The organism is Bacillus capparidis, assembly GCF_017832095.1.
GTDB lineage: Bacteria > Bacillota > Bacilli > Bacillales > Bacillaceae > Bacillus > Bacillus gobiensis.
The window spans coordinates 574,518-1,035,890 of the sequence record NZ_JAFDST010000001.1 but is presented as its reverse complement, the minus strand read 5'-3'; the positions used below and the strand labels follow the sequence as shown (position 1 = coordinate 1,035,890).

Annotated in this window: 457 protein-coding genes, 1 other RNA gene, 22 pseudogenes, 2 riboswitches and 1 other annotated feature (2 of these 483 running past the window's edge); of the genes and pseudogenes, 354 read left to right on the top strand and 126 right to left on the bottom strand. The window is 40.1% G+C overall.

Translation table 11 applies throughout. The annotated features are described in order from the left end of the window. Positions 1 to 247 carry the 3' portion of an MGMT family protein gene (locus JOC74_RS05190; protein WP_082363856.1) on the top strand. Its footprint begins 80 nt before the window's first position, so only the last 247 of its 327 coding nucleotides appear in the window; its start codon lies off the left edge, out of view; it ends in the stop codon at positions 245 to 247. A gap of 38 nt (positions 248 to 285) precedes the next feature. Here the strand turns inward: JOC74_RS05190 and JOC74_RS23840 are convergent, their stop codons facing one another. Together JOC74_RS23840 and JOC74_RS05180 are read right to left on the bottom strand one after the other, a co-directional pair. After that, positions 286 to 2,019, bottom strand: a complete 1,734-nt coding sequence (locus JOC74_RS23840; RefSeq protein WP_053603279.1) for a glycine betaine ABC transporter substrate-binding protein — start codon at positions 2,017 to 2,019, stop codon at positions 286 to 288. Further along, complete coding sequence (locus tag JOC74_RS05180; RefSeq protein ID WP_053603278.1) at positions 2,020 to 3,225, bottom strand: quaternary amine ABC transporter ATP-binding protein; 1,206 nt, start codon at positions 3,223 to 3,225, stop codon at positions 2,020 to 2,022. Between the two features lie 366 nt (positions 3,226 to 3,591). On the opposite strand from JOC74_RS05180, the gene JOC74_RS05175 reads away from it, so the two are divergent. Continuing rightward, positions 3,592 to 4,566, top strand: coding sequence for an aromatic acid exporter family protein (locus JOC74_RS05175; protein ID WP_053603277.1), 975 nt, complete (start codon positions 3,592 to 3,594; stop codon positions 4,564 to 4,566). A gap of 44 nt (positions 4,567 to 4,610) precedes the next feature. Here JOC74_RS05175 and prli42 read toward each other — a convergent pair whose 3' ends face one another. Further along, complete coding sequence (prli42, locus tag JOC74_RS05170) at positions 4,611 to 4,703, bottom strand: stressosome-associated protein Prli42 (protein WP_158320293.1); 93 nt, start codon at positions 4,701 to 4,703, stop codon at positions 4,611 to 4,613. Between the two features lie 304 nt (positions 4,704 to 5,007). On the opposite strand from prli42, the gene JOC74_RS05165 reads away from it, so the two are divergent. The 14 genes from JOC74_RS05165 to JOC74_RS05100 all read left to right on the top strand — a co-directional run bounded on the left by JOC74_RS05165 (position 5,008) and on the right by JOC74_RS05100 (position 23,129). Beyond that, on the top strand, positions 5,008 to 6,543 hold the full coding sequence (locus JOC74_RS05165) for an acyl-CoA carboxylase subunit beta (RefSeq protein ID WP_225970383.1): 1,536 nt from the start codon (positions 5,008 to 5,010) through the stop codon (positions 6,541 to 6,543). 18 nt (positions 6,544 to 6,561) lie between these two features. After that, positions 6,562 to 7,683, top strand: a complete 1,122-nt coding sequence (locus tag JOC74_RS05160) for a M20/M25/M40 family metallo-hydrolase (protein WP_053603275.1) — start codon at positions 6,562 to 6,564, stop codon at positions 7,681 to 7,683. Positions 7,684 to 7,696: 13 nt separating this feature from the next. Then, entirely contained in the window at positions 7,697 to 8,155 is a 459-nt protein-coding gene (locus tag JOC74_RS05155; protein ID WP_053603274.1) for a chemotaxis protein CheW, read from the top strand. A 95-nt stretch (positions 8,156 to 8,250) separates the two neighbouring features. Beyond that, on the top strand, positions 8,251 to 9,069 hold the full coding sequence (locus JOC74_RS05150; RefSeq protein ID WP_225970342.1) for a helix-turn-helix domain-containing protein: 819 nt from the start codon (positions 8,251 to 8,253) through the stop codon (positions 9,067 to 9,069). Positions 9,070 to 9,219: 150 nt separating this feature from the next. Beyond that, on the top strand, positions 9,220 to 10,413 hold the full coding sequence (locus JOC74_RS05145; protein WP_053603272.1) for a Gfo/Idh/MocA family protein: 1,194 nt from the start codon (positions 9,220 to 9,222) through the stop codon (positions 10,411 to 10,413). Then, positions 10,382 to 11,545 (top strand): dihydrodipicolinate synthase family protein, encoded by a 1,164-nt coding sequence (locus JOC74_RS05140; protein WP_053603271.1) that lies wholly within the window; start codon positions 10,382 to 10,384, stop codon positions 11,543 to 11,545. The genes JOC74_RS05145 and JOC74_RS05140 overlap by 32 nt, the downstream gene beginning before the upstream one ends. A gap of 19 nt (positions 11,546 to 11,564) precedes the next feature. Next, a complete protein-coding gene (locus tag JOC74_RS05135) occupies positions 11,565 to 12,377 on the top strand; it encodes a sugar phosphate isomerase/epimerase family protein (RefSeq protein ID WP_053606031.1) in 813 nt (270 codons plus the stop codon). 35 nt (positions 12,378 to 12,412) lie between these two features. Next, a complete protein-coding gene (locus tag JOC74_RS05130) occupies positions 12,413 to 13,330 on the top strand; it encodes a carbohydrate ABC transporter permease (protein WP_053603270.1) in 918 nt (305 codons plus the stop codon). 9 nt (positions 13,331 to 13,339) lie between these two features. Then, on the top strand, positions 13,340 to 14,203 hold the full coding sequence (locus JOC74_RS05125) for a carbohydrate ABC transporter permease (RefSeq protein WP_053603269.1): 864 nt from the start codon (positions 13,340 to 13,342) through the stop codon (positions 14,201 to 14,203). 35 nt (positions 14,204 to 14,238) lie between these two features. Next, complete coding sequence (locus JOC74_RS05120) at positions 14,239 to 15,585, top strand: ABC transporter substrate-binding protein (RefSeq protein ID WP_053603268.1); 1,347 nt, start codon at positions 14,239 to 14,241, stop codon at positions 15,583 to 15,585. Positions 15,586 to 15,651: 66 nt separating this feature from the next. Beyond that, positions 15,652 to 16,485 (top strand): sugar phosphate isomerase/epimerase family protein, encoded by an 834-nt coding sequence (locus JOC74_RS05115; RefSeq protein WP_053603267.1) that lies wholly within the window; start codon positions 15,652 to 15,654, stop codon positions 16,483 to 16,485. 24 nt (positions 16,486 to 16,509) lie between these two features. Next, entirely contained in the window at positions 16,510 to 17,493 is a 984-nt protein-coding gene (locus tag JOC74_RS05110) for a hydroxyacid dehydrogenase (RefSeq protein ID WP_098945296.1), read from the top strand. Between the two features lie 274 nt (positions 17,494 to 17,767). Next, positions 17,768 to 21,409, top strand: coding sequence for a sugar-binding protein (locus JOC74_RS05105; protein ID WP_053603265.1), 3,642 nt, complete (start codon positions 17,768 to 17,770; stop codon positions 21,407 to 21,409). A 124-nt stretch (positions 21,410 to 21,533) separates the two neighbouring features. Next, positions 21,534 to 23,129, top strand: a complete 1,596-nt coding sequence (locus JOC74_RS05100; RefSeq protein ID WP_053603264.1) for a glycosyl hydrolase — start codon at positions 21,534 to 21,536, stop codon at positions 23,127 to 23,129. A 71-nt stretch (positions 23,130 to 23,200) separates the two neighbouring features. Here JOC74_RS05100 and yidC read toward each other — a convergent pair whose 3' ends face one another. Together yidC and JOC74_RS05090 are read right to left on the bottom strand one after the other, a co-directional pair. Then, a complete protein-coding gene (yidC, locus tag JOC74_RS05095) occupies positions 23,201 to 24,013 on the bottom strand; it encodes a membrane protein insertase YidC (protein WP_376773335.1) in 813 nt (270 codons plus the stop codon). Positions 24,014 to 24,039: 26 nt separating this feature from the next. After that, positions 24,040 to 24,315: a hypothetical protein gene (locus JOC74_RS05090; protein WP_053603263.1), complete on the bottom strand. Its 276-nt coding sequence runs from the start codon at positions 24,313 to 24,315 to the stop codon at positions 24,040 to 24,042. Between the two features lie 73 nt (positions 24,316 to 24,388). Here JOC74_RS05090 and JOC74_RS05085 point away from each other — a divergent pair, with 73 nt between their 5' ends. Together JOC74_RS05085 and gnd are read left to right on the top strand one after the other, a co-directional pair. Beyond that, positions 24,389 to 25,645 carry a DNA polymerase IV gene (locus JOC74_RS05085; protein WP_053603262.1) on the top strand — a complete coding sequence of 419 codons (1,257 nt, stop codon included), beginning with the start codon at positions 24,389 to 24,391 and terminating at the stop codon, positions 25,643 to 25,645. Between the two features lie 89 nt (positions 25,646 to 25,734). Continuing rightward, on the top strand, positions 25,735 to 27,144 hold the full coding sequence (gene gnd, locus JOC74_RS05080; protein WP_053603261.1) for an NADP-dependent phosphogluconate dehydrogenase: 1,410 nt from the start codon (positions 25,735 to 25,737) through the stop codon (positions 27,142 to 27,144). A gap of 51 nt (positions 27,145 to 27,195) precedes the next feature. Here gnd and zwf read toward each other — a convergent pair whose 3' ends face one another. Continuing rightward, a complete protein-coding gene (gene zwf / locus JOC74_RS05075) occupies positions 27,196 to 28,671 on the bottom strand; it encodes a glucose-6-phosphate dehydrogenase (protein WP_053603260.1) in 1,476 nt (491 codons plus the stop codon). Positions 28,672 to 28,871: 200 nt separating this feature from the next. Between zwf and rnz the strand changes: the two genes are divergently transcribed. From rnz to JOC74_RS05055, 4 genes are all read left to right on the top strand, one after another. Beyond that, entirely contained in the window at positions 28,872 to 29,804 is a 933-nt protein-coding gene (rnz, locus tag JOC74_RS05070; RefSeq protein ID WP_053603259.1) for a ribonuclease Z, read from the top strand. 100 nt (positions 29,805 to 29,904) lie between these two features. Beyond that, positions 29,905 to 30,624: a ThuA domain-containing protein gene (locus JOC74_RS05065; RefSeq protein ID WP_211086063.1), complete on the top strand. Its 720-nt coding sequence runs from the start codon at positions 29,905 to 29,907 to the stop codon at positions 30,622 to 30,624. 38 nt (positions 30,625 to 30,662) lie between these two features. After that, the gene (locus JOC74_RS05060; RefSeq protein ID WP_053603257.1) at positions 30,663 to 31,706 is read left to right on the top strand and encodes a Gfo/Idh/MocA family protein; all 1,044 of its coding nucleotides are present in this window, start codon (positions 30,663 to 30,665) and stop codon (positions 31,704 to 31,706) included. Positions 31,707 to 31,729: 23 nt separating this feature from the next. Then, a complete protein-coding gene (locus JOC74_RS05055) occupies positions 31,730 to 33,343 on the top strand; it encodes a M20/M25/M40 family metallo-hydrolase (protein WP_053606029.1) in 1,614 nt (537 codons plus the stop codon). A 6-nt stretch (positions 33,344 to 33,349) separates the two neighbouring features. Here the strand turns inward: JOC74_RS05055 and proC are convergent, their stop codons facing one another. Beyond that, positions 33,350 to 34,186 carry a pyrroline-5-carboxylate reductase gene (proC, locus tag JOC74_RS05050; RefSeq protein ID WP_053603256.1) on the bottom strand — a complete coding sequence of 279 codons (837 nt, stop codon included), beginning with the start codon at positions 34,184 to 34,186 and terminating at the stop codon, positions 33,350 to 33,352. Positions 34,187 to 34,299: 113 nt separating this feature from the next. Then, positions 34,300 to 34,512 (bottom strand) — a binding site (T-box leader). A 138-nt stretch (positions 34,513 to 34,650) separates the two neighbouring features. On the opposite strand from proC, the gene JOC74_RS05045 reads away from it, so the two are divergent. From JOC74_RS05045 to JOC74_RS05025, 5 genes are all read left to right on the top strand, one after another. Continuing rightward, a complete protein-coding gene (locus tag JOC74_RS05045) occupies positions 34,651 to 35,619 on the top strand; it encodes an MBL fold metallo-hydrolase (RefSeq protein ID WP_053606028.1) in 969 nt (322 codons plus the stop codon). Next, positions 35,616 to 36,398 (top strand): SDR family NAD(P)-dependent oxidoreductase, encoded by a 783-nt coding sequence (locus JOC74_RS05040; RefSeq protein ID WP_053603255.1) that lies wholly within the window; start codon positions 35,616 to 35,618, stop codon positions 36,396 to 36,398. The genes JOC74_RS05045 and JOC74_RS05040 overlap by 4 nt, the downstream gene beginning before the upstream one ends. A gap of 93 nt (positions 36,399 to 36,491) precedes the next feature. Further along, positions 36,492 to 37,451, top strand: coding sequence for a type I pantothenate kinase (coaA, locus tag JOC74_RS05035; RefSeq protein ID WP_053603254.1), 960 nt, complete (start codon positions 36,492 to 36,494; stop codon positions 37,449 to 37,451). A 108-nt stretch (positions 37,452 to 37,559) separates the two neighbouring features. Beyond that, complete coding sequence (locus tag JOC74_RS05030; protein ID WP_053603253.1) at positions 37,560 to 37,883, top strand: iron-sulfur cluster biosynthesis family protein; 324 nt, start codon at positions 37,560 to 37,562, stop codon at positions 37,881 to 37,883. A gap of 13 nt (positions 37,884 to 37,896) precedes the next feature. Beyond that, positions 37,897 to 38,136 carry a DUF2552 family protein gene (locus JOC74_RS05025; RefSeq protein ID WP_098945213.1) on the top strand — a complete coding sequence of 80 codons (240 nt, stop codon included), beginning with the start codon at positions 37,897 to 37,899 and terminating at the stop codon, positions 38,134 to 38,136. 32 nt (positions 38,137 to 38,168) lie between these two features. Here the strand turns inward: JOC74_RS05025 and JOC74_RS05020 are convergent, their stop codons facing one another. Next, positions 38,169 to 39,074 carry an alpha/beta hydrolase gene (locus tag JOC74_RS05020; protein WP_053603252.1) on the bottom strand — a complete coding sequence of 302 codons (906 nt, stop codon included), beginning with the start codon at positions 39,072 to 39,074 and terminating at the stop codon, positions 38,169 to 38,171. Between the two features lie 83 nt (positions 39,075 to 39,157). On the opposite strand from JOC74_RS05020, the gene JOC74_RS05015 reads away from it, so the two are divergent. Further along, positions 39,158 to 39,376 (top strand): YqkE family protein, encoded by a 219-nt coding sequence (locus JOC74_RS05015; protein WP_053603251.1) that lies wholly within the window; start codon positions 39,158 to 39,160, stop codon positions 39,374 to 39,376. A 365-nt stretch (positions 39,377 to 39,741) separates the two neighbouring features. Here the strand turns inward: JOC74_RS05015 and JOC74_RS05010 are convergent, their stop codons facing one another. Together JOC74_RS05010 and mciZ are read right to left on the bottom strand one after the other, a co-directional pair. Continuing rightward, the gene (locus JOC74_RS05010; RefSeq protein ID WP_053603250.1) at positions 39,742 to 40,659 is read right to left on the bottom strand and encodes an aldo/keto reductase; all 918 of its coding nucleotides are present in this window, start codon (positions 40,657 to 40,659) and stop codon (positions 39,742 to 39,744) included. 71 nt (positions 40,660 to 40,730) lie between these two features. Then, positions 40,731 to 40,850, bottom strand: coding sequence for a Z-ring formation inhibitor MciZ (gene mciZ, locus JOC74_RS05005; protein WP_053603249.1), 120 nt, complete (start codon positions 40,848 to 40,850; stop codon positions 40,731 to 40,733). Between the two features lie 77 nt (positions 40,851 to 40,927). Between mciZ and JOC74_RS05000 the strand changes: the two genes are divergently transcribed. The 23 genes from JOC74_RS05000 to lysA all read left to right on the top strand — a co-directional run bounded on the left by JOC74_RS05000 (position 40,928) and on the right by lysA (position 58,345). After that, on the top strand, positions 40,928 to 41,485 hold the full coding sequence (locus JOC74_RS05000) for an NUDIX domain-containing protein (RefSeq protein ID WP_192841140.1): 558 nt from the start codon (positions 40,928 to 40,930) through the stop codon (positions 41,483 to 41,485). 1 nt (position 41,486) lies between these two features. Then, a complete protein-coding gene (locus JOC74_RS04995; RefSeq protein ID WP_053603247.1) occupies positions 41,487 to 41,939 on the top strand; it encodes a GNAT family N-acetyltransferase in 453 nt (150 codons plus the stop codon). Positions 41,940 to 41,980: 41 nt separating this feature from the next. Beyond that, on the top strand, positions 41,981 to 42,373 hold the full coding sequence (gene brfA / locus JOC74_RS24450) for a ribosome rescue factor BrfA (protein WP_512699292.1): 393 nt from the start codon (positions 41,981 to 41,983) through the stop codon (positions 42,371 to 42,373). Continuing rightward, complete coding sequence (gene spoIIM / locus JOC74_RS04990) at positions 42,300 to 42,944, top strand: stage II sporulation protein M (protein WP_053603246.1); 645 nt, start codon at positions 42,300 to 42,302, stop codon at positions 42,942 to 42,944. The genes brfA and spoIIM overlap by 74 nt, the downstream gene beginning before the upstream one ends. A gap of 109 nt (positions 42,945 to 43,053) precedes the next feature. Next, positions 43,054 to 43,509, top strand: coding sequence for a ferric iron uptake transcriptional regulator (gene fur, locus JOC74_RS04985; RefSeq protein WP_053603245.1), 456 nt, complete (start codon positions 43,054 to 43,056; stop codon positions 43,507 to 43,509). 120 nt (positions 43,510 to 43,629) lie between these two features. Further along, the gene (locus JOC74_RS04980) at positions 43,630 to 43,857 is read left to right on the top strand and encodes a YqzK family protein (protein ID WP_053603244.1); all 228 of its coding nucleotides are present in this window, start codon (positions 43,630 to 43,632) and stop codon (positions 43,855 to 43,857) included. Between the two features lie 3 nt (positions 43,858 to 43,860). Continuing rightward, positions 43,861 to 44,751 (top strand): site-specific tyrosine recombinase XerD, encoded by an 891-nt coding sequence (gene xerD / locus JOC74_RS04975; RefSeq protein ID WP_053603243.1) that lies wholly within the window; start codon positions 43,861 to 43,863, stop codon positions 44,749 to 44,751. Positions 44,752 to 44,881: 130 nt separating this feature from the next. Next, positions 44,882 to 46,081, top strand: a complete 1,200-nt coding sequence (deoB, locus tag JOC74_RS04970; RefSeq protein ID WP_053603242.1) for a phosphopentomutase — start codon at positions 44,882 to 44,884, stop codon at positions 46,079 to 46,081. Beyond that, the gene (locus JOC74_RS04965; protein ID WP_098945212.1) at positions 46,081 to 46,890 is read left to right on the top strand and encodes a purine-nucleoside phosphorylase; all 810 of its coding nucleotides are present in this window, start codon (positions 46,081 to 46,083) and stop codon (positions 46,888 to 46,890) included. Before deoB ends, JOC74_RS04965 begins: the two co-directional genes overlap by 1 nt. A gap of 15 nt (positions 46,891 to 46,905) precedes the next feature. Next, positions 46,906 to 48,207 (top strand): pyrimidine-nucleoside phosphorylase, encoded by a 1,302-nt coding sequence (locus tag JOC74_RS04960; protein ID WP_053603240.1) that lies wholly within the window; start codon positions 46,906 to 46,908, stop codon positions 48,205 to 48,207. 90 nt (positions 48,208 to 48,297) lie between these two features. Continuing rightward, a complete protein-coding gene (locus JOC74_RS04955; protein WP_082363851.1) occupies positions 48,298 to 48,807 on the top strand; it encodes a GrpB family protein in 510 nt (169 codons plus the stop codon). A 202-nt stretch (positions 48,808 to 49,009) separates the two neighbouring features. Further along, a complete protein-coding gene (locus JOC74_RS04950; protein ID WP_053603239.1) occupies positions 49,010 to 50,185 on the top strand; it encodes a D-alanyl-D-alanine carboxypeptidase family protein in 1,176 nt (391 codons plus the stop codon). Positions 50,186 to 50,277: 92 nt separating this feature from the next. After that, positions 50,278 to 50,631 carry an anti-sigma F factor antagonist gene (gene spoIIAA, locus JOC74_RS04945; RefSeq protein WP_053603238.1) on the top strand — a complete coding sequence of 118 codons (354 nt, stop codon included), beginning with the start codon at positions 50,278 to 50,280 and terminating at the stop codon, positions 50,629 to 50,631. Next, a complete protein-coding gene (gene spoIIAB, locus JOC74_RS04940; RefSeq protein WP_053603237.1) occupies positions 50,628 to 51,068 on the top strand; it encodes an anti-sigma F factor in 441 nt (146 codons plus the stop codon). The genes spoIIAA and spoIIAB overlap by 4 nt, the downstream gene beginning before the upstream one ends. An 11-nt stretch (positions 51,069 to 51,079) precedes the next feature. Further along, positions 51,080 to 51,847 carry an RNA polymerase sporulation sigma factor SigF gene (sigF, locus tag JOC74_RS04935; protein WP_053603236.1) on the top strand — a complete coding sequence of 256 codons (768 nt, stop codon included), beginning with the start codon at positions 51,080 to 51,082 and terminating at the stop codon, positions 51,845 to 51,847. A 126-nt stretch (positions 51,848 to 51,973) separates the two neighbouring features. Continuing rightward, entirely contained in the window at positions 51,974 to 52,594 is a 621-nt protein-coding gene (locus JOC74_RS04930; RefSeq protein ID WP_053603235.1) for a stage V sporulation protein AA, read from the top strand. Continuing rightward, positions 52,584 to 53,009 carry a stage V sporulation protein AB gene (locus JOC74_RS04925; protein WP_053603234.1) on the top strand — a complete coding sequence of 142 codons (426 nt, stop codon included), beginning with the start codon at positions 52,584 to 52,586 and terminating at the stop codon, positions 53,007 to 53,009. Before JOC74_RS04930 ends, JOC74_RS04925 begins: the two co-directional genes overlap by 11 nt. 15 nt (positions 53,010 to 53,024) lie before the next feature. Beyond that, the gene (gene spoVAC / locus JOC74_RS04920; RefSeq protein ID WP_053603233.1) at positions 53,025 to 53,474 is read left to right on the top strand and encodes a stage V sporulation protein AC; all 450 of its coding nucleotides are present in this window, start codon (positions 53,025 to 53,027) and stop codon (positions 53,472 to 53,474) included. Positions 53,475 to 53,486: 12 nt separating this feature from the next. Then, positions 53,487 to 54,503, top strand: coding sequence for a stage V sporulation protein AD (spoVAD, locus tag JOC74_RS04915; RefSeq protein WP_053603232.1), 1,017 nt, complete (start codon positions 53,487 to 53,489; stop codon positions 54,501 to 54,503). 1 nt (position 54,504) lies between these two features. Beyond that, the gene (spoVAE, locus tag JOC74_RS04910) at positions 54,505 to 54,855 is read left to right on the top strand and encodes a stage V sporulation protein AE (protein ID WP_053603231.1); all 351 of its coding nucleotides are present in this window, start codon (positions 54,505 to 54,507) and stop codon (positions 54,853 to 54,855) included. A 5-nt stretch (positions 54,856 to 54,860) separates the two neighbouring features. Continuing rightward, complete coding sequence (gene spoVAEA, locus JOC74_RS04905; protein WP_053603230.1) at positions 54,861 to 55,442, top strand: stage V sporulation protein SpoVABEA; 582 nt, start codon at positions 54,861 to 54,863, stop codon at positions 55,440 to 55,442. After that, a complete protein-coding gene (locus tag JOC74_RS04900) occupies positions 55,423 to 56,916 on the top strand; it encodes a spore germination protein (RefSeq protein ID WP_053603229.1) in 1,494 nt (497 codons plus the stop codon). The genes spoVAEA and JOC74_RS04900 overlap by 20 nt, the downstream gene beginning before the upstream one ends. Positions 56,917 to 57,022: 106 nt before the next feature. Next, the gene (gene lysA, locus JOC74_RS04895) at positions 57,023 to 58,345 is read left to right on the top strand and encodes a diaminopimelate decarboxylase (RefSeq protein WP_053603228.1); all 1,323 of its coding nucleotides are present in this window, start codon (positions 57,023 to 57,025) and stop codon (positions 58,343 to 58,345) included. Between the two features lie 68 nt (positions 58,346 to 58,413). On the opposite strand, the gene JOC74_RS04890 is transcribed toward lysA, so the two are convergent. Beyond that, a complete protein-coding gene (locus tag JOC74_RS04890) occupies positions 58,414 to 59,343 on the bottom strand; it encodes a DUF1002 domain-containing protein (protein ID WP_211086062.1) in 930 nt (309 codons plus the stop codon). 236 nt (positions 59,344 to 59,579) lie between these two features. Here JOC74_RS04890 and JOC74_RS04885 point away from each other — a divergent pair, with 236 nt between their 5' ends. The 8 genes and pseudogenes from JOC74_RS04885 to JOC74_RS04850 all read left to right on the top strand — a co-directional run bounded on the left by JOC74_RS04885 (position 59,580) and on the right by JOC74_RS04850 (position 67,291). Continuing rightward, complete coding sequence (locus JOC74_RS04885; protein WP_053603226.1) at positions 59,580 to 60,014, top strand: peptidylprolyl isomerase; 435 nt, start codon at positions 59,580 to 59,582, stop codon at positions 60,012 to 60,014. Positions 60,015 to 60,343: 329 nt separating this feature from the next. Beyond that, on the top strand, positions 60,344 to 62,422 hold the full coding sequence (locus tag JOC74_RS04880; RefSeq protein ID WP_225970340.1) for a HelD family protein: 2,079 nt from the start codon (positions 60,344 to 60,346) through the stop codon (positions 62,420 to 62,422). A 269-nt stretch (positions 62,423 to 62,691) separates the two neighbouring features. Beyond that, positions 62,692 to 63,033 (top strand): hypothetical protein, encoded by a 342-nt coding sequence (locus tag JOC74_RS04875; protein WP_053603225.1) that lies wholly within the window; start codon positions 62,692 to 62,694, stop codon positions 63,031 to 63,033. Positions 63,034 to 63,100: 67 nt separating this feature from the next. Next, a riboswitch (FMN riboswitch) is annotated at positions 63,101 to 63,244 on the top strand. 128 nt (positions 63,245 to 63,372) lie between these two features. After that, the gene (ribD, locus tag JOC74_RS04870; protein ID WP_053603224.1) at positions 63,373 to 64,473 is read left to right on the top strand and encodes a bifunctional diaminohydroxyphosphoribosylaminopyrimidine deaminase/5-amino-6-(5-phosphoribosylamino)uracil reductase RibD; all 1,101 of its coding nucleotides are present in this window, start codon (positions 63,373 to 63,375) and stop codon (positions 64,471 to 64,473) included. Between the two features lie 23 nt (positions 64,474 to 64,496). Next, positions 64,497 to 65,144: a riboflavin synthase gene (locus JOC74_RS04865; RefSeq protein WP_053603223.1), complete on the top strand. Its 648-nt coding sequence runs from the start codon at positions 64,497 to 64,499 to the stop codon at positions 65,142 to 65,144. Positions 65,145 to 65,164: 20 nt separating this feature from the next. Then, positions 65,165 to 66,358, top strand: coding sequence for a bifunctional 3,4-dihydroxy-2-butanone-4-phosphate synthase/GTP cyclohydrolase II (locus JOC74_RS04860; RefSeq protein WP_053603222.1), 1,194 nt, complete (start codon positions 65,165 to 65,167; stop codon positions 66,356 to 66,358). A gap of 23 nt (positions 66,359 to 66,381) precedes the next feature. Next, positions 66,382 to 66,846, top strand: coding sequence for a 6,7-dimethyl-8-ribityllumazine synthase (gene ribH, locus JOC74_RS04855; RefSeq protein ID WP_053603221.1), 465 nt, complete (start codon positions 66,382 to 66,384; stop codon positions 66,844 to 66,846). Positions 66,847 to 66,950: 104 nt separating this feature from the next. Then, positions 66,951 to 67,291: pseudogene (locus JOC74_RS04850) on the top strand (GNAT family N-acetyltransferase). Positions 67,292 to 67,335: 44 nt separating this feature from the next. Here the strand turns inward: JOC74_RS04850 and JOC74_RS04845 are convergent. Together JOC74_RS04845 and JOC74_RS04840 are read right to left on the bottom strand one after the other, a co-directional pair. Then, entirely contained in the window at positions 67,336 to 67,842 is a 507-nt protein-coding gene (locus tag JOC74_RS04845) for a DUF309 domain-containing protein (protein WP_053603219.1), read from the bottom strand. Between the two features lie 95 nt (positions 67,843 to 67,937). Continuing rightward, entirely contained in the window at positions 67,938 to 68,033 is a 96-nt protein-coding gene (locus tag JOC74_RS04840) for a YjcZ family sporulation protein (RefSeq protein WP_082363848.1), read from the bottom strand. 218 nt (positions 68,034 to 68,251) lie between these two features. Between JOC74_RS04840 and JOC74_RS04835 the strand changes: the two genes are divergently transcribed. The 15 genes from JOC74_RS04835 (at position 68,252) to JOC74_RS04765 (ending at position 82,333) form a co-directional block, all read left to right on the top strand. Beyond that, positions 68,252 to 69,004 carry a segregation/condensation protein A gene (locus JOC74_RS04835; RefSeq protein WP_053603218.1) on the top strand — a complete coding sequence of 251 codons (753 nt, stop codon included), beginning with the start codon at positions 68,252 to 68,254 and terminating at the stop codon, positions 69,002 to 69,004. Then, a complete protein-coding gene (gene scpB, locus JOC74_RS04830) occupies positions 68,994 to 69,587 on the top strand; it encodes an SMC-Scp complex subunit ScpB (RefSeq protein ID WP_053603217.1) in 594 nt (197 codons plus the stop codon). The genes JOC74_RS04835 and scpB overlap by 11 nt, the downstream gene beginning before the upstream one ends. A 64-nt stretch (positions 69,588 to 69,651) precedes the next feature. Next, complete coding sequence (locus JOC74_RS04825) at positions 69,652 to 70,137, top strand: DUF3907 family protein (protein WP_053603216.1); 486 nt, start codon at positions 69,652 to 69,654, stop codon at positions 70,135 to 70,137. Between the two features lie 146 nt (positions 70,138 to 70,283). After that, positions 70,284 to 71,435, top strand: coding sequence for a D-alanyl-D-alanine carboxypeptidase family protein (locus tag JOC74_RS04820; RefSeq protein WP_053603215.1), 1,152 nt, complete (start codon positions 70,284 to 70,286; stop codon positions 71,433 to 71,435). After that, positions 71,423 to 72,016, top strand: a complete 594-nt coding sequence (locus tag JOC74_RS04815; protein WP_053603214.1) for a nucleoside recognition domain-containing protein — start codon at positions 71,423 to 71,425, stop codon at positions 72,014 to 72,016. Before JOC74_RS04820 ends, JOC74_RS04815 begins: the two co-directional genes overlap by 13 nt. Next, entirely contained in the window at positions 72,016 to 72,552 is a 537-nt protein-coding gene (locus tag JOC74_RS04810; RefSeq protein ID WP_053603213.1) for a spore maturation protein, read from the top strand. Before JOC74_RS04815 ends, JOC74_RS04810 begins: the two co-directional genes overlap by 1 nt. A gap of 74 nt (positions 72,553 to 72,626) precedes the next feature. Next, entirely contained in the window at positions 72,627 to 73,361 is a 735-nt protein-coding gene (gene rluB, locus JOC74_RS04805; protein ID WP_053606024.1) for a 23S rRNA pseudouridine(2605) synthase RluB, read from the top strand. An 89-nt stretch (positions 73,362 to 73,450) separates the two neighbouring features. Next, positions 73,451 to 73,975, top strand: a complete 525-nt coding sequence (gene resA, locus JOC74_RS04800) for a thiol-disulfide oxidoreductase ResA (RefSeq protein WP_053603212.1) — start codon at positions 73,451 to 73,453, stop codon at positions 73,973 to 73,975. Positions 73,976 to 73,986: 11 nt separating this feature from the next. Next, positions 73,987 to 75,621, top strand: coding sequence for a cytochrome c biogenesis protein ResB (gene resB / locus JOC74_RS04795; RefSeq protein ID WP_053603211.1), 1,635 nt, complete (start codon positions 73,987 to 73,989; stop codon positions 75,619 to 75,621). A gap of 12 nt (positions 75,622 to 75,633) precedes the next feature. After that, a complete protein-coding gene (gene ccsB, locus JOC74_RS04790; protein ID WP_053603210.1) occupies positions 75,634 to 76,806 on the top strand; it encodes a c-type cytochrome biogenesis protein CcsB in 1,173 nt (390 codons plus the stop codon). A gap of 77 nt (positions 76,807 to 76,883) precedes the next feature. Next, the gene (locus JOC74_RS04785; protein ID WP_053603209.1) at positions 76,884 to 77,606 is read left to right on the top strand and encodes a response regulator transcription factor; all 723 of its coding nucleotides are present in this window, start codon (positions 76,884 to 76,886) and stop codon (positions 77,604 to 77,606) included. Beyond that, positions 77,603 to 79,363, top strand: coding sequence for an ATP-binding protein (locus tag JOC74_RS04780; RefSeq protein ID WP_053603208.1), 1,761 nt, complete (start codon positions 77,603 to 77,605; stop codon positions 79,361 to 79,363). Before JOC74_RS04785 ends, JOC74_RS04780 begins: the two co-directional genes overlap by 4 nt. Positions 79,364 to 79,698: 335 nt before the next feature. Then, complete coding sequence (gene sigX, locus JOC74_RS04775) at positions 79,699 to 80,283, top strand: RNA polymerase sigma factor SigX (protein ID WP_053603207.1); 585 nt, start codon at positions 79,699 to 79,701, stop codon at positions 80,281 to 80,283. Further along, the gene (locus JOC74_RS04770) at positions 80,219 to 81,364 is read left to right on the top strand and encodes an RsiX family anti-sigma factor (RefSeq protein WP_053603206.1); all 1,146 of its coding nucleotides are present in this window, start codon (positions 80,219 to 80,221) and stop codon (positions 81,362 to 81,364) included. The genes sigX and JOC74_RS04770 overlap by 65 nt, the downstream gene beginning before the upstream one ends. A 123-nt stretch (positions 81,365 to 81,487) precedes the next feature. Beyond that, the gene (locus JOC74_RS04765) at positions 81,488 to 82,333 is read left to right on the top strand and encodes a M23 family metallopeptidase (RefSeq protein WP_245212791.1); all 846 of its coding nucleotides are present in this window, start codon (positions 81,488 to 81,490) and stop codon (positions 82,331 to 82,333) included. Between the two features lie 43 nt (positions 82,334 to 82,376). On the opposite strand, the gene serA is transcribed toward JOC74_RS04765, so the two are convergent. Continuing rightward, positions 82,377 to 83,957: a phosphoglycerate dehydrogenase gene (gene serA, locus JOC74_RS04760; RefSeq protein WP_053603205.1), complete on the bottom strand. Its 1,581-nt coding sequence runs from the start codon at positions 83,955 to 83,957 to the stop codon at positions 82,377 to 82,379. A gap of 279 nt (positions 83,958 to 84,236) precedes the next feature. Further along, positions 84,237 to 84,373: riboswitch (FMN riboswitch) on the top strand. Between the two features lie 150 nt (positions 84,374 to 84,523). Here serA and JOC74_RS04755 point away from each other — a divergent pair. Continuing rightward, complete coding sequence (locus JOC74_RS04755) at positions 84,524 to 85,096, top strand: ECF transporter S component (protein WP_225970382.1); 573 nt, start codon at positions 84,524 to 84,526, stop codon at positions 85,094 to 85,096. Between the two features lie 79 nt (positions 85,097 to 85,175). On the opposite strand, the gene JOC74_RS04750 is transcribed toward JOC74_RS04755, so the two are convergent. After that, on the bottom strand, positions 85,176 to 85,424 hold the full coding sequence (locus JOC74_RS04750; RefSeq protein ID WP_053603204.1) for a ferredoxin: 249 nt from the start codon (positions 85,422 to 85,424) through the stop codon (positions 85,176 to 85,178). Positions 85,425 to 85,674: 250 nt separating this feature from the next. Here JOC74_RS04750 and JOC74_RS04745 point away from each other — a divergent pair, with 250 nt between their 5' ends. From JOC74_RS04745 to rpsA, 16 genes are all read left to right on the top strand, one after another. After that, positions 85,675 to 86,733 (top strand): YpbB family protein, encoded by a 1,059-nt coding sequence (locus JOC74_RS04745; protein ID WP_053603203.1) that lies wholly within the window; start codon positions 85,675 to 85,677, stop codon positions 86,731 to 86,733. After that, a complete protein-coding gene (locus tag JOC74_RS04740) occupies positions 86,726 to 88,225 on the top strand; it encodes a RecQ family ATP-dependent DNA helicase (protein WP_053603202.1) in 1,500 nt (499 codons plus the stop codon). Before JOC74_RS04745 ends, JOC74_RS04740 begins: the two co-directional genes overlap by 8 nt. Next, positions 88,219 to 88,845 carry a CPBP family intramembrane glutamic endopeptidase gene (locus JOC74_RS04735; protein WP_053603201.1) on the top strand — a complete coding sequence of 209 codons (627 nt, stop codon included), beginning with the start codon at positions 88,219 to 88,221 and terminating at the stop codon, positions 88,843 to 88,845. Before JOC74_RS04740 ends, JOC74_RS04735 begins: the two co-directional genes overlap by 7 nt. Further along, entirely contained in the window at positions 88,805 to 89,440 is a 636-nt protein-coding gene (locus JOC74_RS04730) for a LysM peptidoglycan-binding domain-containing protein (protein WP_053603200.1), read from the top strand. The genes JOC74_RS04735 and JOC74_RS04730 overlap by 41 nt, the downstream gene beginning before the upstream one ends. 58 nt (positions 89,441 to 89,498) lie before the next feature. After that, positions 89,499 to 89,942, top strand: coding sequence for a YpbF family protein (locus tag JOC74_RS04725; protein WP_053603199.1), 444 nt, complete (start codon positions 89,499 to 89,501; stop codon positions 89,940 to 89,942). A 62-nt stretch (positions 89,943 to 90,004) separates the two neighbouring features. Next, on the top strand, positions 90,005 to 90,814 hold the full coding sequence (locus JOC74_RS04720) for a metallophosphoesterase (protein ID WP_053606021.1): 810 nt from the start codon (positions 90,005 to 90,007) through the stop codon (positions 90,812 to 90,814). Positions 90,815 to 90,923: 109 nt separating this feature from the next. Then, complete coding sequence (locus tag JOC74_RS04715) at positions 90,924 to 91,508, top strand: genetic competence negative regulator (RefSeq protein WP_053603198.1); 585 nt, start codon at positions 90,924 to 90,926, stop codon at positions 91,506 to 91,508. 213 nt (positions 91,509 to 91,721) lie between these two features. Then, the gene (locus JOC74_RS04710) at positions 91,722 to 92,996 is read left to right on the top strand and encodes a Glu/Leu/Phe/Val family dehydrogenase (protein WP_053603197.1); all 1,275 of its coding nucleotides are present in this window, start codon (positions 91,722 to 91,724) and stop codon (positions 92,994 to 92,996) included. A gap of 102 nt (positions 92,997 to 93,098) precedes the next feature. Further along, a complete protein-coding gene (locus JOC74_RS04705) occupies positions 93,099 to 94,067 on the top strand; it encodes a YpdA family putative bacillithiol disulfide reductase (protein WP_053603196.1) in 969 nt (322 codons plus the stop codon). Positions 94,068 to 94,289: 222 nt separating this feature from the next. Continuing rightward, complete coding sequence (gene prsW / locus JOC74_RS04700) at positions 94,290 to 94,955, top strand: glutamic-type intramembrane protease PrsW (protein ID WP_053603195.1); 666 nt, start codon at positions 94,290 to 94,292, stop codon at positions 94,953 to 94,955. 145 nt (positions 94,956 to 95,100) lie between these two features. Further along, a complete protein-coding gene (gene sleB / locus JOC74_RS04695) occupies positions 95,101 to 96,018 on the top strand; it encodes a spore cortex-lytic enzyme (protein WP_053603194.1) in 918 nt (305 codons plus the stop codon). Between the two features lie 19 nt (positions 96,019 to 96,037). After that, positions 96,038 to 97,378 (top strand): germination protein YpeB, encoded by a 1,341-nt coding sequence (gene ypeB / locus JOC74_RS04690; protein WP_053603193.1) that lies wholly within the window; start codon positions 96,038 to 96,040, stop codon positions 97,376 to 97,378. Positions 97,379 to 97,477: 99 nt separating this feature from the next. Then, on the top strand, positions 97,478 to 98,146 hold the full coding sequence (locus JOC74_RS04685) for a flagellar brake protein (RefSeq protein ID WP_053603192.1): 669 nt from the start codon (positions 97,478 to 97,480) through the stop codon (positions 98,144 to 98,146). Positions 98,147 to 98,192: 46 nt separating this feature from the next. After that, a complete protein-coding gene (locus JOC74_RS04680) occupies positions 98,193 to 98,369 on the top strand; it encodes a YpfB family protein (RefSeq protein WP_098945209.1) in 177 nt (58 codons plus the stop codon). Positions 98,370 to 98,395: 26 nt separating this feature from the next. Next, positions 98,396 to 99,067, top strand: a complete 672-nt coding sequence (gene cmk, locus JOC74_RS04675; protein ID WP_053603191.1) for a (d)CMP kinase — start codon at positions 98,396 to 98,398, stop codon at positions 99,065 to 99,067. Between the two features lie 209 nt (positions 99,068 to 99,276). Then, complete coding sequence (gene rpsA, locus JOC74_RS04670) at positions 99,277 to 100,422, top strand: 30S ribosomal protein S1 (protein WP_053603190.1); 1,146 nt, start codon at positions 99,277 to 99,279, stop codon at positions 100,420 to 100,422. Between the two features lie 124 nt (positions 100,423 to 100,546). On the opposite strand, the gene JOC74_RS04665 is transcribed toward rpsA, so the two are convergent. Beyond that, positions 100,547 to 100,660: a YpzI family protein gene (locus JOC74_RS04665; protein WP_082363835.1), complete on the bottom strand. Its 114-nt coding sequence runs from the start codon at positions 100,658 to 100,660 to the stop codon at positions 100,547 to 100,549. Positions 100,661 to 100,796: 136 nt separating this feature from the next. Between JOC74_RS04665 and JOC74_RS04660 the strand changes: the two genes are divergently transcribed. From JOC74_RS04660 to ypjB, 37 genes are all read left to right on the top strand, one after another. Continuing rightward, positions 100,797 to 101,393 carry a YphA family membrane protein gene (locus JOC74_RS04660; protein ID WP_225970381.1) on the top strand — a complete coding sequence of 199 codons (597 nt, stop codon included), beginning with the start codon at positions 100,797 to 100,799 and terminating at the stop codon, positions 101,391 to 101,393. Further along, positions 101,390 to 102,280, top strand: coding sequence for a YIEGIA family protein (locus JOC74_RS04655; protein WP_053603188.1), 891 nt, complete (start codon positions 101,390 to 101,392; stop codon positions 102,278 to 102,280). Before JOC74_RS04660 ends, JOC74_RS04655 begins: the two co-directional genes overlap by 4 nt. After that, positions 102,277 to 102,471, top strand: coding sequence for a capping complex subunit for YIEGIA (locus tag JOC74_RS04650; RefSeq protein ID WP_053603187.1), 195 nt, complete (start codon positions 102,277 to 102,279; stop codon positions 102,469 to 102,471). The genes JOC74_RS04655 and JOC74_RS04650 overlap by 4 nt, the downstream gene beginning before the upstream one ends. A 118-nt stretch (positions 102,472 to 102,589) precedes the next feature. Beyond that, a complete protein-coding gene (gene der / locus JOC74_RS04645) occupies positions 102,590 to 103,900 on the top strand; it encodes a ribosome biogenesis GTPase Der (RefSeq protein ID WP_053603186.1) in 1,311 nt (436 codons plus the stop codon). A gap of 29 nt (positions 103,901 to 103,929) precedes the next feature. After that, the gene (locus tag JOC74_RS04640; protein WP_053603185.1) at positions 103,930 to 104,970 is read left to right on the top strand and encodes an NAD(P)H-dependent glycerol-3-phosphate dehydrogenase; all 1,041 of its coding nucleotides are present in this window, start codon (positions 103,930 to 103,932) and stop codon (positions 104,968 to 104,970) included. 240 nt (positions 104,971 to 105,210) lie between these two features. Further along, positions 105,211 to 105,414, top strand: coding sequence for a DUF2768 domain-containing protein (locus JOC74_RS04635; RefSeq protein ID WP_053603184.1), 204 nt, complete (start codon positions 105,211 to 105,213; stop codon positions 105,412 to 105,414). A 22-nt stretch (positions 105,415 to 105,436) separates the two neighbouring features. Then, the gene (locus tag JOC74_RS04630; protein ID WP_082363832.1) at positions 105,437 to 106,165 is read left to right on the top strand and encodes a YphF family lipoprotein; all 729 of its coding nucleotides are present in this window, start codon (positions 105,437 to 105,439) and stop codon (positions 106,163 to 106,165) included. A gap of 322 nt (positions 106,166 to 106,487) precedes the next feature. Next, positions 106,488 to 107,966 (top strand): stage IV sporulation protein A, encoded by a 1,479-nt coding sequence (spoIVA, locus tag JOC74_RS04625; RefSeq protein ID WP_053603183.1) that lies wholly within the window; start codon positions 106,488 to 106,490, stop codon positions 107,964 to 107,966. A gap of 348 nt (positions 107,967 to 108,314) precedes the next feature. Beyond that, the gene (gene hbs, locus JOC74_RS04620) at positions 108,315 to 108,593 is read left to right on the top strand and encodes a non-specific DNA-binding protein Hbs (RefSeq protein WP_053603182.1); all 279 of its coding nucleotides are present in this window, start codon (positions 108,315 to 108,317) and stop codon (positions 108,591 to 108,593) included. A 187-nt stretch (positions 108,594 to 108,780) separates the two neighbouring features. Continuing rightward, complete coding sequence (gene folE, locus JOC74_RS04615; protein WP_053603181.1) at positions 108,781 to 109,347, top strand: GTP cyclohydrolase I FolE; 567 nt, start codon at positions 108,781 to 108,783, stop codon at positions 109,345 to 109,347. 20 nt (positions 109,348 to 109,367) lie between these two features. Continuing rightward, positions 109,368 to 109,598, top strand: a complete 231-nt coding sequence (gene mtrB, locus JOC74_RS04610; RefSeq protein WP_053603180.1) for a trp RNA-binding attenuation protein MtrB — start codon at positions 109,368 to 109,370, stop codon at positions 109,596 to 109,598. A 146-nt stretch (positions 109,599 to 109,744) separates the two neighbouring features. Next, on the top strand, positions 109,745 to 110,518 hold the full coding sequence (locus tag JOC74_RS04605) for a heptaprenyl diphosphate synthase component 1 (protein ID WP_053603179.1): 774 nt from the start codon (positions 109,745 to 109,747) through the stop codon (positions 110,516 to 110,518). Positions 110,519 to 110,522: 4 nt separating this feature from the next. Beyond that, on the top strand, positions 110,523 to 111,230 hold the full coding sequence (locus JOC74_RS04600) for a demethylmenaquinone methyltransferase (protein ID WP_211086061.1): 708 nt from the start codon (positions 110,523 to 110,525) through the stop codon (positions 111,228 to 111,230). A gap of 21 nt (positions 111,231 to 111,251) precedes the next feature. Beyond that, a complete protein-coding gene (gene hepT, locus JOC74_RS04595) occupies positions 111,252 to 112,214 on the top strand; it encodes a heptaprenyl diphosphate synthase component II (RefSeq protein WP_053603177.1) in 963 nt (320 codons plus the stop codon). A gap of 252 nt (positions 112,215 to 112,466) precedes the next feature. Next, on the top strand, positions 112,467 to 112,916 hold the full coding sequence (ndk, locus tag JOC74_RS04590; RefSeq protein WP_053603176.1) for a nucleoside-diphosphate kinase: 450 nt from the start codon (positions 112,467 to 112,469) through the stop codon (positions 112,914 to 112,916). A 252-nt stretch (positions 112,917 to 113,168) separates the two neighbouring features. Continuing rightward, positions 113,169 to 113,936 carry a CheR family methyltransferase gene (locus JOC74_RS04585; RefSeq protein WP_053603175.1) on the top strand — a complete coding sequence of 256 codons (768 nt, stop codon included), beginning with the start codon at positions 113,169 to 113,171 and terminating at the stop codon, positions 113,934 to 113,936. Positions 113,937 to 114,007: 71 nt separating this feature from the next. Continuing rightward, on the top strand, positions 114,008 to 115,180 hold the full coding sequence (aroC, locus tag JOC74_RS04580) for a chorismate synthase (RefSeq protein WP_053603174.1): 1,173 nt from the start codon (positions 114,008 to 114,010) through the stop codon (positions 115,178 to 115,180). Between the two features lies 1 nt (position 115,181). Beyond that, positions 115,182 to 116,273, top strand: a complete 1,092-nt coding sequence (gene aroB / locus JOC74_RS04575; RefSeq protein WP_053603173.1) for a 3-dehydroquinate synthase — start codon at positions 115,182 to 115,184, stop codon at positions 116,271 to 116,273. Then, entirely contained in the window at positions 116,270 to 116,632 is a 363-nt protein-coding gene (gene aroH, locus JOC74_RS04570; protein WP_053603172.1) for a chorismate mutase, read from the top strand. Before aroB ends, aroH begins: the two co-directional genes overlap by 4 nt. 408 nt (positions 116,633 to 117,040) lie before the next feature. Further along, positions 117,041 to 118,588, top strand: a complete 1,548-nt coding sequence (trpE, locus tag JOC74_RS04565; RefSeq protein WP_053603171.1) for an anthranilate synthase component I — start codon at positions 117,041 to 117,043, stop codon at positions 118,586 to 118,588. Next, positions 118,560 to 119,576 carry an anthranilate phosphoribosyltransferase gene (gene trpD, locus JOC74_RS04560; protein WP_053603170.1) on the top strand — a complete coding sequence of 339 codons (1,017 nt, stop codon included), beginning with the start codon at positions 118,560 to 118,562 and terminating at the stop codon, positions 119,574 to 119,576. The genes trpE and trpD overlap by 29 nt, the downstream gene beginning before the upstream one ends. Beyond that, the gene (gene trpC / locus JOC74_RS04555) at positions 119,569 to 120,339 is read left to right on the top strand and encodes an indole-3-glycerol phosphate synthase TrpC (protein ID WP_053603169.1); all 771 of its coding nucleotides are present in this window, start codon (positions 119,569 to 119,571) and stop codon (positions 120,337 to 120,339) included. Before trpD ends, trpC begins: the two co-directional genes overlap by 8 nt. After that, positions 120,326 to 120,976, top strand: a complete 651-nt coding sequence (locus tag JOC74_RS04550; protein WP_053603168.1) for a phosphoribosylanthranilate isomerase — start codon at positions 120,326 to 120,328, stop codon at positions 120,974 to 120,976. Before trpC ends, JOC74_RS04550 begins: the two co-directional genes overlap by 14 nt. Beyond that, positions 120,969 to 122,195, top strand: a complete 1,227-nt coding sequence (trpB, locus tag JOC74_RS04545) for a tryptophan synthase subunit beta (protein ID WP_053603167.1) — start codon at positions 120,969 to 120,971, stop codon at positions 122,193 to 122,195. The genes JOC74_RS04550 and trpB overlap by 8 nt, the downstream gene beginning before the upstream one ends. Further along, the gene (gene trpA, locus JOC74_RS04540) at positions 122,167 to 122,967 is read left to right on the top strand and encodes a tryptophan synthase subunit alpha (RefSeq protein WP_053603166.1); all 801 of its coding nucleotides are present in this window, start codon (positions 122,167 to 122,169) and stop codon (positions 122,965 to 122,967) included. Before trpB ends, trpA begins: the two co-directional genes overlap by 29 nt. A gap of 12 nt (positions 122,968 to 122,979) precedes the next feature. Continuing rightward, complete coding sequence (hisC, locus tag JOC74_RS04535; protein WP_053603165.1) at positions 122,980 to 124,062, top strand: histidinol-phosphate transaminase; 1,083 nt, start codon at positions 122,980 to 122,982, stop codon at positions 124,060 to 124,062. Between the two features lie 53 nt (positions 124,063 to 124,115). Further along, complete coding sequence (locus tag JOC74_RS04530) at positions 124,116 to 125,231, top strand: prephenate dehydrogenase (RefSeq protein WP_053603164.1); 1,116 nt, start codon at positions 124,116 to 124,118, stop codon at positions 125,229 to 125,231. A gap of 11 nt (positions 125,232 to 125,242) precedes the next feature. Next, positions 125,243 to 126,529 (top strand): 3-phosphoshikimate 1-carboxyvinyltransferase, encoded by a 1,287-nt coding sequence (aroA, locus tag JOC74_RS04525; RefSeq protein WP_053603163.1) that lies wholly within the window; start codon positions 125,243 to 125,245, stop codon positions 126,527 to 126,529. A gap of 133 nt (positions 126,530 to 126,662) precedes the next feature. Beyond that, entirely contained in the window at positions 126,663 to 127,547 is an 885-nt protein-coding gene (locus tag JOC74_RS04520; protein WP_148564320.1) for a hypothetical protein, read from the top strand. Positions 127,548 to 127,565: 18 nt separating this feature from the next. Then, positions 127,566 to 128,840, top strand: coding sequence for a tetratricopeptide repeat protein (locus JOC74_RS04515; RefSeq protein WP_053603161.1), 1,275 nt, complete (start codon positions 127,566 to 127,568; stop codon positions 128,838 to 128,840). Between the two features lie 75 nt (positions 128,841 to 128,915). Then, complete coding sequence (locus tag JOC74_RS04510; protein WP_053603160.1) at positions 128,916 to 129,455, top strand: ReoY family proteolytic degradation factor; 540 nt, start codon at positions 128,916 to 128,918, stop codon at positions 129,453 to 129,455. 109 nt (positions 129,456 to 129,564) lie between these two features. Continuing rightward, complete coding sequence (locus JOC74_RS04505; protein ID WP_053603159.1) at positions 129,565 to 130,008, top strand: DUF2487 family protein; 444 nt, start codon at positions 129,565 to 129,567, stop codon at positions 130,006 to 130,008. A gap of 137 nt (positions 130,009 to 130,145) precedes the next feature. Beyond that, entirely contained in the window at positions 130,146 to 130,652 is a 507-nt protein-coding gene (locus JOC74_RS04500; protein ID WP_053603158.1) for a Rieske (2Fe-2S) protein, read from the top strand. Between the two features lies 1 nt (position 130,653). After that, positions 130,654 to 131,328, top strand: a complete 675-nt coding sequence (gene qcrB, locus JOC74_RS04495) for a menaquinol-cytochrome c reductase cytochrome b subunit (RefSeq protein ID WP_053603157.1) — start codon at positions 130,654 to 130,656, stop codon at positions 131,326 to 131,328. Between the two features lie 41 nt (positions 131,329 to 131,369). Continuing rightward, on the top strand, positions 131,370 to 132,137 hold the full coding sequence (locus tag JOC74_RS04490) for a menaquinol-cytochrome c reductase cytochrome b/c subunit (RefSeq protein ID WP_053603156.1): 768 nt from the start codon (positions 131,370 to 131,372) through the stop codon (positions 132,135 to 132,137). Between the two features lie 114 nt (positions 132,138 to 132,251). Then, positions 132,252 to 132,845 (top strand): lipoprotein heptaprenylglyceryl N-acetyltransferase LhaT, encoded by a 594-nt coding sequence (gene lhaT / locus JOC74_RS04485; protein ID WP_053603155.1) that lies wholly within the window; start codon positions 132,252 to 132,254, stop codon positions 132,843 to 132,845. A gap of 69 nt (positions 132,846 to 132,914) precedes the next feature. Continuing rightward, positions 132,915 to 133,709, top strand: a complete 795-nt coding sequence (ypjB, locus tag JOC74_RS04480; RefSeq protein ID WP_082363829.1) for a sporulation protein YpjB — start codon at positions 132,915 to 132,917, stop codon at positions 133,707 to 133,709. Positions 133,710 to 133,739: 30 nt separating this feature from the next. Here the strand turns inward: ypjB and JOC74_RS04475 are convergent, their stop codons facing one another. After that, positions 133,740 to 134,612, bottom strand: a complete 873-nt coding sequence (locus JOC74_RS04475; RefSeq protein ID WP_053606018.1) for a YitT family protein — start codon at positions 134,610 to 134,612, stop codon at positions 133,740 to 133,742. Positions 134,613 to 134,755: 143 nt separating this feature from the next. Here JOC74_RS04475 and JOC74_RS04470 point away from each other — a divergent pair, with 143 nt between their 5' ends. The 16 genes from JOC74_RS04470 to JOC74_RS04395 all read left to right on the top strand — a co-directional run bounded on the left by JOC74_RS04470 (position 134,756) and on the right by JOC74_RS04395 (position 149,109). Beyond that, on the top strand, positions 134,756 to 135,091 hold the full coding sequence (locus JOC74_RS04470) for a nucleotide pyrophosphohydrolase (protein WP_053603154.1): 336 nt from the start codon (positions 134,756 to 134,758) through the stop codon (positions 135,089 to 135,091). 11 nt (positions 135,092 to 135,102) lie between these two features. Then, the gene (dapB, locus tag JOC74_RS04465; protein WP_053603153.1) at positions 135,103 to 135,906 is read left to right on the top strand and encodes a 4-hydroxy-tetrahydrodipicolinate reductase; all 804 of its coding nucleotides are present in this window, start codon (positions 135,103 to 135,105) and stop codon (positions 135,904 to 135,906) included. Positions 135,907 to 135,921: 15 nt separating this feature from the next. Beyond that, positions 135,922 to 136,329, top strand: coding sequence for a methylglyoxal synthase (gene mgsA, locus JOC74_RS04460; protein WP_053603152.1), 408 nt, complete (start codon positions 135,922 to 135,924; stop codon positions 136,327 to 136,329). A 28-nt stretch (positions 136,330 to 136,357) separates the two neighbouring features. Further along, on the top strand, positions 136,358 to 137,491 hold the full coding sequence (gene bshA, locus JOC74_RS04455) for an N-acetyl-alpha-D-glucosaminyl L-malate synthase BshA (protein WP_053603151.1): 1,134 nt from the start codon (positions 136,358 to 136,360) through the stop codon (positions 137,489 to 137,491). Positions 137,492 to 137,502: 11 nt separating this feature from the next. After that, positions 137,503 to 138,699: a CCA tRNA nucleotidyltransferase gene (locus JOC74_RS04450; RefSeq protein WP_053606017.1), complete on the top strand. Its 1,197-nt coding sequence runs from the start codon at positions 137,503 to 137,505 to the stop codon at positions 138,697 to 138,699. Further along, on the top strand, positions 138,684 to 139,670 hold the full coding sequence (locus tag JOC74_RS04445) for a biotin--[acetyl-CoA-carboxylase] ligase (RefSeq protein ID WP_053603150.1): 987 nt from the start codon (positions 138,684 to 138,686) through the stop codon (positions 139,668 to 139,670). Before JOC74_RS04450 ends, JOC74_RS04445 begins: the two co-directional genes overlap by 16 nt. 245 nt (positions 139,671 to 139,915) lie before the next feature. Further along, entirely contained in the window at positions 139,916 to 140,755 is an 840-nt protein-coding gene (gene panB / locus JOC74_RS04440) for a 3-methyl-2-oxobutanoate hydroxymethyltransferase (RefSeq protein ID WP_053603149.1), read from the top strand. Further along, entirely contained in the window at positions 140,752 to 141,600 is an 849-nt protein-coding gene (gene panC / locus JOC74_RS04435; RefSeq protein ID WP_098945207.1) for a pantoate--beta-alanine ligase, read from the top strand. Before panB ends, panC begins: the two co-directional genes overlap by 4 nt. Positions 141,601 to 141,614: 14 nt before the next feature. After that, positions 141,615 to 141,998 carry an aspartate 1-decarboxylase gene (gene panD, locus JOC74_RS04430; protein WP_053603148.1) on the top strand — a complete coding sequence of 128 codons (384 nt, stop codon included), beginning with the start codon at positions 141,615 to 141,617 and terminating at the stop codon, positions 141,996 to 141,998. A 109-nt stretch (positions 141,999 to 142,107) separates the two neighbouring features. Then, positions 142,108 to 144,879 (top strand): ATP-dependent DNA helicase DinG, 3'-5' exoribonuclease type, encoded by a 2,772-nt coding sequence (locus tag JOC74_RS04425; protein WP_053603147.1) that lies wholly within the window; start codon positions 142,108 to 142,110, stop codon positions 144,877 to 144,879. Positions 144,880 to 145,020: 141 nt separating this feature from the next. Further along, positions 145,021 to 145,191 carry a YpmA family protein gene (locus tag JOC74_RS04420; protein WP_082364332.1) on the top strand — a complete coding sequence of 57 codons (171 nt, stop codon included), beginning with the start codon at positions 145,021 to 145,023 and terminating at the stop codon, positions 145,189 to 145,191. A gap of 8 nt (positions 145,192 to 145,199) precedes the next feature. After that, positions 145,200 to 145,685 carry a cell wall elongation/penicillin-binding protein regulator TseB gene (gene tseB / locus JOC74_RS04415; RefSeq protein ID WP_053603146.1) on the top strand — a complete coding sequence of 162 codons (486 nt, stop codon included), beginning with the start codon at positions 145,200 to 145,202 and terminating at the stop codon, positions 145,683 to 145,685. Positions 145,686 to 145,837: 152 nt separating this feature from the next. Then, a complete protein-coding gene (gene asnS, locus JOC74_RS04410) occupies positions 145,838 to 147,130 on the top strand; it encodes an asparagine--tRNA ligase (protein ID WP_053603145.1) in 1,293 nt (430 codons plus the stop codon). A 127-nt stretch (positions 147,131 to 147,257) separates the two neighbouring features. After that, complete coding sequence (locus tag JOC74_RS04405; RefSeq protein WP_053603144.1) at positions 147,258 to 147,956, top strand: DnaD domain-containing protein; 699 nt, start codon at positions 147,258 to 147,260, stop codon at positions 147,954 to 147,956. 17 nt (positions 147,957 to 147,973) lie between these two features. Beyond that, on the top strand, positions 147,974 to 148,636 hold the full coding sequence (gene nth, locus JOC74_RS04400) for an endonuclease III (RefSeq protein WP_053603143.1): 663 nt from the start codon (positions 147,974 to 147,976) through the stop codon (positions 148,634 to 148,636). After that, positions 148,633 to 149,109 (top strand): YpoC family protein, encoded by a 477-nt coding sequence (locus JOC74_RS04395; RefSeq protein ID WP_053603142.1) that lies wholly within the window; start codon positions 148,633 to 148,635, stop codon positions 149,107 to 149,109. Before nth ends, JOC74_RS04395 begins: the two co-directional genes overlap by 4 nt. 42 nt (positions 149,110 to 149,151) lie before the next feature. On the opposite strand, the gene JOC74_RS04390 is transcribed toward JOC74_RS04395, so the two are convergent. Beyond that, on the bottom strand, positions 149,152 to 151,872 hold the full coding sequence (locus JOC74_RS04390) for a PBP1A family penicillin-binding protein (RefSeq protein ID WP_082363826.1): 2,721 nt from the start codon (positions 151,870 to 151,872) through the stop codon (positions 149,152 to 149,154). Positions 151,873 to 151,932: 60 nt separating this feature from the next. Next, entirely contained in the window at positions 151,933 to 152,532 is a 600-nt protein-coding gene (recU, locus tag JOC74_RS04385) for a Holliday junction resolvase RecU (RefSeq protein ID WP_053603140.1), read from the bottom strand. A gap of 43 nt (positions 152,533 to 152,575) precedes the next feature. On the opposite strand from recU, the gene JOC74_RS04380 reads away from it, so the two are divergent. Continuing rightward, positions 152,576 to 153,532, top strand: coding sequence for a DUF2515 domain-containing protein (locus tag JOC74_RS04380; RefSeq protein WP_053603139.1), 957 nt, complete (start codon positions 152,576 to 152,578; stop codon positions 153,530 to 153,532). A gap of 43 nt (positions 153,533 to 153,575) precedes the next feature. On the opposite strand, the gene JOC74_RS04375 is transcribed toward JOC74_RS04380, so the two are convergent. Next, on the bottom strand, positions 153,576 to 153,665 hold the full coding sequence (locus JOC74_RS04375; protein WP_225970339.1) for a spore protein: 90 nt from the start codon (positions 153,663 to 153,665) through the stop codon (positions 153,576 to 153,578). 183 nt (positions 153,666 to 153,848) lie between these two features. On the opposite strand from JOC74_RS04375, the gene JOC74_RS04370 reads away from it, so the two are divergent. Beyond that, on the top strand, positions 153,849 to 154,097 hold the full coding sequence (locus JOC74_RS04370; RefSeq protein WP_053603138.1) for a YppD family protein: 249 nt from the start codon (positions 153,849 to 153,851) through the stop codon (positions 154,095 to 154,097). Between the two features lie 50 nt (positions 154,098 to 154,147). Next, positions 154,148 to 154,516, top strand: coding sequence for a YppE family protein (locus JOC74_RS04365; RefSeq protein WP_053603137.1), 369 nt, complete (start codon positions 154,148 to 154,150; stop codon positions 154,514 to 154,516). Positions 154,517 to 154,534: 18 nt separating this feature from the next. On the opposite strand, the gene yppF is transcribed toward JOC74_RS04365, so the two are convergent. Then, positions 154,535 to 154,723 carry a YppF family protein gene (yppF, locus tag JOC74_RS04360; protein ID WP_053603136.1) on the bottom strand — a complete coding sequence of 63 codons (189 nt, stop codon included), beginning with the start codon at positions 154,721 to 154,723 and terminating at the stop codon, positions 154,535 to 154,537. Positions 154,724 to 154,888: 165 nt separating this feature from the next. Here yppF and JOC74_RS04355 point away from each other — a divergent pair, with 165 nt between their 5' ends. After that, a complete protein-coding gene (locus JOC74_RS04355) occupies positions 154,889 to 155,305 on the top strand; it encodes a YppG family protein (RefSeq protein WP_082363824.1) in 417 nt (138 codons plus the stop codon). Positions 155,306 to 155,323: 18 nt separating this feature from the next. Here the strand turns inward: JOC74_RS04355 and JOC74_RS04350 are convergent, their stop codons facing one another. Beyond that, the gene (locus JOC74_RS04350) at positions 155,324 to 155,755 is read right to left on the bottom strand and encodes a hypothetical protein (protein WP_053603135.1); all 432 of its coding nucleotides are present in this window, start codon (positions 155,753 to 155,755) and stop codon (positions 155,324 to 155,326) included. A 138-nt stretch (positions 155,756 to 155,893) separates the two neighbouring features. On the opposite strand from JOC74_RS04350, the gene JOC74_RS04345 reads away from it, so the two are divergent. The 22 genes from JOC74_RS04345 (at position 155,894) to JOC74_RS04245 (ending at position 178,794) form a co-directional block, all read left to right on the top strand. Further along, positions 155,894 to 156,400, top strand: coding sequence for a PTS sugar transporter subunit IIA (locus tag JOC74_RS04345; protein WP_053603134.1), 507 nt, complete (start codon positions 155,894 to 155,896; stop codon positions 156,398 to 156,400). Positions 156,401 to 156,565: 165 nt separating this feature from the next. After that, complete coding sequence (locus tag JOC74_RS04340) at positions 156,566 to 158,836, top strand: DEAD/DEAH box helicase (protein ID WP_053603133.1); 2,271 nt, start codon at positions 156,566 to 156,568, stop codon at positions 158,834 to 158,836. Positions 158,837 to 158,842: 6 nt separating this feature from the next. Then, complete coding sequence (locus JOC74_RS04335) at positions 158,843 to 160,078, top strand: ribonuclease H-like domain-containing protein (RefSeq protein ID WP_053603132.1); 1,236 nt, start codon at positions 158,843 to 158,845, stop codon at positions 160,076 to 160,078. Between the two features lie 337 nt (positions 160,079 to 160,415). Beyond that, positions 160,416 to 160,814, top strand: a complete 399-nt coding sequence (locus tag JOC74_RS04330) for a spore coat protein (RefSeq protein WP_053603131.1) — start codon at positions 160,416 to 160,418, stop codon at positions 160,812 to 160,814. A gap of 134 nt (positions 160,815 to 160,948) precedes the next feature. Then, entirely contained in the window at positions 160,949 to 161,245 is a 297-nt protein-coding gene (gene gpsB, locus JOC74_RS04325) for a cell division regulator GpsB (protein ID WP_053603130.1), read from the top strand. Between the two features lie 43 nt (positions 161,246 to 161,288). Next, positions 161,289 to 161,667, top strand: an RNA gene (gene rnpB, locus JOC74_RS04320) — RNase P RNA component class B. A 63-nt stretch (positions 161,668 to 161,730) separates the two neighbouring features. Further along, positions 161,731 to 162,906: a THUMP domain-containing class I SAM-dependent RNA methyltransferase gene (locus JOC74_RS04315; protein WP_225970338.1), complete on the top strand. Its 1,176-nt coding sequence runs from the start codon at positions 161,731 to 161,733 to the stop codon at positions 162,904 to 162,906. A gap of 21 nt (positions 162,907 to 162,927) precedes the next feature. After that, positions 162,928 to 163,254, top strand: coding sequence for a DUF3219 family protein (locus JOC74_RS04310; protein WP_312883771.1), 327 nt, complete (start codon positions 162,928 to 162,930; stop codon positions 163,252 to 163,254). Positions 163,255 to 163,313: 59 nt separating this feature from the next. After that, positions 163,314 to 163,505: a hypothetical protein gene (locus JOC74_RS04305; protein WP_053603129.1), complete on the top strand. Its 192-nt coding sequence runs from the start codon at positions 163,314 to 163,316 to the stop codon at positions 163,503 to 163,505. A 125-nt stretch (positions 163,506 to 163,630) separates the two neighbouring features. Further along, positions 163,631 to 165,562: an ATP-dependent DNA helicase gene (locus JOC74_RS04300; protein WP_053603128.1), complete on the top strand. Its 1,932-nt coding sequence runs from the start codon at positions 163,631 to 163,633 to the stop codon at positions 165,560 to 165,562. Positions 165,563 to 165,726: 164 nt separating this feature from the next. Then, positions 165,727 to 166,680: an ABC transporter substrate-binding protein gene (locus JOC74_RS04295; protein WP_053603127.1), complete on the top strand. Its 954-nt coding sequence runs from the start codon at positions 165,727 to 165,729 to the stop codon at positions 166,678 to 166,680. Positions 166,681 to 166,740: 60 nt separating this feature from the next. Beyond that, positions 166,741 to 167,757: a FecCD family ABC transporter permease gene (locus JOC74_RS04290; protein WP_053603126.1), complete on the top strand. Its 1,017-nt coding sequence runs from the start codon at positions 166,741 to 166,743 to the stop codon at positions 167,755 to 167,757. A 1-nt stretch (position 167,758) separates the two neighbouring features. Beyond that, positions 167,759 to 168,787, top strand: a complete 1,029-nt coding sequence (locus JOC74_RS04285; protein ID WP_053603125.1) for a FecCD family ABC transporter permease — start codon at positions 167,759 to 167,761, stop codon at positions 168,785 to 168,787. Between the two features lie 130 nt (positions 168,788 to 168,917). After that, the gene (locus tag JOC74_RS04280; RefSeq protein ID WP_053606014.1) at positions 168,918 to 170,426 is read left to right on the top strand and encodes a carboxypeptidase M32; all 1,509 of its coding nucleotides are present in this window, start codon (positions 168,918 to 168,920) and stop codon (positions 170,424 to 170,426) included. A 244-nt stretch (positions 170,427 to 170,670) separates the two neighbouring features. After that, a complete protein-coding gene (locus JOC74_RS04275; RefSeq protein WP_053603124.1) occupies positions 170,671 to 171,123 on the top strand; it encodes a VOC family protein in 453 nt (150 codons plus the stop codon). A 107-nt stretch (positions 171,124 to 171,230) separates the two neighbouring features. Beyond that, positions 171,231 to 171,803, top strand: coding sequence for a xanthine phosphoribosyltransferase (locus JOC74_RS04270; protein ID WP_053603123.1), 573 nt, complete (start codon positions 171,231 to 171,233; stop codon positions 171,801 to 171,803). 55 nt (positions 171,804 to 171,858) lie between these two features. Continuing rightward, positions 171,859 to 172,956 (top strand): type III polyketide synthase, encoded by a 1,098-nt coding sequence (locus JOC74_RS04265; RefSeq protein WP_053603122.1) that lies wholly within the window; start codon positions 171,859 to 171,861, stop codon positions 172,954 to 172,956. Positions 172,957 to 172,958: 2 nt separating this feature from the next. Continuing rightward, positions 172,959 to 173,462: an isoprenylcysteine carboxyl methyltransferase family protein gene (locus tag JOC74_RS04260; protein ID WP_053603121.1), complete on the top strand. Its 504-nt coding sequence runs from the start codon at positions 172,959 to 172,961 to the stop codon at positions 173,460 to 173,462. 273 nt (positions 173,463 to 173,735) lie between these two features. Then, the gene (gene dynA, locus JOC74_RS04255) at positions 173,736 to 177,350 is read left to right on the top strand and encodes a dynamin GTPase (RefSeq protein WP_053603120.1); all 3,615 of its coding nucleotides are present in this window, start codon (positions 173,736 to 173,738) and stop codon (positions 177,348 to 177,350) included. Positions 177,351 to 177,374: 24 nt separating this feature from the next. Continuing rightward, positions 177,375 to 177,635 carry a DUF2533 family protein gene (locus tag JOC74_RS04250; RefSeq protein WP_053603119.1) on the top strand — a complete coding sequence of 87 codons (261 nt, stop codon included), beginning with the start codon at positions 177,375 to 177,377 and terminating at the stop codon, positions 177,633 to 177,635. A gap of 65 nt (positions 177,636 to 177,700) precedes the next feature. Further along, positions 177,701 to 177,826 (top strand): protein YpzF, encoded by a 126-nt coding sequence (gene ypzF, locus JOC74_RS23835; protein ID WP_264080167.1) that lies wholly within the window; start codon positions 177,701 to 177,703, stop codon positions 177,824 to 177,826. 77 nt (positions 177,827 to 177,903) lie between these two features. Continuing rightward, positions 177,904 to 178,794 (top strand): 5'-3' exonuclease, encoded by an 891-nt coding sequence (locus JOC74_RS04245; RefSeq protein WP_082363823.1) that lies wholly within the window; start codon positions 177,904 to 177,906, stop codon positions 178,792 to 178,794. Between the two features lie 12 nt (positions 178,795 to 178,806). On the opposite strand, the gene sspL is transcribed toward JOC74_RS04245, so the two are convergent. After that, entirely contained in the window at positions 178,807 to 178,947 is a 141-nt protein-coding gene (sspL, locus tag JOC74_RS04240; protein ID WP_053603117.1) for a small, acid-soluble spore protein L, read from the bottom strand. A gap of 44 nt (positions 178,948 to 178,991) precedes the next feature. Then, positions 178,992 to 179,384 carry a ribonuclease HI family protein gene (locus JOC74_RS04235; protein ID WP_053603116.1) on the bottom strand — a complete coding sequence of 131 codons (393 nt, stop codon included), beginning with the start codon at positions 179,382 to 179,384 and terminating at the stop codon, positions 178,992 to 178,994. A 179-nt stretch (positions 179,385 to 179,563) separates the two neighbouring features. Here JOC74_RS04235 and JOC74_RS04230 point away from each other — a divergent pair. The 3 genes and pseudogenes from JOC74_RS04230 (at position 179,564) to JOC74_RS04220 (ending at position 180,851) form a co-directional block, all read left to right on the top strand. After that, positions 179,564 to 180,239 (top strand): annotated as a pseudogene (locus JOC74_RS04230) (reverse transcriptase-like protein). Next, positions 180,236 to 180,439 carry a zinc-finger domain-containing protein gene (locus JOC74_RS04225; RefSeq protein WP_053603114.1) on the top strand — a complete coding sequence of 68 codons (204 nt, stop codon included), beginning with the start codon at positions 180,236 to 180,238 and terminating at the stop codon, positions 180,437 to 180,439. Before JOC74_RS04230 ends, JOC74_RS04225 begins: the two are co-directional and overlap by 4 nt. A gap of 226 nt (positions 180,440 to 180,665) precedes the next feature. Next, complete coding sequence (locus JOC74_RS04220; RefSeq protein WP_053603113.1) at positions 180,666 to 180,851, top strand: hypothetical protein; 186 nt, start codon at positions 180,666 to 180,668, stop codon at positions 180,849 to 180,851. Positions 180,852 to 180,940: 89 nt separating this feature from the next. On the opposite strand, the gene cspD is transcribed toward JOC74_RS04220, so the two are convergent. From cspD to metA, 3 genes are all read right to left on the bottom strand, one after another. After that, entirely contained in the window at positions 180,941 to 181,141 is a 201-nt protein-coding gene (gene cspD / locus JOC74_RS04215; protein ID WP_003153604.1) for a cold-shock protein CspD, read from the bottom strand. 235 nt (positions 181,142 to 181,376) lie between these two features. Beyond that, entirely contained in the window at positions 181,377 to 182,525 is a 1,149-nt protein-coding gene (locus JOC74_RS04210) for a diglucosyl diacylglycerol synthase (RefSeq protein ID WP_053603112.1), read from the bottom strand. Between the two features lie 231 nt (positions 182,526 to 182,756). Beyond that, the gene (metA, locus tag JOC74_RS04205; RefSeq protein WP_053603111.1) at positions 182,757 to 183,665 is read right to left on the bottom strand and encodes a homoserine O-acetyltransferase MetA; all 909 of its coding nucleotides are present in this window, start codon (positions 183,663 to 183,665) and stop codon (positions 182,757 to 182,759) included. Between the two features lie 255 nt (positions 183,666 to 183,920). Between metA and JOC74_RS04200 the strand changes: the two genes are divergently transcribed. From JOC74_RS04200 to JOC74_RS04160, 10 genes are all read left to right on the top strand, one after another. Then, complete coding sequence (locus tag JOC74_RS04200; RefSeq protein WP_053603110.1) at positions 183,921 to 184,412, top strand: glutathione peroxidase; 492 nt, start codon at positions 183,921 to 183,923, stop codon at positions 184,410 to 184,412. Continuing rightward, positions 184,409 to 184,531 carry a hypothetical protein gene (locus tag JOC74_RS23825; protein WP_264080166.1) on the top strand — a complete coding sequence of 41 codons (123 nt, stop codon included), beginning with the start codon at positions 184,409 to 184,411 and terminating at the stop codon, positions 184,529 to 184,531. Before JOC74_RS04200 ends, JOC74_RS23825 begins: the two co-directional genes overlap by 4 nt. A gap of 264 nt (positions 184,532 to 184,795) precedes the next feature. After that, positions 184,796 to 185,932 (top strand): conserved virulence factor C family protein, encoded by a 1,137-nt coding sequence (locus JOC74_RS04195; protein WP_053603108.1) that lies wholly within the window; start codon positions 184,796 to 184,798, stop codon positions 185,930 to 185,932. 361 nt (positions 185,933 to 186,293) lie between these two features. Next, positions 186,294 to 188,003 (top strand): dihydroxy-acid dehydratase, encoded by a 1,710-nt coding sequence (gene ilvD / locus JOC74_RS04190; protein ID WP_053603107.1) that lies wholly within the window; start codon positions 186,294 to 186,296, stop codon positions 188,001 to 188,003. A 69-nt stretch (positions 188,004 to 188,072) separates the two neighbouring features. Beyond that, positions 188,073 to 188,507 carry a BrxA/BrxB family bacilliredoxin gene (locus tag JOC74_RS04185; protein ID WP_053603106.1) on the top strand — a complete coding sequence of 145 codons (435 nt, stop codon included), beginning with the start codon at positions 188,073 to 188,075 and terminating at the stop codon, positions 188,505 to 188,507. A gap of 35 nt (positions 188,508 to 188,542) precedes the next feature. Beyond that, the gene (locus tag JOC74_RS04180; RefSeq protein ID WP_053606012.1) at positions 188,543 to 189,310 is read left to right on the top strand and encodes a class I SAM-dependent methyltransferase; all 768 of its coding nucleotides are present in this window, start codon (positions 188,543 to 188,545) and stop codon (positions 189,308 to 189,310) included. 225 nt (positions 189,311 to 189,535) lie between these two features. Then, complete coding sequence (locus JOC74_RS04175; protein ID WP_053603105.1) at positions 189,536 to 190,132, top strand: YpjP family protein; 597 nt, start codon at positions 189,536 to 189,538, stop codon at positions 190,130 to 190,132. Positions 190,133 to 190,148: 16 nt separating this feature from the next. After that, on the top strand, positions 190,149 to 190,688 hold the full coding sequence (locus JOC74_RS04170) for a phosphatidylglycerophosphatase A family protein (RefSeq protein ID WP_053603104.1): 540 nt from the start codon (positions 190,149 to 190,151) through the stop codon (positions 190,686 to 190,688). 212 nt (positions 190,689 to 190,900) lie between these two features. Beyond that, complete coding sequence (locus JOC74_RS04165) at positions 190,901 to 191,860, top strand: thymidylate synthase (RefSeq protein WP_098945293.1); 960 nt, start codon at positions 190,901 to 190,903, stop codon at positions 191,858 to 191,860. Between the two features lie 22 nt (positions 191,861 to 191,882). Then, positions 191,883 to 192,374, top strand: coding sequence for a dihydrofolate reductase (locus JOC74_RS04160; RefSeq protein WP_053603102.1), 492 nt, complete (start codon positions 191,883 to 191,885; stop codon positions 192,372 to 192,374). Positions 192,375 to 192,512: 138 nt separating this feature from the next. Here JOC74_RS04160 and trhA read toward each other — a convergent pair whose 3' ends face one another. Further along, positions 192,513 to 193,151 (bottom strand): PAQR family membrane homeostasis protein TrhA, encoded by a 639-nt coding sequence (gene trhA / locus JOC74_RS04155; RefSeq protein ID WP_053603101.1) that lies wholly within the window; start codon positions 193,149 to 193,151, stop codon positions 192,513 to 192,515. A 283-nt stretch (positions 193,152 to 193,434) separates the two neighbouring features. On the opposite strand from trhA, the gene ilvA reads away from it, so the two are divergent. The 7 genes from ilvA to JOC74_RS04120 all read left to right on the top strand — a co-directional run bounded on the left by ilvA (position 193,435) and on the right by JOC74_RS04120 (position 198,877). Further along, a complete protein-coding gene (gene ilvA / locus JOC74_RS04150; protein ID WP_053603100.1) occupies positions 193,435 to 194,703 on the top strand; it encodes a threonine ammonia-lyase IlvA in 1,269 nt (422 codons plus the stop codon). 92 nt (positions 194,704 to 194,795) lie between these two features. Next, entirely contained in the window at positions 194,796 to 195,047 is a 252-nt protein-coding gene (locus JOC74_RS04145) for a DUF2535 family protein (protein ID WP_053603099.1), read from the top strand. Positions 195,048 to 195,167: 120 nt separating this feature from the next. After that, positions 195,168 to 195,758, top strand: a complete 591-nt coding sequence (locus JOC74_RS04140) for an SCO family protein (protein ID WP_053603098.1) — start codon at positions 195,168 to 195,170, stop codon at positions 195,756 to 195,758. Between the two features lie 87 nt (positions 195,759 to 195,845). Continuing rightward, entirely contained in the window at positions 195,846 to 196,601 is a 756-nt protein-coding gene (locus tag JOC74_RS04135; RefSeq protein ID WP_053603097.1) for an SGNH/GDSL hydrolase family protein, read from the top strand. Between the two features lie 13 nt (positions 196,602 to 196,614). Beyond that, complete coding sequence (locus JOC74_RS04130; protein ID WP_053603096.1) at positions 196,615 to 197,184, top strand: YpmS family protein; 570 nt, start codon at positions 196,615 to 196,617, stop codon at positions 197,182 to 197,184. 51 nt (positions 197,185 to 197,235) lie between these two features. Next, entirely contained in the window at positions 197,236 to 197,418 is a 183-nt protein-coding gene (gene ypmT / locus JOC74_RS04125) for a protein YpmT (protein WP_245212788.1), read from the top strand. 304 nt (positions 197,419 to 197,722) lie between these two features. Then, positions 197,723 to 198,877 carry a DUF1835 domain-containing protein gene (locus JOC74_RS04120; protein ID WP_053603094.1) on the top strand — a complete coding sequence of 385 codons (1,155 nt, stop codon included), beginning with the start codon at positions 197,723 to 197,725 and terminating at the stop codon, positions 198,875 to 198,877. 127 nt (positions 198,878 to 199,004) lie between these two features. Here JOC74_RS04120 and JOC74_RS04115 read toward each other — a convergent pair whose 3' ends face one another. Together JOC74_RS04115 and JOC74_RS04110 are read right to left on the bottom strand one after the other, a co-directional pair. Beyond that, a complete protein-coding gene (locus tag JOC74_RS04115; RefSeq protein ID WP_053603093.1) occupies positions 199,005 to 199,271 on the bottom strand; it encodes a hypothetical protein in 267 nt (88 codons plus the stop codon). A 91-nt stretch (positions 199,272 to 199,362) separates the two neighbouring features. Then, on the bottom strand, positions 199,363 to 199,806 hold the full coding sequence (locus JOC74_RS04110; protein ID WP_098945205.1) for a MarR family transcriptional regulator: 444 nt from the start codon (positions 199,804 to 199,806) through the stop codon (positions 199,363 to 199,365). A gap of 168 nt (positions 199,807 to 199,974) precedes the next feature. On the opposite strand from JOC74_RS04110, the gene msrA reads away from it, so the two are divergent. The 12 genes from msrA (at position 199,975) to yodN (ending at position 209,445) form a co-directional block, all read left to right on the top strand. Next, complete coding sequence (gene msrA / locus JOC74_RS04105) at positions 199,975 to 200,517, top strand: peptide-methionine (S)-S-oxide reductase MsrA (protein WP_053603092.1); 543 nt, start codon at positions 199,975 to 199,977, stop codon at positions 200,515 to 200,517. Further along, a complete protein-coding gene (gene msrB, locus JOC74_RS04100; protein ID WP_053603091.1) occupies positions 200,507 to 200,944 on the top strand; it encodes a peptide-methionine (R)-S-oxide reductase MsrB in 438 nt (145 codons plus the stop codon). Before msrA ends, msrB begins: the two co-directional genes overlap by 11 nt. 174 nt (positions 200,945 to 201,118) lie before the next feature. Beyond that, positions 201,119 to 201,700: a DJ-1/PfpI family protein gene (locus JOC74_RS04095; RefSeq protein ID WP_053603090.1), complete on the top strand. Its 582-nt coding sequence runs from the start codon at positions 201,119 to 201,121 to the stop codon at positions 201,698 to 201,700. 93 nt (positions 201,701 to 201,793) lie between these two features. Beyond that, a complete protein-coding gene (locus JOC74_RS04090; RefSeq protein WP_053603089.1) occupies positions 201,794 to 203,137 on the top strand; it encodes an aspartate aminotransferase family protein in 1,344 nt (447 codons plus the stop codon). After that, on the top strand, positions 203,134 to 203,841 hold the full coding sequence (locus tag JOC74_RS04085) for a CoA transferase subunit A (RefSeq protein ID WP_053603088.1): 708 nt from the start codon (positions 203,134 to 203,136) through the stop codon (positions 203,839 to 203,841). Before JOC74_RS04090 ends, JOC74_RS04085 begins: the two co-directional genes overlap by 4 nt. Then, the gene (locus JOC74_RS04080; RefSeq protein WP_053603087.1) at positions 203,808 to 204,455 is read left to right on the top strand and encodes a 3-oxoacid CoA-transferase subunit B; all 648 of its coding nucleotides are present in this window, start codon (positions 203,808 to 203,810) and stop codon (positions 204,453 to 204,455) included. The genes JOC74_RS04085 and JOC74_RS04080 overlap by 34 nt, the downstream gene beginning before the upstream one ends. Positions 204,456 to 204,476: 21 nt before the next feature. After that, positions 204,477 to 205,748 (top strand): peptidase, encoded by a 1,272-nt coding sequence (locus JOC74_RS04075; protein ID WP_053603086.1) that lies wholly within the window; start codon positions 204,477 to 204,479, stop codon positions 205,746 to 205,748. After that, entirely contained in the window at positions 205,741 to 206,571 is an 831-nt protein-coding gene (gene ablB, locus JOC74_RS04070) for a putative beta-lysine N-acetyltransferase (RefSeq protein WP_053603085.1), read from the top strand. The genes JOC74_RS04075 and ablB overlap by 8 nt, the downstream gene beginning before the upstream one ends. An 82-nt stretch (positions 206,572 to 206,653) precedes the next feature. Continuing rightward, positions 206,654 to 208,060: a lysine 2,3-aminomutase gene (gene kamA / locus JOC74_RS04065; protein WP_211086060.1), complete on the top strand. Its 1,407-nt coding sequence runs from the start codon at positions 206,654 to 206,656 to the stop codon at positions 208,058 to 208,060. Continuing rightward, on the top strand, positions 208,047 to 208,325 hold the full coding sequence (locus JOC74_RS04060) for a YokU family protein (protein ID WP_053603083.1): 279 nt from the start codon (positions 208,047 to 208,049) through the stop codon (positions 208,323 to 208,325). The genes kamA and JOC74_RS04060 overlap by 14 nt, the downstream gene beginning before the upstream one ends. Before the next feature lie 74 nt (positions 208,326 to 208,399). Further along, positions 208,400 to 208,624: a YozE family protein gene (locus tag JOC74_RS04055; protein ID WP_053603082.1), complete on the top strand. Its 225-nt coding sequence runs from the start codon at positions 208,400 to 208,402 to the stop codon at positions 208,622 to 208,624. A 140-nt stretch (positions 208,625 to 208,764) separates the two neighbouring features. Further along, positions 208,765 to 209,445, top strand: coding sequence for a germination protein YodN (gene yodN, locus JOC74_RS04050; RefSeq protein WP_053603081.1), 681 nt, complete (start codon positions 208,765 to 208,767; stop codon positions 209,443 to 209,445). On the opposite strand, the gene JOC74_RS04045 is transcribed toward yodN, so the two are convergent. Beyond that, positions 209,432 to 209,575 carry a hypothetical protein gene (locus JOC74_RS04045; protein WP_098945204.1) on the bottom strand — a complete coding sequence of 48 codons (144 nt, stop codon included), beginning with the start codon at positions 209,573 to 209,575 and terminating at the stop codon, positions 209,432 to 209,434. The two genes, yodN and JOC74_RS04045, sit on opposite strands and share 14 nt — an antisense overlap. A 131-nt stretch (positions 209,576 to 209,706) precedes the next feature. On the opposite strand from JOC74_RS04045, the gene JOC74_RS04040 reads away from it, so the two are divergent. The 4 genes from JOC74_RS04040 (at position 209,707) to deoD (ending at position 211,736) form a co-directional block, all read left to right on the top strand. Next, entirely contained in the window at positions 209,707 to 209,874 is a 168-nt protein-coding gene (locus JOC74_RS04040) for a YozD family protein (RefSeq protein ID WP_082363817.1), read from the top strand. Positions 209,875 to 209,947: 73 nt separating this feature from the next. Next, positions 209,948 to 210,559 carry a phosphatase PAP2 family protein gene (locus JOC74_RS23820; protein WP_053603080.1) on the top strand — a complete coding sequence of 204 codons (612 nt, stop codon included), beginning with the start codon at positions 209,948 to 209,950 and terminating at the stop codon, positions 210,557 to 210,559. A gap of 59 nt (positions 210,560 to 210,618) precedes the next feature. Further along, positions 210,619 to 210,951, top strand: a complete 333-nt coding sequence (locus JOC74_RS04030) for a YodL domain-containing protein (protein WP_053603079.1) — start codon at positions 210,619 to 210,621, stop codon at positions 210,949 to 210,951. Positions 210,952 to 211,034: 83 nt separating this feature from the next. Further along, positions 211,035 to 211,736, top strand: coding sequence for a purine-nucleoside phosphorylase (deoD, locus tag JOC74_RS04025; RefSeq protein ID WP_211086059.1), 702 nt, complete (start codon positions 211,035 to 211,037; stop codon positions 211,734 to 211,736). Between the two features lie 71 nt (positions 211,737 to 211,807). Here deoD and JOC74_RS04020 read toward each other — a convergent pair whose 3' ends face one another. Both JOC74_RS04020 and JOC74_RS04015 read right to left on the bottom strand, forming a co-directional pair. Beyond that, complete coding sequence (locus JOC74_RS04020) at positions 211,808 to 212,062, bottom strand: hypothetical protein (protein ID WP_053603077.1); 255 nt, start codon at positions 212,060 to 212,062, stop codon at positions 211,808 to 211,810. A gap of 86 nt (positions 212,063 to 212,148) precedes the next feature. Further along, positions 212,149 to 212,850, bottom strand: coding sequence for a class I SAM-dependent methyltransferase (locus tag JOC74_RS04015; RefSeq protein ID WP_053603076.1), 702 nt, complete (start codon positions 212,848 to 212,850; stop codon positions 212,149 to 212,151). A 152-nt stretch (positions 212,851 to 213,002) separates the two neighbouring features. Here JOC74_RS04015 and JOC74_RS04010 point away from each other — a divergent pair, with 152 nt between their 5' ends. The 4 genes from JOC74_RS04010 (at position 213,003) to JOC74_RS03995 (ending at position 215,999) form a co-directional block, all read left to right on the top strand. Next, on the top strand, positions 213,003 to 214,397 hold the full coding sequence (locus JOC74_RS04010; protein WP_053603075.1) for a S41 family peptidase: 1,395 nt from the start codon (positions 213,003 to 213,005) through the stop codon (positions 214,395 to 214,397). Between the two features lie 203 nt (positions 214,398 to 214,600). After that, a complete protein-coding gene (locus JOC74_RS04005) occupies positions 214,601 to 214,945 on the top strand; it encodes a winged helix-turn-helix transcriptional regulator (protein ID WP_053603074.1) in 345 nt (114 codons plus the stop codon). Further along, the gene (locus tag JOC74_RS04000; protein ID WP_211086058.1) at positions 214,932 to 215,681 is read left to right on the top strand and encodes an SDR family oxidoreductase; all 750 of its coding nucleotides are present in this window, start codon (positions 214,932 to 214,934) and stop codon (positions 215,679 to 215,681) included. Before JOC74_RS04005 ends, JOC74_RS04000 begins: the two co-directional genes overlap by 14 nt. Before the next feature lie 60 nt (positions 215,682 to 215,741). Further along, positions 215,742 to 215,999 (top strand): hypothetical protein, encoded by a 258-nt coding sequence (locus tag JOC74_RS03995; RefSeq protein ID WP_053603072.1) that lies wholly within the window; start codon positions 215,742 to 215,744, stop codon positions 215,997 to 215,999. A gap of 85 nt (positions 216,000 to 216,084) precedes the next feature. Here JOC74_RS03995 and JOC74_RS03990 read toward each other — a convergent pair whose 3' ends face one another. Then, a complete protein-coding gene (locus JOC74_RS03990) occupies positions 216,085 to 216,525 on the bottom strand; it encodes an Hsp20/alpha crystallin family protein (protein WP_053603071.1) in 441 nt (146 codons plus the stop codon). A gap of 557 nt (positions 216,526 to 217,082) precedes the next feature. Between JOC74_RS03990 and JOC74_RS03985 the strand changes: the two genes are divergently transcribed. The 8 genes from JOC74_RS03985 (at position 217,083) to odhB (ending at position 227,642) form a co-directional block, all read left to right on the top strand. After that, a complete protein-coding gene (locus JOC74_RS03985; protein ID WP_053603069.1) occupies positions 217,083 to 217,433 on the top strand; it encodes a YojF family protein in 351 nt (116 codons plus the stop codon). A gap of 18 nt (positions 217,434 to 217,451) precedes the next feature. After that, entirely contained in the window at positions 217,452 to 218,117 is a 666-nt protein-coding gene (gene bshB2 / locus JOC74_RS03980; RefSeq protein ID WP_053603068.1) for a bacillithiol biosynthesis deacetylase BshB2, read from the top strand. A gap of 366 nt (positions 218,118 to 218,483) precedes the next feature. Continuing rightward, positions 218,484 to 219,764 (top strand): C40 family peptidase, encoded by a 1,281-nt coding sequence (locus tag JOC74_RS03975; protein ID WP_053603067.1) that lies wholly within the window; start codon positions 218,484 to 218,486, stop codon positions 219,762 to 219,764. A gap of 92 nt (positions 219,765 to 219,856) precedes the next feature. After that, positions 219,857 to 220,441, top strand: a complete 585-nt coding sequence (locus JOC74_RS03970; protein WP_053603066.1) for a superoxide dismutase family protein — start codon at positions 219,857 to 219,859, stop codon at positions 220,439 to 220,441. Between the two features lie 68 nt (positions 220,442 to 220,509). Then, positions 220,510 to 221,400: an ATP-binding protein gene (locus JOC74_RS03965; protein WP_053603065.1), complete on the top strand. Its 891-nt coding sequence runs from the start codon at positions 220,510 to 220,512 to the stop codon at positions 221,398 to 221,400. An 8-nt stretch (positions 221,401 to 221,408) separates the two neighbouring features. Next, on the top strand, positions 221,409 to 223,310 hold the full coding sequence (locus JOC74_RS03960) for a vWA domain-containing protein (RefSeq protein WP_053603064.1): 1,902 nt from the start codon (positions 221,409 to 221,411) through the stop codon (positions 223,308 to 223,310). 221 nt (positions 223,311 to 223,531) lie between these two features. Further along, positions 223,532 to 226,366, top strand: coding sequence for a 2-oxoglutarate dehydrogenase E1 component (gene sucA / locus JOC74_RS03955; RefSeq protein ID WP_053603063.1), 2,835 nt, complete (start codon positions 223,532 to 223,534; stop codon positions 226,364 to 226,366). A 13-nt stretch (positions 226,367 to 226,379) separates the two neighbouring features. Beyond that, positions 226,380 to 227,642, top strand: coding sequence for a 2-oxoglutarate dehydrogenase complex dihydrolipoyllysine-residue succinyltransferase (gene odhB / locus JOC74_RS03950; RefSeq protein WP_053603062.1), 1,263 nt, complete (start codon positions 226,380 to 226,382; stop codon positions 227,640 to 227,642). A gap of 379 nt (positions 227,643 to 228,021) precedes the next feature. Here odhB and JOC74_RS03945 read toward each other — a convergent pair whose 3' ends face one another. From JOC74_RS03945 to JOC74_RS03935, 3 genes are all read right to left on the bottom strand, one after another. Continuing rightward, the gene (locus JOC74_RS03945) at positions 228,022 to 228,942 is read right to left on the bottom strand and encodes a bile acid:sodium symporter family protein (RefSeq protein WP_376773349.1); all 921 of its coding nucleotides are present in this window, start codon (positions 228,940 to 228,942) and stop codon (positions 228,022 to 228,024) included. Between the two features lie 144 nt (positions 228,943 to 229,086). Further along, on the bottom strand, positions 229,087 to 229,953 hold the full coding sequence (locus JOC74_RS03940; protein ID WP_053603059.1) for a superoxide dismutase: 867 nt from the start codon (positions 229,951 to 229,953) through the stop codon (positions 229,087 to 229,089). A gap of 10 nt (positions 229,954 to 229,963) precedes the next feature. Then, on the bottom strand, positions 229,964 to 231,826 hold the full coding sequence (locus JOC74_RS03935; protein WP_053603058.1) for a terpene cyclase/mutase family protein: 1,863 nt from the start codon (positions 231,824 to 231,826) through the stop codon (positions 229,964 to 229,966). A gap of 145 nt (positions 231,827 to 231,971) precedes the next feature. Here JOC74_RS03935 and JOC74_RS03930 point away from each other — a divergent pair, with 145 nt between their 5' ends. The 7 genes from JOC74_RS03930 to JOC74_RS03900 all read left to right on the top strand — a co-directional run bounded on the left by JOC74_RS03930 (position 231,972) and on the right by JOC74_RS03900 (position 235,840). Next, complete coding sequence (locus tag JOC74_RS03930) at positions 231,972 to 232,184, top strand: DUF6501 family protein (protein WP_053603057.1); 213 nt, start codon at positions 231,972 to 231,974, stop codon at positions 232,182 to 232,184. A 54-nt stretch (positions 232,185 to 232,238) separates the two neighbouring features. Then, a complete protein-coding gene (locus tag JOC74_RS03925) occupies positions 232,239 to 232,385 on the top strand; it encodes a YozQ family protein (RefSeq protein WP_082363812.1) in 147 nt (48 codons plus the stop codon). 118 nt (positions 232,386 to 232,503) lie between these two features. Continuing rightward, positions 232,504 to 233,118: a sigma-70 family RNA polymerase sigma factor gene (locus tag JOC74_RS03920; protein WP_211086057.1), complete on the top strand. Its 615-nt coding sequence runs from the start codon at positions 232,504 to 232,506 to the stop codon at positions 233,116 to 233,118. Positions 233,119 to 233,130: 12 nt separating this feature from the next. Next, positions 233,131 to 233,703 carry an ATP-dependent Clp endopeptidase proteolytic subunit ClpP gene (gene clpP / locus JOC74_RS03915; protein WP_053603055.1) on the top strand — a complete coding sequence of 191 codons (573 nt, stop codon included), beginning with the start codon at positions 233,131 to 233,133 and terminating at the stop codon, positions 233,701 to 233,703. Between the two features lie 177 nt (positions 233,704 to 233,880). Beyond that, positions 233,881 to 234,225: a PH domain-containing protein gene (locus JOC74_RS03910; RefSeq protein WP_053603054.1), complete on the top strand. Its 345-nt coding sequence runs from the start codon at positions 233,881 to 233,883 to the stop codon at positions 234,223 to 234,225. A 99-nt stretch (positions 234,226 to 234,324) separates the two neighbouring features. Beyond that, on the top strand, positions 234,325 to 234,807 hold the full coding sequence (locus JOC74_RS03905) for a TraR/DksA C4-type zinc finger protein (RefSeq protein ID WP_053603053.1): 483 nt from the start codon (positions 234,325 to 234,327) through the stop codon (positions 234,805 to 234,807). 253 nt (positions 234,808 to 235,060) lie between these two features. Then, complete coding sequence (locus tag JOC74_RS03900) at positions 235,061 to 235,840, top strand: 3D domain-containing protein (RefSeq protein WP_053603052.1); 780 nt, start codon at positions 235,061 to 235,063, stop codon at positions 235,838 to 235,840. 43 nt (positions 235,841 to 235,883) lie between these two features. Here JOC74_RS03900 and JOC74_RS03895 read toward each other — a convergent pair whose 3' ends face one another. After that, positions 235,884 to 236,375, bottom strand: a complete 492-nt coding sequence (locus JOC74_RS03895; protein ID WP_053603051.1) for an N-acetyltransferase — start codon at positions 236,373 to 236,375, stop codon at positions 235,884 to 235,886. A gap of 181 nt (positions 236,376 to 236,556) precedes the next feature. On the opposite strand from JOC74_RS03895, the gene JOC74_RS03890 reads away from it, so the two are divergent. Together JOC74_RS03890 and JOC74_RS03885 are read left to right on the top strand one after the other, a co-directional pair. Next, entirely contained in the window at positions 236,557 to 237,357 is an 801-nt protein-coding gene (locus JOC74_RS03890) for a VLRF1 family aeRF1-type release factor (protein ID WP_053603050.1), read from the top strand. 128 nt (positions 237,358 to 237,485) lie between these two features. Next, a complete protein-coding gene (locus JOC74_RS03885; protein ID WP_053603049.1) occupies positions 237,486 to 238,022 on the top strand; it encodes a DUF420 domain-containing protein in 537 nt (178 codons plus the stop codon). 14 nt (positions 238,023 to 238,036) lie between these two features. On the opposite strand, the gene JOC74_RS03880 is transcribed toward JOC74_RS03885, so the two are convergent. Continuing rightward, complete coding sequence (locus JOC74_RS03880) at positions 238,037 to 238,708, bottom strand: lysozyme family protein (RefSeq protein ID WP_053603048.1); 672 nt, start codon at positions 238,706 to 238,708, stop codon at positions 238,037 to 238,039. Positions 238,709 to 239,193: 485 nt separating this feature from the next. Between JOC74_RS03880 and JOC74_RS03875 the strand changes: the two genes are divergently transcribed. Next, a complete protein-coding gene (locus tag JOC74_RS03875) occupies positions 239,194 to 239,496 on the top strand; it encodes an ArsR/SmtB family transcription factor (RefSeq protein WP_225970336.1) in 303 nt (100 codons plus the stop codon). A 53-nt stretch (positions 239,497 to 239,549) separates the two neighbouring features. Here JOC74_RS03875 and JOC74_RS03870 read toward each other — a convergent pair whose 3' ends face one another. Continuing rightward, positions 239,550 to 240,056 (bottom strand): CcdC protein domain-containing protein, encoded by a 507-nt coding sequence (locus JOC74_RS03870; RefSeq protein WP_053603047.1) that lies wholly within the window; start codon positions 240,054 to 240,056, stop codon positions 239,550 to 239,552. A 140-nt stretch (positions 240,057 to 240,196) separates the two neighbouring features. Here JOC74_RS03870 and JOC74_RS03865 point away from each other — a divergent pair, with 140 nt between their 5' ends. The 3 genes from JOC74_RS03865 to csaA all read left to right on the top strand — a co-directional run bounded on the left by JOC74_RS03865 (position 240,197) and on the right by csaA (position 241,930). After that, on the top strand, positions 240,197 to 240,994 hold the full coding sequence (locus JOC74_RS03865; protein WP_053603046.1) for an ABC transporter ATP-binding protein: 798 nt from the start codon (positions 240,197 to 240,199) through the stop codon (positions 240,992 to 240,994). 29 nt (positions 240,995 to 241,023) lie between these two features. Beyond that, positions 241,024 to 241,506, top strand: a complete 483-nt coding sequence (locus JOC74_RS03860) for a DinB family protein (RefSeq protein ID WP_053603045.1) — start codon at positions 241,024 to 241,026, stop codon at positions 241,504 to 241,506. A gap of 91 nt (positions 241,507 to 241,597) precedes the next feature. Beyond that, positions 241,598 to 241,930, top strand: coding sequence for a chaperone CsaA (gene csaA, locus JOC74_RS03855; protein ID WP_053603044.1), 333 nt, complete (start codon positions 241,598 to 241,600; stop codon positions 241,928 to 241,930). A gap of 58 nt (positions 241,931 to 241,988) precedes the next feature. On the opposite strand, the gene JOC74_RS03850 is transcribed toward csaA, so the two are convergent. Continuing rightward, positions 241,989 to 242,321, bottom strand: a complete 333-nt coding sequence (locus tag JOC74_RS03850; protein WP_053603043.1) for a DUF948 domain-containing protein — start codon at positions 242,319 to 242,321, stop codon at positions 241,989 to 241,991. 236 nt (positions 242,322 to 242,557) lie between these two features. On the opposite strand from JOC74_RS03850, the gene JOC74_RS03845 reads away from it, so the two are divergent. Together JOC74_RS03845 and JOC74_RS03840 are read left to right on the top strand one after the other, a co-directional pair. Continuing rightward, on the top strand, positions 242,558 to 243,373 hold the full coding sequence (locus tag JOC74_RS03845) for a basic amino acid ABC transporter substrate-binding protein (RefSeq protein WP_053603042.1): 816 nt from the start codon (positions 242,558 to 242,560) through the stop codon (positions 243,371 to 243,373). A 76-nt stretch (positions 243,374 to 243,449) separates the two neighbouring features. Next, on the top strand, positions 243,450 to 244,106 hold the full coding sequence (locus JOC74_RS03840) for an amino acid ABC transporter permease (protein ID WP_053603041.1): 657 nt from the start codon (positions 243,450 to 243,452) through the stop codon (positions 244,104 to 244,106). 63 nt (positions 244,107 to 244,169) lie between these two features. Here the strand turns inward: JOC74_RS03840 and gltC are convergent, their stop codons facing one another. Beyond that, positions 244,170 to 245,072, bottom strand: coding sequence for a glutamate biosynthesis transcriptional regulator GltC (gene gltC, locus JOC74_RS03835; protein WP_053603040.1), 903 nt, complete (start codon positions 245,070 to 245,072; stop codon positions 244,170 to 244,172). 146 nt (positions 245,073 to 245,218) lie between these two features. Between gltC and gltB the strand changes: the two genes are divergently transcribed. From gltB to rfbD, 10 genes and pseudogenes are all read left to right on the top strand, one after another. Further along, positions 245,219 to 249,784: a glutamate synthase large subunit gene (gltB, locus tag JOC74_RS03830; protein ID WP_053603039.1), complete on the top strand. Its 4,566-nt coding sequence runs from the start codon at positions 245,219 to 245,221 to the stop codon at positions 249,782 to 249,784. Positions 249,785 to 249,803: 19 nt separating this feature from the next. Continuing rightward, entirely contained in the window at positions 249,804 to 251,285 is a 1,482-nt protein-coding gene (gene gltD / locus JOC74_RS03825; protein WP_053603038.1) for a glutamate synthase small subunit, read from the top strand. A 408-nt stretch (positions 251,286 to 251,693) separates the two neighbouring features. After that, entirely contained in the window at positions 251,694 to 251,897 is a 204-nt protein-coding gene (locus JOC74_RS03820; RefSeq protein WP_148564318.1) for a DNA-binding protein, read from the top strand. Between the two features lie 305 nt (positions 251,898 to 252,202). Next, positions 252,203 to 252,760: a TetR/AcrR family transcriptional regulator gene (locus tag JOC74_RS03815; protein WP_245212787.1), complete on the top strand. Its 558-nt coding sequence runs from the start codon at positions 252,203 to 252,205 to the stop codon at positions 252,758 to 252,760. A 214-nt stretch (positions 252,761 to 252,974) separates the two neighbouring features. Further along, on the top strand, positions 252,975 to 253,286 hold the full coding sequence (locus JOC74_RS03810) for an antibiotic biosynthesis monooxygenase family protein (protein ID WP_053603035.1): 312 nt from the start codon (positions 252,975 to 252,977) through the stop codon (positions 253,284 to 253,286). Positions 253,287 to 253,377: 91 nt separating this feature from the next. After that, positions 253,378 to 254,151: pseudogene (locus JOC74_RS03800) on the top strand (SDR family oxidoreductase). 599 nt (positions 254,152 to 254,750) lie between these two features. Further along, complete coding sequence (locus tag JOC74_RS03795; RefSeq protein ID WP_053603034.1) at positions 254,751 to 255,230, top strand: DUF3995 domain-containing protein; 480 nt, start codon at positions 254,751 to 254,753, stop codon at positions 255,228 to 255,230. A 74-nt stretch (positions 255,231 to 255,304) separates the two neighbouring features. After that, positions 255,305 to 256,228, top strand: a complete 924-nt coding sequence (locus JOC74_RS03790; RefSeq protein ID WP_053603033.1) for a ketopantoate reductase family protein — start codon at positions 255,305 to 255,307, stop codon at positions 256,226 to 256,228. A gap of 62 nt (positions 256,229 to 256,290) precedes the next feature. Then, positions 256,291 to 256,521, top strand: coding sequence for a hypothetical protein (locus JOC74_RS03785; RefSeq protein WP_053603032.1), 231 nt, complete (start codon positions 256,291 to 256,293; stop codon positions 256,519 to 256,521). A gap of 227 nt (positions 256,522 to 256,748) precedes the next feature. Next, on the top strand, positions 256,749 to 257,630 hold the full coding sequence (gene rfbD / locus JOC74_RS03780) for a dTDP-4-dehydrorhamnose reductase (RefSeq protein WP_211086055.1): 882 nt from the start codon (positions 256,749 to 256,751) through the stop codon (positions 257,628 to 257,630). 23 nt (positions 257,631 to 257,653) lie between these two features. Here rfbD and JOC74_RS03775 read toward each other — a convergent pair whose 3' ends face one another. Beyond that, positions 257,654 to 258,859 carry a nitrate/nitrite transporter gene (locus JOC74_RS03775; protein WP_053603030.1) on the bottom strand — a complete coding sequence of 402 codons (1,206 nt, stop codon included), beginning with the start codon at positions 258,857 to 258,859 and terminating at the stop codon, positions 257,654 to 257,656. Positions 258,860 to 259,040: 181 nt separating this feature from the next. Between JOC74_RS03775 and nirB (JOC74_RS03770) the strand changes: the two genes are divergently transcribed. The 19 genes and pseudogenes from nirB (JOC74_RS03770) (at position 259,041) to JOC74_RS03680 (ending at position 284,865) form a co-directional block, all read left to right on the top strand. Next, on the top strand, positions 259,041 to 261,368 hold the full coding sequence (nirB, locus tag JOC74_RS03770; protein ID WP_053603029.1) for a nitrite reductase large subunit NirB: 2,328 nt from the start codon (positions 259,041 to 259,043) through the stop codon (positions 261,366 to 261,368). A gap of 26 nt (positions 261,369 to 261,394) precedes the next feature. Next, entirely contained in the window at positions 261,395 to 263,530 is a 2,136-nt protein-coding gene (gene nasC, locus JOC74_RS03765; RefSeq protein WP_211086054.1) for an assimilatory nitrate reductase catalytic subunit NasC, read from the top strand. A 182-nt stretch (positions 263,531 to 263,712) separates the two neighbouring features. Beyond that, entirely contained in the window at positions 263,713 to 266,127 is a 2,415-nt protein-coding gene (gene nirB / locus JOC74_RS03760) for a nitrite reductase large subunit NirB (RefSeq protein ID WP_053603027.1), read from the top strand. 26 nt (positions 266,128 to 266,153) lie between these two features. After that, complete coding sequence (gene nirD, locus JOC74_RS03755) at positions 266,154 to 266,474, top strand: nitrite reductase small subunit NirD (protein WP_053603026.1); 321 nt, start codon at positions 266,154 to 266,156, stop codon at positions 266,472 to 266,474. 764 nt (positions 266,475 to 267,238) lie between these two features. Then, positions 267,239 to 267,742, top strand: coding sequence for an SRPBCC family protein (locus tag JOC74_RS03750; protein ID WP_053603025.1), 504 nt, complete (start codon positions 267,239 to 267,241; stop codon positions 267,740 to 267,742). A gap of 114 nt (positions 267,743 to 267,856) precedes the next feature. Next, a pseudogene (locus JOC74_RS03745) lies at positions 267,857 to 267,991 on the top strand (oxidoreductase); the annotation flags it as partial. Positions 267,992 to 268,183: 192 nt separating this feature from the next. Further along, a complete protein-coding gene (locus JOC74_RS03740) occupies positions 268,184 to 270,019 on the top strand; it encodes a glycosyltransferase family 2 protein (RefSeq protein WP_053603024.1) in 1,836 nt (611 codons plus the stop codon). A 143-nt stretch (positions 270,020 to 270,162) separates the two neighbouring features. Then, positions 270,163 to 270,837, top strand: a complete 675-nt coding sequence (locus JOC74_RS03735) for an NAD(P)H-dependent oxidoreductase (protein ID WP_053603023.1) — start codon at positions 270,163 to 270,165, stop codon at positions 270,835 to 270,837. Between the two features lie 1,131 nt (positions 270,838 to 271,968). Beyond that, positions 271,969 to 272,532 carry a CBO0543 family protein gene (locus JOC74_RS03730; RefSeq protein WP_053603022.1) on the top strand — a complete coding sequence of 188 codons (564 nt, stop codon included), beginning with the start codon at positions 271,969 to 271,971 and terminating at the stop codon, positions 272,530 to 272,532. 277 nt (positions 272,533 to 272,809) lie between these two features. Next, positions 272,810 to 273,109 (top strand): YetF domain-containing protein, encoded by a 300-nt coding sequence (locus JOC74_RS03725; protein ID WP_312883783.1) that lies wholly within the window; start codon positions 272,810 to 272,812, stop codon positions 273,107 to 273,109. Between the two features lie 333 nt (positions 273,110 to 273,442). Then, positions 273,443 to 273,724 carry an ArsR/SmtB family transcription factor gene (locus JOC74_RS03720; protein WP_053603020.1) on the top strand — a complete coding sequence of 94 codons (282 nt, stop codon included), beginning with the start codon at positions 273,443 to 273,445 and terminating at the stop codon, positions 273,722 to 273,724. 112 nt (positions 273,725 to 273,836) lie between these two features. Beyond that, on the top strand, positions 273,837 to 275,018 hold the full coding sequence (locus JOC74_RS03715; protein WP_053603019.1) for an MFS transporter: 1,182 nt from the start codon (positions 273,837 to 273,839) through the stop codon (positions 275,016 to 275,018). 286 nt (positions 275,019 to 275,304) lie between these two features. Continuing rightward, positions 275,305 to 276,669 (top strand): aspartate aminotransferase family protein, encoded by a 1,365-nt coding sequence (locus JOC74_RS03710; RefSeq protein WP_053603018.1) that lies wholly within the window; start codon positions 275,305 to 275,307, stop codon positions 276,667 to 276,669. A gap of 12 nt (positions 276,670 to 276,681) precedes the next feature. Continuing rightward, on the top strand, positions 276,682 to 278,199 hold the full coding sequence (locus tag JOC74_RS03705) for a pyridoxal phosphate-dependent decarboxylase family protein (protein ID WP_211086053.1): 1,518 nt from the start codon (positions 276,682 to 276,684) through the stop codon (positions 278,197 to 278,199). Beyond that, a complete protein-coding gene (locus tag JOC74_RS03700) occupies positions 278,177 to 279,979 on the top strand; it encodes an IucA/IucC family protein (protein ID WP_053603016.1) in 1,803 nt (600 codons plus the stop codon). Before JOC74_RS03705 ends, JOC74_RS03700 begins: the two co-directional genes overlap by 23 nt. Continuing rightward, complete coding sequence (locus tag JOC74_RS03695) at positions 279,969 to 280,574, top strand: GNAT family N-acetyltransferase (RefSeq protein WP_053603015.1); 606 nt, start codon at positions 279,969 to 279,971, stop codon at positions 280,572 to 280,574. Before JOC74_RS03700 ends, JOC74_RS03695 begins: the two co-directional genes overlap by 11 nt. Further along, positions 280,553 to 281,845, top strand: a complete 1,293-nt coding sequence (locus tag JOC74_RS03690; protein ID WP_053603014.1) for a lysine N(6)-hydroxylase/L-ornithine N(5)-oxygenase family protein — start codon at positions 280,553 to 280,555, stop codon at positions 281,843 to 281,845. The genes JOC74_RS03695 and JOC74_RS03690 overlap by 22 nt, the downstream gene beginning before the upstream one ends. A gap of 9 nt (positions 281,846 to 281,854) precedes the next feature. Then, entirely contained in the window at positions 281,855 to 283,063 is a 1,209-nt protein-coding gene (locus JOC74_RS03685; protein ID WP_082363798.1) for an MFS transporter, read from the top strand. Continuing rightward, entirely contained in the window at positions 283,060 to 284,865 is a 1,806-nt protein-coding gene (locus tag JOC74_RS03680) for an IucA/IucC family protein (RefSeq protein ID WP_082363795.1), read from the top strand. The genes JOC74_RS03685 and JOC74_RS03680 overlap by 4 nt, the downstream gene beginning before the upstream one ends. 112 nt (positions 284,866 to 284,977) lie before the next feature. Here the strand turns inward: JOC74_RS03680 and JOC74_RS03675 are convergent, their stop codons facing one another. After that, complete coding sequence (locus JOC74_RS03675) at positions 284,978 to 285,898, bottom strand: DNA-3-methyladenine glycosylase 2 (RefSeq protein WP_053603013.1); 921 nt, start codon at positions 285,896 to 285,898, stop codon at positions 284,978 to 284,980. 223 nt (positions 285,899 to 286,121) lie between these two features. Here JOC74_RS03675 and JOC74_RS03670 point away from each other — a divergent pair, with 223 nt between their 5' ends. Genes JOC74_RS03670 through JOC74_RS03660 form a run of 3 tightly spaced genes read left to right on the top strand, consistent with a single transcriptional unit; the run spans position 286,122 to position 287,942 of the window. Next, positions 286,122 to 286,682: a bifunctional transcriptional activator/DNA repair enzyme AdaA gene (locus JOC74_RS03670; protein ID WP_053603012.1), complete on the top strand. Its 561-nt coding sequence runs from the start codon at positions 286,122 to 286,124 to the stop codon at positions 286,680 to 286,682. Between the two features lie 16 nt (positions 286,683 to 286,698). Next, on the top strand, positions 286,699 to 287,226 hold the full coding sequence (locus JOC74_RS03665; protein ID WP_053603011.1) for a methylated-DNA--[protein]-cysteine S-methyltransferase: 528 nt from the start codon (positions 286,699 to 286,701) through the stop codon (positions 287,224 to 287,226). Between the two features lie 2 nt (positions 287,227 to 287,228). Continuing rightward, positions 287,229 to 287,942 carry a 2OG-Fe(II) oxygenase gene (locus JOC74_RS03660; RefSeq protein WP_053603010.1) on the top strand — a complete coding sequence of 238 codons (714 nt, stop codon included), beginning with the start codon at positions 287,229 to 287,231 and terminating at the stop codon, positions 287,940 to 287,942. Between the two features lie 129 nt (positions 287,943 to 288,071). Here JOC74_RS03660 and JOC74_RS23350 read toward each other — a convergent pair whose 3' ends face one another. Further along, positions 288,072 to 289,238 (bottom strand): glycosyl hydrolase family 18 protein, encoded by a 1,167-nt coding sequence (locus JOC74_RS23350; RefSeq protein ID WP_053603009.1) that lies wholly within the window; start codon positions 289,236 to 289,238, stop codon positions 288,072 to 288,074. Between the two features lie 189 nt (positions 289,239 to 289,427). Here JOC74_RS23350 and JOC74_RS03650 point away from each other — a divergent pair, with 189 nt between their 5' ends. From JOC74_RS03650 to JOC74_RS03645, 3 genes and pseudogenes are all read left to right on the top strand, one after another. Next, positions 289,428 to 289,982: an alpha/beta hydrolase gene (locus tag JOC74_RS03650; RefSeq protein WP_053603008.1), complete on the top strand. Its 555-nt coding sequence runs from the start codon at positions 289,428 to 289,430 to the stop codon at positions 289,980 to 289,982. Positions 289,983 to 290,474: 492 nt separating this feature from the next. After that, positions 290,475 to 290,558: pseudogene (locus tag JOC74_RS23345) on the top strand (VOC family protein); the annotation flags it as partial. 203 nt (positions 290,559 to 290,761) lie between these two features. After that, positions 290,762 to 291,322: an NAD(P)H-dependent oxidoreductase gene (locus JOC74_RS03645; RefSeq protein WP_053603007.1), complete on the top strand. Its 561-nt coding sequence runs from the start codon at positions 290,762 to 290,764 to the stop codon at positions 291,320 to 291,322. An 83-nt stretch (positions 291,323 to 291,405) separates the two neighbouring features. On the opposite strand, the gene JOC74_RS03640 is transcribed toward JOC74_RS03645, so the two are convergent. Continuing rightward, positions 291,406 to 291,765, bottom strand: a complete 360-nt coding sequence (locus tag JOC74_RS03640; protein WP_053603006.1) for a winged helix-turn-helix transcriptional regulator — start codon at positions 291,763 to 291,765, stop codon at positions 291,406 to 291,408. Between the two features lie 194 nt (positions 291,766 to 291,959). Further along, on the bottom strand, positions 291,960 to 293,159 hold the full coding sequence (locus JOC74_RS03635; RefSeq protein ID WP_053606008.1) for an MFS transporter: 1,200 nt from the start codon (positions 293,157 to 293,159) through the stop codon (positions 291,960 to 291,962). Between the two features lie 124 nt (positions 293,160 to 293,283). Between JOC74_RS03635 and JOC74_RS03630 the strand changes: the two genes are divergently transcribed. Both JOC74_RS03630 and JOC74_RS03625 read left to right on the top strand, forming a co-directional pair. Next, positions 293,284 to 294,129 (top strand): LysR family transcriptional regulator, encoded by an 846-nt coding sequence (locus JOC74_RS03630; protein ID WP_053603005.1) that lies wholly within the window; start codon positions 293,284 to 293,286, stop codon positions 294,127 to 294,129. Positions 294,130 to 294,256: 127 nt separating this feature from the next. Continuing rightward, positions 294,257 to 294,418: a hypothetical protein gene (locus JOC74_RS03625; protein WP_192841139.1), complete on the top strand. Its 162-nt coding sequence runs from the start codon at positions 294,257 to 294,259 to the stop codon at positions 294,416 to 294,418. Between the two features lie 81 nt (positions 294,419 to 294,499). On the opposite strand, the gene JOC74_RS03620 is transcribed toward JOC74_RS03625, so the two are convergent. Then, positions 294,500 to 295,429: a LysR substrate-binding domain-containing protein gene (locus tag JOC74_RS03620; RefSeq protein WP_053603004.1), complete on the bottom strand. Its 930-nt coding sequence runs from the start codon at positions 295,427 to 295,429 to the stop codon at positions 294,500 to 294,502. A 149-nt stretch (positions 295,430 to 295,578) separates the two neighbouring features. Here JOC74_RS03620 and JOC74_RS03615 point away from each other — a divergent pair, with 149 nt between their 5' ends. The 4 genes from JOC74_RS03615 (at position 295,579) to JOC74_RS03600 (ending at position 299,181) form a co-directional block, all read left to right on the top strand. After that, complete coding sequence (locus tag JOC74_RS03615) at positions 295,579 to 296,070, top strand: DinB family protein (protein WP_053603003.1); 492 nt, start codon at positions 295,579 to 295,581, stop codon at positions 296,068 to 296,070. Positions 296,071 to 296,206: 136 nt separating this feature from the next. After that, positions 296,207 to 296,638, top strand: coding sequence for a pyridoxine 5'-phosphate oxidase C-terminal domain-containing protein (locus tag JOC74_RS03610; RefSeq protein ID WP_225970380.1), 432 nt, complete (start codon positions 296,207 to 296,209; stop codon positions 296,636 to 296,638). Between the two features lie 170 nt (positions 296,639 to 296,808). Next, a complete protein-coding gene (gene dacB / locus JOC74_RS03605) occupies positions 296,809 to 298,293 on the top strand; it encodes a D-alanyl-D-alanine carboxypeptidase/D-alanyl-D-alanine endopeptidase (protein WP_053603001.1) in 1,485 nt (494 codons plus the stop codon). A gap of 372 nt (positions 298,294 to 298,665) precedes the next feature. Continuing rightward, complete coding sequence (locus JOC74_RS03600; RefSeq protein WP_053603000.1) at positions 298,666 to 299,181, top strand: DinB family protein; 516 nt, start codon at positions 298,666 to 298,668, stop codon at positions 299,179 to 299,181. A gap of 353 nt (positions 299,182 to 299,534) precedes the next feature. Here JOC74_RS03600 and JOC74_RS03595 read toward each other — a convergent pair whose 3' ends face one another. Next, positions 299,535 to 300,476, bottom strand: a complete 942-nt coding sequence (locus JOC74_RS03595) for an SDR family oxidoreductase (RefSeq protein ID WP_053602999.1) — start codon at positions 300,474 to 300,476, stop codon at positions 299,535 to 299,537. Positions 300,477 to 300,620: 144 nt separating this feature from the next. On the opposite strand from JOC74_RS03595, the gene JOC74_RS03590 reads away from it, so the two are divergent. Continuing rightward, complete coding sequence (locus JOC74_RS03590) at positions 300,621 to 300,794, top strand: hypothetical protein (RefSeq protein ID WP_192841138.1); 174 nt, start codon at positions 300,621 to 300,623, stop codon at positions 300,792 to 300,794. Positions 300,795 to 300,971: 177 nt separating this feature from the next. On the opposite strand, the gene JOC74_RS03585 is transcribed toward JOC74_RS03590, so the two are convergent. Next, positions 300,972 to 301,202 carry a hypothetical protein gene (locus tag JOC74_RS03585; RefSeq protein WP_225970335.1) on the bottom strand — a complete coding sequence of 77 codons (231 nt, stop codon included), beginning with the start codon at positions 301,200 to 301,202 and terminating at the stop codon, positions 300,972 to 300,974. Between the two features lie 168 nt (positions 301,203 to 301,370). Here JOC74_RS03585 and JOC74_RS03580 point away from each other — a divergent pair, with 168 nt between their 5' ends. Continuing rightward, complete coding sequence (locus JOC74_RS03580) at positions 301,371 to 302,105, top strand: YwaF family protein (protein WP_053602997.1); 735 nt, start codon at positions 301,371 to 301,373, stop codon at positions 302,103 to 302,105. A 49-nt stretch (positions 302,106 to 302,154) separates the two neighbouring features. Here JOC74_RS03580 and JOC74_RS03575 read toward each other — a convergent pair. After that, a pseudogene (locus tag JOC74_RS03575) lies at positions 302,155 to 303,068 on the bottom strand (SDR family oxidoreductase). Between the two features lie 249 nt (positions 303,069 to 303,317). On the opposite strand from JOC74_RS03575, the gene JOC74_RS03570 reads away from it, so the two are divergent. Together JOC74_RS03570 and JOC74_RS03565 are read left to right on the top strand one after the other, a co-directional pair. Beyond that, positions 303,318 to 303,824 carry a GNAT family N-acetyltransferase gene (locus tag JOC74_RS03570; RefSeq protein WP_053602996.1) on the top strand — a complete coding sequence of 169 codons (507 nt, stop codon included), beginning with the start codon at positions 303,318 to 303,320 and terminating at the stop codon, positions 303,822 to 303,824. A 124-nt stretch (positions 303,825 to 303,948) separates the two neighbouring features. After that, positions 303,949 to 304,599: a helix-turn-helix transcriptional regulator gene (locus JOC74_RS03565; protein ID WP_053602995.1), complete on the top strand. Its 651-nt coding sequence runs from the start codon at positions 303,949 to 303,951 to the stop codon at positions 304,597 to 304,599. Between the two features lie 131 nt (positions 304,600 to 304,730). Here JOC74_RS03565 and JOC74_RS23810 read toward each other — a convergent pair whose 3' ends face one another. Then, the gene (locus JOC74_RS23810; protein WP_280881403.1) at positions 304,731 to 304,883 is read right to left on the bottom strand and encodes a glycine betaine ABC transporter substrate-binding protein; all 153 of its coding nucleotides are present in this window, start codon (positions 304,881 to 304,883) and stop codon (positions 304,731 to 304,733) included. A gap of 478 nt (positions 304,884 to 305,361) precedes the next feature. On the opposite strand from JOC74_RS23810, the gene JOC74_RS03555 reads away from it, so the two are divergent. Then, complete coding sequence (locus JOC74_RS03555; RefSeq protein WP_211086052.1) at positions 305,362 to 305,895, top strand: stress protein; 534 nt, start codon at positions 305,362 to 305,364, stop codon at positions 305,893 to 305,895. A 58-nt stretch (positions 305,896 to 305,953) separates the two neighbouring features. On the opposite strand, the pseudogene JOC74_RS03550 reads toward JOC74_RS03555, so the two are convergent. Continuing rightward, positions 305,954 to 306,061 (bottom strand): annotated as a pseudogene (locus JOC74_RS03550) (hypothetical protein); the annotation flags it as partial. A 394-nt stretch (positions 306,062 to 306,455) separates the two neighbouring features. Here JOC74_RS03550 and JOC74_RS03545 point away from each other — a divergent pair. The 3 genes from JOC74_RS03545 to JOC74_RS03535 all read left to right on the top strand — a co-directional run bounded on the left by JOC74_RS03545 (position 306,456) and on the right by JOC74_RS03535 (position 309,718). Next, entirely contained in the window at positions 306,456 to 308,093 is a 1,638-nt protein-coding gene (locus JOC74_RS03545) for an FAD-dependent oxidoreductase (protein ID WP_053602993.1), read from the top strand. Between the two features lie 5 nt (positions 308,094 to 308,098). Then, positions 308,099 to 308,422 (top strand): 4Fe-4S binding protein, encoded by a 324-nt coding sequence (locus JOC74_RS03540; RefSeq protein WP_053602992.1) that lies wholly within the window; start codon positions 308,099 to 308,101, stop codon positions 308,420 to 308,422. Between the two features lie 405 nt (positions 308,423 to 308,827). After that, on the top strand, positions 308,828 to 309,718 hold the full coding sequence (locus JOC74_RS03535) for a sulfite exporter TauE/SafE family protein (RefSeq protein ID WP_053602991.1): 891 nt from the start codon (positions 308,828 to 308,830) through the stop codon (positions 309,716 to 309,718). A 737-nt stretch (positions 309,719 to 310,455) separates the two neighbouring features. Here JOC74_RS03535 and JOC74_RS03530 read toward each other — a convergent pair. Then, entirely contained in the window at positions 310,456 to 310,596 is a 141-nt protein-coding gene (locus tag JOC74_RS03530) for a DUF3951 domain-containing protein (RefSeq protein WP_211086051.1), read from the bottom strand. Between the two features lie 147 nt (positions 310,597 to 310,743). Here JOC74_RS03530 and JOC74_RS03525 point away from each other — a divergent pair, with 147 nt between their 5' ends. Further along, entirely contained in the window at positions 310,744 to 311,613 is an 870-nt protein-coding gene (locus JOC74_RS03525; protein WP_053602990.1) for a fructosamine kinase family protein, read from the top strand. Positions 311,614 to 311,944: 331 nt separating this feature from the next. On the opposite strand, the gene JOC74_RS03520 is transcribed toward JOC74_RS03525, so the two are convergent. Next, on the bottom strand, positions 311,945 to 313,078 hold the full coding sequence (locus JOC74_RS03520) for a CAP domain-containing protein (protein ID WP_312883768.1): 1,134 nt from the start codon (positions 313,076 to 313,078) through the stop codon (positions 311,945 to 311,947). Positions 313,079 to 313,432: 354 nt separating this feature from the next. On the opposite strand from JOC74_RS03520, the gene JOC74_RS03515 reads away from it, so the two are divergent. Continuing rightward, positions 313,433 to 313,843 carry a VOC family protein gene (locus JOC74_RS03515; protein ID WP_053602989.1) on the top strand — a complete coding sequence of 137 codons (411 nt, stop codon included), beginning with the start codon at positions 313,433 to 313,435 and terminating at the stop codon, positions 313,841 to 313,843. 78 nt (positions 313,844 to 313,921) lie between these two features. Here JOC74_RS03515 and JOC74_RS03510 read toward each other — a convergent pair whose 3' ends face one another. Continuing rightward, positions 313,922 to 315,112, bottom strand: a complete 1,191-nt coding sequence (locus JOC74_RS03510) for a DHH family phosphoesterase (protein ID WP_053602988.1) — start codon at positions 315,110 to 315,112, stop codon at positions 313,922 to 313,924. Positions 315,113 to 315,388: 276 nt separating this feature from the next. Here JOC74_RS03510 and blaOXA point away from each other — a divergent pair, with 276 nt between their 5' ends. The 8 genes and pseudogenes from blaOXA to JOC74_RS03475 all read left to right on the top strand — a co-directional run bounded on the left by blaOXA (position 315,389) and on the right by JOC74_RS03475 (position 321,589). Continuing rightward, positions 315,389 to 316,195: a class D beta-lactamase gene (gene blaOXA / locus JOC74_RS03505; RefSeq protein ID WP_053602987.1), complete on the top strand. Its 807-nt coding sequence runs from the start codon at positions 315,389 to 315,391 to the stop codon at positions 316,193 to 316,195. A 238-nt stretch (positions 316,196 to 316,433) separates the two neighbouring features. Beyond that, positions 316,434 to 317,324, top strand: a complete 891-nt coding sequence (locus JOC74_RS03500; protein ID WP_053602986.1) for a Vgb family protein — start codon at positions 316,434 to 316,436, stop codon at positions 317,322 to 317,324. Positions 317,325 to 317,702: 378 nt separating this feature from the next. After that, positions 317,703 to 318,075, top strand: a pseudogene (locus tag JOC74_RS03495) (VOC family protein). A 491-nt stretch (positions 318,076 to 318,566) separates the two neighbouring features. Next, a complete protein-coding gene (locus tag JOC74_RS03490; protein ID WP_053602985.1) occupies positions 318,567 to 319,460 on the top strand; it encodes a helix-turn-helix transcriptional regulator in 894 nt (297 codons plus the stop codon). Positions 319,461 to 319,507: 47 nt separating this feature from the next. Continuing rightward, positions 319,508 to 320,071: an SDR family oxidoreductase gene (locus JOC74_RS03485; RefSeq protein WP_312883767.1), complete on the top strand. Its 564-nt coding sequence runs from the start codon at positions 319,508 to 319,510 to the stop codon at positions 320,069 to 320,071. Beyond that, entirely contained in the window at positions 320,034 to 320,204 is a 171-nt protein-coding gene (locus tag JOC74_RS24065; protein WP_312883766.1) for a hypothetical protein, read from the top strand. The genes JOC74_RS03485 and JOC74_RS24065 overlap by 38 nt, the downstream gene beginning before the upstream one ends. A gap of 274 nt (positions 320,205 to 320,478) precedes the next feature. Further along, positions 320,479 to 320,961: a VOC family protein gene (locus tag JOC74_RS03480; protein ID WP_053602984.1), complete on the top strand. Its 483-nt coding sequence runs from the start codon at positions 320,479 to 320,481 to the stop codon at positions 320,959 to 320,961. Positions 320,962 to 321,151: 190 nt separating this feature from the next. Next, on the top strand, positions 321,152 to 321,589 hold the full coding sequence (locus JOC74_RS03475; protein ID WP_053602983.1) for an SRPBCC family protein: 438 nt from the start codon (positions 321,152 to 321,154) through the stop codon (positions 321,587 to 321,589). 141 nt (positions 321,590 to 321,730) lie between these two features. On the opposite strand, the gene JOC74_RS03470 is transcribed toward JOC74_RS03475, so the two are convergent. Then, positions 321,731 to 322,342 (bottom strand): flavin reductase family protein, encoded by a 612-nt coding sequence (locus JOC74_RS03470; RefSeq protein WP_376773348.1) that lies wholly within the window; start codon positions 322,340 to 322,342, stop codon positions 321,731 to 321,733. Positions 322,343 to 322,530: 188 nt separating this feature from the next. On the opposite strand from JOC74_RS03470, the gene JOC74_RS03465 reads away from it, so the two are divergent. From JOC74_RS03465 to JOC74_RS03440, 6 genes are all read left to right on the top strand, one after another. Next, positions 322,531 to 323,094, top strand: coding sequence for a GNAT family N-acetyltransferase (locus JOC74_RS03465; RefSeq protein ID WP_053602981.1), 564 nt, complete (start codon positions 322,531 to 322,533; stop codon positions 323,092 to 323,094). Positions 323,095 to 323,226: 132 nt separating this feature from the next. Further along, positions 323,227 to 323,538: a DUF3892 domain-containing protein gene (locus tag JOC74_RS03460; protein WP_053602980.1), complete on the top strand. Its 312-nt coding sequence runs from the start codon at positions 323,227 to 323,229 to the stop codon at positions 323,536 to 323,538. 95 nt (positions 323,539 to 323,633) lie between these two features. Further along, positions 323,634 to 325,151 carry a bifunctional ADP-dependent NAD(P)H-hydrate dehydratase/NAD(P)H-hydrate epimerase gene (locus tag JOC74_RS03455; protein WP_053602979.1) on the top strand — a complete coding sequence of 506 codons (1,518 nt, stop codon included), beginning with the start codon at positions 323,634 to 323,636 and terminating at the stop codon, positions 325,149 to 325,151. 374 nt (positions 325,152 to 325,525) lie between these two features. Continuing rightward, positions 325,526 to 327,352, top strand: a complete 1,827-nt coding sequence (locus JOC74_RS03450; protein WP_211086050.1) for an assimilatory sulfite reductase (NADPH) flavoprotein subunit — start codon at positions 325,526 to 325,528, stop codon at positions 327,350 to 327,352. Between the two features lie 26 nt (positions 327,353 to 327,378). Continuing rightward, the gene (gene cysI, locus JOC74_RS03445) at positions 327,379 to 329,097 is read left to right on the top strand and encodes an assimilatory sulfite reductase (NADPH) hemoprotein subunit (RefSeq protein WP_053602977.1); all 1,719 of its coding nucleotides are present in this window, start codon (positions 327,379 to 327,381) and stop codon (positions 329,095 to 329,097) included. Between the two features lie 118 nt (positions 329,098 to 329,215). Further along, entirely contained in the window at positions 329,216 to 329,608 is a 393-nt protein-coding gene (locus tag JOC74_RS03440) for a MerR family transcriptional regulator (protein WP_053602976.1), read from the top strand. Between the two features lie 101 nt (positions 329,609 to 329,709). On the opposite strand, the gene JOC74_RS24250 is transcribed toward JOC74_RS03440, so the two are convergent. Beyond that, positions 329,710 to 329,859 carry an imine reductase family protein gene (locus JOC74_RS24250; protein ID WP_327816255.1) on the bottom strand — a complete coding sequence of 50 codons (150 nt, stop codon included), beginning with the start codon at positions 329,857 to 329,859 and terminating at the stop codon, positions 329,710 to 329,712. Positions 329,860 to 330,120: 261 nt separating this feature from the next. Here JOC74_RS24250 and JOC74_RS03435 point away from each other — a divergent pair, with 261 nt between their 5' ends. Beyond that, a complete protein-coding gene (locus tag JOC74_RS03435) occupies positions 330,121 to 330,306 on the top strand; it encodes a hypothetical protein (RefSeq protein ID WP_053602975.1) in 186 nt (61 codons plus the stop codon). Positions 330,307 to 330,318: 12 nt separating this feature from the next. Here the strand turns inward: JOC74_RS03435 and JOC74_RS03430 are convergent, their stop codons facing one another. Continuing rightward, complete coding sequence (locus JOC74_RS03430; RefSeq protein ID WP_053602974.1) at positions 330,319 to 330,681, bottom strand: winged helix-turn-helix transcriptional regulator; 363 nt, start codon at positions 330,679 to 330,681, stop codon at positions 330,319 to 330,321. Positions 330,682 to 330,783: 102 nt separating this feature from the next. Between JOC74_RS03430 and JOC74_RS03425 the strand changes: the two genes are divergently transcribed. The 6 genes from JOC74_RS03425 to JOC74_RS03400 all read left to right on the top strand — a co-directional run bounded on the left by JOC74_RS03425 (position 330,784) and on the right by JOC74_RS03400 (position 335,919). Beyond that, the gene (locus JOC74_RS03425) at positions 330,784 to 331,443 is read left to right on the top strand and encodes an MBL fold metallo-hydrolase (RefSeq protein ID WP_053602973.1); all 660 of its coding nucleotides are present in this window, start codon (positions 330,784 to 330,786) and stop codon (positions 331,441 to 331,443) included. A gap of 11 nt (positions 331,444 to 331,454) precedes the next feature. Further along, positions 331,455 to 332,261: a carbon-nitrogen family hydrolase gene (locus tag JOC74_RS03420; RefSeq protein ID WP_053602972.1), complete on the top strand. Its 807-nt coding sequence runs from the start codon at positions 331,455 to 331,457 to the stop codon at positions 332,259 to 332,261. Between the two features lie 247 nt (positions 332,262 to 332,508). Beyond that, positions 332,509 to 332,868: an ArsR/SmtB family transcription factor gene (locus tag JOC74_RS03415; RefSeq protein WP_211086049.1), complete on the top strand. Its 360-nt coding sequence runs from the start codon at positions 332,509 to 332,511 to the stop codon at positions 332,866 to 332,868. Continuing rightward, complete coding sequence (locus JOC74_RS03410; RefSeq protein WP_082363788.1) at positions 332,869 to 333,345, top strand: SRPBCC family protein; 477 nt, start codon at positions 332,869 to 332,871, stop codon at positions 333,343 to 333,345. Between the two features lie 457 nt (positions 333,346 to 333,802). Next, entirely contained in the window at positions 333,803 to 334,507 is a 705-nt protein-coding gene (locus JOC74_RS03405) for a response regulator transcription factor (protein ID WP_211086048.1), read from the top strand. Continuing rightward, entirely contained in the window at positions 334,504 to 335,919 is a 1,416-nt protein-coding gene (locus JOC74_RS03400) for a sensor histidine kinase (protein ID WP_211086047.1), read from the top strand. Before JOC74_RS03405 ends, JOC74_RS03400 begins: the two co-directional genes overlap by 4 nt. Before the next feature lie 149 nt (positions 335,920 to 336,068). Here the strand turns inward: JOC74_RS03400 and JOC74_RS03395 are convergent, their stop codons facing one another. Together JOC74_RS03395 and JOC74_RS03390 are read right to left on the bottom strand one after the other, a co-directional pair. Then, positions 336,069 to 337,820 (bottom strand): SulP family inorganic anion transporter, encoded by a 1,752-nt coding sequence (locus tag JOC74_RS03395; RefSeq protein WP_053602969.1) that lies wholly within the window; start codon positions 337,818 to 337,820, stop codon positions 336,069 to 336,071. Further along, positions 337,821 to 338,420, bottom strand: a complete 600-nt coding sequence (locus tag JOC74_RS03390; protein WP_053602968.1) for a beta-class carbonic anhydrase — start codon at positions 338,418 to 338,420, stop codon at positions 337,821 to 337,823. 434 nt (positions 338,421 to 338,854) lie between these two features. Here JOC74_RS03390 and JOC74_RS03385 point away from each other — a divergent pair, with 434 nt between their 5' ends. From JOC74_RS03385 to JOC74_RS03365, 5 genes and pseudogenes are all read left to right on the top strand, one after another. Beyond that, positions 338,855 to 340,204 (top strand): methyltransferase domain-containing protein, encoded by a 1,350-nt coding sequence (locus JOC74_RS03385; protein ID WP_053602967.1) that lies wholly within the window; start codon positions 338,855 to 338,857, stop codon positions 340,202 to 340,204. Further along, on the top strand, positions 340,204 to 342,795 hold the full coding sequence (locus JOC74_RS03380) for a polynucleotide kinase-phosphatase (protein WP_053602966.1): 2,592 nt from the start codon (positions 340,204 to 340,206) through the stop codon (positions 342,793 to 342,795). Before JOC74_RS03385 ends, JOC74_RS03380 begins: the two co-directional genes overlap by 1 nt. A 98-nt stretch (positions 342,796 to 342,893) precedes the next feature. Further along, complete coding sequence (locus JOC74_RS03375) at positions 342,894 to 343,154, top strand: carboxymuconolactone decarboxylase family protein (protein ID WP_211086046.1); 261 nt, start codon at positions 342,894 to 342,896, stop codon at positions 343,152 to 343,154. 293 nt (positions 343,155 to 343,447) lie between these two features. Then, positions 343,448 to 343,558: pseudogene (locus JOC74_RS03370) on the top strand (alcohol dehydrogenase); the annotation flags it as partial. 337 nt (positions 343,559 to 343,895) lie between these two features. After that, the gene (locus JOC74_RS03365; protein ID WP_053602964.1) at positions 343,896 to 344,345 is read left to right on the top strand and encodes a DUF1569 domain-containing protein; all 450 of its coding nucleotides are present in this window, start codon (positions 343,896 to 343,898) and stop codon (positions 344,343 to 344,345) included. Positions 344,346 to 344,546: 201 nt separating this feature from the next. Here the strand turns inward: JOC74_RS03365 and JOC74_RS03360 are convergent, their stop codons facing one another. Further along, positions 344,547 to 344,942, bottom strand: coding sequence for a cupin domain-containing protein (locus JOC74_RS03360; RefSeq protein WP_053602963.1), 396 nt, complete (start codon positions 344,940 to 344,942; stop codon positions 344,547 to 344,549). Between the two features lie 19 nt (positions 344,943 to 344,961). Then, the gene (locus JOC74_RS03355; protein ID WP_053602962.1) at positions 344,962 to 345,282 is read right to left on the bottom strand and encodes a carboxymuconolactone decarboxylase family protein; all 321 of its coding nucleotides are present in this window, start codon (positions 345,280 to 345,282) and stop codon (positions 344,962 to 344,964) included. A gap of 406 nt (positions 345,283 to 345,688) precedes the next feature. Here JOC74_RS03355 and JOC74_RS03350 point away from each other — a divergent pair, with 406 nt between their 5' ends. The 11 genes and pseudogenes from JOC74_RS03350 to JOC74_RS03305 all read left to right on the top strand — a co-directional run. Then, positions 345,689 to 346,165 (top strand): DUF2975 domain-containing protein, encoded by a 477-nt coding sequence (locus JOC74_RS03350; protein WP_053602961.1) that lies wholly within the window; start codon positions 345,689 to 345,691, stop codon positions 346,163 to 346,165. A gap of 10 nt (positions 346,166 to 346,175) precedes the next feature. Next, positions 346,176 to 346,394, top strand: coding sequence for a helix-turn-helix domain-containing protein (locus tag JOC74_RS03345; RefSeq protein ID WP_053602960.1), 219 nt, complete (start codon positions 346,176 to 346,178; stop codon positions 346,392 to 346,394). A gap of 219 nt (positions 346,395 to 346,613) precedes the next feature. Further along, positions 346,614 to 347,357 (top strand): SDR family oxidoreductase, encoded by a 744-nt coding sequence (locus tag JOC74_RS03340; RefSeq protein ID WP_211086100.1) that lies wholly within the window; start codon positions 346,614 to 346,616, stop codon positions 347,355 to 347,357. Between the two features lie 176 nt (positions 347,358 to 347,533). Continuing rightward, a complete protein-coding gene (locus JOC74_RS03335; protein ID WP_053602959.1) occupies positions 347,534 to 347,932 on the top strand; it encodes a MerR family transcriptional regulator in 399 nt (132 codons plus the stop codon). 86 nt (positions 347,933 to 348,018) lie between these two features. Then, a pseudogene (locus JOC74_RS23330) lies at positions 348,019 to 348,132 on the top strand (aldo/keto reductase); the annotation flags it as partial. Positions 348,133 to 348,328: 196 nt separating this feature from the next. Further along, complete coding sequence (locus JOC74_RS03330) at positions 348,329 to 348,805, top strand: MarR family winged helix-turn-helix transcriptional regulator (protein ID WP_053602958.1); 477 nt, start codon at positions 348,329 to 348,331, stop codon at positions 348,803 to 348,805. Positions 348,806 to 348,911: 106 nt separating this feature from the next. Beyond that, on the top strand, positions 348,912 to 350,114 hold the full coding sequence (locus JOC74_RS03325; protein ID WP_053602957.1) for an ArsA family ATPase: 1,203 nt from the start codon (positions 348,912 to 348,914) through the stop codon (positions 350,112 to 350,114). Then, the gene (locus JOC74_RS03320; RefSeq protein ID WP_053602956.1) at positions 350,111 to 350,350 is read left to right on the top strand and encodes a hypothetical protein; all 240 of its coding nucleotides are present in this window, start codon (positions 350,111 to 350,113) and stop codon (positions 350,348 to 350,350) included. The genes JOC74_RS03325 and JOC74_RS03320 overlap by 4 nt, the downstream gene beginning before the upstream one ends. A gap of 104 nt (positions 350,351 to 350,454) precedes the next feature. Continuing rightward, positions 350,455 to 350,880 (top strand): DUF3995 domain-containing protein, encoded by a 426-nt coding sequence (locus JOC74_RS03315; RefSeq protein ID WP_053602955.1) that lies wholly within the window; start codon positions 350,455 to 350,457, stop codon positions 350,878 to 350,880. A 417-nt stretch (positions 350,881 to 351,297) separates the two neighbouring features. Further along, entirely contained in the window at positions 351,298 to 351,777 is a 480-nt protein-coding gene (locus JOC74_RS03310) for a pyridoxamine 5'-phosphate oxidase family protein (RefSeq protein ID WP_053602954.1), read from the top strand. 281 nt (positions 351,778 to 352,058) lie between these two features. Beyond that, positions 352,059 to 352,648: pseudogene (locus tag JOC74_RS03305) on the top strand (Tn3 family transposase); the annotation flags it as partial. A 149-nt stretch (positions 352,649 to 352,797) separates the two neighbouring features. On the opposite strand, the gene JOC74_RS03300 reads toward JOC74_RS03305, so the two are convergent. Next, positions 352,798 to 353,610, bottom strand: a complete 813-nt coding sequence (locus tag JOC74_RS03300; protein WP_053602952.1) for a DUF899 domain-containing protein — start codon at positions 353,608 to 353,610, stop codon at positions 352,798 to 352,800. Positions 353,611 to 353,699: 89 nt separating this feature from the next. Between JOC74_RS03300 and JOC74_RS03295 the strand changes: the two are divergent. Beyond that, positions 353,700 to 353,879, top strand: a pseudogene (locus tag JOC74_RS03295) (recombinase family protein); the annotation flags it as partial. A 292-nt stretch (positions 353,880 to 354,171) separates the two neighbouring features. On the opposite strand, the pseudogene JOC74_RS24060 reads toward JOC74_RS03295, so the two are convergent. Together JOC74_RS24060 and JOC74_RS03280 are read right to left on the bottom strand one after the other, a co-directional pair. After that, a pseudogene (locus JOC74_RS24060) lies at positions 354,172 to 354,707 on the bottom strand (NAD(P)-dependent oxidoreductase). A 520-nt stretch (positions 354,708 to 355,227) separates the two neighbouring features. Beyond that, entirely contained in the window at positions 355,228 to 355,785 is a 558-nt protein-coding gene (locus JOC74_RS03280; protein ID WP_053602950.1) for a TetR/AcrR family transcriptional regulator, read from the bottom strand. Between the two features lie 280 nt (positions 355,786 to 356,065). On the opposite strand from JOC74_RS03280, the gene JOC74_RS03275 reads away from it, so the two are divergent. Further along, a complete protein-coding gene (locus JOC74_RS03275; protein ID WP_053602949.1) occupies positions 356,066 to 356,905 on the top strand; it encodes an oxidoreductase in 840 nt (279 codons plus the stop codon). Positions 356,906 to 357,322: 417 nt separating this feature from the next. Here JOC74_RS03275 and JOC74_RS03270 read toward each other — a convergent pair whose 3' ends face one another. Then, entirely contained in the window at positions 357,323 to 358,249 is a 927-nt protein-coding gene (locus tag JOC74_RS03270; RefSeq protein WP_053602948.1) for a DUF2268 domain-containing putative Zn-dependent protease, read from the bottom strand. Positions 358,250 to 358,463: 214 nt separating this feature from the next. Here JOC74_RS03270 and JOC74_RS23315 point away from each other — a divergent pair, with 214 nt between their 5' ends. From JOC74_RS23315 to ppsA, 12 genes are all read left to right on the top strand, one after another. Beyond that, entirely contained in the window at positions 358,464 to 358,634 is a 171-nt protein-coding gene (locus JOC74_RS23315; protein WP_225970333.1) for a tyrosine-type recombinase/integrase, read from the top strand. A 275-nt stretch (positions 358,635 to 358,909) separates the two neighbouring features. Further along, positions 358,910 to 359,755: a tyrosine-type recombinase/integrase gene (locus JOC74_RS03260; RefSeq protein WP_053602947.1), complete on the top strand. Its 846-nt coding sequence runs from the start codon at positions 358,910 to 358,912 to the stop codon at positions 359,753 to 359,755. A 37-nt stretch (positions 359,756 to 359,792) separates the two neighbouring features. Continuing rightward, positions 359,793 to 360,314 carry a GrpB family protein gene (locus tag JOC74_RS03255; protein ID WP_053602946.1) on the top strand — a complete coding sequence of 174 codons (522 nt, stop codon included), beginning with the start codon at positions 359,793 to 359,795 and terminating at the stop codon, positions 360,312 to 360,314. Positions 360,315 to 360,395: 81 nt separating this feature from the next. Next, positions 360,396 to 360,845, top strand: coding sequence for a MarR family winged helix-turn-helix transcriptional regulator (locus JOC74_RS03250; RefSeq protein WP_053602945.1), 450 nt, complete (start codon positions 360,396 to 360,398; stop codon positions 360,843 to 360,845). 58 nt (positions 360,846 to 360,903) lie between these two features. Next, positions 360,904 to 361,968: an NAD(P)-binding domain-containing protein gene (locus tag JOC74_RS03245; protein WP_053602944.1), complete on the top strand. Its 1,065-nt coding sequence runs from the start codon at positions 360,904 to 360,906 to the stop codon at positions 361,966 to 361,968. Positions 361,969 to 362,021: 53 nt separating this feature from the next. Then, positions 362,022 to 363,326 carry an NAD(P)-binding domain-containing protein gene (locus tag JOC74_RS03240; RefSeq protein WP_053602943.1) on the top strand — a complete coding sequence of 435 codons (1,305 nt, stop codon included), beginning with the start codon at positions 362,022 to 362,024 and terminating at the stop codon, positions 363,324 to 363,326. An 81-nt stretch (positions 363,327 to 363,407) separates the two neighbouring features. Continuing rightward, on the top strand, positions 363,408 to 363,611 hold the full coding sequence (locus JOC74_RS03235; RefSeq protein WP_053602942.1) for a hypothetical protein: 204 nt from the start codon (positions 363,408 to 363,410) through the stop codon (positions 363,609 to 363,611). Between the two features lie 40 nt (positions 363,612 to 363,651). Next, positions 363,652 to 364,911, top strand: a complete 1,260-nt coding sequence (locus tag JOC74_RS03230; protein ID WP_082363781.1) for an MFS transporter — start codon at positions 363,652 to 363,654, stop codon at positions 364,909 to 364,911. Between the two features lie 182 nt (positions 364,912 to 365,093). Beyond that, complete coding sequence (locus JOC74_RS03225; RefSeq protein ID WP_053602941.1) at positions 365,094 to 365,438, top strand: ArsR/SmtB family transcription factor; 345 nt, start codon at positions 365,094 to 365,096, stop codon at positions 365,436 to 365,438. A gap of 16 nt (positions 365,439 to 365,454) precedes the next feature. Next, positions 365,455 to 366,753, top strand: coding sequence for an arsenical efflux pump membrane protein ArsB (locus tag JOC74_RS03220; protein ID WP_053602940.1), 1,299 nt, complete (start codon positions 365,455 to 365,457; stop codon positions 366,751 to 366,753). A 69-nt stretch (positions 366,754 to 366,822) separates the two neighbouring features. Beyond that, positions 366,823 to 368,463, top strand: a complete 1,641-nt coding sequence (locus tag JOC74_RS03215; RefSeq protein WP_053602939.1) for an FAD-dependent oxidoreductase — start codon at positions 366,823 to 366,825, stop codon at positions 368,461 to 368,463. A gap of 819 nt (positions 368,464 to 369,282) precedes the next feature. Further along, a complete protein-coding gene (gene ppsA / locus JOC74_RS03210; RefSeq protein ID WP_053602938.1) occupies positions 369,283 to 371,883 on the top strand; it encodes a phosphoenolpyruvate synthase in 2,601 nt (866 codons plus the stop codon). A gap of 26 nt (positions 371,884 to 371,909) precedes the next feature. Here the strand turns inward: ppsA and JOC74_RS24245 are convergent. Beyond that, a pseudogene (locus JOC74_RS24245) lies at positions 371,910 to 372,010 on the bottom strand (Tn3 family transposase); the annotation flags it as partial. A 724-nt stretch (positions 372,011 to 372,734) separates the two neighbouring features. Further along, entirely contained in the window at positions 372,735 to 372,977 is a 243-nt protein-coding gene (locus JOC74_RS03200) for an SDR family oxidoreductase (protein ID WP_053602936.1), read from the bottom strand. Position 372,978: 1 nt separating this feature from the next. On the opposite strand from JOC74_RS03200, the pseudogene JOC74_RS23310 reads away from it, so the two are divergent. From JOC74_RS23310 to JOC74_RS03185, 4 genes and pseudogenes are all read left to right on the top strand, one after another. Beyond that, positions 372,979 to 373,226: pseudogene (locus JOC74_RS23310) on the top strand (TetR/AcrR family transcriptional regulator); the annotation flags it as partial. A gap of 611 nt (positions 373,227 to 373,837) precedes the next feature. Beyond that, positions 373,838 to 374,521: pseudogene (locus JOC74_RS03195) on the top strand (LysR family transcriptional regulator substrate-binding protein); the annotation flags it as partial. 353 nt (positions 374,522 to 374,874) lie between these two features. Continuing rightward, entirely contained in the window at positions 374,875 to 375,288 is a 414-nt protein-coding gene (locus tag JOC74_RS03190; protein WP_053602934.1) for a MerR family transcriptional regulator, read from the top strand. A gap of 261 nt (positions 375,289 to 375,549) precedes the next feature. Beyond that, a pseudogene (locus tag JOC74_RS03185) lies at positions 375,550 to 376,104 on the top strand (SDR family oxidoreductase); the annotation flags it as partial. 287 nt (positions 376,105 to 376,391) lie between these two features. Here JOC74_RS03185 and JOC74_RS03180 read toward each other — a convergent pair. The 9 genes and pseudogenes from JOC74_RS03180 to JOC74_RS03145 form a co-directional block, all read right to left on the bottom strand. After that, complete coding sequence (locus tag JOC74_RS03180) at positions 376,392 to 388,586, bottom strand: non-ribosomal peptide synthetase (protein ID WP_211086043.1); 12,195 nt, start codon at positions 388,584 to 388,586, stop codon at positions 376,392 to 376,394. Continuing rightward, entirely contained in the window at positions 388,570 to 391,704 is a 3,135-nt protein-coding gene (locus tag JOC74_RS03175) for a cyclic peptide export ABC transporter (RefSeq protein ID WP_053606004.1), read from the bottom strand. Before JOC74_RS03175 ends, JOC74_RS03180 begins: the two co-directional genes overlap by 17 nt. Before the next feature lie 25 nt (positions 391,705 to 391,729). Next, a complete protein-coding gene (locus JOC74_RS03170; protein WP_082363776.1) occupies positions 391,730 to 396,202 on the bottom strand; it encodes a non-ribosomal peptide synthetase in 4,473 nt (1,490 codons plus the stop codon). A gap of 12 nt (positions 396,203 to 396,214) precedes the next feature. Next, entirely contained in the window at positions 396,215 to 400,444 is a 4,230-nt protein-coding gene (locus JOC74_RS03165; protein ID WP_211086042.1) for a type I polyketide synthase, read from the bottom strand. After that, entirely contained in the window at positions 400,434 to 406,202 is a 5,769-nt protein-coding gene (locus JOC74_RS03160) for a non-ribosomal peptide synthetase (protein ID WP_053602930.1), read from the bottom strand. The genes JOC74_RS03165 and JOC74_RS03160 overlap by 11 nt, the downstream gene beginning before the upstream one ends. A 381-nt stretch (positions 406,203 to 406,583) precedes the next feature. Further along, positions 406,584 to 407,597 carry a fatty acid desaturase family protein gene (locus tag JOC74_RS03155; protein WP_053602929.1) on the bottom strand — a complete coding sequence of 338 codons (1,014 nt, stop codon included), beginning with the start codon at positions 407,595 to 407,597 and terminating at the stop codon, positions 406,584 to 406,586. Positions 407,598 to 407,773: 176 nt separating this feature from the next. Continuing rightward, on the bottom strand, positions 407,774 to 408,808 hold the full coding sequence (locus tag JOC74_RS03150) for a serine hydrolase domain-containing protein (RefSeq protein WP_053602928.1): 1,035 nt from the start codon (positions 408,806 to 408,808) through the stop codon (positions 407,774 to 407,776). Between the two features lie 1,501 nt (positions 408,809 to 410,309). Then, positions 410,310 to 410,408 carry a putative holin-like toxin gene (locus tag JOC74_RS24240; protein WP_225970332.1) on the bottom strand — a complete coding sequence of 33 codons (99 nt, stop codon included), beginning with the start codon at positions 410,406 to 410,408 and terminating at the stop codon, positions 410,310 to 410,312. A 709-nt stretch (positions 410,409 to 411,117) separates the two neighbouring features. Then, a pseudogene (locus tag JOC74_RS03145) lies at positions 411,118 to 411,852 on the bottom strand (DUF899 domain-containing protein). A gap of 738 nt (positions 411,853 to 412,590) precedes the next feature. Between JOC74_RS03145 and JOC74_RS03140 the strand changes: the two are divergent. Beyond that, positions 412,591 to 412,992, top strand: a complete 402-nt coding sequence (locus tag JOC74_RS03140; protein WP_053602926.1) for a hypothetical protein — start codon at positions 412,591 to 412,593, stop codon at positions 412,990 to 412,992. A 47-nt stretch (positions 412,993 to 413,039) separates the two neighbouring features. Here the strand turns inward: JOC74_RS03140 and JOC74_RS03135 are convergent, their stop codons facing one another. The 3 genes from JOC74_RS03135 to JOC74_RS03125 form a co-directional block, all read right to left on the bottom strand. Next, positions 413,040 to 413,300, bottom strand: a complete 261-nt coding sequence (locus JOC74_RS03135; RefSeq protein ID WP_376773330.1) for a DUF2164 domain-containing protein — start codon at positions 413,298 to 413,300, stop codon at positions 413,040 to 413,042. An 83-nt stretch (positions 413,301 to 413,383) separates the two neighbouring features. Further along, positions 413,384 to 414,160, bottom strand: a complete 777-nt coding sequence (locus tag JOC74_RS03130) for an ABC transporter permease (RefSeq protein ID WP_053602925.1) — start codon at positions 414,158 to 414,160, stop codon at positions 413,384 to 413,386. Further along, positions 414,157 to 414,783, bottom strand: coding sequence for an ABC transporter ATP-binding protein (locus tag JOC74_RS03125; protein WP_053602924.1), 627 nt, complete (start codon positions 414,781 to 414,783; stop codon positions 414,157 to 414,159). Before JOC74_RS03125 ends, JOC74_RS03130 begins: the two co-directional genes overlap by 4 nt. Before the next feature lie 180 nt (positions 414,784 to 414,963). On the opposite strand from JOC74_RS03125, the gene JOC74_RS03120 reads away from it, so the two are divergent. Continuing rightward, positions 414,964 to 415,305 carry a hypothetical protein gene (locus JOC74_RS03120; protein ID WP_053602923.1) on the top strand — a complete coding sequence of 114 codons (342 nt, stop codon included), beginning with the start codon at positions 414,964 to 414,966 and terminating at the stop codon, positions 415,303 to 415,305. A 24-nt stretch (positions 415,306 to 415,329) separates the two neighbouring features. Next, positions 415,330 to 415,452, top strand: coding sequence for a hypothetical protein (locus JOC74_RS23795; protein ID WP_264080163.1), 123 nt, complete (start codon positions 415,330 to 415,332; stop codon positions 415,450 to 415,452). A 48-nt stretch (positions 415,453 to 415,500) separates the two neighbouring features. Here JOC74_RS23795 and parC read toward each other — a convergent pair whose 3' ends face one another. The 3 genes from parC to JOC74_RS03105 all read right to left on the bottom strand — a co-directional run bounded on the left by parC (position 415,501) and on the right by JOC74_RS03105 (position 420,656). After that, complete coding sequence (gene parC / locus JOC74_RS03115; RefSeq protein WP_053602922.1) at positions 415,501 to 417,921, bottom strand: DNA topoisomerase IV subunit A; 2,421 nt, start codon at positions 417,919 to 417,921, stop codon at positions 415,501 to 415,503. 26 nt (positions 417,922 to 417,947) lie between these two features. After that, a complete protein-coding gene (parE, locus tag JOC74_RS03110; RefSeq protein WP_053602921.1) occupies positions 417,948 to 419,897 on the bottom strand; it encodes a DNA topoisomerase IV subunit B in 1,950 nt (649 codons plus the stop codon). Between the two features lie 339 nt (positions 419,898 to 420,236). Next, positions 420,237 to 420,656 (bottom strand): CoA-binding protein, encoded by a 420-nt coding sequence (locus JOC74_RS03105; protein ID WP_053602920.1) that lies wholly within the window; start codon positions 420,654 to 420,656, stop codon positions 420,237 to 420,239. Between the two features lie 167 nt (positions 420,657 to 420,823). Between JOC74_RS03105 and plsY the strand changes: the two genes are divergently transcribed. Together plsY and JOC74_RS03095 are read left to right on the top strand one after the other, a co-directional pair. Further along, positions 420,824 to 421,414, top strand: coding sequence for a glycerol-3-phosphate 1-O-acyltransferase PlsY (gene plsY / locus JOC74_RS03100; RefSeq protein WP_053602919.1), 591 nt, complete (start codon positions 420,824 to 420,826; stop codon positions 421,412 to 421,414). Between the two features lie 45 nt (positions 421,415 to 421,459). Continuing rightward, positions 421,460 to 421,747, top strand: a complete 288-nt coding sequence (locus JOC74_RS03095; RefSeq protein WP_053602918.1) for a HesB/YadR/YfhF family protein — start codon at positions 421,460 to 421,462, stop codon at positions 421,745 to 421,747. Positions 421,748 to 421,782: 35 nt separating this feature from the next. Here JOC74_RS03095 and JOC74_RS03090 read toward each other — a convergent pair. The 7 genes and pseudogenes from JOC74_RS03090 to acnA form a co-directional block, all read right to left on the bottom strand. Continuing rightward, positions 421,783 to 422,085, bottom strand: a pseudogene (locus JOC74_RS03090) (hypothetical protein). Between the two features lies 1 nt (position 422,086). Next, positions 422,087 to 422,503 carry an acyl-CoA thioesterase gene (locus tag JOC74_RS03085; RefSeq protein ID WP_053602917.1) on the bottom strand — a complete coding sequence of 139 codons (417 nt, stop codon included), beginning with the start codon at positions 422,501 to 422,503 and terminating at the stop codon, positions 422,087 to 422,089. Positions 422,504 to 422,591: 88 nt separating this feature from the next. Beyond that, a complete protein-coding gene (gene tlp / locus JOC74_RS03080) occupies positions 422,592 to 422,825 on the bottom strand; it encodes a small acid-soluble spore protein Tlp (protein WP_053602916.1) in 234 nt (77 codons plus the stop codon). Between the two features lie 3 nt (positions 422,826 to 422,828). Further along, a complete protein-coding gene (locus JOC74_RS03075; protein WP_312883782.1) occupies positions 422,829 to 422,972 on the bottom strand; it encodes an acid-soluble spore protein N in 144 nt (47 codons plus the stop codon). A gap of 67 nt (positions 422,973 to 423,039) precedes the next feature. After that, positions 423,040 to 423,165, bottom strand: coding sequence for an FbpB family small basic protein (locus JOC74_RS03070; protein WP_082363773.1), 126 nt, complete (start codon positions 423,163 to 423,165; stop codon positions 423,040 to 423,042). Between the two features lie 76 nt (positions 423,166 to 423,241). Then, entirely contained in the window at positions 423,242 to 423,751 is a 510-nt protein-coding gene (locus JOC74_RS03065) for a redoxin family protein (RefSeq protein ID WP_053602914.1), read from the bottom strand. A 70-nt stretch (positions 423,752 to 423,821) separates the two neighbouring features. Continuing rightward, positions 423,822 to 426,545 (bottom strand): aconitate hydratase AcnA, encoded by a 2,724-nt coding sequence (gene acnA / locus JOC74_RS03060; RefSeq protein ID WP_053602913.1) that lies wholly within the window; start codon positions 426,543 to 426,545, stop codon positions 423,822 to 423,824. A gap of 181 nt (positions 426,546 to 426,726) precedes the next feature. Between acnA and sspO the strand changes: the two genes are divergently transcribed. From sspO to JOC74_RS03040, 4 genes are all read left to right on the top strand, one after another. Then, a complete protein-coding gene (gene sspO / locus JOC74_RS03055; RefSeq protein ID WP_082363769.1) occupies positions 426,727 to 426,873 on the top strand; it encodes a small acid-soluble spore protein SspO in 147 nt (48 codons plus the stop codon). Positions 426,874 to 426,894: 21 nt separating this feature from the next. Then, positions 426,895 to 427,047 carry a small acid-soluble spore protein P gene (locus JOC74_RS03050; protein WP_082363765.1) on the top strand — a complete coding sequence of 51 codons (153 nt, stop codon included), beginning with the start codon at positions 426,895 to 426,897 and terminating at the stop codon, positions 427,045 to 427,047. A gap of 62 nt (positions 427,048 to 427,109) precedes the next feature. Further along, entirely contained in the window at positions 427,110 to 427,487 is a 378-nt protein-coding gene (locus JOC74_RS03045; RefSeq protein WP_211086041.1) for an Hsp20/alpha crystallin family protein, read from the top strand. 228 nt (positions 427,488 to 427,715) lie between these two features. Continuing rightward, on the top strand, positions 427,716 to 428,144 hold the full coding sequence (locus JOC74_RS03040) for a DUF2621 family protein (protein ID WP_053602911.1): 429 nt from the start codon (positions 427,716 to 427,718) through the stop codon (positions 428,142 to 428,144). 46 nt (positions 428,145 to 428,190) lie between these two features. Here the strand turns inward: JOC74_RS03040 and JOC74_RS03035 are convergent, their stop codons facing one another. From JOC74_RS03035 to JOC74_RS03025, 3 genes and pseudogenes are all read right to left on the bottom strand, one after another. Further along, positions 428,191 to 428,673, bottom strand: a complete 483-nt coding sequence (locus JOC74_RS03035) for a CcdC family protein (protein ID WP_053602910.1) — start codon at positions 428,671 to 428,673, stop codon at positions 428,191 to 428,193. Positions 428,674 to 428,745: 72 nt separating this feature from the next. Next, positions 428,746 to 429,122, bottom strand: a pseudogene (locus tag JOC74_RS03030) (response regulator). A gap of 94 nt (positions 429,123 to 429,216) precedes the next feature. Next, a complete protein-coding gene (locus JOC74_RS03025; protein WP_053602909.1) occupies positions 429,217 to 429,927 on the bottom strand; it encodes a cytochrome c biogenesis protein CcdA in 711 nt (236 codons plus the stop codon). Positions 429,928 to 430,103: 176 nt separating this feature from the next. On the opposite strand from JOC74_RS03025, the gene JOC74_RS03020 reads away from it, so the two are divergent. Continuing rightward, the gene (locus tag JOC74_RS03020; protein WP_082363761.1) at positions 430,104 to 430,262 is read left to right on the top strand and encodes an aspartyl-phosphate phosphatase Spo0E family protein; all 159 of its coding nucleotides are present in this window, start codon (positions 430,104 to 430,106) and stop codon (positions 430,260 to 430,262) included. A 62-nt stretch (positions 430,263 to 430,324) separates the two neighbouring features. Here JOC74_RS03020 and JOC74_RS03015 read toward each other — a convergent pair whose 3' ends face one another. The 6 genes from JOC74_RS03015 to yneA all read right to left on the bottom strand — a co-directional run bounded on the left by JOC74_RS03015 (position 430,325) and on the right by yneA (position 434,697). Next, positions 430,325 to 430,543, bottom strand: coding sequence for a YneF family protein (locus tag JOC74_RS03015; protein WP_053602908.1), 219 nt, complete (start codon positions 430,541 to 430,543; stop codon positions 430,325 to 430,327). Between the two features lie 52 nt (positions 430,544 to 430,595). Further along, positions 430,596 to 431,075, bottom strand: coding sequence for a sporulation inhibitor of replication protein SirA (gene sirA, locus JOC74_RS03010; protein WP_053602907.1), 480 nt, complete (start codon positions 431,073 to 431,075; stop codon positions 430,596 to 430,598). Positions 431,076 to 431,226: 151 nt separating this feature from the next. Next, positions 431,227 to 433,233 carry a transketolase gene (gene tkt, locus JOC74_RS03005; RefSeq protein ID WP_053602906.1) on the bottom strand — a complete coding sequence of 669 codons (2,007 nt, stop codon included), beginning with the start codon at positions 433,231 to 433,233 and terminating at the stop codon, positions 431,227 to 431,229. Positions 433,234 to 433,394: 161 nt separating this feature from the next. Further along, positions 433,395 to 433,625 carry a DUF896 domain-containing protein gene (locus JOC74_RS03000; protein ID WP_053602905.1) on the bottom strand — a complete coding sequence of 77 codons (231 nt, stop codon included), beginning with the start codon at positions 433,623 to 433,625 and terminating at the stop codon, positions 433,395 to 433,397. A 74-nt stretch (positions 433,626 to 433,699) separates the two neighbouring features. After that, complete coding sequence (locus tag JOC74_RS02995; protein ID WP_053602904.1) at positions 433,700 to 434,365, bottom strand: YneB family resolvase-like protein; 666 nt, start codon at positions 434,363 to 434,365, stop codon at positions 433,700 to 433,702. A gap of 20 nt (positions 434,366 to 434,385) precedes the next feature. Then, on the bottom strand, positions 434,386 to 434,697 hold the full coding sequence (gene yneA / locus JOC74_RS02990) for a cell division suppressor protein YneA (protein WP_053602903.1): 312 nt from the start codon (positions 434,695 to 434,697) through the stop codon (positions 434,386 to 434,388). A 157-nt stretch (positions 434,698 to 434,854) separates the two neighbouring features. Between yneA and lexA the strand changes: the two genes are divergently transcribed. Continuing rightward, entirely contained in the window at positions 434,855 to 435,475 is a 621-nt protein-coding gene (gene lexA / locus JOC74_RS02985; RefSeq protein ID WP_053602902.1) for a transcriptional repressor LexA, read from the top strand. Positions 435,476 to 435,639: 164 nt separating this feature from the next. Here lexA and JOC74_RS02980 read toward each other — a convergent pair whose 3' ends face one another. Continuing rightward, positions 435,640 to 436,296, bottom strand: a complete 657-nt coding sequence (locus tag JOC74_RS02980) for an SGNH/GDSL hydrolase family protein (RefSeq protein WP_053602901.1) — start codon at positions 436,294 to 436,296, stop codon at positions 435,640 to 435,642. Between the two features lie 200 nt (positions 436,297 to 436,496). Here JOC74_RS02980 and JOC74_RS02975 point away from each other — a divergent pair, with 200 nt between their 5' ends. From JOC74_RS02975 to comJ, 3 genes are all read left to right on the top strand, one after another. Next, on the top strand, positions 436,497 to 437,216 hold the full coding sequence (locus JOC74_RS02975; protein ID WP_053602900.1) for a DUF421 domain-containing protein: 720 nt from the start codon (positions 436,497 to 436,499) through the stop codon (positions 437,214 to 437,216). Between the two features lie 457 nt (positions 437,217 to 437,673). After that, complete coding sequence (locus JOC74_RS02970) at positions 437,674 to 438,060, top strand: NucA/NucB deoxyribonuclease domain-containing protein (protein ID WP_376773347.1); 387 nt, start codon at positions 437,674 to 437,676, stop codon at positions 438,058 to 438,060. A gap of 48 nt (positions 438,061 to 438,108) precedes the next feature. Further along, entirely contained in the window at positions 438,109 to 438,597 is a 489-nt protein-coding gene (gene comJ / locus JOC74_RS02965; protein WP_053602898.1) for a competence protein ComJ, read from the top strand. Between the two features lie 271 nt (positions 438,598 to 438,868). Here the strand turns inward: comJ and JOC74_RS24425 are convergent. From JOC74_RS24425 to JOC74_RS02880, 19 genes and pseudogenes are all read right to left on the bottom strand, one after another. Further along, a pseudogene (locus tag JOC74_RS24425) lies at positions 438,869 to 438,992 on the bottom strand (IS3-like element ISBth8 family transposase); the annotation flags it as partial. A gap of 166 nt (positions 438,993 to 439,158) precedes the next feature. After that, positions 439,159 to 439,542: a hypothetical protein gene (locus tag JOC74_RS02960; protein WP_053602897.1), complete on the bottom strand. Its 384-nt coding sequence runs from the start codon at positions 439,540 to 439,542 to the stop codon at positions 439,159 to 439,161. Positions 439,543 to 439,720: 178 nt separating this feature from the next. Continuing rightward, the gene (locus tag JOC74_RS02955) at positions 439,721 to 440,476 is read right to left on the bottom strand and encodes a DUF4367 domain-containing protein (protein WP_053602896.1); all 756 of its coding nucleotides are present in this window, start codon (positions 440,474 to 440,476) and stop codon (positions 439,721 to 439,723) included. Then, the gene (locus tag JOC74_RS02950) at positions 440,460 to 440,987 is read right to left on the bottom strand and encodes an RNA polymerase sigma factor (RefSeq protein ID WP_053602895.1); all 528 of its coding nucleotides are present in this window, start codon (positions 440,985 to 440,987) and stop codon (positions 440,460 to 440,462) included. The genes JOC74_RS02955 and JOC74_RS02950 overlap by 17 nt, the downstream gene beginning before the upstream one ends. Positions 440,988 to 441,344: 357 nt before the next feature. After that, positions 441,345 to 441,514: pseudogene (locus tag JOC74_RS23300) on the bottom strand (IS3 family transposase); the annotation flags it as partial. A 751-nt stretch (positions 441,515 to 442,265) separates the two neighbouring features. Then, complete coding sequence (gene glnA, locus JOC74_RS02945) at positions 442,266 to 443,603, bottom strand: type I glutamate--ammonia ligase (RefSeq protein WP_053602893.1); 1,338 nt, start codon at positions 443,601 to 443,603, stop codon at positions 442,266 to 442,268. A gap of 57 nt (positions 443,604 to 443,660) precedes the next feature. Then, on the bottom strand, positions 443,661 to 444,062 hold the full coding sequence (locus JOC74_RS02940; protein WP_053602892.1) for a MerR family transcriptional regulator: 402 nt from the start codon (positions 444,060 to 444,062) through the stop codon (positions 443,661 to 443,663). Between the two features lie 114 nt (positions 444,063 to 444,176). Continuing rightward, positions 444,177 to 445,427 carry a methionine gamma-lyase family protein gene (locus tag JOC74_RS02935; RefSeq protein WP_053606002.1) on the bottom strand — a complete coding sequence of 417 codons (1,251 nt, stop codon included), beginning with the start codon at positions 445,425 to 445,427 and terminating at the stop codon, positions 444,177 to 444,179. A gap of 32 nt (positions 445,428 to 445,459) precedes the next feature. Beyond that, positions 445,460 to 446,722 (bottom strand): GTPase HflX, encoded by a 1,263-nt coding sequence (hflX, locus tag JOC74_RS02930; protein ID WP_053606001.1) that lies wholly within the window; start codon positions 446,720 to 446,722, stop codon positions 445,460 to 445,462. A 111-nt stretch (positions 446,723 to 446,833) separates the two neighbouring features. After that, entirely contained in the window at positions 446,834 to 447,808 is a 975-nt protein-coding gene (gene spoVK, locus JOC74_RS02925; protein ID WP_053602891.1) for a stage V sporulation protein K, read from the bottom strand. A gap of 208 nt (positions 447,809 to 448,016) precedes the next feature. Beyond that, complete coding sequence (locus JOC74_RS02920) at positions 448,017 to 448,634, bottom strand: hypothetical protein (protein WP_053602890.1); 618 nt, start codon at positions 448,632 to 448,634, stop codon at positions 448,017 to 448,019. Between the two features lie 36 nt (positions 448,635 to 448,670). Further along, complete coding sequence (nrdF, locus tag JOC74_RS02915) at positions 448,671 to 449,666, bottom strand: class 1b ribonucleoside-diphosphate reductase subunit beta (protein ID WP_053602889.1); 996 nt, start codon at positions 449,664 to 449,666, stop codon at positions 448,671 to 448,673. An 81-nt stretch (positions 449,667 to 449,747) separates the two neighbouring features. Further along, positions 449,748 to 451,850, bottom strand: a complete 2,103-nt coding sequence (nrdE, locus tag JOC74_RS02910; RefSeq protein ID WP_053602888.1) for a class 1b ribonucleoside-diphosphate reductase subunit alpha — start codon at positions 451,848 to 451,850, stop codon at positions 449,748 to 449,750. Beyond that, positions 451,810 to 452,202, bottom strand: coding sequence for a class Ib ribonucleoside-diphosphate reductase assembly flavoprotein NrdI (gene nrdI / locus JOC74_RS02905; protein WP_053602887.1), 393 nt, complete (start codon positions 452,200 to 452,202; stop codon positions 451,810 to 451,812). Before nrdI ends, nrdE begins: the two co-directional genes overlap by 41 nt. Positions 452,203 to 452,411: 209 nt before the next feature. Further along, the gene (locus JOC74_RS02900) at positions 452,412 to 452,630 is read right to left on the bottom strand and encodes a hypothetical protein (RefSeq protein WP_053602886.1); all 219 of its coding nucleotides are present in this window, start codon (positions 452,628 to 452,630) and stop codon (positions 452,412 to 452,414) included. A gap of 171 nt (positions 452,631 to 452,801) precedes the next feature. Further along, positions 452,802 to 454,295 (bottom strand): histidine ammonia-lyase, encoded by a 1,494-nt coding sequence (gene hutH / locus JOC74_RS02895; RefSeq protein ID WP_053602885.1) that lies wholly within the window; start codon positions 454,293 to 454,295, stop codon positions 452,802 to 452,804. A gap of 534 nt (positions 454,296 to 454,829) precedes the next feature. Next, positions 454,830 to 455,051 (bottom strand): RNA chaperone Hfq, encoded by a 222-nt coding sequence (hfq, locus tag JOC74_RS02890; RefSeq protein ID WP_053602884.1) that lies wholly within the window; start codon positions 455,049 to 455,051, stop codon positions 454,830 to 454,832. A gap of 44 nt (positions 455,052 to 455,095) precedes the next feature. Next, on the bottom strand, positions 455,096 to 456,037 hold the full coding sequence (gene miaA / locus JOC74_RS02885; RefSeq protein ID WP_211086040.1) for a tRNA (adenosine(37)-N6)-dimethylallyltransferase MiaA: 942 nt from the start codon (positions 456,035 to 456,037) through the stop codon (positions 455,096 to 455,098). 98 nt (positions 456,038 to 456,135) lie between these two features. Then, a complete protein-coding gene (locus JOC74_RS02880) occupies positions 456,136 to 456,534 on the bottom strand; it encodes a YmaF family protein (RefSeq protein ID WP_053602882.1) in 399 nt (132 codons plus the stop codon). Between the two features lie 134 nt (positions 456,535 to 456,668). Between JOC74_RS02880 and ymaG the strand changes: the two genes are divergently transcribed. After that, on the top strand, positions 456,669 to 456,893 hold the full coding sequence (gene ymaG, locus JOC74_RS02875; protein ID WP_053602881.1) for an inner spore coat protein YmaG: 225 nt from the start codon (positions 456,669 to 456,671) through the stop codon (positions 456,891 to 456,893). 28 nt (positions 456,894 to 456,921) lie between these two features. On the opposite strand, the gene JOC74_RS02870 is transcribed toward ymaG, so the two are convergent. The 6 genes from JOC74_RS02870 to JOC74_RS02845 form a co-directional block, all read right to left on the bottom strand. Beyond that, positions 456,922 to 457,377, bottom strand: a complete 456-nt coding sequence (locus tag JOC74_RS02870) for an OsmC family protein (RefSeq protein ID WP_053602880.1) — start codon at positions 457,375 to 457,377, stop codon at positions 456,922 to 456,924. Between the two features lie 369 nt (positions 457,378 to 457,746). Next, entirely contained in the window at positions 457,747 to 458,355 is a 609-nt protein-coding gene (locus JOC74_RS02865; RefSeq protein ID WP_211086039.1) for a hypothetical protein, read from the bottom strand. 95 nt (positions 458,356 to 458,450) lie between these two features. Beyond that, positions 458,451 to 459,197 carry a hypothetical protein gene (locus tag JOC74_RS02860; RefSeq protein WP_053602878.1) on the bottom strand — a complete coding sequence of 249 codons (747 nt, stop codon included), beginning with the start codon at positions 459,195 to 459,197 and terminating at the stop codon, positions 458,451 to 458,453. Continuing rightward, positions 459,178 to 460,080 carry an ABC transporter ATP-binding protein gene (locus JOC74_RS02855; RefSeq protein WP_053602877.1) on the bottom strand — a complete coding sequence of 301 codons (903 nt, stop codon included), beginning with the start codon at positions 460,078 to 460,080 and terminating at the stop codon, positions 459,178 to 459,180. Before JOC74_RS02855 ends, JOC74_RS02860 begins: the two co-directional genes overlap by 20 nt. Beyond that, on the bottom strand, positions 460,077 to 460,463 hold the full coding sequence (locus JOC74_RS02850; protein WP_053602876.1) for a GntR family transcriptional regulator: 387 nt from the start codon (positions 460,461 to 460,463) through the stop codon (positions 460,077 to 460,079). The genes JOC74_RS02855 and JOC74_RS02850 overlap by 4 nt, the downstream gene beginning before the upstream one ends. A gap of 139 nt (positions 460,464 to 460,602) precedes the next feature. Next, positions 460,603 to 461,373, bottom strand: the 3' portion of a protein-coding gene (locus JOC74_RS02845) for an MDR family MFS transporter (RefSeq protein WP_053602875.1). 666 nt of this gene lie beyond the right edge of the window; 771 of the gene's 1,437 nt are visible here — the last part of the coding sequence; the start codon falls outside the window, past its right edge; its stop codon occupies positions 460,603 to 460,605.

Below are 461,373 nucleotides of genomic sequence, written 5' to 3'. Positions count from 1 at the left end.
GGCTTTGGCTGGAAATCGAAGAGCTGCGAGACAAGTCGTTCGAGTACTTCACTCCATGAGCAAAAAACACAAGCTTCCCTGGCATCGCGTGATCAATTCGAAAGGGGAAATAGGGATAAAAGAAGATGAACTCTTTTTCTCCCAAAAATCAGCGTTGGAAAGCGAAGGGATTGAATTTAATAGCGAGATCGCAATCAATCTTGACGAATATCAGCATCATCCAAAAAATATAGCTGATACAACGTGAAAAAGCGTGATGAATGAAAGTTCATCACGCTTTTTTAATTATTTCTTTAGATCTTCAATTGAATCAATATCCATATATTCTGGAACTGTCAGACCAAGCTTAGTACCTTCCAGGTTTGGACCAAGATCTACTAATTGGTTTTTATACTTATTAACATAATCTTCATGGGTAGTCGGCAGCCATGCAGCAACTAAAGCGTCTGCACTTCCATTAGCTACACTGATAAACATCGGACCTGCCTCTACTTGTTTCATTGATGCGTTATATCCAGACTGTTTTAGTACCTCACTAATTATATTGGTACTGGCGATTTCAGACTCCCAGGCCACGTAGACTAACGTAATATTCTGGCCGTTTCCTTTTTGAGCACCATCTGTCCATTTCTTAACAGCGTCTTGATGGTCTTTCACCCATTTTTTTGCTGCTTCTTCAGGCTTCGTTCCTTCTTGAATGTCCCTCATGACTTCTTCCATGTCAGAAGCTTCCCAATGGAATTGATCGAGAATTTTGTATGCTCCTGGAGCTTCTTGATCCAATCCTTTTCTTACCATTGTATTGATCGCTTCACTCTCGCCAAATGAACCTTTTGGATCTTCCAAATACTTCAATTTGTATTTGCTAAACATCCAGTGTGGGGTCCAGCCTGTGACAATAATTGGCTGCTGACGATCGTAAGCCTTCTGCAGTTGTGCGGTCATCGCAGCCGAAGAACCTTCTTTTAATGTCCAGTCGCCTTCCAAACCATAATCGGCCATCGCTTTTTCTGTAGCTTTCATGAGTCCGGCGCCTGGATCAATTCCAGTGATCTGGTAATTCACCTCTTCACCTGCTGATCCTGCAGGTCCATTTCCTTTTTGCCCTTCGGCGAACGAAACACCAATAAACGATACGACGATTACGAGGGCAAAAAACCCGTAAACATAAGCTTTAGAAATGGCTTTCCCGTAGGCTGGCTTTCGTAAGTTTTGAGAAATCCGGTCCATAATAATTGCAATGATAACAATTGATAATCCGGCTACGAAGCCTTCTCCTACCTGAACTTGAGTAACAGCACGATAGACTTCCGCACCTAATCCGGGTGCACCAACCAATGAAGCAATTACGACCATGGATAATGAGAGCATGATACTTTGGTTTACCCCTGCAAGAATGGTTGGAGCAGCAAGCGGCAGCTGCACCATCGATAGCTTTTGCCAAGAGGTCGAGCCAAATGCGTTCGAAGCTTCAATTAAGTCTTTTGGAACTTCTCGTATACCTAAATTCGTTAACCGTATAGTTGGAGGTATCGCAAAAATCACAGAAGCGATAATTCCAGGTACTACGCCTATTCCAAAAAAGAGGATGGCTGGAATGAGATATACGAATCCAGGCATTGTCTGCATGAAATCCAGTATTGGTGTTACGATTTGCTTTACTTTATCATTGTGGGAAGCCCATATACCAAGCGGGATTCCTAATATAATCGTTATGACAACAGACGCAAGTACTAAGGCAAGCGTACTTACCATTGCATCCCATAATCCGAAATTTTCGATTAATAATAACCCTATAAGTGTAAAGAGTCCAACTGTCCACCGGCTTGTGTAAAACGCTAATAATGTTAGCAAAATAATGAGTACCCAAGACGGACCTAAACCCAATACTTTTTCAAGGCTGGTTAAGAAGGATTCAGTTATGTTACTGACCAAATTGAAAAAACCACCGAAATTCGTGACAATCCAGGTCACTAGGGCATCAACCCATTCAGCTACTGGTAAAGTTGGCAGCCCCATTTAAATCTCCTCCTTTACGTTCAAATCATCTTTATTGCCGGCGAGAGCTCCAATTACAGCCCCTCTGATAATCACGCCTTTTAATCGGTTTTCCGCGTCAACTACAGCAAGTGGAAGCGCTGAAGTCGAAAGGGCATCTATTACATCCGCAAGCAGTGTATCTTCATGAACTGTAACGATATCCTTTTGCATCACATCTTCAACCGATTTGTTTTCTTTGACTGCATTCGATGCGTCATCAGCAGTGATGGCACCCAGCAGTTTTTGTTTTCGATCTACGATGAATATGCTTGAGTATCCTTGCTCCTTCATGATTTGCAGTGCTACCCTCGGACCGCGGTCAGGAGTAATTCGTTCCGCCTGTTTTTGAACATGAGAAGCCGTTAAGACTTTCGAGAGATCCACATCCTCAATGAACTGTTCTACGTATTCATTTGCAGGATTCATCATGATTTCTTCAGGTGTTCCGATTTGAATCACACTGCCGTCTTTCATTAAAGCAATTCTGTCACCGATTCGCAAAGCTTCATCAAGATCGTGAGTAATAAAAATAATTGTTTTTTTCATCGTTTCTTGAATCTCTAATAGCTCACTTTGCATGTCTTTGCGAATTAATGGGTCCAAAGCACTAAACGCTTCATCCATTAATAAAATGTCTGTATCGCTTGTAAGAGCCCGGGCAAGTCCGACCCTTTGCTGCATGCCCCCGCTTAATTGGGAAGGGTATTGATCTTCGTACCCTTTAAGTCCTACGACCTCTAATGCTTGTCTGGCTTTTTCTTTTCGTTCTGCAGCAGGAACCTTCTGGATGACAAGTCCATGTTCCGTATTTTCTAGAACCGTTTTATGAGGAAATAAAGCAAAGTTCTGAAAAACCATGCTTATCTTTTTCCTCCGGACGTCTCTTAAAGCTTGAGCGTTCATTTTTACAATGTCTTCGTTATCAATCAAAACATGGCCAATTGTCGGTTCGATCAATCGATTTAACATACGGATAAGCGTTGACTTTCCGCTTCCAGAAAGGCCCATTACGACAAAAATTTCACCAGGATAGATTTCGAAGCTGGCTTTATTGACTCCAACCGTTGCTCCCGTTTCCTTTAAGATTTCATTTTTCGAATAACCTTCCTCGAGTAATTTTATGGCGTTTCGCTTCGATTTGCCGAAAACCTTTGTTACGTTATTTACTACTACTTTTGGTTCCATTTACACACCTCACTAGAAATAGATATTTTAGTTTTTCCAATTAGAAGCAAAAATCGGCAACTTTGTTATTATATAAAGAAAAAAGTTTTGATTGCAAATGATAATGGGCTAATAATAATAGTGAAAACACTTGCAAACCAAAGTTTGTTATTGATTTTTATGGATGCTGCAATCCCACTTGAAGTAGCGTGACAGCTGTGCTGAGCCCAACAAGTTTAACCATGGTAAACAATTGTTCTAAGACTATCTTAAATTTTTTCTAAAGCAAGGATAAAATAAGCAAGACTTTTTGTGAAAAATCGTTTAGAATAGTCTTTGCCAAATTTGAAATGAAAATTTAAATTGACAGCACAGAAAGGGTTTATAATGTTTAAAATAGGTTACCGAACGGTAAAAACTGCATTGGGTACGGCCTTGGCCATATTTACAGCCCAATTATTGAATTTGCACAATTTTGCTTCAGCCGGAATCATTACGATTCTTTGTATCCAAGTTACTCAAAAACGATCACTACAAGCATCATGGGCAAGATTTGCCGCATGTTGTATTGCCATAATATTATCTTATCTTGTGTTTGAATTTCTCGGGTATAACCCTTTCGCTATAGGGATTTTAATCTTATTATTTATTCCGTTGACCGTATATACTAAAGTAAAAGAAGGCGTCGTAACTAGCTCTGTCATTATTCTGCATTTATATATGTCAAACGGGATTACGTTATCGCTGATAAAAAATGAACTGATGCTGCTTATCATCGGTATCATCTTTGCCTTGGTTATGAACCTCTATATGCCTAATCTTGAAAAAGATTTAAAGGCTTATCAGCAAAAAATAGAGGACGATTTCGCTGAAATATTCGAGAAGATTGAAAACTATCTTTTAACAGGAAAACAGGACTGGACAGGAAAGGAAATTCATAAAACGCACGACCATATCAATAAAGCAAAAAGTTTAGCATTCCGAGATGTTGAAAATCATATGATGCGGCATGAAAATTTATATTACCATTATTTTAAAATGCGCGAAAAACAGTTCGAGATCATCGAACGCTCATTACCGATTTTAACCTCTATTCCCATTTCGGGTGAACAAAGCAAAAAAATTGCAGTGTTCATCCGAGATTTAAAAGAGCATATTCATCCGGGCAATACTGCCCATAAGTTTTTGCGGGAATTGTGCGAAATGCGAGAGGAATTCAAAGACATGCCGCTTCCGAAAACACGAGAGGAATTTGAAGTGAGGGCAGCACTGTTCCATTTTATTGGCGAGATGGAGCAGTACCTTGTTATCAAAAGCTATTTTAAAGGATTAAAACCCGCAAAAAAACTCAAGGATGCCTAATAGAAAAGCCTGACACATCAAGAACTGTGTCAGGCTTTTTCGTTCTATAAAAATAAGGCCGCTCCGGTTAACAACGTGCTGATTAACATGATTGCAGCCATTATGATCGCCATTATTTTTATTGCCTTTCGCTGCATTTTACAACCTCCGTTCAAATTGCTTTCTCTTATTTTATCTTGTTTTTTATCATAGGACAAGCATGACAAGATGTGATGAAATATGGCCCGGCAGGATATTTAGATTTTAACCGTGTTTAGAAATTCCGATTCAGCAAAAATATGAAAAAGCAGGATCAGTACAAATATTAGTGAATGTTTGCATATGTTATAGAAGCAGACGATTTGAATGAAGAAACAAATTTTATAGATATTGTATATCTCCCGGATCTACTCGCTGTGTTCTTATATGAAACCGATAGGAAAGGAGACAGGTAAAGTGGATATGTACGATCATCTAACTAAGCTGTATGAAAAAAGAAGGTTGGCTGAGGCCGGCGGAGGCGAACAAAAAATTGATCGGCAGATGCAAAAAGGAAAGCTGACGGCAAGAGAAAGAATCGATTTCTTATTAGATCCAGATTCGTTCGTGGAACTGTATACATTCATGGAGAGCAGGGATCCCGGAATAAAAACCCGTTATCCCGGAGACGGCGTTGTCACAGGCTATGGGAAAATAAACGGAAGGCCAGTGTATCTGTTTTCTCAGGATTTCACAGTTTACGGCGGGACGCTTGGAGAGGTACATGCGAAGAAAATAGCGGCTGTCATGGATCTTGCTGCATCGAACAAAACACCCTTCATCGGTTTGAACGATTCAGGTGGTGCGAGAATTCAAGAGGGTGTGGTATCATTAGATGGATACGGACAAGTTTTTTACCGTAATGTCCTTTACTCGGGTATCATTCCGCAAATCTCTGTCATACTAGGACCTTGTGCAGGCGGAGCGGTTTATTCACCGGCAATGACTGATTTTGTTTTTATGGCCGAAAAAACGAGTAATATGTTTATCACTGGTCCTAAAGTCATTGAAGCTGTCACTGGTGAGCATATAAGCTCAGAGAGTCTTGGTGGTGCTCAAGTACATAATTCGATTAGTGGAAATGCCCATTTTTTTGAGAGAACTGAGGAAAAGCTATTAGAAAAGGTAAAAAAACTCCTTACTTATTTGCCGCAGCATTTTGAGAGAAAGCCTCCCAGTGCTTCAATCATTCCAGACGAAAATCATGATCGGCCAGCCCTGTCCGAGCTAGTACCGACAGAAAGCTGCAAAACCTATGATGTCAGGAGAGTGATTGAAGAGATCGTTGACATAGCCTCGTTTATGGAGGTACAACAGAACTTCGCCAAAAATATTGTCATCGGTTTTGCTCGAGTAAATGGCGAGGCGGCAGGTATCATTGCCAATCAGCCGAAAACATTGGCAGGCAGCCTGGATATTGATGCTGCTGATAAATCTGCCCGATTTATCAGGTTTTGTGATTCTTTTAACATTCCTCTGATTACATTTGAAGATGTTACAGGTTTTTTTCCGGGCATTAAGCAAGAGCACGAAGGCATTATCAGACATGGAGCCAAAATCATATATGCATATGCGGAAGCCACTGTCCCTAAGATCACCGTGATTTTGCGGAAAGCATACGGAGGGGCATATGTTGCATTAAACAGTAAAGCGATCGGGGCTGATTTTGTATTTTCCTGGCCAAATGCCGAAATCGCAGTCATGGGACCTGAGGGAGCAGCCTCTATCATTTATGCAAAGGAAATCGAGCAATCCGATGATCCTGATGGAACCAGGACACAGAAAATTCAAGAGTACCGGAAACAATTTGCCAATCCATATAAAGCCGCAGAAGCTGGGATGATAGATGATATTATTGAGCCGAGTGAAACCAGAAAAATGCTGATTCATGCCTTGGAAATGTTGAAAAACAAATGTGATATGAGACCTTTAAAAAAACACGGAAACATTCCGCTATAAATTTGGGAGGTTATCAAAGTGATCGATGAAAAACGATTAATAGAAGAATTTCTAGAGCTTGTTCAAATAGACTCGGAAACAAAGCACGAAGCTGAAATTTGCAAAGTTTTAAAGAAAAAGTTTCAAGATCTTGGTCTTTCCGTCATTGAAGACGATACGACATCAATTACCGGCCATGGAGCAGGCAATCTTATTTGTACTCTTGAAGGTACAACTGATGCAGATGCGATTTATTTCACTTCTCATATGGACACAGTCGTTCCAGGAAACGGAGTGACGCCTGTCATTGAGGGAGGATACGTGAAAACAGACGGAAAGACAATTTTGGGTGCTGATGACAAAGCAGGGCTTGCTGCTATGTTGGAAGCAATCAGGGTTCTGAAGGAAAAGCAGATTCCGCATGGAACAATTCAATTTGTCATTACGGTTGGCGAAGAATCAGGGCTATTGGGAGCAAAGGCGCTTGACCCATCACTACTAATTGCAAAATATGGCTATGCTCTTGATTCAGACGGAAAAGTAGGAAATATTATCGTTGCGGCACCGACACAAGCAAAAGTAAAAGCAACGATTTACGGTAAAACAGCCCATGCCGGCGTGGCTCCTGAAAAAGGGATTTCTGCAATAACAGTTGCTTCGAAAGCCATCTCAAAAATGCCGCTTGGAAGAATCGATAGTGAGACGACTGCAAACATCGGCAGATTTGAAGGCGGTACTCAAACAAATATCGTCTGCGATCAGGTGGATATTCTCGCTGAAGCTCGTTCGTTGGACGCGGAAAAGATGGAAGCTCAGGTTCAAAAAATGAAAAACGCCTTCGAACAAGCAGCAGAGGAAATGGGAGCAAGAGCTGAAGTTAATATTGACATTATGTATCCAGGTTTTAAATATCAGGACGGTGACTTAGTAGTTGAAGTAGCTAAGCAGGCAGCGGAAAAAATCGGGCGAAGCTGCGAGCTTCTGACGAGCGGCGGAGGCAGTGACGCCAACGTAATTGCTGGTCATGGCATTCCAACTGTTAATTTGGCTGTCGGTTATGAAGAGATTCACACGAAAAATGAAAAAATGCCAATCGAGGAGCTTGTGAAAACAGCTGAACTTGTGGTAGCGATAGCAGAAAGCACAGTAAATCCAAGATAAGGCAGGGAAGAAAATGGGGACGTTTAAAGCAATTTTGTTCCATATTCATAATGAATTATTTCTCGTGGATATAAGTAAAATTCAGTCAATTGAATTGCCTGGCACAATTACTCCGATTGGTGGGTTTCCTGAAGAAATTCTCGGGGTATCCCAAATTAGAAAGGAGCTTGTCCCAGTCATCGATTTAGGGACAGTTGTTGCCCATCGGCCGATCGTGCAGGATGAAGAAAGCAAGCTTTTGTTGCTATCTTCTGCGTATGGCACGTTAGGCTGCCTCGTTTCTTGTGCAGATGACATCATAGAGATGGAAGCAAGTGATGTAAAAACAATGTCCATACGCTCGACCCCTGCCGATTATTTCGGAGGAGCTGTTGAAAGAGACGGGAAACTGGTCGTAAAGCTTCTGCCGGAGCATCTGTATCAAGGTATAGAGGGTATTGAAACGATTTCTTCTGCTTTACATGCCCAATAGATATAGTCATGAGACCGAAAATGCTCTTTTAATCGTGCTTTTCGTCTCATGAACTATGAATGAAAGACTGGTGCAAGCAGAAAGGAGGTTCGAAAGTGAAATTTCAAAAGCTGAACATGCCGGATTCAGGTGTGCATCTGTATGAAAGCAAACATCCTAAAGGCCATTTTATTTCAGAGCATTACCACGATCATTTTCAACTCCTATATGCACTCGAAGGAGAAGGGGAGTTATACGTAGATAAAAAAAGGTATGAATTTTCTAAAGATCAAGTGGTATTAATTGTTCCGCATTCGGTACACTCCATAAAAGCCCATTCCAAACTAACTGTCCTCGTTTTGGCTTTCTCGAAAATACTGGGACAGGATATTGAAAGTCTCTTAATGCAGGCCTTTAGACTGCAAACATCTCATTTTCAATTAGATCTCGTCAGGGCAAGTGAAGTCAGGCAGTTATTGCGAAAAATGCTATTCGAACAAACCGATTACGATCCGCTATGCAAATATTCATCTCCGGTCTATTTATTCGAGTTTCTGCTGATTCTCGTCCGACTTAATAAAAATAAAAAGATTGAACATGCCAATGACAAACGATCGAACCAAATGAGAAACTACATTGAAGCAAATTACTTCGAAAATATTACAGCAGAATCTCTTTCCACAACCTTTAACATTTCTCCTCGATACATTAATGATATTTTTAAAGAAAAATACCACGAAACACCGTTGCAATATTTACAAAAGGTAAGAATCGACCGGGCCAAAAGCCTATTAACCGAAACGGAAAAAGATATTGTTTCTATCTGTTTTGAAGTTGGCTATGAAACTCTTTCTACGTTTTACCGTTCATTTCGAAATTTGGTGGGGATGTCGCCAAATAAATTTCGAAAAATGAATAGAGTGAAGGAGCTGTAAAGCCGATAATGCTTATTGCTTATGAAACTCGTATGGCAAATTAGTTCCGTTTTTGCAAATTCACTTCTCATTTGTGTAAGACGATCTACTAAAAGCACCCCTATACTTAGGTTAAATGCATCTAATGAACCAATCGAGAGGGGGGCATTTATGTCTACGATTCATTTAGGAATTATCATGAATGGCGTAACTGGCCGTATGGGAACCAATCAGCATTTAATAAGATCAATCACAGCGATCCGAAAAGAGGGTGGCATTGCCCTTTCAAACGGTGATGTGATTATGCCTGATCCCGTTTTAGTCGGAAGAAATGAAAGCAAGCTGAAAAACTTGGCGTCCAGCTGCCACATCGACCGTATCAGTACGAATTTAGATGAATGTTTGGCCGACTCGCATAATACTATTTATTTTGACTCACAAACAACAGTGAGGCGTGCAGCAGACATTCGTAAAGCAATTCAAGCCGGAAAACATATTTATTGCGAAAAGCCGACAGCCACAACTTTAGAAGAGTCTCTTGTATTAGCAAGACTCGCATATGAAGCCGGCGTCAAAAACGGTGTTGTTCAAGACAAATTATTTTTGCCAGGCATATTGAAGCTGAAACGGCTGATTGATTCCGGATTTTTCGGGAAAATCCTGTCCGTTCGAATGGAATTTGGGTATTGGGTTTTTGAAGGAGATTGGCAAAAAAGCCAGCGCCCATCTTGGAATTACCGAAAAGAAGATGGCGGGGGAATCATTCTTGACATGTTTGCCCATTGGCGCTATGTGATCGATCATTTATTCGGAGATATTAAAGCGCTTTCTTGTATCGGAGCGACTCATATCCCAAAGAGAATAGATGAAGATGGAAATACTTACAGCTGTACAGCCGACGATGCAGCCTATGCAACGTTTGAATTAGAAGGAGGGATTATTGTTCAAGCGAATTCTTCGTGGGCAGTCAGAGTGAACCGTGATGACCTTCTCACGATTCAGGTTGATGGGACGGAAGGAAGCGCTGTCGCTGGATTAAGAGATTGCAAGATTCAGCACAGGGTAAACACGCCGAAGCCTGTATGGAACCCGGACATAGCAAATCCATTTAAATTTATGGACCAATGGCAGGAAGTTCCGGAAAATGATAAGAACGAAAATGCATTTAAGCTTCAATGGGAAATGTTTCTTAAGCATGTGGCACTAGATGATCCGTTTCCTTGGTCTTTGTTGGAAGGCGCAAAAGGGAGCCAGCTTTCAGAGCTCGGTCTGCTTTCTTGGAAGGAACGGCGGTGGGTTGATGTTCCGAACCTGACAATTGGGGGAGAAAAGGATGAGTACAGCGTTAAAGCTGCCAAGAGCTGACGGCTCCTTATATCTTTATCAGCAGGTGCAAAAAACAGCTGCAGACATTACACCAACTAAATTTAAAAGCCGAATTGCTTTTTCTGCAGCTCATGTCGTATGTGATCCGTTTACCGATACAGATCCGATCTTGCAGCCTAAAATCGATTGGGAGGATACGTTAAAATACCGTCATTATCTATGGTCTCACGGATTTGCCGTTGCAGAAGCCATGGATACGGCACAGCGTGGAATGGGGCTTGGCTGGGAGAGCTCACAGGAACTCATCAGGCGATCCATAGCCGAAGCCCGATCGATCGGAGCCCGGATTGCATGCGGTGCAGGGACGGATCAGCTTTTGCCTGGCGCAAAAGCAACCCTTTCAGAGATTCAACAGGCTTATGAAGAGCAATGCAGCTTGATTGAAAAGCATGGCGGGCAAATTATCTTGATGGCAAGCAGAGCGCTGGCGCAAGCGGCAGAAGCTCCTGAAGACTACGACAAGGTATATGGGAGCATTTTGAACCAAGTATCTGAACCTGTCATTCTTCATTGGCTTGGAGATATGTTTGATCCGGCATTGAAAGGCTATTGGGGCCATAATCACATCAATGAAGCGATGGAGATTTGCCTGAATATTATTTGGGATCATAAGGAAAAGGTAGACGGAATTAAAATTTCCCTTTTGGATGCCAGTCAAGAAGTGAAAATGAGGCAGCTGCTACCCGATGGAGTAAGAATGTATACGGGTGACGATTTTCATTTCCCGGAACTTATTCTCGGTGATGAAAGCGGTTACAGCAATGCGCTTCTCGGAATCTTTGATGCCATTGCACCGGCAGCCTCACTCGCTTTGCATTCGCTGGATACCGGCAACATTAAACGTTACGAAGAAATAATGGCAAAAACCGTGCCATTATCAAAGCATATTTTTCAGAAACCTACCTATTCCTATAAGACAGGAATTGTGTTTATGGCCTATTTAAACGGACATCAATCACATTTTCGAATGATAGGAGGAGCTGAAAGCGCCAGATCGATTGTTCATCTTGCTGATCTTTATGTTCTGGCGGATCAAGCCGGGCTGCTTTCAGATCCGGATCTCGCGGCTGAAAGAATGAAAAAAGTCTTGGCGCTTGCAGGGATTGAATAGGGGGTTCGAAAAGGTGAAAATGCAAACGATTGATCGGTTAAGCTTAAACCAAATTACAACCGGCAAATGGAACGTGCGTGAAGCTGTTGAAGGCTGTGTGAAAGCGGATATTCCATGGATTTCTTTATGGAGGCATAAGGTGGATGAAATCGGGCTCAATGAAACAAAAAGGCTGATTCAGGATGCCGGGCTCAAGGTTTCCAGCTTGTGCAGAGGAGGGATGTTTCCTGCAGCCACTTTAGCTGAAAGGCAAAAGAGGCTGGACGATAATAAACGGGCGGTAGAAGAGGCTGCAGAGCTAGGCACTGACGTATTGGTGCTCGTATCGGGACCTTCACCAGACAAAGATATCGACAGTGCTCGGCAGATGGTCGCTGAAGGAATTGAAAAGCTCGTTCCTTTTGCTGAAGAGTATGGGATAAAGCTTGGAATAGAACCGCTTCATCCGATGTACGCAGCGGAAAGATGCGTTATTGTAACGATGGCGGAAGCAAATGCCATTGCTGAATGCTATGCTCCTCAGCAAGTTGGGGTCGTTGTTGATGTTTTTCATGTATGGTGGGACCATGACTTATTTCATCAAATCAGGAGGGCTTCAGGAAGGATTCTTGGCTTCCATGTCTCTGATTGGATAGTGCCTACTCCTGATTTATTAATGGGCCGTGGCATGATGGGTGATGGTGTGATCGATATATACAAAATTCGAACAGCTGTAGAACAAGCAGGATATCAAGGCCCGATTGAGGTAGAAATTTTTAATGAAGAGATTTGGAACCGGCCGGGCGATGAAGTGTTAGATGAGATGAAACAGCGCTATCTCATCCATGTGTAAACGCGAAAATAAGGAAGGGAGGTTGAGAGTTTGTAATGGAACTCCCGCAAACAGATGTAATCAATAAGAGGGCAACCGTAATCAAAAAAAGAAGAAAGAAATATCAATACGTTTGGTATCTGTTTGTTTTGCCGACTGTTTTAGGCATCGTTCTCTTTATTCTTTATCCCGTAATCGAATCCCTTCGTCTCAGCTTTGTTCATTCAAATGGAACGATAGAAACGTACGCGGGGCTTAAGAATTATGAACGTGTGCTGGGACAGAAGCCGTTTTGGAATGCATTTTATAACACCTTTTACATCGGTTTTTTCCAAATGTTGATTGCGATTCCGCTTGGGTTTATAATCGCATCTTTAATTAACACGTCTAAATGGGGGAAGAACCTGTTTAAAGTCTTATTCTTTTTGCCTCATGTTACATCAATCGTTGCAGCTGCAATGGTATTCTCATTTGTTCTTCATCCTGAGATGGGTATGCTGAATTTTGTCCTTGATAAACTGGGGCTGCCTACCTCAGCCTGGTTGTCAGAGCCTACAAGCGCAAAATGGGGAGTTATTTTGCTTGGCGTATGGCATTGGTTAGGATTTGGCGTCATCATTTGCTTGGCAAATTTGCAAGCGATTTCAAGCGAGCTGTATGAGGCATCAGAAATTGATGGAGCGAGCGGTTTTCAGCAATGGCTCTTTATTACAATCCCTAATATGGGCGGTACGTTCGCATTTTTAATTGTTACCGGCTGGATCGGTGCCATGCAGCGGTTCAGTGACGTCTTTGTCATTGGAGGGCCTGGAGGAAGTCCAAACCGTTCCCTGCAAACAATGGTAGGTTATATTTACGAAAGAGGTTTTACCGGCTTTGAATTTGGAATTGCCTCTGCTGCAACTTATGTATTATTTGTGATCATCTTTATATTCACTTTGGTTAATTTGAAGTTAACCAAATTGAAAATATAGCAGGAAAGGATGAAAAGGGTGAAAGGATCAATCAGCTATCAGCAGACAAAAAACAGATGGAACCTGATTAAATTCGCAATTCTCCTTGTAACCGGGATCACAATGATCATTCCTTTTCTTTGGATGGTAAGCGTCAGCTTTGAACAGGACGCAAATGTAACAATTCCTTTTCCGCCAAGACTTATACCTGAACAATTTTCCCTGTTAAACTACCAGATCATATTTGAGAATGTCCAATTATTTCGCGCCTATTTAAACTCAAGCATCGTAACATTTTCATCAGTCATTTTGCAGGTGTTTACATCCCTGCTTGCGGGTTACGCGTTTTCAAAGGGCGAATTTAAAGGTAAAAAAGTTTTGTTTATTCTCGTACTGGCAACAATGATGATTCCTATAGAAGCACGGCTGATTCCTCTGTATACGATGTTTAATAAAGTCGGAATGCTAAATTCCTATACTCCGCTTATTGCACCATCCATTTTGTATGGATTTGGCATTTTTCTATGCAAGCAGTATTTTGATCAATTGCCTTCTCAACTGCGGGAAGCAGCACAAATTGACGGGGCAGGGGAGCTTTCAATCTTTTTCAAGGTATATTTGCCCTTAACAGGTCCTATTACAGCCACGATGTGTATTCTCTCGTTTATGAATAGCTGGAATGAGCTGATTTGGCCGCTCATTGCGTTAAGCGATCAGAATTTGCAAACGATTCCACTATTTCTCGCCGGATTTTCTCTCGATAGCGGAACGAGGTATGCCGGACTGACAATGGGATTAGCGGCACTAAGTATATTACCGATCATTGTTGCGTTTCTCTTTCTCCAAAGATATATCATTCAAAGCATTGCACTGAGTGGTTTGAAGGGAGAGTAATGATAGGCTGTTTTGAAAAATAAGGAGGGTCAATTATGAAGAAAAAATGGTGGTCCATTCCACTAGTCTGTCTGATGGTATTTGCGTTGTTTTTATCCGGCTGTAATTCAGATGAGGGCTCTACTAAAGAGACACCAGAAGGAGATGGTCTGAAAGGAACTTTGAAGGTGCAAATTTTAGGTGATATTAAACTGGATGATGCCACGAATCCGACAACCGGTAAAAGATCAAAAGGTCTGCATGTGATTAGAGATGAGTTTCAGAAGCAGCATCCGGAAGCTAAAATTGAATTTATAAATGTTCCATGGGATAACTACGTGCCAAAAACACAAGCGATGATTAGTTCAGGAGAAGCTGATGTTTATCAAATGCCAGGTATTACTGACTTTGCTTCCCAAGGACTTTTGGAACCGCTGGAGCCTTTCATAGAAAAGGATAAATTCGATTTAGGCGTTTATATTGATAATCAGATGGATGGCTGGAAAACGATGGGGCCAGACGATGAAGAGCTTAAAACTTACGGCTTGCCAGTATTCGGAGATACACGATTTATTTATTTTGATAAAAAGCTCTTTGATGATTGGGGAGTCGAATATTTATCAGAAAATCCGACTTTGGAAGAAATAGCGGAAAAAGCGAAGAAAATGACAGGGAAAAACCCGAAAACAGGGGAAGAAAACTATGGGGTCTATTTCATGGGCAACCATTCCACACTTTTCACTTTGTTAAATGCGGTAGAAGGACAAAATGCAACGTGGGGATCAGGCTTCAAATTTAAAGATATGAAATTCCAGTTTAATTCTCCAGAAATGGAAAAAGGCTTAAATTGGCTTTTGGACCTGAAACAATATGCGCCGAAAGGTCTTGTAAGCGCCCAAGGTTCTGAAAAATGGCTGACGAAGGATAATAACATTGCGATTATGCTGAATCAGGGGCCAGATGGAAAGCTGGACTTTGCGGAAAAATTAGACGGACGGCTTGGAATCGTCGATGAATTCAAGAATAGTGAAGGTGTTGGCGGAATGTTTGCCGGAAGCCCTTTTGCAATTGCGAAAAACAGCAAAAACAAGGAGCTTGCCTGGGAGTTTCTCAAATTCACATCATCCGATTTTTACCAAAAGTTTATGTGGGAAGAACACGGAGTCCTTCCTGTAGTGAAATCGTCGCTTGAATGGGACAGCGTAAAAAATAGTCCATTAACGACAGCAGCAATCAAAACATTGGCTACTCCAATTGCTCCGCGATATCCTTGGGCTTCTTCGCAGCCGCGTTTTATTCTCCAATCAAAGATTGAAGGAGCATTGACTGGAGAATTGACGGCAAAAGAGGCATTAGAACAGGCGCAAACAGAAAGTGAAGATTGGCTTGAAACGAAAAAATAAGATGTGCAGGTGCAGAATCCTCTAAACAGGATTCTGCCTGTATTATGTATGGGAAAGGAGAAGCTGATGAAATTAGCTTTTACAACGTTGGGATGTCCGGAATGGACGTTAGAAGAAATGATATCAAACGCTTTGGAAAACGGCTATCAAGGGATAGACTTTCGTGGATACTTAGGAGAATTTGATATTTATAAACTTCCTGAATTTTCAACAGAAAGAGAGGAAACCAGACGGAAATTTCACGAATCGAACTTAGAAATTCCTTGTTTTTCAAGCTCAATTACATTGTTTACTGAATCGGATGCTGAGCTGAAGCAGCACCTTTATGAGCTTATCAACTATATCAGGCTGTGCCATTATTTTGATACTCCTTATATTCGGGTATTTGGCGGACATATAAAGGGGGCGACCCGCTCAGCAGCTATTCAGACAGTTGCCAGAAACATAGAAGCTATGCTTGATGTCCTTAAAAACCATGGAGTGACCCTGCTTCTTGAAACGCATGACGATTGGACCAAGTGCGGCGATGTGAAAGAGCTGTTTAAACATGTCGATTCTAGCAAACTTCAAGTTGTATGGGATGTTCACCACCCTTTTCGGCTGTTTGGCGAACAGGCTCAAAAGACGTGGGAGATCCTTGGAGAGCGGATAAAATACACGCATTGGAAAGACTCCTATGTGAAAAAAGAGACTGATCGGGGATACCAGCTTTGCCTGCTGGGCGAAGGAGATGTTCCTCTCGAGAACATATTTTCTTTACTAAAAGAAAAAGGTTATGACGGCTACTATACATTGGAATGGGAAAAAAAGTGGTGCCCGGAAATTGAGGAGCCGGAAATCGCTTTTAAACAGTTTGCGGAATTTATGAGATCAATTGCAGAACAATACACAAATGCTTAAGGATGAATGAAAGGCGGAAAAAAAGTGCTGAATGGATTATTTATACTAGATGATTGTCAACTTGTTTACGGCAGTGTTTATAAAGAAATTGAAAAAATGGTGCGGATTTATGAGCTGCCGCAAACGAAAGAATCCATTATACAAAATCCATCCCTTTTAGAGAAAGCAGACGTTTTATTTACTGGCTGGGGCTGTCCGGTGATGGATCAGGAATTTTTAAAATCTGCCCCGAATTTAAAAGCTGTTTTTTACGGGGCAGGATCCATAAAGCATGTCGTAACGAAAGAATTTTGGGAAAGGCAAATTCAAATTACAAGTGCATTTGCCGCAAACGCTGTACCTGTTGCTGAATTCTCTTTGTCACAGATTCTGTTTTCTTTAAAACGAGGCTGGAACTATGTCAATCAAGTAAAAAAAGAAAGAAAGTATCCTGTAAAGTTTGAAGTGCCTGGAGCTTACCATTCAATTGTCGGAATTATCTCTCTCGGAATGATCGGAAGAAAAGTGTGCGAGCTGTTAAAGCCTTTTGATCTGACTGTCATCGCTTACGACCCTTACGTTTCAAAGGAGGAAGCAAAAGCGCTGAATGTCCAGCTTTGTTCATTGGAGGAGCTGTTCCAAGTATCAGACGTTGTTTCTATCCACACCCCTCTCATTAAAGAAACGGAAGGGATGATTACTGGACACCACATACATTCCATGAAGAAAAATGCCACATTTATTAATACATCAAGAGGAGCCGTTGTGCGGGAATCGGATGCAATCGAGGTACTTGAAAGTCGCCCCGATTTATTCGCTGTCCTGGACGTTACATCACCAGAACCCCCTTCGCAAAATTCACGTCTTTTTTCATTAGACAATGTTATTCTTACACCGCATATTGCTGGTTCTTTGTCAAAGGAGTGCGAGAGAATGGGTGAATATATGGCTGAAGAAGCCAAGCGATATATCGAAGGCAGACCAATGAAATGGGAAATCACCAGGGAAATTGCCTCTACAATGGCTTAAGCTCAAAATAAAACCTCATCTATTAAAAACAGAAGCTCAAAATTTTTTTGTAATTTTTAAACTTTTATAAGCGAAACGATGGTGGGATATTCCCATCAGGTGGAGTAGAGTCTCCGCATGTTTCAGCTTGCAAAAATTTGAATGAAATATCCAATAGGCATAAATAATTGATAGACAGAGAAAGGGGTTGAGGCCTATTGTAAAATGGTAAATTTTGTATATGACCGGATTTTATGACTTTTTTTCGAAACTAAAGTATTGGAGGATTGCCAAAATGGTGAAGCGGGTAGGGATTACATGTTTAATCGCATGCCTTCTGCTATCAGGCGTTTTCAGTACCCCCTTTATCGACATCGGAAAAGCTGAAGAGGGAGCATTTATTCCTTTTGAGGAGTTGAAAGACTCTTTTGGGAATGGGAAGTACGCCCCGGTTCTCGCCAACACGGGAATCGAAATAGATGGCCAATTGGATGAATGGAACGACTATATGAGTGTTGTTCTGCCGTCTGATCCTAAAAAACAAGTTTATATAAACGGATGGGGAGGTATAGATGACTTATCTGCTCAAGTCTATTTTGCCCATGACGATGAAGCGCTTTATATTGCCGCCTCTGTAAAGGATAATGTCCACCGGACTTATCCAGGCAGCCAGATGTGGAATGGTGACAGTCTTCAAATGGCATTCGGGTACGGTGAAGACAAACAATTTGGCCCTGAATACGGCTTCGCAAACGCAAATGGTGAACCGGATATATGGTCGTGGAGCAATGGATCAGCGTTAGTAGGCAAAGAGTCAGTACAGATGGCTACAGAACAAACCGATAACATCACGATTTATGAGGCGAAAATTCCGTGGAATGCTATATTTGCGGAAAAACCAACAGGACCGTTTCCGTTTTCAATCCTTTTCAACGATAATGATGGTGCGGAAAGGAGAGGCTGGATCGAATGGACGGCCGGAATCGGTATGGCAAAAGATGCCAGTCATTTTGCAGAGCTCGATTTGATTGCGTCTGATCAAAAATGGGATGTCTGGCTGGATGGAACAGAAGAATTATATGCGCAGGAAACGGGCCAATATACTTTTTTTGTGCCTAATTACAGTGACCAGCCTGTCGAACTGAAGATTTCTGTACCAGAAGCAAATCTTGAGAAAACGATAACGGTTCCTGCAAAGCAAGCGTATACTGAAACGCTGAATCATGCGTTTCCTGAGATTGGAACACAATCCGTGACAATTTCAGCTGAAGAACAGGCAACGGGTGAGACGAGGGAGGATTCACAAACAGTCAAAGTTCACCCGAGCAAGGAGTCGATGCACAGCAGGCTTACTTCAATTGAAAGCAAACTGCCTGAATTGGAGCATATGCTTCAAGAAGCGAAGAATCAGAAAATTCCGATTGATTATGAACAAGTCGATGCAACCGTTATTAAAAATTTCATCACATATGGGCGGCAGGATGTGGATCGAGACATGCCGGAGCGCGCTGTTTATGTAATCGAAGACCTGGAAGCCAAGTATAACGATGCCATAACACGGTTGCGAGATTATTTGGATGGCAGCAAAAAAGCGAAAAGTGTTCCACGCTATGTAACTGGAAAGCCTGAGATATATCAATCTTCATTTATCGGAAATACCGTTAACTCGCAAACAGGCTTAATACAAAAGCGCCCAATCTTTTTTATGGGCTACGGACATTTTGACCAGGTAAGAAAAGATATTCCGCAGTTTAAGAACTTTGGAACGAATATGATTCAAATCGAAACAGGTCCGAATCGGGTAATCTTCCCGCCAACTTATTTGGATTATTGGACCATTAGCCGAAACGGAAACATTAATGCCGATGCCGGAAGAGATACATCGACTGCGAAGTCCGGCCAGGCGTCGCTGCATTTTACAAATAAAACGCCGAAGACCCCTCATGTTTATATTCATGCCAATCAAAGAATCAAGGTTAAGCCGAATACCACATATGAAATAAAGGCATGGGTAAAAGGAAGAGAGGTTCAAGACGTTTGGTTTCCTGGTGGTAAAAACTGGGGTACAAGGCATTACTTTCCAAGAGGAACGTACGATTGGATGGAACGAACCTTGCAATATAAGACTGGAGCAGATGAGACAGAATTCCTCTTTGTGATCCTGTCTGAAAATATTATCGGCGACGTTTGGATCGATGATGTAAGTATGAAGGAAGTAGGTACAGATCAGAATCTTTTACAAAATCCAGGATTTGAAACTGGCGGTCCGGCAGAAGGCAAAGAATATGCCATATCAAAAAGAACTATAGAAAATGATATTCAAAACGTATTAGCTAACGCAGCAAATCATGATGTTGGCGTCAATTTGCTCCTGTCACCACATTATTTTCCAGATTTCGCTTTGAAAAAATGGCCGGAGCTAAGAAGCAGCAATAATGGATTTTACCGATTTAACTTTGATCATCCAAAAGCCAAAGAAATAATCGGTGATTACCTTCGCACACTTATACCAATGATAAAAGACTATCCGTCGCTGCATAGTGTAACGTTAACGAATGAGCCTACGTATCAATCAAGCGTCGACGAACACCATCTAGCTAAATGGCATGCTTATTTGGCCGAACTTTACCAAGGCAGTATTGCTGAACTTAACCGAATTTACGGAACAGAATACCAGTCCTTTGAAGAAGTCAAAATGCCAACCGTCTTGGAAGCAACCCCGCATTATTATGACTGGGTCGAGTTTAACAATACGTTATTCGCTGATTGGCACAAGTGGATGGCCGATTTGATTAAGGAGCTCGCACCGGAATTGCCGGTAAAAACGAAAATAATGGGCAATAAACTGCATACTCAAGCTGAACTTGCCCAAGGCATTGATCCGGAACGGTTTGCTGCCTTTAATCACATCAATGGTAACGATAACTGGAACTATATCGACGAAGGGGAAAAAGGATATCTTGAAGAACTAAGATTTTATGATTTGCAGAATTCCTTTAGACAAGCGCCTGTCTATAACTCAGAACACCATGTCATTCGTGACGGAAATGATGACTACACTCCGGAACAGGCAAAGCATGTTCGTTCTGTCGTTTGGCAAGGGGCTATTCACGGCCTAAGTGCATCCGCTCTATGGGTTTGGGACCGCACGAACGATCCGACCAGCGTAATTTATGGCAGTCTCCTGCATCGGCCAGATGTTGTATCGGCCGTTGGCAAGACCAATCTGGACTTGAACCGACTTTCCAATGAGATTACCGCTTTTCAGAAAGATAAAGCGGAAGTTGCGATTCTGTACTCGAATCCGTCGCTTGTCTATTCCACGGGATATCTTCCTGCGGTTGGGAGCGCTTACGAATCACTTAGCTATAGCGGTGAGAAGGTTCGGTTTATCTCTGAAAAACAGATTCAAGAAGGCAAGTTTGACAACATTAAGCTGCTTATCATACCTGAGGCTACCCATGTGAAAAAATCAACCTTGAATAAGCTTGAAGTCTATTCCAGAGATTACGGAAAGAAAATCCTTATTCTTAATCAGGAATCGTTAAAATTCGATGAACACAATCAGTCGCTGCCAGGAGATATCCGTAAGAAGGTTTTTTCAAGGTCCAAGGTAATTGCAGAAACTCCGACTGCTCCTGAATTAAGAAATGTGGTCATTCCGATGTTATCCAACATGAGACTTATTAAAGTCATGTTGATGGATGCCGCAACAAATAAGCCTGTTTACGGGGTAGAATGGCGGAGCGTGGTCTATAACAACAGGCTGCTGATCAACATCGCGAACTATACGGATACAGCTAAGGATGTTTATATTACGATTAACGGTATACGGATTTCAAAATGGACAGATAAAATAAACGATGTCGACTCGGGAGGAAAAACTTTAAAATTGCAGCCGAAAACACCGCACTTACTTTCTGTACCATCGTTTTAAAATGTGCTTTTAATCAGGGGGGAGTTTTATCCCCTTCTGATTGTTAAGTGATTCAACAAGCCTTGATACGGCTTTACTGCCTGTTAAAGCAGGATAAAAAGCGTAGGAAAGGAGAAAAAGGGTAATGAAGATCAGAACAACGTTTCGTCTCCTAATCATTTTTTTTCTTGTATTGCTTTCGCAGATGAGCGGGCTAAAAGCAATGGGTGAGGAGGAGCCACTGCCGGATCTGGAAATTCAGCAGAAGAAGCTTGGTAATATTTTTCTTAAAAATGAATCATCTGCTTTTACCGTTAGGACCGGCGGGGACAAAGTGACATGGACTGTAGTCGATTTTTGGGGGAACAACGTGGCATCAGGAACGAAAGAGGTAAAAGACGGTAAGGCGGAGCTGACATTATGGCTGAATAAGCTCGGGTATTTTACTTTAAAGCTTGCAGCTACAAAAAATGGTGAGCTATTAACCCAAAAAGAAACGCCCTTTGCCAGGTTGACACCATTTGATGTAACTGCATTTTCCGATTCGCAGTTTGGCATGTCTACTCATTTCAGCTCAACGTTAAGACCCGCGTGGAATCCGGTCTTAATGCCGCTTCTGCAAAAAGCCGGAGCAAAAAATTTCCGTGATGAAATGTACTGGGATCGAGTGGAGACACAAAAAGGGGTATACAGCTTTATGGACCGTTATACCAATTACATGAATGAAGCGAATGCCCATCAACTGAATCCATTAATGATCTTCAGTTACACGAATCCATTTTACGATAATGGATATACTCCTTATACCGATGAGGGGAGACAGGGATTTGCAAATTATGGGCGATCGATCTTGGAACAGTACGGAGAACAAATCAAACGGGTGGAAGTCTATAACGAATTTAACAATCCGGCATTTGGCGATATAGGAAGCGGGCCGGCAGACTCAAGAGCCGATTATTACTTCAAACTGTTGAAGAAAACCCAAGAAACTGTAAAAGAAATACGTCCGGATGTGACAGTTGTCGGAGGAGCAAGCTCTGCCATCCATATGGGGTGGCTGGAGGATTTATTTGAAGTTGGCGGTTTGGACTATATGGATGTCCTATCTGTTCACCCGTACCGGCTTACTCAAAATCCGGAAGGAATGTCCGCCGAATTGAAGGCTCTGAATGAGTTAGTCAAGCGGTATAATGGCGGAGAAACAAAACCAATCTGGATTACGGAAATGGGGTATACGACCGGCGGAACGAAAGCAGTTGATGAAAAAACACAAGCCGCTTATTTGGTCAGAATGTATGTATTGTCCCTCGCTGAAGGTGTTGAAAAAATTTACTGGTATGACTTTATGGATGACGGGTTAGATAAAGCAAAAATTGAAGATAACTTCGGCATCATTCGTCATGGAGATGATGCTCTAGGGGCTTATACTCCAAAACCTGCTTACGTGGCATATTCCGCTATGACCCGTCAGCTGACTGATGCTGTCTTTGAAAAGAAAGAAGAAATCGCTGCAGGGGTCCACAGCTACAAGTTTAAGAAGGGTTATAGTGCAGTCAGAGCATTATGGTCTGAAACTCCTCAAGACGTGACTATCCGGACGGATTGCTCTCTTACGGTCACGGATATTATGGGTCAGTCAAAAACAGTATATCCTAAAAATGGAAGGGTATACTTGGCATTGACGGGGAACGCTGTTTACGTAAAAGGGAATATCTACAAAATTGAGTCTGGCCGTAGATAAAACTTCAAAAAAGGAAACAACGAATGAAAAAAGCCGAACTACCCGCCACTCCGGGTGTTCGGCTTTTTTATTCAAACAGATTCTGCTTCCGTTTTACTTTTGGTCCCGTAAAGGATTTTTATCATTATCGTTTGTCCTGTCATAAACAAGGCACTGGTGAACCAATAGAGCGGCAAGGCCGACGGCGCACTTAACGAAAATACTGTTGTAATCACTGGAAAGAGAAAGGCCATTAGTTTGGCCTGCTGCATCATTCCTTGATTTGTTGGGTTTGGCTGCACATTGAGTTTTTGGGAAACCTGAAACTGAATGATGTACATCACTCCAACCAAAAGTGATAGGGTGACATCGGAATTCCCTAAATTAAACCATAAGAATTCGTGTGATGCAATTTCAGGTGTAGTACGAATCGCCGAATAGAATCCAAAGATGATTGGAATTTGAATGAGCATCGGCAAGCATCCCATGGCAAGCGGGTTTAATTTATTTTCTCGATAAACAGCAAACATTTCCTGCTGAATTTCTCTTTGTTTTACAGGATCTTTCGTCTTTTTCAGTTTGCTTTGAATCGCATCCAGCTCTGGTTTTATGACCGCAAGCTTTTGCTGAAAGATTTGCTGTTTTTTATATTGGTTGACGAATAGCGGCAAAAGCAGCAATCGGATAATTATCGTAACGCAAATAATGGAAAGTCCAAAATCCCCGTGAAATAACTCTGCCACACCTTTAAGCAATGCAGAAAAAGGCGAGACAAAATAATGATGGATAAACCCGTCATCAGTTCCGCCAGAAGCAGCTCCTGTACTCGCTTGGGCAGTGTTGACAGCAAGAATTGTAAAAGCAAAGGTGAATATAAAGCTTAATTTATTTATCATTCGTTTCAATTGTTTTCCTCCTTTTTATTTCACTGTCAAAAGGAGGTAAAACACTCTTCATCATCTGAAGATCTTTTCATACGAATCACTTTACTTATCCACTTGGTCATGCGATTATGAAAAATATCCAGTGCATCCTGCAAGCTGGGAGCCTGGAGAAGACTTTCTTCAGCTGTATGCCTTATATTGGAACTGAAGCCGGTCAAGCCTTTTTTTACGAAAAATACTGTACCGAATGCCGTCAAGGCAGGCAGGATAATCGTGACAAAATCCACGAAGAAAAAGAGTTCGTTTAATGAATCGAAAATCATTTTTTCTCACATCCGTTCATGTTGAGTTTACTATAGGAACGACTAAAAAGTCCAGAAATGAGGAGAGATTCATATGAGCCAGACGCAGCGTAACGGTAGAATCATATTTCATATTGATATGAATAGCTTTTACGCTTCAGTAGAGGTTGCCTATGATCCTTCCCTAAAAGGAAAGCCGCTTGCAATTGCCGGGAATGCAAAAGATCGCAAAGGAATAGTAGTTACGAGCAGCTATGAAGCACGTAAATACGGGGTGAAAGCGCCTATGCCTTTGTGGGAAGCGAAGAAGCTATGTCCTTCCTTAATTGTAAGATCACCTAATTTTGAACGGTACCGCTCATCTTCAAAAGAAATGTTCAGTCTGCTTCGAGAGTATACAGATTTGGTAGAGCCTGTTTCCATTGACGAAGGATATATGGATTTAACCAATACCCGTTTTCACGAATATGCTATGATAACTGCAAAAGAAATACAACAAAGACTTCTCGATGAGCTGCTGCTCCCTTCAAGCATCGGGATCGCACCAAATAAGTTTCTTGCGAAAATGGCATCGAACATGAAAAAGCCGTTAGGGATTACCGTTTTACGAAAAAGGGAGTTGAAGACTCTGCTGTGGCCAATGCCTATTCATAACATGCACGGAATTGGAGAAAAGACGGCGGAGAAGCTTTTGAAATTAAATATTACAACAATCGGTGATCTCGCTCTTACAGAGGAATTTCAATTAAAACAAGCATTAGGGGTTAATGGTACCAGGCTGAAAAATAGAGCGCTTGGCACCGACACAAGAGAAGTCAATCCTGACAGCATAAACGAATTCAAAAGCATCGGAAATTCATCGACTTTACCGCACGACAGCTCGGATAAAGATGAAATAAACAACTTGTTACAGAAGCTGTCTGCCTCTGTCAGCAGACGGCTAAAAAGAAAAGAGGTTGTAGCAAGCAAATTATCAATTATGATCCGTTATGCGGATTGGAAGACAGTAACGAGACATAAACGGTTAAATAATCCGACAGATCTAGAAACAGAACTTGTTCAAGAGGCCTCTGCGTTATTTTATAAGCATTGGAATGGCGAGCCGATTCGATTGGCAGGAATCACTGGAATGGACTTAATCGAAAGAGATAAAGCATTTAAACAGCTCGATTTATTCACTTTTACAGACGATGCAAAAAAAGAGCCAATATATAAACTTGTCAGTAAAATAAATGAAAAATACGGTACGGACGCCATAAAAAAAGGATTGAAGGGTAAGTCAAAAGAGAGCAATTCAGGCGGCACAAGTTTTAATAAAGATTTTCTTTCGAATAATAATGAAGATGAATAGCTTGAAATTGTAGACAAAGTTGTGGTAATTTCAATAATGGCTATTACTTTATGATGCAACTGAATGTTGAATAGAAAGGGAGTTTTATCATGCCAAAGCAGCAAATAGGAGTTGTAGGACTGGCAGTAATGGGAAAAAACCTCGCCTTGAATATTGAAAGCCGGGGATTTTCTATCTCTGTTTACAACAGATCTAGTGAAAAAACAGAGGAATTTCTCAAAGAAGCGGATGGTAAGCAGGTTGTTGGTACATACAGCATTGAGGAGTTTGTTCAATCACTTGAAACGCCTCGGAAAATCCTTCTTATGGTAAAAGCAGGAACACCAACTGATGCCACGATTCAATCATTGCTTCCTCATTTAGAAAAAGGAGACATCCTTATCGATGGCGGCAATACATATTATAAAGATACGCAAAGAAGAAACAAAGACCTTGCTGAAAGCGGAATCCATTTTATCGGAACCGGGGTATCCGGCGGTGAAGAAGGAGCTTTAAAAGGGCCTTCCATCATGCCTGGGGGCCAAAAAGAAGCTCACGAGCTTGTCGAACCGATTCTTGAAGCTATCTCTGCAAAAGTAAATGGTGAGGCATGTACAACTTATATCGGCCCAGATGGCGCGGGGCACTATGTAAAAATGGTTCATAACGGAATCGAATACGGAGATATGCAATTAATTTCCGAGTCTTATTTTATTCTGAAAAACCTTCTTGGTTTATCGGCTGATGAGCTTCACAAAGTCTTTTCCGAATGGAATAAAGGTGAGCTTGACAGCTATCTGATTGAAATTACAGCAGATATTTTTACAAAGATAGACGAAGAAACGAACCAGCCGCTTGTTGATGTGATTTTGGATAAAGCCGGCCAAAAAGGAACAGGCAAATGGACGAGCCAAAGCGCGCTTGATTTAGGTGTGCCGCTCCCGATTATCACAGAATCAGTTTTCGCTAGGTTTATCTCTTCAATGAAAGATGAGCGCGTGAAAGCATCTGAGATCCTTTCCGGCCCAACAGCCGAAGTAAACATTGAAAATAAAGAGGAAATCATTGAGGACGTTAGAAAAGCGTTGTTCATGAGTAAAATCTGCTCATACGCACAAGGATTTGCTCAAATGAAAGCAGCATCTGAAGAATACAATTGGGATTTAAAATATGGAGAAATTGCGATGATATTCAGAGGCGGATGTATCATCCGTGCCGCATTCCTTCAGCAAATTAAGGAAGCTTATGATCGCAATCCTGAGCTTGATAATCTCCTTTTAGATACTTATTTCAAAGAAATCGTCGAAAAGTATCAAGGCTCTCTTCGCAACGTACTGTCACTTGCGGTTGCACAGGGGATTCCTGTACCTTCATTCTCAAGTGCACTTGCGTATTATGACAGCTATCGTACAGCGACACTGCCTGCGAACCTCATTCAGGCACAGCGTGATTACTTCGGTGCCCACACGTATGAGCGAGTAGATAAAGAAGGAATTTTCCATACTGAATGGATGAAGTAATAGAATAAAGAAAAAAGGTAAACCGCAGATGGTTTACCTTTTTTCTTTGAGTTAATTTGTCCACCAATGAAAGCCTTCTTTTTCTAGAAGGGCATCCGATTCTTTAGGACCCATTGAACCTGATTCATAGTTCGGGTTGAGCGTCTTATTTTCTGCCCATGCCTCAGATATAGGGTCGACAAAGCTCCAGGAAAGCGCTACTTCATCCCAATGTGTAAAGTTTGTTGCGTCCCCATTCAGACAATCATTGATTAGCTTTTCATAAGCCTCAGGTGTGTTCATTCCGTCAATGTTGTTATTTTGATAGTCCAGTTTGATAGGTGCAGTAAAGGTCGATCCATCGACTTTTCTTGCATTTAAGTGAAGGGTAATTCCTTCATCAGGTTGAATATGAATTACTAATAAGTTCGGATGCATCGAATGGCCATTTCCATAATAAAGATTCATCGGAATATCTTTAAATTGGACAATAATTTCCGTTGATTTTTTTGCTAATCGTTTACCTGTTCTGATAAAGAAAGGAACGCCCGCCCAACGGAAGTTGTCAATTAATAATTTGCCGGCAACAAACGTTTCTGTATTCGAATGCTTATCTACATTTTGCTCCTCATTATAAGCAGGGACAACATTTCCATTGATTGTACCGGAATCGTATTGTCCTCTGACAAAGTAGTCGTCCACTTCTGCCTTCGTAACTTTTCGGAGAGCTCTGAACGCTTTTACCTTTTCACTTCTGATTTCATCCGTAGTTAAATTTATTGGCGGTTCCATTGCAAGTAGTGCCACCATTTGCAGAAGGTGGTTCTGAACCATATCACGCAATGCCCCGGACTTCTCGTAGTATCTGCCGCGGTCTTCTACTCCGAGAAACTCACTCGAAGTGATCTGAATGTTGGAAATATAACGGTTATTCCACAACGGTTCAAATAACGCGTTCGCAAACCGAATTACCTCAATATTTTGAACCATTTGCTTACCAAGATAATGATCAATTCTGTAAATTTGATCTTCAGTAAACGCTTCGCGGATTTCATCATTCAATTCTTTTGCACTTGGAAGATCGTGGCCAAATGGTTTTTCGATGATTAGTCTTGACCAACCATCTGTGGCAGTTAAGCCTTCATGCTTTAATTTCGTTGCGATAGTACCGAAAAATTCAGGAGCCATTGCAAGATAAAACATTCGGTTATGAGGAATGTTGTATGTATCTTCCAGTTGTTCAAGCAATTTATTTAGTTCCTGATATGATTCAGAAGAATTGACATCGAAAGAATGATAGTAAAAATGCGAAATGAAATCATCTAAATTTTGATTTTCTTCTGAAGATGAAACCGACTTAACAACATTGCTTCTGAAGACTTCGTTTGACCAATCGCGTCTCCCAACTCCAACTACAGCAAACTCTTCACCAATTTGTTTATTGACATAGAGCTGATGGATAGAGGGGAAAAGTTTACGTTTAGCTAAATCTCCAGTTGCGCCAAAAATAACAATAACAGCTTTTGGATAATTTGTTTGAGTTTTCAACTGACGTACCTCACTTTATAAAAGCTTATTTTCAACTTGCTTTACAAGTATTTAATTTTAAAGGGTAATTAGGACGAAAGCAACTAATTGAGACATTCTTTCAAAAACATAAACTCGAAATTGAGATTTCCAATTCGTTTTTGTTTCATGTATTCTTTTAATAGAATAAGGTCTAATTCCTATTATGGAGGATAAAGCAATTGGAATTATTATTTTTAGGAACGGGTGCCGGCATACCCGCAAAAACAAGAAATGTTACGTCGATCGCATTAAAATTACTGGAGGAACGGAACGCTGTATGGCTATTTGATTGCGGAGAAGCGACCCAGCATCAAATTCTTTACACCTCCTTAAAACCAAAAAAAATTGAAAAAATATTTATTAGCCATCTCCATGGAGACCACATTTATGGACTTCCGGGATTGATCAGCAGCCGAGCCTTTCAAGGTGGCGAGTCACAGCTTTCTATATATGGTCCTGCAGGAATTGAAGCGTTTGTGAGAACGAGCCTCCTCGTGTCAGGCACGAAGCTGTCCTATCCTTTAGAAATCATTGAAATAGAAGAAGGAACTGTTTTTGAAGATGATCAATTTAAGGTCATTACAAAAAAAGTGAGTCACGGAATGGAGTCATACGGCTTCAGGGTGGAGGAAAAGGATTTGCCTGGAGCGCTCCAAGTTGAAGAGCTGATGAAGAAAGGAGTTCAACCGGGGCCCATCTATCAAAGGCTGAAAAACGGGGAGACCATCAAAACAGAAACAGGTGAGCTCATAAACGGAAAGGACTTTATGGGACTGGAAAAAAAGGGGAGAGTTATCGCGTATTCTGGTGATACAAGACTGTGTGACTGTTTGGTGGATCTAGCGAAGCAGGCCGATGTACTTATTCATGAAGCAACATTTGGCAAAGAAGAAGACGATCTAGCCTATTTGTATTTTCACAGTACGACTGAACAAGCGGCAGCCACCGCTAAAAAAGCAAATGTTAACATGCTGATTCTTACACATATTAGTGCAAGATACCAAGGGGATAAGAAAAAAAGGGAGCTTGAAAGTGAAGCGAAAAAAATTTTCCCGCATACGTTTGTTGCCTCAGATTTTGACGTTTATCCTGTCACAAGAAACAAAGAATAAAGTTATCTATCTTGCCCATTTTCAACTGTGTAAATATTCTGTACAATAGGCTTGAAACCATTATTTTTAATATCAGACGATCATAAAAGGGGATGGAGAAATGAACGTTACAGTGTGGAATGAATTTCGCCATGAACAAAGCGATCTGCAAGTTCAAAGCATTTATCCAAACGGAATTCACGGGGCGATTCAGGAGTTCCTGCAGGAAGATGGTTATACAGTCAGAACTGCTGTATTAGATGAGCCGGAGCATGGGCTTACAGAGAAACTTTTAAATGAGACTGATGTCTTATTGTGGTGGGGACATAAAGCACATGAAGAAGTGGAAGATGCAATAGTTGAACGCGTGAAACAAAGAGTGCTTGAAGGAATGGGACTCATCGTACTTCATTCAGGCCACTTTTCAAAACCTTTCAAAGCGCTTATGGGTACGTCATGCGATTTAAAATGGCGGGAAGCGGGGGAAAAGGAACGATTATGGGTAATCGATCCTACACATCCTATTTTGGAAGGGGTTGGTGAGTATATTGAACTTGAACAAGAGGAAATGTACGGGGAGCATTTTGACATTCCGGAACCGGAGGAACTCATTCTTGTCAGCTGGTTTGAAGGCGGAGAAGTATTTCGCAGCGGCTGCACCTTTAAACGGGGAAGGGGAAAGATCTTTTATTTCCGGCCCGGCCATGAAACCTATCCCTCCTATTACCATCCGCAAATCCAAAAAGTAATTAAGAATGCAGTCAAGTGGGCAAACAGGGATAGAACAGATCAGGTAACGTATGGAAACAAGGAACCGCTTGAAAAAATTTCAGGAAAATAACAGCTAAAGGTGTATGCAAAAAGGAGAGATGTGGCAATATGTCACCCAAATTAAAAATAGGTATCATTGGTGCAGGGGGAATAGCAAGAAACGTACATATTCCAAATTACTTACGGCAGGGAAATCGCATAGAGATTGTCTCTGTTTGTGATGTCAATGAAGCAGCTGCAAAGTCCTGCGCTGAAGAATTCGGCATTCAACATACATTTACCAGCTACGAGGACATGTTTCGCGAGCTAGACATCGATGCGGTCAGCGTCTGCACGCCAAACAAATTTCATTTTCCTGCAACAACAACTGCCCTTGAAGCAGGATGCCATGTGTTATGTGAAAAGCCCCCTGCTATGACTCCGGAAGAGGCTATCGGTATGGCGGAGGTGGCTAAAAGAAAAGGGAAAATTTTAATGTACGGATTTCATTACCGGCACTCTGCTGAAGTGGAAGCTCTTAAACGATTTATTGCGGCAGGTGAGCTTGGAGATATTTATGCCGTTCGCGCGCATGCCTTAAGGAGAAGAGGGATTCCCGGCTGGGGAGTCTTTACAAACAAGGAGCTGCAAGGCGGAGGGCCGTTAATTGATATTGGGGTTCATATGCTGGACACCGCCCTTTATCTTATGGGATATCCCGAACCAGATGTCGTTTTTGGAAAAACCCACCAAAAACTCGGCATACGGGAGGGAGTCGGCTTTTTCGGGAAATGGGATTGGCGAAACTTTTCGATTGAGGATCTTGCTCACAGCATGATCACGTTTAAAAATGGTGCATCGCTTATTTTAGAAACCTCTTTTGCGGCAAATATTGAAAAAGAAGAAACGATGCAGGTTTCCTTGATGGGAAATCAAGGTGGCGCCGATGTGTTTCCCTTGAAAATTTTTCAGGAGAGGCATGAAACGCTGATTGACAGCACTCCGATCATTTTTCAAGAGAAAACAAGCCACGAGCTAGAGGTAGAGAGGTTTGTCGATGCTTGCCGGGCCGGCCACGCATCTGTACCTGCTGCAGAGCAAGGTGTCGTGATTCAAAAGCTGATATATGCTATCTATAAATCAGCTGAAATTGGTGATACAGTTAAATATTAGTAGGGTAGAGGTGCAGGCCCATGATGAAATGGCAAACCCAGGATGAGCTTAAATCGCTGCTCATCTCACTCATTCAATATGACAGCATTTCCGGAACGACAGGAGAAGTAGCGCTGGCAGAATATATGTATAACTTATTAAAAGATCGCTCCTATTTTCAAAAAAATCCGAACCATCTAACCTTGCACCCTATGAAAGACGGAAGATATTTTTTGTCCGCGCTTGTTAAAAAACAACCAAATAAAAATACGATAGTAATGCTTAGCCATTTTGACGTAGTTGATGTTGACGATTACGGCGAGTTTAAAAACATGGCTTGCAAGCCTGTCGAATTGCTTAATTCATTTACAAAGAAAAAAGAACTTTTGCCGGAACGGGCAAGAAGGGATTTGGAGAGCGGAGATTGGATATTTGGTCGAGGAGCAATGGACATGAAATCGGGGCTGGCGGTTCAGCTCTCTATGCTGGAAAGGGCAATGAACGGTTTATTTGACGGAAATTTGCTATTGGTGACCGTACCTGATGAAGAGGTAAACTCGCAAGGCATGATTGAAGCAGTCCCAGTATTAAGGGAAATGAAGGATTTACATGACCTTAAGTATATCGCTTGTTTAAACAGTGAACCGATGTTCGAAAAATTTCCTGGAGACCCAAATCTTTATGTATACAGTGGAAGCATCGGGAAAGTATTGCCCGGTTTCTTTTGCAAAGGAATTGAAACCCACGTAGGGGAACCGTTTTCAGGATTAAATTCAAATCTCATGGTTTCTGAGGTCAACCGTCTTCTTGAATTAAATGTAGGCTATTGTGAAGCAGTAGACGGAGAGTTTACTCCGCCGCCAACGAATCTGATGCAAAAGGATTTGAAGGAAAATTATTCAGTGCAAACCCCGCATGCTTCCGTATCGCTTTTTAACGTTCTCACGATGGAGCGTTCTGCTGATGAGCTTCATCGAATGCTGATTGATACCGCCAAGAAAGCCGCATTGAACATCGAAAATAACATAAATAAAAAAACGTTAGATTACCAAAGATTCGAAGCTTTTTCAAAGGAAGAATACAAGGTGTCAGTTTTTACGTTTGAACGCTTGCTTGAGCTTGCAGAAAAACGTGCGGGTAAGTCGGAAGCTGAGAGAATACTAAATTATGTGTTTGCCAACCGGGGTAAATTAGGAGATCGGGATTTCACGACAAAAATAGTTTCTGAATTGGCTTCGCTTTGCAAAGAGGACGGCCCGATGATTGTGTTGTTTTACAGCCCTCCTTTTTATCCGTCGGTCTCATCAAAAGATGAACCTTTAATCAGAAAAACGATTGACTCGGTTACGGAGTTTGCTGATAAACAATTTGGACTTAAATTCAAAGAGGTTCAATATTTTCCCGGACTTTCTGATTTAAGTTATCTACAGCTCGAAAAGCAATCGGTCAGTACGTATACAAACAATATGCCGTTGTTTAATCGAGGTTACGCTTTGCCTTCAGGGAAGGAAAGTACGATCTTCGTACCTGTTATCAATGTAGGCCCTTTCGGAAAAGATCCCCATAAATGGACGGAAAGGCTCCATGTTCCTTATTCGTTTGGACAGCTGCCTCAGGTCTTACAGTATACGATCGAAAGTCTGTTAAACCAAGCCTAGCAATATTTAGGCTTGGTTTTTTAAGGCTTGTTTCGAAAATTCCACTTTTATCTCAGCTGAGCGCCTTGCTGCATTCCTTACGCATTCTGTTACTGCTTCGCTAAAATGGTACCGTTGAAGCGTTTTTAATCCCGCTTCTGTTGTACCCCCAGGACTCGTGATTTCTTTCTTTAAAATTCCAGGAGATTTTTCGCTTTGCAACAGCATTTCCGTTGCTCCTGAAAGTGTTTGGAAAATCAAATGTTTTGCGGTAGACTGTGACAATCCAACCTCAATAGCAGCGGCCTCCAATGCCTCAATAAAATGATAAATATAGGCAGGACCGCTTCCGGAAACGGCTGTGATGGCATCCATTTCATTTTCATCGACGTAAAACGCTTCACCGATCGTTTCCAAAAAAGCTTGGGCATGATTAAATTGTTTTTCTGTGACATGTTCGCATACAGTAAATGCTGTGGCAGACTTTTGAATGGAAGCGGATGTATTCGGCATCGCACGAACCACAGAAACTTGCTCATTAAAAAGCAGTTGAATGGTGTCGATCGTGATACCTGCAAGAACGGAAATGATCAAATGATCGTTCAGATAAGAACGAATGTTTTGGATTCCTGAAGCTGCATCCTTCGGTTTCATTGCAAGAACAACAATATCTGTTTCCTGCATGAGCTGTTTTTTATCCGTACAAATGGTAATTCCGTACGTGTTATTGAGCTCGTGAAGCCGATCAATATTTGAATGATTGGTGACATAAATATTTTTCGGATTGATGATCTTACTATTTACCATTCCGTTTATCATTGATTCAGCCATGGAACCAGCTCCAATAAAGCCGATTTTATTCATAGGTAAAACCTCCTTAAATTAAGTGAATCTTCAATTAGTGGGGAAGGGACGTCAGCTGGTCCCCGCCAAGGGTATACAGGAGTTGCTGCAGGATAAAAAAAGAACCCCTTCATCGTAAGGACGAAAGGGTTCGCGGTACCACCTTTAATTAGCACGTGATATAAAGACATGCTCTCTTAAGTTTCCTTTAACGCGGAAAACGTTTAGGTTTGCCTAACCGCTCTTAGGGAAGGTTCAACAAGAAGAGTGGGTCTGAAATCTTTCAGCCGGAGGATTTCAGTTTCTAAAACCATCGTCTGTTTACTAGTCCTAGTCGCTGCGTTCGTATTCGTACAATTTGTTTGTTGCCATTATGCAATGGCTGGTTGTCGTGTGTCAAGCAGTTTTTGGTTTGCATGCTGTGACATTCCATTTTAAAAAAGCTAAAATATAAAATAAAAGTGAAAAAGGCGTTGATTTATTTTATGAGGACGAGACGTAAAATTATTCCTATTTCTTTACCTACTCCATTTCCTGTAGGAGACGTCATCGTATACGTTTTGTTAGGTGAAGCCGTAACCTTGATAGATGCAGGTCCGAAAACGAAAGAAGCGTATGAGGCATTAAAAGGAGCGCTATCACGACACGGAATTTCTTTATTAGATATTGACCAAGTGATCCTTACTCATCATCACGCCGACCATGTTGGATTGTTGGATGATCTTCCAGAACGAGTGAGAATTATCGGTCATCCGAATAATGAACCGTACATAAATCAAAAACCTGAATTTATTCATAAGGAGCTCGATTATTTTTATGAATTGTTTCAATCGTTTGGAGTTCCGGAACAATTAAATGAATTGGTAATGGAATTTAGAAAGATATATCGATTATCGTGTCACCGCCCTTTAACACAAGCAGTAAAAGAAGGCGATAGGATCGAAGACTTAGAGGATTGGGATATTTACTATACACCCGGGCACGCAGAGTCGCACATTGTTCTTTATCATCTTGGAGAACATATTATGCTTGGCGGAGATGTACTGTTAAAACAAACTTCTTCAAATCCGCTTCTTGAGGTTCCCAAAAACAACGATATTCGCTCTCGTCCGCTGCTTGATTATAATAAATCACTTAAAAAATTGGCGGATCTGGAGATTAAAACGATTCTTCCCGGACATGGAGAACCCATTGATAATGTCCGCCAGCTTGTTGATAACCGGCTGCAAAAACAACAAAGACGTGCAGAAGAGGTCTATCATTTTTTGCAAAAAGATGCTCTTACCCCTTATGAAGTGTGCCAAAAGCTATTTCCTCAAAAATATGAAAACGAGTTGTTTTTTACAATGAGTGAAACAGTCGGGCAGCTTGACGATTTAGAAGATCGAGGGAAGGTTGAAATGTTTCTGCATCACGGGCATGTGTACTACAAAGCAAAGCGGGTGGAAAAATGAATGAAAGACTTAAAGGAAAAACCGTTTTTATTACAGGAGCGTCAGGAGGACTGGGTGAGAAAATAGCGTATCAAGCTGCTCTTAAAGGGGCACATGTGTATGCAGCTGCGAGAAGGATGGAGCCGCTCGAACGCCTGCGGACTAAAATTCATCAAGAAACACAAGGAAGCTGCAAGCCAATCATTCTCGATGTATCTGATCTTGAGAAGGTGTCAAACGTATTTGCCGAAATCAACAGAATCGACGTGTTGGTAAATAACGCTGGATTCGGGGTTTTTAAAACTGTAGAGGATTCTACTCTGGAAGAAATGAAAGGCATGTTTGAAGTCAATGTCTTCGGTCTTGTGGCATGTACAAAAATGGCTCTCCCCAAGATGATTGATAAGGGTCACGGACACATAATCAATGTCGCTTCACAGGGTGGAAAGATTGCAACTCCTAAATCGAGCCTTTACTCTGCAACAAAGCATGCCGTACTTGCCTATTCAAACAGCCTGAGAATGGAGCTTATGAAAACAGGTATTCACGTAACCACAGTGAATCCTGGTCCGATCCGCACGAACTTTTTTTCGATAGCAGATGAGAGCGGAAATTATGCAAAAACCATTGATAAGTGGATGCTTGACGCTGATAAAGTTGCCGGAAAAGTAGTTGCCTGTATGCTGACAAATAAACGGGAAATTAACCTTCCTGCTTGGATGAATGCAGGCAGCAAGCTCTATCAACTGTTTCCCGGACTTGTTGAACGAGTGGCCCGTGGCGCATTTTCGAAAAAATAACGAAACCAGAATATTGTGTTAAAATAAGTTCAATCAATGGGGATCTTACTATATACGAAAAACTGTCATCATCTAAGGGGAACGAGGGAGAAAATGAATCAATCCAACAGCAGTCTTATTTCATTGTTTACTTCACATTCCAGACAGGACTGGAGAAAGCTCGGAATGCCTTCAGCAATCCCGATAAAGGAAAAAGAAATGGATGCATTAAAAGGAGTCAATGTATCACTGTCTCTTTCAGAAGTGAAGGAAATTTACGTTCCGTTTGTCCAGTTATTAAATATACATATCATGTCGTATTTTCAAAGACAGCGCGGCATACACGCCTACTTAAATAATCAAAATCAACGCCAGCCATTTATCATTGGAATCGCAGGAAGCGTCGCCGTAGGTAAAAGCACAACTGCACGCATCCTGCAAACCTTGCTCTCGCGTATGCCATGGAAACCAAAGGTCAGCTTAATTACAACGGACGGCTTCCTATATCCGAACAAGCAGCTGGAAGAAAAAGGGTTGATGCTGAAAAAAGGATTTCCGGAAAGTTATGATGTAAAACGTTTACTTGGATTTTTAAGCGAAATAAAAGCCGGAAAGAAGATCGTTCGCGCTCCTGTGTATTCCCACCTTACCTATGACAGAGTTCCTGGATCCTATGAAACCATAGAAGACGCTGACGTTGTCATCATCGAAGGGATTAATGTGCTTCAAACCCCGCCACCATCAGAAGAAGACATTAATAAGCCAAGGGTCTTCGTGTCAGATTTCTTTAATTATTCCATCTATGTAGACGCAGAAGAGAAATTGATTACGACTTGGTACATTGAGCGGTTTTTGAAGCTGAGAGAAACCGCATTTCAAGACCCTGAATCCTATTTTCATCGCTACAAGGATTTATCCGACGATGAGGCAATCAAGTTTGCACAAAACATTTGGACGAAAGTAAACAGGCCGAATTTACAAGAGAATATTCTCCCAACAAAATACAGAGCGGATTTCATATTAAAAAAGGGAATAGGACATAGAGGTGAGAAAATATTGGTTCGTAATATTTGATTTACAGTAATTTTATTATGTAAACTATAAAGGTTGAAAGCTCTTCCGTTCGAAAGATCACTCATTTGGTGATACAATGGCATTAAGAAATGTTGGAGGGAAAACTACATGCAGATCCAATTAACTGAAACAGCAGATAAAATGCTTAAAGAGGCGTTAATGGCGTCACCGGGAAAACATATACAGCTTGCCTATGATTCTGAAGGATGCGGCTGCGCGGTAAGCGGGGTACCGGCTCTGTGGCTGACAGATCAGCCTGTCGGCGAGACAGAATCGATTCAAACGAACGGAGCTCCGATTCTTATTCAAAAAGTGAAAAAGGTATTTTTCGATGAACAAATGAAGATGGACGCGAATGAAAAGTCGAATACTTTTTCATTAAAAAGCAATTCTGAAACGTTAAATCCGAGAATGAGAATGATAAGCAAATAAGGAGAAAAACGAATTGGGCGATAAAATTCAATCGATGAAAAACGTAGCTCAGGATAAAACATGGGTCTCTTTTTTACATGCGAACCATCCATACACCTTGCTTCATTGGTCCATCGGCGGTACAGAATCTATTCAAAAGGACGTCTGGCTGCTGCAGGATGAAATGACGTTTGAGGCTCGCGAATTCCCGTCATTGGACGAAGCGCTTTCCTGGGTGAACGAGCATTTAAAGGAGATTACAGATATTCTGTAGAAAAAGGGGGAGGAAGGATGCATCCTCCTTTTTTAATTGACAAACTCCTCAAGAAACTCTTCCACTGCTTTTTTGTACTCCTTGTTGTTTTTCGTATACGACATCGCATGTTCGCCTAACTCGGCCAGATAGATTTTTTTCTTTCCCTTCTTTTTTTCAAAAAGAAGCTGACTGCTCATTGAAGGAATATAATCATCGTCCTTGCTGTGAATAAACAAAACGGGATTGTCAATGCGATCGATAATTGACAATGGAGAAATCTCCTTGATACGATAGCCGTCACGGATCTTAAGAAAAAAATTGGCAACAGGTAAAATCAGTTTTCCTGACAGCTTAAATTCTGTTTTTAATCGATAATTCAATTGTTCCCATAGCGCAGCAAACGGGCAGTCGGCAATATAAAAATCGGCTCCGTCTTCAATGTGGCCTGCATAAAGCAGGGCTGTGACTGCTCCCATTGATTCACCGTGGATCCCGATTTGCGCTTTTTCCCCGGTTTGACTTCGTACCCAGCGGACCACTTCTGCCAAATCAAACTTTTCATAATAGCCATAGCTTGTCGTTTTGCCACCGCTTAATCCGTGTTTTCTATGATCATATATGACTACATTCCAGCCAAGCTCTATAAATAAGTTCATATATTTTACGGAATTGTACAGGCTCATCGTGACTCCATGGCAAATAATCATCGTTTTGGTTGTTTGATAAGGCTTAATGTAATATCCTTTAATCGGATAGCCATAAGGGCTCATCAAATTTATTTCGTCTTTCGGCAGTTCATCGAACGTTTTTTGGACATAATGGCCGTCTAACGTTTCTCGGTCGATGATTTCTTTTTCCGTTTTTTTCTTTATGTACATGATTTTATTTGTGAAAAAAATACCGATAGCAAAAATAACTGAGAACACCACACCAATTCCTATCAGCAACTTCTTCATTTCGATTCCCCCGATTGTAGTTTTGTTCATTTCTATCATAGCATTGATGGATGAAAAACGCTGGCATAGAGAGGATGATATTTATGAAAAAAGAGAAAAAACCAGAGTTAAAGGAAGCTATGAATGATGAGTTGAAGTCGAAATTGTTTGAGATGAAAAACCAATTAAAAAGTGAAGAAGAAGAAAAAGCCCAAAAACGAAAAGAAGAGGCTATAAAGAGGAAAAAAGAAGCGGAGCAAAACAAAAGCTTTGAAGAACTGCTAAATGAAAGCGATCTGAATTGGAAACAATATAAATCGTAAATGGAGAAGTAAGTTCGATTACTTGTACTGGCGGTGCAACTCTGGTTCAGAACGGTGCAATTCCAGGGCAGGACAGTGCAATTCCGGTGCAGAAGGGCGCAATTCCGAGGCAGAAGGGCGTAATTCCGAGGTAGAACGGTGCAATTCCGAAGCAGAAGGGCGTAATTCCGAGGTAGAACGGTGCAATTCCAGCACAGAACGGTGCAATACCCGTACCTGACCGTACATTTTCAGTGACCTTCTACACAATTTCAGCCAGCATCAGTGCAAGCAATCAAAATCAGATACGAATCCCAATCTTAAGTTAATAAAAAAGGCGGACTCTTCCACGCATTTCGCGTTCCGCGAGTCCGCCTATTTGTATTCTATTTCCGGTGGGCTTCGTACACGTTCCGTTTAGTATAATACTGAAGCGCTTTTCTTTCTTGTTCGGAGAGTGGCCTGCTTTGTGCAGCACGCACATTTTCCCGAATCTGTTCGATGCTGCTTGCTCCAGCTGCAATTGTTCCTACTGCATTATGCTTTAGGATGTATTGGACGGATGCTTCAGTCAAGCTGAGATCCGGCACTGCATTGGAGATTGCTTCTCTGGCAGCGACAATCTCATCTTCGTGATAGGATAGGTAACCCCCAGCTGCTTTCTTTTTTAGCTCTGAGAACGGCTTTCCGCTTAATAATCCTTTGGCCAAGGGACCTCTGGCAACGACACTAATGTTGTTTTCTTCAAGAAGTGAAAACCATTCTTCAGGCCTTCTGTCAAAGAGGCTGTATTGCATCATGATGGAAACGATATTAGACTTCTTGATATAATCTTTGATCACGTTTGGCCGGATAGAAGAAATGCCGTAATATCTGATGACACCCTCCTGCTTTAGCTCTTCAAACGCTTCAATTGTTTCGTCGATCGGGTCGTCAATCGTTCCTCCGTGAAGCTGATAAAGGTCAATGTAGTCGGTTTTTAGTCGGGATAAGCTTTTTTTGACTGCTTCTTTTATGTAAGTCTTCGAAGGATCCCAATGCCATCCCGGCTTGCCTTGTTCAAATCGGTTTCCAACCTTCGTTGCCACAATGATGTCTTGTCTTCTGTTTTTTATGGCATCGCCGACGATTTCTTCATTTGTCCCTTGATCATATAAGTCTGCGGTGTCCAAATAATTAACGCCCAGTTCAATCGCTTCATCTAACGTCGACAAAGCTTTTTCCTTATCGGTGCCAAGCGACATACACCCAAGTCCCATTTCGCTCACATATAAATCGGAATGGCCCAGTCGTCTTTTCTTCACGTTTATCACTCCCAGCAATGTGTTAATCATACCGTAATATAACACAGCCGGCGTTTCAATGATAATGTACTTTATGAACGAATCCATTCTTTAATTGTACGAAATGTTTTTCCGTATTCCTTTAGTTTCGCTCTTATTTCCCATGCTTTCCCGGTTAACACAATTCCGTTCGGAAGACGGTATATCTTCATAGGTTCCGCTCCTTTCTCGTCCATATATGATAATATGTATGGTGATGAAAGAAGGATAGAACGAGGAGTTGAGTGAAGTGAGCAACCTGGAAGAAAAAACATTGAAAAAAGAGAAGCTATATTCCGGAAAGGTGATCGATCTCTATCTTGAAGAGGTAGAGCTGCCGAACGGGAAAACAAGCAAAAGGGAAATCGTCAAGCACCCCGGGGCAGTAGCGGTTATTGCTTTAACACAAGACGAAAAGATCGTGATGGTTCAACAATACAGAAAAGCGCTAGAGCGGACAATTGTAGAGATCCCTGCAGGCAAGCTTGAAAAAAATGAAGATCCGAAAGAAGCCGCTTTGAGAGAATTGGAGGAAGAAACCGGGTATACCTCACCATCGTTACAAAAGGTGATCTCTTTTTACACCTCACCGGGATTTGCCGACGAATTAATTCATTTATATATTGCTGATGGCATCGAGCCTCTTGCAGAAAAAAAACAATTGGATGAAGATGAATTCGTAGACGTAATGCTTGTTTCTTTGGAAGAAGCTCAGGATTTAGTGGAATCCCATGAGATTTATGATGCAAAAACGGCTTACGCAGTACAATATTTGCAGCTCTTACATAAGTCAGGTGGTGGAAAGTAAGTTGTCTTGGAAGTTAAAAGCATTCCATGAATTAACAGCAACGGAGCTTTACCGGATTATGAAAGCAAGAATCGATGTATTTGTCGTTGAACAGGAATGTCCTTACCATGATGCGGATAATCGTGATTTCGAATCCTATCATTTATTTCTTGAAGAAGAAAATGAAATTGCAGCCTATTGCAGACTGATCCCTAATGGGGTCGTCTATGATGAGGCCACAATCGGCAGGGTGCTTGTGAAAAAAGATAAAAGAGGAAAAGGGTACGCTTTCCGGCTTTTTGCGAAAGCAGTTCAAGTGCTTGAGGAAGAGTGGAAGGAGCCTGCCATAAAAATTCAAGCTCAGGCCTACTTGCGCGAATTTTACGGTTCGTTTAGCTTCGAGGAGGTAACAGAGGTTTATCTTGAAGATAATATTCCCCATATTGATATGATCAGAACAACCACTTCCTTATAGGACTTTGATTTGATGTAATAAGATTTCTTTCTATTCCTATTATGAAAAGCTATAATAATGATAGGAGAGTGATCAATATGTCAAAATCAAAAGCACGCAAAAGACGGGAGCATCTTGTGCGGAATACAGGGTACAGCAAGTCGGTTCATAGAGGGATAATACCAGATTTCAGCACCTATGTGAGAAAGACACCGACGAAGAAGGAACAGCTTGAAAAAATGAATAAGAAACACAAAGGGAAGAACTCTTTTGACCGGTACGAATCAGGGCAAAAGAGTTCTTTTATTTTAAACAAAACTAGCATAATTCATCAGGTTTCTTTCATACAATCTGGTAATGAGAGAATTCAGGAGGAAACTGATGCGCAGATACAATTTGAAAGAGCGGGTCTCGATCCATATAAAAGATTACTCATCCATTTATCTATTCATTAGTATATTGTTTGTTATGGGCGTTGTTTTTGGGGCAGTAATTGTTAATAGTATGACACTTAACCAAAAGGAAGATTTGTTTACGTATTTGAACAGCTTTTTCGGACAAGTTATGGAGGGGAAAATATTCAGCCAAAATGAAATGCTGGGTCAAAGCTTTTTTCATAACGTCAAATATTTGGGTCTCATGTGGATTCTCGGAATATCAGTCATCGGGCTGCCGATTCTTCTCATTATGGTTTTTTTAAAGGGGATTGTCGTCGGCTTTACGGTTGGGTTTCTCGTCAATCAGATGGGATTGAATGGCTTTTATCTTTCCTTTGTATCCGTTCTGCCGCAAAATATGCTGCTAATTCCTGCATTTATCATCACGGGAGCGTTATCCACTGCCTTTTCGTTAAAGCTTGTCAGGCAGCTTTTCTTGAAAAAAAGCTTGAATCATGCCCCGGCTCAGTTATTTGGAAAGTATGCTTTTGTTTTGCTGTTCATCGTCATTTTTTCTTTTTCAGCCTCATTTATAGAAGCCTATTTATCTCCATTTTTAATTGAAAAAATCGCCGCATTTACATTTTAGTTATTATCATATTAAAATGATTTCAATTACAAAATTATAATAATTTTAGTTGGCTCTCCTTGGCCGATTTGATATAATATCAAAGAAGCGGCGTAGGAGGGAATTTTTGATGGAAAACCGTATTGAACGAATAAAAAAACAGCTGCATTCTTCCAGCTATAAGCTGACGCCACAACGTGAAGCCACTGTTCGTGTGCTGTTGGAGAACGAAGAAGACCATCTGAGTGCAGAAGATGTGTACCTCCTCGTAAAAGAAAAGTCACCGGAAATTGGACTTGCTACAGTTTATCGTACGCTCGAACTATTAACTGAATTAAAAGTAGTAGATAAAATAAATTTTGGCGATGGTGTATCAAGATACGATCTCAGAAAAGAAGGCGCTGCTCATTTTCACCATCACCTCGTATGTATGGAATGCGGAACTGTCGATGAAATCGTTGAAGATTTGCTTGAAGAAGTGGAAGAAGTAATTGAAAGAGACTGGAAGTTTCAAATAAAAGATCATAGACTTACCTTTCATGGCATTTGCCATCGATGCAAAGACAATCAGCCAACAGATAAATAAGCTTTCTTAGGTGCCTTTTCTTCCAAAATAGAAGGGGCCGTTTCTATTTTCAAATGTATAAAACCCTGCTCTATTGGCATAGATTGTTATATAGAAGCGTAGAGAAAGGGCAGGGTTTATATGCGGAAATCAATGAAAGCAGCAGCTGATATGTTTAAAGTATTTATTCTTTTTTCCGGTTTTACCATTCTTTTTTATTGTGCTATGATGTGGATAAATTCCGAATATAGAGACTATCATCGCTATGATCCCCCTGAAGGATCTGCTATTAAGGTGACCACGATGGAAGAAGAGAATCACAGCAGATGGTTTGATCGGTTAATGTTTTTTTATTTGAATGGGGAGTAGAAATTGAAGGATCAACTAAACGACTTTATTCATTTTATGACTGTCGAACGAGGTCTATCTGAAAATACCATTGTCTCTTATGAGCGTGATTTAAAAGGGTACATGCTGTTTTTAAAAGAAACGGAACAAGTGGATAATATAGAAAAGATTGAAAGAATACACATTATCCATTACTTAAAGTATTTGAAGGAAGCTGGGAAATCTAGTAAGACGGCAGCGAGGCATTTAGCCTCCATCCGCTCATTCCATCAATTTTTACTGCGTGAAGGCGCATCTAAGAAGGATCCATCCGTGCACATTGAATCGCAAAAAACTGAACGAATGCTTCCGAAAGTGCTTTCGTTGTCCGAGACAGAACGTTTGTTGGATACACCCAAGCCCGTTAACCCCTTTGGCTATAGAGATAAAGCGATGCTTGAATTGCTTTATGCAACAGGAATTCGTGTCAGTGAAATGATCGATCTAAAAATGGATGATGTCCATTTGAAAATGGGATTTATCCGCTGCTTCGGAAAGGGAAGGAAAGAGCGGATCGTTCCAATCGGCAAGCAAGCTTCTGATGCGCTCGATCAATATTTGACAAAGGCAAGAGGAAAGCTATTAAAAAGAAAAACCTCAGATTTTTTGTTTTTAAATCATCATGGCAATCCGATCAGCAGGCAAGGATTTTGGAAAAATCTTAAAAAAATAGCGGTTGAGGCCGGTATTCTGACAAAGCTCACTCCCCATACGTTAAGGCATTCCTTTGCCACTCATTTACTAGAGAACGGCGCTGATTTACGTGCGGTGCAAGAGATGCTCGGACATGCTGATATTTCAACGACACAAATCTATACCCATGTAACGAAAACACGGCTTAAAGACGTCTATAAGCAATTTCATCCCCGCGCATAAAATTGCCCGGTGGAGACTCACCCGCCTGGAATTGGCGGGTTTTTCGCGCCTGGTTGTCAATTTTTCGCGAAAACCTTTATAATTAGGTGTTGAGAAATATATAAAGTTATACATATTTAGGAGGATTCACATGCCTTTTGATCAATATAAACGAGTATTCCTTATTGTCATGGATTCTGTGGGAATAGGCGAAGCTCCTGATGCCGCTGATTTTAATGATACCGGCGCCGATACTCTTGGACATATTGCGGAGCAAATGGAAGGTCTTCGTGTGCCCAATCTAGCAAAATTAGGCTTAGGCCATATTAAAGAAATTCAAGGGGTTGAAAAGTCTGCCGTTCCTATGGCCCATTATGGAAAGATGAAAGAGGCATCGAACGGAAAAGATACGATGACTGGCCATTGGGAGATCATGGGGCTCCGGATTGAACAGCCATTTCAAGTGTTTCCGGAAGGCTTTCCTGATGAGTTGATTAAGGAGCTAGAGGAGAAAACAAATCGCAAAATCATCGGGAATATGCCGGCTTCCGGCACAGAAATTCTCGATGAATTGGGACAAGAGCATATGGAATCCGGTTCGTTAATTGTCTATACTTCTGCTGATTCCGTCCTGCAAATAGCCGCGCATGAGGAAATTGTTCCACTTGAAGAATTATATAAAATTTGTGAGATAGCCCGTGAGTTAACACTTCAGGATAAGTATAAAGTCGGCAGAGTAATTGCACGGCCGTTTATCGGCAAACCAGGTCAATTTAAGAGAACGCCTAACCGCCACGACTATGCGTTGAAGCCGTTTGGCCGCACAGTGATGAATGAGCTGAAGGACGCGGGGTTTGACAGCATAGCTATCGGAAAAATTCATGACATCTATGATGGAGAAGGGATAACGAAATCCATTAGAACAACGTCAAACATGGATGGTATGGATAAGCTGATTGCATCAATGGATGACGATTTTACAGGACTGAGCTTTATTAATCTTGTCGATTTTGATGCAATATTTGGTCATCGACGTGATCCGAAGGGCTATGGAAAAGCGCTGGAAGAGTTTGACCAACGGCTGCCTGAAGTATTTGAAAAACTGAAAACGGATGATTTATTAATCATTACTGCCGATCACGGGAATGATCCTGTTCATCACGGCACAGATCATACGAGAGAATATGTCCCGCTTTTAGTGTATACAAAACAAATCGAAAAAGGTACAAGGCTTCCTGATGGGGAAACCTTCGCCAACGTGGGAGCTGCGATTGCTGATAATTTTAAGATTAAGCTTCCCGAACATGGAACAAGCTTTATGACATTATTAAATACAGGGAGGACAAAGTGATGAAGGAGACAAGGCAAGCAGCTGATTACATTAAGAAAAAAGCAGAACAAAAACCGAAAATAGGCTTGATATTGGGATCAGGTCTTGGTGTTCTAGCAGAGGAAATTACCGACGCAGTCACAATTGATTACAGTGAGATTCCAGATTTTCCGGTATCTACGGTAGAAGGCCATGCGGGCAGGCTTGTAATTGGCAGCCTTGAAGGTGTGAATGTTGTGGCTATGCAGGGACGCTTTCATTTTTATGAAGGGCACTCGATGGATCGTGTGATTTTTCCGGTAAGGGTGATGAAGGAGCTTGGTGTCGAAACATTAATTGTTACCAATGCGGCCGGAGGAGTAAATGAATCGTATCAGCCTGGTGACTTAATGATTATCAGCGACCACATTAATCTAATGGGCACCAATCCGTTAATCGGTCCGAATAGCCCTGAAATTGGCGATCGCTTTCCGGATATGTCGGAGGCCTATAGCAAACGCCTCAGAGAGTTAGCGAAAACAAGCGCAGATGCATTGTCGATCTCTGTTCAGGAAGGAGTATATACAGCAGTAACCGGTCCTTCCTACGAAACACCGGCAGAGATTCGTTTCTTCCGTACAATCGGCACTGACGCAGTCGGTATGTCGACTGTCCCGGAGGTCATTGCTGCTAGACACGCAGGCATTGAAGTTCTTGGCATTTCCTGTATTTCGAATCTTGCATCAGGCATCCTCGATCAGCCTCTCTCACATGATGAGGTCATTGAGGTAACGACTAAAGTAAGAGCCAACTTCCTTACGTTCGTGAAACGAATCGTATCTCAAGTATAGAGAGGAGAATGCCAAATGAGAATGGTCGATATCATACAAGATAAACGAAATGGAAAAGAGCTCTCAGACGAACAAATAGACTTTTTTATACAAGGATACACAAATGGCGAAATCCCGGATTATCAGGCATCGGCTTTATTAATGGCCATTTATTTTAAAGGTATGTCTCCGAAAGAAACAGCGCTGTTTACCCAGTCGATGGTAGATTCCGGAGAGAAGCTGGATCTGTCACAAATCAAAGGTGTAAAGATCGATAAGCATAGTACAGGCGGAGTAGGGGATAAAATCAGCTTGATCGTTACCCCTATGGTCTCTTCGCTAGGCGTTCCTATTGCCAAAATGTCCGGCAGGGGACTGGGCCACACAGGAGGAACCTTGGATAAGCTTGAATCCATTTCCGGTTTCAATATTGAATTATCGAAAGAACAATTTATTGAGCTTGTCAACGATTACGGATTGGCTCTCATTGGACAAACCGGCAATTTGGCTCCTGCGGATAAAAAGCTCTATGCCTTAAGAGATGTAACGGGAACTGTCAACTCACTGCCTTTGATTGCAAGTTCAATCATGAGCAAGAAAATTGCAATGGGTGCTGATGGTATCGTTTTGGACGTAAAAACGGGATCAGGGGCATTTATGAAAAATCTTGAAGATGCGACCGATTTAGCCAAAGAGATGGTGAGCATCGGAAATTCGTTAAACAAGAATACAGTTGCCGTAATTACGGATATGAATCAACCGTTGGGTCATGAAGTGGGCAATGCAAATGAAGTCAAAGAAGTTATTCAGGTCTTAAAAGGTGAAAAAATTGATGATCTCTTAACGATCTCTTTAGCAATTGCAACGCAAATGTGTCTCGCAAACGGCGTGTTTACAGATGAGAATGAAGCGAAAAATGCTCTGATAAAATCGATTGAGGATGGATCTGCATTAAATAAATTTAAGCAGTTTATTTCCAATCAAGGAGGGGACCCATCCGTAGTAGATGATCCTAACCGCCTTCCACAACCAAGACATCGCTATGATCTAAAGCTCGATAAAAAAGGCTTTATTCATGGTATTGAAGCAGAAGCCGTCGGTCAGGCTGCATTATATTTGGGAGCAGGCAGAGCCAAGAAAGATGACAATATCGATCACAGCGCCGGCATCACGCTTCACAAAAAAATTGGCGATGCGGTTCGTGAGGGAGAGGCTGTAGCAACTCTTTTTAGTTTGAACGAAATAACAAGCAGCGCCATTGAGAAATTAACGGAAGCTTATACGATCAAGAGCAGTGCTCCGGAAAAAATAGAATATGTCAAAACAATAATCAAATAAAATTTGACAACAGACAAACCTATTTTCAAACGAAGACTTTGGAAAGACGGTTTGTCTTTTTTTGTCCTTGGACATTTGGAGGTGAGTATCGTGACTCAAGTTGTAACTTTAGTACCGTATAATCCCGAATGGGAAGAGATGTTCAATGTTGATAAAATGAAACTATACGGCGTATTAGGAAATCTGTTTTTAGAGATAGAGCACGTAGGCAGTACATCCATACCTGGGATGTGTGCAAAACCTATTATTGATATTGCGATTGCCGTCAATGATTTTTCAGTAATTGATGAAGTGGTAATAGAAGAATTAACTCGTGTGGGTTATGAGTATGTTCCAAAAAAAGATTTTCCCCAGAGGAAATTTTTTAGAAGAGGACAATGGGGCGCCGGGACTCATCATTTACATATGTTCGAAAAAGATAGTGATGAATGGGTAAACATGATTCTTTTTAGAAATTATTTAAGAACTCATTCTGATGTGGCAAATGATTATTTGCTTCAAAAAAAACAACTGGCAAGAAAACATGAAAGAATAGCCTATACAAAGCATAAAGCTCCATTTATTGAAGGAATTATTAAGGAAGCAAGAAAAAAGATATAAGCAAGCGCCTATTTCAGAATAATTAATTGGAAATGCATCTGACATATAGACTGGTAAGTAGTTACAAGCTTGCGGATCGAACGATTGTCCCGGTATAGCATAATTCTGAGCTAAAATTGCATAGCTCCTTAGAAAAAGGCAGGGTATAAATCCATTTCGAACTGGAAAAAATGAAAGAGATAAAGAAATGGAGGGCTCTGGCATGAAACGTCATCTATCAATATTGCTTATAATTATGATGGTTTTTTCGATAACACCTCAAGCATTTGCCAAAGAAAAAGATGAGAAAAAATCGGCTGAACTCGCACATGAAGCGAAATCAGCTGTATTAATCGAACGTGATACAGGACAAGTGCTTTATGACAAAAACAGCCATGAACAGCTTCCCCCAGCGAGCATGACAAAAATCATGACGATGCTGTTAATTATGGAACGTATGGAACAAGGCAAGCTGAAAATGAGTGATAAAGTAAGAACGAGCGAGTATGCGGCATCAATGGGAGGTTCACAAATCTTCCTGGAGCCTGGTGAAGAAATGACGGTTGAAGAAATGCTGAAAGGAATTGCGATTGCTTCAGGAAATGACGCATCCATGGCGATGGCTGAGCATCTGGAGGGCTCAAAGGAAGAGTTTGTCAACAAAATGAATGAAAAAGCGAAAGAGCTCGGCTTAAAAGATACTGTCTTTAAAAATCCGACGGGGCTTCCCGAGGAAGGGCATGTCAGCTCTGCGCATGATATGGCACTTATGGCTAAAGAGCTGTTGAAATATGAGAAAATCACTTCGTTCACGGGAACTTATGAAGATTACTTACGAGAAAACACCGATAAAAAATTTTGGCTGGTCAATACCAATCGGCTGATCAAATTTTATCCGGGTGTGGATGGAATAAAAACTGGATTTACACAGGAAGCAAAATACTGCTTAACGGCTTCAGCTAAAAAAGGAAACATGCGTGTCATTGCAGTTGTGTTTGGCGCCAGCACGCCAAAGGAAAGAAACGGCCAGATTACAAAGATGCTCGATTTTGCATTCAGCCAGTATGAAACGCATCCGCTCTATAAGAAAAATCAATTAGTTGAGAAATTAAAAATTAATAAAGGGAAAGAAAAAACAATAAATCTCGTCACCTCTGAACCAATATCAGTTTTAACGAAAAAGGGCGAGGACATAAAAAAAATAAAAGCGGAAATTAAATTAAAGAAAGACGTATCCGCACCGGTTGAAAAAGCACAGGCGCTTGGGACCCTTACGGTTAAAAATGAAGGCAAGCTTCTGGTTGAAAGTCCGCTTGTAGCAGATTCCGATATGGATAAAGCAGGCTTTTGGACGATGACGAAGCGTACGCTTTCTCACTGGGCAAAAATAATGGAATAATGCCGATTCTGCACTAGTTTTGTCAGCATGGAGGAATCGAAAAGGTAAAAATCGAATCCCTAGTTATCCGAGATTATCAAGGAGGGATAGGTATGAGTCTGGAAATAGATATCCATGTGAAACAATCAGTTCTTTGTGTTCGCCTAAGCGGAGAGTTGGATCATCATGCTGCGGAATCGCTTCGACACGAAGTGAATCAATACCTGGAAAAAACGAATGTAAAGCACCTGATGCTGAACCTGGAGGAGCTATCCTTTATGGATAGTTCCGGTTTGGGGGTTGTTTTAGGAAGATATAAACAGATAAAACAGCTTGGCGGAGAAATGGTGATTTGCGGGATATCCCCATCAGTCAAACGATTGTTTGATATGTCTGGGTTATTTAAAATCATTCGTTCAGAGCCTTCTGAACAGCTGGCACTGCAAAAATTGGGGGTGGCTTCATGAAAAATGAAATGAATCTCCAATTTTCTGCCTTAAGCCAAAATGAATCCTTTGCCCGTGTAACAGTAGCTTCATTTATAGCCCAGCTGGATCCTACGATGGATGAGCTGACAGAAATAAAAACGGTCGTTTCCGAAGCGGTAACAAACGCGATCATCCACGGCTACGAAAACGAACCTAATGGTTGGATCTATATTTCGGTTGCAATTGAGGATCATGTGGTTTACTTAACGATTCGTGATGAAGGGGTAGGAATCGTTGATCTGGAAGAAGCAAGGCAGCCGCTTTTTACAACAAAGCCGGAAATGGAACGTTCGGGAATGGGTTTTACGATTATGGAGAATTTTATGGATGACGTAAAGATCGATTCATCACCTGAGATGGGAACAACTATAAGGCTGGTCAAGCACTTAACTAAAAGCAAAGCGTTTTCGAATTAAGGAGTTTCGCTATGGATGTGGAGGTTAAAAAAGACGCAAAGTCCGCCCGTCTTAATGATAATCAAGTAAAAGACCTAATTAGAAAAAGCCAAGACGGCGACCAGAGTGCCAGAGATCTTTTGGTCGAAAAAAATATGAGGCTCGTATGGTCGGTCGTTCAAAGATTTCTAAATCGTGGGTATGAGCCTGACGATCTCTTTCAAATCGGGTGTATCGGTCTGCTGAAATCCGTAGATAAGTTTGACCTCTCCTTTGATGTGAAATTTTCTACCTATGCCGTACCGATGATCATAGGAGAAATCCAGCGATTCATCCGTGATGATGGAACAGTAAAGGTCAGCCGCTCCTTAAAAGAGCTTGGAAATAAAATTCGCAGAGCAAAAGATGAGCTTTCAAAAACGAATGGAAAGGTTCCAACAGTGAATGAGATTGCCGACTACCTCAATATTTCGGCGGAGGAAGTCGTGATGGCTCAAGAGGCAATCCGTGCCCCGTCATCGATTCACGAGACGGTTTACGAGAATGATGGAGACCCGATAACGCTACTTGATCAAATTGCTGATTCTTCAGAGTCAGCATGGTTCGATAAAATCGCTTTAAAGGAAGCCATTAAAGAGTTGGATGAAAGAGAAAAATTGATTGTCTTTTTGCGATACTACAAAGACCAGACACAATCTGAAGTAGCTGAAAGACTTGGAATCTCACAGGTACAAGTATCAAGGCTGGAAAAGAAAATATTAAAACAGATGAAAAATCACATGGATCTAACCGAAGGGTAGCCAGACAGTTGGCTGCCTTTTTTTATTGTGAATTGGTAATTAATGTTCATACAGTAAGTTCTGAATGAAGGATCAATAAATTCTCATACTACTTATATAACCTTCTTACAACAGGAAGTGAAGCAAATGAAAGGCAGAATCTATTTGAGGCTCAGGCATCGAATTCAAGTAAATCCGGAAGAAGAAATTACTGTCGGACAGCTTTCGCAAATATCAGGGGATGAGGTGATCAAAGCAAAGGTTTCTGCTCTTCCTGTGTATAAAGTGAAGGCGGAAGACAAAAATATTGTGGTGCTTGATCTAATGTACATTTTAAAAAGGATACAAATAAAGTACCCGGATTATGATATTCAGCCAATCGGTGATTCTGAAACGATCGTAGAAATTGTTTACCAAAAAAAACAGCTTACACTCATCATGTTCGGACTGGTATGGCTGCTTCTCTTTATTGGTTCAGGACTTGCAATCATGAATTTTCATGAAGACGTCAGCATGAAGGCTCTTCACCAAAATCTATACAAGCTTGTAACAGGTGAGGAAAATAAATATCCTTATATTCTTCAAGTGCCATACAGCTTAGGATTAGGTCTGGGAATGGTTCTCTTTTTTAACCACATATTTAAAAAACGCTTTAATGAAGAACCGAGCCCTCTGGAAGTAGAAATGTTTAAATACCAGTTGGATTTGGATCAATATGTCAGCATGACTGAAAATAAAGAGAGTATTAAAAAACTAAATGATCATTAAAATGATTCTTTTGCTTCTTCTAGGCTTAGGAGGCGGGCTTGCGGTAGGCGCAGGCTTTGTAGCTTTTTTAACAGTACTGGGTATCGTACCGAGGCTTATGCAGATGACGAAAACGTTTCAATTTATTCATTCCTATGAATTGGCTGTAATTTCAGGTGCAGTCATCCTCGCTTGGACCTCTCTGCACGATTACCGTCTCTATTTACCGGAAATCATCCTATTGCCGATCGGGTTGTTCTCGGGAATGTTTATCGGGATGCTGGCTGCGGCACTGACAGAAGTGATCAATGTTTTGCCGATTTTGGCAAAACGTGTGGGAATGGGAGAACGAATCATTGCATTATTAATGGCAATTGTGTTTGGAAAAGTGTTAGGGTCTCTATTTCACTGGTTGTACTATGTCCATATTAACTAAATTGGAGGGTGTTACATGTCGAGTATAAAAGAAAATTATAAATCAAAAGTGAAAGCTTATCAGCCGAAGCCTCCATATGTTACGAACTGCGTAAAAGCGTTTCTAGTCGGTGGGTTCATTTGCTTGGTCGGGCAGGTCATTCAAAACCTTTATATGTATTTTTTTGATTTCGATGAAAAAACGGCAGGTAATCCAACTGTTGCGACACTCATTCTGATCTCTGCATTGCTTACCGGTTTTGGTATATACGACAGAATTGGTCAATTTGCAGGAGCCGGCTCAGCAGTCCCTGTGACAGGCTTTGCAAATAGTATGACAAGTGCGGCGCTTGAACATAAAAGTGAAGGCTTTGTTCTCGGTGTCTCTCCTAACATGTTTAAATTGGCAGGCAGCGTGATCGTATTTGGAGTCGTAGCCGCCTATATTGTCGGAATCATTCGATTTGCTTTTGAAAAAATAATGTAAGGGGGTAAAGGGATGAAACTAATCGGCAAACAAACCTGGAAATTCCAGAATCCATTATTTATTAACTCCTCAGGTACTGCCGTCGGGCCAAAAGAAAAAGCCGGTCCGCTAGGGCATAAATTTGATAAAACATATGATGACCTTCATTGCAATCAAGACAATTGGGAGCTCGCCGAGAGACAGCTGATGGAGGATGCGATCAATAATGCTCTCAATAAAGGCAGCCTGACAAATGATGATATCGATTTATTTCTAGCCGGAGACTTGTTGAACCAAAACGTTACTGCGAACTATGTGGGAAGAAAGCTTAAAATCCCTTTTATCTGTATGTTTGGCGCATGCTCCACATCGATGGAAACGGTAGCTGTAGGGTCTGCACTTATTGATGGGGGATTTGCGAAACATGTGATAGCTGCAACAAGCAGCCATAATGCAACTGCTGAACGCCAGTTTCGTTACCCGACGGAATATGGAGGACAAAAACCCGGTACGGCCACGTCAACAGCTACTGGTGCCGGTGCCGTTGTGATCAGCCAAAATCCGGGAAAGATAAAAATCACAAGCGCAACGATAGGAAAGGTAGCTGATTTAGGAATTTCTGATCCATTTGATATGGGTTCTGCCATGGCACCGGCAGCTGCGGATACTATTGCACAGCATTTAAAGGATTTGAATCGCACGGTTGATGATTACGATTTAATTGTGACAGGGGATTTATCGGGAGTCGGAAGCCCGATATTAAAGGATCTGTTAAAAGAAGACGGGATAACGGTAGGCACCAAGCATGATGATTGCGGGCTAATGATTTATTCACCAGATCAAAATGTTCAAGCAGGCGGAAGCGGATGTGCATGCTCAGCCGTTGTTACGTATGGGCACCTCTTTAAAGAACTTGAAGCCGGAAACTTAAACAGAATCCTGGTGGTTGCAACAGGAGCGCTGCTTAGCCCAACGATGATTCAGCAAAAAGAAACGATACCGACGATTGCTCATGGAGTCGTTTTTGAACGCGCGGAAGGAAGTGTATAGGATGGAGTATGTAATCGCCTTTGTAGTTGGCGGAGCCATCTGCATTATCGGCCAGCTTTTGCTGGACGTTGTGAAGCTGACACCCGCCCATGTGATGTCTATTTTTGTCGTAACAGGCTCAATATTGGATGGCTTTGATATTTATGATAATTTTATCGAATTCGCCGGAGCGGGAGCCACGGTTCCCATCCTTAGCTTTGGACATTCATTGTTGCATGGCGCAATGCATCAAGCTCATGAGCACGGATTTATAGGGATTGGCATGGGGATTTTTGAATTGACCTCTGCCGGAATTTCTTCTGCCATCTTGTTTGCTTTCCTTGTCTCTCTAATATTTAAACCGAAAGGATAAAGAGGATGTCTGAGAAACGCAGAGTAATTTTAGTAACTGACGGAGATGATTACGCTTCTAAAACGATTGAATACATTGCGGAAAAAACAGGCGGATATTGCGTTTCAGCGTCGAAAGGAAATCCTAGTGCTCTTAGAGGAGAGGAGCTGGTTAAGTTCATATTAAGAGCTCCCAGAGAACCTGTGTTTATCATGTTTGACGATTCCGGGCTTGTCGGTGAAGGTCCTGGTGAAACAGCTCTTTCGTATGTGTCTAAGCATCCCTTAATCGAAGTGCTTGGTGTTCTAGCCGTTGCAGCAAAGACACACCAGGCTGAATGGACGAAGGTCGATGTTTGTATCGACGGCGACGGTGAACTAACCGAATTTGGAGTCGATAAAGATGGGACGAAAGAGATTGAAGTTAAACGCTTAAACGGAGATACAGTATATGGATTGGATCAATTGGATCTGCCGCTAATCGTTGGGATAGGAGATATTGGAAAAATGAGCAGGAGAGATGATTTGAAGAAAGGATCGCCAATCACTATGAAGGCAATTGAACTGATATTAGAAAGGAGTGGATTTCATGCAGAACAAGAAGGATGAAAAAAAGGTGCGGGTTTTTTCTAATCCATCGGAAAACGAGGCGTTTTTTAAAAGGCGAGTAGGAATGGGGGAAAGCTTTGATCTCGGAGTCCATAAATTTACTGTTCTTGGTCATGAAATCCAGCTTTACTACGTGAATGGATTATGCGATACGCTAACGATTATCCATCTTATGAGAGAACTGATTAACCTGAATGACAAAGATCATGACCCTGATGAAGCAGAGCGTATAATAGAAAATCGCCTGCTAAATCAGCAGGTATCAAAAGTAAAAACGCTTGATGAATCTGTTGACCAAGTACTGTCCGGTCTTGTGGCGGTCATCGTCGAAGGAACTGAATTTGCCTTTATTATAGATGTAAGAAGTTATCCGGGCCGGTCTCCGGAAGAGCCTGATACCGAAAAGGTCGTACGAGGGGCAAGAGACGGCTTTGTCGAAAATATCGTTGTTAACACTTCCCTGATAAGAAGAAGAATCAGAGATGAACGTCTACGCTATAAAATGTTGAAAGTAGGCGAGCGATCAAAGGCGGATGTATGTGTTTGTTACATAGAGGATATATCGGATCCTGATTTAGTCCAAATTATCATGAAAGAAATAAAGAATATTAAAATAGATGGATTATCAATGGGTGATAAAACGATTGAAGAATTTATTGTTAATCAAGGATACAATCCCTATCCGATGGTTCGTTATACAGAACGTGCCGATGTGGCTGCAGCACATTTGCTGGAAGGACATGTTATTGTTATTGTAGATACTTCCCCAAGCGTAATCATTACGCCGACAACAATTTTCCATCACGTTCAGCATGCTGAAGAATATAGACAAACACCAGCTGTCGGTACATTTTTAAGGTGGATCAGGTTCCTTGGCATTCTCGCTTCGACGCTGCTATTGCCTTTATGGCTCCTTTTTGTATTGGAGCCGGGTCTTTTGCCGGAGAATTTGAAGTTTATCGGTCCGAATGAAGAAACCAATATTCCTGTTATTTTTCAAATTTTTCTGGCTGAATTCGGTATAGAATTTCTACGAATGGCATCGATTCATACTCCAACCTCGTTATCTACAGCCATGGGCTTGATCGCAGCCGTGTTGATCGGCCAAATCGCCATCGATGTAGGTCTTTTTTTACCGGAGGTTATCCTTTATGCTTCTCTTGCTACGATCGGTACATATACCACTCCAAGCTATGAACTAAGCTTGGCAAACAAAATCGCCAGACTAGTCATTCTGGCTATGGTAGCTATCTTCCGGATCAATGGCTTAATTATCGGCATTACAGCTGCGATCATCATTTTGGCCAGCTTTAAGTCTCTGCAAACTCCTTATTTATGGCCGTTAATCCCGTTTAATGGGAAGGCATTATGGCAGATTTTTATCAGAACTTCAGTACCTGGTGCAAAGATCCGCCCCAGTATTGTACATCCTCAAAACCGAACACGGCAGCCTACGGATTCAGAATCGAATTGAAGAAGCCGAAAGATTGTGATATTGTATTTTTAACTAATAGGCTGAATGAGTTGGACGGCTCTAAGAAAGCCGTCCTTTGCCATGAAAGGGAAAGAGGGAATGTACATTGTTTTTACACGGCACTTCCAGACATAACGATTTAGGACATCTTGAAATCGGCGGTATAGATACAACGGAATTAGCAAAAAAATACGGCACACCGCTTTATATTTATGACATTGCGCTTGTCAGGGACAGGGCAAGAAGCTTTAAAAAAGCATTCGAAGAAGCACGTATTTCAGCTCAAGTAGCTTATGCCAGCAAGGCGTTTTCCTCCATTGCAATGGTACAAATTGCAAAAGAAGAAGGCCTCTCCCTGGACGTTGTTTCTGGCGGAGAGCTGTATACGGCTGTAGCAGCAGGATTTCCGTCGGAGCGCATACACTTCCACGGGAACAACAAAAGCTATGAAGAATTAAGCATGGCGCTCAGTCATGACGTAGGCTGTATTGTTGTTGACAATTTTCATGAAATCTCACAGCTGGAAAAGGCGGCTCGGGAGCACGGCAAAACAGTTTCTGTCCTATTGCGGGTGACGCCTGGAGTTGAAGCACATACGCATGACTATATAACGACTGGACAAGAGGATTCGAAGTTTGGATTCGATCTGCACAATGGACAGGCTGAACAAGCCGCGAAGAATGTGCTGGCATCTGATGCTTTCAATCTTTTAGGCATTCATTGTCATATCGGGTCACAAATATTTGATGCTACAGGGTTTGTGCTTGCAGCAGATAAAATATTTGCAAAATTGGCAGAGTGGAGAGAGTCCTACGGGTTTGAGCCCAAAGTACTTAATTTAGGAGGAGGATTTGGCATTCGTTATACGAAAGAAGATGAGCCGCTTCCCCCAGGGGAGTATGTGAAGCACATGATCCAAGCGGTGAAAACCAATGCGGATCGCTACAGCTTCCGTGTTCCGGAAATATGGATTGAGCCCGGAAGGTCATTAGTCGGAGATGCAGGTACGACACTTTACCAAATCGGATCAAAAAAGGTGGTCCCAGGATTAAGAGAATATGTCGCTGTAAACGGAGGAATGTCCGATAATATCAGGCCAGCCCTTTATCAAGCCAAATATGAGGCTGCGATTGCCAATAAAATGAACGCTTCACATAATAAAAAAGCCTCTGTAGCAGGCAAACTATGCGAAAGCGGAGATATGCTGATTTGGGACATTGATCTCCCGGAAACAGAAGCAGGCGATCTTCTTGCAGTATTTTGCACAGGCGCTTATGGCTACAGTATGGCGAATAATTATAATAGAATTCCGAGACCTGCTGTTGTATTTGTCGAGGATGGAAAAGATCAGCTGGTCATAAAAAGAGAAACGTTTGAAGATCTTATTCACTTAGATCTGCCTTATAAATCGATCGTCGAGCAAAAATAAACGCGATCTCATCTATTTTTTTAAGGGTAGAATAAGAAAAGCTGCTGACAAAAGTCAGCAGCTTATTTCTATGCATTCTTATGATATCTGACAGCTGGAGCACCGTCTGCATTATTTTCGCTCCCGCCACCGGTAAAAATGGAGACGATAGCGTTCCATAATGCAACAAAAAAGTCTTTTATACTTTGAAGGATGCCTTGGCCTTCCTCTGAATCAAGAAATTTTGAAATTTTGTCTTTCGCTTGGTTAAGCTGATCTCCTACTTGATTCCAATCAATGTTGACATTTTTCATGTTGTTGAATAGGGAAATGAGAGAATTCATTTGCTCTTCGGTAATTGTAACTCCTAATTCATTCGCAGAGCGATTCACGATATCGCGCAGCTCTTGCTCGTTTTCGGGGACCCCGTTTTTCGCGACCTCTTCTTTTATTTTTGCCATGAGAGCAGAAGCGTTTTCCTCCCCAATGCTTTTACCCAGTTCTGATGTCGTTACAAGCTCTTCATTGGCCACCTTTTTTACATCCTCTGGAATGGCTTTGTCTGATGAAAGCTCATAGGCTTTTATTAATCCGGTTAAAGCCGCTGTTCCAGACACCTCAAACGGCGCGGTGACATAAACGGTTGCATCCTTTACGCCAGCTGTCATAAGGGCGTTTAAATACATTTCATCCGTTATCGTGCTGATGTTTTTCGTTTTAACTTCAAGTCCAGATCCGCTCTTTTCGATTGTAATAGAAGATGATGAAAGTGCTCTTGTCCCAATTTGCCCTTTTGAAATATAATCTCCGAGGTATTTATGCTCTTCTTCATTGGATACTTTAATAATGGTTGCATTTTCAGGTGCATTCATTTCGTTTAAAATCGTCTGCTGCTGCTCCTTTGTTAAATCCTCGCCGAGAGTGACTGTAACATCGCCTACAGCAGCATCAGCCATGCTGATTTGTGGAACACCAATCAATAATACAGCCAATATGATTCCGGCCATCCTCTTTTTCATTACGTTGACCTCCTAGGGTGAAATAAAAGCAGCTTCTGCTTCCCTTTGACTTGCCGCTTTTCAATGGAATCGATCATCTGAAAAAATAGATTCCACCTTATAGACGGTAAAACGGGAAACGAGGTTTCATTTTCGTCTTCCGCTTGTGTAGACTTTTGGCAAGTGTGTTATAATAGCCCTGAATGTTATGAAATCAGCCGTAAAATAAAAAATTTACATAGGAGAGATATAATTAAATGAAAACAGGCTACTTTTTATTGGAAAATGGAAATAAAATTGAATTTGAATTATATAATAACGATGCTCCAAACACTGTTGCAAACTTTGAAAAACTAGCGAATTCCAAATTTTATGACGGTCTGACATTTCACCGTGTGATCCCAGGTTTCGTAAGCCAAGGTGGAGACCCTAACGGTAACGGAACAGGCGGAGCTGGATACACGATTAAATGTGAAACGGAAAACAATCCAAGAACTCATATTCCAGGTTCATTATCTATGGCTCACGCAGGTAAAGACACAGGAAGTTCCCAGTTTTTCATCGTGCATGAATCACAACCCCATCTAAATGGCGTTCATACCGTTTTTGGACAAGTTACCAGCGGGCTTGAACATGCGACAAGCATGAAAAACGGTGATGTAATGAAAGAAGTAAGAGTTTTAGAAGGCTAGTCCGTTTTATTGTAACTGAACCATCTGTTTTTATTCTTAGAAAGTCAAACCAAGACTAGCGCTCGCTAGTCTTGGTTTTAAAAAAACGATCATATTTGCCCTAGAGACTGTCAGAGAATCATCGGCAGTCTTTTTTGGTGCTTTTCGCGAAACTAAAAAATCACCAACATTTGTTGGTGATTAATATTCCATATTATGTAAAATATTTTTTGGCACTTGTATAATATAAAGCTTACCAAATGAAAAAGAAAAAGTCTATATTTTTTTGGGAAATACCTGCAAAATAGGAGTTGCATTTGAAAAAACTGCTATTTAAGGAGGTTATTGAATTGTCAGAAGAAAAAATAGACCTATACAAAGAAGAGGAGAAAAAGTTGTCAGAAAAACTGGCGAAAATTCAAGAGTACTATGAAAGGCTCGAAAACATTCCCCGATATTATGGAAATGACTTTACAGAGCAGGTTCTAGAGGACAATCGAGAACGTCAGCGTGAGCAGCTAAAAAAATCATTGGAAGAACCGTATTTTGGGCGACTCGATTTTCAGGAAGACGGGAGCAAGGGAGCTGTTGAAACGTATATTGGCAAAGTCGGGGTTCAAGAGGAAAAAACAGGGAAATTGCTTGTGATCGATTGGAGGGCGCCGGTATCAACCCTCTTTTACGCGTTTTCCGGCAGCGAAGATTACGTGTTTTACCAATCGCCAGACGGAATAGTGGATGGAACGATTCATTTAAAAAGGAATATTGTCATTCGTCAAAAAAATCTGATCCGAGTTGTTGATAGCTATGTCAAAGGGGAAGAATTGAATGGCGGTGATGAATTTCTCTTGTACAAGCTCGGCGAACAAAAGGATAACAAGCTAAAAGATATTGTTTCGACGATTCAAGCAGAGCAAAATGCCATCATCCGCCATCCAAACGACAAAGCTTTGATTATTCAAGGTGTGGCGGGGAGCGGAAAAACAACAGTTGCTCTTCATCGGCTTGCTTACCTGCTTTATGAATATCGTGAGCAAATGCAGCCGGAGCGAATGATTATTTTTGCACCAAACTCGATGTTTCTTGACTATATTTCTCACGTTCTTCCAGAATTGGGAGTTGGTCATATCAAACAAACGACTTTTTCTGATTGGGCGATCATAAGTATTGGAGAAAGGATAACATTAACAGATCAGCAAGAATCCCTGAAAAAACGATTTGAAGAGAAATCCGAGAACGTTAGAAAGTTGGATCAAATCGCCGGATTTAAGGGCTCATTGGCATTTCGGGATCAGATTGATGAAATGCTGAAAGAATTTGAAGCCTCCTGTCTTCCGAAAAAAGATTTTTCTCCATGGGAAGGAGCCGTATACGAAAAGGAAAAGCTGATAGAGTGGTTGAAAACTGACGGCAAGCATTCTCCTCTCGCAATCAAGCGTTCGCGAATGCAGGCAAGGCTGAAGCGTTGGATCGAAATTGAGCTGAAAATGTTTGGAGGGCGAGAAAGACAAGAGGTGAAAAAGAAGGCAATGCAGCGTTTGCGTTCGTTTATGAACGATTGGCCAAAAGCAAGCGCGCGAAGTCTCTACGGGCGTGTGTTGAAAAAGCAATTCCGGCATGAAGAATCCTCTTTTCACAAGCTTCAAAAGGGTCAGGTTGAACAAGAGGACTTGGCACCTTTACTATATATAACACATTATCTAAACGGCATAGATAAGGAAGGAAGGTTCGATCACGTCGTTATTGATGAAGCTCAGGATTTTTCTCCGTTCCAATTGGCTGTTATAAAAGCTCGAACGAGAAAACATTCATTTACAATATTAGGAGATTTGGCACAAGGAATCTACGGCAATCAAGGAATTGAAGAGTGGCAGCGTTTTAAAGAAGTGCTAGGAGAAGATAATACTGCTCTTTTTCAAATCGAAAAAAGCTATCGGTCTACAATGGAAATTATCGAATTTGCCAATAGCATTCTCATGCATCTAGAGCCAAGGCCGGCAGTAGCCTTGCCTGTGTTCCGAAGCGGAGAGCAGGTTAGAACCCAAAAGACGGAGGCTCTAGAGCAGCACAAAGAAATCGTAAAGTGGACTCAGGAGATGGCTGAAAACCAGGTGCAAACGATGTCGATTATTGGCCGTACAGAGGAACAGTGTGAAAAAATCTATGAAAACTTAACGAAAAATGGGATTGAGGCGACATTTATCCGTGCGAAAGATCGTTCATATCAAGGGGGAATCTCTGTTTTACCAATTTATTTGTCAAAGGGCCTGGAATTTGACGCGGTCCTACTTGCAGGGGTAACACAAGAACACTATCCGAAAGACTCCTTTCATACAAAGCTCTTATATGTGGGATGCACGAGAGCTCTTCACTATCTACATTTGTTTTATGAGGAAAGACCGTCACTATTGATCGCTAACAAGGTGTAAACTTAATATGAACAACAAATGACAGAGCCTGCTGCCTGTAGCAGGTTTATTCTTTGTTGGACGTAATCTAGGCAATTTGGATTATTTAACTGCGTATATCCCATAATCCGAATTTTTTAGCGTATCATTTATTTAGAAGTGTGAAAGCGTGCACTAAAAAAGAAACCTAATAACGTCGAATTCCGTCTATTACATAAAAAGATTGGTTTCATTTTGCTAGAATAAAGGAATTATATGAAAGTAGAAGTTTAAGGATGGAGGTGTTGATTATGGGCAAGATTGTTTTGAAATTATCAGTCCTTATTCTCTTGTGCGGAATTCTTTTTAGTGTGTATTTATACGTGAATGATATTGGTATTGAGGAAGTGCCGACTGCATTGAGCCAAACCCTGTCATCAGACGATGAAAAATATACGATCTATGAATATGAAATTACGAAAAAAGATGGAACAGACTATTATGGAGTTGATAAAAACGGAACGAAAATTATTTTTAACGAAGAAAAATTGAGTGGAAACGATTCTGTAACCAAAGGAGATCATGTCAAAGCATATTTCAGTAAGTCAAACCGGATAGACGGATTGATCAAAATCGTTAAAGTAAATAAATAATTAAACAGTTTCGTTGCAATTTTCCTGCAATGACTGTAGAATGTCGAATAAGGACAAATTCATATGATGTATCCTTCGGGGCTGGGTGAAAATCCCGACCGACGGTAATAAAGCTATTGCTTTAGAGCCCGTGACCCGTTAGCATCTGCTAACGGTTGATTCAGTGAAAAGCTGGAGCCGACAGTGAAAGTCTGGATGGGAGAAGGATGAAAGTACCATGCTTTTTTAAATTTGAAAAAAGTATGGCTTATTTCTGCATTCTAATTTTACAAAACCCCGGGATTTTTGCGTTTCGAGGTTTTTTTTGCGTTTCCATTTGCAAAAGAAAGGGGGATAAAGATGGATAAGCAATTTATGCAAACAGCCATTGATTTAGCAAAAACCGCCGAAGGACAAACTGGAAAAAACCCTTTGGTCGGAGCCGTTGTTGTGAAAAATAACCAAGTGGTTGGATTAGGCGCTCATCTCATGTATGGCGAACCGCATGCCGAGGTAAACGCCCTTACGATGGCGGGATCTGCTGCAGAAGGTTCTACATTGTATGTGACGCTTGAACCATGCAATCATCATGGGAAAACTCCGCCATGCACCGAGTTGATCATTAGCTCAAGGGTCAAGCAAGTCGTAATTGGTTCCAAGGATCCCAACCCGATTGTGAATGGAAAGGGTATAAAAAGGCTGCAAGACGCCGGGATTGCCGTGACAGAAGGGATTCTAAAAGAAGAATGCGACAAATTAAACACGATGCTGTTTCATTCCTTGCGAACGGGCTTGCCTTTTGTCACTCTGAAATCAGCGGTTAGTTTAGATGGTAAAACAGCGGTTGAATCCGGAGAAAGTAAGTGGATCACAGGTGAAGAAGCACGGAAGGATGTACACCTATACAGAAGCAGTCATCAATCCATTCTGGTAGGAGTGAACACGGTCATTCAGGATGATCCGAGCTTAACTGCGCGCCTGCCGAATGTACAAAAGCAGCCCGTAAGAGTTGTGCTGGACAGTTCGTTAAAGATTCCCATACATTCAAAGGTTCTTAATGATCGTGAAGCCGAAACTTGGATTTTTACCACAAACCAAGCCAATGCTGAAAAGGTAAATTTTTTGAAGAGTGAAGGAATCCGAGTATTTCAGTCATCATCACAACAGCCTTCGGTTCGCGAAGTATTGAGAACGCTGGCAAGTGAAGGAATTTACTCAGTGTTTGTGGAAGGCGGCTCGAAAGTCCACAGCAGCTTTCTGAAAGATCAGCTTTATCAGCAGCTCATCATTTATTACGCCCCTAAATTAATCGGAGGAAAATCCTCTCCCGGTTTATTCTCTGATGTTGGATTTCAATCTATGAAAGACGTCCCCTTATTAACTATTCATTCCATTTCAAAAATAGGCAGGGATTTCAAATTAATCGCTGCGCCGTCAGTTGAGAACTTCCCAAATGGCTAAAATTGAATAAAAGGCTGGTGCGTATGTTTACTGGACTCGTAGAAGACGTTGGGAAAGTGATTCGATTCACAGGATCAAAAAAAGTGAAAACAATAACCATTGAATGCAAGAAGGTAATAGAGGGTGTGCAGCTCGGCGACAGCATCGCAGTGGACGGAGTATGCTTAACAGTTACCGAATTTGACAGACACAGCTTTTCAGCGCATGTTATGGAGGCGACGATGGAGTCTACGGCACTCGGATTTTTGAAAAACGGTTCTCTCGTCAATCTTGAGAGAGCGATGCCTGCGGATGGACGATTTGGCGGCCATTTGGTATCCGGACACGTTGATGGCATTGGCAGGGTGATCGCCACGGAACCGAGAGACGGATCGGTTTTAATTCGCTTGGAAATACCAAAAGAGGCTTCACAAAGTCTGATAGTCAAAGGATCAATTGCAATAAACGGTATCAGTTTGACTATATTTGAGCTTTCTGAAACAACTGTTACAGTGAGCATCATTCCGCACACGATGGATCATACGTCTCTAAAAAATGTGAGTACGGGTGATTATGTGAATCTGGAATGCGACATCATCGGGAAATATGTGTACAAATTTGTTCATGGAAAAAGCGATTCAAGAGGACAATTTTCATTAACTGAAGAAGCACTGAGGAAATACGGGTTTTAAAGACAGGGAGGATTGTTAAGATGTTTCATACAGTAGAAGAAGCTATCGCCTCCTTAAAACAAGGCGAAATCATTATTGTAACAGACGATGAGAATAGAGAAAACGAAGGAGATTTTATCGCTCTCGCAGAGTTTGCGACTCCTGAGGTCATAAATTTTATGGCTGTCCATGGAAGAGGGTTGATTTGTGCTCCGGTCAGCGCTCAGATCGCAGAAAAGCTGAAGCTCGATCCGATGACACGTGAAAACAAAGACTCTCTCCAAACAGCATTTACAGTCAGCATTGACCACCGCAATACCCATACAGGAATTAGTGCACATGAACGTTCATTAACGATCCAATCATTGATTCAAGAGGGTACAAAAGCGGAAGACTATAACCGGCCTGGCCACGTGTTTCCACTGATTGCAAAAGAAAATGGCGTACTAGAGAGACCCGGTCATACGGAAGCTGCTGTCGATTTGGCAAAATCCTGCGGGTCACAGCCTGCCGCCGTTATTTGTGAGATTATGAACGATGACGGCACGATGGCGCGTGTTCCCGAGCTGACAGAGATTGCAAAAAAATTCGGCTTGAAAATGATCTCAATTAAGGACTTTATTGCCTATCGTTATGAAAAGGAAAAGCTTGTTACGAGGGAAGTTGAGATCAACCTGCCGACTGATTTTGGCTCATTTAAAGCGTTCGGCTATTCAAATGCTCTGGATGATAAAGAAATCATCGCTTTAGTGGCTGGAGACCCTGCAAATGAACAGGCGCCATTAGTTCGTGTTCATTCCGAATGCCTGACTGGTGATGTATTTTTATCGGGACGATGCGATTGCGGCCCCCAGCTTCATGCGGCGCTTAGAGAAATACAAAAAGCAGGAAGCGGAGTCCTACTATACTTGAGACAGGAAGGAAGAGGCATAGGTCTTTTGAATAAGATGAGAGCCTATAAGCTTCAGGAAATGGGCTTGGATACTGTTCAGGCGAATGAAGAGCTTGGATTTCTTCCTGATCAAAGAAATTACGGGTTGGGAGCTCAAGTATTAAAAGATCTTGGATTGGCTCGTATAAATCTCTTAACGAATAACCCGGACAAAGTGAAGAGCTTAACCGAACACGGAATTACTGTTGAGAAGAGGGTTCCGATCGAAATTAAAAGCACGTCAGATAACGAAGCGTACCTAAAAACAAAAGTAGAAAAAATGGGGCACTTGCTTCATTTTTAATTGAAAGGAAATGAGGAACTAACATGAATACATTACAAGGTCAATTAATCGGCACAGATTTAAAAATCGGTATTGTTGTCGCAAGGTTTAACGAGTTTATTACCAGCAAATTATTAAGCGGTGCTGAAGATACGCTCCTTAGGCACGGTGTAAAAAAAGAAGATATTGATGTTGCATGGGTGCCGGGCGCTTTTGAAATTCCAATGATCGCGAAAAAAATGGCAGAATCAGATAAGTATGATGCTGTAATCACGCTTGGGACAGTCATTCGCGGCTCCACCTCGCATTATGATTATGTATGCAATGAAGCTGCAAAAGGAATTTCTAAAAGTTCTTTAGATACAGGTATACCTGTTATATTCGGCGTCCTGACAGTTGAAACGATTGAGCAGGCAATTGAAAGGGCTGGGACAAAAGCCGGCAATAAAGGTGCTGAAGCAGCAATTTCTGCAGTTGAAATGGCTAATTTGATCCGTGTTTTCGATTAATTCCCCTAAAACAGTTTAAAAACGTTTTGAATATGTATATAATGTGTTATGAAGCCTTCAGAGCTTTGCTTCATAAGACAATCTGGTTATATAGAGGGGTTTTTATGTTAATTCGATATAAAAAATCTTTTTCTAAAATTGCGATGGGGCTGTTGTCATTCATGCCAAATGAAAAAGATATTAAACAGCTGCAGCAAACGATTCGTAATTACGAAGAGAATCCTGACCATCAGCTTTTCTTATGGAAAGAAGGAGAAGACATCGTCGGTGCGATCGGCATAGAAAAAAAGATGAAGAAATTATTATCCAGCACATCAGTGTCAATCCTTCCTACCGGTATCAAGGTATAGGAAAGCAAATGGTCGAAGCCATCCAGCAGCAATTCCAAGTGAATACGCTGACTCCCAATGAATTAACAAAAGGGTTTTTTAATCATTGTCAATAAATATCAAAAATTTTATATCATAATAAAAAAGCAGAGGCTTCGCATCAGCCCCTGCTTTTTTTTCGTTTTTCCAGCTGCAGCATTCGTTCATTAATGACGTCAGAGCGATCTCTCATGAAATGCTTGTGAATCAAATAACTAGTCACCGCATCATGATTTTTGCCGTCTCCTCTGCTCAGGTAGAGACTGGTGATTTGAGGGTCAGAGAATGGCAGGCTGATACTTTGATAAGGGACATTTGCAACTATTTTCTTTGAAACTGCACACAGTTGCTTAAGGAGCTCCTCGCAATCGATTCCTAGCGCGTAAATAGCATTTTTTTCTATTTCAAAAACAGCAATGGTTTTGTCTATTAACTTTTTGGCGCCGGTGAAATTTTTTCTTCGATAATGATAAAAGGCAACTGCCATTTGAATAAAACCGACCCAATAGATCTTTCGAGTTTCTGGCGGGTCTTCTTTCCAATATTCTTCAAGAATTTCATGGCATTCAAAATAATCTCTTGTGACATGAAATTCATAAAGATAATCAATATAAGCGTCTGGGTACAATCTTTACTTACTCCCCTTTCATTCCAAGTGTAACATAAGCAGCAAAAAGGAAGAAAGAAGCAAGGAGCGTTCTGGATTGAACGCTCGGGATAAATTTAGTACAGCCAAGCAGCGCCAACAATAATTAGCAGAATAAACAACACTACGATTAATGAAAATCCGCCACCGTAATTAAAGCCTTTATCTCCCATGATATGGCCTCCTTTTCATCAGTTTTTGCATTTACACTGGTATCATATGTGTGTTTGACCAAATGGGTATGGGCGATTCCCCATTTTTTAGGCAATTCAAAATATCGAACGTACGATGTCCTTTCAAGAAATATTGGACGAGGCTAAGTAGGTGAATTATACTAAAGGTTAGCCGATGAAATGGCTGTAATGTTTTTTGAAATGGTGAGGCTAAAAAAATGGAATACCACGTGAAAATTGATGCATTTGAAGGACCTTTGGATCTTTTGCTCCATTTAATCAATAATTTAGAAATTGAAATATACGATATTCCCGTTGCGGAAATTACCGAGCAGTATTTGTTATATGTCCATGCCATGCAAGTGCTTGAACTCGACATCGCCAGCGAATATCTGGTGATGGCAGCTACCCTTTTAAGCATAAAAAGCAAAATGCTCTTGCCAAAGCAAGAAGAAGAGCTGTTTGACGATGAATTTTCTGAAGAAGAAGATCCGCGAGAAGAATTAATCGAAAAGCTGATTGAGTATAAAAAATATAAAAACGCTGCGAAATCGTTAAAAGAGCGCGAAGAAGATCGTCAAAACGCATTTTCAAAGCCTCCGAGTGATCTAAGTGAATATGCCAAGGAAGCAGAAATGAAAAATGAGAAATTATCCGTATCTGTTTATGACATGCTTGGTGCTTTTCAAAAAATGATGAATCGAAAAAAGCTAAATAAGCCTGAAGAAACAACGATTTCGCGACAAGAGATTCCTATAGAGGATCGTATGAACCAAATCATGGATTTTTTGAAAGTTTCAAAGAAACGAATCAAATTCGAAGAGCTCTTTCCTCACGAACAAAAGGATCATATGGTCGTCACTTTTTTGGCTGTTTTAGAATTGATGAAAAATCAACAGATTCGAATTGAACAAAAGCATAATTTTTCAGATATTTTTATAACAGGGAGTGATACCATTTATGACACTTGAAATCGTTAATTGGAAAGCCATCATAGAAGCACTGCTTTACGCTGCAGGAGATGAGGGGCTTAACAGCCAGCAATTGGCTAAGGTGCTTGAGATCGATCAACCCCAACTTGAAAGCATAATGGCCGACATGAAAGAATACTATCAACAGGAAGACAGAGGTCTTGAACTTGTTGAATACGGCGATATTTATATGCTGTCGACAAAAAAAGAATTTGCACCCTATTTAAAACGCTTGGTTGAAGTCCCGGCAAAAGGACTTTCCCAAGCTTCTTTAGAGGTATTGGCGATCGTATCTTATAAACAGCCGATTACCAGAGCTGAAATAGAGGAAATTCGCGGGGTGAAATCTGAACGCGTACTGTACAGCCTTGTCAATAAAGCTCTTTTATGTGAAGTTGGCCGTGCCGATGGTCCAGGACGTGCCATATTATATGGTACAACCTCTGTATTTTTGGAGCAGTTTGGCTTGAAATCCATCGATGAGCTTCCTCCGCTTTCCGATCACGTCGATGACAGCTCAATACAGAAGGAAGCGGATTTATTCTATGAAAACTTTAACGAAGCCTTTTCAGACTTGAAATAAATGTACATGGAGAACGGGGATATAAAAAGCCAATATCCAGAAGGCGAAAGGAAGGATATTGATATTGAATTCGTATGCAACGCTCAGAGCTAAGCTTGAATTTACTAGTGAATCATTATCTCGGGTATCAAAGGCTCTCAGCCATTTTTTAAATCATATCACCATTGATTCCATATGTGTGAAAAACGAAAAAGGTGAAATGAATTACGAGTATTGCTCTGATCTTCTCAGTGACCTGCGGAAAATCGAAGTCTATTGTGCGGAAGGAAATGAAGCCTGCAGAAGGCTGCTGAGATCTGCTGCTTTTCCCGAAGAGGCAGCAGAAATGACTTTAAAGCGAATCTATTACAAATGCATTGAAAATTTTTTTTCTCCGAAAAAAGAAGCATGGTATGAAGACAGCCGAGCGGCATATACAGGAGATACGTCAGTGCATTTCTATCAAGAGGTTGCCGATTCGCTAAAAACAGTGATGGAAGATCTTGAAAATGAATTTCTTCCAATAAGGGAGAATCTGCAATGCTATGAATCGAACGTGCAATCGTCTTAAAAAAAGATAGTATAATATATTCCGGCTTGTGGGGAACGAATTTCCTCTCGAGCCTTTTTTCGTGTTCAGATCTTTTTTGAGGCATTATTCATATCTAGTGATCATACGCATAGACTTGTACAAATGACTACAAGGACGTGAAGAGAGTGCGCCTATATCAAAAATGCATGATGCTCCTGCTTGTTTCAGTTATTATTCTCCCGCTTATTCTAGCTAATAAAGCAAAGGCTTCCCTTGAAATTAGCGCCAAAAGCGCGATACTTATAGATGCCAATTCCGGAAGGGTCTTATTTGCGAAGGACGAGCATGAAAAAAGAAGGATCGCAAGCATTACCAAAATTATGACTGCTATACTTGCGATTGAGTCAGGCAAGCTCAATGAGACCGTTAAGGTAAGCGATCTTGCGGCAAGAGCTGAAGGCTCGAGGATTTATTTAGAGAAAGGACAAGAGATAAAGCTTGAGGATCTAGTTTACGGACTGATGCTTCGCTCAGGAAATGACTCGGCCGTTGCTATCGCGGAGCATGTGGGGGGAAGCTTGGACGGATTCATTTATATGATGAATCAAAAAGCAGAGCAAATAGGTATGAAGAATACACTCTTTCAAAATCCCCACGGCCTTGACGACCATGAAAATCATTTTTCAACAGCGTACGATATGGCTGTTTTGACAAAATATGCATTGCAGAATGCAACTTATAAAAAAGTTGCCGGGACCAAAAATTATCGTGCAAAAACAATGGAAGGGTATTGGAAAAACAAGAACAAATTGCTGACCGGCCTCTATGAATACAGTACGGGCGGTAAAACAGGCTATACAAAGCTGGCAAAACGAACACTCGTTTCAACCGCCGAGAAAGATAAGTCAAGCCTCATCGCGGTAACAATTGACGCACCTGATGATTGGAATGACCACATCTCTATGTTTAACAAGGCTTTTTCGACTTACAAGACCTATTCAATTATGAAAAAAGGCTATATTAAAGGCGTAGATAAGAAAATCTATCAAAACAAAATATTTATTAATAGGGATATCTCTTATTTAATGACCGAGGAGGAAAAGAAGAATGTTGTGATCAAAACGAGCTTGCTAAAGCCAAATAAATCGTGGGAGAAAAACCAAGAGAAAATTCCGGAAATCGTCGGACAAATGAGGGTCCAGCTTGACGGAAAAACGATAGCTGAAGTCCCTGTCTATTATCCGAATGACCGAAACACCCCGCCGAAAGTGAGCTTCTTCGATTCTTTTCAATCTGTATTTATGCAGCTGACTGGCGGTGCAAAATGGTCAATATAATATGGGTTTTTCTTACCGTTGTCGGACTGGTTTTTGCATTTTTTAATGGAACGATGAATGAAGTGAACGAAGCGATTTTTAATGGGGCAAAAGAAGCGATTACGATTTCAATTGGTCTTATGAGTGTGCTTGTATTTTGGCTGGGACTTATGAAAATTGCTGAGCAGTCAGGCTTGCTCGCTTTTTTTAGCCGGATGCTCCGGCCGTTTATTTCAAGATTATTTCCAGATATTCCGAGTGACCATCCGGCGATGGGATATATCCTGTCCAATTTGATGGCAAACTTTTTTGGGCTTGGAAATGCGGCAACTCCTTTAGGCATAAAGGCTATGGAACAAATGAAAAAGCTGAATGGCAATAAAAATGAAGCAAGCAGGTCGATGATTACCTTTCTGGCCGTAAACACATCTTGCATTACATTGGTTCCCACTACTGTCATTGCTGTCCGTATGAGCTATGATGCGAAAGCCCCCACTGATATAGTCGGACCTACCATCGCTGCAACATTGATTTCGGGAATCGGTGCCATTTTAATTGACAGGTATTTTTACCATCGGAGAAAAAGAAAGGACGGGCTTTGATGGATTTTATCAATTTGCTGTCGCTGGCTATTATCCCAATCCTGATTGCAGGTATATTACTCTACGGCACGTATAAAAAAGTCCCGACGTATGAAGCATTTGTTGACGGGGGAAAGGAAGGCATTGAAATTGCGTTTTCGATCATTCCGTATTTGGTGGGCATGCTCGTCGCCGTGACTGTCTTTCGGGCATCAGGGGCAATGGAATTTCTAATGAATCTAGCGGCGCCATTTTTTGCAAGCCTTGGAGTGCCGACTGAAATTGTTCCTCTCGCTTTTATCCGGCCGATTTCAGGATCAGCGGCACTTGGCATGACAACGGACTTGATCGCGACTTACGGGCCTGATTCTTACATTGGAAGGCTCGCTTCTGTTATGCAAGGCTCAACAGATACGACTCTGTATATATTGACGGTTTATTTCGGCGCTGTCGGCATTCAGAAAATGGGAGACGCCTTAAAGGTGGGGCTTCTTGCGGACTTAATAGGAATTATTGCCTCGATTGTAATTGTCATGATATTATTCGGGAGCGCCTAGACAGGTGCTTTTTGTTCTTGCCAGACTTGTTTGTTTTGATAGAAAAACGTATGATAGACCCTGAGGTGAGCAAAATGGAAAGATTGCAAAAGGTAATCGCTCATGCCGGAATTGCATCGAGACGAAAAGCAGAAGAATTAATCAAAGAAGGTAAGGTGACGGTTAACGGCAAGACGATCAATGAACTTGGTGTTAAGGTTACCGGTACCGACAGAATTGAAGTAAATGGGGTAAAAATTGAAAGAGAAGAACCCGTTTATTTTTTGCTATATAAACCAAGAGGAGTGATCTCTGCTTCTGAGGATGACAAAGGACGGAAGGTAGTTACCGATTTTTTCGAAGAAGTTCAGCAAAGGATCTATCCGATTGGCAGGCTGGACTATGACACAAGCGGTCTGCTTCTGTTAACCAATGACGGGGAATTTGCTAATCTTTTGATGCATCCAAGATACGAAGTGGACAAAGTATATGTAGCAAAAGTAAAAGGAATTCCGCCGAAGGAGACGCTGAAAAAGCTGGAAAGAGGCATTCAGCTTGAGGACGGAAAAACCGCTCCGGCAAAAGTGAAAATGCTGTCGCTGGATAAACGAAAGCAAACGAGCATAATTCAGCTGACGATTCACGAGGGGCGCAACAGGCAGGTACGCAGAATGCTAGAAGCCATTGGCCATGAAGTTTTGAAATTAAAAAGGGAAGAATACGGATTTTTAAATTTACACGGATTGCGTACTGGGGATGCAAGAGAGCTAACCCCACATGAGGTAAAGAGGCTTCGGGCCATGGCAGCGCACGGAAAAACCACTTTCTGATGTCACACAACCTTCAAAAAAGAAAAAACCGCTATTCTTAATAAAATGCTATAATTTAGCTGATATGCGTTGGATGGGAGTGACGGATAATGGGACGAAAACGATTAGTTATTCGGACAGGCATTCTCCTTGTGTTAATGGGAACGCTTGCATACACGCTTTATAATGCTGTATTTGCCTCTGAAGAAAAGATTTCGGAAGGATCAAAAGCTCCCAATTTTGCCTTGCAAACGATGGACGGAAATGAAATAGAGCTAGACGATTTAAAAGGGAAGGGAGTCTTTTTAAACTTCTGGGGAACGTGGTGTGAGCCCTGCAAAAAGGAGTTCCCGTATATGGCAAATCAGTATCGGGAATTTAAGGATCAAGGAGTAGAAGTGGTTGCAGTCAACGTAGGGGAATCGAATCTGGCGGTCAATAACTTTCGTGAAAGCTATGAAGTGAATTTTCCAGTTGTAATCGATAAAGACAGACAGGTACTTGAGGCTTATGATGTAAATCCTTTGCCGACAACGTTTTTGATCAGTCCTGAAGGCAAGGTGGTAAAGGTTGTCACTGGATCAATGACAGAGCGGATGATCTATGATTATATGAATATGATTAAGCCGGATTAAGGAGCTTGCTCATGAATGAAGTGAAATGTGAATGCGGACATGTTAACCCTTTTGGTACGGTACTTTGCGAGGCTTGCGGGAAGCCATTAATTGATGACGGAAAAAAGCTTTTAGACATGCGCTACGATGGAAGTGCAAGGCGCTCTCAGGTTTACAAAAAAACGAGCATTGATAAGGTATGGAATTTTTTCTCCTCGGTAAAGGTTGGAGTTTGGTTGATTGTAATTACCCTTGTTGCTTCAGCGATAGGATCCTTTCTTCCACAGGAAACGTTCTTGCCTAGAAATGCACAAGCAAATACATATTATAAAGAGCAATATGGGCTATTTGGAGACATCTATTATTTTTTAGGGTTCCATAACCTTTATGGTTCATGGTGGTACTTGCTGCTCATTGCTTCCATTGGGATTTCTCTTGTAATTTGCAGTCTTGACCGCGTGATTCCTCTTTATCGGGCATTAAAGAAGCAAAGAACGGTGCGGAATGAAAATTTTATGGAGAGACAGAGGATTTTCAGCCGGACGGATAAAGAGCTTTCAGCTGACTTAAGCCAAAAACTATATCAGCTTATGAAAAAGAAGAGATATAGAGTAAGAGAAGAAAACGGCAATTTGTTTGCCGAAAAAGGAAGATTCTCGAGGTGGGGGCCTTATGTGAATCACATTGGGCTTATTATTTTTTTGGTTGGAGCGATGCTGAGATTTGTTCCGGGAATATACGTGGATGAGGTTCTTTGGATAAGAGAAGGAGAAACACTTCCCATACCCGGAACAGACGGCGAGTACTACTTAAAAAATAACCAGTTTATTCGTGAAACCTACAACAGCCAAAACGAAAAAGAGATTTTTTCTGAGGCGATTAATGCAGCCGGAGATGGAAGTGTCGCAAAGAATTTTCAAACGAACGTGGAGCTTTTTAATCGGGAAGACACTATTGTCCACGGGAAAACTCCCGAGCTTTCCAAGATTAAAGACGAAGAAATTAAGGTAAATGAACCGTTGAAATTTGATTCTTTTGCTTTATATCAAGTCGATTTTAAAGAAAGTGAACTAAATCAAATGGCGTTTCAGCTCATTCAAAAATCGAACGGCAAATCCTTTGGCAGGATCAAGGTCGATCTCGTAAATCCTGAAGCAAACTACGATCTTGGTAACGGTTACAAAGTGAAGCTATCAAGCTATTTGCCTGACTTTTATTTCAATAGCTCCGGTGAGCCCGATACAAAATCGAGGGTTCCAAACAATCCGGCCTTTGTCTTTACAATGATTACGCCGGATCATCCGGATGGCGAGAAGAGCTTTGTGGCGATTCAGGAAACGATCGAACCCTCAGGAGAAAATGAGTTTCAAATGAAGTTTGACGGAGTGGAAACAAAAAACGTATCTGGTCTAACGGTTCGAAAGGATTTAACGCTTCCTGTTTTGGCGGTTGGAGGCATCATCTTCATGATTGGAGTAGTACAAGGCATGTACTGGCAGCATAGGCGAATTTGGATAAGGTCTTCTGAGAGCGGGATTTTGCTTGCAGGACATACAAACAAGAACTGGCATGGGCTTCAAAAGGAGATCAGTCAATTGATTGACGGTGAATTAGCCCCTCCTGAAGATCAATCACACTTGCAAAAAAAAGCTGCTAAAATTGTATAGAGGAGGGATTTGATGATTTCAAGCGGTAATTTTCTATTTGCAGCATTTCTTTTATATTTAGCAGGAACCGTTTTTTTTGGAGGAACGATTCGCAGCCAATCAGCTAAAACCAATAAGAAAACATGGTGGGGTACTGTCGCGATAGCACTTGCGATTATAGGCTTGCTTTGCCATATTAGCTATTTTATTACCCGCTGGATTGTCTCGGGGCATGCTCCGATAAGCAACATGTTTGAATTTACGACTGCGTTCGGAATGATGATTGTTTTGGCATTTATCATTATTTATTTTATTTATCAATCGTATATTCTCGGTTTATTTACATTACCCTTATCACTCTTGTTAATTGCATACGGGAGCATGTTTCCAAGTGAAGTCTCTCCGCTGATCCCTTCCTTGCAAAGCAACTGGCTCTACATTCATGTGACAACAGCAGCTCTCGGACAAGGAATTCTGACGATCAGCTTTATTAGCGGCGTTATTTATTTGCTTCGTTCAACGGATCAAACTGTTTCGAACAGGAAAACATTTTTTCTGGAACTGATAATGTTTTTTGTCGTCGTAACCCTTGCATATATTGCTGTCACCTCTGCCTTCCGGATCATGGATTACCGGGCGGAGTTTAACTGGATAGATCAAAACGGGAAACAGGCGAACATGGTTTATGAGCTTCCTGCGATCGTCGGTCCGAATGAAGGAAAGTTATTAACAGAAGGGAAAATGGAGCCTCTCGTCGATGTGCCGCCGCTTTTTTCCGGGAGAAAACTAAATACCGTTATTTGGTCCTTTTGTCTAGGGCTTGTATTATATGGGGTTATTCGAGTGATCATAAGAATGCGTATCAGCGCGTTTTTAAAGAAATTTGTCAATCGGGTTAACTTGGATGTCATGGATGAAATCGGATATCGAGCCGTCTCAATCGGGTTTCCGGTCTTTACGTTGGGCGCACTGATTTTTGCAATGATTTGGGCGCAGCTCGCGTGGTCGCGGTTTTGGGGCTGGGATCCGAAGGAGGTATGGGCCCTGATTACTTTTTTATTTTATGCTGCCTATCTTCACCTTCGATTATCAAGGGGCTGGCATGGCGAAAAGTCAGCATGGCTCGGGGTTGTGGGCTTTGCAATTATTATGTTTAACTTAATTTTTGTCAATCTTGTCATTGCCGGGCTGCATTCCTATGCGTAATAAAAGCCGCTTTTTTTATCGAAAAAGAACTTTATGATAATCTAAACGTATGTAAATGAAACTGGAGGTCCGGCCATATGGAACAAGCAGAAGAAATAAAAATACTCGTTGTCGATGATGAGGCTAGAATACGCCGCCTTCTCAAAATGTATTTAGAAAGAGAAGACTATCAAATCGAAGAGGCTGAAAACGGTGATGAAGCAATAGAAAAAGGGTTGTCAACAGACTACGACCTGATATTGCTTGATCTAATGATGCCAGGTACAGATGGCATAGAAGTCTGCAGGGTTATCCGGGATAAGAAAGCGACCCCGATTATTATGCTGACGGCAAAAGGGGAGGAAGCAAATCGAGTTCAAGGATTTGAAGTCGGAACCGATGACTATATTGTCAAGCCTTTTAGCCCGAGAGAAGTTGTATTGAGAGTAAAGGCATTGCTAAGAAGATCTTCAAGAACTTCTTATTTAACCACGGAAACGACAGCCAAGGATGTTCTTGTCTTTCCCCATTTGTCGATTGACCATGATGCGCACAGAGTCACTGCTGATGGAACTGATGTCAGCCTGACTCCGAAGGAATACGAGCTTCTCTATTTTTTAGCTAAATCACCGGATAAGGTATTTGATAGAGAAAAGCTTCTCAAAGAAGTTTGGCAGTATGATTTTTTTGGTGATTTACGGACAGTCGACACACACGTTAAGCGACTTCGCGAAAAACTGAGCAAGGTTTCTCCGGAAGCAGCCAAAAAGATTGTGACCGTTTGGGGAGTGGGGTATAAATTTGAGGTCGGGGCTGAATGAAATTTTGGAAGAGTGTTGTCGGAAAGCTTTGGATTACCATTCTTCTCCTCGTCTCCTTCGTATTATTCATTTTGACTATCCTGCTGCTTGAATTTATCGAAAACTATCATGTTGAAGAGGCAGAAAATGAATTAACACAGCTTGCAAACAAAGTGGCGGTTATCCTTGGAAATCATGAGGACCAGAGCCAAGCAAGATCGATTGCTTGGGAATTAGCAGACGAGCTGACAAGCATTGCCATTGTGGAAAATGAAAAAGAATATTGGTATTCTCCCGGAAAAAAAGACCTTCCGAGCTCTATTACATTACAGGAAATAAACGGTGATCCCGAGCTTAAGCAGGCGCTTGCCAGTCACAAAAGAGTGAGCAAACGAAAGGACCATGAAAGCGGAGATAAGGATGAACGGCTGATTGTAGGTGTTCCGTATGATTCCGGCAGCCAGCAAGGGATGGTTTTCTTATCCCAATCTCTTCTTGCGGTGAAAGATACGACGGCACATACGACACGATATATTGTTTTGGCCGCAGGAATTGCCATTATTCTTACAACCGTGTTTGCCTTCTTTTTATCGAGCCGTGTCACCTATCCACTTAGAAAAATGAAAGAAAGCGCCCAGGAACTCGCTAAGGGAAAATTCCATACGAAGATTCCGAAGCTGACAAATGATGAAATTGGCGAGCTTGCTGTTGCCTTTAACCAAATGGGAAGGCAATTGAAATTTCATATTACGGCATTGAATCAGGAGAAAGAGCACTTATCCAACATATTAAGCAGTATGGCCGATGGCGTCATTACAATTAATATTGACGGAACGATCTTAATGACTAACCCACCTGCTGAACGTTTTTTGCAGTCGTGGTATTACGAGAGAAATATGGACGTAAAGGAAGGCGAAGAGCTGCCTCCCGAAGCAAATGAAGTGTTTCAGAGAGCGGTCAGTACGGAAAAAGAGCAAGTAGTCGAAATAACGCTCCAGAACAGAAGCTGGGTATTACTGATGAGCCCGCTGTATAACCAGACGGATGTGAGAGGCGCTGTAGCCGTATTGCGCGATATGACAGAAGAGAGAACGTTGGAAAAGCTCAGAAAAGATTTTATTGCGAATGTCAGCCATGAATTGCGAACGCCGATCTCTATGCTTCAAGGCTATAGTGAAGCGATTGTTGACGATATTGCTAGCTCAGAAAACGAGAAAAAAGAAATCGCCAAGGTGATTCATGAGGAATCGCTCCGCATGGGCCGGCTCGTGAACGATTTGCTTGATCTGGCAAGAATGGAAGCCGGTCATATTGCACTTTCATATGAATCTGTTGAACTAAAAGAGTTCTTTGTGAAAGTTCTTCGCAAGTTCCAGGGGATCGCAAAGGAGAAAGACATTTCCTTGACTAGTAATCTGGAGTTATCACAAGGGTTATTCCAAATGGATCCGGATAAAATCGAACAGGTGCTGACGAATTTAATCGATAATGCCATTCGCCATACAGAAAAGGGCGGATGCGTGTCGGTGAATGTCCGAACTTTGAATGAAGGCCTGAAAATTGAAATATCCGATACAGGATTAGGAATTTCAGAAGACGATTTACCGTACATTTTTGAACGCTTTTATAAAGCGGATAAAGCCAGAACAAGAGGGGAAGCAGGAACAGGCTTAGGTCTTGCGATCGTAAAAAATATCGTGAATGCCCATAATGGGACGATTCATGTTCACAGCAAGCTAAATGAAGGAACGCAATTCACTTTATTCATACCGCATTAACGGGCAGTGGGATTTAGGCCAATAAAGAAGTCTAATTGGTAGAACTACTGCCTGTAAAAGCTAGGATTGGCCTCACCTTATCCTTCCGCATTTACGGTTTTGAAAAGAACAAATGATGATCCGTGAAGGAAAATGCTTCACGGATATTTCATTTGTCTAGTTTTGACGAACAATCTTGTTTCATGCGAAACATAGACCGTTTTACCTGGGAGGGAATTGGAATATTAAGATAAAATTAAGGGATTTTTCCTTTCAATTCTTTCACTCGCGTAATATAGTTGTAATGTAACTTTTTTTAGTTGCATACGACAATAATGTGAACGGAGGTTTTTCCTTTGGAAGAAACCTTTCAAAGAATATATGAAAACTACCACAACGATATATTCCAATTTTTATTCTATATGGTGAAAGATAAATCTCAAGCTGAGGATCTAGTTCAAGAAGTATACATAAGAGTGCTTAAATCCTATAAAAACTTTGAAGGCAGGAGCAGTGAAAAAACCTGGCTGCTATCGATTGCAAGGCACGTCGCCATTGATTGGTTTAGAAAGCAGCAAACATTAAGGCAGCGAATGCTCGGGACTTTCGATTGGGATAAGCAGGAAATCAAAGACTCGCAGCAGCTTCCAGATGAATTGGTTGAGCAAAATGAAAATTTGCAGGAAATTTACAATGCATTAGATGAATGTACGATCGACCAAAGATCGGTTATTATTCTCAGATTTATCCATGGGTTTTCGATATCCGAAACGGCTGAGGCGTTGACGTTCTCTGAAAGCAAAGTAAAAACAACACAGCATAGAGGTTTAAAATCACTTCGCAAACATCTGGAGCTTTTGAAGGAGGAACAGGGATTTGAAGAAGAACGAGTGGAACGAAGAACGGATAAAGGTATTACTAAATCAACTTCCAACAGTTAAGGACCAACGTTCAGCTCAACAGGTATATAAGCAGCTTCTCATGGCTAAGCAAGAGAAAAAGAAGAATAAACATTGGGTGTGGCCTGTTCTAGCGTCATTTGCTGTTCTCTTTCTCGCTTTCCTTATTGCTCCTGTATTTTTTAAAGGGAATCAAAACGCTTCCGAATCATCTGAGAGCAATTTGCAAATGAAAGAGGAAGCATCTACTGATGATTCAGCTGTAACTTTTCAAAAAGAGATTGAAAAGGATGCTGGGCTAGAGCAGTCTTCTGAAGAGACAAATGAAAAATCACTGATCGTTCCTGCAAGGGATGCAAAGCGTTATTTCACGGTTGCATTTACGGATGCTGCTATGGCGTCCGTTATTCCAGTAAGTATCGAAAAATCGACCGAAACGGAAAACATAAATGATATTATAAAGAAATATGACAAACTAAAGCTGAAAGATCTTGGCTTATTTAAACCTCCTTTTTACGATAATATGAAGATTGAAGAGGATAGCGGCAATAAAGAGGTTACAGTTTTCTTATCTAAAAATGATGATCTTTCATCTTCCGCTGAATCTCAATGGTTTGAAAAGCTCCTAAAAGAAACAATGAAATGGAGCCCGTATGATAGAGTTCAAATTAAAGGCAATGCAAGTGTAGCAGGCGACTTGCTTGGAGGAATGGAAGAAATCGAAAAAATACAAGAAAAAAATGCTTATCTTAAGTATGAAACCGATTCAGGCGAAAGATATCTCATGCCTACTGAGCAGTCTTTTAATACAGTCGAGGAAGCATTTGATTCAATGAAAATTGCCTTCGGAGCCGAACAAATCAAGCCGCTTATGCCGGACGGCTTGTCCATTGAATCTGTTCAAAGCGAAGGACATGAACTTATCGTAAATTTTTCTGATACAAAAGAACAGATACAACCTGCAGATGAGCTGGCGATGCTTGAGGGGATAATGCTGACAGCGAAGGAGTTCGGCTATCAACAGGTTCTTTTCACAAATTTATCGAAAACAAGGATCGGGTCATATGATGTAACAAAGCCAATAGATGTTCCAGCTGCCCCGAATCCGATTAAAATAAATTGATGAAGGCCCTTTTTAGGGTCTTTTTTATTTTTCTCTAATAACGTTGAACGAAAGAATACATGTATAAAAAAAGTATATTTTCCCAATACTAAGCTGTCATGAGTATATTAGGAGGGAATCTTTTTGAAATTTTGTCATGCTGTAAGTCTTCTCATCTCTGGAATTCTTCTGCTTTGTTTAGTTGTGCGCACGCCTTTTGCAATAGCTGAGGAATCAAAAGGGAAGGATTGGATACAGCCGGTAAAAGGAGAGCTCACAGATTTATTTGGGACAAGAGAAGGTAAGCATAAGGGAATTGATATCGCTGCTTCAGAAGGTGAAGAAATTCGTGCCGTAGATGATGGGGTTGTAGAAAAGTCATATTACTCTTCATCATACGGACATGTGATTTTTTTGGCGCATGAAGACGGCTATGAAACCGTTTATGCTCATTTAAGCAAACGCATGTATCGTGAAGGTGAAAAGGTAAAAAGGGGCGAAGTCATTGGGATTATCGGAAATACGGGTATCTCGACAGGCACACACCTTCATTTTGAAGTGCATCGGGGAAACTGGACGCCGGACAAACGATTTGCGGTTGATCCATTACATATGATCAAAAAAGACCAATTTCAAGAGCAAACTGTACCTGTACAAGCAAAAACAAGTGTGAACAATAAGAAATTGATGGACGTAACGGTGAAAAAAGGGGATACCCTTTGGTCAATTGCAAAAGAACATCATTCAACAGTTGTTGAGTTAATGAAAATAAATGAGCTTAAATCTGCAGCGATCGCTCCCGGTGATAAGCTTTTTCTATCGGCACATGGCGAGTCAACGAGAATGTATGTGGTGAAAAAAGGAGATACGTTATTTAGCGTAGCGAAAAAAAACGGAATGTCCGTTCAAAAATTGCAGCGCATGAACAATCTTAAAACTACGGTGATACATATGAATCAAAAACTATATGTCATCACTGATCCGATTTAAAAAGATCCTCAGCATATAGCTGAGGATCTCATAAATTGAATCATTAATTAGGCAAATCGATTGAACGAACAGACACTATGTCAGATATGCTTTTCAGCTTTTCGACAATTTCTTCTTCTAATTGGCGATCAAACGAGAGCATCATGATTGCTTCTCCGCCTTTTTCTTTTCGTCCTACCTGCATCGTAGCGATGTTGACTCCATGTTCTCCCAAAATCTGTCCAACATTGCCGATAATTCCCGGCATATCACGATGATGAATATAAATGAGGTGGCCAGATGGATAGAAATCTATCGTAAATCCATTTATAGAAACGATTCGTCCTCCAATGTGAGGAATGTGTGTAGCCATTAGAGTAAATGTAGAGTAATCTCCTGTTACTTTTACAGAAATAGTGTTTTCGTAACCGCTGTCGGCAGTTGAAAACTTTTCGCTAAAGCTGATTCCTCGTTCTCTGGCGATCATACCAACATTAACTTCATTCACAGTGGAATCAACGCGTTGGCTGATAAAGCTGGCTAAAAGGCTTTTTGTAATAAAGGAAGTTTCTAAATCTTCAATAGACCCTTCATATTCGATCGCAACATCTTTAACTGGTTCCCGCATACATTGAGAGACAAGATTTCCGATTCTTGAAGCCAGTTGATGATACGGTTGGATTTTGGTGAACGCATCTTTGCTCATGGCAGGCAAATTGATAGCCGAATGAACTGGCTGGCCTTTAGCGTATTGCAGAACCTCTTCAGATACCTGCGCAGCTACATTTAACTGTGCCTCTTTTGTAGATGCTCCAAGATGAGGAGTAGCAACAACATTTGGGTGATCCACTAGTTTATTGTCCACTGGAGGCTCTACCTCAAAAACATCTAATGCAGCACCTGCAACTTGTCCGCTTTCCAATGCTTCATAAAGAGCCTCTTCATCAATGATCCCGCCTCGGGCACAGTTTATCAGGCGAACGCCTTTTTTCGTTTTTGCAATCGTTTCTCTGTTTAAAAGCCCTTTCGTATCCTTTGTTAAAGGGGTATGGACGGTAATAATGTCGGCAGCAGACAGCAGTTCATCAAATGTACTTGAAGTCACTCCTAGCTTTTCTGCGCGGTCTTGGGTAAGGAATGGGTCGAAAACATGTACCGTCATTCCGAATGCTTTCGCCCGATAAGCGATCTCGCTTCCGATTCTTCCCATTCCGACGATTCCTAATGTCTTCCCATAAAGTTCAGCACCGACAAACGCTGTCCGGTTCCATTCTTTTGATTTCACAGAAATATTTGCTTGGGGGATATGTCTCATTAAAGAAGCAAACATTGCAAAGGTATGCTCTGCAGTTGAAATGGTATTGCCGTTAGGAGCGTTAATGACGATTACGCCGTGCTTTGTCGCTTCGTCTATGTCAATGTTGTCGACACCGACCCCGGCGCGTGCCACAATTTTTAATGAAGTCATCTTTTGAAAGAGATCTTCAGTTACCTTGGTTGCACTTCTTACCAAAAGCCCATGAAATGTATGTAATTCATCTTCGACTTCTGATACGTTTTTCTGTACGATTTCAATTAATTCAGAATTCAATAAGGGTTTTAACCCGTCGTTGCTCATTTTATCAGAGACCAGCACTCGAAACATTGTAAGATTTCCTCCTAATTATACTTCATAAATATTGATAATTTATCACAGAAACACTCAAAGTGTCAATGCTTAGGTAAAGCAGTAAAGCGTTAAACCTCTTGGGCGACTTTATTAACTAAGAAAATATTCGTAACGTATTCCTAATGCCAGAATCATTTTTATTCGGAAATACGAAAATCAGAGGTGCGCTCTAATAGTACTTATACAGTATACTCGATTATTAAACAATATTCTGTACATATTTTCACAAAACGTATATAATATTAAAAAATATTGATCAATCTTCGGGGCAGGGTGAAAGTCCCTACCGGCGGTGATAAGCATATTGCTTTAAGCCCGCGAGCCTTTTTTTTCGGGCAGGATTCGGTGAAATTCCGAAGCCGACAGTATAGTCTGGATGGGAGAAGATGGAGGTTCATTCGTTTAAAATGGAACATTTTAGACGTTTATTTGATCTGCTGTCGATTCAACCCCGTTTATTACAAATAAACGGGGTTTTAGTGTCGCAGTCAGATGGAACATTTCCACTTTTCGAAGGAATTGATCGAAAAGGAGAGAAAAAATTGAATAAGAGCAATGTCAGGCAATTAGTCGTCACAAGTATGTTGAGCAGTATCGCATTTGTTTTGATGATGTTAAATTTTCCTTTTCCAGGATTGCCAACCTATTTAAAAATTGATTTTAGCGATGTTCCTGCAATTCTCGCTACTTTGCTATACGGACCTGTTGCGGGTATTGTGGTGGAAGGGATAAAAAATATATTGCATTACATTTTTCAAGGATCCGGGGTTCCGATCGGGCAGGCAGCCAATTTTATTGCCGGAGTCCTGTTTATTCTGCCGGTCGCATTTATATATAAAAGGCTGCAGAACACTAAGGGGATTTTGTTCAGCCTTTCTGTCGGTACGCTGATTATGACCGTTGTCATGAGCGTATTAAATTACTTTTTGATTTTACCCGCTTATACTTGGTTCTTTGATTTCCCAGTCTTGTCGTCAGATGAATTAAGAACTGCTATAGTCGCTGGTATCTTACCTTTTAATGTCATTAAGGGGCTGATTATTACAATCCTATTTGCCATTATCTTTGCAAATATGCGCCCTTGGATTATGAATCAGCGAAAAGCTTTTAAATAATAAAGAAGCATCCTGGTCTTTAAGATCAGGATGCTTCTTTATGTTTAAAAATAAAACTTCCAAGTATGGAAGTTTTATTTTATTCGTATTTAAGCGGATCTCCTTCAAAAGGTTCGTCCGCGACTTTAATTGATTCCGTCGGGCATCCTTCAAAAGCATCCATCATATCTTCTTCTAAAACTTCAGGAACCTCTACAACCCCTTTATTTTCATCGAGTGTTACATATGCGATTCCTTCATCATCGTAGTCGTAGATATCAGGTGCTGCCGCTCCGCAAGCTCCGCATGCAATGCAGGTATCTTTATCTACAATTGTATATTTCGGCATGATTTATAACCTCCCTAGCTGTTCAATATCGAAATAAAGGGTTTCATTCGAAAATTATCAATTTTAAACCCATTCTTCATTACTTATTCTATAGGTGTTATTGTTTTATTTCAACATTTTCCTAAGGGAAAAGTGATTTCGTCACCTATCTCTATATCCTTTTCCCAGACGAATAGACAATAAACCTTATCTTTCTACGAAAATCTGCTAAAATATAGACAGGATAAGCTAAAATAAGGCAGGTGGTTTCATGTCTGTTGACTATCTTGACCTTCTCATAATGGACTGCATCAGCGCCTTTCAAAATGAAAGGTCAGGAAGCGCCATCTATCATTTATTAAAAGGAAAAAAATCCTCGCAAACGATACAAGATGGTAAATTGTTTTCTTTAGCTAAATATAGAGGTTTATTTCCTGCCATATCGCCAATAGAGTTTCATGAAAGGCTTTTGAAATTGCATAGAATTGATTTTATCATACATCATGAAGCTGTCGATTCCTTCAGTTTAACTAAGGAGGGTATTGAGTCCGTAAATACAGGCTTTATAAAATCTCCATGGCCGCGTTTTCTGCACGGTGCCCATTATCATCAAGCCGCTAGAGTTTTTTGGAGCAGATTGTCACTTATGATTCAGGTTCTTTCTAATTATTTGAACGAAAGACGTTCGTATATCCCCATATCCTCCGACCACAAGATTAGAGAGTGGGTGAAGAAGCATTTAAAAGATCAAGGCCGTTTGGATCATTTTGCAGAAGCTTTATATAAAGAGCTGGAGGAAATCCTCCTGCAACAAGGAGAAAAAGAAGCGGAAGTTTTTGTGTATTCTTTAACATCCGCTCATCGTGTTGGCTGGACCCATCGTCAGCTGGCAAATCGGTTCAGGGAAGATTACTGGTATATTTACGCACTATTTTGGAATGTCATACATTATATTATTCAAACGTCTTCAAAAAGTGAAACGCCAATATTAAACGAGATGCTCTCTGAATATTCGATGAGAAATTTTTTAACTGCTTCTTCTAGAAAAACGTTGCTCATGTTAAAGCAGGGGGTTACAATATCTGAAATTGCAGCTGCAAGAAGCTTAAAGACTGCGACTATCGAAGATCATGTTGTTGAGATTGCGATTCATGACCCTTTTTTCTCAATTGACCCATTTCTCTCAAAAGGCGAATTAGATATCATAACAACATGCGCTGAAAAGCTTCGAACGAATAAGCTTAAGCGGATAAATGAAAGTCTGAACGGGAAATTCAGTTATTTTCAGATTCGATTAGCTTTAACGCAAAAGGTGAACCAAAATGAATAATTTATACAGAGTATTGCAGGAACACACGGGTTATAAGTCGTTTCGGAAAGGGCAGAAGGAGACGATTCAAAGCATCCTGGAGCAAAAAAATACGATAACGATGCTGCCTACAGGCGGAGGAAAATCATTATGCTATCAGCTTCCCGGATATCTTCTTGAAGGAATAGTTATTATTGTTTCCCCGTTGCTTTCTTTAATGGAGGACCAGATTACCCAGTTGAAAATGAAAGGCGAAAAAAGGGTAATTGGTTTGAATGGATCGATTACCCCAATGGAGAAGCAAATGGCGTTAAATCGTTTAGAACGATATAAATTTGTTTATGTAACACCAGAAATTTTGCAATCAAAAGCGATCATTGCTAAATTGTGCACTGTAAACATCAGTTTATTTGTTGTGGATGAAGCTCATTGCATATCTCAATGGGGGCATGATTTCCGTCCGGATTATTCAAAGCTTGGGGAAATTAAGGCGGTTTTGGGAGACCCCGTATGCTTGGCATTAACTGCTACAGCAACCAAGGAAACAATAAGTGATATTACTCGTCTTTTACGGCTTAAAGACACGAACTATCATATTTATTCAGCAGACAGGCCAAACATTTCTTTTAAAATAGAAGAAACGGAACATGCGGAGAATAAAATAAAGAAAACGATAAAGCTGGTAAAACGGCTGAAGGGACCGGGCATAGTTTATTGTCCGACGAGACAGTGGGCAGAAGACCTTGCTGATTTGATTCGTGAAGAATGCGGCTGTTCAGTCGATTTTTATCATGGAGGTATGGAAACGGAGACAAGGGCTTTAATCCAGCAGCAGTTCTTATCAGACCAATTGGATGTTATTTGCTGTACGAACGCATTTGGAATGGGAATTGATAAACCAAACGTCAGGTATGTGCTGCACTTTCAATTGCCCCAAACCGTAGAAGCCTATTTGCAGGAGGCTGGCAGAGCCGGTCGTGATGGAAAACAAAGCCTTGCAGTTTTGTTTCGGTCACCGGGTGATCTTGAACAGCAGATAAATCTTATTCAAACGGATCATTTAACTGAAAATGAAATTAAATTAGGCCTAAAGTTTCAAAATGAGAGCGGGAACAACAAAAATATGATGATCGAGAGCTTGTTTGAAGCTGATTTATCAGAAACGAAGGTCCGTTATTTGTTCCATCTTTTGAGCAAGTACAACGATGTAAATGAAGAAAAAGAACATATGATTATCAATGAGGTAAAAGAACGGCAGCAGTATAAGCAACAAAAGCTATTTGCATTTGTACGGCTGATCGAAAAAAAGAATTGTTTTAGGGACTCTTTGCTTTCCTATTTTGGTGAGACGCAGCACAGACAGCATGAACGTAAAGGATGCTGTTCCTACTGCGGGCTCGATGAGAGCGTGTTTATTCAAGACAACAGCAGCAAAAAGGAAGAAAAGGCAATGCAGCATTGGAAAGTGGAGTTGAACCATATTTTTAATAAAAAAAGTGGCATACAATGTTAAACAAACAAAAAGAACTCGTTACACGGCTGTCAGACAAGGAGCTGCTAAGACAGCTTTACTTGACCCAGTTGATCATGCTTGTAATAGCAAGCAGTTTGGGCTTCTTTCTTTTTCCAGACCTGCATTCTTTTCTTGCGTTATGGAGCTTGTCCGACATGCGAATCGTTACGTACGGGGCAGCTACAGCAGTGCTCGTCATTTGTATCGATTTTGCAGCTATGCGCATTTTTCCGGAACATATGTTAGACGATGGGGGCATCAATCAACGGGTTTTTGCAAAAAGATCTGTTCCGCATCTGCTTTTGCTTACTCTTACGATTTCCTTTACTGAAGAAATTTTATTCAGGGGGATCATCCAAACGAATTTTGGGCTGTGGGCTTCAAGTATTCTGTTCGCAATCTTGCACTTCAGATATTTGGAAAAAGCCGTATTATTTATTATGGTAGTTGGCGTCAGCTTTCTTTTGGGCCTTGTTTATCAATGGACTGACAATCTTTTCGCCCCTGTGGCTGCACATTTTATGATCGACTTTGTTCTTGCATTGTACATACGTTTTCAATATGTCAGGAGGGATCTTTATGACAACCATGTCAAGAGTGGAGAGAAAAAAACAGAATAAAAATCCTGCCATTACTGAGGAATCAACCGACAATTCAACTGTAAATGCCGAACAAGGTACCGAACAAGGGCTTCCAACCAGGCAATCCTTACGTGAAAATAAACAAAACAAAAAAGGATCGTATCCTTTGCTTACAGCTATGGCAATCATCTTTTTTTGTATACCTGTTCTTGTTTGGATCGGCTTACGTTTCTTTGAAGTCGGTCCAGCATCGAACAATCAATTAGATGAATACGAGTACGAGGAAAAAGGCGATCGCAGTTCGATGCAGATGCCTGATTCATCTAATGAAAACACGGAAGAAGTGAGACAGGCATCTTTACCGGAAAATGAGGAATCACGAAGTGTTGAGCAAAATAGGACGAATGCAAAGGGTAATTCTTCCCAAGGAAAAAAGGAAGCAGCCAATAAAAAATCAGCAGAGAAAAAAACAAATATTATTCAACATACGGTAAAAGGGAAAGAAACGCTTTACAGAATATCCATGAAATATTATAACAGCCGTAATGGTGAAGAACTGATCCGTGAACATAATCATCTTAACGGAAATGAAATACACAGCGGGCAGGTCCTTGAGATCCCTGTTCAGGAGTAGCATAATAGACGATTCTTTTCATACATTGTACTAAGACTATAGGACAAGGTGTGAAAATATGCCGATCATTCTTAGCGATGCGGATAAGTTTGTAGATGAACCTACAAGAAAGATGCTCGAAGCGTTAATAAAAAGGAAACAAAAATTTGAGCAATTTAAAAAACATGTCCTCCGTTGGAGAATCGTCTGTTTCGTTTGCTTTTTCATTTTTTGCATCACCTTATACTTGAAATCCGGCCAATCCGGATCTATCCTTTATTATTTATTTAGCGACAGCACTTCGATATTCTGGATCTTAGCGATCGCTTTTTCGTATAGCGCATCCTTTTTCTTCCATAAGAAAGAGGATAAGGCAGAAAACGAATACCATAAGCTAAGATGTGAAATTATTCAAAAAAGCCCGGATTTATGGCCGCTGCCGCAAAAATGGGAAACTAGAGAAACGGTATATCGCATCATGAAGGAATCATATGATATCAACTTGTATTTTGAAAGCAAATAGATCGAAGGCTTTATGAATGCTGTATGTTTTACGAAAGACAGGAGTGGATGTTTTTGATCGCGATGGAGCTGCTGTGGGCTATTGCACTTATCATCATTGCAGTGAGTTATTTTCTATACAGAAAGATGTTTAAGCTTGCCAAAGAAAATCGATTGATTAAGAATGTCTTTCAGATCCATAAAAAAGACTTTACGAAGCAGGTAAACATCTTTTTTATATCAGATATTCATCAACGAGAGATCAGTGATGAATTCATTAATGACATCGGAAAAGAAAAAATAGACCTTGTAATCATCGGCGGAGATCTAGCTGAAAAAAATGTGCCTGATTCACAAATCGATGACAATTTAAACAAGCTCTCTTCATTGGCAAAAACTCTTTTTGTATGGGGAAATAACGACTATGAAGTAAATCAATCCTTTCTGTTTTCAGTCCTTAAAAAATACGGGATTACTGCTCTTCGTAATGAATCCTGCATTTTTAAGAAAGAAAAACAACTAATCAATCTTGTCGGTATTGACGATATAAAGGAAGGGATTCCGGATTACCCAAAATCGATACAAGGGCTTGATACCAATCATTTCACCTTGCTAATTTCCCACAATCCGAAGGTGCATCAACAGATAGAACCAAACGACGGGATCGACCTGATATTGAGCGGACATACCCATGGAGGCCAAATACGAATCGGTCCCATCGCCAGGTATGCATTAGGAGGAACAGGGAAAATTAATAGCACTGATTTTCTCATTAGCAATGGATACGGTACATCTAAGGTTCCGTTAAGGCTGTCAGCTCCGCCGGAAGTACATTTTATCCAGTGTGTTCCAGTTTATGAAAAAAATGATCTATGGGAAGAAAAGCAACAATAGTGCTTGTCTTCCTTTCCTTCACAGTGTAAACTGAATACAAAATTATGAACCTATAGATTTGTATTTCATATAATACAATAGGATGTTAGAAGAGGCAGGAGGGAATGTTATGCGGCTTGAGCGTCTGAACTACAATAAGATTAAAATCTTTCTTACACTTGATGATCTGACTGACCGGGGGTTGACGAAAGACGACCTTTGGAAGGATTCATTTAAAGTCCATCAATTGTTTAAAGATATGATGAATGAAGCAAATGTAGAGCTCGGCTTTGAGGCGAATGGACCAATTGCAGTCGAAGTTTATTCTCTCCAGGCTCAAGGAATGGTTGTTATTGTCACCAAAAATCAAGATACAGATCATGATGATGACGATTATGATGATGATTATATTGAAATGCAGGTCAAACTTGATGAAAATGCTGACGTCATATATGAATTCCAGACATTCGAAGACGTCATTCAACTTTCCAAGAGTCTCCACAGAATGGGAATTAACGGAGGAAGTGTATACCAGTTTAATGGAATTTATTTTCTCTGCTTAGACTTTTTCGCCGATAATCCAGTCGAACGGATTGTTGCAATTCTGGCTGAGTACGGCAGTCCTGCAACGATTACTATTTATCGTCTAGAGGAATATGGAAACAAAATCATGGATGGAAATGCAGTAGAAACGATTCAAATGCATTTTCAGTGATTTCGAATAAATTTTGCGGCCCGATAGTATCGGGCTTTTTCACATTGCTCAGTGCGAAACAGCTAAGAAATGAACTAAATCATCAAGCTAAAGTCACTTCAATTTTTTGTGAAAAATCAACGGTTTCATCTTTGCATACACAAACGGAACGTGTATACTAATGTCTGAAAGGCAAACAAGCGACTAACATGAAAGCTCTAGGAGGTTAACTTAATGGTAACCGTTCAAAACACAGGCCAAGCAGAAGAAGATCAAGATGATGTGTTGAAATCTACTCAAACGGTGATACATAAGGCCTTAAATAAATTAGGGTATCCTGATGAAATGTATGAATTATTAAAAGAACCTCTCAGACTGTTAACGGTTAAAATACCGGTTCGAATGGATGATGGTTCTGTGAAGATATTCACAGGCTACAGGGCTCAGCATAACGATGCGGTTGGGCCGACAAAAGGCGGTATTCGTTTTCACCCGAATGTAACTGAAAAAGAAGTTAAAGCGCTTTCGATCTGGATGAGCTTAAAGTGCGGCATCGTCGATCTTCCATATGGCGGTGGAAAAGGCGGGATCGTTTGTGATCCGAGAGACATGTCCTTTAGGGAATTGGAACGTCTGAGCAGAGGATACGTTCGCGCGATAAGCCAAATCGTCGGTCCTACGAAGGACGTCCCTGCTCCGGACGTATTTACTAATTCACAAATTATGGCGTGGATGATGGATGAATATTCAAGAATCGATGAGTTTAACTCACCTGGATTTATTACCGGGAAGCCGCTCGTATTAGGCGGGTCCCATGGCAGGGAATCTGCGACTGCCAAAGGCGTTACCATTTGTATAAAAGAAGCTGCAAAGAAAAAGGGGATACCGCTAAAAGGAGCAAAAGTCGTCGTCCAAGGCTTCGGCAATGCTGGCAGCTATCTAGCGAAATTTATGCACGAAGCAGGAGCAAAGGTTGTCGGTATTTCTGATGCGTATGGCGGACTTTATGATCCTGACGGCTTGGATGTTGATTATCTTCTTGATCGAAGAGACAGCTTCGGCACTGTGACAAAGCTGTTCAATGATACGATCAGCAATAAAGATTTGCTTGAATTGGATTGCGATATTCTTGTGCCTGCTGCGATTGAAAATCAAATCACGAAAGAAAATGCCCATCAGATCCGGGCACAAATTGTCGTAGAGGCAGCTAATGGACCAACGACGTTAGAAGCAACGAAAATCCTTTCTGATAGAGATATTCTGCTTGTGCCAGATGTTCTCGCAAGTGCAGGAGGAGTGACGGTTTCTTACTTTGAGTGGGTTCAAAACAATCAAGGCTTTTATTGGACGGAAAAAGAAGTTGAAGAAAAACTCGAAGCATTGATGGTCAAATCGTTTAACAATATTCATGAAATGGCGAAAAACCGCCGGATCGACATGCGTCTGGCTGCATATATGGTCGGAGTAAGAAAAATGGCTGAAGCCTCGCGTTTCAGGGGCTGGATTTAACCTTTTTAGGATTTGCAACCAAAATGGAAATCTCCTATCATTAGATAGGAGATTTTTTTCGATATTGAATATATAAAGCCCATGCGAACAGGAGTGGAATATATGAAGCACGAAAAAGTAATCATTGTTGGCGGGGGTCCGTGTGGTCTTTCAGCAGCGATTGAACTACAAGCGAAGGGAATAGATTCACTGGTTATTGAAAAGGGAAATATTGCAAACAGCATTTATCAGTATCCTACCCATCAAACATTTTTTAGTACAAGCGAAAAGCTGGAGATCGGCAACGTAGCCTTCATTACAGAAAACAGGAAACCGGTCAGAAACCAAGCGCTTACCTATTATCGTGAAGTCGTGAAGCGAAAAAAAATCAAGGTGAATTCCTTTGAAAAGGTTGAATCGGTGGAGAAAACCGAAGACGGCAATTTTCTGATAACAACAGATAAAGAGAAATATCAAGCCGATTTTTGTGTTGTGGCAACTGGTTATTATGATCAGCCGAACTACATGAATATTCCCGGTGAAGATATGCCTAAGGTATTTCATTATTTTAAAGAAGCACATCCTTTTTTTGATAAAGACGTCGTTGTGATTGGCGGGAAAAATTCGAGTGTTGATGCAGCCTTGGAATTAGTAAAATCTGACGCAAGGGTAACAGTCATCTACCGGGGAAGCAGTTACTCAAAAAGTGTGAAACCTTGGATCCTTCCTGAATTCGAATCTCTCGTGAATAAAGGAATAATCAGAATGGAGTTCGAAGCTGTTGTCAATGAAATTAAAGATGATCAAGTGTCCTTTTACTCATCAGAAAAAGGGCTTCAAGTTATTAAAAATGATTACGTCTTTGCTATGACAGGCTACCACCCGGATCACAGATTTTTAAGACGGATGGGAATTGGAATCAACATCGAAAGCGGAAAGCCTATGTTTAACGAAGAGACAATGGAATCGAATGTCGGCGGCATTTTTATTGCCGGAGTCATAGCTGCCGGAAACAATGCCAATGAAATATTTATTGAGAACGGCAGATTCCACGGCGGTCTAATAGCTGAAGAAATTGCAAAACGTATCTAACCGGGCGATGGGTCTATCAGCAGCTCGAGCAGTACGTTAACTGTTTCAATTGCAAATCTTGAAGAGGCAACTAATTAACAAAACGACTCATATGATTGTTATTCATTGAAGAGATATGCTGATTATGTGTGCCTTTTTCAAAAATCAGGAATAATTCGTTTCCAACAACTTGTGATCATGATACGATTAAGCAAGAGTATATAATGGGAAAGAGGTCTCATCATGGTTGCAATTATTTCGGCGGGCATAGCGCCTGGAATTGCACTTTTGCTTTATTTTTATTTAAAGGATCAATATGATACCGAACCAATACATATTGTGATTCGTATGTTTATTTTGGGTGTACTGCTCGTTTTTCCGATTATGTTCATCCAGTACGTGTTAGAACAAGAAAATGTGGTCACAAACAAGCTACTGCTCTCCTTCTTATCGTCAGGTTTGCTTGAAGAATTTTTCAAATGGTTTCTATTGATGGTTGGCATTTTTCAGCATGTTGAATTCGATGACCATTATGATGGAATTGTTTATGGGACAAGCATTTCACTGGGCTTTGCTACCTTGGAAAATATTTTATTTTTGGTAGGCCACGGTTTGGAGTATGCTTTTACGCGAGCTCTTTTGCCAGTTTCAAGCCATGCTCTATTTGGCGTAATCATGGGATTTTACATAGGAAAGCTGAAATTTTCCGAAAAAAAAGCACGGAGAAAGTGGCTTATTCTCTCACTTGGCCTACCGGTAATTTTACACGGATTTTATGATTATATTTTACTAAGTTTAGAAAATTGGCTCTATCTAATGTTGCCATTTATGTTTTTTTTATGGTGGTTTTCCCTTCACAAAGCAAAACAAGCAAGAACAATAAAAGCCATTCCCTCAGAAAAATTTTGAACTGCCCATTGCGGCAGTTTCTTTTTTTTGCCAACCTTTTCTGGACCAAACTGTGAAGCATTTTAAGCAATGATTCTAAATCTGGTATAAAAGTTAGCTTCCTACAGAAAATAGGAGTACAAACTTTCATACAGGAGGAGCCGCTATGGAATCAAGAGGATTTTATTATAAACCCTTTATTTTTGCAGGAGTAATACTTTTGTGTCTTGTACTTTTCAGTTCAGAAAAAAGCTATGCATTCTCTAACCAGGTAATTCAGAGGGGGGCGACTGGTGAAGATGTAGTTGAACTCCAAGCAAGGCTTCAGTACAACGGATATTACAATGGGAACATAGACGGAGTGTTTGGATGGGGAACCTATTGGGCTGTCCGCAACTTTCAGGATCAATTTCAAATTGGCGAGGTTGATGGTTTAGTTGGAGAAAAGACAAAGCAAAAGCTTATCTCCAAAACGAAATATTATGAGGGGTTTGTAAGAGAACAGCTTGAAAAAGGCAAAAAATTCACACATTACGGAGGAATGCCGTTAAAATATCAAACTGGCCCTTCAGCTGAAGCAAGAAGGCAGGCCAGAAAAAAAGCAGAAGCAAGGCAAACACTTCCGGACGAACAAAAAAAGCCAGCTCAACAACAAGCAAAGCAAAACAAGAAGCAGCCTGCTGCTAAGAAGAAAGTGAAACCGGTAGCAGCAAACAGGGCTGGAGGATACTCTCAAAATGATATTCGATTGCTCTCTCAAGCGGTTTACGGAGAAGCGAGGGGTGAGCCATACGACGGTCAGGTTGCCATCGCCGCTGTAATATTAAATCGTCTGGACAGCCCTAATTTTCCTGATACCATTTCAGGTGTTATATTCGAGCCGCTGGCTTTTACAGCTGTTGCAGACGGGCAAATTTATATGGAGCCGGATAAAACGGCTAAGGAAGCTGTGATGGACGCCATTAATGGCTGGGATCCATCAGAAAATGCTACCTATTATTTTAATCCGGATACAGCGACCAATCCATGGATATGGGGAAGACCCCAAATCAAACGGATAGGGAAACATATATTCTGCGAATAAATCAGCGAGGTGAGAAAAAATGATAAGAGGGATACTAATCGCAATACTTGGAGTAGCCGTTATTGGAACCAGCTATTGGGGGTATAAGGAACACCAGGAGAAGGATGCTGTCCTGTTGCATGCGGAAAACAATTATCAGCGCGCGTTTCATGACTTGGCCTATGATATGGATCAGCTTCATGATAAAATCGGAACTTCTTTGGCGATGAACAGCAAAGAAAATCTTTCGCCGGAATTAACTGAGGTGTGGAAGCTGGCATCTGAGGCCCACAGCAGTGTCAGCCAGCTGCCGCTTACGTTAATGCCCTTTAATAAAACAGAGGAGTTCTTATCGAATATAGGGAATTTCAGCTATCAAACAGCGGTAAGAGATCTCGCAAAAGAACCTTTAAATGATAAAGAATACAATACGCTAAAGCAGCTTTATTCAAATGCCCAAGACGTTCAGAATGAATTAAGAAACGTCCAGCATCTTGTGATTGATAATAATTTAAGATGGATGGATGTTGAATTGGCTCTGGCTTCAGGCGAAAAACAAGGCGACAATACAATCATTGACGGATTGAAGACGATTGAGAAAAATGCAGATTCGTTTGCCGAGACGGATACAAGTAATGACAATACTACTACAAAGCAGAGAGAAAAAGGTTTTCAGCACTTAAAAGGCGATCAGATTTCGGAGTCTGACGCTAAGAAAATCGCCCAAAAATTTGCGCCGGATCAAAACTCTGATTTCACAATCGCAAAAAGCGGGAATAAAACGAACCGGGACGTATACAGCTTAAGTATGAATGATGAAAAACACGGGACAAATATTTATATGGACGTAACCCAAAAAGGCGGATATCCGGTCTATTTGATCCAAAACCGTGAAGTCAAGGATCAGAAGCTGAGCTTGAATGATGGTTCTAACAAAGCATTGAAATTTTTGAAAGACAACGGCTATGAAGCAACTGATTTTGTTCTGGATGAAAGCGAGCAATATGATAATATCGGCATTTTTTCATATGTGCCAGTGGAAAATGATGTTTTGTTGTATCCAGATACGGTACGAATGAAGGTTGCATTGGATAACGGTGAAATTGTCGGATTCTCAGCAAGAGATTTTCTAACAAATCACAGGAAAAGAAATCTGCCAAAACCGAAACTGTCCCTTGAAGAAGCAAAGAAAAAAGTGAGCGGAAATGTACAAATACAAGACAACCGGCTAGCCATCATAACCAATCAAATGTCCGATGAAGTTTTATGCTACGAGTTTTTTGGAACGATCGATAATGACACCTATCGCATGTTTATCAATGCAAATACAGGCATAGAAGAGAAAGTAGAAAAATTAAAAAATGCAGAACCGATATATTAAGGGATTTTGTGGGAAAAGACAACAAGAGTCTTTTCCTTTTTTTTATTCCGTGCTTTAATAATAGGGGTGTGTATTTTCGACAAGGGAAGAGTGATTATTTTGCTGGTTGTAGGAGATGTTTTGCTTTTAGAAAGCTATGATTCCGAAAACCCCCGTCCTCACGTATTAAAATGCAAGGTGGCAAAAATTGCTGAAAAAGAATTGCACATTACATACCCTATCGATCAAGTGACAGGAAGATCTAAATTTTTAATCAACGGCACAGATCTTGTCGTCACGTTTGTCACAAAAGAGCAAATTCCTTATCAGTTCACTTGCAAAGTGATAGGCAGATTGAAAGAAGAAATTCCTATGATTTCTTTAAGTTATCCGGGCTTTGAAGAGCTGGAAAAAATTCAGCGGCGGCAATTTCTTCGGGTAGATGCCCTTTTAGACATTGCAGCGTATCCTGGAAATCCAGAAAAAAAGCCTTTCACGACGATCACAGCAAACATCAGCGCAGGCGGATTATCGATGATCATTCCAGAGGAATACCGTTTTGACCTGGACGAACAGGTCGATGTCCATATAAATTTGCCTAACGATCAAGAAAAGCGCAGGCTTGTATCAGCAGCTTCCCGAGTGAAAAGGCTGCAATGGGATGAGAAAAACAAGAAGAGAACCCTCTCGGTTGAGTTTTCAGACATTAGTGAAGACCATCAGCAGCTTCTGATGAAATATTGCTTTCATCATCAAATTGAATTAAATCTAAAAGGATTGGCTGAATAATCGGGCAGCAGCACTCCCATACTAGAAAGATATGGAGGTGCATGGTGTGAAATCCATCGAACGGATATTATTTAAGATCGCAGTGGTGCACATGATTATGCTTGTCGGTATTCAGCTTCTGTTTCATTACGTGCATATTGAGCCATACGTTTCAAAGACCGTACGTTATGAAGGTGTGAATCAAATTAAAATTGAGGAATGGATTGAAACCTTTAAGAACTAAAGGTGCAAGAAGCAAGGAGTTGTATTATGGAAAAAAAATTATCAATCGCGATTGACGGGCCAGCAGCAGCTGGAAAAAGCACAGTCGCCAAAATTGTCGCAACGAAAAAATCATTTATATATATTGACACAGGCGCGATGTATCGTGCGGTCACATACGCCGCTATTAAAAATCAAATCGATCTGGCTGATGAAAACCAGCTTGCAGAACTGTTAAAAAGAACAACGATAGATTTGGTTGTTGAATCAGGCAAACAAAAGGTATTTGTAAACAATGATGAGGTAACAGACGAAATTCGGACTGATGAGGTCAGCAATCAAGTTTCACTGGTAGCAAAGCATGGACAAGTAAGGGAAAGCTTGGTAGCGAGGCAAAGAAAAATGGCTGAGCAAGGCGGAGTCGTAATGGATGGCAGAGACATCGGAACGCATGTGCTCCCTGATGCGGAAGTAAAAATATTTTTGCTCGCCTCAGTACAGGAACGTGCGAAAAGGCGATTTGAGGAAAATAAGAAAAAGGGATACGATGTCAATTATGATATACTAGTAGAAGAAATCGCCAAACGGGATAAACTGGACTCGGAACGTGAAATTTCTCCTCTTCGAAAAGCGGAAGATGCGATCGAAATCGACACGACCTCTTTGTCCATTCAAGAGGTGGCCGAGAAGATTCTTCAAATAGTAGATCATAAGTCATAGGTAATTATTCCAAATCTGGTTATCTTGTCTCAAAAATTGACCTCACTTCAGGTTTATCACTTGACAAAATCGGGCATTTATTAGAAGTTTATTATAAAGATTTTTCTAATTAAGCATTTATCAATTTCATAACTACATATTCGGCTGCCATGTATTGTGTGCAGTCCGTTTAAAAAAGCTTTGTAGGTTTGTACCAAGGAGGTATTGGAATGACAGAGGAAATGAACGAATTTGACGTTCAAGCACCAGAGGTTGGAGATATTGTTAAAGGTTTGGTTATTAAGGTTGAAGACAAACATGTAGACGTTGAAATTAGTAACGTGAAACAGAATGGTATTATTCCAATCAGCGAATTATCAAGTCTGCACGTAGAGAAGGCTTCTGATGTAGTCGCTATAGATGATGAGCTTGAATTGAAAGTTACAAAAGTTGAAGATGAGGCAATCATTTTATCGAAACGCGCTGTTGATGCTGATCGTGCTTGGGAAGACCTTGAGAAGAAATACGAAACGAAAGAAATCTTCGAAGCTGAAGTCAAGGATGTTGTCAAAGGCGGTTTAGTAGTGGATATCGGTGTGCGCGGTTTTATTCCTGCCTCGCTTGTTGAAGCCCATTATGTAGAAGATTTCTCAGATTATAAAGAAAAAACATTAACACTGATCGTAGTGGAACTCGATAAAGAAAAAAATCGAGTGATTTTATCCCACCGCGCTGTTATTGAGCAAGAACAAACATTAAAAAAACAAACCTTTCTAGAATCACTGGAAGCGGGTGCAGTTTTAGAAGGTAAAGTCCAAAGGCTGACAGATTTCGGAGCCTTCGTCGATATCGGCGGAATTGACGGCCTCGTGCATATTTCCCAGCTTTCACATTTCCACGTCGACAAGCCATCAGATGTCGTGGAAGAAGGTCAGGAAGTTAATGTTAAGGTATTGTCTGTGGACCGTGATAATGAGCGGATTTCTTTATCAATTAAAGAAACGTTGCCAGGGCCATGGAGCCAAATAAATGAGAAAGTGAAAAAAGGCGACGTCTTGGAAGGGAAAGTGCAGCGTCTTGTTTCATTCGGAGCTTTCGTTGAAATTTTGCCAGGCGTAGAAGGTTTGGTTCATATTTCTCAAATTTCCAATAAACATATTGGCACACCACACGAGGTACTTGAAGAAGGACAGATTGTGAATGTCAAGGTTCTCGATGTAAATGAAGAAGAAGAACGTATTTCTTTAAGCCTTCGTGAACTTGAAGAACCCGATAATAAGGAAGAAGAGGATTACCGCCAATACCAGTCAAAAGATGAAGGCAGCGGCTTTCAGCTTGGCGAAATGATCGGAGACAAGCTGAAAAAATTAAAATAATTTTCTTCGGATAAGATGGAAAACCTATAACTCTTATTAGTTGAATGATAAAAAGGCGGACTTTTATGTTCGCCTTTTTTTGTGTTCACCCAACTGGTTCGAGATTCGCCTGCTTTTTTAACACTTACTTTGAATTTTGCTCGATCCTGGTTGCACCATTCTTCTGAATGGATGGATCCCGATCTGACTCTACCCTGCGCTCGTTCTTCAATTTTTTTTCTTGCCTGTCTTTACCCATTTTTTCGCCCCCTTCTTCTTAAATGTATAGCTTAATACACCACTAGTTTTTCAAAAAATTTATAATGCCATTCATTCCGGTTTAAAATATGCCGGACTTTTCCATACTGAAGTGTGGAGGGTGAAGACGATTGGAAATGCTTTATTACTATTGGTCGATGTGGTTTCTATGGATTATTGCTACGTTTATATGGAAAAAAGATAACTTTCGATTTGTTGTATCCATCTTTCTATTAATTAATATCATTCTTAGTCAGATAACACTTCAAATTCATTTTCTTTTTAACGCTGCGTATTTGCTGTTTTATGCAACCGCCTTTTTTATTGCAGGGCGTTACCGATTTTATAAAAACGTAAGAAGTGTGATGCTTCATCTCTCCATCGTTTTCTCATACTGCTTTTTTATGCTGTTTGCATTATATGACCCGATTTGGTTCATCCTAAAACCGGAATGGCTGGTAACCGGGGTAACATTGATCATCGCTGTTTCGTTTGAGAAAAATCTGTTGGTCCGCCTGGGGACTTTTCTTGCCGGCATGTGCCAAGGAGAGCTGCTCTATTGGCTGATTATCCATCGTATATACGATGAAGCAATAATCGGCAGTTATATCTGGCTGTCTTGCAGCTCGGTGGGTATTGTTGCACTCTATGGAGTCTCTCAATTCGAATCGTTAAAAAAGCAAATTTCGCAACGAATGAAAAACATGGGAAAAGGGGTATCCAAAATGTCATGAGCAATTATGTATTCCCGATCATTTTAGGTACGGTTGCCGGGGTTGTGACGCGAATTATCATGCTCAGAACGGATTACAGGCAGTATCCATCGCATCTGCACGGGAAGATCATTCATATCGCTCTCGGATTGATCGCTGCAGGGCTTGGAAGTATCATCCTTCCTGCTTTACTCAGAGAGGAATTCACGGCAATCACGTTTTTGACGCTCGCTGCTTCGCAGTTCAGAGATGTACGGAATATGGAACGCAATACGTTAACACAGCTCGATTCCTATGAGCTCGTTTCAAGAGGCAGCACATACATAGAAGGAATCGCGATTGCGTTTGAAAGCAGGAATTACCTTGTCATTTTCACTTCTTTGCTAACAACTGCGTCATACATTTTTATATCAGTGTGGGCCGCAGTTGCAATCGCGCTTATCTGCTTTTTTTGCGCCGTAAAGCTAATGTCGGGAGCGACGTTAAAAAAGATCGTTGATATCAAATATGAAAAACCGCATTTTAAAGATTCCGGCTTGTATATTGACAATATTTATATCATGAATATTGGTTTGCCTGAGAAACAGGAATTAATATTAAAATATGGAATGGGATTTATATTAACGCCGAAAAATTTTAATGCAAAAACGACAATCGCGAATTTAGGGCAGCGGCAGGCTATTCTTTTCGATGTTTCTACCGTACTTGGGATCTACCGGGATTCCGGAGAACCAAGCCTGAGCCCGCTTGCTAAGCGCGATCTTGAGGATGGCAGGGTAGGAATATTTGTCCTGCCCCAAGTCCAGGAAATTGATGAAGCAATCAAAGTCATTGAAGATGTGCCTACTTTGGAGAATGCTATCAGAATGTCTACAGAACGTAAAAAAAACAAAAAGGTGATGACATGAGTGAATCACTTGAGAAGTATATCCTTGCTGTAGTAACAACAAACCATAAAAGGGTCATAGGTGGAACTGCTGTTTTTTTCTGCGAGAACGATGAGGAAATGGCGTTATACGCGAAAAACCTTGAGGCGATACTTGACGGGATTGCTCACGGAATTGGCGATGATTTGTTTTTAATCGTCAAACATTTTTAGCCCTTAGAGTTGTGATTTAAACAGGAATTGATATAATATATAAAGTTAAGCCCTTCTTGCCCTATAAGAGAAGGGTTTCTTTATTCGTGGCGAATCGCCGTTTGAAAGGAATGGTTCTATGGGTAAACCAGTCGTAGCCATTGTTGGAAGACCAAATGTAGGAAAATCCACAATATTTAACCGTATGGCCGGTGAACGAATTTCGATTGTTGAAGATACACCCGGGGTAACAAGAGACCGGATTTACAGCTCGGCTGAATGGCTGAACTACAGCTTTCACTTAATTGATACAGGAGGAATTGAATTAAGCGATGCACCGTTTATGGAGCAAATTCGCCAACAGGCTGAGATCGCTATTGATGAAGCGGATGTCATCGTATTTATGGTCAATGGACGTGAAGGGGTGACCTCTGCTGATGAAGAGGTAGCCAAAATCCTTTACCGTTCGAAAAAACCGGTTGTTCTGGCTGTAAATAAGCTTGATAATACAGAGATGAGAATGAATGCATATGATTTTTATTCTCTCGGCTTTGGAGAACCGTATCCGATTTCCGGGACACACGGACTTGGGATGGGGGATTTGCTCGATGCGATTGCTGAGCATTTCAAAAATATTCCCGATTCCAATTATGATGAAGATGTTGTTCAGTTTTGTTTAATCGGACGGCCGAATGTTGGGAAATCCTCTTTAGTGAATGCGATGCTTGGGGAAGACCGAGTGATTGTCAGTGATATCGCAGGCACCACTAGAGATGCAGTCGATACTGTGTTTACGTATAACCAGCAGGAATTTGTGATCGTTGACACTGCAGGAATGCGCAAAAGAGGCAAAGTATATGAAACGACTGAAAAATACAGTGTGCTTCGGGCATTAAAGGCAATTGAACGCTCCGAGGTGGTCGTTGTTGTTCTCGATGGAGAAGAAGGAATTATAGAACAAGATAAAAAAATAGCCGGCTATGCGCATGAAGCGGGGAAAGCCGTCGTTGTTGTCGTAAACAAATGGGATGCCGTTGAAAAAGATGAAAAGACGATGAATCAATTTGAAGAAAACTTTCGTGCTCATTTTCAATATCTTGATTATGCGCCTCTTCTCTTTATGTCTGCTCTTACGAAAAAGAGAATTCACACGTTGATGCCTGCAATTATTACTGCCGGCGAAAATCATTCCTTAAGGGTTCAGACAAATGTGTTGAACGATGTCTTAATGGATGCCGTTGCAATGAATCCGACGCCAACCCATAACGGCCAGAGGCTGAAGATTTTTTATGCCACTCAAGTGGCGGTTAAACCTCCAACATTTGTTGTGTTTGTTAACGATCCAGAGCTGATGCATTTCTCCTATGAGCGCTTTTTAGAAAATCGCATAAGAGATGCCTTCGGGTTTGAAGGGACGCCAATTAAAATCTTTGCGCGAGCCAGAAAATAAGAGAAATCGACAAAAGGTTGTGATCGTTCATGAAAACTATTTCAATGCTCGGCGCAGGCAGCTGGGGAACAGCACTGTCAGCGGTTCTTGCAGACAACGGGCATCAGGTCCAATTATGGGGCCACAGGCAAGAGCTTGTGGATCAAATTAATGACAAAAAAGAAAACTCGAAGTATTTACCGGGCGTAAAGCTATCTTCTCAAATCAATGCAACGACCGATTTGAAAAAAGCAGTCGAAAACAGTGATGTGGTAATCGTTGCTGTTCCGACAAAAGCGATAAGGGAAGTTTTGAAAAAACTTATTCCCCATATGCAGAAAGGGCTGCCATTTGTCCATGTGAGTAAAGGGATCGAGCCTGATTCTCTTCTCCGTATTTCTGAAATGATGGAAGAGGAACTCCCTGATCATCTGAGGGATGCGATCATTGTTCTTTCCGGACCGAGCCATGCTGAAGAGGTCGGGCTTCGCCAGCCGACTACGGTCACGGTATCGTCGAAGGACTTGTCTCAAGCCAGAAAGATCCAAGACTTGTTCATGAATCAAAATTTTCGGGTATACACCAATCCTGATATTGTTGGCGTCGAAATCGGCGGGGCGCTGAAAAATGTTATCGCTCTTGCTACAGGAGTCACAAACGGACTTGGGTACGGTGATAATGCAAAAGCGGCTCTTATTACTAGAGGCTTGGCAGAAATTGCCCGGATAGGAACGGCAATAGGCGCCAATCCGCTTACATTTTCAGGCCTTACGGGGATTGGAGATTTAATTGTGACTTGTACAAGTGTTCACTCCAGAAACTTGCGGGCCGGAAATTTGCTCGGGAAAGGGTATAAGCTGGAAGACGTGCTTGAACAAATGGGTATGGTCGTAGAAGGTGTCAGGACGACGAGAGCAGCCTTTCAGCTTTCTCAAAAAATGAACGTCAAGATGCCGATCACCGAAGCTCTGTACGGCGTATTGTTTAACGGCAGAAATGTGAATGATGCCGTAGAATCTCTGATGGCTCGCGGAAGAACACATGAAATGGAAGATTTGGTGAACATGTTCGAAAGCCAGATGAACAAATAAGAAACTTTTTAGAGAACTGGGCAAAAGAGGATACAATTGTCCTATTAGCCGCATAACATAACCTTGAAGTAGGATGAGCTGCTTTGGCCGATTTGGGTTATAATAGTCATGTTTCACTGGAGTAAAGTTCCCGCTTTGCTCCATTTTTTTTGGACGGAATACAATTGATTAAAAGCATAAGGTTGTATTACAATTAATTATAGCGCTTACATTATTACGGTTGACGGGGGGTCTCTTATTTTGAGCATTGGGCTGTTAAAAATGTGGTTTGCTCTTGCTTCAATGGGGCTGATGGCTGTTGCTGTTCTATCAATCTATTTAAGCCGATATAAGTTCAATAACCGTTATCTTAAATTTTTTGTCTCAGGACTGGCATATATATGCATGATCCTGTCCGGCATTATCGTTTTTTTCGTTGTTTTCAGCGGTCCGGTCCAAGAATAGCCCTGCGAAAAGGAAGAATGATATGATGAGAGTCCAAAAGATTTTATGCGTGATTTCAGTTATCTTGCTTCTTTCGGGATGTTTGTATCCTGAGGAAAAAAAGATTCATCAAATGGTGCCAAAAAACGACCAACTGTCAGGAGTTCAAGAAGCAGTGAATGAATTCAAGAAAGACAACGGAGGACTGCTGCCGATAAAAACGAGCGGCACGGATACACCCCTCTATCAAAAATATGTAATTGATTTCGACCGTCTTTCGCCAAGGTATTTGACTGAGCCTCCGGGAACGTCATTTGAAAATGGGGGAGAGTATTTGTACGTCCTGACAGATGTTGAAAATAAACCAACCGTAAAGCTGATCGACCTCAAAATCAGTGAAGAAATCAGGAAATTAAAGCTTTTGCTCCAAATGTACAAGGACCGCCATAAATATCCTCCGTTTCATAAAGAGATGGCTGGGGGACTGTTTGCATTAAACTATGAAAAACTGGGATTGAAGCAGCCTCCAGAGGTGACGAGCCCGGTTACCGGAAATTCTCTTCCGCTCTTGATAGACGGTCATGGAGAAATCGTTGTTGACTATCGGTCGGATTTATCTTTTCTCTTAGATCATAGAAATGAATTGTATTCAAAGGGAGCGCCCATTCAGGATATATATTGGAAAGAGACGCCCTTTGTCCCGGCTTTTTCCCCTGGATATACATTGAATGAAAAAGGGGAACCTGAATTTATTTCGATTATGGAGAAGTAGTGCTACCGAAATTATTTCAAATAGAGGATCGCGGACGGATAGGCTGAAGTTGTCTTTCTGCGGGCGCCTCCACTAGCAAATCCAGTAAGTTGAAACCCCGCTGATAGAAGTTTCACATAATTTTTAAGAAACAGGCATGAACCTTTCTGTACATCATACAAATGTGTAGAAAGGTTTTTTTGTGAGAAAAACGAGACCTTCAATGTAAATATTTTTTCAAGCAATTGTCATATCGAAATAGGACAATGTCATAAACATATAGTGTCCTGTATTGTGAGTTAAATCTAAAAATGAATGGATTGGAAGTCCGGGAGGGGATCACTTGGAAAAGGTTGATATTTTCAAGGATATCGCTGAACGAACAGGTGGCGATATATACTTAGGTGTAGTTGGAGCTGTTCGTACAGGGAAATCCACTTTTATTAAGAAATTCATGGAGCTTGTAGTACTCCCTAACATTAATAATGAGGCTGATAGAGCTCGAGCACAAGATGAGCTTCCTCAAAGTGCTGCGGGAAAAACGATTATGACGACCGAACCGAAATTTGTTCCGAACCAAGCTATGTCCGTTCATGTAAGCGAAGGGCTTAATGTTAATATTCGGTTAGTCGATTGTGTAGGATACACCGTTCCGGGAGCTAAAGGATATGAAGACGAAAACGGTCCAAGAATGATAAATACTCCTTGGTATGAGGACCCTATTCCCTTCCATGAAGCTGCAGAAATCGGCACGCGAAAAGTAATTACCGAGCATTCCACGATCGGAGTCGTCATCACGACAGACGGAACCATTGGCGATATACCGCGCTACGACTATATTGAAGCAGAAGAACGAGTGATTGATGAGTTGAAAGAAGTTGGAAAACCATTTATTATGGTCATAAATTCGACCAGACCTTACCACCCTGAGACAGAGGCCTTGAGAAATGAGCTAACTGAGAAATATGATATTCCTGTCTTGGCAATAAGTGTAGAAAGCATGCGCGAAACAGACGTGCTTAATGTATTGAGAGAAGCATTATATGAGTTTCCTGTTCTAGAGGTAAATGTTAATCTTCCGAGCTGGGTAATGGTGCTCAAGGAAAATCATTGGCTCAGGGAAAACTATCAAGAATCAGTAAAAGAAACAGTAAAGGATATAAAGAGGCTGCGGGATGTTGACCGGGTTGTTGGCCATTTCAGTGATTTTGAGTTTATCGATAAGGCCAGCTTGGCGGGAATCGAAATGGGCCAGGGTATTGCTGAAATCGATTTGTATGCGCCGGATTATTTGTATGATGACATATTAAAAGAAGTAGTAGGGGTTGAAATTAGAGGGAAAGACCACCTTCTCCAGCTCATGCAGGAATTTGCCCATGCAAAGTCAGAATACGACCAGGTTTCCGATGCATTGAAAATGGTCAAACAAACTGGGTATGGCGTAGCGGCTCCAGCTTTGACGGATATGAGCCTCGATGAACCGGAAATTATCAGGCAGGGATCGAGATTCGGTGTCCGGCTTAAAGCGGTAGCTCCTTCAATCCACATGATAAAAGTGGATGTCGAGAGTGAATTTGCCCCTATCATTGGAACAGAAAAACAAAGTGAGGAACTTGTCAGATATTTGATGCAGGACTTTGAAGATGATCCGCTGTCTATTTGGAATTCAGATATTTTCGGCCGTTCATTGAGCTCGATTGTTAGGGAAGGGATTCAAGCGAAGCTCTCGTTAATGCCGGAAAATGCAAGGTATAAGCTGAAGGAAACGCTCGAACGTATCATTAATGAAGGCTCTGGCGGCTTAATTGCCATCATCCTGTAGACCTCTTTTTATCGAAGGAGGTCTTTTTCTATTTCTTAAGACAGAAGAGAAGCAGACAGTCTTCTGGATAAAATAAGAATATTTGTTCGGAAAATGAGTCGGATTCCTTGACCAACAAGGGTTCAACCCTTTAAAATGCTTGATATGCACATTTTTATGTGTTACTCTACATAGAGAAAATCTTCACTCCCTTGGATATACATTCCTTGTAGGGAAGATTTCTCATGTAAGTTTCGATGCCTTTTTCTTTCTCACTCACAAAATTCTGGCGTTGAGGTATAGAAACTGGCGGAACTGTGAAGAAATGAAGATAATTTATACCCATATCTTTGGGAGGAGGTGAAAGGCATGAACAAGACAGAACTAATTAACGCAGTAGCAGAAGCAAGTGAATTATCTAAAAAGGATGCTACAAAAGCAGTTGATTCTGTTTTTGATACAATTTTAGATGCACTTAAAAGTGGTGAAAAGATTCAACTCATCGGTTTCGGTAACTTTGAGGTTCGCGAGCGCTCTGCACGTAAAGGACGTAACCCGCAAACAGGTGAAGAAATCGAAATTCCAGCTAGCAAGGTACCTGCTTTCAAACCTGGTAAAGCGCTTAAAGACGCTGTTTCTGGAAAATAAAGCAGGAAAATTTAAGTGTATGCCACAATCATACATACACGCCATTTTTAAATAGAAAAGCCCCTTTTATGAGGGGCTTTTCTATTTAAACATAAGTTTCTGGTAGAAAAAACTTTACACTTTGATTTTACAGCTTGTTTTGTGCTAGTATTTGATTACATGTAGCGAATATTGCTGGAGGACGTAGATGAACGAAATGAATATAGAAAAAATAGAGCTTGCCGTTCGGCAAATATTAGAAGCAATTGGTGAAGACCCTAACAGAGAAGGTTTAGAAGATACTCCTAAGAGAGTTGCCAAAATGTACAGAGAAGTTTTTTCCGGGCTTAATGAAGATCCGAAAGAACATTTTCAAACCATTTTTGGCGAAGAGCATGAAGAGCTTGTATTAGTGAAGGATATTCCTTTCTATTCAATGTGCGAGCATCACCTGGTTCCTTTCTTTGGTAAAGCGCATGTTGCATATATTCCAAGAGGAGGAAAAGTGACTGGATTAAGCAAGCTTGCCCGGGCGGTGGATGCTGTTGCCAAACGGCCGCAGCTTCAGGAACGGATCACGTCGACGATTGCAGACAGCATTTTAGATACTCTCGATCCTCATGGAGTGATGGTGGTTGTAGAAGCGGAGCATATGTGCATGACAATGCGCGGAGTTAAAAAGCCCGGATCGAAAACGATTACCTCTGCAGTCAGAGGAACATTCAGAGATGATGTGGCTGCAAGGTCGGAAGTGCTCAGTCTGATTAATAATTAAGAGATAGAGGTGTCAAATCTATGAATAATAAGCCTCTTGCTGATTATATTGTAATAAAGGCGATGCAAGATGGAGTAAACGTAATAGGATTAACAAGAGGGGCGGACACCAGATTTCACCATTCAGAAAAGCTGGATAAAGGAGAAGTGATCATTGCGCAATTCACAGAACATACTTCTGCGATAAAGGTCAGAGGTGAAGCGTTCATCCAAACCTCCCATGGTGAAATAAGCAGTGATGCGAAAAAATAACAACATTGAATAAGGAATCAAACAATGATTCCACTTTCTAATCAGCCAAAGGGAGAGCATTATGCTATAATATCTCTTGTTTACTAACATGTACGATACTTATTTGGCTGACATCAAGTGTAATTCTGGGACAAGGGTGATATCTTTTGCATGACATCGATAAGAATATTTTTGAATTAGAAAAGAAATTAAACAAAAAGCTGTCTCATCCATATTTAGCCAAGAACCTGCCAGCGCCTAAAGTGGATCGGGATAAACTGTTTCTTTTTCATGCTTTGTTTGAAGAAAGTGTGCTGGCAGAGGCGGATAAAGAAAATTATATTATTACAGCCATGCTCGTCCAGATTGCCCTTGATACCCATGAAGATGTGAATACGGAAACGGCTCTTGCGTTGGACGACCAAAAGAACCGGCAATTAACTGTTTTGGCAGGAGATTACTTTAGCGGATTATATTATTCTTTGCTTTCAGACATGAAGGATATTTTCATGATTCGAACTCTCGCAACTGCCATTAAAGAAATTAATGAACACAAAGTCCGTCTGTATGACCGCTCCATAAATGATCTTAATGCTTTCTTTTCAAGCCTGGGAAACATTGAATCGGCTTTATTTAAATATATTGCCGAGCATTTGAAAATACCAAGCTGGAATGTCATTGCCAATGATTTTCTAGTCTATAAACGAATTATGAGCGATCCTAAGCTATTTAAGCCTCTTGGTGGCGAATCTCCCAATTCCTCATATTTTTCCGATCATGAGAATCAGCATGAAATTAAGGATTCGAGATACAATATAGCTGTGGCTTCAATCAAAGAATTATTATCAAATAAACCTCTTATTCAAACCTCTTTAATTGATAGGCTGAATGCCATTAAACAGGAGCTTTGGACGTATCATCAGAAAGTGGAAGAAGGGTAGAGCTATGCAGCAGTCTAAAGAAGAGAGAGTTCACGGCGTTTTTGAAAAAATATACAAAAATTATGACCGCATGAATTCGGTGATCAGCTTTAAGCAGCACAAAAAATGGCGGGATCGTACAATGAAAATCATGAACGTCCAACAAGGAGCCAAAGCTTTGGATGTGTGCTGCGGAACAGGAGACTGGACATTAGATCTTGCTCGGGCAGTTGGAAAGAATGGGAAAGTTGTCGGACTGGATTTCAGCAAAAACATGCTGAGCATCGGCCGGCAAAAAATAAAAAATGAAGGCTTAACCCAAGCTGATTTGCTTCATGGGAATGCGATGGAACTCCCTTTTCCTGATCACACATTTGATTACGTGACGATTGGTTTCGGTCTGAGAAACGTTCCTGATTATCTCACAGTTCTTAAAGAAATGGCCAGAGTAGCTAAGCCGGGAGGGCAAATCGTCTGTCTGGAAACCTCTCAGCCTACACTCATCGGCTTCAAACAGCTCTATTTTTTTTATTTCAAATACATAATGCCTATGTTTGGAAAAATGTTTGCTAAAAGCTACGCCGAATACTCATGGCTTCAGGAATCAGCACGAAATTTTCCGGGTATGAGTGGGCTTGCAGACCTTTTCGAAGAAGCGGGGCTGAAACGTGTAAACTACCATTCGTTTACCGGTGGTGTTGCTGCAACGCATATCGGCTGGAAGGATGAATAATGAAGCATTAGGGTGACGAAAATGAAATTTAATAGCTTATATTCTTTTTTAAACGAAGATATTGATTTAATTGAGAAGGAGCTGGAGCGTACCGTCCAATCCGATTATTCTTTATTGAGTGAAGCAGGGCTTCATTTGCTGCAGGCTGGTGGAAAAAGAATTCGACCAGTTTTTGTTTTGCTTTCTGGAATGTTCGGAGAATACGATATTCACAGGATAAAGCATGTAGCAGTAGCGCTCGAGCTCATTCATATGGCTTCGTTAGTACACGATGATGTCATTGACGATGCCGAATTAAGAAGAGGCAAGCCAACGATAAAGGCGAAATGGGATAACCGAATCGCTATGTATACAGGGGATTATTTATTCGCCAGATCTCTAGAATTTATGACGAAGATAAAAGAGCCTGCCGCTCATGAAATTCTTTCAAAAACGATCGTTGAAGTGTGCCTGGGCGAAATTGAACAAATCAAGGATAAATACAATATGGAGCAGTCGTTTCGAACCTATTTGCGAAGAATCAAACGTAAAACAGCAGTATTGATTGCTGCCAGCTGCCAGCTGGGGGCTATTGCATCAGGGGCGGATAAGAAAACGCACGAAACGTTATATTGGTTCGGGTATTACGTTGGAATGTCCTACCAGATCGTCGACGATGTACTTGATTTTACTTCGAGTGAAGCAGAATTGGGGAAGCCTGTCGGAGGGGATCTGTTGCAAGGGAATGTTACACTGCCAGTACTTCTGGCAAGAAAGAATCCCGATATAGCAGCTATGTTGAATAACATATCCGAAGAAACGGGATATGAACAGCTTATGCCTGTCATTGATAGAATCAATCAAACAGATGCAATTGAGAAATCGCTTGCCATTAGTGATCTATATTTAAAAAAAGCATTTCGCCAGCTGCAGCTTTTGCCGAAAAATCGGGCGAGAACTTCTTTGCGATCCATTGCTAAGTATATCGGAAAAAGAAAATCGTAAACAGCCTGGTTATTTTCATTAATCCCCGCTTCTATGCTTGCTATCGTATAGGTCTTAGGAGGGATCATTAACAATCAGTGGGTGTATTTACGATGGCTGTTACTTTAGGTGTTCTGCTGCAACGCCTTCACCAGCACATCCTATGCGCCGAATTCCTCATTTATTGAAACATGCGCATTATGCGCTTTGATAATTTCATTATAAAATGATAAGATTTTAAAGAATACATACATAATTTGCGGGGTGGAGAAAATGGAAAACAAGAGTTTTTTAATGGTGAAACCTGATGGTGTCAAGCGGCAGCTAGTAGGTGAGATCATCTCCAGGCTTGAAAGAAAGGGTTTGCAGTTAGTCGCAGCAAAATTGATGTGGATTCCAGTACATACAGCTGAACAGCATTATGCCGAACATAAAGACAAGCCTTTTTTTAAAGACCTTGTTGAATTTATAACATCCGGCCCCGTATTTGCAATGGTGTGGCAGGGCGAAAATGTCGTTGAAATTACCAGGCAGATGATCGGTTCAACAAATCCGAAAGATGCTCTTCCGGGAACGATCCGCGGTGATTACGGCATGGCCGTCAGAAAAAACATCATCCATGGTTCAGATTCTTTTGAAAGTGCAGAACGGGAAATTAATTTGTTTTTTGAATCGGAAGATCTCATTGAAGATAAAAATGAGTTGAATCAATGGGTCTACTAAAAATCAGCTGAAAATGCTGATTTTTTTCTTTTTTCGTGCGCAGTGTACGCCAATTGAAGGTATACTATGTCATAGGAAACGTCTAATGGTTATGCTGGGGAATCAATGCTAAAAGCGGCCATGGCAATCAAAGGGTAACGAAAGAACAAAGGCTAAAACCTCTGAGATCTTTGCTTCAAAGCCTTCACAGACACATCCTTGCCCTCAAAATACCCGCTGATTGAAGTTCAATTTTATATTTGGGAGAGCATAATGAACGACTATAAGTATTTTGTTGAGAAATGGAAGGAACTGACGAACATTAACTTAGCGCTTTATAAAGAGGCGCAGATGAAAAGGCGGCTGACCTCCTTATATGAGAAAAAGGGGTATCGGCATTTTAGGGAGTTTGCAAAAGCGGTTGCTGAAGATACGCTGCTTTTGAATGAAACACTTGACCGGATGACGATAAATGTATCTGAATTTTACAGAAATTATAAACGCTGGGCGGTTCTTGAAGAGAAAATGCTGCCTATGTTACAGTCCGGCAAAATGCTGAAGGTGTGGAGTGCTGCCTGTTCAACTGGAGAAGATCCCTATACGCTTGCGATGATTTTAGAAAAAGCAAAGCCTGTGTCGGGATATCAAATTATCGCCACAGACATAGATGCGAAAGCACTTCAAACTGCGATAAAAGGAGAATATCAAAAAAGGTCTCTGCAGGAAGTTCCGGAATCAATAAAAAGAGAGTTTTTTGAGAAAAATGAAGATACGTATGTGGTAAAAGAATGCATAAAAAAGCACATCACCTTTAAAACGCATAATCTACTTGCCGATCTGTACGAGAACGAATTTGATTTAATTGTTTGCAGAAACGTGTTTATTTATTTTACGGAAGCAGCAAAGGAAACACTGTATCAAAAAATGAGCGATAGCTTGCTAAACAAAGGAATTCTGTTTGTAGGAAGCACAGAACAAATTTTTCATCCCGAAAAATATGGACTGGAGTCAGTGGACACGTTTTTTTATCAAAAAAGTTAGCATGACTTTTTTTCGATTCAATGATATAGTTTTACTTAAAAGCGTTAATGTAATGAAGGGAGAAACAAGACATGAGATACTTAACAGCCGGAGAATCACACGGTCCCCAATTAACAGCAATTATAGAAGGTGTTCCTGCCGGTCTATACATAACGAATGAAGACATAAACTTTGAATTATCCAGAAGGCAAAAGGGTCATGGCCGCGGAAGACGGATGCAGATCGAAAAAGACCAGGTTCAAATCATGAGCGGAATCAGGCATGGAAAGACGCTGGGATCGCCAGTGGCTCTTGTAGTAGAAAATAAAGATTGGACCCATTGGACGAAAATAATGGGTGCCGAGCCAATTACGGAAGAACAGGAAAAAGAGATGAAACGGCAAATTTCGCGTCCGCGGCCGGGACATGCGGATTTAAATGGTGCAATAAAGTATAATCACCGTGACATCCGTAACGTGTTGGAGCGTTCATCTGCCAGGGAAACGACCATTCGCGTGGCAGCGGGAGCCGTTGCGAAAAAAATATTGTCTGAATTAGGAATTACCGTTGCCGGCCATGTTCTTGAAATCGGCGGAGTTAAAGCTGAAAAAGCAGAGTACGCAAATCTTGAAGAACTAAAAGAAGTGACTGAAAATTCACCTGTCCGTTGCTTTGATGAAGAAGCAGAAGCCAAGATGATGAAAGCGATCGATGATGCGAAAGCAGCAGGAGACAGCATTGGCGGAGTCGTTGAGGTCATCGTAGAAGGCATGCCGGTCGGCGTCGGAAGCTATACCCATTACGACCGCAAGCTTGACAGCAAACTAGCCGGAGCAGTGCTGAGCATCAACGCTTTCAAAGGCGTAGAATTTGGCATCGGCTTTGAAGCTGCACGGAAAAACGGAAGTGAAGTACACGATGAAATCGTATGGGATGAGGAGAAAGGGTATACGAGATCAACAAATCGTTTAGGCGGTCTGGAAGGCGGCATGTCAACAGGGATGCCGATTGTCGTCCGCGGTGTGATGAAGCCGATCCCAACCCTTTATAAGCCGTTAAAAAGCGTTGACATTGAATCGAAAGAGCCATTTTCCGCAAGCATCGAACGATCCGACAGCTGTGCTGTGCCGGCAGCGAGCGTAGTTGCTGAAGCGGTGGTCGCGTGGGAAATCGCATCGAGCATCGTTGAGCAATTCGGTGTTGATCGAATGGATCTTATTTCAGAAAACGTAGAGGCAATGAGAGAATGGGCGAGGAAATTCTAAAATGAAAATCCTCGATGTGAAAACAAAGGAACCATACCAGGTCTATATAGGCGAAGGCATTCGTAAAAAAACGTCAAAGTTGATGTCTGAAATAACCGGTTTTTCACCGACGCGTATTCTTCTCATTACAGATGAGAAGGTAGACAGGTTATACAGCGAGCAAATCTATCAAGTGTTGGCGGAAAAATGGCCTGTGAAGAAGGCTGTCGTTCCGAGCGGCGAGCAGTCCAAGTCATTGGAATGTTATCATCAGCTCCAGACAGATGCAATTCAATTTCACATGGACCGATCCTCGTGTGTCGTTGCGCTTGGCGGAGGAGTTGTCGGAGATCTTGCCGGCTTTGTTGCAGCGACATTTATGAGAGGAATTCCTTACGTGCAAATTCCGACGACGCTGCTTGCCCATGACAGCGCAGTTGGTGGAAAGGTTGCCATAAATCATCCGCTCGGTAAGAATCTAATCGGTTCTTTTCATCAGCCGAAGGCCGTCATTTATGATACAGAGCTGTTGTCCACGCTGCCTGAAGCTGAAATGAGGTCAGGTTTTGCAGAGGTAATCAAGCATGCATTTATCAGTGACGAACAGTTTCTTCTTCAACTGATGGAGACATACAGCATTGCCGGTTTAACTAGCAGCCAGCTCAGTGAAATGATCTATAAAGGAATAGAAGTGAAGAGCTCTGTGGTCGCAAATGATGAAAAGGAGAAAGGCATTCGTGCGTTCCTGAATTTTGGCCATACGCTTGGGCATGCCGTTGAAGCGGAGTATGGCTACGGCGAGATCAGCCATGGGGATGGAGTGGCGATGGGAATGTTATTTGCGCTGTATTTAAGTGAGAAAAAGGCAGGGCTTGACTGTGATTATTCCAGCTATTTGAAATGGCTTAAAAAGCTTGGCTATCCGACGTCTATTAACAAAGAAATTAAAACCGATTCATTAATCAATCGGATGATGAACGATAAGAAAACCGTCGGAGGAATTATTCAATTCGTGCTGTTAACTGAGATCGGTCATCCACAGCTATTTTCTATCGAGAAGGAAGAAGCAGCCGAATTGCTTGACCAATGGAGATTGGAGGGTACCTCAAGATGATACGCGGATTTCGGGGAGCCACGACATTAGAAGAAGATACAGATCAAGAAATGATCGTAAAAACAAAAGAGTTAATTAGAAATATGATAGAAAAAAATAATATTAAACCAGATCACGTGGTGCACATTATCTTCACAGCGACACCCGACTTGCATGCAGGATTCCCCGCCAAGGTCGTCAGGGAATTTAGCGGCTGGGAGCACGTTCCTGTCATGTGCATGCAGGAAATAGATGTCGAATCCGGGTTGAAGAAGTGTATCAGAGTCATGCTGACAGCCGAAACCGAACTGAAGCAAGATGAAGTTAAGCATGAATATTTAGGAAAGGCAGTTTCATTACGGCCTGACTTAATAAAGTGAATGGGACGTTTGCGCCCAAGGCATTGAAACAGGACATCTGCGGTTTAGTCATTATTTTAATCCGGCTGATTGGCAAAGCTATCATCCCCTGCATATTCTAAAGAGAATAGCTAGGGGTGGAAATCTTTTTCCAGTGAGTACGGAATCCAGGCCTTGTTAAGGCGATACAGAAAATAATTGACAGAAAAGATTGAATTATATTACCATAGAGTTAGTTAAAGATTAGTTAGTTTAGAGTAATAAGCACATAGTATGAGATTAGCATAGGGTAGTTGAGAATGAGTTGAGCTGAGTTTTAGTGAATGATTAAATCCTGCCCAAAAGAAATAGATGTTTCTTTTGGGTTTATTTTGTATATCCTCACGTCTTAAGCCTCATTCTCCTCCATCCCGGAAGGAGAGAAAACCATTGAATTACCAATCCGAATTATCCGCATTTTTAAATGACAGCCTTTCTTACAAAACGATTCCAATTGTTGAGTCCTTTACAGTGGATACACTGTCTCCGGTTCAAATGATTGAAAAGCTTGACCGGGAGATTACTTATTTTTTAGAAAGCAAGGATGAGTCTTCAGATTGGTCCAGATACTCCTTTATCGGATTGAATCCTTTTCTAACGATAAAGGAAAAAGACGGAGCCTTTCTTGCCTGTGATGAAGAGAAGCATTTAATTAGCAAGCCTCATTTGAAACAAATGATCGAATGGATGAATGAAGCGTATAAAATCAAAATACCGGAACTCGATATCCCATTTACTGGGGGAGCTGTCGGTTATTTAAGTTATGATTTCATTCCGTTAATAGAGCCTTCGGTTCAGCCGCATCGTGACGTGACAGATCTAGAAAAATGCATGCTTTTTGTATGCCAGACCATCATTGCTTTTGACCATGAGCTGAAAAAGGTTCATTTTATCCATTACGCCCGTTTAAATGGAACAGAGTCAGACAAGGAAAAAGAAAAGGTGTTTTTGGAAAACCAGCAATCGTTAAAACGCCTTGTCACAAAGCTTTCCGAGCCAAAGGAAACAAAAGATGTTCTTCTGTCAACCGTCCAGCAAAAAGAAAAACTGAGTGATAAAGAGTTCTCCTCCAATTATGAAAAAAGCCGGTTTTTAAAGGATGTTGAAAAACTGAAGGAGTACATTAGATCCGGGGATATATTCCAAGGTGTTTTATCCCAGCGGTTTGAAATGCCAGTCAAGACAGATGCTTTTGAGCTGTACAGAGTGTTACGCATGGTGAATCCGTCTCCGTATATGTATTATATTAAGCTTCCAGACAGGGAACTTGTCGGTAGCTCACCTGAACGATTAATTCATATACAGAATGGACACCTCGAAATTCATCCGATTGCAGGCACGAGAAAACGTGGCGCGAATCAGAAAGAGGATGATGATTTAAAACAAGATCTCTTAGCCGATGAAAAAGAATTGGCTGAACACTATATGCTGGTAGATCTTGCCCGAAATGATATTGGAAGAGTCGCGGAATACGGGTCTGTCAACGTTCCCGAGCTGACTAAAGTCGTCTCCTTTTCACACGTCATGCACATTATATCGATTGTGACAGGAGTTTTGCGGGAAGGTATACATCCTGTGGACGCGCTGATGTCGGCCTTTCCGGCAGGAACTCTTTCCGGATCACCTAAAATCAGGGCTATGCAGCTACTAAACGAACTTGAACCGACACCGCGGGAAACCTACGCCGGGTGTATCGCTTACATTGGCTTCGATGGAAATATAGATTCGTGCATCACTATTCGTACAATGAGCATAAAAGACGGAATTGCGTCTGTTCAAGCCGGTGCAGGAATAGTCGCGGATTCTGTCCCAGAGAAGGAATGGGAGGAAAGCTTAAACAAAGCCGCTGCTCTTTTAGACACAATTAAAATAGCAGAAGACATTTTTGCCGACAGGGAGGAAAAAGTATATGAACTCACTACTCAACCACGTAGTTAATGGACACAGGCTTACTGAGCAAAATGCAGCTGAGCTGATGGACCAGATGATGGCAGGCGAGCTCACACCTTCAGAAACCGGTGGTATTTTATCTCTTCTCGCGTACAGAGGGGAATCGGTTGATGAAATCACCGGTTTTGTAAAAGCGATCAGAAACCGTGCTGTTCAAGTGGACGAAATCGATGAAGTGGTGGATACGTGCGGAACCGGTGGAGATGGTGCATCAACGTTTAATATTTCGACTGCAGCAGCCATTGTTGCTTCTTCCTGCGGCGCCAAGATTGCTAAACACGGAAATCGATCCGTATCTTCGAAAAGTGGAAGCGCTGATGTGTTGGAGCACTTGCAGATTGCCATTCAGTCGACTCCCGACGAAGCAAAGCAAGCCGTTTTAAAGAAAAATATGACGTTTCTGTTTGCTCCACTTTATCATTCATCTATGAAAAATGTAGCTCAAGTCAGAAAGGAGCTGGGATTCCGAACCGTATTTAATATTCTTGGGCCTCTGATCAATCCAATGCAGGCAAAGCGCCAAGTAATCGGTGTATATTCATTAGAAAAAGCGAAAATCATGGCTGCTGCCCTTGAACGGTTCGGGCCGAAACACGTTTTATTTGTCAATGGTGAAGACGGCTTGGATGAACTGACAATAACGGCTCCGACAAATGTGATCGAACTTAAGGACGGAGAGCGGAAGGAATATAAAATCACACCGGAAGAAGCCGGACTTTCGTATGGCAGGATCACGGACATTCAAGTTAATACCCCCGAGGAAAGCGGAAAGATCATTACGTCAGTTTTTAACAACCGTACTAGCGGAACAGCCTTACACATTATCGCTTTCAACGCAGGCGCTGCCCTTTATACTGCAGGCAAGGCGCAGAACCTGAAAGAAGGCGTCGAAATAGCGTTAGATGCGATTAAAACCGGAAAAGCACTTGACCAATTGGAAAAACTAAAACAAAAAAAGGAAGAATTATATGCTTAACAAAATTATCACCAGAAAAAGAGAAGATTTGCAGGATCTTAGCCTGCCAGAAGATTTGGAAATACCCATTCGGCCTTTTAAAGAAGCTTTAGAAACATCAACTCGATTTCTCGGCTTAATTGCAGAAGTGAAAAAAGCCTCCCCATCAAAAGGATTGATAAAAGCTGATTTTCAGCCGGAAGAAATTGCTCGTTCCTATGAAAGAGCAGGCGCGGATTGCTTATCCGTGCTCACGGATTTTCCATTTTTTCAAGGAAAAAATGAGTATTTAACGTCAGTGAAAAGAACCGTACAGCTGCCGATCTTGCGAAAAGATTTTATACTCGAACCGATTCAAATTGAAGAATCTAAAAGAATCGGTGCTGATGCGATTCTTTTAATTGGTGAAGCACTGGAGGCGGATAAGCTGCACGAACTGTATTTGGAAGCTTATGAAAAAGGACTCGATGTCCTCGTAGAGGTACACGATCAGCACACCCTTGAAGAGATTCTGAAGCGATTTACACCTGAAATTGTCGGTATCAATAATCGAAACTTAAAAACGTTTCAAACGACGCTTGAGCAAACATTGAGTATCGCCCAGCTTGTCCCAAAAGAATCATTATTGATTAGTGAAAGCGGCATTTCATCAGCAGAGGATTTGCTTTTTGTTGAAGGGTGCGGTGCAAAAGCGGTATTAGTCGGAGAATCTTTAATGAGAAAAGATGACCAGCTCGTGGCTATTCAGGACTTATTTGGAGAAACCAAAAATGGGAACGCCTAAATTAAAATATTGCGGGATGACATCGCTGCGTGATTTTCAAGTCGCCTCGCAATCAAAAGCCGATTATATCGGGTTTATCTTTGCAGAGAGTAAACGAAAAGTATTGCCGCAGGACGTAAAAGGCTGGATAGATCATACGGATCCGGCAGGCAAAAAGCTTGTTGGCATTTTTGTGAATGAATCTGTTCCATCCATAGTCCAAACAGCTGCAGAGTCGTCGTTAGATGTGATTCAGCTGCACGGAGATGAAACCGTGAGCGAGATCACCGAGCTAAAGAAACAACTTTCTCCAGAGAAAAAAATTTGGAAGGCTCTTCATCATAATGACAAGACGCTTCAATTGATGGAAACATACTCTCCGGCAGTTGACGGGTTTGTCATAGATACGTTTTCTAAAAAACAACGCGGCGGTACGGGTGAATCGTTTCCGTGGGAGTATATCCCAAGCTATACGAAAGCGGCAATAGAGGCTGGAAAAGACTGTTTTATCGCCGGCGGGATCTCAGCGGAAAACGTAGAAGACTTGATGAAATGGAAGCCGAGCGGGGTTGATTTATCTAGCGGCATTGAGGAGAATGGAAGAAAATCAAGTGCTTTAATCAAAATGTTGGAAGAGAGGATGTTTCATCATGAATAACTATCCTGATAACAAGGGAAGGTTCGGCGAGTTCGGCGGCAAATTTGTTCCTGAAACGATTATGCAGCCTTTAATTGAAATCGAAACCGCTTTTCAAAACATAAAAGAAGATGCAAGCTTCCGCGAGGAATACCTTCATCTATTACAAGAATATTCCGGCAGGCCGACAGCTTTAACGTATGCAGATCAAATGACGGCATATTTAGGCGGGGCAAAAATTTATTTGAAACGGGAAGATTTGAATCATACCGGAGCCCATAAAATCAATAATGCCATTGGCCAGGCACTGCTTGCGAAGCGAATGGGGAAAACGAAAATCATTGCGGAAACCGGAGCTGGTCAACATGGCGTTGCGACGGCGACAGTTGCTGCAAAGTTTGGCATGTCGTGCAGGATATTTATGGGAGAGGAAGATATCGAAAGACAGGCGCTGAATGTTTTTCGGATGAAGCTTCTCGGAGCGGAAGTTGTTCCGGTGACAAGCGGAAACGGCACATTAAAGGATGCGACGAACGAAGCTTTCCGATATTGGGTACAGCACTGCAACGATCACTTTTACATTATTGGCTCAGTTGTCGGCCCGCACCCTTATCCTTTCATAGTGAGGGAATTTCAAAAAATCATCGGCGAAGAAGCTAAACAGCAATTTTTAGAAAAAGAAGGCAAGCTTCCTGATGCCGTTGTAGCATGTGTTGGTGGCGGCAGCAACGCAATCGGCATTTTCGACAGCTTTTTGTCAGAAGATGTACAGCTTGTCGGCGCAGAGGCTGCCGGAAAAGGCATCGATACTCCTTTTCATGCTGCTACTATAGGGAAGGGAACAAAAGGGGTGATCCACGGGTCGATGACCTACATGATCCAGGATCAATTCGGACAAATTATCGAACCTTATTCCATTTCAGCAGGACTTGATTATCCTGGTATCGGGCCGGAGCATGCGTATCTTCATTCCACCGGCAGAGTCACTTATCATAGCGTAACAGATGATGAGGCAATAGCTGCATTGAAACTGCTAACCCGCAAAGAAGGCATACTTCCGGCTATAGAGTCTGCTCATGCCCTTTCTAAAGCATTTGAAATGGCAAAAGGAATGTCAAACGATCAAACTATCTTGATTTGTCTTTCAGGAAGAGGAGACAAAGACGTTCATACGATAATGAAAGTAATGGAAGAAGAGGTGAAAGTAGAAGATGAAGCTTTCAAGTCATCCGCAAGATAAATTATTTATTCCCTTTATTACTGCAGGAGATCCTTTGCCGGAAGTAACGATAGAGCTAGCTAAGTCACTACAGAGAGCCGGGGCTTCTGCAATTGAATTAGGCGTTCCTTATTCTGACCCGCTAGCTGATGGTCCTGTGATCCAACGTGCATCCAAACGGGCGCTGAAAAACGATATGAATATCGTAAAAGCGATTGAATTGACAGGTGAGATGAAAAAAAATGGCGTAACGGTGCCAATAATTCTTTTTACGTATTATAATCCTGTGTTACAATTAAATCCGGATTACTTTTTCACTTTACTGCGAGAAAATAAAACAGAAGGACTGCTAGTCCCTGATTTGCCTTTTGAAGAAAGCGCCTATCTGCAGCAAGAATGCAAAAAACATCAAATCACTTACATCTCGCTTGTTGCGCCAACAAGTGAACACAGAATGAAAAAGATAATTGAAAAAGCTGAAGGATTTATCTATTGTGTGTCGAGCCTGGGGGTCACAGGGGTACGCAATCAATTTGATCCGTCGGTTTACCCGTTTATTCGCAAAGTGAAAGAGATCAGCTCGTTACCTGTAGCTGTCGGCTTCGGGATCTCCAGCTCGAAACAAGTAAAAGAGATGAACGAAGTGAGTGATGGGGTTGTTGTGGGAAGTGCCCTCGTCAACAAAATTGAACAATTAGAGGACGAGTTAATTCAACCGGGTACAAGGGAAAAAGCACTGAAAGAATTTGAGGAATACGCCAAAACTTTCAGCGGGTCTTACATGCTAAAATGAGGTGACGTTCAATTGCAGATTAAACAACAGTTGACCAAGCTGAAGCCCTATCAGCCTGGAAAACCGATTGAAGAAGTAAAAAAAGAATTTAATTTAAGCAAAGTGACAAAGCTTGCGTCCAATGAGAATCCCTTCGGATCTTCAAATCATGTGAAGGAAGCCCTTCAAAAGGAAGCGGCTTTCTTAGCTCTTTATCCAGATGGTTCGTGTGCGAATCTTCGGAAGAAGCTTGCTGCCTTCTTACATGTGAATGAGCAGTCGCTAATCTTCGGAAATGGCTCTGATGAAGTCATTCAAATTCTCAGCAGATCTTTATTGGATAAAGATTCCAATACAATTATGCCTGCCCCTTCATTTCCGCAATATAAACACAATGCAGTCATTGAAGGTGCTGAAATTCGTGAAGTCCAGCTTCTTGAGGATGGATCCCATAACTTAAAAGGGATGCTTGATGCAATCGATGAAAAAACTAAAATCATCTGGTTATGTACACCAAACAATCCGACAGGGACATACATTAAGGAAAAAGAATTCAGAGAATTTTTGTCTAAAGTTCCACGGCATGTGCTGGTCGTTTCAGATGAAGCTTACTATGAGTATGTCGATGCAGAGGATTATCCGGAGACGATCCCTCTTTTAGAAGAACATTCGAATTTAATCATTCTAAGGACTTTTTCTAAAGCATATGGATTATCTTCGCTGCGTGTCGGTTATGGAATTGGCCGTCCGGAGCTTTTGAGAGCGGTAGAGCCTGCACGCGAGCCATTTAATGTAAATAGATTTGCTCAAGCAGCGGCAGCTGCAGCCTTGGAGGACCAAGATTTTATAAAAGACATTGTCTCCAAATGCAAGGAAGGGCTGGAGCAATATTATCGCTTTTGTTCAGAAAATAATCTTGATTATTACCCTTCCCAAGCCAATTTCATACTAATTGATTTTAACAGGGACGCGGATGAATTGTTTCAATCCTTGTTAGAAAAAGGCTATATTGTCCGGTCCGGAAAGGCTTTAGGCTTCCCGACTTCATTACGCATTACAATTGGTACAAGGGAACAAAACGAAGAAATCATTGCAATTTTAAAGGAATTACTCTAAGAGGTGATGAACGTCACCTCTTATGTCTATTGACCAGGGAGATTACAGAATCAATGAATCATTCTAACGAAACCATTTTTATGGTAGGACTAGGTCTTATCGGGGGTTCCATAGCACTTGCGATCAAGAATGAATTTCCGGAAATTTGTATTGCCGGCTATGATATCTCTGAGGAACAATCCGTTGCTGCTAAAAAATTAGGTGTTATTGACCGTATTTCCTCTTCCATTGAAGAAGGCATAAACGAAGCCTCGATCATTTTCCTTTCAACGCCGGTGGAACAAACCGTGAAATTGCTTGACTGTATTGCAAAGTCGGAACGAAAGGAACCTCTTCTCGTTACTGATGTAGGCAGCACAAAAAAACGAGTGGCTGATTATGCAGAACAGGTGCTTCCGGAGAACTTCGAATTTATTGGCGGACATCCGATGGCTGGTTCGCATAAATCAGGAGTCACTGCGGCAAAGAAGCTTTTGTTTGAAAATGCATTTTACATACTCACGCCATCAAAATCAGCAAAGTTGTCTTCGCTTGCTAAATTAAAGGAACTGCTGAGAGGAACTCACGCGAACTTTTTGGAAATGAGTCCTGAAGACCACGATGAAGTTACGAGCGTCATCAGCCATTTTCCCCACATTGTTGCTGCGAGCTTAGTCCATCAAGCTTCACGATTTGAAAATGGATTTCCGATTGTGAAGCGACTTGCAGCTGGGGGGTTTCGCGATATTACGAGAATAGCTTCCAGCAGTCCGGCGATGTGGCGGGATATTTTGCTGCATAATAAGGATAAAATGATCAGCCGTTTTGATGAATGGCAAAAAGAGATGGATAACATCCGTTCGTATGTTGAGAATGAAGATGCCGAGAACTTGTATGCCTATTTTCAGATGGCGAAAAATTACCGGGATGGCTTGCCGATCAAGCAAAAAGGCGCAATACCTGCGTTTTATGACCTTTATGTTGATGTCCCTGATTCACCGGGAGTGATTTCAGAAATTACGGCAATTTTAGCTGCAGAACGAATAAGCATCACAAACATTCGCATTATCGAAACGCGTGAAGAGATAAACGGAGTGCTTCGAATCAGCTTTCAATCGGATGCTGATCGGAAGCAAGCGGAAAAGTGCATTCGAATCCGCGCAGAATATGATACATTTTACGCTGACTGAGGTGGTTATGCATGAAAATAAGTAAAGTTGATCAATTATCAGGAGAAATTCAAATTCCCGGAGATAAGTCCATCTCCCACCGGTCAGTCATGTTTGGTGCATTGGCAGAAGGAAAAACGACCATTCGCAATTTTTTAGAAGGGGCTGACTGTTTGAGCACGATCAGCTGTTTCAAAAAAATGGGCGTTTCTATTGAACGTGATGGAGAAATCGTGACTGTGTACGGACAAGGAATCGATCAATTACAGGAACCTGTTGAGGTGCTTGATACCGGGAATTCAGGAACAACGACGAGACTCATCCTTGGTATACTGGCTGGAAGAGGGTTTCACAGCACTGTAACTGGTGATGAAAGCATTGCAAAACGGCCGATGAAGCGTGTAACCGTTCCGCTAAGAGAAATGGGCGCCTCGATTGACGGCAGAAATGGCGGTGATTTTACACCGATTTCTGTAAGAGGCGGCCAGCTAAAAGCGATCCAATATACGTCGCCGGTAGCCAGTGCGCAGGTAAAATCGGCGATTTTGCTTGCTGGTTTACAGGCTAGCGGAACAACTTCAGTTACAGAACCGCATAAATCCAGAGATCATACTGAACGTATGCTTACTATGTTCGGGGCTGAAGTCGAAACCAACGGTATGGCTGTTTCCGTTCAAGGCGGGCAGAAGCTGAAAGGGACTGATGTCTTTGTACCAGGAGATATTTCTTCCGCTGCGTTTTTTCTTGTGGCCGGAGCTATCGTACCTAACAGCCGAATCGTTCTGAAAAACGTTGGATTAAATCCTACTCGAACCGGTATAATCGATGCTTTAAAGAAAATGAACGTCGAGCTTACAATCATCGAGAATCAATCGGACAGCCCTGAGCCTTTTGGTGATCTTATCATTGAAACGTCTTCACTAAAAGCTGCCGAGATTTCCGGTGACTTAATTCCGCGCTTGATCGATGAAATTCCGATTTTGGCCCTGTTGGCAACTCAAGCAGAAGGTACGACAATCATTAAGGATGCTGCCGAATTAAAGGTGAAGGAAACGAACCGGATCGATACGGTAGTCTCTGAGCTGAAAAAGCTGGGGGCAAGCATTGAACCTACTGAGGACGGAATGATTATCCACGGAAAAACAACCTTAAAGGGCGGAGCAAATGTTTCCAGCCACGGGGATCATCGAATTGGCATGATGCTCGGAATCGCAGGTTTAATTTGCGAGGAAGCCATCAATATTGAGAACACCGATGCAATTGAAGTATCTTACCCGAATTTCTTCAGCCACATCGATACATTAACGGGTAAAGCCTGAGGACTTTTTGGACTCAGGCTTCTTCTCTATTTTAGTTTTCCTCATATTTTTGAGAATGCTCTCATAGCTTGTCTTAAGACATAAATGAGAGGCGGCGGTATATCTGTCTTATATATTGGATCGTGCGAGAATAATGAAAAATGACAAAGTGAAAACGTGCTCGATTCTTGTTAACGGAAGCCGAATTGATTACATCCGTAGCTCAATGGATAATTATCATTTTATTAAGATGAATATGAGCCCATATATTATGGCTCCGGGAAGGGTGAGCATCGACCGGACTCCGGTAGAGCAGCTGCCTTTTTCCCAGTTTAAAAAGCATGCAGAAGAAACATATTTAAAAAAAGGTGTTACTGTGATTATTACTGTTGTAAAGCTTTCTCATGAAAGAGAGTTAAAGCAAAAGGTCGGAAAAAGAAGAAAAACGTATTTTAACAGCCCGATTGACTACTATATCGCTGTGCAGATCCCTCTTTCTGCGTTAACACCATCATTTGTCAGAGCCTGCAAAAAATTAAACGTATCCTGCATATTTCTCGAACACCTGGACCAATATGATTGGAATAATGTGCCTTGGGGATGGATTAGCGATGCCTTTTCTGACACCTCGATTCCGCTTGTTCCGTGTTTTCCGGAATCCCTTTCATTTATTAAGCTATTTATGTTAAAAGCAAGGTGGAGAAAATCACTCTCCAGCGCTCGGATTACTTTTTTGGATGAGCCGTTGAAAGAAGAACTTACATTGGCTCATGAACAGCTTTTTAAGCTGGGAATTTGTCCTGCCAAAGGAGAAATTCGTGTGGGGGGAGATGTGGATTATAATCTTTTTTACGTAAATGAAAGCAGAATTCTTGCAGGAGACGGTTACCGCCTTTATGATAGGGATACCCCAATCATATCCGTGCACAAGGGAAAATTGCAAAAAGCAGGAGAAGGAGTGTTTTTCAAACCAGGTTTTGGAGAAGAATGTTATACAGGGAAAGCAGTTAAGTTCCATAATAAATCAGCATTTGTTTAAAGAAAGGAAAGGTTTTAAGTGAATACAGCTATTCAAGAAGCGATTGCGTTGGTAGAGGAAGGGCAAACAGAAAAAGGCCTGAAAACATTGGACAGAATCGAGAAGAATCTCCATGATGAAGAAAAGGCTGTTGTTGCCGAGCTTTATTACAATTGGGGTGATATTCATAAAGCGGCTGCCATGATTGCAGATTTACATGAATTGTATCCTTTTGAAAGCAATCTGACGTGTTTTTACGCAGAGCTGTTAATTGAACTGGATAAAGAAGAAGAAGCCATAGCTCTTTTAGAAGAGATCCCAGCTTCAGATGAACAATATCCGGAAAGCCTTTTACTTTTGGCTGATTTGTATCAGATGCAAGGACTATTCGAAGTTAGTGAACAAAAACTTCTTAATGCCGCAGAGTTGCTTCCGGATGAACCGATCATACAGTTTGCGCTTGGCGAGCTTTATTTTACTCAAGGATTGTATGGTAAAGCGCAATCCTATTATAAAAAAGCATCCGGAAAGGAACATACAATCGCGGGTATTTCCCTTGACAGCAGAATTGCCGAATCACTCAGCCACTTAGGAGAATTTGAGGAAGCTCTTACGTTTTATAACCAAATACCAAAACATCTTCTGGAACCCGACACCCTCTTCGGTTACGGTATGACCGCACTTAAAGCTGGACAAACCAAAACGGCCGTCAAGCATTTAACTGAATTAAAAGAGATGGATCCCGGCTATACTTCGCTGTATGTCCCGCTGGCTTCAAGCTTTGAAGAAGAAGGCATGTTTGATGAAGCCATAGCCGCAGCAAAAGAGGGGATAAAGCAGGATGAATTCAACAAAGAACTATACCTTTTTGCGGCGAAGCTCTCTTTAAAGCTAAAAAATGACGCCGATGCCGAACTGCTTTTGCAGGAAGCTGTTGCACTGGATCCCGGTTATGTGGAGGCCGCTCATGTGTTGTTGTCCGTATACTTGCAAAAAGAGGACTACCAGGCAATACTTGACTTGGTTCGCGAGGTAGAAAGCTATGGGGAGACTAACCCGAAATTTTCATGGTATTTAGCAACTGCCTACAAAGAACTGGAAGAGTATGATTCAGCCGCGGCCAAATACAAGGAAGCCTCTCAACATTTTGAATCAGATCGAGACTTCCTTTACGAATATGGACAATTTCTGCTTGAGGAAGGAAGGCAGCGAGAAGCTCTTCCTCTGTTGAAAAAAGTGCTTCACATTGATGGGGTAAATCAGGAATTGGAAGAAACCATTTTGCGAATTGAAGAGGAAGAATTTTTGGGTTAAAGAAGGAAAAAATAAGGTTATGTGGAAGTATAGATTAAAGGGAAGAATATAAGGAACGATAGAGGAGGGAATAAAATGCACACCCCTGTTTCTGTCAATGAAAAAAAAGATTTTATTCGGTGGTTTCTAAATCATTACCAATTGAAAAGAAGAGAGTGTGTATGGATTCTAAATTATTTAATGAGTCATGATTCATTAATGGAAAAGGTGCATTTTGTGGAAAATGCAGAATATTGCCCTCGCGGCATCATCATGTCAACTCATTGCGTAGAGGAAGCTCCTTTTCGATTTTACAAACAAAACGTAATGACTACCGACGCAGAAAAATCTTTTCACGATATTCGCCTTAACAAAAATCAAAGTTTATTTATTCAGCTCAATTTCCGTTCGTCCTATCATTCGCCAGAGTATGCGGCTGTGTTGGAATCTAACCCGCACCTGCCGAAGGAAATGAATGAAAACGAGAAGGATCGGACGATTGCCGAAGATCTTCTCCAACACGCCATAGCCTCCTTTCAAAAAGAGAAGCTTTTGCATGAAATTGATCTCGCGCTGGATAGAAAAGACAAAAAAGCGTTTGTTGAACTCACAGAAAAGCTGCAAAAGTTAAAATGAAGAGTGTGATAAAGCACCAGTCTCCAAAGCTTAGTACGCAGCAACCAGCCTTGCACACTCTTTGCAGGGCTTTTTTTCTTGATCAAAAAGATTGCGAAAGGAGCACCCGATGAAATGGAGAGCAAAAGATGCCGAGCTATACCTTCACTCAAAGGAGTATATAGATACGGCTATTATCCCAATCGTTTCTGTACAACTAGATTCAAACTGGAAATCAATTGTCACTAAAGGAGAGTATACGTCGCTGATCACAGAGGAGCTTGAAAGGCAGTTAAAAGGACGGGTATTCTTATTCCCTTCGTCAACTTATGTGGAAAAAGAATTTTCGCTGCCATTTATAAGAAAGCTTGGTGATTCAGTCAATCGCGAGTTTCGGCATGTCGTATTTATCACCACTGAGGAAGAATGGAAGGATGCATTGGAAGAGTTTCAAGTAATCACCATTCCGCATGTCCCTCTTGAAGACTTGAGCACAGCCTTGAAACAAAAAATGGTTCAAGACCAAATAGAGAAAATTTTGAACATTTTGTTACAATATTGGAACGGCTCATAAAAACCCTTACATTTGCATCAGACTGGGATTTCTCTGTATTGACCTTACTAAGAGATTGATATATTATGAGGGTGTCTTGCCATACGGAATTGTTTTTTTCATGAAACGAAGGGTGATGACTTAGGGGGGAGTATGTGATGAGCGAAAAAAGACATCAGGTATCTAGGCGCCAGTTTTTGAATTATACGCTTACAGGCGTAGGGGGATTTATGGCTGCAGGGATGCTTATGCCTATGGTTCGTTTCGCGCTCGATCCAGTATTGCGGCCGACGGAAAATCAAGAGATGGTGCAAGTGGTCAGCGTCGATGAATTAACCGAGGAGCCTCAGCGCTTTGACTTTAAAATCAATCAGGTAGACGCTTGGTATGAATCAGAGGAGTCACGGTCAGCTTGGGTGTACAAAAACGGCGATAAAGTGACAGCGCTATCACCAATTTGTAAACATTTGGGATGTACCGTGAACTGGAACAGCGATCCCAAAAATAAAAACATGTTTTTCTGCCCGTGCCATTACGGACTATACGAAAAGGATGGAACAAATGTACCCGGAACTCCGCCGCTTGGACCTTTGGACCATTACGAACATGAAATCAGGGATGGGTTTCTTTATCTCGGGAAAGCAAAGCCGAAGGGGGCGGGGTAACATGCTTAACAAAATTTATGACTGGGTTGATGAACGGCTGGATATCACTCCGTTATGGAGGGACCTTGCAGATCATGAAGTGCCTGAACACGTGAATCCGGCTCATCATTTTTCGGCATTTGTGTACTGCTTTGGCGGGCTGACCTTTTTTGTAACCGTTATCCAAGTTTTATCGGGCATGTTTTTGACCATGTATTATGTACCCGATATTCAAAATGCCTGGAAATCTGTTTATTATTTGCAAAATGAAGTAGCATTCGGCCAAATAGTGAGAGGAATGCATCATTGGGGAGCTAGTCTTGTCATTGTGATGATGTTTTTACATACGCTGAGAGTATTTTTCCAGGGAGCGTATAAGAAGCCAAGAGAATTAAATTGGATTGTCGGTGTGCTGATTTTTTTCGTCATGCTTGGACTTGGGTTTACCGGCTATTTGCTGCCTTGGGATATGAAAGCGCTTTTCGCGACGAAGGTAGGCTTGCAGATCGCTGAAGCAACTCCGTTGATTGGGACGCATATTAAGGTTCTTCTAGCGGGGCATTCAGAGATCGTCGGTGCCCAAACACTTACCCGTTTTTTTGCGATCCATGTCTTCTTCCTTCCTGCTGCATTATTTGGATTAATGGCTGCGCATTTTATCATGATTCGAAAACAAGGGATTTCTGGTCCATTGTAAACCGAATAGCAAAAGTAAAATCATGACAAGGAGGGGAAGGTATGCAAAGGGGCAAAGGGATGAAATTTGTCGGCGATTCACGAATTCCTGCAGAAAGAAAGGCGAATATACCGAAGGATTATTCAGAATACCCGGGAAAGACAGAGGCGTTTTGGCCCAATTTTTTATTGAAGGAATGGATGGTCGGCGCGGTTTTCTTAGTTGGCTTTCTTGTACTCACCATTGTTCACGCACCGCCGTTGGAGCGAATGGCAGACCCGACGGATACAGGATATATTCCGCTCCCTGACTGGTACTTTTTATTTTTATACCAACTATTAAAATATCAATATGCATCGGGACCATATACGGTAATTGGAGCGATTGTCATGCCGGGGATTGCATTTACGGCGCTTCTCTTGGCTCCTTTTTTAGACAGGGGAATAGCAAGAAGGCCCCATAAACGTCCGATTGCGACTGGAATGATGCTCCTGGCAGTTTTTGCGACTGTTGCTTTAACCTATGAATCGGTTGTTACCCATGATTGGGAAGCAGCAGAGCAGCAAGGAAAAATAACAGAGGAAGCAGATATCGACACGGAATCTGAGGGATATAAAATTTTTCAGGAGCAAGGCTGTATTTCTTGCCATGGGGATACGTTGCAGGGGGGAGGAGCAGGTCCTTCACTTGTAGAAACCGGATTATCTCCGGAAGAGGTGGCAAAAATAGCGAAAGACGGAAAAGGCAATATGCCTCCGGGTATCTTCAAAGGGTCGGATGAAGAGCTCGAAAAGCTCTCGAAATTCATCTCAGAAACGACAACCAAATAGTGACGCTTTTACGATTGTGTTTCTGCTTTTGTAGGGATATACTTTTTATAGACAAAGAAAGCTGGCGGCGGTCAGCTTTTTTTGTGACTCTTTATAAAGGCAGGATAGAAAAAAGTGAAAGATATTCAATACATATTTGGTACGAAACCAATTCTGTTGTTTCTCCTCGTCGTGAATTTTATCGGAACGTTATACGGCTATTACTGGTACGGGTCACAGCTCTCAGAAACCCCAGCCCGTTTTATCGTCTTTGTACCCGATAGTCCGACGGCCAGTTTGTTCTTTTTAATTGTTCTAATTGGTTTTTTGTTCAAGCACCATTGGTCTCTTTTCGAAGCGCTTGCGATCGTTACGTTGATGAAGTATGGGATATGGGCGGTAATCATGAATCTGCTGGTTCTCTTGACAACAGGAGATCTTCATTGGACGGGATACATGCTTATCGTTTCCCATTTTGCCATGGCTGTACAAGGAGTTCTTTATGCTCCTTATTACCGATTTAAGCTTTGGCATCTAGTGATCGCAGCGATATGGACGCTTCATAATGACTTCATCGATTATGTGTTCGGAATGATGCCCAATTATTCAGTGCTGACGGATTATATGCCGCAAATCGGCTATTTTACGTTTTGGCTGAGTGTCGTCTGTCTAATTACAGCTTATGCACTCGTGTTATCTCCTAAATCTTCGAAGCTTCAGCTGCCATAACGAACATTGATGGTCTAATCTTGTCCACACCTTCATACCTTTTAATGAAAACGGCTGGGGGGGACAGAAATGGACAGATGGCTGATTTGCGGAGTATTATCTTTCATATTAATTTTTCAAGCCTTCTCGATGGAAGCGAAAGCGGAAGAAGTAACATGGACAGAGTTAAATGATTTATCAGATACAGTTTTTCAATTAACAAGGCAGGATCGTTACGAAGAAGCTGTAAGAGTGCTCGGCTTCTTTGAAAAGCAATTTCAAGTTTTAGAAGAAAAAGGAGAGGTTCCGTCTGATCAGGCGCGGCAGATAAATGTGAATTACCGATTGGCAATTGATGCTTTATCAAATGAAGAAATTCCGACTGCTGACAAGGCGAGGGCGGCAACACAATTCAGACTGCTCCTTGATTCAGTTTATTCACGATACGAGCCGCTTTGGCTTTCATTTGAGGAGACTGTTTTTCATTCATTAGAAAAGATGAAGTCAGAAATAGAAAAAGGAGAGGATACCCGATTCCGCAAGACATGGAATGAATTTCTTTCTTTATACGGAACGATCTATCCGAGCATGAACGTTTCCGTTTCCGCTGCTGCCATAAAAGAGGTGGATAAACATATCGAAGCCATTGAACTGAGCGAGTTTACCGAGATGACAATGAGTACACAATTAGAACAAATGACAGTCCTGGAAGAGGATTTGATCGATGTATTTGAAAATAAAAAAGACGATTCGGATCCTTCGCTGTTTTGGGTGATGCTGACAACAGGCAGCACAATTATCTTGTCGTTAATCTATGTAGGATTTCGTAAGTACAGAGCAGAAACCAATAGAAAAAAAGAAAAGGTTAAAAAACCGGAAAAATAAAGGACATCGCGTGATATAGCGCAATGTCCTTTAACGGTTGATCGGATTTTTGTCACCATCCAACGTAAAGCCTTCTCCCATCACGTCATGGACATCGCTAACGGCTACAAAAGCATGCGGGTCAATCATCATAATTACACTTTTTAAGCGGACAATTTCATTTTTAGGAACGACACAATATAAGACATCTCTTTCTGATTGCGTATAAGCTCCCGATCCTTTTAAGATCGTAACACCCCGTTCCATTTCCTTCATAATCTTTGCGCGGATTTCCTCGTTTTTTTCAGAAATAATGGTTGCGCCTTTTGCAGCATATGCGCCTTCCTGCATGAAATCAATCACTCGTGTTCCAACAAATACTGCAACCAGCGTGTACATTGCTTCTTTATATGAAAGATAGGACAAAAGTGAAACTGTTATGACGCATGCATCAAATATAAACATCGCTTTTCCCATGCTTACGCCGTAATATTTATTAAGGAGCCGGACGATGATATCTACTCCACCGGTCGTTCCGCCATATCTGAAAATCATTCCGAGGCCGGACCCGATAAACACCCCGGAAAATAAGGCGGCAAGAGCCAGGTCGCCTTGGAGGGGAATATGAAACTGATACTGCTGGAAAAACCATAAAAATAGGGAGAGTCCGAATGTCCCGATAATTGTATAGATAAACACAGTACGACCTAACAGCTTCCAGCCGATAAAAAAAAGTGGTATATTCAATAGGAGATTGGATATTGACGGATCGAAATCAAATAAAAAATAGAGCAAGAGAGTGATTCCGGTAAATCCGCCTTCTGCCAGATTGTTTTGCATATTAAAATGAACAAGCCCGAATGCAAAAATCGCGGCTCCAATCAAAATAAAGCAAACGTTTTTCAGCTTTAATTCTGCCAGCACCATAGAAACCTCCAATCTATCTAGAAGATAATGTTACATATTATAGTTGATTGGCGGCGAAGTGGCAACGAGCCCGATAAGAAAATCATTTGTCAAATTGTACGGACTTAGCTAACATGAGAATGATGACAGGAGGTAGAGAGATGACCGAAAGCAAAACGATGAAAAGCATGCAGGAGGAAGTAGATGCATACATCGGGCAATTTAAAGAAGGTTATTTCAGTCCGCTGGCGATGATGGCGAGAATTACAGAAGAAACAGGAGAGCTTGCCCGCGAAATTAATCATCGCTACGGGGAAAAGCCGAAGAAAAAAAGTGAAACTGAAAAAGAAATTGAAGAAGAAATTGGTGATGTCTTATTTGTTATTATCTGCTTGGCGAACTCACTTGGCATTTCCTTAGAGGAGGCTCATGGCAAGGTCATGGAAAAATTTCAAACGAGAGATAAAAACAGATGGACGAAAAAGGAAGACAGCTAGGAGGAAACAAAATGGATACACAAACAATTAAAATTGTAATAGCCGGCCCAAGAGGCAGAATGGGGGAAGAAGCTGTAAAGCTTGTAGAGCGCACCCCGCACTTTCAGCTAGTCGGAGCGATTGACCATACATATAATCAAATGGAACTTTCAAAGGTGCTTTCAGGAGCTCCTGACGTTACGATTTATACAGATATAACAGAATGCTTTACTGAAACAGCTCCAGATGTACTTATTGACTTAACCACACCTGAGATCGGCAAAAAACATACGATTCAAGCTTTAGAGCATGGGGTTCGCCCTGTTGTGGGAACGACTGGTTTTTCCGATGAAGATTTAACCTATATCGGCAGGTTGACAGAGGAAAAAGGAATCGGAGCGATTATTGCGCCGAACTTCGCGCTGGGTGCCATTTTAATGATGAAGTTTTCACAAATGGCCGCTCACTATTTTAAAGATATCGAAATTATGGAGCTGCATCATGACCAAAAATTAGACGCTCCAAGCGGAACTGCTCTAAAAACAGCAGAAATGATCCACCAGGTGAGAGAACCGAAACCACAGGGACATCCGGATGAAAAAGAAACAGCAGAAGGAGCAAGAGGCGCAAACAGCGAGGGAGTTCGCATACACAGTGTACGACTTCCGGGATTAATCGCCCACCAAGAGGTATTATTTGGAGGTGAGGGCCAAACGTTGAAAATCAGGCACGATTCGTATAACCGCGCATCTTTTATGTCTGGCGTTAAATTGGCTGTTGAAGAAGTTATGAAAGTTGACCAGCTCATTTACGGGTTGGAACATATTATCGGATAACCGGGGGGAATAGAAATGAAAATCGCCTTAATCGCGCACGATCGCAAAAAACAGGATATGATACAGTTTACAACCGCCTATAAAGAAATTTTAAAGGATCATGACTTATTTGCAACGGGTACGACCGGAAAAAAAATTGAGGAAGCGACTGCTCTTCCTATCTACCGTTTTCAATCGGGGCCGCTTGGCGGAGATCAGCAAATCGGAGCATTGATTGCTGACAATAAAATGGATTTGGTGCTTTTCTTTCGTGATCCGTTAACTGCCCAGCCGCATGAACCGGACGTATCAGCGCTTATCCGCCTCTGTGACGTATACGCTGTACCGCTGGCGACTAATATGGGAACGGCAGAAATTTTAATCCGGTCATTAAACACTGATGCGTTCCAATTTCGGAACCTCGTAAAGGACAAAGAAGATTAACGGTTCATTTTTATAGCGGGGGCATGACATGAAAAAATTAAAAATCGGCATCACCTGTTATCCGACGGTTGGCGGATCAGGTGTTGTAGCAACCGAATTAGGAAAGCTGCTTGCTGAACGGGGGCATGAAATTCATTTTATTACATCTAGTGTACCTTTTCGGTTAAATAAAGCACACAGGAATATATATTTTCACGAGGTAGAAGTCAATCAATATGCAGTTTTTAAGCATGCCCCTTATGATCTGGCATTAGCAAGCAAGATGGCGGAAGTGGCAAAACGGGAGAAGCTTGACGTTCTGCATGCACATTATGCCATTCCTCATGCGATAAGCGCGTTTTTAGCAAAAGAGATGACCGGAGGCAAGCTGAAAATAGTAACGACCTTGCATGGAACAGACATAACCGTTTTGGGTTATGATTCATCGTTAAAGGAATTAATAAAGTTTGCGATTGAAGCTTCGGACCATGTGACGGCAGTGTCCGGCTCTCTGGTTGAACAAACATTTAAATTAATCCAACCTGTAAAAGAAATCGAAACCGTTTATAATTTTATTGATGAGCGGGAATACAACAAAGTTGATGCGAGCTACTTATTGGCTCAATACGGCATAGATCCCGATGAAAAAGTGATCATTCATGTTTCAAACTTTAGAAAAGTAAAACGGGTCGAGGATGTTATCCATGTGTTTCATCAGGTTGCAAGCAAAATAAAATCCAAGCTGCTGCTCGTCGGCGACGGACCGGAAATGTCTGCAGCCTGCCAGCTGGCTCATACGCTTGATATTGTCGATCGCGTGCTCTTTTTAGGGAAAAGAGAAAATTTGCAAGAATTATATTCAATCAGCGACCTTATGCTGCTTCTCTCTGAAAAAGAAAGCTTCGGATTGGTTTTACTTGAAGCAATGGCATGTGGTGTCCCGTGTATCGGGTCTAATGCAGGCGGCATTCCTGAAGTGATAAGGGATGGTGAATCAGGGTTCATTGTCGATGTTGGCGACCACAACTCAGCTGCACAAAAGGCGCTGCAGTTATTAACCAATGAAGAGCTTGCAGCTCAATTTATCCGGAGGTCATATCTAGCGTTGGAGAATGAATTTTCCTCCAAAAAGATCGTTGAGCAGTATGAACAAATTTATAATCGATTAATCGAACCGGAGTGAAGCTTATGGTTTTGGACGAAAAATTTCTCAACGCGGTCCCTCTACTTGAAAAACTGCATACTGAAGGGTTTCAAGCCTATTTTGTCGGCGGTTCGGTGAGGGATTTCCTCATGAACCGTCCGATTGGCGATATCGATATAGCAACGGATGCAAAGCCTGAAGAGATCGAAAGGCATTTCAAAAAAACGATTCATGTCGGAAAAGAGCACGGAACCATCATCGTCCTTCACAAAGGTGAGCCATATGAAGTTACCACCTTCCGAACAGAGGAAGGTTACTCTGATTTTAGAAGACCGGATAAAGTCTCCTTCATTCGTTCCCTAAAGGAAGACTTACAACGAAGGGATTTAACGATTAACAGCATGGCTATGACGAAGGATGGATCAATAATCGATTACTTCGGGGGCAGGAACGACATTCAGAAAAAAAGGATCCATACGGTAGGAAATCCATCTGAACGTTTCCATGAAGACGCTCTGCGCATGATGAGAGCATTGCGGTTTGTCAGCCAGTTAGGTTTTCACTTGTCTGAGGAAACTTGTGCTGCGATTAAGCGGGAAAAAGAATTGCTTTCTCATATCTCGATTGAGAGAAAGGCCATTGAAATGGAAAAAATGCTTTTTGGACCGTGGTGCGGACAAGCACTTTTATTGATGTTTTCTACCGGGCTGTCGACTATGCTGCCCGGCTTTCGAGCATGCAGCTCTCATCAAGCTGAAGCCATTTCCCGCTTTCCTTTTCATCATTTAAAATCAAAAGAAGAGTTATGGGCTGCGATCCTTTGTTTACTTGAAATTTCACCCGAATCATCCCAGGCATATTTAAGGCAGTGGAAGCTCTCTGCTAAGCTTTTCAACGATGCAGCTGCGATTCAAAAAAGCCAGCGTGCATCTTGGGATCGATTTAGCCTATATAAAACAGGGATGCATACTGCTCTTTCAGCTGAACGTATCAGAATGCTTCTTTCAGACAAGCAAATCGATCAGGAGCGGCTTCTTCAGCTTGAAGAGATTTATGAACATCTGCCTATCAAAAGTGTAAAGGAATTAGATATTGATGGAAATGAACTGATGCAGTTCCGGAAAAAAAAACCCGGCAAATGGATTGCCGAGGAGTTAGAAAAAATCGAAAAAGCCGTTATTACAGACGGTTTGGAAAATGGCAGAGAAGCCATAAAGGAGTGGCTTAAAACGTGCAATCAGGCATAAGAAATTCGTTATTGGCGCTTTTTTCAAAAGCGGGCAATGATTATGTATCAGGGCAAAAGATCAGTGAGGAATTAGGATGTTCCAGAACGGCCGTCTGGAAGCATGTTGAGAGCTTACGAAGCGAAGGGTATGAATTGGAAGCTGTAAGAAGATTAGGATATAGAATCGTCGCGAAACCGGATAAAATCAGTGAAAATGAAATCAGACTCGGGCTTGATACGAATATTCTCGGCCGTGAGATTCATTATAGAGATGTATTGCCTTCTACTAATATTAAAGCCCTTCAGCTGGCAGCAGAAGGAGCGGTGGAGGGGACACTGGTTGTCACTGATGAACAGACGTCAGGAAGAGGGCGGATGAACAGGACGTGGCATTCACCATCTGGAAAAGGGGTATGGATGAGCTTAATCCTGACACCTGATATTCCGGTTGCCAAGACTCCCCAGTTAACACTCCTTACAGCAGTAGCGGTTGCACAAGCTCTGGAAGAAGTAAGCAGCTTACAAATGCAAATTAAATGGCCGAACGATATTTTGTGTAACGGTAAAAAAATTGTCGGGATTTTAACAGAGCTGCAGGCGGAAGCTGATCGCGTAAGTTCCGTCATTGTTGGTATAGGCATAAATGTAAATCAAAGCCAAAGTGATTTTCCGACTGAAATCCAATCGATCGCATCCTCTCTGTCAATCGAGCAAAAAACCATGTTTGACAGGGCAAGAATCATCCAGACGATTCTAAAAAAATTCGAAGAACGATATCTGGAGTTTTTATCGGACGGTTTCAAATCGATTAAACCAATATGGGAAAGCTATGCCGCCATCCAGGGAAAAGAAATTACTGCCAGAACGCTGCAAGGATTGATTTCCGGCAAATCTTTAGGCATAGACGATGAGGGTGTCCTTTTGCTTGTAACAAAAGAAGGAGACATTAAGAAAATTTATTCGGCAGATATCGACCTCCGTACTTCTTAGTTGGAACTTCACTTTCTTTTTGATATACTTTCGGTTGGGCGGTATCCGATTATGGAGCTGCACCTTGTATTGACGAAATGTAAAAAAGCAGTCTGCCTTGATCCGAAAAAAGATGGACAGGGACAGAGGGATGAAACTCGTAGCCTTGATATAAAAGCCATTCCTTCTGTTTTATTTTTAATAAAATAGAAGGATTTTTGTTTTGATATGATTTCATCTCCTCTGATGCACAGGAGGAGGAACAAATGAAAAGCAAACTCGATTTTTTAAACATGAAGCGTGAATCTGAACCGATAGTGATGGTGACAGCCTATGACTATCCCTCAGCAAAGCAAGCTGAACAATCAGGTGTGGATATGATTTTGGTAGGAGATTCACTCGGCATGGTTGTTCTTGGACTGGAATCTACAGTGGCAGTAACCGTCGATGACATGATTCATCATACGAAAGCGGTAAAACGAGGAGCGAAACAGACATTTACCGTTACAGATATGCCTTTCATGTCATATCATTGTTCAAAGGAAGATACGATGAAAAACGCAGCTGCGATTATGCAGCGCGGAGGGGCAGATGCATTAAAGCTTGAAGGCGGCGGAAATGTTTTGGGAACCATTCAGCAATTGACTGACGGTGGAATTCCTGTTGTCGGCCATTTAGGTTTAACCCCTCAATCTGTCGGCGTTTTGGGCGGTTACAGAGTTCAAGGAAAAGATGAAAAAAGTGCAAAACAATTGCTAGAAGACAGTATCAACTGTGAAAAAGCTGGTGTGATCGCTCTTGTTTTAGAGTGTGTCCCGTATTTGCTGGCAAAAGAAATTGCGAATTCTCTTAGCATCCCTGTGATCGGAATAGGAGCTGGCAGTGGTGTAGACGGTCAGGTTCTCGTCTATCATGACCTGTTAGGGTACGGCGTTTCTAAGACAGCAAAATTTGTGAAGCAATATGAACAAATTGACCATTCAATTGAATCCGCACTTCGAAGCTACGTAAGTGATGTAAGGAACCGTTCATTTCCTGATTCGTCTCATTCTTACAAAATGGAGAAAGAAATCATCGAAAGGTTACATGGGGGAATTAAATCGTGATTCAAGTAATTAAAACCGCAGCAAAAATGAAAGAAGCATCAACTCATCTTAAAAAATCACAAAAGTCTGTTGGATATGTTCCGACGATGGGGTACCTGCATGAGGGGCATCTCTCTCTTGTTGAAAAGGCAAAACGAGAGAATGATATTGTCGTCATGAGCATTTTTGTCAATCCGCTCCAATTTGGTCCGGGTGAAGATTTCGATTCATATCCAAGGGATGTAAATAGAGATATACAGCTGGCTGAAGAAGCAGGTGTGGAGCTTTTGTTTCTTCCATCTGCAGCTGAAATGTACAGGGAAAATCATGCAGTGTCGGTTTCAGTCAATGGCCGCACGGATGTGCTTTGCGGAAGGACGAGGCCGGGCCATTTCGATGGGGTCGCAACAGTATTGACAAAATTGTTTTCCATCATTGCACCTGACAAAGCGTATTTTGGAATGAAGGATGCCCAGCAGGTTGCCGTAGTAGATGCTTTGATTCATGATTTCTTCATGGATGTGGAGCTGGTGGCCTCGAAAACGATTCGGGAAAAAGACGGCCTTGCTAAAAGCTCCCGGAACATCAACTTATCCCCAATAGAAAGAGATCAAGCACCTTATATTTACCAATCGCTGCAAGCGGGGGCAGCCATGATTGAACAAGGTGAGAGAGATCCAAAAGCAGTCATTTCTGCGGTCCTCGCGCACTTAGAAGCAGCAGGGGGAAATGTTGAATATGTGGAATGCTATTCTTATCCCGAATTGAAGAAGCAAGATGTTCTGTCTGGAAAAATCATCATCGCAGCGGCTGTAAAATACAGCAAAGCAAGATTAATTGATAATATTGTTTTGACCATTTCCTAAGGGAGGAAGCATACATGATTCGTACTGTAATGAACGCAAAGCTACATCGGGCAAGAGTGACCGAGGCTAATCTGGATTATGTCGGAAGCATTACTATCGACGAAGATCTCTTGGACTCTGTTGGAATGATTGCGAATGAAAAAGTTCAAATTGTAAATAACAATAATGGGGCAAGGCTGGAAACCTATATAATTCCGGGGGACCGCGGCAGCGGAATCATCTGTCTGAATGGTGCAGCAGCACGGCTCGTGCAAAAAAATGACATTGTCATTATCATTTCGTATGCGCAAATTTTTGAAGAGAAGCTGAAAGACCATCAGCCAAAGATCGCAATATTAGACGAAAATAATCAAATTGAGCAGCTTATTGCTAACGAGCCTGCACGGACTGTGTTGTAACCCCCTTCGACAAGGGGGTTTTCCTTCTTTTTTCTTAGATGAAGCAAGACTTGTCCAAGAAACCATGGTACACTTTTTTGGTACATAATAAATTTGAGGTGTCCGTTTGATGAACAACAAACGCTTTGTGGTACTGGACGTGGAAACGACCGGAAACTCCCCCAAAAAAGGAGATAAAATTATACAAATTGGTGCGGTGGTCATCGATGATTGGAAGATTTCAAAGCGAATCTCCTATTTTGTGAATCCCGGAAAAAAGATCCCGCCTTTTATAGAAAAACTTACTGGTATTAAAGATGAGACAGTCAAACACGAACGAAGTTTTTTGGAAATTGCGGATGAAGTGTATGACCTCCTCACTCAATCTTATTTTGTCGCTCATAACATTCATTTTGATACCAACTTTGTTAATAGTGAACTTAAAAACGCAGGGTATGACAAGCTCGATTGTATGGTGATCGATACAGTAGAGTTGGCAAGAATCCTGTTTCCTTCTTTTGGAGGCTATAAGCTGACCGAATTGAGCGAAGCGCTGCAAATCCATCATGAAAGCCCCCACCGGGCAGACAGTGATGCCGAGGTGACAAGTCGAATTTTTCTGGAAATGGTGAAGAAGCTAAAAAGCCTTCCCATTCCAACGTTAACAGAATTAAAACGCTTATCCTCACATTTAATTAGTGATTTGGAGCCCTTGCTCGATGACATTCTGCGGAAAAAAGATCCTGCGAAAGAAATAGATTATAAAATGGTGAAATCGATTGCCGTAAAAAAAGCTGAATCCGATGCTTTAAAGCGTGAACCTTCAGCAGCAGACCTCAAAACATTAAATGACATTTGTTTTGATTCTTTTTCCGCGGCAAATTTAGAGCGTAGAGAAGGTCAGCAGGAGATGATGAAAGAAGTTTACACCTCCTTTAATAATAACGAGCATTCTCTTATTGAAGCAGCTCCAGGTACCGGAAAAACACTTGGATATTTGCTGCCTGCCGTATTGTTTTCACGGGAGAAAGGGGTTCCGATCACGCTCAGTACATATACTACTCTTCTCCAGCAGCAGTTAGTGGAACACGACATTCCGAAGCTGAACGAATTGCTCGAAACGCCTGTCCGCACAGCTGTCTTGAAAGGCCGTTCACACTACTTGAACATTTACAAGCTGAACTATATCATGGAAGAAAAGGATTCAAATTATGATACAGTATTAACGATCGCACAGTTGCTTGTCTGGCTGCTGGAAACGTCAACAGGAGACGTTGAAGAGATCAATCTGCCTTCCGGCGGGAAACGGATTTGGGACAGGCTGAACTGTGAGGGCTTTTTATTTCAGACGAAAACAAACGATTGTTTTTATGAAAGTGCAAAAAAGAAAGCTCAAGCGGCCGATTTGGTTATTACGAATCATTCATTTTTGCTGGCGAATGAGAAGAACAAATCGGGAGCCGTTCCCGCCACCGGCTATGTAATCATAGATGAAGCCCATCACTTTGAAAAAGCGGCTTTGGATCACACCGGTACGAGAATCTCGTATCTTGATTTTCATGTAAAACGGATTCAAATGGGCTCGTTTAAAAATGGGGGCCTTTTGAAGAAGCTTCAGCAGCGTTTCGCTCGTTTTGGAATATCGGCAGAGCTTAAGTTTCAAATCGACGAATATCTTGAATTCATTCAGGAAGAATGCGATGTTTTTTTTAGTATGCTGCATTCATTTGTAAAAAAAAGAAAACCTATGGACGATGTCAATCGTCTAACCCTTAGATTAGAAACAAAACAGCGGAATGATATTGCAGGACAGGCTATGACAGAAGGAGCAAGAAGGCTTTGCTCAATGCTTTCTGAGCTTAACAGCCGATTTGAAGGACTTTTACGTCAAACAGAAGCAGTAAAAGGACAGCTGGATTTGAAAGGGTTATTTGTTTATCATGAATTTCGATCTTGCGTTGCCTATTTTTCTTGGCTGGAGCAAACGCTGCTGCAGATGTTTTTTACCGAAGACGCAAAACGGATAACCTGGATTGAAATCGACGCTAAAGGCGCGAAAAATGCCGTCAGCCTCTATGATCAGCCTCTTGAAATTGCTGAGAGAATTGCAGATCAGTTTTTTACGATGAAAAAAAGTGTGGTCCTGACTTCTGCGACACTTACTGTGGATCGGTCTTTTTCTTTCATGATCAAAAAATTAGGGCTAACTGATTTTTATCCACGGACGCTGCAAATCGAATCGCCATATTTATATAAAAAACACATGCGAATTCTCATTCCTGAGCACATGCCGCTTATTCATGAAACGGATCAGCAGCAATATGCCAAAATGACAGCTGAATACGTTTCGATTTTGGCCAAGCAAAATCGAGCGAAAATATTGGTGTTGTTCACCTCATATGAAATGGTGAGGGATGTTTACAATAAGTTAAAGCAATATGACACCTTAGATGGTGAGCTGCTAGGGCAAGGGATTACAGCCGGAAGTCCGGCAAAAGTGAAAAAGGCTTTTGCAGCTAGTGAAAAGGCAGTCTTGCTGGGGACAAGGCAGTACTGGGAAGGCGTTGATTTTCCAGGGAATGAGCTAACGACTGTGGTCATAGCCAGATTGCCTTTTTCTTCTCCGGGACAGCCTTTAGCAAAAGCGAGGTTTGATTACATTAAAAACAGGGGCGGCAATCCGTTTGAAGAGCTTTCGCTTCCAGAAGCGGTTGTTCTGTTCAAGCAGGGAATCGGCCGTTTGATTCGTTCAAGCAAAGATTCAGGAACGGTCGTCATTCTTGACCGGAGGATTTTAACATCCACTTACAGCCGGACGTTTATGAACGCACTTCCGCATTCTGCTGTCGAACAAATGACAAAAGATGAGCTTGAACGATATATAGATGAACTGAACGATTAAAAGCCGCATAAAGCGGCCGGTGGTGTGGATAGGAGATAATGGTTTATATAAACGGCTTTTACCGTCGTATATCTATCTTGCCCAATCCATAACACTCGTATGAATGTTAAATTTTTGCATGATTAAGGAGGAAAAATGCAAGTGAATTCAAAAATTGAAGTTCTATCTACTGTCACCATTCAGCACAGTGATGATTTGTATAAAATAGTTGACTTGTTAAACCGAACGTTAAAAAGAGAGGACTTAATGTTCGGACTGGCCTTAGACGATAATGACAAAGACCGGGCCATCTTTACAATCTATAGAACGTAGTGGTGATTATGGAAAAAAAATATTTATTTATTGTCCTGCCTCTTATTTTGCTTCTGGCTTTTGGAATTTTCGCAGGTACGGTGATTTACCAACCAGCAATGGCTCAAAAAGCTGAAGGGCATGATCAAGCAATCAATAAAGCAGAAGAAGCGGCTCATCTAACTAAGATTGACCAGGCACAGACGTTTGTCGGGAAAGAAAAACATTTTATTATTGAAGGTAAAAATGATAAAAATGAATCAGTGTATGTGTGGGTTCCAGATAATAAAAACCAAAAAATTATTTATAAAGCGATAAACGAAGGAATCACAGAAAAGCAGGCAGCAGATGTGCTTCGTGATGGGGGAGAAGCCAGAGACGTGATAGGTATACAGCTGGCGAGAGAAGGAGATGTTCTGCTTTGGGAAATTGCATATATGAATCAAGACAATCAATACACGTTAAGTTATGTAGATTTTTCAAACGGAAAAATTCATAAAACAATTACTCCTTGATATGCCCTAGCTGAATTGACCCTTATCGATCTGAAAAGGTATAATATAGTGAATCTTCAGGTTGGAGGGAGTTACGATGGGAAACTGCCATAATCCTTCCTGCCCACCCATGCATGATAAGAAATTGTGATTTTGCTTTGGAGGGAAATTGGTTGAAAACAACAATTAATCAAGTATATAAACATGTCGGCGAAGAGGTAACAATCGGTGCTTGGGTTGCCAACAAGAGGTCGAGCGGAAAGATTGCCTTTCTGCAGCTTAGAGATGGAACGGGATTCATCCAAGGAGTTGTCGTAAAGGCTGAAGTCGAAGAAAAGATTTTTCAAATAGCCAAATCGGCAACACAGGAAACTTCTCTTTATGTTCAAGGAGTTGTGAAGGAAGATGAAAGATCACCTCTCGGCTTTGAGCTCGCCGTGACAGGAATCGAAGTGATCAGTGAATCCATCGACTTTCCGATTACACCTAAGGAGCACGGAACAGAATTCCTGATGGACCACAGGCATCTTTGGCTTAGGAGCAGACGCCAGCACGCGGTCATGAAAATCCGCAATGAAATCATTCGTGCTACATATGAATTTTTTAATGAAAACGGCTTTGTGAAAGTAGACCCGCCAATTCTTACTGGAAGTGCGCCTGAAGGAACAACAGAGCTTTTTGCGACAAAGTATTTTGACGAGGACGCTTACCTTTCACAAAGCGGGCAGCTTTATATGGAAGCCGCCGCTATGGCATTAGGGAAAGTATTTTCCTTTGGCCCTACATTCCGGGCAGAAAAATCAAAAACAAGAAGGCACCTTATTGAATTTTGGATGATTGAACCGGAAATGGCATTTGTAGAATTCAAAGAAAATCTTGAGGTTCAAGAAAATTATGTGTCATTTGTTGTTCAAAGCGTGCTTGAGCGTTGCGAGATCGAATTAAAGACATTAGGCAGAGATACAAGCAAGCTTGAAAAAATTAAAGTTCCTTTCCCGCGAATTACGTATGATGAAGCTATTGAGTTTCTAAAAGAAAAAGGCTTCACTGATATTGAATGGGGGGAAGATTTCGGTTCCCCGCATGAAACAGCTATCGCCGAAAGCTATAACATGCCAGTCTTTATTACACACTATCCGACAAAGATTAAGCCGTTTTACATGCAGCCAAGCGCAGATCGCGAGGATGTCGTATTATGCGCAGACTTAATTGCGCCTGAAGGCTACGGAGAAATCATCGGCGGTTCGGAACGGATCCATGACATGGAATTGCTGGAGTCGCGATTGAAGGAGCACGGACTGGAATCAGATGCCTACAAATGGTACGCTGAACTCAGAAAATACGGTTCTGTCCCTCATTCAGGTTTCGGACTCGGTTTAGAACGGACGGTCGCCTGGCTGAGCGGGGTAGAGCACGTCAGGGAAACGATTCCGTTCCCTAGATTGCTCAACCGCTTATACCCTTAGGATTTAGAATTTTATTGCCTGTGAATGCTTGAAAAAAGTCTCCTTGTCTTAAAGGAGACTTTTTATCACTTAATACGATAAAGAAATGTATGAAGATGCTATACTTTATACAAAGAGGTGTACCACAATGAACAAAGCGCAATTTATTGAGATGCAGGAATTAGGATCAACCCAAATCCCTAACTTGCTGCTCATTCACTATCACAAATTAGGATTGAATGAGAAAGAATTTATTTTACTTTTAAAAATAAAAATGTACGTAGAAAAAGGCTTTTACTTTCCAACACCTGAAGAGCTCGCGAAGGAAATGACCATTTCCACAGACCAATGCACGTCGATGCTTCGTTCATTTATTCAAAAAGGCTGCCTCGATATTGAAGAGTGTGAAGAGCCAAATGGAATTAAATTTGAAAAGTATTCTTTGGAGCCTCTTTGGGGAAAATTATTTGATCTTGTGCAAATGGAAGAAAAACAACGATCAGCGGAGAAAGAGGAAGGTAGTCAAAAGAGCTTGTATTCCATTTTTGAAGAAGAGTTTGCGAGGCCTTTATCACCGTTAGAGGGTGAAACTTTGTCGATCTGGCTCGATCAGGACCATCATGGCCAAGAGATAATTAAACTCGCTCTGAGAGAAGCTGTATTATCAGGAAAGCTGAGCTTTCGCTACATCGATAGAATACTGTTTGAATGGAAAAAAAATAATATCCAATCTGTTGAACAGGTGAAAGCGCACAGCCAAAAATTCAGGCAGTCCAGAAAGCCGCATGTTAAAGAGGAATCCGAATATGTAAGGCAAGTTCCTTTTTACAATTGGCTTGAGAAATAAGAAAACAAGGTGACATTATGCTATCTAAAAAAGAAATTGAGTTTTGTTTACAAACCATTGGTGAGATGTTTCCTCATGCAGAATGCGAGCTGAAGCACACCAACCCATTTGAACTTGTTGTCGCAGTCGCTCTGTCTGCGCAATGTACTGATGCCCTCGTCAATAGAGTCACTGAGGGGCTGTTTCAAAAATACCGGACGCCGGAAGATTATGCAAACACGAGTACAGAAGAGCTTGAACAGGATATACGTTCTATTGGATTATACAGAAATAAAGCAAAAAATATAAAAAAATTGAGCGAAATGATCATCAATGAGTATGGCGGGGTAGTTCCCTCCGACAGGGACGAGCTCGTACGCCTTCCGGGAGTCGGCAGAAAAACGGCTAACGTAGTTGCATCTGTTGCCTTTGGAGTTCCGGCGATCGCAGTTGACACGCATGTCGAGCGAGTCAGCAAGCGTCTCGGCTTTTGCAGATGGAAGGATAGTGTTCTTGAAGTTGAAAAAACATTAATGAAAAAAATTCCGGTCGAGGATTGGTCTGTCAGCCATCACCGACTGATTTTCTTCGGACGCTATCATTGCAAGGCGCAAGCGCCAAAGTGTGGAGAATGTCCATTGCTTTCTTTATGCAGAGAAGGGCAAAAAAGGTTAAAAAAAGGGCTTGTGAAAGCGATATGAATGATTTAAAACAGTATGAACAAACTTTGCGGCAAATAGTCCTGAGCGATTCCGCCGATATCAAGATGCTGCTATTTGAAAATCCGCTTTATTATGAGAATCAAACAGATATAAAACCGTGGGAGCACCCATGTGAGTACGTGCCGTATTTATTTGATGTATGGAAAATGATCAAAGAAAAACTGCTTCCTGATTTTGATACGAGAAAATCAAGAGGGGATAAAGGGCTCATGCTCAAAGGGATGGTATGCTTAATAACTAGTTTTTACTGGATCCGGGGCACCCATTCAGAAACGTTTGATTGGGATGAGGTTTCTAATAAAGACTTTGCTGTTTCACCGATCAATTGGAAAGAAAGAGCGGAATATATTTTGCAAAAACCGAATCAATTCCCTGCGTTTGTCCAATTGGACGAGCTGTTTATCGAAATGGAAAAACAATTTTATAAATGGAAAGCCATGACGAATCGATAATTCTTGTCAAAAAAACCACTCATCACGAGTGGTTTTTTTATGCTAATCACTAGTATTAGAATTTTGATCACCTGGCAAAATGGTTTGATTTCCGTCCGCAGGCTGTTCTTCAGAAGGAGGAGTATTGCCACCTTGATTTCCGTCCGCAGGCTGCTCTTCAGGAGGAGGAGTATTGCCACCTTGATTTCCGTCTGCAGGCTGCTCTTCAGGAGGAGTATTGCCACCTTGATTTCCATCAGCTGGATTCCCATCATTTTGGCCTCCGTTATTGCCGTTGTTGCCATTTTGATTTGGATCGGGCTGTTGCCCACCAGGGTTATCCGGCTGCTCAGCTGGCGGATTGATCTCGCCATTTCCATCAGGTTTTTCTTCCGGCGGTTTTTCTCCAGGGATCTCAATCATCGTTGAAGCCGTGTCGCTTCGATTGTCACCCGAAATTGCTGTAACCTGGAAGCGATAGACAGATCCTGGCTGGACATTTGGAATTACGATACTTTTTTCACCGTTTTTTTGAATTTCTGCATAGCCGCCATCGTTAATAGACTGCTGTACCTCAAAGGTGGCGTCATCCTTTTCATGTGTCCAATTTAACGTCACACTCTTACTTGCTTCATCATATGAGACATTTAAGTTTTCTGGTTTGTTCGTTTTCTCATATTTTGTTGAAACCTGAGAAGGAGCTGATCCTTTTACAAAGTACTCAGTAATCCTCTGGCTCTCAGGAGTATATTCACTGGCCTTGACTGGCGGATTTGATCCTTTTTCAATATCGACGGCGACGACGCTGTCAGGCTTTTCAAATGAGCCGCTACCATCATCTACGTGAGTCATCAGCTGTTTAAATGCTTTTTTAGCAAGCTGCTGCTCAGAAGTGGTTAAATGAACTTTATTTTGGTCATTTTTCCCCATACCAGTCCAAATCGCCGCTGTATATTGCGGGCTATACCCGACAAACCATGAATCACGTGCTCCGCTTTTACTGATATTGTACTTTTGTCTTTCCTCTATCGAAAAGTTCGTTGTCCCTGTTTTCCCGGCAATATTGACGCCTGGGACTTGCGCTGCCCGCCCTGTACCTGTTTGCACGGCGGTTTGCAGCATATCAGAAATCATAAAGGCTGTGTAATCGCTCATTGCAGCCTCTGGTTCTGGCGTAAGGTCCATTTTCGTTCCATCATTAAATTCGACGGATGTTACGGCATGAGGCTCATTGTAATAGCCGTTGTTCCCAAAGGCACTATAGGCGCCCGCCATTTGCAGGGATGAGACTCCCGGATCCTTTTCGCCAAATCCACCGATACTGTATGACTCATATACATCTCCATTAAAATTAATTCCAAGCTTACCTGCAAACTCTTTCGCTTTATCCTTACCAACTTCTTGGAAGGCTTTTAAAGCAGGAATATTTCTTGACTGCGCAAGAGCTTCCCGCGCCGTCATCCAGCCTTTGTAACTATTGTCAAAGTTATTAATCGGAGTTCCATCATCATAAGAGTAAGGTTCGTCGTTAATTTGTTCATATGTTGACCATTTTTTGTTTTCAATAACAGGACCGTAATCAAGGATTGGTTTAATGCTCGAACCCGGCTGGCGTCTGGCGTCAGTCGCATAGTTGTATCCGCCGGCAGGGACGTTTCGTCCGGCTCCGATCGCACGGATTTCTCCGGTTTTCGTATCAAGCAAGGTGATACCTGCCTGCATACCCTCTGTGAAACTAAGAGAATCGCCATTTAGCATATCCTCCATATACGATTGTGCATCAGGATCCAAAGTAGTGTGGATTTTTAACCCGTCGGTCCCGACATCAACACCGGCTTTTGATTTCACTTCTTCGACAACTTGTTCAACAAAGGCGCTGTATTTATTTTCTTCCGTCTTTTTAGCGTAGGTTTCCTCGGAAACGAGTCCTTCTGTGACCGCAACACTTTTAGCTTTATCATATTCAGCCTTTGAAATAAAACCGTGCTGCTCCATTAATCCTAAGACAACATTTCTGCGTTGTTCGGCACGCTCAGGATTTTTAATCGGATTGTAATTATTCGGGCTTTGCGGCATGCCGGCAAGGACTGCTGCCTGTTCAACCGTCAAATCTTTTAAATCGGTTACTCCGAAAAACTCTTCCGCTGCTTTTCCAACTCCATATGCTCTCGGTGAAAAATAGATGCGGTTTAAATACATCTCGAGAATTTCATCTTTCGAATATTGCCTTTCAAGCTGTAAAGAAAGCCAAACTTCCTGCACTTTTCTTTTAAGCGTTTTTTCATGTGAAAGCAGTGAGTTTTTTACGACCTGCTGGGTAATGGTACTACCGCCTTCTGCACCAAAACCGCCGGTGACATTGGCTACTAGCGCGCCTCCGATTCGAATTGGATCGATCCCGTGATGGTCGTAAAATCTAGCATCTTCAGTCGCAAGAAACGCATTTTTTACTTGATCGGGAATATCATTTATCGAAACATAAGTCCGTTTTTCCGAGCCTATTTCGGCAATCTCTTTCCCGTTTTTATCATAAATTGTTGATGAATATGGTGTCTTCATTTTCTCCTCATCAAGAGAAGGGGAGTCGGAGACGAGAACAGCAAACGTAACCCCGCCTGCAACTGTCCCGATCACAAAAAGAATTAAAAGTGATAAAAGAACCTTTTTAAACAGACCATTTTTCGATTTCTTTTTTTTGTTGTTCTTTTGGTGTGACGGATTCGACCTGCTGTTTCCTTGCATGGCCTTTCTCCGTTCTTCACGGCTACTATATTGATCAGACATAACATCTCTACCTTTCATTAGCTAAGCGCATATTTTCCATACGCATTTTCCCCGAAAGTGTTAAGAAAAATATAAGGAATCAATAGCTTTAATATAATCAATTCGGGGTGAATAGCCAAGCTTGATAAGACAAGCCGATTGATCAAGCTCATCCTTGCGTATTGATTTTCTTCCATTATTTTCACAGCGTTCCCAAAAATAAAATAATTGTTCGGCTTTTAAAAGATAAACTTCGTTAAATGCGGAAATAATAACAAAGCAAATACCTCCATGGTCAACCACCTGTCTCATATGCTCGATTTGATGAGCATGAAAGTTTTTTAACGGAAAAGAGGTTTTGTTTTGGGTTTCTTTTGCTTCGAAATCAATGTATTTGCCTCGATAAATTCCGTTGTAATCCGTGGTGGAGGATTGCTTGAAATAGGCTTCCTTGATAACCGCAGCGCTTCGTCTCGGATAATCCACCTGAACAATTTGGACGGGAGTCGGCTTTTTATGAATAACCGCGATTTGCTTTTCTAAATAATATTGATTCGTTTCGTTTAAATCGTCTTCGAGGGTCATTCCGCGATTACTGAATGATTTTTCATTTTTTGTTTTCGCCGTGGCCGGTTTGGTTTGGCTCGGCACGTATTGTTTGCCGTTTGGATAGCGGATCATCCCAGACCTCCTAAAACAATCATTTATAACGGAAGTGGTGTACATGTTGTTAACTGCAAACTGCAGACACAAGGTTATACAGCAAATTAAGCAGCAAACGAGACGCCTTAATAAAGATAACATATCCCGAACGAATGCGTACAAAACATTTTATGATACCAATCCTGAGATCAAATGGGCCTTGCTGGCAAGCGCCGTATCTCGAAATGCCGGCTGGTCGATGACGGATCTGAAAGGCCGGTTGTTTCAAAAAGGCCTTACTTCTGATCAACAGACGTGGTTATTTACCACATACGAAAGATCAAACTGGCTGATCTTTTCCGATGCTTTTCCCCAGCTTTTGCTTTACAGCTATTCGAAACGCTGTGGTACCCCGCTTTTTTCTATGCTTGGTGCATTTGGTGTCTCAGCGTTTATGGAAACAGAGTGGCAGCTTTTTTGGCATGAAAAGGATAAAAAACGTCTCATGCATGCACTTATTATAAATGAACAAAATACGATTCAAAAACCAATTATACAAAATCATTGGCTAAAAAAGAATGTATTTGCAGCTTTTCCGTTTCTTATGAGTGATTATTTTCATTTTAACACAGTTATTTTCCCAACGATCGACGGCCGGCTGCTCGGTCTTTCTATAAATAATTTTACGAAGGCGGAAAAAAGGATTGCACTGGGTAAAAAGCTGGGAAAGCTGCTTTTTCATCCTGTCTATCATACATCATGCTACCAGTTTCTTGACTGTGTGCCGCATACTGGGTCAAGATATGACATGGAAAAAATGATGGGAAGAAAAATAAGATCGTCTCCTTTCCTCAGAACATGCTACCCCGTGGTCATCCATTCATTAGACGAAGAAAAGGACGATTGGTTTCGCAAAAATTCACAGGTGCGCCATTCCTTTAAAGAGGTGAATTTACCAGACCAAGTAGATTTGACAGAGTGGTATCAGCAAAAAAGAAGACAGCTTGCGGCATTGTTCGCAATAAAAGAATGGCTGTAGTAAGCAGGCAGCGAAAAAAAAGAAGCAAGGATTTCCCTGCTTCTTACGTTGAAGGACGGTTTGGGCCATTCAGCTTTTTGTCCCCTAGAGGACGCTTGTTTTCTTCTTTCTTCGGCTCTTTTTTTGTTTTCATGTCAACACCTCCCATACGGTTATTTTTGCCCAAATAAGCAGAATCATACGGCAGGCCTTGCGCGGAAGAGTTTTGCTGAATGATAAGTTCATTTGCCGATTTAGTACTAGTTTTGTCAAGCAGGAAGGAGAGTTACACCGGACAAAGAAATTAGAAGGCAACAAGAAAAAAGGAGGAGAGTGAATGAACGGATTTGTAAGTAAAGACAATGTCCTTCACATCCTGATGGAAATAGAAGAATCTGTAACTGAGATTGAGAAGAACATCGGCAGCCGCATGCTGATGAACAGAATAGAAAAAGAAGTAAAAATTGAAGCCGTCCTTGAACAAATAGATAAAGAATTGGATGAACTGGTTCTATGTATTGGTCAATCTGAAAAAATTGGCAGCGTGGTTCCTATTCCAAGTGAATTGTCAGTAAAATGTTTGTGAATTGTTGATTTCTTGCTTCTTTGATAGGATGTTCATTGAGGTGACGTGAAGTGAAAGAATCAGAAGTTCTAGAAGTTAACGATGAGATGCTCTGCCTGCTGAAGGAATCTGTCAGCCGCTATAATGAGCGGAAAGGCAAAGACATTCCCGTCGATTTTTATAAAGAAGTTCAGCCGGCAGTTCAAGAAAGTACGCAAATCATAGATACCTGGACCGAAAATGCCACACGGTATATCAGCGAAAAGCGTCCCAGATATCTCCATGTCAGCCAAATAGAAGCTGTAAAAGAAAATTTGAACGAAGTCGTGCTGCAATCTTTTTTTTGCAAAATTCACCTGAAGCGATTTAAAGACTTATCCGAATCGGTGCAGTACACGTTGAAAACATTAAAAGATTACGTAAAAGAAGGCAGCCGTTAATCCGCTGCCTTTCTTATGTTATTTAGTTTGATAAATAGGCGATTCGGCGCCTTCGGATTCCAGGTTTTTTAAATACACCCGGAACTCATGGAGCGTAAGATGGCCTTGCAAATATAAATGCCTAGAGAAATCCATAAGCTTGTTCAGATTATCAGTTTCGTACTTTTTTGTTTCAGCAAAAGAATGCCTGAGCTCTGCTAAGTTCATGTCTTTTCTCCCCCTTCATCCATCTTCCTTATATCTTACCAATAATACCAGTGCTTTTCTATAGTACATGCGTGCTTTGTTTTTTTAGAACATAGGCACCGAAACGTAAATTCGATCATAAACTAATCTAGTAGATCATTATTAACGGAAGGAGAGAGTTTAAAATTGAACAATAGGAGACAAACCCGATTATATCCGGAACAGCTTTATGGCTATGCTCCTTATCATTCTTCTGCCCAGCAATATCCGCATTATCCATCTGCTTACCAAACTCATTCACCAGGGGCAGCCCATAATCAATATCCAACTCAACCTCAAACACTGAGTCATATACCTTATTACGATGAGCCAAATTCATATCAAGGCATGCAACAGCTACCTTTATCCTATCCAAATCCATATCCGCAGCCAAGGCCAAATCAGCAGCAGCCTTCACAATTCATGAGCATCATGTCTCAATTCAAGAAATCAAACGGGCAATATGATTTTAATAAGCTGATGGATACGGCGGGCCAAATGATGAATACGGTCAATCAAATGGGATCATTAGCAAAGGGTTTTACAAGCTTTTTTAAATCGTAAAGCATGAATGGGAAGCATTCATGCTTTTGTTTTTTCAAAAGAAATGACCATCGTATTCTGATTTGGCCAGGAAGTACTCATTGATTCCTGGATGACAGGGTAAGGAAGCAAAATCGATTTTGCCATTGAAGATATTTTTTGATAATTGCTTTCCGAATGCTTTACCGTTTCCCTCATAGAAAGATGCAAATATCTCGATTTTACTTCAACGAGAATTTCTCCATTGACAAAAGAATCCGGAACATGCACATCCACGTAAAGGAATGTCTCGTCCTCTCTGATTTCTGTACTTGCCATGGCATTATTCAACTGGTTGGACACAATATTTTGAAATCCATTTAATAATTCGTGAAACGGGGATGAATAAAAGAAATCCTCAACAGCCTTTGACAAGTAATTGCCTAGCTTTTGCACATCTTTTTGGCTATTTTCATTTTTATCCTGACTCATCTTCAGACTCCTTTAGCTGAATTTTTATATAGCCTATGCAGAAAAAGGAAATAAGGTTATAAATTGAGGAAGCTCTCGATATATGATTAAATATAAATATATAAGGTGATTAAAGGGATTTTGAAAGGGGACTATCACATGCTGAAAAAACTGTTTGGCATAGGCAAAGCACAAGACACAAAAAACGAGGAAGCGGTTTATTCGCCAATTGATGGACAAGTTGTTCCTTTAGAAGAGGTTCCAGACCCTGTATTTTCACAAAAAATGATGGGAGAAGGAATTGCTGTCAAGCCTGAAAACGGCAACATTGTATCGCCTGTTGAAGGAGAAATTATTCAATTGTTTCATACAAAGCACGCAGTTGGAATCCGGTCGTTGTCAGGAATAGAGCTGTTAATTCACATCGGACTTGATACTGTAGAACTGATGGGAGAAGGATTCGAAGCTCATGTGAAGGAGGGGGACAAAGTAAAAGTGGGAGATCCGCTCATTACTTGCGACCTTGATTTTATCAGTGAAAAAGCAAGCAGTACGATTACCCCGATTGTTATCACAAACGGAGACATTGTAGAATCAATCGAACCATCCGGTGAATCAGATGCGGTGAAAGGAAAAACAAAGCTGTTTGATATAAAAGTGAAATAACAAAATGCAGGTGAGCCAGCCTGCATTTTTCCTTCGTTAACAGAAGTAAGCAGCATTAGAGGTGAACCGCCATCTACGACGAGGCGGAAATTTGACAGATTTAATTATTTTTCCCTCTTTCGAAACGAACGTCTCCTTAGTACAATAGGGAAAGAGGTGAAAGGGTTGGAACGAAAAAAAGATGTAACTGAGCTTCTCAATGGTTTAAAAGAGGATGATCGGTTTAAGGACCAGATCGTATATTGGCACACTACCCCAAAAAAAGAAGCAAAATATAAGGAGATGCCCGCGGCTTTGGACGACCGCTTGATTCATGCCTTAGCCAAAAAAGGAATAACCCGTCTTTATTCCCATCAATATTCCGCTTATGAAAAAACCGGAAATAAAGAAAACGTTGTCGCAGTAACTCCGACTGCTTCAGGTAAATCTCTCTGTTATCATCTCCCGGTATTACAAGAAATCATCAACGATCAGTCGTCGAGAGCCTTGTATTTATTTCCGACAAAAGCGTTATCACAAGACCAAAAAAGTGAAATGAATGAGCTGATCGAAGAAATTGGAATCGATATTCATTCATATACCTATGACGGGGATACATCACCAGCGATACGGCAAAAGATAAGAAAAGCCGGACATATTGTTATTACAAATCCTGATATGCTTCATTCCGCCATTTTGCCGCACCATACAAAATGGGTTTCTTTGTTTGAAAATCTAAAGTTTATTATTATTGATGAGCTTCACACGTATCGCGGGGTGTTTGGCAGCCATGTAGCCAATGTGATTCGTAGGCTTAAGCGAATTTGCAGCTACTACGGCAGCAATCCAACCTTTATTTGTACATCGGCGACAATCGCCAACCCCCTTGAGCTGGCGGAAACATTGACAGGCTCTAAGATGAATTTAATTTCAGATAACGGCGCACCTTCAGGCAAAAAACATTTTCTTTTTTACAATCCTCCGATTGTTAATCGGTCAATGAATATTCGAAAAAGTGCCGCTCTTGAAGTGAGGACACTTGCAGCAGAGCTTTTAAAAAATCAAATCCAAACGATTGTGTTTGCAAGAAGCAGGGTACGAGTAGAGCTGATATTAAGCTACTTGCAGGATATCATGAGGCCGATTGCCGGCGAGCCCGCTGTACAAGGCTACAGGGGAGGCTACCTTCCTACCGAACGAAGGAAGATTGAAAAAGGACTTCGCAGCGGAGACATCATGGGAGTGGTGAGCACCAACGCGCTGGAGCTAGGGGTGGATATCGGTCAGCTGCAAGCGTGCATTATGACAGGCTACCCCGGAACGATCGCAAGTGCTTGGCAGCAATCAGGGCGAGCAGGCAGAAGAGAAAATGAAGCATTAATCATTATGGTGGCAAGTTCAACGCCTTTGGATCAATACATCATTAAGCACCCTGCTTATTTTTTTGAGCAAACCCCCGAAACAGCCGTCATTGACCCGGATAACCTGGTCATTCTAGTAGATCATTTGAAATGTGCTGCATTCGAGCTCCCATTTAAACAAAATGAACGGTTCGGGCAAACTGAGGTTGAGGACATTCTTGACTATTTAAGAGAACAGGAAGTACTGCATTTACACGATGGGACGTACCATTGGATGAGCGATTCGTTTCCTGCGCATGGAATAAGCCTGCGGGCAGCCTCTCAGGAGAATGTGGTCATCATAGATCAATCCGTGCCGGGAAAAGCAGCTGTCATTGGGGAAATGGACCGTTTTAGCGCAATGACGCTCCTTCATGAGAAAGCGATCTATTTGCATAAAGGTGAACAATTTCAAGTTGAGCTGCTGGATTGGGAGGAAAGAAAAGCATATGTCAGAGAAGTGCAGGTCGATTATTTTACCGATGCCAATCTCGCAGTTGTGCTGAAGGTGCTTGAAATTGATAAGCTGTCTGAAGGCGAGCAGAAAATTACGGGCTTCGGAGACATCACAGTAAATGCCAAAGCGACTATTTTTAAGAAAATTCGCTTTGAAACTCATGAGAACATAGGTTCTGGACCGATTCATCTTCCCGAGGAGGAGCTTCATACGAACGCAGCGTGGGTTCAAGCAACAGATCATCAGGCTAAAAAGTGGAGCGACCTGCAAATGGAACAGGCGCTTCTTGGCGCAGCGAATATTTTGGGCTATGTCGCAGCTCTGCAAGTGATGTGCGACCCTTCTGATCTTCACGTTTATCCCCAGCTCAAAGCAGTACATAATGAAAAGCCGACGATTTTTATCTATGATAAATATCCAGGAGGAGTCGGGTTATCTAAAAAAATCCACGAACAGTTGGATCGTATTATTGCAGAGTCCCACAGGCTTGTAGCCGAATGCCCGTGCCAAACAGGCTGCCCGTCCTGTATTGGGGTAGATTCAGGGGGGCAGAAAGCAAAAGAACTCGTAATGCGCCTTTTAAATGACTGGAAGGATTGAACGGATATGTCGTCGATGAAAGGAAAACTAAACAGGATGAAAAAGCATCTCAGGAGCGAACCGGAAAAAACCGATTCGAAGCAAACGAGCTCTGCGGTTGAACCTAATATTGATTCATGGGAAAGGCTTGGAGCCGCTCCTTGTTTTTTTGAAGATGACTATTGCTTCGTTCGCGAAGTGACATATCCTTTGTCCGCTATGCATGGGAAGTATTCTTTGGCTGAGCTGCAACAGGTCGTTGAGATGTGGAATCAAACCAACATCGAGCACTCGTTATCGAGCAAAGGCTATCAAGCGAATCAGCTTTTTTTCTTTGATACGGAAACAACCGGTTTGTCTGGTGTCGGGCATTCAATTTTCTTATTAGGACATGCCAGAGTATATGATGACAAGGTGGTTGTCAGGCAGCAGATTTTGCCCGGACCGGGGCACGAGGTTGCTTTTTACCACTCGTTTTTAAGTGAGGTCGATATTAAATCTCTAGTGACCTATAACGGAAAAGCCTTTGATTGGCCGCATGTGAAAACGAGACATACCTTGTTAAGAAATAAACTTCCTGCGCTTCCTTCCTATGGGCACTTTGATTTGCTGCATGGTGCAAGAAGGCTGTGGAAGCACAAGCTTGACCGTGTATCATTAAGCAATGTCGAACAGGATGAACTGGAGGTTACAAGAGATGAAGATACACCAGGATTTCTAGCTCCGATGCTCTACTTTTCCTATTTAAAATCAAAAGATCCTGAAATTCTAAAAGGTGTCTTGAAGCATAATGAAGAGGACTTGCTTTCGTTAATTACGCTTTATATTCATATCTCCAAAAAAATTCTAAATCCGATCCGTACGGACGAACCGCTGGAAACGTATGAAATGGCCAGGTGGATGATCGCCCACAATCAAACAGATGAGGCAATCAGGCAATTAAAGAACCTGAGGCATGTGACGTTTGATAAAACAGAACATGCTAATCTGGATTTGTCATTTCTGTACAAGAAAAAAGGGTATTATTCAGAAGCCTCTGAAATATGGCTGAGCCTTCTAGCTGCTACAAATCTTAAAGTAAGACACGATGCTGGTATCGAGCTTGCTAAATACAAGGAGCACCAGGAAAAAGAATACGAATCAGCACTCGAAATAACAACAGCTCTACTTCACGACTATGAAGAAGCAAAAGATCTAAAAAATGAGAAAAGAATTGAATCTTTAAAGAGAAGGCAAAAGCGCCTTCTCAGAAAATTATCATAGAAGAAATTCTCGAGAAAATATTCCCCGGGCAAGCGCAAAAGCTGACGGATTTCGCCCTTTATCCCGGGATCTTTTTGAAATATATCTTCCATTAAAGAAGAATCGTGGCGATTCCTGTAATCGATTGTTAGCATAATTTTTAAGGAGTATTGGAAAATGTATAGAGGAATGTTTTATCTATTTTTTGTTGTAGTATTTTTAATCGTTTTTTTTCTTGCAAATTTCGGCCAAAGCTTTTTAAATCACATTTAAAATAGGTCGTTTCATTAGTACATGTTATCAGACCATTTCATAGGTTAATAATGTAAGATAGAAGCTTATGAAAGGGGATTGTTTCATGTTTTGTAGACCAAGACCAAATATGATGGCTCCCATTGTTCATCCGACGAAACACTGCCAAAACAACACATTCTCAGAATCAGTTGTTCCGCACATTCATCCAACTCACGTGAACAATGTTAATCATCATAAATTCAATCACGTTCATTACTATCCGCAAACACAGTCACAGTCGAATCAAGTATCACATCAGAATTTCAATGCGCCCGGTCCATACCCTGGTCAAGTGGCAGGAGCACAAATGGGACCAGGACAAATGGGTCCGGGACAAATGGGTCCTGATCCAGGCCAAGTAGCAGGTGCACAAACAGGCCAGTTTCCAAACCAGATGTTTCCTGGTCAGGTTGGCGGGGCTCAAGAAGGTCCTGGATCTGGGAAAGGCTACCGGAAAAAATAGCTGTATCGGACAAATGGGGCAGATCGTTGCCCCATTTTTTTCATACATTCCGGGTGTTCGCATAGTGAACATTTGACAACTGCTGATTTTTTTGAAAAAATATAGTATGATGATTCACGAATGAGGTGAAGGTTATGCTTGCTGAAAAAGTAAAGCTATCTGCTAAAGAAATTTTGGAAAAGGAATTTAAAACCGGGGTCAGAGGCTATAGACAAGAAGAAGTAGACAAATTTCTTGATATGGTCATTAAAGACTATGAAACCTTTCATCAAGAAATAGAGGAGCTGCAGCAGGAGAATCTTCAGCTGAAACGCCAGCTTGAAGAAGCAAATAAAAAGCAGCCTGTGCAATCTAACACTACGAACTTTGACATCTTGAAACGTTTATCAAATTTGGAAAAACACGTATTTGGAAGTAAATTATACGATTGACTTGTTTCTTTTGCCGTAATCATTTATAATAGGTACAGTTTTAACGTTCGGGTAATTGCTGCAGATCCAATCTGTAGAGGAAAGTCCATGCTCGCACGGTGCTGAGATGCCCGTAGTGTTCGTGCCTGGCCAAAAAATAAGCCAGGGCAGCTTGACGGCTGACGGCAGGAAAAAGGCCTAAATCTTTTTAGACATGGCCGAGTAACCTTGAAAGTGCCACAGTGACGAAGTCTCGCTAGAAATGGCGAGAGTGGAACGGGTAAACCCCACGAGCGAGAAACCCAAATTTTGGTAGGGGAACCTTCCTGAAGAAAGTGAACGGATGGAAGGACAGAATTTCGATTCTGTAGATAGATGATTACCGCCTTTGTACGAGGCAGCGGCCGTTTGCAGTACTGAGGAACAAAACATGGCTTACAGAACGTTGAAAATGTTAATCGAAATGATTTTAAGCTCTCCCATTAAAGGAGAGCTTTTATCTTGAAATGCAACTTTTAATGATATTGGGTGATCAAATGACATATACACTGATTGCAACTGCTCCTATGGGCATTGAATCAATTGTAGCAAATGAAGTGAAAAATCTTGGATATGAATGTAAGGTTGAGAACGGAAAAGTTATTTTTCAAGGGGACGAGCAGGCCATCTGCAGAGCCAATATGTGGCTGAGAACAGCTGACCGAGTAAAAATAAAAATTGCAGAATTCCCTGCAAAAACATTTGATCAGCTTTTTGAACAAACGAAAGCGCTTGATTGGAGCCGATTTATACCTGAAGGCGGCCAGTTTCCCGTTGTCGGAAAATCGCATAAATCCGTACTCGCGAGTGTTCCTGATTGTCAGAGGATTGTCAAAAAAGCAATTGCAGAAAAGCTAAAGCAGCAGTACAAAAAAAATTCAGAATTCCTGGATGAGACAGGAGCAGTATATAAAATCGAAATTTCACTGCTAAAGGATAAAGCAACGATCACCCTTGATACGTCAGGAGCTGATGCTCTACATAAAAGAGGCTATCGTGTTGATCAAGGAACAGCACCATTAAAGGAAACGCTGGCAGCAGCTCTTGTTCTGTTAACGAATTGGACACCCGACCGTCCCTTTGTCGATCCGTTTTGCGGCTCTGGAACCATCCCGATTGAAGCAGCTCTTATCGGACAAAATATTGCACCGGGGTTTAATCGTGATTTTGTGTCAGAAGGGTGGTCTTGGATGCCTAAAAATAAATGGGATCAGGCGAGACAGGAAGCAGAGGATCTTGCTAATTACGATCAGGAGCTTAGCATTTCTGGATGTGACATCAATCACCGCATGATCGAAATTTCTCAACAAAACGCGGAAGAGGCAGGGCTTGGCGGCATTATAAACTTTAAACAAATGCAGGTAAAGGATTTCAGATCATCTTCTGATTACGGAGTTGTCGTCGGAAATCCGCCATACGGCGAGCGAATCGGCGATAAAAAAGAAGTCGATCAAATGTATAAGGACATGGGCAGGGTCTTTAACGATCTCCATACATGGTCCGTTTACGTCCTCACTTCGAATGAGCAATTCGAAGAGTTATACGGTAAGAAAGCAACTAAAAAAAGAAAGCTTTTTAACGGATTTATTAAAACGGATTATTATCAATTTTGGGGAAAGCGTCCCCCGCGTCGGGAAGGATAATGTAGTCTTAGGAGGCTGGTTATGGTAAACGTGGTTATACTAAATGATGTCCATTTACACATTTCCGATTACCAGCAAAACATAGTAAAAGCAGCTAACGGAAAAGAGTTGCTTCAGGTGTCGTTTGCGTTTCAGGTAAGAAGCGAGGAGTATCATGATATAGCCGTGCTTTTGTATGAACGGACATTTGCTGTTTCTGTTCCGGAGAATGGGTTAAGTTTTAAAGGAACAATTTCAAATTATGCGACCTCTATAACCAATCTTTATAAGGAAAAATGTTGTAGGAAAGTACACCTTGGAATTAACGGAAGTTCTGGAAGAAAACAGGCCGTAATATTTCTGGTATAAGCGTTATTCAATTTGCATAAACTTGTGATTATTCTCTTTTTTAGAGGTGATCATCCATTATGAATAACAGCCACTATGATTTAATTGAAAAGGCGCTTGACGCGATCGAGGCGGAATTGCGGAATGCAGAAGCCTTAGATGAAGATTTTCAATCGATTTTCAATGCGAAAGAAAACCTGCAAAAAGCGAAACAGCATCAATCATCTGCGGATCACCCGTTTTTCAATATGCATTCGATAAGCAGAAAGTAAGTGAGTGAGAGTCGGCATCGCTTGGGGTGCCGGTTTTTGCTTTCTAATATCTCCTAAAGCAGGCAAATGAAACAAATGTAAGTATTAAGATTCTTAGATTGTAGAGGACGGAGGTTGATGCATACATGACAACATCAAAGCTGCCATTTGCTTTAACAAAATCAACAAATTTTTATCAAGAGCTGAACAATTGGATCGGTGACGTTTTTTACGATATTTTACCTGAAAAAGGCTTTGAATTAAGAGATGAACAAATATTCATGGCGTTTCAGCTCGAACAAGCCTTTAAAGATAAAAAGGTGATGTTTGCTGAAGCAGGTGTTGGGACAGGTAAAACACTTGTATATCTTCTATTTGCCATCAGCCATGCAAGATATACTGGCAAGCCCGCCATTATTGCTTGCGCGGATGAAACGTTGATTGAACAGCTTGTGAAAAAGGAAGGCGACATCGCCAAAATAAGAGAGCATTTGAATCTTCAAATTGATGCGAGACTTTCCAAATCACACGATCAATATTTATGTTTGAAAAAATTAGAAAAAACGATGCAGCTTTCGGATGAGGAGAAATGGCTTGATCTTTACGAATCCTTACCGTCATTTGTCCATGAATCATCGGCCATGCAAGCTTTTTACCCGTACGGAGATAGAAAAGATTATCATGAGCTTTCCGACGCCGAATGGGCTAAAGTTGGCTATGATTCTTTCCAAGATTGCTTAACCTGTGACATGAGACACCGCTGCGGATTGACTCTTTCCAGAGACCATTATCGAAAGTCAACAGATCTAATTATCTGTTCTCATGATTTTTACATGCAGCACATCTGGACGGAAGAAAGCAGAAAAAGGGAAGGACAGCTTCCGTTATTGCCTGACCACAGTTCTGTCGTATTTGATGAAGGACATTTGCTTGAATACGCTGCGCAAAAAGCTTTGACGTATCGGGTGAAGCAAGGGACACTCGAAATGTTCCTTGAACGTCTTCTTCAAAATGATATTAGAGAAGAGTTTGCCGAATTGATTGAAGAGACACTTCTAGAAAATGATCGTTTTTTTGCCAAGCTTCGTAAGCATAGTGAAACTATTGCTGGTTCAGACCGCATGCAAATTCTTCAAATGGAAGAGTTGAAAACCGAGGCATTTTCTCTTTACAAAAAGCTTGAGCAAATCGGGGAAGCACTCGTGTTCGAAGGTGAGCTGTATACGATTGACCATTACGCACTGACTGTCGTGGAAGAGTACATTGAGCAAATGGCGCATTCTCTCTCATTGTTCCATGAGGATGCGATCAGCTGGGTCGAGAGCAAGGATGGAGATACGACACTGACTATCATGCCAAAGACCGTTTCGGAGGTATTGGGAGAGCGGGTATTTTCGAAAAATATTCCTTTTATCTTTTCTTCAGCTACCCTTTCAGAAACAGGATCGTTTGATTACATGGCCAAAAGCTTAGGGATCAAGGATTTTATCAGCTTTACTGTTGATTCTCCTTATGATTATGAGGAACAAATGAAAATAACGATTGAAAGAATGCCTGAATCAAATCATCCCAATGAAATGAAAGCTGTTGAAGTTGTGAATCGAATCAAAGAATACGAAGGGAAAACACTTGTTTTATTTCCTACATTCGAAGAGCTTATGACGTTTAAAAAACAACAAATCGAACATCAATTTGATTTTCCTATCTATTTCGAAGGCGATGAAGAAATATCAACGCTCGTGAAAAAATTCCAAACCGAACAAGCTTCTGTATTGTGTACTGTACACCTTTGGGAAGGTCTCGATATTCCAGGTGCGTCTTTAGAGCATGTCGTCATTTGGTCGCTTCCGTTTCCTCCGTTTGATCCTGTATTTGAATCGAAGAGAAACGGTGCAGAGAATGCGTATCAAGAAGTGGATTTACCGTACATGCTTCTAAGGCTTCGCCAAGGGATCGGCCGTTTGATCCGATCGAGTGAGGATACGGGTACAATTGATATTTTCATAGGCACAGAGCAGGAAACAAATGTACTTCCAGAAGTTGAAAGGGTATTACCGGTAAAGCCTGCTGCCTCCTAAAAAACGAAGAAAAGCTGACAAAGCTTTTCTTTTTTATTTATGGCAAATGGAATAAAGTAACGTTAGGAGCAACTTTTTTTCTCCAATGAGGTGCAGGCTATTGACCTCCCAATTGATAATGGTTATCATTGCTATTATGGTGAAATTGACAGGAGGTTTACGAATTGATACATAGTTACCGGCTTCAATGGAGACTCGTCTTTTCCGTATTTTTGCTGGTTATTCTGGCAGCGTGCGGAAACGGCACCCAAACTGAGCCTAAAAATGAAAAGAATACAAAAGAAATAAAGCATTCACTAGGAACAGCCAACGTTCCGGAACATCCTGAACGAATAATTACACTTGAGCTAGGCTTCACTGAATTAGCTGCAACCTTGGGAACCAATCCGGTAGGAGTAGCTGACGATGAGCGGCCTGAAAGAATTCCACAAGCGATCCGAGAAAAAATTGAAGGCTACCAATCAGTGGGTACCCGCTCACAACCCAATTTGGAAGTCATTCGGAGCTTAAATCCTGATCTAATTATTGCAGACGTTGACCGTCATAAAAACATCTATAAGGAATTATCCAACATCGCGCCAACGATCGCCTTGAAAAGCGATACAGCCGGCTATCAGGATGTATTAGCTGCAACTGAGATTGTCGGAAAGTCTCTCGGCAAAGAGGAAGAAGCAGATAAGCTGATAGCTGATCATAAAAAGAAAGCGGATGAGACAAAAGCTAAGCTGGATATAAAAGACAAAAAAGTTCTGCAAGCTGGGTACTCATCGGAAAGCAATACATTTGAAGTTCCAACCTCTTCTTACTTTACTCCGAATTTTTTAACAACGGTGGGCATCAATTACGATTTAAAAGATGAGCAAGAGGTTCAACAGGAAATGACAATAGAGCAACTTGTGAATATTGATCCTGATGTACTGATCATCACAAAAACAGAAGATGAACCTTCTGCTAAAGACGCACTGAAAAATGATAAGCTTTGGAATGAATTAACTGCTGTACAAACAAATCAAGTCTATGAAGTAGACCATAATGATTGGTCGAGACGCCGGAGTATCCCTGCAGCCAATGATATTATGGAAGACTTGGGTTCAATGTTTGTGAAAGATAATCAATGATTGTGATAAGGAACAGAACATACTTTTTTGTTCTGTTCTCTTCATTTGGGGTGAACGCTCATGGATCCGCATAAAAAAAAGATCGTGATATGTCTATTAAGTTTATTTTTTATTATTATTTTGTTTTTTTATTTATCTTTAAAAATCGGCGCCTTTTCTTATTCGTTTTCATCTATCATACATTTTTTATTTTCAGGTGAAACGTCAAAAGAATCGATTGTATTCAACGATGTTCGATTGCCAAGAGCTGTCATCACTGCGGTTATCGGAGCGAATTTGGCGGTGGCAGGGGCACTTATGCAGATTTTAACGAAAAATCCACTTGCCTCACCAAGCGTATTCGGTATTAACGCGGGTGCATCGTTTACAGTCGTCAGTTTCATCGTTTTTATTCCGGGAATAATGGGATGGCCTCTTTTGCTCGCCGCATTTTTGGGTGGTTTTATTGCAGCTGCACTTATTTTTCTTATTAGTTCGATATTGAAAGGCGGAAATCTGGAGGTAAAGGTTGCCTTAACCGGGGTAGCCATTCAAGCCTTGCTTTCATCCTGTACGCAAGGGCTGCTTTTATTCAATGAAGATTCAGCGCAAAACATCCTAGTCTGGCTGGCAGGTACTGTCGCCGGAACAAAGTGGGAGGATGTTTTTCTTATTTTGCCGGTCAGCCTTATTGCTCTTATCGTTTCTTTTTGTTTGGCGGGTCCGCTATCCGTTTTGGCGCTTGGAGATGATGTGGCTAGAGGATTGGGACAACGAATTTTCATCCTAAAAGCAGCAGCAGGTTTTCTCGTCGTCGTGTTGGCGGGGGCATCTGTTGCAGCAGTAGGTCCTATTGGCTTTGTCGGATTAATTACCCCCCACGTGGTGAGGTATATCGCTGGAACTGATTACAGAGTCATTCTGCCATTGAGTGCTTTGTTTGGAGGGGCTCTTTTATTGGCTGCTGACGTCATGTCCAGATTTATCGCTTTTCCATATGAAACACCAGTTGGGATAGTAACAGCTTTAATTGGAGCACCATATTTTATTTATTTGGCTAAGTTTTACAAAAAACGAAGATCTTTTTCGAGGGCTTGAAATGAAGAAAAGAAATGAGGAACATGTTGTGAACAACCGGAGGGGCATCATCATAATTACTGCATTATTCATATGTTTGTTAATATTTTCAATCATAAATATCGGAATTGGTGCCGTTCCTATTTCTCCTATGTCGGTCGTTAAGGCCATCGTCGGTATCGGAAATCATAACGAAGCCTATATTATTTTACATTACCGATTGCCTAGAATTGTACTGGCTATTCTTGTGGGTGGAAGCCTTGCGGTTGCAGGATTAATCGCCCAGTCTGTTTTGCAAAATCCGCTTGCAGCACCGGATACTCTCGGTATTTCCGGCGGTGCGAGCGTGGCTGCTGTTTTCTGCTCATTGATGCTACCGCAGCTTCCAAGCGTATTCATCGGGCTTTCTGCATTTATCGGAGGAACGATTGCTGCGCTCTTCGTGTATTTCATTGCTTACGATTCTGGTACGGAACCTATCAGGCTGGCTTTGGTCGGTATTGCAGTCAGTGCCTTTTGCGGATCGGGTGTTCAGTTGTTTTTGACACAAGCGGATACAAATGTGCAAACTGCTCTGTTATGGCTGAATGGGAGCTTGTTCGGACGAACCTGGGAAAACGTCATTCAACTTCTTCCGTGGGCCATCCTATGTCTCATATTTGCAGGTTTGTCAGGGGAAATTTTGAATTCTTTGCAGCTGGGTCAAGACGTGGCGGCGAGCCTTGGAATTAAAGTGGAGTGGATGAGGTTTGTTTTATTAGGGATTTCTGTCCTATTAACAGGATCAAGTGTTGCGGCTGCTGGAATGATTGGTTTTGTCGGTTTAATAAGCCCGCATATATCAAGACAGCTGGTAGGGGCAGACCACCGTTATCTCCTGCCAGTCAGTATTCTTACAGGAGCACTAATTCTATTGATTGCCGATTCAATCGGAAGAGGAATCATGCCGCCGATTGAATTTCCTGCTGGCCTGATTACCGCAGTAATCGGTGCACCTTATTTTATTTATTTATTATGGCGTGAATCCAGAAATACTAGCAGCAAGGCATAACTGCGACATCTTTTATGCTGTTTCTCCTATATGCTTCGAACCTTGTTTTTTGATTGACTTATCCAAGTGTTTACATTAATCTGAAATCTATTAATGCTCTTATTCTGGTATAGGGGGAGAACTTGTGGCTATGGCTATCAGCGAAAAAGAAACAGAATTCCTTTCGATATTAAAAAAAATTACTCGTTATGAAGAGGCAGTCAGCCTTTTGTTTTGGGATGCCAGAACAGGGGCACCGAAGAAAGGCGCTTCGGACCGGGCAGAAACTATCGGAGAATTATCGGCAGTCATCTTTGAAATGCAAACGTCAGAAAAAATAAAAGACCTGATTGAAAGCTTAAGCAACGAATCAGACCACATACATAATGATACGAGACACGCCGTCGAAGAAGCAAAAAAAGTGTATGATCTTTTCAGCAAAATTCCAGCAGAAGAATATCAAGCCTTCGTTGTACTTCAATCTCAAGCGGAAACCGTGTGGGAGGAAGCGAAAGAAAAAGCCGACTTTTCCCTATTTGCTCCGTATTTGGAAAAGCTGATTGATTATAAAAAACGCTTTCTTGGGTACTGGGGATACTCCGGTAATAAATATAATACGTTATTAGATCAATATGAACCGGGATTGACGGTTGAGAAACTGGACGAAATGTTTGGTAAATTAAAAGAAGCGATTGTTCCGCTAGTGAAAAAAGTAGGTCAATCATCAAGTCAGCCAGATACAAGCTTCGCGTCTGTTTTTTTTCCTAAGGAAGACCAAAAAAAGCTTAGCCTCTTTTTTCTAAAGGAATTGGGCTATGATTTTAACGCGGGTAGATTAGACGAAACCGTTCACCCTTTTCAAATTACGATTAATCCGGGTGATGCCCGAGTAACGACGAAATACAATGAATACGACTTTCGCTCCGCATTATTTGGAACGATTCATGAATGCGGTCATGCGATGTATGAGCAAAACATTGATGAAGCCTTAAGCGGGACGAATTTAAGACAAGGAACTTCAATGGGGATCCATGAATCCCAATCGCTCTTTTTTGAAAATTTTATTGGAAGAAACCAAAGCTTTTGGAATAGGTATTTTACGGACGTTAAAAGCCATGCCCCAGAGGCTTTTAAAACGGTGGATGAAGATCAGTTTTACCGCGCGGTGAATGAATCAAAACCTTCTTTAATTCGAGTCGAAGCCGACGAATTAACGTATCCGCTTCATATTATGGTTCGGTATGAGATCGAAAAAGCAATATTTAATGACGAAGTAACGGTAGATCAGCTGCCAGATCTATGGAATTCCAAATACGAGGCATACCTTGGAATCAGTCCGTCAAACGATGCTGAGGGGATTTTACAGGATGTTCATTGGTCCGGCGGAGATTTCGGTTATTTTCCTTCTTATGCGTTAGGATATATGTATGCAGCCCAGTTTAAAAACAAATTGGCTGAAGACATACCTGAATTTGAACAGCTTATTGAAAAAGGTGAGTTTCAGCAAATCATACAATGGCTGAAAGAAAACGTTCATGTCCACGGAAAGCGGAAGAAGCCTCTTGAGATCATCCGGGAGGTTACGAACGAAGAATTAAACGTTCAGTATTTAATTGACTATTTAACGGATAAATACGAAACTCTCTATTTGAAGCCGTAAGAAAACCTGGTGTTAATTTAAAATAAAGTTTGATACTTTGTAAAAAAGTTCGATAATTTCTAATAAAGTTTGATTAAAAGTCCTGTATGATATGCAGGATTTTTTTGTTCCGCAATCGGGCCATTTTGCGGAATAACTAAGATTATTTGCTGGGTTCAGTAGGGATGGAAGGGGGACTGGAACGTCGACATTAACCATTTCTGTTAAACTAGTAACCAGAAATATTCTTTAGGAGGCTAACAAGATGGCAATAAAATATGTTCACACAAATATTATCGCAAATGATTGGGAAAAGCTGGCTAATTTTGATATAGAGGTTTTTAACTGTAAACCTCTATATCCTGAAAGAAATCTTTCGGGTGGATGGATAGAAAAAGTGACGAATATTGATAAAGCTAGAATTAAAGGTATTCACCTCAGATTACCGGGATATAACGTGGGGCCAACTTTAGAGATTTTTCAATATGATCCAGAGAATCTTAGGGTTAATTCTTCATATGTAAATCAGCAGGGATATGGACATATTGCATTTCATGTGGATGATGTTGAAAAGGTTTTGACGAAGTTGATAGAACATGGCGGAGAAAAATACGGAGAGTTAGTGAACCAACAATATGAATCACTTGGTTTATTGACGGTTGTTTATGCAAAAGACCCTGAAGGTAACATTATTGAAATCCAAAACTGGAAGAGTTAAGAACGTTTTTAATCAAACTTTTTTTCAAAGCTACACCTGGTCAGATAAACCAGTTTTTTTTCGGCAGTCAATCAGCATGGATTTACCTATATTGGAGGTATAATTTTATGAAAATGTTAAAGGATAAAATAGCTGCGGAAGGGATTGTTCTTTCCGATGAGATTTTAAAAGTCGACTCGTTTTTAAACCACCAAATCGATCCCGTCCTAATGTACCAAATAGGGAAGGAGTTTGCCAAAAGGTTTCAAGAGGAGCCGATTACAAAAATTGTGACGATTGAGTCTTCAGGCATTGCTCCTGCAGTTATGGCCGGACTAGTCCTCGGCGTACCTGTTATTTTTGCACGTAAGCGGCAGTCTCTTACACTAAACGAAAATTTGCTCACAGCCACCGTCTATTCATTTACTAAGCATACGGAGTCGACCATTGCGATCTCAGGCAGCTATTTAAATCAGGAGGATCATGTATTAATCATTGATGACTTTTTAGCCAATGGCGAAGCTGCCAATGGGTTGGCAGGTATTATTAATCAATCAGAAGCAAGCTTAGCGGGAATAGGAATTGTGATTGAAAAATCATTTCAACAAGGAAGAAAAAAGCTTGAGGAACAAGGAATAAAGGTCGAATCGCTCGCAAGGGTCAACTCACTTACTAATGGTATAGTCGATTTCCTCAACTGATACATTGAATAGTTCATTCTCACACGGGACACCTTAACTTCATGGAGGTGAGAGAATGAGCTATGTGCTTTCCATCGGGACAAGTCTGCCAGACTATCAGTTGAGCCAGTCCGATGCAATTCAATTTGCAAGAGAAATGTTTAAAGATTCGTTTCAAGATATAGAACGGCTGCTGAAATCCTTTACTAATGGAGATATAGAAAGCAGGCAGTTTGTTAAACCGCTAGAATGGTATTTCGCGAATCATTCATTTCAAGAAAAAAACCGCGTATACATAGAAATGGCGCTAAAGCACAGCATAGATGCCGTTCAAGCTTGCTTAACGAACGAGCGTCTTGGACAGACAGTTTTGCCGGAACAAATTGATGCAATTATTTTTGTCAGCTCGACAGGCTTATCCACTCCAAGCATTGAGGCGAAGCTTATGAATGCGCTCCCTTTTCGCAAATCGACAAAAAGAATGCCTTTATGGGGATTGGGGTGCGCTGGCGGTGCATCCGGACTTTCAAGAGCACATGAATATTGTCAGGCGTTTCCGGAAGCATTTGTATTAGTCATTGCTGTTGAGCTTTGCAGTTTAACCTTCCAGCAAGGGGATAAAAGCAAAAGCAACTTAATCGGGACATCATTATTTGGCGACGGGATTGCCTGTGCTCTGTTGTGCGGAGATGAAGCCAGGCGAAATCTTGACTGCAATTCCTTATTTCCTAAAATTCTTAATACACAATCGATGCTAATGGAGCATTCAGAGGACGTGATGGGCTGGGAATTTACCGACGAAGGCTTTAAAGTCATTTTCTCACGAGATATACCTGCGATCATTCAACAATGGCTAAAAAGAAATGTCGACACTTTTTTAGAGCAAAATCAGCTGGAGATAAATAAAATCGGTCCATTTCTCGCTCATCCCGGCGGCAAAAAAGTATTAGATGCTTATAAGAAAAGCCTATCCATGTCAGACAGCCAGCTTGAGTTCTCGAAACGAGTATTGGCGAAGCATGGCAATATGTCGTCTTCCACTGTTTTTTTTGTGTTGGAAGAGCATGCCCGCCGAAATAAAATAGGCATAGAGAAATATGGATTAATCGGTGCTCTTGGTCCGGGATTTTCTTCAGAGCTGCTGCTTGTCTCATGGGAAAGGGTGGAAGCTTAAATATGTTTTGGCTGATGATAAGTATTCTTCTTCTGCAAAGAGTCAGTGAGCTCTTTCTGGCAAATCGAAATGAAAACACCGTCAAAAAATTAGGTGCGGTTGAGTATGGAAGGAAGCATTATCCGTTCCTAGTCAGCATGCATGGTTTATTTTTTCTTTGCTTTATGCTCGAGGTTAATTTGTTGGAGCGGACATTGTCCGGCTGGTGGGGAATTTTGCTGCCTTTTATTTGCCTCGTACAGCTGATTAGATACTGGGCAATTTTCTCACTGGGATTTTACTGGAATACGAAAATTTTTGTTATTCCGGACGCTGAACTTTGTAGCAAAGGCCCTTATAAATGGAGCAGGCATCCAAATTATATCGTCGTTGCTCTGGAATTTATTTTGCTGCCTTTGCTGTATAATGCATATGTCACCGCTTTTATGTTTACCGTATTAAACGCATGTATGATGAGAATAAGAATCCAAGAAGAAGAAAAAGCATTGCAGCTGAATAGGAATTAATATTGAAAATGATTATCATTAATGATAAGATGTTTGTAATTATTATTTCAAAGGGAAGGTGGAAGCATGATCGCGTTTTTTCTCAGCTTTGCCGTAATTGCTTACAGCCTTTTAACCGGTCTAGTTTTAAAAAAAGTATCAAAACGAACCATTCAATAAAAACTGCCGATGGCGGTTTTTTCTTTTGGAAGAAAATAATCTAATTTTTGTGTAAAATAAAACATAAGGAGAAATCCTGCAAACGGGGAATCAGGGAAAAGGGGATAGATAGAGATGACAAATACGCGTACAGAGGATGCGCTCGCATGGAAAACAGGCATCCTTTATGACGAGCTAATAAATAACGGAGATCACGAACGTGCCAAACAGCTCGGATTCATCATGAATAAAGAAAGCAGCAGGGAAATTTATATTGCTTTTGCTGGGCATTATTCTGCCGGTAAATCTTCACTGATCAATTCTCTGCTGAATGAAAATGTTTTGCCTTCTGGTCCGATTCCGACAAGTGCTAATCTGGTAAAGGTAAAAAAGGGGGAGCCGCAGGTTACTCTTTTTACGTCTGACGGAGAATGCTTCGGCATGAAAGGCCGCTATGAAAAAGAAAAGGTTCAAGCGTATTGCAAAAATGGAGCACAGGCCGAAATTGTCGAGATTTCCGGAGAATTTGCAGCTTTGGGTGATCGAGCGGTGATGATTGATACGCCTGGAATTGACTCGACTGACCACACTCATTTTGCTCATGCCAAATCAATTTTATATCAAGCAGATGCACTGTTCTATGTTGTCCACTACAATCATGTTCATTCCGAAGAAAACATCAGGTTTTTACACTACATTCAAGACAAAATTCCAAGTATCTATTTTATTGTAAATCAAGTCGATCGCCATGACGAGAGCGAAACTTCCTTCGAAGCTTATAAAAATCAAGTGATTGATATGCTTAGGAACGAAGGTATAAAGAAAGAACATCTGTTTTTCACGTCAGTAACCGAACCGGATTTTCCCTTAAATGAAATGGAAAATCTAAAAAAAGAGCTTTCCATCGTCCAGAATCAAACGGATGAAAAAAGGCGCTTCTATACAGAGACGAAAATAACGAATGTTCTTAATGAACATATCGAGCAGGTACTTCAGACGGATGGGAATCTGGAGGAGCTTCAAAAGCAGATCACCGACATAAAGAAGCAATTAGAAGCAATTGAAGAAAAATTGGATGATGTATCAAGTAATGCTGCCGATACATACGAGTTGTTAAAGGCTGAAGCAAACAAAGTCATCAGCAATGCAAATCTTACACCTTTTGAACTGAGGGAAAAAGCAAGCATGTATCTTGAATCGCTGTTGCCGAATTTCAAAAAAGGGTTGTTCTTCTCGAAAGCTAAAACGTCAGCAGAAAAACAGGCGAGATTTGAAAACCTTTTTGCAGAGTTGAAGGAACGCGTCCGTGCAGAAATGGATTGGCACCTGGTCGATCTATTGAAAAATGCAATGGAAAGCTATTACGTTAGAGATGAACAATTGAAAGCAAAAGTGATTTCATACGAAACAGAGGTTTTAAAAAGCGATCTTTTAAAAGCGGTTACACCTGGGACTCACGTTTCGAGTGAATATGTGATGAATTATTCAAGTGAACTCGCCGACATTTTGAAGAGGAAAGGAAAACATGCTGTAAACGATTTGTTAAACAGCTTCAATGAGCATGCATCCAGCAAAATAAGGGAGAAATCCACATTATTAAATAATGAGTGGCTGCATAACAAAGGCAAGCTGGAAGAAATGGAAGCAGCGTTTCAACGTCAAATGGAGTTGAAGGAGAAAAGCACGAACATTTTGGATGTATGGAATAACCCATTAGAAAGTATTCCTGATATGAATCCACGTTGGTTCCAAACCAATTATCGTCTAACAAATATACCAGAGTCGGAAAAAAATGTTCCGGTAGTTAAGCATCATGAACCGGTGCATGAACGAGGACACATCAAAGAGAGTGAAAATAAGCAGCTTCCTGTTCAAAACTATCTTAATTTATTCGAAAATCTGGCGTGTTCAATAGCGGAAGTTGACCTTATCAAGAGCCAATGGACGAACTTTTATCAGAAAACAGAGCGGCTCAAGACGAAACAGTTTACGATCGCGTTATTTGGTGCCTTCAGTGCAGGGAAATCCTCTTTTGCCAATGCGCTGCTCGGAGAAAAAATTCTACCTTCGTCTCCGACTCCGACGACAGCAACGATAAACAAGATCGTCAAGCCTGTTCATTCTCATCAGAATAGAACGGCAGAGATTGTATTCAAATCAGTCGAAGAAATAGAGCAAGAACTGGTGAATCTGACAGATGGGAAGTTTTCCCCTGAAAAAAAGCGCTCATTTGAAGAGAGTGTAAGCCGATTGATAAAACAACGCAAGCTTTCAACCGATCAAAATACTATCGTTTCAAACTTTCTTACTGCCTTTCAAGCGTTTAAGGAGCCGATTTCAAACAACAAGAAATTGATTGTAAATACAGGGGAGCTCTTTCCATTTGTGGCAGATGAACACGTATCCTGTGCCGTAAAAGAAGTCACAGTTTACATATCAGCTCCGATTACTGAAAAAGGAATTAAACTCGTTGATACCCCGGGAGCAAGCAGTATAAATAAACGCCACACAGAAGCAGCCTTTCAGTATATGAGTGAAGCGGATGCTATCGTTTATGTAACGTATTATCAGCATTCCTTTTCAAGAGCGGATCGTTCATTTATCAGGAAGCTTGGTCTCGTACAGGATTCATTAGGCTCGGACAAAATGTTTTTTGTCATTAATGCATCAGACCTCGCCCAAAATGAAGAGGAATTGGACATCGTATTGCATTATGTCAAAGGCGAGTTGGGTAAAGAAGGGATATCCCAAGCAAATCTTTACCCGGTATCAAGCAAGCACATGTTAGAGGGGACAAATGCGGATTCTGTCAATCAATTTCGTGAACTCGAGTCCCATCTTTACCAATTTATCGAGCAAGATTTGGCAAGAGCTTCAATCGAACAATTGATAAAAGACGGTAAGAACATGTGCGAAACGGTTTTTCGCTTGAATGATTCTCTAAATAAATCCGAAGAAGATAAACGAGCTGAAATAATAAACATGAAAGAGCAGCTCGCTCAATTGGCTCAACATGCAGAAATGCTAAGGAAGTCTACAATTATAAAAGAGCTGGCAATTAAGGATATGAGCGAGCAGCTTTACCATATCCAGCGCAGAATTTCATTTTTTGCGAATGATCTTATCAAATCTGAATTTCATCCAGGCATGCAAAACGGCAGCTGGCAGGAAAATTGTAAAAGCGCATTGAGAAGATGCATCTCAGCATACGAATCAGAGTTTTATCAGGAAATGAAAGCTTTCGAACTTCGGCTGAATGCATTTTTTGAAAAACATGTTGATGCTGAGTGGATTCAAGCATTACAATGGAAGGCAGAAAGCTTTGAGGTATCTTTCTTTTCGATCACTCTTGAACCCAGAACCCTTCAGCAGAACAGCTCGTTGCAAATGATTGAGCCAACTGTTGAAATAACAGAGATAGAAGAAGTGTTAAAAATGATCAAAAGCCCGAGGTCATTTTTGGATCTGAAAGGGAAAGCTTTGTTTGTCGAGGCTCTACGCGAGAAGCTGTCACTTGCCGCAGGACAGTGGATTCAAGAAGCAAAACTGTCTATTGCGGATGAATTAGCTAAGCGGACTGAGCATTTGCAAGCAGAACTTGCGAAAGAAGCTTACCGGCAAATGAACGAGCAAGCCTCATCTTATGAAAAAGCAATCGAAGATATAAAAGAAGCAAAAACGTTAAAGCAAGCCGCATCATTTTGCAAGTCATGGCTGGAAAAGCTCCGACAGATGCACGTAAACGCGTAAATTTACCAAGGAAGGAAGAACAATATGGCAGAAGTACATGCTGCAATTACCGCACATTCAACTCGTCAAAACAAAATTGTCCGAACATTTTTTCTGCTTGATCAAAAAAGAGAGGCAGCGATTGAAGAAGCGATCAGAAAATGCAAACGAAAGGAAAGCTTCACAGTTGATCAGATCAATGAGATTACGATAGAGATGAGAAAGCTTTCCTCAACCGGAATCGTCCCTGTCAGACAATTGGTAACAAAAGAAATGGTGGCTGAGTACGTTAATCAAAAGCAATGATTTCCATCAAGTTTTCTCGTTCTTTTGGAAATACTAACGGTATCCTTACAAAAGGGGGAGAAAAAATGGGTCGTACAAAACCGGCAAATAAAAACGCCATGCAAAATAATAATGAAAAAAAGAAGAACCTGGAAAATTCCGGTTCATATGCGGAAAGAGAAGTCGCGAAGCTTTCCTCTTCCAATAAATAAGTGAAAGACAGCTCTGGGAAAGGGAGCTGTTTTTCTTTGTTGCCGATGTGGTAAAATAGGCGGAGGAGGAGATTTATGTGAAAAAGAACGTATTACTTGTTGACGGAATGGCTTTGCTGTTTCGCTCGTTTTTTGCAACTGCCGTTCATCGGAATTTTATGATTAATGATAAAGGGATTCCTACGAACGGAGTGAATGGTTTTTTAAAGCATTTGCTAACTGCTTTGAAAACATTTGAACCAAGCCACGTGCTTTGCTGCTGGGATATGGGCAGCAAAACTTATCGAAATGACATATATGAACATTATAAATCAAATCGAAACCTGCCTCCTGAGGAATTGATTCCCCAATTTGATTTAGCCAAAGAAGCTGCTGAAAAGCTGGGAATAAAAAATATCGGACTAGCCGGTTTCGAAGCGGATGACTGTATCGGGACACTCTCTACTCTTTTTTCTGCAGAAGCAGATGTCACAATATTAACTGGTGACCGTGACCTTTTGCAGATGCTGACTGACAATGTATCAGTTGCGTTACTGCAAAAAGGAATCGGGAATTACAAAATTTATCAGGCGGAAGAATTTCGATTGGAGACAGGAATCGAGCCGAAAGCGCTGATTGATGTAAAAGCATTAATGGGGGATACGAGTGATAATTATCCCGGAGTAAGAGGAATAGGGGAGAAAACGGCATATAAGCTGATTCAAACGTATAAAACCATCGATGCTCTGCTTGCAAACCTCCACGAGCTGACAAAAGGCCAGCAAACAAAAATAAATGAATGCCTAAGTGATCTGCACTTGTCCAGACAGCTTGCAGAAATTAAGTGTGACGTACCTGTCGCATGTGTGCTCGCGGATGCTGAATTACGTTTATTATTCGATGAAGCTTTGGAAATGTTAAGTGACCATCAGATAAAAGGCATCGAGCCATTTCTATTTAAATTAGAACGTTATCGGGAGATCAGCTAAGTACTGATCCCTTTAACGCTTCGTATTGCTTTTTTTTGCTTTTTGCTCCAACTCACTTTTGGGATCGGTATGTGCACTTCCTGTAATTTCTCCTTGTGGAGGGATCCCGCCGGTTACTTTGCCTTTATCTTCTGGGCTTTGGTCTGCAGCCATGATTATCACCTCATGACTTAGCATTGCCAGTTTTCGTGAAAATACTATTCATTCATCCGGATGGCTTTCTTTGCCAGGGCGTCTGCGTGCGGGTTTTGTTTCGTCGGAATCCACTTGATGAAAAAGAGATCAAAGTGTTTTTTTAAAGAAATAATTTTCTCAAGATAAGGCATATACGATTTGTTTTTCGTAAATTCCTGGTCAACAGCACGTTCCACCAGCTCAGAATCGGTTCGAAAAGACACAGAAGTTATTTCTTTGCTAATACAAAGTTCCATTCCTTTGATCACTGCCATAAATTCTGCTTCGTTGTTATTGGTGATTCCAATCGGCAGGGAATAGGATTCGCTGCCATGAGGAGTTTTTAAATATATGCCGACTCCGGAAAAGCCCGGGTGACCAGCACTTGCTCCATCCACATATACTTCAATAAACATAGCTTTATCCTTTCATTTTTAAATTCCTTTTTGCATAACCTATAGACATCCTAACGATAATAAGACGGTCATTTACTTTAATAAAAAGAAAAACAATGGTAAAATAAAGGATCGTATAATCATCATATTTCTACGATTATAGCACAGTCATCCGCCTGAAGATGAATGGGGGAAAGAAAATGAAGCTCCGAATAAGCATAGTGCTAAAAATTCCCGGGGTGGAACCGATCCCGTTTACAGCAGATGAATGGCTGGAAACAGAGGATGCGTTAGCTGCGGCTGCCGCTCTTTCAAAAAAACATTGATCACCTGACCTTTGAAGATGAAAAAGGCGCGGTATGGACCGTTAAAGAGCTGGAAAAGCTAAAAGAGGAATTAGCAGACGAACCTGATGAGATCACAATTTTCTTTGATGGAAGCTATGACAAAGAAAGCGGGCTTGCCGGAGTTGGATACGCCATCTACTTTAAGCAGCATGGTGAAAGGTTTCGGATTCGCAAAAATAAAAGCATTTATGTCGATACGAATAATGAAGCAGAGTATGCTGGATTATATGAAGCGTTAGAGGAACTTAAAGCCATTGGCACGAGCAGGAATTCTGTTACGATTAAAGGGGATTCTCTTGTCGTATTGAATCAGTTAAAAGGTGACTGGCCCTGTTATGACAAGGTTCATTCCAGGTGGCTGGACCGTATAGAAAATTGCATCGAATCTATGCGGATCAGTCCAGCATACGAGGTAATACCAAGAAAAGAAAACAGTGAGGCTGACGATCTGGCAAAAAAAAGCATCAACCAAATCTACATTAAAAGCCGTATTAAAATAGAGGAAAACATTGGAGATGGTGAAAATTGAAAAACAAGGAGATATATAAAGAATTAACCGAACTGAACGATACGTATTGCCGCGATTGCTTTGTCAAAAAACATTTTCGCAAAGAATATGGAAAAACTGTTGCTCATTCATTTTGCATAACGAAATGTACGGTAGGGGAAAAACTGAGGGATTACGGAAAGATGCTGACAAACGAATCGGTAAAAATTAATAAGATATAGGATCAAAAGGGCATGCTATTACAGCATATGCCCTTTTTTGTTTATCTAAAAAATCATTATAAGGTTATGATCCACCGCGCAGGCGGGACTTTCCAATCATGAAAACAAACATCACAAAAGTTGTTTCAAATGAATTTCATTTATACATACTTTAATTAAACAAAATGTGAGATAATGGAATAGGAAAATACGAGACGAATGACCTATAAATGAAAGGAGTTTAGTCATGGAAGAAAAGGAGCTAAAAAAAATACTGAACAATACGTTTACTGAAATATATAAAGACATCGAAAAGATAGTGGAAATAGCTAAATTCAGCAAGCCTTCTTTGGAAAAAGAAATGGAAGAGGCCGAACAGCGCCTGAAGCAAAATATAGTGGCTATTGAGATACATTTGAAAACGAAACCGTAAGTCGGGGTGCAGAAGTTCAGAAAATAAAATAAGAGAGGCAGCAGCCTCCCTTTTTTATTGGTTGTTTATAAGATGTTATTTTGTAACGCTTAAAGCTTTACTACATTAGATGCTTGAGGGCCACGATTCCCTTCAACGATCTCAAAAGAAACCTCTTGTCCTTCTTCTAATGATTTGTATCCTTCACCTTCAATAGCAGTGAAATGTACGAATACGTCATCTCCGCCTTCAACTTCAATAAATCCGAAACCTTTTTCATTGTTGAACCATTTTACTTTACCGTTTTGCATATTGCATAATCCTCCTAGTACTGTAGCACAAGTCGTGCTAAAAAAAATTTTCACCATTTAATGCTATCGCCTAAATGATATGTTTAAACTATACAGTATTTACCGATCAAAGTCAAGTTGTCAAGAGGTAAAATACGATAAAATAACGATAATTTTCTATTACAGCAGAAAATTTCGCGATATGCCAGCAAAAGAAAAGGCTCCCCTTCACCTAAAGAGGGGAGCCTTTTTCTGACTAAACGAGAGCTCTTTCTCTGTATCTGCTATATACTTTATCTGATTCATTGATGATGTCAATGAGGATCGTTTCAGCTGAATTTTTAGAATGCAGACTTTTGATATTCTTTTTCATTTGCTCTAATCGTTTTTCGTCAGAAAGCAGGGAAGCAACTGCATGAAGTATTTCTTCATGGCGGTTTACAACGATCGCCGCGCCTTTCTCTTCGAAAAACAGCGCATTTTCTTTTTCTTGCCCGGGCACTGGTTTGTATAGGATGACAGGTACGCCGAGTGCTGAAGCTTCGGTTAACGTAATCCCGCCCGGTTTGGTAATCATGCAATCTGTGACTCTGAACAACTCATCAATTCGCTCAACGTAGCCAAGAATCTTAATTTTCTGAGGGTATGCCCGTCTGATTTCTTCAAGAGAATCTTTAAGAGCGGTATTTTTCCCGCAGACGACAATGATTTGGACATCATCGTTCTTTGCAAGCGTCTCACATAATTCCTTGGCATTTTTCAAGACTCCATGAGCGCCTGCCATAATCAAGAGATTTTTTTTACTTGGATCAAGCTGATATTTTGTATAGATATCAGCCGTGGGAACTGTTTCTTCAAACTGTGAACGGATAGGAATTCCAGTGATCTTTATATCATTCGGATGAGTGCCGATTTCTATTAGTTTTTCTTTTACGTAGTCAGTAGCTACATAATATTTATCAATATTTTCATGAACCCAGATTTTATGAAGGCAAAAGTCTGTCAATACGTTAAACGTTGGAATCACTCTACCCGTTTTTCTCCTGTATTCCGGAACAACAATCATCGGAAACGTGTTAATAATAATATCGGGCTTGTGCTTTCTTACTAAATAGTCAAGCTGTTTGTTCCCCACTTTGTAATAGAGGTTAAATTTTCTCTTATTGTACATCTTATCTACACCATAATAAAATAGGCGATAGAATTGCTTCCCGATGGAAAAGCTTTTCAAGTACAGAAACTGCGTGATTTCTGAGAAAATTGGATTTGATTCTTCATATAAATTAGAAACTACTACATTGTTAAATCCAAGCCTTTCACATTCTTTATGCAAGGTTTTTGCTACCTGCATATGGCCGTTTCCGTAGTTAGCAGTTAACAATAGAATTTTTTTATCGGTCTTCAACATTTTCACCTCAATCTAATCAACAACAAGAGCTTATGGAATAAAGTTTTAATAGATGATACATATAAGATAGCATATTAACCTCATTAAAAATATTAACATAACCTAAATTTTTATGAAAATAAAATATTAAATAGGAAAAAGTTCACTATAATTGCTTTTGGAAATGCGATCCAACTGTATTTTAACATAGTATCATTTTAATGCATCGGACCTAGGGCCAATAAAATTTCATTTCCAGTCGTACGGTGTTTCCTGATAGACGTAATAATTTAACCAATTCATAAATAATAATGTCGCATGTGACTTCCAGCGGTTAACCGGAACTTGTTTACCGTCGATTTCCTTAAGATAATGTTTCGGCGGAGAGATGGGAACTTCCTTCTTCAAATCCCTTTCATACTCTTCTAATAAGGTCGTTGTATCATATTCGGGATGACCTGTTAAAAATACCTGCTTTTCATCGTCGGATGCAATCAAGCAAACGCCAGCTTCTTGTGAAACACTGAGAAGTTTTAAGCCAGGCACCTTTTTAATGTCCTCTATACTTATATCAGTATGCCGGGAATGTGGGACATAGTATACTTCATCAAATCCTCGTACCAATCGTTCATTTTTTTCAAGCAAATCGTGTTCGAAAACACCAAAAAGTTTTTTGGGAAGCATCTTCTTATCTATTCCATAATGGTGATACAGTCCGGCTTGAGCGCCCCAGCAAATATGAAAGGTAGAAGTGACGTGTTCCTTACTCCAATCCATAATCTCCTTTAACTCTTCCCAATAGGACACATGGTCATAGGGCAAATGCTCAATCGGGGCGCCGGTAATAATCATTCCATCAAACTTTTTATCACGGATCTGTTCAAACGTCGTATAAAAATCGTTTAGATGCTGCTGTGACGTATTTTTAGGAGTGTGAGTGCTGGGAATTAAGAATGTAAAGTGTACTTGTAATGGTGAATTCCCAAGCAATCGCAGCAGCTGTGTTTCAGTCTTGATTTTCTGCGGCATTAAATTAAGAATAACAATATTTAAAGGACGTATGTCCTGGTGAAATGCTCTTTGATCTTCCATAACAAAGATGTTTTCACTTTCAAGAATTTGTTTTGCCGGCAAATGAGCCGGTATATTGATAGGCAAGGTGCACCCTCCTTTGATGTGTCAGGTTTTCTTCATTATAGGAATTTTCCTTTGACATTTCAATCATATAAGGCACAACACCCAGCTTAAACACGTGTATCCTTTCAAAACTCCACTACTTAGACGAAAGAATTACAGACTTCGTTTCGATTACATTTATTTTTTTGTTTTTACTCGGATAATTGTTTGTTCCTTAAAAAGAAAATAGTAAAATATTACATGGATGTCATACCATGAATCGAAGGAGGATCAGTGATGTCAATTTATCACATATCTGTTCAAACGATTGACGGAAAAGAAATAAAGATGGAGCATTATAGGGGAAAGGTGCTTCTTATCGTCAATACGGCAAGCAAGTGCGGGTTCACGCCCCAATATAAAGAGCTTCAGGAGCTCTACGAAAACTACCGGGAAGAAGGTCTGGAAATACTCGGATTTCCCTGTAATCAATTTATGAGCCAAGAACCCGGGAGCGAAGAGGAAATTCAAGAATTTTGCAGCTTGAACTACGGAGTTACTTTTCCGCTGTTTAAAAAAATAGACGTCAATGGTGAGAAGGCTCATCCGCTTTACAAAAAATTAGCAAATGATGCAAAAGGAGTACTCGGTTCTAAAGCGATAAAGTGGAATTTCACAAAATTCCTGGTGGACAAACAGGGAGAAACAGTGAAGCGATATTCACCAAATACGAAGCCTAAGGAGCTTGAAAAGGAAATAGAAGCGTTATTGTCTGAGAGTGTAGCATGACAGAAAACGTTATGCCGACACAAATTAAAGCAGTTGAAGATTGGATCAAAAATGAGCTAAAAGGAGAAAATAGCGGCATTGATTGGTTCCATTCCATATATCAAGGGCTCGCAAAATGAGTAAGCCATTGCAAAGAAACAACAAGCAGACCCCTTCATAATTGACGGCAGCAAAGGACATGCATTGTATGATGATGGACAACTTCTGGAAAACGGGCAAGGAGTCATCAGCCATTTTTATGATAAACTATTATTGCTAAAAAAACTTATGAATACAAAAACTGCGTACGCCATTGCTGAAAGAAGGCACTCATTTATGATACAGTTCTTAAATGAGTTTGATGAAGAATGTATGTACGAAAAAGAAAAAAGGGGGATATCTACATGAAGATTACTTCTATTGAACCAACACCGAGCCCTAATACGATGAAAATTAATTTATCGGAAGAGCTGCCTGGCGGAACCAGTAATAATTATAAAAAAGAGCAAATGGAGCACGCACCTCTCATTATTCAAAATATATTAAACGTAGAAGGAGTTAAAGGAGTGTATCATGTTGCCGACTTCCTGGCAGTTGAAAGAAATGCAAAATACGATTGGAAAACGATTCTTCCTAACGTAAGAGCAGCCTTCAATCAGGATTCTGAAGAAGAGGAAGCAGTTACGGGTACAATCGATGATTCATATGGCGAAGTAAAGGTCTTTGTTCAAATGTTTAACGGAATTCCAATACAGGTGAAATTGTCAGATGGCGAGCAGGAAAAAAGGTTTGGACTTCCCGATCGATTCCAAAATGCCATTTTAAAACTAAAAGACACTTCTCCGAATGTTGTGCTAGATCGCAGCTGGAAAGAACAAGGAGTCAGATACGGAGATTTTTCAGACATCGGGACGGATGTTGTCGAAGAGTTACAGGCAGCATACAGTGATGAAAGGCTTACGCAGCTTGCAGAAGCAGCTTCATCCGAGACGCCGGAAAGCAAGCAGCCGAAAAGAAAATCGTACAAGGTTACTGTCGGTATGATGGAAGAGAAGGATTGGAAAGCAAGATATGCCCATCTCGACCAGATGAATCCTACAAGCTCGGACTTGCCTGTCCTTACTATGGCGTTAAACGATGAGAAAACTAGCATCAGAAGGCTTGCGACGGTCTATATCGGAATGCTTGAAACAGAGGATATTTTACCGCTGCTTTATAAAGCAATGGAAGATAAAACGGTAACCGTTAGAAGAACTGCCGGTGATTGCTTATCAGATATCGGTAATCCACTGGCGATTCCTTCAATGGTCAAAGCTTTGAAAGATCCCAGCAAGCTTGTTCGCTGGCGAGCTGCTATGTTTTTGTATGAAGTTGGCGACGAAACAGCACTTGAAGGTCTAAAAGCTGCCGAAGACGATCCGGAGTTCGAAGTGAGCCTCCAAATCAAAATGGCGATCGAACGCATTGAACATGGGGAAGAAGCGAAAGGCTCTGTATGGAAGCAAATGACTGAAAGCAGAAAACAAGAGAACAATGGATAGTTGAAGCATTCGCAGTTGCCTGCCCAGATGATGTTATTGGCAATTAGTGTACGAAGGCTAAAACCTTAATCGATCTTTTGTTAAAAGTCCATTTGCTTGAAGGATGATTTTATAATTTCAAAAAAATAATCTTGTGAGAAAACCTATCGATATTATTTGCCTTACCCATGGAATTCATTATGAAGTAAACTTCTTAATATCAAAGAAAAAATATCCAATATTCAATTCATGAAACAAACATTTCGTTCTCTATTATGATTGAACGAAATGTTTTTTCTGAAAAATATACTGAATATTATTGATAATCAAAATCAAAAATTATATAGTTAGTAGCAGTAACTATAGTAAGGAGTTTTAGATAATGGAAAAAGATTTGCGAATTCGCAGTAAAGTGATTAGTGATGATGTCAAGCGCGCTCCAAACCGGGCAATGCTTAGAGCCGTTGGTTTTAAGGACGAAGATTTCAAAAAACCGATGATTGGCATCGCAAGCACGTGGAGTGAAGTAACCCCGTGCAATATGCATATCGACGAGCTTGCCAGAAGCGCGAAAGCAGGCGCTAAGGATGCAGGGGGAGCACCTCTAATATTTAACACAATCACAGTAGCAGACGGTATTTCAATGGGAACCGAAGGCATGAGATATTCACTGCCAAGCCGTGAAGTCATTGCCGACAGCATTGAAACGGTTGTAGGCGGCGAAAGCTTAGATGCATTCGTGGCAATCGGAGGCTGTGACAAAAATATGCCAGGCTGTATGATTGCGATTTCGCGAAGCGAGGTTCCTGCTGTTTTTGTATATGGTGGAACGATCGCACCAGGAAAGCTGAAAGAAAAAGACATTGATATCGTTTCAGTATTCGAAGGAGTAGGAAAGCATAATAACCATGATATCGATGACCATGAATTAAAACAAATCGAATGCCATGCATGTCCAGGAGCCGGCTCTTGCGGTGGAATGTATACAGCCAATACGATGGCTTCTGCGATCGAAGCAATGGGAATGAGTCTTCCGGGAAGCTCATCTAATCCTGCAATTTCCGCTTATAAAAACGCGGATTGTAAAGCGGCAGGCGAAGCGGTGTACAAGCTCCTTGAAAAAGGAATCTATCCGAAAGATATCATGACAAAAGAAGCTTTTGAAAATGCGATCACAGTCGTTATGGCTTTAGGCGGCTCAACAAATGCCGTGCTACATTTACTAGCAATTGCACATGCTATAAAGGTTGACTTGACTCTTGATGACTTTATCCGGATGCAAAAGAAGGTTCCACACATTGCTGACCTGAAGCCGAGCGGACAGTATGTCATGCAGGATTTGCATGAAGCAGGCGGAGTTCCTGCTGTTATGAAACTGCTTTTAGAAAAGGGTTATTTGCACGGAGATTGCTTGACAGTAACCGGAAAAACAGTTGCCGAGAATTTAGCTGAATGTGAAGGTCTGAAGGAAGGACAGAAGGTCATTTATCCATTGGAAGCACCTTTGCGTAAGGACGGCCCTCTTGTTGTTCTGCGAGGTAATCTTGCTCCTGAAGGCGCGCTTGCTAAAGTATCTGGTTTGAAGGTGACCAAGCTGACAGGACCAGCAAAGGTTTATGATACAGAGGAAGAGGCAACAAACGCTGTTCTAAACGATGAAATTAAACCTGGTGATGTCCTTGTTATTCGCTATGAAGGACCAAAAGGCGGGCCTGGAATGCCGGAAATGCTTTCAATTTCTGCAATTCTCGTCGGAAAAGGACTTGGAAAAAATGTTGCTCTCTTGACAGATGGAAGATTTTCCGGAGGAACGCACGGTTTGGTCGTTGGCCATATTGCGCCGGAAGCACAGGTAGGCGGACCGATTGCGTTAATTCAAACAGGCGATATGATTACCGTTGATAGTGATAACAGAGTATTGAACGTGGCGTTGTCTGATGAGGAATTAGCAGAAAGAAGAAAATCGTTTAAAGCGCCTGAGCTTGTAAAACGCGGAGTCTTGGCGAAATATGCAAGAACGGTCTCATGCTCGTCAAAAGGTGCTGTAACTGATTTATTTGAAGAAGTACCGGAAAAAACTCCTGTAAAATAGAATATTTGAAAAAAGTTGCCCTCTATAGTATTCTTTACTCCAGTAAAAGAATACAAGGGGGTTTTTTTTATGTCTATGGCATATGAAGAATATATGCGCCAGCTCGTTATACCTATGAGGCAAGAGTTAACCTCAGCAGGGTTTGAAGAATTAACATCAAAAGAAGACGTGGAAGAATTTATGGAGTCGGTGAAAGGAACCACGCTCGTCGTAGTAAACTCTGTTTGCGGCTGTGCTGCTGGCTTAGCAAGACCAGCGGCGACAAGGGCTCTTGCTGACAGCAGTAAAAAACCTGACCACGCTGTTACTGTATTTGCAGGACAGGACAAAGAGGCAACTGAAAAAATGAGGGAATACTTTACAGGTTATGAGCCTTCATCTCCTTCAATGGCTCTTTTGAAAGACAATCAAGTGGTCCATTTTATTCCGCGCCATGAAATTGAAGGCCATGAGATGGAAACTATCATGGAAAATATTCAGTCCGCGTTTGAAGCACATTGCTAAACGTGTAAACTTACCTATTCGAGGCTTAAAAGATGATAATTACCACCAGCTACCGACCAAATGAAAATACCGTCTTGACGGCAGAAAACGCAAGCCGCTATTTTCATTCTAAATTTTTGAAACGAAATAAGAAGTCGGTTCAACAAATCATTCAAGAAGAAAATGATGATGTTTTGGTCATTGGGAATGAACGATTTGAATTGTACCCGATTAAAGGGGAGAAATTCTTCTTTCATCCCGGCTCTTCTTTATTTAGAGCGAAAAGATGGTTAAGGGGAGAAGAAGATCCATTCCTGATTGCGACTGAGCTTAAACGAGGTGACAGTCTTCTGGACTGTACGTTGGGGCTGGGGTCTGATGCAATTGTCGCAAGTCTGGCTGCTGGTAGAGAAGGGGCGGTTATCGGTCTTGAAAAAAGCCCGATACTCGCCTTTCTTGTGAGTACAGGGCTAACAAGTTGGGAAACGAATATTACAGAAGTAAATGAAGCTATGAGAAGAATTCAAGCAAAATCGGCAGACCACCTGGAATACCTTCGTCAGCTCCCAGACGAAGCTTTTGACGTTGTCTATTTTGATCCCATGTTTCACCAGCCGATTGAGCAATCGGAGGGCATCGCGCCGCTGCGGCTGTTTGCCGAGTATCAATTTCAACCTGAGAGCGTTTCTGAGGCGATTCGAGTTGCAAAAAGATCCGTTGTATTGAAGGATCATTGGAAAAGCCCACGGTTTAATCAGTTTGGATTTACCGTATATAAACGAAAAAGCTCCTTATTTCACTACGGGGTATTATTGAAAAAATAATTGGCTTAATCATCAATCAGTAACTTCCATGGCAATAAAATAGATCAATGTAAGCAGTGAAGCAGCAACAAACATAGCTTCCATTTTTTGTTCTCCTTTCTATTTGTTGATGCTATTGTAAACGTTTTATTCTTAAAAATAAAGATCCCTGGACCGCGAATGATGACTGAAAATTCGTTCTATGCTAAAATTAGCAGTAGATTACTAGGGAAGGAATACCCGGCTATGAAACTGTGGATGCGTAAGACGCTTGTTGTATTATTTACTATTACTACCTTTGGTTTGATTTCTCCGCCGCAAGCATTAATGTCGGACAAGCAGGCTGAGATTTCTCTGTCCAGACAAGAAAATGGTTCGCCAGTTGAAATTCTAAGCTCAATTGAAACAAAAACTCCCCCCGATCTTTCAAGTTTTGAAGACTATAAATCTTCTCTTTTGGAAGAAGTGGAAAACCAATCATTTATTAAATTCGGCACAAAAATCAGCCCAGTAATAGAAGATCATTACCGGTTGGTGATCCTTCCTAAAATAGAAAAGCAGATTATGAAAATAGTTGAAGAACGCAGTGATCATGATGCATTTCAATCAATTGCCATTACAGATAATCCGGATCCCGGCCGGAAAGAAAAAATATTTAACGTCTATAACATGAAAACTGGGGAGGACATCCTGAAATTTCATGTCAGGCTGGATCAGCCGCCTAAAGAAGGCTATTGGTTTAACTTTCATTATCATTTGGCCGATGATTCATTCCAAACCCATTATGAACTCGGCAGCATATATTGGGATCGAAATACCCCGCCAAAATGGATGAGCCATTAAAGGAGATGGAAGTCAAATGAAAAAATACACCATGAATGAAATGATTCAGACGACGAAAAACATGCTGAAAGAGCGGGGCGTTCATATAGAAGATATCGCAGCTATTGTTCAAAAGCTGCAGGAAAAGTACAATCCAACCTTGCCTCTTAGTGTATGTGTGGAAAATGTCGAAAAGGTCTTGCAAAAAAGGGAAATTATCCATGCTGTATTGACGGGTCTTGCTCTCGATCAGCTAGCTGAGCAAAGCCTTCTGCCTGAACCTTTGCAGCATCTCGTTGAAACAGATGAACCGCTTTATGGAATTGATGAAATCATACCGCTGTCCATCGTAAACGTCTATGGTTCAATTGGCCTGACCAATTTTGGCTATTTGGACAAAGAGAAAATCGGAATTATTAGAGATCTGGATGAAAGCCCAGAAGGTATCCATACGTTTTTAGACGATATTGTCGCAGCGCTCGCTGCTGCAGCGGCAAGCCGAATTGCTCACACCCATCAAAATCTTGAAGATGAAGAACAGGAACATCCTAAAGAGGATTTGATTCAAAAAAACTAATCGTCGATGACAAAAAACCAAAAATTATTTTGGTTTTTTTCTTGTTGGCAGCTGTAAAAAAAGATAAACTACTTAGAAGATGAGGGAAAAGAATTTTTTAGGATAAAGAAAAAAAAGGCGTTTTTATCCTTAGATCATAAAAAATGGAATGAACGAAGCCGTTTTGATTTTCCCGAATTCAACTGGGAAAAATGAAAGGGGAATGAATGTTTGTGAATAAAAATGAACATACATACTTAAATTTGTGTAAATATGTGATGGAAAATGGCGTAAGAAAAGAGGATCGAACCGGTACTGGTACAATTTCACTTTTTGGATATCAAATGAGATTTGATTTAAATGAAGGATTTCCTCTTTTAACAACTAAAAAAATCCCTTTCCGTTTGATTGCAAGTGAACTATTATGGTTTATTAAAGGTGAAACAAATATCAAATATTTGCTCCAACATAACAACAACATATGGAATGAATGGGCTTTTAAAAAATGGATTGAAAGTCCTGATTATAATGGCCCGGATATGACTGATTTTGGGCTGCGTTCACAATCGGATAGAGTATTTAAAAAGCAGTATGAAGATCAAATGGAACTTTTTAAAGAAAAAATTCTTACTGATGATAAATTTGCTGCCAAATACGGTGAATTAGGGAACGTCTATGGTAAACAATGGAGAGCTTGGGGAACTTCAACAGGTGAAACGATTGATCAACTTAAAAACGTAATTGAAACATTAAAGACCAATCCTGAATCAAGAAGATTAATCGTGTCGGCTTGGAATCCTGAGGATGTTCCGAACAATATGGCGTTACCTCCTTGTCACAGCATGTTTCAATTTTATGTATCTGAAGGAAAATTGTCTTGCCAGCTTTACCAAAGGAGCGGAGATATCTTTCTTGGCATTCCGTTTAATATCGCAAGTTATTCATTATTAACCCACTTGATCGCGCACGAATGTAACTTAGAGGTTGGAGAATTTATTCATACATTAGGAGACGCACATATTTATACAAATCATGTGGAACAGATTAAACTGCAGCTTTCTCGTGAGCCAAAGAAACTTCCTTCGCTAAAACTAAGTACTGAAAAAGGCTCAGTTTTTGATTTTGAAACAGAAGACATCGTAATTGAAGGATATGAATCTCATCCAGCTATAAAGGCACCAGTAGCTGTTTAATTGTAGAGAGGAATCAAAGCCAATGAAAGTATCAATAATTGTTGCAATGGATAAAAATCAAGTAATCGGAAAAGACAATAAGCTGCCTTGGAGATTGCCAAGAGAGTTACAGTATGTCAAAAAAACAACGATGGGTTGCCCAATCATCATGGGCAGAAAAAATTACGAGTCGATCGGAAGGCCGTTACCAGGCAGAAGAAACATTATTTTAACAAGGGAAAAAGATTATTCAGCAGAAGGATGCGAAATAGTCCATTCTGTTGAGGACGTTTTTAAAACATGTGAAGGGGAAGAAGAAATTTTCATTTTCGGTGGTGAGCAAATTTACCGCCTTTTCTTACCTTACACAGAAAAGCTATATATTACAAAGATTCATTATGAGTTTGAGGGAGACACATTCTTTCCCGAAATCGACTGGAACGAATGGGAGGAAGTATCTTCATTACAAGGGATAACAGATGAGAAAAATCCGTATACCTATTATTTTCATGTTTATGAAAGAGCCTGTCAGTGAAAAAGTTGTACAGAAGGCGGGGACTAAGCTCGCTTGATTAGTGAAACCTGTCTATTCTTTTTTGCAGAGGCAGGAGAGATTTTCCCTAAAAAAGATAATATTAACCAAAAAAAAGAACGTTTTGATACACGTTCTTTTTTAAAGGAAAGGGACATCTGCGACATAAAATAACACACAGAAAAACATGGCGGCACTGCCTCCTAGAACAAATCCGTGCCAAATGGCGTGATGGTAGGGAATTCTTTTCCATACATAAAAAATCGTACCGAATGAATAGAGAAGCCCTCCAAGCAATAACAGTCCAAAGCCCGGTCCGCTCAGTGAATCGTAAAGGGGTTTCACGGCAATGATCATCAGCCAGCCCATTAATAAATAGATAAGTGTGGACAAGAGGATGAATTTCCTGACGAAAAAACATTTAAAGATGATGCCGCCTATGGCCAGGCTCCATACAATAATTAAAAGTGTCAGGCCGAGATCCCCTCTGAGTGGTCCGAGGAGAAATGGAGTGTATGTTCCTGCAATCAGTACGTAGATGGCACCATGATCCATAATTTCAAAAATGTATTTTGCTTTTTTATGCTGGATGCCATGAAGCAGGGTCGAGCATATATAAAGCAGCAGCATGGAAGCTCCGAATATTGAAAAACTGACAATATCCCATGAATCGCCGTATTTGACAGCAAACAAAACCAAGAAAACGAGGGCGGGTATTGATAATAAAACACCAATTCCGTGTGTCACTGCATTGGCGATTTCTTCTTTTAAAGTAAACATTTTAGTCCCCTTTCTCTTCCTTTGGCTCGTAAAATTACTTTCAATTAGTGTTATTATACCATTTTCAGCTGAATCAAGCTGAAAATTCGTGTGTTTTTTGAAAAACAAAAAATTGTTATGATGAACTTATTGCCACTTTACCATCTAGTGTTAGAATAATATAGGGGAAATATTAGGACATCCCGGAAAATAATAATCTTTATAATTTGAATTTTCATGTTATAATGTCCAATTAATAAGCTTTTTAAAAGTGATTACGTTAATATAAGAAAGGATCCTGTGCATGACGACATCTGTTAGAGAAAATCGGCAAATACAAGTAAGTGACATCTTAAAAGCTCACCAAAATGTTAAAGATGTGGTGAATCACACACCACTACAAAAAAATGAACGTCTCTCCGAAAGATATGAATGCAACATTTACCTTAAAAGAGAGGATATGCAGGTGGTCAGATCGTTTAAGCTTAGAGGGGCTTTTAATAAGATGAAACAGCTTCCTGCAGAAAATACAAAAAATGGAGTAGTATGCGCTAGTGCAGGAAACCATGCACAAGGGGTTGCATTTTCGTGCAAGCATTTAGGGATACACGGAAAAATCTTTATGCCATCTACCACACCGAGACAGAAAATTTCCCAAGTGGAACTGTTTGGGAAAGAATATATTGATATTATTTTGATTGGCGACACGTTTGATGACGCTTATCAACGAGCAGTGTTATGCTGCGAAGAAGAAGGGCGGGAATTTATCCACCCATTCGATGACATAGAAGTGATGGCCGGACAAGGAACAGCGGCTATTGAAATATTAAACGATATCGATGTGGAACCGCATTATGTGTTTGCTAGCGTTGGGGGAGGCGGTTTGCTTTCTGGCATTGGAACTTACATCAAAAGCATTCGTCCGGAAACCAAGCTTATCGGAGTTGAACCGGCAGGAGCACCAGCGCTTTACGAATCAAAAGCAGCCGGAAGCGTCGTCACACTTGATCACATTGATAAATTTGTCGACGGCGCTGCTGTAAGAAGGATAGGGGAACAGACCTTTCAGACCTTGCAGCATATCGTTGACGATGTTCTTCTCGTCCCTGAAGGCAAAGTTTGTACGACCATTCTCGAATTATATGACCAAAGTGCAATTGTCGCTGAACCAGCCGGAGCTCTGCCAATCGCAGCATTGGATTTATACAAAGAAGAGATCAAAGGAAAAAATATCGTATGTGTCGTTAGCGGTGGAAATAACGATATCGGCAGAATGCAGGAAATCAAAGAACGCTCAATGATTTATGAAGGGCTGCAGCACTATTTCATCGTTAATTTTCCTCAGCGGGCCGGTGCATTAAGAGAGTTTTTAGATGAAGTTCTTGGCGATAATAATGACATTACCCGTTTTGAATATACGAAGAAAAATAATAGAAGCAGCGGGCCGGCACTTGTCGGGATTGAGTTAAGTACAAAAGAGGAGTACGGGCCGCTCATTGAGCGAATGGATCTTAAAGGTGTGAAATATACCGAGGTGAATAAAGATCAAAACTTGTTTCATTTGTTGATTTAATTATTTTCAGGTTACCGTCATAATCTGACAAACTTTCGCAGGTTCATCGCGTATAATTAAGAAAAAACTAAAGGAAAAAGAGGATTGATATTTTGTTACTCAAAAGCCTGGAGTTCAAACGGTTGGATGGACAGAAGGTGAAAGTGACGGAAATCCCGTTTATTTCTGAAGGAGAACCTTATTATTTTTTCATTTCGAGTAAATTGGAAGTGATGATGCGCCAAATCTTCGTGTCGAAAGAAAAGAAAAACAAGTACTCCTTTAGAGATTATTTGAAACGTACGGCTAAATGGAATGATTATCAAGCCGTCTTTTCTCCTGTTTTGCTTAAAAACAATGCATGAAGCACAGACCTTCGATTTTTTTCGAAGGTTTTTTGCTGTTTTTTTGTAAAAATCAAAAAGATAGGATACGATTTAAAGAGAATAACAATGAAAGCGGTTAACTAAACAAAGAAAAAGGGGATGGGAATAATGCTGCTAATAAAACGAAGCGTCTTTATTCTAGCCGGATTGATCTTCATTTTATCCGGCTGCGGAACAGAGAAAATTGACAATCCGCTAAATTATCAGCTTGAAAATTTTTCATACACGAATCAGGAGAATGACAAGGTATCACTTGAAGATTTAAAAGGGAAGGTTTGGGTGGCAAACTTTATCTTTACAAGCTGTGAAACAGTCTGCCCTCCAATGACTTCTCATATGACGGAGTTGCAGAAACGAGCGAAAGAAGAGAACTTGGATGTTCATTTTGTTTCCTTCAGTGTTGATCCGGAAGTCGATACTCCGGAAAAATTAAAAGACTTTTCCTCCAATTATCCACTATCGTTAAAAAATTGGGATTTCTTAACTGGATATTCGCAGAAAGAAATCGAAAAATTTGCACTGGAAAACTTTAAGGCAATCGTGCAAAAGCCGGAAGATGAAGATCAGGTGATCCATCAAACGTATTTTTATTTAATTGACGCTGATGGAAAAGTATTAAAAGATTATGAAGGCTTTAAAGAAGTTCCTTATGACCGAATTGTTAAAGATATAAAAATAGTGCAAAAATAAAGATTAAAATTACTGTTTTACGTAACACTTTCTGAAACGAAAAAAAAATGATACAATTTTCCTCTAAGAGAGAGGAGATTTGTGATATTGAAAGGCCGTTTAATGTGTATTCCTATGATTCTGGTACTCTTGCTATCTGCCTGTAACATAGAGCAAACAATTGAAGAGAAAGTACAAAATCCGAAAACGATTGAAAAGAAAAATATAAAGATTGCAGCCATAGGAGACTCTTTGACACAGGGAGTCGGAGATGAATCTGGCAAAGGCTATGTTGGAATGGTAGTCGATCAATTAAAAAAAGAAGAAAACGTGGGGTCCGTTTCGGTGGATAACTTTGCCGTTAAAGGGCATCGGACTGTAGATACGATAAAAAAATTAAAAGAAGTCCAAGTTCAAAACGGAATCAAAGAAGCCGACATTATTTTAATGACAATTGGCGGGAACGATTTAATGAGAGTCGTACGGCAGCATTTTTTGGATTTAACGTATGAACCATTTCAAATCGAACAAAATAACTATCGATCACACTTGACGGAAATTCTTTCAACGGTCAGAAAGCTGAACAGCGATGCGGACATTGTGTATGTTGGATTGTATAATCCTTTTAAATTCACGCTGTCAGAAATCAAGGAATTTGATGAAATTATCGAAGACTGGAACGCAGCTGCTGCTGAGGAAGTGTCCAAAGACCCAAACGTCAAGCATGTACGGATAGAAGACCTGTTTGCTGAATACAGCGACGAAAAAAAATTGTCTGAAGATGAGTTCCATCCCAACGAAAAGGGCTACACTTTAATAGCCGACCGAGTTTACAATGATGCAGTCAAAAAGATACTGCCTTAAGTAGGGAGAAAAAATGAAAAAATATAAAGTTTTATTTCTTGCATTGCTTGTGATAAATTTGCTCGTTATTTCTGTTTGCGCACTTCTGGTTTCTTTGCCTGGTTCTAACAATCCACCGGATAAAACCAATAGAAATTCTCAATATGAATTTCAAATAACGAGTACGAAAGAATCCTTAAATTCTTTCGTGAAATCCTATTTAGCCCGCCAAGCGAAAGACAAAGATCCTAACTATCAAGTAGTTATAAACGATGAAGTGCAGGTGAAAGGAGAAATTCAGGCGTTTGCTTCTTTTATCAATGCGCAGGTTTCTTTTGAGCCCGTAGTTGAAGAAAATGGAGATGTGACCTTAAAGGTAACCGAGCTGTCACTTGGAAGATTAAATCTTCCTGTTTCATTTGTATTAAATTATATGAATCGATTCTATCAACTGCCTGATTTTGTTCATGTATATTCCGGGGAAAAAGAAATTGAAATCCGCTTATCTGACATGCCGTTAGATAATGGCATGTATGTTAGAGCAGAAAAAATTGATCTAAAAAATGATGATATTGAATTTCGTTACTATCACCCGGGTGAATAATTACTATGATTGTATGAAAATGAGGGGTGACAAAAGATAAAAAACGTATATTTGTATTTTAGTCTGATAACACTGTTGATTTCTCTTTGGTTTGGCGGACTTGCCTATGTAAGTATGTTGAATGAAAATATGGATCAGGTGTATTTAAATATAGGCTTTTGTGCATTATTTTTAAGTGCTATGGTTTTTACTCTTGATTTAAAAGACCGAAAAAAGCAGCGAAAACGCGATTAAACAATAAAAAATAGACATTACAATTAAATATATATATAACGAAAAAAATCATAGAAATTAAAAGCCTGTATCTTTAATTACTAAGTAATTGTTGATAAAGTAACGGGTTCCGTTTAGAGTTGTAAAATATTAAATCGCAATGTATTTAGCTTAGCACGCCATTTAGTAAATAAAATGGCGTGCTTTTTCATTCTAATATTCAATGTAGGGTTTTGGGCATTTATGTTAAAGTGGTAATAACAGTTATTCAATTAAAGAGTCAGGTTAGCGAGTATGAGAAAACCGTATTTAACTGAGGGAGTTGTTGAAGAATTTAGCAGGAGATACGGAAAAGGAGTTGGTTCCAATTAAAACAAAAGTCAATCACCCGTTTATCTATTTTTTGATTGAACCAAATGCAGTTTTTGTCTATCAAATGAAAACAAATAATTATTTAACCATATCAAATTTTAGTGAAATTGGCATGGGGTTGATGATGTATGAAATCAATAATAGAGTTGAATTTGAGAAATTTAATCACGAGGAATACCAGCCAGTCGAAGACAGAGGATTCTTTTTAAATATGGATGATATGAAACAGATGGTGGAGGAAATAAATAAACATATTCAAAAAAACCGACATTTAAAGGGGCTGGCGAATCAAGTTGGTGCGGTTCATATCGTTAATTCAGAATCTGCAGCCGGTTCTTTAAGAGTAGGACTTGAGAGACCAAAGACTGTAATTGGATTTCCAGACTCTTTTTCGGTTGGACCGTTGTGGAAATTAGATGAAAAAATAGGTCAATCAAACCGAACTGAATGGTTATTTGGAAATATAAATTTTTTCCAGGAAGATTATGAATATGAAAATAAATTTACCAATACATTGCGTGAGATTGAAGATATAGCTAACGATGTTCCAATCTATATTTGGTATGGAAACAATGCTGATGAACAAACTGCTCTCCGTTTTTTTCTCTATTTATTGCAAGAAAAAACAAATGAAATTTTTCTTATGAACTCAGGCATACTCTATAAGAAATATAGTGCTACCGAAGATGAGCAACCTATTTTCCATACAGGTCAAATTGATTCAAAATATTTAAGACTATTCTTTGAAAATAACAAAGAGAACAAACCATTATCAGATAATAAGCGTATCAAATTTCATAAGGAATGGGAAAAACAATCCCAAACGAAGGAAGTGTTACGATTATGGATAAACGATGAAATTAAAGGGGCGCCAAAACATTATTATGATCCACTCATCATCGAAACAATAGAAAAGCTACATCATAAGCAAGGAACGAAAGACTTTGTTAAGACTGGAAGAGTGATTGGAGAAATATTGACACAAATGGATTCGTATATAGATCAATTCTTTTTAGAATATCGGATTCGGCACTTAATATACAGTGGGATACTCGAGTTAAAGGGGATACCCAAATCAATGAGACATTATAGTGTAAAACTTCGGTGATTCTTTCCCTTTTATTATTGAAGATAAGAAAAGATAGCAGGGATAATTAATCCTTACTATCTTTACTCTTAATATATGTCTTTAAAATGCGAGTCTCTTTTTTGTTGTAAGCAGGGGGAAGCTCCAATTATTGAAGATTGGCTTTATTTTTGTTTTCGTATTGGGCAATTTGGACAAAGGTTCGTTCGTCTTCAATCAACCCGCACACGCCGCACTGGACTTTTCTTAAAGGTCCGTTGTATTTTAAATGAAAGGGCGACAGTTGATTTACATCATAGCTTTCGAGTATTTCTCCAGAAACAGGGTCCATTTTAACAGGCATTGCAGATTGTTCAATGATATTAAAGCGGGAACGATTTGTTTTACAGTTTGGACATAAATATGGAGCAGTCATAGAAGCACCTCTTTTTATTGTATATCATGCCCGGTTTTCTCAACGACAATGCAAAAACAAAAAAACAGCAGCACATTTGCCGCTGTTTTTATCATAGAATTGACTTGCTGTTTTGCTGTTTATCAAGTTTCGAGAAAAGGTTGATTATAGTTTGCAGCTCTTCATCGCTGAATGCTTCAAACCGGCTTGTAAAATATTCTGTTTTCTTTTTATCAAAGTACTTTATTACTTCATTTCCAGAATCTGTGATATGGATTTTAATAATTCTTCGATCTTCCTTTGAACGGATTCGTGAAATCCAGCCTTTTTCTACGAGCGCATCTGTAACTGCGGTAATATGGCTTGCTGAAACACCTAAAACATTCGCAAATTCTGTTACCTTTTTCGGACCTTCCTCATTTAAAATCCGCAGGATCATGAACTCGTTTCTCGACATTTCCCGCTTGAGCAATTCATTTATCTCAATTCTGATTTGTTTAAATACTTTTCGAAGAAGACTTTCCATTTGATACATCATTTGTTCTCTTGAACTCACTTTCAAAACCTCCAATTACAAATCCCTATTCCTTGTATTCCGAATTTACGGACTATAAAACCTTCACTGATAGAAGGTAGACGATATGCTCTAAATCAGAATGATTTTCATCTGCAGTCGAAATGGTATAATGTAATCATACCACTTATTGACGTAGGAGGCATTATTATGACTGAAAAAAGAGAGCGTGCTACCTTCGCGGGCGGCTGTTTCTGGTGTATGGTGAAACCGTTTGACGAGCAGCCGGGCATCTATCAGGTTGAATCGGGATATACTGGGGGCCATAAACCCAATCCTACGTACGAAGAGGTTTGCACCGATACGACCGGCCATAAGGAAGCGGTGCAAATTACCTTTGACCCTGATATATTTCCGTATGAAAAGCTACTGCAGCTATTTTGGCAGCAAATTGATCCGACAGACGCCGGCGGTCAATTCGCCGATAGGGGAGATTCATATAAAACAGCGATTTTCTATCATTCAGACAGCCAAAAACGAATGGCGGAGGAATCAAAAAAAGAGCTTGAAGAGCAGAATGTGTTTAATGCGCCTATCATGACAGAGATTCTGCCAGCCAAAACGTTTTACCGAGCTGAAGAGTATCATCAGGATTACTACAAGAAGAATTCTGCCCACTATGAAAGATATCGGTTTGGATCAGGAAGAGGGCCATTTTTGAATCACTATTGGGGGGAAGAAGATGAACGCTAAAAGAAAAGAAGAAAATATAAAAAATTTAACTGAGATGCAATATGAAGTTACACAAAGAAACGGAACAGAGCCTCCTTTTCATAATGAATATTGGGATCATAAGGAAGAAGGCTTATATGTAGACATTATTTCCGGGAAGCCGTTATTCAGCTCTTTGGATAAATTCGATGCACACTGCGGCTGGCCGAGCTTTACGAAGCCGGTTCAGGAGGATGAGATTGAAGAAAAGACAGACTCAAGCCATGGCATGATTCGAACCGAAGTACGAAGCAAAACAGCAGATTCTCACCTCGGCCATGTTTTTAATGACGGCCCAGAGCCTAGCGGACTCCGTTATTGTATCAATTCAGCGAGCCTGAGATTTATTGCAAAAAAAGACTTAGAAAAAGAAGGGTACGGAGAATATCTCTCTTTATTTTCAAAATGAACCTTAAATGAGACAGGCCATTAATCATCAATTGGCGATTAATGGCCATTTTTTTATTTGAAAAAATTTATTCTTCCATAATTTATTATATAATAAATAATTTTTAATGAGCAGTCTGTTTTTTCCAAATATTTCTGGTAAAGTAGGTTTCATCTTTTAAAAGAGGTGATAAAGATGAATAAGTTTGCCTTCATAGCATATGATGATTTTGCAATTTGGCAAGTAGCACTATTGCAAAAGTTTTTAAAAGATAAGAGCTGGAAGATGGAAACCTTTTCGATTGATGGTTCAAACGTATCGACAGATGGAGGAATAGTTATTAATGTAGAAAAATCGATTGAAACTGAAGATCCTAACGAATATGACCTTATCTTACTTCCAGGTGGAAATGTTACCTCTTCACTCATAGAAAATCAGCCATTACGTACGTTTTTAAGATGCTACAAAGGGAATATAGCCGCAAGTTGTGCGTCTGCTGTTCTGTTGGCAGCTTCTGGGTTGATTAACGGAAAATATACCTGTATGCCGCAAACCAATGATCAATACTCTCATTTATTTAGGAATGGAAATTATGATGGTTCAGATGTCTGTATATATAAAAATATAATTACAAGCAAAGGGCCTGCACATTATGGATTTATGATGGCGATATTAGAAAAACTGGAGCTGACAAAAATGGATCCCAACCTTGAAAAAATAGCTCTAAATCTATCAAGAAATCCGAGAGCCTCTGACATAAATGGAAGCAGCATTTAACTGATAAAGAACGAATGCACATACGTCCCAGCACATATAATTGATATCAAACGTTTTTTCCTTTATAGCATGGATTTTCTGGAGGAGGTAAAGGTGAAAAGCTATTTAATTAAACCTGAATTAAATGGTGAATATCCAATTGCTGTTCATGCTGATGGGGTCTATATTTATGATGCTGATGAAAAGAAATATCTAGATGGTTCATCAGGGGCTGTTACCTGCAATATTGGCCATGGAGTAAAGGAAATCATTGATCCTCTTTATGATCAGCTGAAAAACTTATCTTTTGTTTATCGATCTCAATTTTCCAATCTTCCTGCCGAACAATTGGCTGAAGAATTAGCCAATCTTCTCCCCGGTGATCTTACCCGATCATTTTTCGTCAATAGCGGATCGGAAGCGATAGAAACAGCAATGAAAATCGCGATTCAATACTGGCAGGATAAAAATCATCCCCAAAAAACAAAGTTTATTTCAAGATGGAACAGCTACCACGGAATAACAAATGGTGCTCTTGCATTATCCGGATTTTATGAACGAAGAGTTCGTTTTACTCACATGATCGAACATTATCCTGCCGTATCTGCCCCCAATTGCTACAGATGCCCGTATCAGCTCGCCTATCCGGAGTGTGGGATCGCCTGTGCCCAAGAGCTGGAGAAGGCGATTCACCGAATAGGAAAATCAAACGTTGCTGCATTTGTGGCAGAGCCGATCGTTGGCGCTGCAGGCGCTGCCATAACACCTCCAGAAGGATATTATGAAAAAATCAAGAAGGTCTGTGAAAAAAATGATGTGCTGTTTATCGCTGATGAGGTGATGTCAGGTATCGGCAGAACGGGAAAATGGCTCGCAATTGAGCATTGGAACGTGGAACCTGATATTGTTGCACTCGGCAAGGGGATAAGCGGCGGATATGCCCCGATAGCTGCAACAGTCGTTAGCGATAGCATTATTCAAGTGATCGAAAACGGCTCTCGAATCATCATGAGCGGCCATACGTTCAGTGCCAATCCTTTTTCTGCGCGGGCAGGTCTTGAAGTGATTCGTTACAGCAAAGCGAAGAATGTATGCAGACAAGCTGAGCTAATGGGAGAACAATTGCAAAAGCAGCTGCAAGATTGGATGATGTACACAAAAATCATCGGAGATATTAGGGGAAAAGGACTTTTAATCGGAGTAGAGTTTGTAAGAAATAAAGAAACAAAGGATCCGTTTCCGCCTGAGTTCGGATTAACGGAAAAGATCGTCAAAGAAGCGAAAAAAAGAGGTCTCCTTCTTTATCCGTCGAGCGCTGGATTGGATACAGCGGGAAATGCTGTAATCATTTCACCGCCTTTGACCATTTCAAAAAAAGAAATGCAAGAGTTATTTCATTTATTTCAATCTGTGATCCAATCAGTTGAAATCACCTGCGAGAAGGAGGGGAAATTATGATTCCTTTCAATAAAAAAATGGACGTTGGAACAGCGTTATCAAGCATAAATGACGGCACTGTGGTGATGATCGGCGGCTTTGGAGGAGTAGGTTCTCCTCCTACTTTGCTCGAGGGACTTTTGCAAAAGGGAGTGAAAGACTTAACGGTTATCTGTAATGATGCTGGATTTCCTGAGGTTGGAATTGGACCATTAATCATGAACAAGCGCATAAAAAAATTAATCGTCTCCCATATTGGAAGCAATCCGATTGCCGGGAATCAAATGACAGAGGGAGAATTGGACGTTGAATTCTCACCTCAAGGTACACTCGCCGAACGAATTAGAGCCGGAGGAGCCGGACTTGGCGGAATACTTACTGACATTGGAATAGATCATGAATTTGTTTCTGCTGGAAAAACCACGGTGTCGCTTAAAGGCTCATCATACTTGATCGAAGAAGCACTTACAGCTGATATTGCCCTGGTCTTTGCAAAAAAAGCTGACATTTTCGGTAATGCGGTTTATGACAAGACAGCAAGAAATATGAATCCGCTGATGGCAATGGCTGCAGATCGAACGATTGTAGAAGCTGAGCAAATTGTTCACCCTGGTGAAATCAATCCCGAAGAAATTGTCACACCTGGAATATTTGTCAATGGTGTCGTGAATAGCGAAGGGGTGAAATGGAAATGGGTGTGGGAGACGAATGGAGAGAGCAAATAGCTATGCGTGCGGCAAAAGAAATAAAAGAAGGGATGGTCGTGAATCTTGGTATAGGCATCCCTTCACTCGTTTCAGCCTTTTTGCCCGAATATAAACACGTGCTTTTCCAATCGGAAAATGGAGTACTCGGAATTGGAGGGACTCTGGAACTGGGGAAAGAGGACGAAAACCTATGCAATGCGGCAGGCTATCCGGTTCAGGTGGTTAACGGAGCCTCTTTCTTTGACACTGCTGTTTCATTCGGCATGATCAGAAAAGGAAAGATCGACCTTACGATTCTTGGCGGCTTGCAGGTAAACGAAAAGGGAGATTTAGCGAATTGGATTGTTCCAGGTAAACGGGTTCCCGGAATGGGAGGGGCGCTGGAGCTTGTCCAAAAATCAAAAAAAGTCATCATCCTGATGAGCCAAACGGATAAAAATCATTCGCCAAAATTGGTTGAAAGGTGCACGCTTCCTTTGACAGCCAGGGAATGCGTAAATATGGTAATCACAGAAAAAGCAGTGTTTACGATTGAAAATCGGCGTTTTGTTTTAAAAGAAGTAATGGAGGGCAGCACGGTAGAGGAAGTCGTAGCCAGTACGGCAGCCAAGATAGATATCGATATTAGCTGATCCAAAAAAAGGAGGTCTTCTATGATCAATTTAGAAGAAAAAGTGTGCCGATGGATCGAAGATAACAAAGATAACGCAGTGCGTCTGTTAAAAAAACTGATTGCCGAAAAAAGCACCATTGGAGAAGAATTTAACGCTCAAGCGGTGATCCTTGAAAAGCTCCGTCAATTTCAAATGGAAGTTGATGTGTATGAACCGAGCATTATTCAATTGAAGCAGCACCCCTATTTTGTATCTGGCCGCGAGAATTTCGCAGAAAGCCCGAATATCGTTGCCCGAAAGCATGGAAGCGGCGGCGGAAAATCAATTATCTTAAATGGCCATATTGATGTCGTACCTGAAGGGAGCATCGGAAAATGGAGTACCCACCCGTATCTGGCTGTAGAAAAGAACGGAAAGGTATACGGCAGAGGCGCATCGGATATGAAAGGGGGAACAACAGCGCTCTTACTTGCAATTGAGGCATTAGAAGCATGCGGAATTACGTTAAAAGGCGATCTCATCTTTCAAAGTGTCACAGATGAAGAAAACGGGGGAGCGGGAACTCTTTCCACTGTACTTCGAGGGTACAAGGCAGACGGAGCGCTGATACCTGAACCGACGAATTTAAAACTGTTTATCAAGCAGCAGGGATCCATGTGGTTCCGGATTATCGTTAAAGGCTTATCTGCGCACGGGGGTACGAGATATGAAGGAGTAAGTGCGATAGAAAAAAGCATTCTCGTTCTAAATGCTTTAAAGGAACTGGAGAAGAAGAGAAATGTCAGAATAAAAGATCCGCTGTACCACAATACTCCCATTCCTGTTCCAATAAATATCGGCACGATCAATGGGGGCAGCTGGCCATCTTCGGTCGCAGATCTTGTTCAAGTCGAAGGCCGGTGCGGAGTCGCTCCTGACGAGGACATGAATCATGTAAAACTTGAGATTGAAAATGGACTCAAAAGCTTAGAAAAACAGGACGAATGGTTTAAATTTCACCCCGTAGAATTGGAATGGTACGGCGCCCACTGGCTTCCCAATGCATTAGATGAAAACCACGATCTAGTCAGATCTCTGGAAGCATCATTTGAGAAAATAACGAATCATACAGCAAAAAAGGAGGCATCGCCATGGGGGACTGACGGGGGGATGCTTTTTCACGCAGGAAGCATTCCGACGATTGTATTTGGTCCTGGCGAAACGAAAGTCGCGCATCACACTGATGAATATATTGAAATAGAAGCCATGCTAACATCAGCCAAAATTATCAGTTTATTTCTTTTGGATTGGTGCGAGATAGAAAATGATTAAAGTACAGGAAGAACATTGTCATGCTGTTGTTGATTACGATTTGATTAATAAGCGAATTCGAGTATTGGATTATGAAGGAAAAGCAGCGGCACTGGCCGATATTCTCATCAAAACCGGAAAAGAACGCGGCATGGAAAAAATCATTATCTTTGCGAAAACATATGATCAAAAGGATCTACTTCAAAAGTTATTTCTTCAAGAAGGAGAAATTGACGGGTATTACAACGGTTATAGAGCTTTGCTCATGACGTATTATCTCGATCAAACGAGAAAAACGACCAATTCTTGGGAGCGCCAAGATCACCTGCTCCAAACGATTTTGAATCAATCAAAAAAACCTATAAGAGACCACGGATTCTCTTTTCAAATACGCGAGGCAAAGGCTGAGGATTCTGAAATGCTCACCGATCTATATAAAAAAGTCTTTCCTATTTATCCTGCTCCAATTACTGACCGTGCTTACATTGAAAAAACGATAACAGGCGGAAGCGTTTACTATACTTGTTTTAGCGGCGATACATTAATCAGCGCCGCTGCTGCAGAAATCAATACAAAGCTCGGCCATGCAGAAATCACCGATTGTGCAACATTAACTGAATTTGCTGGACACTCCATACTTACCCGATTGATTATCGAGCTCGAAAAAAAAGTAAAACAAATGGGCATCTTCCATGTATTTTCCTTAGCTAGAGCCGAATCTATTGGCATGAATAAGACGCTTTGCCGTCAGTCCTATTCCTATGGAGGCCGCTTGATCAATAACTGTGTGATTTTTAATGGTTTGGAAAACATGAACATCTGGCAAAAAAAACTATTTGATTAGCAAATTAACCAATAGCCATTTTCCTGTACTCGCACATGCCCCACATATAATGGAAGAAAGATGAGGAAATGGGGGAAAGAATTTGGGGAATGAACTTTTTAAACCGAAACGGCATTGGAAAGAAATCGAACTTTGGAAAGACGTTACCGATGAGCAGTGGAATGATTGGCTCTGGCAATTGACTCACACCGTCAGAAATGTCGATGAATTAAGCAAGGTTGTCAATTTAACCGATGATGAAAAAGAAGGAGTTAGCCTTTCAACGAAAACGATTCCGCTGAATATCACACCTTATTACGCTTCACTGATGGATCCTGACGATCCGAAATGCCCCATTCGCATGCAGTCTGTTCCTTTATCAAAAGAAATGAATAAAACGAAATACGATTTAGAGGATCCGCTTCACGAGGATGAAGATTCACCAGTTCCAGGTCTTACGCACCGCTATCCGGATCGAGTATTGTTTCTTGTTACGAATCAATGCTCGATGTATTGCAGGTATTGTACCCGCCGGCGTTTTTCTGGACAGATCGGCATGGGAGTACCGAAAAAGCAGCTCGATCAAGCGATTTCATATATTAGTGAAACTCCTGAAGTAAGGGATGTTCTGATATCTGGAGGAGACGGCCTCTTAATCAACGATCAAATTCTTGAATATATTCTTAAAAATTTACGTGCCATACCGCACGTGGAAATCATCCGCATCGGTACGAGGGCTCCTGTAGTTTTCCCGCAAAGGATTACAGAGCGGCTTTGCAGCATTTTAAAAAAGTATCATCCGGTATGGCTGAATACGCATTTTAATACGAGCATCGAGATCACAGAAGAAGCAAAAGAAGCTTGCGAGCGGCTGGTCGATGCTGGCGTCCCGGTTGGAAATCAGGCTGTCATCCTTACTGGGATTAATGACAGTTTAACGATTATGAAGAAGCTGATGCACGATCTTGTGAAAATGAGAGTCCGGCCGTACTATATTTATCAATGTGATTTATCAGAAGGAATCGGTCATTTTCGTGCACCTGTATCAAAAGGAATCGAAATTATGGAAGGATTGCGGGGTCACACGAGCGGTTATGCAGTACCAACTTTCGTCGTTGATGCGCCGGGCGGCGGGGGAAAAATATCCTTGCAGCCGAATTATATTCTGTCACAAAGCCCTGAAAAAATCGTGCTTCGAAACTTCGAAGGGGTTATTTCATCCTATCCAGAGCCTGACAAATACGTTCCGAATCAAGCGGATGAGTTTTTTTATAAGGTTTTTCCTGAGAAAACCACCGAAACAGGCGTTTCATCCCTTTTAACGGATAAAAGTACGTCTTTGGTTCCAGAAGGCTTGAAACGAATCGAGCGGAGAGAAACTTATGTAACCGATCCTAATCATGAATCTTTGAAAAACCGAAGAGAAAAAAGAGACGAACTAAAGGAAAAGAAATTTCTTGCACAAATGAAAAAGGAAAAAAATCAGGAGACAAAAAATGAAAACATGTGACTGGTGTGAAGAGGGTAAAACCATGCCAACCGTCAGTACAGTCTATTGGGAGCTTCCAGATGGTTCAAGAGCCATTGAAATTACTGAAACGCCTGCTGTATCGTGTCTTCATTGCCGCATGAACTACCAGGAGGATCAAGTTGTCAAGGAAATTGAAAATCAGCTGCTTTTAATCGATACAAAACCCCTTCCATACAAGCTTTCATTTGAACAGCTAATGAATACTGAGCGCATATTAAAACGTAATTACTTTGATTTTTCATAATACAACCAGGTTGAAATCATTGTCGGGGGTTGTATAATGAAACAACAAACTAATAATAGTCAGGGGAAATTCAATTGAAATCGTTTTACCATTATTTGATGAAGCATAGGCACCCGAAGCCAAAGGACAAAATCAGCGAGTTTGCAAATCAAGCATATGAAGACCATACATTTCCAAAGTACTCATCAGATTATCATGAGCTTAGTTCGTATTTAGAAGTAAGCGGAGATTATCTTTCCTCGATGTCGGTGTTTGATGATGCTTGGGAACATTATATTGTCGAAGTAAAAAACAAATAATTGATTTTTCTGCAGCTAATAAACCGCTGCAGTCTTTTTTTTGGCTGCATTTCTTAGAAAAATCCCAATTCCTTTGCCCATGCGAAATGAGTTTTTGCGGCATACCATACCGTAAGAACAAAACGGCGAGGGGAGTCAGAATGAAGAAAAACACACCGAAATTCCAGGTTGGGGACGTTGTCGTCATTGTTATGTATGGAACTGTAGGAACCATTACGAAAGTTCATCAAATTGAAAAGCATTTTCTTTATGAAGTGAATCAAAATGAAGTTCTTTATTTTGAGTCCTCTATCCAGCTTTACTCGGATTATGAAGGAATCATTGTCGACATGGAAAAAATAGATATTGAGTATGAATTTCTTATCGGAGACATCGTACGTGTGAAAACATACGGAAAAGAGCTGTTTAAAATTGTTGGACATAGAACTGAAATCTGGAGGTATGCTGAGGATGGCTGGGAGGATATTATTTATGAACTGACCCGCATGAAGGATGGGGCTTGGCTGGAAACGGAAGAGGAGGAGCTTACCCTTGTCATGCGCGAATATGAACTGGACAGATTTATGCATCAGCTGCTGTTTGTCCATTACGTAGGAGAGTCAAATCTGGAATCAGAAGGCTTGAAAAAAGTATTGCTGTCATCAAAACAAAGCACTGAAGATAAAGAATTGCTCATAGGTAACGGCAACTCAGTTGTTGATGAGCTGCTTGATATTTATAATGATTATAAAGTTTTGTATGAAATGTTTCATGACGCAGAGTATAAAGATATGATGAGCTTTGTGTTGGACAGTCTAAAGGATCAATTCAAATCATCATAATAAATTGAATGAGTACGAAGCAGAAATAAGGAACTCCTCCTGCCAGAATACAAAGAAATCCGTAATGAAGCAATTTTTCCATTGCAGCATCAAACGATTCACCATCTAAATAATGCATGAGTTTCTGCATCGATTTTTCCCTCCTGCTTGAACTTGGATAAGACAAGTATATGAAGAGGAAAAAACTTTATGACTAGGATGCTCCAAGGGTATAAAAAAAATGGATAGCTCATACAACAATAGGAAAGGAGGAATCAGCAAATGAAAGAAATTGAGTTTGTCATTGATACAGAAGAAATCGCTGAATTTTTCTATCGGGAGCTGACTGCAAGAGGTTACATACCAGGGGAGGACGAACTGTTTGAGCTGGCAGATATTACGTTTGACTATCTGTTATCCAAATGCTTAATTGAAGAAGAACAGGACTAATTGATCGTACAAGATTCATCTGGCTTATAGCAGGGTATAAGTATGTATATACATAAGAAGGAGGAAAATTTGAGTGAATAAGGCAGTCTTTTCGCTCGCGGTGTTTCTTCTAATGATGGCAGCAGTCCGTTTAGAAAATGTTCAGGCAGCAGATGATTGGATCATTCATGTGTTTACACAAATTCGAACGCCAATTTTTAATCAAACGTTTTTGTTTTTAACTGATTTCGGAGCATCGAAGCATTTGCTTACGATTATTGTTATCGTTGCTTTGTTCTTGATTCTGTTGAAAAAAATCGTTCCTTCTTTGCTGCTTTTTCTGTTGTATTTTACTGAGCGAGTGGCCAATGAGGGTATGAAATTGATCGTGCACAGGCAAAGGCCTCACTATCATCCATTGGCTACTGAGACGTCATTCAGCTTCCCAAGCGGACATAGCATGAATACTGCGAGCATCTATTTGTTTATTGCTTTTCTTTTGATTACATATATTCCGTTTTTTTATCAGCATAAAAGAAGTACTTGGTTTTTCGCTTTTTCACTTGTATTTCTCATTGGTATTAGCAGAATATATACCGGCGTCCATTTTTTAACAGATGTCATTGCCGGATGGAGCTTAGGATACTGCTTTTATCTACTGTTTAAAAAAATTGACGAACGAATGTTGGCTATTCGACAAAATTAGTGAAAGGAATTATACGATCAAAGGCTAAAATATAATAAAAAGCCTGGGAGGGGATCGTGATGAGATTCAGTTTTCAAGTATTTAAGAAAAAGGCTCCAGAATATGATATTACGATTTTTCAAACTCCGGATATTGGTGAGAAAAAAGGGTACGAGCCTGTCTATCAAACAGAATTAGATGGGAGATCACACAGGGAAGTATTGGATACGGTGTTTTCTAAATTTAATGTGCTCGATACGGTACCTTCTGATTACAAAGCAAGATTTATTCGTACTGGGGATATTGTATTAATAAGCGAAAATAAGAAAAAGGAAACATACTATAAGCTTTCTTCGATGGGCTGGCGGGAAATTACGATACCAAACCTGCCGATGTCTGCAATTAGCTGCTAATTTTAGCAGCTTTCTTTATGTCATTTTTTGTTTATGAGAGTTATGGTATAGTGATAAGGAAACTGTTAGTTGGAGGAATGACAATGAGTGTACATATAGGAGCTGAAAAAGGCCAAATTGCAGATACAGTATTACTCCCAGGTGATCCGCTGCGTGCAAAATACATAGCAGAAACGTATTTGGAAGATGTAATTTGCTACAATGAAGTGAGAGGAATGCTTGGTTTTACGGGTACATATAAAGGCAAGAGAATCTCTGTTCAAGGTACTGGGATGGGAGTCCCTTCTATAAGCATTTATGTGAATGAACTGATTCAGAGCTATGATGTAAAAAAATTAGTCCGTGTAGGTTCATGCGGAGCAATCAAAATGGACGTTCAGGTTCGTGACGTCATTCTTGCTATGACATCTTCTACTGATTCACAAATCAATCGAGTTGCTTTTGGTGAAATTGACTATGCTCCGTCCGCAAGCTTTGAATTGTTAAAAAATGCATACGATACGGCTGTAGAACGCAATGTTTCTGTAAAGGTCGGCAATGTGTTTACGGCAGATCAATTTTATAATGATGACAGCCAAATTGAAAAGTTAGCGAAATACGGTGTTTTGGCAATAGAAATGGAAACAACGGCCTTGTATACACTCGCCGCAAAATTCAACAGGGAGGCACTGACAATATTAACAGTGAGTGACCATGTTTTAACAGGAGAAGAAACGACTTCTGAAGAGCGGCAGACAACCTTTAATGAAATGATTGAAATTGCTCTTGAATCTAGTTTGAAGTAAGATATTTTCACGTATGAAACATGCATGAAGAAGAAGCACATGTAAAAAATGCGCTTCTTTTTCGTGTGCTTTTAGAAAAAAAACAATCCGGCAATGGCGATGCCGACGATGACACCAAGTGCTATCCCATATCCATATCCGCCCCAAGGATAATATCCTCCATAAAATCCGTATCCATAACCAAATCCTCTTGGTCTGGACGGTTGGATAAATACTTTACTATTGGAAACTCTCGTAATTCTTCCAACATGTACTCTACCGGAACGATCAGTAATTCTACAATTCTTTCCTACATTTCTGCTGCATAAATGATAGTACTGATTCAAATGAAATGCCTCCTATCTAGCTTCTTTCTTAGTTAGCTTACGATAGAAACATAGAATAGAATGGACGAATAGAGGAGGCTAAATGTTTATTTTATAGAAGCCGTAAAAATAAGATGCCCCATACGTCCCCGATATTTTTGCAATATACGATTATGTTGGTCCAAGATGTGATACGATGCTTCCGTTATACTTGGTGATAGATTCATTTCTGTCTCTTGTGTTTCAAGCACGAGGTTCTTCCAGTTTATAACGTTTACTTCAGCGAAGCCTGCGTTTTTCAGCGCGGCGATCCATTCTCCTTTTGAATACACGTCATGAAAGTCATAAAAATCTTTTATCTCGTTTTTTTCTATGCTTGTAAGCTCTGCCGTTCTGGTTGCTTCTATGGCAATCAATATGCCATCCGGTTTTAATATTCTTTGGATTTCAGCTGCAGATTGTCTTAGATCTGTAAATGAAAGGACCGATTCTGTCAAAATATAAGAAAACGTATCATCGCCGAAAGTCGTTTGTTCAATTTTTTCATGATAGATTGGAATCGATAATCCTTTCATCTCAAATCTTACGGCAGCTTTATCTGCCATCAACAGGTTGGGCTCCAATGCGATAACTGGAAATGAAAGCTGTTTTAGGTAAGCGGCAGTCTGCCCTGTCCCGCATCCAGCATCGAGAATGGGAAGCTCCGGGTTTAACCGAAGTGCCTGAATAAGTGCCTTCGTTAAAGGCAGGCCGCCCGGATGTGCACCTCCAATTCCCAACTCGGCCAGCATCTTAAGATAAGCGCTCAAAAAAACTCCCTCCTTTTTTATAAGCTATGTAGAAGCTTGCGAAAAGGTTGGAGCGGACAAGCCGGTTGATTTGTATATTTTTCAAGGGAAGTTGGTTGACTAAACAAAATTCGTTCGGGATAATAATGGGGGAGAGAAGGTGGTGTTTTCTGTTGAAACAAATTGTAAAACTATTTCTTGTGGTCATCATTACCGCAGCTGCAGCATCGAGCATTACTTGGCTTGTTGCAAACCAGCAGAATTCGCCGGCAGTTTCGGCGTCAGATGATCAAAAATTTAATAAATTGATGTCGACCTACGAGAAGATTAGCAAACAGTATTATGAAAAAGTTGATGATCAGAAATTAGTGGACGGTGCGATTAAAGGGATGGTCGAGGCGCTGGGTGATCCTTATTCAACCTATATGGATCAAGAGGAAGCATCCGGGTTTCAGCAAAATATCTCGTCTTCATTTGAAGGCATCGGCGCCCAAGTTGAGGAAAAAAACGGACAAATTTTAATTGTTGCTCCGCTTAAGGGATCTCCTGCAGAAGAAGCAGGCCTGAAACCCCACGACCAAATTTTAAAGGTCGATGATAAAAGTGTGGAAGGGATGAACGTAAACGAAGCGGTCACCCATATTCGCGGAGAAAAAGGAACGAATGTTAAGCTTGTTTTAAACCGTGCAGGTGTCGGGCAAGTAGAAGTCACAATAAAACGTGATACAATCCCGATTGAAACGGTTTATTCTAAATTGACAGACAACAAGATTGGCGAGATTCAAATTACCAGCTTTTCTGAATCTACGTCTTCAGAGTTAACAAAGGCCATCGACGAATTAAAGCAAAAGGGAGCAAAGGGATTTGTTTTGGATCTCAGAAATAATCCCGGAGGTTTAATGGATCAAGCTATATCTATGAGCAATATTTTTGTTGATAAAGGAAAAACGATTATGCAGGTAGAAAGTAAGGACGGCCAGAAAGAAGTCATTAAGGCCGAAGAGGATAAATCTGTAAGCGAACCTGTCGTTGTCCTCGTAAATGAAGGTACGGCAAGTGCTGCAGAAATTATGGCTGCTGCGTTGCATCAATCCTCTGACATACCAATTGTCGGACAAAAAACGTTTGGCAAAGGAACCATTCAGCAACCGGAACAGTATTCCGATGGATCATCTGTCAAAATTACGATTGCAAAATGGCTGACTCCTGACGGCAGCTGGATTCATGAAAAAGGCATTCAGCCTGATGTGAAATCAGAACTTCCGGATTACGCAAGCCTTCCTTATTTGGATCCCGAAAAAGAATACAAACAGGGAGATTCGGGCAACGATATTAAGGTAGTTCAACAAATGCTTAATGCACTAGGATACAAGGTTACTGCAAACAGTCTGTTTGATGAGAAGACAGAAGAGGCTGTCAAAGCATTTCAATCGGATAACGGTTTAACAGAAGACGGAGTTATAAAGTCTGACACTACCTCAGGCATAATGGCAAAACTGCAAGAAAAGCTTGCAAAAAATGATTCGCAAATGAAAGAAGCCTTAGATGTCTTGAAAAAAGAAATGTAACAAAAAAATCCTTGCGATTTATCGCAAGGATTTTCAAATCGTTAAATGGAAGCGAATCATGTGGCGTATTCCTTCAGCTGCAGTACAACCTTCTTCCAAGAAGAGCTGATTCGTGGTACTATAGAGTTAGATGCTCACTTTTTGTTAGTGAAACGCCTGTTATTTGATACTGAAATCGATTTTGTACGTAAAGGGTGAAAGCAATGGGATTTGAATTATGTCCTAAGGTAGAAATTGCCCTTTCCTTGCTTGGGAAAAGGTGGAACGGCATGATTATTCATGTATTGTTGCATGGACCGAAACGATTTAAGGACTTAAATGAAATGATTCCGCACATCAGTCAGAAAATGCTTGCAGAGCGTTTGAAAGAGCTGGAGCAGGAAGGAATTATTAAAAGAGATGTTTTGCCCGAAACACCTGTCAAGGTGATCTATCATTTAACAGAAAAAGGGGAAGAGCTCAAGCCGGTATTATCTGAAATCGCAACTTGGGCGGATAAAAACTGCGTACCTGAACTGGCGGGGAATGAAAAAAATGAACAACAATAAGAAAGCCGTCATCATTACAGGTGCGGCAGGTGGCATTGGACAAGTACTTGCCCTTGAGTATGCGAAAGAAGGATTTTTTGTTTTGAGCGCAGATGTGAATCAAGAAGGCGGACAAGCGCTTGAAGAAAAAATCTATTCTCTCGGCCTTTCCTGCCGGTTTATCAAAACAGATGCTGCCGATGAAGAGCAAGTCAAAAGAGCGGTAAACCAAGCCATATCGGAAAACCGCTCCTTGTACGCTTTAATTAATAATGTCGGTAAGGGCATTTGGAAGTCCCCTTTAGAGCTTGAATTATCCGAATGGAATGATGTCCTTTCTACCAACTTAACGAGTGTATTTTTGTTTTCGAAAGAAGCGGCGAAAATTATGAGAAAACAAGAAGAGGGAGGAGCCATCGTAAACATGGCTTCCACTCGCGGACTGATGTCTGAACCAGATTCTGAAAGCTATGCTGCTTCCAAAGGGGGAATTCTCGCGATCACTCATGCGCTTGCTGCATCTTTAAGCAGTGACGGAATTGTTGTAAACAGTATCTCGCCCGGATGGATTGAAACCGGAGATTACAGCAAGTTAAGGGACATTGACCATTCACAGCATTTTTCCCAACGTGTCGGCCTTCCTATGGATATTTATAAAGCATGTAAGTATCTCACTGATCCGGAAAACCGTTTTGTGACAGGAACCAATTTAATTGTCGACGGTGGAATGACTAAAAAAATGATTTATGAGGAGTAGCCCAAACCATTCCTGTCTTTATGAATACTTTAGTATAGGCAAACATAAAGGAGGAATAACATGTACCCTCACTTCATATACAATCAGAGGTCAGGGCCTGCCGGATTTCCATTCCGCAGCCCCTTTTTGTTCGGGGCTCCCTTTCTGGGCGGTTTGATTGGAGGATTTTTAGGCGGTGCGATTTTTAATTATCCAAGGCCATATTTTTACCCTCCTGTCCCGTACGGTCCGGTGCCATACGGCGGAGGATACCCTGGTCCATATGGGGGAAGCGGATTCCCTGGTCCTTACCCTGGCCAAGGTCCGCAGCAGTATTAACAAGCCAAATTGAAAGCGATAAAAATGACCTGTTAGAAATAGCAGGTCATTTGCATGCAGCAGCCTTTAACTAACGCGAGAAAAGTTACGAGATTTCGATTTCGGAAAGCTGATAATCCTCAAGTTTCATAAAGCGAATTTCCAGGTTTCCATCATTATAGGAAGCTTTAGTGCCCTTTCTTTTCACCAAAGAAGGCAATATGATTTTATGGTCATCGCCGTCCTTCGGAAAATTTTCAATAATCAACGTATGGGAGGTATGCTTTATTTTTATCTCTTCCAGCTGCTTTTCATTGATTTGCAGTTTGACAAAAACGTGATCATTCGTTTCAAATGTATGTGCGGCATGATTGTTGTCTTCGTTATGCAATGGATCACGGAAAGGAAATTGAGACGGATACCCTTTTCCGAAAACGCTGCTCATCACTTGATTGACGTATGACTCAACCTCATTAGGATTCATTTGTTTGAATTGGTCTTTTGTAAATTGATTTTGGAATGGAAAAAAACGGTTCCAATCGAACATGCCAAACACTTCCTTTCATCTGTTTACATATATATGTGTCTAATCATGAAGGCGTGCGCTTAACAGAAGGTGGTGAAGGCAGTCCTCTTTTTGGAATTGCGCGTGGGCGCTATATGTTGAAAGGTGTATTGACAACAAAAAAGGCAAAAGCTTTATTTAAAACATACGGTACCGTATGTTGAGGTGAAATCGATGCTTATCTCTTTATTCAAACAAGATAATCCTTCCTGCTTCGTTCAATTAAGAATAACTTATATCCTCATCATTGTCTTCAACATGATTTTTCATGGGAAGAGAAGTGACTTCAGAAATCTATGCCGCTGTGCAGATAGAAGATAAGGTTGTATAATATGAGGATACCTTTGTAAAAAAATATGTGAAAAATCAGTACGTAGAAATCAGAAGCATACTTCTTGCTCAGGAAAAAAAGAACCTATATGATGATAAGGACACTCTATATTCAAGTACTGTCAAGCGTATGGACGATTCGTTGCTTATTGATTTACATACAAAACGTTTTTTAGGCTTTATAGCAGTTATAGAAAGTGAGGAAAAGAATGAAACCGATCGTTAAGGATGCAGTCCAGCAGTCTTTGGAACAATTTCTAAATCAGCCAGTTTATATTCACTTAGAAACGACGACTGGCGCTTATTCAGCTCATAGAGATCCAAACAATATGACCGTGGTGGCATATATTCGTAATGCAAAGGTAAAATACAGCCAAGCGAAAATTAAAGGCCAAGGACCATTCAGAGTGGGCTTGAAATCTGAAGATGGCTGGATTTATGCAGAAGGATTAACTGATTTTACAATTGACGAAAACGGAGCGCTGCTGCTTGCAGGATATTTGCCCGGCGGGAAGCTTGCCATCAGCCTGCAAATCAGCACGGACCCTTTTCCAGTTTAATAAAGAAGGTGAAGAATTTTGAGTAAAGAGCATGTACTTGTTATTTTGCCTCATCCGGATGATGAATCTTTCGGTGTGGCAGGATTGATTGCATTAAATAGAAAAAAAGGAATCCCGGTTACCTATGCTTGTGCAACTCTTGGGGAGATGGGCAGAAATATGGGGGATCCGCTTTTTGCAAATCGGGAATCCCTTTCGTCTATTAGAAAAAAAGAGCTGATTCAGGCGTGTCAGGAGCTAGATGTTGAATTGAAAATGCTTGGACTACGTGACAAAACGCTTGAATTTGAAGATGATGAATATTTGGCTGATATTATGGAATCCGTAATAAATGAAGTAAATCCGAGTCTTATCGTTACATTTTATCCCGGGTACGGCGTTCATCCCGACCACGATGCATGTGGTGAAGCGGTCATCAGAGCTTTGTATCGCAGAAAAAAAGAAGACCGGCCTTTGACGTATTGCATTGCGATCACTAATGATCGTGAGGAAGAGGTAGGGAAGCCGGATGTGATGTTTGACATCAAAGAAGTAGCGGATGTTAAATTCCGTGCGCTAAAAGCCCATAAATCACAAACGGAATACATGCTGAAAGAAATTGATACGGAGCTGAACTCGTCTGTATTCGAGCATATGCCTTGGTTTGAACAAGAAGTGTTTTGGACTTATCCGTGGAAAGATTAAAATAGGCAGCCTTTTGCTGCCTATTTTTTATCCGGATTTTTAGAGCTTTTAAACATTTGAACATAAATCGTGGACAAGGCAACAACTCCGAATAAAGTGCATGAGTATTTAAAGATCGTTTCTAACATCATATCTCTCCCCGCATCAAAATATTGATCAACAGTTAATAGTTAGTAGTTTGCGCCGATAAGAAAAAGGGATGCATTATTTCTCTTAATAAAAAGTTTTTTGTTTTTTTATCTAATAGCAATTGTCTTTCCTGATGGACTTTTGTAAGATAATAGTATAATTGTGTCGAAAACCATGCAGTCTTGCCAAAAAGCAAGATTGCTGCAAAATGAAAAAGATAGGAGGCAAATTTTATTTATGAATAATAGAATCGTTGTCGGTTTGACTGCTTCTGCACTAGCGGGAACGGCTTTCGCAGCACCTTCAGCGGAAGCGGTCTCAATCACAGTGAAAAAGGGAGACTCTTTGTGGAAGCTATCGAGAGATTATCATACTAGTATTGATTCAATTAAATTAGCAAACAACCTATCTTCTACGCAGCTTATGATTGGGCAAGTCCTTAAAATCCCGAAAAAGGCAGACAGCAATACACAGAAAAAGACTGCAGTACCAGCTAAAAAGCCTGCGAAACCTTCGATCTCTACATATACTGTGAAATACGGTGATTCGTTATGGATGATTGCCAGAAATAGCCACACTTCAGTGCAAGAGATTCGAAACTTAAATTCGTTATCAAGTGATATGATTTATCCAGGACAAAAATTAAAGCTGAAAAAGAGTTCACAATCGTCTCAGCAAAAACCGTCATCGGGTTCAATCGTTCAAACGAATACTGATTCAGTCGATACTGATACATATCAAGTGCAGCTTGGAGATTCCCTATGGAAGATAGCTAATAAGCATAATCTTTCATTAGCTGAATTAAAAACATTAAATCAACTGACATCCGATACCATTTATCCAGGCAAAATATTAAAGCTGAAGGCGTCAGGTAAGCCACCGGCTGAGAAACCGCAAGATATAGAGCAGTCCCAAGAGCCTGAGAAACCGGAAAACCCTTCTTCCGCGGCGGAACATACTGTAAAAGCAGGTGATTCCCTATGGAAGATTGCAAACCAGTATAACATTTCTGTTCAACAGATTAGAGATTTCAATCAATTAGTATCGGATGTTCTCCAAATTGGACAAGTGATCCGCATTTCAGAGGCTGGCAAAAAGCCCGAGCCTACTCAGCCAGTGAATCCGCCTTCTCAGCCATCAACCGATCCGGAGCAAATTGGGATCAAAGCAGACCGGATGATAGAAGAAGCAATGAAATACATAGGTGTCCCATATCGTTGGGGCGGAAATAACCCATCAGGATTTGATTGCAGCGGGTTTATCTATTACTCGATAAATAAAGTCGCGTCTATTTCTCGATTAAGCACAGCCGGCTATTGGAACTCTATGAAGTCAATTGGAGAACCTTCCCGCGGTGATTTTGTATATTTCACAACGTATAAAGCAGGTCCGTCTCATATGGGTATTTATTTAGGAAACGGAGACTTTATTCATGCTGGCTCGTCGGGTGTTGAAATCTCAAACTTAAGCAATTCCTATTGGAACAAACGATATCTTGGAGCAAAACGTTTCTTTTAAAAAGCCATTTTAATGGCTTTTTTTGTTTACGCTGATTTTAATCTGTCCACACTAACAAAAGCATTAAATATATTAGAGGCGTGGGGGTTGAAATGAAACAGTTTGTAACAGGATTCCTTGCTTCCTTACTATTAATTTCTAGTGCCGGTTGTGGAACGAAAAATGACGGGAGCGTATCAAAAGAGAATTCGAAAGAAGTAGCAGAAATGGCTGGGGGAGTATATCGAATACCAATGGTCAATCAAAAAAGAAATACGGTTGGATACATTGAGGTTTATGAATCAAAGGAAAAAGGCGTGGATATCCATTTATCGGCGAGCGAATTACCGCCTGGTACGCTGGCTTTTCATATTTTCGAAAAAGCAGAGTGTACAGCGCCGACCTTTGAATCAGCGGGTTCTGTTTTTAACCCGACCAATAAAGAACACGGTTTCGATAATCCAAAAGGGCCTTATGCCGGAGACCTGCCAAATATTGAAGTCGGTGCCGATGGGAAGGTTGACATCATCGTCAATGCACCTGATGTGACAATCAGTCAAGGTAAGCTTTCTCTATTAGATAATGACGGAAGTGCTTTTATCATTCACAGCGGACAGGATGATTATCTCACGAACCCGAGCGGAAATTCTGGTGAACGAATTGTATGCGGATCTATTAAAAACGGTGAAGCGCAGTAGATTGCAGGCAGCGGACTTTTTCTAGTATACTCGAGGTTGTATCAGTAAACTTGGAGAGGAAGCATAGAATGAATCAACAAATAGAAAAATTAATTCTGCCGGAATCAATCCAAACAAAAATAAAAGCTTTTCATAAACAAAACATTACTGAAGAAGATCAATCGTTAATCGGATCTCCTGGATATGCATCAGACAACGAATTCATATTGATAGATGCCATTATCTCTCTTGCTATGGGAAAAAATATATTGCTTAAAGGACCAACGGGATCGGGTAAAACGAAGCTTGCCGAGACACTGTCAGCTGTATTTCATCAGCCGATGCACAGCATCAATTGCTCCGTCGATTTAGATGCTGAGGCGTTAGTCGGTTATAAAACAATCACCAATGAAAGCGGACAATCTGCGATTGAATTTGTTCCAGGTCCTGTCACAAAGGCGATGCAAAAAGGGCAATTTCTTTATATTGATGAAATAAATATGGCAAAGCCTGAGACTCTGCCTATTTTAAACGGCGTCCTCGACTACAGAAAACGAATGACAAATCCATTTACGGGTGAGGTTGTTCAAGCAAAGGAAGGCTTTGGTGTTATTGCAGCAATCAATGAAGGGTACGTAGGGACCGTACCTTTAAATGAAGCGCTGAAAAACCGTTTCGTCATCATTGACGTTCCTTATGTTACCGGAAAAATTTTAGAAGATGTGTTAAAGAGCCAATCGACTTTGTCAAACGAAAAATTAATCAAGCAATTTGTTCAATTGTCGTCCGATTTGCTTATTCAGACAGAAAATGGAACGGTTTCCGAAGATGCAGCTTCCATACGGGCCCTGTTGGACACATGTGACCTTGCGGCTTATATTCCTCCTTTGCGAGCAATTGAGAGAGGGGTCGTTGAAAAACTAGAGGATGAACGAGAAAAAGCAGCAGTAAGAAATATTGCTCAAACATTATTTGAATGAGGGTTCCTATGAAGTTTATTAAATTCAACGATAGCACGATCGACTCCTTTTTGTTTATGGAAATGAATGATCTTGCAAAAACCTTGTCTTCGAATCATTCCGTAGAAGTTGAGTATGGCGTGCAATCCTATTACCATCCTTATGAAAATAAAATATACATGAGTCATTTCTGGAAGGACCGGCCTTACGAAGATTTGCGAGCTGGATTAAAAAGCGACATTTATCTCAGATCGATTGGGTCACGTTTTCATTCGTTTCCGGACACGGCAAACTTTTTGCGGCAAATGAAAGGCAAAAAGCTTTCGAGCTTGGCGAAGCAGCTTGTAAGCCTTTTTGAAGATATTCGAATCGAAGAATTAGTAAAATCTTCTCGTCCTGGAACGAAATCAATTTTTCAACAGCGCCGCGAGCTGTATCGCAAGCATTTTCGCACACAGCTGACTCTTAATAAAGAACGAAGCATTTTTACCGATGCTTTGTTTTGCGGAATTTATTTGAAGCTGACAGCGGACTCGCCGCTTGAAGAGATTCCTGATATCCGCGAGGACATTACCGCCGCGAAACCGTATATTGAAAGTCAGTTAAGCAGAATCTATGATGCACGTTCGACAAATGAAATCATTGTGATCGCTAGGAACTTAGTCGATCTCTTTGAAGAAATACTTAATAAAGATATGCTGAATACGTATTTCTTTCTACCCGACATCAGTGTGGTGCAGTTGGAGGAGGCAGAGAAGCTTGAGGAAAATACGAAGCTGAGTGAAGATATTGCCTTAGAAGACCAAGAAAAGGAAGAAAAAGACGTAGAGGACGAAACACTTCCTACCTGGCATAGAGAAACGAATGCCGAATCAAAGAGCTTTTTGCAATTTGATGTAGAACATGGCGCAAAAACCAATCGATTAGGAAACTCATTTCGTGAAGGCGATGATGGGGATCAAGCTTTTGGTATCGTACAGGGAAGAAGCAGTCAGTCGAAAAGAAAGGATTATTCCAAGCTTGAATCACATGACGCCGTGAACGATGAACCGGCAAACAACGGCAATGATGACTTTGGCAAAGAAAACAAATTCGCTGTCGCAAAATTCACATCACCGCATAAACCAACACTGAAAGAAACGCTTGACTATCAAATTCAAGTGAAATCTATCTCGTTTTACCAAAAAAAATTAAAGCAGATGATTCAAAAAACGTTAGAGCACAAAAGGACGCAGCCCAAAACAAATTTGCACGCCGGCCGCTTAAACAAAAAGCTGCTGAGGTATTTCACAGAGGAAAATCCGCGGCTTTTTTATAAAAAGCAGGAGCTTTCAAAAGAAATTGATGCTGCATTTCTCCTGCTCGTTGATTGCTCGGCAAGCATGTTCGATAAAATGGATGAAACGAAAAAGGGGATTGCCCTTTTTCACGAGTCATTAAAATCTGTTCAGGTGAAGCATCAAGTGATTGGCTTTTGGGAAGAAGAGGCCACGGAAGAGGAGCAGCCAAACTATTTTAAGACGATCATTCCATTTGAACAGTCACTAAAACGCGTGACTGGCCCTGAAATTATGCAGCTTGAACCGGAGGAAGATAACCGCGACGGCTTTGCCATTAGGCAGGCTATTCGCATGTTCAGGCACAGACACGAGAAACAGAAATTTTTAATTGTCTTCTCTGATGGTGAACCAGCAGCATACGGGTATGAACAAAACGGAATAGTGGATACTCACGAAGCGGTTATTACTGCAAGAAAAAGGGGTATAGAAGTAATAAATGTATTTTTGTCAAATAGTCAAATTGAAGAGGCTCAAAAGAAAACCATTCAGAATATGTATGGAAGATACAGTTTGTTCGTTCCAAATGTAGACCAGCTTCCGGACGTTCTTTATCCGTTATTGAAGAAATTACTGAACAAGAGCATAGTTTGATTCGTTCGCTATGCTCTTGTCATTTGAAAAAAATACCTGTTTATCAACTCGCTAGATTTTTTTCAGAATAGATGCACAATCATTGTAGAAACCAACGCAAATTAATGATAAAATAATTATGGAAGCGTTTTAATTACATAATTCTGGACGTTATTGTTCAGATGGTATATTAATATAGTTAATTAGCTGCTTATTTAACTATAAGATGGGGGAATGTTCATATGTTGCAAAACAGTATGAAACAACGGTTAACTTGGGATGATTTTCACGGCCCGAACCTCGGTTACGTGCAAGAGCTTTATGATCAATATGTAAATGATCCGGAAAGCCTTGACAGTGAATTCAGGGAGATGTTTGATGAATTAGGAAGGCCGCCGAGCCAAATTAAAAAAGCGGAAGGTTCATTAGCAGAAGGAATCCAGACGCTTCAAAACGTACAAAAAATTGCTTCCGTCGTAAAACTGGCTGAAGATATTCGTACGTATGGCCATTTAAACGCTTCAGTCAATCCCTTAAGAAAAACGCAAGAAAAAAAAGTGCTTTTCCCATTGCGTGATTATGGCCTGACAGAGGAAGACGTAAAAGCAGTTCCTGCTTCCGTAATCTGCAAGGACGCTCCTCCCACTGTCAAAGACGGGTTGGATGCTATTCTTCATTTAAAAGAGACGTATAAAAAAACAATCTCTTTCGAATTTGACCACGTCCACAGCTTTGAAGAGAGAAATTGGCTGACGAAGCTAGTTGAATCGGGGGAACTCTTTTCAGAACATTCGAAAGATAAATTGGTCGGTGTGTTAAACAGGCTGGCTGAAGTGGAAGGCTTCGAACAGTATTTGCATCGGACATTTGTCGGCCAAAAACGTTTTTCGATTGAAGGATTGGATTGTTTGGTGCCAATCTTAGACGAAATTGTGGCAAAAACAGTATCTGCTGGTACAGAGAGCATTAATATCGGCATGGCTCACCGGGGACGCTTAAATGTCCTGGCACACGTATTAGGAAAACCGTATGACATTATTTTCTCAGAATTTCAGCACGCCCCAAATAAGGATATCGTTCCTTCAGAAGGCTCGATAGGCATCAACTACGGCTGGTCCGGCGATGTAAAATACCATCTTGGTGCGAATAAAAATATTCAAGAAAAAGACGCGAAGCCTGTAAAAATAACATTAGCCAACAATCCGAGCCACTTGGAATTCATTGATCCGATCGTTGAGGGAAGCACAAGAGCGTCTCAAGAAACTCGATCAAAAGCCGGTTATCCTGAACAGGAAATCAGGAAATCTCTTGCTATTTTGATCCATGGGGATGCTGCTTTTCCAGGGGAAGGCATCGTGTCTGAAACGCTTAACCTGAGCCAGCTTTCCGGGTACCAGGTTGGCGGAACAATCCATATTATCGCAAATAATATGATCGGATTTACAACGGAAAGTAATGAATCACGATCAACAAAATATGCCAGTGACCTTGCGAAGGGATTTGAAATTCCTATTGTCCACGTCAATGCTGATGATCCTGAAGCTTGTCTTGCAGCTGTTCAGCTCGCTGTTGAATATCGGGAAAAATTCAAGAAAGATTTTCTAATAGATTTAATCGGCTATCGAAGATTTGGGCACAACGAGATGGATGAACCGGCGACGACTCAGCCGATGCTCTATGACGCTGTAAGGAAACACCCTACAGTCAAACAGATTTTTGCCGAAAAATTACTAGCTAAAGGCATTGCTGAAAAAGAAGAGATTGAAAAAAGCTTTGATATGATTACAAAACGATTTGAAGCAGCTTATCGAAATGTTCCGAAGAACAAAGAGGACACGATAGCGGATATCGAATTGCCTGCCCCTGTCTCAAATGGTTTTCCGGCAATTGATACGTCCATTAAGTTCGATGTGTTGCGTAAGCTCAACAGTGAGCTTGTAACCTATCCAGAAGGCTTCAACGTATTCGGAAAGCTTCAACGAATTCTTGAAAAACGAGCAAAAGCGTTTGAGGATGACCGAAAAGTGGAGTGGTCACTGGCTGAATCTCTTGCTTTTGCCTCGATTTTAAAAGATGGCATTCCGGTCCGGCTAACCGGCCAGGACTCAGAACGAGGGACATTTGCCCAGAGAAACCTTGTGCTGCATGACAGCAAAACCGGCGATGAGTTCGTACCGCTGCATCATTTGTCTAGTGCCGATGCCTCGTTTGCCGTTTACAACAGCCCGCTCTCAGAAGGCTCCGTACTCGGCTTTGAATACGGGTATAACGTTGCTTCACCGGAAACATTAGTCATTTGGGAAGCCCAATACGGAGATTTCGCAAATGCTGCTCAGGTCTATTTTGATCAATTTATTTCAGCTGGAAGAGCAAAATGGGGACAAACTTCGGGAATGGTTATTTTACTGCCGCATGGTTATGAAGGACAAGGTCCAGAGCACTCGAGCGGACGAACCGAACGGTTTTTACAGCTTGCTGCCGAGAACAACTGGACTGTTGCTAATGTTACGAGCGCAGCACAGTATTTCCACATATTGCGAAGACAGGCGAAAATGCTGCTGCGTGAAGAAATTCGCCCTCTTGTGATCATGACGCCAAAAAGCTTACTTAGAAATCCGAACACAATTTCCGAGGTCCAAGAATTAACGGAAAGCACGTTTAAGCCTGTTCTTGAGCAAAACAGTAAGGCGCAAGTTGAAGAGAAAGTGACGCGGCTCGTTCTCTCCAGCGGTAAAGTTGCAATTGATTTGGGTGATTTTTATAATCAAATTAAAGAGGATAAGGAATGGGTTCATTTAGCAAGAGTAGAGGAGCTCTATCCTTTCCCGGCGAAAGAAATAAAAAAAGTATTGAGCAAGCTGACAAATCTTGAAGAAATAGTATGGGTACAAGAAGAACCTCAAAACATGGGTGGATGGAATTATATTGATCCTTATTTAAGGGAGCTGGCACCAAAAGGAGTGTCCGTGCGTTACATTGGGCGAAGAAGAAGATCCAGTCCGGCAGAAGGGGACCCGACCGTTCATAAAAAAGAGCAAGTACGCATTATGACAGAAAGCCTATTACGCAAACATTAAGGGGGAAATGGTAATGGCGGAAATAAAAGTACCAGAATTGGCAGAATCAATTTCAGAGGGAACAATTGCACAATGGCTGAAACAGCCGGGGGACTATGTAGAACAGGGAGAATACTTGCTTGAGCTGGAAACAGATAAAGTAAATGTCGAATTAACGGCAGAACAATCAGGGGTATTAAAAGAGGTCCTTAAGGATTCCGGAGATACTGTTCAAGTTGGCGAAATCATCGGAACCATAACCGAGGGAGAAGGAAGCGGCCAGGGCTCCAATTCTGAAAGCCAGGAAGAAGCTGTCTCTTCTACGGCCAATCAGAATGAGGAAATGACAGAACCAGCTGCACAAGAGAACGTGCAAAAAGAGGAAGCCAAAAGAAGAACGGTCGCTTCACCTGCCGCTAGAAAACTAGCTCGTGAAAAAGGGATTGACTTATCTGAAATAACTGCAGGAGATCCATTGGGAAGAGTCCGCAGGCAGGATGTCGAAGCCTACGACAAAAAACCAGCTCCGGCTAAGGAAACAGCTCAATCAAGCAAGACTGTTTCTCAGCCAGCTCCTTCTAAACAGGATCCAGAAAAACCGTTTGAAAGACAGAAAATGTCAAGGCGCAGACAAACAATTGCCAAGCGTCTGGTTGAAGTCCAGCAAACATCTGCCATGCTGACAACCTTCAATGAAGTGGACATGACAGCCGTAATGGATGTAAGGAAACGACGCAAAGACAAATTTCTTGAGCAGCATGAAGTGAAATTAGGTTTTATGTCCTTTTTCACGAAAGCTGTCGTTGCAGCACTCAAAAAATTCCCGTTGTTAAACGCTGAAATTCAAGGTGACGAGCTAGTGATTAAAAAGTTTTACGATATCGGAATCGCCGTTTCCGCAGCTGAAGGACTTGTCGTCCCCGTCGTCCGTGATGCCGACCGTTTATCATTTGCCGGAATTGAGAACGAAATTGCCGAGCTTGCAAAGAAAGCGAGAGATAACAAGCTGACTCTCTCTGAGCTTCAAGGCGGCACGTTTACAATAACTAACGGCGGAACATTTGGTTCATTAATGTCAACGCCTATTTTAAACAGCCCTCAAGTCGGCATTCTGGGAATGCATAAAATCCAGCTAAGACCGGTAGCCATTGATGCCGAACAATTCGAGAACAGACCGATGATGTACATCGCCCTGTCCTATGATCATCGAATCGTTGATGGCAAGGAAGCAGTCAGCTTTCTCGTCACAATTAAAGATTTGCTGGAGGATCCAGAGCAGCTGCTGCTGGAAGGGTAGTCACAGAGTTAAAAACATCCTGTTTCTCTTTGGGAGCAGGATCTTTTTGTATCATTTAAAAATTAAAATTGTATAAAAGATGTATGAAAAAGCCGCGAAAATCCTTGGAAATCAAGGTTCTTCGCGGGTTTTTCATGAGAGGTTTGGGATATAAGCCTATTCAAACCATTTACTATAAACAGATCTATGGACCAATTCCATTTATCAATGGTTTGATGATAAATTTGGAAATGCAAGCCCTCTATTTTTGTGCAGAAAAAGAAGCCAACCTGCAGTTTTCACGTGGGTTGGCTTCCTAAAATATCGTCAAAAAAACGAAGAATAAGAAAGATTAAAGCAATCACTTCTGAGTGGTGTTTGATATTTGATCAAGCTTTATTTAAGCAACATATTTGCCTTTTTTCTTCTCCGCCTTTCTAGCCCAATAGGAGGCTATCCAAGACCCGGAGAGATTATGCCATACACTGAAAATCGCGCTCGGTACCGCAGCTAATGGATTAAAATGAGCTGTCGCAAGTGCGACGCCCAGCCCCGAATTTTGCATACCGACTTCAATGGCAATCGCTTTTCGGGAAGGGTAGTCCATCTTGAACAGCTTGGCAGCCCCATACCCAATCGCAAGACCGAGTGAATTATGCAAAATCACAACGGCAAAAATCGGCAAGCCCGATTGCAAAATATTGTTTTTGTTTAACCCGACGACACATCCGACAATGGCAATGATACTAATGACAGAAACAAGCGGAAGAGCGTCAACCGCTTTATCCACATGCTTTTTAAAAATGAGTTTGACAACCAAGCCTACTATAATAGGCAAAAGGACGACATTCAGAATCGATGAAAATAAATCACCCGGGTCGACTGGAAGCCATTCTCTGGCAAATACCAAAATTAACAGCGGCGTAACAAACGGCGCTAAAAGTGTAGAAATGGTAGTAACAGCAACAGATAATGCCGTATTTCCTTTGGCAAGAAACGTAATGACGTTGGATGCAGTACCGCCAGGACAGCATCCGACAAGAATCACGCCGATGGCGATATCAGGCGGCAGGTTTAAAAGAGTGGCTAACCCGAACGCTGTTAACGGCATGATAGTGTACTGTGCCAAAACACCGATGATCACGTGAAGAGGCTTTCTGCCCAGCTCCTTAAAATCACTGAGTGATAATGTTAATCCCATTCCGAACATAATGATGGAGAGGAATAGAGAAATATGCGGTTTAATCCATATAAATAAAATGGGAAAGAAAAAGCCTAAAACGGCAATTAAGATGACCCAGAGAGAAAATGTTTTCCCCATAAATTGACTGGCGCTGCGTAAGCTGTTCAATTCAAAAACTCCTATCCTGATAAAATAATGTTTAGTATATAATCTAACATTCCTCTATTATAATTATTATTCTGAATATTACAATCCTTTTTTTCGGAGTTTTCGACAATTTTTTTAATATGATTCCCACGATACTGCTTTGGCTTGCTTGAACCTACTTTCCGGATCGCTCCAATCGACCACATTCCACCAATTATCAACATATTTCGGCCTCTCATTTTTATATTGTAAATAATAAGCGTGCTCCCATACATCGAGGACTAAGAGAGGAATCACGTCCCACTGGCTCAGATTTTGGTGCTTTTCTGCAGTTAAAATTTCTAATCGGTTCGCTCTTGGCGCCCATACCAAAATCGCCCAACCTGCACCTTCAACATTTTTTGCAGCTTCAGAGAATTGCTCCTTAAATGCTGAGAAGCTCCCGAACGATTGGTCAATTAACTGAAGCAGCTCACCGGTAGGGTATCTTTTCCCATGGGGGCTCATGTTCTTCCAAAAAATAGTGTGTAAATAGTGGCCGGCTCCATGAAAGGCAAGCTCTCGTTCATAATGCTTGATGAGGGCAAAATTTTTCGTTTCCCGCGCATTTTTCAAGGCCAGTTCGGCTTTATTTAATCCGTCAACGTAGCTTTGATGATGCTTCGCATGATGCAAATACATGATTTCTCTGGAGATATAAGGCTCAAGTGCTTGGTAAGAGTATCCTAACGGCGGAAGCTTATGTTTTCCGGGCGGTACAGGTTTATTCTTCACCCGAGCTTCTGTAGAACGGCTTCCTTCAAATGCTTGATGAATATCGGTTGCCATTAAGTAGCAATCTTGGATTGTATAATTGTCATCTGCCAAAGCTTCATAGAGAAGGTCAAGATCTTTTTGAAACTCATCCTTTTCATCTTGATCTAAATGACGGGAAATTCCGAGCGCTGTTTCAAGCTCCTTTCCCCAGCTATAAAGTTGAAATTGATAATCTTTAGGAATCATGCTTTCACCCTCATTCGATTCGTTTTTTTAAGTATTGATTACAGGCCAGCAAAGAAAATATATGCGGATAGCTATGATATCTGATATAAAATTGCTTGGGCAATCCTATTCCTGTTGGATATGCGAGCTGCTTCTTTGAATGGTTCTCGGTTACGATAAAGTTCATTCCTTTTTCAATCACCGGTTCATCGGCACTCTCATACTGCAGCAAAGCTTCGATTGCCCATGAGGTTTGCACAATTGTCCCAAACGGGAGAGGGACATAAGCTTTTAACTCGCAGCTTTTGCACGATTCCCCAAAGCTTCCATCAGGCAGCTGAATGCTTTTAAGCCAATGTATCGCCTTTCTCACTGCCGGGTGGCTGCTAGTGACTCCTGCTGCTCGTAACCCTGTGAGGGCGGCCCACGTGCCGTAAATATAACAAACTCCCCATCTGCCATACCATGAGCCATTGGCTTCTTGATGATCCAGAAGCCAATCCACTGCCCTTTTAATTGTTCCTCCTTTTTTCGATAGGAGTGTTTTTGTTGCCAAAAAGTGAAGCACGCGTCCAGTCAAGTCAGCTGTCGAAGGATCTATCGCAGCTTCCTCAGCTGATTCCAAAGGCAGTGACTTTAGTAAAGGATGATCCATATTTTTTTCAAAAGCGCCGTATCCGCCATACCTGTTCTGCATCGAAAGCAGCCATTGCAATCCTCTATACCAAGCCCCTTCATTCTTGCGGAAGGGGATCGCTTTGAGCGCAGCAGCTGTATCATCGCAATCAGGATTATTCGTATTAATATCGGAAAACCCCCAGCCTCCGGGACGACCTTTCGGATTTCTTATAATCCAATCCGCTGTTTTATAATGCTGTCTGCGTAACAAATAGTCGGCAGCGGCATTGGTGCAATCTTCATATTCAGATTTTTCCGCTTCCTGAATGGCGTAACTGACCAGAGCTGTATCCCATACTGTTGACGTCGAATTTTCAAGGTACACGTAATGTTCAGATTTTGATATGAGAGAGGCGGTTCCGCTGATCGCTTTCTGAATGACGGGAGAATTTTTTTTATAACCAAGGGAGAGCAGGCTGTATATCATAAATATGGTTGCAGTGGCATAGCTGTATAATGTTCCGTCCTTTTCAATCCGGTCAAGCATATATTTAACTCCGGTCCGATAGCCCAGTTCATGAAAATAAGCAGGCAGAGCCCACGCGTATCTCCATATTTCATTTAACTCTGGCCATCCTCGTGATTCCTTTGCCTCAAGCCACGTGAAAGGATTGTATGTCATATTACCGTCTAGATGGCCGAGAGAGGTAATTGTGTTGTTTTTTACGATAAATCTGCGGTTTAACGTAATCGCCATCGGGACGAAATGAATTCTCGCGTAGGTGCTCAAATGGTAAAAATGAAGCGGGAATGAGGTTGGAATGTGCATAAAAGACATAGGAAGATATAGGACAGGCCATGGATACCATCCGTTTACGGCAAGCATCCATTTCGTCATAAAATGAACGTCAGAAAGACCTCTAGAGACAATAAACTGCTCAGCTTTTACCATATGAGGATCAGATCTTTTGTAAATCCCTGAAGCGAGCATGCCGACATAGCCTTGAACCGTAGCTGTCAAGTTGCCGGAAGCCTCATCAGCAAAATTAGTGAATGTACCATCCATGTTTTGTTTGGCGTGGATCTCTCTGGCAAGATTGGCTATAAGCTCTTTATTCTTATATTCGAGAGAGGTCAAAAGCAAAATGAAGAAGCAATTCGTTGTTATCGGGCCTTCAAAAGAAAAACGCCAGGAGCCGTCACTTTTTTGCGCCTTTTTTAAAAAGGATAATTTTTTACTCTGAAAAAGCTCAGCTCTTTCTTTGAGTGAGTCCATATGGCATTCCTCCCTGATTCATAGGTATTCAATCATTAATTAAAAAATGATTGAATAACCAAGGATCGCTAAAGGGAAGGTTGACTCCTTGCCAAGATTGCTTTTAAATAGAGGTATAATTATTGGATGAATAAGGAGAATTCACATGCTGCATGAAAACTGGGAAACGAAAGAAACGATTAAAAAGGTGAAATGTATCCAAACCGATGCGAAAAAATACATTGTCAACAACGTATTGACTGTTGGAAAAGTATACGAAGTCAAAAATGAAACAGAAGAATTTTTGTTTGTCGTTGACAATACGAAAAAGATCGGCGGATTTTATAAAGAATATTTTGAAGATTTACCTTCTGTATGATAATTTCAATTTTGCCTATCCTATAAGCAAGAAATAAGAAAGGAAGGCGAAGCAATGAAGCCACGTAAAGTAAAAAGAGACAGCGACCACGCGAAGGAAGAAACCATATACGAGGACGCGGAACAAGGTCTGGCTGTCATAGAAGAGCAGATTTCTGATACGTATAATGAAGGTACCATTGATCAAAAAGAAAATAAGTAATTCTTCCCCGAAAACACAGCAGATAAAAAATTCTTCTGTGTTTTCTTTTTTACCCATATCAAAATCTTCTTCTCATTCGTTTACTATATAAGAGGCCTCTTAAGGAGAGTGTGTACACATGTCCAGTTCTAAAGATCAATCATTAATGAACTATTGCTATTTGTTAACCGGTAACAAATGGGATGCTGAAGATTTATGGCAAGACACGTATATAAAGCTTAATGAACAACATAAAAAAGCGGTGTGCTCCCCGGCGTACGACAGAACCGTGGCAAGAAACCACTGGATTGATAACCTGCGGAAAAAAAACCGGGAACAAATGCTGATCGCCCAATTGCAAGAACAGTCTAAACCGACAGGTAGCCAAGAGAGCGGAGAGTGTCTGGAATTAATCAGAAAGCTTTCCGGATTGCTGACGGCAAAACAGATCACCGTGTTTTTCTTAAAGGATGTGTTTATGTATCAGCTGAACGAAATCGCAGCTCTTATTGAAAAACCTGAATCCACGGTAAAATCATTGCTTTTTCGGGCAAGACAGCAGCTGAAAAAAATTCATATTGAATTTGAAGAAATAGAGCGCGGAATTACTGAGGCGGAGGAATTACTGTTAATAAAGGCTATAAAATACGAAAACCCTTCATATCTCTTTTCATTTGCCGAACGTACCGGGCTTCGCATGAATCGATCCATCCGTTTTGCCAAAGGAATGTCTGCTCCGAGGTGCGCCGCATAGGAGGAAACAATATTGAATGCCATTCCTTACGTAATTGAGCAAACTTCAAGAGGAGAACGCTCATATGATATTTTTTCAAGGCTTTTGAAAGACAGAATCATTATCATTGGTTCTGAGGTCAATGATGATTTGGCAAGCCGTGTGACCTCTCAGCTGTTATTTTTAGCCGCAGAAGATGATGCCAAGGATATTCATATCTATATTAACAGCCCGGGCGGATCTACAACTGCCGGATTTGCCATATTGGATACGATGAATTATGTAAAACCGGAAATTCGGACCATTTGCATGGGCATAGCTGCTTCGATGGGAGCCATTCTGTTTGCAGGAGGTACGAAAGGAAAGAGGTACGCACTTCCAAACAGTGAATTTATGATTCATCAACCGCTTGGCGGTGTTCAAGGTCAAGCGACAGACATGGAGATTTCAGCAAAAAGAATTATCAAGCTTAAAGAAAAATTAAAGGAATATTTGCACGAAAAAACCGGCCAGCCGATCGAGAGGCTGACAGAAGATATGGAACGAGATTATTTCATGAGTGCAAAAGAAGCACTGGAATACGGGCTGGCAGACCAAATATTATAAACAGAAATGAATTAAAGGGGCAGCTGCCTCTTTTTTTTTGAAGGATAAAATAATGTATTTGTAATCTTTTTGTAATTGAGTAAACGACATGCTTATCGTATTCTTATTTTAGATGATCTACAATAAGCAGACTGTGGATTCCGTTTTGAATTACAGAAAGAGAAATGAGGGTTTTCGTTGGGGATTTTTTCAACATTTAAAGGTAGCGATAGTCGTAATTATGAAGAGTTGCTAATTGAAGGAGAAAGAATAGAATTACTCAGCCAGCTTAAAACTGATCAAATTTGTTTTACAAATAAACGAGTGATCTTTTTTGATAATAAAACATTTTCTAAAAGAAAGGTCCGGGTCTTTCTGCCGTACAAACATATTGAGGGCTTTGCGATACAAGAGGCAGGTGTGTTCGATCTCGAGACCTGCCTTTTCCTTATAACGAAAAGTAAGTCTTTTGAATTGGATTTTGCCAAAGATACCGATATGAATAAGATTCAGGCAATACTGACGAAATACACATGGTCGTAACCTAGTGAGCTGTTCTTACGTTTAGAGAACGGCTTTTTTTATTTTCTATGTTTTATTTAGTGAATGATGGGAATAAAAAAACTAAGGAGAGGATGAAAGATGCCATTAACAAATAATCAAAAAGATAATCTGCAAAAAAAATTATTCAATCTAAAAGAAGAGCTTATGACGAACCACTCTGAAGAAGAGGCATTGAATGAAGAAACCGGTGAGCTGTCAAATGGCGTTGATAACCATATGGCTGACCATGGACAGCTCTATACGGAACGAATAAAAGATATGACAGTCAATGAGATCGAACGGGATCGTTTAAATGAAGTGAATGCAGCTTTAAAACGTCTGGAAAACGGAACCTATGGAATCTGTGAACGCACCGGCGAAGAAATACCGTATGAAAGGCTGGAGGCCCTTCCGTATGCCAGAACGACAGCTGAAGCGCAGGATGAAATGGAAACAACTTCTTCAAGATCACATGAAAATCAATACGAGGATCAAGTTCGTGATCTGACTAATAGTGAAACGATGGATGAAAAATCTTCGATTACCCAGCGTCGATTAGATGAAGAACAGGATAGCAAGTAAATTTATTTTTCCACTGTAAATTATGAAGAAAATAAGCTATTAACCAACTCATCTTGATCGGAAAATTCTTCGGTTACGCTTCGCTTAATATGCGAAGCGCTCGTTTTTCTATATATATTAAATAGTATAAGAGATTCCCTGTGTAAAATAATTGTAACTAAATCAAAATCCTCTTGTTATTGAACTGACATTTACATATGTTACGATAGCATCTGTTAGCCGCCAATTAATAGCTAACAAGGGAGGATTTACTATGAAGAAAACGATTATGTCCTTTATCGCAGTAACAGCTATTTCAACAACTGCAGTAGGAGCGAATTCAGCCTTTGCTAAAGAAGAAGTTGTGAAAGAGGGGGATACGCTCTGGGGAATCTCTGAAAAACACGGGGTGGACCTAAAGGACCTAAAAGAATGGAACAAGCTTTCCTCAGATTTTATTAAACCTGGCGACAAGCTAACCATTTCTTCAGAAAAGAACGAACAATATAACATAGAAGAAGGAGACAGCCTTTGGAAAATTGCTGAAAAATTCAATGTCAGCATTGAAGATCTTGTTGAGTGGAATGGATTGAATTCCGATATCATTCATGCGGGACAAACACTAAGCGTTAGCGGACAAGCACAAGCTGATGCAGGGGAAGCTCCATCTGAACCCCAACCAAGTGAACCCGTAAAACAAGAGGAGGCAGAAGCACCTAAAGCTGCTCCTGAAGAGAATAATACATCAGATCAACAAGCTGCAACGAAGGAATTAACCGTTACTGCTACAGCATACACTGCAGATTGTGAAGGTTGTTCCGGAGTCACTGCTACTGGGAAAGACTTAAAAGCTGACCCTAATGCAAAAGTAATTGCGGTTGATCCAAGCGTGATTCCATTAGGCACAAAAGTAGAAGTAGAAGGCTATGGAGAAGCGGTAGCATCCGATACTGGCGGCGCAATTAAAGGTAATAAAATTGATGTCTTTGTTCCAAGTAAAGATGAAGCACAAAAATGGGGATCTAAACAAGTAAAAGTAAAAATATTAAACTAGAAAAAAGCACTGAATCTTTGATTCAGTGCTTTTTTAATAGCTATTATTTTTCTATCCAATAGATCGCGCCAGATTCTGATGATTGATCAATTTCTACTTGAAAATGATGTTTTTCATAAAAATGCACGAGACGGTCTACGTGATCCCAATCTCTAGGTGCAATATCACCTGTAATTTCGGGGATGTTAAGATCTCTTGCTTTTTCCTTAAGAAATTTCATGCAAATTGAGCCGTAGCCTTCGTTATGCGGCCCTTTAATATCACCGATGTGAATGGATTCGTCTTGAATGGAAGCAATTAAAGAGAAGTTGCTGGAGCCCCTATATGCTGATTTGCAATCGTTAAGCATAATTTTAAGTGTTTGGCCATCATCAATCGAATGTACGATGATCCAATCGTCATCCTTCGATTGATCAATTCCAAGCACGTTCGATTTTTTTGAGATTTCCTTCATATTTTCCTGCATTCTGTATAGTTGAAATTGCAAATCCTCCAGTTCTGCCGAATCCGAAATTTCACCTGCCAGCCTATTCATTTTTCAACACTCCTTTAAAAAAATCACAATTATACATTCTAGTAAAATATGCTGATTATTGCAACCTATCCAGGAAAATAGGCATATTTACCAAGTAATTTTAGAATAGGAGTTTTATTTCAACAGACTGTGGAAAAGAAATAGAAAACGCATTATTTTTTCGGAAGGGGATCGTATCAATATGAATAAAGTGCTCCAAAAGCTTAGGAGCTGTCAACTGCAATCGCCTGATCGGATGCTGACTATGTATTTAAATACAGACAGCAGGGATCCAGATCAGCAAGGCGGTGAATGGAAAATTGCCTTAAAAAACGGACTCACTCGAATTAATGAATATTTGGAAGCAAGCAGCGAGGATGAACATAGTCGATTTAATAAAATAAAAGACCGTATTGACCAATACATTCAGGAACTCGGCAAAAATATGCCAAGAAGTCTCGTCATCTTTGCTTCAATTGACAGTCAAATATGGCATTGCTTTCAGCTGCAAATACCTGTCGAGACCAGCTTTTATTGGGAAGAACGTGCGATGGTCAGCCAATTGGAGAAAATATATGACGCCTATCCATCTATAGGGGTAATCCTTACACAGCAAAATGAAGTGAAGATTTTAGACACGTCTTTAGGTGAAATTAACGATATCGAGCACTATCTATTTGACTTAGAATCTGAGACGTGGAGAAAAAGGGATGACCAAAAAAAGGTTCAAGTAACGACAGGCGGCGCAGAGAAAACACCGCAAAAAGATATTTTTAAAGAACGGGAAAAAGACATTCAAAAAAGACTGTATAAAAGTTTAGGAAGCAAGCTCGACAAAAAAGCCGCAGACCGTAAGTGGAAAAAAATCATTATTGCGGGAGATAAAAAGACTGCGGAGTTTATAAAAAGCAGTATGAATAAATCGATCGACGAAATGATCCAGAAAAATCTCCTGAATGAAAAAGAAAGCAAAGTAGCTGAAGAGCTGCTATTAAAAGAGTGATTTTGCGAGGCCGACATCGATCGGCCTTTTTAAGTGTGTCGATATTCTGACGATCACACTCATTTTATTGACTTTCTACTTAAATTCTCTTACGCTTTGTTTAGTTTACGGATAGGAGAGATTTCCCGATGAACCACTCAGAGCATAAACCGAAAAGTTACACAGGTATTGTCGTTACATTAACGATCGCAATTAACGGACTTGTGACCTTATTGTTCTTTCTCCCTGAAGCGGAACGATTTCGTCATTTAGATTTAACGTTTTTACCACTATTAAATGCAATATGCAATAGCTTTACGTTTATTTTTCTGCTTGCAGCTCTTTTTATGATCAGGCAAAAAAATATCAAAGCCCATAAGCGATTTATATTCGCAGCCTTTACAACGACAGCGATATTTCTGATATCTTATGTTACATATCACGCGCTAACAGAAAGCACGCCATACGGAGGGGAAGGGATTATTCGGCCGATCTATTATTTCATTTTGCTCTCACACATTTTGCTTTCCATTGTAATTGTGCCTATGGCATTAATCACCTTGTTCCGGGGCTTGAATATGAAAGTGGAACGCCACAAAAAAATTGCGAGATGGACGATGCCGCTTTGGCTATATGTGAGCATAACAGGGGTTATCGTTTATATTATGATTTCTCCGTATTATTGAAAAATCACGCTTGATTATTCTTCAAGCGTGATTTCGTTTGTTAACGAATCGTCTAAATTCAATTTTTCTTCTACGGTATCTGCTTTTTGGTTTACTTTTTCTGAATAAGAAAAGTCTCCGTAACAATAGGGATAACGGAAATTACTCTTATTTCCACCACAATTATATAATTCAGGATTTGCATTCACCTGAATTTCGGAAAATTGTTTGGCAAGGTTTTCTGAGTGTTTGCCGCCGTTTTTTGCGATATAGTCTATGTACCCAGGCCCCATGTTGTAGCTTTGAATGATCGTATCAAGGTCGACGCCTTTTTCCTTACCCGTGTTGTAATTTTTAGAGAATTGCTTAATCCCTTGTTTAATGCTGGCATCGGCATCTTTAATTTCATTCCGGCCTAAGCCAAGAGATTCAGAGGCTTGCATGGGATCGGTACCTTTCCCTTTTGATTCCTGATACATCATGCCTAATACTAAAGCGGTGTACTGTTTTAACTCATGTTTGTTTAATTCATCTTCTACCATAGGCTGGTATTCTGACAATCTCTTTAAAACCACAGGTTCAGTATCAAAAGGAAGGTTTTTAAATAAATTCGTATTTACAACGAGCAGCAGCAAAACGAATACAGCCAATACAAAGATACTCAGGCACCCAGTAAGCGACAAACATCCTGCTTTCTTTTTCTTCAATCACATTCACCTCTGCAGAATAAGTCAGCTCAGCTGTGCACATGGCTTCATTATGCCATAAATCCCAGTAACGAACCAAGCCAAATCCATTAGAAATATGAAAAAAGATACCATAAATGACTAGGATAGATGGATAGTCTGAAGAAAACGAAATTGCCTAAATATCACTAAAGATTCCTATTAACTAAGAGTTTTACAATTAATTCTACCTATTTTTCTTAACAATCTTCGATTTCATAGTGGAGAATCTAGATATCGTTCGGTCTCTGGCTTTCCCATAAACTTAGTAACATCAGGCGTATTGTCGTCATTCACAAATGTTTTTACATATTGATAAATGAGCATCATGAAATATCTCAAGGTTAACTTTACAACAAACTCAATAAAGTGCTTGTCGTTGACAAGGTATGATAAATCATCTACTCTTGACTTGGATAAACGAGAGTACTTGCTCAGATACATTTGAAGAAGAAGGGATTACAAAGTTGAAACATGTCTCCGAACTGGATGAAGAAACGCTATTTATCGTCTCTCAAACGTTTAAAGCTCTTTCTGATCCTACTAGAATAAGGATTCTTTATCTTTTGTCTTGCAGCGAACACTCGGTCAACGGAATTGCTGAGCATTTGGGACTGCTCCAGTCTACGGTTTCCCATCAGCTGAGATTTTTGAAAAATCTGCGTCTTGTCAAATCAAGACGAGAAGGGACAACTATTTATTATTCTCCTGAAGACCAGCATGTAATGGACGTTCTGCATCAAATGATTCATCATGCACAGCATGACTGAATGCTAATAAAAAAAGCATTCAGTCGAATGCTCTCTTAAGAAAGGAAGCTGTATTATTTGTTTTCACTGTATGCTTCATTGTCTTGAAGTCTTTCCTTTCCTTTTCTTAGTACAAACATATTAAAACCGATGTAATATACAGCTAGCAAGAAGAATATGAGTAATGTTGCTGGATCGGTATCGTAAGAAACAGGCTCGGTGCCTGAAACGGTAATCATTCTGTAGACCAAGCGACTTAAAAAAAGAAAGATAATGAAAAGCTCTATCCATAAATGAGTTCGGTAAAATAATGCATTTTCACGAAATTCAAACATGATATTTTTCATCGCATAAGCTACAAGAATGCCGCCTAATAGGATACCGGCCAAATCATATACATAGGATAATGGATGCTGTGCGCTAAAATACAGAAAGATAAAGGAAATGATAGAGAAAATGGCAATTCTAAATTTGATCAGGTTCGGTTTAAAAGGCTGAAATCCCATCGATTTTCTGACTCTTCGAAATATAACAAAAGCAACGAGTAAAATCGGAGCAAGAAATTGCAGCAGATGTTCCAAAGAATGTGCCTCCTTTTTTAAATTTAAAACATGTTCATAGTAGACGATACGAAGCTTATTTGCAAACCGGATGAATAATTTTGGCATTCTTACCTTGAATGCTTATTTCAAGATATTAGCGTAGAAAAGGAGAATCGTTTATGGTGCTAGATCTAGAGAAGGTGTCCTTGAAAAGAGAAGGTGCCTGGATACTAAAAGACATCGATTGGAAAATACGCAAGGGAGAACATTGGGTATTATATGGTTTAAATGGTGCTGGGAAAACCGCAATATTAAAAATGATGAATGCGTATTATTTTCCTACAAGCGGGAACATGACGGTAGTTGGAAAAGAATTTGGGAAAACGCCTCTTGGGGAGCATCTTAGGACAAAAATTGGTTTTGTCTCTTCTTCTATCCAACGTATGTTTTATCCTGCTGACAGCGCATACCAAATCATATTAAGCGGAGCTTTTGCTTCAATTGGACTATATGAAACGCCGACAGATCAGATGAGAAAAAAAGCCATTTCTTTACTGGAAAAGCTCGGCTGTATGAATTATGCGGACCGAAGCTATGAAACGCTTTCCCAGGGCGAACGGCAGCGTGTTCTGATTGGAAGGGCACTGATGGCAGATCCTGAATTGTTAATATTAGATGAACCCACGACAGGCCTGGACTTTATTGCGCGAGAAAGCCTGCTAAAAACGATTAGTGATATAGCTGAACAGCCAAACGCTCCAACCTTGATCTATGTAACTCATCATGTTGAGGAAATCCTTCCTGTATTTAATAAAACATTATTATTGAGACGAGGAGAGGTATTTGCATCAGGTGATACGAAAGACATGATCACAAGCAGCCAGCTCACGCAATTTTTTGAGCTGCCTGTGGATATCATCTGGCAAAATAGCCGGCCGCTGTTATCTAAAAAAACAAAATGTACCGAGCATTTGTAAGCAAAACGCTAAAATAGAGGAGTGTTTGAATGCCAATTAAACAACTGCTTATTAATCAATTGGTTGCTTGTTGCAATGAAAGCTCCTGGTTTGTATGTTATTCTGACGCGGTGAAAAATTTGACTGAAGAGGAAGCGTGTATGAAGCCGTCCTCCCCGGAACATTCTATCAAAGAAATTTCTTATCATTTATTTTATTGGAACGAAAGGTATTTAAAACGGTGGAAAGGAGAGCAGGTGGCTGAGAACGCGTTACCCTTTGCCGAAACGTTTCATCTTCCGGCAGAAGCGAGCTGGGAAGAAATTAAACATAACGTAATTCAAATATTTTCAGAATGGATCGATGAGCTTCAGAATTGTGATGAACAGCAGCTTTTAGAGCAGGTTGCCTGGTCAAATTCGACATGGAGTGATGAAATCAGCTATTTGACGATTCATTCCGCGTATCACATTGGACAAATTGTAACGGCAAGAAAACGGCAAAATTCCTGGAAGAATGAATACGGCGTTTAACATTCTTGCTTTTCGTTAAATAGATCTTAATTCGAGCTAAAGACTTTTTTAGGAACAATGGTTAAACTAGTTGAAAAAAGCAGGTGGATATATGGCAGTTATAGATGATTTACTGAAGCTGGATATTCGGATCGGCACCATCATAGAAGCAGAAGCTTTTCCCGAAGCAAGAGTTCCGGCGATTAAGCTGACGATAGATTTCGGAGAAGAAATCGGAGTGAAACAATCAAGCGCACAAATTACAAAAAGGTACGTACCTGAAGAATTAAAAGGCAGGCAAATCATTGGCGTTGTCAATTTCCCGCCTCGCCGAATCGCCGGATTTAAATCAGAAGTTCTGGTTCTTGGCGGTGTTCCTTCGAAGGAAGATGTTATTTTACTTCGTCCGGATGAAGAAGCGCCGAATGGGACAAAAATTGGCTAAAAATCAAAAAGGTACGATTGCTATGATCGGCAGTCGTACCTTTTTACTATGTTAAAAATCATCTGTATTCTCTTATACCGGCTACAATAATTGTGCCCGGCTTTTCTGTTTTTTTCAATTTTTGAAAGGTCGTTCCTAAATCCTTGCATGCGTCTACTGTATCGTTGACTTTTTCTTTCTTCAGATTTATATCCAGTTGAATTTTTTGCTGTGCGTCAGATAATCTATTTGCTTCATTTTTTATTTCTTCAATATTGTTTTGCAATTGGCCAACACTTGCTTGTACTTTGTTAAGTGATGTATTTATTTCTTTTTTCGCTTTTACTCCAGAAACGCCTAAATAAACAAGTGAAATAATAATTAAAGCTGCACTAACATATACTATTGTCATTACAAATCCCCATTTCTCTATCAGTTTCCTCTACTATTTCCCCCTTATTAAAAAAACAAAACAAGTAATTATCTAGTTAGATTCACTATTAGTATGATAGATTATCTAACATATAAATTGACCGAATCACTTTGGAAGAATAATATCTTACTGTGAGATATTGCAATATTCCTAGAAATGTGTCAAAATTAAAAAAATTCTCTATCTTTGAAGTATGAGTTTTAGGAGGCTTTTTAGTGAAGAAAATAACGTTTGGTTCATTGATTTTCATTCTAGCATTTTCCCTTCTCCTATCAGCATGTGGGACCCAGTCAAATAGCGGTGCAGAAGGCGAAAAAAACGGAGACAATAAGACGCTTCGAGTGGTTACAGATGCGAATTATGCTCCATTTGAATCCATGGATAAAGGTGAAGTCGTTGGCTTCGATATTGATTTTGTAAAGGCGGTAGCGGAAGAAGCGGGATATGCCGTCAAAATTGAGAGCGTCGGCTGGGATCCTGTATTTGCTGAACTGCAAAGCAAGAGTGCTGATTTAGGCGTTTCTGCAATCACCATTAACGACGACCGAAAAAAAACATATGACTTTTCCGTGCCATACTTTTTATCTACGCAAAAGATCCTGGTGCCAGAGAACAGCGATATTAAAAGCGCAGAAGACTTAAAAGGTAAGAGAGTAGCCGTTCAAAATGCAACTACCGGACAAGAAGCAGCTGAAGGGCTTCTGGGAAAAAATAGCAAGGACATTAAAAAATTCGACAATAACAACCTTGCGATTATGGAAATGACAAGCGGCGGCGCGGATGCAGTGGTGGCTGACAACACAGTTATTGAAGAATATGCGAAGAACAACCCTAATCAAAAATTAAAAGTAATCGAAGATGATACGTTCGAAAATGAATACTATGGTTTGATGTTTCCAAAGGACAGCGAGCTGAAAGAAAAATTTGATAAGGCCATTAATGAAGTTTTTGATAATGGAACGTATAGCAAAATCTATGAGGATCACTTTAAGATCGAGCCTGAAATTGATCTTCTAAAAGAGCAGCAGTAAAAAAAGGGGACGAAGAAAAAATTGCGTAATCTGGAACTATTCAGTTACGCAATTTTTCATACTGGAGGATTTGTAAGTGGATTTTCAATTTGAGATTATTAAAGAGTACGCACCATTCATTCTAAATGGGACATTGCTGACCATCGGCCTGTCTATCGCCGGAATCCTGATCGGGACGATACTTGGACTCGGGATCGGGCTTGGGAAAATGATGAGAAACAAGCTTCTTTCTTTTCCATTTGCTTTTTACATTACTTTTTTCCGCGGAACCCCATTTATTGTTCAGTTGTTTATTATCCATTTCGGTGTTGTTCCAATGTTTACAGGAGGAACAAATCCGATATTGGCTTCGATCATTGGATTATCCCTAAATTCAGCTGCATACATAGCAGAGGTATTTAGAGGCGGGATCCAATCGATTGATAAAGAGCAAACCGAAGCGTCTAGGTCGCTGGGGCTGACACATGTCCAAACGATGAGATACATCATCTTGCCGCAGGCTTTTAAACGGATCATTCCTCCGATGGGAAACGAATTTATAGTGTTAATTAAAGAAACAGCGGTATTGGCTTTTATTGCAGCTCCAGAAATTATGTATTGGGGAAGAGCCATGCAGGGGCAATATTTCCGGATCTGGGAACCATATTTAACAGCAGCCGTTATCTATTTGATTTTAACTCTTACGATGACCCTTATCTTACGGGCGATCGAAAAGAAAATGGAGTTGGCGTAAGAATAAGGTTAACTTTAATAGGCAAGAGATGCTTGTTAAAGTCAACCTTTTTAAAATAATGGCTTATCGATATTGTTGCAGTTTTGAAAAAAATTCAATGACAAATTGATAAAAAACCTTTACAGACGGTGCGACTTCTTTATTTTTTGATATAATAACACCTACAGTCCTCGTTATTTGCGGAAAATCAATCGGGATTTTCACAGTAAATCGCGGTGTTGTTTCATAAAAGGTGCTTTCGGGTAAAAGTGTAACACCTATGCCCGCAGACACAAGACCCTTGATCGCATCCAAGTCTTCACCTTCAGATGATATAATCGGTGAGTATCCAGCCTGTTGACATGAATCCATAACCATTTTTCTTAATATATACCCTTTGGGAAACAAGACAAATGAATCGTTTTTCAGATCGCTTAAATGGATTCTGTCACGATTAGCAAGAAAATGATTGACTGGAAGAAGGGCGAAAATTCTTTCTGTAAATAAAATATCTCCGGTGATCCCGGGATTGTCTTTAGGTACCGGTGCTAAAAAAGCCAAATCGATTTCCCTGTTTATGACAGCATCGATCAAAAATCGATAGGAGCCCTGCCTTAAATGAAAAGCGACATTCGGATGCTCTTCTTTGAACGTTGAAATGACAGTCGGCAGAAGCTGCTTGGCAAGGCTTGTCGGGAATCCGATTTTTATCGTTCCTTTATCAGGATCCAGGTATTCGTCAATTTGTTCTTTTGCATAATCGATGCCTTTCATCGCAATCTTAATATGAGATAAAAATTGCTTTCCGATTTGTGTTAGCTTTACATTTCTTCCTTCACGTTCAAACAATGCGACCCCTAATTCTTCTTCCAGGTTAGCAATTTGTCTGCTGATCGCGGATTGAGCCACGTGGAGACTATCAGCAGCTTCAGACATATGCTCCCTTTCTGCAACCTCCATAAAATACCTAAGCTGACGGAGTTCCATTTTATTAAATCACCCACTTATCTCATATTGAGATTGTTTTAATCTAAATTATATATTGTTTATATTAATATGAAAACCTACAATGTAAATATACACTGTAAGATTTTATGACCGAAATATTGAAAATTGAACGGGGGAGAGAATAAATGAGTTTTAATCAAATGCCTAATGCACAAGGTCTCTACCGTCCTGAATTTGAACACGATGCGTGCGGAATCGGCCTGTATGCACATTTAAAAGGCCATGCAACACATGACGTTGTAAAAAAAGGACTAAAGATGCTATGCCAGCTTGATCATAGAGGCGGACAGGGAAGTGATCCTGAAACTGGAGATGGAGCCGGTTTAATGGTCCAAATTCCAGATTCATTTTTCAGAAAAGTCTGCACGAGTTTTCAATTACCTGAACAAGGCCGCTACGGAGTAGGGATGGCCTTTTTTTCCACGAATGAACAAGAAAGAAAAAAAATCGAGGAACAAATCAATACGCTTATTAGAAACGAAGGACAACAGCTGCTTGGCTGGAGAACTGTTCCTGTAAATCCAGATAAAATCGGAAAAACAGCACATGGAAGTCTGCCGTTTATTCGTCAAGTATTTATCGGGGCAAATGATCAGATTACGAATGATCTTGATTTCGAACGGAAGCTTTACATTATCAGAAAACAAGCGGAAAACTGGGCGGCGAAAGAGGAATTACCTTTTTATATTCCAAGTCTCTCCAGTAAAACCATTGTATTTAAAGGGCTCTTAACTCCAGAGCAAGTCGATGAATTTTACCTTGATCTAAAGGATTCTTCGTTCCTTTCAAATTTTGCTCTAGTTCATTCCCGCTTTAGTACAAATACGTTTCCGAGCTGGGAAAGAGCACACCCTAACCGTTATTTGATTCACAACGGAGAGATTAATACTCTTCGCGGGAATATCAACTGGATGAAGGCAAGGGAAAAACAATTTGTTTCGGATGCTTTCGGTGATGATTTAGAAAAAATCCTTCCGATTCTTGACGAAAACGGGAGTGATTCCTCTGTCCTTGACAATGCGTTTGAATTTTTTGTGCTTGCAGGACGCAAACCGGCTCATGCAGCTATGATGCTGATTCCTGAACCATGGACAGAAAATCCGTATATGTCAAAAGAAAAACGCGCTTTTTATGAGTTTCATAGTACGATGATGGAGCCTTGGGATGGCCCGACTGCGATTTCGTTCACAGATGGCAAACAAATTGGTGCCATATTAGATCGGAATGGTCTTAGGCCTGCCCGTTACTATGTGACAAATGACGATTACATCATCTTTTCTTCAGAAGTAGGCGTCATTGATGTAGAGGAAGAGGATGTCCGTTATAAAGACCGTTTGGAACCGGGGAAAATGCTCCTTATTGATTTAGAAGAAGGCCGCATTATTTCTGATGAGGAAGTGAAATCAGAAATCGCTGGCGAAATGCCTTATCAAGAATGGATGAATCAAGAGCTTGTTCATATTGCCCATGATCAGGAGGAATCAGGAGAAGATATTTCAAGTGATTTACTTGCCCGTCAGAAGGCATTTGGATACACCTATGAAGACGTAAAGAAATATTTGCTTCCTGTCATCAATGAAGGCAAGGATCCGCTTGGTTCCATGGGAAATGACGCGCCTCTTGCTGTGCTGTCAGATCGGCCGCAATCGCTTTTTAATTATTTCAAGCAGTTGTTCGCACAGGTTACTAACCCGCCAATTGATGCAATTCGTGAGCAAATTGTCACGTCAACGATTACGTGGATTGGCGCAGAAGGTGATATTCTTCATCCAACGCCGGAATGCTCAAGAAGAATTAAGCTGTATACACCGCTGCTTACAAACGGCCAGCTGAATGGCTTAAAAACAAATGTTCATCCTGATTTTAAAAGCAAAAAGATTCATACCCTGTTTAAAACAGATGTAAAAGACGGCTTGAAACAAATGTTTAAAGAAGCTGAAACAGCGATTGCAGGCGGAGTCAGCCTCTTGATTCTTTCTGATCGCGCGATGGATAGCGAAAATGCTCCTATTCCAACACTTCTTGCTGTTAGTGCGCTTCATCAGCATTTAATCCGTAAAGGGATTCGGACAAAAGCGAGCATCATTGTCGAGTCCGGAGAAGCAAGGGAAGTTCATCATTTCGCTGCATTGATTGGTTACGGTGCGGATGCGATCAATCCTTATCTCACATTTGCAACGTATAAAGATGAGATCAAAAAAGGCAATCTCGATATGACTTATGAAGATGCCGTTATTAAATACAGCAAGAGCATTACGGAAGGCGTCGTAAAAGTCATGTCCAAGATGGGAATTTCGACGGTTCAAAGCTATCGCGGAGCGCAAATTTTTGAAGCAGTCGGCATTAGTAATGCAGTTATTGATGAGTATTTTACAGGTACGCATTCACAGATCGGCGGAATTGATCTAAATACAATTGGGAAGGAAACACTCCTTCTTCATAAAGAAGCTTATAAACCTGCGGTTGATCAAACATTGGATCCAGGAAGCGATTTCCAATGGAGAAAGCATGGAGAGCATCATGCCTTTAATCCAAAAACGATTCACACGCTTCAATGGGCTTGCCGTAAAGGTGATTATTCACTCTTTAAAGAGTACTCAAATGCAGCAGACGAAGAACGGCTAGGGTTTTTGCGAAATCTTTTCGCATTCAATGAAGATCGCAAATCGCTTCCAATTGAAGAAGTAGAATCAGCGGACAGCATTGTGAAACGGTTTAAAACCGGGGCTATGTCATTTGGATCACTTAGCCAAGAAGCTCATGAAACGCTTGCTATTGCGATGAACCGTATCGGTGGTAAAAGCAACAGCGGTGAGGGCGGTGAGGATCCGAATCGTTTTACACCTGATGCTAATGGCGATAATCGGAGAAGTGCTATCAAGCAAATTGCCTCCGGAAGATTTGGCGTCAAGAGCCACTATTTAGTGAATGCTGATGAACTGCAAATCAAAATGGCTCAAGGCGCGAAGCCTGGGGAAGGCGGACAGCTTCCGGGAAATAAAGTGTACCCATGGGTTGCTGGTGTCCGCGGCTCAACACCTGGTGTCGGCTTAATTTCGCCTCCGCCGCATCACGACATCTATTCTATCGAGGATCTAGCACAGCTGATCCACGATTTGAAGAATTCAAATCGAGATGCGAGAATCAGCGTGAAGCTGGTTGCAAAATCTGGAGTTGGAACGATTGCTGCAGGTGTCGCAAAAGGAGCAGCAGATGTTATTGTCATCAGCGGATACGACGGCGGTACCGGTGCTTCGCCAAAAACGAGTATTAAACACACTGGTCTACCTTGGGAGCTTGGCTTAGCTGAAGCCCATCAGACGTTGATGCTCAATAACCTTCGGAACAAAGTTGTCCTTGAAACCGACGGAAAGCTGATGACAGGCCGTGATGTCGTAATGGCTGCATTGTTTGGAGCCGAAGAGTTCGGCTTTGCTACTGCGCCATTAGTTGTTCTTGGCTGTATCATGATGCGTGCCTGCCATTTGGATACGTGTCCGGTAGGTGTCGCAACGCAAAATCCTGAGCTTCGCAAGAAATTCACTGGAAATGCAGATCATATCGTGAATTTCATGTACTTTATCGCTGAGGAAGTTCGTGAAATTATGGCGGAGCTTGGCTTCAAAACATTGGATGAAATGGTAGGCCGTACTGATGTCCTTCGTGTCAGCAGCCGTGCAAAATCGCATTGGAAGGCTGGTCAATTGGATCTTTCTACGCTTCTTTATCAAGTGTCAGAGGGTGATCGCACGTTTAATACGCCGCAAAACCATAAGCTTGATAAATCTTTAGACTTACAAGAAATACTGCCTGCAGTGCTTTCTGCAATTGAAAAGAAAGAACGTGTCAATCATTCATTTGAGATTCATAATACAAATCGAGTGGTTGGAACGATCGTTGGCAGTGAAATTTCAAAACGTTACGGAGAAGAAGGCTTACCGGAAAACACAATCAATTTAACGTTTAATGGTTCAGCAGGCCAGAGCTTCGGCGCCTTTGTTCCTAAAGGGATGTCTCTACAATTGATTGGCGATGCAAATGATTATTTAGGCAAAGGCTTATCCGGCGGAAAAATTTCTGTTAGAACGCCTGATAATTTCTCCAGCCCGAATTCAGACAATGTTATTATCGGGAATGTCGCTTTTTACGGAGCTACGAGCGGAGAAGCTTATATTAACGGTCGTGCAGGCGAACGGTTCGCCGTACGAAACAGCGGTGTGAAGGTTGTCGTTGAGGGCATCGGTGAGCATGGCTGCGAATATATGACAGGAGGGCGCGTTGTTGTCCTTGGAGAAGTCGGAAGAAACTTCGCTGCCGGAATGTCTGGTGGTATCGCCTATGTATATGCTGGCGACCAAAAAGAATTTAAAAGAAAATGCAATCAGGAAATGGTTGACTTTGAAAAACTGATCGATGAAAACGAAATTCACGAGTTGAAAGAGATGATCGTCAATCATTTCAATCATACAGACAGCAAAAGAGCTGCTCAAATTTTGGAAAACTGGGAAGAAGAAATTCAAAACTTCGTTAAAGTGATTCCGAATGATTACAAGAAAATGGTCGAAAAGATAAACGAACAAAAAGCTGCTGGTTTCTCCGACGAAGAAGCAATGATGTTTGCATTCGAATCAAGCACCAGAGGAGAAAACGCCCCAGCATCAGCAAAGCATAAAGAAGCAGTAACCCATTAAGGAAAGGGGAGAGGACAAAATGGGTAAAAAAACAGGTTTTATGGAATACAAACGCGAAAAACCATCTGAGCGGGATCCTCTCAAGCGATTGGACGATTGGAACGAATATTCATCGCCTTTCTCTGAAGAAATGTCATCAAGACAAGGAGCCCGCTGCATGGATTGCGGTACTCCTTTCTGCCAAATCGGAATGGACGTGAATGGCTACACCTCCGGATGCCCGATTTACAATTTGATTCCCGAATGGAACGATCTTGTTTATCGCGGTAGATGGAGAGAGGCTCTAGAAAGATTATTAAAAACGAATAACTTCCCTGAATTCACGGGCCGTGTTTGTCCTGCGCCATGTGAAGGCTCTTGTACGGTTGCAATCTCTGATCCTGCCGTTACGATCAAAAGCATCGAGCGCACGATTATTGACAAAGGCTTTGAAAACGGCTGGATTCAAGCGAGAATTCCTGAAAAACGCACAGGCAAAAAAATTGCGATCGTTGGTTCCGGCCCAGCTGGTTTAGCTGCGGCTGACCAATTGAATCAAGCCGGACATTCGGTTACAGTCTATGAACGTGCTGATCGTGCCGGCGGCCTGTTAACCTACGGAATTCCGAACATGAAGCTTGAAAAGGAAGTTGTTGAACGACGGATTAAGCTTCTTACTCAAGAAGGTATCGATTTTGTTCTGAATACAGAAATCGGAAAAGACGTAACGGCAGATGAGCTAAAAGAGCAATTTGATTCCGTTATCCTTTGTACCGGTGCACAAAAACAACGTGATCTATTAATTGAAGGCCGTGAAGCAAAAGGTGTCCACTTTGCTATGGATTATTTAACAGATACGACGAAAAGCATGCTAGATTCCAATTTTAAAGATAAAAAGTTTATCAATACGAAAAATAAAGATGTTATTGTAATCGGCGGCGGAGATACAGGTGCTGACTGTGTTGCAACGGCTCTCCGTCAAAAGGCAAAAAGCGTGGTGCAATTCGGTAAGCATCCGAAGCTGCCTGATTCCCGCAACCCTGAAAACATGTGGCCTGAACAGCCGCACGTTCATACGATGGAATATGCATATGAGGAAGCACAAGCAAAATTCGGCGATGATCCTCGCCAATATGCAATTCAAACGACTAAATTAGTTGCCGACAGCAAAGGCAATTTAAAAGAGCTTCATACAATCCAAATGAAAAAAATAAAAAATGAACACGGAAAGTATGAATTTCAAGAGATTCCTGGATCAGAAAAAGTCTGGCCGGCTCAATACGTCTTTATCGCCATCGGTTTTGAAGGCACTGAAGCACCATTAATGGAGCAATTCGGGGTCAACATGACTAGAAATAAAGTTCAAGCTGCTTATGGCGATTACAAGACCAATGTCGACGGCGTTTTCGCTGCCGGAGATGCAAGAAGGGGCCAAAGCCTGATCGTTTGGGCGATTAACGAAGGAAGAGAAGTAGCAAAAGCTGTAGATACCCATCTAATGGGATCAACTGTATTGCCATAAGGAAAAGAGCCTTAATCTGGTGTTTACGCACTGGATTAAGGCTTTTTTTGATTAGAAACAAGGCAAGAGCGGATATTTTTTCGTCATGCATTTACTTTGTGAAAAAGATGAATCATAAATTAGCAGAAATAGAGATCGTTCAATTATTAAATAAAACATCTGAACAGATTAGAGTATGAGAAAATAATTCAAATACTATTGTAGAACAAAATAATATATGTGAATGGGAAACAACTAACTTATGTGCAATAATGATAAGGAGAAGAATGGCATTATAAACAAGAGTAACAATTTTTAAAGAGATAATAAAACAGCACTTGCTTTCTCAGAACTTTGCAAAAGAAGAAAAGATGGTGGCTTATGACGAAATTCGAATTTAAAAATCAAGAAGAACTGGGATCATTTTTAATGGATGAAGTATTAACCAGACAAGAAGCTGAAATGTATTTAAATATGAAGAAACAAAGTTTTCCCCGTTCCCTCAAAAAAGAAAAAATACGTCCCTTTAAAACATCCGGGAAAACCCAGCTCTTTTTAAAAAGTGATTTAAGACCCTACAAAGAAGAACTGGAAACCGAATTAAAGAAATACAACCCTAATCATGATGAATAAGAGATCTGGCACCAGTTCGGTTTCTCCATATTCAAATAAATGTTAATGATTATTTTATTATTAATATTAATATTTTTGTTTTTGTTAATGTTATTTTATATAAAACAACATCATTGGATATCCTCACACGAATCTAACACAACCGATGCTCCATCATTTTTTAAGTGACAAAAGTGAAATTTCTCTTGACAATTTTATATCAGCTGAAATAGAATAAAATTAAATGACAGTCAGTACTGACAGTCTATTTGAAAGGAGTGAGTGTATGAGCAATAGTAATAATTTAAGCCGATGATAAGCTGCTGTTGGCAGCGATCGATTTAATAGCGGAGAAAGGCTACAATGGTGTATCTACCAAGGAAATCGCTACTATGGCAGGTTTGAGTGAAAAAACGCTGTTTCGCCGATTTGGAAGCAAACAAAACCTTCTCGAAATGGCGTTTGACCGTTTTCATTATGCCGAAGAGATAACAAAACTTTTTAACGAGAAGCTCGTATGGGATTTGCAAACAGACTTGCTCCTGATCAGTCGAACATATCATGAAATTATGAATCGTAACCGGAAAATGATTATGATCAGCATCAAGGAGGAAGGGCATTTACCTGGGTTTAGAGAAAGAACACAAAAACACCCTCGACAGCTTTTGGATATTCTAACCAATTATTTTACGGCTATGTACGAAAAAGGAAAGCTAATTCGAACGGACCCCGAGCTACAGGCGTTGTCGTTCATAATGCTGAATTTCGGAGCTTTTATGAACAACCTGGATAATGATATGAATTTTCCAAATGTTTCACTCGAAAGGTTTATAACAGAAAGTACTCAACTATTCACCAGGGCTTTAACCCCTAATATTATTTAAATAAAATGTCAGTCAGTACTAACGGTCATTTGTGGTAAACTTTTTATAGAGATGTACTTTTGTCAAAAAAAAGATCACTTTAAAACAAATTTCGGTACTTTTATGAAACAAAACGTAAGATTGTGCCAAAATCACTTGAAATTTCTTGCCTTTTTCCTAATATTAACAAATTTACAAGCAGGAAAGATATTTTTAATTAAGGAGGTTTTTTTAAATGAATACTAAACCAATAGTGTGGATTAATGTATTTACTGCCAAACCAGGTAAACTAGATGAATTGGTCGCTATCCAATCTGAAGAATTATTAAACTTTAAAAGCAAGGGTGTACCTGGTTGGATTAGTAGTCGTTGGCATCGTTCAGTCGATAATAACAAGGCAATTATGGTGACTACCTGGGAGAGTATTGAGTTTCATAAAAGTTGGTTAGAAAAAGCTGGATTTGCAGAACACCTAAACAAAATTCAACATCTGATTGAAGGAAAAGAAGGTGGGTACTACACGTTGGAGGAAAACATAGAAAACTAATAACCTGTTAAATTATAGATCTTTTATTTAATCAGTGATCTCGCTGGCTACTGCACTAACCTTTAAGCAAGTTATTTTATCAGCTTAAAAAATGAAATGTATAAAGGAGAAATGCTTTATGTCTAAAGAAAAAGTAGCATTTATTACAGGCGCGGGACGCGGAATTGGAGCGGCTACAGCGAAAGAGTTAGCAGGAATGGGTATAAAAGTTGCAATTAACTACTTATCTGACCATAAAAGTGCAGACCAAGTGGTAAATTAAATTCGATCGCATGGAGGAGATGCTATCAAAATTCAGGGAGATGTTTGTAGTGCTGAACAAGTAACCCTTATGACCAATGAGATCCTTGATCATTGGGGACGGATTGATATTTTAGTTAGTAATGCCAACATCCCTTTTGTTATAAAGCCTTTTCTTACTATTTCATGGGCGGAATTTTCACAGAAACTAAATGATGAAATCAAAGCTGCTTATCATCTTTCGCAGGCAATTTTACCGATTATGAAGGAAAACAGTTATGGACGGATCGTCTATATAGGAAGTGCAGCTGCGAAAATTCCAGAAAAAAACTTTATTGCTCATGGAACAGCAAAAGCAGCGCTTGTCCAATTTGCCAAACAGATCGCCAAGGAATTTGGAGAATTCGGAATTACTGCTAATGTGATTTCACCAGGATTAGTAGAAACCGATGCTTCAAGAGAGCAAGTAAAACTACTTAAGTCAGAGTTTACTGCATTGACACCGTTGAAACGGATAGCTCAGCCTGAAGATGTTGCTAAGGCCATTGCGTTATATGTTACTGAGCGATCAGCATTTATCACTGGTTCATATATACCCGTAGATGGCGGTATGTATATGCTTTGACATTTTTTCCCCGATCAACTGCTGACAAGGGATTTAGTCAAAGATTACATAAGAAGATTTCTAAGATTATCGACGTTCCTTGGGAAATGGCGACAACAGAGGCTCTTCGTCATCCCGAAGTTAAAGGAACACGAACTTTTGTTCAGCCATACAAACAATGGTACTCCAAAAGGGTATATGAACTTTCAGCTTTTGAGCCGGAAATATATATTCGGTTAGTCAGAGTGATGAATCTTATCCGAAGCCCCCTCCATTTGTTTCATCCAAAAGTACTGTTCCCGATACTCACTAATCACCGGCATGAATGATTCTCCTGTTGTTAAAGTTCCTTAATCCTTCCTGACCAGGAAGGATTTTTTCTTGAATAATAGAGGGTTTTAATCATAAGATTTCAGAAAACACTTTAGATCTTCTTTCTCCTTTCCTTCATTACTGTAGGATAAATTTTTCTTAAAGGAGGAAATATTCCAAAAAATTCACAGAGTTAAACACACCAATTTAACTATAATAGTATTATGTAAACAAACTCATTTTCATAGCTTTGTCAAATTAGCTCTGTTATTATGAAAACTACTAAAACAGAAGTAAAGGATGCTGGCATGACGAAAAATAAAAATTGGCCAATTATTGCCGGAGCTATCTGGTCATTCGTTTTTGCAATAATGAGCTTTTACTGGGCACTTGGGGGAATGATCGGTGTAGAGTCGCTTGGAGGAAAAATCTATCAGCTTGCTCTTGAAAGAAACCCGCAATTTATTCTGCTGGTTTGGATCACGGGCTTCATCAAGGTGATAGGAGGAGTTTTCCTTTTGCTTATGCTAATGAATCGATTACCCGATTTTATTAAGAAATCATTGTACTGGATTTCGATTGTCGCAGGTATCTTTCTGTTTTTATATGGTGCTGCCAATTTCACGACCGTAGGTATGGCAAAATGGGGTTTACTCGAAATGGGACAACAAAGCCAAATTGGCGGTTTTATTTTTGGGAGCCCTTTTGGATGCTTGGTGGAATTCTTTATTTTATTGCAGGCAGGAGGGCAAGTAAAGAGTTTTCTGCTCGTTATTCATCCTAAATAATTTGAGCAGACCTCCGTCTAAATCTTGATGGTGTTACTAATTATTACATTCATTTTGAAAGGAGGTAAAAGTGAATGAGAATCTTAGTCGTAGGAGCAGGTGCAACTGGCGGATATCTGGGAGCGCGGTTAGCGGAAGCCGGAACTGACGTTACTTTTCTTGTGAGAGAGAAGAGAAAGAAACGCTTGAGCGAAACACAATTGAAGGTATCAAGTGTAAAAGGGGATGTGTCAATTGTCCCCAAAATGGTCGTTCGTGAAGAGCAGTCCCCCTTTGATGTAATTTTCATCACTTCCAAGGCTTATTCTTTGGACCAAGTTATTCATGATATTAAGCCATTTACATATTCTGAAACGTTGATTGTGCCTTTTTTAAACGGATTTGCCCATTATGAAAAACTATTTAAAACCTTTTCACAAGAACAAGTACTCGGTGGTCTTTGTTTCATCGAATCCACCTTAAATCACGAAGGCCATATTCTACATACCAGCCAGGCCCATAGATTTGTTTTTGGGGAATGGAATGGTAAGCGTACAAATCGAATAGAATCACTTGAGAAAGAGTTTGACGGTATAAATGCCGAAATTGTATCAAGTAATCAAATAATGAAGGAAGTTTGGCATAAATATTTGTTTATTGCAGCACTGTCCGGTATTACAACACTATTTAAACAGCCGATCGGACCGATTTTAAAGCTTGAAACCGGCAGGAACACGACGATCCAGGTTATACGTGAAATCGTGTCCGTAATGAGAGCCATTCAAGCACCGCTGTCTGAAAGCATTGAGTCCGATACGTTTAGCCAGATGCAAAACATGCACGAGGAAATGAAATCGTCCATGCTTCGAGATATGGAAAAGGGAAGCGTGATTGAAGATGATCATCTTCACGGATACTTGATCAAAAAAGGAGCTGAGCATGGCTTTAAAGTCCCAGTACTTGAAACCATTTATACGAATTTGAAGCTTTATTCGATGAACCATAATAATATTATGTAAACTAAAGATATGTTTTATTTTCCCGAGGAAAGGGAAAATTGTAATGAGTAAGGAGGATTTCAATGAATTATTCGAAAAGTCCGGGAATTGCAGCGGTATTAAGCTTTTTTTACACAGGTTTGGGCCAAATATATAATGGTCAAATTGCCAAAGGTATTTTATTTATCATTATCCATTGTATTAACATCGGGCTCATGTTTTTGCTTATTGGTTTTATCACGACACCTATTTTTTGGATATATGGTATGTATGACGCATATAAAACAGCTGAAAAATATAACAAGTCCATATAAAACGACTGAGCTTTTAATTGGTTGATCTCCACTTAGACTATCTAATGTAGCGTGGGTGCCAATTATACGGAAGAACCGATTTTGCAGAAATCGGTTTTTTACTGTTACAGGATGGGTTACTGGTGATTAATCTCCTTACTTTGTCATATCTCGTCTTTAAAAATAATAATCATGTGATAGCAGAAAAATAGGGGAGAGTTCAAAATGACTTTTAAGGATCACGTACGATGAAGTTTTTGATCACTGGTGCAAATGGACAGCTGGGCAATGAGTTAATAGAAACAATTAAAAAAGATAATAAACATTCAGTCATCGGATATGGGAAGCAGCAGCTCGATATAACTGACAGTAACCGATTAAAAGAAGTTCTTCAACTTGAAAAGCCTGACTGCATCATAAATGCTGCAGCTTTTACTAATATGGATCTCTGTGAAAAAGAACAAGAGCTGGCTATACTCAGTAACGGGCTTGGCCCTTACAATCTTGCTGCTGAAGCAAAAAAAAGAGGCATTAAGCTTTTCCATATTTCTTCCGGCTATGTGTACAGCGGTGAAAAGTTTCCTCCATATTTTGAGGAAGACCCGACAGATCCAAAAACAATTTTCGGCAAAAGTAAAAAACTAGGGGAAGAGCTTGCATTGCAGGAAAATAAAGAAATAACGATTATTCGGACGTCTTGGCTGTTTGGTCATTTCGGAGAAAATTTTGTCAAATCAACATACGACTTATCTCTTAGTTCAAAAGAAATTTTCACCATCAATGATCAATATGGCTGCCCAACCTATGCAAAGGATTTAGCGTTTGCGCTGCTTAAACTGCTGCAGCATCCTCCGGGAATCTATCACGTGGTCAATTCCGGCAGCTGTACCTGGTTTGAATTTGCAGAAGAAATCATCCGCATAATCGGAGCGGATACAAAAGTTATCCCTATTTCAAGCGAGCAATACGGATTCAAAACACGCCGGCCGAAGTATACATTATTAAGTTTAGAAAAGATCAGAAAAAAAGGGATCTTGATGAGACATTGGCGAGAAGCATTGCGGGATTATGCAAAACGTGAGTTTGATGATAGAGATAAACAAAATGAAAGGAAAAAAGCTAGTGTTTAAGTTAACACTAGCTTTTTGAAAGTTTAGACTTTTACGGACGCATTTTTTGAAGAAAACGTTTTTCTCCATGACACTTGCGCAATGAATAATACGAGTAATGCACCAATACCGATCAATGAGTAGACCATAAATCCTGATGCATACGTTCCGGAAATTTGCTTTAGCGTCCCAAGGATATTAGGGATGAAAAATCCTCCGACTCCTCCGGCTGCCCCTACAATACCAGTTATTACGCCGATTTCTTCTTGAAACCTTTGAGGGACAAGCTGAAAAACAGCTCCGTTCCCCATTCCGAGAAACAGCATACCTGCAAAAAGCAAAGTTATTACCGCAGGTAAAGGAGGAAGCAGGCTTACGCCAAACATGCATATTGCGACACCAATAAACAATACGAAAAGGAGACGCACACCGCCGATTTTATCAGCAATTAATCCGCCGACCGGCCGGAATAAGCTGCCTGCTATGACACAAAGTGTTACGAAATCACCAGCAGAAACTTTAGATAAATTGTATTGGTCGACAAAAAAGATACTTAAAAAACTAGTTAAACCAACAAAACCTCCGAATGTGACTCCATAAAGCAAGCAAAAATACCAAGTATCTTTAAATTTTAATACATCAAGATACGCAGTCAAAGGCTTTGCAGGCGGCTGGGAAGGGGCGTCTTTTGCAATTATCACATACGTAATAAAAACGATTAAAAGTGGTATAAGGGCTAGTCCCATGACACCATTCCATCCGATTTGCTCTGCAATACGCGGTCCAAAAAGTGTGGCGAATACGGTTCCGCTATTTCCTGCTCCTGCAATTCCCATCGCTAATCCTTGTAATTCAGGAGGATACCATCTGCTTGCCATTGGCAGGGCGGCAGAAAAACTTGCTCCTGCAACTCCTAATAAAATTCCAATGCAATAAAGTTCAGTTAATGTGTTACCGAATAACCATCCCCACAATAGCGGGATCATAGTAACGAGCATACCGCCAATCGCTGTTTTTTTAGGCCCTATCCGATCAGTTAACACTCCAACGATTAGACGAAAGAATGAACCAGATAGGATCGGTATAGCTACGATCAAGCCTTTTTGTGATGGCGAAAGTCCAAAATCATTCGTAATGTATACCCCAAGTGCACCAAGCATAACCCAAATCATAAAGCTGACATCAAAGTATAAAAAAGATGCAAGCAATGAGGGAGCGTGGCCGCTTTTTCTCAAACCTGATAATTTCATGAACAACTCTCCTTCTAAAAAAACAAATGTATTTGTTAGTTAGTTAGTTTACCTATCACGGAACTTTATGTCCTCTTCCTTGTCAGGAAATATGACACAGTTCACCTATTTTTCTTCATTCTGTGTCATAATCAAAGTTGTGGATGAGCTTCCATTTTTCAAAGGCAATGGAGGGATTCAATTGAATAAGCAAAGACTAATCGTAGTAGGAAACGGAATGGCAGCGGTGCAGTGCATTCAGGAAATCGTTGAATGCAATCCAAGCCATTTTGAGATTTTCGTATTTGGAAGTGAACCATACCCTGGCTATAATCGAATATTATTATCATCTGTACTCCAGGGAAGCAAGTCATTCGATGATATCTCTTTAAATTATCTGGAATGGTATGAAGAACACGGAATACAACTATTTACAGGTGAAACAGTTGTCAAAATAGACCCTGAGAGAAAACGAATCGTTACGAATAAAGAAAAACAATTCCTGTATGACAAACTAATTATAGCAACAGGCTCTGTTCCAAACAGAATCCCTATTCCGGGGAATGATAAAGAAGGCGTTTTGGCATTCAGGACGATTGAGGATTGCCAGAAAATGATTGAAATTTCACAAAGATACAAACATGCAGCAGTCATCGGTGGGGGCTTATTAGGGCTTGAAGCAGCGCGAGGATTGATGAACCTGGGCATGACTGTGAATGTTATTCATAAATCCGAATATTTAATGGAGCGGCAGCTTGACAAGCGGGCATCTAAAATGCTGCAAAATGAGTTGGAAAATCAGGGAATGAATTTTTTATTAAACAAAGAAACTAGTGAAATCATTGGTGAAAACCATGTAGAAGGATTGCGATTTAAAGACGGATCAGATATAGAAGCTGATTTAATCGTTATGGCAGCAGGTGTCAGGCCTAATGTTCAGTTAGCGGCTGAAAGCGGAATTCATGTAAATCGTGCAATCTTGGTGAATGATTACATGGAAACAAGCCAAAAAGATGTCTATGCCGTCGGTGAATGTACAGAGCATAAAGGGGTCGTTTACGGCCTTGTAAAACCGCTATATGAGCAGGGAAAAGTACTTGCCAAGCATGTTTGCGGTTTACCTGTGAAGGGATACCCAGGATCTGTTCTCTCTACTCATTTAAAAGTATCAGGGATTGATGTATTTTCTGCGGGCCTGCTTGATGAAAGTGAAACAGCAAAAGAAAGAGCCTATTATGACGAAATCGATGGTGTCTATAAAAAAATGATCTTTCAAGATAATAAGCTGGTAGGTGCCGTTTTATTTGGAGATACGAAAGATGGAATGAAATATTTGGATTTGATCGTGAAAAAGAAGGATCTATCAGATGAGGAAAAATCAATGCTATTTCAATCATCTGATGGCAGTGCGGTCGATACTTTGGAGAATTCAGATATTATTTGCAACTGCAATGCAGTTTCAAAGGGAATGATTATTGAGGCCGTTCTAAAAGAAGGTCTAGAAACAATTGAAGAAGTGAAAGCATGCACAAAGGCTTCAGGGTCGTGCGGAGGATGCCGGCCATTGGTGGGAGAGCTTCTATCTTATATTAAAAGCGATAATTTCAATGAAGAAATTGAGCATAATCCAATGTGTGCGTGCACCTCTTTAACAGAGGAAGAAGTGGTATTTGAAATGCAAATGAGGGGCGTTACAACTGTTCAAGAAGTTATGAATGAGCTTGGATGGGAAAATAACGAGGGCTGCTCATTATGCCGTCCAGCACTGAATTATTACTTGGGAATGATTCATCCAGATTTAAGTAAGGGCACATACACAAATGCAATTCTTCAAGAAAACGGGACCTATTCCATTACGCCGCAGCTTTACGGCGGCTTAACATCGGCGGAAGAGCTTCGGAAAATCGCGGATGTTGCCCAAAAATACAACATATCGAATATTGAGATCACGAGTGAACAACGAATCAATCTTGGCGGCATCAAAAAAGAGGATCTGCAAAGCATTTGCAGCGAACTGGATGTAGCGATTTCTTCTGCGAATGGACACATCATTCAGACTGTAAAGACAAGTGCCGGGGAAACGTCCTGCAAATGTGAAAAGCTGCATGCTCAGAATCTTGCAATCAAACTGGAAAGGCGCCTGAATTCCCTTACTACACCAAATCGTTTAAAAATCGCGGTCTCCTCCTGTCCCCTTGATTGTGCAAGCGCAATGATTGAGGATATCGGAATTATATACATTGACAGGGGATGGGAAATTTACGCGGGTGGCAGCAAAACCGAATTGAAGAAAGGCAAATTGCTTAGTGTTGCTTCAACCGAAGACGAAGCAATCGATTTGATAAGAGGAACAATCCAGTATTATCGTGAAACGGCAAATTATTTAGAGTCTGTATGGCAATGGCTTGATCGAGCCGGACTTATCCACATAAGAGAAGTGCTGTTTTCGAAAGAATTGCTTCACCAATTGCTGTCAAGACAGGGTGAAGATATAGCAAGACTTCGTAAGACAGAGAGAAGTTACTCGTAAAATTACTAATTAAAGGGTGACAATCCATGACTGAGATGTTATTAAAATACTTCCGCACGAAGCTTCAAGAGGTACAAAGGGAAAGAATCTATGATTCTCAATGTCCGTATTGCAGTATGCAATGCAAGATGCAGCTGATCGAACAAACCGGAATCTCTAGAAAGTCCTATGTAACAGTCGGAAAAGATAACCCGACATCAGAAGGCAGACTATGTATAAAAGGCATGAATGCGCATCAGCATGCGCTTCATCAGGAAAGAATCAAATATCCTTTGTTAAAAGTGGATGGTGAATTTGTCCGAATTTCATGGAAGCAAGCGCTGCAGCATATAAAAGAAAAATTCACTGCTATTCAAGCTGAAAGCGGCCATGATGCCATTTCTATATTCGGAAGCGCATCGATTACGAATGAAGAAGCCTATTTATTAGGGAAATTTGCCCGTGTCGGGTTAAAAACAAAATACATCGACTATAATGGCCGATTTTGCATGTCAGCAGCAGCTTCTGCAGCCGCTCAAACATTCGGAATGGACAGAGGCTTGACGAATAGTCTGCAGGAAATACCGAATGTTCGCTGTATCATCCTATCTGGCACAAATATCGCAGAGTGTCAGCCTACGATCATGCCTTACTTTGAGAAAGCGAAAGAAAATGGCGCTTATATCATTGCCATCGATCCGAGAGAAACGGCCACAACCAAAATAGCTGACCTGCATTTAAAAGTCAGACCGGGAATGGATGCAGCTTTAGCTAACGGGCTGTTAAAGGTGATTTTTGAAGAAAACTATGTAGATGAAGCATTTATTAAAGCACGATCTAAAGGATTTGACGAAGTGAAGGCACATATTTCGTCTTTAGATTGGGATGAAATTGTTGACATGAGCGGTGTACCGATTGAGCAGATTCGCAAAGCAGCAATTATGTTTGGCAAAGAAGAGAGCGGCATGATTTTTACTGCAAGGGGAGTGGAGCAGCAAACAAACGGCTCGATTACCGTTCGCAACTTCCTGAATATTCTCATCGCTACCGGCAAAATCGGCAAACCGAATTGCGGGTACGGGGCAATTACAGGTCAAGGTAATGGCCAGGGAGCTAGAGAGCATGGACAAAAAGCGGACCAGCTTCCAGGATACCGCTTGATTGAAAATGAAGAACACAGGGAGCATATCGCAAGAGTGTGGGGAATTAATAAAGAGGATCTCCCGAGAAAAGGTGTTTCCGCATACGAGATGATGGAAAAAGTCCACAACGGGGAAATCAAGGCGATGCTGCTAATGTGTTCGAATCCAGTTGTGTCAGCTCCTAACGCAAATTTTATTAAAGAAGCAATAGAAAAGCTATCTTTCTTTGTAGCTGTTGATCTATTTATTTCAGAAACGGCAAAGTTAGCCGATTTAATATTGCCTGCCTCCTCATATCTGGAGGATGAAGGGACGATGACCAATCTGGAAGGAAGAGTCACTTTACGGGAAGCGAGTATGCCTACTCCAGGAGAAGCAAAGCATGACTGGCAAATTATTTGTGATATTGCGCACGTACTTGGCAAAGGAGACTATTTTTCCTATTCGTCTGCTGAAGAGATCTTTAATGAACTAAGGGAAGCTTCGCGCGGCGGCATTGCTGATTATTATGGGATGACGTATGACCGTCTCAGAAAGGAAGGCGGGATTTTGTGGCCGTGTCCTGACACCGCCCATCCAGGGACGACGAGATTATTTGAAGAAGCATTTCCCCGCCCGGATGGAAAAGCGGAAATGGTTGCTGTCTCAAATCATTCAGAAGTTCCGAAAGAAATGCCAGATGAAAGATATCCGTTATATCTAACTTCAGGAAGAATCATGTCTCATTACCAAACTGGGGTACAAACAAGAAAAAGCTCGGCGCTCGCTGCAAGAAATTTTGAATCGTTTATGGAAATCCATCCGGAAACAGCAGCTAAATATCGGATTCAAGACAATATGTTAACAAAAATTGAGTCGGCAAAAGGAAGTATTATTGTCCGAAGCAAATGGTCAAATACGATTCGAAAAGATACCGTATTTGTGCCGTTTCATTGGTCTGATATACAAAATGTCAATCTACTAGTATCAGATCAGCTGGACCCAACTTGTAAAATGCCTGGATTTAAAGTATGCGCAGTAAAAGTAAGCCCCAAAGCCTAAGTAATTGACGATAGAGATGGTCATCAGTTTTTTTGCTAGATATGCTAACATAAAATTTCAATAAAGCGTCGAAACCTTGTTAGATAATATCCCTAAAAAATCAACATTTATGTCTTATTGTGATATATTTTACAAAAACCTAAGTTGCATACCAAGTAGACTTTCTAAAGGAGGCGCATCAATTGAGAAAGAAAAAGTTAGTTCTAGTTGGAAATGGCATGGCAGGTATTCGCGCAATTGAAGAGGTTTTAACAGGTTCAAAGGATGAGTTTGAGATTACGATATTTGGAAGTGAGAAGCATCCAAATTACAATAGAATTTTGTTATCGAAAGTTTTACAAGGAGATACGGACATAACTGACATCACATTAAACGACTGGGATTGGTACGAACAAAATCGTATTCAACTGTATACCGGTGAAACAGTGATCAAGGTTGATTCAGAGAAAAAAGAAGTACTTACGGATGCCGGAAGGACAGAAGCTTATGATGAGTTAATTCTTGCCACTGGATCGCTGCCTTTTATCCTGCCGATTCAAGGAGCGGATAAACAAGGGGTGACGGCCTTTCGAGACATTCAGGATACTGATGAAATGCTCGAAGCCTCCAAAACTTATAAAAAAGCTGCAGTGATTGGCGGCGGATTGTTAGGGCTGGAAGCGGCAAGAGGACTTTTAAATTTAGGCATGGAAGTCACCGTCATTCACAATTCTTCCTTTTTAATGAATCGCCAACTGGATGCAACGGCAGGAAGACTTTTACAAAGTGAATTAGAAAAACAAGGGATGAAATTCTTGATGGAAAAAGATACGAAAGCCGTTCTTGGAGGTGATCGGGCAGAAGGCCTATCATTTAAAGACGGCACTTCCATCCAAGCCGATTTAGTCGTTATGGCTGTAGGGATTCGTCCGAACTGTCATTTGGCAAAAGAAAGCGGCATTTCCACTAATCGCGGTGTGATTGTCAATGATTTCATGCAAACTGACCTTCCTAATATATATGCAGTTGGAGAATGTGTAGAGCATGACGGCAACACTTACGGACTCGTTGCACCTTTATATGAACAGGCGAAAGTTTTAGCAAATTTTATCTGCGGTAATGAAACAAAACCTTATCGCGGATCCGTTGTTTCAACGCAACTGAAGGTTTCTGGTGTTGAAGTATTTTCTGCTGGTGACTTTTTAGAAGGACAAGACAAAAAGGCGATAAAAATATTTGATGAACAAGACGGAATATATAAAAAAATTGTGCTAAAGGAAAATCAAATCGTCGGAGCAGTCCTTTTTGGCGACAGCAGCGAAGGCAGCCGGTTATTTTCTATGATTCAAAAACAGGCTGATATTTCGAATACAGAGAAGGTGTCGATTTTACAGCCTATTGGTGAAGAAGCCGGGGAAAGTTTGGTTGCCAGTATGACTGACGAAGAAATTGTGTGCGGCTGTAACGGTGTGTCAAAAGGAGCTATAGTCCAGGCCATTCAGCAGCAAGGCTGTTCTACAGTTAATGAAATAAAGGCTTGTACAAATGCATCTCGATCATGTGGCGGCTGTAAAGGGTTAGTTGCAGATGTTCTGCAGCACACAATGGGAGAAGATTTTGATGCTGCTTCACAAAAAGAAGCGATTTGTGGCTGTACGACTTTGTCGAGAGAAGAAGTTGTTGAACAGATAAAAGAAAAAGGCCTAACCCATGTTAGGGAAGTGATGAATGTTCTGGGTTGGAGTGAAGAGGAAGGCTGTTCTAAATGCCGTCCTGCCCTGAACTACTATTTAGGGATGGTCAATCCTACGAACTATGAGGATGAGAGAGAATCCCGTTTTGTTAATGAGAGAATGCATGCGAATATTCAAAAAGATGGAACCTATTCCGTCGTTCCGCGAATGTACGGCGGCGTAACCAATTCAAAAGATTTGCGCCGTATTGCCGATGTTGTGGAGAAATACGAAATCCCATTAGTAAAAGTAACAGGCGGACAGCGTCTGGATTTATTAGGGGTGAAAAAAGAAGACTTACCAAAAGTCTGGGAAGATTTAGATATGCCTTCAGGATTTGCTTACGGAAAATCACTGCGAACGGTAAAAACCTGTGTAGGCGAACAATTTTGCCGGTTTGGTACGCAAGACTCAATTTCACTCGGGATTTATTTAGAAAAAAAATTCGAAGGCTTGCAAACCCCGCATAAAGTGAAAATGGCTGTATCTGCTTGTCCAAGAAGCTGTGCAGAATCTGGATTTAAAGATATTGGCTTCATTGGAATAGACGGCGGCTGGGAACTTTACGTCGGAGGAAACGGCGGGACCCACGTGCGCGGAGGAGATTTGCTATACAAAGTCAAAACGGTAGAAGAAGTTCTTGAGGTAACAGGTGCTTATTTACAGTATTATCGTGAAACGGCAAATTATTTAGAGCGGACTTCCGCTTGGATTGAGCGGGTTGGCTTAGCCCACGTCCAATCTGTTTTAGACGATAAGGAAAAGCGCCGTGAATTGAATGTTCGGATGGACGAAGCGTTATCAGTATACAAAGATCCATGGAAACAGATTCTTAATGACGAAAAAACAATGAAAGAATTGTTTGAAAATGTAGTTATGTCCTAATTTGAATTAAGAAGGAGAATCGCTGCATGGTTAATGAAAGCATCACAAAATTATACGTTTGCACCTTGAGTGATCTGCCTGAGCGGCTGGGGAAAACCGTACGAGTGGGAACAAAAGAAGTAGCCGTATTCCGATTGTCAAATGGAAAAATCCGCGCGATCGAAAACCGATGTCCTCATAAAGGCGGAGTATTAAGTGAAGGAATTGTTAGCGGCAAATTTGTCTTTTGCCCCATGCACGATTGGAAAATTTGTGTCGATGACGGAAAAGTACAAGAGCCTGATCATGGATGTGTCAAAACGTATCATACTCTAGTCGAAAGTGAAGCGGTTTATCTTTTAATTTAGTATTAGAAGAGAAAAGATCAATCATATCCCCTGATTCGTTTATTAGAATCAGGGGATATTAATTTGTTTATAATAATATTCATAATTTATAATTAAGTTTTGAACAAAAATACCGGAGTTGAAGGGTTGATACAATCGTAATTGTCACTAAAACATATGGATATAAATGTAAATAAAACCTACCCGGAGAGTTTTTTTAAAAGTGAATGTACTGAGTCTTCTTTAGTATTGCCATTTTGTTTGGGTTTCAGCATTGTAATTCATTGTCCATTCATAAATACCCACCTCGTCACAGCTTTTTATTTTTTATATTCCTTGACAGGAATATTCCTATTAAGATATACTCTTTTCAAAGAAGAAAAACTAAAAGTGCACTTTGGTCCACCTATTGAGTCCAATCGATTATAGTTTTTTGAATTACTTCGCGACGGCCACTCACCGTGTGGGAAATTTCGTATCTGCTTCACACTCTAAAATTACAAGCATCCAAACATCTCTGTGTACTGTGGCAAGAATAGTAGAAATTTATTCGGAAGCAAATCGCTGCAATTAGTTTGCTATCGGAGTCCTTCATGTTTAAAACTCTTGGTTGGAAAAACACAGTGAAATGTGGGAAGAAAAAGTCGAAATCTTGTATCGTTATTTTCAGGAGTTGAAAATAAAAATAAGAATGAGAGAATGAAAACGTTTTCTACACTTCCTATATGTCACGATATCTGTCACATTTATGTCTGAAAAAATACTTAATTTTTGGAGGAGTTAGTATGTTTACAAAAATCGAAATCACACGTACATTCAATGCTACACGTGAGCTTGTGTTTAAAGCATTTACAGAATCAGAACATTTGCAGAACTGGTGGGGACCAAAAGGATGGACTTTTGATATTTCTAAGTTTGAGCCCCGTCAAGGCGGTGTCTTCCATTACAACCAAATATCGCCTGACGGTAGCGTAATGTGGGTCAAATTTGTTTATCATGATATCAATGCTCCAGAGAAACTCATTTATACCTCTTGCTTTTCTGATGAGAAAGGTAACATTGTACCTGCTCCTTTTGACGACAACTGGCCGCTGGAAATCCTGAATACTTTTACGTTCAGTGAGCATGAAGGAAAAACGACTCTTACAATGATTGGGACTCCTGTATCCCCGACTGAGGAGGAAATTAAAACCTTCGAGGAATCACAAGAGATGATTCAGAAGGGTTTTTCAGGCACATTCGATCAACTAGCCGATTATCTGTCAAAAGGTTTAAAACAAATAATATAAGTTCAGCTAAAATAGACACCGCTTGTCGGTGTTTTTTTCGTTATGCGAGGTGAGAGCTATCTCAAAAGCTTATGGTAGAAATCGGTGATGAGCAATTTTTTGAAATCTAATTGAATTCCTGTGATTGCCGTCGGGAGGTTAGAAGATTACAAATTGGCTGATCGCATTGTTCAAAAAGGAGAAGCAGAGCTTGTTGCTGTCGGCAGAGGAATGCTTCGAAATCCATATTGGCAAATGACGCTTCTCTAGCACTTGAAGGCAATCCATTAACGACAAAACAATATTGAGAGAGCCTATAATAATACGGTAGCTAAAAGGTGTTTGTCCTCTTCAAGCTGGCAAACCTTTTTTTGCTTAATCTCCCAATACAGCTTTCTCCCAATTTTTTCTGTGATATAATACCATAAAATATTCCTGATTAATAAGATAATGGAGGCTATCATGAAAATTAGTATTTGCACCCCGGCTTACAATGCGGAAAAAAACATTCCTCAGTTACTTGATAGTATCGTAAGCCAAACAATGGATCCCAATGAATTTGAGGTCATTGTTGTTGATGATAAATCAACAGACAATACAATTCGTGTATTAAAACAATATCGCAAGAAAATAAAAAAATTGCGAATCTATAGACGATTTATAAATTCGGGGGGACCCGGGAAACCTAGAAATCAAGCGATGAAACGTGCAAGGGGAGAATACATATTTTTTGCAGATGCAGATGATTATTTAGGAAAAGAAAGTTTGCAGAGAATGTATGATTATGCAATCAAACATTCCTCAGAAGTGTTAATTGGTAAATATAAAGGTGTAAATGGCAGAGGCGTACCAAAATCAATGTTCAAAAAAAACACCCCGGATGTTGATCCAGCCTCTGAAGATGCCCGGCTCGTCTATACCTTTACACCGCAAAAACTTTTTAAACGATCATTAATAAAGAAGCATAAGCTGCGATTTTTAACAGATATCAAAGCATCTGAAGATCAATATTTTTATATGAAAGCATTGATTTATGCAAATAAAATATCTGTGTTAGCTGATTATGATTATTATTATCTAGTCAAGCATGAGGGTGACCACGCTTCTGCTTCATCGATGACTGCTAAAGAAAAATACTATATTACTGGAATGATTGCTAACGAGATTAATATTGGTATTAAAGAAGAGCATAGAAAAAAACGATTGATGGCTGAATTTATTAATCGACACTTTGATTATTCGAGAATGACTAGATTTACAATTTCGAAAAAAACAGAGGCCGAAAAACAAGAATGGATGAACGAGCTCCGTAAGTTTGTGTTAAGATACGTTTCACCTCAAGTGGATGAATTAGTTTATCCGCATGTCCAAATAAGGCTTCTCTTTATAAGAAATAACGATTATAAAAATCTTCACCTTTTCGAAAAAGAAGAAAAGCAGTTGGATGGCAATTGCTATGCAGCGAACGGAAACATTTACGCTGATCTAGAAAGCTTGAAAGACTATTCTGTTGATAAAAGTTTAATGATGATGAATTATAAGAACAAAATTCATCATTTCGCGGAAACCATCCAAGTGGTTGACAATCAGTTTTCTATCAAAGGTACCCTGAAGTATTCTCTTTTAAAAAGCGTACAAAACGCAAAACTACGCATGACCGGTGTCTTTGTTCACCGGGCTACAAAAAAAGAAAAAGTATTCAAACCGCTTAGCTGCGAAAACAACTATTTTTCATTTAAAATAGCCTATACACAATTAATTGAGGAAAATGAGGACTTCGGGGTTTGGGATTTTTTTATTGATACAGAAATTGAAGGCTTTCATGGGAGATCAAGGCTCGGCAGCAAGAAAAATCCTTATAAGTACCCGAGAGACACGTTTAGTATCAATCATTCATCTCAATCATCTTTTTCAGCAAAAATCTATTTTACTCATCCATTAAGCAATGTATCGGTTGATATAAAAAGGATTGAGAAAGTAGAAGTATCAAAATGTGTTCGTCAATCAGATAATCTGAAGTTTATTCTTGAAAATAAAATCTTTTATTTTTCTGAAGACAGTAATATATTACTTAAGACAGACAATAAGACATTTGCATTGCCATTTTCCATTGAACACGATTTCTTGAATATAAACACAATTTTATCTATCTATATTGCGAACTTGGCTGAAATCTCTTCAGAACTTGAGAGAAGCGCAAGCTTTTACCTTGAAAATAATGATTTAGCTATTATAAATCGAAAGGGAGAAGCACTTTCATTAAATACATTGAGACCTTTTCTGGCCAATAATAATTAGCTGTAAGGGGAAGATCATAAATGTACATTCATTTCGGAACGTGTTATTCAATTCACTGGTTGACCATGAATAATAAATGGTTTTATACTTGCGAATCTGGGGTAACGTAAGAAAGTTGAATGAGACAACGGGAGTGAGTAAATGTGAACAAAGAAACGAAAAAACAAGAAATACTGGATGCCTTTCATTTCAGGCATGCTACAAAAGAGTTTGATCCGAACAAAAAAATACCTGAAGAGGATTTCAATTTTATTTTAAAAACGGGACAGCTCTCGCCTAGTTCGTTTGGTTTTGAACCGTGGCAGTTTTTTGTCATTGAAAACCAGCAATTGAAAGAAAAGCTTGCTCCTGCTGCCTTGGGAGCGCATGGAAAACTTGAGACGGCCAGTCATTTTATCATCATTCTATCCCGGACAAAGAAAGATATGACATACGATTCTCCTTACATTGAGCACATGATGCGAGACATACAAAAAATGCCGGATGAAGTTTACCACGGCATGTATGAGATCGTGAAAAAGTTTCAAGAAACGGACTTTAACTTGCTTGAAAGCGATCGGGCCATGTTCGACTGGGCTTCGAAACAAACTTACATTGCCCTTGCGAATATGTTAACGGCAGCCGCACAAATCGGTATTGATTCTTGTCCGATAGAAGGTTTTAATCGAAATAAAATCAATCAAATCCTCCAAGCAGAAGGGCTGTTAGAAGAGCGAAGGCTCGAAGTTTCAGTTATGGCTGCGTTTGGATACCGTGTGAAAGATCCGCGCCCGAAAACAAGACAGAATATTAATGAAATTGTTAAATGGGTGAAATAGCAAATCTTCTCTTCCTGTAACACGTACAATTACGATCTTTCCCTCAAGATGAAAATTTTCGGGATAGAAGTGTACAAATCACTTTCTGCTGATACCTTCGATCTGAGTTCCAGAAGTCTCAAACAAGTGTGGACCATGAAATATTTGACAAATAGCGAAAATCCCATTATCCTATTAGTAATTTTATTTATAAAGCATTGAAGAGAAGAGTAGGAAGAATTATTATTTACAGAGAAAAAAGACACGGATCTTCAAGCTTGTTATTACGTCGGCTTGTTACCCGTTCCTAAGGTCAGTCAAATATGATTGACCATTTTTTTATTAATAAGGATACATAAAATTTACTTCTTATTAATACCTGTTTTAATTGTCAAGGGGACTAATATTAATACATAAGGAAATACTGATATGTAAAAAGGAAGTTTCTATGTAATGTTGGGACTTATTTTGGCAGTTATTCTTTTTAATTTGGTTGCTTTTATTACAAATAATCGACTGACTAAAAATCAAATCGTGCATATTTTGACATTCACAACATCTTTTCAAATACTTGGTAATACATATATTGATACAAAATATCATGGCTATTGGTACTTTACAAAAGAGATTGATGGGTGGATTGAAATTACTACATTCACGGTATTAATTCCACCTGTGAATATGATGTTTTAAAATTGGTACCCCTTTGAAAGGTCTTTATATAAACGCATCTTTTATATTGTCTGCTGGGTTACAGCCATAACAATTTATGAAGCTGTTACCTTGCCACCTGAACCATGGGGCTACTTTCATCATGGATGGTGGAACTTATGGTATTCATTATTGGTTAACCCTGTCTTATTGATTATTGTTTTAAATTATTACAAATGGATACGCAAAATTGAAAAACTCAACTAATTGGTCTGTCTTTTAAAGAATCGGGCGCTATTTTTGAACAAACAGAGAAAATGATCAATCTTTTTTATAAACTAACATATGCTTGAGTTCGCATAAACAATAAATTTTGATACGTTAAAACCCCTTTTGCATCCAAGAAGGTTGAAATAGAGAACGTGTGTTAGTTAAGTTTTAATGTATAGTCTTTGATTTGATGATAATGATCTGATGATTTCATGTAAAAGGAATGAAAAAATGATTATTCCAGAAGAAGCTGCAAAAAAAATAGATGATATTTATAAGTCTTTAGTTTTTGCTAATCAAAAAGATCATGAAATTTGGTTTGAATATGTGTTTTTATCTTGGCAATGGTGGTTTTGTGTCATATTTACGATTATTCCCTGGGTTTTATGGTGGAAATGTAGAAAAAAAGAGTCTACGAATCGTTTATTATACGGGGCATTTTTTATCATGTTAATTTCGATGTTTTTTGATTCTTTCGGAGCAGAATTGGGCTTTTGGGATTATAGGTATGAACCTGTTCCGTTTTTGCCATCTTTTACACCTTGGGATTTAAGTCTGCTCCCAGTGATTTTTCTTGTTCTTGTGCAAATAAAACCAAATATTTCTCCTATTTTAAAAGCCATTTTCTATTCGGTTCTTAGCTCGTTTATAGGAGAACCTTTTTTTGAATGGTTAGGGTTTTATAAATCAATAAACTGGACCTTCCTTTTTTCATTACCTATTCACTTTTTAATATTTCTAATTGGATATTCCCTTGTTACAAGCAAGAATTTTGAGGAGTTAAAACCAAAGTAAAGTAGTGAATACCTTTCTGATTTAATAGTGAGGTATCTTTGTTTTTAACATAAAGTTTGATCATTCATAAAAAAGAGTACGTTTTTCTTGTCAACCGTGCGGATTCTCGGTCAAAAATTTAGGGTTTTTGAGGGAAAACCATCAGTTTTAATTCGTAATGGCGTTGTAAACAGAGATCAATTAAAAAAATCGAATGAATCTTAATCAACTCCAAAGTCTTTTACGGCAGTCAGAAACGTTTTCCATACCCTATTGTTATTTAGAATCCAACTGAGCGATTAGTATACTGAAAAAATCGACGTACCAAAAAACTATCCAAGAAGATATTAATTTAGCCCCCAAAATTGTACATATTCCAGTGACGATTATTCGAGACGGGGAATTATTAAAAGACGAATTATGGGATCTTGGAAAGAATGAAGCATGGTTGAAAAATCAACTTAAAGTCCATAAGATAAACGAAATCCAGCGTGTATTTATCGCTGAGTGGTTGGAAGGTAATGGATTATTAGTTCAAACTTTTGACCAAGTTTGTTCTACAGAAAGTCCGGCTGATTCTAACCGTTTATACCGTTAGCAGGTAACTTAGTATACTGCCTTAAATACTTCTCCTATTGTTCAACAAGATCTCTACGTATTAGGCATATCTTGTAGAACGTTTCTTTCGGGATGAATCTGGCCCTTCGAAGCTTCCTGAACTCGGGCGTGCCTTTGACCATACGAAAGGGTTCACTTCTTTAGGTGAAAAAGAGGAAAATGAAGAAAACCGAGAAAAGAAGATGTAGCGCACATCTTCTTTTACAATACAAAGCTGTGTATCGAATCATATTTATTGCTTTTTTTAAAGGCTATGGTAACATTATTTCTATAAATATAGAAATAATGTTGGTTCAGGAAGGAATGAAGGAATATGACAGGAGATAAAGAGGAGGTAAATCAAGCAGTCAAAGTTTATAAAGCACTTGGTGAACCGACGCGTTTAAAAATTGCTCTTCTGCTTACGAAGGAAAGTAATTTGTATTGTGCCAATATTGCAAGCAAGCTGGAAAATGTAGCTTCGTCAACGCTATCACATCATTTAAAGCAACTGTCAGATAGCGGTTTAGTTGAGCTCCGTAAAGAAGGGACCTATATTTATTACAGTATCAACCGAAGTATTGCGGAAAAATATGCACCGTACTTGCTAAACTAAATTTTTTCGTTTATATTTCGATATATCTAGAAATATAAAAAAGCTCAATGAATTGTGCGATCTATTTCTATGTTTTTAGAAATATAAAAATAAAAGTGGAGGAATGAATGATATGTCTAAGACATGGAAGATTTATCTTTTGGCTCTCATTAGTTTTTTAGTTGGTACATCAGAATTTATAATTGCCGGAATTCTTGACAGGATTGCTGAGAGCTTAAACGTTTCAGTCGTTGCTGCAGGACAGTTTATTACTGTTTTTTCACTTGCTTACGGGTTTGGAACACCGATCCTTATCGCTCTCACATCAAATATCAAGCGGAAAAAACTTTTGCTGTACTCACTCGGGCTTTTTGTCGTTGGTAATGCACTCGCTTACCTGTTACCTGGATTTGGACTTTTTATCGCCTCACGGATTATTATGGCTCTTGGAGCAGGTGTCGTCGTCGTTACCTCATTAACCGTTGCAGCAAAAATTTCTCCTGCAGGAAAACAAGGCAGTGCGATCGCAACAGTTATTATGGGATTTACGGCATCTCTCATAATCGGTGTGCCGCTGGGGAGAATCATTGCATCTACTTACGAATGGCAAGCGGTTTTTGGGTTAATCGGTCTCTTTGGCCTACTAGCTATTCTCATTCTTAATTTCACGATCCCGGATATTGAAAATGAGGAACCAGTGCCTTTGCGTAAGCAACTCGCTCTATTAAAAGAGCCAAAAACAGCTATGGCCTTATCAGTTACTTTCTTTTGGCTCGGTGGTTATTCCATTGCGTATACTTACATTTCACCATTTCTTCTGAACATTACAGGAATGAGTGAAGGAGGATTAAGCAGTGCATTGCTTGCTTTCGGCATTGCGAGTTTAATAGGTTCTCAATTTGGCGGATACAGCGCCGATAAATGGGGAATTCAGCGTACCCTTATTGGAGGAATGCTGCTTCATATCTTGAGTTTAATCTTGCTTTCTATATCTGCTCATTCTGCGGTTCTTGTATTTCTTGTCCTTATTTTATGGTCTTTTTCAGCCTGGTCATCCGGTCCAGCACAGCAATATAACCTAATAACACTTGCTCCGGAAGCTTCAAGCATTATGCTCAGCCTTAATAGCTCGGTTATGCAGCTGTCCATGGCTGCAGGGGCGGGAATTGGAGGTATCGTTGTCGGGCAAATCACGCTTGCTTCAATTACATGGATAGGGGCTGCAGGAGTTGCGATTGCTTTATTAGTATTAGCAGTGTCTGCAGGTCTTTTTCACTCGAAGTACAGCAGAAAGGCAGAGGAGGCTTCGAGATAATATTTTGTTTGGGAAAATAACAAAAACATTTATTACCACTCATATATCTGAGTGGTATTTTTTATTTCTTTAAAGCAGATTGGTTTACTTTCATATAAGATTTTTGCACCACAAAAGAGACTTCATTTTTGGGCAAATCATCCTATTTTTCATTTTTGTATTGACTATGAGAATCATTATCAATTAACCTTAAGCTTGTAGAAGTGATATTGAAAATCATTCTCAATAAAATTGATAAATATTCATGAAGGAAATTCATCTAATCAAATACAAGGAGTGTTGAAATATGGAAGCATACGTTCGAACTCATTCAGGAAATGAAGCATTACTATCTATGCAAGAAAAAAGAGAATCCAACGCAAGATCTTATTCAAGAAGATTGCCGCTTGCCATTGAAAGAGCAGAGGGCATTTATGTAACAGATATGGATAGCAAAAAATACATTGATTGTTTAGCGGGAGCAGGGACGCTTGCTTTAGGACACAATCATGCTGTTATCCGGGAAGCAATTGAAGAAGTTCTTCAATCCTATGTTCCATTACATACACTTGATTTGACAACACCAGTAAAAGAAGCATTCATTGATGAATTGTACGCTGCATTGCCACAATCATTTGCTGAAAAAGCAAAAATCCATTTTTGCGGGCCAACAGGAGCTGATGCAGTAGAAGCAGCCTTGAAGCTGGTAAAAACGGCTACTGGGAATAGGACGATTCTTTCTTTTCAGGGAGGATATCACGGTTCCACACACGGCACATTGAGTATTTCTGGAACGACGGGGCCAAAAAAGAACATTCACGCACTTGTACCGGATACCCATTTCCTTCCGTATCCATATGAATACCGCTGCCCGTTCGGTGTTGGAAAAGAAGGTCATCACATTAGCACTGCATACATTGAGAATTTACTGGATGACCCGGAAAGCGGAATCGTCAAGCCAGCGGGGATCATCGTCGAAGCGGTACAAGGTGAAGGAGGCTCCATCCCAGCCCCAATCGAGTGGTTAAAAGAGCTGCGTCGCATCACAAAAGAACGAGATATTCCATTAATCTTCGATGAAGTACAAACTGGCATCGGTCGAACAGGAAAAATGTTTGCATTTGAGCTTGCCGGGATCGAGCCGGATGTACTCGTTCTATCAAAAGCGATAGGCGGGAGTCTTCCGTTATCCGTTGTTGTTTACGATCGCCGCCTTGATCAATGGGAGCCAGGAACCCATATCGGAACATTCAGAGGAAATCAAATGGCAATGGCTGCCGGTAAAGCAACGTTAAGCTTTGTAAAGGAGAATCAGTTGCCAGAGCACGCAAATGAAATGGGGACATATTTATCCGAACAATTAAAATCCATTCAAAAGGAAGTTACTACAATCGGGGATGTAAGAGGCAGGGGACTCATGATCGGGGTCGAAATTATCAATCCGTCAAAACAACCTAACAAAATAGGAAGTTATCCGGCAAATCCAGAGCTTGCCAAAGACATTCAAAACGAATGCTTTAAGAGGGGATTGATTCTGGAAGTAGGGGGACGATTTGGTTCGGTGATTCGCCTACTGCCCCCGTTGATCATTTCAAAAGAGCAAATCGATGAAGTTTTGCAGCGGTTCCATGAGGCGATTACCAGTGCTGAAACAATTTCTGGATTGCGTTAGAAGGTGACATTCATGAAATCAAACTTTACTAAATGGTTTCTACACCCAGATGGTGAAAGCAAGAATACGTACGATGCACTCATGGATTCAGTTGTTCAATTGGTTGCTGATCAAACAAGGAAAGCCAATCTCCCTTTTTCGGGAGCCTCTCGTAAAGAGATTGAGCTAGAGGTGAAAAAGGTAATGAACATCCCGGCTGCCGCACAGAAGATGGACGCTGTATTGGAAGAGGTTAAAAATGCTGTTGTGAGAAATTCATTATGGATTTCTCACCCTTCTGCCATGGCTCATCTCCATTGCCCGCCTTTACTTCCGTCAATTGCAGCGGAAGTGATCATTAATGCACTCAATCAATCAATGGATTCGTGGGATCAAAGCCCGGCTGCTACATACGTTGAAGCCGAACTGGTCAAATTCTTTACGTCCTGCATCGGTTATTCACCTGAAGCGGACGGTGTTTTCACAAGCGGAGGGACACAATCAAATTATATGGGTGTGCTGCTTGCGCGAAATAAAGCTTGCCAAGCGTATTTTTCAATCAATGTTCACCAAGAAGGACTGCCGTTTGAAGCAAGTAAATTGCGAATTCTTTGCTCTGAGCATGCCCATTTTACAGTGCAGCAATCTGCAGCTCAGCTTGGATTGGGAATGAATGCAGTCGTAAGAGTAGCAACGAATGATAAGCATCAATTATGTACAGGCGATGTAAAGGAAAAAATTGAAAAATTGCGGCAAGAAGGACTCTTGCCTTTCATGGTAGTGGCAACCGCAGGAACGACGGACTTCGGAAGCATAGATTGCCTGAGTGAGATCGCAAAGATAGCGAATGAAGAGCAGCTATGGCTTCACGTCGATGCCGCCTTCGGAGGAGCTTTGTTATTTTCTCATCAATATCGTCATAAGATCAGTGACCTAAGCTTAGCAGATTCGATAACAATAGATTTCCATAAGCTTTACTATCAATCCATTAGCTGTGGTGCTTTTTTTGTCAAACAAAGAAATGACTTTCAGCAAATTTCATATCATGCAGACTATTTGAATCCCGAAGAAGATCGGGAAGGCGGTATTATCAATCTCGTGGAAAAAAGCGTCCAAACAACCAAACGATTTGATGCTTTAAAGCTATTAATGACGTTGAAATTGGTAGGAACCGATTTATTTGGGGAAATGGTCGATTATACGATTAACCTGGCAAAGGAAACTGCATGTCTGTTAAAGGAAGATTCTTCGTTTGAGTTGCTGAATGACCCGGAGCTCAATACTGTTTTATTCCGCTACGTTCCTTCGACTAACAGGGATGTGAGTGTTGATGAAATCAATCTCGAGCTTCAGCGGGCTTTCTATCAAAGCGGTGAGCTGATCATAGCTAAAACAAAGCAATTGGGAAGCGTGTATTTGAAATTTACAATGCTCAATCCTCTCAATACGATCAGTCTTATGAAAAATCATATAAAGCAAATAAAATTAGCTGGAGAAAAAATTGAGAACGAACAAGGAGAGACCCGGTATGAATATTCCGTTCATTACTAATCATCTTACTATGCAAAATCTGCTCAATTGTTATGTGATTGAAACAGGGGAAGGGGAGTGGAAGCTTCCTGATGAAGTCCCGGTTTCGATAGAAGATGAGAGCATCAGGCATGTATTAGTCATTATGTTTAACAGACAGTCAGTTACATTATTCGTTCCGGTTCGATATAAGTCTATAACAGGGCGTCACCTCTTAGCTCCTGATATGTACTATCAAATAAAGAACGATGAAGCGAAACAGCTAGATTACAAAACATTACTAGATTTCATTCAAAAAGAATTAACTCTCTCTTCCGAAAAGCCCATTCAAATGGATGAGTTTGTGCTTCGGACGATCTTAAGCTATCAAAATATGAAAGGAATTATTTCAGAACGAATCAATGATTTGGACGGATGTTATCAAACAGAAAAAACATTTCTTCAATCTGAGCAGTCGTTGATCATCGGCCATCAAGTGCATCCAACACCAAAAAGCCGTCAAGGTATTGACGAAGCAGAAGAACATATTTTTGCACCTGAACGAAAAGGGGCATTCCAGCTTCATTATTTTCGGGCTGCAGACGACATCGTCGAGGAAGATTCTATCCTATCTCAAAACGCTTCAGCGCTAATTAAGGAAGAATTAAAAAGAGACCCGTTCGTATCAGAAACGTTTAAAGAAGAGTATTGTCGGGAAGATCATTTTTCACTCATCCCAATTCACCCGCTTCAAGCGAGGAAGCTTCTGGAAACAGAAGACGTGTGCCGCTTGATTCAATCAGGAAAGCTTGAGTATCTTGGGCCGAAAGGGAGAAAGTTTTATCCAACCTCTTCTGTCCGGACTGTGTATCATCCAGAAGCGAGTTTTATGTATAAATTCTCGATCCCTGTAAAAATCACCAATTCACTGCGAATCAATAAACGAAAAGAGCTGAGCCGGGGAGTGGAAGTGAGCCGCCTGCTTCATGAAGAGCTTCACGAAAAGCTAAAAGAAAATCATCCGTCATTCCGTATCATTGAAGATCCTGCTTATATTACGTTGAAATCTGAAACGCAGGAGACAGGATTTGAGGTAGTCATTCGTGATAATCCGTTTCAAGACGGAAACGAATCAAGGACTACTCTGCTTGCTGCATTATGCCAGGACCATATTACAGGGAGCAGCTCACATTTAACAAACATCATTGCTGATATTGCCCGCCGGGAAGAGGTTTCCACTGAGGAAGCGAGCAAGCAGTGGTTTGCCCGTTATTTGCAGGTAAGCTTGCGCCCTCTCTACTGGTTATATGCATCGTATGGAATCGCATTGGAAGCACACCAGCAAAATTCCGTCATTAAGCTGGATGAATACGGCTATCCGTCTGTTTTCTATTATCGTGATAATCAAGGTTATTATTTCATGGAGTCAAAAGCAACCACTTTAATGCGTCTCGTTTCAACATTAAATGAAAAAAGCGACACGATATGTACTGATCAGGTTGCAGAGGAGCGCTTTCGATACTATGTATTTTTCAATCATTTGTTCGGTGTGATCAATGCATTTGGAGTCAATGGGCTTATCGAAGAACATCAGTTACTGGCTATGTTGAGAGCGGAGCTGACAGATTTAAAAAATCGTTTAGGTGATCATACGAACTTATTGAATTCATTATTGAACGAAGAAAAGCTCCCATGCAAGGCAAATTTGTTAACGAGAGTTCATGATATGGATGAGCTTGCGGGTTCTCTTGAGACTCAATCTGTATATGTGGATGTTCCGAATCCGCTTGCAATACCAGCAGGTGAACCCTATGAAGTCTAACCTTTTCGTTCAACAGAAGTATCCATTTGAGCGGTATGATCCAGTTATTCAAAAATCAATTTTGTTTCGCCGAGTAACGATGGAAAAGGATTTAGAACAGCTTCACTCCTGGATGCATGAGAAGCATGTTATCCCTTATTGGAAATTAAATATTTCATTAGAAAAGTATAAAGTACATTTACAGAAGTTCTTACAGGATGATCATCAAACACTTTTGGTTGGTGAACTAGACGGAGTTCCGATGAGTTATTGGGAGTCATATTGGGTGAAGGGCGATATAATCGGGAACTATTACGCTTTTGATGAGTACGACCAAGGAATTCACTTGCTGATCGGGCCGACAGATTTTTTAGGAAAAGGCTTCACATATCCGTTATTAATGACGATTTTGCAGAAAAAATTTCAAGTGCCCGAAACAAACAAAATTATAGCGGAGCCAGATATTCGAAACGAAAAAATGATATACGTGTTTAAAAAATGCGGGTTTCAACCAGTAATGGAGGTCGAGTTGTCTGACAAATCGGCTTTACTGATGGAATGTGAACGGAATGTGTTTGAAAGAAGGTGGACAGATTGGAAAATGAAAAAATTTTAGACGTCATTGGCGTTGGAATCGGACCTTTTAATCTCGGATTAGCAGCATTGCTAGAAAAAACGGAATGCCGTTCTTTGTTCTTTGATAAAAAAACACGTTTTGAATGGCACCCGGGAATGCTCCTAGAAGGAACGACTTTACAAGTGCCTTTTATGGCAGATGTAGTAACAATGGTAGATCCGACAAGCCGCTTTAGCTTCTTAAACTATTTACATACGCAAAAACGGCTTTACCAATTTTACTTTTTTGAGAAATTTCATATCCCGCGAACAGAATACAATCATTATTGTCAATGGGTATCAGAGCAACTTCCGCAGCTTCAGTTTGAATGCGAAGTAAAGAACATCGAACAAACAAAGGGCGGGCATTTTCGCGTGACCGTTTTCTCCGCTAGAGAAAATGAACAAAAAACGTATGATGCCAAACATGTAGTGATTGGAGTGGGGACGAAACCGTACGTCCCGGAGAGGTTTCATTCCGCACTTGGCGACCAGGTATTTCACTCTTCACAGTACATGGACAAGAGAGAAAATGTTTCGAAAGCAAGTTCGGTTACGGTTATCGGCTCTGGACAGAGTGCAGCTGAAGTTTTTTATGACCTTTTAACGAAACAGCCTGATCAAGGTTATCAACTATCTTGGTTCACGAGATCCAAAGGGTTTTATCCGATGGAGTATTCCAAGCTTGGACTGGAGCATTTTTCACCGGATTATACCCGTTACTTTTATAAACTGCCCAAAGAAAAGAAAAAAAAGGTCTTGAACAATCAAGCATTGCTGTATAAAGGGATTAGTTTTGATACGATTGCTGCTATTTATGATTTATTGTACGAACGGACTGCGGGAAACAAGCGACTGGATGTTCAATTGCAGGCATTGACCGAGTTGGTTTCCATAGAAGAAGACAATGGCGGGTATAAATTATCGCTGTATCAGCACGAACAAGAAGCGGGTAAGCATATAGAAAGTGATGCTGTCATTCTTGCAACGGGTTATCATCCTTACGTCCCCAATTGTTTAGAAGGCATAAAGGAAAAGCTGGAGTGGGATGAAAGCGGTCAGCTTGTCATTCAAGAAGATTATAAAGTGAAGCTAAAGGAAAAAGGTCATAATCATTTATTTGTCCAAAATGGCGAGCTGCATACGCACGGCGTTGGCGCTCCTGATTTAGGACTAGGCGCGTTTCGAAACGTGACAATAATTAACCAAATCGCTGGAAAAGAAGTTTATCAAACATATGAGCATAATGTATTCCAACAGTTTGGATTGTAGGATAAGGAAATGACGAAGGGCGAAAAAGGGTTTGTATATAGTTGTTTGCTATTTACTTTGACTTCTGAAATGCTGTTATCGCCCTATTATCCTCAATTATTTTCTGAATACTTCCATATGGGAACGGATGGGGTGCAAGTAACAAGTGTGTTCATTGTTTGCTGTCGACTTATAGTCATTATTATGACGCCAATGTGGGCGGTAATTGCTAGAAGATGGAGTTTGGGGAAGCTTGTTACTGCTTCGCTGGTAGGAATGGCAGGGTGCAAAGCCATCATTCCTATGGTTCATACCTTTCCCCAGTTTTTAGCAACCTCGGTTGTGCTGCTCTTTTTTCAAAGTGCGATATATTTGTTATACCCGGCAATGGTAGCTTCAAGTAAGAATGAAGGTGAAAAAGTAAAGGCAACGACAACTTATTTATTTGTTTTACATGGCAGTGTGATTGTGTCAGGTATCGCAGGAAGTTTCGTTATCAACGAGCCATTGCCTTTACATAGCTATTACATCTTTGCTTTGATTGATATCATTCTCGCAGCAGTCAGCTGTTTTATTACATTAAACAATAAAGCAATTACAAAGGAGAGGGACGTAAGAAATAAAGAGCGGGCATTAATAGGAACGAAATGGCAGTGGGGATTTCTTGTTTATTTACTTATAGTGTTTCTCTTTTATATCGGCCATCACGCGATACGACCTTATTTTACGACTTTTTTTGACAGTAGCTACACCATCTCACAGCAAGAGGCTGGAATATTGTATGTGATGCCAAGTCTTGTAGCGATCGTGATGCAATTTATCTTTCCGAAGCGCTATCTTCAATCCCATGGGAAAGTCATTTTGATCAGTGTAACAGGTGTAACAGGTGTGTTGCTCTTTTTCCAAGTGTTAGCAGGTCACATATGGTTATTTGTGTTCATTCGTGTATTGTATGGGATCTGTTTTTTTGTTAGTTTTGCAGCAATCGATATCATTTTTTTCCAGTTGGGGATTGGCAAGAAGTCGCCGTTTTTATATAGTCTCGTTGCTTCGGTGCAAAGCACAGCCTTGCTGTTTGCCCCAATGACTGCGTTTATAAGCATACAGCATAATGGAATGGAAGGGCCATTTTTACTAAGCGGCTGCTTGTTAATCGGAGCAGCTGTATGTATGAGCTTGCTTTTTATCAATGATTTCAAACCATCATATTCAATAAATAAAAGGAGTGGACGATTGTGAAGATTATTGAAACGCCGCTACAGATGTTAACAGAAAAAGCTTGGCAGGAAGCTGATCGAAAACTTTTGGCGAAAATGCTTCAAGAGTTTATATACGAAGAAATTATTATCCCGACTCTCTTATCGAAAAAAGAGGACACTCACTATTATGAATGGAGAGATAAAAAAGGAACGGTGTACCGTTTTGAGGCAAAGCCGCGATTGTTTGACAGCTTTCATATATTGGTTGAGAGCATTGACGTCAATTTAATTGAAGATACTGATATCCCATTGTCTCTTGGCCTCTTGTTAAGCATTCAAGAAGAAGGAAAGATGACAGGCTCAACTGCGGGCCACTTAGTGAAAGAATATTTGCATACACTTGTCGCGGATACTCATTTAAAGGAAAAAGCTAAATCATCTGCACAATTAACTGAACTCGGCTATGCAGAACTGGAAGGAGAAATGACGGGGCATCCTTGGATTACTTATAATAAGGGACGTATTGGTTTCGGATACGATGATTACGTCCAATATGCACCTGAGCAAAAAAAGAAGGTGAACTTATCTTGGATCGCCGTCCATCAAAATATCGGCACATTCCATTCCGTTGATGGCTTAGCTTATGAACATGTAATCGAACAAGAGCTGGATCAAGAGAAACGAGAACGATTTGGAAAAAGGCTTAGCACTTTAGGTGTAAACGATACGGATTATTACTTCATGCCGATTCATTCATGGCAATGGAATCAAACCATTGTCTCTATGTTTGCAGCGGAAATAGCAAAAAAAGAAATTATACCGTTAGGAGAAGGAGAAGATGAATATCTCCCTCAGCAATCCATACGCACATTTGTCAATCTTTCCAACAAAGAAAAGTTTCATGTAAAGCTGCCAATGAGTATTTTAAATACGCTTGTTTATAGAGGATTGCCTAGTGAGAGAACCGTCATCGCACCAGACGTAACGAAATTTATGAAAAACATCCTAGAAAACGATTCGTATTTAAAAGAAACATGCCGGCTAGGGCTGTTAGGCGAGGTTGCGACGATGAATGTCAATCACCGCACATTCCATCAATTGAAGGGAGCTCCTTATCAATATTTAGAAATGCTCGGTGTCGTATGGAGAGAAAGTATCTATAAGGAACTAAGTGATAATGAACATGCAATCACATTGGCTGCGTTGCTCCATGTGGATCAAGAAGGGATTCCTTTCGTTTCCCAACTCATAGAAAAATCCGGGCTTAGCGTAGAGGAGTGGGTCCAGAAATTGACGAACTCTGTTTTGCCTCCTCTGCTTCATTATTTATATCAATATGGAACTGTCTTTTCACCACATGGCCAAAATACCGTGCTTGTCCTAAAAAATTACACACCGGAACGGATTATCATGAAGGATTTCGTTGATGATGTAAATATTAGTGACCAGCCGTTTCAGGAGCTGGCAGGACTGTCAGTGGAATTAAAGAAAGTGTTGCGCACCGAACCGCCTGAAGGACTGACTCAGTTCATCTTAACAGGATTGTTCATTTGTCACTTCCGCTACTTAAGCGACATACTGCAAGAGAATGAACAGTTTTCTGAATATCGTTTTTGGAACATTGTTCGTGAGGAAATCCTTTCGTATCAAAAGAAATTCCCTCAATTGCAGGAACGTTTCGAGCTATTTGATTTGTTGCGGCCGTCATTCACGAAGCTGACTTTGAATAGAAACCGGATGTTTGATTATGGCTATGAAGACGGAGACGATCGTCCACATGCGAGCGAATATGGAACTGTCGCAAATGCCCTTCATAAAGTAGTAGCCCAAACAACTAATTAAGCAGTTCAAACAATGCTCAGGTGCGTTTGAATGCATCCTGAGTATTGTTTCTGTGTTTTTTATATCCACTACAAATGGTTATGTCATTAATTCAATAGGCTTTAAACCTTTGTTAATATAACAATCTCCATAAATAGAATGTCGCATAAGATTCCCAATTCTTCCAAGCAGCCGCATATTTTCTGATCTCTTCCTTCGTCGGCTTTTGTTCCATCTCCAGTAGAAGCTTAATAGAATTATGCAAGCCAACGTCGTCAATTGGAAACGCCGCTTGAAATCGAAGACACCGCATTAAGACATAATTGGCCGTCCATGGTCCAATGCCTCGTATCTTAACCAAAGTTTTCTCGGCTTCATTAATATTCTTCAAAGCCAGCAGCTTCTCTTTGCTTATGACATCATTAACAAGAAGTTGTGCTACACCAATGAGGTATTCGCATTTTTTTACAGTCATCTTCAATTCGAATAGATCTTCCACATTTAATATAGCTATGTCTTCAGGTGTTGGAAAGTTCCAATACTTGGAGCCGTTCCATTCTATATATGTGCCATACTTTTCAACTAAACGCCGTTTTAGAGTGTACGCATAGCCAAGATTTATTTGCTGACCCAGAATTCCCCATGCCAAGGCTTCAAACAATTCAGGTATTCCCATATTCCGTAATCCGTAGAACTGTGACACAGGCCGCTTCAAAAACGGATCCGTTTCTGCGAGTTTATAGAAGGGCAGTAAGTCTGTGTCCAGGTCAAACCATTCGCGAATGTATTGAATTACCTTTGAACGAACGTCTTTATTTTCAGGTGAGGTATTGTTCAAAAAATGAATGGCAAGGGTCGATTCTTCCTCTGCGCTAATCTTCACTAACGTGGTTTCCGAACCTACTCTGATCGCTCGATAAATCTTTTCATCAACAATTGTGAACAGACATTCATTCGGAGACCGCTGCAGGTAATTTAAGTTTTCCGCAAAACTAAATTCTTTTGGCGTGTGTATCATCATCACGTTCTTAAAGACTTCCCTTGAATGTTCCATAAATAACCTCCTTCGTGTTTGTACATTATAGTTGTATCACATGGTTGCAATTATTTATTTCGTAATCTTGCTTTTATATTCAAATATGGTTTAGATTACTCAAGGTTTAGATAAACTCAAAACGTATAAACCATAACACATACAATTTTGTTATATTGCTCTTATATTCGAAAAACATTGATTAAAAAATAAAACCTGATACTGTGGAAACAGAGGTGATAAGATGAAATCCAGAATTCCAGATAACTATTGGAAAGCGATTATGGAAAATGATGCAGCCTTTGACAACACATTTTATTATGCTGTAAAGACGACAGGCATATTTTGTCGTCCGTCATGCAAATCAAGACCTCCTAATAAAGAAAACGTTCGAATTTTCAACAATACTGAGCAGGCACTGTTGGAGAATTTCCGCCCCTGTAAACGATGCAGGCCAAGTGGGTTGCGTTTGCCGGACGAGGAATGGATCCAGCAAGTGACAGAATGGATTGATGCCAACTATAGCGAGCCGCTTACCTTGAATTTGATAGCGGAGTCAAGTCATGGAAGCCCTTACCATTTGCAGCGAACGTTCAAACGAATGAAGGGTATGAGTCCAACAGAATATATTCAGCAGGTTCGAATAGACAAGGCAGCGTATTACCTTAAAACAACCAACGAATCTGTAACGAATATAGGTTCAGCTGTAGGATATCCGAATACTGCTTATTTTGTCACGTTATTCAAAAAAAGAATGAAGCAAACCCCTTCAGAGTACCGGAAAAATCACAAAGGAAACCAATGAACGGAGGAGATTTCACATGGAACAAACCATTAACCAAATTATTTATTGGTCTCGGTATACGAGTAAGATCGGTCGGTTTTATCTTGCTGCTACGATAAATGGCTTATGTTTTATGGGGTCGCCAAATAAAGGCATCGAAGAATTGGAGAATTGGGCTAACAAACGTTTTCCAACGTACGAACTGGTTCAAGACGATAAGAGGCTTGAACCTTATAAACAAGAGCTTGAAGAATATTTCATAGGAGAACGGCGAACATTTTCCATGCCTGTAGATGTTGAAGGGACACCTTTTCAAATGAAAATTTGGGCAGCTCTTAAGGAAATTCCATATGGAGAAACGATTACCTACTCACAAATTGCCAATATGATCAACAAACCGTCCGCAGTACGGGCAGTTGGAACTGCGATCGGCAGAAATCCTCTACTCGTATCCGTACCATGCCATCGTGTAGTTGGTAAAGATGGATCATTAACAGGATATAGGGGCGGGTTAGAAATGAAGAAATCATTGCTTCAGCTGGAGCAAAAACAAGGGAGGCATTAACAATGGCGAATCAATTGGCTGAATCCATTAAAAGCATTGAATGGGAATCAACTCATCAAACTCTCGATGAACAAGGATTTGCCAAACTCCCAGCTTTGTTGAGCAGGGAACAATGTGAAGAAGTGATCAATCGTTATGATGATGATTCCCTCTATCGTACAACGATCAATATGGAAAGATATCGTTTCGGGGAAGGACAGTACAGATACTTTGACACGCCGCTTCCATCACTGATTCAGGAGATACGCACCGCATTTTATCCAGAACTCGCGAAAGCAGCTAACCGCTGGCTGGTATATTTGAAGAAAGAGCCAGCTTATCCGGAAACTTTGGATGACTTTCTTAAAAAATGCCACGAGAAAGAACAGACCAGAACTACTCCGCTCATTCTAAAATATGAGCCAGGCGGGTATAACTGCCTTCATCAGGATTTATATGGCGATGTGTACTTCCCTTTCCAGGTGGTGTTCGCTTTAAACCAACTTGAGAAGGACTATACCGGAGGAGAATCTCTGCTTGTTGAGCAAAGGCCGCGGGCGCAAAGCCGCGGACATGTAATTACACTCGAGCAAGGGGAGGCTTTGATATTCCCGACAAACCATCGTCCAGTAAAAGGGAAAAATGGCTACTATCGGAATACGGTTCGTCATGGGGTAAGTACACTCACATCCGGGATTCGTTATGGGATGGGCATTATTTTTCACGATGCAAAGTAGAAGTCGAGACAATAAAAAGCCATCTGTTTATATCTGAAGCCAAAGGCTGCTGTATTAATATGAAGTGGAGTTCAATCCTATAACAAATGGTTACTGCAAATCTCAGTAACCATTTGTTATTTTCTATATTTATTGTTCTTTTTTAATGGTAAATTGGTCTTCCAGCATTGACCAATTCTGCGGGAAAGGTTCTCCTAAAACCCAATAGGCGATACCGCGAAGTCGATACTCTTTCACAAGATTAAATTTTGCTTGGGCACTTTGTTCATTTTCATACCAAACGGTGTGTTCCTTATTATTGTCATCCCTGTAATTAAAATGAGGAGCTTGAGCTTCGTTATCGAACTTGATTTCTGCGCCTTCTTTTATCGCTAATTCTGCCGCTTCCTTTGGTGCAATTCTCTTGGCGAATTTGCCTCCCTTTTCATACGGCAGCGTCCAATCATAGCCGTAGAGTGGTGCTCCCATCACAATTTTCTCTCTAGGTATGACTGATAATGCATAATCGATTACTTTTTTAACCTGCGGAATAGGTGATACCGCCATCGGAGGACCGCCAGACCAGCCCCATTCATAGGTCATCAATATCACAAAATCCGCAATTTCTCCATGGTGTTTGTAATCATGTGCCCCATGCCACGGACCGCTTTGTTCATCGCTTGTTTTTGGAGCAAGGGCAGTTGAGACTTTGAATCCTGCTTTTCGAACTTGTGGGATGAGTGTTTCTAGAAATCCATTATAGAGATCGCGGTCCTCAGCCCGAATGTGTTCAAAATCAATGTTAAGTGCTTTATAACCTTTTGCTTTCATTGTTTGAATAACCTTCTGGATAAATCGTTTAGATGCCGTTTTGTCTGTAAAAATTTTGTGTGCAACATCCGGAGAGAAGTTTCCTTCTGTAAAATTGGTAACAACCATCATTGCGGCTGCACCGTTTTTTCGCGTCGCAGGAAGTGCCTCATCATCTTTAATAGGGATTAAATTTCCGTCTTCCTGAGCCCTATAGCTAAAAAAAGCGACGTAAGACAAATGCTTTCCAACATTATTTACTTCTGAAACAGCTTGTTTGGGATCAACTGGCTCTAGAAATCCAATACTGTCAATTGTATGGTTTCCGTGTGCAGTTTCCGAAGGATTCACTTCTTTAGTTTTGGATTGATTTGTTTCTGTCTTAATCTGATGAACTCTTGGCTGCGGATTCGTTTGGTCCTGTGCTTCTCCCGAATTTTCATTATTTCCTGTACACGCCGTAAGAACGAGGGTGAGGGAGAATATTAAGGTAAAGGATTTTTTCACGGTGACAACTCCTGTTGAATTTTTTTATTATTTTTCATAACATCGAGGAGTTTTATTCTTGTCTAAGAATGGATGAAGGAAAAAAACTTGTAAATAGGGGAGGAGAGAACATTTCTCATGAACATTACATAAAAAGAAGTTAATTGTAAAATGGACAAGAATCCAATTCCTGTACAAGGAGCGATTTAAATGAAAAAGCAAGTAATTTTCATTCATAGTGCTGGAGAACAAGGGGCACTGCAAGGAAGCAGCCGCTTAGCTGAATATTTACATGATGAGCTGGATGAATGGTATCGTTTATTGCTTCCGAAAATGCCTTTTCCGGAAAATCCAAAATACGAGTTGTGGAGAGAGAAGCTTGATCAAGAACTGTCAGCATTGGATGGGGAAGTGATTCTCATCGGTCATTCGTTGGGAGGATCTGTTCTGATTAAATATCTTTCCGAAGAAGCTTTTGATCTATCCATCATTGGATTATTTTTGATTGCAGCACCCTACTGGAGCAAAGATGATACGGATTGGCACAGCAGCGAATTCATGCTGCCTGAAAATTTTGCTTCAAAGCTTCCGCAAATCTCAAAGATATTCCTCTACCATAGTTCTAATGATGAAATTGTACCGGTTTCACATCTAAATCATTTCAAAGAAAAACTTTCTGATGCAACTGCGCGTGTTCTTCCAGGTAATGAGCATTTTTTTTACGAAGGATTACCCGAGATTGTTGATGACCTCAAAAACTTTTAGTTTACTGGACACAAATAACGAGAAAAAGGTGTTTTTCCAAGTAAGTAGGGGGATATATATGCGGAATTTAATACTGTTTGTCGTTTTAGTGCTTTCGTATGTGGATGTTCTACTTCAAAAGAGTCAAACAAGGATAGTGCGATACCAATAAATGAATCAGGAATTGATAAAGAGTTTCAAACTAAGAATATCACAAAAAAAATATTGACGGACTTGACCAAATCCCTAATGAAGGAAGTATGAAAGCATAGTATTCGAGTGAGTGCATTAACATCATGTACTGGGTTTTTATAAAAATTACGGGGCTGCGGTCAACAAATTCTTAAAAAGAACGGAATTTTGCTCTTATTTATGACGAATTTTGTCGAATAATCGATATATTGAAATTTTCGCCGATATATCAGCCGTTTTCGCTGATATATTTCTATTTTCGCCGATAAAATGAAAAAAGCGCCGCCGATATACAAGGCTGCCTCTCGAAGAAGCAGCCTTGTAATACTCCACAAAAAGCAATTAGTCGCTGAAATGGAGCCTGAATTAAATCTTGGCACACCTTCGTTAATGTTTTTCACGGAATCTCGATAAGTTACATAACGATATTTGAAGATTTGTCACTAAAGAAATTACTTTGTCTGGGGTAGAGGTAGCGATCGTAATAATTTTATGACTGATTTGACACTCACCTTTATGAAAGTACCTGTACTAAAAGTGCATACTTACATATTTGCAGTGTGCACTTTATACTCCAGATATAAATAATATTTAAGGAGGACAAATCTTTGAAAACTCTTGTTATCGTTTCACACCCAAGTATAGAAACATCCGTCATTAATAAGCGATGGGTAGAAGAACTCAAAAAATATTCAGAAAAGTATACTGTTCGCGAATTGTATAAGGTTTACCCGGATGGAAACATAGACGTGGAAAAAGAACAAAAATTGGTTGAATCACATGGTAAACTTGTTTTGCAGTTCCCTATATATTGGTTTAATTCTCCGCCTCTCCTTAAAAAATGGTTTGACGAAGTTTTAGCTTATGGATGGGCTTATGGTTCAAATGGAGGGGATAAATTAAGGAATCGTAAAGTTGCTTTAAGTGTGTCTGCAGGAATTAAAAAAGAAGATTATAGTGAAGAGGGAAGATATCGATATACACTTGAACAATTATTATCTCCTATTGAAACTACCTTCCTATACTGCAATGCTGATTATCGTTCGTTCTTTGCGTTTTATGGCAAAGAAAATGAGCCTGGTGGAAACGAAGAAGAGGAAAATGAGCCGGGTACAAGCGAATTGGAAAAAAGCGCACAAGATTATTTGAATTTTGTTGACAACCTGTAATAGGTAGCTTTATTAAAGCTATAGAAAAGAAGTATTTCCTTGTTCAGGAAATACTTCTTTTGATGTAAACAAAATAGCTATGCCTACCGCTGTATATCCTCCAGAGCTGGCAAACGGTTTTTCTCTCCCCACTCGCACATCATATTTAACAATGGAACGAGAGAAAGACCACGTTCAGATAATGAATATTCAACTTTTGGAGGTATTTGGGGAAATTCCTTGCGTATGATAAGGCCTTCTGTCTCAAGCTCTTTTAACATGATGCTCAGCGTTTTAAAGGAAATGGTACCGATACTTCTCTTCAATTCATTATGCCGCATAACCTTATTTTCTGACAGCCAATATATAATGATCATTTTATATTTACCGCTTATTAATGACAACGTATATCCAAAGCCAGTGTCTTTTAGTTCTACGCCAGTCGGAACACAGGTTTTGCTCACAAGCTACACTCTCCTTCAGGTAAGTATATGATATAAATGTATATACTTTTCAATAGATCATTATGCAACCTCATTGAAAGGATGTAAAGTAAGTTGCCTGTAAAATTTTGGCATAGATGGTGGATGGATATAGAGGAAGACTTTACAGTTTATCCAATTATCAAATTTGCAATTACTTTATTTTATTAACCGCGTTAAAAATCCTTCTTTTTATATAGCCATAATCCCGAGAGAAGTAGACTGAATGTTAAGCAAAGCCAGCTAAAAGCATAGCCTCTCATATCTACAATCAGACCGAAAACAGGCGGTGCTGTGATGATCGCAATCTGATTTAAGGTCAAGGCAAAGCTGACGGTGACTCCGACTGAATCATCTGCTGCTTTTTCCGCAACCTCAACTATAAAAAGACTGTACCATCCGATTCCGAAGAAACCTAACCAAGCGCAGAGAACAAAAAGCACCCAAAGAGGAAGGCTTTCTAAATTCGTTGAGAGAAAGAGTACAGACATTAAGACAGCAAAAACGGATAAGAATAATGGTGTCCTCCGATCTCCCTTAAACATCGAATCGCTTGCTGATGCTAGCAGAACTCTTCCGGCCATTCCAAAAAACAACGTTACTGAAAAAAGCTGTCCTGCAAGCAATGGTGCAATTGATCCAGCGTGAGTGAAATAGATCGTAAGGTGTCCGACGATAACGAGCTGCAAAGAAATCATGGTGATTCCTGTAAAAAAGACAGGATATAATGCTTTGTTTTTCACGATTTCCTGCAGCTGTTTACGAAAATTCTTTCTATCACTCTCTGCAGAAGTAGCTTCATGAAAAGAAGGTTCCTTATAAAAAATAAGAAACATAAGTCCTCCGGTCATACATAAGCCGGAAAGAAAATAAACGGCCGAATGCCAACCGTAGGATAATCCAAAAGCGGGAATGATCATCCCGGCCATTGCACCTCCAATCGGGATACCAGCCTGGCGTACTCCCATTGCCAGTCCCCGATGCTGGCTTGGAAACCATTTGACAATCACTTTGCTTCCTCCAGGCTGGGCGGAGCTATAGAATATGCCCACAACGAAAAGAACAACGAGTAAGCCTAAATATTCATCCACTAATGTCACAGCCAGTAAAGATAGGCTTAATAAAACGGATCCAAGACCAATTAACAGCTTCTCATTTGAACGATCGAGAAGCCGGCCGACAAACAGCATGAAAAACAACGGTCCGATATTGACCGCAGATAGTAAAAGTCCTGATTCCAATTGCGTAAGCTGGAACACATCCTGCCAAAAAAATATCAAAGGACCGACCCCGTAGGTAACAAGAGTGGCACTTGCCTGTGTAAATGTAGCCAGCCCCAGTATGACCCACTTATAAAAATTGTTTGAAAGAATCATTGCTTTTTGCTTGATCACGCTAGGTCACCTCCTAATCCAAGTGTAAAAAAGCTTTGATATCATGTAAAATGAGTAATAAAGATAATTGATATCAAAAAAATTGATGATATTAGGAGGGGACAGGATGGACATCAAGGATCTTATCGTTTTTCTTGAAGTAGCAGAAGAAGGGAATTTATCACGAGCCGCCAGAAAGTTAAACTACGTGCAGTCAAATGTGACGATGAAAATCAAGCAGCTGGAAGAGGAATTAGGGACGCCGCTGTTTTATCGCAATGGAAAAGGTGTTGATGTAAATACAAATGGAGAAATCCTTTTACCATATGCAAAACAAATCCTTCAATTAGTGAACGAAGCTGTTCGGTCAGTTCAAAGCAATGCAGAACGACCGATGGGAACGATGAAAATCGGTTCAACGGAATCAACAGCTGCCGTTCGTCTCCCAACGATCCTCGCTCAATATTGCTTTGCATATCCTGAGGTAGAGGTCATTTTAGAAACGCATACGACAGATGAATTGATTCGTCTTGTTGTCGAACGTAAGCTAGAAGGCGCATTTGTTGCAGGTGAGGCTCACCACCCGGACATTAACTCTTTCTTATTCCACGAGGAAGAGCTTACGCTTATTAGTAAAGATCCGCTCACCTCCATCCATGAAGTAAACGGCAAGAACTTATTAGTTTTCAGCCACGGCTGCAGCTATCGAAAACGATTGGAAGCGTGGCTGCAAGAAGAAAAGGTTGTTCCGAACCGAATATTGGAATTCGGTACGATAGAAGCAATAATCGGCTGTGTTAAAGCAGGGATCGGGACAGCGGTCATGATGAAAGAAATTATTAAAGAAAACTCATCTTTAGCTTTTACGCCGCTTCCGGAAACCTATTCCAACATACCGACCAACTTTATTACGAGAAAAGATGTCTTATTGTCTGCAGCTTTGCGCAAGTTTCTAGAATTCGTGAAAAAGTGAGAAAATCGTTTAAAGGAGGAGTTAGCGTGGAAAATAGTGTATTTCAAGCAAATAACGCTAAAATTCGAATGACTTCAATCCGAAAAAGAAACAATAGAAATGAAAAAACGTCAAAGGAGGTTATACTATGGAAAAAAACAATCATGATTTAGATCAAAATAAGAAAAGAGCAGTAAATGAGGAAGAATACGAAATCAGCTCGACCGGATATGGATTAGAATCTGTTTCAAACGATTCAGATGAGGATCCAAAAACAGAAAACAAAAATTCTACCTGCGGCGGATTATGATGAAAATGAGCTTGTTTTGAAAAACGTTTGATCAAGACAAGCTCAATGAATATTCCTTCATTCAAATTGGAGAGATACGAATTATTCCGGCAGGAGCTCTTCAAAAAGGGGAGTTGTGCTTTCTAATTGACCCAGCTCAGTAATAACTAACGAAATAAAGTTTGCCGCTGGTGAAAAAGGTTCATCATTTTTTCTAATGCATAATTTTATCGGGTGCTTAATGTAAAGATCTTTGACAAAAACTCTCCCAAGTTTCCCATCAAGCTGTTCATTTTTTACGGCAAGTGCAGGCACGAGCGCAGCTCCGTAACCTACTTTAACTGCTTCGATCGACTCGATCATGCCTTCAATTTGGATGAAGGAGCTCGGTTCGTTAATCTTCGCAGACTCGCACAATGCAACAAGTTTTCTTCGTGTATAGCTTCCTTCTTCCCGGAGAACAAACGGTTCTTTCATAAGCTCCTCAAGCGAAACTTCTTTCCCGGCTAATCGGTGACTTCCTGGAACGATAAAAATAAGCTCATCTTCTAACAGAGTGTAAGTGTCAACTCCTTCTTCCTCTCGTTCTCCACAAACGATTGCAACATGTGCTGAATAGTCCAACAAGCGTTGAAATGCTGAACTTGAGTTTGACTTAAATAGCTTAACATCCACTAAAGGATAGCTTTCCTTATATTTAATAATCCAATGCGGCAATACGGTATTCGCTGGCAGGCTGGTCGTACAAATGTTCAAGCTTCCTTGCATTCCTGTCTTTAGATCATTCATCTTTTTTTCTATTTCACCTTCAAGTGCAAACAGCCGATTGGAATGAATGGCTAATTCTTGACCAGCCTCTGTTAATTGGATGGACCTTCCTTTCGATTGAATTAACCTCATTCCGAGCTCTTTTTCTAAATTACGAATCTGTGCTGTCACTGCAGGCTGGCTGATTAACAGGTTTTCAGCTGAACGAGTGACACTTCCGGATTTGGCAACCTCGGTAAAGATACGTAAAGCATGCAGGTTCATTGCCACTTCTCCAATCCATAAATATTTTTGATGATTATTGAAAATATATATATTAGTTTTATTAGAACCTATTCTTTATCATAATAAAAGAAGCAAGCAACCGTAAAGATCAGTGAAAGAAAAAATTTTAGGGAAGAAGGGATTAGGTGATGTTTGAAGAGGTTGTAATAGAAAATATAAAGGGAAGATTTATAGATATCAAAAATCGAATGACAGAGGCTATCAAACAGCTAAACGACGAAGACCTTAATTGGAGACCCACAAGTGGAAGCAATAGTATCACTAACCTGGTTGTACATATATCAGGCAATATTCATCAAAGAGTTGAGGCTGGTATTGAAGGAAAAAAAGACATTCGGGATAGAGAATCAGAATTCAGTGAAAAAATAACACACACAAAAAAAGAACTGCTTCAAATCATCGAGCAATCGTTTTCTACAATCATCCGGGTTATAACTTCCCTATCACAGGATGGATTTTTAAAAATACAAACTATCCGCAATAACGAGGTAACCAATTTAGACGTCATTATGAAATGTGCGTCCCACTTTTCCGAGCATCTGGGCCAAATATTATATATCGCAAAAATACGCAAAGAAGATGCTTATGTTTCAACATCGATTCCAAGAAAACAATGCTAATCGATCGAATCAGCAAATGATATTAAGAAACTTAAAATCCTTAACAGGTCCATTTCCTGATTTTAATACAGAAAATCTTCCAGAAAACCCTACAGATTTATTTTTGCAATGGTTAAATACGGCAATTGATTAACACATTAAGGAACCTCATGCGATGACATTATCTACAGTTGACGAAGATGGTATACCTGATGCACGAATATTGATCGTTAAAAAAATTACCGACAATCATTGGTACTTTGCAACCTCAGCCGAAAGTAAAAAAGGAATGCAGCTAAAAAAAGCAATCTCTTTGGATTTTTTAGAACGATCTGATGATGCAAGAGCAGTTGCAATACTAGCAAAACAAAGCAAAGTATTGCCTCAACTTAAGGAAGTAGAACTTGCATTAGAAAAAGCAAAGGAACAAATACAACTGCAGCCAGAACTCATTTCTCCGGATTGGAGACTGTACGCTGTCCTGGCAAACGAAGTTGAATTCTGGCAAGCTGATCCTAAACGTAAACATACTAGAGTTAAATACTATTGTAAAAGAAACCAATGGGAACATTGTTTATTATGGCCTTGATATTGAGCATCCTGAGATAAAACAAAGAATAAGAAATCATGCAGGAAAAACTAAATAATATGTCCTAGAGCACAAAAACGGTTCTTTTTCCTCATCTGAAAAATAAAGGAAGATCGCCTATAAAAGAAGAAGAGAGATAAAGATACTTTTGTGAGAGGTGACAAAATTCGATGAAAAAACAGATGAAAATGAGTCTTAGCCTAGTGGTGCTTTTTATGGTAGTCGGAGCTCTTCTTATCCATGTCATTCATTCCCCGTCAGCAGCAAGTTTAAATAGGGAAGCATTAACTGATGAACTGAATCAGCTTTTGGCGAATAATCCCAACCTGAAAGGAGCAATCGCTGGAGTAAGTATTCGATCAGCTTCGACAGGGGAACTGATTTATGATCATACTGGAAATACCCGCCTCAAGCCTGCATCTAACTTGAAGCTATTAACTACATCAGCTGCTCTTTCGACATTAGGGGAAGATTATTCATTCACCACAGAAGTTTTACGAAATGGCTCAATCAAAGGGAAAAACCTTTTTGGAGATCTTTACATCAAAGGAAAAGGGGACCCTACACTTTTGAAATCTGATTTTGACAAAATGGCTGAAGACGTCCAAAAAGCCGGAATAAAAACGATCCAAGGGGACGTTATTGGAGATGATACATGGTACGACGATGTGAGGTATTCATCTGATTTGTCCTGGAGTGATGAATCCAAATATTACGCAGCACCAGTTTCTGCGCTAACAGCTTCTCCAAACGAGGACTTTGATGCAGGAACAGTGATTGTTGATGTGAATCCTGGTAAGAATGGCCAGAAAGCTGAGGTAACCGTGTCGCCAAAAACCGATTATGTAAACATCGTGAATCATGCAAAAACGGTACCAGCTGGCGGAGAAAAAGACATAACGATTGAGCGGGAACACGGCGAAAATACAATCACAATTGAAGGTACTATTCCTGAAAATGCAAGCAGGACAAGGGAATGGGTCGCTGTGTGGGAGCCAACAGGTTATGCATTGGACTTATTTAAACAGTCGCTTAACGAGCATGGGATCAAAATAAAAGGCAAATTAAAAGAGGGGAAAGCACCTGATCAAGCATCGATCCTATCAACAGATCATTCGATGCCGTTATCCGATCTTCTCGTTCCATTTATGAAGCTTAGCAACAACGGACATGCTGAAACACTTGTAAAAGAAATGGGGAAAGTCGCAAAAGGTGAGGGAAGCTGGGATAAAGGACTCGAGGTTATGAAAACTGAGCTGCCTAAATTCGGCGTTGATCCAGAAGCCATCGTTCTAAGAGACGGATCGGGCATTTCTCATGTGAACTTGATTTCAGCCAATCAAGTCTCCAGCTTATTATTTTCAGTTCAAAGGGAAGAGTGGTATCAAGCCTATCTCAATTCATTGCCTGTAGCCGGTGAGAGTGACCGCTTGGTAGGGGGAACGCTTAGCGGCCGCATGAAAAACCCGCCAACGAAAGGGAATGTTAAAGCGAAAACCGGCTCGATTTCATCGGTAAGCTCATTATCTGGATATGTTGAAACGAAAAGCGGGGAACCTCTTATTTTTTCGATCATCTTAAATAACATGACGGATGACTCGAATGGAGAAGATGTAGAAGACGAAATAGCTACAATACTTGCGAATCAGCAGTAAAAGATTTATAAACATTTTAAAAATGAAGCACGATAAGCTATAAATGCAGCCTTTATTGATTTTGTAGTCATCTGCTTAATTAATGAAAGTAAGTTGGTTTCACGCTTAAGCACAAAAACCCCCGAGATTCGGCCTTATTGCTGATATCGGGGGTTTTTCATAGCTTAAACCAAGAGAAATTCTTGAGACAAAAATAGCCGGTTTTCATCATCTTAAGGATGAACCGGTTATTCTAATTCAGGAGTACAAACAAAATATGTGTAACTGTCACAATTTCTGGATCTGGCTTAGCTTGTAATTCCTTGAAAAAGAACATAAGTTCGCTTACAATTGAGTAGAAGTTGTATCGAAATAATAAGGGAGGAATATGAAATGGCGCACCTTTCAGTACAGTTGTATGAATATAATGTATGGGCAAATAATCAAATTTTTAATCGGCTAAAAGAGCTTCCACAGGATGTTTATCGTCAAGAGGTTCAAAGTGTCTTTTCCTCATTATCTAATGTATTGACCCATGTTTATCTTTCTGATCTTGGATGGATCGAAGTTTTTTCTGGTGAAAGTATGAACCATGCGTTGGAGTTAGCTGAACAACGAAAAGAACAAACAGAAGCAAAAGAAATAGGGGAAATGGAAGTCATGTTTTCTGAGTTAGCCGACCGATACAAATCTTTCCTTAACCAAACAAAAAATATAAATAAGCCTCTTGTAATTGAACACCCGTCTGGAGACTTAATGAAAACAAGCGTGTCCGATCTAGTGCCTCATGTTGTAAATCATGGTACATACCATCGTGGTAATATTACAGCTATGTTGCGACAAATGGGTTATACTTCAGTAGCGACAGATTATGGTCTTTATTTATATTTAAAAACAAAGGGAATGTAACTTACAGATTCGGTAAATAAATTTTCCACAAAAAAATGACAGTCCCAATGTATTATTACACTCCGCATCCTAAACACCGAAGCTGGTAATTCTTCGTGTAAGAAAAACCAGCTTTATTCGTCCACGAAATCTCTTACATGTATTTCAATTTGGTTTGATTACCTGCATGATTAACCTTCAAGTTTCGAATCTGTAACTTTGGAGGTTTTCAGAAGACCCCAATATAACAATTATGAAAGCATACAAATAATTTAGCCGCAATTCACCGGAAAAATCCAAAGCGATTGCTGCATAATGAAATATATCTTTTTATACATAATTAATTATACATTATATAACTAATTATATTTTCATTAAGATGATGTGGATTGCCCGCCGTCTACGTGAAGCGTTTGTCCGGTAACAAAGCGTGAATCGTCAGAAGCAAGATAGACATAGGTTGGAGCTAGTTCAAAAGGCTGTGCTGCCCGTTGCATCGGATTGACTGTGCCAAATATGGCGACTCGGTCTTGCGAAAAGCTTGATGGAATAAGCGGGGTCCACGTTGCACCAGGGGCTACTGCGTTTACACGTATTCCCTTGTTGATCACATTGTTCGCCAATGCACGAGTAAAACCGATGTTCGCTCCTTTTGTCGCCGTGTAATCGATCAAGTTTTTCTCACCTATATAAGTTACAACAGAGGAAGTATTGATTATCGAGCTTCCTGGCTTCAAATGAGGGAGAGCCGCTCTAGTGGTATAAAAATGAGAGTATATATTGACCTTAAAGGTGTCATCGAATTGTTCGTCAGTGATATCAAGCAAGCTTGATTGCTGCAGCTGGATTCCTACGTGGTTACAGAGAATATCGAGCTTTCCAAACGTCTGGATAGTCTGCTCAACAATATTGATACACTGCTGCTTTTCACGTAAGTCACCCGGCAGCAGAAGACAGCGCTGTCCTAGCTGTTCAATTCTTGCTTTTGTTCTGTTCGCATCATTATGTTCATCTAAGTAAGAAATGGAAACGTCTGCACCTTCTTTTGCAAAAGCAATGGCTACTGCAGCACCAATTCCGCTGTCTCCGCCCGTGATGAGGGCGAACTTACCTTTTAATTTTCCGCTTCCTTTATCATTCGGGTTTTCAACGATTGGCCGAGGCACCATCAATTCTTCAAGACCAGGCTGCCTAAGCTGACGCTGCTCTGGCACATTAATTGGTATGTCCTCAAAACGTGTAATTTTTCCGTAATTCGGGTACAACGGATACTCTTGATTTGCAGGCTGTTGATATTGCTGATCATCTTTTTTCATTGGAGACCTCCCCATACCAATAATCCATTTACAATATGTCATCTTGGGCATATTAGTGCCTATACACTTTAATGAAAGCTGTACAAACTCACTTTCGGAATGATTTGAATAGGGTGTGAAAAAAGAAGAGGGGAGAGGACCAATATGCAATTACTGAAATACAGTCCTGAAGTGAAGCTGTTATTACTACGTTATTCTGAGGAAAAAGAAGAACTATTATATAATTCAAATCCTTTTGCCTGGCCAATGCCTAAAGTAGGTCCAAGGCCGCCTTATTACGTGAATCCTCGTTACGTAAAGAATTATCCAATCATCTAAAAAAGTGAGGGGCATTGCTCCCTCACTTGCGTTTTTCTACATATGTGAAAAGATCTTTTTAGAAACTCGAACCGCTCGGATTTCGATACGTCCATCGTAACATCCTGATTCCCTAACACATTAAGAACAATCATCTTAATGATCGTGGCGGGGGATTTGAAAGTCGCACGATATATTTTATTGCAGCTGAGTGTTCGAAGTTAGCTGCTGTTGATTGTTTTGTTGTTGCATCTGTTGCGATTGTTGACCTTGTTGTCCTTGACCTGCCATACCCGCAACAAGCGGCACAAATTGCTGCACGGTTTGTCCCATTCCTTGGCCTCTTGTCATGCTATAGAAAGCAGCTGTACCGATACCGGCTGATGCAAGTAAAGGTAGCCATATTTGTCCTTTTTGCAAGTTTCTCACCACCTCAATTTATAATGTTTGTAAGCCACTAGCGTATCATGCTAGTGAATCGTTTCCATAAGGCAGTTGTAGAATCAGGCAATATAATTAAAAAATATGACTAATACCGAATAGATCGTTGGTTGTTTGAGGCAAAATAAGTGTACAATGCGAGCCCGAGGTGCCAAAATGCATAAATTTTTTCAAAAAGACTTTCCAAACGATCCTATTCATCTTTTTTCAGCCGAACATCTTTGCACATTATTGATCATTGTGTTACTCGCTGTTTGTCTGTTCATTTTTCGCAGATTTCTTGCAGTCAACAGACGGATCCGCATATTTTGTTATTCGCTTGCTGCACTTTTGATCATTTCAGATATTAGTTACCATGTTTGGGCGATTTTTTATGATGTTTGGTCACTCCGCGAATCTTTGCCTCTTGAACTTAGCGATCTTGCAGTACTCCTAACCATTGTGATGTTGCTTTCTAGAAGCGTCAGTCTGTTTCAATTTTTATATTTTGCTGGAATAGGAAGTTCGATTCAAGCCATGCTGACGCCTGACTTGGGTATCTATTCCTTTCCGCATTTTCGTTTCTTTGAATTTTACGTCTCCCATGGCGGAGTTTTTCTCGCCTGTCTTTTTATGGTTGCAGTTGAAAAATACAGGCCGACGTTTTTCTCTCTATGGATGACATTAATTATCGTAAACGTGTACGGTGCTTGCGTATTTTTTATCAATCGAATACTGAATTCAAATTATTTGTACATAATGAAAAAACCAGAAAGTGCATCGATATTGGACTTTCTCGGGCCGTGGCCATGGTACCTCTTATCCGTTGAAGGAGTAATGATTATTAGCTTTTTACTGCTTTACAGCCCATTTTGGTTTCGTGAAAAAATAAGGAGAGAGGGGAGAAAATGAAATATTTCAGTGGGGATCTTGAGATCGGCCCCACTGATCGATGAAGTTATTAATTAGCTTCCAAGGAGTTGATTTGTTCGTCACTAACTTCCCAAAGCCGCCTCGCCATTTTCATGTCTTGGGCAGACGCCGCAGGGATATTCACTTCCTTGTCAACGTAATAGAGCCCGTTATGTTCGGTGATATCATCAGAATCAGCCAGCCAAATGAGCGTTTCTGCACCTTTCTCCGGAGTTCGCGAGAAGGGTTTCATTGCCGCCATCGTCAAGCGAGCAAGTTTCCCGTTGTTTTGATTAAAGTTCGTAGACACCAGCCCCGGATCGAAGCAGTAGGCGGTGCGCCGGTTCCTTCCAGCTGTCTGGCCAACTCGGCGGTAAATAATATGTTAGCAAGCTTCGTCTGTGCATAGCGTAATGTGGGACCGCCTGTAAGCCTTTTTGAAAGACTATATATACGTTCTCCGCTCAGATCGTTGAAATCAATACCTCTCTTGGCCATTTTATGTCCATGGGATGCGGTTGTAATCACTCGGGAAGGCGCGCTTTCTTTCAGCCGTTCGAGGAGAAGAGTAGTGAGAAGAAACGGTGCCAGATGGTTAACTGCCCAAGTCATTTCAAAGCCGTCTTCTGTCACCTGCCGGGTATCGAACAAGGCTCCGGCGTTGTTGATCAAAACGTCGACTCTGGGACACCTGTCTAAAATGTCAGAAGCAACCATTCGAACGGAACGCAGGGAAGCCATGTCTGCCAGGAACACGTCTACTGTAGCACTTCCTCCGGTTAATTCCTTTATTTTCATTGCCGTCTCATTTGCCTTATCCCGGCTGCATGCGACGATACCAAGCCTTGCACCACGTACCGCGAGTGCTTTTGCAGCAGCCAATCCAATTCCACTCGTAGCACCGGTGATCACCACATATTTATCACGTAAAGTCCACTTCGAATTTTTATTTATTATTTCCATTTCTGACAACCTCTCATCAATATTTATGAATGAACAGTTCATTCATTTTAGATCATGCATGAATCCTCCTGGACTGTCAATAGTGAAATACATACATTAAAAGCTTAAAACTTTTATCGATTTTGCTTTATACTTTATTATATGTATGAAAAGATTGAAAGAATAACAGGACAAGGCGCATTGAACCTTGAATCTATAAAGTGAGGGATAGGCGTAAATATAATAGTTTTTATGCTTAGGAGGAAAGAAATGAGTAAAATCATTATGAGTACTGATCGGTTAACCTTGAGACAAATGAGAAAAGACGACATCAATCATCTGCTTGAAATTTTTTCAGATCCCGTCGCGATGAAATACTATCCATCAACCAAGGATGAGTCTGCTGCGAATGAGTGGATCGATTGGACATTAAGTAATTATGAAAAATTCGGTCTCGGCCTTTGGATTGTCGAAGCAAAAGAGACAGGTGAATTTCTCGGACAGTGCGGAATTGTTCCTCAAGACATCGAAGGAACGATAGAAATGGAAATCGGCTATTTATTTGTTAGGAGCAAATGGGGGAATGGATATGCAACTGAAGCTGCTTTAGCATGTAAGAACTATGGGTTTAACCAATTGGAGCTCCCAAAGCTGATTTCACTCCCAGATATCAACAATAAACCTTCTATTAAAGTAGCAGAACGAATTGGTATGATCCTAGACAAAAAAATATATAAGTGGGAGAAAGATGTCTATGTTTATTCTGTGAAAAGATAATTTCATATAATTATTTATATAACACAGCTCACCCTATAAACTTTTCTGAGTAATAAATCATAAATTATTATAATTCATTGAATATTCATATAATATTCTATAACATAATACTTGAGGTGGTCATATGACAATAAATGCTCGAGATGAATTGATGAAATATATCCCCATAGCCGATGCGATCGCACAAACCTTTGGTAAAAACTGCGAAGTGGTTCTTTATGATCTTACCACTTCACAGTCTTCTGTTATTTACACGACAAATAACCATGTCACCGGAATCGAAAATGGACACCCCTTCAATCACCTTTTAACTCAAGTGCTATTATCCAAAAATCTGCAAAATGATGTAGCGGCAAATTATCAAATCGCGAGTAACGGAAAAGAAAACGTAAAATCAACATCTGTTCTTCTTCGTAATACAGGAGGAGACGCAATTGGCTGTCTCACAATCAATTACGACACTGAGCCACTTTTTCAAATCCAACAATTTTTATCAGATATTGTAGTAAAAGAAAATCCGCTCGATTTAAAAAAAGAAACAGAGTATAACAATGTACAAGAAATTGCAAAAACCCTTATTCAGCAAATTATTGGCGAATCTGATGTTGAGAAAATGGACAGGCGCAAAAAACTCGAGATTGTAGCGTCTATGGAAGAAAAAGGAGTGTTTTTAATCAGGGGAGCTCTGGAAACTGTGGCTGATGCCCTTCAAGTGTCAAAAGTAACGATCTACAGCTACCTTGATGAAATACGTGATCGAGCAGAAGGGAACTAACCCCATTTCATATTTTGCTCTCCTAAGGTGTAGGGGCGTAATTCATTTCTCTATTTGATCGTCTGTAATCTTTCCAGCCAGTTTGTTCAAAATTCCTTTTAACTCTGGATATTTTTCTAAGATTGTTTTTCTTAACAAAGGAGCTCCTTGGTATTAATGAAATAGATGCTTATATGCTCTAATACAGTAAGGTTATATTTTTTTAACGGATTATCTGTTGAATAAGCATCAACTAAATCAATATCCCCTGACTCTAGAGCAGTATATCTTAATTCCGCCTGCATCGTATTTACTTGAGAAAAAAGGAGTAGGATTTCAGTTAAAGAACTCGAATTGACATTGGTGACATGTCTTTTAGAGTAACCCCAAATATAACATGCAATGATAACTATCACTTAGTAATACTAACAAGTGAGGATATAGAGTAATAAAAAAATTAAAAGGGTTTTTTGCAAGGAAGTTTGATGAGAAGATTGAAAAAAATAGTTATTAAACACTTTACTGAAATTGTGAAAGACTAGACCTTTCATTAAAAGAGGTCTATAGATTGGGAATTTTTTCTTATGCTTAATTATACCGAAATATATTTCACCACATATCATTCGACCCTCTTCTTAAGCACCCACATCCATATTATGTTAAAAGTCGGTTCGAATCTATGCATATGAATGATAAGGAGTTTGACTCTTTGCTAGATCGATTTTCCAGGATAACATTAATTTGTATTAGCTTTAAAAATTTCCGAACTAGGAGGACGAAAAAATGAAAATCGGACGTACATTGCTTGGATCAACTTTAGCTTTAGCTTTAACAGTTCCTTTTGCAGCAAGTGCTTCTGCGGCTAGTGAGCCAGAAAGCAGTACAGTACCTCAAGTTTCACCTTCTACTAGTAAATTAAATAGTGAGGCGGCTCCATCCAGTTCTAATTTTAAAGCAGCAGGTGTTGAAGGAAGTTTAAATGTAGACGTGGATGTTTTAGGAATAGCTGACCGCATTAATGAAGCTGTTAAATCCGAGCAAAATCGTCCTGGCTGGGTTAAAAATGTGATGGAAACCACCTTTTATGCTTCAGGTCAGAAGTACAACGTAATGGTGTTTAATTTAAATCAAGAATATGATTACCAATTTAATGATGTGCAATTTTATGGATCAGCTGTTTATGACGGCATTACTTACGGAATCTGGGTATTCAAGGATGGCTCCTTTGACAATAAAGGAGACGGCGGCTGGATTAATTGGGCATTTAGAGGATGGTTTGACCGCACTGATAACCATGTAGACTTCCACACGCCTTAATTAAAAGAATAGCTTGCGGAGAGCAGACGTTCCCGCAAGCTTTCTTATTGTTTTAGTTTTAACTTTTATGTCCACCAGTTAAACCTGATCTTATTAATGCAGTTCCTCCAGGTGTATATGACACTGCTCTCAATATCGCTTTTGATCCATATTTAAGGAAATCACCTTCCATGAAAAATCAAAGTTTTAAATTCCAACTTGACAGATCAGAAATACAGGGATAATATAATGACAAGATATACTTGAGTTAAAATAAATGAATTAATTGAAAATGATTACAACATATTCTTTCCTCTTAGAAAGTGCATCTAGAACTGCAAAGTCCATTGATTCTCTTAATTTGGTTAGTATCTAAATTATTTAAGATGGTTCTTTATTCATCACCTTTCACAATTGACAAATCATACAACTTCACTAGGAAAATCGTTTCCGAATAAAAATAAATATTGAATTTCTTCAGGAACCTAAATAACAGGTCGACTGGATAACCAGAGACTCTTATCTTACGTTAATTCGTTAGATAAGAGTCTTTTTAATTTCTCCAAAAAGGAGTGTATTTCTTGCTTAACAATAAGGACTTTACAGAGCGGTTAGTAAATCAACACTATGACTTATTTTTAAAAGCAGACGTTTTAATTATAGGTGGGGGGCCAGCTGGCGCATGGGCAGCTTTGACAGCAAGGGAAAAAGGAGCATCTGTTGTTTTAGTTGACAAGGGATATTGCGGTTCAAGCGGGGCTGCTGCTCCTTCTGGAAATGGGGTCTGGTATATCCCACCTGATAAAGAGAAGAGGCAAGAAGCCATGAGAAGCAGGGAATCTTTAGGGGGCTTTTTATCAGAGCGGCGATGGATGAAGCGAGTTTTAGATAAAACATATGAAAACATGCACAAGTTAGAAAAGTGGGGTTACCCTTTTCCTGTAGATGAAACAGGCCAGACTCATAGAAAAAGCTTGCAGGGTCCTGAATATCTGCGTCTCCTCAGAAGAAAATTAATGAAAGCAAAAGTTACGATCCTGGATCACAGTCCCGCGTTAGAGCTGCTTTATGATAACCATGGGGTTGCCGGAGCAGCTGGCGTAAATAGGCAAAGTCAGGAAGTTTGGGCGGTTCAGGCAAGTTCAATCGTGATTGCCTCAGGAGGATGCGCGTTTCTTAGTAAAGCATTAGGATGCAATGTTTTAACCGGCGATGGGTATTTGTTCGCCTCTGAAGCTGGTGCTGATCTATCCGGGATGGAGTTTTCAAATGCATATGCAATAGCTCCTAAGTTTTCATCTGTTACAAAAACAGCTTACTATGAGTGGGCTAGCTTTACATATGAGAATGGGAAAATTATTGAAGGAGCCGGTTCAAGGAAAGGAAGATCCGTTATTGCGAAAAAGTTGAGAGAAGGGCAAAAGGTCTTTGCTCAATTGGATAAAGCAAAGCATGATCACCATTTGCAAAGGTATATGCGCCTTGCTCAGCCAAATTTTTTCGTTCAGTTTGACCGGATGAATATTAATCCATATACTGATCGTTTTGAAATCACCTTACGCCTTGAAGGAACAGTAAGAGGGACAGGAGGTATTCGTATAAAAGATGAAAGCTGTTCAACTTCCATTCCTGGCTTGTTCGCTGCCGGTGATGCAGCAACGAGAGAATTAATTTGCGGAGGATTTACAGGCGGTGGGAGCTATAACGCAGCCTGGGCTATATCTTCAGGCAGCTGGTCCGGTCAATCAGCAGCAGTTTACGCACAAAAACTCAATGCGAAGAATCACACTCGAGAGCTATTGAGGAAGGAAGTCTTGGGATTAAACAATAACCAAAGCAACGGGGAATCCCTGAAAGCTAATGAGCTTACTAATCTTGTAAGAGCCGAGGTAACGCCCTATGAAATTAATTTATTTAGAACTAAGAAAAATCTGGAACCTTCCCTGAATCGGTTAAATCTGTTATGGAACGAGGCAAGAAGCCATTTGCGAGAGTCTGATCAGGACATCATACGAGTTAGAGAATCTGCAGCAATGCTGGCAACATCCCGTTTTATGTATACAAGTGCTATTGCTAGAACCGAAACAAGGGGTATGCATAAACGGCTTGATTTCCCAGACAAAGATCCTAACCAGCAGTATAGGTTATTAAGCGGAGGGTTAGATCAAATCTGGGTGAAAAAAGATGCAACATCACTGCAGGTTGCAAGTGGGGAGTGAAGGAAATGATTGAGGTTCTGCTCGAAGATCGATGCATTGAATGTAATCTCTGCGTAAAAGTATGTCCAACGAATGTATTTGATAAAAGACAAGAAGAATCACCTGTGATTTCCCGTAAGGATGATTGCCAAACCTGCTATATGTGTGAGCTATATTGTCCTGTAAGCGCACTTTATGTGGCCCCAAACGCTGAAGAAACTACTGATCTCCCACAAGAAAAACTGATCAATTCCGGTAAAGTCGGAAGTTATCGCAATGAAATTGGATGGGGAAAAGGGAAGCAATCAACAGCAAAAAAAGATTTATATTATAAATTCTACCTAAAATAAAGCCAAGGAACGAACTGTGAAAAAGAAACTATAGTACCTGACTATCCTTGCCAGCTAAATGAAAAAACTAAATTTATCACATGCACAACCGGTACCTCAATTTACTTTACATGAAGGAGTTGTAAACCTGCCGAATCAATTGGAACGGCTAGGTCATTCTTTGAACAATTGGTGCGAGCTATCAAATTAATACCATGCTCGTAAAATATTTATTTACTTACAGAAGCACTCGGGAATTTGAGTGCTTTTTTTGTATTATTTGCTTGCTAAGCTGCGAAAGTATTATTTTTACGATAAAACTTAGTTGACATATCGGATTTATTAACTTAAAATCAAAGAAATAAAAATAACAGTGGAAAAACATTGGGCATAATATGTTTTAGAAAATAGTTTGGGAGGTTCATTGTGAAGAAGTTATTGATTTTTGCAATCGTGGGTTTTTTTGCACAAATTATTGATGGGTCACTGGGAATGGCGTTTGGTGCCACATCCTCTTCGTTACTGCTCGTGTTTGGAGTAGCACCAGCCGTTGTATCAGCGTCGATCCACATCTCTGAGATTGCCACTACCGCTTCTTCCGGCATATCACATTGGCGGTTTGGAAATGTAGATAAACAGCTGCTCTGGAGGTTAATTATTCCTGGATCGATCAGTGCATTTCTTGGTGCAGCTTTTTTAAGCAATTTAAATGGGGAAGTTCTTAAGCCGTTTATTTCATTGTTTTTATTCTTGATGGGAATTTACATTATCATTCGTTTTATGTTTAAGTTTTATCCAAGTGAAGACTATTCAACACGAAAGCTAAAGAACATTTTTCTCATTCCTCTTGGCGCATTGGCAGGATTTTTTGATGCTGTAGGTGGTGGGGGATGGGGACCGATTAACACTCCGATTTTGTTATCTAAAAAAGGGTTTGTTCCACGTAAAGTAATCGGAACCGTTTCAGCGAGTGAATTTGCCGTTACGTTATCCGCATCACTCGGATTCTTGTTGTTCCTCGGGTGGGAGCAGATCAACTGGCTGTGGGTGGCTGGATTTGCCCTCGGCGGAGTGGTCGCGGCGCCATTTGCAGCTTGGCTTGTGAAAGTGATTCCAACCTATTTGTTAGGAGTATTAGTGGGAGGGTTAATTGTATTTACGAACGCCCAAACATTAATCGGTTTAATAGTGGAAGACGATGTGATTAAATACATCATCAATGGTTCTTTGATATTGGTATGGATTGCTTTGTTTGTTTATGCTGTATTTAGTAAGAATGAAAAAAAAATAGAAATATTACAAAATACTAATTTGTGATAATTAATCTTTTTCGATGAGCCTATGCTCATCTTTTTTTATTTTACTAGCATTTTTTTACATATGAAGTTTTAATTGTGCTAAAATTCAGATAACATGTTTCTATAATTTTATAACCCATACTGCTTCTCTTTTTCCTATCCTTATCTATTTTCGCTTATATAGTGCACTTTTAAATTCTTTTCACATTCAATCATGAAAGATCCTGTCTATTTTAAGAAAATTATACACTTCCTATTTATGATAAGTTCTGCCATCTTCCTATTGCTGATTCCGATCGTAGCGTACATGCTGTATCAGTACTACCCGAAAGGTAAAAGAGAGATTCCTTATCAAGCAAATATCCATTCGCAGGGATAGGTTTATATGTTACTTAGGCATGGATAAAAGCTTGCAGTTAGCGGGTACCCGAAATAGAATTATCCTACAATGTAAACAACGGATATCAATAGGGATTCTCGTAGTCCACACTTAAATAAGGAAATTTTCAGACCGGATACACATAGCAAATAGTTGCGAAAGAAGTCAGAATATAAAATTATAGAAGAGACAGGCGATAAAAAGGGAGAAGAAGAATGGCCAAGTTCACTTTCGAAAGTAACGCTAAAATAAATGGCGGCAAAAAACTTGGAATTTGTAGATCGTAGAAATCTCATAATCAAATCGTTGACATTTGAGGCATATGCACAAACTTGAACAAAAATGGGGGAGGTTAATCATCTTCTTATAAGCTGTAATCAATCTCTTTTCCTTCCTGCGTCAATATCATCTATCGGCGTATAAGAATTGTTCGGCATTTTTCCTTTTTTGATCATTCGAAATATCGGAAAACTAATTGCAAATACAAAGATCGCACCAACTAAAATTTGCAAAACCATCATGCATTCCACCTTTCTAATTCATGATTTAACTATAGCAGAGTTTAACAATAAAGGAAAAGATTTAGTTATGTGAAAAAATTGACGTTTATATTGAAATTTCGACGGTTATTTCTCACAATGATTTAAAAAGGAGATGATACACCAATGACTACTACCAAATCAATTAGCAGGATTATAGAGAAAATCGATCCAGAGCTTTTGATTAATAGAATTTCTCCTCAACACGGGGGCGATATTAATGATGCCTTCTTCGTGGAAACAAATAAAGAGCCCTTATTCATTAAAACAAATAGCGGCGTTCCGAAAGATTTTTTTGAAAAAGAAGCCATGGGGCTGGAAGAATTAAGATCTAGCGGGGCAGTTAACGTTCCAAATGTGCTTCTATATAATCAAGAAACAGAGAACGAGCAATATCTTGTTCTGTCATACGTTTCGGGTAATAAAGAACCTGCAACTGAAGCAAAACTCGGTCAGCAGCTTGCCAGAATGCATCAAGTTACAAAATCATTTTATGGCTTGCCCTACAGTAATTACCTTGGTACTTTTCAACAAGAAAGTGGTGAATATGAGAAGTGGGTCGATTTTTACCGTGAGAAACGGTTACTCCCGCAAATCGAAATAGCTGTAAAAAAAGGATACTTAAAGGCTGCACAAAAAGAACGTCATCTTCAACTACTAACAAGGCTTGAAGAGTGGATTCCTGCTGATCCTGGAGCTTCTGTCCTCCATGGTGACCTATGGGGCGGAAATTGGATAGCAGGGAATAAGGGAGAGCCTTATTTAATTGATCCGGCCGTGATATATGGCGATCGCGAAATGGACCTAGCGATGACAGCCTTGTTTGGGGGATTTGGCAGCTCCTTTTATAAAGCGTATGAAGCGGAGTCAAATTCCAAACTTAATCAAGAGATTTGGCCATTATACCAGCTTTTATATTTATATATGCATTTAAATTCTTTCGGAGTGAGTTACCTCGGAGCCACTGAACGAATTGTTCAACGATTTTTGGGATAAGAGGACCAGCTTATAGAATCCGATCCTACCAAGCCAGACTCTTTTCTGAGGTTCCAATTAAATAAGCTTTATCTAGAGAGGAGGAAATCAAAATAACACAAAGAAAAGTGACCTTCTGACCGAGTTAGCGAAGCCGGCCAGAAAGTCACTTGAAGGGGCTGGATATTTAAGACTTGAGCAGTTCACAAAGCTCAGCGAAAACGAGGTCTTGCAGCTTCATGGCAGGGTCCAATAGCGATGGACCAACTTCGTCACGCGCTAACCACAAAGTGCCTATCGTTCCTTACGGCTCATGAAGCAATTGTCTTTCATATTTTATGTCATCTATCATTTATAGAGACGGAGAATCACTATAGAAATTTTCCGTATAATAAGGCTGTGATTCGTTATTAAACGCCACACCGACACCTAAAAATTCATAATTTTCCCGGAGGATGTTTTTTCTGTGCCCTAAAGAATTCATCAGTCCTTCGTGGGCAAAAATGCTGCTGAACTGCCCGTATGCCAGATTTTCACCAGCCGTAACATAGCGAATATTATCTTCCTTCATCCGATCGAAAGGAGATTGGCCTTGTAAATTTGTATGATCGAAGTATTGATTTTCCGCCATGTCCAAGCTGTGATCCCGAGCGGTTTCCCTCACAAGATCATCCCATTTTAAAATAGGCAGGTCGTGATTCACTCTTGAAGCATTTGTTAAATCAAACAGCTGATATTCAAAGCCTTCTTTTAGTTGTTGGCTTGATTCAGTATAAAGTTCATTTTTATTTTGTTCCAAATCTTGATCGATGATCTGAACCGCAGTAACCGTATTGTTTTCATGCTTACCATAAAAGATTGTGGCATAGCTGTGATCAAGCTTGAAAACCTCATACTCTCCATTTTGATCTATTTTATAGTTAAACAAACCTTTCCTCATGATCGATTCAGGATTACCGAGCTTCTCCTGAACCGATTGCTTCGAACTCCCTAGTTTAATTCCCGTTGAAGAGGCTATCAAATCTTGATTTGAATAAAGGCCGCGAACATTATTTTTCTCATCATAAGCAACCATGATAAAATTTTGGTAGTTTTCATGATAGGCTGCCCAGCTGACTCCATATTCATTTTCAGTAGTCCGTTTCGGTTTGCCAATTTTCTTTTCTACCTCAGCTTTTGATTCGCCTAATTCAACATTATGAATCGAAAACATTTGATCTTTAGGTGCTGTTAATTTTGGCGGATCAACTTTCGAATCGTTTGATTCTGAAGGTTCATTATTAAGCTGCGTAAATATAGAATTTAATTGCTGATTTAAAGTATCAATCGCATAATTGATCTCTGGATTTTCTTTTACAGAATCGACAGTAGAACTGATGGAATCCCTTAAAGACGAAGGAACGAATTGTTGAACTGGCTCTTCCCATAACGGCTTTGAAATATAGCCGATAAACACAACCATTAATAATATAATAAACCGCTTCACAACTTCACTCTCCAATTCCAAGACTCTGCATCAGCCTTTTGATATCCCTTCTAATATTATAGTCCTACTTATTATTTCTGAAAAGTATTTAGTATTGAGAAAAATATCGTGCTTCAAAAGAAACATTTTTATTGCGAACCGAACGTATATTCGCTTATAATAAATTTACTAACAAGATGAAATCAGTTCTAAATGAAAAGGGGAAAGTGACTGATTTTTAATGGGGAGTTAGTCAATATTCTTTCTAGTTCAGATGGGACAATTATCCTCTTAGATGCTATTCTAAAGACAGGCATAATGGTCATTTTCGTTTCCTTGCTCATCATGTACACTAATTTTTAAGGAGTGTTCAAAATGAAGCAGCAAGCCACGCCATATTTATTGTTTAATGGAAATGCCAGAGAAGCTTTGGAGTATTATAAGGAGATTTTTGAAGGAGAAATTATTGAGCTTCAAACGTATGGTGAAGCGGATTATCCTACTCCTCCAGAAGCTGATGAAAAGATTATTCATGCTCAATTTAAAAAAGGCAATTTATTTCTTATGGCTTCTGATTCGTTTCCAGGCAGCGAGGTTGAGTTCGGAAGTAACATTTCATTGGCGCTTGAAATTGAAAGCGAAGAGGAAATTCAAAATTTGTACGATCGATTCACTGAGCGCGGTACTGCGTTAATGGAATTGCAGGATACTTTTTGGGGAGCGAAATATGGAAAGGTAAAGGATCCTTACGGAGTTATTTGGGACCTCAATTTTACAAAAGCTTAAGGATTAATACATACGCTATTCTTTCTTCAGTATGACATAAAAGAATAGCGTTTTTTATATTCACTCCAGACAAATCGTTCAGCCTTTTCCTTTAGTTTTACGAACAACGTCCATCAAATAGCTGACAAATATATCATCTTTTACAAGCCATGCTTCAAAATTTCTTTTTAAGGAGCTTTCTGCTGCTTCAAATGTTTCGAAGATTTCTTCCATCTTCACTTCATTATGTTCAATCGCCCATTCGTTTTCATTTACGGGATAGAGGAGAAAGGTTTCTTCCATTCGATTTTCATATAAAGATCCAAAAGAAGATTTTTTGAGATTGTGTTTATTTCTTTTCGCATCTTCCCGCAAGGGCTCAAGATGAAATGTTTCAATCACGTATTGTTGGTAAGCTTCATCTGTTAAAAGGGATCCCGAAGCTTTTGCGTGTCCGCCCCCTCCGAACTGGCCAGCTACCTGAGATACGTCGACATGATCATGAATGGTTCTGAAACTCATACGTTTCCCGCCGATATTGATAATCGCAATATAATCCAGATGCGGGTAGTCTTTCCCCAATTCATTTCCAAGTTCTGAGGTGTTTGATTCTGCATAGACGACACCGGCAAAGTATTCTCCTAATGGTGTCTGAACCAATTCCCGTCTTTTCCTGCGGATATATCGTTCAATTTTGTTTTCTTCCATATCAAGGATTCTTTCTTCAAACTCGTCAAAGAAAAAATGATCGTTTGTTGCTAAACGACTGACCATCATCTCTTCGAATTCATCAATGGAAACTAAAAAGAAGAGAGAATTTAGCCTCAAGGCTTCCTGATTGTCGTTTTTTTCCCACTCCCAGGTGTCATATTGCCGGACAAGCTCGACAAATTCACTTACAGCATTTGAAGGCTCTAAATATTCATGCTTGATGAGATACTCGTAGAATAGTGAAGTCGCGGAATTAAGGCGTCCGGATTCATCTTCAACCGAGACATATCCCCATTCATGCTCATTAAAATGGAGGGCAGTTTGGTGATGGTCGATCAACTGGACTTTCCCGCCTTTTTGATAAAATCGATCAAGTTGGCGTTCATTTTCTTGATTAACAGATAGATCGGTAATCAGCAAAAACGTGTTTTTTTCCCCGGCTTCAAGAAACCTTTCAACTTCATGATTGAGCCCGGAAATGGAATTGTAGCGCACTTTGACCTTTTTGCCGAAAGCAAGCTTTGCTAAAATTCCGCATCCCACCCCGTCCAAATCAGTATGAGATAACAGTCTGTACATATTTTTCACCTCTTAAGTAGTATGGTTCAAAAACGGGTGAAATATTGCCTTCGAATTTCGAAAAATTCACTAGACATGTACTCGCATTAGATTTCACCTATCAGAATTTTGTCGAGGATTTTTATTTTGATCTAAAAAATTCGGATAAATTAATAATAGCTTAATCTGTTAATATCAAAAATAATTCCTTGTAAATATCATGAACATTTCCCATGTTTATTTGATGATGAAGCTGATAGAATGAGGCTGTAATTACATTTGTGAGGTGAATTCAAAATGAAGAAACTAAAGAATCTGGCAGTACTTTTAGTTCTTATTTGTGCAGCTGTTCTCATTACATATGTGCAGTCACCAAGTGAAGCTAACGCTGCCAAGGACAACCTGAATGTAAAAAAGCTCGAGGTCGATGAATTTTTTTCTGATCATGACGGAACGTTCATACTGCGAGAGATGAAAAATAACAGAACATTTATCTATAATAATGAACGAGCCAATCAAAGGTTTGCACCGCAATCAACGTTTAAAGTTCCTAATGCACTTATTGGATTGCAGGTAGGTGCTGTAAAAGATGAATATGACATTAAATATTGGGATGGTGAGGAACGGGAAATTCCGATATGGAACCAGGATCATACGCTTGGGTCTGCCATGAGGTACTCTGTCGTTTGGTATTATCAAGCGATGGCCCGTGACATTGGAGAGGACCGAATGGAGGAGTGGGTTCAAAAAATTTCTTATGGGAACCAAGATATTAGCGGAGGAATTGACCAGTTTTGGTTAAGCAGCTCACTTAAAATATCTCCAATCGAACAAGCAGATTTTATGGGAACACTGTATAAAGAGAACCTTCCTTTCGATAAGAATGTGATAAAAACAGTTAAACGGATAATGATCCAGGCTGAAGGGGATGACTATACCCTTTACGGAAAAACAGGACAAGGGTCTGGCTTAGGCTGGTATGTCGGTTTTATAGAAAAGGACAATCGGGCATATAGTTTTGTTACGAATATTGACGGAACAAGTACAGACGCTAAAAACATTACATTGGATATTTTAAAGAAATATCAATTAATGGAAGAGTAAGGGCGGAAATTTCATCTTAAACATATTATATAGACGATAATAATGGGTAGTAGTTAACGTTCTCTACGTAATCTTACTGCTCATTTTTTTATTGATAATTAGTAATATATGGATTTTATTTTTATAGTCCTTAAAGTTTTTAACGTTAAGGGGGAAAAGATTGATTATCGACAAATCCATCTGCAGACCTTATCTGCTTTATAGGACGTTCAAAAATTATTGATTGGAGGGATAATAAATGAAATTTGATTTAAGAGAGTTTAATTTATCAATTCCCGACTCAGGTCCGTACGGTATAGCTTCAACACAAGACGGAAAGGTATGGTTTACACAACATAAAGCAAACAAAATCAGCTGTATAAATCAGAGTGGTGAGATAAAAGATTTTATAGTTCCTACTCCTGATGCTAAAGTTATGTGTTTAACTGTATCTTCCAGGGGCGACATATGGTTTACAGAAAATGGTGCTAATAAAATAGGAAAGCTTACAACAACAGGTATTTTTACAGAATACCCACTACCACAGTCGGATTCTGCTCCTTACGGAATAACTGAAGGCTTAAATGGTGATATATGGTTCACCCAAATAAGTGGGAATCGTATAGGCAAATTGACCACTGAAGGTGCTATCCATGAATATGATCTGCCAAATAAGGGTTCGTTTCCTTCTTTTATTACTTTAGGTTCGGATAACGCACTATGGTTCACAGAAAACCAAAATAATGCTATTGGAAGAATGACTGATACTGGAGAGTTAACGGAATACCCTCTTCCTACACAAGAAGCAGGGCCAGTGGGTATTACTAGTGGTAACGATGGTGCACTCTGGTTTGTCGAAATTGCGGGCAACAAAATAGGTCGTATCACTACTTCTGGAGAAATTAGCGAATATGATATTCCAACTCCGAACTCACGTCCACATGCTATCACCAAGGGAAAAGATTGTGAAATATGGTTCACTGAATGGGGAGCAAATAAAATTGGCAGGATTACGAGTGATCAAACGATTCATGAATATCCAATTCAAACAGAAAATGCAGAGCCGCATGGTATTGCATTTGGGAATGATGGATCCGTATGGTTTGCGTTAGAGTGTAACAAAATTGGCAAGTTAAATTTGAGTGAATGAGATCAGAGAGAGCATTATTTATGAAACCGCAAAACCAGTAAGGACCTAATACAGAAGAAGTATATCCCTATCATACGAAATAGGTTTCAAGGAAATTTTAATAAATCGAAAAGTAATTACTTTTCACTTAGATTAGTCCTCGTTATGGGGAAGAGAAAAAAGTGAAGAAATCGTAAACTCGTTATTGTTAATGAGTTTAATAAGCTTATTTGCATCTATGTTTCTATTTTTATTTCATTAAAGGCGCATTTCCGTAGTAAGGATTGGTTTTACCTTATATAAATTTCGATAAGCTGAGATGTGTTCTTCAAAATAATCATGTACAATTAACTCATGCAAAAAAATTCCTAAATTATTTATTTTTTACGAGGAGGAAACATGAAACTAGGCGCATTCTCTATAAGTTTAAGTGTAAAAGACATTAATAAGTCAAAATCATTTTACGAAAATCTAGGATTCCAAACCTTAGGTGGAGATATTACGCAAAATTTGGCTTATAATGAAGAATGAAAGTACCGTCATTGGTTTATTTCAGGGAATGTTTGAAAAGAACATTCTGACGTTTAATCCAGGTTGGAATGAAAATGCAGAAAATCTTGATTCATTCACAGACATTCGAGATCTTCAAAAGCAGCTTAAAGCTAAAGGAATTAAAATGTTGTCAGAAGCAGATGAAACAAGAGAAGGTCCTGCAAGTTTTACAATTGAAGATCCTGATGGTAATACCATTCTTGTAGATCATCACAGATGATGTAGAGGATAGAATGAGACAAAATTTTTTGATTAAGATCCAAATACTAAAACTGTAACCCGTAAGGTGGACACTTTGAAAAAAGTGACTCTCTTGCGGGTTTTTTGTGTTTAGTTTAAGCAAAGGAACTAGATTAGAACGAGGTAAAGATTTATGGGAGAAACTAGAGAAGCTTTCAAGATATTCACCGACAAGAGATGAAACTACTTTTAGGCGCCTCGAATGTACGGCATATTACTCTAAAAGGGAATTCACGTATATCGTCGTATTTAATCATTATAAAGGACTCAAACCGACCGTTTATTTTATAAAGTAACTGTTTTATCATCTAAAAAAATTTTTAAAAGATTTATAATCCTGACAAACTAGATGTCAGGATTGATGAGTTATTCTTCAATTATCCACAGAATGAAAGGAGATGGATAATTGAACAGTGTGATTCCATAAAGAATAAGAGAAATGGGAAAGTCTGTTGACAAGGAGTGTGAAAGATGAAACTAGATCGTCTGCTCGTTATTACGATGGAATTGATGACGAAAAAGAGGGTGACGGCAACTGAACTGGCTTCTAGGTTCGAAGTCTCTATTCGAACAATCTATCGTGATATTGAATTGTTTAACCAATCTGGCATCCCTGTAGCTTCTTTCACTGGAACTGAAGGTGGTTTTGAGCTAATGAGCGGGTTCTTCTTAACAAAGCAACACTTCTCTGTCGATGACTTTTCAGTGATCTACAATCTCTTAAAGGGGATGGAGGGCGCCGTCGGCGGCACAAAATTCACATCGTTAGTCAATAAGATTGGCACTTTACAGCCTGCTTTGCTGCATAAAGGACGTCAGGAGAAAATTGTATTTGATATGAGCGCTTCAGAAGAAGAGAAAGAGATTATTCTTCCCTTATTGCATGCGATTGATCAATCGAAAAGGATGGCATTTACCTATATTAATGCCTCTGGTCAAGTCTCAGAAAGGAAAATAGAACCGTTGAATCTTTTATGGGAACAGGGAATTTGGTACTTGGAGGGATATTGCTTATTACGGAAAGACAAGCGTTACTTTCGTGTTTCAAGGATCATCAATCTTGAAGTGACAGAAGAGATTTTCAATCCGAGAGCAGAATTGAAACATCCGGTTCATCAACAAGAAAAAGGAATAAAGGTTTATCTCCGTTTTGATTTAACCGCACAGCCTCAAGTATTTGAGCAATTTCCAGGGGAATTTACACATCATGGGGATTTTATTGACGTACAAACGACTTTCTATTCAAGAGATTATGCGATCTCTGCCATTTTAAGCTATGGAACAAAAGTGAAAATTATTTCTCCCGATGAGTTGAAGCAAGATTTAATTATAAAAATGAAAGAGATTCGAAATATCTATTTTTGATAGAATGCTTGGTCGGGAAGTTCATACGAATCATAGGAGGATGAAGAATGACAATTTTGGTAACTGGTGCTACAGGAACGGTAGGAAGACACGTCGTAGATCAGCTCGTTAATAAAGGGGAAAAGATAAGAGCCGTGTCGCGCAACCCAGCTAAAGCCAATTTGCCTAAAAGGGTAGAGGTCGTAGAAGGAGATCTGACTGTTCCAGAATCGCTTCAAGCTCCTTTTCAGGGAATTACTGCATTATATTTAATCTTGTCAAGTGATAATGCGGCTAGCCCTTTGCAAACAAATCCTAAAGTCATAGAACTTGCAGGTAAAGCTCGCGTTAAACGAGTTACGGTATTGATGGACTATGAAGGGAACCCTATTGAACAAGTCCTTAAAGACAGCGGCATGGAATGGACATTACTAAAGCCTGTAGAATTCATGGCAAACGTACTTGCAGATTGGCTAGAATCTATTCGTTCGGAGGGTGTTGTTCGTGAGCCGTTTGGTGATGTCCTTAGTGCCAGAGTGCATGAAGCAGACATAGCTGCTGTCGCGGTTGAAACTTTGATTAAAGATGGTCATCATGGAAAAAGCTATTTTCTTACGGGACCACAGGTATGAAGAGGGAGATATCGAATTCTTCATCCAAATGGGAAAAAATCCGCCTGAAGTCGGTTACTCGGTTTTGCCAACTGTAGAGCAAGTGACAGGGAAACCTGCAAAAACGTTTGTTGAGTGGGTGACTGAACATTAAAACGACTTTATGTAATAAGCCAGTTTTTAATAGATGACCTGGTCTCTTAGCCAGAGCATTTATAAAAGATGATAAGAGCTGGCAAACATGCAATATGCAATTGATATGAAAGACTTAAAAATATCGTAAAACAAAAATGAGGATGGAGAGGAGCCTTTCTCGTACCAGGATTTAAATGACAGTTACGCTTAACAAATAATTAAATGCAGAAGGAATCATTCTTTGAAAGGAAGAAGATAGTACTGGTATAAACGATCTGAAGGAGGAAAGCGATATGCAACAAATTACACCGTTTTTGTGGTTCAATGATAACGCTGAAGAGGCAATCAATTTTTATACTTCGATTTTTAAAAATTCTAAAATTGTAAGCTTGCATCGCTATGGCAAAGAAGGACCAGGGAAGGAGGGAGCGCTGATGACTGGGACATTCCAGCTGGACGGACAAGAGTTCATGGCTTTAAACGGCGGCCCCAAATTTCATTTTTCAGAAGCGGTATCGTTCTTTGTAAGCTGTGAGACCCAGCAAGAAATAGACGAATTGTGGGAAAAGCTCTCAGAGGGCGGTGAAACACAAATGTGCGGCTGGCTGAAAGATAAATACGGGGTATCTTGGCAGGTTATCCCTTCCGAGTTAGAGGAATTGTTACACGGTGAAGATGCTGAAAAATCGAGAAATGTCATGAACGCCATGCTCCAAATGGATAAATTAGATATCAAAGAGCTAAAACAAGCATATGAGGAGACAACGATCAAATAGTTTGAAAGGATGCAAATAGGGTGCGGTGTCTAGGTCGTATACGTAACGCTTAATTGAGAAGGGTGGAATCGTCTTCTTGGCACTTTATTAAAAACTAATCGGTTGGCTTACGGAGACACAAAAAAATTAGAATTACAGTTATAACTATTAATATTCCCTATTTGCTAATACAATCGGAGGGTCATTTGCAGTGGTAGATGTGATGACGGAAATTAAGATTCGCTGCTCACTTAACACGGTTTCAGAGTATGCAGCAAATCCTGATAATGCTCCTAAATGGTATATAAATATCCATTCAGCGGAATGGCAAACACAAAAACCGTTGACGATTGGTTCACGTATTGCATTCAAAGCAAATTTCTTAGGAAGAGAACTTGCCTATGTGTACGAAATTACTGAATTTTCACCAGGTCAAATACTTATCATGAAAACTGCTAACGGACCATTTCCGATGGAGACTACTTACACATGGGAAGCAATTGACGAGGATGTAACACGAATGACTTTACGGAATAAAGGGAATCCGACGGGTTTTTCAAAGCTCTTTGCTCCGTTTATGTCGTGGATGATGAAAAAAGCAAATAAAAATGATTTGAAAAAAATAAAAAACATACTTGAAGAAGCTTAAAAGAATGACAAGCTACTCGGCATGATCAAGCAAGTGAAGATGATGTAGTGGAAATTCAAGATCGGTCGTATGAACCTTATATCAATCATACGACCAATGTTCTTTCATGCTCTAAAAAACCGGACTCTTACATAATATAATTTATAGTTCAGATCGAAAGGTTTTACCAAGCTGATTACCGAGCCCGAAATAATGGCGAAAATTATAAATGAGCGGACTCCATTTATTTGGGTCAATATGATTGTCTCCTATAATAATTTCCTTATGAGCATGTACATGAACAGCTTGTGTCTCAACAATTGCAAAATCAGGTGTATGATCAGGAATTCGAATGTTTTTCACTATTGCTTCGATTTGTAAAGGACACTCCTTGATTCTGGTTGGTTTTACTTCTTTAGACTCAACAGGAGTTAAATGACTAATAGCATACTTATCCTTTTCATATGTAAATCCGTTCTTTTTTTTATAAACAGGAACTGGATTTTTTCCTGTATAAGGGGCTAATTGTTCAACATTCTCCCATAATGAAGGATTCGGGACATTAATTACACATTCGGAATTTCTTTCTAAGTTTTCAATCGCTTTCCCGCCAAGTCCGATTCCTAATACAATACAATCCCCTAATGCCCATGATGATGACATGGGGCTGATATTTACCGAACCATCCTCATTCATTGTATTTAGTAAAATCACTGGAGTTCCGTAATATAGAATTTTGGGTTTAATTATTTCTGTGCTTGAATTCTGATCTATTTTATTCAACTTTTTTCTCCTTTCATTTATTAGTTCTATCTTATTTTAGAATATTAATATTTCAATTTTCATCGAAGTATGGGTTGCATGAAGAGTTTTCACTAGAAAAATATGATGATCAAAACAGAATCTGGTAATATAACATTTAGAAGGCAGCCTTCTGCTAATTATATAAAGGAGCAATGTGGATGAACCCTATACTTATTGAATTTCCTGACGAGTTTGAAACGGAACGTTTATTGATAAGAATGCCGAAACCAGGAGACGGAAAAGCCGTATTTGATGCGATCCAGGCCTCGATTAAGGAGTTAAAACCATGGATGCCGTTTGCTCAGGAAGGATCGAGCGAACAAGAAGTCGAGGCTAATATTCGTAATGCTCATGTTCAGTTTTTAAAACGGGAAGACTTGAGACTTCTTGCTTTTCATAAGGATACGGGACAGCTTGTATGTTCTTCGGGTCTTCATCATATTCAATGGGATATACCAAAATTTGAAATCGGATATTGGATCGATAGCCGTTTTAGCGGCAATGGGTATGTAACAGAAGCAGCAGAAGGGATTACAAAATTTGCTTTTCAAGAGCTTCGTGCCAAACGAGTGGAGATAAGGTGTGATGCGAAGAACAAAAAGAGCAGGGCTGTTGCCGAACGATTGAACTATCAACTAGAAGGAATTCTCAGGAATCATGATCTCTCAGTTGACGGGAAAGCGCTAAGAGACACGTGTGTATATGCAAAAATTAAATCATAAATTTTACAAATGAATATGTACCACAAGTTAATTTACATAATATTTTTATGAGAAACAAGTACCTTTTATATGAAATAAGATAAGATGCATAAAAATTGGGTCCTCGGGAGATACAAATAATGAGGTGATCATATGGACCGATTTGAGCAAGCTTATGAGCAGTACCGGAATCAAGCAAATGAAAATGAAATGACCGAGAAATATGAAAGTACAAGCAATCCAAATCTAGAAAAAATAGTTGCTGTTCGCAAAAACGATGATGGTGATTTGATAGCATTTCAAACAGAGTCCGGGCGTGAATTGGATTATATAGAAGCACTATCTGAAGCAAAAGCCGGTAAATTGGCGCATGTCGATGTTTTTCACAAATATGGCCGGGATATTTTGCGCAGTGAGCCTGATGGAATTAGTGAAAACAATTTAGATTCGCTGCCAGAATTTTAAGATGCCAGCAAAAAAACAGTTTATTCTGACGGATGAACTGTTTTTTTATTGTAAAATTATATATACGAAAGAGGACGAGTAGAGGAGGTTATTTTATGCGAATTGTTTCTGCCGATGAAATGTATTGCATTGATTCGTATACCACCAATCAGATTGGTATTAGCGGGGAAACGTTAATGGAAAATGCCGGGCAGTCTATTGCGAGACTTATTATGGAGAGAACCGACCCAAATCAAAAAATTGTTATTCTTGCAGGGGCTGGAAACAACGGTGGCGACGGATTTGTGATTGCCAGAATATTAAAAAGCTTCGACTTTCAAGTAGATCTTTGGATCGTTCCTCCGCCTGAAAAAATAAAAGGGGCAGCTAAACACGCCTTAGAGGTATATAAAAATTCAGGTTACGAAGCTCGATATTTCTTAAAAAACGAAGAACATTTTTTCAACTTGTTATCGACTTACGACGTAATAATCGATTGTTTACTGGGGATAGGCGTAAAAGGGGAGCTGCGTTCTCCTTACAAAGAAATCATAGACAAGATCAATACCTGCAAATCAGCAGAAATTTTTTCGATAGACGTTCCAAGCGGTATTCCTGCGGACGGCGGCGATGTGGACCGAGCCGTTAGAGCTGATCTAACGATTACGATTCATTTGCCGAAAAGCGGGACTTTCATATATCCCTGTGCTTCCTACTATGGAGAAACAATCGTTGCTGATATCGGCATTCCACCGATAGCAGCCAAACATTGTTCACACAATAGGATGATCTGGACAGAAAAGCTTGTAAAAAAACACCTTCCATCCAGATCTCCAAATTCACATAAAGGGTCCAACGGGAAGGGGATGGTCATTGGCGGATCCCGAATGACTGGAGCAATCATGTTAGCGGCCAAAGCTGCATTAAGATGTGGAGCAGGACTCATCACGGCTGCCATACCTGAAGAAATTCACCCCATTGCAGCCGCCCATTTTTTAGAAGCAGTGTATCTTCCAAGTCCATCAGAGGATGGTTATTTTAAAGGTAATTTATCAGTTGAGTATGAAAATCTGGATGCGGTTGCAGTAGGACCCGGAATCGGTCGAACAAAAGGCGGGAAACTAATTGTAGAAGAAGTCATTACTAAGGAATTACCGGTTGTTATAGATGCTGATGCCCTATATCATTTGAAGGACATGCTGCCTCTTTTAAAAAATCGAAAACACCCGACCATCTTAACACCTCATCCAGGGGAAATGGCGCGTTTAATCGATAAGTCTATAAAAGAGGTTGAACAAGATCGATTTTCAATATCAAGACTGTTTGCCCAAGAGTATGGGATTTATTTGGTTTTAAAAGGGCCTTTTACCATTGTAACGACTCCAGGTGGCGAACAATTTGTCAACACTACCGGAAATTCGGCCCTTGCAAAAGGAGGTACCGGAGATGCTTTAAGCGGCATGATTCTTGCGTTTATCATGCAGCAAACTCACGTTCAGTCCGCAATAAGCAATGCTGTATTTGTCCATGGTAAGTCTGCTGATGTACTAATTGAACAAGAACACACACATTTCGATGTTTTGTCCACAGATCTCATTGAGAATATCCCCCGTACGCTGAAATTGCTGACTTAAAAACAATTTGAATCTATCAGGAGAGTTTCTAAAGAAAATTTTTAAAACATACTCAAGCTATATGGTATTATCATCACCATTTTTGTATGAACAAAATATTTTCATAATATGAAAGAAGCTGAGTCAGCTTTTATGTTAATATTAAACCGAATCAACCAATGACTCAAAAACGTTTTTGTTTACTTTTATATAAAATAAAAGATTTTTAAAATAAGTTGTTATTAAGCGCTTTCTTATCATTAATACCATCAAAACATACTTGACTCATTGGAATAGTGAAGCTACGATTAAAAATAGCTGAAAAGTGAAAGGACCAGCAATCATATTTAAAATGATGTACGATAAGTTTATATTCCTTTGTGAGGTGGAAATTGTTGCAACTTCAGGTAATGAACAGTCCGTTTAATCAGGAGCAGGCAGAGCTCCTAAATCGTCTTCTGCCGACCTTGACAGAATCACAAAAAGTTTGGCTGAGCGGTTATTTGGCTGCATCTCAGTCTGCATCCGTTCCGGGAACAGCAGAAAGACCGGCACCAGCTACAGAACCACTTGCTGAAAGTACTGTGCAAACAATATCGAAAGAAGTGACCGTTCTTTACGGATCACAAACGGGAAATGCTCAAGGATTAGCAGAGAATACCGGCAAGAAACTTGAGGATCGCGGATTTCAAGTAACTGTGTCGTCCATGAGCGATTTTAAACCGAATAATTTAAAGAAAATCCAGAACCTGCTTATTGTCGCGAGTACACATGGAGAGGGCGATCCTCCGGATAACGCGCTGTCATTTCATGAATTTCTTCATGGTAGAAGGGCGCCAAAGCTGGACGACCTTCGTTTTTCTGTTTTGTCGCTTGGAGACAGCTCGTATGAGTTTTTCTGCCAGACAGGGAAGGAATTCGATCAGCGGCTGGAAGATCTCGGAGGTACACGGCTTTATCCGCGCGTTGATTGTGACCTTGACTATGATGATCCGGCAGCAGAATGGCTTGACGGCGTCATTGGCGGCTTAAGTGAATCGGAGGGTGCAACTGCTGCACCTGCTCCGGCAGCGGCTCCTCAAGCAGGTGATTCCGAATATAACAGAACAAATCCTTTTAAAGCGGAAGTGTTAGAAAATTTAAATTTAAATGGTCGCGGCTCGAATAAAGAAACGCGCCACCTAGAGCTATCGCTTGAAGGGTCCGGTCTCACATTTGAACCGGGTGACAGCCTCGGTGTTTATCCGGAAAACGATCCGGCTCTAGTCGATTTGCTTCTGGAGGAAACGAAATGGGATCCGGAAGAAATTGTAACCATTAATAAACAGGGAGACGTCCGTCCGCTTAAAGAAGCGCTTATCTCCCATTTTGAAATTACCGTTTTAACGAAACCGCTTCTTGAGCAGGCAGCAAAATTATCTGCAAATGAGAAATTAAAAGAGCTTTTATCTCCAGGAAATGAAGATCAAGTAAAAGCATATACTGAAGGGCGCGATTTACTTGATTTAATCCGTGACTTTGGTCCGTGGGGTGTTCCTGCGCAAGAGTTTATCGCTATTCTCCGAAAAATGCCAGCCCGCCTTTATTCGATTGCGAGCAGCTTAGCGGCCAATCCGGATGAAGTGCATTTAACGATCGGTGCAGTACGATACGAAACACACGGCCGTGAGAGAAATGGGGTTTGCTCCATTTTATGTGCGGAGCGACTGCAGCCTGGAGACACGCTTCCGGTTTACATCCAGCATAATCAAAACTTTAAATTGCCAAACAATCCGGATACGCCGATCATCATGGTTGGACCTGGAACAGGCATTGCTCCGTTCCGCGCATTTATGCAGGAGCGTGAGGAAATGGGAGCAGAAGGAAAATCATGGCTGTTTTTCGGAGACCAGCATTTCGTGACGGATTTCCTTTACCAGACCGAATGGCAAAAATGGCTGAAAGACGGTGTGGTTACTAAAATGGATGTCGCGTTTTCACGTGACACTGAAGAAAAAGTATATGTGCAGAACCGCATGCTTGAACACAGCAAAGAATTGTTCGAATGGCTTCAAGAAGGAGCTGCTGTTTATATTTGCGGTGATGAGAAAAACATGGCACATGACGTCCACAATACGTTACTTGCGATTATCGAAAAAGAAGGTGGCATGAGCCCTGAAAAAGCTGCAGATTATCTTGCCGATTTGCAACAGAATAAACGTTATCAGCGTGATGTATATTGATTTCGGATTGAAAGGAGTTTAACAACATGGCGAACAAAATTTTAAAAGCACCGGACGGCTCTCCGAGCGATGTGGAACGCATAAAAGAAGAAAGCGACTATTTACGGGGGACGCTGAAAGAATCTATGCTCGATCGGATCAGTGCCGGAATTTCTGATGACGACAACCGTCTCATGAAACATCACGGCAGCTACTTGCAGGATGACCGGGATCTCCGCAATGAGCGGCAAAAGCAAAAGCTTGAACCAGCTTATCAATTCATGCTTCGCGTCCGTACACCGGGCGGAGTAGCGACACCTGAGCAATGGCTTGTCATGGACGAGCTTGCCCAAAAATTCGGCAACGGCACATTAAAGCTGACAACACGACAGGCGTTTCAAATGCACGGTATTTTAAAATGGAATATGAAAAAAACGATTCAGGAAATTCATGCGTCTCTTTTAGATACGATTGCGGCATGCGGCGACGTGAACCGGAACGTCATGTGCAACCCGAATCCATATCAGTCTGAGGTCCATTCCGAAGTATTTGAAGCATCAAAGCTATTGAGTGATCAATTATTGCCGCGTACGAGAGCGTATCATGAAATATGGCTGGATGAAGAAAAAGTAGCCGGTACGCCGGACGTGGAAGAAGTCGAACCAATGTACGGACCGCTGTATTTGCCGCGGAAGTTTAAAATCGGCATCGCCGTTCCGCCTTCCAACGATATTGATGTTTATTCGCAGGATTTAGGATTCATCGCAATCGTTGAAGATGGCAAACTTATCGGATTTAACGTGGCGATCGGTGGCGGTATGGGTATGACTCACGGTGACAAAGCGACATATCCGCAGCTCGCCAAGGTTATTGGCTTCTGTAAGCCGGAGCAAGTTTATGATGTGTCAGAAAAAGTCATTACGATTCAGCGAGACTATGGTAATCGTTCCGTTCGTAAAAATGCCCGGTTCAAGTACACCGTTGACCGTCTTGGTCTGGAAACGGTCAAGGAAGAACTGGAAAGCCGCCTCGGCTGGAGCCTTGAAGAAGCGAAACCGTATCATTTCGATCATAACGGTGATCGTTATGGCTGGGTGAAAGGGATGAAAGGTAGATGGCATTTTACGCTGTTTGTCGAAGGTGGCCGCATCACAGATCTTGATGACTACAAGCTCATGACCGGCTTGCGTGAAATCGCCAAAATTCATTCCGGTGATTTCCGTCTGACAGCTAATCAAAACTTGGTCATTGCCGATGTATCAAGCAAGAAAAAGAAAAAGATTAATGAATTGATCGAACAATATGGTTTAACAGAAGGCAAGCAATATTCTGCACTCCGCCGCAGCTCACTGGCGTGTGTTTCGCTTCCGACATGCGGATTGGCAATGGCGGAAGCAGAACGCTACTTGCCGGCTCTGCTTGATAAGATTGATGCCATTGTAGATGAAAGCGGACTTCGGAACGAAGAAATTACGATCCGCATGACAGGCTGTCCGAACGGATGTGCTCGACATGCGCTCGGAGAAATCGGCTTTATCGGCAAAGCGCCCGGCAAATACAACATGTATCTTGGCGCAGCCTTTGACGGCAGCCGACTAAGCAAAATGTACCGGGAAAACATCGGAGAAGAAGAAATATTAAATGAATTGGGCGAGCTTCTTCCTCGTTACGCAAAAGAACGAGAGGAAGGCGAACACTTCGGTGACTTTGTCATCCGCGCAGGTGTTGTAACAGAAACGACAGACGGCACGAATTTTCATGATTGATTAAGGTTTGAAAGGCAGGAGTATTCCTGTCTTTTTTTTATTAAGAGCATTTTGTTGACTTTGACATAATGTTATCCCTTAATATTGGATTTGTAATCCAAAAAAGGAGGACACTTTTGTGAAAATAAGTCAACTTTCTAAAATAACCGGTGCCAGCACCCGCTCCATTAGGCATTATGAGAAGAAAAAATTAATTACAGCAGCTAGGCTTGAAAATGGCTATCGGGAGTTCGATGAATCTGCCATTAAACGAATTCGAATCATCCAACTCTATTTAGGTTTAGGTCTAACAACTGAGCAAATCGAAGAAATATTGGAATGCGAGGACAACGGTCCTGAGGAATATGAATTTTGCGAAGAAATGCTGGAGATTTATCAAGAGAAGCTAGATCAATACAACAGACAAATTTATGCATTGAAAGTAGTAACGAATCGCCTAGAAAAACAAATCACAAAAATGACGGATAAACGAAGATCGATAAAGAGTTCACCTGCAGGAACAATGATATAACAAAAGATCCCAGTCTTATATAAGTACTGGGACCTCTCCATTTTTATATTAAGAAGGCGAGGAAAAAACATATTCCTCTTGATGTTTTAGAGATCACTTCTCTAAGACTGTTTTCTCAACAATTCAGTCAGGCGCGAAAAGTTATCGTTTCCATAGCCTTCATTAATTGCCCGCTTTGCAACGGCCATAACAGCACTCAAAACGCTAACATCAATGCCATGCTGCTCGGCGGTATGGATGATGTGTTCTATATGGTTGCCTCCTTAAATTTCATGTTGTTTTTTTAAAAGTAATTCAAACCAAATTCTAAACTATGACACTAATGTAAGGTCAACATGAACACTTCGTTTTCGATAATAAGGGGTAGGGCCACATGCCCATCAATGGCAAGACCGTTCGTAGCATGTTTCCTTATCCAATATTGAAGTCGATCATTATCAGCAATTGTATCCTTTCAGAGCCGTATGCAGAGAAGAAACGCATGTTAGGGTAGGTGATGGACGGGATTCACTATGGACATCCTCATTACGAGCCATATCTTAACAAAAGCCGGTACAGCTCTAGAACGTGCTGGATTAATGCGTGGACACACAAAAGTTAATGGAGGATTCGTCATGTATTTATATTGCGTGATTTTATTCTTTATTTTGCGCAAAAAAAGGGGCTCAATGAAAGTCAATCAAGATGACTTTCATTGAGCCCCACCTTTTTTAATTCTTCTTTTGCTTACTCATATAAGCATTGCCCCATGTCTCTATGGATTTAAGTATTGGGACAAAGTCTTCTCCAAGAGCTGTTAAATAATATAAAACTTTCTTAGGATTATCGTTTGTTTCTTCTCTTTCAATGATACCATCATTCTCGAGGTCTCTAAGTTGTAGTGTAAGAATGCGTTGGGTAATACCTGGTATTTCACGGCGCATTGCATTGTAATACATTGGTGATTGTGACAATAAAAATAAAATGATACCTTTCCATTTACCACCAATAATATGCATCGTTAATTCAATTGGACAAGCGTGCTTCACAGTTAATGTACAAGTACCATATTGACCGCTTTTAAAGTCTGACATATTCTCACCTCAATAGGTAGTAACAAAATTGTGCCTTCTTTTTATACCTTTTTTTTCTTATTAAACTTATGATATCAAATAAATGAAAAGAAGGTGTATGAATTGGAATTTGTTCAAATCTCTGAACATGTTTATAGACTCACTTTTGAAACCGTTGTTGGCATTCCTGTCAAAATCAATACTTGGTACGTGGTGGATGGTGAGGATGTTTATATCATAGATACCGGAATGGAAGACTATGCACGTATGCAGTTGAAGGCAGCAAAATCTTTAGGTGTTCCCAAAAGTATCTTACTGACACATGGTCATCTGGATCACATTAATGGAGCCAAGTATTTACGAGATGAATTAAACATTCCTATTTACTCGCACGAAATCGAAATTCCGTTTATCAATGGTGAAAAGCCTTATCCAAACAAATTAGAAAAGGAAACAACAGGTGTCGAAAATCAAGTTGAAGGTTTAAGTGACAATATCATTAAAACGTTACCCCTAGACATATATTTAACACCCGGTCATGCTCCGGGACATGTAATATACCATCATAAAGGTGACAATGTGTTGCTAACTGGAGACTTATTCATTTCTCATGCTGAAGCCTTACACCCACCGATTCAAAAGTTCACAGTTGATATGGATGAAAATATTAATAGCGGGAGAGTTATAGATGAAATTAAACCTTCTATTATATCTTCATCACATGGCGAAGATGTTAAATACAACGATGAGTTATATGCTATTTATAAATTTAAATATGAATAGGAGGTAGTAAAATGAAAATACAATTATTTCAAATTGAGATTATAGAAGGAGAAGTTGAGCAAAACGAAAGACGTATTAAAGCCTTATTTGAAGAAAAGCTCGAAGCAGATACTGAGATTGTTGTGATACCTGAAATGTGGAATAACGGTTATGAGTTACAACATTTAGCAGAAAAAGCAGATATCGATTTAACAAGATCTCTTCCTTTTATCCAAAGTTTAGCAACCAAACATCACGTGGGTATTATTGCAGGTTCAGTTTCAAATAAACGGGATGACAACATTTATAATACAGCCTTTGCGGTATCAAAAACGGGGGAGCTACTCTATCAAAAAGATAAAATACATCTCGTACCGATGTTAAATGAACATCAATATTTAACAGGTGGAGATGAAGTTCCAGAAGTCTTTGAAATTAACGATATCAAAGCGAGTCAAATTATATGTTACGACTTACGTTTTCCAGAAATTACACGATACCCAACGTCTCAAGGCGCAAAAATCATATTCTATGTTGCACAGTGGACTACGAAAAACGTGAACCATTGGAGAACACTATTGAAAGCAAGAGCCATAGAAAATTGCGTCTATGTCATTGCATGTAACAGCGTGGGCGACGTGAATAATGAAAATCATGTCGGCAACACATACGCGGGACATTCAATTGTCATCGATCCAAACGGAAACATTGTAGAAGAGGCGGGCAACCAAGAAGCAATCATAACAGCAGAAATTGATATACAGAAAGTTGCAGAGCAACAACAAAACATCCCAATATTCGAAAACCTGAGACCGGATGTTTATAAGTATGCAGAGTAGAACTGTGTATAAATAGAGTAGGATAACCATTCTTAAGGCTACCCCCTCATCAAACCGTGTGGCATCATTCCAGGCTCTTTGAATTTTCAGAACGCGGGAAGGAGTAATATATTCCTTTCCGCATTCTTTTGCCCTTTGTACCTTTCCTTGTACTTTTTCCTGTTCCGCGCCTTTGTGTACCTAATATAATTCCCCAAAATAAGAGAAAATGAAAAAGTCATAATAACATCGTTTGAAAGGCAACTATTTGGTTGCATATAATATTCACAAAAGAAGGGAGGAGGGACGGATAGATAATATTTTTAAGGCGCTTGCCGACCCGAGTCGCAGACAATTGCTTGACCAGCTGTACAAGAATAACGGGCAATCATTAAAAGAGTTATGTCAGGGCCTTGATATGTCCCGGCAAGCAGTAACAAAGCATCTCGCTATGTTGGAAGAGGCAAATCTTGTTGTCGTCATCCGGCACGGGCGAGAAAAGCTTCATTACCTTAATGCCGCACCCATAAGCGAGATTTATCAACGATGGATCAGCAAATATGAACAACATCGTATAGAACGTCTGAGTGAATTGAAAAAAAGTCTTGAGGAGGATAGGGAGGGATAAATGACGAAACCAAAATTTGTTTATGTGACGTATATCGCAACCACACCAGAGAAACTTTGGGAAGCCCTGACTGATGGTGGTTTTACCCAAAAATACTTTTTCGGCACTCGCGTCGAATCTGAATGGAAGGAAGGGGCGGACGTTAATTACTATCGAAATGGAAAAATTAGTGACTATGGCAAGGTGTTAACGTGTGAACATCCACGCCTGCTTTCCTTTACTTGGACATATGTGGGAGATGACACACCTCGTGAAAGTCCCACAAGAGTTACTTTTGAGCTTCAGCCTTTGGAGTCGAGCGTAAAGTTAACACTCAAGCACGAAAATCTATTGGAGACGGATTTTGTGGACGATAACGATACATTTGAGGGATATAATAACGGATGGCCGGCTGTTCTAAGCAACTTAAAGATTAAAGAGCTTTCTCGAAACAGGAAAGACTTTGCCGCCAATAAAGGTTTGAAGCAGTTGGAATGAATATTTTCATTGGGCAGATAATTTTGAGCACAGTGAGCAAATATAAATTGAAATTATTTGCCCATTTCGGTCTTCGACTATATCAATCGAAGACCATTTTTCATCTGCCGCAATTTACTTTCAAATACTGCGCTTTTGAATGAGACAACTGTTTTTCGCTTAAGACATGAACATATGCTAGAAAGAGAGTCTTATCTTCTACAAATTATAAAGATATTTGGGTCATGGAATTTAACCATTTATTGTCGATTCAAAAACTTTTGTGTCTGAATGTTTGGAATAATGGTAATTCTGTCACTTGATTTGATATTATATTTTCGTAAAAATTGATAAAAGGATAAGATGAAACAGTACTATTTCAACAGCAATTGCCCGTGAAAAAGATAAGCTTTATCCATAGCTTTTTCATATAATCTTCAGTAATCAAGGAATTTTTAGCCGTTAAAGGAGAGAGTAAATGAAGAAGAAAGTTTTAATTGTTGATGACGAATGGAATATGAGGAACTTACTCAAAATTTATTTAGTTAAAGATTATGATATAGTGGAAGCGAGAGGCGGACAGGAAGCAATTCATATAATGAAAACATCCACTTTAGATTTAATCGTCCTCGATATAATGATGCCCGTCATTGATGGCTGGGAAGTTTGTAAACAAATCAGAAATGTTCAATCTACGCCAATTCTGATGTTAACGGCCAGGTCCGAATTGAAGGAAAAAGTATATGGTTTGGAAATTGGCGCAGATGATTATTTAATCAAGCCTTTTGAACCAGAGGAGCTTATCGCCCGAGTTAATGCCCTAATAAGAAGATCGGGATTAAATAAAGAAAAAGATGACAGGGAAATTTTGATCTATAGTAATGGTTACCTTCAAATTGATCAAGAAACTTATACAGTTGTACTAGGAGGAGAGAGGTTGGATTTAACTCCCAAAGAATATGAATTACTGTATACACTTGCAGCTAATCCAAAAAGAGTATTTTCTCGAGAAGTACTCCTGGATATATTATGGGGATTTAATAATTCCAGTGATACCAGAACGATTGACACTCATATAAAAAACATCCGTGTAAAAATTAGAGATAAAGGATTTGACTATAATCCAATCCAAACGGTTTGGGGGATAGGTTATAAATTTCAAGACGCGGATGAAGTGGTATGAATATCAAAGGCATTACATTTAAGTACGGCGCAACAATCATGATTTTATTTTTGGCTGTTCTTCTCCCTTTAATTTATACACTTGATCATCTTTTTATCGCGTTTTATGTGAATCAAAAGCAAGAAGAGATCGATCACTTTGCGACTAAATATGCGAACAAAATATTTGATATAGAAGATGAAAAAACATATCGTACGTTTGAAATGTCTTTAGAAATCATAAACGCAGACCTTTTTGTTTTTAATAGGGATGGAAAAATACTAAAGGGTACAGAGGTATTAGGATTTAAAGAAGGCACTCAGGTCATGAATGATATCTTTCATCCGATTTCAAATAAACACGGAGTTGGGATGAAATATTCGGAGGAAAAAGGCGAACAAAGTTATTTACTGTCAGGTAAGCCAATTATTATTGGGAATAATGTAAATGGGGGACTTGTCGTTGTCTCAAGTATGGATGAAGTAAATGCTTCCATAAAGCAAGTTCGAATTTGGCTATTTGTATCCGTTATTGGAGCTTTAATTGTAGCAATTGGCTTTACATTCTTTATATCCAGAAAACTTTCTTACCCGCTATTGCAGATGGAGCGTGCCACTCGTGAGTTAGCGAAGGGAAAACTAAGAACAAAGCTAAGTTTCCAAACAAAAGATGAAGTAGGAAGCTTGTCAACAGCGATCATGGATTTAGAAAGAGAACTTGAGGATTATAGAACCAATCGAAGAGAATTCTTTGCAAACATATCTCATGAATTACGAACACCAATATCATACATTAAAGGTTATTCTATGGTGTTAAGGGACGAGCTGTACAAAAACGAGAAAGAAAAAAACCAATATTTAACGATCATCCATGATGAATCAACGCGTCTAACAGATCTTATTAACGATTTATTTGAACTTGCAAAAATGGAAGAAGGAAAACTGGATTTAAACTATGCAAGGACAGACATATCAGATATCATTAATAGCTCTGTTAGGAAAATTAATTTAAAAGCAAAGGAAAAAGGGATCCGAATTACTTTAAACACCCCATCTGATCATACGTTGTTGTATACAGATGGAAGGAGATTGGAACAAATCTTCATCAATTTACTTGAAAATGCTATCCAATACAGTGAGCCGCATTCGAATATTGATGTCAGTACAAAGGTACAAAAACGTGACATTCAGGTCTTAATAAAAGACTCAGGAATCGGTATACCGAAGGAAGATTTACCATATATTTTTGAACGCTTTTATCGGGTCGAAAAATCAAGATCCAGAACTACAGGAGGCACAGGATTAGGACTGTCTATCGTAAAAAACTTGGTTGAATTATTAGGAGGACGAATTGAAATAACTAGTTCCGTGGGTTCTGGTACCACATTTAAAATATACTTTCCAACCAGCAAAGAAGTAAGTGAAAAGGAATGAAAAAAGTCCGTCGTTTGTATTGGTTATCTTATACTGCCAACCCGGACCATCTCTATTATTTTGTGTTAATAAATTAACAAAAAAGTGAAGACCTCATAATTGAAAAGAGGTCTTCACTTTGAATTAAGCTCTCAAGGAGATAAAAGCGGTTAGGTTGCAGAAGCAGGTCGTGAATTTGCGGTTCCTCTTGACTTTACTGGCTCGCGAGACAATTTTGAACATTCACTAAAAGCAAACTGCTTACAGCCTATACACTTATTGGTCTCTAACTGTCCCAGAGCGGAATAGAGTGCTTCACCGGTATGCTCAAAAAAATATTTTTGTCCTATTACTTTATGCAACCCTGCTTTCCAAAATAATTCTTTAGGCTGCTGTTGGAGACCTGAAATCATCACTTGTTGTTTTTGATCCTTAAATTGTTTGACTACTTTGGTCAGGAGAGCTTCTCCCGAAGTATCAATAAATGTAACTTGACTCATTCGTAGTAGCAGTACTCTCGGTTTTGCACGAAGAATTTCTTCTAGTTCTTCTTCAAACTTTTCTGTGGAACCAAAGAACAGCGGGCCTTCTAATGTATAAATATTAATTTGCGGACAGTTAGAACCTTGCTGCACGATTTCCGGTTTCACTAGTTTGTCTGCTGGATCCGGCAAAACCTTTGACACTTTCAACGTACCGCTCATTTTCTTAACAAAAGCAAGAAGTGCTAAAGCGATGCCTCCCACAACACCTGTTGTTAAGTCGACAAACACAGTTAACAGGAAAGCAGCGATTAATACGAACGAATCCATCGTTTTTGTTTTTAAGATATGGGCGAACTCTTTTCGCTCGCTCATGTTCCATGCGACAAACATAAGAATGGGCGCCATACTGGCTAACGGAATCGCCGAGGCGTACGGAGCTAGCACAACTAACACAAGTAATACAACAATCCCATGGATTACACCGGATAGAGGTGAAAAAGCACCATTTTTAATATTCGTTGCTGTTCGTGCGATGGCGCCAGTAGCAGGGATTCCTCCAAATAAAGGTGCGACGATATTGGCCATTCCTTGTGCCATCAGTTCTTTATTGCTGTTATGCTTGCTGTTGGTCATACCGTCTGCCACTAAAGCCGATAATAAGGATTCAATTCCTCCAAGCATGGCAATAACGAAAGCTGCGGGAAGTAGTTCGATCACTAAACTTATAGTTATTTGCGGGAATTCAAAGTTCGGTAATTCATTCGGAATTGCTCCATAAGTCGAGCCTATAGTTGCGACTTGATTCGGAAAAAAGAAAGCTGCAACTAATGTTGATACAATCAATCCCAACAGTGCTCCAGGAATTTTCGGCATGAATTTTGGTGCCAAAATCACAATAAACAAACTGATCACAGCTACGAGAACACTGGAGGTGTTAATTGTATTTAGATTCACGAGAATTTCCCTCATATTTAAATGAAATAATTCTTCTCTCTCTAAGTTACTCAGTCCTAAGAAATTAGCTATCTGGCCGGAAAAGATAATCACAGCAATTCCAGCAGTAAATCCTATTACTACAGGACGAGGGATAAATTTTATAAATCTCCCCAATTTGAACAGACCTAAAAGAAAAATCATGATTCCTGCCATGAAGCCGGCGATCAACAATTTTTCATATCCAAATTGCATCACCACTCCAACTAAGACCGGGACAAATGCTCCGGTTGGACCTGCAATTTGATATTTAGATCCGCCAAAAAGTGATACCAAAATACCGGCAATAATCGTGGTATAAAGTCCATATTCCGGCCTTACCCCTGATGCGATGGCAAAGGCCATCGCTAAAGGAATCGCCACAATTCCAACGATCAAACCGGCAACCGCATCATTTTGAAATCGACCTAAATTATATCCATTAAACCTGTTGGAGGTAATCATTTATGAACAACCCCGCTTTCCAGACTCGGGTAGGTTAGTGCTGTTATATCCATCAATCACCAGATCCAATTTTCCTGTTTCAGGATGAATAATCATCCCATGAACTGGTATATGATTCGGACTTAAAGGATGATTTTTAATTAAACGGACACTATTAGAAACACTTTCCTCTACACATGGAAAACCTGTCAGCCACTTGTCCAAATCAATCCCGGCATTTGTAAGAGTATCGATTAGATTCTCGTCTGTTCCATTTTGTTTTGCTTTTTCAAGAATAGAGGATGACTGCAGGCCTATCATTCCGCAGCCGTGATGACCGATCACACATACTTCCTCCGCCTTCAATTCATAAATAGCGACGAGAATGCTCCGCATTATACTGCCAAATGGGTGAGAAATAACAGCACCGGCGTTTTTAATAATTTTCGCATCCCCATTTCGTAGTCCCATTGCTTTTGGCAGCAATTCCAGTAAACGAGTATCCATGCAGGTGAGGATGACTATTTTTTTATCTGGATACTTTGTTGTTTGAAACTCTTGATACCTGCTTTGCTCAACAAAAGCCTTGTTATGATCGAGAATTTTTGAAATTGAAGACATAGATTGCTCCTCCTTTTAAAAGAATTGTTATATTGCTATACAAGCTTAAAAGAAAGTTATGAAGATTTAATGGAGAATTTGTAGGTCGTTTGTTTCGTCTTTTATAACTTACTAAAGATCTGATTTTTTTATATGCTTTTGTCGGAGATGAAACAAAAGAACTTTAATTTGAGGAAGGCTTTAAGGTTAAAAATACTATAAATCTTGTATACATAAGTCCTGTGATTTTATTGTTTATAAGATAATTAATTTTTAGTGAATGACTTGATTCTTGATGGGCAAAAGTTCGGTCAACTCTTAGATCTTATTGGAATCTTTTGATTCTGTAATATAGTTGAGCAGATTGAATACTTAATTATGGCTATTTATGAGTCTAAATTATTGATATAATAACCTAACATTTAAAGGATTTTTTGTATCGAAGAGGTGTATTTATGCAATTGACTATTAAGGCTTCAGGTGAGAACGTGAAATTTATTTCTCATCTTTTAGCTAAAAATCCAAACAATATATATGAAAGAAATCATAAAGGCCATTTGGTTAGGCTTTTTTATAGCAAGTTTACTGAAACAGCGGTTGAAGTGACCATCTTTGTTACTCCGGATCCTATTGAACTGATGAGAAACAACGCAAATGCATACGACATTACTCACTACATAAATGACCGGGAATTTGCTGTAAGCAGCATCTTCATCTCTTTTATTAGAAAAGCGCTCGGTACTGCTTTAAATGGGCAGCCGAAGGAGGAATACATTAAGTGGGTCGATCATCCTTTTGCCTTCCAATTCAGTTTTGGGCCCGTTTCATCGAGCCTTTCTGATCAACACATAATGGATCTCTTTCAGCCATTAGGGTTTGAAGTTGAAATTACCAGAGCAGATACAGATTATTATTTCGATTTCAAATCTAAAAGCACGGCAAGATTTATCTCCTTAAAAGGATATACCACTTTACAAACGGGACTAAGACAGCTTTTCGTGCTGATTCCTGTATTGGATAACTATAAGCATTACTTTATTGATGAAAAAGAAATTGAAAAGCTAGAGAGGTACGGGCAAGTGTGGCTTGAGGATCACCCGGAAAAAGGGTTTATTTTACGGCAGTTTCTTCGGTTTAAAGAAATATACAGCGTCATAGATAACAAAACTGAAATGAGAAAGAAAAATGATGAAGCGAGAACCAGGCTTAACGACTTACGGTATGAAAAAATCATTGAAAAGATTAATAGCATGTCTCATAAACAAAGAATAGTTGACTTTGGTTCAGGAGAAGGTAAACTCTCATATCGTTTAGGGTTCGTTAATGGGGTTCAAGAAGTTTTAGCAGTTGAGCCGTCTGAAACCACATCATTAAGAGCAGTGGAACGGTTTAAAAAAGCAGAAAATACAGACGGATTTGTCTCTCCTGAACCAGTTTGGGGTTCCCTTTTTTATTACGACGAAAGACTAAAGAGCAAGGATATCATGATTTTATGTGAGGTCATTGAGCATATTGATGAGGAGCGGCTGCCAAAAGTGATGGATACTATTCTTCAAGAATACCAGCCGAAGGCATTAATCATTACGACTCCGAATAAAGAATACAACGCTGTGTACAAAATGGAAACCCACTTTCGCCATAATGACCATCGGTTTGAATGGACAAGAGGTGAATTCCGTAAATGGTGCACAAACAGGAATCAAGATGAAAAATATGAACTTTCGTTTGATGGAATTGGTGAAGAGCACATTCTATATGGTTCTCCTACCCAAATGTGTGTGTTTGTGAGAAAGGAGGGGGAATAGTGAAAGTCGTACTGCCTTATGCGGGGATTGTGCTGCTGGTTGGACCTTCCAACAGCGGAAAATCGACGCTTTTAAAAAAGTTAATTGACGAAGAAAAGATCGTTCCTTCAGAAGTTGTGAGTTCTGATCAATTTCGTGTTTTGGTAAGTGACATAGAGTTTATCGATTGGCGGAACCACCCTAAAGATGAAGCAAACAGCCTGTCTGATGAATATGGAAGAATTTCTACAGAAGCTTTTGCGATGATGGATTCTATGATTGAAAGCAGATGCAGATTGAATAAATTAACCTTTGTTGATGCAACCCATCTGCACTCAGATGACCGAAAGAGATACATAGATTTAGCGAGAAAAAACCATGTCCCCATTATTTCAATTGTATTGGACATCCCGCAAAATATTTTGCTTGAAAGGGACGAGCAAAGAGACAATCCAAGAGGGAAGAGACGTATAAAACAACAGCACCAAATTTTCAAGAGAGAAAAACGTTTCTTGAAAAAAGAGGGTTACACAGCCGTTTATTTTTTAGATGAATCGAAGGACATTGAACTCATCCGTCGTACGAATCCAATAGAATTGGAAGTCCAGAATGGAATTGACATTATTGGCGACATACACGGCTGTTATGAAGAAATGATCTTGCTTCTAGAAAAGCTTGGTTATAAAAAGAATCAAGAAGAGCTATATGTCCATCCGGAAGGCAGAAAGTTCATTTCGATTGGTGACGTTATGAGCAGGGGACCGGAGTCGCTTAAAACAATGTTATTCTTTCTGCGCCATGTGAACGAAGGACTTGCTTACATGATTGACAGCAATCACGGGTGGAAAATAGCCAGATGGTTGGATGGTAGAAAGGTTACGTTAAACCATGGTGATGAAAAAGTGGAGCAAGAGCTTCAGCTATTTGAAGAGGAGCAGGGAGCGGAACAAACTGAAAAAACGAAAGAAGCTTTAAAGGAATTCTTGAAGAATGCACCTTCTCACTATGTGTTCGCCAATAATGGAATTCAAACTTTAGTCTGTGCTCACGCAGGAATAAAAGATGAATTTATTGGAAAACAATCCCGCGATATTAGTGATTTTTGCCGCTATGGAGATACAGACGGATTTGACAGCAAAGGGAAGCCAATCAGAAAAGACTGGTTTATTCATCATAAAACAAGTCCGCTTATCATTTGGGGCCATGACCCTAAGCCAAGACCTACAATGATAAATCGTACAATGAACATTGATCAGGGTGTTGTGTTTGGTGGAATGTTAACTGCTTTTCGTTATCCTGAAGCTGAAATCGTATCTGTAAAAGCAAAGAAAGACTATTCAGGAGCATCAGACAATCCATTGAAAGAATGGGAGAAAAATCGCTTAAACCCGCCAAATATCGGTAGGTTTATCAATGGGTATTCAATTTTAACCGAGGAGTTTGGGGATGTGCAGGTCCATCAGAATAACGTTAAACCAGCAATCGATACCATCTCTCATGTTACAGTGCCGATTGAGCAATTGATCTATATTCCGCCAACAATGAGTCCGACTCCTAAACCGTCTTCAGTCGATAGCTATCTTGAACATCCGAAAGAGGCAGTCGATTATTATCGCAGCAATGGCGTGAACACGATGATCGTTGAGAAGAAGCATATGGGCAGCAGAGGGATATTGTTTTTGTTTAAAGACAAGGAAGCGGCAAAGAAGCACGTCGGGACCGAAACTCTAGGAGTCATCTATACTAGGACAGGTCGTCGTTTTTTTGAAAGGGACATGGAAGAAAAAGTAGTCTTGAAGATCAATAAAGCTTTAAGTGCAAATGGTTATTTTGAAAAACACGATACCGAATATGTCCTGTTGGACGCAGAAATAATGCCGTGGAATTTGAAGGCAAAAGAACTGATCAGCAATCAATACGCACACGTCTCGGAGAATGCGATTTTGGATCGTGCTATACTGCAAAAAATGTTGGCTGCAGCTGCCGAGGGTAATCCAGACTTAAATGAATGGCTTGCAGAATATGAGCAAAAATTAACGAACGCAAATACTTTTAAAGAAGCTTTTCAAAAGTATTGCTGGGATGTAGAAGATGTAGGCCAAATTCAAATTGCGCCATTCCACGTGCTCGCCCATAGTAATCAAACATTCTTCGATCACTCTCATACGTGGCATATGGAGAAGAATCGAGAATTTGCCAGCTATTCAAACCTGTTTGTGGAAACGGAATACATGGCGATCAATGACGAAGCGAGTGAAGCAAAAGCCATTAAATGGTGGGAGGAAATAACAAGCGAGGGCCATGAAGGCATAGTGATTAAGCCTGAATCATTCATCGCAAGAAATAAAGGAAAGCTTCTCCAGCCGGCAATTAAGGTGAGGGGCCGCAAATACCTGAATATTATTTACGGAATGGATTATTTGCTGCCTGCAAATCTGGAAAGATTAAAACAAAGAAACACCGGCAAAAAACAAAAACTTGCCTTAAAAGAGTTTACGTTGGGGCTGGAAGGAATTAATCGTTTTGTAAATGGAGAATCGATCGAAAGGGTTCATGAGTGCGTTCTTGGAACGTTAGCAATGGAGTCTGATCCTGTGGATCCGAGATTGTAATAGAGAGAATGAAGCTGCTGCAGTCATTGCAGCAGTTTTTTATTTGTTAAATTTATTAGCCTTTTTCTACAGATATGCCAAGATGGATTAATAGCGTTTTGCACAGAGAAGCAAGCCCATTGCCTACCAATAAAAGCAGCATCGAACTTGGAACGGAAATTCAGACAAGACTGGCAGGGAGACCGGTTACGGGAGAGGTTTATGAATTCGCTCCAGTCATTGATCAGTTTTTGAAAGGGCACCTGTTCGGAGACATCTTCGGACGCGACAACCTGGATTTCCAGAGCAGGGAGATCGCAACTATTGCGGCCCTGGCCAATATGGATGGCATTTTAACATCGGGTTTAATACCGGGTTGACCGAGGATCAGATGCGCGGCCTGATATCAGTTCTGGGAGAAGAAGTTGGCAAGAAAGAATCCAAAAATGCCGATGAAGTATTAGACAAGGTTTTAAGCACGAGGGAAACATAAAGCTCTATGCTGAAATGGCATAATTAACGATTGCTTTATTATCTCAGAACAAAGAGGAACAGGAACACACAGCATCAGAAGAGGGAAGAGCAGGAATCCTCCCTAATCAAAACCACGAACTATTTATTACAATCTCAACTTTCGCAGCTTAAATTAAGCAGATAGACTTGAAATCACTAGGCAACCAGTGATCCTGCTACATTCAATGATTTGTCTGGTCGTTTTGACCTCATTTTAAACACAGTGTCTGCAAATCTTGATGTTGATGCATATTTATCCTTGCTTCGCATAGTGTAGCTTTGAAATAAAGTTGAACTGTTTATAAAAAAGTCGCACCGTTTTGAAAAAAGTTTAACCGTTTATAAAAAAGATGAACCGGAATTTCCTATCTCTATAAAGAAGGGATTTCGGTTTTTCTTGTGGATTAAGAACTTATTAAGTGATAATAAAGTTATTTAATTAAAGGGCCATATTCTTGAATAAGGATTTTTGTAAACTACCAACTATGGATTAAAATTAAAGATGAATCCATAATTTTGAGGTCTTATTTGCAGGTGATCGAAGTCCCAATATGGAATATATGAGCAAATAAAGAGCAAGTCATATTTTATAAAGGGGATTTGCACTAATGAAAAATATATTTAATCATTTGCATACAGAGGAAATTTTAAATCGTATCGATAAATTAACCCCAAATTCTCAACCACAATGGGGAAAAATGGACGTTGCCCAAATGCTAGCTCATTGCTCATCGTTCCAAGACATAGCAATGGGAAATGCTGTTCATCCGAGAGGTTGGTTAGGAATATTAATAGGGAAATTTGTAAAACCAATTTTTTATAATGACAAGCCATTAGCCCGCAATATGTCCACAATTCCGGCCATTTTGATTGTAGAAGAAAAAAAATTTGAAACAGAAAGAGAAAACCTGAAACAAAAAATTATAACATTCCAAAATAATGGGCCTGAAAAGTGCACAACTTATCCACATTCATTCTTCGGCAAACTTACTTCCGAGCAATGGGGGAAAGGAATTTACAAACACCTTGACCATCATTTAAAACAGTTTGGAGTTTAGTTACTTATAGAAAAACCAAAAGTTTAAGAGTTTCAGAGTTTCACAATTCTAAAGGTGCTTTTTACGAAATGACCGCATAGAATCTTTCAGGAAAGTTTTTCATAGAAAAACCTAGAATAAAACACTGAGTATTAAATTTTGTACTTCTAATATCATATAAAAGGAATAACGCATCGAATCAATTGACTCGATGCGTTAGCTTTATAATTTATTAAACCATTCATCATCAACAGGTTCTAACCAATCCGTTTCTCCCGGCGTAATTGCTAGGTGCACAAACCAACTATCTTTTGTCGCACCATGCCAATGTTTTACATGTGGCGGAATATTCACAACATCTCCTGTTTTGAGTAATTGAGCTGGTTTACCTTCTTCTTGATACCAACCCTCACCACCTGTAACTAACAAAACTTGTCCAATTTTATGAGAGTGCCAGTTATTCCGAGCTCCTGGAGCAAAGGTTACATTCCCAATTGGTGCATGGAGTGGCGTCGCATCGGTAAACACCATTTGTAAGTATGCATCACCGATAAAGTTTGCTTCAACTTTTTCTCCCAATGGAAAAATTGTGCTTTTGCTTAATTCTTCGTTTGCCATATTTAATCCCTACTTTCTTTTAATCTTTATATATTTTTTTTGCGATGTTAAATGCTGACCAAGCTTTGGGCCACCCTGCATAGAACGAGAGATGAGTAATGATTTCAGCAATTTCATCTTTCGTTAATCCGTTTGCCTTCGCTTTTTGAAGATGTGGAATCAATTGTTCAAAGTTTCCACCAGCAATTAACGCAGAAACTGTAATCATGCTGCGATCGCGAGGAGATAACTCTTTCTCTCTTGCCCAAACTTCACCGAATAAGACATCATCGTTAAGTTCAGCGAATTTTGGCGCGAATTCTCCTAACAAGTCTCGTCCCGCTGTTTGTTTTTCTGCCATTTTTAGTCACTCCCTTATTCCATTTTTTATCCGTTACATGATGAAGTATAGTCCTTAAAGCAAACTTTAAGTCGAGAAATAACAGTGTTGCTTTGAAATAAAGATTGATAATTTATAACAAAGTCTGATCGATTATAAAAATGGTTGATCAAAATTAAGTAGTGAAAATGCAGGATAATGCTTTTCTTGTTAAGTTAACGGGGCTGGTTAGTTGAACAATTTATAAATTGAATAGTTTTAAGTTTTATAGAGCATTTCTTTGTAATGAGGAATGATTTTTATCTTTGTCTAAAAGCAATGTTTGTGAGTAGAGATAAAAATATCATTATAATTAATAAAAATTTATTGTAAAACGATAAATAACGTGTTAAATTCAAATTGACAATAAATAAGTGAGGTGCTTTTTATGAAACATGGTTCAACACTCTTTTTAAAGATAGCTGTTTTTCTTATTGGAACTCCAGTTCTTGCTTTGTGTATATATGGATTGCCTTGGTTAGCTAATAATCCAGTAAATCCAGATTATGCCCATATACTATATCCCATTTTAATAGGTATGTATGTATCAGCGATACCGTATTACATTGCATTGTATAAGGCTTTTAGACTTTTAAGTTATATTGACAAGAACAAAGCTTTCTCACAAATTTCTGTTAAAGCTTTAAATAATATAAAATACTGTGCAATCACAATCAGTACCTTGTATGTGGTAATGATGCCATTCGTTTATCTCGTAGCAGAGAAAGACGATGCCCCAGGTCTCATAATAATGGGAATGGTCCCTATCTTTGCTTCAATGATAATCGCAGTATTCGCTGCTGTTCTTCAAAGACTTTTACAAGAAGCGATTGATATAAAATCGGAAAATGACTTAATAGTCTGAGGTGAAAACAATGGCAATTATAATCAATATTGATGTGATGCTGGCTAAAAGGAAAATGAGCGTAACAGAACTCTCGGAGAGGGTTGGAATAACAATGGCTAACCTTTCTATATTGAAAAATGGAAAGGCAAAAGCAATTAGGCTCTCAACTTTAGAGGCAATTTGCAAAGCATTAGAATGCCAACCTGGAGACATCTTAGAATACAAAATTGACGAAGACTCTCAATAATAGACAACAAATTACTTCACCTAACGCGGGCTAATGTTCAACAAAAAGTATCTTAAAATGATCAAACTTTTTTAGAAAAATCACATCTTTATAATGACTAAAAGAACTCATTTTGATCATCTTTGTTCAAAACGAGTTCTTTTACTTTGTATTAACATCAACGTTTTTAATCTGAAAAAAGTTCTACAGCTTAAGAATGTTTCCCTTGACTTAAATATCATGGCAAATATTGAAGGAAAAGTTGTCATTATTATGGGTGCATCAAGTGGGATTGGTGAAGCAACTACCAAGAAACTTGCACAAGAAGGAGCGAAATTAATGATTGCTGCTCGTCGCGAAGATCGCTTGCAGGCTCTTGTTGAATCATTACCAAATAATGAAATTTCATATGCTGTTGCAGATGTATCGAAAAAAGAGGAAGTTCAAGCAGTTGTAGATTTGGCAGTCGAAAAATATGGTCGTGTAGATGTACTCTACAACAATGCTGGAGTCATGCCAACTGCGCCGCTTTCAGAAACACACTTTGATGAATGGCGCCAAATGTTAGACATCAACATCATGGGTGTTTTGAATGGGATTGCTGCGGTTTTACCTATCATGAAAAAACAACAATCCGGTCATATTATTTCGACTGACTCAATTGCAGGTCATGTCGTCTATCCTGGTTCTGCTGTATACTTTGGAACAAAATTTGCTGTCCGTGCAATCATGGAAGGGTTACGCCAAGAAGAGCGTGAAAACAATCTTCGCAGCACTATCATCTCTCCAGGGGCAGTGGATACTGAATTATATCTCACTTCACAAGATCTTGAAGTGCAAGAATGGTTGAAGAACAATCAACGTTCAGAAGGTTTCGGGTTAAAGTCCAGTGACATTGCAGATGCGGTAGCGTATGTAATTAGCACACCTGAAACTGTTGCGGTAAGTGATATACTGATTCGTCCAACAAAACAAAGTATCTAATCATTCTTAGTTCTACTTATAGTTATCTAGAAAAGGGCCAAATAGAATTCTCTCATCAATAATGTCACATGATGGAGAACTCTATTTGGTTTTTATTAGTATAATGTATAATAACATTATTCGCTTAAAGTCCGCTTTAAGTGTATCTAATTAGTACATAAAACGAGGTGGGTACCATGACTTATTCAATTGGAGAATTTGCCAAAATCGTCGGGGTAACAACGAGTACGCTGAGATATTATGAAAAGGAAGGGTTACTTACTCCTCATCGAAATGAAAATAATTTACGAGAATTTACTGATCATGATATCCGCTGGGTTCAATTTTTGCTCCATCTGAAAGGTTCAGGAATGTCGATGACAGAGCTAAAACAATATACCAAATGGCGTGCAATGGGTGAAGCAACGATTCCTGAAAGGTTGGATTTACTTGAAAAGCGTAAGCGTCTCGTGGAACAAGAGATGCTAGCTTTGCAACAAAACCTGGATATTTTGAATCGAAAGGTTGAATTCTATGAAGATCAGTTAAAAGGGAATAAATATGAATTCGTCCTTTATCCAAATGAAGAAGTATAATACTAGCATTTGAGGCGAGAGAGACTTTTTAATAAATGAAAAGTTTTCTCTCAGCCTCTTTTTATTTGACTTATAGGCAGCTATGCGTTTATAAAGCCCTTCTGGCAGGCTATCGTCTGATTGATACCACTGCCGCTTATCAAAATGAAGAAACGGTTTGCAGAGCAATCAAACGGAGTGGCGTCCCAAGAAAGAGAATATTGTTCATATAGAGTCCTGGGCGTCTTTCGCTGAAGGAAAAACCCTAACAGAACTTTTTTCACTGAATATAACCCAAAAATGACGCAGAAAACTTATTCTAGACATAATTATTCATCCGTTAATTACACTTGACATAAGTACGATATCGTATTAAAATAATAGCAGGGAAATTATTATAGTACATTGGAGACGCATATGAATCAGTTATTATCTCTCTTTCTGAAAAATTGGATGAAACCACTACTCATTGATCAAGAGATCGATGAGACTTTGAAGAAAGTGACACGTTCCGAATTGATTGCACTCATTATATTAAAACAAAGAGGAGAAGCAACGATGTCCCAGTTAGCGTCCGAAATGGGACTTCAAAAAAGTACGCTCACAAATATCAGACAACGCTTAACAAAGCATGGACTGATTCAACACTATCGTGATGCAAATGATCAACGTATCATTCGGATCAGTCTAACAGAAGATGGTGAAGAGTTCGCGGACCGTGTGCTTGAAACGATGAGTCGTGTGCTTCAAAAAATAAAAGATGCTCTTACTTCGGATGAACTGGAGCAACTAATTAATTTGCTACTCAAAGTAGCAAAAGTGGTTCAAACAACAGAACAGGAACAGAAAGATGAGCATACTACATTTAAACGCATTAAAATCGAAGATGAGTAACTTGGAAAACCCCAAGTTTCTCTTTTGTAGAAATAGTACGATATCGAACCAATTTCCCCGAGTAATCAATAGGTTTTCGATTTCCATTCATGCAGGAGGTTATTTCATGAGAATTATCATTTATACAGGAAAAGGCGGAGTAGGAAAAACGAGTATTGCAGCGGCAACAGGGGCACGTTTGGCGTCAGAAGGGTTGCGAACATTAGTGATGAGTACAGATGCCGCGCATAATTTAACGGATGCATTTCAAGTTCCACTCGGACCAGATCCTACCCCTATTTCCGAATACCTTTGGGGACAAGAAGTAGATAACTTATTGGAGACGGAGCGAAACTGGGGCGTCGTTCAGGCGTGGTTTGGTCGAGTCATCGAATGGTCAGACCTCAAAGATATCAATAAAGAGGAAATGATCAATTTTCCTGGCATGGAAGAGTTATTCAGTCTTTTGAAAATCCTCGAACACGTGGAAAGCGGTAAATATGATGTCTTGATTGTTGATTGTGCTCCTACTGGAGAAACCCTTCGACTATTAAGCTATCCAAATGTTCTAACCTGGTGGTTGGAAAAAATATTTCCTCACCAACGTCGCTTAGTAAAACTAGCTCGACCAGTAGCAAGAATTGTAACTGGTGGATTAGAACTGCCTGATAACAAAGTGATGGACAATATCGAGGAATTATTCCGACGAGTCATTGAGGTTCAGAGTTTGTTATTAGATCACTCGATCACCTCAGTCCGAATTGTTCTCAATCCCGAGAAAATGGTTATTTCAGAGGCAAGACGATCATTTACCTATTTAAATTTATATGGATTTAATACAGATGCCATTATTGTGAACCGTGTCTTACCGGTAGATGCTGATGTTGGTTATCTGGCAGAGTGGAAAACGAGAAATATTCAATATGAAGAAGAGATAACCAATAACTTTCAACCGATTCCGATTTTACGAGTACCGCTTATGAGTTCTGAAGTGTCAGGATTACGAGCATTAATAGATTTAGCAGAAGTTGCATTTGGAGAAAGAAAATTAGAAGAAATATTCTATGTCGGAAAAGTAGAGGAAGTCAAGCAAGAACAAGATGGGTTTATCCTCTATCTCACTCTCCCCTTTGTCAGTGGAAAAGATCTAGATGTAACACAACGTGGAGATGAACTAACGATTAAAGTAGGAGCCTATCGAAGAAAAGTTACGTTGCCACGTTCGTTGACAGGAAGACCGATTTTAAGTGCACGTTTTGTTGAGGAACGATTACGTATATGTTTTGGTGAGCGTGTATCTACTTCGAAAGATGAGGAGGGTATTTCATGATTCAAAAAGAGACAGTTCATCGCTTGATTGATCAATTGTTTGAGATTCGTGAAACATTCCCAGGAAAGATGATCCCCCAGGAAGCGCAACAGCATTTTCAAAAGGCAAAGAAAGAAAGATTACTGGGACTACAAGTTTTGATAGCCCATTCGATTCTAGAAATAGAGAAAGATGAAAAGAAACAACCCAAAGATCAACAAGTGCCACAAGGGAAAAAAATCGATATTGAGTATTAATGAACTCGATTTTTTATACTTATTATATAATAAGTAAATTTCTTCAAGTGTTTTTGTGCGAGTCAAGACGAATTGTAATTGGATATCATCAGGAGGGATCATTGATGACCTTGTTTCTTATTTTTTCATCTGCTGTTATATTGATTTTCATTAGTCTTCTTCATGTTTATTGGGCATTTGGAGGAAGATGGGGAACCAGTGCTACTTTTCCGGTGAAAGAAGATGGAGCAAGTACTGAAATTGTTCCTCCTACGTTACTTACATTAATAGTCGCCTTTTTTATCCTGTTTTTTTCTATTATTCTATTGGCTCAAAGTGGGTATTTACCTTTTTATCATGCAGATACATTGACAAAATGGGGAAGTGTACTCATTGCTTCGATATTTACTTTACGGGCAATCGGTGACTTTAACTATGTAGGTATCTTTAAAAGATTCAAAGGAACCCATTTTTCCAAATATGATACATGGATGTATATTCCACTTTTCCTATATTTGGCGATCTCTTTTGTTGTAGCTGTTATCGTATGATTTGTGCAGTTTAAGTAAGCGTAATGTTATGAATCCTCTTACTGTCTAAAAGCACTTCCTAAGAAAAAGATAATATCATTAAAACCTAAAAGACGGCAAATGCCATAGTCGTAAATGCCATTTTGAAGGGGAGTCTGGCTGAAGTATGGGGTGAAGGGGGTGAAACCACCTATCTTGCACACCGGATTCTAAAAACATCCGGCTTTCAAGGTGACGTGTCATTGATTAGCAAAAACAAGGATATTTTGCTGTTTTCACTAAAAGCTCCGTAAATAAAAGGGAAAGCAGCATGAAAGTGTGTATCAAAATTAGTGATAAAGTATGGAATATTGTCACAGGTGACTTTTACCGCTTAAATGGGTAAATGTTTTGCTATATATCCTATTAACTTTATATGAAGAAAAGAGGGAATAAAAAATGCAGCCATTCGATCACTGGAATACTTGGAGAGATCTTGCTTCTAAGTCATTTGGCTTCTCATTTGCCACTGTAAACCCAGATGGAACTCCACATGTTACTCCAATTGGGTCACTAATACTTAGCGAAGACGAGCCAAAAGGCGTATATTTTCAAATTTTTACTTCACAAATGACGCAAAACCTTGAACATAATAATCGAGTCTGTATTCTAGCTGTTCACAGTAGTAAATGGTTTTTGATACGATCGGTTCTTTCTGGAAAATTCAAAACGCCTCCAGGAGTACGATTGTCAGGAACTGTTGGAGAAAAACGGATCGCAACTGAGGATGAGATTCAATCTTTAAAGAAGAATTTAGGATTGTTAGGGCGTACTTTAAAAGTTGGACCCGGCGGTCTTAACATTAAGTATGTTCAGGATATTCATTTTGACTCCGTTAAACCAGTTTTAGTTGGAAAAATGACCAGAGGGCTCTTTTAAAAGGGTTTTTGACTTTGTGTGGTCAGTAGCTTTACAATTCTAGAGCCTGTTGTATTAATCTTCACAATTAAATCGAAAAATCAGCCTCCGTGGTTATGATGAAAGTACGACGAAACAACAACCCACGCAAGCGGATATCATGAGTCGAAGAACTATCCCCGTATGGGAGTAAGGCACATGCCTATCAAAACTAAAAACAAAATAGTTTCTTAAAAAAAAGGATATTCTTTCTTTAGGATTAAAAAAGGTAGGATGGCGTTTTTCCTGTGAAGGTAACCACTAAAGAAGATGTGGGAATGCAAGAGTTATATCCAAATTTACAGCCTGTGCTAACTCGACCAATCAATTGGAGCTTAATTGAACAGCAATATGATCAAATGATTAAGTATGCGACAGCCTTACGGTTAGGTATGGCTGAAACAGAGGCGGTTCACAAACGTTTTACTCGTAAAAGTGGACACCCAACATATCGAGCACTTGCTGAGCTGGGGAGAGCAATCAAAACCATTTTTCTGTGTGAATATTTATCATCAGAAGAAATACGAAGAGAGATTCATGAGGGATTAAATGTAGTTGAAAACTGGAACTCTGCTAATAGCTTCATTTTTTATGGAAAAGTAGGAGAAATCCAAACAAATCGCATGGAGGACAAAGAGATTGCTGTACTAGCTCTGCACCTTCTCCAAAACTGTTTGGTATTAATTAATACATTGATGATTCAAGAAGTGCTACTGGAACAAAACCTTTACTGCAAAAACTAGTCTCAGAGGATTTTAGAGCCTTAACGCCACTGATTTATGCACATGTGAATCCGTATGGGACATTCAAGTTAAATATGCAGGAGCGTCTGGCGATCCAGAGAACTTCTTGAAACTTCTAGAAGGGGTAGTGTCAATACCACCAGCAAAATGCGAATTTACAACGTTAGGAAATTACAATATTAAAAATCCCAATTTCTCAATTTAATGCTGAGAAATCGGATTTTTCTTTATATTAATAGATATTGTTAAACAGCATTGATTACAAGTCGTCATTTCTTGAATGGCAACAGGAGTCCGACTCCTCAGAGTGATCATATTCGTCATGACGGCGGAGCCATGTCTTGCCGTTGCCGTCACTGCGTCCAGGTGGCTGTTCCCAGTCCTCCTGCCTGCCAAGAGCTGTTAAATCGAGGTAGTTGAAGATACCAAGTAGCGGGTCAGTTCCACGGGCGTAAGTCGTATACGTGTGAAAAATTCTTTCGCCATCGCGAAGAAAGGTGCTCACGCCAGGCACTTCCATCGACTGTCCGGAATCAATGGGTACGCCCTTCTGAACAAGCTCATCCTTGGTCAAATAGTTGTATTCAATTGGGGCGACGGATTCGTCCAGTGTAACGTGAAAGTCATAGTTAAAGTCGCTACCGTAGGACGAGTACCAAGGAATATTCCAACCCATGCGTTCCTTGTAGCGCTGGAGCTTGGAAAGTGGAGCACGGGATACCAATGCCAGCGACGTATTACGTGCATGCAAGTGGGCGAGGTGGCCGATGTTGTCCGCAGCCAGTGAGCAAGCTGGACAACCTGCTTCCCAATCAGGAGCGAACATGAAGTGATGCACGATTAGTTGAGGACGCCCTTCAAACAGATCAAGCAGACGGGTCTTACCATTCGGACCACCTAAGACATAGTCCTTATCAATCTCTACCATTGGGAGTCGGCGACGTTCGGCATTCAGCGAATCCCGCGCCTTAGTAAATTCCTTCTCTTTAGCCAGCAGTTCCTTACGAGCCACAAGCCATTCGTCACGTGACACGACATTTGGTAGTTGCAGATGATTTTGCGTTTTTTTCATATCATCTCTCCATTCTTTGTTTTCTTAAGCTTATCACACACAATTGTTATGGACTTATTCTCGATTGCTAAAACAATTCCTTTAAAGATCGAAGAGGTCTTTATCAACTTTTTGATATGCTCAGGAATGGGGATACAGTTGTAATGGAGAGTATTTCCCGTTTAGGACGTAAAACATTGGATATCCTCAACATTATTCAACAGTTGGAAGAGACCGGAGTGCAATTCATTTCTTTAAACGAAAATATGGATACTAGAACCTCTACAGGGGGTCCTGCCGACAAAACGCGGATATTATACGTTAATACATTCGCTAAAACTTGTTCCACCTCTGGAGCGAGTAAAATTTTCTCTTAGTGCTAACTGACCTACCATACCCGTTACACCATATAAAATGACTTTCATAACTGACATCCTTTCTTTGCAAAGCCGACTCTTATTTAAAGAATAGCGTTTAAATCTTGATTAAATGATAAAGGCTTGTATTAAGTTATTTATTGTTGTACATAAACTGATTCATTGATATAACGATTTTTTTCTAAATTACTTATCATAAACTCAGCTAAATCAGCTCTACTAAGTTTCCCAAAAATCGATTTCCCTTTATAATCACCGTACCGTGTCGGTAGGTACCTGTTGGCGATCCAAAAGTTAGCGTTGGTGGTTGGATAATTGTATAAACTAAACCTGAATTTCGAGTTAATTGGTCTTGTGCTTCCTTTGACTTAAATCCTGCATAAGCCAACAAGCGAACGCCTTGCATTGTGACCTTCATGAGCGGATTTAATTTACGACGACTAATGGAGCTTGTACCAAACCCAGTCAAAATCTCTACTCTTTTGACGTTTTGTCGTTTCATTGCCATTATTATGGCTTCAGTTGGTTGTACGACATGATAGCGGCTTCGCTTCCTTTTAGTGTTAAATCGAGGCTATACGGATCATCATATTCCACACTCATTGCTCTGATATTTGGATTTGGATTTTTAATTCGATTATGGTCTCGGCTAACCGCAATGACCTGGTGCCCTCGTTTAATCGCTTCATCAATTAGATATTGTCCTACACTGCCACTAGCGCCAAAAATTGTGATTTGCATTATTTAATCCTACTTTCGATTTAAAATAAGTTACGAAAGTCCCTTCTTTAAATCCTCCAAATATTGGCTTTGTTGACTTCTGAAAATCGATTAATCAAAAGTTGTACGACCTTGCCAGCGTGTGAATGGAATTCTTCACGGATTTCCAGTGTAGGTGTCCCATCAGTTTGTGGAGTCAAAATAAACATTCGTTTTCCATGACCATCAATATGACTAAGTGTCAACTCTCTTCGTACATTTACTTGCTCATGAATGATTTTATATTCAGTAGCATATCCCGTTTGAGAACTAACCTCACTATAAGAATTATTCGATAATATACTTGCAGATTTAACATTAGAACGCCATGAGTAATCAGCTGGATGTCGAAAATTAATTTACACACATCTTTTTACGATCGAGTTAACGAACACCCTGCCCGACCATACCAGTTACTCCAAATAGAATAATTCTCATAGTTGCGCCCCTCACAATCTAACTCAGATATCGCTCAACCTCGTTATTGTTTACAAAAGTGGTGTTAGATCTTTATTGCTTTCCAGCATGATTCAATGGTTTGTTGTATTTCTACTTCACCCAAAGGGTATTTATTATTTAGAAATCCTCTAATAACGGATAAAATCAAGCCTGTTACAATCTGACAACACATCATTAAATTCATTTCTCTAATGATCCCTTGTTTTTGCCCTTCAAGGATAATAGTAAAAAATTCGTTCATTGTCGGAACAGGCTTATTACGAATTTCTTCAGAAATATAGGGCGAATGGGAATAGTTTTCAAGAAATTGTATTTCTTTTGGATAATTGATTGCAAATTCAGCCATTTTCTTTAAGAAAAATTTGAACTTTTCATATAAGGTTTCATTAACGTCATAATTTTCAATGACAAAATTAGACATGTGTGTGCCAATTTCTTTGTATAATTCATTGACCAGCTCTTCTTTATTATTGAAATAATTATAGACTGTTCCAGAACCTACCTTTGCATGTTTAAAAATCTTAGCAAAGGTAACTGATTGTAAACCTTCGACTGTAATTAAATCAAGAGTAGCCATTAAAATATCTTCACGTTTCCCCATTAGAATTACCTCCACACCAATGGAATTTTTATTCAACTTAATAATATTTCTTTTTAGTTTACAAATCAACCGCTAAATATTAAAATTCCAAAGTACTATAAATTACTAGGGGATAATAACCTATTTAACAACTAATAATAGCGATTCACATATTGTCAAACCGATAAAAAAGGATATCTCTTGGAATAAAAATTCAAATTATTATTGACACCAGTTTCATAGGGTTTATAATAAATTCGGAACATTTATTCCAAAATATCTTAAACTAGGAGGAGTAGAAATGAGAAAGAAAGTTGTCTTAATAACAGGAGCTTCATCAGGAATGGGTGAAGCTACTGCCATTCGTCTTAACAAAGCGGGCTATATTGTATATGCAAGCGCAAGAAGAATTGAGAGAATGAAACATCTAGAGGAACAAGGAATTCATATTTTGAAAATGGATGTAACAGATGATGTATCCATGGTACAAGCAATAGAAACAATTACAAATGAACAAGGGAATATTGATATAATTGTGAACAATGCAGGATATGGTTCTTATGGAGCTTTGGAAGATGTCCCAATGTCAGAAGCAAAATACCAATTTGAAGTAAATCTTTTTGGAATGGCAAGACTTACTCAATTAGTTTTACCTTATATGAGAAAAAATCATTTCGGAAAAATAGTAAACATATCTTCCATAGGGGGAAAAATATATGAGCCACTGGGTTCTTGGTACCATTCTTCCAAATACGCCGTAGAAGGATTAAGTGATTGCTTACGACTAGAAGTAAAAGATTTTGGTATCGATGTCATTGTTATTGAACCAGGTGGTATCAAAACAGAATGGGGGGGGATTGCAGGTGACAATCTTTTAAAAATATCTGGAAATACCGCCTATGGAGAACTAGCTAAAAAATACAGAAATTTCTTTAAAGATGGAACCGGTGGTTCAGAACCAGACCTAATTGCAAAAATCATCGAAAAATCAATTTCAGTTAAGAGACCTAAAACAAGATATGCCGCAGGCTTTGGAGCAAAACCATTCTTATTAATAAGGAAAATCTTATCAGATAGATTATATGATAGGTTCTGGATGTTCGTTGTGAATACCATTGCAAAGAATGCAAAAAGTAAATAAAACTTAGAAATACAAATGAATTTCCACATATAAATTCAAACACTTTATGACCTGCCCTAGCGAGTGCCTCCTTTTATAACAGGGGGTTCTGATGACCTTAAAGCTGTGTGTCCATCCGAAACCAAGGGATCTGGCGACGCATGGAGCAAAAAAGTATTTTATTGGAATGAGTGCATAATCCCAACTTATGACTTGGAAATCCCGTTGTCCCTTCGTGTGGGGAGGGGGAACCTGACTGCTTATTCCGTCTTTTAAGACCCTATTCGCAAATCTCGTCTTCATAATTGGATGTGATCCCCAAGTCCTTTGCGCTTAAACGGTTGATTTTATGGGCTTTCGTAATTCAGGTTAAATCGATTGATTCTATCGTAATAATGTAGGGTCCGGGCGGTAATTCCTGTTATTTGGACACTATCTTTAACAGCTAATAATGGTTTCTTCATCCCAAAATCCTTTTACTTCGTCTAGTATTTGAGCAGCAGGTGTTATTGTGGCCTCAAAGATCGTTCTTCCTGTTTTTCTTAAATAATATTGGATTAAATAATATCCGCAAGCGTAGCCAGCGCTATAAGGCATATTGACCGGTTTAAAGTTTTGAAGTTTTGCGATCTCGTCACCGTAAAGATACGGAGCAAATTTATCAAACCCAGTTAATTGCAATTGCTCTCTAAGCACAGGCTTTATGCGCCTGTTAAGTGTTTCTGCGTTTGTTTTCGTTACCCAAGGGCCAAGCAATTCTTCTCCAAACATGAACGTAGCATAGTTTTCAGCTAATCCTTCACTTACAATTAGTTCGCCCAAATTAACGGTGTGATCCCACTGAATAAATTGATATCGCACATTATGGTTGCATTCGTGCGCTAGCGCAGCCTTTATTCGAGGAATCGTGTACTCATTTGGCACAAGTGTACACATGATAAAACCAGGAATGCCCCCAAAGCCGCTATATCCTCCGTTTAATGTTAAGGAACGGCTTTCCGGATTCCCTAGTTGAATGGTAAACAAATATTCGGATACGGGGAGGCTTATTTCATGTTCTATAAATAGACGGAGGCTTTTCCTTACAGCGTGCTCACACTCTAACCAAAAAGAATCTGACGAAATCAACTCTACCTCAGGTGAAATCTGCTGGGTAATCTGATCAGGGGATCGGTTCATCATACTATTAAACGTAATAACGTCAAAACCATTCGCCTCTTCAGCTCTAAAAGGGATCTGTTGAATTTGCCATTGTTTCATAAAGGGAGCCATCATTTCGTTTCTGAATAATTCAAGCTTTTCCTCGGGCGAAGCTTGGGCAACTTTTTGATAAATATGATCTGAGCGCAGTGATTTTATATTCATTTCTCTCACTCCAAATAGTTTATAGTGATAATTATTCACTATGACCTAACATCATTGTCAAGTACTCTGAATCAAATACTCACGCTGACGCGATGAAGAAAAAGCATGCGGTCTATTTTTTTTAATCATCATGGAAGAAGAATTACACGGACCAGGGAATACGAAAGACTTTGGCAAAATATTCTGAGGACTGGTGCAAAATCTGTCGCCACACATGCTACGACATTTCCTGTTAACCAGGCTCAAAAAGCAGGGCATCGATGAGACGCTTATACAACCGTATTCCGGACATGAAAGCCTGAGGTCATTGGAAATCTATTCAAAACTTGCAATCACCGATGCCATGCAGGAATATAACGAGGTTATCAATAAATTCCCCATTTAATTACATTTGCTTTGCCCTTGGTGACAGCTACGCTGGTATTACCCCTACAAGAAGATGATGATCTCGCTGATTCATGCAGCATTGAAAACTCGTAGTGCTCAGATTCACTTAAATGCCCAGATTTTAATTCGACAAATATACTAGGTACTACTGTACTTTGTATATTTGTCGAAAAATATTAACATGCATCTAAATGAACAAACGTTCCTATTTCTTGTGAACTGTAGCGTTTTTAAGGTATAATTTTCTAAAACATAGGGTTGGGAGGAACTCTTATGCCTTACGGTTTTACGAAATACTTGGAATCAAAACTTTATTCAAATGAAACGATAAAATCATATATACCTGTCATAGAAACGTTCCATAAAATAGTGAATCAACAAAACGCAAGAGAACTTCTTCCTCATGAAATAAATCCTTCAGATATCAAACACTTTTTAGAATTCAACCGAAAAAATGGACATACAGATAGAACTATCAACAAGGAATTAAGTATTCTAAAGAAATACTTTGATTATTTATGGAGTATTGATAAAGTACCGGTTGATCCCACAGTGAAGTTGAAAAGAACGAAGATTCAAGATAATAAGACGATTGAATTGTCTTACGAACGTTTGTTAGAAATTAAACAAGATATTCTCAAACGAAATGATTATTCTACAAAACGAATCATTATTTACACTCTTTTCTTATACGGATTTAGGCTTTCTGATTTCCATATTAAAAAACAGGATATTGACTTTACAAAAGACGAGGCCCATCTCCATTTAGGAGAATTCACACTTATCTTAACGGGGGCAGAAGCTGAACTTTTTATGAGGTATTTTTGGGAAACATCTTTCACAGATAATGAATACGTTTTTACATCGACTACACATGATAATGTTACGATACCGATTTCTATAGACTCACTTAATAAACATCTTAGCGTTATAAGCAATCACTATCATTTGAGAAAAAAATTGAATATATATGACATCAGGAATTATTACGCCTATTATCTTTATGAAACATGCAGCATGTCTCTACAGGATGTTGCAGACAGATTAAGAATTAAAAAAGGGAGTGCAGCTTCTTTAGTTGAGATAAGCCAGAAGAGGATGACTAAGAGGCAGGCATAAATAAACATAATAAAATTAGTTTAAAAGGAGGCTCTAAATGAGAAAAGTTGAAGTGAAGCCATATAACGAGAAATGGCTTTCAATGTTTGAAGAAGAAGCCAATACATTGCATAAGATATTCGGACCCGAAATCATTGATATTCACCATATTGGCAGTACATCTGTAAATGGACTAAAGGCAAAGCCTATCATCGACATAATGCCAGTGGTTAGAGATATTAACCAGATCGATAGTTTTAACAAAACAATGGTCGCTATTGGTTATGAGCCAAAAGGAGAAAACGGGATTTTCCAACGTCGATATTTCCAAAAAGGAGGAGATAATCGAACACACCATGTCCACATTTATCAATTAGGCAATTCCGAAATTGATCGTCATCTTGCATTTCGCGATTACTTACGGGCACATCCAGATGCCACAAAAAAGTATGGAGACTTAAAAGAGGATCTATCCCAACGTTTTCCCTACACCATTGAATTATACATTAAAGGAAAAGAACAGCTAGTATTGGAGATCGAACAAAAAGCAGTACCGTGGTATCGAAGTTCTAGAGCGTAGATTAGATAATTTCATTATTGAAAATTTTAATTTGCAAAATGCAAATAATTAATATAAACTTACTGATGAGGTGAAAAGTCCATGGAAAACACACGTGAAATTTTTCAAACCATGACTCGACGATTTGGATTTCTCAATAAAAATTGTTGTTCAGTCGGAGGGCTGGATCTTTCATTAATACAAAGCCATATTCTCTATGAAATTGAACATCAACATAAACCTTCAATTCAACAGGTTGCAGAAGCATTAGGTACAGATATCACGACCTTTAGCCGACAAATCCAATCCTTAATCAAAATGAATTTAGTGAAAAAGACACCCGATCCGGATGACCGAAGAGTTCATATTCTCTCATTAACGACAGAAGGAACCTATATTGCTGCATCAATTGACCAACAAATTAATGCTTATTTAAATGAAATTTTCTCTCATATGAATGATTTTGAAAAAGAGACCGTCATTCGCTCTATCAAGCTGTTAAATGAAGCAATGGCAAAATCAAGTCGTTGCTGCACCTCTCCAGTGGGGTAATTCTTTTTTGAGTAATACTTGTATTTTGCAAATAATATTATTAAAAGGTGTGATTCTCGTGAACGAACCTTGGGATACCATTGTAATCGGGGGAGGGCAAGCAGGCCTTGCTTCCGGGTACTATTTACAAAAGCAAGGAATGAAATTTTTGATACTGGAAGCAAATGAGCAGGCTATCGGTTCCTGGCCTCATTATTACGACAGTCTAAAACTTTTTTCGCCAGCACGTTTATCATCGTTGCCAGGTATGAGGATACCTGGTGAAAGATCTCATTATCCATTGAGAAATGAAGTGATTCGTTATTTAAAGGACTATGCCAAAACGTTTCAATTACCTATCCGAACAAACCAACGGGTCGTAAGCGTGGAGAAAAACGATAATAGTTTTACGGTTCGTACGTTAACAGATGACATATATCAAACACGAACGATCATAAATGCGACAGGCTCTTTCCACAATCCATTTATGCCGGAAATGAAGGGAAGTGAAGTATTTCAGGGAGAAATCCTCCATTCTTCAGCGTATCGAAATCCAGATCAGTACAAACTTCAAAGAGTGGTGGTTGTTGGACGTGGTAATTCTGCTGTTCAAATTGCGATAGAGCTTTCCGAAAGCAGCTTTACTTCTTTAGCAGTTCTTCAGCCCGTTCAACTTGTAAATCAAAAAGTATTGGGGATTGATTTGCATTTTTGGTTCAGGGCAATCGGTTTAGACACCTTTCCATTCTGGCGATTTGGTAAAGAGGTTCCCATTCCGAGCTCCGTTGCCGATTTAGGTGATTATAAAGCAAGATTAGAAGCTGGAAAACCTGATCAACGAGAAATGTTCACTGCTTTTTACTCTGATGGTATTATCTGGCCGGACGGAACGAAAGAACCAGTAGATACAGTTATCTTTGCAACTGGGTATCGACCCAATTTTCCCTTCTTAAATCCTATCGGGGCGCTAGACGCTGAAGGGAAACCTTTACAGATAGCAGGCATCAGTACATCTGTTCCCGGCATTTACTATGTCGGTTTGGAAGGTCAGCGTTCATTTGCTTCTGCTACATTAAGGGGGGTGGGGCCAGACGCTCAATTTGTTGTGAGAAAGCTTCTGATTTATCTAAAGAAAATTTATTAAGTGAAATAATTCGAATTTTCTTATAAAAACATATTACAAAGGGAGAGATTTTCATGTCTGCAAATTTACCTACTGTCATAATTGGTGCTGGACCAGTAGGCCTGGCAGCAGCAGCTCATTTAAATAAGTATGGTCAAAGTTATTTAATTCTTGAGAAAGGTTCTAAAGCAGGTAGTAACATCCTTGAATGGGGGCACGTTCAATTGTTTTCCCCTTGGGAATTTAATATCGATCAAGCTGCAAAAGAATTGTTACTTCAAACAGAGTGGAAAGAGCCAGAAGCCAGCAAATTACCTAAAGGAATCGAGTTAGTAAATGAATATTTAAAACCCTTAGCAAACCTGCCGCAATTAAAAGAAAATATCATCTATCATGCAGAAGTAACAGCTATCACGAAAAAGAACATGGATAAAATCAAATCAGCTCTTCGTGATGAAGCTCCATTTGTTATCTATGCTAATGTAAATGGAATAACAAAAAAATTCGAGGCAAAAGCAGTTATCGATGCTAGTGGCACTTGGAATCATCCGAATCCACCATTTGCAGATGGTATTTGGAGAAACGAAGAACTTAAGAAAAAGGTTCATACGAACATTCCAAATGTTAAACGTAAAACAGAGCTATTCAAAAACAAACATGTTGCTGTTATCGGCAGTGGGCACTCTGCTTTAAACACGTTAATCGATCTTACAGAATTAATAGAGGAGTATCCAGATACAAAAATATCTTGGATTATACGGAAACAACAAGTACAAGAGGCATTCGGTGGAGAAGAAAATGATGAATTAGCAGCAAGAGGAGCACTAGGTTCCAAAACCCACCAAATTGTAGATAATGGCCTTGTAACAGTATTCACAGGATTTAACGTGGAAGAAATAATCGAACTAGATGGTGTTTTTACAATTGAGAGCAGTAAAGGTGTTTCTGTAAGTGAAATTGATGAAATCATTGTCAACACAGGGGCAAGACCAAATTTCACCTTCTTAAAAGAACTAAGAATTGATGTAGATCCGATAGTAGAGAGTACGACAAAACTTGCTCCACTTATTGATCCAAACCTTCATAGCTGTGGAACAGTCCGTCCTCACGGAGAAAAAGAATTGCGTCAACCGGAACAAAATTTTTACATTACAGGTGTAAAAAGTTATGGGCGAGCTCCAACATTCTTAATGGCCACAGGATACGAACAAGTCCGATCCATTGCTGCCTATATTTCAGGTGATATCGAAGAAGCTACAAAAGTGAACCTGCAGTTACCAGAAACAGGAGTATGCCGTGCTAATCCCACACCAAAACAATTACAAATTATTGGAATAAACGATGGAAGTAGTTGCTGTGGAAGCAACAGCAGTTGCTAAATATTCAAAATAGAGAGGAAGTTGTCCTCTCTATCTTCAGCAGATAATGTTAAAAAATTAGGATGGAAAGAAGGGTGTACATTGATTATTAACAGTGCTGGAGCTTTAAGGAAAGAATATTTTATTTCCTATTTGAAATTAATCATGAATGCAAGACAATGCTCTGTAGATGAAGCTAAGAACGTTACTATGAAGCGTTTATTTCAAAATAATTCTCTAAGTCTAGGGATGTTTAGTTACAGGCAGTTCCTACTAGCATATGAGGAATTAAAAGAAACCATTTAGAACCGGCATAAGTATTTACCTGAGAGAAGGTGGAAGGATCGTGTCAGAAAGGAATAATAACAAGGTTATTTCAATTGTTGCCATCGTTACCGCATTAAGCCTGCTTGGGGATTCGATGTTATATATTATCTTGCCATTATACTGGGAGCACGCAGGACTCGACTCCATATGGCAAGTTGGAATACTGCTCTCCATTAACCGATTTATAAGATTACCAATAAATCCTTTGGTAGGTTGGATCTATAAAAAGATTTCATTAAGAACCGGTCTTACAATCGCCTTAACAATCGGTGCGATTACTACACTAGGTTATGGTTTTTTCAATGGATTTATCGCTTGGGTTATTTTAAGAGGAATATGGGGGATTGCTTGGTCATTTTTTCGAATGGGTGGCCTCACTAGTGTCGCGTACTATGCTGAAAAGGGACATCGGGGAAAAGCTATGGGAACCTATAATGGCTTGTCCCGTTTAGGAAGTTTATTTGGAATGATTTTAGGAGGCATCTTCGTTCCCATTGTTGGATTAGATATTGTTGCAAGCATTTTCGGTGTCTTAACATTGGTCGGCATTCCTATTATTCTTAAAACACTAAAACAAGATTATACTGACCAAAGATTTACCGATTCAGACACGTCAAAGCATTTTACCAAGCCTTCATACATGAAATACAAAGTTATATTAATTAGCATTAGTGGTTTTTTTATTACGCTCTTAATCCAAGGCGTTTTTACATCAACACTTAGCTCAGTAATCGAGAATCATTATGGTATTCATGTTTCCTTTTTTGACCTGGTCTTAAGTGCAGCCTTATTATCTGGAGTAATTCAAGCTGTGCGATGGATATGGGAACCTTTCTTAAGCAGAAGTGTTGGGATGTATTCAGACGGTCCATCAGGAAGAGTACCACTTTATATTCTATCTCTTACATATTCAGGTCTGCTATTTGGATTCATATCTTTTGACTTCCCTTTATTTTTTTGGATTATCGTCATCTTACTCGTGATGGCAGGGGCTACAGCCATCTCTACATTAACAGATGCTATCGCGTTAGATACAGCAAGTAAATCGAACGTAGTTTCTTTTCTCACCATCTATTCAATCATTCAAGATGTCGGAGCAGCTCTAGGTCCGTTTATTAGTTATATGGTCATCGAGTTAAATCACGGATACACCTATCTTTATTGGGGAGGAACAGCTGTTTTAATTCTTATTGCATTCGTTTGGACAGGATTCTATTTTTATGAGAATTCGTACTTAGTAAAGCCTTATCGTGCTAAGAACACTTCAAAATCTGATTGATTGGATTATAACATATTGACTCTGCTGTTATTAAACTCCTTGCTGGGTATTTTCGGATTTTAGCATCTTTGTAAAAAAAGGTGTTCAGATAGTTATGCACTAAATATAATAAATCACTAATATAAGGATTGATTTATATAAAATATTTGTTATATAATTTTGATGCACAGGGGGGAGATATGATGAAAGTACAAGTTAAGCTGGATACAGCAAGTACTGTTAATTGTATGAAAATATTAAGTGATCCAACGCGACTGATTATGATGAAATTGCTTCAACAAAAAAAATACTGTGTCTGTCAGCTTGTGGATATGTTTGAAACAAGTCAGCCAGCTATTAGTCAGCATCTAAGAAAACTTAAAAAGGCTAAGTTGGTGACCGAGGAGCGAAAAGGGCAGTGGCGTTATTATTCTATAAATACTGCAAGTCGAGAGTACGATTTGATTCAATTCATTCTTAATCAAATTGATGATGAAGATGAAGCAGTTCAATTGGTTAAACAGAAAGAGACACAGGTTTCATGTTGATGAGGAGGAAAGGTTTTTGATTTCAGTAATTTTAGCATCTGTCATTTTTTTAATCACACTAATTTTAGTTATTTGGCAGCCGAGAAATCTCTCAATCGGTTGGTCTGCTTGCGGAGGGGCAATTATTGCCTTATTAGTAGGAGTAGTTAACTTCCAGGATGTACTTGCTGTTACAGGTACTGTTTGGAATGCTACTTTAGCCTTTATTGCCATTATCATAATTTCTCTCATTCTTGATGAGATAGGTTTCTTTGAATGGGCAGCATTACATATGGCTACTGCTGCTAGAGGAAATGGTTTGCGAATGTTTATATATGTATCATTATTAGGTGCTGTTGTCGCAGCGTTCTTTGCAAATGACGGTGCTGCACTTATATTAACTCCAATTGTTCTTGCTATGGTACGGGCACTCAATTTTGAAGAAAAACTAGTCTTTCCGTTCATCATTGCGAGTGGATTCCTTGCTGATACAACCTCCTTACCGTTAGTTGTAAGTAACTTGGTAAATATCGTATCAGCTGATTATTTTGATATTGGATTTATTGAATATGCGACGCGCATGATTATACCCAATTTATTCTCTTTAATTGCCAGTATTATTGTCCTTTTTCTGTTCTTTAGAAAAAGTATTCCTAGAAAGTACTCATTAAGTGACGTGAAAAAGCCTTCAGAAGCGATTAAGGATTTAAAAATGTTCCGTCTATCTTGGATCGTGCTTGCTATTTTATTAATTGGTTATTTAACAAGCGAATTCATACATGTTCCAGTTTCATTAGTTGCTAGTGTAATTGCTATCGTATTTCTTATTGCAGCTAAGAGAAGTCCGGTTGTTCCAACACAGCAAGTGATTAAAGGAGCACCTTGGGCGATCGTATTCTTCTCTATTGGCATGTACGTTGTTGTATACGGCTTGCGAAATGTTGGTTTAACTGACTTTCTCTCTAGCGCTATTCAGGCAGTTGCCGATCAAGGATTGTTTGCTGGCACTATAGGCATGGGATTCATTGCTGCTATTCTTTCTTCCGTTATGAATAATATGCCAACCGTTATGATAGATGCCATTGCTATTGCCAATACAGATACCGCTGGTGTGATGAGAGAAGCACTTATTTATGCAAATGTAGTAGGTTCAGATCTTGGACCTAAGATTACTCCGATAGGTTCGTTAGCAACACTATTGTGGCTACATGTACTATCTCAAAAAGGGGTAAAGATTTCTTGGGGAACCTACTTTAAAACCGGGATTATCCTGACGATACCTACTCTGTTTTTTACATTAGTGGGCTTGTATCTATGGTTGCTTTTAATACATTAAACACGAGTGTATGTACAAAAAACAATTACAGCATATCAGACATCACTGCATTTGGAGGGAAAATAATTAATGAAAATAATTATTATTGGGTCGGTAGCTGCCGGTACATCAGTTGCTGCAAAAGCACGAAGAAATGACGAAAACGCTGAAATTACTGTTTACAATGCAGACTATGATATATCCTATTCGATCTGTGGTATTCCTTATTTCTTAGGTGGAGGAGTAGATGAACTAAAAGCTTTAACTCCAAGGAACGCTCCCTGGTTTAAAAAACGTTTCAATGTCGATATTTTCACAAGACATGAAGTAACAAAGGTAGACGCAGAACAAAAAAAGGTAACAGTGAAGAATCTCGATACGGATGAAATAAAAGAAGACAGCTATGATACATTGGTTTTTGCAACAGGAGCTACACCTATAACACCTAACATACCTGGTGTTGATAAAGAACATGTTTTCCATGTTCGTACGATTCAAAACACTTTTGCAATTGATCGCTATATGCAAAAAAATGAGCCGAAAAAGGCTACCATCGTTGGTGCTGGGTATATAGGACTTGAAATGGCAGAACAGCTTACTCAAAAAGGGTTAGAAGTAACGATTATTCAACGCAGTAATCAAGTGATGCCTCACTTTGATAAAGATATGGCCTTTCGTGTGGAAGAAGAACTACTCAAACACGGAGTTAATTTACTCTTAAATGAAGAAGCAAGCTATATCTCGGATAACACTGTCGAGACTAAGTCTGGTAAAGTAATTGAATCAGATCTTGTTATTTTAGCTGTTGGCGTACGTCCAAATACGAAATTAGCGAAGGAAATAGGTGCTGAATTAGGTAACACTGGTGCGATAGCAGTAAACACGAAAATGCAAACCAATATACCTGATGTATACGCTGTGGGTGATGTAGCAGAGAGTTTTTCTGTTATTACTGAAAAACCAATTTATCGCCCATTAGGTTCAACTGCTAATAAAATGGGCAGGATCGCTGGCGATGTAATAACTGGTGGTAATCTAGAGCACAGAGGTATATTAGGAACTGGCATTTTACGTGTATTTGATTTTGCCGTCGGCCAAACGGGTCTTAATGAAAAGGAAGCTCGTAAAGAGGGGTATGACATTGAGGTTTTGCACAATCTAAAGCCTGCAAAAGCTGAATATCTTGGCGGGAAAGAACTAGTAATTAAAGCCGTAGCTGATCGTGCTTCTGGCCGCATATTAGGTGTACAAGCTGTTGGGGAAGAGGGTGTAGATAAACGAATTGATGTTTTTGCTACGGCTATCACTTTCAAGGCAAAAGCTGAGGATCTATTCCACTTAGATCTTGCCTATGCACCGCCATTTAGTACTACGAAAGATCCGGTATTATATACGGGAATGGCACTACAAAATGCCATTGAAAAGAAAAATAAGCTAATTACACCTCAAGAGTTAACAGAACAGATTGAAAAAGGGGTAAAGTTCCAAATTATTGATACACGTTCAACAAAGCAATATGAAGTGTCTCATGTAGTTGGCGCAATCAATATCCCACATGCCAACTTGCGATCAGAAGCGAATAATCTTGATCCTGAGATACCAACAGTAACGTATTGTAATAAAGGTGTTACAGGTAATGCAGCTCAGAATGTTTTACGTAATATGGGCTTTAAAAATGTCTATAATCTATCTGGTGGTAACAAAAACTATCAAAAATTCATTAATAATTGAAATTTCAAAAAAGCAAGCTCAAATTTATTGAATTCAGCTTTTTATAGCTTGTGATTGTAAGGAACAAAATATCAAGCAGAGTTCAAAATTAACCATTAAAGTATCTCTGGAAGTGTAATCTAAACTGTGTGATTTGTGACACAAAACTCATGTCCTTTAAGCTTTGTAGATAAAACATATAGTAACTAAAGGAATTTCAAAATACGGAAAAATTATTTGTGTTCGAGAATTGTTTACAAAAACCTCGAAAATCAATGCAAGATCTATCAGTTTTTCGAGGTTTTACTCTTTTCATTAAAAGCAATTATTTCTTTTGTTTTATTATTTATAAGCTTGATTTCTGATTCCGTCAGTTAATTGAAAATAAGCTATGCTCGATGCCTTCAAGTTCACGTAAGACCGCTGTTAGATCATACTGGCGTGGATAGCTGCCGAGCTTACGCAGCATCATAGTAACGAAAAAAAGCCCAATTTCTTAATGATAATGTTAAGAAATTGGGCTTTTTAATATTGGATATTATTTTTTGTAAGTCATTTGTCTTGTAAATTAGGTTTTTTTCTTCATTTAATCATAGCGTTGGACAAGTAAATACATTGATAAAAATAAAAAACTGTGGTAAATTTATATAGATATACACTGTTAATTCATTTTTTCGTATATTATCCCTATTTTAATTATACATCGTAGAATCCATTTCAGTCAACCCTATTTTTATTTTTTTAAAGGAGTGTGAACATGGAACTTCGTGGTTGATCAGATGAACAATTTTTGTCATATGATTCGTCTTGGTACCTGAGCGATAAATGGGAGGGAAAGAAATGAAACCATATGTACTAGAGTTTCAGGAGATCGATAAAACGCAACTTTTGCACGTTGGAGGAAAAGGGAAGAATGTAGGGGAACTATCAAAGATTCATGGAATACAGGTGCCAGAAGGATTTTGTGTTACGACAGAAGCTTATCAAAAAGCCCTCGAACAAAACGAAGCCTTCCACGCATTGTTGGATCAACTAACACTTCTAAAGGTAGAGGATCGAGATCAAATTGGTGAAATCAGCAGGAAGATTCGGAAAATCATTATGGAAGTAGAGATTCCTTCCGATGCTGTGAAAGCTGTTGCTCACTATCTCTCCCAGTTTGGCGATGATCATGCTTATGCAGTGCGTTCCAGTGCAACTGCAGAAGATTTACCACATGCCTCTTTTGCTGGTCAGCAAGACACCTATTTAAATATCATCGGAAAAGAAGCCATTTTACGGCACATCAGCAAATGTTGGGCTTCTCTATTTACAGATCGTGCCGTGATTTACCGTATGCAAAAAGGATTTGATCACAGCCAAGTGTATTTATCCGTTATCGTTCAAAGGATGGTTTTCCCGAAGGCTTCAGGGATTTTATTTACCGCTGATCCAATTACTTCTAACCGAAAGGTGCTATCAATTGATGCCAGTTTTGGACTTGGAGAGGCACTAGTCTCTGGCTTGGTATCTGCAGATTGTTATAAAGTACAGGAAGATAAAATCGTCGATAAGAGGATAGCAACCAAAAAATCGGCTATCTATGGACGAGAAGAAGGCGGAACAGAGACACAACAGATCGATCCGGATCAGCAAAAGACACAAACACTTACTGATCAACAGATTTTACAACTAGCACGCATCGGAAGACAGATCGAAGCTCATTTTGGTTTCCCCCAGGACCTCGAATGGTGTTTAGTTGATGATACATTTTATATTGTCCAGAGTCGTCCAATCACTACTTTATACCCCATACCTGAAGCGAATGATGAAGAAAATCACGTTTACGTATCTGTCGGTCATCAACAAATGATGACTGACCCCATGAAACCATTGGGATTATCTTTTTGGCTGTTAACGACTCCTGCACCCATGCGTAAAGCCGGTGGAAGGTTGTTTGTTGATGTCACACATAATCTGGCTACACCTAATAGCAGAGAAATGTTATTAAATGCCGCGGGACAACACGATCCACTTATAAAAGACGCACTCATGACTATCGTAGAGCGAGAAGGTTTTATAAAATTGTTACAAGATGATACAAAAGCAGCGAGTCACAGTAATAGCAATACAGATATGCCACCACAAATCGAAAACGATCCGACAATCGTTTCTGATTTGATTAAGCGTAGTCAAACATCGATAGAAGAGTTGAAACAAAACATCCAAATGAAATCAGGAGTGGTTTTATTTGAATTTATCCTGGAAGATATCCAGCAATTAAAGAAGATTTTATTTGATCCGCAAAGTTCGAGTGTGATTATGGCTGCTATGGATGCTTCATCATGGATCAATGAAAAAATGAACAAGTGGTTAGGCGAAAAAAACGTAGCAGACACACTTTCTCAATCTGTATCAAACAATATTACTTCGGAAATGGGTCTGGCGCTATTGGATGTCGCAGATGTGATTCGTCCTTATCCAGAAGTAATTGCTTATTTACAACATGTTAGAGATGATAACTTTTTGGATGAACTGGTTACGTTTGATGGTGGACAGGAAACCAAAGGCGCTATTTATGCTTATCTCAATAAATACGGAATGCGATGTGCTGGAGAAATCGATATTACTAAAACTCGTTGGAGTGAAAAACCAATTACACTTGTCCCCATGATTCTTGGTAACATTAAAAACTTTGAGCCTAATGCTAGCCATAGGAGATTTGAGCAAGGGCGGCGTGTTGCTGTGAAAAAAGAACAAGAGTTATTAGATCGATTGAAGCAATTACCAGATGGTGAACAAAAAGCCAAAGAAACAAAACGAATGATTGATCTAATCAGGAATTTCAGTGGGTTTAGGGAATATCCAAAATACGGTATGGTTAATCGCTACTTCCTTTATAAGAAGGCTTTACTGAAAGAAGCCAAACAACTTGTACAAGTGGGCGTTATTCGTGAAAAAGAAGATATATACTACCTCACTTTTGAAGAACTTCGCGAAGTCGTACGCACAAATAAACTGGATTACGAGATTATCAGCAAACGAAAAGATGAGTACAAATTATATGAGAAATTAACTCCACCACGTGTTATCACTTCCGATGGTGAAATCATTGCAGGTAAGTACAAACGAGAAAATCTCCCGACTGAAGCTATTGTAGGTCTACCTGTTTCTTCTGGAGTTATAGAGGGACGCGCACGTGTCATCTTAAACATGGAAGATGCTGATCTAGAAGATGGAGATATATTAGTCACCTCCTTTACCGACCCTAGCTGGACACCATTGTTTGTATCCATAAATGGCCTCGTCACCGAAGTTGGCGGACTAATGACCCATGGAGCGGTTATTGCACGTGAATATGGCTTGCCAGCAGTTGTCGGTGTAGAAAATGCCACCATGCTGATCAAGGATGGAAAAAGGATCAGGGTGAATGGAGCAGAAGGGTATGTAGAAATACTATAATTCATTACATTTAAATCATTAAAGATTTCTGGACGATATAACTTTTGAGAACTGAACTGATATTTCTAAAGCGTGGCATCAGTTTAAAACCATGTAGATAACAAAAAGCAAAAGCAACGACACTTTGTCAAAATGATTTGTTGAAGTCAGCTTTTTATAGCTTGTAATTGTAGGGAACGAAATACCAAGCATAGTTCAAACTTAACCATGAGTTACTCTAGAAGTATAATCTAAACTGTGAAAGTGAGAGAGTGTAGAACTCTTGCTTTCCAGTTTATTTTCTAGTTTACATAATATATATTCTCGGAAGTAAATGATTCATAATAAATTTTATCTCAATATCCAAGTATACTTCAGTAAGTGAGACAAAATAAAAAATACATGAACTGAGTTACTACCATCCATATATATTACCTTTAAAAAAATTGAATTCTGAGCATAATACACGTCATCATTTTTTTCTCTAGCTTTCGAAATTCCCTCATAATATAAAATTGACCTTGCTTCCTCTAATTTCCTTGTTTCAGCAGGTATGTGTTACTAATAAGAAGGATTTTGCCATATGTTTGGTATGATCATATCCTCCTGTTAAATACTTTTCAACCGATTCTCTTGAATATGATTCTGCCTTTTCAATGTCTCTTTTCATATAACAATTCCCTAAATTATATAATGCTGATGCGATTAAGCTCCCCTTCCCTTCTGAATTCGTCAAACGAAAAGCGCTTTCACGATGAGGTAAGGCTTTTTCATGTAAAGATAAATCATCATAATTCCCAGTTTCCAATTTCGCTTCATGAAATCCCCTCCGATAAAGTTCCTATAACTGTGGTTTATGGTACCCTTCTTGTTTAACTAAAGGATAAGGATATTTCAGGTGTGCTAATAGCATATGCTACTGCATCTGCTACATCACTTGATTTTAAACCGATAGTACGTTGGAGGTTCTCCACCCACTCACGGTTTTCAAGGTCATTAATGGTTCTATGAAGTTCTGTATCTACCGTTCCTGGAGAGATAAGCGTGCTGCGAATATTATTTTCGCGTTCTTCTTGGCGCAACCCAATAACAACTTTCCCTCGAATTTTAGACATAATGAACAACAAACATCCTTTCTTTTTGTGTATAGGAAGAATAACCAAAAAACAAGAAGCCATTAAAAAGGCTATCATCGTACTCATGTCTGAAAAAAGTGTTGATAATATTACAATTCAGAATATTTCTGACATGAAAAATGTGAACCGAGGAACCAATTCTCTTCATTACTTAGATAAATATGATTTGTTAGGCAAGGTCATCGGAAGAAAAATATAAACAACATGAGTAATCTTTGTGAGTTGGCTGTTGTTTTACAAAAGTTGTTTATTAACTGCAGAAATTTTCACATGAGTTAATAACTTTTTGTCCCATAATATTAAATCAGACTACGATTTTTAAAAAACAACTTCTCAATGAACTAAAATGTCATTTATACATCATTTTTGAATGTAGAAATCATTTCTAAAATGGTCCCTCATTCCTTGAATTGTTTCCGTACCCCTGTATAAATGATAAAAAACAAACTGTTTGCACAGGTCGTTTTTCATTCAATGATAGATTAACGAAATTGGAACCCCACCTAATTCATTATTTAGGTCAGGCCAACTCTCGTTTTCTATTTTGTTTTACCATTTTATGCTTAGAAGGTTGTTTGGAGAGTGCTGCTGCGCATTCATTAAAAGTGAATCGTTTGCCAAAGACAACTATACTTTCTTATCCGACTGACATTTGTCGCATGAAGACCGTTAAATGACCTTCTTTAATTGTTTTTGATTATCTTTCATTCTCTTTCTAAGACACAGGATGGCAAAAAGACATAATCCTGCTCCAATTCCCATTGTTAAATTAGCAAAGACGGTCAACAAAAAAGTAACCATTAATACCAATGAATGTCCCGATTTTTCTTTCACAATATATGGTTGGTAAAATAGAGGCAGAATTTAGTTCCATGGAAGAAACAATAAGTGGTGATGTTTATATAGGTGGCGGGGAAACACAAGCCATGAAACAGATTGCACGGGTAGTAAGAGATTTACAGTTAAGTTATACAAATATACGGTATCACCTCTACAGCGGAAACGAAGACGATGTGACTGAACGGCTTGACAAGGGATTGCTTGACTTTGGTATTTTAATTCAACCAGCTGATTTATCAAAATACAATTATATCAATATTCCAGCCAAAGATGTTTGGGGCGTTGTTATGAGGAAGGACAGTCCTCTTGCTTTCAAAGATACCATTCAAGCAGTGGATTTATTAAATGTTCCGCTAATCTGTTCACGACAGGCTATTAAACAGACATTTTCTAAAAATGAATTTGCGGATTGGTTTGGTGAAGATTTTGATAAATTAAACATCGTGACTACATACAATCTTGCATATAATGCTGCCATTATGGTTGAAGAAAGTATTGGTTATGCAGTAGTCCTTGATAAAATAGTGAATACGTCTAGTGAAAGTAACCTTTGTTTTAGACCGCTGGAGCCAAGACTTGAATCTGGCTTAAATATTGTTTGGAAAAAGCATCAGGTTTTTTCCACTGCTGCAGATATGTTTTTAAAAGAAATTCAGGCGAAATTTTCAAATTCTTTATCATAGGATTTTCAGAACTTACACCTCTAGAATAAGCACTATTCAGATTTTTCAAGAGAATTCGCTTGCATCGGGTATAAATGAATCACGGAGATTACAATTCCTTTTCGTTCATTTTTATCCTGACTTTTCCTCTTGCAAGACGATGTTACACGTTATAGTTAACTCTAAGTCAAGGTATTATTTTATATTTTTTTGGAGGTTCGTACCGATACTGGTTTCATATCCTTATCTATATGGGCAACAGCTAGTTTTCCCTATATGTTGAATTTGATATTTAACAAAATCCGTAATAGGATTGTTCACAAAAAAAGTAGAGTTAACTCTAACTATAAATAACTAAAAAGAGGAGTTTAATGATGAAGACCTATTCTATTAGTGAAGTGGCAAAAGAATTGAATCTTACACCATATGCCTTGCGTTACTACGACAAGGAGGGGCTTATGCCTTTTGTAGAACGGAGACCCAACGGAACACGATTGTTTAAAGAATCCGATATCAACGCCTTAAAAATAATTGAATGCCTGAAAGCCACTGGGATGCCTATTAAGGAAATTAAAGCTTTTATTGATTGGTGTTCTGATGGGGATTCTACGTTGCAACAAAGATATGACATGTTTATGGAAAGAAAAGCTATTGTAGAAGCCCAGATGGAAGAACTAAAAAAAACAATGGAAGTCATCGAGCATAAATGCTGGTATTACAAAACTGCATTAGATGGAACGGAAGATATTCATAAAAACACCAAAATAGAAATCCCTATTACTAACTAATAGAAAGAGCCGCCTGTATTTTAGATGAATAAATACAGGCGGCTCTTTCTATATTATTTCTTTATAGCCTACGCTTCCCTAAATGCAACAAATAAGATAAATTGGAACTTTTGATGCTTAAGAAGATAGTTGCGCTTGTAGAAGAAACTTGTAGAAGAAAAATGAGCTAGTTAGCTAATCTCTAAAATTATTAAAATTCTCTCTTGCATTAGAGTTAACTCTATGGGGTAAACTCCAGATATACTCAAAGGAGGAATAAAGATGGCAATTGAAAACAAAGTAGTTATAATCACTGGAGCTTCATCTGGAATTGGTGAAGCAACTGCAAAATTATTGGCTAGTAAAGGGGCTTAAATTGTTTTAGGCGCTCGTCGCGAAGACAAATTAAAAGCATTGACTGAGGAAATTCAAAAATCTGGTGGACAAGCTGCTTATCGCGTCACAGATGTTGTTAATTCAGATGATAGTCAGCAGCTTGTTCAACTAGCTAAAGACACTTTTGGTGGTGTCGATGGAATTTTCTTGAACGCTGGAATCATGCCTAATTCACCACTTTCCGAATTAAAAACTGACGAGTGGAACAGTATGGTTGACGTTAATATTAAAGGTGTATTGAATGGTATCGCCGCAGTATTGCCAACATTTACATCGCAAAAGTCTGGACATATCGTCACTACTTCATCAGTAGCTGGGCTTAAAGCTTACCCAGGCGTTGCGGTTTATGGCGCAACAAAGTGGGCTGTTCGTAATTTAATGGAAGTTTTGCGTATGGAATCTGCCCAAGAAGGTACTAACATCCGCACGGCAACTATCTTTTTATTTTTTCTCAGTATTTTATACAAGTTTTAAAGTACAAAAAAGAAAATAGAAGATTAAGATGGCTTATAAGATGGCTTAATGGCCATTCTTTTTTTCGAAAAAGATAAAAATTCTAGTATAGTGAAACATGACTGCAACTTTATTACAAACGGTCAGACTTTATTTTAAATCTACATTATCGACATCTTGAATGCCGCAATACATATAAGACGTCCTTGCTGCTTAAAATAAAATGATAAAAAAAGCACTCGCATGCAAAAATCACAGCGAATGCTTGAAACTGGTTAATCTAAAAATTGAAAGGTAACATTTTCGATTTCTGTGTTGTCGCCGAGTAATCCTTCGATCTCGATCTCCTTCAGCTTTATTTCCCTATCGGTACAAATCGTTTCCAAAATAACTTGGAAGTCCTTCGCAAATTTATTTATCGTTTCTTTTTTATACAATTGACTTGCATATTCAAATTCAAAAATGATCGTTTCTTTTCCTTTTTCCGCAAACAGAGTGAAATCAAATTTGGACATCTTATTTCTATATTCAATAGGTGTCATTTTTATATTTTCGGTCATATTTTGTTTGTCATTACCTTCTTGATAAGCAAACATCGTCGAAAATATCGGATTTCTCCCCGGCTCTCTTTTGATATGCAATTGATCAATAAGCATATCAATCTGATAATCTTGGTTTTCGTATGCTTGATGCAAATGCTCCTTCATTTCTGTTAAGAAAGCTGCAAATGATTTCTCTCTTTTTGGGAAGCTTCTAATTGCAATAGTATTTGCAAACAGCCCGATCGTTTGTTTAAAATCAGGATGCGTACGCCCTAATATCGGCGTTCCTACAATAATATCGTCCTGCGACGAATACTTCGATAATAAAATACTGTAGGCTGCTGATAAAATCATATACAGCGTCGTATCCGTATCCAAACAAAGCTTGTCCAACCGTTTTTTTAATTCCTCGCTTGTTTCAAAAATCACACTGTCACCTTCATAGCTTTGCACCTCTGGTCTAGGAAAGTCCGTAGGCAGGTTCAGAACTGGAAGATCTCCAGTAAGTACATCCAGCCAATATTCTTCTTGTTTCCTTGCGATTTCAGTCTTTAAAAACTTGCTTTGCCAGCCAGCAAATTCTTTATATTGGATGTGAATGTCCGGCAGTTTGTGACCTTGATAGATTTTTAATAATTCTTGAAGCATAATATCGACTGAATAACCATCGGAAACCAAATGGTGCATATCTGTCAGCATGACATGTTTATCCGAACCTAAGCGAAACAGAAAAACTCTTGCAAGAGGTGCTTTTTTTAAATCAAAAGGTTGGATCAATTGATCAATAAGTTGCGCCCATCCCTCATGCATCTCTTCCATTGGATCGGGATATACATTTTGATCTAAAACAGCGTAATTGATTGTGAATTCCGATTTCTCATGGATTCGCTGATTCGGCTCCCCCTCTATTACCTCAAATGAAGTTCGCAATGCCTCATGCCTGTTAATCATTTCAACAAAAGCTTCTTCCAGTTTGTCCAGGTTGATTTCGCCTTCGATTAAGGTTGCTCTTGGCATATTGTAACTTGTGCCGATCCCTTCCATCTGAGAAAGAGCATACAGCCTTTTTTGTGCAGATGAAAGTTCATAGTATTTATGCTTTTCTAATGGCTCTGGCGAGAAATAGATCGATTCTGATGCATTTTTTACAAATTCACTCATCCCTTTGACAGTTGGTGCCTTGAATGATTCTCGCAATGGAATTGTTACGTTAAATTCCTTTTGAATTTCTCCGGTTACGATCATTAATTTTAATGAATTTCCGCCCATTTCAAAAAAGGAATGATTCAGGCCGATTTGTTCAACTTCAAGGATTTCTTCCCATATTTGTGCGATCTTTTGATCAGTAGAGTCCTTTGGCCATTCAAAATCAGCGTCTATCACTGAAGCATCTGCCTTTTCCGGAAGGGCTGTGCGGTCAAGCTTACCATTCGGAGTCAGTGGTATCTGATCCAGCCTAATAAAACAAGACGGCATCATATAATAAGGAATTTTACGTAAAAGGTGATCTCTTATTCCCGAGCCGTTCTCTCCCTCTTTTAACACAAGATATGCATAAAGAATATCGTCTTTAGGAACGACGATTGCATCCTTCACTGAATGATGCTGCAGCAGTATCGTTGTCACTTCTCCCGGCTCTACTCGATATCCGCGAATTTTCACCTGATGATCCATTCTGCCAATGAATTCAATTTCTCCGTCAGACGTGAACCTGCCGATGTCCCCGGTTTTATACAGTTTGATTTTCTTTTGGCCAAAAATAGAAGTTTCGATAAATTTTTCTTTAGTTAACTGCGGTTGATTCAGATAGCCTTCTGAAAGCCCAGTTCCAGAAATGCAGATTTCCCCGGGTACACCGATTGGCACTGGTTTCTGATCTTTATCCAGGATGAATATTTTGGCGTTATCAATCGGTTTTCCAATGATTATTCTCTGATTATCAAAATTTGCAAAATTAAATTTATGGGCGATTGAGCCGATTGTCGCCTCTGTCGGACCGTAATGATTCATGATCTCAGTGTCCGGATACAATCTATTAAACTTGGCTATATCCGCTTGCCTCACCTCTTCCCCGCCCAAAACGACGAGCTTTAACACCATACGATATTGCTCGTCCTCAAGCATGCGGGCGTTAATCAAATGGGAAAATAGCGAAGGAGTCAATTTGATATAGCTTATCTTCTGGTCTATCAAATACGCGAGTAACTTCTCTGGCACCGTATAGCATTCCTTTGGAGCGATGTGCAGCTCTCCCCCGTTCAATAAAGCGGAATATAAACTTGTATATCCTAAATCAAATGCAAAGGAAGACAACAGCATCGTTTTTGCGCTAGACGTGATCTCAGCCACGCGGGTAAACCATGAAATATAATTGACCAAGCTTTGATTTTTTATTGGTACCCCTTTAGGAGTGCCTGTCGTACCGGATGTATAAATAATATATAGCGTATCATGCGCTGCACCATTATTTTCCGGATTTGAGATATCCTCTGCTAATATTGCTTCCATGTCCAATTCTATGACATCAACGTTGTAATTATTCTTAGAGTGTAATAAATGAGATTGTGTCAAAAGAGCAATAGCGCCGCTATCCTCAATCATGCCCTTTATGCGTTCATCTGGAAACTCAGGGTCAATAGGCAGATAAGCTGCTCCGCTTTTCATAATGCCCCATAATCCCACAACCATTTCGATCGAAGGCTCGGCCAGTAGACCGATTACCCTATTCGGCCCTGCCCCCTTCTTGATTAAGTACCTGGCAAGCTGGTTTGCTTTCTCGTTTAATTCCTTGTACGTCAGTTCTCTCTGGCCAAATACGACGGCTCTTTTTTGCGGGTATTTAACCACCTGTTCTTCAAATAGACTTTTGATCTTTATTTCTTTCTTATACATAGTATCCGTGTCATTAAAGGCGATGATCTTATTTTTTTCTTCTTCTGTAACGAGGTCAATCTCCCCGATCAGAACAGTGATATCAGCTATGATTACCTCAATGATTTTCACGAAATGTTCTGCCATTCGTTCAATCGTGTCTCTCTGAAACAAACCGGTCCTGTATTCAAAAATAAAGTGAAGGTTTCCTTCTTGTTCAGTTACTTTAAGCTCCAAATCAAATTTTGTCGTTCGATTCGTATATTCATATGGAGTGATCTCAAAATCTTTTAAATTCGCCTTAGCTTCGTCGACATTTTCAAAGGCAAACATCACATCAAACAACGGATGACGGTTTCCATTCTTTTGCAGCTGCAATTTATCAACTAACACCTCAAACGGGTACTCTTGATGTTCAAGTGCTTGTACGGTTTGATCGGCTGCTTCCTTCACAAAGATGTCAAACGCCTTTTTTGCATCCGGGTAATTTCTAAGAGCCAGCGTATTGACGAACATTCCTACCACATGTTCCAATTCAGCGTGCAATCTGCCAGCTACAGGTGTTCCAACGACAATATCTTCCTGTCCACTGTATTTAGAGAGCAAAACATTGAATGCAGAGAGTAATACCGAGTAGAGCGTAACTCCTGTTTCGTTTGAAATCTGCATTAATTGAGATGTACGGTGACTCTCAAGATCGAACGTTACACTCCCGCCTTTAGATATCGGTTTATCTATCCTTCGATAATCGGTTGGCAGATCCAACAGAGGTATTTCCCCTGCAAATGTTTGTAGCCAGTATTCTTCCTGAGAGTGTAATAAACCGGATTCAAGTTTGTTATTCTGCCACGCTGCAAAATCTTTATATTGGATGCGAACCTCCGGTAAGGAATTTTTTTGATAGAGACTGACAAATTCGTTAATCAAAATGGCAATGGATAACCCGTCGGATACAATATGGTGCATATCATAAACGAGTACGTATCGTGATGGTGACATTTCGACAATTGCAGCTCTGAACAACGGACCCTCTTTTAAATCAAATGGTTGAATAAAATCGGCAACAACATGTTCCAAATTTTGTTCATTCGCATAGAAATGCTGCATGCTCCATTCCACGTTCTGATGGATTCTTTGAATAATTTGGCCATCCGCCTGTTCAAACGTTGTTCGCAAACTTTCATGCCGGTCAACTAACGCTTGAAACGCTTCTTCAATACGCTGGACATCGACGTTGCCGCTTAGCATCACAGCACCGGTAATATTGTAGTTTGTGCCTGCACCCTCTAACTGGCTGACGATATACATCCGTTTTTGAGCGGCTGACATCGGATAGTACTCTTTTTCTTCAACTGGCTGAATTGCTTGATACGTTGCTTTCTTCTCCGTCATTTCTTCGATTAGCACAGACAGCTCTTTGATGGTAGGTCCTTCAAATATTTTCACCAGTGGCAGCTCAACGTCAAACTCTCTGTGAATTTCCGAAACGAGAGTAATCGCTTTTAATGATTGGCCGCCAATTTCAAAGAAATGGTGAGTGATCCCGATTCTGTCTGTTTTTAATAATCTCTCCCATATGTGTACAAGTCTTAATTGTGTATCATTGATTGGTATTTCATATTCTGAAACAATATCTGACTCAATTTCCTTTGTTGCAAGCGCCCTTCGATCAATTTTGCCATTTGGACTGAGCGGAAATTGATCGAGCTGTATGAAGAAGGAAGGAATCATATACTCAGGCAGTTTTTGCCGCAAAAAATTTCTAATGTTAGACGGTTCAGTTAAAGCGGCTGCTACGTAATATGCAGCCAGATACATCTCGCCTGCTGCCCCATGCTTCGCGATAACAACTGTATCTTTTATTGGATCAAACCGGTTTAAAACAACCTCAATTTCTCCAATATCAATTCTGTGTCCTCTAACCTTTATTTGGTCATCTTTTCGTCCCAGTACTTCAATATTGCCATCTGCAAGCCGTTTACCGAGATCACCGGTTTTATACAGTCTGTCTCCGTATCCGTGATAATACGGATCTTGAATAAACTTGTCCCGCGTCATCTCAGGCTTATTGAGATAGCCTCTTGCCAAGGGAATGCCGCCGATGTATATTTCTCCTTTTACCCCGATAGGCTGTGGCCTCATTTGTTCATCAAGGATATAGATTCTTCTGTTTGCAAGCGGTTTGCCCACTGGAATAAATCTTAACCCGGCACTCTTCGTTCCTTTGCCGGAGACGTGATATAACGTGCTTGTCATTGCTGTTTCCGCAGGTCCATACGCGTTTAATAGCGTAATATCATTTAAAGGAAGGCTTTCCCAAACTCCTACTTTCTCCGCCGACATTTGTTCTCCTCCGACGATGACGAGTCTTAGCACACCTTCTGGAATCATCTTCGGTCGTATCTGCCATTCTTGTACAATTTCGCCCCAATAAGAAGTCGGAAGATTCACGACTGAAAGCCCGTATTCCATGCACTTTTGCGAAAATTGGTGAGGAGTCCAAATTTGCTTATCCCGTAGAACGAGAGCACTTCCCGCAGCCAGTGTCGTAAATATTTGTTCAAGCGAAATATCAAAGCTTATTGAAGAAAACTGAAGAACCCGATCCTCCGGCGTGAGCTCATATCGTTTCATCAGATCAATAGAATGGCTTACAACAGCTTCATGCGGCATCATTACGCCTTTTGGTTTTCCCGAAGAACCGGAAGTATAGATCACGTATGCCAGGTTTTTCGATTTAACCTCTGACAACGGTTGATCTTCCGGCTCTTTTTGCACGGATTCCCATTCCGTATCAAGGAAAACCATCCGGCCTTGAAAGCCTCGGACCTTTTCACTGAGAACAGAGTCTGTAAGGAGCACAGGTACTCGGGCATCCGTCAGCATCATGTTTACTCTGTCTCCTGGATAATCAGCGTCAATCGGCAGAAAGGCTCCTCCCGCTTTTAAAATGCCTACGATTCCGACAGCCATTTTAATCGAACGTTCGACGTACATCCCTACAGGAATATCAGGCCCGACCCCCAGCTTTATGAGCCTATGAGCCAGCTTGTTTGAGAGGATGTCCAGCTCTTTGTAAGATAAACGTTCTCCATTCTGTAAAATGGCAGGATGATCGGACCTTAATTGCACCCTTGCGGCAAACAAATCGTGAAAACAAAGGTCTTTCGGGTAATCCATCGGTTCTGGATTGCTGCAGGTCAAGAGAGACTTGTGCTCTTTTTCCGAAATCATCAGGATGCTGCCTACCGCACTGTCTCCTGTTCCTATCATTTCCGATAAAATGTGAACAAAATGTGAAAGGATTTGATTGGCCTCTGTCTCATCTAAAAATCGATGATCAAATAAAAGCTTAAAATGGAGCTCTGGCTGAAGGTTGCAATAAACGACTAACGGGTAATCCATTTGTTCCTCTACTTGGATCGATTTTACTTGTAGAGGGCCAATTCCATCCTTCAACGAAGCATCAAACGGATAATTTTCCACGATTACAATGCTTTCATAAAGATCAAAAAGTGGCGAATTCCTTGGCATATCACTCCAACTTCGGATATCGGCAAGCGAAGTATACTCAAATTGGCGCATTTCAGCCTGCTTCCATTGCAAACGTTTTAGCCACGTTATCAAATTTGAATCATGATTGACGGTAACTCTGAAAGGAAGAGTGTTCATAAAGCAGCCGATCATCGAATCTGAACCTTTTAAGTCAGCAGGTCGGCCAGATGAGGTAACACCAAATGTAATATCTATCTCTTCTGAATACCGATTTAACAGAATAGCCCATGCACCCTGAATCAACGTATTGAGTGTGACCCTGTTCATTCTGGCAAAGGATTGGATTTGCTGCTGTGTTTCTTGAGATACATCGAAAGCAACATTTCCAAAACCAGCTGATTCTGTTCCTTCTTTAACAGGGAATATCGTTTGAAACCGGATTGGCGTTTTGAATCCTTCTAACGTTTTTCGCCAATATTGTTCAGCTTTCTTCGTATCTTGTCTGCGCAGCCAATTTATATAATCTTTAAAGGAACGTGCTTTCCCTAAATTTATCGTTTCACCTTTGCAGTAGGCTTCATAGAGCATTCCGATTTCCTTAAAAAGAATACTATTGCACCAGCCGTCCAGCTGAAGATGATGATGCGTCCAAATGACCTCATAGGAAGATTCGCTCCGTTTTATAACCAAAATTCTCATAAGCGGAGGTTTCGAAAGATCAAATCCCTTCTTTCTATCGTCCGCTATCAGTTGCTCCAGCTTTTGCGAATCCTCAGAAAGGGTTGTCCAATCCAAGAATTGAAAAGGAACTTCACAATGTTTATGAATCATCTGGACAGGCTCGTCCAATCCCTCCCAATGGTAGGAAGTTCTCAAGCTTTCATGACGTTCTAGTATCGTTTGCCATACCCTTTCAAATACTTGAACATTCAATTTAGATTCAATCGAAAATACGGTTTGCTCCACCGTTACGGATGAATCCGGAGAATAGATGTGATGAAAAATCATGCTTTGCTGGACAGGCGAAAGCTGATAGATATCTTCTATGGTTTGATAGTCCTCCGCCAACTCGTCAAGTTTCTTCTGGTCAATGATAGCTAGCGGGAAATCGGAAGGAGTTAAATACGACTGGTTAAGTGTCTTGCAATATCTGATAAAATGTTTTAATTGATCAACAAAGTCGCTTGCTAAACATTGAATCGTAACAGGCAAATGGGAATTGGCGCTATATTTCCATTCGATCGACAGCTTTTTCTCGACAACCATACAATCAATTTCAAGTAAATGGCTTCTGATTCCATTCGGATCACGCGCCGGTCCCGTATTCACTTCGGAAAGGGTAAATAACGAATGCTTCGACAAGTTTTGCGTAAACTGGCCTAAATAGTTAAAGCTGATTTGCGGCCTTGGCTTATCTGCAATTTGGTCTCGGACCCCTTTGTCTGCCAAATAGAATAAAATTTCATACCCAATCCCGCCGTTTGGTACGCTTCGATATCGTTCCTTTACTTGTTTTAATACGTCCGCCATATTTTTTTCTTGATCCATGTCACCTAAGACGATTGGATAGACGCAGGTGAACCATCCTACCGTTCGAGATAGATCGTGTTCTTTCAGCAAGGGTTGTCTTCCATGCCCTTCTAAGTCGACCAAGGTTTTTCCAGTCCAGTTGGTTAGTGTCAAGGAAAGAGCAGAAAGGAGAATATCATCTATTTTTGTATTGCCGCCTGCCGCGTATAATAAATCATTCGTTTCTTCCTCCGTCATTATTTGAGTGATGGTACGGGCTGACTTTTCAATATTAAGCCCGCCTTCCAAATCGACAGGTACCGGTTTAAGGTCAGCTGGTGTATTTTCAAGCCAAAAGCCGAGCTCGTCTTTTAATTGATCCGAACGTGCATATTCGTAAAGATCATCCGACCATTTTTTAAAGGAAAGGCTCTTCGAGGGCAGACTACCAGATCTTTTGTTTATAAGCTGCTCATAAATCGCCTGCAGGTCATCCAACATGATCCGCCATGAATATCCATCGACAATCAGATGATGAGCCGTGATAAACAGCTTTCCTTTTTGCTGATCTCCAAAATCAAAATACGCCGCCCGAATCAATGGACCATTGGTGATATTCAAGCCATTCTGCAAATCGGATAACACGTCATTCATGGAATCAGCCGTTTCGTCGTATCGATGTACGTCAAATCGGACATGCTCATGAGACTCGAAATAACTTTGCACCCACTCTCCGTTTCTTTCGAAATAACGAAGCCTGAAACTATCGTGATAACGTGTCAGTCGCTGAAAGCTTTCTCTTAACAGACCGGACTTCATACCTGGCTGTGTTTCCAATAATACGGATTGGTTCCAGTGATGATAGTTATCCAATTTTTGTTCAAAGAACCACTTTTGGATCGGAGTAAGCAGCACTTCTCCCGTTTCGACGATCTCTTCCCCATCACCCAGGGTACTTTCTTTCTTTTCCACATGTGCTGCGAGCTCGGCGATCGTAGGATATTGAAACATTTGGCTTACGGTGATCTCGATATCCTTTTGAAGTGCTTTACCTGCAACTTGAATACTCAGAATGGAATCTCCGCCCAGTTCGAAAAAGTTATCCTCAATTCCGATTGCGTCTTTTTCCATGCCTAAAACAGAAGACCAAATCGTTACCAACTCTTCTTCGATCTTATTGGATGGGGCCACATATTTAGCTGTACCGATTACTGGCGCAGGAAGCTTCTTTCGATCAAGCTTTCCTATCGATGTCAATGGCAGTTTGTCCATCTGGATATAATGAGCCGGAACCATATAATCTGGTAATTCATTGGATACATATTCTCGGATCTGATTTACATGGATCGGCTCATTTGCAATGAGATAGGCGCAGAGTACTTTTTTGCCCGAATCCAATTCCCAATCTATGATTGCCGCATCTTGAATGTCTTTGAGTTTCACAAGCACTTGATGAATTTCAGAAAGTTCAATCCGATATCCCCTGATTTTCACCTGATGATCCGCTCTTCCTAGAAATTCAATTTCTCCATTTGGAAGCCACCTTCCCAAGTCGCCGGTTTTATACATCCTGTCACCAGTCCGGAAAGGATCCATCATGAAATTTTCGTTTGTTGCTTCAGGCATATTCAAATACCCTCTCGACACACCTGCTCCTGCGATATACAATTCGCCTGTGACACCAATGGGGCTGAGGTTTTGGTCTTTATCGAGGATGTAGCATCTGACATTTGCAATTGGTTTGCCTAACGATACTTTTGCTTCTGAGCATTTCACACTTAAGGCATCAACTGTTGTTTCTGCCGGCCCATAGTTGTTATAGAGGGTGTATCCTCTCTGGATGAACTCATCCTTCAATAATTCTTCCAATCTTTCCCCACCTGAGATGACCGCGCGCAGGCTCGTTAATTTCCGGTCATGGCACAATAATTCTTTTAATACAGTCGGGATAAAATTAATCATATGGATCTGGTGTTGATCGACATAATCACAGAAACGCTCTTTGTCTAATATGAGATCTTTTTCAGCTATATGTAACGTGGCTCCGTATAAAAGCGTACCGAAAAAATCCTCTATTGTCGGATCAAAGACATAATTGGTGACTTGCAAAAGATTCGTGTGTTCCGTTATTTCATAGGTTTCACCAAACCATTGAATCAGATTGACCACGCTTCGATGTTCAATCATGACACCTTTTGGTTTTCCTGTCGTTCCTGACGTGTAAAAAACAGCAAACAAGTCGTTCGGATTTTGAGCGATTCTTGGGTGAGTTGTCTCACCAAAAAACAACCTGCTGTCATATACGTACAGGATGGAGTCCTCAGCAAATGGCTCACAAACATTGTTGTCAGACTCGCCTGTCAATACAAACCTGGCACCACTGTCCTGCAGCATCAGACGTATCCGCGATGCAGGATATTCCGGATCAATTGGTACATATGCTGCGCCCGCTTTCAAAACACCAATCATTCCCGCTACCATTTCAATGGAATGGCCCGTTATAAAGGCGACAATTTCGCCTTTCTTTATTCCTTTCTTCAGGAGCACGTTCGCTAAGCTGTTAGACATTTCATTTAATTGCTTATACGTAACTGCCCTGTCCTGATCGACAACGGCAACATTGTTCGGAGTTTTTGCTGCTTGCTGTTCAAATAACTCGGCAATCGTCATCTCACTGGAGTAGACTCTCTCTGTATCGTTAAAATCCCAAAGAATTTGCTTTTTCTCGTCAGCAGATACAATTTCTATTTGATCGACCGGCTTTTCAGGATGTTTGAGGCCTTCCTCACTTATCAAAGCGAAGTGCTCAGCCAGCCGCTTGATTGTTCTTTCGTCATACAATTGATCATTGTAGCTAAAAGCTACCTCGATATCATTAAACGCATGAATGCTGATCGATAGCCCATAATTCGTCATCTCAAAAGCGGAAAAGGATTGGAAAACGATGCTGCTTTTTTTGCTCAAAACGGCCTGGTCGAGAGGGTAGTTTTCAAAGACGACAATCGTGTCAAAGAGATCTGTTTTCTCATCCAATTCACTATATCTTTGAATATCTGTTAGAGACGAGTGACCATACACTTCCCAATCCTGTGTGGCCCGATTGACCGATTTGACAAGCTCTGCAAACGTCTCGCCTAGTTCTCTTTTTACTCGCAACGGAATAGTATTGATAAATAATCCGACCATTTCTTCAATTCCTTGAAAGGTCCCGGCCCGGCCGGATATCGTTGAGCCAAAGACAATATCATCACTATTATTGTTTTTTTGCAGGACAATTCCCCACAGACTGTACAGAAGCGCAGCTAGTGTGACCTCATGTTTTTGTGCGAATTCTTCCAGATTCCTCTTGGAGAGGCGAATGCGATAATGGCGATCATTTCTGATCGATTGATCTGTTCTCTTTTTCGTTTCCAGCTTTGTTTGTGAGTCAAACCCTTTTAGATACCCTTGCCAATACGTCTTTTGCTTGTCTTTGTCCTGATACTTTAGATATTTCACAAACTCCTTATATTTCTTTTTGGCTGGAAGTTTGTAAGTTTCTGAATCTGTGAGGCATTGGTAAGCATTGATAAATTCTTTCAAAATGATCCCGTTGCTCCAGCCGTCATACAGGATGTGATGATGACTGAGAATCATTTCATACTGTTCTTCTGCTAATTTGCAAATCGTGATCCTAAAGGGGACCTCGCGAAGATCGAATTTCTTTTCACGATCATTGATTTTTATTGTCTCAAGCATGTCCCGCTTTTCTTTTTCATCGCGGTGCTGAAGATTGATGATTTCGATATTCGGTTTATGTTCTTTCAATACGATCTGAACAGGAGCTCCTACTTTTTCCCAACGGAACAAAGTCCTCAGCTGTTCATTTGTTTGGATAACGGACTCCCAGGCTTTTGTAAAGAATGGGATGTTTATTTCGCCTGACATTTGTAAGCATATCTGTTCGAAATATTCATCACTGTGAGGATCTTTTAAGTAATGGAACAACATCCCTTCTTGTATCGGTATTAGGCTGAGAATGTCTTCTACGTTTTGTTTATCCAATTTTGCCATCTGAAAGCTCCTCCTTTCGATGTTCAAACGATTTTACGTAAGTATCTTCATCTCCTGCCACTTTGCCTCTCTCCATCTTGATCACTTTGTCGGCAAGATGGAAATACCTGTCGTCATGAGTAATGGCAATCACGCATTTTCCTTTTGCTTTGAGCTCAGGCAATAGATCCATATAGAAAAAATGTCTAAATTCAGGATCTTGATCTGCTGCCCATTCGTCAAAAAGATGGACAGGTTTGTCTTCCAAGTAACTGATTAACAGGGCAAGCCTTTTCCGTTGCCCGGTAGAAAGCTTTGTCGTACTGAACTTCCCATCTTGTATGTACACTTTCTCATGAATAGCGAGTCTTTTTAGATAGGAATTGATTTCTTCTTCTTTTGAGCTGCAATCGATTCCGTATACTTTTGAAAATAAGTAGTAGTCGCTGAAAATGGCAGAATACAGGTCACCTAACTCATCTGGCCTTACCTTTTGATTGTTAATGAATATGCTGCCTTTCTTAGGGGAATACAGACCAGTTATTAACTTGGCAAGTGTGGATTTGCCGCTTCCGTTCCCGCCCGTAATAAACACGATTTCTCCCGATTTTACTTGGACATCGATCGGTCCCACCTGAAAAAAATCACCGTTTTCCCGGTCATATTGATACGATATGTCTCTAAGCTCCATGACCATTGGCCAAGAAGGCTTGAGAGGATCGCGTGCGTCTTTTTGGACTTTACTATCAGATAGATCGTTGGAAAACGCCTTGATTCTCTTCCAACTGATTCGCATTTGAATCGCATTGGGAATCGCATTCAGGATGCTGTTAATCGGACCGGTCATATAAAGAAATACAAACACATAGCTTTGCAAAAATTCGCTTTGTACGTCTTTGAAAAGAATCGGGAACAGGAACGTGACAGCACCGATGACGACGACAAAAAGCAATTCACCAATAATAAATACATTAGCAAATTTAAGCCCGCCCAGAATCCGTTTGTCCTTATATTCACTGCAGCTTTCTTTCAAATCCTCCCTAAATTCACGGCGTTTTGGCGTTCCGATGCTGATCTCTTTATATCCGCCGATCAGGTCGTTAATGTACCGAAAAAAAGTGTTTTGGATGTTTCTCGTTTGTTCCCACAGTTTATTCGCTGACCGTCCGGCAAGATAATACAAACCGGCCGCAATGAAAATGACACCAATTGATATAAGAAGCCCATAAACATTAATGACCCCGAGGTAAACCAAGCAGCACAAAAGTGTAATTGAATCAGTCAAACCGGTAATAATCGTTGGAGCATGGTTGCTGATCGCTTCCGTATCATTATTTAAAGTGGTTTGTATTTTTTCGGTTTCCATCCGTTCCAATTTCTCATAAGGGTTATTCAGGATGTTGTCAATGAGCGAAAGCCGTTTTTCATAAATCAGGTTATTTGTCAAGGTAATTAATTGTGTTCGAACCAGCTTTTGTGCCAATACGTATGTAATGATTCCCAAGACAAAGTATAAAATCAGATTGCTGTTTGAATGGGCTTCACGGATTAACGCCTCATTAATGATAAAAATGATCATCGCATTTCCAAAGCCGCTCGTTACACTCAACACAAAGAGCGGGAAAAAGTTCTTCTTTTTATCCTGCGGATAGATCGTTATCAGTGATAAATAAAAGCAAAACAATACAATGCCGGCTAAGGTTACCCAAGCTGCCAGACTCATACTAACGGGCGCCCATACGTTAACAAAATCCCAAGTCAGACCCGGAAAGAAAACGGACGGAATCTGATAGATCGCATAGGCTGCAATCAAGATGAACAAAAACGATATGAGCGGGACGCCGATGCGTTTCAGTCTGTTTTTTTCCAGCATCCTTTTTTTCTGAAACAGTTGAACGATAGTACGGCAAATAAAATAGAGAGTCAAACAGGAAAAAGGAATCAAAAACAAGAGAACGGTAAACGAAAATGCATCGACACTTTTATACATATCACTTGTACCCGTCACAGGTTCTTTTTCCATCAGGAAATCGATAATTCCCTGACCAATAGCTTGTGTGTAATCGGAGTTCATATTGGCCATAACTGCCACGCCCAGCTTTTCCTCAGGACGAAATACGAGAAAGGAGGAAAAATTGGGATTGCTTCCAGCGTGAGAAATCTCTCCGGATCCGCTTTGGTATACCTCCCACCCTCCTGCATAGGACGAACCATCCGAAGAAGGGGCAACAGATCTGTTTGGGATATGCGTTTTTTGAACCGCTTCTTGTTCACTTTCTGGTAAGGAATACGTACCAAGCTGGATGCGAAGCCATTTTTCCATGTCATCTGCATTGGAAATCACATAACCTGCCGGCATATTTCCCCGATACATCGGCGCATCATATTCTCTAGGCTGTAAAAAGCTGATTTTATAGCCTTTAGCCATATCATGTTGGGCCGCCTGTTGTCTGGACAAATAGGTATTACCCATCTCAAATGGTTTTAAAATCTGATTTTCAATGTAGCTCTCATAGGACTGATTCGTCACTTTCTGTATGACCAATCCGAGAATGTCATAGTTCATACTGGCATAATCGAATTGCTCTCCCGGATCACTCTCCAGATTTTGGTTCACAACCTTACGAACCGTTTGTTCAAGGGCTTCATTGCCTGTTGCAGCCGGAATATCTCCAATCGTACGAAACGGGATTCCACTCGTATGGTGGAGCAGCTGTTCGATTGTGATATCAACATTCTCATTTCCTTCGTATTTCATATGAAACCACGGCAGATACGATTTGATTGGTTCATTTAAATCGATTAAGCCTTGTTCGGCAAGCTGATAGATGGCAAGACCTGTAAAGGCCTTCGTATTTGAACCAATTTCAAATAACGTACGTTCCGTCACTCGTTTATTTGAGTTAAGATCCGAATAGCCGAACCCCTTTTGATAGACAGATTGATCGCCTTTCATTATGACGACCGACATTCCCGGAATCTTGCTTTCTTGCATTTGCTTTTCGATCATTTCGTCCAGCTGCTTTTCATAGCCTTCTGGCAAATTTGACTCCTCTGCGTTTGCCAGTTGAATACCGAAGGCCATCTGTCCATGTACGATGACCGCCAAGACGATCAAAACCATTTTTATTCGATTCATGACTGAACTCGCTCCTCTTCCTGCATCATTCGCTAAAAATATTTTCAAGATCTTCACTCGAGAGGTTAGCAGCTTCAAAATCAGATGGCGTAAATTCAGCATGATTCCTCTGGCAGCAGTGCAGGATCACGTCTCTCATTTGATTCATATAGGCCTTTGCAAACTGAGAAATCGATTCCCGTTTAAACTTGTTTTGGCTGTATGTCAAAGAAAATCTCAGCTTCCCATTCACCATGTATGCTATGATATCGATCAAACAATCCAGTTCATTTGTATGGCTGCTCTCTCTTCCCGTGTATTCCTCTGCAAATTCAAAGAGACCACTCGAAAAGGAGGCATGAAAATCACCGAGATAGTTAAAACGGATATATTTATGATTGTCACCCGGCAAATCACCCGCAAGATACTTCATCACACCATGGCTCAAGCCTTTACTAGGAATCTGGCGCAATTGCTCTTTTCCTTGTTTGATCTGATGAGACAGGTCTGTCTCTTCCACCTTCAACAGAACCGGATATAAACTGGTAAACCACCCAACCGTTCTTGAAACATCGATTTCATTCCCCAAATCCTCACGTCCATGACCTTCAATTTCAAGAAGAACTTGATTTTTTTTGAAGAAGTCACTGGTAACAATTGATAGCGCAATGATCATTAATTCATCTGCTTTGGTCAGGTAGGCTTCGTTTGCTTTTTGCAAAAGGTCCGTCGTTTCTTCTTCTGATAACATCAGAACCATTGACTCACAACTCTCGAGACGGTCTTGTCCTAAATCAAAATCAGTGATTGTTTCATTTTGGTGACGATAAACATCTCGCCAATATTGTTTCTCCTTGTCCGAAATTCGTTTGCTGAAGGTTTGGAGCTCCATTGCCCACTGCTTTATGGAATCGGTTTTTGGCGGCAGGTAAACTTCTCTCTGTTCTTCCATTTGCTCATAGATTCGGTTTAAATCTTCCAGAATAATTCGCCAGGAAATTCCATCGACAGCTAAGTGGTGTGCCGTTAGGAAAACTCGTTTTCCTTTACTGCCCAAATCGAACATGCATGCTTTCAGAAGAAGATCATGTTCAATTCGAAAGCTCGCTTTTAGCATTTCACCAATGTCTTCTATTCGCTTAAACTGCTCCGAGTCAGGATCGTTTGATAGATCAAAGCTTTTCAATTCAATTTTTTGATCGAAACCGCTTTCGTTGAAATACAATTCTTTTGTTTCCTTTCGATAATTCAGCCGGAAAGCATCATGGCGGCCTATCAATAATCGCAGGGCCGATTCAAGTAATTCTATGTTTATATCATCTGTGACTTTTAATAACACAGACTGCGTATAATGGTTGATGTTGTCTAAATTTTGAGAAAAAAACCAAGACGCAGATGGAAGCGGCTGAATGACTCCGCTGCACGGTGCATTACTGCTTTCGCTCATTTTGTTATCACTTTTTTCCATAAACATCGTCATATCTTCGATGACCGGATTGGCCAAAATATCTTTTGTTTTTAGACGAAGTCCTTTATCACTCAGCATTGATGCCATCTGAATTGCCTTAATTGAATCTCCGCCTAAATGGTAAAAATTATCCTGCATCCCTACCTGGTCAACACCTAACACATCTCGTAAAACGGATGCCAAATTTTCCTCTATCTCGCTATCAGGATCGCCCCACCTTGTAATCTCTGGATCTGGCAATGCTTCTTTATTCACTTTTGCGTTGATTGTCAGCGGAATTTCCTTTAATGGAACAAAAAAGGAAGGAATCATATAAGATGGTAATCGATCTTTTAAATAACGGATGATCTCAGGCACATCCACCTTTTGTTTTTCCGTATAATATGCAAAAAGAGATCGATTTCCTCCATTATTTTCCCGATCGATTACGATTGCGTCCCTGATGCTCGGATGGCTGCGAAGGTTATTTTCAATTTCGCTTCGTTCAATCCGGTATCCGCGAATTTTTATTTGATGATCAATTCTTCCCGCGTATTCAATCTTGTTCTCATCGACAAATCGCGCTAAATCACCAGATCGGTATATACGCTCGCCTATTGAATATGGATTCTTAAAGAATTTTTCTTGTGTTAACTCAGGTTTGTTGAGATACCCCCTTGAAACTCCGTCTCCGGAAATAAAGATTTCACCGACAGCACCAACGGGAAGCGGCTGAAGGTCAGCATCCAATAGATAAATCTTCGTATTCTGTATCGGTCTGCCAATCGGCACGGATGAGCCTGTATCCTTTTCAGCATCAAATTGATGAATCATACACCCAACAACTGTTTCTGTCGGTCCGTATTCATTAAAAATTTTTATATGTCTGCCAAACCGATTCTGGATTCGTTTTGCAAGACTTACACTTAAATCTTCCCCGCCAACGATAAATGTGTGAATCGTGCTGCTGTCGTATGCTGTATCTTGTAAGAGAGATAAATGAGAAGGTGTTAATTTGATAATGGTGGATAGTTTTTCCCTAATGATTTTATAAAGAACGTATTGGTTATCATCTGCAGGATAAATAACAATCTTATTTCCGCTGATTAATGGCACGAATATCGATGTAACCGTAAGGTCAAATGCCAAAGATGAATAGAAAGGAAAGATTTCATTTTCACTTGTGCCCACATATTCTTTTTTCGCCCAACAAATATAATTTACCAATCCTTGATGCTCAATCATCACACCCTTTGGCTTACCAGTTGATCCTGATGTGTAAATAATATAGGCGAGATCAGTTGGATCACTTAGAACATGGAGTTTCGAAGAGTCACCCTTATAGATATCTGCCGAGTTCAGTTCGATAACCTCGATATGATATGGAAACAATGAACGATCTAGGTTACATAACAGGATAGAGATGCCTGAATCTTGCAGCATATAATGGATACGGTCCGAAGGATAATCCGGATCGATCGGTACATACGCCGCTCCTGCCTTCAGAATCCCTAGAATTCCTATGATCGTTTCAATCGAGTGCTTCGTTGAAATACCGACAATTGTGCCTTTTTGTACCTTTTTCTTTATCAGGTACCTTGCCAATTGATTCGATTTTTCATTTAATTCCCGATAGGTCAGCTGTTCATTTTCTAAGATTAAAGCTGCTTTGTTCGGAGTTTTTTCGGCTTGTTCTTCAAAAAGCTGGTGAATGGTCTTCTCCTTTTGGTAATCGGTATCTGTTCGATTGAAGTCATCTAGCAGCTCATTTTTTAGTTTTTCTGATATGATTTCCGTTTCCTTAAGCAATTGATTAGGAAACTTGAGGATTTGGTCAATGATGTGAGTGAAGCTAAGATACATGTGGTCGATCTGATGTTCATTAAATGTTTGGACCTTATAATCGAAATCTAAATCAAATCCTCCAGATCTTGACCACTCTCGGACAATCACCTGCAGAGAATAGATTTGCTTGCCGTTATAAAATTCTTCATTTTCGATTGGGCTGCCATCAAGTTTATTCGGAAGGCTCGTGTTGTAATAATTGATGCATGTATCAAACAAATCACCTAAGCCTCTTTGCTTCAATCCCAAATCTTGTATTAGCAACTCGTAAGGATATTTTTGATGGAAATAACAGCGCAGCAACTCTTGATGAATCGTTTGGACCATTTCCCGAACCGATACGTCAACATCGGTACGGTACCGAAATGGCATCGTACTCGTAAACATTCCAAATATATTTTTCTCTACTTTTCCCGATCGGTTAAACACCGGCATTCCAATAATTAATTCATCCTGCATTGTTGCTTTATGAAGATAGATCGAATACAGAGCGACAAAAAAAGCATAGACAGACACTTGATGATCGGCAGCAAATTGTTTGATTGCGTTTGACTGGCTGTCAGATAAACGAAAAGTCTTTCGCTTCCCATCTGCACAAACGAGTTCGCTTTTGAGAGATTCAGGAAGGACGCTGAATTTTTCGTTCCAAAATTGTTTATTTTTTTCAAAACGCTTGGATGCTGCATATGCCTCTTCCTTTTTCAAATAACTGAAATAAGACTCCCTTTGTTGATCTGCTATTCTCTCTCCATTCAACCGCTTCATATACGTATTGCAAATCTGTTCCGTTAATAGATTCATAGACCAGCCATCTGAAATCATATGATGCACCTTAACAAAGTATCCGCCGACGCCTGAGTTGCGAATCGTAAAGAAAGCAAAATCAAAGAGATTGCTTTCATAAAGGGGAAATGGTTTCCCTGCTTCCTGACGTACCCATACGTCCATATCTTCCCGGCAGGAAAATTCGACATGCCGAACATGAAACTTGCGGTACTCTTCGACATATTGCCGGACGTTCCCATCTGCTTCAACGATGTGATGTCTGATACCATCGTTGCTTTTAATAAAAAGATTAATCGCTTCTTCTAGAACGGTAAAATCGACATTCCCTTTGATCCCTACGATACCGCCAATATTATGCAGCGGTTCACCAGGGTTGATGTTCTCCATATACCAAATTCTCTTTTGCGGATGAGTTAGTGAAAAACATTCTTTCTGATTCAAATCATCACCACTTTATCGGACAGATTTATTGAAAAACTCCACCTGCTGACCATACTCGATCATTTTTCTAACCAACGGACTGCTAATTTTATTCCATTCAAAACCCATTCTTTTAAGCAATAGATTTGTCTTCTCAGCAGTAATATGGAACACGGTTTGCTCGGCATGTCCAAAAACAGCCTGTCCATCACCTACACTATGCAACTGCAGATGATAAATTTCAGATGCAAAACGATTCATTTGCTTTTCATCAAAGATGTAATCTATAAATTTCTCGAGTGACGTTTTTGTTACATTCAGATTTAAGTCTGGAATCGTTAGAAGATCGGCTAAACTTACATGATCGGGATTATAAATATGGTGCGTTTCATTTTTTAGCTCTTCTTTATCAAAGAGACAGATAATGACCCGGCTAACATCGTCTACGCATGTAAAATCCGTATCTTTTTCCATTTCTGGCACGACGCCGATCTCTATGTAAGATTTCATCATCGTGTATAAAGCGTTTTGCTCGATGTTTTCTTGAAATCTTCCTGATTTAGAATCAAAAACGATATTTCCCACACGGAAAATGTTGCTATTTACGCCTTTTTTCCTTGCCTCAACAACGAGCTTTTCAGCTTCCAGTTTTGTTTTAGGATAGTGGTTTTCAATCATTTGTCCCAAATCATGATCATATTCCGTATATAAGATATCTTTTTGCTTCTTCACCCTGCCAGAAGCTACAGCCAGTGTGGAAATATGGTTCAGATCTTTTTTAGCTCCCGTAAGCGAAAATTCTATTATATTTCTCGTTGCCGAAACATTTGCCGCAAAGGATTTGGCATAGTTTCCATAATGACTCACATCGCCGGCTGAATGAATGATGCATTGGATCGTATGGCTAAGATATTGATACATGGTTCGATCCAGGCCCAAGTCCGGCTTAGCGAGGTCTCCGCAGTATACAAACATTCTTTCTCGGTATTCATCATAAAAATCTTGCCCAAAATAATCGCGGATTTTTTCGATTACACGGTTTTCTGCTTCTATTTGACTCCCGCTTCTGACAATTATATGCACATTACCTGCTGAATGGATGAATAGCTCGCGGAGCAGATAAACTCCCAAATATCCAGTCGCACCAGTTAAAAGAATATTTTCATATGTTAATTGAGAAGAAAGATCGGCTTTTTTATATCTTCTGTTTCTCTCCTCATATCTACGTCTTGTTTCTTCGAATTCCTGCAATCGCCCTTCTTCCAGCCGGTGCCCATCCCTTCTGGCAGTAAGGTAATCTGTTAAAGCTTCTTTATCAATTGTTGTATGTTTCTCAGCTTTATAGGAAATGCTCTGAGCTAGATCATCAATTCTTGGATGTTCAAATAGATCATTTATGGAGATGTCAAACTCCTTTTGTAACCTGGCAACAACATTGACAGCCGTCAGGGAGTTCCCGCCTAATTCAAAGAAATCATCATTCCCGTGTATTTGTTTTACCCCGGTAACGTCTCTAAAGGCTTCAAGTACTTTTTGCTCTTTTTCATCCTGAACTGGAAGGCTTCGCTTCGAGTCTGCTGTGACTTCCATTGGAGGAGCAGACGTCCTGTCATTACTGGGATAACGTTTGCTCACACTATAGTACTTTCGATCAAATGGATATGCAGGCAGTGGAATACGATGTCTAATTTCATTTGAAAAAAAGCTTGCCCAGTCAATTTTCACGTTATGGATATAAAGTTTGCCGATCGATTGGAGCAAAAATTTATCATCATCGACGCTTTCTCTAAAATGACGCACTGTGTTGACAATTACCTGTGAAGATTCTTCTTGGATTTGCTGTCTAATGAGAGAACTTAATATTCTGCCCGGACCGACTTCTACAAAAAGGTTTTCAGCATTAGTTATGAGCTGCTGGATACCGTCATAAAACCTTACAGTATGCCGCAAATGACGGACCCAATATTCAGGACTTGTTGCTTGGCTTGCAGTAATCCACTCGCCGGTCACATTCGATAGATACGGTATTTCCGGCTGGCAAAATTCGATTTCTTTTAACTTTTCTCGATAAGCAGCTAAGATTGGATCCATCATAGCTGAATGAAATGCATGGGAGGTTGATAGGCTTTTACAGGAATAGCCTTCACGAGCAAGTTTTGCTTCAAAACGAGAAATCTCTTCATGAGAGCCTGAAATAACGCAAGATAATGGACCATTCACAGCTGCAATCGATAAACCCGCACTCATAAACGGTAAAACTTCATGTTCTGAAGCCATGACACTTACCATTCTTCCTTGGGGTAATTGCTGCATTAGACCCGCTCGTTCAAGAACAAGTGTTAGTGCGTCTTTTAGTGGAAATACCCCGGACAAGCAAGCAGCTACATACTCGCCAATGCTGTGACCAATCATGCCATCGGGAGTAATCCCCCATTCCATTAACGTTTTTGCTAAGGAGTATTCAATAATGAACAGTGCAGGCTGGGTGTAGGATGTTTGATTGATTTCTCCCCTCTCTTCCACCACTGGATCCGACGGGTATAACACTTCCTTCCAATCTATTTGGCTTATTTCACTTAAAATTTGAAAACACTGATCGACATGTTTTCGAAAAACTTTTTCTTCTCTGTACAATTCCAATCCCATATTGATGTATTGTGCGCCTTGCCCTGGAAACATAAAGATGAGCTGCTTGCTCGGTGCGTCGTTTCCAAAACGATGAACAGGATTAGATTTGAGAAGTTCACGCTTCGCTTCCTCAATATTAGAAACCGCTACCATGCTTCGATAGTTTAACCGTTTTCTGCCGTTTAAAAGCGTATAGGACACGTCTGCCAGATTCACATCAGCATGATCTTTCAAATAACGAGCCAGCCTTTTCGACTGTTCGTCAAGAGATTTTTCTGTTTGTGCGGAAAAAGCAAGCAGTTGATATCTTCTGCTCCCTCCTGATGCCTCTCTTTCCGGAGCTTCCTCAAGTACGACATGGGCATTAGTTCCTCCCATCCCGAAAGAACTTACTCCGGCTCTTAAAGGAAACTCGGGGTTTTTCCACTCTGTCAATTTATCATTCACGTAAAACGGGCTGTTCTCAAAATCAATTTTTTCATTCGGTTTTTCAAAGTTAATACTTGGAGGAATCATCCGGTGTTTCAAAGCAGCGGCCGTTTTAATCAAACCAGCGATTCCAGCGGCATTGTCAAGATGCCCAATATTTGCTTTGACTGAACCAATACCGCAAAACCTTCGTTTTTTTGTGTGAAATGCCAGCTTTAACGCTTCAATCTCAATCGGATCTCCAAGCATCGTGCCGGTACCATGGGTCTCTACGTACGTAATACTCTCAGGCTCTACTTCTGCCATGTAATGAGCTGCCTTGATTGCGTTTGCTTGTCCTTCCACACTTGGCGCTGTAAAGCTCACCTTATCCGACCCATCATTATTTATAGCGGATCCTTTCACGACAGCATAAATCGAATCCCCGTCAGAAACAGCATCCTCCAGCCGTTTCAAAACGACGAGCCCGGCTCCATTGCCATTTACAGTCCCTTTGGCACTTGCATCAAATGGCCGGCAATGTCCATCTGGTGAAAGAATCATGCCGTCCCGGTAGACATATCCCCTTTTCTCAGGCAATGTTAGCGAGACCCCTCCAGCTAAAGCCATATCGCAATCACCGCTTAAAAGCGCCTGGCATGCCAAATGAACAGCAACCAATGAGGATGAACATGCCGTCTGAACGGTGTAGCTCGGCCCTTTCAAATTCAATTGGTGGGAGAGTCTTGTACTGAAAAATTGTGAGCCATTTAACAGCTCGGCTTCTTTAATGAAATCTTGCACGTGACGGTAAATCGTATCCATCCAGTACAAGTTCGTCGAGCTCCCGATGTAAGTCCCGACTAATCCGTTCATATTATCCGAAGAGTAGCCGCTATTCTCCAATGCTTCCCAAGCGCATTCATGCAAGATTTTCAGCTGGGGATCCATCACTTCTGCTTCCCGGGGAGAATATTGAAATAAATCAATATCAAACCATTCTGTACCAGTAATGGCCCCTCCCGCCTTTACGTAATTTGGGTTTTGGAGTGTTTCCCGGTCAATTCCTCCCTCCAAGAGCTCTTCATCAGAGAATATCGAAACCGATTCTTTGCCTTGCTTCAAATTTTCCCAAAATTCGCCGATCGTCTGTCCGCCGGGAAACCGGCAGGACATCCCGATAATCGCGATCTCCATCCCGTTTGTTTCTGGCATGCTACGATCCATTCCAATCCCTCTTTCTTTGCCTTCTCTGTTTCAGCCTATTTCTCGATTCCTCCATCACATTGCCTCTATCCGCATTCTCGTTTTCAGGAGTCCGATTCTCATTCTTCGATTTGACTTGCTCAGCTAGAGAATAAATGGTCGGGTGTCTGAATAGCTCCACAACACTTATATCAATCTCTAATTCTTCTTTCAACCGTTCATTCACTTGAATAATCGTAAGTGAATTTCCGCCAAGTTCAAAGAAATGATCATGGATCCCTACTTGATTCATCCCCAGTATTTGTTTCCATATATCAGCTATCCTTTTTTCAAGATGGGATGAAGGTGCTGTATAAACAGTTTTTGACTGTAAATGATCCTCATCATTTCTGTTTTGCAGCGCCTTTCGATCAATTTTATCGTTGGCTGTTAACGGCATTTGTTTTAACTGGACAAAGGATGCAGGGATCATGTACTCAGGTAATTTATTTTTCAAATAAGCCCTTAATTCAGCGGCCGTCATTTCTTGCTTTGTAATGACATACGCACATAAATAGCTTTCCCCGTTCGGATTTTGTTTGGCGATCACAACTGAATTCTCTATAGAGCGATGGTTGATCAGATGATCATTGATTTCGTCCGGCTCGATTCGCACTCCGTTAATCTTTACCTGGTGGTCGATTCTTCCGATATACTCAATGTTTCCGTCCGGAAGCCATCTGGCAAGATCCCCCGTTTTATACATCTTTTTATCCGGGAAAATGGGATCGGAGACGAACCGTTCGTTTGTCAAATCCGGTTTGTTAATATATCCTCTTGATACACCGGCTCCTCCAATACAAAGCTCTCCTGTTGCTCCGATAGGTACAGGCTGATCATCACGATCTAAAATGTACGCCCGATAGTTGCTTAAAGGTTTACCGATAGGAAGGCTCGTTCCTTTTTCAGCTTCCGTGCAGGTATAGAGGGTTGAGAAAATCGTTGCCTCTGTTGGACCGTACAGATTCAAGATGTTATCGGCATGAACGGTACGGCGCAGTTCATCATATAGCTTCTTAGTAAAAACCTCACCCGCTACAAAGATATAACGGAGCCGATGATTGGTTGATTCACTGATAATCAAAACTTTCAAATGAGCTGGTACAGCCCCCAAAATATCGATCTTGTTGTTTTCAATAAAGGTCCAAAGCTTCCCAGGTTCTCCGACCAGCTCCTTATCGGGAATAAAAAGCGTCCCTCCGGAGAGGATCGGAAGAAAAATCTGCTGCACAGAAACATCGAAAGTCATCTTCGCAAGCAGCATGTGACGATCTTCCTTTTCGATTTGCAAGTCGGAAACCAATCCCTTGATCTGATTGATAAGATTTCGATGTTCGATCATCACGCCTTTTGGATTCCCAGTTGTTCCGGACGTATACATGACATACGCTAAGTCTTCAGGTTTATTGATATTTTCAAGGCGACTGACTTCTTCACCGCAAAACGTTTCTTCATCCAGCGAAATCACTTGCTGTTTAAAAGGTGGCGTTTCCTCCAGCGAGCGCTCCGCTAAAATCAATTTGCAATCGCTGTCTTCCAAGAGATAGTTTATCCTTCTGATCGGAAAACCGGGATCAATCGGCAAAAACGCGCCGCCTGCTTTTAGTATCCCGAGAAGCCCAATCATCATATTTAAAGATGGTTCAGACATAATCCCGACAATTGTATTCCGTTGTACGCCTTTTTTTCGTAAAACGCGTGCCAGCTGATTCGCCTTCATCTCTAATTCAGAGTAAGTTAGAGTGTTCTCTTTCCAATGGAGAGCAGTTTTTGATGGAACGTCTTTGGCTTGTCCTTCAAATAACTCTTGAATCGCCATTTGATAGGAATATACTTTTTCTGTCTTGTTGAATTCAGAAAGCAGGGTATGCTTCTCCTCTTCGGAAATCATCTGAATTTTTTTTAATGGCCAATCGATCGTTTTGGTTATTTCATTAAGCAAACGAATAAAATGATCGGCCATCCTTTGTATGGTAGTCTTCGCAAATAAATTTGATCGATATTTGAATTTAAAATCGATGTTGTTTTCTGTTTCCACTGCATGAATGAAGAGATCAAATTGCGTCATGCTGCTTTCAATCGCTATATTTCGAAATGATAAATCCCCGGCATTGGTAAACGTATTCTCGTTCATATCAAGAGCAAACATAATATCAAAAACCGGATTTCTTCCTGGATCCCGGTGAACGTTTAATTGCTCAACCAACACTTCAAATGGATATTCTTCATGATCAAGGGCTTTCAGTACAGCATCCTTCACTTCATTCAATAACGTACGGAACGTTTTTTCGCGGCTTGGAAAGTTTCTCATGACTACCGTATTGACAAACATGCCGATGACCTTTTCTAACCCAGACCTGGATCTGCCTGCTGATGGAGAGCCGATTACAATATCTTCCTGTTCGGTATATTTAAAAAACAAGACATTCAATGCAGAAAGCAATACCATATAAAGGGTCGACCCATTTTCCGCTGCTATTTTTCGTAAGCGGTACGTCAAGTTGTCTTCTGCTGTAATGAACACGCAATCCCCTTTTTCGTCCTGCATTGGAAGACGCGGATAATCTGTATTTAATTGAAGGACAGGAACTCCTTCTTTAAACAAGTTCAGCCAATACTTCTCTTTCTGTGTAAACTCACCAATCTGAAAAAATCTCTCCTGCCATACGGCATAGTCCCGATACTGCAGGTTAACCTGAGGCAAATCTTTTCCTGAATAGTATTGAGTAAATTCCTCCATGATAATATCCATTGAAATACCATCAAAAACGATATGATGAGCGTCAGTCACCAATAAATGCTTATTTTTTTCAAGTCTTATCACATAAATATGAAAAAGTGGCGGCTTTTCCAAATGAAAAGGCTTGATAAGACTTTTGACCGTTTCCATTGCCTCTTCCTCTTTTGCATCGACAATTTCAACCGAAACGTCGACACGTGGATGAACAAACTGCATCAACTGACCATCGACAAACGAAAAAGACGTACGCAACGCTTCATGACGATCGACAAGAGTTTGAAAGGTTTCGATTAATTTATCAAGATTCAGCTGACCTTCTATCATTGTTGCAGCTGGCAAATTGTAAGCGACTGAATCCCTGCTTAGCTGCCAGAGAATGTATAATCGTTTTTGCTGAGAAGAAACGGGATAACATTCTTTTTCTGCGACAGGCAATACATTGGAGTCTTTATTTTGACTCTTGTCAGAAATTAGAGCCGTGATTTCCTTTATCGTTGGTTTTTTAAACAATTCATTTAATTTCAGATTGGTTTCAAATTCCTGGTTGATTTTAAGTATGATGGAAGCCGCCTTTAACGAATGTCCTCCTAGTTCGAAAAAGTTATCATAAACACCGATTCGTTCACTAGTAAGTACGTCCTCCCAAATTCGCGTAATTTTCTCTTCCACGTCACCTAGAGGAGCAACAAAACCTTCGCCTGCTGCTTGATCCATATAAGGTTTTGGCAAAGCATGCCGATCAATTTTCCCATTTTGATTATGAGGCATGGTTTTCAGTTGCGTGAAATAAACCGGCACCATATATTCCGGCAGCCGTTTCATAAGGAAATTTCTTAATTCAGAAATCGTGATCGTTACCTCAGATGTAAAATATGCACTTAACTCTTTTGTGCCTTGAGGATCTTCCATTGCGATGACGGCTGCCTCTTCTACATCAAGATGCTTCATCAGGCATATCTCAATCTCTCCGGTTTCTACTCGAAAACCTCTGATTTTTGTTAAATTGTCTTTTCTGCCGAGAAATTCTACATTTCCATCAGGCAACCACCTTGCCATATCTCCTGTTTTGTACACTTTTTTCCCTGGGACAGACGGAAAATCAACAAACTTAGCATCCGTTAACTCCGGTGCATTGGCATACCCGTGTGACATACCGGCACCGGCAATACATAATTCTCCTGAAATTCCGATCGGCAAAAGGTTCATATTTTGATCAACAATGTAGATTTCCGCATTATCGATTGGCTTGCCGATCGGAATTGTTATCATTTGCTTGATTTCCAGATTGCTAATCCTGTAGAAAGCGGCGATATCCGTGCACTCCGTAGGACCATAAGTATTGACAATTTCGCTTTTGAAATTGTCTGACTCCGCTAGTGGCATCAGTCTTTTGCAATGAACGGATTCGCCACCTAAGAAAACGTGCTTCAATGATGCCAATCTACTGAAATCCGATCGTTCATTGTAATCCACTAACGGGTAAAAACCGCTTGGCGTGCAATTGATCGTTGTAATGTTTTGCAAATGAATATAGTTTGACATTTCATTGTAATCGTATATTCCAGGCTGAAAAAGGTGCAGTTTCGCCCCTATGATTATAGGAGCAAACACATTCTTATGTGCGGTATCAAAGCTGATTGGGGCAATTAATAAGACATTGTCCGTTTGACTCATGCCAAATTCATTCGTATACCAGCTGAGCAGATTTACAAATGAGTTTCTTTTCACCATGACGCCTTTTGGCTCACCCGTACTTCCGGATGTATAAAGTACATACATTAAACTTTCCGGTAAAATGGTCAATTCCAAATTTTCTTCCATTTCAGCATGCGTATCCTTGCTTAAGATCGTATTGATATTAATCGATCGAATATTCTGTTTATGAAACTCCTGATTGACATTGTTCGTTAACATAATGTCTACGCCTGAGTTGCTTATCAAATAATTGATGCGTTCTTCCGGATAGTCGTGGCTGATTGGCAAATATGCTCCTCCAGCCTTTAACACCCCTAATAAAGCAATTGGAAGTTCGAGCGAGCGATCTAACATAATCCCTACTATTTTATTTTCAGTAATTCCCTGCTTAACCAATTCATTTGCCAGATGGTTCGCTTTTTTATTTAATTCCTGATAGGTTAGCTTCTGATCTTGAAAAATAACGGCTGTCTCGTGCGGAGTTTTGGATACTTGCATCTCAAACAGCTCAACCACTGATTTGTCCTTAGGATACTCTGTAGATGTACTGTTAAACTCGTAAAGAATACAATCTCTGTCTGTGGATAAAAAATCGATATCGGAAAGGCGGGTACTTGGCTTTTTCACTAATGCTTCAACAAAAACAGTCAGCATGTCTGTCATTTTTTCAATGCGTTCTCTTTCATTTGCCTGGCTAGTAATCGTGCAAACAATATTTCTTCCATCCCAATGAAAACGAAAAGTTGTATCGGCATTTGATCTGTGAACTTTTAGGTCATGTTGAATATTATCAAGCTGGATAATTGTACGCGGTTTTAGACGATTGGCTTTTCTAGGCTCTAATCCAAGCAGTTTTGCTAAATGATCGTATGATACATTTTGGTTTTTATTTGCTTCTGAAATATTTTTCTGCACTTCAAGCAGTAGGTCTTTACATGACATGCCGCTATGAATATCACTTCGAATAATCAGGTGATGATCTTGATAAGCCCTGCCTGATTTTGATCGGATAACAGGAGTTCCGATTGATACATCACGGCTTCCGGAATAGATAGAAAGCAAGTATTTCACACCAGCCGTCAAGATAATCAAAAGTCCATATTCCGATTCATTCGCAAGTCTGATCATTTCATGTGAAAGGTCATCTGACAATTGATAGGTAAAAAGATCACTTTCCTCTTCTATGTCCTTAATTTTTTTGTGATCCTGCGTAAAACTGCTCATGTTTATATCTCCGGAAAGTTTGTTCAGCCAAAATTTTTCTTCTTCCGTTAAAGTGTCTGGATAATAAGCGTGTTTACTCATAATGACCTCCTCACATTAACCATTGTTGTATTGATTAGATCAACTGTATCCAGTTAATTTTCTTTTTAAAAAAAGATCTCCCGGAAAGCTGCAGATCCGTATGTCTTTCGAAGTAAAATCCGTCCATTTATACAGGTCTTCTTTCTTCATATCTCTAAGACGGTAATTCTGGTTTTAGTTATGTATTCTTCTTTTTCTCCATTCATTTTCTTCACTCATATCTTAAGAAGAGAAGAGAAGCCTTATTCACCATTTTTTTACATCATTTATAAGTGACGAGGCCTCCCGTGTTATGTTTAAAAAACGAATAGCCGCAATTCTCACTATCACAAAGGAAAGCAAAAAAGCTCAATCAATTGATACTAAATATAAAATCAATCCTTAACTGCGTGACTTCTGTTTGTTCCAGAACGGGATACGGCCTTGAATATCATCAACGACCGATGAGAAGCCCGGTGCAAAAGACTTGAAAAATCCTGTGCAATGGTGTGCCTTTTGATATTCTGAATCCTCCATTAAGATCAGATGCGCCTTTTTAATGTTGTAATGCGGAACAGCAGGGAACAAGTGATGCACCAAATGATACGAATTCCGGTGGGGATGGAGGAGAGTCCTCTCAAACCAATTCCCAAAAGAATTTCTTGAAGCAAATATCTCTTGATCTGTCTCCAGTCCAGCATGTTCTGCCATTTCAGCCCAATACTTCAGCACCTGGAAGGTTGTTAAAAATGGAACAACCCAGAATAAAAGCAGCTCCTGCCAAAATCCAAAAATGATGGAACTGATAATGATAGCTCCCCAATATAACGTGCGGATGATTTGATCAAAACGAGGTTCGTCTTTTGCATAAGCGGTCACTTTGATCATTCCGACTAAATAATTGGGTACATGCACCAAGAACAATGGCTTTAAGAAATGAAGAAGAAAAAATTGCACCCTGCTTTTCGTTGGATTATCCAAACCAACAATCCGATATCTTTGCTTATCAGGGTCTGCCTCACTCCATAAATACTTGTGGTGTGTCATGTGACCCTTGCAGTAGGCTTTATAAGAAATCATAATTGGATAAGCTGCAAAGAAACACGCAATCCACTTATTTAATTTACGGTTTTTAAAAAGCATACGATGACTTGACTCATGCATCATGATATCCAAGCCGCGCATACGGCTCCCAATAATTACGATGCTTATGAGATAGATCCAAATCGAAGGTATAAAAAAATTGATCCCGATGGCTACGGAGATAATAAGCCAGTCCAGCCCGATCGCAAAAAAATTATACCAGTTGTTACGTTGCTGTAATTCTCGAATTTTCAACACAATTTCTCTCGAAAAACGATGTTTCTCTAATTCCTGCGGGTGATTTTGTTTCAATTCGTCAGCTTTATTGATCATGTGATTAACTCCTTTTTCATAGAAATTAATTAGATTTATTTATGACCTGAAACATTTCATATCATTTGTTTATAAGAACTATAAACCAAAATCCATGACGTCTATTACAGATCGTTCTAGCTAACTACCAATTCACCCGTTGTATAACTCATTGTTAGTGTTCAGATATTTTCACATTAAAGAGTCCTGCTTTTTTCAGAAAAAAGTTGATCAATCCCAGTTACAATTGGGATTACGCTCTGTTCAATATTTGATAAGATATGGGATTGAATCTTTGTTTTTTTATTGACAGATGAATGAACTCTCACCCCCGGATCGTATCCAAATATGAAATATTTCAATACCTCATCATTTTCCACTGCCATCCAAACTCCATATCCATAACATAAACCCTCGTTCTTCACATAAGGAGACAGTAATTTATCTACATACTCTTTCCCAAGAAGTTTTCTATCAAATAATCCATTCCAAAACTTTGCTAAATCTAAAACAGTTGTGAAAGCACCGCCATCTGGGCCTCCTATAATAGGAACGGAATAGATATTCGTTCTCCAAGTCCCATCTTCATGATCTATGTAGCCCAGCGCCGTCCGTTCAGGGAGTTGATCCATCCGGAAAAAGCCGGAGTCTGTCATCTCACAAACTTGAAAAATATTTTCCTTCACATACTCTTGAAACGTTATGCCTGTCATTTTTTCTACAATTAATCCTAGTAGAATAAATCCTGCATTACTATAAGAAAACTTACTACCCGGTTGAAACTTCATCTGCTGATCCTGGAACATGGGTAAGAAATCATTAGGCGATTGAATCGAGTACATTGGGACCGCTTTCCACAACTCTTCAAAATCACTCATTACTTCTTCATCGAAATAATCTGGTATGCCTGAGGTGTGGGTTAATAAATGATGAATGGTAATCGAAGGATGAAAATGTTGAAATGAGATATCGAGACAATCCTTGATACAGGTATCAAACGTTATTATTTCCTTTTCTACTAGCTGACATATTGCTACAGAGGTGAAGATTTTACATCCCGAAGCCATGCCAAATCTGGTACGTGTCGTAATAGGAAGATGTTCACTGCGATTGGCATAGCCGAATCCTTTTTCAAAGATTTTTTTTTCATTTTGAATGAAGATAGCACCGGAAAATGGCAATCTGTCATTGTAATTCGATACTATCTCTTCTATTCGTTTTGTAAGTTCCATTCTATCCATTCCTCTATTCTTTAAATATGAACACTCCAATTTAGATAATTACGATCCAGAATCTTTTTAGGAATAGAAATTTTCGTTCGTTTGTAAAATTTTTATAATTTATAGTCTGTATAATTTGTTACGACAGGTAAATTAGAGAGGTGACATGTTAAATATCGCTCCTCGCTGCCTAAGTAAAGGATCAGAAAATATTTATAAACATTGTCCTTTAGTGCGCAGAGGAATTTGAACGATTTCATATTGTCTTACAGAGAAGTGATTTTTTCATCAGCAATGCTGAGGAAAAAGAGGGTGAATCTAGGAAAGCCTTTATATTCATCAGTTTTTCATCAACTCAAAGCTCAAAATGTCTCACAATTTTGTACAATCGCCTCCTTCAGGGTATGTAACATGTTAACTCCTTCAAAATAAAAATTAGAGGTCAAAATGAGATATCGAAAAGTTCTGTATTTTCCGATAGTTCTATGCTGGAAATGCTAAATGAGTTAACGAATGCAAAAACACTTCTAATACCAAATCGGATAATTGTCATAGATATCATGACGGCACTTCATAAAATACAAAGAAAAACTCATGCTGGGCAGGAAACAAAGCGTGGATAGTCTTTCCTGATTTTCTTCATTTTAGAAAAATTGAAAAATCTAGAATTAGTATATCACACACATATTAACAATCCAATTAAAATCTTGAAATTGTTTTCAACTCAGAACAGACATCTTTACTTGATTCATATCTATACATCATAATTCTTGAATTCAAGGAATTACGTGAAATTTATATACTGTTTAAAATACTATCACTCTTTAATTATTTATGATTATTCTGTCATATATTTTTATTTCGATATAACAAATAATAATGATATTAGATATGTATTTCCCCTTTATTTGGTTTAATCAACCGTTACAAATAGTCCGAACGACCGGTTATTTTTATCCTTAAATTTTTAATCTGCAGATAGAAACACTGCAGCCGGCCCACTATTTAAAATAATCGGAAATAAAACGAAGGATATTTTTCAAAACCCAATCGTCCATATTAAACCCAAAACTGTTCTCTGGTAGGAGCTCTTTGTCCAATTGTTTTAACAAATGCTTTTTAACTTCCAAATTTCAAAGAAAGTGGATATCTGTCTTTTAATAGATTAAATTTTCAACATCTAAACAATATTTCTGGATGAAGAAATTCAAGGGAAAATCCATTCGCAGGAAGGAGATAAATTAAAATCGCCATGAGAAAGGATGCTCATTATTATCTCTCTGTTTGAACGATTCTTCCACTTGTGTACATTTTTTTATTTTTGCATTTGTTCCTTACTTTTTTGTTGCTTTACAAATATTGTAGGTATGCATATAATTAAAGTATATAGTGAATCATAGTAAAAAGGGACACCAGCTGCAACTGGCATCCCCTATATACAAGCTGCTCTGCATGAAGTGCAGCAACCTAAAATGAGAAATAATTCCCCATTACCGGTCAAAGCAGGGAGGAATTATTTCTTTTTATTCATAGAAATAATCACGGCTATCACAGATACGATTAGACTTGAAAACATGATCATCAAGACTAAGGTTTCGTAAAAGGATACCATCAGCATCACCCCCTCTCTTTCGAGGAAGTGGTTGCTGCCCACCTTGCTTATGCAACTGTATACATATAAATTATAGCATAACTGGTATATCCAGTTAGACGTTTTCATTAGATGTTCATCAGGTTTTCGTCAGCCAAAATTGAAGTGCCCTCCTCCCTTCACTACATAGTGAGCATTCCCCAGAATAGAAAACTCACTTTTTTCTTTTAGATATTACTCTTCTCATTAACTTGTTAATAAAACCAAATGGTAAGATGATTAAAAATAAATACATGGTTATTCGTTGAATCACCTTCCTTCTGTACAAAGATGGAAATGAGCCCATCAATGATAGGCTCATAACGAAAGTCGTTGGTCCAAATCAACATCAAATCTACTGTAAGGATTAATATGATTATAAATAAACGGTGAAAGTGCACTGAAATCCTCTGGAGTTATCTTTTCAAGCCATCCTTACTCCTTCGTATTGATTCCATTGGCCCAACTTGTTGTGCGATTCTTTCTGCAACTTGGAGATATGGGTACAACATCCATGGAAAAGTCGTGGCATCATAGTATTCCTGCCGATTTTCTTCAAGCTCGAGTGGTAAATCTACTTCAGGATTCTCGATTGGCGTCCGCGACCCAAATTTCCTTCTCTTGTTTGATAAGTAAGTCGCTTATCATAAAGCAATTGTGCTCCGACGACACTTAGAGCAAAATGAATCGCTTACTGGTGGCCACCTCTCGAATTGCAGCAGGAGTCCGAACCTTTAGAGTGATCGTATTCATCATGGAGGCGCCACCACTCGTACCTCGGGGTTTGCGGCCATCCCTCGGGCGAGTCCTCCTGTCGGCCGAACGGTGTCATGTCAAGCCAGTTGTAGGTGCCGAAGAGAATGTCGGTCCCGCGGTCCGTTGTGTGGTAAGTGTGAAAGACGTGGTCATTATCCCGGAGGAAGACACTTACACCACCCTGCTCGCCACCTTCATGGGTGGCCCCAAAGTCGTAGTTGAAATCGCTGCCGTACGAGGAATACCAAGGAACCGTCCAACCCATTCGCCGCTTGTAAGGGACGTATCACTTCATGATGGAACCAGGATCGGATCACCGCTGTCCGGTCTGTGAAAGTGGAGCGCGGGACACCAATACCAGAGTAGTGTCTCTTGCATGAATATGGGAGAGATGGCCGATGTTGTCAACGATAAATGAGCAGCTGAGCTGGCGGCGTCCATCGAAGAGGTTAATCAAACTCTCCTTACCGTTCGAACCCTCGAAAACGTAATCCTTTTCGATTTTCACCATCGGCAGCTTCCGGCGTTCTGCTGCCAACGCATCTTGCGCACGTCTAGCTTCCTTCTCTTTGATGAGAAGCTCCTTACGCGTGGTGAGCCAGTCGTTTTGAGAGACAACTTTTGGGAGTGCAATCTTGTTTTTTGCCAAATTAATGTTTTCTTTGTTCATTGTAATCGTCCTTTCTCTTAAAAGTTGTAGTTGATACCGAATACTTAGGCATAGAGCTTAAAAACTGGTTGACAATCGTGTGAGCGAACGGTCCCCTACTGGTCAACAGTTCCCTCTACTGGGGCAGACTTGACGCCGGTGCCAGCTTGGCCAAATCGTGCGGAAGTGATCGATTACATTACTTTTCATAAGATTATCACTTACACTTGCTGAATATTTCTTTTCGATTGCTCAATTAAAACCTCAGTATATAAATCGGTTGTTTTGTTCCCTTTATAAAATTCTTAATATTCATTAAGAACAGCTCTAGATTCAGATTATAAAATCGTCGATAATTAAATGTTTTAAAACCCCTTTTATAGATGATACTCCTCTCCCCATCATTAAAGAAAATAAAAATAGTTACAGAAATACAATCACGAAGCCCAGCGATAACAAGTCAAGCTTGTAGAATTTCAATATCGAATCGCATGAGGAATTTGTTTGTTTCTAAAATAACTGACTGCACCTAACACATCATTAATAGCTTAGCCTATTGGAAAACTTACTCTAAGTTTATCCTCGATAACCCTCAGTTCGAATTCCAAGATAATTCCCCTCCTTTAATGAAACCGCATACATTTGAGGATTTTTGTATTTCTCTCAATAATCTAATTGAAAATGAAATTTATATAGGCAAGTTTCCCTTCTTGGATCATTTCATATGATAAAAAAGAAACAGTTGAAAGGAGCTTTCTCATGTTCCCATTTTATACTTATGAATTTGACCCTTACAGGCAACAGTTTCCTGGTTCACCGCCTCCAGGGTTTGGCGGCCAAGGACAGCAGTTTCCCGGTTCACCTCCTCCAGGATTTGGCGGTCAAGGTCAATATACACCTGGTCCACCTTCGGGTCCGCCGCCGAGCTATATTCCGCAGCAGCAACAAGGCGGTCCGTCTGTTTATGCCGTTGATCCGGGCGGAATAAGAGGCTGTCTATTTCGTTTCACGTTTATTCGTTTAGAAAATGGCGCGAGATTCTGGTTTTTCCCTACCTTTGTCGGCCGCAGATCCTTAGCTGGTTACCGATGGAGACCTCGTCGGTATCGATGGGTTTACTTCGGCATTGACCTTGATGAAATCACTTCCTTTAGCTGCTAATAATCACGACATTAAGGCCGCTCCATTGCAAGAGCGGCCAGTATTATTTATGAATTATGTATTCTTTTTTCCAAAGCAAACAGCTCATCTTCCATGGCTTGTGCCTTATCTTCCAGCACTTTTCGGCAGTCTGATACCCCTAGATTATAAAAATACGGGCCAAGCTTTTCTTTTATAAAGGCAAAGGCTTGTTCGGCAGCAAGTTCGCCGATTTCTTCGTCCCTTTCTTCATAGAAAAATTGCTGAATATCACTGATAATCTGATCCTTCTCTTCTTTCTTCAATGAAAGATGCATGATATCACCCATTTCTTTTTCTTACTCACCATTCTTTACTTCTATCATCGCTTCCTATTATACCCCTGTTTCACCTTTTAAACTAGTTTATGGTATTACAAGAGTTGCTTATGTTCATTGAAAAATGCTTTTTTGGCAAGCTGTAAAAAGAGAAAAGTAGAGATGGAAACTCCGCCCAAGATTCCTAAAAGGATAGCGATTTGATATTGGATCGACAATAACGGACTGGTTCCAGAGAGAATTTGCCCTGTCATCATCCCTGGCAGAAAGATGATTCCCATCCCAAGCATACTATTAATGGTTGGAAGGATCGCGGAGTCAAACGCAGAGTTAACAATGGTTTTCATTGATTTTTCCGGAGTCGCACCCAGCATTAATGCTGCTTCCACATATCTGCGTTCGCTTTTCATCCCTTCCATTAGTCTTTTGATTGCAAGCGTTATTCCTGTCATTGCACCGCCGATGACCATTCCGCCAATCGTTATAAAGTAGCGCGGATCGTACCAAGGCTCTAAATGAATAACGACAAATTGAAAATAGAAGAGAGCAACTAAAGGTCCTGTAAACATAGAAAGAATAATAACTTTCTTTAATTGCTTGTTTATAGGGTCTACTTGCTGAAAGATTGTATAAACGGCAAAAGCAAGCATGCACAAAATGACTATTACCGTAACAAATGGATTCGGCCTTTCAAATATATAAGCAAGTACATAACCGACTAGTGAAAGCTGAATGGTCATCCGGAGAGTTGCAAGAATAATGAGTTTTTCCCTTTTTACCCCTCTCCATTTCACGACTGCCACTAAAAATACAACAAATAAATAAGCAGCCGCCAATCTCCACAATTCGATTTCTATCACACCATTTGTCATTTTGATTCACCCATCCTTGATAACGTGATGATATGGTCTGATACCTCTTTCGCTGCCTCCACCGAATGGGTAACCATCACGACCGTCTTATTCTGCTCTTTCATTTCATGAATGAAGCTTCGTAATACATCCAGCTCTGTTTCTTCATCCAAAGCTGACGTTGGTTCATCCAACAAATAAACATCCGCCTCCATCGATAGTATCCGTCCAATTGCAACCCGCTGTTTTTCTCCTCCTGAAAACTGCATAGGATCATCGTCAAGGTTTTTATGTAAATGGACAATTCGCAAAAGTCTCTGCAGCTTTTCATCAGGCAAAGTCTCTTTTTCAGAAAAGTGTCTTCCTATATTTATATTCTCCCTGAGATCTCCATCAAAGATGACCGGTTCCTGACCAAGCATAACCACCCTTCTTCTAAGATTGACCGGATCAATTTTAGATAATGGCTTGTCTTTCATCCATATCTCTCCCTGATCCGGCTCAATCATTCGATTTAATAGCTTTAAGAAGGTGGATTTACCGGCTCCGCTTTGCCCCACAATCGAGGTCACACGATTTGCAGCAATATTTATGTCATCCAATGATAGAATCGTTTTGTACTGTACATTCTGTAAATGAAACATTCAAAACACTCCAATCGTTTATGTCATTCCCTTTCTAAAAAAAGCCCCATTCAACTCAATATTAGGCTATTTAAGAAAAAATGTCAGGCTATAACTTTCACAAAATCATCATCTTTTACTCTTTAAAAATTAAAACGTTTATGATAAAATGAAACATCCTTACAGAAGGGTGTGAGATAAATGAACAAAAGGATCATTATTAAGGTTTGTGTTCTTGTATTTGCCCTGGCTAGCATTCATTTATTCTCATTTTCTCATTCTCAGATCTTCCATCAAAGCAAAGTCATTGCTGATCACGAATCTGAGCAGGTAGTGACGAGCCATCAATCTGACAATGAGGATAAATTCCTTCTTGGGATATTCGGAAATGCAGAACAGCTCTTAAAACTTCTCCTTTTTACATCAGGGAGTCTCTTATTATTTCATGTTCTGCGAAACATTCGACGAAAAGGATTTATGCTGGCCGAGTTTTATCAGTCATCCTATCTTGGGTCATCATTTGTTCATCTGCCAGAATTGTAAAAATAATAACTGGAGGTAAACAAAATGATGATTTTTAGAGCCATTATCCTTGCTGCATTTTCAATTACTGCCTTAAATTTAGTACTATATCAAGGCATAGAATTTGTGCATGCATTTATGGATATGTTTCATCACGATAAAAACTGATCAATGTTTAAGAAACCCATCCCGCTTTTTCGGGATGGGTTTTATTTATTATTCTGTCTGTAGTTCGAGCCAGACATCCGTTACTTTTCCAGCGTCATCCTCATCTATAATAAATGAGCCATTGCTGTATCTGTCACTGTTTCTGTAATTCTTTACGTCCACTGTCTCTCGTATGCCTTTTTCGGATTCGATTCCAATTTGGCTGTCTGAATCACAAACGATGACAGTTTTTACCCGGTGAGGATTTTTCTTCAGCTCTCTCAGCATCTGAACTCCCCGCTTTGCCCTCGACGTTTTTTCGAATTCGGATATGCTCATTCGTTTAAATGCCCCTCTTTGGGTAACGAGAGCGAGCAGCGCACCTTCATCTGCAAGCTGTGCGGATACGACTAAATCATCCTCTTTTAAATTGATACCTTTGACTCCTGCAGCTCTTGCGCCAACCACACTGATTTCTTCTTCAGAAAACCAGAGTCCGTAACCTAAATATGTAGCGATGAACAGGTTTTTTTCACCATTTGCGACATGCACATCGACGACCTCATCGTCACCTTTAAGATTTATCGCAACGAGAGGCTTTGAATAGCGCTGGGCTTTATATTGGGCAAGTTCCGTTTTCTTTGCCATCCCGTTTTTCGTAATAAATACAAGATATTCATCCGTTTTGAATTCCTTGATCGGAATCGCCTTAACAATAGACTCATTTCCATCAATCGGAATCAGATTTGTAAAGTGCTGTCCGAGATCCTTCCAGCGGATATCAGGCAGTTCATGCACCCGGCAATAAATGAAGCTTCCTTTATTCGTGAATAACAAGACGGTGTCTGTCGTATTGACCTCAAATTGATGCAGTAGCCGGTCTGTTTCCTTCATGCCGAAATCCTGTCCGTTTGAGGCCGCATAGGACCGCTGGCTTGTCCGTTTGATATATCCGTCCTTTGTCACCGTCACATAGACATCTTCTGAGGCGACAACTACCTCGAGATTGATTTTGATTTCCTCAATTTTTTCTTCAATCACAGAACGGCGATCATCAGCATATGTTTTTCTCAGCTGTTTTAAATTTGTTGTGATTACTTTAAAAAGCTTACTTTCATCTGAAAGGATTGCTTCAAGCTCAATGATCTTCTTTTCTAATTCGCTTGCTTCAGCCTCTAACGCAGTAATATCGGTATTGGTCAATCGATAAAGCTGCAAGGATACGATCGCTTCAGCCTGAGGCTCTGTAAAAGCAAAGGCTTCGATCAAATTGTTCTTCGCGTCTCGTTTATCGTTTGAAGCACGGATGGTTGCAATTACTTGATCGAGAATGGAGAGTGCTTTTATCAGCCCTTCCACAATATGCTGTCTTTCCTTAGCCTTTGACAGCTCATACTTCGAACGATTAGTGATGACTTCTTTTTGGTGCTCGATATACGCATCCAAAATGGATGGAAGGCTCATTAGCATTGGCCTTCTTTTATGAATCGCCACCATATTGAAATTGTACGAAATTTGAAGGTCGGAATTTTTAAATAAAAAGTTCAACACACCTTGTGCATTAGCTTCTTTTTTCAGTTCAATGACGATGCGAAGACCTGTTCTATCTGTCTCGTCGCGAATTTCGGAAATTCCTTCGACCTTTCTATCCAGCCGGTATTCGTCCATTTTCTTGACGAGATTAGCTTTATTCACCTCATAAGGAATTTCAGAAATGACGATTTGCTGTTTCCCGCCTCTTACCGTTTCTATTTCCGTTTTCGACCGGACAATCACTTTTCCTTTCCCTGTTTCATAGGCTTTTTTGATTCCATCAATACCTTGGATAATCCCGCCTGTTGGAAAGTCCGGACCTTTAACGGCTCCCATAAGATCATCAACCGTGCAATTCGGTTTCCGTATACGCATGATGACGGCATCAATGACCTCACCTAAATTATGGGGAGGAATGTCCGTAGCGTATCCGGAGGAAATGCCGGTTGAACCGTTGACCAAAAGATTGGGAAACATCGCGGGAAGAACTAATGGTTCATTGCTCGTGTCATCAAAATTAGGAACAAATTCAACCGTCTGTTTTTCAATATCTCTTAGAAGCTCTGCCGCGATTGGAGATAGCCTTGCCTCTGTATAACGCATCGCAGCAGAAGGGTCTCCGTCAATGCTTCCGTTGTTTCCGTGCATTTCCACAAGAATGTTTCGCACTTTCCACGTTTGGCTCATTCGAACCATTGCTTCATAAACGGATCCATCACCGTGCGGATGATAATTACCGATCACATTCCCTACCGTTTTTGCGGCTTTGCGGAAGCTCTTGTCGTGAGTATTTCCATCCTGGTGCATCGCATATAAGATTCTGCGTTGAACGGGTTTTAGCCCGTCTCTTGCATCCGGCAATGCACGATCCTGGATAATGTATTTGCTGTACCGGCCAAACCGGTCGCCAATGACCTCTTCAAGAGGCAGGTCATGGATTTTTTCTACTTGTGACATGTGTACCTAAACCTCCTCAGGTGGCTTTAGAGGGTTTCATTTTCTAAAATATTACTTTCCTCTTCAAGTCCAAACGCTACATTTTTTTCAATCCATTTTCTTCTCGGCTCTACTTTATCTCCCATCAACGTTGTTACTCTTCGTTCAACTCTTGCAGCATCATCGATTCGTACCCGGACAAGCGTTCTTGATTCTGGGTTCATCGTGGTTTCCCATAGCTGGTCGGGATTCATCTCACCCAGTCCTTTGTATCGTTGAATCGTAGTGCCTTTCCCAACTTTTTTGAGAATAGCATCTTTTTCTTCGTCAGACCAAGCGTATTCAATGATTTCTTTTTTACCCTGTCCTTTGCTCACCTTGTAAAGGGGCGGCATCGCGATAAATACCTTCCCCTGTTCTATGAGAGGCTTCATATAGCGATAGAAAAACGTCAGGAGAAGTACTTGTATATGGGCGCCATCCGTATCCGCATCTGTCATTATGACTACTTTATTGTAATTGATATCCTCAACTTGGAATTCAACTCCGACCCCGCCGCCAATGGCATGGATGATCGTATTGATTTCCTCATTTTTAAAGATATCAGACAGCTTTGCTTTTTCTGTATTGATCACTTTTCCCCGAAGAGGCAAAATCGCCTGAAATTTTCGGTCTCTCCCTTGTTTTGCGGAACCTCCGGCAGAATCACCTTCGACAAGGTAAAGTTCATTTCTTTCGGGGTTTCTCGAGCCAGCTGGTGTCAGCTTGCCGCTTAATGTTGTCTCAGACCGCTTTCTTTTCTTCCCGCTTCTTGCTTCTTCTCTTGCCTTTCGAGCGGCTTCTCTCGCCTGAAACGCTTTGATAGATTTTTTCACCAGCAAGCTTGCCGTTTCCCTGTTTTCTTCAAGAAAATAAGCCAATTGGCCGGAAATGATACTGTCGACTGCAGACCTGGCTTCACTCGTACCTAGTTTCCCTTTGGTTTGCCCTTCAAACTGAAGAATCTCCTCAGGTATTCGTACCGAGATAATAGCGGCCAATCCTTCCCGAATATCCGTTCCTTCCAAGTTTTTATCCTTTTCTTTTAATAAGCCGACCTTGCGGGCATATTCATTAAAGGCGCGGGTCAGTGCTGTTTTCGCGCCAGACTCGTGTGTGCCACCGTCTTTTGTGCGAACATTGTTTACAAAGGATAAGATGTTATCAGAATAACCATCATTAAATTGGAAGGCAAAATCGACCTCAATCCCGTTTTGCTCGCCTTCAATGGAAACCACTTCACATAGAGGATCCTTTTCTTCATTTAAATAGCTTACAAACGCTTCAATTCCAGTTTCGTAAAGATATTCTTCTTTCGTATCATTGCGTTCATCGATTAACTCTATTTTCAAGCCTTTGATTAGAAATGCCGATTCCCTTAATCTTTCGGAAAGCGTATCAAAATTATAGGCTATCGTGCTGAACATTGTTGGATCAGGCTTAAAATGAATGAGTGTGCCAGTTTTTTTCGTCGTTCCGATTTTATCTAATGAGGTAGCCGGTTTGCCTCCGTTTTCAAAGCGCTGCCTGTACATATTTCCATCCCGCTCTATCGTGACTGTCAGCCATTCGGACAGCGCATTAACGACAGACGCACCAACACCATGCAAGCCGCCGCTCGTTTTGTATCCGCCTTGTCCAAACTTTCCTCCGGCATGAAGGACTGTGAGGATGACTTCAGGCGTGGGTTTTCCAAGCTTATGCATCCCGGTTGGCATCCCTCTCCCCCGGTCCTGGACGGATATACTGTTATCTTTATGTATTTTAACAATGATGTGTTTACCATTGCCGGCCAGCACTTCATCCACTGAATTATCGACGATCTCATAGACGAGGTGATGGAGCCCCCTGCTATCTGTCGAGCCGATATACATTCCCGGGCGTTTTCTAACCGCTTCCAGGCCCTCGAGTACTTGTATGGAATCATCATTATAATCAAACTGCTGCTTCATAGCCAAGCGAATAAACCCCTTTCTTTTCGACCAAAATACATTAATAATTTGTTTATCATATCGGTTGAAAAGAGAGCACTTTTGATTTTATTAACTCTCTTTTATATTTCGGGAATATTTGAATTCAATATTATAGGTGTATTTATATTTCAATTCAAGATGGTTTTTATTTTATTTGTTTTACAAAATACGAACGTATGTTTTGTATTGTAAGGAATATTTAAGAAAATAGCAAGCAGGGACGGAGATTCTCTTACAGTGCAAAAGCTGTCCAAGCTTCATTGTACCTGATTCGCTGATGAATTTCTTTAAAAAACGCAAAAATCCTTGAATGATCAAGGATTTTTATGAATGACTCGGTTTTGTTAAAGAATGTGCAACTTTGATGCAGAAATCCATAATAACTGGATGTCCCTCAGCTTTTAAGAGCTTGTAGGCTTCTTCATTAGCAATTCCCTGCTGCGCCCAAAATACATCAGCGTCGGCTTCTAAAAATTCTTTTGCAACTGCCGGCAAATGCTCGGAGCGGCGAAACACGTTGACAATATCAACATGACCGTCGATTTCCTTCAAGCTTCCTACAGCTTTTACTCCTAAAGCCTCATCGATTGTAGGGTTGACGGGAAGGATCTCATAGCCAGCATCCTGCATTGCTTTAGCAACCATGTATGACGTACGGCTTGAATTATTTGACAAGCCAACGACTGCAATTCGTTTGCTCTTTTCTAAAATATTTTTTATTTCCTCTTTTGAAGGGTTTTGCATATAATCATCTCCTTAGTAAGTAGTGTACCTTATCCTAGTGATTTATTTCAAAAAATTGAATACCGCCACGATTCTTGTAAGCAAACTTTACAAAAACATCACGACTGAATATCTATTCTCATGGTACAATAGGTGTACGTTAGCTGCAGGAAAAGGAGAAGAAAAGTATGGTAACTGCTTTATTATTTGTTGCTGCTTATTTGCTTGGCAGCATTCCATCCGGTTTAATCGTCGGAAAACTTGGGAAAGGTATTGATATCAGGGAGCACGGAAGCGGGAATTTAGGAGCAACGAACGCATTTAGAACACTAGGCGTTCCGTCCGGTTCAATTGTTATTGTTTCTGATATATTAAAAGGAACAATTGCGGCAAGCCTCCCATATTTTTTTATAGAACCAACAGTTACACCATTATGTTTGCTTTTGGGTGTCGCTGCAGTAATAGGTCACATCTTCCCTGTTTTTGCAGGATTTAAAGGCGGAAAAGCAGTAGCTACGTCTGGAGGGGTCTTGCTCTTTTATTCCCCTTTGTTATTTATTACAATGATCGGAGTCTTCTTTCTTTTGCTTTATTTATCAAAATACGTTTCCCTGTCGTCGATGCTTGCCGGGATCTATGCAGTGATTTTCAGTTTATTCACCGGTGATCTTTTTCTGATCATCATTGTATTGGCATTGACGAGTGCCGTCATTTACAGGCATCGAGCAAATATAAAGAGGATCATGAATAAAACGGAACCGAAAATCACTTGGTTATAAGGATCGATTTCCTAATCAAACATTCGGATAAGGAGTGGAAAGAAAATGGATGTCAAAATAGATGCGAATGCGCTGAATTGGTATAAAGACGAATTGGATTTGCAGAATGGCGACTATGTCAGATTTTTTGTTCGCTACGGTGGCTGCAGTGCAGTTCAACAAGGATTTTCATTAGGTGTTGCTAAGGATCGCCCTCAGCATCTCGGCGTCAGCACTGAAGTTGAAGGCATTACCTTTTTTATCGAAGAGCAGGATGTTTGGTATTTCGACGACCATGATCTCGTCGTAGGTTACAGCACTTCCTTGGAAGAACCTGAATTTCAATATGCCTAAGGCCACTAAAATAACCGCACATTCGTTTTGTGCGGTTATTTTAGTTTAAATCGCTTGATATGATCAAATAGCTTCTCTTTTTTTAATATCATCAGCTGCTTTTCTCCCATTAGATCAAAGTGGGGATATTTTGTTCGATGATGAATCCATTCTTTTTTTAACCCGTACTTCTCGCCCCATTTAGCAAGCTTTGCGATATCACTTGAGCCGGCTTTTGTCACTGTAGTTGAATCGGGATACCGATCATCCAGCTAAAAGTGGGTAAGAAAAGCAATATTCCCTTGCAAAACATTGCTTTTCCACTCATTCAGCTCGTCGCGTTTTACACCAAATGCCATCTTATTTTTTCGCCTCTTCATACGCTTTGTGCCATTCCGGGTAATACTTTCTAAATTGAATCGGCTTAAAGTTCTCTTTTTTTACACAAATATGAGAAGATGTCCCCGTCAGCGCTGTTTCGTTGTCCGGCGTTTTAATTTCATAACCGTATGTCGTTTTAAAACCGTTATATGCTTCAACCCACGTATATACGATAGCTGTCTCCCCATAATGGAGAGATTTTTTATAGCTGACAGCGATATCAATTACGGGAGAGATAATCCCATCTTTCTCCATATCCGCATAGGAAAATCCCATCTCTTGAATTAAGGCCGTTCTTCCAAGCTCCATCCAAATCAAATAGTTGGCATGATACACGATTCCCATTTGATCAGTTTCAGCATACCTGACCTCGATTTCTTTTTTTGAAATATACATGCTGCTCACCCCTGTAAGACGTATCACCTTTCATCTTAGCACATGAATATTTTCCTAGCCAAAATAAAAAACCAGGAAACCCTGGTTCTTACTCATTATTTTGCCGGTCGGCCGATTCATCCTGTATTTCACTTCGCATCGATTCTATGCTTTCTGCTCTTCTTTTATTTTTTGCTTGTATTTGTTCTTTTTCATCATTTGAGGCAAATTGCAGCGTGTCTTCCGCTTCTTCGAAATTTTCGATTGTATTCTGAACCATATCCTGAAGTTTTTCGACGTTGTCCGAACGATTATCCGGGTTTGGTTGGTTGTTTTCTGTCATTGTCTATTCTCCTTTTGTTTGAATAATATCCGGCTGTTTATTGGACTTGTCACTCATTTTTTTTCCTTTGTTGCGATTGTTTTCAATCGGTTTGGTTCCTAAATGATTCGGTGCGAACCTTGATTGCTTGTCATGTTGGTTTCCGATGTTCATTCCCTCCTTTACTCATAGAGTGCGCAAAAGAGGAAAAGAACATGAAAGAAAAATGAAAAAATTACTTTTGCCTAAACCTCTCATCCAGCTTTTCTTCCAGCTGGCTCATGTATTCCGTATTATTCATCAGCTCTCGTTTATTTTCCAGAACCAATTCCTCAAGCGTTTTTCGTCTCATTTTCTTCATCACTATCACCTCCACAATCATTTTTCACCATCAATACCATCCTTCATACAAAAATCAAATAAGAAAAAGCTATCTTTTATAGATCAGATAGCTTTTGTTCCATTTCTTTTAATGTCATACTGCCAAGCTTGATTTCTGTAATGATTCCTTCTTCATTTATGAGAAACGTCGTCGGATACGAAATAATCTCATACCGTGCATTGATCCCTTTCTCATCCAACAAAACCGGAAAGGTAATATTGTGTTTTTCGGCAAAATTCCGAACTGCTGCAGAGTTTTTTTCAGAGGATGTAAAATTGACGGCTAATACGGCCACCTCTTCCTCACTTTTATTTTGAAGCGTTTCCAAATCTGGCATTTCTTCAATACACGGCTTGCACCATGTCGCCCAAAAATTCAAAAAGACTTTTTTTCCTTTGTAATCTGAAAGTGAGACAGCTTTACCGTCTAACGTTTGCAATGTGAAGTCCGGAGCTTCATTACCCTCAGAAATACCTATTGCAGGCTTTTGATGAGTAAAAACATTCCAAATCGCAAAACAGGTTAATCCCAGAAGAAAAGCCACGGCAAAAAATTTAATTTTCACTGTAATCTCCCTCTCAACAATTTAAAAAGAAGAGAAAGCCTTGCTTGGCCTTCTCTTCTATTCCATAGACTTACTTCAATTTTTCGCGAAGTACCATTTGCAGGATACCGCCATGGCGATAGTAATCAATTTCGATCTCGCTGTCAAAACGAACGAGGGCTTCAAATGATGTAACCTCACCCTGTTCACTCGTCGCTCTAACCGTAACGATATCTCGAGGTTTAACTGTTTCATCAATATCCACTTCAATGGTTTCTTTTCCAGTTAACCCTAATACTTCGGCGTTTTCACCTTGTTTAAATTGAAGAGGAAGAACTCCCATCAATACTAGATTGCTTCTGTGAATTCTTTCAAAGCTTTCGGCTATTACTGTTTTAATACCAAGAAGGTTTGTTCCTTTTGCCGCCCAGTCGCGGGATGATCCCATGCCATAGTCTTTACCGGCAAGAACGGCAAGGCCGGTGCCTTCTTCTTTGTATTTCATGCACGCTTCATAAATCGAAGTGACTTCCCCAGTTGGCCAAAAGGTTGTATAACCGCCTTCTGTTCCAGGAGCAATTTGGTTTTTAATCCGGATATTCGCGAACGTTCCTCTCATCATGACTTCATGATTACCGCGTCTTGAACCGTAAGAGTTAAAGTCACGCGGTGAAACACCTTTAGACTGAAGGTATTTACCAGCAGGGGTGTCTTTACCAATCGCTCCGGCAGGCGAAATGTGATCTGTTGTGACCGAATCGCCAAATTTACCTACGACACGAAGCCCTTTCAGAGGTTCAACCGTTCCCGGCTCAACTGACAGGTTTTCAAAGAACGGCGGATTTTGAATGTACGTCGACTCAGTGTCCCACTTGTACAATGCTTCGTCCGTTGTTTCGATTTCATTCCAACGTTGATTGTCATCAAAGACGTGCTCGTATTCTTTTTTGAACAATTCAGGAGTTACTGTTTGATTTACTACTTGGTTGATTTCATCCATCGTTGGCCAAATGTCGTCAAAATAGACATCCTTGCCGTCTTTATCAACACCGATTGGATCTGTTTTTAAATCGATATCGACTGTTCCTGCTAGTGCATAGGCAACGACGAGCGGCGGAGATGCAAGATAGTTTCCTTTCACTAGCGGATGAATTCTTCCTTCAAAGTTACGGTTCCCGGAAAGAACTGATGTGATCAATAAATCACTTTCTGCGACCGCTTCTTCAATTTCTTGCTCTAATGGGCCGGAGTTTCCGATACATGTCGTACATCCGTAGCCGACGAGATTAAAGCCAAGCTCGCGAAGATAAGGAAGAAGTCCGGAATTAACTAAGTATCCGGTAACAACTTTTGAACCTGGCGCAAGTGATGTTTTTACGTAATCAGGAACCTGCATGCCAAGCTCCGTCGCTTTTTTTGCAACTAGGCCAGCACCAACCAATACGTAAGGGTTTGACGTATTTGTACAGCTGGTAATCGCTGCAATCGCAATTGCACCTGTTTTCATGACCGTTTCTTTTCCGCTCGCCAGCTTGAATTTTACTTCTTTATTGATTTCATCTGCTTCCAAACCAAAACCTTGGTTGCCGGCAGCGCTGGTTAGATGATTATGAAATGTTTCTTTCATTGCAGAAAGCGGGATTAAATCCTGAGGACGTTTAGGTCCTGAAAGATTAGCTTCGATTTCTGACAAATTAATTTCAACTGTATCAGTAAACTCAGGCTCCTCTGCATCAGGAGTATAAAATAAGCCGTTTTGTATACAGTATTCTTTTACAACATCGATATGCTTGTCTTCTCGGCCGGTTAACTTCATATAAACCAGAGCTTCATCATCGACAGGGAAAAATCCGCAAGTCGCTCCGTACTCTGGAGCCATGTTCGCAATCGTTGCACGATCGGCCAATGGAAGTTCAGCAACACCAGGACCATAAAACTCAACAAACTTGCCAACTACACCTTTTTCACGAAGAACCTGTGTCACTTTAAGCGCCAAATCGGTTGCTGTCGTTCCATTAGGAAGCTTACCGACAAGCTTTGCACCAATCACTTCTGGAACTGGGAAATAAGATGGCTGACCAAGCATACCTGCTTCGGCTTCAATACCGCCAACTCCCCATCCAAGAACGCCAATCCCATTGATCATCGTCGTATGAGAATCGGTACCGACTAGAGAATCCGGATAGGTAACAGTTTCTCCGTCTATCTCTTGCTCATGGACAACGCTTGCAAGATATTCCAAATTCACTTGGTGGACGATACCTGTTGCAGGCGGTACTGCTTGATAATTATCGAAGGCTTTCTTTGCCCAGCTTAAGAATTTGTATCGTTCTTCGTTTCGTTCAAACTCGAGATCCATATTGATTGCCAATGCATCTTCGGTACCTGCTTTATCTACCTGTACTGAGTGGTCAATAACCAAATCCACAGGGATTTCAGGATTGATTTTGTCAGGATCTCCCCCAACGGAATCCATTGCTTTACGTAAAGAGGCAAGGTCAACGACTGCAGGAACGCCAGTGAAATCCTGTAAAATAACTCTCGACGGTTTAAAAGGAACATCGATCTCCTTGACGTCCGACGTACCCCATTTTGCCAGATTTTCCACGTGTTCTTTCGTAATGACTTTGCCGTCTACTTGGCGAAGAACGGATTCCAACAATACTTTGATGGAATAAGGAAGTCTTGAAACCTTTCCTGCTCCTTGTTCTTCCAATGCTTTTAATGAATAATAATAGTACGTTTTTCCATTCACAGTAAATGATTTTCTTGCTTGAAATACATCATTTTTAACAAGCTTCTGCTGATTTGCCATTCAGTTTAAATCCCCCTTAGGTCAAGATCAATTTCAACGTTTATTTGCATAATCTTCTACAAATTTATTTTAAAGTAATTTTATACATAAGTAAATATCAATGTATTTATCAAAATTGATAAGAACACCTTATGCTTCTTTTTCAGATAGACGGTCACACTATAGATGAGGTGAAGACATTTTGACTAAGCGAAAAGCCAATCATGTCGTAAATGGCATGAATGCAGCAAAGGCGCAAGGCAGAGGTGCCGGCTATAACGAGGAACACCAAGAGGTATTAACTGAAGAGGAAAGACAAAACAATAAAAAAAGAAAAACCAACAGGTAAGTCCCACGGAGGTAACGATAGATGACAAATAAAAACAGCGGTAAAGACATTCGAAAAAATGCGCCAAAGGGACATCAGCTTGGACCGGGTCAGCCTGAGCCTTTAAGCGGAAGTAAAAAGGTAAAGAACAGGAATCACTCTCGCCAAAAGCATAACAGCCACCACGATTTTTAAGCGTCACCATTCCCCCACCTGCTTGCATAAACTATAGATATGCCAGGTATGGGGGAATATCAATGTCAAAAGAAAAAAAAGCCAAGCCTGATGATTTCGAAAGATTGGACGATTGGATGAAGCAGTTTTTAGACGACCCTTATGCGATTTATGACGATAAATTTCCTATCGATTTGTATGAAACAACGAATGAGTATATTGTAGAAGCCGACATAAGTTCTTTTCATGTGACCCAAATAGAAATCAATTATCATAATCAAGAACTCTGTTTAACTGTAAAGACAGAAAAAGAAGACTTTACTAAAAACCTCTTTCTCCCCTTCGATTTAACCGATAAATCCATTGAAACTGAATGTGCTAACCACATCCTCTCAATAAAAATTGCCAAGCAGCAGAACGGTGATCATTCTTCTTTCTCCATTATTCTTCCGTTCCAATAAGCACAAAAACAAACCGCGCTCTGCCCAAGGAACGCGGTTTCTATTTTCGTTCATTTACGTCAATACCCATTCATGTGTTCTCCATGGCCAAATAGTAGATCACATGATATGTTTTATTCTATGTTTTCTTTTTTTAATTGACTAGACGAAACCCTCTATTTTCTCTTTTTTTCATTTTTTTCTATTGTTTCTTGCGGTAAAATGTAAGAGCAAAGGGGTGAATGGGAGATGCTAGAGGGATGGTATCTATGGATGATCTTGGGCTGGGGAGCAACAATGATCGTCTTGCTTGCGATAGGCGGATTTTTTATGTTTCGAAAGTTTTTAAAACGGCTGCCGAAAGAAGACGGGAGGTCCGATCTCGATTGGCAGGACTACTATATTGAAAAAAGCAAGCATCTTTGGACAAAAGAGAAAATCAACCTGTTAAATGAATTGGTTTCGCCTGTCCCAGATCTATTTCGTGATGTTGCAAAAGCGAAAATCGCAGGAAAAATCGGCGAGCTTGCTATAAAAGAAGACGCAGATGCCATTAGCTTGGACTTGATCATCCGAGGATATATTCTTGCAACACCAAAAAGAGACCACAAATTTTTGCGAAAGCATCTAAAGGAAAAAAATATTGACTTCTCCGCTTATGAGATTTTAATGAAGTAAAAATAGAGCCAATAAAAAGAACCCTTCCTACGCGAAAAGGTTCTTTTTAATTTAACTGGATATTTGATGAGTGAAGCTTGCTATAAAGCTTTCGATAGGATATATACATCGCCACTCTCCATGGCACAATCATTCCGAAGGCCAATATCCAAAACATTCCGCTTAACGCGCCGTAATCCACTGTTGAGCTCATAACCGTCTTCATCACAATCCGGATAACTAAAAGACCAATGAGAATAAAAATAAATGCCTTCGAACGTTTCAAATAAATTTGATTCTCCCGGACTTCAAACTTAGATGTAATGATTAAAAAAATCGAAAAAAACATCCCAACTGCAATGGCTTCCAAAAACTCGGCAGCGGTCACTTTAAACACAGGAAAAAGAAACATAAGCGCGCCTGTGCTCATGAATATGGGCGGCAAAATAATTTTTTTCGAGGTAGCCGGCTTTTCAGACGATTTCACCCTAATAAACATGACAAGGAGAGCCATGAAAACTGCAAAAACGGAGGATAGTATAATCATCAATTGACATCACCCTTTTTTGTACTCTATCTATACTATACTCCAATCCAATAAAAAAAACCATTTAGCGTAAGATTAAATGGTTTTGTTTACATTCATCATCAACCGATTAATTGCTTCAATTACTTTCGACTCTTCAAAAGGCTTCACAATATAATCTTTCGCTCCATTTTCGATAGCTTCGACTACCAGCCTTTGCTGCCCCATTGCTGAACACATGATGATATTCGCTTTTGGGTTGATCGCTATCATTTCTTTAACATTTCGATACCGTTTTTAACAGGCATCGTAATATCAAGGGTTACTAAATCAGGTTTTAATTCGATAAATCGAGAAAGTCCTTCTTCTCCGTCAGATGCTTCACCTACGACGTCCATCCCTATTTTTTCAACAATTTCTCTTATCTTTAATCTAATAAACTTAGTATCATCAATAATCAGGACTTTAGTCACTCATCCCACTCCTTGATTCCTAAAAATTAATTAATTTAACTTAATTATATAGGAAAATAGAACCGAAATCATCCAAGGAATGTTTTTTAACTTTCTAAAATCCTGTAAACCCTCCGAAAACATCTGATAATAGGATAATGATTTTTGTCATCCAATCAAAGTAAAGCAGGATTCCTACGAAAATCATAACGATGCCGCCTGTCCGCATGAACAGCAGCTGATGTTTTTTTATCCATTGTAATTTTGAAATAAAGAACGACAACACGAAAAATGGAATGGCAAAGCCTGCGACGTATAACATCATATAAGGTACTGATGAACCAGGATTTGTACTAGCTAGTGAAATCACTGCTGCTAGAATCGGACCTGTACAAGGAGTCCATCCAGCTGCAAACGCCATTCCGATAACAACAGAACCAATGATTCCGGCTGGCCGGTTTTTAAGATGGAAGCGGCGCTCCTTCATCATAAACTCGGGCTTAAACACGCCAAGCGTGATCAATCCGAAAAAGATAATCAAAATTGCCCCCAGTTGACGAATAAACTCCTGATAACGGAAGAAAAAGCCGCCTATGAATGACGTGCTATACCCAAGGGCCACAAAAATGATCGAAAAGCCGATTAGGAAAAAAAGCGTATGGAGTACCCCTTTTCTGCTGGACATTGTTTTATCTGCTTGGACATCGCCAGTACTAATTCCCGTAATATAAGACAAAAATGCAGGATATAACGGCAGACAGCATGGCGAAATAAATGACAAAAAACCTGCCCCCAACGCAAGAAAATAATTAATATTCGAACCCATTCCCTCACCCCTCTATGTAGTGTACCAGAAACCCTTCTATCATAATTATTTCATGGCATGACAATTTCATGTCATTTTATTGTCATCTTCTCCGAAGCGCTTTATTCGAGCAAAGAAAGTCGCTATACTTTTGAAAATAAAAGATTACTATTACGAAATTGGAGAGGTAACGTCCGTTGACTAATAAACTACTTTCAGAAATTGAGAAAAAAAGAGACGAGCTTTTACATGTAGTTAAAGCGAATGGAATAAAGTCGCCGGCTGTATTAGAATACAGCCAGCAATTAGATTATCTAGTTCTTGAATATCAAAAACTACACCAGTCAGACAGATAAAGTTCTCCAAAAATAAAAAACCCCAAAAAGGGTTTTTTAATGATTATTGATATGCAGACCATTTATTTCACTTGGTTGTTCATAGCTTTCATCATTTGGTTAATTTTTTTCTGAGATGGCTTCATGCCCATTTGCATCATCATCATTCGAAGCATTTGCTCATTAATTGGCGGATTCTTTTTAAGATAACTCATCATATATTTACGAGCAATAAAAAACCCGAGTGCAACTCCAGCAAGCAATGCAAGAACTCCAACCAGGATGACAACCCATAAATCCATAATATTTCCTCCTTCATGTTGTCTCGATTAAAGTGTACTAAACCAAAGGATATTATACAACATTTCCGCCATAGATTTCTTGTTTTTTAGACAAATTTTCTTCTTTTACTGGGTTTAGCCATCCATAACGATTTGTTCTAAAATCCATTGCCAAAAAGCAAGGACTTATCTTTCGCAATATTTCAAAAAAGATAGTTTCCGCTTCATAATCGCCGCTTGCAAGCACTTCAATATGTCGATCCTTCATCATAAATGTGGCACAGCCTCTACCATTTGGCATTACTGCTCTGTATAAAGAATTAATTTGGACGAAATCAAGCTGGTTCAATTCAACATTCAATTTTTGATGCATAGAAAGCATAGGTATCGGCTTAGTAATATAGTCCACTTGTTTAGATACAAGTATATACTCATCCCGTGTGAGGTTTGTCCAATGATAGTCACGAAAAAGATGGTACATAACGGATTCCCTTCCAAAATAGTGAGAAGCAAATTCATCCTCGATTAAATAAGTGTAATAGTGACGGTCCATTCCCCGCATCTCCTTTCATGCCGGTAACCCTTCATTTTAAGCTCTATTATACAAAATAGTATAATCAAGGATTGTCATTTGGTGGCAAGAGAGAAGACTATTTTTGTCGAACAAAAAAAAGAGAATGAAAACTCATTCTCTTTTTCCTCACTTACTTATTTAAAAGATTTTTAACTCGGTTTACAACATTAGAAGTTGTAAATCCAAACTCTTTGATAATGGTATCACCAGGAGCAGATGCGCCAAATTGATTGATGCCGAGAATATCTCCCTCTGATCCTGTGTACCTTTCCCAACCAAATGGGGAAGCCATTTCAATCGCTAAACGTTTTGTAACCTGTGATGGCAGTACAGACTCTTTATATTCATCTGATTGGCTTTCAAACCGATTCCACGAAGGCATGCTGACAACGGAAACATCGATATTTTCTTTAGCAAGCTCTTCCTGTGCGGCTAATGCAAGGTTTACCTCTGAACCAGTAGCAAGAAGCAAAGCATCTGCCTGTTCATTTTTACTTGCAGAGACAACGTATGCTCCTTTTGACACACCTTCAAACGCAGTGTCTGCAGACTGATCAATCGTTTCAAGGTTTTGCCTTGTCAAAACAAGTGCAGTAGGATGCGTTTCAGATGAAACAGCAAGCTTCCAAGCAGCAGCCGTTTCATTCGCATCAGCAGGACGGATAACTGACAAATTAGGCATCGCGCGTAATGAAGGAAGCTGTTCAATCGGCTCATGCGTCGGTCCATCTTCGCCGACTGCTACACTATCATGAGTAAACACATAGGTAACAGGCAATCCCATGAGAGAAGCAAGGCGGATAGCTGGACGCAAGTAGTCAGAGAATACAAAGAACGTTCCGGCAAACACTCGTAATCCGCCATGCAGCGCCATTCCATTCAAAGCGGCTCCCATTGCAAATTCACGAACACCGAACCAAATATTTTTCCCTGAATAATCAGCAGCTGAAAAATCTTTGGCATTCTTTATTGTTGTTTTGTTGGATCCTGCTAGGTCTGCAGAGCCACCGAAGAAAAACGGAAGGTTCTTTGCAATACCGTTAAGTGCCTCTCCGGAAGAAGCTCTTGTTGCAAGCTTGCTACCTTTCTCGTATACAGGGATATCCTTGTCCCAGCCTTCCGGAAGCTCTCCTTTTATACCTGCTTCAAGCAGCGCGGCAAGCTCTGGATATTCTTTTTTATATTCAGAAAATAACGCGTTCCATTCGCTTTCTTTTTTCTTCCCAGATTCCTTAATCTCAGTTTGGAAATGGTCATACACTTCTGAAGGAACATAAAAATCCTCATCATATGTCCACTTATAGGCTTCTTTTGTCAATTTGGTTTCATCAAGACCAAGCGGAGCTCCGTGAACCCCGGATGTTCCTGCGCGGTTAGGAGAACCAAAGCCAATGGTTGTTTTAATTTCAATCAATGTAGGCTGTGATTGGTTTTGTTTTGCTTTTTCAATTGCAGCTGAAATTTCTTCAACATTATTTCCGTCTTTGATGTAAAGTACTTCCCAATTCAAAGCTTCAAAGCGCTGTTTTACATCCTCTGAGAAGGATTGATGAAGTTCTCCGTCCAAAGAAATATCATTGGAATCATACATGACGATAAGGCGACCCAATTTTAAATGTCCGGCTAAAGACGCCGCTTCATTAGAAATGCCCTCCATCAAGTCTCCATCTCCGCAAATGGCATATGTAAAGTGATCTACAATATTAAAATGATCACGGTTGTAAGTCTCTGCCAAATGACGTTCTGCTAATGCCATTCCGACTGCCATTCCGATTCCTTGTCCAAGTGGACCCGTTGTTGCATCTACTCCAGCAGTATGGCGGAATTCAGGATGACCAGGCGTCTTGCTTCCCCATTGTCTGAAGCTTTTCAGGTCATCAATTGTCAAATCGAAACCGCTTAAATGCAGCATGCTGTACAAAAGTGCAGAACCGTGACCTGCTGAAAGAACAAAACGGTCTCTGTTAAACCATTCAGGATTTTCCGGGTTAATATTCAAATGCTTGGCCCATAAAGAATACGTCATTGGAGCAGCTCCCATAGGCATTCCTGGATGGCCAGAGTTGGCTTTATCTACAGCGTCTATAGACAGTGTCCGAATTGTTGCAATAGATTTTGATTCGATTGAATTTGACATAGTTATCCCCTTTCTTGTGCTTTATTCACTACACTATTTTATCATAAAACTCTCTAAATGTTTTCACAACTTTTTTGTGTGGTTTAAGAAAAAGGAATTATTTCCTTAAAGAGAGAGTAAAACTCAGTCGAAAAAGCAAATATGAATAAAGAACTGTCGGATTAATGAAGATCCTTTCGCTTCTCGTTTTTTAATTTCTCAGGAGTCACATCCTGTCCGTTAGGATCAATAACTGTAACGCCTTTTAACGTTTTTTTCATAGAAGAACGGAAGCTTTTTAAATATTCTTCACGCAATTTCTTCTGTTCAGCCTGCTCTTCAGCTGTAATTTGTCCTGACTTTGACTTATTTGAAAGTTCATTTATTCTGGCAATCTTATCTTTGGAAAGCATAACCTTCTCCTTCAAGTGGTTTATTCATACATCCTACTAAATAAGAATGCAAATTTCAACCAAACGGTTTTAGGTTATGGGCGTTCGTTCGTTTGCTCCTCTTTTTGTATGTATTCCTGGTACCGACGATGGACAGTGGCTTTCGAAACGTCATAGCCAACCCCTCTTAACGTAGCAGCAATCTCATGGAACGTCAGCTTTCGTGCCCGTAACCGAACGATTTCCTCCAGCGGTACATCCTTTCGTTCTTTTCCTGTACCGTCATGAAAAGGAACTAAGTGATCTTGCGGGCGATAGCCATTTTTTACAGCCTTTTTCATACCCCTTTTTATTTTGAGGTTATGCAGTTTGCGTTGATACTCTTCGACAATACTAACAATCTCTAAAACCATAGAATCAGCCTCCGAGAGCTCAAGCTCCCCTCGATGGGAAATTGAAAAAATCCTTGCACCTTCTTTATATATACAATGCAAAAGGGCGATTTTAGCATTTCCTCTTCCCAGCCTTGTTTCATCCTGGATTAGCACAGCATCTGCCTTAAATTCTTTCATACTGTCAAGCAGCTCAAACACACCCTGCCGGTCTAGATCGTAGCCGCTGGCTTTTTCTGATATTGTCCGAACAACTGTCATATTGTTTTCAGCAGCTAGTCCTGCCAGCTCCTCCAGCTGCCTTTTTAAAGAGGTTTCCTGCTGTTCTTTTGTTGTGCTCACACGAGCATAAATAATTGCTGTTTTCATCTTCTCTGCTTATCCTCCGGTCATTCGACAGTAGCGAGCTGATATGTGGACGGATGTTCCTTTTCAACGGGCAGCACCAAAATATCACCTGGTTTAATAGAATCCGTGGTCAAATGGTTTCTTTCAGTTACCCACTCAATAAAAGCTTGTTTGCTCAATGACTGTTTATCCTCCATCAATTCAGCTAAGTTCCAAAGACTGTCACCTTCTTGAACTTCAATCTTAACATAATTCTCATCACTGCTGCTTTTCCCTAAGAAAGATATAAAAGATATAGACACGCATAAAGTGAAAGCAAATAGACAGAAAAAAATAAATGATTCCTTCTTCACGCTGATCTCCCCCTTGATAGAATGTGTGTTCGTATGATTATTTTCAGTATAAGGGGGAACAAATGTTTCTGTCAATCGTTTTTTTCGAACCTATGTTTGTACTTTAAGGAAAAACATGCTATAATTTGTGTAAAATAGACGTACAGAGGTGAATATTTTGTCAAAGCTCTCAAAAAGGCAACTCGATATATTGCAATTTATAAAAGAAGAGGTTAAACGCAAAGGTTATCCGCCCTCTGTTAGAGAAATCGGTGAAGCAGTCGGCCTTGCTTCAAGTTCCACTGTGCACGGACATTTAGCAAGGCTCGAAACAAAAGGGTTGATCAGGCGTGATCCTACCAAGCCTAGAGCAATTGAAGTTTTGGAGGACGAGGTAGTCCAAATCCCTCAGAGCCAGGTCGTTACTGTACCAGTAATCGGTAAGGTAACTGCTGGAAGCCCAATTACTGCCGTAGAAAATATCGAGGAATATTTCCCGCTGCCAGATCGCCTTGTTCCTCCTGATGAAAATGTATTTATGTTGGAAATTATGGGTGAAAGTATGATTGAAGCCGGAATTCTTGATAAGGATTACGTTATTGTTAAGCAGCAAACCACTGCAAACAACGGGGATATTGTAGTTGCGATGACGGATGATGATGAAGCGACAGTAAAACGTTTTTTCAGGGAAGATAATTACATTCGCTTGCAGCCTGAAAATTCACTGATGGAGCCAATCATTTTACAAAATGTCAGTATTTTAGGGAAAGTAATCGGCGTATACAGAACGATTCATTAATAAAGAAAGAAGTGCAGAAAATTCGCACTTCTTTCTTTATTTAAAATATCTTAAAGGAATTCAATTAAGTTGCCTTTTGCGCATCATGAATTTAGAAACAATTGAATCTGTCGTGTTAAATGAAATGAATCTATCACCTCTCTCTTTTTATGAGCTTAATTCACTTAATTCACTTCCATAAAGCCTTTGGCGATCTCAGCAATACGCTCATAACCGTTATTGTTTGGATGAAGGCCGTCCCAAGTATATGTATTTAAGGTCAGCTTTGTGATACCGCTTACAGAATATAAGTCTAGGACCGGCACGGCATACATCTGGCCAACTGCTTTTATGGCATTTACATAATCAATCAGCTTATGGCCTGCTGGATTTATGTAATTCACATCATATCCAGCATTGTCCCTTTGTAACGGAGTCCATAAATAGATTTTTATAGTTGGTTTTCTCGTTAGAAGGTTTTCAAGTAATGAGCGATAAGCGCCGTAAAACGTAAAAGTATCAAATTCCGTATCGCCAATTGCTCCTAATGATCCGATTGGCTTGTTTAATTTATAATCGTTCGTTCCAGCAAAAATTGTGATGACATCAATATTATTCAGATTTTGTGCCTCTCCTACTACATGAGTTGAACCTTCATCATTGGCGGTCATCGTTTTTCCGGAAACTCCTCGATTGATATATTCTGCAAACCCCATAGTTTCCTTCATGATCGTTTGATACCCGCGAAGAAATACACCGTTGTAAAAGGTCTGGTCAAATTCTGTAATGCTATCCCCTAATGTAAGCCATACCTTGTTTTCCCACTTGCTTAATGTATTCATACTCAACCTGCCCCCGTTCTCAGAAAAGTTCTTGTTATTACTTCCTCATACATTCATCATATTATTTATTCTTCATTTTTGAAAATCTTTTTTGCATTCTAAACTCGCCATCATGAAAAATTCCCAATTGTATATAATTCTTTTAGTAGTTAATTATATGAACAACTTGGAAAATGAAAGATAGTCGACTCTTTGCCATCATGGATTTCCTATCTGTCATTTCGTCAAACGAGGTGTTAGAAGTGTTTTCTTTTGTCGTCAATTTAATATTTATCTTTGTTGTATTTATTTTTGCAGTGAAATTTTTGGGGAAATCTGCTCTTGCACAGCTTACTCCCTACGATTTTGGAGCAATCATTTTTTTATCTTATTTAGCTTTTGAAGCAATTAAAATAGACGGAATTGTACAAGCGCTGATTGGTATGATTGTCGTTACGTGTGTGCACCTGATTATTTCAAAGCTAAGCTTGTACAATTGGATTAATCAATTTATTATTGGGAATCCGACAATTCTTATTAAACATAGCGAGGTTATATACAATAACTTAAGGAAGAACAAATATTCATTGGCAGAATTATTATCGAATCTAAGAGCGTCAGGATACCCGGATATCCAAGATATTGAATATGCGATATTGGAACCTAATGGGGAAATCAGCATATTACCTAAAAAAGAGTTAGTGCCCGTTACTCCGAAGGATTTACATATAAATGTTGAATACAAAGGATTGCCAATTGCCGTTGTGATTGAGGGGAAGATTCAAAAGAAAAATTTAAAATTAATTAATAAGAACGATGAATGGTTAAAAAAGGAATTGGCGGCGAATGGATACCAGCAAATAAAACATATAATTTACGCTTCAGTTAGAGGCACAGATCATTCACTAACCGTTAACACTATAGAGAATAACAAACTTTAAGCACCATAACTTGTTTATAATTTTATGCCCGGAGTGTAACATGTCTATCTGTTTTTTGGTTGGCTTAGGCTAGAGAAAGGATCAACACAACAACAACCATTATCTATACAAATTGTTTTGAAAAGATTTATCAAAACACGCTCTTTATTTATCCAATTGAATGATTCATTTTGTTTTTAAATTGGATAAGGCTGAATGGCAGCTCCTGCCCTTTCTGAACTTGTGAATTGTATGGCGTTTGCGCACCTTGACAGAAAAAAAGCCCTTACATATTAACCAAAATTACATTCCCTGGAAAGGTTTAAATAATCTTCATTTGATGTTGACACCTGTTTTACATTCCTCCAGTAGAGTTTATTTTGGGCAGTCCAAGAACTGCCCTGAAATCGAAATTGGAGGGATTGACGTGAAAAAACGTAATGCCGTACTACTCTCTGTTTTTTTGACTGTGGCTACGCTGGTTGGCTGTCTTGTCGGTCTGTTTGCCGTACATACGACGCAGGCAGAAGCGGCAACAGGCTATGACGTGACTCTTAATTTCCCTTTCTATCGGTATCCTTACACGGGAGACCACGTCCGCGACGCCATGGCCGGACACCCGTCCGTCTGCACGATCGAACGTGACGGCGCTGAAGAGCGACGCGAACAATCGCTGGCGGGCATTCCTACGAAATCAGTTTACGACCGCGACGAATGGCCGATGGCGAAGTGCGAAGAAGGCGGATACGGTGCAAGCGTCCGCTATGTTCCTTCCTCCGACAACCGCGGAGCGGGCGCTTGGGTCGGAAACCAACTAGAATCGTATCCGGACGGAACCCGTGTCAAATTCGTTATGTCGTATTAGGGGCCTTGTAATACAGGGCTCTTCTTCTCATATTAGGAGGCTTAATCCATGAAAAAATGGCCCGTGCATCAGCTTCTCATATCGTACTCCCAAATTGCCGTCTATCGGAAAAACTTGGACAATCCTTTCCCGGATTGGACGGATGGTCACATCAGACAAGGATTCGCCTGGAGACCAGGTAGCGTTGCATTTGGTACATTGGGTGATGTGAATAGCGAAATTGAAGTGTCGATCGAGAACAGGGTATCTTCGGGGGAAGATTCGGTGAGAGCCATTGCAGTGCCGTTCGAAGTGGGTAGAGAAGGGATCACGATCGGCAGCATTTTGTCCAAGACGTTCGATTACAAAATCCCGGATGGCCTATACACTCTCTTGTTTGAGGCCATCCCGTTGAAAGTGGAGGAAAAAGGAAAGCCGAAGATTCGATACGCCTTCCGCTTTATCCCATCCGCCGACCCGCAGGCCATAATTTTGAAGCACGACGGTCAGCTTTCTCCGCAGCTTCCGCTGATTATGGACGCCAAGGCGGCAGTCTGAATAGTTCCCTTCCGATCCATCAGAAAAAATAGAAAAATAGAAAATACTAGCATGTCTAAATAAAAAAGAACTATATAAGGGTCATCCAACAAACAAACCCTAAATTTTAAAAAATCATAAAAGTAAAAGGAAATACATTATTATACATGTCTAATATGTATTCTCCGTTTTATTCAATTATAAATGTAAACAAAATGGCTTAAAATAAGCCAATTAATTATATTTAGGTTAGTTATCAAAGAAAAAAACAACTAGTTCAAAATAAAAAAGCCTTTATTTGAGAGAAAAAGGATTCAAAACAAGCATTATCATGGCAATTTCCTTTTCGGGAATGGCTACCCTATGAGACCTAAATGATCCATCAGTCGATGATATTCATGTGATGTGTACGAGAAGAAGCCCACCAAATGTGGTAGGGCTTCTTTTATTCAGGCTTTTTAATTTTATATGTTTAAATAAGAAATAAATTAGAACCACACATATTAGACATATCTAAAATGTGTGGTCATTATAAAATCAAATAACTTCCTGATATTCTCTGGAACGATCACCATTAAGAAATTAAAGGGATTTATCCTGAATATCAAACTCAGACTTATCTGCTTCTATAGCAGCCTTATCTGCTTGTTTAATAGCCTCAGATAGCTGAATAGCTGCCGCAGCCGCCTGACTAGAAGCCGCAGCTGTCCGACCAGCAGCCTCACCCGCTTGACCGTTACCATACTTACCTGCTTCTTGAGCTGCCTTAGCTGCCTGACTAGCTGCCTCCACTCCCTGAGTAAGAGCCTCAAGCGCCTTTCTAAATTGACTTGCAGCCTTAGTTGCCTGTTGAACTGTCAGCCTAGCTGCCTTAGCTGCCTGTTGAGCTTTCAGCCTAGAAGCCGCCTGTTCACTATTATATCCAGTCTTTCCCTTTGTTCCGAAATTAGAATTTGGTGTTGACATGTTTTCATCACTCCAATTTGATTTTTTGTTTAGACCGAAAAATATTCTTTTTCCGGACATATATAATCTATTTTGAGTCATGTTTTGGTGCTTGGGCTTCCCAAGGTTTTGGGCTTTGGCTCACAATCAAAGGTTACGATAACTTACCCCATTTACAACCTCTAATTTTAAAATAGTATTAGTTAGAAAAATTTATCTGTTCAGCAACTTTAATTAAGGCTGATTCATTATGCTCACCTTTAATTAAATATAAATACTTATCCTCAATTATTAGTAGCTCAGAGCTTTCTCCATCGCCAGGGTTATAAAGGATAGCATCTCTATTTCCAATAGAGATTTTTTTTGACTTTGGATACATTAATCCAAGTGCTTCTTTTGCTTCCTGAGTAGAACCATACGTATTTTCAGTGGCTTTAACAATAATAGGCTGTCCATTTGTTACTGGGTAGGCTGCCTTAACTAAAATTAGATCATCATTATTTTTAGTTACTCCAATTTCTGGTTTTCCACTTATGAATGGTACTTCTTTACTAATATCCCGTGGGATAGTTGATTCATTCGTTAGTGGAATAGTTATACCTTCAATACGATTTTGTTCACTCACTGTAAATGTTATTAATCTATCTCCATTGATTGGTTCTATATCAAATGGATATTCTCTTCCAGTATCTGTAGAACTTTCTGAACCAGAGTTGTGATTTAATTTTATTTCTTGAATTCCAATAATGAATACAATTAGTAATACAGTTGCAACTGCACTAAATCTTAATACATAATCAAGTGGATTAGTAAACTTGGATTTAGGTTGCCTCTTGTTCATATCCCTTATTAACTTTACTTTTAATTCTGGGTTATTTGCATCTGTCCAAATAAAATCAGAGTCTAATTTTTTTAATTCATTATCGTATAGGCATGAATCATACTGTTTTTTCATTAAAATAGCCCTCCGTAAGCATTTGTTTTTCTAAAGCTTGAATAGCCCTAAAAAGTGTCGATTTCACTTTGCTTTCAGACCAACCTAAGATTAATGCCGTTTCCTGGATAGAAAACTCTTTTATTTTTCTAAGTATAATCACTTTTCTATATGATTCTTTAATCGAACTAAGCGCATGATATAATTCGTAAGAATCCTCTTTCAATTGCAAAAATTCATGAGGTGTTTTTGTGGTATCTTTCTGTAAATGAAAGGCATCTTTTAAGAGTATAAAAGGTTTCCGTTTACGAACGAAATCAACAGTTACATTATGCGCTATTCGGTATAACCAAGTTTTGGGACTAGATTCTTCTTTAAACGAATGATAATTAACAAATGCTTTTATAAAGGTTTCGTGTCTTAAGTCTTCAGCCATTTGATAATCCTGAACCATCATGAAAATAAATTTGAATATAGATTCATTGTATTCTTCATACCATTCAACTATAGCTTTGTTGCTATCTCCATTCACCTACTGTTATTCCCCCTTTTTTAGATCTCAGTGTTTAGACGGAATGTACCAAGAAAAGTTCTGTTTTTTATAAAAATTTTGGAAAAAGTAATGAGAGTCGCTAAAAAATAAAAAAGATAATGGGTATTTTTGCATATCCCCCGAAAAGGTTTATTATGAAAATCCCTCCTGAGATGTAAATGACTCAGGAGGGATTTCGTATTACTCGATTGAATGATAGCTCTACTGTCTTTAGAAGTTTGATATGATTCTCTTCCACAATCGCGCCCGATCGTATCGTTGAATAACAACCTAAAAAAGCCGATTCCCTGTACGATTTAGGAATCGGCTTTTTTAGGTTGGAAACCTGCTTAGCGTACTTTTTTCGCGTTTTGTCGGCAGGACCTCTGATTTCATAATGCCGAAGAAGTTCTCAATAATGGCATTGTCATAACAAATTCCTATACATGACATGCTTTGGTAACCCCATGGTTCTTTTACGTGTAGCGATATTTCTTCATTTGATAATGCCCGCCTTGATCTGTGTATCACTAACTGTGTTAGAAGGATATGACATTAACGACAGGGATATTGCTGATTTGAGTCCTTATATCACCCATCGCGTGAAAAGATTCGGCGATTATGTCATTGATTTGTATCCCCCTCCACAACTATACCAACACATTCAATCAGCCGATGTTTCTTCTACTATAACTTCTCCATTTAGATTGAAATGTTACCATGCAACTGGAGAAATCCGTTTCAACATATCCGAATCTTGTTCCATACTTTCCCCGTAAGTCAGCGTATTAGAGCAATCGCTTTACAATGGGCTGGTGCGGATTTAAACAACGCCTGTATAGTGGTTGATCATACGATTGATTATGAAGCAGAAGATGATGAGGAGTTATTCGGGGATACCAAAATATATGGCCTAAAACAATTTAAAGAAAAATACAAGCATGATCTACATTTAGTATTTTGCCGTGAAGTTGGAAGTTGTTTAGCTAATTCCACTCTATTTACTGCATTTAGATGGATTCTCAAAAAAGCATATCTACCCGGTGTACTTTTCCATTCGTTGCGGCAAACTTACTCAAATAAGATTGGGGCACAACTCAAGGTCAGATCTGATATCTAATCTCATCCGAGCGAAAAGATCCAATCCGATTCGATTGAAAAATACGAAAAACACACAATAAAAATAGGGCGCAGCAGTCCAGCTAACAAAGAATATATGAAATCATGCCCCAAATAAAAAACCCCTCAGCGCATAGAGCGCCAAGAGGGGTTGATTTATTAAAACTGAGTTAAATATTGATCGCGTTCCCAAGGATGTACTTGTGTGCGGAACATATCCCACTCGATTTCTTTTGCTTCAATGAAGTGTGCGAATAAATGCTCACCAAGCGCATCGACCATAACTTGATTGGATTTTAGCTCTTCTAAGGCAAGTGCCAAAGTTGATGGTAAATCAACGATGCCGCTTTCAATACGCTCTTCTTTGCTCATGACATAGATGTTTCGGTCAATTGGTGCCGGAGCAGATAATTGATTTTTAATTCCGTCTAAACCAGCAGCTAAAAGAACACTCATTGCCAAGTATGGGTTAGCAGCTGGATCTACGCTGCGAACTTCTACGCGAGTACTTATACCGCGAGAAGCTGGGATACGAATTAACGGGCTTCTGTTACGTGCACTCCAAGCGACATAACATGGAGCTTCGTATCCAGGAACCAAACGTTTGTAAGAGTTTACCGTTGGGTTTGTTACTGCTGTAAAGCTTGTAGCATGCTTAATAATTCCAGCGATAAAGTGTCTAGCAGTTTCGCTTAATTGCAATTCTCCATTTTCATCATAAAATGCGTTTACTCCTCCCTCTTTAAATAGGGAAAGGTTACAGTGCATACCAGATCCGTTTACGCCAAACAATGGTTTAGGCATGAATGTCGCATGCAAACCGTGTTTGCGGGCAATTGTTTTAACAACAAGTTTAAACGTTTGGATGTCATCGCATGAACGAAGGGCACCGGCATATTTAAAATCAATTTCGTGCTGACCAGGAGCAACTTCATGGTGAGACGCTTCGATTTCAAATCCCATTTCTTCAAGCTCAAGAACGATATCACGACGGCAGTTTTCACCAAGGTCAGTTGGAGCAAGGTCGAAATATCCGCCTTTATCGTTAAGCTCTAGTGTCGGGTCTCCTTTTTCATCTAATTTGAACAAGAAGAATTCAGGCTCAGGCCCTAAGTTGAAATCAGTGAATCCTAATTCTTCCATTTCTTTCAAGATTCGTTTTAGGTTGTTACGCGGATCCCCTTCAAACGGTGTACCATCCGGGCTGTAAATGTCACAAATAAAACGGGCTACTTTACCTTTTTCAGCAGTCCAAGGGAAAATGACAAAAGTATTTAAATCCGGGTATAAATACATGTCAGATTCTTCAATTCTTACGAACCCTTCGATAGAAGAACCATCAAACATGCACTTGTTGTCAAGCGCTTTTTCAAGCTGGCTAACAGGAATTTCTACGTTTTTAATTGTTCCTAAAATGTCTGTAAATTGCAGACGGATATACTTTACGTTTTCCTCGTTTACTAATTTGACAATATCTTCTCTAGTATACTTTGCCATTTCGCAAAACTCCTCCTCTAAAGGTAAATGTATATAGCAATGCAGTTGCTAATAATGTTAACGGAAGAACCTGGACATATCTCCTTGGCGTGTCGTTTGGCCTTTTTGGAAGCGTCCTGCTTGAATAAGCTCGTTCTTCAAAATCTTACGTAATTCTTCATCGGACATGTTGTGTTTTAATGTCTTTTCAGACTTATCATTGCCCATTTTCTCTTTTTGTGCTTTGGCAAATATTTGTTTTATACCTGCCATATTCACACCTTGGTCGATCAGATGTTTAATTTCCAATAATTTATCGACATCATTAAAAGAAAATAAACGTCGGTTCCCTTCACTTCTGGAAGGAAATACTAATTCATTTTCCTCATAATATCGAATTTGTCTTGCAGATAACTCAGTTAACTGCATCACAACTCCCATTGGAAATAAAGGCATTGAGCGGCGAATTTGATCACTCATCTCAATTTCCTCCTTCTCTATCACATGATTTCATTATATTTGATGTTATATTATGTGTCAACAATATGTAAGGAATCTTTACACCGTTTTTATTCTTTTAGTACTAATAAGTATTCACAATAGACCTTTATCCAAGAGCGATTGTACTCCCCCGCAGACAGCGGTTTTTACATGAGAATATGTAAGTCCCCCTTGAATATACGTAACATACGGCGGTTTTACAGGACCATCTGCCGATAATTCGATACTTGCCCCTTGTACAAAAGTCCCTGCAGCCATAATTACGTCATCCTCGTAACCCGGCATATAGCTTGGATACGGAGTGACATGCGAGTTTATCGGGGAAAAACGTTGAATGGCTTGGCAAAATTCGATCATCATTTCCGCATTATGAAATTCGATGGATTGAATTAAATCTGTGCGCTTTGAATTCCAGTCAGGATTCGTTTTGAGTCCAAGCTTTTCAAACAGCCTCGAAGTAAATACAGCACCTTTTAATGCCTGTCCGACCACATGGGGAGCCAAGAAAAAGCCTTGATACATTTCCTGCAATGCAAAAAGCGAGGCTCCTGCTTCACTGCCTATCCCGGGTGTTGTCATCCGGTAAGAGCAAGCTTTGATCAAATCGGCTTTCCCGACGAGGTATCCGCCCGTTTTCGCAAGGCCCCCGCCTGGATTTTTTATTAATGACCCGGCAATTAAATCGGCTCCGACATGGGACGGTTCTTTTGTTTCCGCAAATTCACCGTAGCAGTTATCAACAAATACAATAAGATCTTCCTTTAATTCTTTTACATAACGAATCATTTCCTCAATTTCATCAATTGTAAATGAAGGACGGTTGGCATACCCTTTTGAACGCTGGATGCCAATGACTTTCGTATGTTTATTTACTGCTTTTGAAACTGCGTCATAATCTATTTTCCCATCGGACTTTAATTCGATAGATCGATAACCGATATTGAAATCCTTTAGAGACCCAGAATTTTTTTCTCCTCGTATACCAACAATTTCTTCAAGTGTATCATATGGCTTTCCTGTCATATAGAGGAGCTCATCTCCGGGCCGCAAGACGCCGAATAACGCAATCCCAATCGCATGTGTGCCGGATATAATCTGCGGCCGCACGAGTCCTGCTTCCCCGCCAAAAACATCGGCATAAATCTGTTCCAGTGTATCTCGTCCCGCGTCATCGTATCCGTATCCGGTGGAAGGGTTGAAATGCGAGTCACTCACCTTATGTTTTCTAAAGCTATCAAGCACCCTAAGTTCATTATACTCAGTAATTTCTTCGATTTTTTGATGGATGGGAGCAATCTCTTTCTCAGTTTCTTCAGCAACCTTCCTTATCTTCTCATCAAACATCTCGTGTTGTAAATACATACAGCTTTCCTTTCTTACTCAAACTTTTTTAGCTCCCCGTAGATTCGGTGGTTCGGATGGGCAAAGCCGCTGATATGATATACTTCAGGTTCTTCAATGAAGGTGGTGCCTTCAATCATCGTTGAAGATTTCATTTCAGCAATCAGCTTGCCATGATCTGCTGGAATTCTCACAGAATAAGGAACAAACAGTTCTTCCTTCATGAAGGACTCCATTTGCTTTTTCAGTCTTGTCCCATCATTTTCATCTTTTACGCTCACCAATACATAATTTTCTTCATGGGAAGGAATAAATTCCTCCGTTTTTTTATCTCTCTTATTATAGACGGTCAGCCGCGGAATTTTATCTGCTTCTAGCTCGGTTAAAAGATTTTTCACTGTCGCTTGATGCCCTATATTATCTTCATTTGAGGAGTCGACGACGTGCAGGATGACGTCCGCTTCCCTCACTTCTTCTAATGTAGAACGAAAAGCAGCGATAAGCGTCGTCGGCAAATCTTGTATGAAGCCAACTGTATCTGACAATAAAAGAGTATAACCATTCTCCAGCTCCATCCTTCTTGTCATTGGGTCAAGCGTGGCAAATAACAAGTCCTCTTCAAAGCTTTCTGAGCTTGTCAGCTTATTAAACCACGTCGATTTCCCTGCGTTCGTATATCCAACAAGAGCTGCTTGCAGAACGCCATTTTTCTTCCGTCGATCACGGTACCTGCTTCTGTGCCTGACGACAGTTTGCAGCTGCGATTCTATTTCATGGATTCTGCTGCGAATATAGCGCCTGTCAGTTTCAAGCTTCGTTTCACCTGGTCCTCGTGTTCCGATTCCACCGCCCAGGCGAGATAAGTTCATCCCTTGGCCAACCAGACGCGGCAACATATATTTTAACTGGGCAAGTTCGATTTGCAGCTTGCCTTCTCGTGTTCGTGCTCTACCCGCAAAAATATCTAATATTAACTGTGTACGATCAATCACTTTCGCTTCAATCGTGGAAGCTAATACCCTTAGCTGGCTTGGCGAAAGCTCATCATTAAAAATGACCAGATCCACACCCGATTCTTTCGTGAATGCAGCAAGCTCCTCGAGTTTTCCTTTTCCAATGAATGTAGAGGAATCAGGAGAATGACGTTTTTGAGTAAAAATGGAGACAACCTCTCCTTGTGCTGTTTTCGTTAAAGAAGAAAGCTCTTCCATCGAGTACTCAAATCGTTCATCTGACACATGGGGCAGCTGGCAGCCAACAAGTATGACCTTTTCATGAATATCGTCTAATAGGTTCAAATACATGTTCCTTTCCTTGTTACTTCCGAATAGATTAATCTTATCAGACTGTGACTTCAGTTGCCAGAAATCTTCTGCAAAAGAAAACCCGCCGATCGTGAAGACAGCAGGTTACAAATTATCAGCAGATGTCGCGTGTTCTTCCTTAAAAGTTATATCTTGGCTCATTATTGTCATTAAGTCACTCCGTAAATAGGAATCACCCATGAGCAGTCTCATCGCCTGAGAACGGATCGATTTTTCAATAATGTTGCGCACGTAACGGCCGTTGCTGAACTTTTCCGGGCTGGTCGTGCTTTTAACCGTCATTAAGTGATCCTTAAGCTTCCACTCTGCTTCTGAACTGAACTGGTATTCACGCTCTGACATCATCCGTTTTGAAATTTCCATCAACTGCTGAACGGTATAGTCCGGAAAATCGATATTGATCGGAAATCTAGATTGAAGACCTGGATTCAGCAGCAAAAACTGTTCCATTTCTCTCGAATAGCCTGCCAGGATGAGAATAAATTCGTGCTGCTTATCTTCCATATGCTTCACTAACGTATCGATTGCTTCTTTTCCGAAATCCTTTTCTCCGCCTCTTGCAAGAGAATAGGCTTCATCAATAAAAAGAATGCCCCCCATTGCTTTCTTTATCAAATCCCTAGTCTTTTGCGCGGTGTGCCCAATGTACTCCCCGACCAAATCTGCACGTTCCGCTTCGATCAAATGGCCTTTGGTAAGAACGTTCATTTCAAAAAATAGCTTTCCCACTAGTCTGGCGACCGTCGTTTTTCCCGTTCCAGGATTGCCTTTGAACATCATATGGAGTGCTTGCTTGCCCGCTTTTAACCCTTGTTCTTCGCGCTTTTTATTAATAAAGATCCAAGCGTAGATCTCTTTAATATTCTTTTTCATTTCTTCCATCCCTACGAGAGTTCCCAGTTCCTTTTCAATTTCCCTTAAAATTCCGTGCTTCGTCTCATTTTTTTGCATGGCTTTTTGATATTCCGCTTCAGCTTCTTTTTGATCAAGAACATTTTTTTGCCCATTAAGAATAATATTGATTTGGCCATTTTCTTTATACGTTACCGCTCTCTCCATCCCAGTGTTCACCTCACACATTAGTCTATGCGATTTCGAATGCATCCGTGACAAATGCCTATGTTCTTTTAAGGCTACTCCTATTGTATTCACGAAAAGCCTGGGCAAACCCCATTTAATTGGATCATAGAGATTGATATATATGTAAATGCATACTTACTTATTACAAAAAAAACAGCCTCTTCAATGAGAGGCCTTTGTTAATTGGTTACGAAAGAATATCAACGACAAACTGTGACCATGTTTCCAGTCTGTTATAAAGGTCTTTTTTCTTCAATTCTGATACGGGCAGCCAGTACCCCCGGATTTGTTCGGTTTCTCGAACAGCAACAGCGGCATCGTCTTTTAGCTCAAGAGCGGATAAAATTCCGATATGGACGGCGCCCACATTTGTTTCGTCATCGTTGATTAAACCGATAGCTGTCATTCCGAGCTTGTCCGGTTCATTTATAATGAGCTCTTCTTCAAGCTCACGATCTGTATTGATTTTCAATAGCTCTTGAAAGGATTGACCGGGCTCCATATTCATATGCCCGCCAAAGCCTAACGAAAGCTTATTATGCAGCCTTGCTTCTCCGCCGCCTGAAAGTCTTTCATAAACAAATACTTCATCCTTGCGTTTAATCACTACATAAGGTATCGGCTGTTTGAATTCCGGCGCTTCCTCTGCATCGCCTCTTCTCATTTCGGAAAAATGCTCGGCAATTTGCCCCATAATTTTCGAAACCAATTCCTCATTGCCCGTAAGCCCTTGGAATGTTAGCGTTTCATCAGCAAATACTTCTTTTCTTGGTACGACTAAAATGATTTCATCCATTTTTCCCATCGTTGTTACCTCCAGTACATGTAAAAAGAGCAGATGTTACACCTGCTCTTGTTTTTCCTTTTCTGTAAAGTAAAAATCCTCGTCCTTTATCGGTTCCACGGTTGCTTTTTTGTAGCCGTTGCCCTTCATGCTGAAGAAATCATGGGACTTCGTCTTCGTATTCAGCCCGTTTAATACGATTGGGTTGATCTCTTCATCCTCAAAATAAGGATCGAAGCCAAGGTTCATCAGCGCTTTGTTTGCATTGTAGCGGATAAATTTTTTCACGTCGTGGGAAAGCTCAACCTGGTCATAAATATCCTCTGTATATGCAAGCTCGTTTTGATAAAGGGTGTCTAACAGCTCGAGAGAAAAAGTCTTCAGCTCTTCCTTGACCTCTTCAGGTTGCTTTCTATAAATTTCTTGAGCAAGCAGGCCGACATATACTCCGTGAATCGATTCATCGCGAAGAATCAAATTAATGATCTCGCCGCTTTGCATCAGCTTGCCCTGTCCATAGAAATAAAGAGGATAATAGAAGCCGCTGTAGAACAAAAAGCTCTCTAAATAAACCGAAGCGACCATGGCTTTAAATAATGAAATCTCGTCATCCTTTTTGATCTTTTCATAAATTCCTACGATGATCTCAGCCTTTTTTTGCAAGTATTTGTTTTCTTTTACCCACTCAAATACCTCATTAATGGTCTCGGTCGGAGCAAGAGTCATAAAAATATTCGAATATGATTTGGCATGGACCGCGTTTTCCATCATTGCCATAAAGTTCAGCACCGCTTTTCGCTGGTGGCCTTGAACGTGCTCCGCGATGATTGGCATACCGGTGTTGCCTTGCTCTGTATCAAGAAGAGTCAGTCCTGCAAGCACCTTCATGTATGTGTCCTGCTCATTTGCACCGAGATATTTCCACGTTAACAAATCTCCATTTAAAGAAATTTCCTCAGGCAGCCAAAATTGCTTCACATTTTGGTTATAGAACATTTGTGTAAAGTCATCTTCGTGCTTTGACCAGTTCGCAGCGTCATAAATTTTCGTCAATCTTTTGTCTCTCCTTTTGCTTACCCGCTTTTTTAGCAGCCGGTTTGTCTTTCCGGCTGCTAATTGATCCGGGGTGGTTCATTAAACGACACAAGACAGACAGCTTTCTTGCCCTGTATCCTTCGTCCTTGCATAGTACAACGTTTTAATGCCCTTATGGTGGGCATAAAGATCAATTCTGTTTAAGTCGCGTGTCGTCATCGTATCCTTCAGGAACAGCGTGAAGCTGATTCCCTGATCGACGTGCTGCTGGATCGTCGAAATCATGTCAACAACTTTAAACATGTCCATATCATATGCCTCTTTATAGAAAAACCAGTTTTCTGGAGCAAGCCCAGGCATCGGATAATACGTTTTTGAATTTCCATAGGTTCTTTCTTCAATACGTTCCATGATCGGCATGACAGAAGCCGTGCTGGATTGAACATACGAAATCGAACCAGTCGGCGCAATACAAAGCCTGTAGCTGTGATAGAGCCCGTTCTCTTTGACAAATTCTTTTAGTTTTTTCCAATCCTCAATTGATGGAATATGCATCCCTGCAAACAACTTGGCGATTTTATCAAATTTCGGTGTAAAGCTTTGCTGAATGTATTTATCAAAATACTCCCCCGTTGCATAAGCGGAGCCTTCATATTGATAAAAGGTTTCCCCTTTTGCTTTGGCGATTTCTGCGGACCGCTCAATGGAATAATAATTCACCATCATAAAATACGTATTGGCGAAGTCTCTTGCTTCTTCACTTTCGTACGGGATATTGTTCTGTGCCAAATACCCGTGAAGGTTCATCGCGCCGAGGCCGATAGATTTCATCGCTCTGTTTGCTCTTTTTACCGCTGGTGCGTTTTTAATGCTTGTCGTATCCGAAACATGAGTAAGGGAATCGACAGCAAGCTTTACTGTATGCTTCAAAGATTTATTGTCCATCGTATTTAAGATATTTAATGAACCAAGGTTGCAGGAAATATCAAGCCCGATTTCATCCTTTTCATCATAATCTGTATAAGAAGAAACCTGCGATGCCTGAAGCACTTCGGAGCAAAGGTTGGAAAATTTCACTTTGCTGATATGATTTAAGGCATGAACATTGTTGACGTTATCCTGGAACATGATGTAAGGATAGCCTGACTCTGATCGTAACAGTGCCAGTTTTTCCAACAGCTTACGAGGGTTGATTTTTTCTTTTTTAACCTTTGGATTTTCGACTAGCTTGTCGTACATAAGGTTCATATCGAGTTCATCCATATGCTCCCCGTATTCCTTATAAACTGTATGCGGATAAAAAACGTAAGCCCCCTTATCCTCTTTTGCCAGTTCGACAAACTTATCCGGAATGACAACGCCAATCGATAACGTTTTAACACGGACATCCTCATCGGCTGAAATCTTTTTTGTATCAAGAAAATCGTTTATATCCCGATGAAAAATATTCAAATAAGCGCTGCCTGAGCCTTGCCTTTGCCCCATCTGATCAGCATACCTGAACGCGTTATCTAGAAGCTTCATGACGCCGACAACCCCTTTTGTGGCATTCTCAACGTCTTTGATGGCCTCGCCTTTTGCCCGCAGCTTGGAAAGATTCAAAGAAACTCCGCCGCCGAGCTTCGACAGCTGCATGGAGATGTCGATTGCTCTTGAAATGTCATTTAAAGAATCGTTAATTTCTAAAAGGAAACAGCTGACAAGCTCGCCTCTTCTTTTACGTCCTGCATTTAAGAAGGTCGGCGTGCTTGGCTGGTATTCCTGATTAATCATCAAACGGACGAATTCTTTCGCTTTACCTGCATCCCCGTTCGCAAAGAACAATGCGACAATTGCGATTCTGTCTTCATATCGTTCGAGAATCTTTTTCTTGTCGTTCGTTTTTAGCGCGTAATCATTATAAAATTTAAACGCACTCATAAAGGAAGGAAAACGGAATTTTTTATCGTAAGCTGTCTTAAAGACTTGTTTAATTTCTTCGAACGAATATTGACTTAAAAATTCTCGCTCGTAATAGTCGTTTTCTATTAAATAATCAATTTTTTCTTTCAAATCGTGAAAAAATACTGTGTTTTGATTTATGTAGTCAACGAAATAGCTATGTACAGCTTCCTTATCCTTCTCAAATTGGAATTTCCCTGATTTTTGAATCATAATTTCATTATTTAACTGTATCCATTTTGGCACTTGATTCTGTGACAACTTTCTCTACCTCCTGATTGAACAAATCAACGTCTTTCGCTGTTCCGCTAAGTTCGAATTTGTGGATGATCGGGACTTGGTAAGAACGAGATATTCGATCAGCACTCCCCGCAAAAAACTCTCCCCAATTTTTGTTGCCGCTGGCCGCGACACCTATTAAATGCTTTCCGTTTTTGTCGAGAAAATCCTTAGTCGATTGCGGAACTTCTCCGAAATTTGTCGTGTAGGTAACAAGAATGAAGGGGGAATTGATATCCTCCACCTCATCTACGTGTTCTTTCGAATAATGTTCGATTTTCTCCATAAACCGTCTAACATTTCCTGTTTTCGAATCAAAAATGACTTGAACCATTATCGAATCACAACCCAAACAAGTAATCTATCTAACACAATATATAGTATAATAACTTGTCCAAAAACACAACATATTGATCTCGATTCATTCGTACGTTTTTAAAAAGAAGAAGAGCAGAATGCAGCTTTCTTCCGCATCCTACTCGGCATAATGAAAAGTCGATGTTTATCATAACATGAAAAAAAATTATGATGTAGACTAGACTTTTATTTATTTTTTTTGTAAGTAATGCATTTTAATTCTTCACAAATTTCTTCAATTTCAGCCTCTATCCCCAATTCTTTAACTAACGTTTCAATTGCGGTCTTAATCGAAGCTTCGCGAATCAGTTCCTTACCGTTTAAAGAGATGCTCGTGCCGTATTCAAAACAGGAGTCATCTTCACATGTTTCTTCCCAATGTGAAATCGTAATTTTTTGTTTCATTTTATACCATACTTTCGTATTTTAGTTTTTAAGCGAATCTATTCTAGTGTAGCTGATTTTGTCCCTGGCTGTAAAACAAGAAGACCTGCATACACAATATTTGAATCAACATCTCGGGGAAATATATGGACGAGTTCCAGGGGCGTTTTATTTTTTTCTAGCTTTCCTTTTCTATACCTTAATATTTCTATTTTTTATTGCCAAGGACATGGCTTCAATGTCAGGCGAAAGGCTGCGGTCACTTGTAATCTCCGGCACAATGGATCTTATGTTTTCGTATAGCTTTTTAGTTTTAGGTGCCAGTTTTTCCGGTCCCCGAATAGAAGCCGCTTGAGCAGCGCAAATCGCTTCGATTGCCAAAATCCGTCTGCTATTCTCTATGATTTGATAGGCATGCCTTGCTGCCGTCGTCCCCATGCTCACATGATCCTCCTGATTTGCTGAGGAAGGGATACTGTCAACGCTTGCGGGATGGGCAAGTGTCTTATTTTCGGAAACGAGAGAGGCTGCTGTGTATTGGATAATCATTAACCCGGATTCAAGGCCGGGTCTTGGGCTCAAGAATGCAGGCAGGTCATTGAGCTGCGGGTTTACGAGACGCTCCACCCTTCTTTCTGACATACTTCCCAATTCAGCCATTCCTATTCCTAAAAAATCCATAGCAAAGGCAATCGGCTGACCATGGAAATTACCGCCTGAAATTATCTGTCCGCTGTCTGTAAATACGAGAGGATTGTCTGTTGCCGAGTTGATTTCAATCAACAGTTTTTCCTCGGCATACTTTAACACTTGACGTATAGCTCCATGAACCTGAGGGATGCAGCGGAGAGAATATGCATCCTGCACCCTAAGCTCGCCTTGCTTTGTCGTAAGAAGGCTGCCTTTCAAGTAGGATAAGATCGAAGCGGCTACTTCGGCCTGCTCAATATGAGGTCTCACAGCATGCGTTTCCGGGAAAAGAGCATCTACAATCCCGCGCAAGCTTTCAAAAGTTAAAGAAGCTACTGCATCGGCAAAATGCGCGAGATCATTCGCTTCGAGATAGGAAATCGTGCCAAGTGCAGTCATTGCTTGCGTTCCGTTTATAAGAGCAAGGCCTTCTTTCGCTTTTAAACGGATCGGCTGAAGTCCGGCCTTCTTAAGCGCCGCTCTGCCATTCATTTTATGTCCTTTGTATATCGCTTCTCCTTCGCCGACAAGAACCAATGCCAGATGTGATAATGGGGCAAGGTCTCCGCTCGCGCCCAGTGATCCTTGGCTTGGGATAATCGGATATAGGCCCGCATTAATGCAATCGACAAGCAGCTGAATCGTTTCTCGCCGTACACCGGAATACCCTTTCGCCAGCGCATTCGCCCGCAATAAAAGCATCGCTCTGCTGACATTTTTAGAAAAAGGCTCTCCTATTCCGCATGCGTGGCTTCTGATGAGGTTCAGCTGCAGCTCTTCTGTGTCACTGGCAGAAATAACTGTATCGCTTAGTTTTCCAAATCCGGTATTCACTCCATACATAACCTTACCCATCTTTAAGTGACTGTCAATAACGGCTCTGCTTCCATCAATTTTAGTCCAAGCTTCATCCTTGATCCGAACAGAAGCTTCTCCATTCAAGATCGATCGAATTTCGTGAAAGCCAAGGTCATTTCCGTTTAATTGAATTTCCATCGGGCAAGCTCCTTTTCTTTTTTGCCTATAAAAAAGAGCGCTACATCAAGGACATATACAACTCCTGGACATAACTCCCTAGAATCTAAAATTTGTTAGGTTTGTGCGTTGAATTACATTTTATGTGAATGGATTTAAAAATAGTCGAATGTAAAAGAGTCATACAAGGGTAATTTAGGAGAGCTACCGAAACGCTAAACACATCAATTCAGTAAAGATGTCGTGCTCTTAACCGAGCCATACTCTGTGGATCAGTAGGGAAAGTAAAAAGCCTGATAATTGCAATTTTGCCATTAACAGAATTTCGAATTTACAACTATATCTTACCACATAAAAGCAGCAATTGTTACTTCCAAATAATTTTTTATAATAAATCCCCATTCCTTTATTACGATAGATGATTAATTTATCAGTGGAATAAAGCGATGATTCCAACATTTAACACAAAGAGCTCAAAATAATATATTATTTTAAAATAACGAAATTAAAACAAAAAAAGAACCAATCCTTTGTTTAGGATTAGTTCTCCGTGTGCTATTCAAGCTCAAGATTAACGTTTTTTTGCGGAGAGAAAGTAGAAATAGCATGCTTATAAATAAGCTGCTGCTTTCCTTCTGTTTCAAGCAACACGGTAAAATTATCAAAGCCTTTCACCTGTCCGCGCAACTGAAAGCCGTTTAACAAGAACACAGTAACATAAACATTATCTTTGCGGATTTGATTTAAGACCTGGTCCTGAATATTTATCTGTTTCATGTTTTGTCCTCCTTGGTATGTATCACTATTTGTTAATGTTTCGATTAAAATTTGAGCTTTCCTGCTATATACGAAAAAATTTCGTGTTTTTTCTTCTCAAAGTCTAGAGGATCTGACATATCAAACCATTGAACTTCCATTTTATTTCGAAACCATGTCAATTGCCTTTTTGCATATCTTCTGCTGTTTTGTTTTAAGGCAGCAACTGCTTCTTCAATACTAATGTCTCCATCCAAATATGTATAAAACTCCTTATAGCCAATTGCTTGTATGGATTGGCAATTGGTCAATCCATCCTGATAAAAACCTCTTACCTCTTCAAGAAGACCATCTACCATCATTTGGTCGACCCTTCGATTGATCCGATCATACAGCTGTTCTCTTTCCATCGTCAAACCGACTAGAGCCGTATCATATAGGTACCCGCTTTTTTGGTTTGCTGTTTGGTCCGTTTTGGTCCTCCCTGTAGTATGAAGAACCTCCAATGCCCGAACCACTCTTCGTACATTATTCGGGTGAATGTTTTTTGCCGATTCAGGATCTCGCTCTGCAAGCAAATGATAGAGATACATATTTCCTTTTTCTTGGGCGGTTTTTTCAAGATTTTTTCGAAATAGAGGATCACCTGATTCTACCGTAAAGGAATAATCTGACAATACCGCTTCAATATAAAGGCCAGTACCGCCTACAATCATCGGTAATTTTCCCCGCGAGGATATTTCGCTGATTTTTTTTCTGGCCAGTTCTTGAAATTCAGCAGCAGAGAAAGATTCGCAAGGTTCTTTTATATCAATTAAATGATGGGAAATTCCTTGCATTTCTTCTGCTGTGATTTTAGCAGTGCCAATATTCATTTGTTTATAAACCTGCATGGAGTCGCCGCTGATAATTTCAGCATCCAGCATATCTGCCAGTTGAACGCTGAGATTTGTTTTACCTACAGCTGTTGGTCCGATCAATACAGCGACCTTTTCTTTTCCTGCCAAATCAATCACTCTCTTTATTGAAGCTGTCTATCATTATAACATTATCCATCAACAAATATCTATACAGAGGATACCCATTCACAGAAAGTTTAAACCGCTTACCAGTTTAATGGTTCATTTCCGACAATTTCAAACGTTTTGCCACGGTACGAATGCCTGTGACGTTCTTTTTCACCTTCTTGGTAAACGACTCCCCCATGGGGAATATCAACAGGTTCATTGTATGCAAGATATGTGGAGCCGCTAAGTAAATGATAATGCGTCCCGTCAACACTTGGAATCGCAGGACCCGAAATCCCATAATACCTGTGATAATGCCCGTTTTCAAAGGAAACTACTCCCGCAAAAAAGTGAGTGTGCTTGTCGTAATTGCTACCGTTTGACGGCTGAGAAAATCCTTCAATCAAGTGATAATGCCCAATCTCTTTTGAGGTTATTATCCGGTATGCATGGACATGGGAAGGCTTTCTTTCCCAATCTGATTGATAAAGCGGCAATTGATCCACTCCCAACTAGATTAGTGATTTTAGATGATGATACAACCGGGTGGTCTAATACCCAAGCAAATAAAACTAGGCTGAATACATTAATTTTATATAGATGAAAAATATTGAATGGAGGAAAATAAAACATGACACAATTCCCGCCGTTTGTTGGTGAAACAGACGAAAGAATCCGGCCATTTGGTTTCGGCCGTCCATGGTATGGATTTGGCAGGCCTTTTGGCTTTTGGGGTGCAGGACCATTTGTCGGCGGTCTCGTCGGAGGATTAGTCGGAAGCGCTCTCATCAGTCCCTTTTACTACCCGCCGTATCCGTACCCTTACCCTTATCCGCCGTATCCATATTATTATTAATATGCACTGGCCCAAAAAGCGGGCCAGATTACATAAGAATTTTTGGGAGAACTTCCGCTTCCAGCTCAATTTGAACATTTCCCTTTATCGCTCGGGAGATCATACATGCATTCTCTGCCTTTTCTGCAAGCTTGTATGCTAATGACACATCCTTTTTTTCGGCATCAGCTTTAAGCTCGATCTTGGGACGGTGAATGATCTTTTTATACGTGAAAATTCCATTGGTCACGTCAACAATTCCCTCGGAGGTCATTGATAATGTGTTTTTTTCAAGTCCGCTCCGTTCCATCATCGCGGCAAGGGTAATAATATAGCACGTTGAGGCTGCTCCAAGTAGCATTTCATCCGGGTTTGTCCCCACTCCCGGGCCGTCCATTTCAGGCGGAATCGATATATTCGTTTGCAGACCGCCGCACGAAATCTCCCCAACACTGTTTCTGCCGCCAGTCCAGTGCGCTTGTAAATGAAAGTGATGTTCAGCCATCTACCTCAACTCCTCCTGTGATTCCTTACAAAGCCCATTATAGAGCCCGCGAGTAAAAAAACAAAGAAATTGAAATGAATCCATTAAAATATGAGGTTGTAGATAATGATTCCCACAATCCAAATTGGTGTAGTCACTAGAACACCAATAATAAGACCTTTGAAAAATAAATTTTTGCTTTCCATTTGCAGCTTCACTCCTATATGAATGCTATCGGCTGTCTAACTAAAGATGTTAATACACGATGAAAAGAAACATGAAAAAGTATAAATGACAATCGTTTTAAGTATCTATGAGACGAAGATGGACATAGCAAAGGTTTCACAAACGAAAGAAAACCCTCTGTTCATAGAACAAAGGGCTGTAAATCTACTTGTTTATATAGGTGATATCCATGTCAGAAGCTCCAGTTATTTCTAGATCTTTAGGGACACGCAAATAGATAACTTCCATAGGGGTGAAGGTCGACCCATCTTCCTTGCTCTCTCCCATGAATTGCTCGTCTGTAAACTGCCTGATTGGAAATTCTTTGCTGTATAGGCCAAGTTCAATTTGTATTGGCTCAGGGCTGTCAATTATCAAGCTTTCTTCGTTTAAACGAACGTTGACTGAAGGGAGTTTGCTTATTTTAAAACCTTCCAAGATTGTATCTGTTGCAAAATATATCGCTTCTATCGTTCCATCTGTGCCTTGTTTTCTTTCGATCACTATTGACGGATCTATATACCCTTCAATGTTGAGCTGCTTCAATTGATACTGAAACTTCCACTGCTTCTTTTTATATCGGGGATCAATATCTCCAAGCCTGCCGTCATGTACTAAATTGTCAAATTCTCTTAACTCTTTGTTAGCTGTTTCGGGTTGAACTTTCCCTCCAACTGCTGGGCTTTTTTCAGGCAGCATATAAAACAAAAGAACGGATACGAGCAAGGCGGCAACATAGCTTGCAAAAATCCAATACGTTCTTTTCAGGCTCACATATTTTCCTCTGGTGATTGCTTTTTTTCGCCGAAAGATAAGTAACAAAATTAACAAAATAATGAGAAAAGGAATGATTTGTATTAGTGCTAACATTAAGTTCTCACATCCAATTTATCTGACATAAGAATCGTTATCGTATAGAGAATAGCTACCGTTCCGATGATTTTCAGAAAAAATATGAAAACTGAAGGTTCAAGAAAGTAATATTCAAAAAAGCGGACTATCCATCCTTCATTACCTTGCTCTGCGCTGATAAACATTGAACCTAGTAAAAATACAGGCACAGTTGCAATAAAAAGCTTGTGAATTTGAACAAGATAACCAATCACGTAGCCGAACGCAGAAAAGAAAAACACATACAGTGTTGTCATTATTATGCCAAGAAGCAATTCTGAAGGAGATGCCAGATGACTATATTCTCTAATAATCGAATAATCAAAAAAATACATCAGAACCTTTTGCAAAAAACCTGAAAGAATCCCGCATGCCCCTCCGATAATGCTTGCTGTCAGCAAAAATAAAATATTCGATAAGTGGCTGCTGATCCGGTTGCTGACAAACGTAAAATCATCGTATCTATACGCTTTTGTTGTAATGATGATTGCGCTGATAAATCCCCAAAGCAGCGTAAACGCAATGATTACATCTGATGAGTATTTATTCACCGTTAAATCAATCGTACTAGTGCTGCTTCCAGATGACGAGGTAGATCCAAATGACATGAGGATTGCAATCATCTGAACCATAACAAGCGAGCTAAAAACATTTGAATAGGATTTCAACTTATATAAGTATTGCTTTTTTACCACTTCTGCTAATCTAGCGTTTGCTAAAGACATCATCAATTCCCCCTTTTGCTTCATCTGTCAAGTATTCGCAAAGATCAGCTAGATCGACAGCTGTAAAGTCGAGTCCCTCTATTTTGGCTCGCTGCAATTCTGCCTCTGACCATTCATTTTTAACAGCGAGATATTCACTATTCGTTCCTATTCTTTTCCGATAAAATATTTCACTATTTACCGTCCATCTATTAATGGTTTCTTCCTTTCCTTTGATTCCGATCGCCAATTCCTTTAACTCAGCCACGGGCATATGTAAATAGTTTCTGCCGTTTTTGATCAGCAGGATATCCTCAAGAACAGCCTCCATTTCATGCAGATGGTGGTTCGAAATAATAATCGTTCGGGGATGATCAAGATAATCCTTAAGCAGCGCCTTGTAGAAATCCTTCCGAGCAGCAGAGTCCATTCCCGTTGTGGGTTCATCAAATATCGTCAATGCACAGCGTGCTGATAGCCCGATTATCATGTTGTACGTGCTTCTCATTCCTTTTGAAAGACTGTCATATTTTTGCATAGGATGAAAAGAAAAATAGGAAAATAGCCGATTCGCCAGATCCATGTCCCAGTTTGGATAAAATCTCTTCATTTCTTCTAATATTTCCGTAAGATTTAACGAATCGGGCAGATTGATATCCTCATCTACAAATATCGTATTCATCGAAACTTTCAAATTATTAAATGGTCGTTCTGAAAAAACTTTCACCTCTCCGGACGTCTCTCTTGACAACCCTGCTAAAAGCTTCAAAAGAGTTGTTTTTCCAGCGCCATTTCGCCCGATCAAGCCAGTTATCGAATTCTCACGAATGTGAAACGATATGTTATTCAAGGCTTTTTTATTGCCGTAGGATTTTGATAGTTGTGTACATTCAACAACATTCATTTTCCATCCTCCTCACTTTCTGCTCTTGCTTTTTGAATCATTTGCAGCAGTTCATCTTCACATACCTGCAATCTGCGGGCTTCCAACACGACTTCCCACACAAGCCGCTTCAAATGCTGCTCTTTTCGTTTCGTCACAATCAATTTCTTTGCATCAGCCGTTACAAACATACCGAGCCCTCTCTTCTTGTATAAAATATTTTCATCAGCCAGTATATTTAGTCCTTTTGCTGCAGTCGCCGGATTTATTGTAAACATCTCTGCCAGCTGGTACTGGGAATAAACCTTTTGATCACTGGAAAAATTGCCGTTCAATATTTCTGTTTCAAGCCATTCAGAAATTTGAATATAAATTGGTTTTGTATCATCTGTATTAGGGATCAAAGTCAGTCCCCCTCCCTGGCATAGTGCATTAGTGTTGTAATGTAGTATATAATAAATATAGAGTTGAAGCAATCAGTTTTACGCAAACAAAAAAAGAGCGTCTCATATAAAAGAGACACTCTTTGTTGAATTGCTGATTTTAGTTTTCACTCTCTTGATCATAATCTGGTGCAAACGCCTTTTTAACAAATAGTGAAATGATTAAAGCTGTCACACATAAGGCTAATGCAAACCAATAAGCATGGTGCACCCCTTGTGTCATCGCTTCATTTTGAATCTGCTCGCTTACCGGAGCTGATTGACCTTCTAAGAAACTTTTTCTGCTCTGGGTCATAATGCTTACAAAGATCGAAACACCAAGTGCACCTGCGACGGGTTGTAATGTATTCGCAATTGCCGTCCCATGCGGATATAATTTCTTAGGTAATTCATTTAATGCATTCGTTTGGGCAGGCATCATCATCGCTGAAATCGACAGCATTAATAAGATGTATGCAATGATAAACGACCAAACCTGGATCGAAGGATTAATGTTGCTAAAAAACAGCATGACCCCGACCAAAACAATAGAACCAGGTATCATTAGCTTCCTTGGTCCATATTTATCGAATAAAGTACCCATTAATGGTGACATTAAGCCGTTTAATAACGCTCCCGGCAGCAGCACAAGACCTGCGAGCTTAGCAGAATATCCGAGCGGCCCCTGCAGATACATCGGCATCACAATTTCAGATGCAAACATTGCCATGATGACGATGATAAAAAGAGCAATACCTTTTGAATAGTTTTTATATTTAAATACCCGGACATCTAATAATGGCTCATCTAACTTCAATTGCCGTATGACGAAAAGCAATAAACTGATGAAGCTGACTAACAGAACTGAAATGATCGTTAGTGATCGAAAACC

Excerpts from the sequence above, each read along its gene's own strand:
- JOC74_RS03260 (WP_053602947.1), top strand. The coding sequence starts at position 358,910 with ATGCCTTACGGTTTTACGAAATACTTGGAATCAAAACTTTATTCAAAT.
- JOC74_RS04375 (WP_225970339.1), bottom strand. The coding sequence starts at position 153,665 with ATGAAAACAAAAAAAGAGCCGAAGAAAGAAGAAAACAAGCGTCCTCTA.
- JOC74_RS03570 (WP_053602996.1), top strand. The coding sequence starts at position 303,318 with ATGAGTAAAATCATTATGAGTACTGATCGGTTAACCTTGAGACAAATG.
- JOC74_RS03140 (WP_053602926.1), top strand. The coding sequence starts at position 412,591 with ATGTTCCCATTTTATACTTATGAATTTGACCCTTACAGGCAACAGTTT.
- JOC74_RS04640 (WP_053603185.1), top strand. The coding sequence starts at position 103,930 with ATGAAAACTATTTCAATGCTCGGCGCAGGCAGCTGGGGAACAGCACTG.
- dapB (WP_053603153.1), top strand. The coding sequence starts at position 135,103 with ATGGATACACAAACAATTAAAATTGTAATAGCCGGCCCAAGAGGCAGA.
- JOC74_RS03085 (WP_053602917.1), bottom strand. The coding sequence starts at position 422,503 with ATGTATATTTCAAAAAAAGAAATCGAGGTCAGGTATGCTGAAACTGAT.
- JOC74_RS03635 (WP_053606008.1), bottom strand. The coding sequence starts at position 293,159 with ATGATTCTTTCAAACAATTTTTATAAGTGGGTCATACTGGGGCTGGCT.
- JOC74_RS02920 (WP_053602890.1), bottom strand. The coding sequence starts at position 448,634 with ATGGGAAAAATGGATGAAATCATTTTAGTCGTACCAAGAAAAGAAGTA.
- JOC74_RS03555 (WP_211086052.1), top strand. The coding sequence starts at position 305,362 with ATGAAAATCGGACGTACATTGCTTGGATCAACTTTAGCTTTAGCTTTA.
- JOC74_RS03280 (WP_053602950.1), bottom strand. The coding sequence starts at position 355,785 with ATGGGGAAACGTGAAGATATTTTAATGGCTACTCTTGATTTAATTACA.
- JOC74_RS04720 (WP_053606021.1), top strand. The coding sequence starts at position 90,005 with ATGGAGCTGCTGTGGGCTATTGCACTTATCATCATTGCAGTGAGTTAT.
- JOC74_RS03710 (WP_053603018.1), top strand. The coding sequence starts at position 275,305 with ATGGAAGCATACGTTCGAACTCATTCAGGAAATGAAGCATTACTATCT.
- mciZ (WP_053603249.1), bottom strand. The coding sequence starts at position 40,850 with ATGAAGATATACCGTCTTCCGAACGGAATTGTGTTAACCGGGAAAGCA.
- sigF (WP_053603236.1), top strand. The coding sequence starts at position 51,080 with ATGGATGTGGAGGTTAAAAAAGACGCAAAGTCCGCCCGTCTTAATGAT.
- JOC74_RS03900 (WP_053603052.1), top strand. The coding sequence starts at position 235,061 with ATGAAGAAAACGATTATGTCCTTTATCGCAGTAACAGCTATTTCAACA.
- spoVK (WP_053602891.1), bottom strand. The coding sequence starts at position 447,808 with ATGGAGAGAGCGGTAACGTATAAAGAAAATGGCCAAATCAATATTATT.
- JOC74_RS03270 (WP_053602948.1), bottom strand. The coding sequence starts at position 358,249 with ATGAATATAAAATCACTGCGCTCAGATCATATTTATCAAAAAGTTGCC.
- JOC74_RS04530 (WP_053603164.1), top strand. The coding sequence starts at position 124,116 with ATGAATCATTCTAACGAAACCATTTTTATGGTAGGACTAGGTCTTATC.
- hutH (WP_053602885.1), bottom strand. The coding sequence starts at position 454,295 with ATGGAAATTCAATTAAACGGAAATGACCTTGGCTTTCACGAAATTCGA.
- JOC74_RS04715 (WP_053603198.1), top strand. The coding sequence starts at position 90,924 with ATGCGGCTTGAGCGTCTGAACTACAATAAGATTAAAATCTTTCTTACA.
- JOC74_RS03620 (WP_053603004.1), bottom strand. The coding sequence starts at position 295,429 with ATGAACCTGCATGCTTTACGTATCTTTACCGAGGTTGCCAAATCCGGA.
- JOC74_RS05140 (WP_053603271.1), top strand. The coding sequence starts at position 10,382 with ATGAGTACAGCGTTAAAGCTGCCAAGAGCTGACGGCTCCTTATATCTT.
- JOC74_RS04950 (WP_053603239.1), top strand. The coding sequence starts at position 49,010 with ATGAAACGTCATCTATCAATATTGCTTATAATTATGATGGTTTTTTCG.
- JOC74_RS04350 (WP_053603135.1), bottom strand. The coding sequence starts at position 155,755 with ATGAGTCAGGATAAAAATGAAAATAGCCAAAAAGATGTGCAAAAGCTA.
- ccsB (WP_053603210.1), top strand. The coding sequence starts at position 75,634 with ATGATTTCAAGCGGTAATTTTCTATTTGCAGCATTTCTTTTATATTTA.
- gltC (WP_053603040.1), bottom strand. The coding sequence starts at position 245,072 with ATGGAACTCCGTCAGCTTAGGTATTTTATGGAGGTTGCAGAAAGGGAG.
- JOC74_RS04725 (WP_053603199.1), top strand. The coding sequence starts at position 89,499 with ATGCCGATCATTCTTAGCGATGCGGATAAGTTTGTAGATGAACCTACA.
- hepT (WP_053603177.1), top strand. The coding sequence starts at position 111,252 with ATGAAATTTAATAGCTTATATTCTTTTTTAAACGAAGATATTGATTTA.
- JOC74_RS03480 (WP_053602984.1), top strand. The coding sequence starts at position 320,479 with ATGCAACAAATTACACCGTTTTTGTGGTTCAATGATAACGCTGAAGAG.
- JOC74_RS04520 (WP_148564320.1), top strand. The coding sequence starts at position 126,663 with ATGAAAAATGACAAAGTGAAAACGTGCTCGATTCTTGTTAACGGAAGC.
- JOC74_RS02900 (WP_053602886.1), bottom strand. The coding sequence starts at position 452,630 with ATGAAACAAAAAATTACGATTTCACATTGGGAAGAAACATGTGAAGAT.
- JOC74_RS03120 (WP_053602923.1), top strand. The coding sequence starts at position 414,964 with ATGAACAAAAGGATCATTATTAAGGTTTGTGTTCTTGTATTTGCCCTG.
- JOC74_RS03485 (WP_312883767.1), top strand. The coding sequence starts at position 319,508 with ATGACAATTTTGGTAACTGGTGCTACAGGAACGGTAGGAAGACACGTC.
- spoIIM (WP_053603246.1), top strand. The coding sequence starts at position 42,300 with ATGCGCAGATACAATTTGAAAGAGCGGGTCTCGATCCATATAAAAGAT.
- JOC74_RS04965 (WP_098945212.1), top strand. The coding sequence starts at position 46,081 with ATGAAGGAGACAAGGCAAGCAGCTGATTACATTAAGAAAAAAGCAGAA.
- JOC74_RS03045 (WP_211086041.1), top strand. The coding sequence starts at position 427,110 with ATGTCAAAAGAAAAAAAAGCCAAGCCTGATGATTTCGAAAGATTGGAC.
- JOC74_RS03500 (WP_053602986.1), top strand. The coding sequence starts at position 316,434 with ATGAAATTTGATTTAAGAGAGTTTAATTTATCAATTCCCGACTCAGGT.
- nrdI (WP_053602887.1), bottom strand. The coding sequence starts at position 452,202 with ATGGTTCAAGTCATTTTTGATTCGAAAACAGGAAATGTTAGACGGTTT.
- prli42 (WP_158320293.1), bottom strand. The coding sequence starts at position 4,703 with ATGCAGCGAAAGGCAATAAAAATAATGGCGATCATAATGGCTGCAATC.
- msrB (WP_053603091.1), top strand. The coding sequence starts at position 200,507 with ATGAACGCTAAAAGAAAAGAAGAAAATATAAAAAATTTAACTGAGATG.
- JOC74_RS03705 (WP_211086053.1), top strand. The coding sequence starts at position 276,682 with ATGAAATCAAACTTTACTAAATGGTTTCTACACCCAGATGGTGAAAGC.
- JOC74_RS05120 (WP_053603268.1), top strand. The coding sequence starts at position 14,239 with ATGAAGAAAAAATGGTGGTCCATTCCACTAGTCTGTCTGATGGTATTT.
- JOC74_RS03410 (WP_082363788.1), top strand. The coding sequence starts at position 332,869 with ATGACGAAACCAAAATTTGTTTATGTGACGTATATCGCAACCACACCA.
- JOC74_RS03435 (WP_053602975.1), top strand. The coding sequence starts at position 330,121 with ATGGACATCCTCATTACGAGCCATATCTTAACAAAAGCCGGTACAGCT.
- sspL (WP_053603117.1), bottom strand. The coding sequence starts at position 178,947 with ATGGCTGCAGACCAAAGCCCAGAAGATAAAGGCAAAGTAACCGGCGGG.
- JOC74_RS03790 (WP_053603033.1), top strand. The coding sequence starts at position 255,305 with ATGAGAATCTTAGTCGTAGGAGCAGGTGCAACTGGCGGATATCTGGGA.
- JOC74_RS03985 (WP_053603069.1), top strand. The coding sequence starts at position 217,083 with ATGAAACCGATCGTTAAGGATGCAGTCCAGCAGTCTTTGGAACAATTT.
- JOC74_RS03905 (WP_053603053.1), top strand. The coding sequence starts at position 234,325 with ATGCCATTAACAAATAATCAAAAAGATAATCTGCAAAAAAAATTATTC.
- JOC74_RS03215 (WP_053602939.1), top strand. The coding sequence starts at position 366,823 with ATGAAAATAATTATTATTGGGTCGGTAGCTGCCGGTACATCAGTTGCT.
- JOC74_RS04075 (WP_053603086.1), top strand. The coding sequence starts at position 204,477 with ATGATCAATTTAGAAGAAAAAGTGTGCCGATGGATCGAAGATAACAAA.
- nasC (WP_211086054.1), top strand. The coding sequence starts at position 261,395 with ATGACTGAGATGTTATTAAAATACTTCCGCACGAAGCTTCAAGAGGTA.
- JOC74_RS02980 (WP_053602901.1), bottom strand. The coding sequence starts at position 436,296 with ATGAATACATTAAGCAAGTGGGAAAACAAGGTATGGCTTACATTAGGG.
- gltB (WP_053603039.1), top strand. The coding sequence starts at position 245,219 with ATGAGTTTTAATCAAATGCCTAATGCACAAGGTCTCTACCGTCCTGAA.
- glnA (WP_053602893.1), bottom strand. The coding sequence starts at position 443,603 with ATGGCAAAGTATACTAGAGAAGATATTGTCAAATTAGTAAACGAGGAA.
- JOC74_RS03820 (WP_148564318.1), top strand. The coding sequence starts at position 251,694 with ATGGATGAAGTATTAACCAGACAAGAAGCTGAAATGTATTTAAATATG.
- JOC74_RS04550 (WP_053603168.1), top strand. The coding sequence starts at position 120,326 with ATGGGAACGCCTAAATTAAAATATTGCGGGATGACATCGCTGCGTGAT.
- JOC74_RS04040 (WP_082363817.1), top strand. The coding sequence starts at position 209,707 with ATGAAAGAAATTGAGTTTGTCATTGATACAGAAGAAATCGCTGAATTT.
- JOC74_RS04835 (WP_053603218.1), top strand. The coding sequence starts at position 68,252 with ATGGAATACCACGTGAAAATTGATGCATTTGAAGGACCTTTGGATCTT.
- trpA (WP_053603166.1), top strand. The coding sequence starts at position 122,167 with ATGAAGCTTTCAAGTCATCCGCAAGATAAATTATTTATTCCCTTTATT.
- JOC74_RS04140 (WP_053603098.1), top strand. The coding sequence starts at position 195,168 with ATGGGAATAATGCTGCTAATAAAACGAAGCGTCTTTATTCTAGCCGGA.
- JOC74_RS03340 (WP_211086100.1), top strand. The coding sequence starts at position 346,614 with ATGGCAAATATTGAAGGAAAAGTTGTCATTATTATGGGTGCATCAAGT.
- JOC74_RS03515 (WP_053602989.1), top strand. The coding sequence starts at position 313,433 with ATGAAGCAGCAAGCCACGCCATATTTATTGTTTAATGGAAATGCCAGA.
- JOC74_RS04200 (WP_053603110.1), top strand. The coding sequence starts at position 183,921 with ATGTCAATTTATCACATATCTGTTCAAACGATTGACGGAAAAGAAATA.
- JOC74_RS04000 (WP_211086058.1), top strand. The coding sequence starts at position 214,932 with ATGAACAACAATAAGAAAGCCGTCATCATTACAGGTGCGGCAGGTGGC.
- JOC74_RS04235 (WP_053603116.1), bottom strand. The coding sequence starts at position 179,384 with ATGTTTATTGAAGTATATGTGGATGGAGCAAGTGCTGGTCACCCGGGC.
- JOC74_RS04865 (WP_053603223.1), top strand. The coding sequence starts at position 64,497 with ATGTTTACTGGACTCGTAGAAGACGTTGGGAAAGTGATTCGATTCACA.
- JOC74_RS03150 (WP_053602928.1), bottom strand. The coding sequence starts at position 408,808 with ATGGAACTTACAAAACGAATAGAAGAGATAGTATCGAATTACAATGAC.
- yppF (WP_053603136.1), bottom strand. The coding sequence starts at position 154,723 with ATGAACTTAGCAGAGCTCAGGCATTCTTTTGCTGAAACAAAAAAGTAC.
- JOC74_RS03300 (WP_053602952.1), bottom strand. The coding sequence starts at position 353,610 with ATGAAAAAAACGCAAAATCATCTGCAACTACCAAATGTCGTGTCACGT.
- cmk (WP_053603191.1), top strand. The coding sequence starts at position 98,396 with ATGGAAAAAAAATTATCAATCGCGATTGACGGGCCAGCAGCAGCTGGA.
- JOC74_RS03695 (WP_053603015.1), top strand. The coding sequence starts at position 279,969 with ATGAAGTCTAACCTTTTCGTTCAACAGAAGTATCCATTTGAGCGGTAT.
- JOC74_RS04655 (WP_053603188.1), top strand. The coding sequence starts at position 101,390 with ATGAGCAATTATGTATTCCCGATCATTTTAGGTACGGTTGCCGGGGTT.
- JOC74_RS03050 (WP_082363765.1), top strand. The coding sequence starts at position 426,895 with ATGACAAATAAAAACAGCGGTAAAGACATTCGAAAAAATGCGCCAAAG.
- JOC74_RS05175 (WP_053603277.1), top strand. The coding sequence starts at position 3,592 with ATGTTTAAAATAGGTTACCGAACGGTAAAAACTGCATTGGGTACGGCC.
- JOC74_RS03405 (WP_211086048.1), top strand. The coding sequence starts at position 333,803 with ATGAAGAAGAAAGTTTTAATTGTTGATGACGAATGGAATATGAGGAAC.
- panB (WP_053603149.1), top strand. The coding sequence starts at position 139,916 with ATGAAAAGCAAACTCGATTTTTTAAACATGAAGCGTGAATCTGAACCG.
- ymaG (WP_053602881.1), top strand. The coding sequence starts at position 456,669 with ATGACACAATTCCCGCCGTTTGTTGGTGAAACAGACGAAAGAATCCGG.
- JOC74_RS03125 (WP_053602924.1), bottom strand. The coding sequence starts at position 414,783 with ATGTTTCATTTACAGAATGTACAGTACAAAACGATTCTATCATTGGAT.
- JOC74_RS03795 (WP_053603034.1), top strand. The coding sequence starts at position 254,751 with ATGACGAAAAATAAAAATTGGCCAATTATTGCCGGAGCTATCTGGTCA.
- JOC74_RS04095 (WP_053603090.1), top strand. The coding sequence starts at position 201,119 with ATGAATAAGTTTGCCTTCATAGCATATGATGATTTTGCAATTTGGCAA.
- ablB (WP_053603085.1), top strand. The coding sequence starts at position 205,741 with ATGATTAAAGTACAGGAAGAACATTGTCATGCTGTTGTTGATTACGAT.
- JOC74_RS03670 (WP_053603012.1), top strand. The coding sequence starts at position 286,122 with ATGAAATCCAGAATTCCAGATAACTATTGGAAAGCGATTATGGAAAAT.
- JOC74_RS05060 (WP_053603257.1), top strand. The coding sequence starts at position 30,663 with ATGTCACCCAAATTAAAAATAGGTATCATTGGTGCAGGGGGAATAGCA.
- JOC74_RS04370 (WP_053603138.1), top strand. The coding sequence starts at position 153,849 with ATGAACGGATTTGTAAGTAAAGACAATGTCCTTCACATCCTGATGGAA.
- rfbD (WP_211086055.1), top strand. The coding sequence starts at position 256,749 with ATGAAGTTTTTGATCACTGGTGCAAATGGACAGCTGGGCAATGAGTTA.
- JOC74_RS03400 (WP_211086047.1), top strand. The coding sequence starts at position 334,504 with ATGAATATCAAAGGCATTACATTTAAGTACGGCGCAACAATCATGATT.
- hbs (WP_053603182.1), top strand. The coding sequence starts at position 108,315 with ATGAACAAGACAGAACTAATTAACGCAGTAGCAGAAGCAAGTGAATTA.
- JOC74_RS04080 (WP_053603087.1), top strand. The coding sequence starts at position 203,808 with ATGGGTGTGGGAGACGAATGGAGAGAGCAAATAGCTATGCGTGCGGCA.
- spoVAD (WP_053603232.1), top strand. The coding sequence starts at position 53,487 with ATGAAACTAATCGGCAAACAAACCTGGAAATTCCAGAATCCATTATTT.
- JOC74_RS03350 (WP_053602961.1), top strand. The coding sequence starts at position 345,689 with ATGAAACATGGTTCAACACTCTTTTTAAAGATAGCTGTTTTTCTTATT.
- JOC74_RS04750 (WP_053603204.1), bottom strand. The coding sequence starts at position 85,424 with ATGCCGAAATATACAATTGTAGATAAAGATACCTGCATTGCATGCGGA.
- JOC74_RS03630 (WP_053603005.1), top strand. The coding sequence starts at position 293,284 with ATGGACATCAAGGATCTTATCGTTTTTCTTGAAGTAGCAGAAGAAGGG.
- spoVAEA (WP_053603230.1), top strand. The coding sequence starts at position 54,861 with ATGTCTGAGAAACGCAGAGTAATTTTAGTAACTGACGGAGATGATTAC.
- JOC74_RS05180 (WP_053603278.1), bottom strand. The coding sequence starts at position 3,225 with ATGGAACCAAAAGTAGTAGTAAATAACGTAACAAAGGTTTTCGGCAAA.
- spoVAC (WP_053603233.1), top strand. The coding sequence starts at position 53,025 with ATGTCGAGTATAAAAGAAAATTATAAATCAAAAGTGAAAGCTTATCAG.
- comJ (WP_053602898.1), top strand. The coding sequence starts at position 438,109 with ATGAAAAAATGGCCCGTGCATCAGCTTCTCATATCGTACTCCCAAATT.
- JOC74_RS03175 (WP_053606004.1), bottom strand. The coding sequence starts at position 391,704 with ATGAATCGAATAAAAATGGTTTTGATCGTCTTGGCGGTCATCGTACAT.
- JOC74_RS03970 (WP_053603066.1), top strand. The coding sequence starts at position 219,857 with ATGAAACAGTTTGTAACAGGATTCCTTGCTTCCTTACTATTAATTTCT.
- JOC74_RS03315 (WP_053602955.1), top strand. The coding sequence starts at position 350,455 with ATGACCTTGTTTCTTATTTTTTCATCTGCTGTTATATTGATTTTCATT.
- JOC74_RS05020 (WP_053603252.1), bottom strand. The coding sequence starts at position 39,074 with ATGAAGAAGTTGCTGATAGGAATTGGTGTGGTGTTCTCAGTTATTTTT.
- ypeB (WP_053603193.1), top strand. The coding sequence starts at position 96,038 with ATGATAAGAGGGATACTAATCGCAATACTTGGAGTAGCCGTTATTGGA.
- ilvD (WP_053603107.1), top strand. The coding sequence starts at position 186,294 with ATGGAAAAAGATTTGCGAATTCGCAGTAAAGTGATTAGTGATGATGTC.
- JOC74_RS05030 (WP_053603253.1), top strand. The coding sequence starts at position 37,560 with ATGCAGATCCAATTAACTGAAACAGCAGATAAAATGCTTAAAGAGGCG.
- JOC74_RS03355 (WP_053602962.1), bottom strand. The coding sequence starts at position 345,282 with ATGGCAGAAAAACAAACAGCGGGACGAGACTTGTTAGGAGAATTCGCG.
- JOC74_RS03615 (WP_053603003.1), top strand. The coding sequence starts at position 295,579 with ATGTTTGAAGAGGTTGTAATAGAAAATATAAAGGGAAGATTTATAGAT.
- aroH (WP_053603172.1), top strand. The coding sequence starts at position 116,270 with ATGATACGCGGATTTCGGGGAGCCACGACATTAGAAGAAGATACAGAT.
- plsY (WP_053602919.1), top strand. The coding sequence starts at position 420,824 with ATGGTAACTGCTTTATTATTTGTTGCTGCTTATTTGCTTGGCAGCATT.
- JOC74_RS04380 (WP_053603139.1), top strand. The coding sequence starts at position 152,576 with ATGTTGTTAACTGCAAACTGCAGACACAAGGTTATACAGCAAATTAAG.
- JOC74_RS03240 (WP_053602943.1), top strand. The coding sequence starts at position 362,022 with ATGTCTGCAAATTTACCTACTGTCATAATTGGTGCTGGACCAGTAGGC.
- JOC74_RS02860 (WP_053602878.1), bottom strand. The coding sequence starts at position 459,197 with ATGTCTTTAGCAAACGCTAGATTAGCAGAAGTGGTAAAAAAGCAATAC.
- JOC74_RS05015 (WP_053603251.1), top strand. The coding sequence starts at position 39,158 with ATGAAAAAAGAGAAAAAACCAGAGTTAAAGGAAGCTATGAATGATGAG.
- JOC74_RS04650 (WP_053603187.1), top strand. The coding sequence starts at position 102,277 with ATGAGTGAATCACTTGAGAAGTATATCCTTGCTGTAGTAACAACAAAC.
- JOC74_RS05115 (WP_053603267.1), top strand. The coding sequence starts at position 15,652 with ATGAAATTAGCTTTTACAACGTTGGGATGTCCGGAATGGACGTTAGAA.
- JOC74_RS03420 (WP_053602972.1), top strand. The coding sequence starts at position 331,455 with ATGAAAATACAATTATTTCAAATTGAGATTATAGAAGGAGAAGTTGAG.
- JOC74_RS02960 (WP_053602897.1), bottom strand. The coding sequence starts at position 439,542 with ATGTCAACACCAAATTCTAATTTCGGAACAAAGGGAAAGACTGGATAT.
- hfq (WP_053602884.1), bottom strand. The coding sequence starts at position 455,051 with ATGAAACAGATAAATATTCAGGACCAGGTCTTAAATCAAATCCGCAAA.
- JOC74_RS03990 (WP_053603071.1), bottom strand. The coding sequence starts at position 216,525 with ATGTTCGATTGGAACCGTTTTTTTCCATTCCAAAATCAATTTACAAAA.
- JOC74_RS03040 (WP_053602911.1), top strand. The coding sequence starts at position 427,716 with ATGCTAGAGGGATGGTATCTATGGATGATCTTGGGCTGGGGAGCAACA.
- JOC74_RS03935 (WP_053603058.1), bottom strand. The coding sequence starts at position 231,826 with ATGGACTCACTCAAAGAAAGAGCTGAGCTTTTTCAGAGTAAAAAATTA.
- JOC74_RS04510 (WP_053603160.1), top strand. The coding sequence starts at position 128,916 with ATGCACACCCCTGTTTCTGTCAATGAAAAAAAAGATTTTATTCGGTGG.
- cspD (WP_003153604.1), bottom strand. The coding sequence starts at position 181,141 with ATGCAAAACGGTAAAGTAAAATGGTTCAACAATGAAAAAGGTTTCGGA.
- JOC74_RS03525 (WP_053602990.1), top strand. The coding sequence starts at position 310,744 with ATGACTACTACCAAATCAATTAGCAGGATTATAGAGAAAATCGATCCA.
- JOC74_RS05065 (WP_211086063.1), top strand. The coding sequence starts at position 29,905 with ATGAACGTTACAGTGTGGAATGAATTTCGCCATGAACAAAGCGATCTG.
- parC (WP_053602922.1), bottom strand. The coding sequence starts at position 417,921 with ATGTCACAAGTAGAAAAAATCCATGACCTGCCTCTTGAAGAGGTCATT.
- JOC74_RS03430 (WP_053602974.1), bottom strand. The coding sequence starts at position 330,681 with ATGTCAGACTTTAAAAGCGGTCAATATGGTACTTGTACATTAACTGTG.
- JOC74_RS03465 (WP_053602981.1), top strand. The coding sequence starts at position 322,531 with ATGAACCCTATACTTATTGAATTTCCTGACGAGTTTGAAACGGAACGT.
- JOC74_RS04860 (WP_053603222.1), top strand. The coding sequence starts at position 65,165 with ATGTTTCATACAGTAGAAGAAGCTATCGCCTCCTTAAAACAAGGCGAA.
- deoD (WP_211086059.1), top strand. The coding sequence starts at position 211,035 with ATGAGTGTACATATAGGAGCTGAAAAAGGCCAAATTGCAGATACAGTA.
- JOC74_RS05145 (WP_053603272.1), top strand. The coding sequence starts at position 9,220 with ATGTCTACGATTCATTTAGGAATTATCATGAATGGCGTAACTGGCCGT.
- JOC74_RS03320 (WP_053602956.1), top strand. The coding sequence starts at position 350,111 with ATGATTCAAAAAGAGACAGTTCATCGCTTGATTGATCAATTGTTTGAG.
- JOC74_RS03155 (WP_053602929.1), bottom strand. The coding sequence starts at position 407,597 with ATGATCAATAAAGCTGACGAATTGAAACAAAATCACCCGCAGGAATTA.
- JOC74_RS04890 (WP_211086062.1), bottom strand. The coding sequence starts at position 59,343 with ATGAAAAAGAGGATGGCCGGAATCATATTGGCTGTATTATTGATTGGT.
- tlp (WP_053602916.1), bottom strand. The coding sequence starts at position 422,825 with ATGACAGAAAACAACCAACCAAACCCGGATAATCGTTCGGACAACGTC.
- JOC74_RS04585 (WP_053603175.1), top strand. The coding sequence starts at position 113,169 with ATGAACGACTATAAGTATTTTGTTGAGAAATGGAAGGAACTGACGAAC.
- JOC74_RS04195 (WP_053603108.1), top strand. The coding sequence starts at position 184,796 with ATGAAGATTACTTCTATTGAACCAACACCGAGCCCTAATACGATGAAA.
- coaA (WP_053603254.1), top strand. The coding sequence starts at position 36,492 with ATGAATCAATCCAACAGCAGTCTTATTTCATTGTTTACTTCACATTCC.
- JOC74_RS04185 (WP_053603106.1), top strand. The coding sequence starts at position 188,073 with ATGTCTATGGCATATGAAGAATATATGCGCCAGCTCGTTATACCTATG.
- JOC74_RS03070 (WP_082363773.1), bottom strand. The coding sequence starts at position 423,165 with ATGAAGAAAATGAGACGAAAAACGCTTGAGGAATTGGTTCTGGAAAAT.
- JOC74_RS03455 (WP_053602979.1), top strand. The coding sequence starts at position 323,634 with ATGCGAATTGTTTCTGCCGATGAAATGTATTGCATTGATTCGTATACC.
- JOC74_RS03105 (WP_053602920.1), bottom strand. The coding sequence starts at position 420,656 with ATGCAAAACCCTTCAAAAGAGGAAATAAAAAATATTTTAGAAAAGAGC.
- JOC74_RS02870 (WP_053602880.1), bottom strand. The coding sequence starts at position 457,377 with ATGGCTGAACATCACTTTCATTTACAAGCGCACTGGACTGGCGGCAGA.
- rpsA (WP_053603190.1), top strand. The coding sequence starts at position 99,277 with ATGACAGAGGAAATGAACGAATTTGACGTTCAAGCACCAGAGGTTGGA.
- yodN (WP_053603081.1), top strand. The coding sequence starts at position 208,765 with ATGAAGAAAAACACACCGAAATTCCAGGTTGGGGACGTTGTCGTCATT.
- msrA (WP_053603092.1), top strand. The coding sequence starts at position 199,975 with ATGACTGAAAAAAGAGAGCGTGCTACCTTCGCGGGCGGCTGTTTCTGG.
- JOC74_RS03945 (WP_376773349.1), bottom strand. The coding sequence starts at position 228,942 with ATGGGGAAAACATTTTCTCTCTGGGTCATCTTAATTGCCGTTTTAGGC.
- JOC74_RS03190 (WP_053602934.1), top strand. The coding sequence starts at position 374,875 with ATGAAGACCTATTCTATTAGTGAAGTGGCAAAAGAATTGAATCTTACA.
- JOC74_RS02955 (WP_053602896.1), bottom strand. The coding sequence starts at position 440,476 with ATGAAAAAACAGTATGATTCATGCCTATACGATAATGAATTAAAAAAA.
- JOC74_RS05085 (WP_053603262.1), top strand. The coding sequence starts at position 24,389 with ATGAGCCAGACGCAGCGTAACGGTAGAATCATATTTCATATTGATATG.
- JOC74_RS04710 (WP_053603197.1), top strand. The coding sequence starts at position 91,722 with ATGGTAACCGTTCAAAACACAGGCCAAGCAGAAGAAGATCAAGATGAT.
- JOC74_RS24240 (WP_225970332.1), bottom strand. The coding sequence starts at position 410,408 with ATGGTATCCTTTTACGAAACCTTAGTCTTGATGATCATGTTTTCAAGT.
- odhB (WP_053603062.1), top strand. The coding sequence starts at position 226,380 with ATGGCGGAAATAAAAGTACCAGAATTGGCAGAATCAATTTCAGAGGGA.
- ndk (WP_053603176.1), top strand. The coding sequence starts at position 112,467 with ATGGAAAACAAGAGTTTTTTAATGGTGAAACCTGATGGTGTCAAGCGG.
- csaA (WP_053603044.1), top strand. The coding sequence starts at position 241,598 with ATGGCAGTTATAGATGATTTACTGAAGCTGGATATTCGGATCGGCACC.
- JOC74_RS05045 (WP_053606028.1), top strand. The coding sequence starts at position 34,651 with ATGAGGACGAGACGTAAAATTATTCCTATTTCTTTACCTACTCCATTT.
- der (WP_053603186.1), top strand. The coding sequence starts at position 102,590 with ATGGGTAAACCAGTCGTAGCCATTGTTGGAAGACCAAATGTAGGAAAA.
- JOC74_RS03995 (WP_053603072.1), top strand. The coding sequence starts at position 215,742 with ATGTACCCTCACTTCATATACAATCAGAGGTCAGGGCCTGCCGGATTT.
- JOC74_RS04600 (WP_211086061.1), top strand. The coding sequence starts at position 110,523 with ATGCAGCAGTCTAAAGAAGAGAGAGTTCACGGCGTTTTTGAAAAAATA.
- JOC74_RS04740 (WP_053603202.1), top strand. The coding sequence starts at position 86,726 with ATGAATAATTTATACAGAGTATTGCAGGAACACACGGGTTATAAGTCG.
- JOC74_RS03975 (WP_053603067.1), top strand. The coding sequence starts at position 218,484 with ATGAATAATAGAATCGTTGTCGGTTTGACTGCTTCTGCACTAGCGGGA.
- JOC74_RS03865 (WP_053603046.1), top strand. The coding sequence starts at position 240,197 with ATGGTGCTAGATCTAGAGAAGGTGTCCTTGAAAAGAGAAGGTGCCTGG.
- JOC74_RS02995 (WP_053602904.1), bottom strand. The coding sequence starts at position 434,365 with ATGAAAACAGCAATTATTTATGCTCGTGTGAGCACAACAAAAGAACAG.
- JOC74_RS03250 (WP_053602945.1), top strand. The coding sequence starts at position 360,396 with ATGGAAAACACACGTGAAATTTTTCAAACCATGACTCGACGATTTGGA.
- JOC74_RS23825 (WP_264080166.1), top strand. The coding sequence starts at position 184,409 with ATGACAGAAAACGTTATGCCGACACAAATTAAAGCAGTTGAAGATTGG.
- tseB (WP_053603146.1), top strand. The coding sequence starts at position 145,200 with ATGGAAAAAAAATATTTATTTATTGTCCTGCCTCTTATTTTGCTTCTG.
- aroA (WP_053603163.1), top strand. The coding sequence starts at position 125,243 with ATGAAAATAAGTAAAGTTGATCAATTATCAGGAGAAATTCAAATTCCC.
- JOC74_RS04285 (WP_053603125.1), top strand. The coding sequence starts at position 167,759 with ATGAAGAAAAGAAATGAGGAACATGTTGTGAACAACCGGAGGGGCATC.
- mgsA (WP_053603152.1), top strand. The coding sequence starts at position 135,922 with ATGAAAATCGCCTTAATCGCGCACGATCGCAAAAAACAGGATATGATA.
- JOC74_RS04335 (WP_053603132.1), top strand. The coding sequence starts at position 158,843 with ATGTCGTCGATGAAAGGAAAACTAAACAGGATGAAAAAGCATCTCAGG.
- folE (WP_053603181.1), top strand. The coding sequence starts at position 108,781 with ATGAACGAAATGAATATAGAAAAAATAGAGCTTGCCGTTCGGCAAATA.
- JOC74_RS03740 (WP_053603024.1), top strand. The coding sequence starts at position 268,184 with ATGAAAATTAGTATTTGCACCCCGGCTTACAATGCGGAAAAAAACATT.
- brfA (WP_512699292.1), top strand. The coding sequence starts at position 41,981 with ATGAAAAGCTATAATAATGATAGGAGAGTGATCAATATGTCAAAATCA.
- JOC74_RS02855 (WP_053602877.1), bottom strand. The coding sequence starts at position 460,080 with ATGAATGTTGTTGAATGTACACAACTATCAAAATCCTACGGCAATAAA.
- JOC74_RS03135 (WP_376773330.1), bottom strand. The coding sequence starts at position 413,300 with ATGGGTGATATCATGCATCTTTCATTGAAGAAAGAAGAGAAGGATCAG.
- JOC74_RS04505 (WP_053603159.1), top strand. The coding sequence starts at position 129,565 with ATGAAATGGAGAGCAAAAGATGCCGAGCTATACCTTCACTCAAAGGAG.
- JOC74_RS03540 (WP_053602992.1), top strand. The coding sequence starts at position 308,099 with ATGATTGAGGTTCTGCTCGAAGATCGATGCATTGAATGTAATCTCTGC.
- JOC74_RS04785 (WP_053603209.1), top strand. The coding sequence starts at position 76,884 with ATGGAACAAGCAGAAGAAATAAAAATACTCGTTGTCGATGATGAGGCT.
- JOC74_RS04300 (WP_053603128.1), top strand. The coding sequence starts at position 163,631 with ATGACAACATCAAAGCTGCCATTTGCTTTAACAAAATCAACAAATTTT.
- JOC74_RS23810 (WP_280881403.1), bottom strand. The coding sequence starts at position 304,883 with ATGCAGGCGGAATTAAGATATACTGCTCTAGAGTCAGGGGATATTGAT.
- JOC74_RS03395 (WP_053602969.1), bottom strand. The coding sequence starts at position 337,820 with ATGATTACCTCCAACAGGTTTAATGGATATAATTTAGGTCGATTTCAA.
- JOC74_RS05040 (WP_053603255.1), top strand. The coding sequence starts at position 35,616 with ATGAATGAAAGACTTAAAGGAAAAACCGTTTTTATTACAGGAGCGTCA.
- JOC74_RS04330 (WP_053603131.1), top strand. The coding sequence starts at position 160,416 with ATGTTTTGTAGACCAAGACCAAATATGATGGCTCCCATTGTTCATCCG.
- JOC74_RS03490 (WP_053602985.1), top strand. The coding sequence starts at position 318,567 with ATGAAACTAGATCGTCTGCTCGTTATTACGATGGAATTGATGACGAAA.
- JOC74_RS03685 (WP_082363798.1), top strand. The coding sequence starts at position 281,855 with ATGACGAAGGGCGAAAAAGGGTTTGTATATAGTTGTTTGCTATTTACT.
- dynA (WP_053603120.1), top strand. The coding sequence starts at position 173,736 with ATGACAAATACGCGTACAGAGGATGCGCTCGCATGGAAAACAGGCATC.
- JOC74_RS02935 (WP_053606002.1), bottom strand. The coding sequence starts at position 445,427 with ATGTTTGATGAGAAGATAAGGAAGGTTGCTGAAGAAACTGAGAAAGAG.
- ypzF (WP_264080167.1), top strand. The coding sequence starts at position 177,701 with ATGGGTCGTACAAAACCGGCAAATAAAAACGCCATGCAAAATAATAAT.
- JOC74_RS03720 (WP_053603020.1), top strand. The coding sequence starts at position 273,443 with ATGACAGGAGATAAAGAGGAGGTAAATCAAGCAGTCAAAGTTTATAAA.
- JOC74_RS04220 (WP_053603113.1), top strand. The coding sequence starts at position 180,666 with ATGGAAGAAAAGGAGCTAAAAAAAATACTGAACAATACGTTTACTGAA.
- JOC74_RS05165 (WP_225970383.1), top strand. The coding sequence starts at position 5,008 with ATGTACGATCATCTAACTAAGCTGTATGAAAAAAGAAGGTTGGCTGAG.
- JOC74_RS24065 (WP_312883766.1), top strand. The coding sequence starts at position 320,034 with ATGGAAAAAGCTATTTTCTTACGGGACCACAGGTATGAAGAGGGAGAT.
- JOC74_RS04425 (WP_053603147.1), top strand. The coding sequence starts at position 142,108 with ATGAACAACAAACGCTTTGTGGTACTGGACGTGGAAACGACCGGAAAC.
- JOC74_RS03965 (WP_053603065.1), top strand. The coding sequence starts at position 220,510 with ATGAATCAACAAATAGAAAAATTAATTCTGCCGGAATCAATCCAAACA.
- JOC74_RS04875 (WP_053603225.1), top strand. The coding sequence starts at position 62,692 with ATGGGCAAGATTGTTTTGAAATTATCAGTCCTTATTCTCTTGTGCGGA.
- JOC74_RS03460 (WP_053602980.1), top strand. The coding sequence starts at position 323,227 with ATGGACCGATTTGAGCAAGCTTATGAGCAGTACCGGAATCAAGCAAAT.
- JOC74_RS04780 (WP_053603208.1), top strand. The coding sequence starts at position 77,603 with ATGAAATTTTGGAAGAGTGTTGTCGGAAAGCTTTGGATTACCATTCTT.
- ypjB (WP_082363829.1), top strand. The coding sequence starts at position 132,915 with ATGGACAGATGGCTGATTTGCGGAGTATTATCTTTCATATTAATTTTT.
- JOC74_RS23315 (WP_225970333.1), top strand. The coding sequence starts at position 358,464 with ATGCTACGACATTTCCTGTTAACCAGGCTCAAAAAGCAGGGCATCGAT.
- JOC74_RS04250 (WP_053603119.1), top strand. The coding sequence starts at position 177,375 with ATGGCAGAAGTACATGCTGCAATTACCGCACATTCAACTCGTCAAAAC.
- JOC74_RS04730 (WP_053603200.1), top strand. The coding sequence starts at position 88,805 with ATGACAACCATGTCAAGAGTGGAGAGAAAAAAACAGAATAAAAATCCT.
- JOC74_RS04170 (WP_053603104.1), top strand. The coding sequence starts at position 190,149 with ATGAAAAAATACACCATGAATGAAATGATTCAGACGACGAAAAACATG.
- JOC74_RS05125 (WP_053603269.1), top strand. The coding sequence starts at position 13,340 with ATGAAAAGGGTGAAAGGATCAATCAGCTATCAGCAGACAAAAAACAGA.
- JOC74_RS04030 (WP_053603079.1), top strand. The coding sequence starts at position 210,619 with ATGAGATTCAGTTTTCAAGTATTTAAGAAAAAGGCTCCAGAATATGAT.
- JOC74_RS03590 (WP_192841138.1), top strand. The coding sequence starts at position 300,621 with ATGCAATTACTGAAATACAGTCCTGAAGTGAAGCTGTTATTACTACGT.
- JOC74_RS04660 (WP_225970381.1), top strand. The coding sequence starts at position 100,797 with ATGCTTTATTACTATTGGTCGATGTGGTTTCTATGGATTATTGCTACG.
- JOC74_RS03600 (WP_053603000.1), top strand. The coding sequence starts at position 298,666 with ATGGCGCACCTTTCAGTACAGTTGTATGAATATAATGTATGGGCAAAT.
- JOC74_RS04705 (WP_053603196.1), top strand. The coding sequence starts at position 93,099 with ATGAAGCACGAAAAAGTAATCATTGTTGGCGGGGGTCCGTGTGGTCTT.
- JOC74_RS03365 (WP_053602964.1), top strand. The coding sequence starts at position 343,896 with ATGAAAAATATATTTAATCATTTGCATACAGAGGAAATTTTAAATCGT.
- serA (WP_053603205.1), bottom strand. The coding sequence starts at position 83,957 with ATGTTTCGAGTGCTGGTCTCTGATAAAATGAGCAACGACGGGTTAAAA.
- JOC74_RS03565 (WP_053602995.1), top strand. The coding sequence starts at position 303,949 with ATGACAATAAATGCTCGAGATGAATTGATGAAATATATCCCCATAGCC.
- gpsB (WP_053603130.1), top strand. The coding sequence starts at position 160,949 with ATGCTTGCTGAAAAAGTAAAGCTATCTGCTAAAGAAATTTTGGAAAAG.
- JOC74_RS04130 (WP_053603096.1), top strand. The coding sequence starts at position 196,615 with ATGAAAAAATATAAAGTTTTATTTCTTGCATTGCTTGTGATAAATTTG.
- JOC74_RS04490 (WP_053603156.1), top strand. The coding sequence starts at position 131,370 with ATGCAAAGGGGCAAAGGGATGAAATTTGTCGGCGATTCACGAATTCCT.
- JOC74_RS04405 (WP_053603144.1), top strand. The coding sequence starts at position 147,258 with ATGAACAAAGCGCAATTTATTGAGATGCAGGAATTAGGATCAACCCAA.
- JOC74_RS03930 (WP_053603057.1), top strand. The coding sequence starts at position 231,972 with ATGCTGCATGAAAACTGGGAAACGAAAGAAACGATTAAAAAGGTGAAA.
- proC (WP_053603256.1), bottom strand. The coding sequence starts at position 34,186 with ATGAATAAAATCGGCTTTATTGGAGCTGGTTCCATGGCTGAATCAATG.
- JOC74_RS04315 (WP_225970338.1), top strand. The coding sequence starts at position 161,731 with ATGCAACTTTTAATGATATTGGGTGATCAAATGACATATACACTGATT.
- JOC74_RS04160 (WP_053603102.1), top strand. The coding sequence starts at position 191,883 with ATGAAAGTATCAATAATTGTTGCAATGGATAAAAATCAAGTAATCGGA.
- JOC74_RS04980 (WP_053603244.1), top strand. The coding sequence starts at position 43,630 with ATGCGGAAATCAATGAAAGCAGCAGCTGATATGTTTAAAGTATTTATT.
- JOC74_RS03715 (WP_053603019.1), top strand. The coding sequence starts at position 273,837 with ATGTCTAAGACATGGAAGATTTATCTTTTGGCTCTCATTAGTTTTTTA.
- ilvA (WP_053603100.1), top strand. The coding sequence starts at position 193,435 with ATGACGACATCTGTTAGAGAAAATCGGCAAATACAAGTAAGTGACATC.
- trpD (WP_053603170.1), top strand. The coding sequence starts at position 118,560 with ATGAACTCACTACTCAACCACGTAGTTAATGGACACAGGCTTACTGAG.
- JOC74_RS04930 (WP_053603235.1), top strand. The coding sequence starts at position 51,974 with ATGAAAGGCAGAATCTATTTGAGGCTCAGGCATCGAATTCAAGTAAAT.
- JOC74_RS03510 (WP_053602988.1), bottom strand. The coding sequence starts at position 315,112 with ATGTACAGACTGTTATCTCATACTGATTTGGACGGGGTGGGATGCGGA.
- ribH (WP_053603221.1), top strand. The coding sequence starts at position 66,382 with ATGAATACATTACAAGGTCAATTAATCGGCACAGATTTAAAAATCGGT.
- JOC74_RS03310 (WP_053602954.1), top strand. The coding sequence starts at position 351,298 with ATGCAGCCATTCGATCACTGGAATACTTGGAGAGATCTTGCTTCTAAG.
- JOC74_RS03335 (WP_053602959.1), top strand. The coding sequence starts at position 347,534 with ATGACTTATTCAATTGGAGAATTTGCCAAAATCGTCGGGGTAACAACG.
- ppsA (WP_053602938.1), top strand. The coding sequence starts at position 369,283 with ATGAAACCATATGTACTAGAGTTTCAGGAGATCGATAAAACGCAACTT.
- JOC74_RS23795 (WP_264080163.1), top strand. The coding sequence starts at position 415,330 with ATGATGATTTTTAGAGCCATTATCCTTGCTGCATTTTCAATTACTGCC.
- JOC74_RS04745 (WP_053603203.1), top strand. The coding sequence starts at position 85,675 with ATGTCTGTTGACTATCTTGACCTTCTCATAATGGACTGCATCAGCGCC.
- JOC74_RS03025 (WP_053602909.1), bottom strand. The coding sequence starts at position 429,927 with ATGGGTTCGAATATTAATTATTTTCTTGCGTTGGGGGCAGGTTTTTTG.
- JOC74_RS03325 (WP_053602957.1), top strand. The coding sequence starts at position 348,912 with ATGAGAATTATCATTTATACAGGAAAAGGCGGAGTAGGAAAAACGAGT.
- resA (WP_053603212.1), top strand. The coding sequence starts at position 73,451 with ATGGGACGAAAACGATTAGTTATTCGGACAGGCATTCTCCTTGTGTTA.
- JOC74_RS02975 (WP_053602900.1), top strand. The coding sequence starts at position 436,497 with ATGGATTTCCTATCTGTCATTTCGTCAAACGAGGTGTTAGAAGTGTTT.
- JOC74_RS03000 (WP_053602905.1), bottom strand. The coding sequence starts at position 433,625 with ATGCTTTCCAAAGATAAGATTGCCAGAATAAATGAACTTTCAAATAAG.
- JOC74_RS05155 (WP_053603274.1), top strand. The coding sequence starts at position 7,697 with ATGGGGACGTTTAAAGCAATTTTGTTCCATATTCATAATGAATTATTT.
- JOC74_RS03940 (WP_053603059.1), bottom strand. The coding sequence starts at position 229,953 with ATGATTCCTAAAGATTATCAATTTCAACTTTATAGCTGGGGAAAGGAG.
- JOC74_RS04665 (WP_082363835.1), bottom strand. The coding sequence starts at position 100,660 with ATGGGTAAAGACAGGCAAGAAAAAAAATTGAAGAACGAGCGCAGGGTA.
- JOC74_RS04085 (WP_053603088.1), top strand. The coding sequence starts at position 203,134 with ATGATTCCTTTCAATAAAAAAATGGACGTTGGAACAGCGTTATCAAGC.
- nirD (WP_053603026.1), top strand. The coding sequence starts at position 266,154 with ATGGTTAATGAAAGCATCACAAAATTATACGTTTGCACCTTGAGTGAT.
- panD (WP_053603148.1), top strand. The coding sequence starts at position 141,615 with ATGATTCGTACTGTAATGAACGCAAAGCTACATCGGGCAAGAGTGACC.
- ribD (WP_053603224.1), top strand. The coding sequence starts at position 63,373 with ATGGATAAGCAATTTATGCAAACAGCCATTGATTTAGCAAAAACCGCC.
- gnd (WP_053603261.1), top strand. The coding sequence starts at position 25,735 with ATGCCAAAGCAGCAAATAGGAGTTGTAGGACTGGCAGTAATGGGAAAA.
- JOC74_RS05105 (WP_053603265.1), top strand. The coding sequence starts at position 17,768 with ATGGTGAAGCGGGTAGGGATTACATGTTTAATCGCATGCCTTCTGCTA.
- JOC74_RS03345 (WP_053602960.1), top strand. The coding sequence starts at position 346,176 with ATGGCAATTATAATCAATATTGATGTGATGCTGGCTAAAAGGAAAATG.
- JOC74_RS04395 (WP_053603142.1), top strand. The coding sequence starts at position 148,633 with ATGAATGATTTAAAACAGTATGAACAAACTTTGCGGCAAATAGTCCTG.
- JOC74_RS04175 (WP_053603105.1), top strand. The coding sequence starts at position 189,536 with ATGAAACTGTGGATGCGTAAGACGCTTGTTGTATTATTTACTATTACT.
- JOC74_RS04060 (WP_053603083.1), top strand. The coding sequence starts at position 208,047 with ATGAAAACATGTGACTGGTGTGAAGAGGGTAAAACCATGCCAACCGTC.
- JOC74_RS04735 (WP_053603201.1), top strand. The coding sequence starts at position 88,219 with ATGTTAAACAAACAAAAAGAACTCGTTACACGGCTGTCAGACAAGGAG.
- JOC74_RS05130 (WP_053603270.1), top strand. The coding sequence starts at position 12,413 with ATGGAACTCCCGCAAACAGATGTAATCAATAAGAGGGCAACCGTAATC.
- JOC74_RS03385 (WP_053602967.1), top strand. The coding sequence starts at position 338,855 with ATGCAATTGACTATTAAGGCTTCAGGTGAGAACGTGAAATTTATTTCT.
- JOC74_RS04630 (WP_082363832.1), top strand. The coding sequence starts at position 105,437 with ATGATGAGAGTCCAAAAGATTTTATGCGTGATTTCAGTTATCTTGCTT.
- JOC74_RS05055 (WP_053606029.1), top strand. The coding sequence starts at position 31,730 with ATGAAATGGCAAACCCAGGATGAGCTTAAATCGCTGCTCATCTCACTC.
- spoIIAB (WP_053603237.1), top strand. The coding sequence starts at position 50,628 with ATGAAAAATGAAATGAATCTCCAATTTTCTGCCTTAAGCCAAAATGAA.
- blaOXA (WP_053602987.1), top strand. The coding sequence starts at position 315,389 with ATGAAGAAACTAAAGAATCTGGCAGTACTTTTAGTTCTTATTTGTGCA.
- JOC74_RS03625 (WP_192841139.1), top strand. The coding sequence starts at position 294,257 with ATGGAAAAAAACAATCATGATTTAGATCAAAATAAGAAAAGAGCAGTA.
- JOC74_RS03130 (WP_053602925.1), bottom strand. The coding sequence starts at position 414,160 with ATGACAAATGGTGTGATAGAAATCGAATTGTGGAGATTGGCGGCTGCT.
- JOC74_RS03095 (WP_053602918.1), top strand. The coding sequence starts at position 421,460 with ATGGATGTCAAAATAGATGCGAATGCGCTGAATTGGTATAAAGACGAA.
- JOC74_RS03960 (WP_053603064.1), top strand. The coding sequence starts at position 221,409 with ATGAAGTTTATTAAATTCAACGATAGCACGATCGACTCCTTTTTGTTT.
- JOC74_RS03225 (WP_053602941.1), top strand. The coding sequence starts at position 365,094 with ATGAAAGTACAAGTTAAGCTGGATACAGCAAGTACTGTTAATTGTATG.
- JOC74_RS04265 (WP_053603122.1), top strand. The coding sequence starts at position 171,859 with ATGAGCTATGTGCTTTCCATCGGGACAAGTCTGCCAGACTATCAGTTG.
- deoB (WP_053603242.1), top strand. The coding sequence starts at position 44,882 with ATGCCTTTTGATCAATATAAACGAGTATTCCTTATTGTCATGGATTCT.
- JOC74_RS05100 (WP_053603264.1), top strand. The coding sequence starts at position 21,534 with ATGAAGATCAGAACAACGTTTCGTCTCCTAATCATTTTTTTTCTTGTA.
- JOC74_RS04275 (WP_053603124.1), top strand. The coding sequence starts at position 170,671 with ATGGCAATAAAATATGTTCACACAAATATTATCGCAAATGATTGGGAA.
- fur (WP_053603245.1), top strand. The coding sequence starts at position 43,054 with ATGGAAAACCGTATTGAACGAATAAAAAAACAGCTGCATTCTTCCAGC.
- trpC (WP_053603169.1), top strand. The coding sequence starts at position 119,569 with ATGCTTAACAAAATTATCACCAGAAAAAGAGAAGATTTGCAGGATCTT.
- qcrB (WP_053603157.1), top strand. The coding sequence starts at position 130,654 with ATGCTTAACAAAATTTATGACTGGGTTGATGAACGGCTGGATATCACT.
- JOC74_RS03180 (WP_211086043.1), bottom strand. The coding sequence starts at position 388,586 with ATGGCAAAATTGGATAAACAAAACGTAGAAGACATTCTCAGCCTAATA.
- JOC74_RS03885 (WP_053603049.1), top strand. The coding sequence starts at position 237,486 with ATGAACCACTCAGAGCATAAACCGAAAAGTTACACAGGTATTGTCGTT.
- JOC74_RS03850 (WP_053603043.1), bottom strand. The coding sequence starts at position 242,321 with ATGACAATAGTATATGTTAGTGCAGCTTTAATTATTATTTCACTTGTT.
- JOC74_RS04115 (WP_053603093.1), bottom strand. The coding sequence starts at position 199,271 with ATGACTGCTCCATATTTATGTCCAAACTGTAAAACAAATCGTTCCCGC.
- JOC74_RS04500 (WP_053603158.1), top strand. The coding sequence starts at position 130,146 with ATGAGCGAAAAAAGACATCAGGTATCTAGGCGCCAGTTTTTGAATTAT.
- JOC74_RS04290 (WP_053603126.1), top strand. The coding sequence starts at position 166,741 with ATGGATCCGCATAAAAAAAAGATCGTGATATGTCTATTAAGTTTATTT.
- JOC74_RS05090 (WP_053603263.1), bottom strand. The coding sequence starts at position 24,315 with ATGATTTTCGATTCATTAAACGAACTCTTTTTCTTCGTGGATTTTGTC.
- JOC74_RS04885 (WP_053603226.1), top strand. The coding sequence starts at position 59,580 with ATGAAAACAGGCTACTTTTTATTGGAAAATGGAAATAAAATTGAATTT.
- JOC74_RS04045 (WP_098945204.1), bottom strand. The coding sequence starts at position 209,575 with ATGCAGAAACTCATGCATTATTTAGATGGTGAATCGTTTGATGCTGCA.
- JOC74_RS03675 (WP_053603013.1), bottom strand. The coding sequence starts at position 285,898 with ATGGAACATTCAAGGGAAGTCTTTAAGAACGTGATGATGATACACACG.
- JOC74_RS04345 (WP_053603134.1), top strand. The coding sequence starts at position 155,894 with ATGCTGAAAAAACTGTTTGGCATAGGCAAAGCACAAGACACAAAAAAC.
- JOC74_RS03920 (WP_211086057.1), top strand. The coding sequence starts at position 232,504 with ATGTCCAGTTCTAAAGATCAATCATTAATGAACTATTGCTATTTGTTA.
- sucA (WP_053603063.1), top strand. The coding sequence starts at position 223,532 with ATGTTGCAAAACAGTATGAAACAACGGTTAACTTGGGATGATTTTCAC.
- scpB (WP_053603217.1), top strand. The coding sequence starts at position 68,994 with ATGACACTTGAAATCGTTAATTGGAAAGCCATCATAGAAGCACTGCTT.
- aroC (WP_053603174.1), top strand. The coding sequence starts at position 114,008 with ATGAGATACTTAACAGCCGGAGAATCACACGGTCCCCAATTAACAGCA.
- JOC74_RS03390 (WP_053602968.1), bottom strand. The coding sequence starts at position 338,420 with ATGTCTTCAATTTCAAAAATTCTCGATCATAACAAGGCTTTTGTTGAG.
- cysI (WP_053602977.1), top strand. The coding sequence starts at position 327,379 with ATGGCGAACAAAATTTTAAAAGCACCGGACGGCTCTCCGAGCGATGTG.
- JOC74_RS04280 (WP_053606014.1), top strand. The coding sequence starts at position 168,918 with ATGGCTATCAGCGAAAAAGAAACAGAATTCCTTTCGATATTAAAAAAA.
- JOC74_RS23840 (WP_053603279.1), bottom strand. The coding sequence starts at position 2,019 with ATGGGGCTGCCAACTTTACCAGTAGCTGAATGGGTTGATGCCCTAGTG.
- JOC74_RS03895 (WP_053603051.1), bottom strand. The coding sequence starts at position 236,375 with ATGAATAGGCTGGCAGGTGAAATTTCGGATTCGGCAGAACTGGAGGAT.
- bshA (WP_053603151.1), top strand. The coding sequence starts at position 136,358 with ATGAAAAAATTAAAAATCGGCATCACCTGTTATCCGACGGTTGGCGGA.
- JOC74_RS04005 (WP_053603074.1), top strand. The coding sequence starts at position 214,601 with ATGGGATTTGAATTATGTCCTAAGGTAGAAATTGCCCTTTCCTTGCTT.
- JOC74_RS03665 (WP_053603011.1), top strand. The coding sequence starts at position 286,699 with ATGGAACAAACCATTAACCAAATTATTTATTGGTCTCGGTATACGAGT.
- JOC74_RS04925 (WP_053603234.1), top strand. The coding sequence starts at position 52,584 with ATGATCATTAAAATGATTCTTTTGCTTCTTCTAGGCTTAGGAGGCGGG.
- rluB (WP_053606024.1), top strand. The coding sequence starts at position 72,627 with ATGGAAAGATTGCAAAAGGTAATCGCTCATGCCGGAATTGCATCGAGA.
- JOC74_RS03580 (WP_053602997.1), top strand. The coding sequence starts at position 301,371 with ATGCATAAATTTTTTCAAAAAGACTTTCCAAACGATCCTATTCATCTT.
- prsW (WP_053603195.1), top strand. The coding sequence starts at position 94,290 with ATGGTTGCAATTATTTCGGCGGGCATAGCGCCTGGAATTGCACTTTTG.
- JOC74_RS03700 (WP_053603016.1), top strand. The coding sequence starts at position 278,177 with ATGAATATTCCGTTCATTACTAATCATCTTACTATGCAAAATCTGCTC.
- JOC74_RS03925 (WP_082363812.1), top strand. The coding sequence starts at position 232,239 with ATGAAGCCACGTAAAGTAAAAAGAGACAGCGACCACGCGAAGGAAGAA.
- sleB (WP_053603194.1), top strand. The coding sequence starts at position 95,101 with ATGGAATCAAGAGGATTTTATTATAAACCCTTTATTTTTGCAGGAGTA.
- mtrB (WP_053603180.1), top strand. The coding sequence starts at position 109,368 with ATGAATAATAAGCCTCTTGCTGATTATATTGTAATAAAGGCGATGCAA.
- JOC74_RS04270 (WP_053603123.1), top strand. The coding sequence starts at position 171,231 with ATGAAAATGTTAAAGGATAAAATAGCTGCGGAAGGGATTGTTCTTTCC.
- JOC74_RS05135 (WP_053606031.1), top strand. The coding sequence starts at position 11,565 with ATGCAAACGATTGATCGGTTAAGCTTAAACCAAATTACAACCGGCAAA.
- recU (WP_053603140.1), bottom strand. The coding sequence starts at position 152,532 with ATGATCCGCTATCCAAACGGCAAACAATACGTGCCGAGCCAAACCAAA.
- JOC74_RS03015 (WP_053602908.1), bottom strand. The coding sequence starts at position 430,543 with ATGGATTTATGGGTTGTCATCCTGGTTGGAGTTCTTGCATTGCTTGCT.
- gltD (WP_053603038.1), top strand. The coding sequence starts at position 249,804 with ATGGGTAAAAAAACAGGTTTTATGGAATACAAACGCGAAAAACCATCT.
- JOC74_RS03160 (WP_053602930.1), bottom strand. The coding sequence starts at position 406,202 with ATGAGTAAACACGCTTATTATCCAGACACTTTAACGGAAGAAGAAAAA.
- JOC74_RS04310 (WP_312883771.1), top strand. The coding sequence starts at position 162,928 with ATGGTAAACGTGGTTATACTAAATGATGTCCATTTACACATTTCCGAT.
- spoVAE (WP_053603231.1), top strand. The coding sequence starts at position 54,505 with ATGGAGTATGTAATCGCCTTTGTAGTTGGCGGAGCCATCTGCATTATC.
- trhA (WP_053603101.1), bottom strand. The coding sequence starts at position 193,151 with ATGTTTACTTTAAAAGAAGAAATCGCCAATGCAGTGACACACGGAATT.
- JOC74_RS03775 (WP_053603030.1), bottom strand. The coding sequence starts at position 258,859 with ATGAAATTATCAGGTTTGAGAAAAAGCGGCCACGCTCCCTCATTGCTT.
- JOC74_RS03200 (WP_053602936.1), bottom strand. The coding sequence starts at position 372,977 with ATGTCTAAAATTCGAGGGAAAGTTGTTATTGGGTTGCGCCAAGAAGAA.
- dacB (WP_053603001.1), top strand. The coding sequence starts at position 296,809 with ATGAAAAAACAGATGAAAATGAGTCTTAGCCTAGTGGTGCTTTTTATG.
- JOC74_RS03810 (WP_053603035.1), top strand. The coding sequence starts at position 252,975 with ATGAATACTAAACCAATAGTGTGGATTAATGTATTTACTGCCAAACCA.
- JOC74_RS03650 (WP_053603008.1), top strand. The coding sequence starts at position 289,428 with ATGAAAAAGCAAGTAATTTTCATTCATAGTGCTGGAGAACAAGGGGCA.
- resB (WP_053603211.1), top strand. The coding sequence starts at position 73,987 with ATGAATGAAGTGAAATGTGAATGCGGACATGTTAACCCTTTTGGTACG.
- sirA (WP_053602907.1), bottom strand. The coding sequence starts at position 431,075 with ATGGACCGTCACTATTACACTTATTTAATCGAGGATGAATTTGCTTCT.
- JOC74_RS04305 (WP_053603129.1), top strand. The coding sequence starts at position 163,314 with ATGAATAACAGCCACTATGATTTAATTGAAAAGGCGCTTGACGCGATC.
- JOC74_RS04260 (WP_053603121.1), top strand. The coding sequence starts at position 172,959 with ATGTTTTGGCTGATGATAAGTATTCTTCTTCTGCAAAGAGTCAGTGAG.
- JOC74_RS03785 (WP_053603032.1), top strand. The coding sequence starts at position 256,291 with ATGAATTATTCGAAAAGTCCGGGAATTGCAGCGGTATTAAGCTTTTTT.
- JOC74_RS04815 (WP_053603214.1), top strand. The coding sequence starts at position 71,423 with ATGGTCAATATAATATGGGTTTTTCTTACCGTTGTCGGACTGGTTTTT.
- JOC74_RS03595 (WP_053602999.1), bottom strand. The coding sequence starts at position 300,476 with ATGAAAAAAGATGATCAGCAATATCAACAGCCTGCAAATCAAGAGTAT.
- JOC74_RS03530 (WP_211086051.1), bottom strand. The coding sequence starts at position 310,596 with ATGGTTTTGCAAATTTTAGTTGGTGCGATCTTTGTATTTGCAATTAGT.
- JOC74_RS03860 (WP_053603045.1), top strand. The coding sequence starts at position 241,024 with ATGCCAATTAAACAACTGCTTATTAATCAATTGGTTGCTTGTTGCAAT.
- JOC74_RS03330 (WP_053602958.1), top strand. The coding sequence starts at position 348,329 with ATGAATCAGTTATTATCTCTCTTTCTGAAAAATTGGATGAAACCACTA.
- aroB (WP_053603173.1), top strand. The coding sequence starts at position 115,182 with ATGAAAATCCTCGATGTGAAAACAAAGGAACCATACCAGGTCTATATA.
- JOC74_RS02940 (WP_053602892.1), bottom strand. The coding sequence starts at position 444,062 with ATGAGTGATCAAATTCGCCGCTCAATGCCTTTATTTCCAATGGGAGTT.
- acnA (WP_053602913.1), bottom strand. The coding sequence starts at position 426,545 with ATGGCAAATCAGCAGAAGCTTGTTAAAAATGATGTATTTCAAGCAAGA.
- JOC74_RS04470 (WP_053603154.1), top strand. The coding sequence starts at position 134,756 with ATGACCGAAAGCAAAACGATGAAAAGCATGCAGGAGGAAGTAGATGCA.
- JOC74_RS04840 (WP_082363848.1), bottom strand. The coding sequence starts at position 68,033 with ATGGGAGATAAAGGCTTTAATTACGGTGGCGGATTTTCATTAATCGTA.
- JOC74_RS03360 (WP_053602963.1), bottom strand. The coding sequence starts at position 344,942 with ATGGCAAACGAAGAATTAAGCAAAAGCACAATTTTTCCATTGGGAGAA.
- JOC74_RS03890 (WP_053603050.1), top strand. The coding sequence starts at position 236,557 with ATGAATAAAGTGCTCCAAAAGCTTAGGAGCTGTCAACTGCAATCGCCT.
- JOC74_RS03750 (WP_053603025.1), top strand. The coding sequence starts at position 267,239 with ATGTTTACAAAAATCGAAATCACACGTACATTCAATGCTACACGTGAG.
- spoIIAA (WP_053603238.1), top strand. The coding sequence starts at position 50,278 with ATGAGTCTGGAAATAGATATCCATGTGAAACAATCAGTTCTTTGTGTT.
- JOC74_RS03165 (WP_211086042.1), bottom strand. The coding sequence starts at position 400,444 with ATGGATCGTAGCATGCCAGAAACAAACGGGATGGAGATCGCGATTATC.
- trpB (WP_053603167.1), top strand. The coding sequence starts at position 120,969 with ATGAATAACTATCCTGATAACAAGGGAAGGTTCGGCGAGTTCGGCGGC.
- JOC74_RS04900 (WP_053603229.1), top strand. The coding sequence starts at position 55,423 with ATGCAGAACAAGAAGGATGAAAAAAAGGTGCGGGTTTTTTCTAATCCA.
- JOC74_RS04810 (WP_053603213.1), top strand. The coding sequence starts at position 72,016 with ATGGATTTTATCAATTTGCTGTCGCTGGCTATTATCCCAATCCTGATT.
- tkt (WP_053602906.1), bottom strand. The coding sequence starts at position 433,233 with ATGTCAAATTCAATCGAATCAAAATCTATTGCAACAATTCGGACACTG.
- JOC74_RS03275 (WP_053602949.1), top strand. The coding sequence starts at position 356,066 with ATGAGAAAGAAAGTTGTCTTAATAACAGGAGCTTCATCAGGAATGGGT.
- JOC74_RS04960 (WP_053603240.1), top strand. The coding sequence starts at position 46,906 with ATGAGAATGGTCGATATCATACAAGATAAACGAAATGGAAAAGAGCTC.
- nth (WP_053603143.1), top strand. The coding sequence starts at position 147,974 with ATGCTATCTAAAAAAGAAATTGAGTTTTGTTTACAAACCATTGGTGAG.
- JOC74_RS04390 (WP_082363826.1), bottom strand. The coding sequence starts at position 151,872 with ATGTCTGATCAATATAGTAGCCGTGAAGAACGGAGAAAGGCCATGCAA.
- JOC74_RS03255 (WP_053602946.1), top strand. The coding sequence starts at position 359,793 with ATGAGAAAAGTTGAAGTGAAGCCATATAACGAGAAATGGCTTTCAATG.
- JOC74_RS03730 (WP_053603022.1), top strand. The coding sequence starts at position 271,969 with ATGATTATTCCAGAAGAAGCTGCAAAAAAAATAGATGATATTTATAAG.
- JOC74_RS03660 (WP_053603010.1), top strand. The coding sequence starts at position 287,229 with ATGGCGAATCAATTGGCTGAATCCATTAAAAGCATTGAATGGGAATCA.